General features: G+C 65.5%; 450 protein-coding genes and 2 tRNA genes (2 of these 452 running past the window's edge). 291 read left to right on the top strand and 161 right to left on the bottom strand.

Annotated features, from left to right (window positions below):
- Positions 1-392, bottom strand: partial view of a TIGR03619 family F420-dependent LLM class oxidoreductase gene (locus GGC64_RS05335; protein WP_192721383.1) — the beginning only. 523 nt of this gene lie to the left of the window's left edge; only the first 392 of its 915 coding nucleotides appear in the window; it begins with the start codon at positions 390-392; its stop codon lies off the left edge, out of view.
- A gap of 89 nt (positions 393-481) precedes the next feature.
- Here GGC64_RS05335 and GGC64_RS05330 point away from each other — a divergent pair, with 89 nt between their 5' ends.
- A complete protein-coding gene (locus tag GGC64_RS05330) occupies positions 482-2,104 on the top strand; it encodes an NAD(P)/FAD-dependent oxidoreductase (protein ID WP_192721382.1) in 1,623 nt (540 codons plus the stop codon).
- Positions 2,105-2,107: 3 nt separating this feature from the next.
- Positions 2,108-3,223 carry an alpha/beta hydrolase gene (locus GGC64_RS05325; RefSeq protein WP_192721381.1) on the top strand — a complete coding sequence of 372 codons (1,116 nt, stop codon included), beginning with the start codon at positions 2,108-2,110 and terminating at the stop codon, positions 3,221-3,223.
- Here GGC64_RS05325 and GGC64_RS05320 read toward each other — a convergent pair.
- The 5 genes from GGC64_RS05320 to GGC64_RS05300 all read right to left on the bottom strand — a co-directional run bounded on the left by GGC64_RS05320 (position 3,189) and on the right by GGC64_RS05300 (position 8,274).
- On the bottom strand, positions 3,189-3,965 hold the full coding sequence (locus GGC64_RS05320; protein ID WP_192721380.1) for an IclR family transcriptional regulator: 777 nt from the start codon (positions 3,963-3,965) through the stop codon (positions 3,189-3,191). The genes GGC64_RS05325 and GGC64_RS05320 overlap by 35 nt on opposite strands.
- Before the next feature lie 9 nt (positions 3,966-3,974).
- Complete coding sequence (locus GGC64_RS05315) at positions 3,975-4,913, bottom strand: hydroxymethylglutaryl-CoA lyase (protein WP_192721379.1); 939 nt, start codon at positions 4,911-4,913, stop codon at positions 3,975-3,977.
- Positions 4,910-6,118, bottom strand: coding sequence for a CaiB/BaiF CoA-transferase family protein (locus tag GGC64_RS05310; protein ID WP_192721378.1), 1,209 nt, complete (start codon positions 6,116-6,118; stop codon positions 4,910-4,912). Before GGC64_RS05310 ends, GGC64_RS05315 begins: the two co-directional genes overlap by 4 nt.
- 15 nt (positions 6,119-6,133) lie before the next feature.
- Positions 6,134-7,537 (bottom strand): GntP family permease, encoded by a 1,404-nt coding sequence (locus tag GGC64_RS05305; RefSeq protein WP_192721377.1) that lies wholly within the window; start codon positions 7,535-7,537, stop codon positions 6,134-6,136.
- Between the two features lie 122 nt (positions 7,538-7,659).
- A complete protein-coding gene (locus GGC64_RS05300) occupies positions 7,660-8,274 on the bottom strand; it encodes a TetR/AcrR family transcriptional regulator (protein WP_192721376.1) in 615 nt (204 codons plus the stop codon).
- Between the two features lie 67 nt (positions 8,275-8,341).
- On the opposite strand from GGC64_RS05300, the gene GGC64_RS05295 reads away from it, so the two are divergent.
- Genes GGC64_RS05295 through GGC64_RS05285 form a run of 3 tightly spaced genes read left to right on the top strand, consistent with a single transcriptional unit; the run spans position 8,342 to position 10,805 of the window.
- Positions 8,342-9,400 (top strand): phosphotransferase, encoded by a 1,059-nt coding sequence (locus GGC64_RS05295; protein WP_192721375.1) that lies wholly within the window; start codon positions 8,342-8,344, stop codon positions 9,398-9,400.
- Positions 9,397-9,771, top strand: coding sequence for a nuclear transport factor 2 family protein (locus GGC64_RS05290; protein WP_192721374.1), 375 nt, complete (start codon positions 9,397-9,399; stop codon positions 9,769-9,771). The genes GGC64_RS05295 and GGC64_RS05290 overlap by 4 nt, the downstream gene beginning before the upstream one ends.
- Positions 9,735-10,805, top strand: a complete 1,071-nt coding sequence (locus GGC64_RS05285) for a TIGR03857 family LLM class F420-dependent oxidoreductase (protein WP_192721373.1) — start codon at positions 9,735-9,737, stop codon at positions 10,803-10,805. Before GGC64_RS05290 ends, GGC64_RS05285 begins: the two co-directional genes overlap by 37 nt.
- Positions 10,806-10,858: 53 nt before the next feature.
- Here the strand turns inward: GGC64_RS05285 and GGC64_RS05280 are convergent, their stop codons facing one another.
- The gene (locus GGC64_RS05280) at positions 10,859-12,355 is read right to left on the bottom strand and encodes an acyl-CoA carboxylase subunit beta (RefSeq protein ID WP_192721372.1); all 1,497 of its coding nucleotides are present in this window, start codon (positions 12,353-12,355) and stop codon (positions 10,859-10,861) included.
- Positions 12,356-12,442: 87 nt separating this feature from the next.
- On the opposite strand from GGC64_RS05280, the gene GGC64_RS05275 reads away from it, so the two are divergent.
- Together GGC64_RS05275 and GGC64_RS05270 are read left to right on the top strand one after the other, a co-directional pair.
- Entirely contained in the window at positions 12,443-13,489 is a 1,047-nt protein-coding gene (locus GGC64_RS05275; protein WP_192721371.1) for an LLM class F420-dependent oxidoreductase, read from the top strand.
- A gap of 11 nt (positions 13,490-13,500) precedes the next feature.
- Complete coding sequence (locus tag GGC64_RS05270; protein WP_192722407.1) at positions 13,501-14,721, top strand: cytochrome P450; 1,221 nt, start codon at positions 13,501-13,503, stop codon at positions 14,719-14,721.
- A 43-nt stretch (positions 14,722-14,764) separates the two neighbouring features.
- Here the strand turns inward: GGC64_RS05270 and GGC64_RS05265 are convergent, their stop codons facing one another.
- The 8 genes from GGC64_RS05265 to GGC64_RS05230 all read right to left on the bottom strand — a co-directional run bounded on the left by GGC64_RS05265 (position 14,765) and on the right by GGC64_RS05230 (position 23,736).
- Positions 14,765-15,313 carry a chitin-binding protein gene (locus GGC64_RS05265; RefSeq protein WP_370581985.1) on the bottom strand — a complete coding sequence of 183 codons (549 nt, stop codon included), beginning with the start codon at positions 15,311-15,313 and terminating at the stop codon, positions 14,765-14,767.
- Between the two features lie 156 nt (positions 15,314-15,469).
- Complete coding sequence (locus GGC64_RS05260) at positions 15,470-16,762, bottom strand: amidohydrolase family protein (RefSeq protein ID WP_192721369.1); 1,293 nt, start codon at positions 16,760-16,762, stop codon at positions 15,470-15,472.
- Between the two features lie 138 nt (positions 16,763-16,900).
- Positions 16,901-17,038 carry a CstA-like transporter-associated (seleno)protein gene (locus tag GGC64_RS05255; RefSeq protein ID WP_370581983.1) on the bottom strand — a complete coding sequence of 46 codons (138 nt, stop codon included), beginning with the start codon at positions 17,036-17,038 and terminating at the stop codon, positions 16,901-16,903.
- On the bottom strand, positions 17,038-19,329 hold the full coding sequence (locus GGC64_RS05250; RefSeq protein ID WP_192721367.1) for a carbon starvation CstA family protein: 2,292 nt from the start codon (positions 19,327-19,329) through the stop codon (positions 17,038-17,040). Before GGC64_RS05250 ends, GGC64_RS05255 begins: the two co-directional genes overlap by 1 nt.
- 56 nt (positions 19,330-19,385) lie before the next feature.
- Positions 19,386-20,171, bottom strand: coding sequence for an alpha/beta fold hydrolase (locus GGC64_RS05245; RefSeq protein WP_192721366.1), 786 nt, complete (start codon positions 20,169-20,171; stop codon positions 19,386-19,388).
- Complete coding sequence (locus tag GGC64_RS05240; protein WP_192721365.1) at positions 20,168-21,715, bottom strand: ATP-dependent DNA ligase; 1,548 nt, start codon at positions 21,713-21,715, stop codon at positions 20,168-20,170. Before GGC64_RS05240 ends, GGC64_RS05245 begins: the two co-directional genes overlap by 4 nt.
- Positions 21,716-21,736: 21 nt before the next feature.
- A complete protein-coding gene (locus GGC64_RS05235; RefSeq protein WP_192721364.1) occupies positions 21,737-22,102 on the bottom strand; it encodes a glutamyl-tRNA amidotransferase in 366 nt (121 codons plus the stop codon).
- A gap of 83 nt (positions 22,103-22,185) precedes the next feature.
- Complete coding sequence (locus GGC64_RS05230) at positions 22,186-23,736, bottom strand: molybdopterin-dependent oxidoreductase (RefSeq protein ID WP_192721363.1); 1,551 nt, start codon at positions 23,734-23,736, stop codon at positions 22,186-22,188.
- Positions 23,737-23,863: 127 nt separating this feature from the next.
- Here GGC64_RS05230 and GGC64_RS05225 point away from each other — a divergent pair, with 127 nt between their 5' ends.
- From GGC64_RS05225 to GGC64_RS05215, 3 genes are all read left to right on the top strand, one after another.
- Positions 23,864-24,631 (top strand): SDR family NAD(P)-dependent oxidoreductase, encoded by a 768-nt coding sequence (locus GGC64_RS05225; protein WP_192721362.1) that lies wholly within the window; start codon positions 23,864-23,866, stop codon positions 24,629-24,631.
- A gap of 25 nt (positions 24,632-24,656) precedes the next feature.
- On the top strand, positions 24,657-26,393 hold the full coding sequence (gene poxB / locus GGC64_RS05220) for a ubiquinone-dependent pyruvate dehydrogenase (protein ID WP_192721361.1): 1,737 nt from the start codon (positions 24,657-24,659) through the stop codon (positions 26,391-26,393).
- A 76-nt stretch (positions 26,394-26,469) separates the two neighbouring features.
- Complete coding sequence (locus GGC64_RS05215; protein WP_370581981.1) at positions 26,470-27,810, top strand: neutral zinc metallopeptidase; 1,341 nt, start codon at positions 26,470-26,472, stop codon at positions 27,808-27,810.
- A gap of 88 nt (positions 27,811-27,898) precedes the next feature.
- On the opposite strand, the gene GGC64_RS05210 is transcribed toward GGC64_RS05215, so the two are convergent.
- Positions 27,899-28,573, bottom strand: a complete 675-nt coding sequence (locus GGC64_RS05210; protein WP_192721359.1) for a helix-turn-helix domain-containing protein — start codon at positions 28,571-28,573, stop codon at positions 27,899-27,901.
- 104 nt (positions 28,574-28,677) lie between these two features.
- On the opposite strand from GGC64_RS05210, the gene GGC64_RS05205 reads away from it, so the two are divergent.
- Together GGC64_RS05205 and GGC64_RS05200 are read left to right on the top strand one after the other, a co-directional pair.
- Positions 28,678-29,505, top strand: a complete 828-nt coding sequence (locus GGC64_RS05205; RefSeq protein WP_192721358.1) for a class I SAM-dependent methyltransferase — start codon at positions 28,678-28,680, stop codon at positions 29,503-29,505.
- Positions 29,506-29,517: 12 nt separating this feature from the next.
- Complete coding sequence (locus GGC64_RS05200) at positions 29,518-30,579, top strand: phosphotransferase family protein (protein WP_192721357.1); 1,062 nt, start codon at positions 29,518-29,520, stop codon at positions 30,577-30,579.
- Position 30,580: 1 nt separating this feature from the next.
- On the opposite strand, the gene GGC64_RS05195 is transcribed toward GGC64_RS05200, so the two are convergent.
- Positions 30,581-31,336: a sulfite exporter TauE/SafE family protein gene (locus GGC64_RS05195; RefSeq protein WP_192721356.1), complete on the bottom strand. Its 756-nt coding sequence runs from the start codon at positions 31,334-31,336 to the stop codon at positions 30,581-30,583.
- A 12-nt stretch (positions 31,337-31,348) separates the two neighbouring features.
- Complete coding sequence (locus GGC64_RS05190; protein WP_192721355.1) at positions 31,349-32,893, bottom strand: amino acid permease; 1,545 nt, start codon at positions 32,891-32,893, stop codon at positions 31,349-31,351.
- A gap of 121 nt (positions 32,894-33,014) precedes the next feature.
- On the opposite strand from GGC64_RS05190, the gene GGC64_RS05185 reads away from it, so the two are divergent.
- The 3 genes from GGC64_RS05185 (at position 33,015) to GGC64_RS05175 (ending at position 35,577) form a co-directional block, all read left to right on the top strand.
- Positions 33,015-34,043: a putative nucleotidyltransferase substrate binding domain-containing protein gene (locus GGC64_RS05185; protein ID WP_370581980.1), complete on the top strand. Its 1,029-nt coding sequence runs from the start codon at positions 33,015-33,017 to the stop codon at positions 34,041-34,043.
- Between the two features lie 6 nt (positions 34,044-34,049).
- Positions 34,050-34,868, top strand: coding sequence for a Fic family protein (locus GGC64_RS05180; protein WP_192721354.1), 819 nt, complete (start codon positions 34,050-34,052; stop codon positions 34,866-34,868).
- 196 nt (positions 34,869-35,064) lie between these two features.
- Entirely contained in the window at positions 35,065-35,577 is a 513-nt protein-coding gene (locus tag GGC64_RS05175) for a homocitrate synthase (protein WP_192721353.1), read from the top strand.
- A gap of 17 nt (positions 35,578-35,594) precedes the next feature.
- Here the strand turns inward: GGC64_RS05175 and GGC64_RS05170 are convergent, their stop codons facing one another.
- Positions 35,595-37,076, bottom strand: coding sequence for a cytochrome P450 (locus tag GGC64_RS05170; RefSeq protein ID WP_192721352.1), 1,482 nt, complete (start codon positions 37,074-37,076; stop codon positions 35,595-35,597).
- Between the two features lie 118 nt (positions 37,077-37,194).
- Between GGC64_RS05170 and GGC64_RS05165 the strand changes: the two genes are divergently transcribed.
- Together GGC64_RS05165 and GGC64_RS05160 are read left to right on the top strand one after the other, a co-directional pair.
- On the top strand, positions 37,195-37,815 hold the full coding sequence (locus GGC64_RS05165) for a TetR/AcrR family transcriptional regulator (RefSeq protein ID WP_192721351.1): 621 nt from the start codon (positions 37,195-37,197) through the stop codon (positions 37,813-37,815).
- A 10-nt stretch (positions 37,816-37,825) separates the two neighbouring features.
- Positions 37,826-38,683 (top strand): SDR family oxidoreductase, encoded by an 858-nt coding sequence (locus tag GGC64_RS05160; RefSeq protein WP_192721350.1) that lies wholly within the window; start codon positions 37,826-37,828, stop codon positions 38,681-38,683.
- On the opposite strand, the gene GGC64_RS05155 is transcribed toward GGC64_RS05160, so the two are convergent.
- From GGC64_RS05155 to GGC64_RS05145, 3 genes are read right to left on the bottom strand one after another with little or no spacing between them, the layout of a single operon-like run.
- Positions 38,680-39,864 carry an AAA family ATPase gene (locus tag GGC64_RS05155; RefSeq protein WP_192721349.1) on the bottom strand — a complete coding sequence of 395 codons (1,185 nt, stop codon included), beginning with the start codon at positions 39,862-39,864 and terminating at the stop codon, positions 38,680-38,682. The two genes, GGC64_RS05160 and GGC64_RS05155, sit on opposite strands and share 4 nt — an antisense overlap.
- Positions 39,865-39,869: 5 nt before the next feature.
- A complete protein-coding gene (locus tag GGC64_RS05150) occupies positions 39,870-40,919 on the bottom strand; it encodes a DNA polymerase IV (protein WP_192721348.1) in 1,050 nt (349 codons plus the stop codon).
- Positions 40,916-41,524: a TetR/AcrR family transcriptional regulator gene (locus GGC64_RS05145; RefSeq protein WP_192721347.1), complete on the bottom strand. Its 609-nt coding sequence runs from the start codon at positions 41,522-41,524 to the stop codon at positions 40,916-40,918. Before GGC64_RS05145 ends, GGC64_RS05150 begins: the two co-directional genes overlap by 4 nt.
- Positions 41,525-41,611: 87 nt before the next feature.
- Here GGC64_RS05145 and GGC64_RS05140 point away from each other — a divergent pair, with 87 nt between their 5' ends.
- Positions 41,612-42,154: an NADPH-dependent FMN reductase gene (locus GGC64_RS05140; RefSeq protein ID WP_192721346.1), complete on the top strand. Its 543-nt coding sequence runs from the start codon at positions 41,612-41,614 to the stop codon at positions 42,152-42,154.
- 12 nt (positions 42,155-42,166) lie between these two features.
- On the opposite strand, the gene GGC64_RS05135 is transcribed toward GGC64_RS05140, so the two are convergent.
- Positions 42,167-42,721 (bottom strand): TetR/AcrR family transcriptional regulator, encoded by a 555-nt coding sequence (locus tag GGC64_RS05135; RefSeq protein ID WP_192721345.1) that lies wholly within the window; start codon positions 42,719-42,721, stop codon positions 42,167-42,169.
- On the bottom strand, positions 42,718-43,041 hold the full coding sequence (locus tag GGC64_RS05130; protein ID WP_192721344.1) for a multidrug efflux SMR transporter: 324 nt from the start codon (positions 43,039-43,041) through the stop codon (positions 42,718-42,720). The genes GGC64_RS05135 and GGC64_RS05130 overlap by 4 nt, the downstream gene beginning before the upstream one ends.
- A gap of 494 nt (positions 43,042-43,535) precedes the next feature.
- Here GGC64_RS05130 and GGC64_RS05125 point away from each other — a divergent pair, with 494 nt between their 5' ends.
- The 4 genes from GGC64_RS05125 to GGC64_RS05110 are packed head-to-tail and all read left to right on the top strand — an operon-like array spanning position 43,536 to position 46,738.
- Complete coding sequence (locus tag GGC64_RS05125) at positions 43,536-43,778, top strand: redoxin NrdH (RefSeq protein ID WP_192721343.1); 243 nt, start codon at positions 43,536-43,538, stop codon at positions 43,776-43,778.
- A 32-nt stretch (positions 43,779-43,810) separates the two neighbouring features.
- Entirely contained in the window at positions 43,811-44,254 is a 444-nt protein-coding gene (gene nrdI / locus GGC64_RS05120) for a class Ib ribonucleoside-diphosphate reductase assembly flavoprotein NrdI (protein WP_192721342.1), read from the top strand.
- On the top strand, positions 44,221-46,389 hold the full coding sequence (nrdE, locus tag GGC64_RS05115) for a class 1b ribonucleoside-diphosphate reductase subunit alpha (RefSeq protein ID WP_192721341.1): 2,169 nt from the start codon (positions 44,221-44,223) through the stop codon (positions 46,387-46,389). Before nrdI ends, nrdE begins: the two co-directional genes overlap by 34 nt.
- Before the next feature lie 16 nt (positions 46,390-46,405).
- Positions 46,406-46,738, top strand: a complete 333-nt coding sequence (locus tag GGC64_RS05110; RefSeq protein WP_192721340.1) for a contact-dependent growth inhibition system immunity protein — start codon at positions 46,406-46,408, stop codon at positions 46,736-46,738.
- Positions 46,739-46,825: 87 nt separating this feature from the next.
- Here the strand turns inward: GGC64_RS05110 and GGC64_RS05105 are convergent, their stop codons facing one another.
- Both GGC64_RS05105 and GGC64_RS05100 read right to left on the bottom strand, forming a co-directional pair.
- Positions 46,826-47,131 carry a hypothetical protein gene (locus GGC64_RS05105; RefSeq protein WP_192721339.1) on the bottom strand — a complete coding sequence of 102 codons (306 nt, stop codon included), beginning with the start codon at positions 47,129-47,131 and terminating at the stop codon, positions 46,826-46,828.
- A gap of 185 nt (positions 47,132-47,316) precedes the next feature.
- Complete coding sequence (locus GGC64_RS05100; protein WP_192721338.1) at positions 47,317-48,504, bottom strand: NAD(P)/FAD-dependent oxidoreductase; 1,188 nt, start codon at positions 48,502-48,504, stop codon at positions 47,317-47,319.
- A 151-nt stretch (positions 48,505-48,655) separates the two neighbouring features.
- Between GGC64_RS05100 and GGC64_RS05095 the strand changes: the two genes are divergently transcribed.
- From GGC64_RS05095 to nrdF, 4 genes are all read left to right on the top strand, one after another.
- Positions 48,656-49,396, top strand: a complete 741-nt coding sequence (locus tag GGC64_RS05095) for a TetR/AcrR family transcriptional regulator (RefSeq protein ID WP_369434966.1) — start codon at positions 48,656-48,658, stop codon at positions 49,394-49,396.
- A gap of 57 nt (positions 49,397-49,453) precedes the next feature.
- Positions 49,454-50,200, top strand: coding sequence for a hypothetical protein (locus GGC64_RS05090; RefSeq protein WP_192721336.1), 747 nt, complete (start codon positions 49,454-49,456; stop codon positions 50,198-50,200).
- An 87-nt stretch (positions 50,201-50,287) separates the two neighbouring features.
- Entirely contained in the window at positions 50,288-51,802 is a 1,515-nt protein-coding gene (locus GGC64_RS05085; RefSeq protein WP_192721335.1) for an NAD(P)/FAD-dependent oxidoreductase, read from the top strand.
- A gap of 120 nt (positions 51,803-51,922) precedes the next feature.
- Positions 51,923-52,885 carry a class 1b ribonucleoside-diphosphate reductase subunit beta gene (gene nrdF, locus GGC64_RS05080; RefSeq protein ID WP_225951462.1) on the top strand — a complete coding sequence of 321 codons (963 nt, stop codon included), beginning with the start codon at positions 51,923-51,925 and terminating at the stop codon, positions 52,883-52,885.
- Positions 52,886-52,960: 75 nt separating this feature from the next.
- On the opposite strand, the gene GGC64_RS05075 is transcribed toward nrdF, so the two are convergent.
- The 8 genes from GGC64_RS05075 to GGC64_RS05040 form a co-directional block, all read right to left on the bottom strand.
- On the bottom strand, positions 52,961-53,134 hold the full coding sequence (locus GGC64_RS05075) for a CsbD family protein (protein ID WP_192721333.1): 174 nt from the start codon (positions 53,132-53,134) through the stop codon (positions 52,961-52,963).
- An 89-nt stretch (positions 53,135-53,223) separates the two neighbouring features.
- Positions 53,224-54,090, bottom strand: coding sequence for a class I SAM-dependent methyltransferase (locus GGC64_RS05070; RefSeq protein WP_192721332.1), 867 nt, complete (start codon positions 54,088-54,090; stop codon positions 53,224-53,226).
- The gene (locus tag GGC64_RS05065; RefSeq protein ID WP_192721331.1) at positions 54,087-54,428 is read right to left on the bottom strand and encodes a VOC family protein; all 342 of its coding nucleotides are present in this window, start codon (positions 54,426-54,428) and stop codon (positions 54,087-54,089) included. Before GGC64_RS05065 ends, GGC64_RS05070 begins: the two co-directional genes overlap by 4 nt.
- 9 nt (positions 54,429-54,437) lie before the next feature.
- A complete protein-coding gene (locus tag GGC64_RS05060; protein ID WP_192721330.1) occupies positions 54,438-54,596 on the bottom strand; it encodes a ribbon-helix-helix domain-containing protein in 159 nt (52 codons plus the stop codon).
- Positions 54,597-54,705: 109 nt separating this feature from the next.
- Positions 54,706-56,301 carry an APC family permease gene (locus GGC64_RS05055; protein ID WP_192721329.1) on the bottom strand — a complete coding sequence of 532 codons (1,596 nt, stop codon included), beginning with the start codon at positions 56,299-56,301 and terminating at the stop codon, positions 54,706-54,708.
- Positions 56,302-56,470: 169 nt separating this feature from the next.
- Positions 56,471-57,520, bottom strand: coding sequence for an NAD(P)-dependent alcohol dehydrogenase (locus GGC64_RS05050; protein WP_192721328.1), 1,050 nt, complete (start codon positions 57,518-57,520; stop codon positions 56,471-56,473).
- A gap of 138 nt (positions 57,521-57,658) precedes the next feature.
- Positions 57,659-57,934: a YciI family protein gene (locus GGC64_RS05045; RefSeq protein WP_192721327.1), complete on the bottom strand. Its 276-nt coding sequence runs from the start codon at positions 57,932-57,934 to the stop codon at positions 57,659-57,661.
- A gap of 10 nt (positions 57,935-57,944) precedes the next feature.
- A complete protein-coding gene (locus GGC64_RS05040) occupies positions 57,945-59,030 on the bottom strand; it encodes an iron-siderophore ABC transporter substrate-binding protein (protein ID WP_192721326.1) in 1,086 nt (361 codons plus the stop codon).
- Between the two features lie 158 nt (positions 59,031-59,188).
- Here GGC64_RS05040 and ctaD point away from each other — a divergent pair, with 158 nt between their 5' ends.
- The 3 genes from ctaD (at position 59,189) to GGC64_RS05025 (ending at position 63,178) form a co-directional block, all read left to right on the top strand.
- Positions 59,189-60,934 (top strand): cytochrome c oxidase subunit I, encoded by a 1,746-nt coding sequence (ctaD, locus tag GGC64_RS05035; RefSeq protein ID WP_192721325.1) that lies wholly within the window; start codon positions 59,189-59,191, stop codon positions 60,932-60,934.
- Positions 60,935-60,950: 16 nt separating this feature from the next.
- A complete protein-coding gene (gene serB, locus GGC64_RS05030) occupies positions 60,951-62,186 on the top strand; it encodes a phosphoserine phosphatase SerB (RefSeq protein ID WP_192722405.1) in 1,236 nt (411 codons plus the stop codon).
- A gap of 62 nt (positions 62,187-62,248) precedes the next feature.
- Complete coding sequence (locus tag GGC64_RS05025) at positions 62,249-63,178, top strand: histone deacetylase family protein (protein ID WP_192721324.1); 930 nt, start codon at positions 62,249-62,251, stop codon at positions 63,176-63,178.
- On the opposite strand, the gene GGC64_RS05020 is transcribed toward GGC64_RS05025, so the two are convergent.
- Entirely contained in the window at positions 63,175-64,620 is a 1,446-nt protein-coding gene (locus GGC64_RS05020; protein ID WP_192721323.1) for a PLP-dependent aminotransferase family protein, read from the bottom strand. The genes GGC64_RS05025 and GGC64_RS05020 overlap by 4 nt on opposite strands.
- A 62-nt stretch (positions 64,621-64,682) precedes the next feature.
- Between GGC64_RS05020 and GGC64_RS05015 the strand changes: the two genes are divergently transcribed.
- The 9 genes from GGC64_RS05015 (at position 64,683) to GGC64_RS04975 (ending at position 71,379) form a co-directional block, all read left to right on the top strand.
- Positions 64,683-64,835, top strand: coding sequence for a hypothetical protein (locus GGC64_RS05015; protein ID WP_225951169.1), 153 nt, complete (start codon positions 64,683-64,685; stop codon positions 64,833-64,835).
- On the top strand, positions 64,828-65,523 hold the full coding sequence (locus GGC64_RS05010; protein ID WP_192721321.1) for a YitT family protein: 696 nt from the start codon (positions 64,828-64,830) through the stop codon (positions 65,521-65,523). The genes GGC64_RS05015 and GGC64_RS05010 overlap by 8 nt, the downstream gene beginning before the upstream one ends.
- On the top strand, positions 65,474-66,127 hold the full coding sequence (locus tag GGC64_RS05005; RefSeq protein WP_192721320.1) for a nucleoside/nucleotide kinase family protein: 654 nt from the start codon (positions 65,474-65,476) through the stop codon (positions 66,125-66,127). The genes GGC64_RS05010 and GGC64_RS05005 overlap by 50 nt, the downstream gene beginning before the upstream one ends.
- Positions 66,112-67,005, top strand: a complete 894-nt coding sequence (locus GGC64_RS05000; protein ID WP_192721319.1) for an ABC transporter ATP-binding protein — start codon at positions 66,112-66,114, stop codon at positions 67,003-67,005. Before GGC64_RS05005 ends, GGC64_RS05000 begins: the two co-directional genes overlap by 16 nt.
- The gene (locus GGC64_RS04995; RefSeq protein WP_192721318.1) at positions 66,998-67,822 is read left to right on the top strand and encodes an NUDIX hydrolase; all 825 of its coding nucleotides are present in this window, start codon (positions 66,998-67,000) and stop codon (positions 67,820-67,822) included. The genes GGC64_RS05000 and GGC64_RS04995 overlap by 8 nt, the downstream gene beginning before the upstream one ends.
- Positions 67,819-68,466: an enoyl-CoA hydratase gene (locus GGC64_RS04990; RefSeq protein ID WP_192721317.1), complete on the top strand. Its 648-nt coding sequence runs from the start codon at positions 67,819-67,821 to the stop codon at positions 68,464-68,466. The genes GGC64_RS04995 and GGC64_RS04990 overlap by 4 nt, the downstream gene beginning before the upstream one ends.
- 11 nt (positions 68,467-68,477) lie before the next feature.
- The gene (locus tag GGC64_RS04985) at positions 68,478-69,446 is read left to right on the top strand and encodes a class I SAM-dependent methyltransferase (protein ID WP_192721316.1); all 969 of its coding nucleotides are present in this window, start codon (positions 68,478-68,480) and stop codon (positions 69,444-69,446) included.
- Positions 69,380-70,600, top strand: coding sequence for a class I SAM-dependent methyltransferase (locus GGC64_RS04980; protein ID WP_192721315.1), 1,221 nt, complete (start codon positions 69,380-69,382; stop codon positions 70,598-70,600). The genes GGC64_RS04985 and GGC64_RS04980 overlap by 67 nt, the downstream gene beginning before the upstream one ends.
- Positions 70,601-70,695: 95 nt before the next feature.
- The gene (locus GGC64_RS04975) at positions 70,696-71,379 is read left to right on the top strand and encodes an esterase (protein ID WP_192721314.1); all 684 of its coding nucleotides are present in this window, start codon (positions 70,696-70,698) and stop codon (positions 71,377-71,379) included.
- Positions 71,380-71,382: 3 nt separating this feature from the next.
- Here the strand turns inward: GGC64_RS04975 and GGC64_RS04970 are convergent, their stop codons facing one another.
- Positions 71,383-72,678, bottom strand: a complete 1,296-nt coding sequence (locus GGC64_RS04970) for a PQQ-binding-like beta-propeller repeat protein (RefSeq protein ID WP_192722404.1) — start codon at positions 72,676-72,678, stop codon at positions 71,383-71,385.
- Between the two features lie 81 nt (positions 72,679-72,759).
- Between GGC64_RS04970 and GGC64_RS04965 the strand changes: the two genes are divergently transcribed.
- The gene (locus GGC64_RS04965; protein ID WP_192721313.1) at positions 72,760-73,497 is read left to right on the top strand and encodes an acyltransferase; all 738 of its coding nucleotides are present in this window, start codon (positions 72,760-72,762) and stop codon (positions 73,495-73,497) included.
- A gap of 179 nt (positions 73,498-73,676) precedes the next feature.
- Here GGC64_RS04965 and GGC64_RS04960 read toward each other — a convergent pair whose 3' ends face one another.
- The 3 genes from GGC64_RS04960 to GGC64_RS04950 all read right to left on the bottom strand — a co-directional run bounded on the left by GGC64_RS04960 (position 73,677) and on the right by GGC64_RS04950 (position 75,654).
- A complete protein-coding gene (locus tag GGC64_RS04960; protein ID WP_192721312.1) occupies positions 73,677-74,444 on the bottom strand; it encodes a helix-turn-helix transcriptional regulator in 768 nt (255 codons plus the stop codon).
- Positions 74,445-74,552: 108 nt separating this feature from the next.
- Positions 74,553-74,924 (bottom strand): J domain-containing protein, encoded by a 372-nt coding sequence (locus tag GGC64_RS04955; RefSeq protein ID WP_192721311.1) that lies wholly within the window; start codon positions 74,922-74,924, stop codon positions 74,553-74,555.
- 307 nt (positions 74,925-75,231) lie between these two features.
- Positions 75,232-75,654, bottom strand: coding sequence for an Hsp20/alpha crystallin family protein (locus GGC64_RS04950; RefSeq protein WP_304611073.1), 423 nt, complete (start codon positions 75,652-75,654; stop codon positions 75,232-75,234).
- A 98-nt stretch (positions 75,655-75,752) separates the two neighbouring features.
- Here GGC64_RS04950 and GGC64_RS04945 point away from each other — a divergent pair, with 98 nt between their 5' ends.
- Positions 75,753-76,157, top strand: coding sequence for a MerR family transcriptional regulator (locus GGC64_RS04945; RefSeq protein WP_192721310.1), 405 nt, complete (start codon positions 75,753-75,755; stop codon positions 76,155-76,157).
- 11 nt (positions 76,158-76,168) lie between these two features.
- Here the strand turns inward: GGC64_RS04945 and GGC64_RS04940 are convergent, their stop codons facing one another.
- The 3 genes from GGC64_RS04940 to GGC64_RS04930 form a co-directional block, all read right to left on the bottom strand.
- Positions 76,169-77,410 (bottom strand): glycosyltransferase family 4 protein, encoded by a 1,242-nt coding sequence (locus tag GGC64_RS04940; protein ID WP_192721309.1) that lies wholly within the window; start codon positions 77,408-77,410, stop codon positions 76,169-76,171.
- Between the two features lie 73 nt (positions 77,411-77,483).
- Positions 77,484-79,007: a glycoside hydrolase family 57 protein gene (locus GGC64_RS04935; RefSeq protein ID WP_192721308.1), complete on the bottom strand. Its 1,524-nt coding sequence runs from the start codon at positions 79,005-79,007 to the stop codon at positions 77,484-77,486.
- Positions 79,004-79,795, bottom strand: coding sequence for a bifunctional 2-polyprenyl-6-hydroxyphenol methylase/3-demethylubiquinol 3-O-methyltransferase UbiG (locus GGC64_RS04930; RefSeq protein WP_192721307.1), 792 nt, complete (start codon positions 79,793-79,795; stop codon positions 79,004-79,006). The genes GGC64_RS04935 and GGC64_RS04930 overlap by 4 nt, the downstream gene beginning before the upstream one ends.
- Positions 79,796-79,993: 198 nt before the next feature.
- Between GGC64_RS04930 and GGC64_RS04925 the strand changes: the two genes are divergently transcribed.
- The 8 genes from GGC64_RS04925 to mnmA all read left to right on the top strand — a co-directional run bounded on the left by GGC64_RS04925 (position 79,994) and on the right by mnmA (position 87,049).
- Entirely contained in the window at positions 79,994-80,794 is an 801-nt protein-coding gene (locus GGC64_RS04925; RefSeq protein WP_192721306.1) for an electron transfer flavoprotein subunit beta/FixA family protein, read from the top strand.
- A gap of 45 nt (positions 80,795-80,839) precedes the next feature.
- Positions 80,840-81,796 carry an electron transfer flavoprotein subunit alpha/FixB family protein gene (locus tag GGC64_RS04920; protein ID WP_192721305.1) on the top strand — a complete coding sequence of 319 codons (957 nt, stop codon included), beginning with the start codon at positions 80,840-80,842 and terminating at the stop codon, positions 81,794-81,796.
- Between the two features lie 127 nt (positions 81,797-81,923).
- On the top strand, positions 81,924-82,325 hold the full coding sequence (locus tag GGC64_RS04915) for a cupin domain-containing protein (protein WP_192721304.1): 402 nt from the start codon (positions 81,924-81,926) through the stop codon (positions 82,323-82,325).
- Positions 82,322-82,975, top strand: coding sequence for a nitroreductase (locus tag GGC64_RS04910; protein WP_192721303.1), 654 nt, complete (start codon positions 82,322-82,324; stop codon positions 82,973-82,975). The genes GGC64_RS04915 and GGC64_RS04910 overlap by 4 nt, the downstream gene beginning before the upstream one ends.
- A gap of 90 nt (positions 82,976-83,065) precedes the next feature.
- Entirely contained in the window at positions 83,066-83,914 is an 849-nt protein-coding gene (locus GGC64_RS04905) for a GNAT family N-acetyltransferase (RefSeq protein ID WP_192721302.1), read from the top strand.
- A complete protein-coding gene (locus tag GGC64_RS04900) occupies positions 83,911-84,738 on the top strand; it encodes a 1-acyl-sn-glycerol-3-phosphate acyltransferase (RefSeq protein WP_192721301.1) in 828 nt (275 codons plus the stop codon). Before GGC64_RS04905 ends, GGC64_RS04900 begins: the two co-directional genes overlap by 4 nt.
- Positions 84,739-84,785: 47 nt before the next feature.
- Positions 84,786-85,985, top strand: a complete 1,200-nt coding sequence (locus GGC64_RS04895; RefSeq protein WP_192721300.1) for a cysteine desulfurase family protein — start codon at positions 84,786-84,788, stop codon at positions 85,983-85,985.
- The gene (mnmA, locus tag GGC64_RS04890; protein WP_192721299.1) at positions 85,982-87,049 is read left to right on the top strand and encodes a tRNA 2-thiouridine(34) synthase MnmA; all 1,068 of its coding nucleotides are present in this window, start codon (positions 85,982-85,984) and stop codon (positions 87,047-87,049) included. Before GGC64_RS04895 ends, mnmA begins: the two co-directional genes overlap by 4 nt.
- A gap of 13 nt (positions 87,050-87,062) precedes the next feature.
- Here the strand turns inward: mnmA and GGC64_RS04885 are convergent, their stop codons facing one another.
- On the bottom strand, positions 87,063-87,707 hold the full coding sequence (locus tag GGC64_RS04885) for a sensor domain-containing protein (protein ID WP_192721298.1): 645 nt from the start codon (positions 87,705-87,707) through the stop codon (positions 87,063-87,065).
- 36 nt (positions 87,708-87,743) lie between these two features.
- On the opposite strand from GGC64_RS04885, the gene GGC64_RS04880 reads away from it, so the two are divergent.
- The 5 genes from GGC64_RS04880 (at position 87,744) to GGC64_RS04860 (ending at position 93,075) form a co-directional block, all read left to right on the top strand.
- Positions 87,744-88,754 (top strand): methionine synthase, encoded by a 1,011-nt coding sequence (locus GGC64_RS04880; RefSeq protein ID WP_192721297.1) that lies wholly within the window; start codon positions 87,744-87,746, stop codon positions 88,752-88,754.
- 69 nt (positions 88,755-88,823) lie between these two features.
- Entirely contained in the window at positions 88,824-89,312 is a 489-nt protein-coding gene (locus tag GGC64_RS04875; RefSeq protein ID WP_192721296.1) for an SRPBCC family protein, read from the top strand.
- The gene (locus tag GGC64_RS04870; protein WP_369434969.1) at positions 89,309-89,650 is read left to right on the top strand and encodes an ArsR/SmtB family transcription factor; all 342 of its coding nucleotides are present in this window, start codon (positions 89,309-89,311) and stop codon (positions 89,648-89,650) included. Before GGC64_RS04875 ends, GGC64_RS04870 begins: the two co-directional genes overlap by 4 nt.
- Before the next feature lie 158 nt (positions 89,651-89,808).
- Complete coding sequence (locus tag GGC64_RS04865) at positions 89,809-90,405, top strand: hypothetical protein (protein ID WP_192721295.1); 597 nt, start codon at positions 89,809-89,811, stop codon at positions 90,403-90,405.
- 51 nt (positions 90,406-90,456) lie between these two features.
- On the top strand, positions 90,457-93,075 hold the full coding sequence (locus GGC64_RS04860) for a LuxR C-terminal-related transcriptional regulator (RefSeq protein WP_370581977.1): 2,619 nt from the start codon (positions 90,457-90,459) through the stop codon (positions 93,073-93,075).
- Positions 93,076-93,091: 16 nt separating this feature from the next.
- On the opposite strand, the gene GGC64_RS04855 is transcribed toward GGC64_RS04860, so the two are convergent.
- Positions 93,092-94,699: a 4-coumarate--CoA ligase family protein gene (locus GGC64_RS04855; protein ID WP_192721294.1), complete on the bottom strand. Its 1,608-nt coding sequence runs from the start codon at positions 94,697-94,699 to the stop codon at positions 93,092-93,094.
- 11 nt (positions 94,700-94,710) lie between these two features.
- Entirely contained in the window at positions 94,711-95,115 is a 405-nt protein-coding gene (locus GGC64_RS04850; protein WP_192721293.1) for an MmcQ/YjbR family DNA-binding protein, read from the bottom strand.
- Positions 95,116-95,197: 82 nt separating this feature from the next.
- Between GGC64_RS04850 and ligA the strand changes: the two genes are divergently transcribed.
- Complete coding sequence (gene ligA / locus GGC64_RS04845) at positions 95,198-97,273, top strand: NAD-dependent DNA ligase LigA (RefSeq protein ID WP_192722400.1); 2,076 nt, start codon at positions 95,198-95,200, stop codon at positions 97,271-97,273.
- A 35-nt stretch (positions 97,274-97,308) separates the two neighbouring features.
- On the top strand, positions 97,309-97,563 hold the full coding sequence (locus GGC64_RS04840) for a hypothetical protein (protein ID WP_192721292.1): 255 nt from the start codon (positions 97,309-97,311) through the stop codon (positions 97,561-97,563).
- Positions 97,564-97,569: 6 nt separating this feature from the next.
- Here GGC64_RS04840 and GGC64_RS04835 read toward each other — a convergent pair whose 3' ends face one another.
- Entirely contained in the window at positions 97,570-98,223 is a 654-nt protein-coding gene (locus GGC64_RS04835) for an amino acid-binding protein (RefSeq protein WP_192721291.1), read from the bottom strand.
- Positions 98,224-98,311: 88 nt separating this feature from the next.
- Between GGC64_RS04835 and gatC the strand changes: the two genes are divergently transcribed.
- The 3 genes from gatC to GGC64_RS04820 are packed head-to-tail and all read left to right on the top strand — an operon-like array spanning position 98,312 to position 101,139.
- On the top strand, positions 98,312-98,611 hold the full coding sequence (gene gatC, locus GGC64_RS04830; protein WP_192721290.1) for an Asp-tRNA(Asn)/Glu-tRNA(Gln) amidotransferase subunit GatC: 300 nt from the start codon (positions 98,312-98,314) through the stop codon (positions 98,609-98,611).
- Positions 98,608-100,089, top strand: coding sequence for an Asp-tRNA(Asn)/Glu-tRNA(Gln) amidotransferase subunit GatA (gene gatA / locus GGC64_RS04825; protein ID WP_192721289.1), 1,482 nt, complete (start codon positions 98,608-98,610; stop codon positions 100,087-100,089). Before gatC ends, gatA begins: the two co-directional genes overlap by 4 nt.
- Before the next feature lie 18 nt (positions 100,090-100,107).
- Positions 100,108-101,139 carry an ATP-dependent 6-phosphofructokinase gene (locus GGC64_RS04820; protein WP_192721288.1) on the top strand — a complete coding sequence of 344 codons (1,032 nt, stop codon included), beginning with the start codon at positions 100,108-100,110 and terminating at the stop codon, positions 101,137-101,139.
- Positions 101,140-101,156: 17 nt separating this feature from the next.
- On the opposite strand, the gene GGC64_RS04815 is transcribed toward GGC64_RS04820, so the two are convergent.
- A complete protein-coding gene (locus GGC64_RS04815; protein WP_192721287.1) occupies positions 101,157-102,035 on the bottom strand; it encodes a polysaccharide deacetylase family protein in 879 nt (292 codons plus the stop codon).
- Positions 102,036-102,099: 64 nt separating this feature from the next.
- Between GGC64_RS04815 and GGC64_RS04810 the strand changes: the two genes are divergently transcribed.
- Positions 102,100-102,471, top strand: coding sequence for a MerR family transcriptional regulator (locus tag GGC64_RS04810; RefSeq protein ID WP_192721286.1), 372 nt, complete (start codon positions 102,100-102,102; stop codon positions 102,469-102,471).
- Between the two features lie 6 nt (positions 102,472-102,477).
- Here GGC64_RS04810 and GGC64_RS04805 read toward each other — a convergent pair whose 3' ends face one another.
- Positions 102,478-102,828: a DoxX family protein gene (locus tag GGC64_RS04805; protein WP_192721285.1), complete on the bottom strand. Its 351-nt coding sequence runs from the start codon at positions 102,826-102,828 to the stop codon at positions 102,478-102,480.
- On the bottom strand, positions 102,825-103,523 hold the full coding sequence (locus GGC64_RS04800; RefSeq protein WP_192721284.1) for an NAD(P)-dependent oxidoreductase: 699 nt from the start codon (positions 103,521-103,523) through the stop codon (positions 102,825-102,827). The genes GGC64_RS04805 and GGC64_RS04800 overlap by 4 nt, the downstream gene beginning before the upstream one ends.
- Positions 103,524-103,597: 74 nt before the next feature.
- Here GGC64_RS04800 and GGC64_RS04795 point away from each other — a divergent pair, with 74 nt between their 5' ends.
- Positions 103,598-104,071: a MarR family winged helix-turn-helix transcriptional regulator gene (locus tag GGC64_RS04795; protein ID WP_192721283.1), complete on the top strand. Its 474-nt coding sequence runs from the start codon at positions 103,598-103,600 to the stop codon at positions 104,069-104,071.
- 23 nt (positions 104,072-104,094) lie between these two features.
- Positions 104,095-105,597 (top strand): Asp-tRNA(Asn)/Glu-tRNA(Gln) amidotransferase subunit GatB, encoded by a 1,503-nt coding sequence (gatB, locus tag GGC64_RS04790; protein WP_192721282.1) that lies wholly within the window; start codon positions 104,095-104,097, stop codon positions 105,595-105,597.
- A 12-nt stretch (positions 105,598-105,609) separates the two neighbouring features.
- Here the strand turns inward: gatB and GGC64_RS04785 are convergent, their stop codons facing one another.
- Positions 105,610-106,239, bottom strand: a complete 630-nt coding sequence (locus tag GGC64_RS04785) for a TetR/AcrR family transcriptional regulator (RefSeq protein WP_225951166.1) — start codon at positions 106,237-106,239, stop codon at positions 105,610-105,612.
- An 88-nt stretch (positions 106,240-106,327) separates the two neighbouring features.
- Here GGC64_RS04785 and GGC64_RS04780 point away from each other — a divergent pair, with 88 nt between their 5' ends.
- Positions 106,328-107,068, top strand: coding sequence for an SDR family NAD(P)-dependent oxidoreductase (locus tag GGC64_RS04780; protein WP_192721281.1), 741 nt, complete (start codon positions 106,328-106,330; stop codon positions 107,066-107,068).
- A gap of 5 nt (positions 107,069-107,073) precedes the next feature.
- Positions 107,074-107,391, top strand: a complete 318-nt coding sequence (locus tag GGC64_RS04775; protein ID WP_192721280.1) for a multidrug efflux SMR transporter — start codon at positions 107,074-107,076, stop codon at positions 107,389-107,391.
- A gap of 13 nt (positions 107,392-107,404) precedes the next feature.
- On the opposite strand, the gene GGC64_RS04770 is transcribed toward GGC64_RS04775, so the two are convergent.
- On the bottom strand, positions 107,405-108,526 hold the full coding sequence (locus tag GGC64_RS04770; protein WP_192721279.1) for a sorbosone dehydrogenase family protein: 1,122 nt from the start codon (positions 108,524-108,526) through the stop codon (positions 107,405-107,407).
- Positions 108,527-108,664: 138 nt separating this feature from the next.
- Between GGC64_RS04770 and GGC64_RS04765 the strand changes: the two genes are divergently transcribed.
- The gene (locus GGC64_RS04765; RefSeq protein ID WP_192721278.1) at positions 108,665-109,465 is read left to right on the top strand and encodes a DoxX family protein; all 801 of its coding nucleotides are present in this window, start codon (positions 108,665-108,667) and stop codon (positions 109,463-109,465) included.
- Here the strand turns inward: GGC64_RS04765 and GGC64_RS04760 are convergent.
- Positions 109,462-109,803: a PH domain-containing protein gene (locus tag GGC64_RS04760; protein WP_192722398.1), complete on the bottom strand. Its 342-nt coding sequence runs from the start codon at positions 109,801-109,803 to the stop codon at positions 109,462-109,464. The genes GGC64_RS04765 and GGC64_RS04760 overlap by 4 nt on opposite strands.
- 295 nt (positions 109,804-110,098) lie before the next feature.
- Between GGC64_RS04760 and GGC64_RS04755 the strand changes: the two genes are divergently transcribed.
- Genes GGC64_RS04755 through ilvC form a run of 3 tightly spaced genes read left to right on the top strand, consistent with a single transcriptional unit; the run spans position 110,099 to position 113,516 of the window.
- The gene (locus GGC64_RS04755; RefSeq protein WP_192721277.1) at positions 110,099-111,964 is read left to right on the top strand and encodes an acetolactate synthase large subunit; all 1,866 of its coding nucleotides are present in this window, start codon (positions 110,099-110,101) and stop codon (positions 111,962-111,964) included.
- On the top strand, positions 111,964-112,470 hold the full coding sequence (ilvN, locus tag GGC64_RS04750; protein ID WP_192721276.1) for an acetolactate synthase small subunit: 507 nt from the start codon (positions 111,964-111,966) through the stop codon (positions 112,468-112,470). The genes GGC64_RS04755 and ilvN overlap by 1 nt, the downstream gene beginning before the upstream one ends.
- 44 nt (positions 112,471-112,514) lie before the next feature.
- On the top strand, positions 112,515-113,516 hold the full coding sequence (ilvC, locus tag GGC64_RS04745; RefSeq protein ID WP_192722397.1) for a ketol-acid reductoisomerase: 1,002 nt from the start codon (positions 112,515-112,517) through the stop codon (positions 113,514-113,516).
- A gap of 51 nt (positions 113,517-113,567) precedes the next feature.
- Here the strand turns inward: ilvC and wrbA are convergent, their stop codons facing one another.
- Both wrbA and GGC64_RS04735 read right to left on the bottom strand, forming a co-directional pair.
- The gene (wrbA, locus tag GGC64_RS04740; protein ID WP_192721275.1) at positions 113,568-114,167 is read right to left on the bottom strand and encodes an NAD(P)H:quinone oxidoreductase; all 600 of its coding nucleotides are present in this window, start codon (positions 114,165-114,167) and stop codon (positions 113,568-113,570) included.
- Entirely contained in the window at positions 114,164-115,597 is a 1,434-nt protein-coding gene (locus tag GGC64_RS04735) for an NAD(P)/FAD-dependent oxidoreductase (RefSeq protein ID WP_192722396.1), read from the bottom strand. Before GGC64_RS04735 ends, wrbA begins: the two co-directional genes overlap by 4 nt.
- 32 nt (positions 115,598-115,629) lie before the next feature.
- On the opposite strand from GGC64_RS04735, the gene serA reads away from it, so the two are divergent.
- From serA to GGC64_RS04715, 4 genes are all read left to right on the top strand, one after another.
- Positions 115,630-117,216, top strand: a complete 1,587-nt coding sequence (gene serA / locus GGC64_RS04730) for a phosphoglycerate dehydrogenase (RefSeq protein WP_192721274.1) — start codon at positions 115,630-115,632, stop codon at positions 117,214-117,216.
- Positions 117,213-118,223: a 3-isopropylmalate dehydrogenase gene (locus GGC64_RS04725; RefSeq protein ID WP_192721273.1), complete on the top strand. Its 1,011-nt coding sequence runs from the start codon at positions 117,213-117,215 to the stop codon at positions 118,221-118,223. The genes serA and GGC64_RS04725 overlap by 4 nt, the downstream gene beginning before the upstream one ends.
- Before the next feature lie 9 nt (positions 118,224-118,232).
- Positions 118,233-118,814 (top strand): hypothetical protein, encoded by a 582-nt coding sequence (locus GGC64_RS04720; protein WP_192721272.1) that lies wholly within the window; start codon positions 118,233-118,235, stop codon positions 118,812-118,814.
- Positions 118,815-118,877: 63 nt separating this feature from the next.
- Entirely contained in the window at positions 118,878-119,204 is a 327-nt protein-coding gene (locus tag GGC64_RS04715; RefSeq protein WP_192721271.1) for a hypothetical protein, read from the top strand.
- An 80-nt stretch (positions 119,205-119,284) separates the two neighbouring features.
- Here the strand turns inward: GGC64_RS04715 and GGC64_RS04710 are convergent, their stop codons facing one another.
- Positions 119,285-120,478 carry an MFS transporter gene (locus GGC64_RS04710; RefSeq protein WP_192721270.1) on the bottom strand — a complete coding sequence of 398 codons (1,194 nt, stop codon included), beginning with the start codon at positions 120,476-120,478 and terminating at the stop codon, positions 119,285-119,287.
- A 104-nt stretch (positions 120,479-120,582) separates the two neighbouring features.
- On the opposite strand from GGC64_RS04710, the gene GGC64_RS04705 reads away from it, so the two are divergent.
- From GGC64_RS04705 to GGC64_RS04690, 4 genes are all read left to right on the top strand, one after another.
- Positions 120,583-121,368, top strand: a complete 786-nt coding sequence (locus GGC64_RS04705; RefSeq protein WP_192721269.1) for a fumarylacetoacetate hydrolase family protein — start codon at positions 120,583-120,585, stop codon at positions 121,366-121,368.
- Positions 121,368-122,843: a glutamate--tRNA ligase gene (gltX, locus tag GGC64_RS04700; RefSeq protein WP_192721268.1), complete on the top strand. Its 1,476-nt coding sequence runs from the start codon at positions 121,368-121,370 to the stop codon at positions 122,841-122,843. Before GGC64_RS04705 ends, gltX begins: the two co-directional genes overlap by 1 nt.
- A gap of 118 nt (positions 122,844-122,961) precedes the next feature.
- A tRNA-Gln gene (locus tag GGC64_RS04695) sits at positions 122,962-123,033 on the top strand.
- A gap of 57 nt (positions 123,034-123,090) precedes the next feature.
- Positions 123,091-123,163, top strand: a tRNA-Glu gene (locus GGC64_RS04690).
- A 14-nt stretch (positions 123,164-123,177) separates the two neighbouring features.
- On the opposite strand, the gene GGC64_RS04685 is transcribed toward GGC64_RS04690, so the two are convergent.
- The 4 genes from GGC64_RS04685 to GGC64_RS04670 form a co-directional block, all read right to left on the bottom strand.
- Positions 123,178-124,395: a DUF1501 domain-containing protein gene (locus GGC64_RS04685; protein ID WP_192721267.1), complete on the bottom strand. Its 1,218-nt coding sequence runs from the start codon at positions 124,393-124,395 to the stop codon at positions 123,178-123,180.
- Between the two features lie 9 nt (positions 124,396-124,404).
- Entirely contained in the window at positions 124,405-125,721 is a 1,317-nt protein-coding gene (locus tag GGC64_RS04680; protein WP_192721266.1) for a DUF1800 family protein, read from the bottom strand.
- Between the two features lie 135 nt (positions 125,722-125,856).
- Positions 125,857-127,647: a cellulase family glycosylhydrolase gene (locus tag GGC64_RS04675; protein ID WP_192721265.1), complete on the bottom strand. Its 1,791-nt coding sequence runs from the start codon at positions 127,645-127,647 to the stop codon at positions 125,857-125,859.
- A 116-nt stretch (positions 127,648-127,763) separates the two neighbouring features.
- On the bottom strand, positions 127,764-128,465 hold the full coding sequence (locus GGC64_RS04670; protein WP_192721264.1) for an IclR family transcriptional regulator: 702 nt from the start codon (positions 128,463-128,465) through the stop codon (positions 127,764-127,766).
- Between the two features lie 39 nt (positions 128,466-128,504).
- Between GGC64_RS04670 and leuC the strand changes: the two genes are divergently transcribed.
- The 3 genes from leuC (at position 128,505) to GGC64_RS04655 (ending at position 131,357) form a co-directional block, all read left to right on the top strand.
- Positions 128,505-129,938, top strand: a complete 1,434-nt coding sequence (gene leuC, locus GGC64_RS04665; RefSeq protein ID WP_192721263.1) for a 3-isopropylmalate dehydratase large subunit — start codon at positions 128,505-128,507, stop codon at positions 129,936-129,938.
- Positions 129,939-129,950: 12 nt separating this feature from the next.
- Positions 129,951-130,544, top strand: coding sequence for a 3-isopropylmalate dehydratase small subunit (leuD, locus tag GGC64_RS04660; protein WP_192721262.1), 594 nt, complete (start codon positions 129,951-129,953; stop codon positions 130,542-130,544).
- A 192-nt stretch (positions 130,545-130,736) separates the two neighbouring features.
- Positions 130,737-131,357, top strand: coding sequence for an HU family DNA-binding protein (locus GGC64_RS04655; RefSeq protein ID WP_192721261.1), 621 nt, complete (start codon positions 130,737-130,739; stop codon positions 131,355-131,357).
- Positions 131,358-131,459: 102 nt separating this feature from the next.
- Here the strand turns inward: GGC64_RS04655 and GGC64_RS04650 are convergent, their stop codons facing one another.
- The 3 genes from GGC64_RS04650 to cofC form a co-directional block, all read right to left on the bottom strand.
- On the bottom strand, positions 131,460-132,389 hold the full coding sequence (locus GGC64_RS04650) for an NUDIX hydrolase (RefSeq protein ID WP_192721260.1): 930 nt from the start codon (positions 132,387-132,389) through the stop codon (positions 131,460-131,462).
- 54 nt (positions 132,390-132,443) lie between these two features.
- Positions 132,444-134,597: an RNA degradosome polyphosphate kinase gene (locus GGC64_RS04645; protein WP_192721259.1), complete on the bottom strand. Its 2,154-nt coding sequence runs from the start codon at positions 134,595-134,597 to the stop codon at positions 132,444-132,446.
- Between the two features lie 66 nt (positions 134,598-134,663).
- Positions 134,664-135,326, bottom strand: a complete 663-nt coding sequence (gene cofC / locus GGC64_RS04640) for a 2-phospho-L-lactate guanylyltransferase (RefSeq protein WP_192721258.1) — start codon at positions 135,324-135,326, stop codon at positions 134,664-134,666.
- Positions 135,327-135,382: 56 nt separating this feature from the next.
- Between cofC and GGC64_RS04635 the strand changes: the two genes are divergently transcribed.
- The 4 genes from GGC64_RS04635 to GGC64_RS04620 all read left to right on the top strand — a co-directional run bounded on the left by GGC64_RS04635 (position 135,383) and on the right by GGC64_RS04620 (position 139,004).
- Positions 135,383-136,363, top strand: a complete 981-nt coding sequence (locus GGC64_RS04635) for an NAD(P)H-dependent glycerol-3-phosphate dehydrogenase (RefSeq protein WP_192722395.1) — start codon at positions 135,383-135,385, stop codon at positions 136,361-136,363.
- Positions 136,364-136,367: 4 nt separating this feature from the next.
- Positions 136,368-137,471, top strand: a complete 1,104-nt coding sequence (locus GGC64_RS04630; RefSeq protein ID WP_192721257.1) for a cystathionine gamma-lyase — start codon at positions 136,368-136,370, stop codon at positions 137,469-137,471.
- A gap of 125 nt (positions 137,472-137,596) precedes the next feature.
- Positions 137,597-138,718, top strand: coding sequence for a D-alanine--D-alanine ligase family protein (locus GGC64_RS04625; RefSeq protein WP_192721256.1), 1,122 nt, complete (start codon positions 137,597-137,599; stop codon positions 138,716-138,718).
- A gap of 100 nt (positions 138,719-138,818) precedes the next feature.
- Complete coding sequence (locus GGC64_RS04620; RefSeq protein WP_192721255.1) at positions 138,819-139,004, top strand: hypothetical protein; 186 nt, start codon at positions 138,819-138,821, stop codon at positions 139,002-139,004.
- Positions 139,005-139,007: 3 nt separating this feature from the next.
- Here the strand turns inward: GGC64_RS04620 and GGC64_RS04615 are convergent, their stop codons facing one another.
- From GGC64_RS04615 to GGC64_RS04600, 4 genes are all read right to left on the bottom strand, one after another.
- Complete coding sequence (locus GGC64_RS04615) at positions 139,008-139,670, bottom strand: response regulator transcription factor (RefSeq protein ID WP_192721254.1); 663 nt, start codon at positions 139,668-139,670, stop codon at positions 139,008-139,010.
- Complete coding sequence (locus tag GGC64_RS04610) at positions 139,667-140,875, bottom strand: histidine kinase (protein WP_192722394.1); 1,209 nt, start codon at positions 140,873-140,875, stop codon at positions 139,667-139,669. The genes GGC64_RS04615 and GGC64_RS04610 overlap by 4 nt, the downstream gene beginning before the upstream one ends.
- A 283-nt stretch (positions 140,876-141,158) precedes the next feature.
- Positions 141,159-141,692 carry a DUF3515 domain-containing protein gene (locus tag GGC64_RS04605; RefSeq protein ID WP_192721253.1) on the bottom strand — a complete coding sequence of 178 codons (534 nt, stop codon included), beginning with the start codon at positions 141,690-141,692 and terminating at the stop codon, positions 141,159-141,161.
- Positions 141,693-141,702: 10 nt separating this feature from the next.
- Positions 141,703-141,945: an Lrp/AsnC ligand binding domain-containing protein gene (locus GGC64_RS04600; RefSeq protein ID WP_192721252.1), complete on the bottom strand. Its 243-nt coding sequence runs from the start codon at positions 141,943-141,945 to the stop codon at positions 141,703-141,705.
- A 74-nt stretch (positions 141,946-142,019) separates the two neighbouring features.
- Here GGC64_RS04600 and GGC64_RS04595 point away from each other — a divergent pair, with 74 nt between their 5' ends.
- The 4 genes from GGC64_RS04595 (at position 142,020) to GGC64_RS35125 (ending at position 146,698) form a co-directional block, all read left to right on the top strand.
- Positions 142,020-142,973, top strand: a complete 954-nt coding sequence (locus GGC64_RS04595; protein ID WP_192721251.1) for a thiamine-phosphate kinase — start codon at positions 142,020-142,022, stop codon at positions 142,971-142,973.
- A gap of 31 nt (positions 142,974-143,004) precedes the next feature.
- A complete protein-coding gene (locus tag GGC64_RS04590; RefSeq protein ID WP_192721250.1) occupies positions 143,005-143,688 on the top strand; it encodes a uracil-DNA glycosylase in 684 nt (227 codons plus the stop codon).
- Between the two features lie 573 nt (positions 143,689-144,261).
- Positions 144,262-145,053, top strand: coding sequence for a helix-turn-helix domain-containing protein (locus tag GGC64_RS04585; protein WP_192721249.1), 792 nt, complete (start codon positions 144,262-144,264; stop codon positions 145,051-145,053).
- 115 nt (positions 145,054-145,168) lie between these two features.
- On the top strand, positions 145,169-146,698 hold the full coding sequence (locus tag GGC64_RS35125) for a PGRS repeat-containing protein (RefSeq protein WP_192721248.1): 1,530 nt from the start codon (positions 145,169-145,171) through the stop codon (positions 146,696-146,698).
- A 104-nt stretch (positions 146,699-146,802) separates the two neighbouring features.
- Here the strand turns inward: GGC64_RS35125 and rpmB are convergent, their stop codons facing one another.
- Entirely contained in the window at positions 146,803-146,997 is a 195-nt protein-coding gene (rpmB, locus tag GGC64_RS04575) for a 50S ribosomal protein L28 (RefSeq protein ID WP_015306200.1), read from the bottom strand.
- Positions 146,998-147,200: 203 nt separating this feature from the next.
- Between rpmB and GGC64_RS04570 the strand changes: the two genes are divergently transcribed.
- From GGC64_RS04570 to GGC64_RS34555, 4 genes are all read left to right on the top strand, one after another.
- On the top strand, positions 147,201-148,835 hold the full coding sequence (locus GGC64_RS04570; RefSeq protein WP_192721247.1) for a DAK2 domain-containing protein: 1,635 nt from the start codon (positions 147,201-147,203) through the stop codon (positions 148,833-148,835).
- 2 nt (positions 148,836-148,837) lie between these two features.
- On the top strand, positions 148,838-151,048 hold the full coding sequence (recG, locus tag GGC64_RS04565; protein WP_192721246.1) for an ATP-dependent DNA helicase RecG: 2,211 nt from the start codon (positions 148,838-148,840) through the stop codon (positions 151,046-151,048).
- Complete coding sequence (locus tag GGC64_RS04560; RefSeq protein ID WP_192721245.1) at positions 151,045-151,749, top strand: HNH endonuclease family protein; 705 nt, start codon at positions 151,045-151,047, stop codon at positions 151,747-151,749. Before recG ends, GGC64_RS04560 begins: the two co-directional genes overlap by 4 nt.
- Positions 151,750-151,884: 135 nt before the next feature.
- The gene (locus GGC64_RS34555) at positions 151,885-152,046 is read left to right on the top strand and encodes a hypothetical protein (RefSeq protein ID WP_225951163.1); all 162 of its coding nucleotides are present in this window, start codon (positions 151,885-151,887) and stop codon (positions 152,044-152,046) included.
- 137 nt (positions 152,047-152,183) lie between these two features.
- Here GGC64_RS34555 and GGC64_RS04550 read toward each other — a convergent pair whose 3' ends face one another.
- On the bottom strand, positions 152,184-153,023 hold the full coding sequence (locus tag GGC64_RS04550; RefSeq protein WP_192721244.1) for an aldo/keto reductase: 840 nt from the start codon (positions 153,021-153,023) through the stop codon (positions 152,184-152,186).
- 5 nt (positions 153,024-153,028) lie between these two features.
- Entirely contained in the window at positions 153,029-153,859 is an 831-nt protein-coding gene (locus GGC64_RS04545; RefSeq protein ID WP_192721243.1) for an aldo/keto reductase, read from the bottom strand.
- On the opposite strand from GGC64_RS04545, the gene GGC64_RS04540 reads away from it, so the two are divergent.
- The 5 genes from GGC64_RS04540 to rsmD are packed head-to-tail and all read left to right on the top strand — an operon-like array spanning position 153,858 to position 160,435.
- Positions 153,858-154,964 (top strand): alpha/beta hydrolase, encoded by a 1,107-nt coding sequence (locus tag GGC64_RS04540; RefSeq protein WP_192721242.1) that lies wholly within the window; start codon positions 153,858-153,860, stop codon positions 154,962-154,964. The two genes, GGC64_RS04545 and GGC64_RS04540, sit on opposite strands and share 2 nt — an antisense overlap.
- A gap of 35 nt (positions 154,965-154,999) precedes the next feature.
- A complete protein-coding gene (locus tag GGC64_RS04535; RefSeq protein WP_192721241.1) occupies positions 155,000-155,830 on the top strand; it encodes a DsbA family protein in 831 nt (276 codons plus the stop codon).
- The gene (locus GGC64_RS04530) at positions 155,827-156,459 is read left to right on the top strand and encodes a vitamin K epoxide reductase family protein (protein ID WP_192721240.1); all 633 of its coding nucleotides are present in this window, start codon (positions 155,827-155,829) and stop codon (positions 156,457-156,459) included. Before GGC64_RS04535 ends, GGC64_RS04530 begins: the two co-directional genes overlap by 4 nt.
- Before the next feature lie 29 nt (positions 156,460-156,488).
- Positions 156,489-159,872: a pyruvate carboxylase gene (locus tag GGC64_RS04525; protein WP_192721239.1), complete on the top strand. Its 3,384-nt coding sequence runs from the start codon at positions 156,489-156,491 to the stop codon at positions 159,870-159,872.
- Entirely contained in the window at positions 159,869-160,435 is a 567-nt protein-coding gene (gene rsmD / locus GGC64_RS04520; protein WP_192722393.1) for a 16S rRNA (guanine(966)-N(2))-methyltransferase RsmD, read from the top strand. The genes GGC64_RS04525 and rsmD overlap by 4 nt, the downstream gene beginning before the upstream one ends.
- On the opposite strand, the gene GGC64_RS04515 is transcribed toward rsmD, so the two are convergent.
- Positions 160,381-161,103 carry a helix-turn-helix transcriptional regulator gene (locus GGC64_RS04515; RefSeq protein WP_192721238.1) on the bottom strand — a complete coding sequence of 241 codons (723 nt, stop codon included), beginning with the start codon at positions 161,101-161,103 and terminating at the stop codon, positions 160,381-160,383. The two genes, rsmD and GGC64_RS04515, sit on opposite strands and share 55 nt — an antisense overlap.
- Positions 161,104-161,168: 65 nt before the next feature.
- Between GGC64_RS04515 and GGC64_RS04510 the strand changes: the two genes are divergently transcribed.
- The 10 genes from GGC64_RS04510 to smc all read left to right on the top strand — a co-directional run bounded on the left by GGC64_RS04510 (position 161,169) and on the right by smc (position 170,268).
- Complete coding sequence (locus tag GGC64_RS04510; protein WP_192721237.1) at positions 161,169-161,582, top strand: nuclear transport factor 2 family protein; 414 nt, start codon at positions 161,169-161,171, stop codon at positions 161,580-161,582.
- A gap of 23 nt (positions 161,583-161,605) precedes the next feature.
- Positions 161,606-162,082 carry a pantetheine-phosphate adenylyltransferase gene (gene coaD / locus GGC64_RS04505; protein WP_192721236.1) on the top strand — a complete coding sequence of 159 codons (477 nt, stop codon included), beginning with the start codon at positions 161,606-161,608 and terminating at the stop codon, positions 162,080-162,082.
- Between the two features lie 85 nt (positions 162,083-162,167).
- Positions 162,168-162,734, top strand: a complete 567-nt coding sequence (locus tag GGC64_RS04500; protein WP_192721235.1) for a hemerythrin domain-containing protein — start codon at positions 162,168-162,170, stop codon at positions 162,732-162,734.
- A 253-nt stretch (positions 162,735-162,987) separates the two neighbouring features.
- On the top strand, positions 162,988-163,725 hold the full coding sequence (gene sepIVA / locus GGC64_RS04495) for a cell division protein SepIVA (RefSeq protein WP_192721234.1): 738 nt from the start codon (positions 162,988-162,990) through the stop codon (positions 163,723-163,725).
- A 30-nt stretch (positions 163,726-163,755) separates the two neighbouring features.
- On the top strand, positions 163,756-164,340 hold the full coding sequence (locus GGC64_RS04490) for a DUF177 domain-containing protein (RefSeq protein WP_192721233.1): 585 nt from the start codon (positions 163,756-163,758) through the stop codon (positions 164,338-164,340).
- Positions 164,337-165,038, top strand: a complete 702-nt coding sequence (gene rnc / locus GGC64_RS04485; RefSeq protein ID WP_192721232.1) for a ribonuclease III — start codon at positions 164,337-164,339, stop codon at positions 165,036-165,038. The genes GGC64_RS04490 and rnc overlap by 4 nt, the downstream gene beginning before the upstream one ends.
- Positions 165,031-165,888 carry a bifunctional DNA-formamidopyrimidine glycosylase/DNA-(apurinic or apyrimidinic site) lyase gene (gene mutM, locus GGC64_RS04480; protein WP_192721231.1) on the top strand — a complete coding sequence of 286 codons (858 nt, stop codon included), beginning with the start codon at positions 165,031-165,033 and terminating at the stop codon, positions 165,886-165,888. The genes rnc and mutM overlap by 8 nt, the downstream gene beginning before the upstream one ends.
- Before the next feature lie 81 nt (positions 165,889-165,969).
- Positions 165,970-166,386 (top strand): OsmC family protein, encoded by a 417-nt coding sequence (locus GGC64_RS04475; RefSeq protein WP_192721230.1) that lies wholly within the window; start codon positions 165,970-165,972, stop codon positions 166,384-166,386.
- The gene (locus GGC64_RS04470) at positions 166,370-166,654 is read left to right on the top strand and encodes an acylphosphatase (RefSeq protein ID WP_192721229.1); all 285 of its coding nucleotides are present in this window, start codon (positions 166,370-166,372) and stop codon (positions 166,652-166,654) included. The genes GGC64_RS04475 and GGC64_RS04470 overlap by 17 nt, the downstream gene beginning before the upstream one ends.
- 26 nt (positions 166,655-166,680) lie before the next feature.
- Positions 166,681-170,268 carry a chromosome segregation protein SMC gene (gene smc, locus GGC64_RS04465; RefSeq protein WP_192721228.1) on the top strand — a complete coding sequence of 1,196 codons (3,588 nt, stop codon included), beginning with the start codon at positions 166,681-166,683 and terminating at the stop codon, positions 170,266-170,268.
- On the opposite strand, the gene fni is transcribed toward smc, so the two are convergent.
- Positions 170,265-171,269 carry a type 2 isopentenyl-diphosphate Delta-isomerase gene (gene fni / locus GGC64_RS04460; RefSeq protein WP_225951435.1) on the bottom strand — a complete coding sequence of 335 codons (1,005 nt, stop codon included), beginning with the start codon at positions 171,267-171,269 and terminating at the stop codon, positions 170,265-170,267. The genes smc and fni overlap by 4 nt on opposite strands.
- Before the next feature lie 49 nt (positions 171,270-171,318).
- On the opposite strand from fni, the gene ftsY reads away from it, so the two are divergent.
- From ftsY to GGC64_RS04430, 6 genes are all read left to right on the top strand, one after another.
- Positions 171,319-172,623 (top strand): signal recognition particle-docking protein FtsY, encoded by a 1,305-nt coding sequence (gene ftsY / locus GGC64_RS04455; RefSeq protein WP_192721226.1) that lies wholly within the window; start codon positions 171,319-171,321, stop codon positions 172,621-172,623.
- Between the two features lie 175 nt (positions 172,624-172,798).
- Positions 172,799-174,181, top strand: coding sequence for an ammonium transporter (locus GGC64_RS04450; protein ID WP_192721225.1), 1,383 nt, complete (start codon positions 172,799-172,801; stop codon positions 174,179-174,181).
- 6 nt (positions 174,182-174,187) lie between these two features.
- Positions 174,188-174,526: a P-II family nitrogen regulator gene (locus GGC64_RS04445; RefSeq protein ID WP_003881099.1), complete on the top strand. Its 339-nt coding sequence runs from the start codon at positions 174,188-174,190 to the stop codon at positions 174,524-174,526.
- Positions 174,527-174,603: 77 nt separating this feature from the next.
- Positions 174,604-177,126 (top strand): [protein-PII] uridylyltransferase, encoded by a 2,523-nt coding sequence (locus tag GGC64_RS04440; protein WP_192721224.1) that lies wholly within the window; start codon positions 174,604-174,606, stop codon positions 177,124-177,126.
- 10 nt (positions 177,127-177,136) lie between these two features.
- Complete coding sequence (gene ffh / locus GGC64_RS04435) at positions 177,137-178,696, top strand: signal recognition particle protein (RefSeq protein ID WP_192721223.1); 1,560 nt, start codon at positions 177,137-177,139, stop codon at positions 178,694-178,696.
- Positions 178,696-179,787, top strand: coding sequence for an amidohydrolase family protein (locus GGC64_RS04430; protein ID WP_192721222.1), 1,092 nt, complete (start codon positions 178,696-178,698; stop codon positions 179,785-179,787). Before ffh ends, GGC64_RS04430 begins: the two co-directional genes overlap by 1 nt.
- A 15-nt stretch (positions 179,788-179,802) precedes the next feature.
- Here the strand turns inward: GGC64_RS04430 and GGC64_RS04425 are convergent, their stop codons facing one another.
- Entirely contained in the window at positions 179,803-180,639 is an 837-nt protein-coding gene (locus GGC64_RS04425; protein ID WP_192721221.1) for a D-alanyl-D-alanine carboxypeptidase family protein, read from the bottom strand.
- Between the two features lie 62 nt (positions 180,640-180,701).
- Positions 180,702-181,580 carry a D-alanyl-D-alanine carboxypeptidase family protein gene (locus GGC64_RS04420; RefSeq protein WP_192721220.1) on the bottom strand — a complete coding sequence of 293 codons (879 nt, stop codon included), beginning with the start codon at positions 181,578-181,580 and terminating at the stop codon, positions 180,702-180,704.
- A gap of 46 nt (positions 181,581-181,626) precedes the next feature.
- On the opposite strand from GGC64_RS04420, the gene GGC64_RS04415 reads away from it, so the two are divergent.
- On the top strand, positions 181,627-182,049 hold the full coding sequence (locus tag GGC64_RS04415; RefSeq protein ID WP_192721219.1) for a nuclear transport factor 2 family protein: 423 nt from the start codon (positions 181,627-181,629) through the stop codon (positions 182,047-182,049).
- Position 182,050: 1 nt separating this feature from the next.
- Here GGC64_RS04415 and GGC64_RS04410 read toward each other — a convergent pair whose 3' ends face one another.
- Positions 182,051-182,680, bottom strand: a complete 630-nt coding sequence (locus GGC64_RS04410; RefSeq protein WP_192721218.1) for a class I SAM-dependent methyltransferase — start codon at positions 182,678-182,680, stop codon at positions 182,051-182,053.
- An 18-nt stretch (positions 182,681-182,698) separates the two neighbouring features.
- On the bottom strand, positions 182,699-183,190 hold the full coding sequence (locus GGC64_RS04405) for a nuclear transport factor 2 family protein (protein WP_192721217.1): 492 nt from the start codon (positions 183,188-183,190) through the stop codon (positions 182,699-182,701).
- 205 nt (positions 183,191-183,395) lie between these two features.
- Between GGC64_RS04405 and rpsP the strand changes: the two genes are divergently transcribed.
- Genes rpsP through trmD form a run of 4 tightly spaced genes read left to right on the top strand, consistent with a single transcriptional unit; the run spans position 183,396 to position 185,374 of the window.
- On the top strand, positions 183,396-183,920 hold the full coding sequence (gene rpsP, locus GGC64_RS04400) for a 30S ribosomal protein S16 (protein WP_192721216.1): 525 nt from the start codon (positions 183,396-183,398) through the stop codon (positions 183,918-183,920).
- 8 nt (positions 183,921-183,928) lie between these two features.
- Positions 183,929-184,171 (top strand): RNA-binding protein, encoded by a 243-nt coding sequence (locus GGC64_RS04395; protein WP_003881089.1) that lies wholly within the window; start codon positions 183,929-183,931, stop codon positions 184,169-184,171.
- A 7-nt stretch (positions 184,172-184,178) separates the two neighbouring features.
- Positions 184,179-184,697 carry a ribosome maturation factor RimM gene (gene rimM / locus GGC64_RS04390; protein WP_192721215.1) on the top strand — a complete coding sequence of 173 codons (519 nt, stop codon included), beginning with the start codon at positions 184,179-184,181 and terminating at the stop codon, positions 184,695-184,697.
- Positions 184,697-185,374: a tRNA (guanosine(37)-N1)-methyltransferase TrmD gene (gene trmD, locus GGC64_RS04385; protein ID WP_192721214.1), complete on the top strand. Its 678-nt coding sequence runs from the start codon at positions 184,697-184,699 to the stop codon at positions 185,372-185,374. The genes rimM and trmD overlap by 1 nt, the downstream gene beginning before the upstream one ends.
- A 56-nt stretch (positions 185,375-185,430) precedes the next feature.
- Here the strand turns inward: trmD and GGC64_RS04380 are convergent, their stop codons facing one another.
- A complete protein-coding gene (locus tag GGC64_RS04380; RefSeq protein WP_192721213.1) occupies positions 185,431-186,375 on the bottom strand; it encodes a hypothetical protein in 945 nt (314 codons plus the stop codon).
- A 314-nt stretch (positions 186,376-186,689) separates the two neighbouring features.
- Here GGC64_RS04380 and rplS point away from each other — a divergent pair, with 314 nt between their 5' ends.
- The 4 genes from rplS (at position 186,690) to GGC64_RS04360 (ending at position 189,072) form a co-directional block, all read left to right on the top strand.
- The gene (gene rplS, locus GGC64_RS04375; protein ID WP_064351209.1) at positions 186,690-187,031 is read left to right on the top strand and encodes a 50S ribosomal protein L19; all 342 of its coding nucleotides are present in this window, start codon (positions 186,690-186,692) and stop codon (positions 187,029-187,031) included.
- Positions 187,032-187,108: 77 nt separating this feature from the next.
- Entirely contained in the window at positions 187,109-187,954 is an 846-nt protein-coding gene (lepB, locus tag GGC64_RS04370) for a signal peptidase I (RefSeq protein ID WP_370581975.1), read from the top strand.
- 17 nt (positions 187,955-187,971) lie between these two features.
- Complete coding sequence (locus tag GGC64_RS04365; protein ID WP_192721211.1) at positions 187,972-188,691, top strand: ribonuclease HII; 720 nt, start codon at positions 187,972-187,974, stop codon at positions 188,689-188,691.
- Positions 188,692-188,766: 75 nt separating this feature from the next.
- A complete protein-coding gene (locus tag GGC64_RS04360) occupies positions 188,767-189,072 on the top strand; it encodes a DUF2469 domain-containing protein (protein ID WP_015306240.1) in 306 nt (101 codons plus the stop codon).
- Here GGC64_RS04360 and GGC64_RS04355 read toward each other — a convergent pair whose 3' ends face one another.
- Positions 189,073-190,170, bottom strand: coding sequence for a dihydrodipicolinate reductase (locus GGC64_RS04355; RefSeq protein WP_192721210.1), 1,098 nt, complete (start codon positions 190,168-190,170; stop codon positions 189,073-189,075).
- 243 nt (positions 190,171-190,413) lie between these two features.
- Here GGC64_RS04355 and GGC64_RS04350 point away from each other — a divergent pair, with 243 nt between their 5' ends.
- On the top strand, positions 190,414-191,613 hold the full coding sequence (locus tag GGC64_RS04350) for a cytochrome P450 (protein WP_192721209.1): 1,200 nt from the start codon (positions 190,414-190,416) through the stop codon (positions 191,611-191,613).
- A gap of 10 nt (positions 191,614-191,623) precedes the next feature.
- Here the strand turns inward: GGC64_RS04350 and GGC64_RS04345 are convergent, their stop codons facing one another.
- From GGC64_RS04345 to GGC64_RS04325, 5 genes are all read right to left on the bottom strand, one after another.
- Entirely contained in the window at positions 191,624-192,964 is a 1,341-nt protein-coding gene (locus GGC64_RS04345; protein WP_225951162.1) for a TetR/AcrR family transcriptional regulator, read from the bottom strand.
- A 76-nt stretch (positions 192,965-193,040) separates the two neighbouring features.
- Complete coding sequence (locus GGC64_RS04340; protein ID WP_192721208.1) at positions 193,041-193,589, bottom strand: nuclear transport factor 2 family protein; 549 nt, start codon at positions 193,587-193,589, stop codon at positions 193,041-193,043.
- Positions 193,586-194,227 (bottom strand): nitroreductase family protein, encoded by a 642-nt coding sequence (locus tag GGC64_RS04335; RefSeq protein WP_192721207.1) that lies wholly within the window; start codon positions 194,225-194,227, stop codon positions 193,586-193,588. Before GGC64_RS04335 ends, GGC64_RS04340 begins: the two co-directional genes overlap by 4 nt.
- Before the next feature lie 11 nt (positions 194,228-194,238).
- Positions 194,239-194,745 carry a hypothetical protein gene (locus tag GGC64_RS04330; protein WP_225951428.1) on the bottom strand — a complete coding sequence of 169 codons (507 nt, stop codon included), beginning with the start codon at positions 194,743-194,745 and terminating at the stop codon, positions 194,239-194,241.
- Positions 194,746-194,760: 15 nt separating this feature from the next.
- Positions 194,761-195,735, bottom strand: a complete 975-nt coding sequence (locus GGC64_RS04325; protein ID WP_192721205.1) for an SDR family NAD(P)-dependent oxidoreductase — start codon at positions 195,733-195,735, stop codon at positions 194,761-194,763.
- A 201-nt stretch (positions 195,736-195,936) separates the two neighbouring features.
- On the opposite strand from GGC64_RS04325, the gene GGC64_RS04320 reads away from it, so the two are divergent.
- The 12 genes from GGC64_RS04320 (at position 195,937) to GGC64_RS04265 (ending at position 209,287) form a co-directional block, all read left to right on the top strand.
- The gene (locus GGC64_RS04320; RefSeq protein ID WP_192721204.1) at positions 195,937-197,619 is read left to right on the top strand and encodes a nitric oxide reductase activation protein NorD; all 1,683 of its coding nucleotides are present in this window, start codon (positions 195,937-195,939) and stop codon (positions 197,617-197,619) included.
- A gap of 153 nt (positions 197,620-197,772) precedes the next feature.
- The gene (locus GGC64_RS04315; RefSeq protein ID WP_192721203.1) at positions 197,773-198,624 is read left to right on the top strand and encodes a CbbQ/NirQ/NorQ/GpvN family protein; all 852 of its coding nucleotides are present in this window, start codon (positions 197,773-197,775) and stop codon (positions 198,622-198,624) included.
- Between the two features lie 66 nt (positions 198,625-198,690).
- Entirely contained in the window at positions 198,691-199,803 is a 1,113-nt protein-coding gene (locus GGC64_RS04310) for an ABC transporter substrate-binding protein (protein ID WP_192721202.1), read from the top strand.
- A gap of 4 nt (positions 199,804-199,807) precedes the next feature.
- Positions 199,808-200,950: a spirocyclase AveC family protein gene (locus tag GGC64_RS04305; protein ID WP_192721201.1), complete on the top strand. Its 1,143-nt coding sequence runs from the start codon at positions 199,808-199,810 to the stop codon at positions 200,948-200,950.
- On the top strand, positions 200,943-201,962 hold the full coding sequence (locus tag GGC64_RS04300; protein WP_192721200.1) for an SDR family oxidoreductase: 1,020 nt from the start codon (positions 200,943-200,945) through the stop codon (positions 201,960-201,962). Before GGC64_RS04305 ends, GGC64_RS04300 begins: the two co-directional genes overlap by 8 nt.
- A complete protein-coding gene (locus GGC64_RS04295; RefSeq protein ID WP_192721199.1) occupies positions 201,955-203,439 on the top strand; it encodes an aldehyde dehydrogenase family protein in 1,485 nt (494 codons plus the stop codon). The genes GGC64_RS04300 and GGC64_RS04295 overlap by 8 nt, the downstream gene beginning before the upstream one ends.
- Positions 203,440-203,450: 11 nt before the next feature.
- A complete protein-coding gene (locus GGC64_RS04290) occupies positions 203,451-204,665 on the top strand; it encodes a cytochrome P450 (RefSeq protein WP_192721198.1) in 1,215 nt (404 codons plus the stop codon).
- A gap of 70 nt (positions 204,666-204,735) precedes the next feature.
- Positions 204,736-206,004 carry a cytochrome P450 gene (locus tag GGC64_RS04285; RefSeq protein WP_192722391.1) on the top strand — a complete coding sequence of 423 codons (1,269 nt, stop codon included), beginning with the start codon at positions 204,736-204,738 and terminating at the stop codon, positions 206,002-206,004.
- Positions 206,005-206,055: 51 nt separating this feature from the next.
- Entirely contained in the window at positions 206,056-206,475 is a 420-nt protein-coding gene (locus GGC64_RS04280) for a limonene-1,2-epoxide hydrolase family protein (RefSeq protein WP_192721197.1), read from the top strand.
- A 42-nt stretch (positions 206,476-206,517) separates the two neighbouring features.
- Positions 206,518-207,588: an NAD(P)-dependent oxidoreductase gene (locus tag GGC64_RS04275; protein ID WP_192721196.1), complete on the top strand. Its 1,071-nt coding sequence runs from the start codon at positions 206,518-206,520 to the stop codon at positions 207,586-207,588.
- 69 nt (positions 207,589-207,657) lie between these two features.
- The gene (locus GGC64_RS04270) at positions 207,658-208,044 is read left to right on the top strand and encodes a nitroreductase family deazaflavin-dependent oxidoreductase (protein ID WP_192721195.1); all 387 of its coding nucleotides are present in this window, start codon (positions 207,658-207,660) and stop codon (positions 208,042-208,044) included.
- Between the two features lie 16 nt (positions 208,045-208,060).
- Positions 208,061-209,287 carry a cytochrome P450 gene (locus GGC64_RS04265; RefSeq protein ID WP_192721194.1) on the top strand — a complete coding sequence of 409 codons (1,227 nt, stop codon included), beginning with the start codon at positions 208,061-208,063 and terminating at the stop codon, positions 209,285-209,287.
- A 245-nt stretch (positions 209,288-209,532) separates the two neighbouring features.
- On the opposite strand, the gene GGC64_RS04260 is transcribed toward GGC64_RS04265, so the two are convergent.
- Together GGC64_RS04260 and GGC64_RS04255 are read right to left on the bottom strand one after the other, a co-directional pair.
- Complete coding sequence (locus GGC64_RS04260) at positions 209,533-210,540, bottom strand: oxidoreductase (RefSeq protein ID WP_192721193.1); 1,008 nt, start codon at positions 210,538-210,540, stop codon at positions 209,533-209,535.
- Between the two features lie 18 nt (positions 210,541-210,558).
- Positions 210,559-210,753, bottom strand: coding sequence for a ferredoxin (locus GGC64_RS04255; RefSeq protein WP_192721192.1), 195 nt, complete (start codon positions 210,751-210,753; stop codon positions 210,559-210,561).
- 551 nt (positions 210,754-211,304) lie between these two features.
- Between GGC64_RS04255 and GGC64_RS04250 the strand changes: the two genes are divergently transcribed.
- Positions 211,305-211,910, top strand: coding sequence for a TetR/AcrR family transcriptional regulator (locus tag GGC64_RS04250; protein ID WP_225951161.1), 606 nt, complete (start codon positions 211,305-211,307; stop codon positions 211,908-211,910).
- Positions 211,911-211,926: 16 nt separating this feature from the next.
- On the opposite strand, the gene GGC64_RS04245 is transcribed toward GGC64_RS04250, so the two are convergent.
- Both GGC64_RS04245 and GGC64_RS04240 read right to left on the bottom strand, forming a co-directional pair.
- Entirely contained in the window at positions 211,927-213,630 is a 1,704-nt protein-coding gene (locus GGC64_RS04245; RefSeq protein WP_370581973.1) for a class I adenylate-forming enzyme family protein, read from the bottom strand.
- A 16-nt stretch (positions 213,631-213,646) separates the two neighbouring features.
- Complete coding sequence (locus GGC64_RS04240; protein WP_192721190.1) at positions 213,647-214,846, bottom strand: MaoC family dehydratase N-terminal domain-containing protein; 1,200 nt, start codon at positions 214,844-214,846, stop codon at positions 213,647-213,649.
- A gap of 282 nt (positions 214,847-215,128) precedes the next feature.
- Here GGC64_RS04240 and GGC64_RS04235 point away from each other — a divergent pair, with 282 nt between their 5' ends.
- From GGC64_RS04235 to GGC64_RS04205, 7 genes are all read left to right on the top strand, one after another.
- The gene (locus tag GGC64_RS04235) at positions 215,129-216,127 is read left to right on the top strand and encodes an acyl-CoA dehydrogenase family protein (protein WP_192721189.1); all 999 of its coding nucleotides are present in this window, start codon (positions 215,129-215,131) and stop codon (positions 216,125-216,127) included.
- A complete protein-coding gene (locus GGC64_RS04230) occupies positions 216,111-217,283 on the top strand; it encodes an acyl-CoA dehydrogenase family protein (protein WP_192721188.1) in 1,173 nt (390 codons plus the stop codon). The genes GGC64_RS04235 and GGC64_RS04230 overlap by 17 nt, the downstream gene beginning before the upstream one ends.
- Before the next feature lie 80 nt (positions 217,284-217,363).
- Entirely contained in the window at positions 217,364-218,185 is an 822-nt protein-coding gene (locus GGC64_RS04225) for an enoyl-CoA hydratase/isomerase family protein (protein ID WP_192721187.1), read from the top strand.
- Positions 218,186-218,246: 61 nt separating this feature from the next.
- Positions 218,247-218,600: a nuclear transport factor 2 family protein gene (locus GGC64_RS04220; RefSeq protein WP_192721186.1), complete on the top strand. Its 354-nt coding sequence runs from the start codon at positions 218,247-218,249 to the stop codon at positions 218,598-218,600.
- Positions 218,597-220,222 carry an AMP-binding protein gene (locus tag GGC64_RS04215; protein ID WP_192721185.1) on the top strand — a complete coding sequence of 542 codons (1,626 nt, stop codon included), beginning with the start codon at positions 218,597-218,599 and terminating at the stop codon, positions 220,220-220,222. Before GGC64_RS04220 ends, GGC64_RS04215 begins: the two co-directional genes overlap by 4 nt.
- A gap of 19 nt (positions 220,223-220,241) precedes the next feature.
- On the top strand, positions 220,242-221,567 hold the full coding sequence (locus GGC64_RS35235; protein WP_192721184.1) for a cytochrome P450: 1,326 nt from the start codon (positions 220,242-220,244) through the stop codon (positions 221,565-221,567).
- On the top strand, positions 221,557-223,407 hold the full coding sequence (locus tag GGC64_RS04205; protein WP_192721183.1) for an NAD(P)/FAD-dependent oxidoreductase: 1,851 nt from the start codon (positions 221,557-221,559) through the stop codon (positions 223,405-223,407). Before GGC64_RS35235 ends, GGC64_RS04205 begins: the two co-directional genes overlap by 11 nt.
- Before the next feature lie 245 nt (positions 223,408-223,652).
- On the opposite strand, the gene GGC64_RS04200 is transcribed toward GGC64_RS04205, so the two are convergent.
- Together GGC64_RS04200 and GGC64_RS04195 are read right to left on the bottom strand one after the other, a co-directional pair.
- On the bottom strand, positions 223,653-224,534 hold the full coding sequence (locus GGC64_RS04200) for a mycofactocin-coupled SDR family oxidoreductase (RefSeq protein ID WP_192721182.1): 882 nt from the start codon (positions 224,532-224,534) through the stop codon (positions 223,653-223,655).
- Between the two features lie 221 nt (positions 224,535-224,755).
- Complete coding sequence (locus tag GGC64_RS04195) at positions 224,756-225,406, bottom strand: TetR/AcrR family transcriptional regulator (protein ID WP_369434978.1); 651 nt, start codon at positions 225,404-225,406, stop codon at positions 224,756-224,758.
- 215 nt (positions 225,407-225,621) lie between these two features.
- On the opposite strand from GGC64_RS04195, the gene GGC64_RS04190 reads away from it, so the two are divergent.
- Complete coding sequence (locus GGC64_RS04190) at positions 225,622-226,395, top strand: spirocyclase AveC family protein (protein WP_192721180.1); 774 nt, start codon at positions 225,622-225,624, stop codon at positions 226,393-226,395.
- A gap of 22 nt (positions 226,396-226,417) precedes the next feature.
- Here the strand turns inward: GGC64_RS04190 and GGC64_RS04185 are convergent, their stop codons facing one another.
- Positions 226,418-227,791, bottom strand: coding sequence for an aminotransferase class V-fold PLP-dependent enzyme (locus GGC64_RS04185; protein WP_192721179.1), 1,374 nt, complete (start codon positions 227,789-227,791; stop codon positions 226,418-226,420).
- Between the two features lie 285 nt (positions 227,792-228,076).
- Between GGC64_RS04185 and GGC64_RS04180 the strand changes: the two genes are divergently transcribed.
- The 3 genes from GGC64_RS04180 to GGC64_RS04170 are packed head-to-tail and all read left to right on the top strand — an operon-like array spanning position 228,077 to position 231,926.
- Complete coding sequence (locus GGC64_RS04180; RefSeq protein WP_369434979.1) at positions 228,077-228,586, top strand: MarR family winged helix-turn-helix transcriptional regulator; 510 nt, start codon at positions 228,077-228,079, stop codon at positions 228,584-228,586.
- Positions 228,583-229,023 (top strand): MmpS family transport accessory protein, encoded by a 441-nt coding sequence (locus tag GGC64_RS04175; protein ID WP_192721178.1) that lies wholly within the window; start codon positions 228,583-228,585, stop codon positions 229,021-229,023. Before GGC64_RS04180 ends, GGC64_RS04175 begins: the two co-directional genes overlap by 4 nt.
- A complete protein-coding gene (locus GGC64_RS04170) occupies positions 229,020-231,926 on the top strand; it encodes an RND family transporter (protein ID WP_192721177.1) in 2,907 nt (968 codons plus the stop codon). The genes GGC64_RS04175 and GGC64_RS04170 overlap by 4 nt, the downstream gene beginning before the upstream one ends.
- Before the next feature lie 10 nt (positions 231,927-231,936).
- On the opposite strand, the gene GGC64_RS04165 is transcribed toward GGC64_RS04170, so the two are convergent.
- Positions 231,937-232,812 (bottom strand): LysR family transcriptional regulator, encoded by an 876-nt coding sequence (locus GGC64_RS04165; protein ID WP_192721176.1) that lies wholly within the window; start codon positions 232,810-232,812, stop codon positions 231,937-231,939.
- Positions 232,813-232,896: 84 nt separating this feature from the next.
- On the opposite strand from GGC64_RS04165, the gene GGC64_RS04160 reads away from it, so the two are divergent.
- Positions 232,897-234,087 (top strand): MFS transporter, encoded by a 1,191-nt coding sequence (locus GGC64_RS04160; RefSeq protein WP_225951158.1) that lies wholly within the window; start codon positions 232,897-232,899, stop codon positions 234,085-234,087.
- Here the strand turns inward: GGC64_RS04160 and GGC64_RS04155 are convergent.
- Positions 234,052-234,525, bottom strand: coding sequence for a GNAT family N-acetyltransferase (locus GGC64_RS04155; RefSeq protein WP_192721174.1), 474 nt, complete (start codon positions 234,523-234,525; stop codon positions 234,052-234,054). The two genes, GGC64_RS04160 and GGC64_RS04155, sit on opposite strands and share 36 nt — an antisense overlap.
- Before the next feature lie 23 nt (positions 234,526-234,548).
- Between GGC64_RS04155 and GGC64_RS04150 the strand changes: the two genes are divergently transcribed.
- The 6 genes from GGC64_RS04150 to GGC64_RS04125 all read left to right on the top strand — a co-directional run bounded on the left by GGC64_RS04150 (position 234,549) and on the right by GGC64_RS04125 (position 240,890).
- The gene (locus GGC64_RS04150) at positions 234,549-235,322 is read left to right on the top strand and encodes an HAD-IIA family hydrolase (protein WP_192721173.1); all 774 of its coding nucleotides are present in this window, start codon (positions 234,549-234,551) and stop codon (positions 235,320-235,322) included.
- A gap of 150 nt (positions 235,323-235,472) precedes the next feature.
- Complete coding sequence (locus GGC64_RS04145) at positions 235,473-235,610, top strand: hypothetical protein (protein WP_192721172.1); 138 nt, start codon at positions 235,473-235,475, stop codon at positions 235,608-235,610.
- A gap of 46 nt (positions 235,611-235,656) precedes the next feature.
- Positions 235,657-236,562 carry an arginase family protein gene (locus tag GGC64_RS04140; protein ID WP_225951157.1) on the top strand — a complete coding sequence of 302 codons (906 nt, stop codon included), beginning with the start codon at positions 235,657-235,659 and terminating at the stop codon, positions 236,560-236,562.
- A gap of 8 nt (positions 236,563-236,570) precedes the next feature.
- On the top strand, positions 236,571-238,718 hold the full coding sequence (locus GGC64_RS04135; RefSeq protein WP_225951156.1) for a thiamine pyrophosphate-dependent enzyme: 2,148 nt from the start codon (positions 236,571-236,573) through the stop codon (positions 238,716-238,718).
- 98 nt (positions 238,719-238,816) lie between these two features.
- A complete protein-coding gene (locus tag GGC64_RS04130) occupies positions 238,817-240,016 on the top strand; it encodes a CoA transferase (protein ID WP_192721170.1) in 1,200 nt (399 codons plus the stop codon).
- Positions 240,017-240,089: 73 nt separating this feature from the next.
- Positions 240,090-240,890: an acyl-CoA thioesterase II gene (locus GGC64_RS04125; protein WP_192721169.1), complete on the top strand. Its 801-nt coding sequence runs from the start codon at positions 240,090-240,092 to the stop codon at positions 240,888-240,890.
- On the opposite strand, the gene GGC64_RS04120 is transcribed toward GGC64_RS04125, so the two are convergent.
- Genes GGC64_RS04120 through GGC64_RS04105 form a run of 4 tightly spaced genes read right to left on the bottom strand, consistent with a single transcriptional unit; the run spans position 240,783 to position 246,945 of the window.
- Positions 240,783-243,293 (bottom strand): AMP-binding protein, encoded by a 2,511-nt coding sequence (locus GGC64_RS04120; RefSeq protein WP_192721168.1) that lies wholly within the window; start codon positions 243,291-243,293, stop codon positions 240,783-240,785. The two genes, GGC64_RS04125 and GGC64_RS04120, sit on opposite strands and share 108 nt — an antisense overlap.
- Positions 243,290-244,333 carry an ABC transporter ATP-binding protein gene (locus GGC64_RS04115; protein WP_192721167.1) on the bottom strand — a complete coding sequence of 348 codons (1,044 nt, stop codon included), beginning with the start codon at positions 244,331-244,333 and terminating at the stop codon, positions 243,290-243,292. Before GGC64_RS04115 ends, GGC64_RS04120 begins: the two co-directional genes overlap by 4 nt.
- On the bottom strand, positions 244,330-245,928 hold the full coding sequence (locus GGC64_RS04110; protein ID WP_192721166.1) for an iron ABC transporter permease: 1,599 nt from the start codon (positions 245,926-245,928) through the stop codon (positions 244,330-244,332). Before GGC64_RS04110 ends, GGC64_RS04115 begins: the two co-directional genes overlap by 4 nt.
- Entirely contained in the window at positions 245,929-246,945 is a 1,017-nt protein-coding gene (locus GGC64_RS04105) for an iron ABC transporter substrate-binding protein (protein WP_192721165.1), read from the bottom strand.
- Between the two features lie 167 nt (positions 246,946-247,112).
- Between GGC64_RS04105 and GGC64_RS04100 the strand changes: the two genes are divergently transcribed.
- On the top strand, positions 247,113-247,511 hold the full coding sequence (locus GGC64_RS04100; RefSeq protein ID WP_192721164.1) for a heme-binding protein: 399 nt from the start codon (positions 247,113-247,115) through the stop codon (positions 247,509-247,511).
- A gap of 4 nt (positions 247,512-247,515) precedes the next feature.
- Here the strand turns inward: GGC64_RS04100 and GGC64_RS04095 are convergent, their stop codons facing one another.
- Entirely contained in the window at positions 247,516-248,334 is an 819-nt protein-coding gene (locus GGC64_RS04095; RefSeq protein ID WP_192721163.1) for a DUF1206 domain-containing protein, read from the bottom strand.
- A gap of 179 nt (positions 248,335-248,513) precedes the next feature.
- Here GGC64_RS04095 and GGC64_RS04090 point away from each other — a divergent pair, with 179 nt between their 5' ends.
- From GGC64_RS04090 to GGC64_RS04070, 5 genes are all read left to right on the top strand, one after another.
- The gene (locus GGC64_RS04090; protein WP_192721162.1) at positions 248,514-248,882 is read left to right on the top strand and encodes a YraN family protein; all 369 of its coding nucleotides are present in this window, start codon (positions 248,514-248,516) and stop codon (positions 248,880-248,882) included.
- Positions 248,882-250,393 (top strand): YifB family Mg chelatase-like AAA ATPase, encoded by a 1,512-nt coding sequence (locus tag GGC64_RS04085; RefSeq protein WP_192721161.1) that lies wholly within the window; start codon positions 248,882-248,884, stop codon positions 250,391-250,393. The genes GGC64_RS04090 and GGC64_RS04085 overlap by 1 nt, the downstream gene beginning before the upstream one ends.
- Positions 250,390-251,514 carry a DNA-processing protein DprA gene (dprA, locus tag GGC64_RS04080; RefSeq protein ID WP_192721160.1) on the top strand — a complete coding sequence of 375 codons (1,125 nt, stop codon included), beginning with the start codon at positions 250,390-250,392 and terminating at the stop codon, positions 251,512-251,514. Before GGC64_RS04085 ends, dprA begins: the two co-directional genes overlap by 4 nt.
- A 9-nt stretch (positions 251,515-251,523) precedes the next feature.
- Entirely contained in the window at positions 251,524-252,573 is a 1,050-nt protein-coding gene (locus GGC64_RS04075) for a hypothetical protein (protein WP_192721159.1), read from the top strand.
- A 76-nt stretch (positions 252,574-252,649) separates the two neighbouring features.
- Positions 252,650-253,498 (top strand): siderophore-interacting protein, encoded by an 849-nt coding sequence (locus GGC64_RS04070; RefSeq protein ID WP_192721158.1) that lies wholly within the window; start codon positions 252,650-252,652, stop codon positions 253,496-253,498.
- Here GGC64_RS04070 and GGC64_RS04065 read toward each other — a convergent pair.
- Positions 253,495-255,270: an acyl-CoA dehydrogenase gene (locus GGC64_RS04065; protein ID WP_192721157.1), complete on the bottom strand. Its 1,776-nt coding sequence runs from the start codon at positions 255,268-255,270 to the stop codon at positions 253,495-253,497. The two genes, GGC64_RS04070 and GGC64_RS04065, sit on opposite strands and share 4 nt — an antisense overlap.
- Before the next feature lie 116 nt (positions 255,271-255,386).
- Between GGC64_RS04065 and GGC64_RS04060 the strand changes: the two genes are divergently transcribed.
- The 3 genes from GGC64_RS04060 to GGC64_RS04050 are packed head-to-tail and all read left to right on the top strand — an operon-like array spanning position 255,387 to position 258,100.
- Positions 255,387-255,971, top strand: coding sequence for a TetR/AcrR family transcriptional regulator (locus tag GGC64_RS04060; RefSeq protein WP_192721156.1), 585 nt, complete (start codon positions 255,387-255,389; stop codon positions 255,969-255,971).
- A 33-nt stretch (positions 255,972-256,004) separates the two neighbouring features.
- Positions 256,005-257,165, top strand: a complete 1,161-nt coding sequence (locus GGC64_RS04055; RefSeq protein WP_192721155.1) for an alpha-hydroxy-acid oxidizing protein — start codon at positions 256,005-256,007, stop codon at positions 257,163-257,165.
- 32 nt (positions 257,166-257,197) lie between these two features.
- Positions 257,198-258,100: a tyrosine recombinase XerC gene (locus tag GGC64_RS04050; RefSeq protein ID WP_192721154.1), complete on the top strand. Its 903-nt coding sequence runs from the start codon at positions 257,198-257,200 to the stop codon at positions 258,098-258,100.
- Positions 258,101-258,152: 52 nt separating this feature from the next.
- Here the strand turns inward: GGC64_RS04050 and GGC64_RS04045 are convergent, their stop codons facing one another.
- The gene (locus GGC64_RS04045) at positions 258,153-258,641 is read right to left on the bottom strand and encodes a M23 family metallopeptidase (RefSeq protein ID WP_192721153.1); all 489 of its coding nucleotides are present in this window, start codon (positions 258,639-258,641) and stop codon (positions 258,153-258,155) included.
- A 282-nt stretch (positions 258,642-258,923) separates the two neighbouring features.
- Between GGC64_RS04045 and rpsB the strand changes: the two genes are divergently transcribed.
- From rpsB to GGC64_RS04000, 9 genes are all read left to right on the top strand, one after another.
- Complete coding sequence (rpsB, locus tag GGC64_RS04040; protein WP_192721152.1) at positions 258,924-259,754, top strand: 30S ribosomal protein S2; 831 nt, start codon at positions 258,924-258,926, stop codon at positions 259,752-259,754.
- Positions 259,755-259,770: 16 nt separating this feature from the next.
- Positions 259,771-260,586 carry a translation elongation factor Ts gene (gene tsf, locus GGC64_RS04035; RefSeq protein ID WP_192721151.1) on the top strand — a complete coding sequence of 272 codons (816 nt, stop codon included), beginning with the start codon at positions 259,771-259,773 and terminating at the stop codon, positions 260,584-260,586.
- A gap of 91 nt (positions 260,587-260,677) precedes the next feature.
- Positions 260,678-262,084 (top strand): amidase, encoded by a 1,407-nt coding sequence (locus GGC64_RS04030; RefSeq protein WP_192721150.1) that lies wholly within the window; start codon positions 260,678-260,680, stop codon positions 262,082-262,084.
- Positions 262,081-262,845, top strand: coding sequence for a bifunctional 2-polyprenyl-6-hydroxyphenol methylase/3-demethylubiquinol 3-O-methyltransferase UbiG (locus GGC64_RS04025; RefSeq protein WP_192721149.1), 765 nt, complete (start codon positions 262,081-262,083; stop codon positions 262,843-262,845). Before GGC64_RS04030 ends, GGC64_RS04025 begins: the two co-directional genes overlap by 4 nt.
- A gap of 120 nt (positions 262,846-262,965) precedes the next feature.
- Positions 262,966-264,141 (top strand): ABC transporter permease, encoded by a 1,176-nt coding sequence (locus tag GGC64_RS04020; protein WP_192721148.1) that lies wholly within the window; start codon positions 262,966-262,968, stop codon positions 264,139-264,141.
- Positions 264,141-264,707: an ABC transporter permease gene (locus tag GGC64_RS04015; protein ID WP_192721147.1), complete on the top strand. Its 567-nt coding sequence runs from the start codon at positions 264,141-264,143 to the stop codon at positions 264,705-264,707. Before GGC64_RS04020 ends, GGC64_RS04015 begins: the two co-directional genes overlap by 1 nt.
- Positions 264,708-264,719: 12 nt before the next feature.
- Positions 264,720-265,442, top strand: coding sequence for an ABC transporter ATP-binding protein (locus tag GGC64_RS04010; protein ID WP_370582053.1), 723 nt, complete (start codon positions 264,720-264,722; stop codon positions 265,440-265,442).
- A 25-nt stretch (positions 265,443-265,467) separates the two neighbouring features.
- On the top strand, positions 265,468-266,970 hold the full coding sequence (locus GGC64_RS04005; protein WP_192721145.1) for an APC family permease: 1,503 nt from the start codon (positions 265,468-265,470) through the stop codon (positions 266,968-266,970).
- Positions 266,967-268,940, top strand: coding sequence for a primary-amine oxidase (locus GGC64_RS04000; protein WP_192721144.1), 1,974 nt, complete (start codon positions 266,967-266,969; stop codon positions 268,938-268,940). Before GGC64_RS04005 ends, GGC64_RS04000 begins: the two co-directional genes overlap by 4 nt.
- Before the next feature lie 7 nt (positions 268,941-268,947).
- Here GGC64_RS04000 and GGC64_RS03995 read toward each other — a convergent pair whose 3' ends face one another.
- Positions 268,948-269,388 (bottom strand): MarR family winged helix-turn-helix transcriptional regulator, encoded by a 441-nt coding sequence (locus tag GGC64_RS03995; RefSeq protein ID WP_192721143.1) that lies wholly within the window; start codon positions 269,386-269,388, stop codon positions 268,948-268,950.
- Between the two features lie 36 nt (positions 269,389-269,424).
- On the opposite strand from GGC64_RS03995, the gene GGC64_RS03990 reads away from it, so the two are divergent.
- The 4 genes from GGC64_RS03990 to GGC64_RS03975 all read left to right on the top strand — a co-directional run bounded on the left by GGC64_RS03990 (position 269,425) and on the right by GGC64_RS03975 (position 272,412).
- Positions 269,425-270,111 carry a class I SAM-dependent methyltransferase gene (locus tag GGC64_RS03990; RefSeq protein ID WP_192721142.1) on the top strand — a complete coding sequence of 229 codons (687 nt, stop codon included), beginning with the start codon at positions 269,425-269,427 and terminating at the stop codon, positions 270,109-270,111.
- Between the two features lie 91 nt (positions 270,112-270,202).
- Entirely contained in the window at positions 270,203-270,961 is a 759-nt protein-coding gene (gene pyrH, locus GGC64_RS03985) for a UMP kinase (RefSeq protein WP_192721141.1), read from the top strand.
- A 9-nt stretch (positions 270,962-270,970) separates the two neighbouring features.
- Positions 270,971-271,528, top strand: coding sequence for a ribosome recycling factor (gene frr, locus GGC64_RS03980; protein WP_192721140.1), 558 nt, complete (start codon positions 270,971-270,973; stop codon positions 271,526-271,528).
- Positions 271,528-272,412, top strand: coding sequence for a phosphatidate cytidylyltransferase (locus tag GGC64_RS03975; RefSeq protein ID WP_192721139.1), 885 nt, complete (start codon positions 271,528-271,530; stop codon positions 272,410-272,412). Before frr ends, GGC64_RS03975 begins: the two co-directional genes overlap by 1 nt.
- On the opposite strand, the gene GGC64_RS03970 is transcribed toward GGC64_RS03975, so the two are convergent.
- On the bottom strand, positions 272,323-273,279 hold the full coding sequence (locus GGC64_RS03970) for a DMT family transporter (RefSeq protein WP_225951155.1): 957 nt from the start codon (positions 273,277-273,279) through the stop codon (positions 272,323-272,325). The genes GGC64_RS03975 and GGC64_RS03970 overlap by 90 nt on opposite strands.
- Before the next feature lie 66 nt (positions 273,280-273,345).
- On the opposite strand from GGC64_RS03970, the gene rlmN reads away from it, so the two are divergent.
- Positions 273,346-274,437 (top strand): 23S rRNA (adenine(2503)-C(2))-methyltransferase RlmN, encoded by a 1,092-nt coding sequence (gene rlmN / locus GGC64_RS03965; protein ID WP_192721138.1) that lies wholly within the window; start codon positions 273,346-273,348, stop codon positions 274,435-274,437.
- A 14-nt stretch (positions 274,438-274,451) separates the two neighbouring features.
- Here rlmN and GGC64_RS03960 read toward each other — a convergent pair whose 3' ends face one another.
- Positions 274,452-275,279: a MerR family transcriptional regulator gene (locus GGC64_RS03960; RefSeq protein WP_192721137.1), complete on the bottom strand. Its 828-nt coding sequence runs from the start codon at positions 275,277-275,279 to the stop codon at positions 274,452-274,454.
- 116 nt (positions 275,280-275,395) lie between these two features.
- Here GGC64_RS03960 and GGC64_RS03955 point away from each other — a divergent pair, with 116 nt between their 5' ends.
- Together GGC64_RS03955 and GGC64_RS03950 are read left to right on the top strand one after the other, a co-directional pair.
- Complete coding sequence (locus GGC64_RS03955; RefSeq protein ID WP_192721136.1) at positions 275,396-275,734, top strand: nuclear transport factor 2 family protein; 339 nt, start codon at positions 275,396-275,398, stop codon at positions 275,732-275,734.
- A complete protein-coding gene (locus tag GGC64_RS03950; protein WP_192721135.1) occupies positions 275,731-276,582 on the top strand; it encodes an SDR family NAD(P)-dependent oxidoreductase in 852 nt (283 codons plus the stop codon). Before GGC64_RS03955 ends, GGC64_RS03950 begins: the two co-directional genes overlap by 4 nt.
- 108 nt (positions 276,583-276,690) lie before the next feature.
- Here GGC64_RS03950 and GGC64_RS03945 read toward each other — a convergent pair whose 3' ends face one another.
- The 3 genes from GGC64_RS03945 to GGC64_RS03935 form a co-directional block, all read right to left on the bottom strand.
- The gene (locus GGC64_RS03945; protein ID WP_192721134.1) at positions 276,691-277,011 is read right to left on the bottom strand and encodes a hypothetical protein; all 321 of its coding nucleotides are present in this window, start codon (positions 277,009-277,011) and stop codon (positions 276,691-276,693) included.
- 128 nt (positions 277,012-277,139) lie between these two features.
- Positions 277,140-278,624: an aldehyde dehydrogenase family protein gene (locus GGC64_RS03940; RefSeq protein ID WP_192721133.1), complete on the bottom strand. Its 1,485-nt coding sequence runs from the start codon at positions 278,622-278,624 to the stop codon at positions 277,140-277,142.
- Positions 278,625-278,656: 32 nt separating this feature from the next.
- The gene (locus GGC64_RS03935; protein ID WP_192721132.1) at positions 278,657-279,205 is read right to left on the bottom strand and encodes a TetR/AcrR family transcriptional regulator; all 549 of its coding nucleotides are present in this window, start codon (positions 279,203-279,205) and stop codon (positions 278,657-278,659) included.
- Positions 279,206-279,361: 156 nt separating this feature from the next.
- Here GGC64_RS03935 and GGC64_RS03930 point away from each other — a divergent pair, with 156 nt between their 5' ends.
- Entirely contained in the window at positions 279,362-280,528 is a 1,167-nt protein-coding gene (locus GGC64_RS03930) for a CaiB/BaiF CoA-transferase family protein (RefSeq protein WP_192721131.1), read from the top strand.
- Here the strand turns inward: GGC64_RS03930 and GGC64_RS03925 are convergent.
- Entirely contained in the window at positions 280,509-281,039 is a 531-nt protein-coding gene (locus tag GGC64_RS03925; protein WP_192721130.1) for a TetR/AcrR family transcriptional regulator, read from the bottom strand. The two genes, GGC64_RS03930 and GGC64_RS03925, sit on opposite strands and share 20 nt — an antisense overlap.
- A 38-nt stretch (positions 281,040-281,077) precedes the next feature.
- Here GGC64_RS03925 and GGC64_RS03920 point away from each other — a divergent pair, with 38 nt between their 5' ends.
- On the top strand, positions 281,078-282,331 hold the full coding sequence (locus GGC64_RS03920) for a cytochrome P450 (protein ID WP_192721129.1): 1,254 nt from the start codon (positions 281,078-281,080) through the stop codon (positions 282,329-282,331).
- A gap of 8 nt (positions 282,332-282,339) precedes the next feature.
- Positions 282,340-282,531, top strand: coding sequence for a ferredoxin (locus GGC64_RS03915; protein ID WP_192721128.1), 192 nt, complete (start codon positions 282,340-282,342; stop codon positions 282,529-282,531).
- A gap of 5 nt (positions 282,532-282,536) precedes the next feature.
- Here GGC64_RS03915 and GGC64_RS03910 read toward each other — a convergent pair whose 3' ends face one another.
- Both GGC64_RS03910 and GGC64_RS03905 read right to left on the bottom strand, forming a co-directional pair.
- Positions 282,537-283,346 (bottom strand): thioesterase family protein, encoded by an 810-nt coding sequence (locus tag GGC64_RS03910; RefSeq protein WP_192721127.1) that lies wholly within the window; start codon positions 283,344-283,346, stop codon positions 282,537-282,539.
- Positions 283,343-284,236: an SMP-30/gluconolactonase/LRE family protein gene (locus GGC64_RS03905; protein ID WP_192721126.1), complete on the bottom strand. Its 894-nt coding sequence runs from the start codon at positions 284,234-284,236 to the stop codon at positions 283,343-283,345. The genes GGC64_RS03910 and GGC64_RS03905 overlap by 4 nt, the downstream gene beginning before the upstream one ends.
- Between GGC64_RS03905 and GGC64_RS03900 the strand changes: the two genes are divergently transcribed.
- The 7 genes from GGC64_RS03900 to GGC64_RS03870 are packed head-to-tail and all read left to right on the top strand — an operon-like array spanning position 284,235 to position 291,011.
- On the top strand, positions 284,235-284,939 hold the full coding sequence (locus GGC64_RS03900) for an NIPSNAP family protein (RefSeq protein WP_192721125.1): 705 nt from the start codon (positions 284,235-284,237) through the stop codon (positions 284,937-284,939). The genes GGC64_RS03905 and GGC64_RS03900 overlap by 2 nt on opposite strands.
- Positions 284,936-286,165 carry a cytochrome P450 gene (locus GGC64_RS03895; RefSeq protein ID WP_192721124.1) on the top strand — a complete coding sequence of 410 codons (1,230 nt, stop codon included), beginning with the start codon at positions 284,936-284,938 and terminating at the stop codon, positions 286,163-286,165. Before GGC64_RS03900 ends, GGC64_RS03895 begins: the two co-directional genes overlap by 4 nt.
- 2 nt (positions 286,166-286,167) lie before the next feature.
- On the top strand, positions 286,168-287,136 hold the full coding sequence (locus GGC64_RS03890) for a zinc-binding dehydrogenase (protein ID WP_192721123.1): 969 nt from the start codon (positions 286,168-286,170) through the stop codon (positions 287,134-287,136).
- The gene (locus tag GGC64_RS03885; protein ID WP_192721122.1) at positions 287,133-287,891 is read left to right on the top strand and encodes an HpcH/HpaI aldolase/citrate lyase family protein; all 759 of its coding nucleotides are present in this window, start codon (positions 287,133-287,135) and stop codon (positions 287,889-287,891) included. Before GGC64_RS03890 ends, GGC64_RS03885 begins: the two co-directional genes overlap by 4 nt.
- Positions 287,888-288,595, top strand: a complete 708-nt coding sequence (locus GGC64_RS03880) for an SDR family NAD(P)-dependent oxidoreductase (protein ID WP_192721121.1) — start codon at positions 287,888-287,890, stop codon at positions 288,593-288,595. The genes GGC64_RS03885 and GGC64_RS03880 overlap by 4 nt, the downstream gene beginning before the upstream one ends.
- Positions 288,577-290,091 (top strand): NAD(P)/FAD-dependent oxidoreductase, encoded by a 1,515-nt coding sequence (locus GGC64_RS03875; protein WP_192721120.1) that lies wholly within the window; start codon positions 288,577-288,579, stop codon positions 290,089-290,091. The genes GGC64_RS03880 and GGC64_RS03875 overlap by 19 nt, the downstream gene beginning before the upstream one ends.
- On the top strand, positions 290,073-291,011 hold the full coding sequence (locus GGC64_RS03870) for an alpha/beta hydrolase (protein ID WP_192721119.1): 939 nt from the start codon (positions 290,073-290,075) through the stop codon (positions 291,009-291,011). The genes GGC64_RS03875 and GGC64_RS03870 overlap by 19 nt, the downstream gene beginning before the upstream one ends.
- Here GGC64_RS03870 and GGC64_RS03865 read toward each other — a convergent pair.
- Positions 290,975-291,445 (bottom strand): SRPBCC family protein, encoded by a 471-nt coding sequence (locus GGC64_RS03865; protein WP_192721118.1) that lies wholly within the window; start codon positions 291,443-291,445, stop codon positions 290,975-290,977. The two genes, GGC64_RS03870 and GGC64_RS03865, sit on opposite strands and share 37 nt — an antisense overlap.
- A gap of 68 nt (positions 291,446-291,513) precedes the next feature.
- Between GGC64_RS03865 and GGC64_RS03860 the strand changes: the two genes are divergently transcribed.
- The gene (locus GGC64_RS03860) at positions 291,514-292,644 is read left to right on the top strand and encodes an acyl-CoA dehydrogenase family protein (protein WP_192721117.1); all 1,131 of its coding nucleotides are present in this window, start codon (positions 291,514-291,516) and stop codon (positions 292,642-292,644) included.
- A gap of 70 nt (positions 292,645-292,714) precedes the next feature.
- On the opposite strand, the gene GGC64_RS03855 is transcribed toward GGC64_RS03860, so the two are convergent.
- Both GGC64_RS03855 and GGC64_RS03850 read right to left on the bottom strand, forming a co-directional pair.
- Positions 292,715-293,647 (bottom strand): LLM class flavin-dependent oxidoreductase, encoded by a 933-nt coding sequence (locus GGC64_RS03855; RefSeq protein WP_192721116.1) that lies wholly within the window; start codon positions 293,645-293,647, stop codon positions 292,715-292,717.
- Positions 293,644-294,477 (bottom strand): MaoC/PaaZ C-terminal domain-containing protein, encoded by an 834-nt coding sequence (locus tag GGC64_RS03850; RefSeq protein ID WP_192721115.1) that lies wholly within the window; start codon positions 294,475-294,477, stop codon positions 293,644-293,646. Before GGC64_RS03850 ends, GGC64_RS03855 begins: the two co-directional genes overlap by 4 nt.
- 102 nt (positions 294,478-294,579) lie before the next feature.
- Between GGC64_RS03850 and GGC64_RS03845 the strand changes: the two genes are divergently transcribed.
- Complete coding sequence (locus GGC64_RS03845) at positions 294,580-295,497, top strand: LLM class F420-dependent oxidoreductase (RefSeq protein WP_192721114.1); 918 nt, start codon at positions 294,580-294,582, stop codon at positions 295,495-295,497.
- On the opposite strand, the gene GGC64_RS03840 is transcribed toward GGC64_RS03845, so the two are convergent.
- The 4 genes from GGC64_RS03840 to GGC64_RS03825 are packed head-to-tail and all read right to left on the bottom strand — an operon-like array spanning position 295,494 to position 300,098.
- On the bottom strand, positions 295,494-296,807 hold the full coding sequence (locus tag GGC64_RS03840; RefSeq protein WP_192721113.1) for an amidohydrolase family protein: 1,314 nt from the start codon (positions 296,805-296,807) through the stop codon (positions 295,494-295,496). The genes GGC64_RS03845 and GGC64_RS03840 overlap by 4 nt on opposite strands.
- Positions 296,804-298,381 (bottom strand): FAD-dependent oxidoreductase, encoded by a 1,578-nt coding sequence (locus GGC64_RS03835; protein WP_192721112.1) that lies wholly within the window; start codon positions 298,379-298,381, stop codon positions 296,804-296,806. Before GGC64_RS03835 ends, GGC64_RS03840 begins: the two co-directional genes overlap by 4 nt.
- Positions 298,378-299,274 (bottom strand): alpha/beta fold hydrolase, encoded by an 897-nt coding sequence (locus tag GGC64_RS03830; protein ID WP_192721111.1) that lies wholly within the window; start codon positions 299,272-299,274, stop codon positions 298,378-298,380. The genes GGC64_RS03835 and GGC64_RS03830 overlap by 4 nt, the downstream gene beginning before the upstream one ends.
- Entirely contained in the window at positions 299,271-300,098 is an 828-nt protein-coding gene (locus GGC64_RS03825; RefSeq protein WP_192721110.1) for an alpha/beta fold hydrolase, read from the bottom strand. Before GGC64_RS03825 ends, GGC64_RS03830 begins: the two co-directional genes overlap by 4 nt.
- 121 nt (positions 300,099-300,219) lie before the next feature.
- Between GGC64_RS03825 and GGC64_RS03820 the strand changes: the two genes are divergently transcribed.
- On the top strand, positions 300,220-300,828 hold the full coding sequence (locus GGC64_RS03820; protein WP_192722386.1) for a TetR/AcrR family transcriptional regulator: 609 nt from the start codon (positions 300,220-300,222) through the stop codon (positions 300,826-300,828).
- 24 nt (positions 300,829-300,852) lie between these two features.
- Here GGC64_RS03820 and GGC64_RS03815 read toward each other — a convergent pair whose 3' ends face one another.
- The 5 genes from GGC64_RS03815 to GGC64_RS03795 are packed head-to-tail and all read right to left on the bottom strand — an operon-like array spanning position 300,853 to position 307,526.
- Complete coding sequence (locus GGC64_RS03815) at positions 300,853-302,043, bottom strand: cytochrome P450 (RefSeq protein ID WP_192721109.1); 1,191 nt, start codon at positions 302,041-302,043, stop codon at positions 300,853-300,855.
- Between the two features lie 11 nt (positions 302,044-302,054).
- On the bottom strand, positions 302,055-303,602 hold the full coding sequence (locus GGC64_RS03810; protein ID WP_192721108.1) for a bifunctional 3-(3-hydroxy-phenyl)propionate/3-hydroxycinnamic acid hydroxylase: 1,548 nt from the start codon (positions 303,600-303,602) through the stop codon (positions 302,055-302,057).
- Positions 303,599-305,470 carry an acyl-CoA synthetase gene (locus tag GGC64_RS03805; RefSeq protein ID WP_192722385.1) on the bottom strand — a complete coding sequence of 624 codons (1,872 nt, stop codon included), beginning with the start codon at positions 305,468-305,470 and terminating at the stop codon, positions 303,599-303,601. The genes GGC64_RS03810 and GGC64_RS03805 overlap by 4 nt, the downstream gene beginning before the upstream one ends.
- Positions 305,461-306,399 (bottom strand): fumarylacetoacetate hydrolase family protein, encoded by a 939-nt coding sequence (locus tag GGC64_RS03800; RefSeq protein WP_192721107.1) that lies wholly within the window; start codon positions 306,397-306,399, stop codon positions 305,461-305,463. The genes GGC64_RS03805 and GGC64_RS03800 overlap by 10 nt, the downstream gene beginning before the upstream one ends.
- Positions 306,396-307,526, bottom strand: a complete 1,131-nt coding sequence (locus tag GGC64_RS03795) for a VOC family protein (protein WP_192721106.1) — start codon at positions 307,524-307,526, stop codon at positions 306,396-306,398. The genes GGC64_RS03800 and GGC64_RS03795 overlap by 4 nt, the downstream gene beginning before the upstream one ends.
- A 104-nt stretch (positions 307,527-307,630) precedes the next feature.
- Between GGC64_RS03795 and GGC64_RS03790 the strand changes: the two genes are divergently transcribed.
- From GGC64_RS03790 to GGC64_RS03750, 9 genes are all read left to right on the top strand, one after another.
- On the top strand, positions 307,631-308,290 hold the full coding sequence (locus tag GGC64_RS03790; protein WP_192721105.1) for a TetR/AcrR family transcriptional regulator: 660 nt from the start codon (positions 307,631-307,633) through the stop codon (positions 308,288-308,290).
- A 174-nt stretch (positions 308,291-308,464) separates the two neighbouring features.
- Positions 308,465-309,724 carry an MCE family protein gene (locus tag GGC64_RS03785; RefSeq protein WP_192721104.1) on the top strand — a complete coding sequence of 420 codons (1,260 nt, stop codon included), beginning with the start codon at positions 308,465-308,467 and terminating at the stop codon, positions 309,722-309,724.
- A complete protein-coding gene (locus GGC64_RS03780; protein WP_192721103.1) occupies positions 309,721-310,746 on the top strand; it encodes an MCE family protein in 1,026 nt (341 codons plus the stop codon). The genes GGC64_RS03785 and GGC64_RS03780 overlap by 4 nt, the downstream gene beginning before the upstream one ends.
- The gene (locus GGC64_RS03775; RefSeq protein WP_192721102.1) at positions 310,746-311,831 is read left to right on the top strand and encodes an MCE family protein; all 1,086 of its coding nucleotides are present in this window, start codon (positions 310,746-310,748) and stop codon (positions 311,829-311,831) included. Before GGC64_RS03780 ends, GGC64_RS03775 begins: the two co-directional genes overlap by 1 nt.
- Entirely contained in the window at positions 311,828-313,288 is a 1,461-nt protein-coding gene (locus GGC64_RS03770; protein WP_192721101.1) for an MCE family protein, read from the top strand. Before GGC64_RS03775 ends, GGC64_RS03770 begins: the two co-directional genes overlap by 4 nt.
- Positions 313,285-314,664, top strand: a complete 1,380-nt coding sequence (locus GGC64_RS03765) for an MCE family protein (protein WP_192721100.1) — start codon at positions 313,285-313,287, stop codon at positions 314,662-314,664. Before GGC64_RS03770 ends, GGC64_RS03765 begins: the two co-directional genes overlap by 4 nt.
- Positions 314,664-316,301, top strand: coding sequence for an MCE family protein (locus tag GGC64_RS03760; protein ID WP_192721099.1), 1,638 nt, complete (start codon positions 314,664-314,666; stop codon positions 316,299-316,301). Before GGC64_RS03765 ends, GGC64_RS03760 begins: the two co-directional genes overlap by 1 nt.
- A gap of 36 nt (positions 316,302-316,337) precedes the next feature.
- On the top strand, positions 316,338-316,823 hold the full coding sequence (locus tag GGC64_RS03755; RefSeq protein WP_225951153.1) for a hypothetical protein: 486 nt from the start codon (positions 316,338-316,340) through the stop codon (positions 316,821-316,823).
- Between the two features lie 49 nt (positions 316,824-316,872).
- Positions 316,873-317,340, top strand: coding sequence for a hypothetical protein (locus GGC64_RS03750; protein WP_225951152.1), 468 nt, complete (start codon positions 316,873-316,875; stop codon positions 317,338-317,340).
- Here the strand turns inward: GGC64_RS03750 and GGC64_RS03745 are convergent.
- The 3 genes from GGC64_RS03745 to GGC64_RS03735 all read right to left on the bottom strand — a co-directional run bounded on the left by GGC64_RS03745 (position 317,333) and on the right by GGC64_RS03735 (position 320,683).
- Positions 317,333-317,920, bottom strand: coding sequence for a TetR/AcrR family transcriptional regulator (locus tag GGC64_RS03745; protein WP_192721097.1), 588 nt, complete (start codon positions 317,918-317,920; stop codon positions 317,333-317,335). The genes GGC64_RS03750 and GGC64_RS03745 overlap by 8 nt on opposite strands.
- Positions 317,921-318,048: 128 nt before the next feature.
- Positions 318,049-319,875: an acyl-CoA dehydrogenase gene (locus GGC64_RS03740; RefSeq protein WP_192721096.1), complete on the bottom strand. Its 1,827-nt coding sequence runs from the start codon at positions 319,873-319,875 to the stop codon at positions 318,049-318,051.
- Between the two features lie 130 nt (positions 319,876-320,005).
- Entirely contained in the window at positions 320,006-320,683 is a 678-nt protein-coding gene (locus GGC64_RS03735) for a DUF427 domain-containing protein (protein WP_192721095.1), read from the bottom strand.
- A 115-nt stretch (positions 320,684-320,798) separates the two neighbouring features.
- Between GGC64_RS03735 and GGC64_RS03730 the strand changes: the two genes are divergently transcribed.
- Together GGC64_RS03730 and GGC64_RS03725 are read left to right on the top strand one after the other, a co-directional pair.
- On the top strand, positions 320,799-322,226 hold the full coding sequence (locus GGC64_RS03730; protein ID WP_192721094.1) for a wax ester/triacylglycerol synthase family O-acyltransferase: 1,428 nt from the start codon (positions 320,799-320,801) through the stop codon (positions 322,224-322,226).
- A 105-nt stretch (positions 322,227-322,331) separates the two neighbouring features.
- The gene (locus tag GGC64_RS03725) at positions 322,332-322,901 is read left to right on the top strand and encodes a hypothetical protein (protein WP_192721093.1); all 570 of its coding nucleotides are present in this window, start codon (positions 322,332-322,334) and stop codon (positions 322,899-322,901) included.
- Positions 322,902-322,906: 5 nt separating this feature from the next.
- Here the strand turns inward: GGC64_RS03725 and GGC64_RS03720 are convergent, their stop codons facing one another.
- Positions 322,907-323,170 carry a DUF2631 domain-containing protein gene (locus GGC64_RS03720; protein ID WP_192721092.1) on the bottom strand — a complete coding sequence of 88 codons (264 nt, stop codon included), beginning with the start codon at positions 323,168-323,170 and terminating at the stop codon, positions 322,907-322,909.
- 150 nt (positions 323,171-323,320) lie between these two features.
- Here GGC64_RS03720 and GGC64_RS03715 point away from each other — a divergent pair, with 150 nt between their 5' ends.
- On the top strand, positions 323,321-324,154 hold the full coding sequence (locus tag GGC64_RS03715) for a mycofactocin-coupled SDR family oxidoreductase (protein WP_304611072.1): 834 nt from the start codon (positions 323,321-323,323) through the stop codon (positions 324,152-324,154).
- Here the strand turns inward: GGC64_RS03715 and GGC64_RS03710 are convergent.
- Entirely contained in the window at positions 324,147-325,430 is a 1,284-nt protein-coding gene (locus GGC64_RS03710; protein WP_192721091.1) for a deoxyribodipyrimidine photo-lyase, read from the bottom strand. The two genes, GGC64_RS03715 and GGC64_RS03710, sit on opposite strands and share 8 nt — an antisense overlap.
- Before the next feature lie 38 nt (positions 325,431-325,468).
- On the opposite strand from GGC64_RS03710, the gene GGC64_RS03705 reads away from it, so the two are divergent.
- The 4 genes from GGC64_RS03705 to GGC64_RS03690 are packed head-to-tail and all read left to right on the top strand — an operon-like array spanning position 325,469 to position 328,140.
- Positions 325,469-326,341, top strand: a complete 873-nt coding sequence (locus tag GGC64_RS03705; RefSeq protein WP_192721090.1) for a TIGR03619 family F420-dependent LLM class oxidoreductase — start codon at positions 325,469-325,471, stop codon at positions 326,339-326,341.
- Between the two features lie 14 nt (positions 326,342-326,355).
- Positions 326,356-326,769, top strand: coding sequence for an ester cyclase (locus tag GGC64_RS03700; protein ID WP_192721089.1), 414 nt, complete (start codon positions 326,356-326,358; stop codon positions 326,767-326,769).
- Positions 326,770-326,828: 59 nt separating this feature from the next.
- Entirely contained in the window at positions 326,829-327,302 is a 474-nt protein-coding gene (locus GGC64_RS03695; RefSeq protein ID WP_192721088.1) for a histidine kinase, read from the top strand.
- Between the two features lie 25 nt (positions 327,303-327,327).
- Entirely contained in the window at positions 327,328-328,140 is an 813-nt protein-coding gene (locus tag GGC64_RS03690; protein WP_192721087.1) for a DUF4097 family beta strand repeat-containing protein, read from the top strand.
- Here GGC64_RS03690 and GGC64_RS03685 read toward each other — a convergent pair.
- The 3 genes from GGC64_RS03685 to GGC64_RS03675 are packed head-to-tail and all read right to left on the bottom strand — an operon-like array spanning position 328,113 to position 330,288.
- Positions 328,113-328,979, bottom strand: coding sequence for a GNAT family N-acetyltransferase (locus GGC64_RS03685; protein WP_192721086.1), 867 nt, complete (start codon positions 328,977-328,979; stop codon positions 328,113-328,115). The two genes, GGC64_RS03690 and GGC64_RS03685, sit on opposite strands and share 28 nt — an antisense overlap.
- 10 nt (positions 328,980-328,989) lie before the next feature.
- On the bottom strand, positions 328,990-329,433 hold the full coding sequence (locus tag GGC64_RS03680; RefSeq protein ID WP_192721085.1) for a nitroreductase family deazaflavin-dependent oxidoreductase: 444 nt from the start codon (positions 329,431-329,433) through the stop codon (positions 328,990-328,992).
- A gap of 12 nt (positions 329,434-329,445) precedes the next feature.
- The gene (locus tag GGC64_RS03675; RefSeq protein WP_192721084.1) at positions 329,446-330,288 is read right to left on the bottom strand and encodes an NAD(P)H-binding protein; all 843 of its coding nucleotides are present in this window, start codon (positions 330,286-330,288) and stop codon (positions 329,446-329,448) included.
- A 93-nt stretch (positions 330,289-330,381) separates the two neighbouring features.
- Here GGC64_RS03675 and sigI point away from each other — a divergent pair, with 93 nt between their 5' ends.
- Positions 330,382-331,230, top strand: coding sequence for an RNA polymerase sigma factor SigI (sigI, locus tag GGC64_RS03670; RefSeq protein ID WP_192721083.1), 849 nt, complete (start codon positions 330,382-330,384; stop codon positions 331,228-331,230).
- Here the strand turns inward: sigI and msrA are convergent.
- Positions 331,217-331,921, bottom strand: a complete 705-nt coding sequence (msrA, locus tag GGC64_RS03665) for a peptide-methionine (S)-S-oxide reductase MsrA (protein ID WP_192721082.1) — start codon at positions 331,919-331,921, stop codon at positions 331,217-331,219. The genes sigI and msrA overlap by 14 nt on opposite strands.
- Before the next feature lie 113 nt (positions 331,922-332,034).
- On the opposite strand from msrA, the gene msrB reads away from it, so the two are divergent.
- Positions 332,035-332,523: a peptide-methionine (R)-S-oxide reductase MsrB gene (gene msrB, locus GGC64_RS03660; RefSeq protein ID WP_192721081.1), complete on the top strand. Its 489-nt coding sequence runs from the start codon at positions 332,035-332,037 to the stop codon at positions 332,521-332,523.
- A 1-nt stretch (position 332,524) separates the two neighbouring features.
- Here msrB and GGC64_RS03655 read toward each other — a convergent pair whose 3' ends face one another.
- Positions 332,525-334,207, bottom strand: a complete 1,683-nt coding sequence (locus GGC64_RS03655; protein WP_192721080.1) for a cytochrome c biogenesis protein DipZ — start codon at positions 334,205-334,207, stop codon at positions 332,525-332,527.
- A gap of 65 nt (positions 334,208-334,272) precedes the next feature.
- Positions 334,273-334,944, bottom strand: coding sequence for a fasciclin domain-containing protein (locus tag GGC64_RS03650; protein ID WP_192721079.1), 672 nt, complete (start codon positions 334,942-334,944; stop codon positions 334,273-334,275).
- 207 nt (positions 334,945-335,151) lie between these two features.
- On the opposite strand from GGC64_RS03650, the gene dxr reads away from it, so the two are divergent.
- From dxr to GGC64_RS03630, 4 genes are read left to right on the top strand one after another with little or no spacing between them, the layout of a single operon-like run.
- Positions 335,152-336,327, top strand: a complete 1,176-nt coding sequence (dxr, locus tag GGC64_RS03645; protein WP_192721078.1) for a 1-deoxy-D-xylulose-5-phosphate reductoisomerase — start codon at positions 335,152-335,154, stop codon at positions 336,325-336,327.
- On the top strand, positions 336,324-337,550 hold the full coding sequence (locus GGC64_RS03640) for an RIP metalloprotease (RefSeq protein ID WP_192721077.1): 1,227 nt from the start codon (positions 336,324-336,326) through the stop codon (positions 337,548-337,550). The genes dxr and GGC64_RS03640 overlap by 4 nt, the downstream gene beginning before the upstream one ends.
- An 8-nt stretch (positions 337,551-337,558) precedes the next feature.
- Complete coding sequence (ispG, locus tag GGC64_RS03635; protein ID WP_192721076.1) at positions 337,559-338,722, top strand: flavodoxin-dependent (E)-4-hydroxy-3-methylbut-2-enyl-diphosphate synthase; 1,164 nt, start codon at positions 337,559-337,561, stop codon at positions 338,720-338,722.
- 54 nt (positions 338,723-338,776) lie between these two features.
- Positions 338,777-339,631, top strand: coding sequence for a GNAT family N-acetyltransferase (locus GGC64_RS03630; protein WP_192721075.1), 855 nt, complete (start codon positions 338,777-338,779; stop codon positions 339,629-339,631).
- Between the two features lie 413 nt (positions 339,632-340,044).
- Here the strand turns inward: GGC64_RS03630 and GGC64_RS03625 are convergent, their stop codons facing one another.
- On the bottom strand, positions 340,045-340,296 hold the full coding sequence (locus tag GGC64_RS03625) for a hypothetical protein (protein WP_192721074.1): 252 nt from the start codon (positions 340,294-340,296) through the stop codon (positions 340,045-340,047).
- Between the two features lie 136 nt (positions 340,297-340,432).
- Between GGC64_RS03625 and GGC64_RS03620 the strand changes: the two genes are divergently transcribed.
- The 5 genes from GGC64_RS03620 to GGC64_RS03600 all read left to right on the top strand — a co-directional run bounded on the left by GGC64_RS03620 (position 340,433) and on the right by GGC64_RS03600 (position 345,230).
- On the top strand, positions 340,433-341,575 hold the full coding sequence (locus GGC64_RS03620) for a family 16 glycosylhydrolase (RefSeq protein ID WP_192721073.1): 1,143 nt from the start codon (positions 340,433-340,435) through the stop codon (positions 341,573-341,575).
- A 56-nt stretch (positions 341,576-341,631) separates the two neighbouring features.
- On the top strand, positions 341,632-342,291 hold the full coding sequence (locus GGC64_RS03615) for a GNAT family N-acetyltransferase (RefSeq protein WP_192721072.1): 660 nt from the start codon (positions 341,632-341,634) through the stop codon (positions 342,289-342,291).
- Positions 342,292-342,354: 63 nt separating this feature from the next.
- Positions 342,355-344,169, top strand: coding sequence for a penicillin-binding transpeptidase domain-containing protein (locus GGC64_RS03610; protein WP_192721071.1), 1,815 nt, complete (start codon positions 342,355-342,357; stop codon positions 344,167-344,169).
- Positions 344,170-344,175: 6 nt separating this feature from the next.
- The gene (locus tag GGC64_RS03605; protein ID WP_192721070.1) at positions 344,176-344,550 is read left to right on the top strand and encodes a PH domain-containing protein; all 375 of its coding nucleotides are present in this window, start codon (positions 344,176-344,178) and stop codon (positions 344,548-344,550) included.
- A 98-nt stretch (positions 344,551-344,648) separates the two neighbouring features.
- Positions 344,649-345,230 (top strand): DUF1707 domain-containing protein, encoded by a 582-nt coding sequence (locus GGC64_RS03600; protein WP_192721069.1) that lies wholly within the window; start codon positions 344,649-344,651, stop codon positions 345,228-345,230.
- On the opposite strand, the gene GGC64_RS03595 is transcribed toward GGC64_RS03600, so the two are convergent.
- Both GGC64_RS03595 and GGC64_RS03590 read right to left on the bottom strand, forming a co-directional pair.
- Entirely contained in the window at positions 345,223-346,386 is a 1,164-nt protein-coding gene (locus GGC64_RS03595) for a sulfotransferase (protein WP_192721068.1), read from the bottom strand. The two genes, GGC64_RS03600 and GGC64_RS03595, sit on opposite strands and share 8 nt — an antisense overlap.
- Positions 346,383-347,459 (bottom strand): DUF1214 domain-containing protein, encoded by a 1,077-nt coding sequence (locus GGC64_RS03590; protein WP_192721067.1) that lies wholly within the window; start codon positions 347,457-347,459, stop codon positions 346,383-346,385. Before GGC64_RS03590 ends, GGC64_RS03595 begins: the two co-directional genes overlap by 4 nt.
- A gap of 19 nt (positions 347,460-347,478) precedes the next feature.
- On the opposite strand from GGC64_RS03590, the gene GGC64_RS03585 reads away from it, so the two are divergent.
- Positions 347,479-348,081, top strand: coding sequence for a TetR family transcriptional regulator (locus GGC64_RS03585; RefSeq protein ID WP_192721066.1), 603 nt, complete (start codon positions 347,479-347,481; stop codon positions 348,079-348,081).
- On the opposite strand, the gene GGC64_RS03580 is transcribed toward GGC64_RS03585, so the two are convergent.
- A complete protein-coding gene (locus GGC64_RS03580) occupies positions 348,082-348,528 on the bottom strand; it encodes a nuclear transport factor 2 family protein (protein WP_192721065.1) in 447 nt (148 codons plus the stop codon).
- A gap of 106 nt (positions 348,529-348,634) precedes the next feature.
- On the opposite strand from GGC64_RS03580, the gene map reads away from it, so the two are divergent.
- Entirely contained in the window at positions 348,635-349,492 is an 858-nt protein-coding gene (gene map, locus GGC64_RS03575) for a type I methionyl aminopeptidase (protein ID WP_192721064.1), read from the top strand.
- On the top strand, positions 349,489-350,958 hold the full coding sequence (locus GGC64_RS03570; protein WP_192721063.1) for a cobyric acid synthase: 1,470 nt from the start codon (positions 349,489-349,491) through the stop codon (positions 350,956-350,958). The genes map and GGC64_RS03570 overlap by 4 nt, the downstream gene beginning before the upstream one ends.
- Here GGC64_RS03570 and GGC64_RS03565 read toward each other — a convergent pair.
- Positions 350,939-351,973 (bottom strand): LacI family DNA-binding transcriptional regulator, encoded by a 1,035-nt coding sequence (locus tag GGC64_RS03565; RefSeq protein WP_192721062.1) that lies wholly within the window; start codon positions 351,971-351,973, stop codon positions 350,939-350,941. The genes GGC64_RS03570 and GGC64_RS03565 overlap by 20 nt on opposite strands.
- A 150-nt stretch (positions 351,974-352,123) precedes the next feature.
- Here GGC64_RS03565 and GGC64_RS03560 point away from each other — a divergent pair, with 150 nt between their 5' ends.
- Genes GGC64_RS03560 through GGC64_RS03545 form a run of 4 tightly spaced genes read left to right on the top strand, consistent with a single transcriptional unit; the run spans position 352,124 to position 356,047 of the window.
- Positions 352,124-353,143 (top strand): class I mannose-6-phosphate isomerase, encoded by a 1,020-nt coding sequence (locus GGC64_RS03560; RefSeq protein WP_192721061.1) that lies wholly within the window; start codon positions 352,124-352,126, stop codon positions 353,141-353,143.
- Entirely contained in the window at positions 353,140-353,901 is a 762-nt protein-coding gene (locus GGC64_RS03555) for an ATP-binding cassette domain-containing protein (RefSeq protein ID WP_192721060.1), read from the top strand. The genes GGC64_RS03560 and GGC64_RS03555 overlap by 4 nt, the downstream gene beginning before the upstream one ends.
- Positions 353,898-354,971, top strand: a complete 1,074-nt coding sequence (locus tag GGC64_RS03550) for an ABC transporter permease (protein ID WP_192721059.1) — start codon at positions 353,898-353,900, stop codon at positions 354,969-354,971. Before GGC64_RS03555 ends, GGC64_RS03550 begins: the two co-directional genes overlap by 4 nt.
- A gap of 20 nt (positions 354,972-354,991) precedes the next feature.
- Positions 354,992-356,047, top strand: coding sequence for an ABC transporter substrate-binding protein (locus GGC64_RS03545; protein WP_370581968.1), 1,056 nt, complete (start codon positions 354,992-354,994; stop codon positions 356,045-356,047).
- Here the strand turns inward: GGC64_RS03545 and GGC64_RS03540 are convergent.
- Entirely contained in the window at positions 356,029-356,682 is a 654-nt protein-coding gene (locus GGC64_RS03540; protein WP_192721057.1) for an HAD-IA family hydrolase, read from the bottom strand. The genes GGC64_RS03545 and GGC64_RS03540 overlap by 19 nt on opposite strands.
- Before the next feature lie 24 nt (positions 356,683-356,706).
- Between GGC64_RS03540 and GGC64_RS03535 the strand changes: the two genes are divergently transcribed.
- The 3 genes from GGC64_RS03535 (at position 356,707) to GGC64_RS03525 (ending at position 358,736) form a co-directional block, all read left to right on the top strand.
- On the top strand, positions 356,707-357,435 hold the full coding sequence (locus GGC64_RS03535) for an SDR family oxidoreductase (protein WP_192721056.1): 729 nt from the start codon (positions 356,707-356,709) through the stop codon (positions 357,433-357,435).
- An 18-nt stretch (positions 357,436-357,453) separates the two neighbouring features.
- Positions 357,454-358,110: a hypothetical protein gene (locus GGC64_RS03530; RefSeq protein ID WP_192721055.1), complete on the top strand. Its 657-nt coding sequence runs from the start codon at positions 357,454-357,456 to the stop codon at positions 358,108-358,110.
- Positions 358,111-358,172: 62 nt separating this feature from the next.
- The gene (locus GGC64_RS03525; protein WP_192721054.1) at positions 358,173-358,736 is read left to right on the top strand and encodes an alpha/beta fold hydrolase; all 564 of its coding nucleotides are present in this window, start codon (positions 358,173-358,175) and stop codon (positions 358,734-358,736) included.
- A 4-nt stretch (positions 358,737-358,740) separates the two neighbouring features.
- On the opposite strand, the gene ngg is transcribed toward GGC64_RS03525, so the two are convergent.
- Genes ngg through GGC64_RS03510 form a run of 3 tightly spaced genes read right to left on the bottom strand, consistent with a single transcriptional unit; the run spans position 358,741 to position 363,915 of the window.
- A complete protein-coding gene (ngg, locus tag GGC64_RS03520) occupies positions 358,741-360,501 on the bottom strand; it encodes an N-acetylglutaminylglutamine synthetase (protein ID WP_192721053.1) in 1,761 nt (586 codons plus the stop codon).
- Entirely contained in the window at positions 360,498-362,297 is a 1,800-nt protein-coding gene (locus tag GGC64_RS03515) for an N-acetylglutaminylglutamine amidotransferase (RefSeq protein WP_192721052.1), read from the bottom strand. Before GGC64_RS03515 ends, ngg begins: the two co-directional genes overlap by 4 nt.
- A 49-nt stretch (positions 362,298-362,346) precedes the next feature.
- On the bottom strand, positions 362,347-363,915 hold the full coding sequence (locus GGC64_RS03510) for an amino acid permease (RefSeq protein ID WP_192721051.1): 1,569 nt from the start codon (positions 363,913-363,915) through the stop codon (positions 362,347-362,349).
- A gap of 244 nt (positions 363,916-364,159) precedes the next feature.
- Between GGC64_RS03510 and GGC64_RS03505 the strand changes: the two genes are divergently transcribed.
- The 10 genes from GGC64_RS03505 to GGC64_RS03460 all read left to right on the top strand — a co-directional run bounded on the left by GGC64_RS03505 (position 364,160) and on the right by GGC64_RS03460 (position 375,112).
- Positions 364,160-365,734 carry an amino acid permease gene (locus tag GGC64_RS03505; protein WP_192721050.1) on the top strand — a complete coding sequence of 525 codons (1,575 nt, stop codon included), beginning with the start codon at positions 364,160-364,162 and terminating at the stop codon, positions 365,732-365,734.
- 13 nt (positions 365,735-365,747) lie between these two features.
- Positions 365,748-367,241: an FGGY family carbohydrate kinase gene (locus tag GGC64_RS03500; protein WP_192721049.1), complete on the top strand. Its 1,494-nt coding sequence runs from the start codon at positions 365,748-365,750 to the stop codon at positions 367,239-367,241.
- Positions 367,238-368,593, top strand: a complete 1,356-nt coding sequence (locus GGC64_RS03495; RefSeq protein ID WP_192721048.1) for an iron-containing alcohol dehydrogenase — start codon at positions 367,238-367,240, stop codon at positions 368,591-368,593. The genes GGC64_RS03500 and GGC64_RS03495 overlap by 4 nt, the downstream gene beginning before the upstream one ends.
- A 10-nt stretch (positions 368,594-368,603) precedes the next feature.
- Positions 368,604-369,296: a 1-(5-phosphoribosyl)-5-((5-phosphoribosylamino)methylideneamino)imidazole-4-carboxamide isomerase gene (locus GGC64_RS03490; protein WP_192721047.1), complete on the top strand. Its 693-nt coding sequence runs from the start codon at positions 368,604-368,606 to the stop codon at positions 369,294-369,296.
- Positions 369,297-369,306: 10 nt separating this feature from the next.
- Positions 369,307-370,056: a GntR family transcriptional regulator gene (locus GGC64_RS03485; protein ID WP_192721046.1), complete on the top strand. Its 750-nt coding sequence runs from the start codon at positions 369,307-369,309 to the stop codon at positions 370,054-370,056.
- Positions 370,057-370,166: 110 nt separating this feature from the next.
- Positions 370,167-371,525, top strand: coding sequence for a glutamine synthetase family protein (locus GGC64_RS03480; protein WP_192721045.1), 1,359 nt, complete (start codon positions 370,167-370,169; stop codon positions 371,523-371,525).
- Complete coding sequence (locus GGC64_RS03475; RefSeq protein ID WP_192721044.1) at positions 371,512-372,258, top strand: gamma-glutamyl-gamma-aminobutyrate hydrolase family protein; 747 nt, start codon at positions 371,512-371,514, stop codon at positions 372,256-372,258. The genes GGC64_RS03480 and GGC64_RS03475 overlap by 14 nt, the downstream gene beginning before the upstream one ends.
- Positions 372,255-373,619: an aldehyde dehydrogenase family protein gene (locus GGC64_RS03470; protein WP_192721043.1), complete on the top strand. Its 1,365-nt coding sequence runs from the start codon at positions 372,255-372,257 to the stop codon at positions 373,617-373,619. Before GGC64_RS03475 ends, GGC64_RS03470 begins: the two co-directional genes overlap by 4 nt.
- Positions 373,620-374,393 (top strand): 3-oxoacyl-ACP reductase, encoded by a 774-nt coding sequence (locus GGC64_RS03465; RefSeq protein ID WP_192721042.1) that lies wholly within the window; start codon positions 373,620-373,622, stop codon positions 374,391-374,393. It abuts the gene before it with no gap.
- The gene (locus tag GGC64_RS03460) at positions 374,393-375,112 is read left to right on the top strand and encodes a FadR/GntR family transcriptional regulator (RefSeq protein WP_192721041.1); all 720 of its coding nucleotides are present in this window, start codon (positions 374,393-374,395) and stop codon (positions 375,110-375,112) included. The genes GGC64_RS03465 and GGC64_RS03460 overlap by 1 nt, the downstream gene beginning before the upstream one ends.
- Before the next feature lie 5 nt (positions 375,113-375,117).
- Here the strand turns inward: GGC64_RS03460 and nagB are convergent, their stop codons facing one another.
- On the bottom strand, positions 375,118-375,897 hold the full coding sequence (gene nagB / locus GGC64_RS03455; protein WP_192721040.1) for a glucosamine-6-phosphate deaminase: 780 nt from the start codon (positions 375,895-375,897) through the stop codon (positions 375,118-375,120).
- 3 nt (positions 375,898-375,900) lie between these two features.
- On the bottom strand, positions 375,901-377,109 hold the full coding sequence (locus GGC64_RS03450) for an ROK family protein (protein WP_370581967.1): 1,209 nt from the start codon (positions 377,107-377,109) through the stop codon (positions 375,901-375,903).
- Between the two features lie 108 nt (positions 377,110-377,217).
- Between GGC64_RS03450 and GGC64_RS03445 the strand changes: the two genes are divergently transcribed.
- Entirely contained in the window at positions 377,218-378,663 is a 1,446-nt protein-coding gene (locus GGC64_RS03445; RefSeq protein ID WP_370581966.1) for an APC family permease, read from the top strand.
- Here GGC64_RS03445 and GGC64_RS03440 read toward each other — a convergent pair.
- Positions 378,636-380,015, bottom strand: a complete 1,380-nt coding sequence (locus tag GGC64_RS03440) for an HNH endonuclease signature motif containing protein (RefSeq protein ID WP_192721039.1) — start codon at positions 380,013-380,015, stop codon at positions 378,636-378,638. The genes GGC64_RS03445 and GGC64_RS03440 overlap by 28 nt on opposite strands.
- A 155-nt stretch (positions 380,016-380,170) precedes the next feature.
- Here GGC64_RS03440 and GGC64_RS03435 point away from each other — a divergent pair, with 155 nt between their 5' ends.
- On the top strand, positions 380,171-380,500 hold the full coding sequence (locus GGC64_RS03435; RefSeq protein ID WP_192721038.1) for a metalloregulator ArsR/SmtB family transcription factor: 330 nt from the start codon (positions 380,171-380,173) through the stop codon (positions 380,498-380,500).
- Between the two features lie 10 nt (positions 380,501-380,510).
- Positions 380,511-381,314 (top strand): GntR family transcriptional regulator, encoded by an 804-nt coding sequence (locus GGC64_RS03430; protein ID WP_192721037.1) that lies wholly within the window; start codon positions 380,511-380,513, stop codon positions 381,312-381,314.
- Here the strand turns inward: GGC64_RS03430 and GGC64_RS03425 are convergent.
- The gene (locus tag GGC64_RS03425; RefSeq protein ID WP_192721036.1) at positions 381,292-382,005 is read right to left on the bottom strand and encodes an HAD family phosphatase; all 714 of its coding nucleotides are present in this window, start codon (positions 382,003-382,005) and stop codon (positions 381,292-381,294) included. The two genes, GGC64_RS03430 and GGC64_RS03425, sit on opposite strands and share 23 nt — an antisense overlap.
- A gap of 46 nt (positions 382,006-382,051) precedes the next feature.
- Here GGC64_RS03425 and GGC64_RS03420 point away from each other — a divergent pair, with 46 nt between their 5' ends.
- The 3 genes from GGC64_RS03420 (at position 382,052) to GGC64_RS03410 (ending at position 386,600) form a co-directional block, all read left to right on the top strand.
- Complete coding sequence (locus GGC64_RS03420) at positions 382,052-382,972, top strand: choline/ethanolamine kinase family protein (RefSeq protein ID WP_192721035.1); 921 nt, start codon at positions 382,052-382,054, stop codon at positions 382,970-382,972.
- A gap of 8 nt (positions 382,973-382,980) precedes the next feature.
- On the top strand, positions 382,981-385,428 hold the full coding sequence (locus tag GGC64_RS03415) for an FAD-dependent oxidoreductase (protein ID WP_192721034.1): 2,448 nt from the start codon (positions 382,981-382,983) through the stop codon (positions 385,426-385,428).
- Between the two features lie 68 nt (positions 385,429-385,496).
- Positions 385,497-386,600, top strand: a complete 1,104-nt coding sequence (locus GGC64_RS03410; RefSeq protein ID WP_192721033.1) for a HoxN/HupN/NixA family nickel/cobalt transporter — start codon at positions 385,497-385,499, stop codon at positions 386,598-386,600.
- Here the strand turns inward: GGC64_RS03410 and mtr are convergent.
- Positions 386,597-388,012 (bottom strand): mycothione reductase, encoded by a 1,416-nt coding sequence (gene mtr / locus GGC64_RS03405; protein WP_192721032.1) that lies wholly within the window; start codon positions 388,010-388,012, stop codon positions 386,597-386,599. The two genes, GGC64_RS03410 and mtr, sit on opposite strands and share 4 nt — an antisense overlap.
- A gap of 4 nt (positions 388,013-388,016) precedes the next feature.
- The gene (locus GGC64_RS03400; RefSeq protein ID WP_192721031.1) at positions 388,017-389,039 is read right to left on the bottom strand and encodes an alpha/beta hydrolase; all 1,023 of its coding nucleotides are present in this window, start codon (positions 389,037-389,039) and stop codon (positions 388,017-388,019) included.
- A 77-nt stretch (positions 389,040-389,116) separates the two neighbouring features.
- Between GGC64_RS03400 and mqo the strand changes: the two genes are divergently transcribed.
- The 11 genes from mqo (at position 389,117) to GGC64_RS03345 (ending at position 402,788) form a co-directional block, all read left to right on the top strand.
- A complete protein-coding gene (mqo, locus tag GGC64_RS03395; RefSeq protein WP_192721030.1) occupies positions 389,117-390,619 on the top strand; it encodes a malate dehydrogenase (quinone) in 1,503 nt (500 codons plus the stop codon).
- Entirely contained in the window at positions 390,616-391,077 is a 462-nt protein-coding gene (locus GGC64_RS03390) for a GNAT family N-acetyltransferase (protein ID WP_192721029.1), read from the top strand. The genes mqo and GGC64_RS03390 overlap by 4 nt, the downstream gene beginning before the upstream one ends.
- Entirely contained in the window at positions 391,074-392,906 is a 1,833-nt protein-coding gene (locus GGC64_RS03385; protein WP_192721028.1) for a magnesium chelatase subunit D family protein, read from the top strand. The genes GGC64_RS03390 and GGC64_RS03385 overlap by 4 nt, the downstream gene beginning before the upstream one ends.
- A gap of 12 nt (positions 392,907-392,918) precedes the next feature.
- The gene (gene cobO, locus GGC64_RS03380) at positions 392,919-393,533 is read left to right on the top strand and encodes a cob(I)yrinic acid a,c-diamide adenosyltransferase (RefSeq protein ID WP_192721027.1); all 615 of its coding nucleotides are present in this window, start codon (positions 392,919-392,921) and stop codon (positions 393,531-393,533) included.
- Between the two features lie 82 nt (positions 393,534-393,615).
- Positions 393,616-394,974, top strand: coding sequence for a cobyrinate a,c-diamide synthase (locus tag GGC64_RS03375; protein ID WP_192721026.1), 1,359 nt, complete (start codon positions 393,616-393,618; stop codon positions 394,972-394,974).
- Complete coding sequence (gene cobA / locus GGC64_RS03370) at positions 394,971-396,167, top strand: uroporphyrinogen-III C-methyltransferase (protein WP_192721025.1); 1,197 nt, start codon at positions 394,971-394,973, stop codon at positions 396,165-396,167. Before GGC64_RS03375 ends, cobA begins: the two co-directional genes overlap by 4 nt.
- 33 nt (positions 396,168-396,200) lie before the next feature.
- A complete protein-coding gene (locus GGC64_RS03365; RefSeq protein WP_192721024.1) occupies positions 396,201-397,781 on the top strand; it encodes an MFS transporter in 1,581 nt (526 codons plus the stop codon).
- A 35-nt stretch (positions 397,782-397,816) separates the two neighbouring features.
- Positions 397,817-399,310: an MFS transporter gene (locus GGC64_RS03360; protein ID WP_192721023.1), complete on the top strand. Its 1,494-nt coding sequence runs from the start codon at positions 397,817-397,819 to the stop codon at positions 399,308-399,310.
- Positions 399,311-399,323: 13 nt separating this feature from the next.
- Entirely contained in the window at positions 399,324-399,995 is a 672-nt protein-coding gene (locus tag GGC64_RS03355) for a VOC family protein (RefSeq protein WP_192721022.1), read from the top strand.
- A gap of 1 nt (position 399,996) precedes the next feature.
- Positions 399,997-401,034 carry an ABC transporter permease gene (locus GGC64_RS03350; RefSeq protein WP_192721021.1) on the top strand — a complete coding sequence of 346 codons (1,038 nt, stop codon included), beginning with the start codon at positions 399,997-399,999 and terminating at the stop codon, positions 401,032-401,034.
- Positions 401,035-401,045: 11 nt separating this feature from the next.
- Positions 401,046-402,788: a proline--tRNA ligase gene (locus GGC64_RS03345; protein WP_192721020.1), complete on the top strand. Its 1,743-nt coding sequence runs from the start codon at positions 401,046-401,048 to the stop codon at positions 402,786-402,788.
- A 3-nt stretch (positions 402,789-402,791) separates the two neighbouring features.
- Here GGC64_RS03345 and GGC64_RS03340 read toward each other — a convergent pair whose 3' ends face one another.
- Both GGC64_RS03340 and GGC64_RS03335 read right to left on the bottom strand, forming a co-directional pair.
- On the bottom strand, positions 402,792-403,253 hold the full coding sequence (locus tag GGC64_RS03340; protein WP_192721019.1) for a ferritin-like domain-containing protein: 462 nt from the start codon (positions 403,251-403,253) through the stop codon (positions 402,792-402,794).
- Entirely contained in the window at positions 403,250-403,759 is a 510-nt protein-coding gene (locus tag GGC64_RS03335; RefSeq protein WP_192721018.1) for a hypothetical protein, read from the bottom strand. Before GGC64_RS03335 ends, GGC64_RS03340 begins: the two co-directional genes overlap by 4 nt.
- Before the next feature lie 146 nt (positions 403,760-403,905).
- Here GGC64_RS03335 and rimP point away from each other — a divergent pair, with 146 nt between their 5' ends.
- The 7 genes from rimP (at position 403,906) to GGC64_RS03300 (ending at position 411,498) form a co-directional block, all read left to right on the top strand.
- Positions 403,906-404,439: a ribosome maturation factor RimP gene (gene rimP / locus GGC64_RS03330; protein ID WP_192721017.1), complete on the top strand. Its 534-nt coding sequence runs from the start codon at positions 403,906-403,908 to the stop codon at positions 404,437-404,439.
- Complete coding sequence (nusA, locus tag GGC64_RS03325; RefSeq protein WP_192721016.1) at positions 404,436-405,470, top strand: transcription termination factor NusA; 1,035 nt, start codon at positions 404,436-404,438, stop codon at positions 405,468-405,470. Before rimP ends, nusA begins: the two co-directional genes overlap by 4 nt.
- A gap of 30 nt (positions 405,471-405,500) precedes the next feature.
- Entirely contained in the window at positions 405,501-405,908 is a 408-nt protein-coding gene (locus GGC64_RS03320; RefSeq protein ID WP_370581963.1) for a YlxR family protein, read from the top strand.
- Positions 405,909-405,975: 67 nt separating this feature from the next.
- Positions 405,976-408,702, top strand: a complete 2,727-nt coding sequence (infB, locus tag GGC64_RS03315) for a translation initiation factor IF-2 (RefSeq protein WP_192721014.1) — start codon at positions 405,976-405,978, stop codon at positions 408,700-408,702.
- Positions 408,695-409,201: a 30S ribosome-binding factor RbfA gene (rbfA, locus tag GGC64_RS03310; RefSeq protein WP_192721013.1), complete on the top strand. Its 507-nt coding sequence runs from the start codon at positions 408,695-408,697 to the stop codon at positions 409,199-409,201. The genes infB and rbfA overlap by 8 nt, the downstream gene beginning before the upstream one ends.
- Positions 409,149-410,177 carry a bifunctional oligoribonuclease/PAP phosphatase NrnA gene (locus tag GGC64_RS03305; protein ID WP_304611071.1) on the top strand — a complete coding sequence of 343 codons (1,029 nt, stop codon included), beginning with the start codon at positions 409,149-409,151 and terminating at the stop codon, positions 410,175-410,177. The genes rbfA and GGC64_RS03305 overlap by 53 nt, the downstream gene beginning before the upstream one ends.
- Positions 410,170-411,498 carry an MATE family efflux transporter gene (locus GGC64_RS03300; protein WP_192721012.1) on the top strand — a complete coding sequence of 443 codons (1,329 nt, stop codon included), beginning with the start codon at positions 410,170-410,172 and terminating at the stop codon, positions 411,496-411,498. Before GGC64_RS03305 ends, GGC64_RS03300 begins: the two co-directional genes overlap by 8 nt.
- 102 nt (positions 411,499-411,600) lie before the next feature.
- Here the strand turns inward: GGC64_RS03300 and GGC64_RS03295 are convergent, their stop codons facing one another.
- From GGC64_RS03295 to GGC64_RS03270, 6 genes are all read right to left on the bottom strand, one after another.
- Positions 411,601-411,804, bottom strand: a complete 204-nt coding sequence (locus GGC64_RS03295) for a hypothetical protein (RefSeq protein ID WP_192721011.1) — start codon at positions 411,802-411,804, stop codon at positions 411,601-411,603.
- Positions 411,805-411,867: 63 nt separating this feature from the next.
- Positions 411,868-413,169: an RNA polymerase sigma factor gene (locus GGC64_RS35120; RefSeq protein ID WP_370581961.1), complete on the bottom strand. Its 1,302-nt coding sequence runs from the start codon at positions 413,167-413,169 to the stop codon at positions 411,868-411,870.
- 81 nt (positions 413,170-413,250) lie between these two features.
- Positions 413,251-414,564, bottom strand: a complete 1,314-nt coding sequence (locus tag GGC64_RS34540; RefSeq protein ID WP_370581960.1) for an RNA polymerase sigma factor — start codon at positions 414,562-414,564, stop codon at positions 413,251-413,253.
- Positions 414,561-415,169 carry a hypothetical protein gene (locus GGC64_RS03280; RefSeq protein WP_192721010.1) on the bottom strand — a complete coding sequence of 203 codons (609 nt, stop codon included), beginning with the start codon at positions 415,167-415,169 and terminating at the stop codon, positions 414,561-414,563. The genes GGC64_RS34540 and GGC64_RS03280 overlap by 4 nt, the downstream gene beginning before the upstream one ends.
- 94 nt (positions 415,170-415,263) lie before the next feature.
- Positions 415,264-415,830, bottom strand: a complete 567-nt coding sequence (locus GGC64_RS03275; RefSeq protein ID WP_192721009.1) for a class I SAM-dependent methyltransferase — start codon at positions 415,828-415,830, stop codon at positions 415,264-415,266.
- A complete protein-coding gene (locus GGC64_RS03270; protein WP_192721008.1) occupies positions 415,827-416,588 on the bottom strand; it encodes an enoyl-CoA hydratase in 762 nt (253 codons plus the stop codon). The genes GGC64_RS03275 and GGC64_RS03270 overlap by 4 nt, the downstream gene beginning before the upstream one ends.
- Before the next feature lie 23 nt (positions 416,589-416,611).
- On the opposite strand from GGC64_RS03270, the gene GGC64_RS03265 reads away from it, so the two are divergent.
- From GGC64_RS03265 to GGC64_RS03255, 3 genes are all read left to right on the top strand, one after another.
- Positions 416,612-416,878 (top strand): DUF2277 family protein, encoded by a 267-nt coding sequence (locus tag GGC64_RS03265; RefSeq protein WP_192721007.1) that lies wholly within the window; start codon positions 416,612-416,614, stop codon positions 416,876-416,878.
- On the top strand, positions 416,875-417,420 hold the full coding sequence (locus tag GGC64_RS03260; RefSeq protein ID WP_192721006.1) for a DUF1802 family protein: 546 nt from the start codon (positions 416,875-416,877) through the stop codon (positions 417,418-417,420). Before GGC64_RS03265 ends, GGC64_RS03260 begins: the two co-directional genes overlap by 4 nt.
- Before the next feature lie 124 nt (positions 417,421-417,544).
- The gene (locus GGC64_RS03255; protein WP_192721005.1) at positions 417,545-417,790 is read left to right on the top strand and encodes a hypothetical protein; all 246 of its coding nucleotides are present in this window, start codon (positions 417,545-417,547) and stop codon (positions 417,788-417,790) included.
- Here the strand turns inward: GGC64_RS03255 and GGC64_RS03250 are convergent.
- Complete coding sequence (locus tag GGC64_RS03250) at positions 417,772-419,466, bottom strand: CocE/NonD family hydrolase (protein WP_192721004.1); 1,695 nt, start codon at positions 419,464-419,466, stop codon at positions 417,772-417,774. The two genes, GGC64_RS03255 and GGC64_RS03250, sit on opposite strands and share 19 nt — an antisense overlap.
- Before the next feature lie 28 nt (positions 419,467-419,494).
- On the bottom strand, positions 419,495-420,064 hold the full coding sequence (locus GGC64_RS03245) for a DUF3558 domain-containing protein (protein WP_192721003.1): 570 nt from the start codon (positions 420,062-420,064) through the stop codon (positions 419,495-419,497).
- Between the two features lie 130 nt (positions 420,065-420,194).
- On the opposite strand from GGC64_RS03245, the gene GGC64_RS03240 reads away from it, so the two are divergent.
- Genes GGC64_RS03240 through GGC64_RS03225 form a run of 4 tightly spaced genes read left to right on the top strand, consistent with a single transcriptional unit; the run spans position 420,195 to position 423,117 of the window.
- Positions 420,195-421,145 carry a metallophosphoesterase gene (locus GGC64_RS03240; RefSeq protein WP_192721002.1) on the top strand — a complete coding sequence of 317 codons (951 nt, stop codon included), beginning with the start codon at positions 420,195-420,197 and terminating at the stop codon, positions 421,143-421,145.
- Positions 421,142-421,816: a 4'-phosphopantetheinyl transferase gene (locus tag GGC64_RS03235; RefSeq protein WP_192721001.1), complete on the top strand. Its 675-nt coding sequence runs from the start codon at positions 421,142-421,144 to the stop codon at positions 421,814-421,816. The genes GGC64_RS03240 and GGC64_RS03235 overlap by 4 nt, the downstream gene beginning before the upstream one ends.
- A complete protein-coding gene (gene truB / locus GGC64_RS03230) occupies positions 421,813-422,694 on the top strand; it encodes a tRNA pseudouridine(55) synthase TruB (RefSeq protein ID WP_192721000.1) in 882 nt (293 codons plus the stop codon). Before GGC64_RS03235 ends, truB begins: the two co-directional genes overlap by 4 nt.
- Positions 422,695-422,709: 15 nt before the next feature.
- The gene (locus GGC64_RS03225) at positions 422,710-423,117 is read left to right on the top strand and encodes a DUF6632 domain-containing protein (protein ID WP_192720999.1); all 408 of its coding nucleotides are present in this window, start codon (positions 422,710-422,712) and stop codon (positions 423,115-423,117) included.
- Here GGC64_RS03225 and mntR read toward each other — a convergent pair.
- On the bottom strand, positions 423,114-423,818 hold the full coding sequence (mntR, locus tag GGC64_RS03220; RefSeq protein WP_192720998.1) for a manganese-binding transcriptional regulator MntR: 705 nt from the start codon (positions 423,816-423,818) through the stop codon (positions 423,114-423,116). The genes GGC64_RS03225 and mntR overlap by 4 nt on opposite strands.
- 80 nt (positions 423,819-423,898) lie before the next feature.
- On the opposite strand from mntR, the gene GGC64_RS03215 reads away from it, so the two are divergent.
- From GGC64_RS03215 to GGC64_RS03185, 7 genes are all read left to right on the top strand, one after another.
- On the top strand, positions 423,899-424,873 hold the full coding sequence (locus GGC64_RS03215) for a bifunctional riboflavin kinase/FAD synthetase (RefSeq protein ID WP_192720997.1): 975 nt from the start codon (positions 423,899-423,901) through the stop codon (positions 424,871-424,873).
- A gap of 106 nt (positions 424,874-424,979) precedes the next feature.
- Positions 424,980-425,249, top strand: coding sequence for a 30S ribosomal protein S15 (gene rpsO, locus GGC64_RS03210; protein ID WP_192720996.1), 270 nt, complete (start codon positions 424,980-424,982; stop codon positions 425,247-425,249).
- Between the two features lie 49 nt (positions 425,250-425,298).
- Positions 425,299-426,114, top strand: a complete 816-nt coding sequence (locus GGC64_RS03205; protein WP_192720995.1) for a class I SAM-dependent methyltransferase — start codon at positions 425,299-425,301, stop codon at positions 426,112-426,114.
- 285 nt (positions 426,115-426,399) lie between these two features.
- A complete protein-coding gene (locus GGC64_RS03200) occupies positions 426,400-428,661 on the top strand; it encodes a polyribonucleotide nucleotidyltransferase (RefSeq protein WP_192720994.1) in 2,262 nt (753 codons plus the stop codon).
- A complete protein-coding gene (locus GGC64_RS03195; protein ID WP_225951148.1) occupies positions 428,639-429,985 on the top strand; it encodes a pitrilysin family protein in 1,347 nt (448 codons plus the stop codon). Before GGC64_RS03200 ends, GGC64_RS03195 begins: the two co-directional genes overlap by 23 nt.
- Before the next feature lie 18 nt (positions 429,986-430,003).
- Positions 430,004-430,897 carry a class A beta-lactamase gene (bla, locus tag GGC64_RS03190; RefSeq protein ID WP_192720993.1) on the top strand — a complete coding sequence of 298 codons (894 nt, stop codon included), beginning with the start codon at positions 430,004-430,006 and terminating at the stop codon, positions 430,895-430,897.
- Positions 430,898-431,010: 113 nt separating this feature from the next.
- Positions 431,011-431,709, top strand: coding sequence for a LuxR C-terminal-related transcriptional regulator (locus GGC64_RS03185; RefSeq protein WP_370581958.1), 699 nt, complete (start codon positions 431,011-431,013; stop codon positions 431,707-431,709).
- Positions 431,710-433,009: 1,300 nt separating this feature from the next.
- Here GGC64_RS03185 and ald read toward each other — a convergent pair.
- Positions 433,010-434,125, bottom strand: a complete 1,116-nt coding sequence (gene ald, locus GGC64_RS03180; protein WP_192720992.1) for an alanine dehydrogenase — start codon at positions 434,123-434,125, stop codon at positions 433,010-433,012.
- 93 nt (positions 434,126-434,218) lie between these two features.
- On the opposite strand from ald, the gene GGC64_RS03175 reads away from it, so the two are divergent.
- Genes GGC64_RS03175 through GGC64_RS03150 form a run of 6 tightly spaced genes read left to right on the top strand, consistent with a single transcriptional unit; the run spans position 434,219 to position 441,685 of the window.
- Complete coding sequence (locus GGC64_RS03175; protein WP_192720991.1) at positions 434,219-434,734, top strand: Lrp/AsnC family transcriptional regulator; 516 nt, start codon at positions 434,219-434,221, stop codon at positions 434,732-434,734.
- A gap of 9 nt (positions 434,735-434,743) precedes the next feature.
- The gene (locus GGC64_RS03170) at positions 434,744-437,467 is read left to right on the top strand and encodes a LuxR family transcriptional regulator (protein WP_192720990.1); all 2,724 of its coding nucleotides are present in this window, start codon (positions 434,744-434,746) and stop codon (positions 437,465-437,467) included.
- A 54-nt stretch (positions 437,468-437,521) separates the two neighbouring features.
- Positions 437,522-438,538, top strand: coding sequence for an LLM class flavin-dependent oxidoreductase (locus GGC64_RS03165; protein WP_192720989.1), 1,017 nt, complete (start codon positions 437,522-437,524; stop codon positions 438,536-438,538).
- A complete protein-coding gene (locus GGC64_RS03160; RefSeq protein WP_192720988.1) occupies positions 438,535-440,169 on the top strand; it encodes an FAD-dependent monooxygenase in 1,635 nt (544 codons plus the stop codon). The genes GGC64_RS03165 and GGC64_RS03160 overlap by 4 nt, the downstream gene beginning before the upstream one ends.
- The gene (locus GGC64_RS03155; RefSeq protein ID WP_192720987.1) at positions 440,166-441,056 is read left to right on the top strand and encodes an SDR family NAD(P)-dependent oxidoreductase; all 891 of its coding nucleotides are present in this window, start codon (positions 440,166-440,168) and stop codon (positions 441,054-441,056) included. Before GGC64_RS03160 ends, GGC64_RS03155 begins: the two co-directional genes overlap by 4 nt.
- Positions 441,053-441,685 (top strand): carboxymuconolactone decarboxylase family protein, encoded by a 633-nt coding sequence (locus tag GGC64_RS03150; RefSeq protein WP_370581957.1) that lies wholly within the window; start codon positions 441,053-441,055, stop codon positions 441,683-441,685. The genes GGC64_RS03155 and GGC64_RS03150 overlap by 4 nt, the downstream gene beginning before the upstream one ends.
- Positions 441,686-441,748: 63 nt before the next feature.
- Here GGC64_RS03150 and GGC64_RS03145 read toward each other — a convergent pair whose 3' ends face one another.
- A complete protein-coding gene (locus tag GGC64_RS03145) occupies positions 441,749-443,452 on the bottom strand; it encodes a hypothetical protein (RefSeq protein ID WP_192720986.1) in 1,704 nt (567 codons plus the stop codon).
- Between the two features lie 470 nt (positions 443,453-443,922).
- Here GGC64_RS03145 and GGC64_RS03140 point away from each other — a divergent pair, with 470 nt between their 5' ends.
- The 7 genes from GGC64_RS03140 to GGC64_RS03110 all read left to right on the top strand — a co-directional run bounded on the left by GGC64_RS03140 (position 443,923) and on the right by GGC64_RS03110 (position 447,464).
- Entirely contained in the window at positions 443,923-444,222 is a 300-nt protein-coding gene (locus GGC64_RS03140; RefSeq protein ID WP_192720985.1) for a hypothetical protein, read from the top strand.
- A 45-nt stretch (positions 444,223-444,267) separates the two neighbouring features.
- On the top strand, positions 444,268-445,005 hold the full coding sequence (gene dapB, locus GGC64_RS03135) for a 4-hydroxy-tetrahydrodipicolinate reductase (RefSeq protein WP_192720984.1): 738 nt from the start codon (positions 444,268-444,270) through the stop codon (positions 445,003-445,005).
- Complete coding sequence (locus GGC64_RS03130) at positions 445,002-445,469, top strand: hypothetical protein (protein ID WP_192720983.1); 468 nt, start codon at positions 445,002-445,004, stop codon at positions 445,467-445,469. Before dapB ends, GGC64_RS03130 begins: the two co-directional genes overlap by 4 nt.
- Entirely contained in the window at positions 445,466-445,921 is a 456-nt protein-coding gene (locus tag GGC64_RS03125) for a flavodoxin family protein (RefSeq protein WP_192720982.1), read from the top strand. Before GGC64_RS03130 ends, GGC64_RS03125 begins: the two co-directional genes overlap by 4 nt.
- Positions 445,922-446,080: 159 nt before the next feature.
- A complete protein-coding gene (locus GGC64_RS03120; RefSeq protein ID WP_192720981.1) occupies positions 446,081-446,341 on the top strand; it encodes a hypothetical protein in 261 nt (86 codons plus the stop codon).
- 9 nt (positions 446,342-446,350) lie between these two features.
- Complete coding sequence (gene phoU, locus GGC64_RS03115) at positions 446,351-446,995, top strand: phosphate signaling complex protein PhoU (RefSeq protein ID WP_192720980.1); 645 nt, start codon at positions 446,351-446,353, stop codon at positions 446,993-446,995.
- A 10-nt stretch (positions 446,996-447,005) separates the two neighbouring features.
- Positions 447,006-447,464: a hypothetical protein gene (locus GGC64_RS03110; RefSeq protein WP_192720979.1), complete on the top strand. Its 459-nt coding sequence runs from the start codon at positions 447,006-447,008 to the stop codon at positions 447,462-447,464.
- Here the strand turns inward: GGC64_RS03110 and GGC64_RS03105 are convergent.
- Both GGC64_RS03105 and GGC64_RS03100 read right to left on the bottom strand, forming a co-directional pair.
- The gene (locus GGC64_RS03105; RefSeq protein ID WP_192720978.1) at positions 447,427-448,539 is read right to left on the bottom strand and encodes a winged helix DNA-binding domain-containing protein; all 1,113 of its coding nucleotides are present in this window, start codon (positions 448,537-448,539) and stop codon (positions 447,427-447,429) included. The two genes, GGC64_RS03110 and GGC64_RS03105, sit on opposite strands and share 38 nt — an antisense overlap.
- A complete protein-coding gene (locus tag GGC64_RS03100) occupies positions 448,536-449,276 on the bottom strand; it encodes a dienelactone hydrolase family protein (protein ID WP_192720977.1) in 741 nt (246 codons plus the stop codon). Before GGC64_RS03100 ends, GGC64_RS03105 begins: the two co-directional genes overlap by 4 nt.
- 42 nt (positions 449,277-449,318) lie before the next feature.
- Between GGC64_RS03100 and GGC64_RS03095 the strand changes: the two genes are divergently transcribed.
- From GGC64_RS03095 to GGC64_RS03085, 3 genes are read left to right on the top strand one after another with little or no spacing between them, the layout of a single operon-like run.
- A complete protein-coding gene (locus tag GGC64_RS03095) occupies positions 449,319-450,119 on the top strand; it encodes a thymidylate synthase (RefSeq protein WP_192720976.1) in 801 nt (266 codons plus the stop codon).
- Between the two features lie 22 nt (positions 450,120-450,141).
- Positions 450,142-450,639, top strand: coding sequence for a dihydrofolate reductase (locus GGC64_RS03090; RefSeq protein ID WP_192720975.1), 498 nt, complete (start codon positions 450,142-450,144; stop codon positions 450,637-450,639).
- Positions 450,640-450,672: 33 nt separating this feature from the next.
- Positions 450,673-451,887, top strand: coding sequence for a winged helix-turn-helix domain-containing protein (locus tag GGC64_RS03085; protein ID WP_192720974.1), 1,215 nt, complete (start codon positions 450,673-450,675; stop codon positions 451,885-451,887).
- On the opposite strand, the gene GGC64_RS03080 is transcribed toward GGC64_RS03085, so the two are convergent.
- Positions 451,832-452,068, bottom strand: partial view of an APC family permease gene (locus GGC64_RS03080; protein WP_192720973.1) — the 3' portion only. 1,200 nt of this gene lie beyond the right edge of the window; only the last 237 of its 1,437 coding nucleotides appear in the window; its start codon lies off the right edge, out of view — the gene reads right to left on this strand; it ends in the stop codon at positions 451,832-451,834. The genes GGC64_RS03085 and GGC64_RS03080 overlap by 56 nt on opposite strands.

Raw genomic sequence — 452,068 nt, 5'->3', positions numbered from 1 at the left:
CGACGGTCGAAGTCGACGCCGACCGCACAGAATTCAGACCGCAGATAGCCGGCGCCGACACCGGCGATCAACCGGCCACCGGAGATCAGGTCCAGGCTGCCCAGCGCTTTCGCCGATAGATAGGGATTGCGGAACGGCAGCACGTACAGGTTGGTCATCAGCTTGATGCGGGTGGTCACGCCCGCCATGAAACTCAGCGCGGCGATCGGATCGAGCGTGTTGTGGCCGCCGTTGCGTCGCCACTTGACCGAGGGCGCCGGGTGGTCGGACAGCGCCACCGCAGAAAAGCCGGAGATCTCGGCTTGTCGGGCGAGGTGTCGAATGACGTCGGGCTCCAGGAATTCCTCGGATGCGGTTGGCAACTCGCTCGGATACTCCAGCGTGTACTTCATCGGTCCCCCGGAAAATCGCACCAGAACCCGGACTCATACTGTAAGAGTTACAGTAACATGTCGTGTTGAGCCGGGGCCGAGGAGGAGCAATGACGACCACGTCGACACGCTTCGAAGCGATCGTCATCGGCGCGGGCTTCTCAGGTCTATATGCGCTGCACCGTCTGCGCGAACTCGGCGTCCGCGCCCGTGTGCTGGAGATGGCCGAAAACGTCGGCGGGACTTGGCTGTTCAACCGGTATCCGGGTGCGCGCTGCGACATCGAGAGCATCGAGTACTCCTACAGCTTCTCCGAGAAGATTCAGCAGGAGTGGGTGTGGACCGAGACGATGCCGGGCCAGCCCGAGATCGAGGCGTACCTCAACTTCGTCGCCGACCGGCTCGACCTGCGTCGGGACATCTCGTTCAACACCGAAGTTGTCGCGATGACCTTCGACGAAGACGCCGGTGAATGGTTGGTCGAGACATGGGCGGGGAAGTCCTTCGTCGCTCCCTTTGTGGTCGCGGCGTCCGGCATCCTCTCGGTGCCGCTCGAACCGCAGATCGCGGGCATGGATACCTTCGCCGGCCAGTCGCTGTACACCAGCTGCTGGCCGAGGGAGGGCGTTGATCTCGCCGACGAGCGCGTCGGGGTCATCGGCACCGGTTCCACCGGCGTGCAGTTGATTCCAGTCGTGGCACGGCAAGCCGCGCACTTGACGGTGTTTCAGCGCTCGCCTGCCTACACACTGCCATGGCAGGTGCGGCCACTCGAGCCCGGTGAGCTCGACGAGATGAAGTCCCGCTACGACGAGATTCGCGCGGCGCAGCGCCAACACCCGGTCGGGGCCGCGCGACTGAGCGCCTTCTCGGTGATGCTCGAGATGATCCAGCGGCCGCCGCTGAAGTCGGCCACCCGCGAGGAACAGCTGCGGGCCATCGACGAGCACGGGGTGATCGGCGCGCTCAGTTGGGGTGATGTGTTCTTCGACATCGAGGCCAACCACATGGCGGCGAAGCTGTACGGCGAAGCGGTCGCGCGGATCGTCAAGGATCCCTCGACTGCCGCTGCGCTGACGCCAAGCCACCCGTTCGGATGCAAGCGCCCGATCATCGACCAGGGCTACTACGAAACGTTCAACCGCGACAACGTGACCCTTGTCGACCTGCGCACGGGCCCGATCCGTAGCGTCATGCCGACGGGTATCGACACCGAGCAAGGCTTCCACGAGCTCGATGTCATCGTCTACGCGACCGGATTCGACGCGATGACGGGCGCGCTGACGCGGATGGACATCCGCGGTCGCAACGGCATCTCGCTGCGGGAATTCTGGGCAAGCGAGGGCCCGCTGTCCTATCTCGGGCTGGCGGTCGCGGGATTCCCCAACCTGTTCATCGTCCAGGCGCCTGGAAGTCCTTCTGCAGCAACAAATTTCGTCGCCGCGCTGGAGCAGCACGTGGAATGGATCGGCGATTGCATCGCATACCTGCGCGGCCACGACTACCAGACCATCGAGGCGCTGCCCGACGCCCAGCGGGAGTGGATCGAACACACCACCTCGTTGGTGGCGCCCACTGTGCTCGTCCACCCGAGCTGCAATTCCTGGTACAACGGTGGCAACGTGCCCGGCAAGAAGCGGATGTATATGGGTTACACGGCGGGAATTCCGGAATATCGTCGCAGATGTGACGAGATCGCGGCGGCCGGATACACCGGTTTCAAGCTCGGTTAGCCGATGAAGACTTCAGAGCGCTTTTGGCGGATCGGAACCGATGTCGCGGGAGTGGTGCCGCGCGCGCACGCGGCGCTGAGGTCTGACGGTTGGAATCCGCTGTCATCGAACGGTCTTCGCCTGCTGGCTGAAGTAGTGATGGACGAGGCGGCGTTGACGGGCATGACCCTGACGGCGCCGCCGCCGAAGCTGGAGCGCTCGGAGCAGGCATGCGCCGCCGCGGCCGGCGAGCTGTCGGAACTGGGAATCGGTGCTCACGCCGACCCGGAACCGTTGCGCGTGAGGGACATTCGGAGCCAGCGGTTCGGACGCACGGTGTATGAGCGGCTGATGTTCGAACACGACCCGAAGCTGCCGGGCACGCTGAGGGACTTCGGCGGGTCCGCCACCGCCGCGGTGCACCTGTGTCGGCGCGGCGACGACCGGCGGCCGTGGCTGGTGTGGGTGCACGGTGCGGGTCAGGGGCAGCCACTGGATCTGCTGTTCTCGCGGGCGCGGCGCATCCAGAACGAACTCGGCTTCAACGTCGCGCTACCCGTTCAGCCCGGCCACGGGGTTCGACGCCAAGCATGGCCGGCATATCCCAACATGGATCCGTTGGCCAACATCGCGGGGATGATGCGCGCGGTGTCGGAGGTCCGAACCGTCGTGCGTTGGCTGCGACCGCAGTCCACCGCGATCGCGATATCGGGTGTGTCCATGGGCAGTCCGGTCGCGGCGCTGGTGTCGCACCTGGAGGCGGTGGATGCCGTTGCGGTCTACACACCGATCTTCGGGCTCAACGCGATGATCGCGCAGCACCTCGGGCGGTGGGGGCCGTCAGTCGTCGACGTCAGCGATCTGTTGCGATCATCGACTGTGGCACGGCTGGCGGCGCCGGTCGATCTGCTGGCCACAGATCCGACACCACCACCCGAGCGCCGCCTCATCGTCGGCGCCTGGCACGACCGAATGGCGTTGCGGGAACCAGCAATTGCGCTGCATGAACGGTGGGGCGGCGAGCTGTACTGGCACGATGGCGGCCACGCGGGGCACTTGCTGTCGCGACGCGTGCAGGCGGCGTCGGAGCGGTTCCTGGCCGGGCTCAGTGCGGAAGGCGCCCGCCGATCGTCCGGGTGACCTGCTCGGCGTATCCGACAAGGAGATCGATCCATGCCTCGCACTGGGACTGCGGCATGCGCACGGTCGGGCCGCTGATGGTGATCGCGCCGAGGATGTCGCCTGCGGCATCGAAGACCGGTGCGGAGAGCCCCGAAGCGGAGTCCTCGCGTTCGCCGGCTGTGATCGCGTAGCCGTCAGCCTTGGCCTGTGCGATGAGCCTGCGTAACTCGTCGGCACTGGTGACCGTCCCGCCCGCCATCGGCTCGAGCGGCGCAGCGAGGATCTTGTCCGCGAGGTCTGGGCTCCAGGCCAGCAGCACGCGCGACGCAGAGCCGACATGTAAGGGAATGACCTTGCCCACGTACATGTCTCGACGCAAAGCGTGATGAGTCTCTGCGACCGCGACGGCGACCCTGAAGTTCTGTTCGATCTTGAAGAAGCACGCCGTCTCACCGGTCTTGTCGCGGATCTCCTTGAGTACCGGGTTGACAATCGCCAACACGTCGAGGTCCTTCAGCGCGGTGGCGGCCCAGTAGGACATCCGCACGCCGATCCTGATGCGATCACCCGTCCTGTCCAGCAGGCCTTGGGCGACCATGTTGCTCACGAGGCGCTGCACGGTTGACGTGGGCAGCCCGGTCGCCTGCTGGATCTCGCCGAGCGACATGTCCGGGTGGGTCAGCGAGAACGCGTCGAGGATCTCGGTGATCTTGCCGAGCACCAGTAGCGGTTGCTGCTTGGCCACGTCTTCGGTTGCCATGACGAGAATCTACCCGCGGTCGATGACCCACTCGAAAGCCTTGGCCTTGGACCGCGCGCCCTGAGCCGTCCGCGAGCGATTCGGCTCGCCAAGCTCGGCCAGCATTTTGTCGGTGAGGTCCACCATCGAAGCGAGCGTGGCCGGAGTGAACCAGTCCGGGCGGGTCGCGAACAACAGGTCCTCGGTCGAGGCGTTGCCGCTGGCGCCGGGGGCGAAGGGGCAGCCGCCCAGACCGCCTAGGGATCCGTCGACCATCGAGGCGCCAGCGTCGATCGCAGCGAGCGTGTTCGCGACTCCGAGGCCCCACGTATCGTGACCGTGAAACACGATGCGCCGCTCGGGGGTTCGCGTCTTGACACCGGTGATCAGGTCGGTCACCTGGGTGGGAATCGCCTGCCCGATGGTGTCACAGACGACGATGTCCTCGGCTCCATAGGTGCGCGGATCGGCGGCAATGCCGATCACCCGTTCGGGGTCGGTGAGGCCCTCGAACGGGCACGTGAAAGCCGTCGCGATGCACAGCTGGATGGCACCACCGGCGTCCTGCGCGATCCGAACCGCGTCGGGCATCGCGGCGACGCTGTCCTCGGTGGTGCGCCCGATGTTGGCTTTGTTGTGCGAGTCCGACGCCGAGAAGCAGTACTGGAAGTTCCGCGCGCCCGCTGCCGCCGCCTTCTCGACATGTCGTGGCGTCGCCACCCAGATCCAACAGCGGTCCAACTCGTCGGGTTCGAGAGCCGTGATCACGTCGAGCGTATCGGCAAGCGGCGGAACGAGATCCGGTCGGGCCATCGAACCGATCTCGAGTGCCGAAACGCCGAGCGCCAACAGTTCGCGGATGATCTCGACCTTGCGCTCGGTGGGCAGCATCTTGGCGGCGAGCTGCAGGCCGTCGCGCAGCGTGACATCTCGCACTTCGGCGCGGGGGGTGTAGGGGCGGGGTGTCATGCCAGTGCTCCTATTTCGTCGTCGCTCAGGCCGAGCACCGACGAAAGCACTTCGCGGGTGTGCTCGCCGAGATCGGGGCCGACGTTGCGGATGGGCAGCGATTCCCCGCCGATCACCGGCACGATGCCGGGAAAGCCGACCGTTTTGGGCTGCGGTGCACCGGTATCAACGTCGAAGTGCTGGATCATGTTTCGAGCCTCGTACTGCTCGTCGGCGCAGATGTCGGCGGCGGTGTAGATGGGGCCGGACGGTACGCCGGCCTCGTCGAGCAATTTGAGCGCCTCATCGCGGCCGCGTTGGCTGGTCCATTGCCCGATCGCTTCGTCGAGTTCGTCGCGCCGACGCCAGCGGCCTGCGTTGGTCTGCAGTTCCGGATCCTCGGCGAGGTCTGGCCTGCCGATTGTGTGCATGTAGCGCTGAAAGATCGCATCGCCGTTGCCTGCGACGATGATGCTGGCGCCGTCCGCGCAGGGATAGGCGTTGCTGGGAGCGATGCCCTCCATCCGGCCTCCTGCGCGTTCCCGGGTGACCCCGTAGGCGAGGTAGTCGGGCACCAGCGACTCCATCACAGACAACACCGACTCGTTCAGCGCCACGTCGATAACACGCTGGGGTAAAGGCACTTTGACGCGTTCGCGCTGAAAGAGGGCCATCACCGTGCCGAAGGCGGCGTAAATGCCGGCAATCGAGTCGCCGATCGATACGCCGGTACGCACCGGCGGCCGGTCCGGATCGCCGACAAGTTCACGCAGGCCGCCGAACGCCTCCGCGACAGCGGCGAAGCCGGGTCGCTGGGACATCGGGCCAGTCTGGCCGAATGCCGAGATGCGGGTGATCACCAGATCCGGGTTCACCCGGTCGAGTTCGTCGGGCCCGAGTCCCCACTTCTCGAGTGTGCCTGGGCGGAAGTTCTCAAGCAGCACATCGCAATGGGAGACCAAGTCGAGGACGGTCTGCCTGCCGCGGTCGGTCTTGAGGTCGAGCACGACGGACTTCTTGTTGCGGTTGATGGTGCGGTAGAGCATCGAGGTGCCTCCGGAGTACAACCGCCAGTTGCGCAGCTCGTCGCCGGTGACCGGCCGCTCCACCTTGATGACCTCGGCGCCGAAGTCGGCCAGCATCCTGCCGGCAGTCGGCGCGGCGATGTAGTTGCCGAGCTCAAGCACTCGTACCCCGGCCAGTGGGCGAATGTCATTGGTGTTCAACGGTGTTCCTGCCTCTCAGAACAGGACGCTCATCGGCAGGATGAGCAGGATGGCCACGACCGATGCGACCGATACCCCGACAGTGACGGTCTTGAGCGCACCGCGGGTCGACTGGCCCAACAGCGACTGCAGCAACCAGAACGTATTGCTGGTGACGTGTACGGCGAACAGCGAACCCGCACCGGCGGCCAGGGCGATCAGTACCGGGTCGAGTCCGATGATCGGCGCGACGGGTGCCAGGATGCCTGCCGACGTGATCGCAGAGATTGTCACGGAGCCGACAGCGACGTGCAGTGCGGCGGCGATCGCCCATACGACGAGCAGCGGTGCTGCCGTGCTGGCGGTGAAGTACTCACCGAGGATGTCGCCGAGGCCGGCGGCCTTGATGGTCGCGGCAAGTGAGCCGCCAACGCCGGTCAGGATCAGGATCTGACCGCTCTCCTTGAAGCCGGTTGCGATCGCGCGCTGGATGGGCTCCGCGCCTAATGCGTGACGGCCGACGAAACTCGTGCCGATCAGGCCGATCAGCAGTGCGATGACGGGGGAGGAGACGAACTTGACGATCGGGTTGTGGATGTCGGCGGCGTCGAGGATGGCACCCGTCGCGATGAGCACCAGTGATGTCAGCATGGGTGCGAATAGCACAATCAGCGGCGTCTGAGTACGGGTGACCGTCGCCGTCTTGGTGGCGACGCCGCCACTCGAGTCCGGTGTGGTTGCCCCGCTTGCGGATTCGTCGTCCGAATCGATCGGTTCCGCATCCGCGCCGAGGAACTCCTGCTCGTCGCGCTCCGGGTTCCACCAGCCGTGGTTGAACAGGAACGACATGATCGCCACCGAGATCGCGACAGTTGGGATGACGAGAAGGACACCGAACAACAGGTACTTGCCCAGTGGCACGCCGAGCAGGCCGGCCAGCGCAAGCGCGCCGACGCCAGGCACGGTCAGGACGATTCCGCATTCCAGGCCGATGGCCATTGCTGTGGCCATGCGCGCGGTGCCGTTCTTGCCGATCTTCTTGGCCAGACTGCGGCCCAGTGGTGCTGAAATGACAAGCAGCACGTCGAGAAAGATCGACTGAAGCAGCGTGGCGATCGTCAGAGACATCGCATAAGGCATGCGTTTTGGCCCGAACAGTTTCAGCAGTGTCTGAACGAGTCGCTGAATGGCACCTGTCTGCTGCAGTATTGCGCCCATCAACACGCCGAACGCGATCAGCAAGCCGACCTCGGCCATGATGTCGCCGAACCCCTTCATGATCGCGTCGATCGTCTTCTCAACGCCAAGGCCAGCCGCAAGGCCGAGGTAGGCGGACCCCACCACCAACGAAACGACCGGGTTGAACTTGAACCGCACGATCATCACGACCACCGCGATGATCGCGACCGCGGTATTGAGGACGATTGCGGTATGTGACATGGATACGGCCCCTTCAGAGGTGTGACCTATAGCTCGTTCATATTATGAGCATGAACCCACGATATAAGCAAGGCATGGGGCAGCGGGGAGCCCGAGCTGCGGTTTTATGAGGTAGGGGTGCGCTAGGTGGCGTTGCCGTAGGTGTCCACGATGCGCTCCCGGACCTTCGTCAGCTCGCGCCCGAGGTCGCACCGGTCGGGCAGCGCGGTCCACCAGAATGCGATGCCGAACACCGACGTGCTGATGTCACTGACGGCGCGGGTGATATCGACACCTGAACGAATCGAACCGTCGTGGATGCCCTTGCGCAGGCCCTTCTCGACTTTCGAAGCGCCGCTTTGCAGTTGATCCCGCACGCGCTGACGCAAGGGCGAGGTGGTCTTCACCGCCTCGAAGGTCGCGACGAACATCGCAAGCAGCAAACCCTGGTCCTCGGTGTAGATCTCTTCGATGCGGTCGAAGTGCGCAAGTACCTGATCCATGCCGCTGGCCTTGGGGTCTGGCTCGGGATTGAGTCGCTTCACGTATTCGTGAAGGAAGGCTTCCAGGATGGCATCCTTGCTGCCGAACCTCGCGTGCACCATGGCCCGGCTGTAGCCCGCCCGACGTCCGATCTCCGCGGCAGTCGTTGCCTCCCAGCCCTTTTCGACTATCAGTTCCGCGGCAGCCTGGAGCATCCGCCGGTTCGAGGTCTCAACGCGCTCCGGCTGCGTCAACCTGCGGGCAGGAGAAGGCACTCTTGCATATTAGACGCTCGACAACTAACTTAGTTGTTCTGCGTCAAATTTCTTTGCGAGGGGGTCGATGGTGACTTCGGGGATGGCGTGGCCGTCGACTATCGATGACGTCACCGCGCAGTGGTTGACCGTCGCGCTCGACAGCGGAACGGTGACCGACGTTCGGGCCGAAAGGATCGCCGAGGACACCGGGTTTTCGTCGTTGTTGTACCGGCTGCACCTCGAAGGCGATGGCGTGCCGTCGACTGTGATCGTCAAGCTGCCCGCTCTGTCGGAGGCGCGGGGTGCCATGGAGTTGCTGGGCGGCTACCAGCGTGAGTTGTCGTTCTACCGGCATGTGGCCGGGAGTGCGCCGATACAAACACCGCATGTCTACGCGGCGCACATGGTCGACGGCTCCGCGGAATTCGTGTTGGTGCTCGAGGATCTGTGCGACTGGGAAAACGCCGATCACCTCGCCGGGCTGTCGCTCGATCGCGTGAGGGTGTGCATCGAGCAACTCGCGGGCTTGCACGCTTGGTCGAGTGATAGCAGGAATGCCGCTGTGCTGGAAGCATTTCCGAGCATCGATACCGCGATCGTGCGCGACCTGCTGATACCGGCGTTCGGGCCGGGCTGGCAGATTTACCTCGAGCACTCGTCGAAGCCGGTTTCGGCTGCAGTCGAGGGTTTCGCTGAACGGTTCACCGAGGCCGCGGGCCAGGCGTTGGACGCACTGTCCGCACGCTCGATGCTTCTGCACGGTGACATCAGAGCCGACAACATGTTTTTCGAAGGCGATCGACTCAAGGTGGTCGATTTCCAATTCGCCGCCCGCGGCGCAGGAGCCGCCGACATCGCCTACCTGGTGAGCCAGGGACTGCCGACGGAGGTGCGCCGCGGTCACGACGAGGAGCTGGTCTGCGAATACCTCGCGTACCTCAGTGCCGACGGCGTGACCGACTATTCGTTCGACGAGGCGTGGCGCCATTACCGATTCGCCGTGGCCTACCTGATGGTTCTGCCCGTCATCACGCTGAACGGCTGGGACGCCATGCCGGAGCGGTCGCGTGCGCTGTGCCTGAAGCTCACTGAACGCGCGGTGGCGACAATCGAAGACATAGGCGCACTGGAGGTGTTTTCATGACCCGCACCGCACGGGAGGTGGTGGAGCTCTACAACCTCGTCGTCTGGAACAAGAAGGATTTTGCGCTCGCCGACGAGCTGATCGGTGACACGATAATCCGGCATGAAGTTGGCGAGGCACACACCTTGACCCATGACCAAGCGGTGAATCGCATCGTCGACATGTGGGAAGTATCGGAGGAACTCCGCTTCGACCTGAACCTCGTAGTCGCCGGCGACGACGGAGAACACGTGGCGATCGTCTATGAATCGCCGATACGGCTGAAAGACGGCACCGAGACCACCGTCGGCAGCATGGAGATCTTTCGTGTGGTCGACGGCAGGATCACCGAAGTGTGGAATTGCGGCTACAAGCAAGGGGTTTGGCAGTGACGCGAGTACTCGATGAGCTTGGCTACTACCTGCTGGCCGGAGCCGGCGGTGAAGGTCCGGCCACGCTGATGGCCGAGGCCCGGCGGGGCGAAGAACTCGGTTTCGGCACCGCCTTCATCTCCGAGCGGTGGAACGTCAAGGAGGCATCGTCACTCGTCGGCGCCGCATGCGCGGTGACCGACCGGATGCAGATCGCCACGGCGGCAACCAATCACAACACGCGCCATCCACTGATCACCGGTTCGTGGGCCACGACGATGCACCGCTTGTCCGGCGGGCGGTTCACGCTCGGCATCGGTCGTGGTGTGGCGGCCATGTATGCGGCGTTCGGAATATCGGCGGTGACCACCGCGCAGATGGAGGACTTCGCGCAGGTCATGCGTCGGCTGTGGCACGGCGAGCTGATCTTCAACCACGACGGACCCATCGGCAAGTACCCGGTGCTGTTTCTGGATCCGGACTTCAACGAAGACATCCGGTTGGCGTTGGTCGCGTTCGGACCACAGACGTTGGCACTCGGTGGCCGGGCCTTTGACGATGTCATCCTGCACACCTACTTCACACCGGAGACGCTGCAGCGGTGCGTGAAGACGGTGAAGGACGCCGCGGAGCAGGCCGGCCGCGATCCGGCCAGTGTCCGCGTGTGGTCGTGCTTCGCAACAGTCGGTGATCACCTGCCCGAGGAGCTGCGACTGAAGAAGACCGTCGCGCGACTGGCGACGTATCTGCAGGGCTACGGCGATCTCATGGTGGCGACGAATGGCTGGGATCCTGCTGTACTGCAACGCTTTCGGGAGGATACGGTCGTCACGTCGATACCTGGCGGCATCGATCACAAGGCCACGCCCGAGCAGATCGAACACATCGCGACCTTGATCCCCGACGAATGGCTGGAGCCGTCGGCGACCGGATCGGCGCGGCAGTGCGTCGACCGGATCCGCAAGGAGTTCGACTACGGCGCCGACGCGCTGATCATGCACGGCGCCACTCCCGACGAACTCGAGCCGATCGTCGACGCCTACCGCGCGTTGTGATTTGGGCGCGCAAACCGTCGCTGAGCGTGGATCAGCGCGCCGAAATCGCAAACTCAGGGTGTGATGACCGTGCGGGACACCGGTTCCGCTGCGGCCTGCCTGGCGTAGATGCCCCGCTGCAGCGCCGACAGCAGCGCGTTGCGAGTTTCCTCGGGATGGATGAGGTCGTCGAATCCGAGGTGGCCGGCCGAGCGGAACGACGCCTCGACCTCTGCCTTGCGAAGCTTGGCCTCGACATCTTCGGCGGCGTGAGACGCGCGACTGAGTGCGGCAGCGCTCATCGCGCCCATCGTGGCGCCGGGGTAGGCAAATGTCGCGCTCTGATTGTCGAACCCCAACAGCGACATCACCATTGACCCGAACCCGTAGGCCTTTCGCAGTGTCACATGCAGTTTGAGCGTTGTCGCGGCGGTCTGCGCGGCGAACATCCTTGCACCACTGCGTAACACCCCGCTCTTCTCGGACCGGCTGCCGGGCAGCATTCCGGGATTGTCGGCGAGGAACACGATCGGCAGGTGGAACGAGTCGGCAACGGTGATGAAATGTGCTGCCTTGTCGGCGGCGTCGGCGTCGATCGAACCGGCAATCACCTGCGGCTGGTTGGCTACCACCGCGACGGGATGGCCGCCGAGATGGGCGAGCGCGCAGATGATCGCGGGCCCGAACTTCGGTTGCACCTCGAACCAGCCCCGCGCGTCGAATACCACGTCGAGCACCGCGCGCATGTCGTAGACCCGGCGGTTGCCCCGCGGGACGATGTCGAGCAGTTCGGGGGTCGAACGTGGTTCGGCGGCTTCGTCTTCGGGCAGCGACGGTGGATACGACCACGCGCTGGGCGGGAAGTACGACAGGTACCGGCGGATGTCGTCGAGCACCGCCTCGTCGTCCTCGGCCAGGTTGTGGATCACTCCACTGGCCAGCGCCACACTCGGGCCGCCCAGCTCTTCCTTCGAAATGTCCTCGCCCGTTGACTCTTTGACCACTGGCGGCCCGGCGGTGAAGATGGCGCCCTGCCTGCTCATGATCGTGAAGTCGCAGACCGGTGCCACCAGCGCGCCGTGGCCAGCCGAAGGGCCGAGCAGTCCGCCGATCATCGGTACCTTGCCGGAACACTGTGCCTGCGCCAGCAGGTCGGTCGGGGTGCGGCCGTAATGCTCACCGCTAGGCCGGAACCCCGCACCCTCGAGCAGCATCACGAGCGGGATCCGGTCGCGCAGCGCGAGTTCGGCGAGCCGGTAGCGTTTGGCGTTGCCGCCGGGACCGATGCTGCCCGCCAGGGTGGTGAAGTCCTCCGCGCCGACCATCACCGGCGAGCCGTTGATCAGCCCGGAGCCGGCAACGATCCCGTCGGCTGCGATGTCCCCGCCGACGAGCGTGCCGAACTCACGGAACGAACCCTTGTCGAGAAGATGCTCGAGACGGGCGCGGGCGTCGAGCTTGCCCTTGCCGTGGTGCTTGTCGAGGCGTTCCGGGCCGCCCATCGCGTGGGCGTGTCGACGTCGGCGGGACAGCTCGTCGAGCGTGTCCGTCCAGTCTTCGGACTTGGTCATGCCGCAGCTCCTGTCGTCAGAAGGCGATCGTCGCACCGGTATGTTCACGTTGACCATACTGAATTGCTTACTGTAGCGTCTGCGAGTATGGGTAGCGACGGCGGCCTGAAGGTCGACGCGGCCGTGGCCAGCGGGCTCACCAACGTCGCACAGGCAGCGACCAAGCTCGAGCGGCGAGGCTACGACTGCTGCTGGACCGCCGAGATCAATCACGACCCGTTCCTGCCTTTGGTGCTGGCCGCGGAGCACACCACTCGCATCGAATTGGGCACCAGCATCGCCGTGGCGTTCGCCCGCAACCCGATGACGATTGCCAATGTCGGGTGGGATCTACAGGAGTATTCGGGCGGCCGATTCATTCTTGGCCTTGGCTCGCAGGTGCAGGCCCACATCGAGAAGCGGTTCAGCATGCCGTGGAGTCAGCCCGTTGGGCGGATGCGTGAGTTCGTGATGGCGTTGCATGAGATCTGGTCGTGTTGGCGCGAGGGCACAAAGCTGCGCTTCGAGGGCGATTTCTACACCCACAAACTGATGACGCCGATGTTCACCCCCGAGCCGCAACCGCACTCCTCTCCTAAGGTGTTCGTCGCCGCGGTCGGCGAGGCGATGACGGAGATGTGCGGCGAGGTCGCCGACGGCCTGCTTGCTCACGCGTTCACCACCAAGCGGTATTTCGAAGAGGTGACCACCCCGGCGTTGCTGCGGGGCATGCAGCGGTCTGGCCGCCAGCGCAAGGACTTTCAGCTGTCGGCCCCGATCTTTGTGGTGACGGGGGAGACCGACGACGAGTTGGCGGCGGCCGGCGTCGGCACCCGCAAGCAGATCGCCTTCTACGGCTCCACCCCGGCGTACCGAAAGGTGCTCGAGTTACACGGCTGGGGCGATCTGCACTCCGAACTGCACCGGCTGAGCCTGCAGGGCGAGTGGGACACCATGGGCACGCTGATCGACGACGAGATCCTCGAGGCGTTCGCGGTCGTCGCCCCCATCGACACGGTGGCCAGCAAGATTCGCGACCGCTGCGCCGGAGTGATTGATCGTGTGCTGGTCGGTTTCCCGTCCTCGGTTGGCGAGGACACCGTCATCGCCGTGCTGGAGGAGTTGCGCGGCCAACCCGTGAGGAGTCGCCCGTGACCGCGCCGACGATGGATGAGGCCGCCAAGGTTTTCGTTGATCCGTTGGCATACACCGACGAGGCCAAACTCCATGCGGCACTGACCCATTTGCGGACCCGTAACCCGGTGGCGTGGGTGGACATGCCCAACTACAAGCCGTTCTGGGCCATCACCAAGCACGCCGACATCATGGCGATCGAACGAAACAACACACTGTTCACCAACTCCCCGCGACCGGTGCTGATGACGGCCGAGGCCGACGAACAACAGGCGGCGATCGGAATCAGCACGCTGATTCACATGGATGACCCGCAGCACCGTGTGGTTCGGGCCATCGGCGGCGACTGGTTCCGCCCGAAAGCCATGCGGGCGTTGAAGGTTCGTGTCGACGAACTCGCAAGGCGTTTCGTCGACAACATGATGGAGTCGGGCAACGAGTGCGACTTCGTCCAAGAGGTAGCGGTGAACTATCCGCTCTACGTGATCATGTCGCTGCTTGGCTTGCCCGAATCCGACTTTCCGCGCCTGCTCAAGTACACCCAGGAGTTATTCGGAAACGACGACGCCGAATTGCAGCGCGGTGCCTCCAAAGAGGAGCAGATGACCGCGCTGCTCGACATGTTCGGCTACTTCACCGCACTGACCGCCTCGCGCCGGGCCGACCCGACGGAGGATCTGGCGTCGGCCATCGCAAACGCAAAGATCGACGGCGAACCCCTTTCGGATATCGATACGGTGTCGTACTACGTCATCATCGCCACCGCGGGACATGACACCACCAGCGCCGTGATCTCCGGCGGCCTGCAGGCCTTGATCGAGCACCCCGATCAGCTTGCTCGCCTTCGCGATAACCCGACGCTGATGCCGCTCGCCACCGAGGAGATGATTCGGTGGGTAACTCCCGTCAAGGAGTTCATGCGCACGACCCGCGAGGACACCACCGTACGCGGTGTGCCGATCAAGGCCGGCGAATCCGTACTGCTGTCGTACGCATCGTCAAATCGGGACGAGGAAGTATTCGACGACCCGTTCCGGTTCGACGTGGGCCGTGACCCGAACCGGCACAACGCGTTCGGCTACGGCGTGCACTTCTGTCTGGGAGCCGCGCTGGCCCGCATGGAGGTCAACAGCTTCTTCTCCGAACTGGTCCCTCGACTGAAGTCGATCGAGTTGACGGGCGATCCAAGCCACATCGCCACGATCTTCGTGGGCGGCCTCAAGCACCTGCCGATCCGTTACTCGCTCACGTGAATTAGACGGCCGCCCCGAAGATTTCGAGGCGGCCGTCGTCAGATCAGACCGGGAGCGGAATCCAGATCCCGAAGAACCAAAAGCCCCATTGGTTGTAGCCCGGATCCCAGATCGGCTGCTCCTGGAAGCCCCAGTAGTTGATCGGCGGTGGCGGCGGCCCCCACGGATCCGGCAGCGGACCGTCCCATGCAGGCGGCGGCGGCGCGCCCCAGCCCCATGGCGGCAGATCGCCACCCCATGGCGCACCGTGGAATCGGCCGCGCCAGTCGTTGTCGCCGGGATTCCACGGTGGTCGCCAATCGTGGTTGTCGGGCGTGTGGAAGTCGGGGCCGCCTGGGTTGTGGAAGTCGCCAGGCGGGGGACCACCCGGACCGCCGCGGTCGTGGAAGTCGCCAGGCGGGGGACCACCCGGACCGCGGAAGTCACCCGGTGGCGGGCCATCGGGGCCGCGCTGCTCGGGCGGCGGGCCACCCGGTCCTCGTTGCGCCGGCGGCCCGCCCGGACCACCCGGGCCACACTGCACCCCGGGCGCCGGGTTGCACTGAGGCGGTGCGGCGCTGGCAACGCCTGACCCGAGACTGAATCCTGTCATGCCAAGAGCGCAGCTGATCGCCGCTCCGGCGACCACTTGTTTGAGCTTCATAACCTGGCCTTTCGCGCGTCGGTCGACGCCCCAACCCAAAGGCGAGGTTAGGTAGGCACCCTAAGAGCCAGCTATGCGGTCAGTAGCAATCTGCTGGGCGGCAACTCAGCCCGGAGCGTTGCTCCTGTCCAGCTGCGCCTGCAACGTGTTGGCGCCGAGGCTCGAATCCTTCTTGCCATGCGACCGCGACTGGATGGAGACATCGTGGCCCTCGGCGGCCTTGCGCAGCGCGCCGATGGTGGCCTGCTCACGGCTGATGTGTGTGAACGGGTCCCAGTGATACCAGCGCATCGCGTTTTCGAAGGTCATTTTGTTGACCTCGTCGTCGGGCACATTGTTCTTCTCGAGCACCTCGTGCAGTTGCTCGGGGGCGCCGGGCCACATGCTGTCGCTGTGTGGGTAGTCGGCTTCCCAGCAGATGTTGTCGATGCCGATGTCGTTACGCAGTGCCACCCCAACATGATCGGAGATGAAGCAGGTCAGGAAGTGCTCACGGAACACCTCTGACGGTTTCTTGCCTTTGAAGTCCTGACCGGTCCAGGTCGAGTGCATCTCATAGGTGCGGTCGGCCCGCTCGAGGAAGTAGGGAATCCAGCCGGTCCCGCCCTCGGAAAGGGCGATCTTGAGATCCGGATATTTCTTGATTGGCTTGGACCACAACAGATCCGCCGCGGCTTGCACGATGTTCATCGGTTGCAGCGTGATCATCACGTCCATCGGGGCATCCGGCGCGGTGATCGCGAGTTTCCCGGAGGAGCCGATGTGCACGTTCATCACGGTGTCGGTGTCGACAAGCGCTTCCCACAGCGGCGTCCAGTAGTCGTCGTGGAAGCTGGGATAGCCCATGGCGGCGGGGTTTTCGGTGAAGGTCAGCGCATGCACGCCGCGCTCGGCGTTGCGGCGCACCTCTTTGGCGCAGGCCTCGGCGTCCCAGATCACGGGCAGGCACATCGGGATGAAACGTGCCGGGTAGGCGGCGCACCATTCCTCGACGTGCCAGTCGTTGTATGCCTGCAACAACGCCAGCGAGAATTCCGGGTCCTCGGTGACGAACAGGCGGCCGGCGAATCCTGGGAACGAGGGGAAGCAGATGGAGCCGAGGATGCCGCCTGCGTTCATGTCCTTGATGCGCTCATCGACGTCGTAACAGCCGGGTCGGATCTCATCGAGGCCCGTTGGCTCCAGTCCGTACTCCTCCTTCGGTCGGCCCGCGACCGCATTGAGCGCCACATTCGGGATCACCACGTCGCGGAACTGCCAGGTGTCAGACCCGTCCGGGTTGTGCACCAGTCGGGGCGCCTCATCCAAGTACTTCTTTGACAGGTGATTGCGGAACATGTCGGGCGGTTCGACGATGTGGTCGTCGACGCTGACAAGGATCATGTCGTCTTTGTTCATGCCCGGTCCCTCCAGAAGATGCGCTTACCGTATGGGCAACAGTTTAGCTGTGAGTTGGTCCTGGGTACCAACGTACGGCGTCAGGTCCGATGGCGCGCCGGGATTGCGCGTGCAGGAATGCCGTTTCGGCACCTTGCGTCAGCAGCACCGCGGATTGGGATTGCTCTCCGTCGTGTCATGGCGCATGCGCCAGTACTCGCGTTCCGAGATGACAGCCTCACCCGGGTGGATGCGGCGGCGATGTTCGACGTAGCGGCGATAGTGGTTATCGCCCATCAATGAACCCCAGTACCAACCGATCTGGTGGACGATTTTGGCAGCGCGTCCCATTGCTTTTGCACCTCCCGTTCCGTCTTTGTCGGGATGAGCCCCGATGGCGCGAAGATGCGCGACGGCACCGGTTCGTCCTCGGCCAGCGGTCGGCCCGAGCCTCGAATCGACTTGAGTACGACCATTGTTCCGGCGATGAACACGATGACGACAAGCGACGCGAAGATGATCGACAATGTCCCCTGAATGAACGTGTTGCGCACGATCTTGTCGACGTCAGCGGGGGACTTGGCGGTCAGACACAGCTTTCCGGCCTGTTGTGCCGCCTGGCAGATGCTGTGTTGCTTCCAGTAGCCGACCTTCGGATCGGCGGAGAAGATCTTCTGCCACGACGCGGTGAGGGTGACGATGAGATCCCAGAACAGCGGAAGTGCCGGTATCCAAGCCCATTTCACCAGGCCCCGTTTGACCACAACGACCGTGACGACCGTGAGCGCTATCGCGGCAAGGAGTTGATTGGCGATGCCGAACAAGGGGAACAGCGTGTTGATGCCACCGAGCGGATCGGTGACACCCATCAGCAGGATGCTGCCCCACGCGGCGACGACTATCACGCTGCAGATCCACGCGCCGACGCGCCAGCTCGGATTCTGCAGCCTCTTCATCGGGCCACCGAGATTGCCGAGTCCGTCGGAGAGCATGAACCGGGCGACGCGCGTGCCTGCGTCGACGGTGGTGAGGATGAACAGTGCCTCGAACATGATCGCGAAGTGGTACCAGAACGCCTTGAGGCCCGTGCCTCCGAAGACCTGGTGCAGCACTTCGGACATGCCGAACGCCAACGTCGGCGCGCCGCCCGTGCGCGACACGATCGACTTCTCACCGACACCCTGTGCGGCGTCCGTGATCTCCCCAGCGGTGATCGAGGCGCCGGACAGCCCTAGTTTGTTGACGTAGTCCGCGGCCGTCTGCGCGGTAGTGCCGGTCTGGCCCGCGGGCGCGTTCATCACGAAGTACAGGTGCTGGTTGATGATGGCCGCGGTGATCAGCGCCATGATGGCGACGAACGACTCGGTGAGCATGCCGCCGTAGCCGATCAGGCGCATCTGGCTTTCTTTTTCGAGCAGTTTGGGTGTGGTGCCCGACGAGATCAGCGCGTGGAATCCCGACAGCGCGCCGCACGCAATCGTGATGAACAGGAACGGGAACAGGGAACCGGCGAAGACCGGCCCGGTGCCCTTTGTGGCGAACTGCGAGATCGCGGGCGCTTCCATGATGGGGCGGGCCAACAGGATGCCGATCGCCAGTAGCGCGATGGTGCCGACCTTCATGAACGTCGACAGGTAGTCGCGCGGGGCCAGCAACAGCCACACCGGCAGCACGGAGGCCGCGAAGCCGTAGATGATGATGCACCACGACAGCGCCACCTTCGACAGCGTGAACCAGTCTGCGCCCCAAGATGTTTCGGCGACCCATCCGCCGGAGATGACTGCGAGCAGTAGCAGGACGACACCGATCAGCGACACCTCCGACACCCGGCCGGGGCGCAGGAACCGCAGGTAAACACCCATGAAAAGCGCGATCGGAATGGTCATTGCGATGGAGAAGACGCCCCACGGACTCTCGGCGAGCGCGCCGACGACCACCAAGGCCAACACCGCGAGCAGGATCACCATGATGACGAGCACGCCGATGATTGCGGCGGCACCGCCAATGGCTCCGAGTTCGTCACGCGCCATCTGGCCGAGCGAGCGGCCGCGTCGCCTTACTGAAATCGCCAGCACGAGATAGTCCTGCACGCAGCCGGCCACGACTGCGCCGATGATGATCCAGATGGTGCCGGGAAGATAGCCCATCTGCATCGCGAGGACCGGGCCGACAAGTGGACCTGCGCCTGCGATCGCGGCGAAGTGATGGCCGTAGAGCACGCGCCGATCGGTTGGCATGTAGTCGGTCGCGTTTTCGAAAAGCTCAGCCGGAGTGGCGTTGTCGTCGCGCGGACGCACGATCTTCATCTCGATCAGCCGCGCGTAGAACCGGAAGCCGATCACATAGGTGCAGATTGCCGCGATGACGAACCACACCGCGTTGACCGTCTCCCCGCGGAAGAACGCGATCATCGCCCACGCGATCGCGCCGAGCAACGCGATGACGCCGAAAACGATCTTGTGTCTGGTGGTGATCGGGGAGCGGTCGATGATCGCTACCGGCGGCAGGTCCTTATCGGTGCGGATATAGGTGATGTCGCCGTCGGTTTCCTCGACGCGGTCAGATGGTGTGGCAGTGGGTGTGGCCATGGACCGATCCTTCCACCGCGCAAAACAGCGTTGGGGGAAATCTGGGCTTTGGCTGCTTAACCGCTGTGTTTGTACAGGAATCGCAGGAGTTCCGCTGCGAATAGCTCTGGTGCGGTGTGGGTTGCGAAGTGCGATTGACCTTCGAGTACGCAGCGGTCGGCGGCAGGCAGCACGCTCGCGAGCCGTTCCATCGTCGACGGGATGGGCGGCCAGGAGTTCGCACCCTGCATCAGCAGGGTCGGAATGGTGATATCGGCCCAGCGATCGACGTCTGTTTCGTCGCGTGCCATCGCGCGTAGATCACTAAGGCAGCCGGCAGCCTCGGCAACATCGTCGTCCTCGGGCTGCAGCGTCACGAGCAGTTCGGTGGGGACGCGCGCGACCTTCTCGGCGAACAGTCGCGCGGCGGCAGCCAACTCGCCGGAGGCGATCAGTGACTCGTATGACTCGAGCACCGAAAGCAGTGCGGCACCGGACGCAAACAACGGCGGCTCGAATATGGTCAGGCTCCTCACGGCCGAGGCGTTGTTGCGCGCTACGTGAAGGGCGACCGTGCCGCCGTAGGAGGCACCGACGAGGTGGGCATCGCCGCCTGCGGCGTCCACGACCGCAAGCGCGTCGGCCACCTCGTCGGCGAATGTCTTCGCCTGCGCACCTGTTCCGCTGGGTGCATAGCCGCGACGGGCGTAGACCCAGACCTCGAACGCATCGGTGAGAAACGGTGCGACACCATCCCACGAATCCAGCCCGCCGGCCGAACCGTGAATCAGGACGACGGGTATGCCGTGGCCGAAACTTCGCGCAACAAGCGTCGTTTCATCGGCGCTGACGACGTTGGTCATGAACCGCGCTCGTAGAAGGAGCGCACAGTGTCGATCGTGTCGGCCTCAGCTGGACTTTTGTCGTCACGGTAGCGCAGCACGCGCGCGAATCGCAGGGCCATGCCGCCGGGATAGCGCGTCGAGCCCTGCACGCCGTCGAACGCGATCTCTACGACCTGTTCGGGCCGAAGCTTGACCACATAGCCGTCGGTGGGACCGTCGGCCAATTCCATGAAGCGGGTGGTCTGCCACTCCAACATCGCGTCGGTCATGCCCTTGAAAGTCTTGCCCAGCATGACGAATCCGCCCGTTTCCGGGTCGCGTGCTCCGAGGTGGATGTTGGAGAGCTTCCCCGTGCGCCTGCCCGAACCCCACTCGACGCCGAGGACGACGAGATCGAGTGTGTGTACCGGCTTGACCTTCAGCCAGCCCGCCCCGCGTCGGCCGGCCTCGTACGGTGCGGTCAGCGATTTCGCCATCACCCCTTCGTGTCCGGCCTCGAGGGTGATGTCGAGAAACCGCTGGGCGGCATCGGCGTCGGCGGTGATGAGTCTGTCGACGCGATGGGCCTTTGGCACGATCGCGTCCAGCGCATCGACGCGTTCGCTGGCCGGCCGGTCCAGCAGGTCTTCGCCGTCGAGATGCAGCAAGTCGAAGACGAACACCGACAGTGGCTGCGCCTGGCGGGCGGCGGCAATGTCGACTCGGCGTCCGAACCGCGAGGCCGTTTCCTGGAATCGATGCGGGCGTCCGTCGGGTCGCAGCGCGATGGCCTCCGCGTCGGCGATCAGATCGGTGACGGGTAGCGCCAACGTCGCCTCTACCACCTCGGGCAGGCGTTCGGTCACGTCGTCGAGGCTGCGGGTGTAGATCGATACCGCGTCGCCCGCGCGGTGGATCTGCACCCGCGCGCCGTCCAGCTTGGCTTCGAAAACCGCTGTGCCACCGAGACGTTCGAGCGCTTCGCGGACGCCGGTTGCGGTCTGGGCGAGCATGGGACCGACCGGCTGGCCCACCTTGAGGGTGAACTGCTCGAGTGCGGTTTCGTCGCCGGTCAACGCGGCGGCGGCGACGGCGGGCAGGTCGCCGCCCAGCATCGCCGCGCGCCGCACGACGGGCGCGGCGATCTCGGCGGCCTTGGCGACCGCGTCGGCCATCACCCCGACCAGCGCGCCCTGGCGTAACTCGCCGCTGAGCAGCCGTCGCAGGAATGTCTGTTCGGGTTCGGTGGCCGCGGCGAACAGTCCGTTGACGAGCTCGGCGCGCCGCGCCTGCGCGCCCTTTCCCGCGACCTGGCCGATTTCGCTGAACACCGCATCGACCTGCAGCACGGTCAGCGACGGTTCGGCGGCCGGGGGCGGAAGCGAACGCAGCGCGGCCCAGCCGACGCCGATCTGGCGTTGCGGCAGCTCGCCCGACAGCCAGGACACCACGACCGCGATCAGCTTCGCGTCGTCCTGGTCGCCCGCCTGACGCAGCAGGTCGGCGATGCGGGCGATCTTGGCCAGCCGCGCCGAGGTCGCGCCGACCTCGGCCGACGCGGAGGCGACGTCAGTCAGCTGCACCAGCCAAGCCTCGCACGCGCGTCAGACATCTCCGAGGAGTCCGGTGATCACGGCCGCCTCGGCGCGCAGGTCGTCCGCACGTTCGGTGTGCGTTGTCTCGATCGCCGCGGCCGCCGTGATCCGCTCGTCGATCTCGGCGCGCATCAAGTCGCGGATTTCGTCGTCGGACAGTTCCCGGCGCGCCACCTCGGCCGAGCCGAGGCCGATGACGGCGTTGGCGATCGTGCCGCTCGACTGGGCATCCAGCTGCGTGCCCTCCGGCGTTTCGGCGTTGTCGATCGCACTGAGCGCAGAGCGCAGCGCCGCGACGCGGATCGCGTCGCGGTCTTTGCGTGCGGCCATCAGCGCGTCGCGCAGCTTGGTCCGCCAATTCGTTGCGTGCGACATGGCACGCCAAAGTAGCCGCGAGCGTGCATGTTTGCACGTCATTTTCCGGCGTGTCCACGTGCAGACACGCACGCTCGCGGTAGTTATTTCACTGCGAACGAGACCGTGTGCCAGCCGGTGGCGCCGTCGGGGACCGGCGACGCCTCGTCGGCCGTCTGGACCGCGCCGGTGTTGTCGGTCGCGCGCACGGAGATGGTGTGCTCGCCGGGCTGCGTGGCCTGCCAGTTGAAGCTCCACAGCCGCCAGGTGTCGTTGGAGTACGAGGCGCCGAGATCGGCTGGTAGCCAAGGGCCTTGCTTATTTGGGCTGTCGATGCGCACCTCGACGCTGCGCACGCCGCGGTTCTGCGCCCACGCGATGCCACCGAATGTGACCGGCCCCTCGGCCACCTCTTGTCCGCTGCGAGGCACGTCGATTCGCGACTCGGTCTTGATCGGGCCCTTTGCCGACCAGCCGTGCTGCGTCCAGAACGCCTCGGCGCGATCGAATCGGGTCAGCTCCAGGTCGACGACCCACTTGGTGGCCGATACGTAGCCGTACAGCCCGGGGACGACAAGCCGGGCGGGATAGCCGTGCTCGGTGGGCAGCGGCTGGCCGTTCATCCCCACCGCCAGCAATGCGTCCCGCTTGTCGGTCAACGCCTCGACGGGTGTGCCCGCGGTGAACCCGTCGATCGACATCGATAGCACCATGTCGGCGTCGGGATGCACACCCGCGTCGGCCAGCAGGTCGCGCACCCGGTACCCCGTCCACGTCGCGTTCGAAATGAGGTCGCCGCCAACCGGATTCGACACACACGTGAGCGTCACCAATTTCTCGACGACGTCGAACCGGTCCAGGTCTTCGAAGCGGTAGGTGATCTCGCGGTCCACCATGCCGTGGATCTTCAGCTGCCAATCTGCGCGGCTCAGCTGTGGCACACTCAGCGCCGTGTCGATCCGGTAGAAGTCGGCGTTGCTTGTGACAAACGACGGCAGCGCAACACCTTTGGGCTGCACGGCCGGCGGCACCGGCGGCGCTGCGACGTCGACCTTCGGCAGCGCGAACGCATCGCGATCACCAGAGACCGACGACAGCATGCGTGACAACACAACGCCGCCAACGCCCGTCACCGCTCCTGCGCCGAGAAAACCCAGCGTCACCAGCGACAGTCGGCGACCGCGGTCGGGGGCGTCGGAACCCTCTTCCGGCTCCGGCGCGTTGGTGAACCGTCCGGAGGTCAGCAGTCGCAGCACGGCCACCCCGCAGACGGTGCCGATCACCGTTGGCACGATGTCGGCGACCGTCGCCCCCGCCCTGGACAGCACGGCGGCGCAGCCCGCAATCCCGGCGACGACGATTGCGGCACTGCCGACAGGGACGCGGCGCGTCTCCCATCGCGCCGTGACAGCGGCGATCAACGCGATCACGCCGAGCACGACGATCGTCAGGAAAAGCTTGTCGGCGGTGCCGAAGGTCTGGATCGTCCACTCTTTGACCGGACCTGGCGTCAGGTCGATGATCGCCGAGCCGATTGCCGTGCGGGCGTCGGCCTGCGGGCCGAACGCGACGGCAAGCAGCTGCGTGACCCCGAGCGCCACAGCGGCAGCCGCAATGCCCGCCAGCATCCGCGATTCGGCAGCTGGTCTGGCCATAACCAGAACCTACCTGCGCGCCGGATCGCCAGGGCTTACGAAGTTGTGACGGCACCCGAAAGGCTTACCGGATGGACGATGAGATATGTTGCGAAGCGGTCCGACCACAGTCGTGAAAGGGAGCTAGATGGAGATCGAGGGCAAGAAGGCCGTCGTCGTTGGCGGTGCGTCGGGATTCGGCAAAGCGACCGCCGAGTCGCTGGCCAAGCGTGGCGCCAGCGTCGCGGTGCTGGACCGGCCTCAGTCGAAGGGCCAGGAGGTGGCCGACGCCATCGGCGGCACGTTCCACGCCGTGGACGTCACCGACTTCGACGGCACCGAGAAGGTGCTGCAGCAGGCGATCGATGCCCTGGGCGCTCTCCACATCATCGTGACGACGGCCGGCGGCGGCATCGGCGAGCGCACGGTCAAAAAGGACGGGCCGCACAGTCTGGAGTCGTTCCGCAAGACCGTCGATCTCAACCTGATCGCGACCTTCAACATCAGCCGGCTCGCCGGTTGGCAGATGAGCAAGCAGGACCTCGTCGACGACGAGCAGGAGGAGCGCGGCGTCATCATCAACACCGCCTCGATCGCCGCGTTCGAAGGTCAGATCGGTCAGGTCGCCTACACCGCTTCCAAGGCCGCGATCGCAGGCATGTGCCTGACCATGGCGCGCGATCTGGGCAGCCTGGGCATCCGGGCGCTGGCCATCGCGCCGAGCCTGTTCGCGACCGGGCTGACCGAAGGCATCCCCGACGAGTTCGCCAAGGCCCTCACCAAAGACGCAGCGTTCCCGAAGCGACTTGGTAGGCCGGAGGAATACGCCAAGCTCGTGCTGGCGATCGTCGAGAACCCGATGCTCAACGGCCAGTGCCTACGGTTGGACGCCGGCCAGCGCTTCGCCCCGAAGTAGGTCGCCCGACGCTAGGCTGCCACACGTGGCGACCGTTGCCGATCACGTCATCAATGCATTACGGGTCAGCGGCGTTCGCCGCGTCTACGGGCTGCCTGGCGACAGCCTGAACGGATTCACCGACGCGCTACGACGTTCCGGTGAAATCACTTGGGAGCATGTCCGTCACGAGGAGACGGCCGCGTTCGCCGCTGCGGCCGACGCCGCACTGACCGGAGCGCTCGCGGTCTGTGCGGGCAGTTGCGGCCCTGGCAATCTGCACCTGATCAACGGGCTGTTCGATGCGCAGCGCAGTCGCGTTCCGGTGCTCGCCATCGCGGCGCACATTCCGCGTACCGAGATCGGCTCGGACTATTTCCAGGAGACGCACCCGCAGGAGTTGTTCCGCGAGTGCAGCGTTTACCGCGAACTGGTCAGCACACCTGAGATGGCCCCGCGCATTCTCGAGATGGCCATGCGCGCAGCAGTCGAAGAACGCGGGGTAGCGGTCGTCGTCATCCCCGGCGAGATCTTTCTTCAGCGTGCCGAGGAATCGGGATACCTGACCCGTCCGGTCACGCCGACCCGGTCGGTGGTGCGACCCGACGACGAATCGCTGCGTGCGGCCGCCGACATCCTCAACGGTGCGCAGGCCGTCACGATTCTCGGCGGCGCAGGCACCGAGGGCGCGCATGACGAATTGATCCAGGCAGCAACGACATTGGGCGCGCCGATCGTGCATGCGTTGCGCGGCAAGGAATTCATCGAATACGACAACCCGTTCGACGTCGGCATGACCGGACTGCTCGGGTTCGCCTCGGGATACAAGGCGATCAAGGAAGCCGACGCGCTGCTGATGCTGGGCACCGACTTCCCGTATCAGCAGTTCTATCCCGACAACGCCAAAGTCGTGCAGGTCGACATCCGCGGCCGCCACCTCGGCCGTCGCACCCCGATCGACCTCGGCCTGGTCGGCACGGTGAAGGACACGCTGGCCGCTCTGCAGCCGTTGCTGACTCAGAAGGGGGACCGCGGCCACCTCGACCGCTCGCTTCGGCACTACGGCAAGACCCGCAAGACGCTCGACGAGCTGGCGGTCAATGATCGCGACCGTACCCCGATTCGACCGGAATACGTTGCGGGACTTGCCAATCAGTTGGCTTCTGACGACGCGGTCTTCACCGTCGACGTCGGATCGCCGGTGGTGTGGGCGGCACGGTATGTGAAGATGAACGGCCGCAGGCGACTCGTCGGCTCGTTCAACCACGGCACCATGGCCTGCGCGCTGCCGCACGCGATCGGTGCGCAGACGGCGTACCGCGACCGTCAAGTGGTCGCGTTGGCGGGCGACGGCGGCCTGACGATGATGTTCGGTGAACTCGTCACGCTGATCCAGAATCGGTTGCCCGTCAAGGTGATTGTGTTCAACAACTCGTCGCTGAATTTCGTCGAACTGGAGATGAAGGCGGCCGGCATCGTCAACTTCGGCACCGACCTGATCAATCCGAACTTCGCCGACGTCGCACAGGCGATGGGAATTTTCGGCAGGCGCGTCGAGCAGCCGTCGGATCTGCAGCAGGCACTCGCCGATGCCTTCGCCTACGACGGACCCGCGGTCGTCGACGTGGTGACCGCCCGGCAGGAGCTGTCGATACCGCCGGCGATCACCGTCGAACAGGCCAAGGGCTTCTCCCTCTACGCAATCCGGACCATCCTGGCGGGCCGCGGTGACGAGTTGCTCGACCTGATCACCACCAACGTCGCGCGCCGCATCCTGGACTGATCTTGGTTTTGGGGCTTTCCAAGCCAATTCCAAGCATCACCGCTACTGTTTGCCCATGCAAATGAGGGTGTGGTCAGTGGCTGCTGTCGTTTTGCTCTTGGCGGCCTGTGGTGGCCCCAAGCCGCAGGTCTCCGGGATGGCGCAAAAGACCGGGTCGCCTCCCGACACCAGCAACATCCAGATCAACGGCGACGCCTCGGCAGCTGTGAACAAGCTGGCGATCGAGGCGATCGCCGATCTGCAGGACTACTGGGGTAAGGAATTCCCGCAGCTCTACGGCAAGGACTACGAACCGGTCAAGGGCGGCTTCTACGCGGTCATCCCGTCCTCGGGCGATTTCCCGCCGTGCGCGCAGGACGCCAGCGAGATCTCGGGCAACGCGTTCTACTGCGCGACCAAGGACGTCGTGGCATGGGACGCGGAGGGCCTGCTGCCCGAGTTGAAGGAGAAGTACGGCGATTTCGTCATCCCGGTGGTGCTGGCCCACGAGTGGGGGCACGCCATCCAGGGCCGGTCGAACTTCACCGCCCGAACGGTGACCAAGGAATTGCAGGCCGACTGCTTCGCGGGGGCGTGGTCCAAACACGCCAAGGACGACGGCGTGTTCAAGGTGACCGCGGCCGATATGGACACCGCGCTGGCCGGCATCCTCGACCTGCGTGACACGCCGGGCACGTCCAACATCGACCCGAACGCGCACGGCAGCGGCTTCGACCGGGTCAGCGCCTATCAGGACGGTTTCGACAACGGGCCCGAGAAGTGCAAGGGCTACCGCGACGACGAGCCGATGGTGCTCGAACTTCCTTTCAACGACGAGCAGGATGCGGCGCAGGGGGGCGATGCGCCGTACGACTCGATCATCAACGGCGTGCCCTACGACCTCGAGGACTACTACACGCACCTGTATCCCGAACTGACCGACGGAAAGCAGTGGCCGCCGGTGAAGGGCCTGGAGCCCTTCGACCCCAACCATCCGCCGGCGTGCGGCGGGCAGTCCGCTGAAGGGTTCGCGTTGTTCTATTGCGTGCCAGACGATTACGTCGGCTGGGACAACGTCGATGCGATGCCCGAGGTGTACAAGCAGGGCGGCGACTATGCCGTCGCGACGCTGCTCGCCACCCAGTACGGACTGGCCGCGCTGACCCGGCTTGGCGACCAATCCGATGAGAAGACGTCGACGCTGCGCGCCGACTGTATGGCGGGCGGCTACACGGCCAGCGTCATCCTGCACAACCGCGCCGATACCAGCACCTGGTCCGTCTCGCCCGGTGACCTGGACGAAGGCATCAAGGCGCTGCTGGTCTTCCGCGGCGAGGGCGACGTCGAGCGCCAGGGCGCGGGTTGGTCACGGATCAAGGCGTTCCGCTCGGGCGTCATCGACGGCGCGGAGTCTTGCCTGAACTACGAGGACAAGTAGGTCAGGCGGGCGAGATCAGAGTTGTGACACGCTAAACCGCCGGTTTACGTACCGGAACCTTGTTTCGGGGCAGTTGCGGCGAAGTATTTCAGGCGGGCCGCGGCACTGACGAGAGGGCCGACTGTCCGATCCACCCGGGGATGGCGCGGCGCACATCGGCCGGGCCGGACACCTTGACGGTGCCGTCGAGCAGCGCATGCTGCCAACTGACGTCACCGCGCCAGATGTGGGTGAGCGTGCGCAGGCTCGTTTCGACGGTGGCGCTCACCTCGTAACCGGGGTCGAAATCGCACACGTCGGCTTCTCCGTCGGCCACCACCAGCCACCACCGCGACGCCTTCGCCGCCACGCCGTCGAGACGGAAAGCGAGTGTGGTGCGGGTGCGCGGCCACGCGTCGATCGGGATGGTGCGGCGCATGTCCCACATCAACAGGTGCGGATCGAGGTCCTGCTCGCCGAGTTCGCCGATCCAGCGCACCCCCCATGCGCCGAGCGCGTCGACGACGTCGGCGAGCTCTTTGCCACACTCGGTCAGCGAATACGTTGTGCGCCCGTCGATTTCGTTGCGCTCGACGACGCCTGCGCGGGTCAGCGTTTTCAACCGCTTCGACAGCAGAGCAGGCGACATCTTCGGCACGCCGCGGCGCAGGTCGTTGAAGTGCCTGCTGCCCAACAGCAGTTCCCGCACGACGAGCATCGTCCAGCGCTCGTCGAGCAACTCCATCGCCTTGGCCACCGGACAGAACTGGCCGTATCCGGACATCGCGGTGCCTCCCCGGTTGGCAACATCCCAGTACAGATATAGAACCAGGCGTAGTACAGATCTGTTACTGGTTTGGTCTCCGCGATCAGGCGACGATGTCAGCCATGAGCAACCCAACCGCGGCCGTCGGCGACAGTCAGATTGCGGCCAAACACCGAGCCATCTGGGCATCGGGCGACTACCCGAAGCTCGCCGCCGAACTCGTCGCACCTCTTGGCCCCGTGCTGGTGCAAGCCACCGGCATCGGCCCTGGCGACCGCGTCCTCGACGTCGCGTCCGGCACCGGAAACGCGGCGATTCCCGCTGCGCGGACAGGGGCCCGCGTGGTCGCCAGCGACCTGGTTCCAGAGTTGTTGGAGAGCGGTCGCGCAGACGCGGCCGAACAGGGTGTCGAACTCGAGTGGCGCGAGGCCAACGCTCACGCATTGCCGTTCGGCGACAACGAGTTCGACGTCGTGATGTCGTGCATCGGCGTGATGTTCGCGCCGTTTCATCAGCAGGCCGCAGGCGAGCTGGTCCGGGTGGCCAAACCCGGCGGCAGGATCGGCCTGATCAGCTGGACGCCAGAGGGTCACATCGGTCAGTTGTGGGCCACGATGAAGCCGTACGCACCGCCCCCGCCGCCTGGCGCGCAGCCCCCGCCGTTGTGGGGGCAGGAGGACCACGTCCGGCAGCTGTTGGGCGACCGCGTCACCGACCTTGTTACCGAGCGTCGCACGCTGCCGGTCCACCATTTCCCGGACGGCGCCGCCTTCCGTGACTACTTCAAGGCCGTATACGGGCCGACGATCGCGGTGTACCGCAACATCGAGGGCGACCCCGACCGGGTGGCTGAGCTCGATGACGCGATCGCACGGGTCGGTGACGACGTTTTGAAGGGCGGGAACGCCATGGAATGGGAGTACCTGCTCGTGACGGCGCGCAAGGCCTGACACGATGTCGGCATGGCCGACGACGCCCAGCAGCTGCCGACCCTGACCGCCGAGGACCAGGCTGCGGTGCAGCGCTGGGTCCAAAAGCAAGGCCTCGGGTCGGAGGTCACTGACGTCGAGCCCTTGACCGGGGGAACCCAGAACATCGTGGTACGGCTGCACATCGACGGCAGGCCGGTCGTATTGCGACGGCCGCCGCTTCACCCGCGGCCGACGAGCAACAAGACCATGCTGCGGGAGATGGCGGCGCTGCAGACGCTGGCGGGCACGCAGGTGCCGCATCCAGGTTTCATCGCGGGCACCGACGACCTCGACGTGCTCGGCGTGGTGTTCTACCTGATGGAAGAGGTCGACGGCTTCAACCCCGGCGACACCATGGACGAGGCGTATGTCCGCAACGCCGGCTGGCGGCATCAGGTCGGCCTGTCGTACGCAGCCAGCCTCGCGCAGCTGGGCAACGTCGATTGGGAGGGCAGCCCGCTCGCGGAACTCAAGAGGCCCGGTTCGTTTCTCGAACGGCAGGTGCCGCAGTTTCTCGGGTTGCTGGAAAGCTATCGACACGAACGCTATTCGCCCGAGTCGCTGGCGGTGACGGAGTTGGCGGATTGGCTGGAGGCGAATCGTCCTGCCGATTCGAAGCCGGGAATCATGCACGGCGACCCGCATCTGAGCAACGTGCTGCTGCGCCGCGACAAACCGGAGTTGGCCGCATTCGTCGACTGGGAGATGTGCACTGTCGGTGACCCGCTGTTGGACTTGGGCTGGATGCTGATCTGCTGGCCGCTGGAGACAAACACGATCACCGCGGGCGGTCAGCTCGCGGCGCTGGGTGGGCTGGCCAGCAGGCGTGAGCTGCTCGACGCGTATCTGGCTGCCGGCGGTCGCGAAACGTCAAGCCTGGATTGGTATGTCGCGATGGCGTGCTTCAAGCTGGGCATCGTCATCGAGGGCACCTGGTCGCGGTATCTGGTGGGGCAGGCGAGCCGGGAGGCAGGCGAGCGACTGCATTCCAACGCGCAGAACCTGATCGATATCGGCACTCGGGTTGCCAAGGGCGACAGCCCATTTCAGTGAATCACCCGTAGGCGTCGATACCCAGTTTGACTGCGAGTGCCAGACCCGCGGCGCCGATCACCACGCGCAGCGGCCCCGTCGGGGCATGCCGAACGACCACGGGGCCGAGCCGCGACCCGATCAGGCAGCCGATGCCGACGGCGATGACCGCAGGCCAGTGGACAGGTGCGAAGACGGTAAAGATCAGTGCTGCAACCCCGTTCGCGACGCCCAGGATCACGTTCTTGCCCGCATTGGCGTGCGCAAGCGTCGCGCCTCCTGCGCGCAAAAGCATCGCCAGCAGCAGCACTCCTGCCGCTGCGCCGAAGTAGCCGCCGTAGATGCAGATCACGAAGATGGCCGTGGATTCGAGCAGCACCCGCAGGGTATGGCGTTGGTGATGCGCGACTCTGGCTTCCTGACGGGACGACGTCGGCAGCAGGATCGCGACGGAGGCGAACCCGAGTAGGAGCGGGACAATCCTCTCGAAACCCTCTGCGGGCGTGGTCAGCAGCAGAGCCGCACCGATGGCGCCGCCTGCCGCCGCGGCGGGCAGGATTCGCTTGATCCACGCGCCCTGCCCCGCCAGTTCCGGTCGCGACCCCGCAATGGACCCAATGCCGTTGAACACCAGCGCAACAGTGTTGGTGACGTTGGCGGTAACCGGCGGCAGGCCGAACACGAGCAGGGCGGGATACGTGGCCACGGACGCCAGGCCCGCGATGCTGCCGGTGAGACCGCCGAGCACGCCGGCAGCTGCGAGGAAGGCCCAGTCCATGGGCCGCCCACGTTACTTCTTGCCGCGAACCAGCGCGTCGACGGGCTCCGGTGCGCCCTCGCGGTCCTTGACGACTCGGTAGGCGAAGAACCCCGCGATCAGCGTGATCACCACGAAGATCGCGGCGAAATACTGCAGCACCAGCGAGGAGCCGTCCGGGTCGTACACCTCCTGGCGGGGCCACGCGATGTTGATGCACAGCGCCGCGCCCATGACGACCGCGGTCAGGTTCACCGGGATGCCCCACTTGCCGAGGTCCATGATCGGAGGGCCGTAGCTCAGGCTGGTGCCGCGCAACCGGTGCAGCAGAGCGGGCACCGTAACCATCAGATACGCCAGGTACACGATCACCACCGACACGCTGGTGATGGCCGCGAAAACCCCGGCCTGACCGAGGTTGACCAGCAGCACCAGGATCGCCAGCACACTGACCGTCGTTCCGGTGATGAGTGGAGTTCCGGTGCGCTTGTTCACCTTTGACAAGAACTTGCCGAGCGGCAGCCGGTTGTCGCGCGCCATCGAGAACATCACCCGCGACGCCGACGCCTGGATCGCCAGCGTCGCCGAGAAGATCGCGACAGCGACGGTGATCAGCAGAGCCTTGCCAAGCCCGGTGTTGAGCTGGCTGGTGATCACCCATGCGATGCCTTCGGTGGACAGCATCGGATCATCCAGCGACGGCGCCGCCATCAGCGCGGCGAGGATCATCAGTCCGCCACCGACGAACGACACCAACAGCGCGTTGACGATCGCCTTCGGGGCGGTCTTGCGCGGATCGCGCGTCTCTTCGGAAAGCTCTGCGGCGCTGTCGAATCCGTACATCACGTAGGCCGCCATCAGCATCGAGGCGAGAAACGCGGGCGCATATCCAAGGCCGGAGCCGTGCCCGCCGGTGGACAGCACGGCCTGCGCCGGATTGCGTTCGGCGGTGAGGAACATCGCCACGACGATCAGCACAACACCGATGATCTCGATGGTCACGCCCGTGACCGTGATCTTGCCCATGAAGGACACGCTGACGCTGCTGATGACCGTGCACAACACGATGGTGACGGTGCCGAGAATGATGCCGTTGGTGGCGCCGCTGACCGAGGTGAGCGAGGGGTCGTCGCCGACGAGTTGGAAGCCGCTCCAGATCGAGGGCAGCACGCTCTGCATGGCGATGGCCAAGGCCGAGACGCTGACGATGTAGCCGATGAGCATGAACCACCCGGCGAACCAGCCGACGGCGTTACCGGCCAGCCGTCGCGACCACTGATAGATGGCGCCCGCGACGGGGAACTTTCCCGACAATTCGGCGAACACCAGGCACACGCAGAACTGGCAGACGAACACGATCGGCCAGGTGAAGAAGAACGCGGGGCCGCCGAGCCCGAAGCCGAGTGCGAACAGCGCGAACACCGTCGTCAGGATCGATACAAACGAGAATCCGGACGCGAAGGCGGCGTATGCGCCGATGCCGCGGTGCAGTTCCTGGGTGTAGCCGAGTTCGGCCAGCGAGTCGGCGTCCTCCGCCGACGAGATCGCGGGGTCCACCGGGTCAGCGGTCGCAGTCACGGGCGGTCTCCTGACGTCCAATACCTGTCATGCGATAGAAATTAGCGGTGGTTTTTGTTTCGCAGGTTTCCTGGTTGTCACAACTGTGTGACCAAGCCGCTGATCGGTGAGAATCGATGCCGTGTCCAGCAAGTTGGGGATCGCCGCGACGATCGGCGACATCGATGCCGCCGTCGATGAACCCGCGCTGCGCGCCGGCGTGCTGGGCGCCCGAGAGGCGGTGGCAGCCGAATTGGCTGCCCACACGCCAACGCTGACCTTGGCGGCGGCCTGGTCGGAGGTGCTGCGGCGGTCGGTCGCTGCCGCCGCGCGGCTGATCGCCGAGGGCAGACCGCTGGGATGGACGTGGTTCGTCTCGGGCAGCGTGGCGCGCGGCGAAGCGATACCGGGGTCAGACGTCGAGACGTTGATCGCGCTCGACGATGGGCTCGGCGATGAGGACAAGGCCGAGGCGCTGGCGCTGGCCGCGGACGTGCACGCGCTGCTCGAGCGATGCGACGTGGCGCCGGACGCCAACGGAGTGCTGGCCAGTCGCGGCCGGTTCTGCCGCAGGCGCGCCAACTGGGACGAGTCGATCGACCGGTGGTGCGCCGAGCCCGCTGAGGATCGTGGCGTGGTGATGACCGGGCTGCTGGCCGACACCGCCGCGGTGGCCGACCTCGGCGACGAGCTTCGGTCACGCACGGTCGAGGCCGCCAAGCGACACCCGCAGGCGCGGCACGCCATGTTGCAGGACGCGACCGCGGTGCGGGCCACCATCCCGTCGCGACTGCGGGTGTTCGCGACTCAAGACGACACGGTCGATCTGAAGCTGGCTGCGGTCGACCCGATCGTGAAGATCGCGCGGTGGGGCGCGCTGTCGGCGGGTTCCTCGGAGATCTCGACGCTGCAGCGGCTGACCGATGCGGCCACGGGGCGCCTGCTCGACACCGACGATGCATCAATACTGCGCGAGTGCTACGTGTCGCTGTCGCGGATCCGCTGGCGGGTGCGCGCCGGCGCCTGGATGAAAGGCGAACCCGTTACCGAGCGAGTGTCGTTGTCCGCGTTGGCGCCTGCCGACCGTGCGACCGTACGTACGGTGGCGCGTGAAGTGAGTGGCATCCGGCGCAAGCTGACGTACCTCGCCTCGACGTCGACGTTTCGCTGACAGGCCGTGTCCGCCCGTGACGGGCTGCCCGATTCTCTCCGGCACGCCATCGACCAGACGATCGCGGCAGAACGCCTCGAGGGCTGGCGACCGACCGACGACCACGTCGACGCGCTGGTGCGGTTGCTCTGCGACGAGGTGTCCTTCGGCGAGTACTTGGCGTCCTATCGGGCCGACAACCCGACGACACCCCCGCAACAACCGCGCGAGCACCGGAGGATCTTCCGTCGCAACAGGCCCTACCTGATACCGGGAACGACTGTGCTGCGCAACAACTTCGGCGTCGACAACCAGGCGGTGCTTTCCGACCTCGAGTTCGTCGCGACGGCCGGCCGGATGGTGATATGGCATCGGATGCTGGCCGAGGGCGCCATCGCCGCGAGCGATGTCGACATCCGCGCGATCCACCTGCATCTGTTCGCCGACGTGTACTCGTGGGCGGGCAACTACCGGATCACCGAATTGCGGCGCGGCGACTCGCTTTTCGCGTGGCAATCGACACTGGGCCGGCTGACGGCACTGCTCGAGGAAACCGCGCGGGCCCTTGCGATCAACGGCGCCGGACTCGATCGGCCGGGGCTGGCGTATCGGCTGGCCCGGCTCTACGCCGACTACAACCTCATCCACCCATTCCGCGAGGGCAACGGTCGGGCGGGTGCGTTGTTGTTACACACCATCGCCACGCTGTGCGGTCGTCGTCTCGACCTGTCGGCGGTCTCTCGCGAGGAGTGGTACGCCGCGTCGCGCGACAGCATGCCGTTTCGTCGCGAGGGCGCACCCAACCACCGGCCGTTCCTGCCGCTGTTCGCCGATGCACTTCACTAGTTCGCCGCGACGGGTTTGTTTCTGGCTGGACTGAGCCAAAAAGGTTTGCATGCCGCGGGGTGGGGCGCCTAACATCGCCAACGTGCCGAGGCGACTCGTAGTAGCAACCCGCAGCGGGGTCTGATCCAGACCGACCCCTCGCTGTGGGTCGTTGCTACCTCGTCGGTCATTTCCACCTGAGTGAGAAGACCGGCACATGACAAGCTCTATTGCAACCCAATCCGCTACCAGCGCAGCGCCGCCGACGCCGATGTCCTTCGCGGCCCGCATCACCGGCCCGATGCCCCGCGGTCTGCGCCAGGAGGCCGACGCGATGACTTTCGAAGCGTTTCACGACCGATATACGTCCAGCTCGGGGCCGCTGCGGCTCGGTAATTGGCAGTGCACCGACGCCGAATGTCCGTCGACCCGGCTGGGCCCGCAGGCCCGCCACTACCAAGCCACGTTGGCCGTCGGCGATCGCATCACCACGTCGTCTGCTGCCGCGTGCGGACCTGTCGCGGCGCTCACCGAGATGCTGTATGACCGCGGCATTGCGGTCGAGATGACGGCGTTTCATCAGGTTCCGGCCGGCGAGCACACCGCGACATTCGTCCGCGGCTCCGACGGTGCCCGATCGCTTTGGGCGATGGGTTGGTCCGACGACCCGACGCAGTCCGCTCTGCGCGCGGTGATCGCCTGCGCCAACCGGCTGCTGACCGAGGCCTGATTTCCGCCGAGAAAGCGTTATCGCAAGGGGCGCAGCACAATTGGCATGCCGTCGAGTGGCACCGGCATGCCGCCGTAGTCGTAGCGCGGCTTGTACCCCGGGTGGGGCAACTCGAGTCGATACTTCCGCAGCAACCGGTGCATGACGGTTTTGATCTCCAACTGACCGAAGACCATGCCGATGCACTTGTGCGCTCCGCCGCCGAAGGGGGCGAACGCGTAACGGTGCTTCTTGTGCTCTGAGCGCGGCTCGGCAAAGCGTTCGGGGTCGAATTTGTCCGGGTTCGTCCACAGTTCGGGCAGCCGATGGTTGAGCGACGGCCACGTCACCACATCGGTGCCGGCCGGAATGAAGTAACCGAGCAGGTCGATGTCGCGGACTGCGCGCCGGAAATTCATCGGCAGCGGCGTGACCATCCGCAGGGCCTCGTTGATCACCAGGTCGTAGGTTTCCAGCTTGTCGAGCGCCTCGATGTCCAGCGGGCCGTCGCCGATGCGAGCCGACTCGTCACGGCAGCGCTCCTGCCATTCGGGGTTGGCCGCCAAGTGGTAGGCCATCGTCGTCATCGTCGACGTCGAGGTGTCATGGGCCGCCATCATCACGAAGATCATGTGCGCCACGATGTCGTCGTCGGTGAATCGCTGGCCGTCCTCGTCTTCGGCCTGGCACAGCACGCTGAGCATGTCGGTGCGCTCGTGACCGCGCGTCTCGGCGACACGAGCAGAGAAGTAGTTCTCCAGCGTCTTGCGTGCCTCGATGCCGCGCCACCAGGTCAGCGGTTTGACCGGTTTGCGGATGATCGCGTTGCCGGCGCGGGTGGTGGTGGTGAACGCGTGGTTGATCGTGGTGACGAGGTCGTGATCGGTGCCTGCTTCATGGCCCATGAACACCACCGAGGCGATGTCGAGCGTGAGCTCCTTGGCGGCGGGATGGAACAGGAACCGGGCGTCGTTGGCGACCCAGTCGTTGCCAACCACCTTGCTGGCCACCGAGTCGATGTGCTCGACGTAGCCGGCCAGGCGCGAGCGGGTGAACGCCTCCTGCATGATCCGCCGGTGGAACATGTGCTCGTCGAAGTCGAGCAGCATCAGGCCGCGCTCGAAGAACGGCCCGATGACCGGGTCCCAGGCCCGCTGCGAGAACTCCTTGTTGCGGTTGGAGAAGACGGCCTGCGTGGCGTCGGGGCCCAGCGCCATCACCGAAGCCAGGGCGGGCGAGTACTGGTAGTGGATCGGGCCGTACTTGCGATAGACCTCGACGGCGAACTCCGGCCCGAGGCGGAAGAACTCGATCATGTGGCCGATGATCGGCAGCCCCGAGTCACCCATCGCCGGCTTGAGACCGCTGCCCGCGGGTGGCTGGGCCAGCGCGAACTGTTTCCACTCGTGCCTGCGGAGCCGCTTCTCGGCCAGACCCATGCCGGGGATGGTCACCGGGGTCGGCTTCAACCGACGCTTGGCCTGGTCAAGCAGGTAATCCTTGGTGCTGATGGTCGCCATGAATTCTCCCTGGGCAAAAGACTGTGGCCGTTGTCACTCCTGATCCTCATCCTGGATGGCAGACTTGACGCATGTCAAGTTTTGTTTCGGCGCGGCGTGGATGCAAAGGTCTAGGGCGATGACCGCCCAGCCCGCTCCACAGCAGGTTCGCCGCAGCCGCGGGGACCGGCAGCGCGAGGCCATCGTCAACGCGGTACGCGAGCTCCTTCAAGAGGGATCGTTCGCCGATCTGTCGGTCAGCACGATCAGCGAGCGGGCCGGCGTCGCCAGGTCCGGCTTCTACTTTTACTTCGACTCCAAATACGCGGTGCTGGCGGTGATCCTTGCCGATGCCAGCGAGCTGCTCGACGAGCTGACGCATCACTTCGCGCCGCGTGAGCCCGGCGAGACGCCTGAAGCGTTCGCGAAGCGGATGGTCGGCAGCGCGGCTGCGGTATACAACAACGACGATCCGGTGCTGAAGGCGTGCTCGGTGGCGCGAAATACCGATGCCCAGATCAGCGAAATGATGGACGACTTCTACGACGGCATCATCGACAAATTGATCACGCTCCTCGAGCAGGACTCCGACGCGCGCCCGATCTCGGATGATCTGCCCGCGCTGGTGCGCACGCTGGCTGCGGTGACGTCGTTCACGTTGACCGAGGACAGTGCGTTCGTTGGCCGCGGCGAGGACCCTGCGCGCGCCATCGACATCGTCGAGCGATTATGGCTGAGCGCGTTTTGGGGTGACCGGTAGTCTCACCGCCATGGCACAGCGGAGCTTTGCGGCAAAGCGTTGTTTTCTCACCGGTGCCGCGAGCGGAATCGGCCGCGCCACCGCGCTGAAGCTGGCGGCCGAAGGCGCCGAGCTGTACCTGACCGACCGTGATGCCGAGGGCCTTGAGAAAACCGTCGCCGACGCACGTGCGCTCGGCGCCCAGGTGCCAGAGCACCGCGTGCTCGACATCTCCGACTACGACGAGGTGGCCGCGTTCGCCGACCACATCCACGCCAACCATGCGCCGATGGATGTGGTGATGAACATTGCGGGCGTATCGGCGTGGGGGACGGTCGACCAGCTCACGCACCAACATTGGCGCTCGATGGTCGACATCAATCTGATGGGCCCGATCCACGTCATCGAGACCTTCATTCCGCCGATGCTGGCCGCCCGTCGCGGTGGGCATCTGGTCAACGTGTCATCGGCCGCCGGCTTGGTCGCGCTGCCCTGGCACGCCGCCTACAGCGCGAGCAAGTATGGGCTGCGCGGAGTTTCGGAGGTACTGCGCTTCGACTTGGCCCGCTACCGCATCGGGGTTTCGGTGGTGGTGCCAGGTGCGGTGAAAACGCCTCTGGTACAGACAGTTCAGATCGCCGGAGTGGATCGCGAGGATCCCAATGTGAAGCGGTGGACCGACCGCTTCAGCGGGCATGCGGTCTCGCCCGAGCACGTCGCGGACAAGATTCTGCGCGGTGTGTCGAAGAACCGGTTCCTGATCTACACGTCGCCGGACATCAGGGCGCTGTATGCGTTCAAACGTGTTGCGTGGTGGCCGTATAGCGTGGCGATGCGGCAAGTCAACGTTCTGTTCAGTCGTGCACTTCGGCCGTCGTCTCGCGTCTAGCGCTTACCCCAGTCCCATGGGGGCGCGGTCAGCATGCCCAAGCCCTTGATGCGGGTCTCGCCGAGTTCCTTGTACAACTCGACCTCCACTGCGCTGCCCTCGTCGGCGTCGCTCACCGGCACGGTGTCCAGAAACTCCAGCATCGCCCTCGAGTGCGTGACGACGACGACCTGCGTCTGACTGGCCGCCGCCTGGATCAGCGACGCCAACGGACGTACCAGGTCGGGATGCAGTGACGTTTCCGGCTCGTTGAGCACCATGAGAGAGGGCGGTCGAGGAGACGTCAGCGCGGCTGCCCACAGCAGGAAACGCAGTGTGCCGTCAGACAACTCGGCCGCGCGCAGCGGGCGCAGCATGCCGCGCTGTTGCAGCTGCAGATCGAAAAGGCCGTCACGGACGGCCACCGACACCGTCGCACCGTCGAAGGCGTCGGCGACAGCACGCTGCAGGTCCTCGAATCCGGCCTCGATGATCGTCTGCACTGCGGCGGCGAGGTCGGCGCCGTCGTCGGAAAGCACCGGTGTGCGAGTGCCGACGTGGGGCAGTCGCGACGGTGCTGTCGCGTCCACCCGGAAGCCGTCGTAGAACCGCCAGCTGCGCAGCCGATGCCGAACGGCGGCCAGCTCCGGATGCGCACCCGGGTGGGCGTATTCGGCGAGGACACTGCGGTAGGTGGGCAGCGATCGCGTCATCTCGTCGAAGCCCCGCCCGGATTCCGCGCTGGCCTCGGCGAATTCACGGGTGCGGCGCACCAGCGTCGAACTGGTCCGCATCACGTGGCCGACGAAAACCGCCTCGCGCTTGATCTCCGGATCGCGTGCGAACAACGAATTGTGGCCCGCCATCTGCGGCAGCCCGAGGTCGACCAGGTAGCCGAAATCGTCGGAGGCGAACCCGAGTTCGAGCGAAACCGGCCCGGTGCGCCTTGTGCCCTCGACCTTTCCGGTACGACGCGCGCCCGACAGGTGTTCCGGTCCGGCCCACAGCACCGACTCCAGGCCGCCCTCGCGGGCCAGCGAGCCGATCACCTCGCCGCGGCCGCAGTCGGCGAGCAGTCGCAGCGCGCGATACAGCGATGACTTTCCGGTGCCGTTCGCGCCAGTGACGACCGTGAGCCGCGCAAGGGGCAGCACGATTTCCCGCAGCGAGCGGTATCCGCGGATGGCGACCGTCTGCAGCATCTGGCTCAGTACCCGCCGTCCGGAGGGTTGAGTTCCAGTCGGACGCCGAGCAGCCGGACGGGGCGGTCGAGTTCGAACTGGGCGAGAAGGTCCAGCGCGGTCTGTTTGATGGGTTCGGCATCGACGGTCGGGGCGGCAAGCTTGCGAATCTTGGTCCGGGTATAGAACGTGTTGGTGCGGACGGTGACCGCCACCCTGGTGACGATTCGACCCTGAGCGACGATCTCGTCGAGTGTCTGCTGCGCGAGATCTCTTACAGCGGAGTCCATTTCGCCTCGATCGGTCAAATCGGTGGCGAAGGTGATGACGTGGCTGCGCGAGCGCGGCACCCATGGTTCGGCGCTGACGGTGGTGTCGCCGCCGCCTTTGGCCAGCAGCAAAATCCACAGCCCGGTCGTCGGGCCGAATGTCGACGTGAGCACCGTCGCATCGGTCGCAGCCAGATCGGCCACCGTCGTAATGCCCATTCCGGCAAGCTTTTTCGCGGTCTTCGGGCCGACACCCCACAACGCATCGACCTCGCGATCACCCATCACCGCCATCCAATTCTCATCGGTCAGCTGATAGATGCCTGCAGGCTTACCGAATCCCGTCGCGACCTTGGCGCGCTGCTTGTTGTCGCTGATGCCGACCGAACACGACAACTGCGTCTGCCCGATCACCTCACGGATCTGCTCGGCCAGCGCGACGGGGTTGTCAGACTCTTCCAGGTCGGCGCCGACATAGGCCTCGTCCCAACCCCACACCTCGACGGGGTGGCCGAGGTCGCGCAGCAGCGTCATCACCTCTTCAGACGCTTCGTCGTAGGTCGCGGTGTCGAGCGGTAGAAACGTCGCGTCCGGGCACTTGCGGGCAGCGGTGCGCAGCGGCATGCCTGCGTGCACTCCGAACGTGCGTGCGGGGTACGACGCGCATGTGACGACCTTGCGCGGCTCGTTCGGATCGCCGTTGCCGCCCACAACGATCGGCAGACCGGCAAGTTCGGGCCTGCGGCGCACCTCGACGGCGGCCTGAAACTGATCGAGGTCGACGTGCAGGATCCACCGCTGATTCATCGGCCGCAGAGCTTGCGCGCCACGCTTTCCCACGCCGCGCCGAGCTGCTCGAGGGTCTGGCCGCGCTCGATCATCTGGAACTGGACATAGTCAGGGTCGAGCAGGCCGAGCAACGCGAACGCCTGCGCATCCAGGTCGCCGGTCGTGCCGGCGGCCTCCAGCAGCACCCGGATGTGCCTGTGGTGAAACATCACCGGGGCGATGAACCGCATCTGCGGATCTCGGTTGGCGTCGGACAGCAGCGCGTGGTGGGCATCGACGAACTCGAGCCGATCGGCGCCGTATGCGAGCAGCCGGTCCAGCGGCGGCGCACCGGGGCCAAGCGGCGGCGGGCCGAACATCAACGCCTGCTGTTCGGCCTTCTCGTCCTCGTCGAGCAGCACGATCATCAAGCCGGCCCGGCTGCCGAACCGCCGGAACAGCGTGCCCTTGCCGACGCCCGCGGCCGCGGCGATGTCGTCGGTGGTGACCGCATCGGGGCCACGCTCGGCAATCAGGCGCCGCGCAGCGTCGAGCAGTAGCGTTCGGTTGCGGGCGGCGTCGCCGCGTTCCTGCGGCGGTTGATCCGTGACCGGCAACTCACGCAGCGGGGGAGTAGCGGTCATATCAGCAGTTTAGTTCAGGCGGAATAAATCGGACCACGGTCCGGTTGGGGCGTGCGAGGATCTTGCAAAGACCGAAGGGAACGAGAGATGTCCGACACCAAGGTTTTGGTGCTGTTGGGAAGCCTGCGCGCCGGATCGATCAACCGTCAGCTGGCTGAGCTCGCGATCGAGTCCGCGCCCGACGGCGTGCGCCTGGAGCTGTTCGACCGGCTTGGCGAGCTGCCGTTCTACAACGAGGACGTCGACACCGAGCAGCCCGCGGAGCCGGTGCAGGCGCTGCGTGCCGCTGCGGCCGACGCCGACGCCGCGCTCGTCGTCACCCCCGAATACAACGGGACTATCCCGGGCGTGTTGAAGAACGCGATCGACTGGCTGTCGCGACCGTTCGGCAACGGCGCGCTCAAGGGCAAGCCCGTCGCTGTCGTGGGTGCCTCACACGGCCAGTACGGCGGCGTGTGGGCGCACGACGAGACGCGCAAGTCCTTTGGTATCGCCGGAGTTCGGGTGGTCGAGGATCTCAAGCTGTCGGTGCCGACGCCGGTATTCGACGGTAAGCACCCAAGCGAAAATGCCGAGGTGGCCGCGAACCTGCGCGACATCGTCGGCAAGCTCGCCGCCGAGATCGCCTGAGCGCGAACAGCTTCAGCTCGCCAGCAGCCTGCCCAGGGCGTCGGTCAAGACATCGGTGCTCAGTGGCTCACCGGTGATCAGCGCGTGCAACAGGGCGCCGTCGATGAAGATCGCCGCGGCCTGCGCGGCGTTGTGACCTGTCTTCGGCTCGAGGATCGCGATCAAACCGTCCAGCCACAAGCGGGCGTGCGGCCGCAGTTCGGGCCGATGGCTGGCCGCTGTGTACAGCTCATTGCAGGCGCGGTAGCGGTCGTGGTCGGTCAGGTAGTCGGCCGTGAGTCGGGCGAGCGTGCCGGGTAGGTCGGCAGTGGCACGCAGTTGTTCTGCCCATTCGTCGAGACCCTCGATAGAACCGCGAGCCGCGTCGGCGAGGGCGGCCTCGCGCAGTTCGTCGAGATCCCTGAAGTAGTAGGTCGTGGAGCCGACCGGCACGCCGGCGACCTCGGCGACCCGACGATGCGTCAGCCCGGCCAGCCCGGCTTCTGCGATGACGCGGGTCGCGGCTTCGACGATGAGCTGTCGACGGCCGACGGGATCACGCGGCCTGCGCCGCGGCGGCGCGGTCAATGGGCGCCTGCCATGTTCAGCGTGACCACGCCGCCGATCACCAGCGCTATGCCGACGACCTTGCCCAGCGACATCGGGGAGCCGAGAAATACGACCGCGATCACGACGATCGCGGTCGTGCCCAGCGCCGACCACAGCGCATATGCCACGTCGATCTGCATGCCGCGGGCGATCGCCATCGCCATCAATGCGAAGGCGACCGCATACCCCGCCAGGCACGCCACCGTCGGCCACAGCCGAGTGAAGCCGTCGGTCGACTTCAGCAGGCTGGTCGCGAGCACTTCGGCCACGATCGCGACGCCCAATAACAAGTAAGCCACGATTCTCCCTAGTGTACGTATGTACATGTACAAACGTACACTACTTGCCGTGGCCCCTTCGGTCGGTTTGCTGTTACGTCACCGTGACGGTTCGCGTCGGGTCACGTGTCGGTGCCCGGTGGTAGACCAGACCTCAGGCGCGACACAACCGCAGTGTGATGTGCGACACGCCGGGCGTGTTGACGCCGGAATGCTTACGACCAGGGAATTTCAAAAATGTTATTCAGAACATCTTGTATCCCTTCGCAATGTCGGACACCAGGTGTAGTGTTTCGAACACCGACAGACCCCCACCGGTACCAGTACCCCAGGGTCGGCCGGAGGCCACAAATCCGGCGGTGTCGGTTCCCAGACCCACCGGGCGCGCGGCCGCAGGGCACCTGGAATTTTGAGGGCCCAAGGGTCGCTGAACTTCAGCGAGATGCAGTACCAGAGCAGTTGCCAGTCTCAGTGCAGTGTCAGTCAGTGCCAGTTGTAGAGGAGCCGTACCGCAGATGACCGTCACCGTCTACACCAAGCCCGCATGCGTGCAGTGCAACGCCACCTACAAGGCGCTGGACAAGCAGGGCATCGCCTACGAGAAGGTCGACATCAGCCTGGATAGCGAGGCCCGCGACTATGTCATGGCGCTCGGATATCTTCAGGCGCCCGTCGTGGTGGCCGGAAACGACCACTGGTCCGGCTTCCGTCCCGATCGCATCAAGGCGCTGAGCGGCGCGGTCGCGGTAACGGCATAAGGGGTATCCCGACAGCAGAGAGGAGACGACCGATGAGCAATCTCGTGTACTTCTCCAGCGTGTCGGAAAACACCCACCGCTTCGTCCAGAAGCTGGGTCTGCCCGCCGTCCGGATTCCGCTGCACGGACGCATCGAGGTCGACGAGCCGTTCGTGCTGGTGCTGCCCACCTACGGCGGTGGGCGCGTCACTCCCGACATCAATGACGGCGGCTATGTCCCCAAACAGGTCATCGCCTTCCTCAACAACGAACACAACCGGTCGTTGATCCGCGGCGTCATCGCCGCGGGCAACAACAACTTCGGCGCCGAATTCGCATACGCGGGCAATGTGGTGTCCCGCAAATGCGCAGTGCCGTACCTCTATCGCTTTGAACTCATGGGTACTCCCGAGGACGTGGAAGCCGTCCGTGCGGGCTTGGAAGATTTCTGGAAGGAACAGACGTGCCACCAACCGTCACAGCTGCAGAGCCTGTAACCACCGGCGCGCACGCGCTTCCGGGCGAAACGGATTACCACGCCCTCAACGCGATGCTGAATCTGTACGACGCGGACGGCAAGATTCAGTTCGAAAAGGACCGCGAGGCCGCGCACCAGTACTTCCTGCAGCACGTCAACCAGAACACGGTGTTCTTCCACAACTACGACGAAAAGCTCGACTACCTGATCCAAAAGGAGTACTACGAGCGCGAGGTGCTCGATCAGTACAGCCGCAACTTCGTCAAGAGCCTGATCGACCGCGCGTATGCGAAGAAGTTCCGGTTCCCGACGTTCGTCGGCGCATTCAAGTACTACACGTCCTACACGCTGAAGACCTTTGACGGCAAGCGGTATCTGGAGCGGTTCGAGGATCGCGTCGTCATGGTGGCGCTGACGCTGGCTGCAGGCGACACCACCCTGGCAGAGAAGCTGGTCGACGAGATCATCGACGGCCGGTTCCAGCCGGCCACGCCGACGTTCCTCAACTCGGGCAAGAAGCAGCGCGGTGAGCCGGTGTCCTGCTTCCTGCTGCGCATCGAAGACAACATGGAGTCGATCGGCCGCTCCATCAACTCGGCGCTGCAGCTGTCCAAGCGCGGTGGCGGAGTTGCATTGCTGCTGAGCAACATTCGCGAGCACGGCGCGCCGATCAAGAACATCGAGAACCAGAGTTCCGGCGTCATCCCGATCATGAAGCTGCTGGAGGATTCGTTCTCCTACGCCAACCAGCTCGGTGCGCGGCAGGGCGCAGGCGCGGTGTACCTGCACGCCCATCACCCGGATATCTACCGCTTCCTGGACACGAAGCGCGAGAACGCCGACGAGAAGATCCGGATCAAGACGCTGAGCCTCGGTGTGGTGATTCCGGACATCACGTTCGAGCTGGCCAAGAAGAACGAGGACATGTACCTGTTCTCGCCGTACGACGTCGAGCGCGTGTACGGCATTCCGTTCGCCGACATCTCTGTGACCGAGAAGTACTACGAGATGGTCGACGATGCGCGGATCCGCAAGACGAAGATCAAGGCGCGTGAGTTCTTCCAGACGCTGGCCGAACTGCAGTTCGAGTCCGGCTACCCGTACATCATGTTCGAGGACACGGTGAATCGGGCCAACCCGATCGAGGGCAAGATCACGCACAGCAATCTGTGCTCGGAGATCCTGCAGGTGTCGACGCCGTCGGTGTTCAACGAAGACCTGACGTATGCCCAAGTTGGCAAGGACATCTCGTGCAATCTGGGCTCGTTGAACATCGCAAAGGCGATGGATTCGCCAGATTTCGCGCAGACCATCGAGGTGGCGATCCGAGCGCTGACGGCGGTGAGCGATCAGACGCACATCTGGTCGGTGCCGTCGATCGAGCAGGGCAACAACGACTCTCACGCGATCGGGCTGGGGCAGATGAACCTGCACGGCTACCTGGCGCGCGAGCGGATCTTCTACGGCTCCGAAGAGGGCGTCGACTTCACCAACATCTACTTCTACACAGTGCTGTATCACGCGCTGCGCGCGTCGAATCGCATTGCGATCGAGCGTGGTTCGCACTTCAAGGGCTTCGAGAAGTCGAAGTACGCGTCGGGGGAGTTCTTCGACAAGTACACCGAGCAGGTGTGGGAGCCGAAGACCGATCGCGTCAAGGAGTTGTTCGCAGACGCCGGCATCCGCATTCCGACGCAAGAGGATTGGGTTCGGCTGAAGGAGTCGGTGCAGGCGCACGGCATCTACAACCAGAACCTGCAGGCGGTTCCGCCGACCGGCTCGATTTCCTACATCAACCATTCGACGTCGTCCATTCACCCGATCGCGTCGAAGGTCGAGATTCGTAAGGAAGGCAAGATCGGGCGCGTGTACTACCCCGCGCCGTACATGACGAACGACAACCTGGAGTACTACCAGGACGCGTACGAGATCGGCTACGAGAAGGTCATCGACACGTACGCCGCGGCGACGCAGCACGTCGATCAGGGGCTGAGTCTGACGCTGTTCTTCAAGGACACCGCGACGACACGTGACGTGAACAAGGCGCAGATCTACGCGTGGCGCAAGGGAATCAAGACGCTGTACTACATCCGGTTACGCCAGATGGCGCTGGAGGGAACCGAAGTCGAGGGCTGCGTGTCCTGCATGCTGTAGGCATGTTGGCTCAGCCATGAACGATAGTTTGGAATCTTCGGAGCTGTGGCAATTCTTCGCTGCGTATTTCAACGAGGATTGGGGCCTGGACGCAGATGGCTGGGAAGGAATAGTCGACAATTACGTCTCCGATGATCCGACAGCCCAAGGCTTGCAAGCGTTGGCCAAAGAGATGGACGGCGTGCGCAGGGCCCATCCGGAACCGGAGTTGAAAGAGTATCTTTTTCGCACCCTCGGGTGTTATTACAGCCCAGTCGATATAACGTGCGAGGAATGGCTGGGCCAGGTGGCCGACCGATTGCGCCAACATGCCGCGGCGATCGACAACGGCAACCCATCGCAGCATTGACACCGCCGCCGGCGAGTGTGGACTTGATACACGCGATGCGGGAAGTAGGCGTGCAATATGTCCACACTCGCCGATGATGCGGCCGCGCTAACCCATCGCGTAGACGGGCAGGCGATCAACCCGCGTCAGCACTGAGTGCTTCGGCGGAACGCTGGGGCCGGGGTTGGCCTCCTCTAGCTCCGCCTCGTCGTCTATCCAGCACTCGCCGGTGCGCTCGTCGTAGTCGCCGCCGTAGAACACGCAGCAGACGCCAATGTCGTCCGGGTGGTCGGCTGCGCACTGCCAGAAGTCGTCGCCCGCGGCGTTGACGGGCTGTGCACTCGCGTTGGCGGCGAGTCCGATGGCCATCCCCGCAGTCATGGCCGCGGCGGCCAGAAGTCCCTTGATGTTCATGCCGCTAAGCCTGAAGCGCAGCCGTCGTCGCCAAAACGGGGCGAACTCCGCTCGACACCGATCACGCGTCGGGGTTGTGGCGGCCGCACCCGGTAGGGGATTAGGGGCGCGGCCAATGGCCAGTTATGACACGCAAATCCCGAAATCGCGTGCCATAAGTGGCCGCTCGACGAGCGACGGGCGCACTACTTCTTGACGGTGTGCTGCGGGCCTTGCGCCTTCTTGTACAACGCCTTGAGCATCCGGTCGCGGAAGGCCGCGTTGTCGATCAGCTTGATCCCGGCGTTCGCAAAACGCGGATAGCCCAGCAGCTTGTGGAAGTAGCGGCCACGCCGATACTCCCTGCCCCACGCGTCTTCCATCCGAAGCGCGTAGTTGGTGAAGTCGTCGGGCCCACCGTTCTGCAGCGCCGCGATCGCACATTCGCCTGCGGCCAAGCCGGACTCGAGCGCCTTGGAGATGCCCGCTCCCGATGCCGGCTTACCCGCGCCCAGCGAGTCACCGGTGAACAGCACGCCCGGCCGCCACGGCGGCCACGCAGTGAAGCCCATCGGCAGCCGCCACGCCCGCACGCTCTTGTTCTTCTTCAGCTCTTCGATCGGCGGCAACTCCCACTCGCGCGGCAGCGTGCGCAGGAAATCGCCAAGGAACTGCGTCGCATTGATCGACTGCCAATTCTTGTAGCTGTTCACGTATCCGAGCCCAATGTTGAACAGGCCGTTGCCCATTGGGAACACCCAGCCGTAGCCCGGCAGCTGATCGCCCTGGAACGCGAGCTTCAAATAGATGTCGAGGCTGTCGGAATCCGGCCGGTTGGCGTGCATCTCCGATCGGATCGCGATCGCGGAATAGCCGTTGTACTCCGAATCGATCTTCAGGGCCCGCTTGATGGGGGAGTAGGCGCCGTCTGCCGCGATCACCGCATCGCCGTACACCTTCTCACCGCTCTTCAACACGACGCCGACTACGCGTCCGTTCGCGTCGAGTTCGGGGCCGGCCACCTCGGCGCCCTGACGCACCTCGGCGCCCGCGGATTCCGCGTGCTTGAGCAGTAGCGTGTCCAGGTGCTCGCGGCTCACGGTGTGGCCGTGGTCTGGCATCCCTGGGCGCTTCGGGAAAGAGAGCTCCCACTGAGACGGGCTGAACACCGTGACCCGGTTCACCCGATGGAAGGTGTTCACCTCGTCGGCCAGGCCCATCTTCTGGAGATAGCTGACGGCGCGCGCGGTCAGGCCGTCGCCACACGGCTTGGCCCGCGGAAACTCCGCCTTGTCCAGGACCACTACCTTGGCGCCGGTCTGTGCGGCCTGCCACGCGGCCGCCGAACCGGATGGTCCGCCACCCGCGATGACCAGGTCGTATCGCTGCGTCATACGTCTCTCTCGTTAATTGGCTGTCGCACAAATATTACCCAGCGTGACTGGTCGGTTGTCGGCAAGCAAATTTGCCTGGCCAGGGCAGCGAAACGCCATGTTGCGGGACGGTCTGAGCAGGTCAGCGACGTCCGGGCGGTACAGTAAGCGGGTGCGACGAGGGTCGAGGTCACGTTCCAGCAGTGAGCCGGGTGTCAAAGTAGACGCCCGCAGCGAGCGCTGGCGCGAGCATCGCAAGAAGGTGCGCTCGGAGATCGTCGACGCCGCTTTCAGGGCGATCGACCGACTCGGACCCGAATTGAGCCTGCGTGAGATCGCCGAAGAGGCGGGCACCGCGAAGCCAAAGATTTACCGCCATTTCACCGACAAGTCAGATCTGTTCCAGGCGGTCGGTGAGCGGCTGCGGGACATGTTGTGGGCCGCGATCTTCCCGTCGATCAACTTGTCGAGCGACCCGGCGCGCGAGGTCATCCGCCGCAGCGTCGAGCAGTACGTGCGACTCGTCGACGAGCACCCGAACGTCATCCGGTTCCTGCTCGAGGGCCGCTTCGCCGAGCAGAGTGCTTCTGCGGTCAAGGCGCTCAACGAGGGCCGCGAAATCACCCTCGCGATGGCCGAGATGTTCAACAACGAGCTGCATGACATGGAACTCGACGCCACGGCGATGGAGCTGGCGGCCTACGCGGCTTTCGGGTCGATCGCTTCGGCGACGGACTGGTGGCTGGGCCCTGAGGAAGACAGTCCCCGCCGGATGCCGTCAGAGGAGTACGTCGCGCACCTGACGACGATCATGGTCGGCTCCATCAACGGGACCTGCGAATTGCTCGGCATCAAGATCGACCCGGACCTCCCGCTGCACGAGGGTGTGCGGCGTCGCGAACACGTCGCCTGACGAATTTGAGGCAGACGCCTCATGCGCTGAGTCCGTGCCGCGCCTGACCATCGGTGCATGACAAAACAACTCACCCCACAACAGACCGTCGCGGCCGTGCTGGCCAACCCGATACTGCCCCCTGGCGACGACGAACGTTTCGTCGGTTTCGGAATCATGGGCCTGCCGTTCGCCAACGGGCACTACCTGGCAATGCGCCAATTTCCCGCGACTTCCTTTGCGCCGCCGTACATCTCGGTGTGGCATCGCGACCCGTCGTGTAATTGGACGTTCTACGCAACGACGCCGGGCCAGCAGAGCTGCGCACGCTACTTCGGCTCGGCCACTCCGAACGACGCGGTTCGATGCGATATCGATGTCAGTTGGACCGGCCCGTCTTCGGTGCTCATCGAAATACCGGGAGTGTTGCGGTGGGCAGCCGATTTCGACACGACGAGGGCCACTCGGTTGATGAGCAGGATCGGCGGCCGGCTGCCGGACGAGACATGGGCCGATCCGACGGTCTCCCGCCGGCTGAGCCGCGTCGCCCGCCGCACGCTGGGCGTGGGCGATGTCCGGCTGACCGGCCGCGCCCCGAACGGGCAGTGCTACACGATGGCGCCGAAGCAGTTGTGGATCGTCGCCGACTCGACCGCGGTGCTGCACGGTCGTGACCTCGGACCGTCCGGACCGCTGCTGCGGCAAGCCCGGCTCGGGGACTTCCGGATGCCGCAACGCGGTATCGCAATGGTCGGATCGGGCCACTTCGAAACGTTCGACGCCGATCGGCACCTGTCCGCCGAGCGCGCCATGTCATATGCCTGAGCGGCGCGCCGTTGGCTCCGCTGGCCGCGACGGCTAACCTGGGAAGCTGAAGTACCCGGTACCGGCGTTCCCAGGAAGGACCGATCGATGACGGTTGCCCCCGAGCAGGCTGCGTCCAGCACCGAACAGCCCGTGCACACCCGCGCACTGATCATCGGCACCGGCTTCTCCGGTCTCGGCATGGCCATGGAGCTACAGCGCCGCGGCGTCGAGTTCCTGATCCTGGAAAAGGCCGACGAGATCGGCGGCACCTGGCGCGACAACACCTACCCCGGATGCGCGTGCGACATCCCGTCGCACATGTACTCGTTCTCGTTCGAGCCGAAGCCCGACTGGCAGCACATGTGGTCGTTTCAGCCCGAGATCTTGGACTACCTCAAGGGCGTGACCGAGAAGTACGGGCTGCGTCGCTACATCTCCTTCGGATCCCACGTCGACCGCGCGCACTGGGACGACGACGAGTTGCGCTGGCATGTCTTCACCAAGGACGGCCGCGAGTACGTCGCGCAGTTCGTGGTTTCCGGTGTCGGCGGTCTGCACATCCCGTTGATCCCGGAGTTCGAGGGGCTCGACGAATTTGCCGGCGCCGCATTCCATTCCGCGCAGTGGGACCACACCGTCGATCTGACTGGCAAGCGGGTCGCGGTCATCGGGACGGGCGCGAGCGCGATCCAGATCGTGCCCGAGATCGTCAAGGACGTCGGCGCGCTGCAGTTGTATCAGCGCACCCCGGCCTGGGTGATGCCGCGGCCCAACAACCCGATCCCAGAGTGGATGCGCGACGCGTTCACCAACGTGCCGGGTACTCGGGCGGCGATGCGCGCGGGCATCTACTGGATTCATGAGGCTGTCGGCTTTGCCATGACCAAGCAGCCGCGGCTGCTCAAAATCGGTGAGCTGATGGGCAAGTGGAACATCCGGCGTTCAGTCAAAGATCGCGAGCTACGCCGCAAACTCACGCCGAACTATCGCGCCGGCTGCAAGCGAATCCTGAACTCCGACACCTACTACCGGGGTGTGGCCGACCCCAAGACCGAAGTCGTCACCGACGCCATCACCCGGTTCACCCCGCGGGGCATCGTCACCTCCGACGGCACCGAACGCGACGTCGACGTGGTCGTCTTCGCCACCGGATTCCACGTCACGGACTCGTACACCTACGTCGACATCAAGGGACCCGGCGGCGAGGACCTGGGGGACCGATGGACCCGCGAGGGGGTGTCGGCGCTGCGCGGCATCACGATCGCCGACATGCCGAACCTGTTCTTCCTGCTCGGGCCCAACACTGCGCTTGGCCACAACTCGGTGGTGTTCATGATCGAGTCGCAGATCCGGTATGCGGCGCACGCAATCGCAGCCGTCGACAAAGCGGGCGCGCAGGCGCTGGCGCCCACACGTGCCGCGGCCGACGCCTACAACGCCGAATTGCAGCGCGACTTGGCGGGCACGGTGTGGAGCACCGGAGGTTGCCGGAGCTGGTACATGGACGAGCACGGCGTGAACCGGACCCTGTGGAGCGGGATGACCTGGCAGTACTGGCTGGCGACCCGCAGATTCAAGGCGTCGGAGTACAAGTTCATCGGCGCGGGCTCGACAAACTGAGGCGACACGCGGCCACAAGATGTCGCGGTTCCGGCCGTTGTCGCACCCCAGGGGTAGTGTCGGGGATGCCGGTTCGGCAACCTACTTCTGCGGCGAAATGGGGTTCTCGTGAGTGATGGCATGAAGCTGATCGACCGTGTTTCGGCCATCAACTGGAACCGCCTGCAGGACGAAAAAGACGCCGAGGTCTGGGACCGGCTGACCGGTAATTTCTGGTTGCCAGAGAAGGTTCCGGTGTCCAACGACATTCCCTCGTGGAACACGCTGACCGCACACGAGAAGCAGCTGACGATGCGGGTGTTCACCGGCCTCACGCTGCTGGACACCATCCAGGGCACCGTCGGCGCCGTGAGCCTGATCCCAGATGCGCTCACGCCGCACGAGGAAGCGGTCTACACGAACATCGCGTTCATGGAGTCGGTCCACGCGCGCAGCTACAGCAACATCTTCTCGACGCTGTGCTCGACTGCCGAGATCGACGACGCGTTCCGCTGGTCGGAGGAGAACCCGAACCTTCAGCGCAAGGCCGAGATCGTCATGCAGTACTACAAGGGTGACGAGCCGCTCAAGCGCAAGGTGGCCTCCACGCTGCTGGAGAGCTTCCTGTTCTACTCAGGCTTCTATCTGCCGATGTACTGGTCGTCGCGCGCGAAGCTGACCAACACCGCCGACATGATCCGGCTGATCATCCGCGACGAGGCCGTGCACGGCTATTACATCGGCTACAAGTACCAGAAGGGCTTGGCGCTCGAGGACGACGCCCGCAGGGCCGAGCTCAAGGATTACACCTACGAGTTGCTGTTCGAGCTCTACGACAACGAGGTGGAGTACACGCAGGATCTGTACGACGAGGTCGGGCTGACCGAGGACGTCAAGAAATTCTTGCGTTACAACGCAAACAAGGCGCTGATGAACCTCGGCTATGAGGCGCTGTTCCCGCGCGATGAGACCGACGTGAATCCCGCTATCCTGTCGGCACTTTCACCGAATGCCGACGAGAACCACGACTTCTTCTCGGGCTCGGGGTCGTCGTATGTGATCGGCAAGGCCGTCAACACCGAAGACGAGGACTGGGACTTCTAAGAGCCATAGCTCGAAACGAGGTACGGCCACCGAACTTGTTCACAGTTCGGTGGCCGCAACGAAGAAGCGCTGAACCTAGTTCTTGAACGCGTCCTTGACCTTCTCGCCGGCGTCTTTCAGGCTGGATTTCGCCTGATCGACCTTGCCCCGGTTTTCGGTGTCTTTATCGCCGGTCGCCTTGCCGAGAGCCTCTTTGGCCTTGCCGCCGAGGTCGTCGATCTTGTTGCTGGCTTTGTCTTGGGCGCCCATTATTCATCCTTTGGTTAAAGGTGGGTGTGGGCTCAGAATGAACCTTTTGGCTGCATACCCACCCGCAGAGCCCGCTAAACCCCCGCGACCTAGTTGCGGGCCAGAGTTCGGACGGTCGCGACGATCAGTTGTTCGGCGCTCGGCGGCCGCAGTCCGTCGGTGCGTCCGGCGAAGTAGCGTGCCGTGAGAACGTCCGGGCCGACATGCTGCGCCGTGGAAAACCCTGCGCTGAGACACATTTCGACCATCTCGCCGGGTGCGTAGTGACTGATGAAGGGCGTGCCTGACTGTGCCGCGGCAGCCTCGACGGATTCCTGCACCGGGCGCTCGACCGGGTCGACCAAGTCCACCGGCAGCATGAACGTCATGGCCAGGACCGTACCGCTCGCGAGGGCGGCGATCTGCCGCAGTGTCGCTTCGGTCGCCTCCTTGGTCAGGTACATGCTCACGCCCATCGACGAGACCACCGCTGGCTGATGAACGTCAAAGCCGTTGGCCTGCAGGGCATCCGGGAACGTCTCCCCGTGTTCGAAGTCGACCGGCACGAACTGCAGATTCTCTCCTGGCGGATAGCCGATCTCCGTGAGTCTGCGCCTCTTCCAATCCTGGGTTCCTGGCTGGTCCACTTCGAAGATCCGGACCACGGCATCCGGGTGGCGCTGCGCGAAGCTGTCCAGCCCGGCGCCGAGAATGACGTACTGCTTCACGCCTGTTGCCGCGCGATCGATCACGAGGTCGTCCAGATATCGGGCACGCGCAACGATCGAGGCGCGAAACGGACGCGTCGCGTCGGGATGCATGTCGCCGCGCTCGCGCCAGTGCGGATCGGGGTCGGCCAGTAGGAGACCGATGGTGTCGTCGAGGACATGCGGCGGCGCGTCGACTTCGACGTGCAGGGCGCGCCACAGCGCAGTGCGGACGGCGGTGCTGTCGGGTGCTGACGTTGCCTGGTTCATTTGGCCGGCGCCTGCAGCTTCCACTCGCGCCCGTCAGGATCGCGAACCGTCATCAACCTTGTGCCCCAATGGGTGTCCTCCCACGGACTGACAACCTCGACGGAGCCGTCGAGCTCGAACGCGTCGGCATCGGCCACCGCCAGCACGACATGTCTGCGCGTCGGCTCGGTCTCCGGAACCTCCGCGATGAACAGGTACGGCCCGTCGCCGCGGCGCAGCTGCCCGGAGTTGTGGTCGGTCGCGAACTCGATTTCGTAGCCAAGTGTCTGAAAGAACTTGGCCGACTTGCCCCAGTTGTGGGTTTCCAGGAAAACGGCCTCGATGCCGTCGGTTGTCATTCAGTCCTCCTACGTCGATTGCTTTCCGTGGGTGTCGAGGTAGGTCCGTAGCGCTTCGGCGACCAGCGCCGAGAGCGAGGACTCCGTTTCGATTGCATGGTGTTTGACCCGCCTGATCAAGCTGACCGGCAGGTACACGTTGAATTGCTTGACGTCCTCGTCGCCCACATGATCGATGCTAGCATGCTAGCAATCTAGCGCTAGCGCGTCCCCGTGAGAAGACGAAGAAGGCCCCGACACGCCGAGCGTGCGGGGCCTTCTGCGTCTGCTCGCGGTATTAGGTCTCCACGCGCTCGTGGGCGTCCTCGATGACCGTCCGACCGATCTCCGCGTACGCCTCCGGCTTGGCGAATCGCATCCACACCGCGTAGGCCAGGCCGAGCACGAACACCGCCAGGATGAGGTACGGGCCTGTCTTGAACACCAGCGAGTTGGCGGCATAACCCGCGGCGAAGGCACGGTTATCCCACAGCAACCACACCACGTACAGCATCGCCACTCCGCCGATCAGCGGAGCGATCAGTGTGGTGATCACGTTGCCGCGGTGGGTCTTTCGCACCCAGAAATACCAGATCACCGCAGCGGAACAGATGGCCTGCACCAGCAGGATCGCCGCCGTGCCGATCAGCGCCAGCAGGCCGTAGATGTTGGTGTAGGGCACCAGTGACGGGGTGTCCACCGGGACGCCGTTGGCATCGGGTACCTGCACCGCGGTGAAACCGGCGAACAGCAGCACGATCACCAGCGTGATCACGGCCTGTACGGCCGAAGCGATGTGCGGCGACCCGTGCGTGGTATGCGTCGCACCGACGGTGGAACGCATTGCCTTAGAAGGAATTTCGCGGCCAAGTGCATACAGGTAACGGGACGCCGCGTTGTGGAACGCGAGTGCGCACGCGAACGACCCGATGACCAGCAGGATCTTGTATACGTCGAGCAGCACGCTGCCGAGGTTGTCCTTCACCAGCCCGAAGAACAGGTCGAGCGGCGACGCGCTGATCGAGGTCTCGATCGACGTCTTGGCCCCGTTGCCCGCCACCACCATCGCCGAGATGAAGGTGTAGAAGAGGCCAAGCCCGATCACCGCGATCAGGGTGGCCTTCGGGATGATCTTCTTCGGGTTGCGCGACTCCTCGCCGTAGACGGCGGTCGTCTCGAAGCCGACCCAGGACCAGAACGCGAAGAACAGACCGATCGCCATCGACCCCGCCGCCGCCGCTGTGCCGAATGCGCCCGCAGGCAGGCTCTCGAATGCGTTGTTCAGCAGCACCGTCTGGTTCAGCATGAACCCGTCGGGGCCGCCGCCCTTGAAGATCACCGAGAAGGCCAGCGCGAACAGCACGCACACCTCGGAGATGAGAGTGACTCCGAGAATCGCGGCCGTCAGGCTGATGTGGAAATGGCACAGCACCCCGATGATCACGATCGCGCCGATGGCGAAGACCAGCCACGGGATGTTCACTCCGGCAATGGTGTTGACGGCGTCGTTCGCGAAGTACGCGCACCCGCCGATCAGCGAGCCCTCGAAGATCACGTAGGCGAACGTGGCGAGCAGGCCGCTGGCCATGCCCCAGACCTGACCCAGCCCGTGGGAAATGAAGCCGTAAAACGCTCCCGTGGTGGTGATGTGCTTCGCCATCGCGACATAGCCAAGCGCGAAAACCGTCAACACGATCGTCGCGAACAGGAAGCCCGCAGGGGCGCCCAACCCGTTACCGAAGCCGACGGCGATCGGGACGTTGCCCGTCATCGCCGTGATCGGTGCCGCGTTGGCGACGGCCATGAAGATGACCGCGACGATGCCGATGGCGCCCTTTTTCAGGCCCGCCTGTGGCGCGGTGACAGGTTCGACGGCTGCGGATTCAGTGGTCACCGCGGGCCTCCTGGTTCGGATCGGAGTGCGAAAGCGGCCTGCGATGCTGCAGTCCGCACATGAGCGTCGCATCCCGCGACCATCTCGACAACCCGAAGACACACGGCGTTAACAAACGACCAAGCCGGCCGCGGTGCAATGACCGCTGGCCGGCTTGGCGGCGTTTCGGCTAGCCCCGCAGTGACGACGTATCGATAACGAAGCGGTACCGCACGTCGCTGGCCAACACGCGCTCGTATGCCTCGTTGATGTAATCCGGTGCGATGACCTCGATTTCGGGCCGCACGTCGTGCTCGGCGCAGAAGTCCAGCATCTCCTGAGTCTCGGCGATGCCGCCGATCATCGAGCCCGACAGGCTGCGGCGCCCGCCGGCCAGCGGGAAGGCAGGCACGGCCATCGGGTGTTCGGGGATGCCCAGTTCGACCAGGGTGCCGTCGACGGCGAGCAGGTTTAGGTAATCGCCCATGTTCAGGTTGGCCGACACCGTGTTCAGGATTACGTCGAAGCGGCCGGCCAGCTTGGTGAAGGTGTCAGGGTCGCCTGTCGCGTAGTACTCGTCGGCGCCGAGGCGAAGACCGTCCTCCATCTTCTTCAGCGACTGGCTCAGCACCGTCACATGTGCGCCCATCGCGTGCGCGAGCTTGACCCCCATGTGGCCCAGACCGCCGAGGCCGATGACTGCGACCTGCTTGCCTGGGCCCGCATTCCAGTGCCGCAGAGGCGAATACAGCGTGATCCCGGCGCACAGCAGTGGCGCGGCGGCGTCGAGTGGAAGGCTGTCGGGGATACGCAGCACGTAGTTCTCGTCGACGACGATGGCTCCGCTGTAGCCGCCGTAGGTCGGCTCACCGTCGGAGAGGAAGGCGTTGTAGGTGCCGACCATGCCGGTGCCGGTGCAGTACTGCTCGAGGCCGGCCTTGCAGTTGTCGCATTCGCGGCACGAGTCGACGAAGCACCCGACGCCGACGCGGTCGCCGACCTTGTACTTGGTCACCTCGGAACCGACCTCGGTGACGATGCCGGCGATCTCGTGGCCCGGGACGACGGGGTAGTTGGGCTGACCCCATTCCGCCTTGACGGTGTGGATGTCGGAGTGACAGATGCCCGCGAAATGAATGTCGAACGCAACGTCGTGCGGTCGTACCTCGCGGCGGGTGATCGTGGTCTTGGTCAGTGGTTCGGTGGCCGACGTAGCGGCATATGCGGTAACAGTGCTCATCACGATCCTCTTTGGTGTCTTCACAGCAAGCGCTAAGGGATTAGCCAAGCCAGATTGGAATTGCCGCAACGGTGCGGCCCACCGGAGACAACGGTTGACCCGTCGGCCTTAATCCCGGTTGTGACTGTGAATTAGAGCCTAGAGCCCAGGCGCGCGGAATGCGCCGTTGAAGGACACCCGCTCGTAGCGGGCGACGTCGGCCTGCACGTAAGGGTCGCGATCGAGCAGCGCCTGTGCTTCTTCGCCTGTCATATCGGCGGTGATCAGCACGCCGCCTGACCCGTCCTCCTGACGACCCGCCAGCAGCAGATGGCCCGCCGCTATCTCGGCCTCCAGAAATTTCAGGTGAGCGGGCCGGGTCTGCTCGACGACGTCCGGGGCTTGCAGGTACGTCGACTTGAGGACGTGGATCACGACCGCGACATTAGTTGATCGGGGCGTTGAGCCACTTCAGGTCCGCCAGCATCCCGCGCGCGGCGACAATGCCTTCTCCGGTCTGCCACACCTCGTTGTTGACAGCGAAAACCCGGTTGTCCCGGTTGGCGGACAACTTCTTCCACGCGTCGCTGTTCATCACCGTGGGGGCGCGATCCTTCGCCGCAGGGGAGGCGAACGAGATGTAGACGATGTCGCCGTCGGCGGCCGAGAAGTCCGGCGACTCCTCCATGGCGGAGTCGGTGATTCCGATCTCGATATATGGCTTGTCGGTAAAGCGTTGTGCCGCAGGGCGATCCGCGCCGACGGCCGCCAGCACGCTGCCCGGGAAGGTATCCGCTCCATACACCCGCATCGTGGTGTCGGTGAACTGCACCACCGACGCCTGAAAGTGGGTGGCGTCGTTGTCGGCGCCCGTCTTGTCGGCGTCCCTTTCGAAGCCGTCGACCAATCCGTTGGCGGCATCGAGTCGTCCGGTCGCCGCCCCGACCGTGCGCAGGTTGTCCTCCCACTTCGCCCCCGGTGGACCGGTGAACACCGTCGGCGCGATCGCGGTCAGCTGCGGATAGGCGTCCGGTGTCAGCGCTGCGGAGCCCAGGATGAGATCGGGGTTGGCGGCCTTGATGGCCTGCATGTCGGGCTCGCTGCGCGTACCCGCCCCCGCGACATCGTGCACGACCTTGCCCAGATAGGACGGCTGGGTGTTCGAGCCGTCCGGCAGGGCGGCGGCGACGATGCGCGACTGCAGGCCCAGCGCACACAGCGCGTCAAGCTGGTCGCCCGACAGCACGACGATGCGCTGCGGGTCGGCCCGCACGGTGGTGGTGCCTGCCGCGTGGCGAACTTCACGATCCGGCGGGCCCGGATCGAGCGCCGCGGGATCAGGTGCACACGATTCGTCGGGCCTGCGCTGGTTACCGAGCACGCCGGCGCTTGCGATCTTGGTGGTGCTGGTGATGACTGACTGTTCGCCGGCTTGCGACGGGGCGCTCTGGGATCCGCACCCGCTGACCGCGGTGACCGCGAAAGCCGTGACGACCGCCGCCACACCTACCCGCGCTCGGCTGATCAGCACGCCGCCGACGTTAACATCCGGCCACCTTGCCGCTGGTGAGCCCGCGTCTGGCAGCATTTACGACAGTTTGTAGGACCACCCCGACTTCCGGGTATTCCGGGAGCTAGGATTCACTTGAAGACCGCGGGGATGTCCCCACCAGATATTTGGAGGACCTGTTGGTAGCCGAAGCGCCCCCAATCGGAGAACTCGAGGCTCGCCGCCCGTTCCCGGCCCGGCTCGGCCCGAAGGGCAACCTGGTCTACAAGCTCATCACCACGACCGATCACAAGATGATCGGCATCATGTACTGCGTCGCCTGCTTCATCTTCTTCTTCATCGGCGGGTTGATGGCGCTGTTCATGCGCACCGAACTGGCGCTGCCGGGGTTGCAGTTCCTGTCCAACGAGCAGTTCAACCAGTTGTTCACCATGCACGGCACGGTGATGCTGCTGTTCTATGCGACGCCGATCGTGTTCGGGTTCGCGAACCTGGTGCTTCCGCTGCAGATCGGCGCGCCCGACGTGGCGTTCCCGCGGCTGAACGCGTTCTCGTTCTGGCTCTTCCTGTTCGGCGCGATGATCGCGATCGCCGGCTTCATCACCCCCGGCGGTGCGGCCGACTTCGGCTGGACCGCCTACACCCCGTTGACCGACGCGATTCACTCGCCGGGCGCGGGCGGTGACCTGTGGATCATGGGACTGGCCGTCGGTGGTCTTGGCACCATCCTGGGTGGCGTCAACATGATCACCACCGTGGTCTGCATGCGTGCCCCCGGTATGACGATGTTCCGGATGCCGATCTTCACCTGGAACATCCTGGTGACCTCGATCCTGGTGCTGCTGGCCTTCCCGCTGCTGACCGCCGCGCTGTTCGGCCTGGCCGCCGACCGCCACCTCGGCGCGCACATCTACGACCCCGCCAACGGCGGTGTGCTGTTGTGGCAGCACCTGTTCTGGTTCTTCGGTCACCCCGAGGTGTACATCATCGCGCTGCCGTTCTTCGGCATCGTCACCGAGATCTTCCCGGTGTTTTCCCGCAAGCCGATCTTCGGTTACACCACGCTGATCTACGCGACGCTGTCGATCGCCGCGCTGTCGGTCGCGGTCTGGGCGCACCACATGTACGCCACCGGCGCCGTGCTGCTGCCGTTCTTCTCGTTCATGACGTTCCTGATCGCGGTGCCCACCGGCATCAAGTTCTTCAACTGGATCGGCACGATGTGGAAGGGCCAGTTGACGTTTGAAACACCGATGCTGTTCTCGGTGGGCTTCCTCGTCACGTTCCTGCTCGGTGGCCTGTCCGGCGTGCTGCTGGCCAGCCCGCCGATCGACTTCCACGTCACCGACTCGTATTTCGTTGTGGCGCATTTCCATTACGTGCTGTTCGGCACCATCGTGTTCGCCACCTATGCGGGTATCTACTTCTGGTTCCCGAAGATGACGGGTCGACTGCTCGACGAGCGACTCGGCAAGCTGCACTTCTGGCTGACGTTCATCGGCTTCCACACCACGTTCCTGGTGCAGCACTGGCTGGGTGACGAGGGCATGCCGCGCCGCTACGCCGACTACCTGCCGACCGACGGCTTCACCACGCTGAACGTCGTGTCGACCATCGGCGCGTTCATCCTCGGTGTGTCGACCATTCCGTTCGTGTGGAACGTGTTCAAGAGCTGGCGCTACGGCGAGCCGGTCATGGTCGACGACCCGTGGGGCTACGGTAACTCGCTGGAGTGGGCCACCAGCTGCCCGCCGCCGCGGCACAACTTCACCGAGCTGCCCCGAATCCGTTCGGAGCGGCCGGCATTCGAGCTGCACTACCCGCACATGGTTGATCGGATGCGTGCCGAGGCCCACGTCGGCCGCGCTCACGGGCCGGATGACGGCGATGTGACGCGACTGGACAACGAGAACGTCCGCACCTGACATTCAGGCGGTGAGCATGTCAAAGGTGTCGGTGCTGATCACCGTCACCGGACACGATCAACCGGGTGTCACTTCGGCGTTGTTCGAGGTGCTGTCGCGGCACAAGGTCGAACTCCTCAATGTCGAACAGGTCGTCATCCGCGGCCGTCTGACGCTGGGCGTCCTCGTGGTCGGCCCGCAAGACGTGGCGGGCGGTTCGCAGCTGCGCCGCGAGGTGGAGGACGCCATCCACGGCATCGGCCTGCTCGACGTGACGATCGAGCGCAGTGACGGGCTGCCCGTGATGCGCGAGCCGTCGACGCACACCATCGTCGTGCTGGGCCGGCCGATCACGGCCGAGTCGTTCGGCGTGGTGGCCCGCGAACTGGCGGCGCTCGGCGTCAACATCGACTTCATCCGTGGCGTCTCCGACTACCCCGTAACAGGTTTGGAGTTGCGGGTGTCGGTGCCGCGGAACGGCGTGTACGAACGACTGCAGGCCGCGATGGCGAAGGTGGCCGTCGACGAGAGCGTCGACATCGCGCTGGAGGACTACAGCCTGTCGCGACGGGCCAAGCGGCTCATCGTCTTTGACGTCGACTCGACGCTGATCCAGGGTGAGGTCATCGAGATGCTGGCCGCCCGCGCGGGGGCGGAGGCCGCCGTCGCCGCGGTCACTGAAGCGGCGATGCGCGGCGAACTGGACTTCGCGGAGTCGTTGCACCGCAGGGTCGCGACACTGGAAGGCCTGCCCGCCGAGGTGCTCGACGATGTCGCCGAACAGATCGAACTGACGCCGGGCGCGCGCACCACGCTGCGCACCTTGCGTCGGCTGGGGTACCACTGCGGCATCGTGTCCGGCGGGTTCCGTCAGGTCATCGACCCGCTCGCCCACGAGCTGAAGATGGACTTCGTCGCCGCCAACGAACTCGAGATCGTCGACGGGAAGCTGACCGGCAGGGTGATCGGCCCCGTGATCGACCGTGCGGGAAAAGCCAAGGCGCTGAGGAACTTCGCCGCTCAGGCCGGCGTACCGATGGAACAAACGGTGGCCGTCGGCGACGGTGCCAATGACATCGACATGCTCTCCGCCGCGGGCCTGGGGGTGGCGTTCAACGCCAAGCCCGCGCTGCGCGAAGTTGCCGACGCATCGCTGAGCCATCCGTACCTGGACACGGTGCTGTTCCTGCTCGGCATCACGCGTGGTGAGATCGAAGCCGCCGACTCGCGCGACGGGGTAGTGCGCCGGGTCGAGATCCCTGAAGACGACTAAAACCTGCGATTGGCTTTCGGCATGCGCTAGGCTTTGCATACAGTATTCGACGAGGGAATTTCATGGCCACCCTGCTTCTGCACCATTCGTGCTTCGCCAATCATCAGACCGCACACGGCCATCCGGAGCGGCCGGACCGCTACCGGGTGGTGGAGTCGGTGCTCGGGCGGCCCGAGTTCGATCCGCTGATGCGCGAGGAGGCCGAGCTGGCCGATCTCGACACAGCACGCTACGTGCACAGCAACCGCTACGTCGACGGACTGGAATCCGTGCGCCCGGACGCCGGCTACGTCTACCTCGACGGCGGCGACACCATGATGGAGCCGTCAACATGGGAAGTCGTGCTGCGTGGCGTCGGAGCGACCGTGCAAGCCGTCGACAAGGTGTGCAGCGGCGAAGTGCAGAACGCGTTCGTCGCATGCCGTCCGCCGGGTCACCACGCGGAAACCGAACGGGCCATGGGGTTTTGCCTCTTCAACAACATCAGCATCGGTGCTCGACATGCACAGCGTCACCACGGCCTGGAGCGGGTGGCGATAGTCGACTTCGACGTGCACCACGGCAACGGCACTCAGGAGATCTTCTACTCCGACCCCAGCGTGCTCTACGCCTCAACGCATCAGATGCCGTTGTTCCCCGGCACCGGGGCAGTCCGCGAAACCGGGGCGGGCAACATCTTCAACTCGCCGCTTGCCGCGGGCGATGGTGGCGCCGAACTGCGCGAAGCCTTCGAGGACAGGATCCTGCCTGCGCTCGATGCGTTCAGCCCGGAGTTGATCATCGTCTCCGCGGGCTTCGATGCGCACGAGCGCGATCCGCTCGGGTCGTTGCAAATGACGGCCGATGATTTCGCGTGGGTGACCCGCGCGCTGATGGAGTCGGCCGAGAAGAACTGCGACGGTCGGCTGGTGGCGGTGCTCGAGGGTGGTTATGACCTTGTCGGCCTTGCGGATTCGGTCAGCGCCCACGTCGGCGAACTGATGAAGGGTTAGACCACCAGCGCGGTCGGCTCGGGCACTGCCGTGCCCGTGACGCTGTGCCAGGCGCGGGCCAGTAGCTCGACCGCCTCTTCCAGCCGCTCGTCGGGCAGCGTGTACGGCACCCGGATGAACCGCTCCAGCGTGCCGTCGACGCCGAAGCGCGGCCCGGGCGGGATGATCAGCCCCAGCCGCGACGCCGCTGCCGACAACGCCGAGCTGGTTGGCGCGGGCAACCGAACCCACAGTGACATTCCGCCGTGGCTTTCACTGGCCGACCAGTCCGGAAGGTGTTCGCGCAGAAGCCTTCTCAGTAGCTCGCGGCGATGGCGGAGGATATCGCGGCGCTCGGCCAGGAGCTCGTCGGCCTTGCCGAACACGCGTGCCGCGGCAAGCTGTTCGACGATTGCAGTGCCCATGTCGATCGAAGGTCGTACCGCGGCGATGGTCGCCAGCGTGCTGCGCTCGGCGCGGATCCAGCCGATGCGCAGGCCGCCCCAGAACGACTTCGATACCGACCCGATGGTCAACACCAGATCGCGACGCGACGACATGAATGCCGCCATCGGCGCAGGCACCGGCCGGTCGAGCCACATGTCGGCGATCGTCTCGTCAATGATTGTGCGAGTGCGGGTTTCGGCGATGATGGTGCCAAGGCGCCGACGGCCCGCCTCGGAGAGGGTCATGCCGGTCGGGTTGTGATTGTCCACGACCAGGTAGGCCAGGCTGGGTGAAAGTTGACGGACCGCCGCGTCGATCGCGTCGAGTTCCCAGCCGTCATCGACCATGGATACGGGCACAGGTCGGGCTCCGCAGGTGGTGATAGCGGACAACGCGCCGTGGTAGGTCGGCTGCTCGACCAGGACGCGATCGCCCGGTTGGGTGTAGGTGGCCAGGATCAACCCGATCGCGTGCAGCGCCCCCGTCGTCACCATGATCTCGTCGGGCTCAGTGGGTAAGCCTCGCGCGCAATATCTTTCGGCGATCGCCTCACGCAGTGGCGCGACGCCGACCAACTCGACACCGATGTCGTGCAGGTACGGCATCACGTCGCGCGCCGCATCCGAGAACGCGTCCATCATCGGGCCAACCGGCGCGGCCAGCGTTGCCTCGGCCAGGCTTGCGGTGGCCGCGGCTTGTGTCGCGACCGGCGTGTTGCCGGAGACGGGCAGCGCGGTGGTGCTGCGCGCGCCACGGCGCGCATTGAGGTAGCCGTCCTCGCGCAACTGCGTGTAGGCGGCGGTGACGGTCGTGCGGGAGACACGCAGCGAATCGGCGAGCGCTCGCTCGCTGGGCAGTCGGGCTCCGACGGGCAGTCGCCCGTCCACGATCAGCATCCGGATGCCGTCGGCCAGACCCAGGTACGCGGGTCCGCTACGACTGGACGTGCGCCAGTTACCGAGCTCGCGGGCCAGTAGGTCCTCATCGAGCGCTCTGGCTCCCATTTCGATCGACATTGCAGGCCAGTATGTACCAACTGGATATTGAGAAGCAAGCCAGTCGGTCGGATTATCGAGTCATGAGCATGAATTGGACATCCAAAGTGGCCCGGCCGCTGGCTCGGCTCTTCCAACCGGCGGAAACCATGCCGGCCGAGTTCGTTGACCGCGACGCCGAACGCATCTGCCGGGAATTAGAACTGATCCGGATCCGCTTTCCCCACCATGCGTAAAGCCACCCTGCGCGGCCTGGCCCTGCTGGTTGGGCTGTGCGGCTACGGCTTCTCGATGGCGGTGATGGTGCGGGCCGGGCTCGGCCTGGATCCGTGGGACGTCTTCCACCAAGGCCTCGCCCGGCACACCGGCATGACCATCGGTGTCGCATCTGCTGTGGTCGGTGTCGCGGTGCTGTTGGCATGGATCCCACTGCGAAACCGGCCGGGCATCGGCACCATCGCCAACGTCATCGTCATCGCGGTCACCGTCGACGCCGGGCTGTGGCTGCTGCCGACGCCGACGGCACTTCCGCTACGCATCGCGATGATGGTGGGCGCGGTCGTGCTCAACGCGTTCAGCACTGTCCTCTACATCGGCGCCGCGCTCGGGCCAGGACCGCGCGACGGCCTGATGACCGGATTGGTAGTGCGCACCGGCCTTTCGGTGCGCCTGGTCCGCACGTCGATCGAGGCCACCGTGCTGGGCGTCGGCTGGCTCCTCGGCGGGACCGTCGGCGTCGGCACCGTGCTGTACGCGTTCGGCATCGGCCCGCTGGTGCAAATGTTCGTGCGCATCACGCCAAGGCGCGTGCTCGCTGTGAGCGGCTGGGCTTCCGTCGCCGAGGCCAGCGACTTGGGCGCGCAATACTCAGCAGATGGCGATAGCGGATCTGCTGGCTCGCGACGCGATCGCGCTGGCGTCTGATTCGGCGCGCGCGGTCCTCGGTATCGCGGGCAGCCCCGGTGCCGGGAAGTCGACGCTCGTCGAGGAGCTTCTCGGCCGCATCCGCGCAATCAAGGGCGACGACTGGGTCGCCCACATCCCGATGGACGGCTTCCACTTGGCCGACGCCCAGCTCGACCGCATCGGCGCCCGCGCCCGCAAAGGCGCGCCTGACACGTTCGACGTGGCTGGCTACGCACATCTGCTCGAACGGGTAAGGCGCGAAATCGACGCCCCGGTGTATGTGCCGGGGTTCGACCGCACGCTGGAACAGCCGCTGGCGGCCGCGCTCGTCGTCCTGCCGTCGGCACGGCTGGTCGTCACCGAGGGCAACTATCTGTTGCTCGACGATCCGCAGTGGGCGCGGGCGCGCCGGGCCATGGACGCCGTCTGGTTCGTCGCGAGCGAGGAGGCCACGCGGGTGGAGCGCCTCGTCGCGCGTCACATCCAGTTCGGAAAGTCGCCCCAGCAGGCCCGCGCCTGGGTAGCGACCACCGACCAAGCCAACTCGGAATTGGTGGCAGCCACGGCAGGCAGGGCCGATCGCGTCATCGTCAACGGCGCCGCAGGATGGGGCCTCGGGTAAGCGACACCCGTCGAGTACGGCACGATGGTCGGGTGGCCGACGCCGAAGCAGATGCAGCCGACCCCGACCTGCTGATCGACTTCGCCAAAGTTTCTATGCGACGTGGCGGCCAGACCCTGGTCGGGCCCGTCACCTGGGCGGTCGAACTCGACGAACGCTGGGTCGTCATCGGGCCGAACGGCGCAGGCAAGACGTCGCTGCTGCGGATCGCGGCCGCCCTGGAGCATCCGTCGTCTGGGACGGCGTACGTGCTGGGCGAGCGCCTCGGCCGCGTCGACATGTCGGAGCTGCGCTCGCGGGTCGGCCTCTCCAGCTCGGCGTTGTCGCAGCGGGTGCCCGATGGCGAGCTGGTGCGCGACCTCGTCGTCTCCGCCGGCTACGCGGTGCTGGGCCGCTGGCGCGAGTCGTACGAAGACGTCGACTACATCCAGGCGATCGACATGCTCGAGAGCGTGGGCGCCGAGCATCTGGCCGACCGCACCTACGGCACGCTGTCCGAAGGTGAGCGCAAGCGGGTGCTGATCGCCCGGTCGATGATGACCGACCCCGAACTGCTGCTGCTCGACGAACCCGCCGCCGGACTCGACCTCGGTGGGCGGGAGGAGCTACTGGCGCGGCTCGAGGATCTGGCAGGCGATCCCGACTCTCCGGCGCTGGTGCTGGTGACCCACCATGTTGAGGAGATCCCGCGCGGGTTCTCGCACTGCATGATCCTTTCTGAGGGCAAGGTCGTGGCTTCCGGGCTGCTGACGGACACGCTGACGTCCGAGAATCTGTCGAAGGCGTTTGGGCAGTCCATCGCCCTCGAGGTGGTGGACGGACGCTACTTCGCCCGTCGCACGCGAAGCAGGGCCGCGCACAGGAGGCGAAATGACTGACCATCCATTGGTGCCTCGGCCTGCGGCGACGGTGATGCTGGTGCGCGACAAGGGCCCGGGCATCGAAATCTTCCTGATGCGGCGCCACTCCGCGATGGAGTTCGTGGCGGGCGTGATGGTGTTCCCCGGCGGCGGGGTCGACGACCGCGACCGCAACGCCGACATCGCGTGGTTCGGCCCGCAGCCCGGCTGGTGGGCCGAGCGGTTCGGCGTCGCACCGGATCTCGCGGAGGCGCTCGTGTGCGCCGCCGCGCGCGAGACGTTCGAAGAGTCCGGTGTGTTGTTCGCCGGACCAGCCGACGACCCGGACGGCATCGTCGGCGACGCGTCGATTTACCGCGACCAGCGCGCGGCGCTGGAAGACCGCTCGCTGTCGTTCGGGGAGTTCCTGCAGCGGGAGAAGCTGGTGTTGCGCGCGGATCTGTTGCGGCCGTGGGCGAATTGGGTGACGCCGAAGGAAGAGCGCACCCGACGCTACGACACCTATTTCTTTGTCGGGGCGTTGCCGGAAGGACAGCGCGCCGACGGGGACAACACCGAAACCGACCGCGCGTTCTGGACCACGCCGCAGGCCGCACTCGACGAATTCGCCGACGGCAAGACGTTCCTGCTGCCGCCGACCTGGACGCAGTTGGACTCGCTGAACGGCCGCACCGTTGCCGAAGTGCTTGCGGTGCAACGTCAGATCGTCGCCGTTGAGCCGCACCTGGCCGCCAACAAGGACACCGGCAACTGGGAAATCGAGTTCTTCAACAGCGACCGCTACAACGCTGCGCGCAACCGTCGCGCACCCCAGGGCTACGTCGAGAAGTCATGAACGAATTCGTCTCCATCCACACCAGCGATGACCAGCCCGGCATCGCGACGCTGCTGCTGTCCCGACCGCCCAGCAATGGCCTGACCCGTCAGCTTTATCGTGAAATCACCTCTGCTGCAAGCGATCTCAGTCGGCGAGATGACATCCACGCCGTCATCGTGTTCGGCGGCCACGAGATCTTCTCCGCCGGAGACGATATGCATGAGCTGAGCACATTGAACGTCTCCGAGGCCGAGGTCGCCGCGGGGGTGTGTCGTGATGCCGTCGACGCGTTGGCCGCTGTCCCCAAGCCGACCGTGGCAGCCATCACCGGCTACGCGCTCGGCGGCGGGCTGAACCTGGCGCTGGCGGCGGACTGGCGGGTGGCCGGCGACAACGTGAAGTTCGGCGCGACAGAGATCCTGGCAGGGCGGGTGCCGCAGGGTGGCACTGCCCGGCTGGCCCGCGCGGCCGGTGAGAGCAAGGCCAAGGATCTGGTTTTCACCGGGCGGTTCGTCGACGCCAAGGAGGCACTCGCGCTCGGCCTGATCGACGAGATGGTGGCGCCTGACGGCGTCTATGACGCCGCGGTGGCCTGGGCCAAGCGCTTCTTGAACCACTCACCTCAGACACTGGTTGCCGCCAAGGCAACCTTCGACGTTTAGGCTGCCCTGTTATGACGAGTACCGACCCCAAGCCGAACCCGCATGCTACGGCGGAAGAGGTAGAGGCGGCCCGCCACGACTCCAAGCTCGCGCAGGTGCTCTACCACGACTGGGAAGCCGAGAGCTACGACGAGAAGTGGTCGATCAGCTACGACAAGCGCTGCGTCGACTACGCCCGCGATCTGTTCGACGCGACCGTGCCCGCCGACGAGCTGCGCGAGTTGCCCTACGACCGGGCGCTCGAGCTGGGCTGCGGTAGTGGGTTCTTCCTGCTGAACCTGATTCAGGCCGGCGTTGCGCGGCGCGGCTCGGTGACCGACCTGTCGCCGGGCATGGTGAAGGTGGCCACGCGCAATGGCGAGAATTTGGGCCTGGAGATCGACGGCCGCGTCGCCGATGCCGAGGGCATCCCGTACGAGGACAACACCTTCGACCTCGTGGTCGGACACGCGGTGCTGCACCACATCCCCGACGTCGAGCTGTCACTGCGCGAGGTTGTGCGGGTGCTCAAGCCGGGCGGCCGCTTCGTGTTCGCCGGCGAGCCGACGAACGCGGGGGAGAACTACGCGCGCCCGTTGTCGACGCTGACCTGGCGGGCGGTGACGAACGTGACCAAGCTCCCGGGGCTCGGCGGTTGGCGCCGTCCGCAAGCGGAGCTCGACGAGTCCTCGCGCGCCGCAGCGCTGGAGGCGATCGTCGATCTGCACACCTTCAATCCCGGCGATCTGGAGCGGATGGCCCGCAATGCCGGGGCGGTTGAGGTGTCGACCGCCACGACCGAGTTCACCGCGGCAATGCTCGGCTGGCCGCTGCGCACGCTCGAAGCCGCTGTGCCGCCCGGCCGATTGGGTTGGGGCTACGCCAAATTCGCGTTCCACAGCTGGATCACGCTGAGTTGGGTCGACCACAACCTGTGGCGCCGCGTGGTGCCGAAGAGCTGGTACTACAACGTCATGGTGACCGGGGTCAAGCCGTCGTAGCGTTTGATATCGAAGCCGTCGCTTACCTGCACTCCGACGCGGGCGCACGGGATCTCAGCGAGGTCAACGAGTTTCGGCTCACCGAAGCGTCGCGGCTTGCCGACATTGCCGCGGTGCGTGAGCGATTCGGTGACCGTGCCGCCGTCCTGGTGGAGACCACACTGTTGCGGCGAAGGGCCGCAGCCAAGTTCGCCGACGCCTCGGGGTGGCTGTTCACCGATGAGGCGCTGCAGCAGGCGACCGCCGAACAGGTCGCAGTGCATAGGGCGCGGCGGTTGGCTGGGCTGACCGTGCACGATGCGACATGTTCGATCGGTACCGAGCTTGCCGCGCTGCGGGATTGGGCGTCCTATGTTGTCGGCAGCGATATCGATCCCGTGCGACTGGCGATGGCCGCGCACAATGTTCCTGGCGTCGACCTGTGTCGCGCCGACGCGCTGCGGCCGGTCACTCGCGACGCGGTCGTTCTCGTCGATCCGGCCAGGCGCAGCGGGGGACGGCGGCGCTTCAACCCGGCTGACTACACCCCAGCTCTTGACGCCCTGCTCGAGGTGTACCAGGACCGCGATCTGGTCGTAAAGTGCGCTCCCGGAATCGCTTTCGACGAGTTGGCGCGGCTCGGATTTCGCGGCGAGATCGAGGTCACCTCGCTGGCCGGCAGTGTGCGCGAGGCCTGTCTGTGGTCGGGCGGTCTCGGTGAAGTCACCCGCAGGGCGACGATGCTCGACACCGGCGAAGTCGTCACCGACGCCGATCCGGACGACTGCCCGGTGGCGCCCGCAGGACGGTGGATCGTCGACCCCGACGGCGCTGTGGTGCGCGCAGGTCTGGTGCGGCATTACGCCACCAGGCACGGGCTGTGGCAGCTCGACCCCGAGATCGCCTACCTCTCGGGGGATCGGCTGCCCGACAACGTGCGTGGGTTCGAAGTTCTCGAGGAGCTCAGCTTCAGCGAACGGCGACTGCGCCAAGCGCTTTCGGCCCGTGATGTGGGCGCCGTGGAGATCCTGGTCCGCGGAGTCGACGTCGACCCCGACGCGTTGCGAACCCGGCTGCGGCTGCGCGGAACGCAACCGGTCTCGGTCGTCATCACCCGCATCGGATCCGGGGCGGCAAGCCGGGCAACGGCATTCATCTGTCGCCCGTCCCGATGATTTCGTGCTCCGCGCGTGCGCGGTGAAAACGCCACGTACCCTGGAATCAATGCGCCGGTGCCGAAGCCGGTGCCGGCTCGCGAGGACGTCCGACGATGCGCATTCTCAGGGTGGCTGCGATTCTCGTGGCCGGTCTGCTGGCCTGCTCGGCGCCTGCCGCGGCGCAGTCGGCCTGTGTCGATCTGAACGGCAGCGTCGGGCCTGACGGCATCTGCACGGTCCACAGCGCGAACTCCACCTACACGATGGACCTCACGTTCCCCAACGACTATCCCGACCAGCAGGCGCTGACGGCCTATCTGACGCAGGCCCGCGACGGCTTCGTCAACGTCTCGGAGATGCCTGGGTCATACAACCTGCCGTACGAACTCGACGCCAAGGGAACCGGATACCGCTCCGGTCCGCCGACGGGCGGTACGCAGAGCGTGGTGCTCACCATGTGGCAGAACGTCGGCGGTGCGCACCCGCAGACGTGGTACAAGTCGTTCAATTGGGACGTCGGCAAGAAGGCGCCGATCACGTTCGACACGTTGTTCAAGCCCGGCACCAAGCCGCTCGACGTGATCTTTCCTGCCGTCGAGCAGTATCTGCAGAAGCAGCAGGGTTTGATGGACGGCATCCCGCCCGCGATCGGCCTCGATGCGGCCAAGTACCAGAACTTCGCGTTGACAGACGATTCGCTGCTGTTCTTCTTCGGCCAGGGCGAGCTGTTCCCGGAGTCGGCGGGTCCTGTTGAGGCGACGGTGCCGCGCGCGACGGTCGCGGCGCTGTTGGCCTAATACCTACTCGGGTGCGAAGCCGTACACCTGACCGTCGCTCGTCGCGGTGACGACGCGGCGGTCGTGGCCGACGGAAACTCCGACCGGCCAGCCCGTCGCCTGCGGCAGCGGATAGTTGTTCACGGTGTGGCCGTCGTTCGGATCGAACACCAGTAGCGCCTGGCCGTTCTCGCCGTCCTTGGCGACGGTGTAGGCGATGCCGTCACCTGCCCGGCTGGTCGTGGCCAGTGGGGCGACGTCGTCACGGGTCCACAGCACATCGGCGTGATCGCCCTTGTCGCGGACCGCGATCAGCTTGGCGCCCGGCCCGCCGCCTGCCACGATCAAGCCGTCGGGCGTCACGGACGGCGGCGTCTGCGCCAGATAATCAAGCGGCACCGACCATTTCGGCTTGCCGTCCGCCGAGTTGACTGCCCACAGACGTTGGTCACGGCCGTTGACGTAGACGGTCGACCCGTCGGCGGACAGCACGGGACTGGAGATCGGGCCCTGTCCCACCGCGTCGGTTGTCCACTCGCGGGTGATGGTGGGGGGATCGCCCGCACGGTAACGAAGACCGACCAGCGTCGGCGCGGGCGCGTCGGGTTGCCATACATTCACGACGACGATTCCGTTGGCAGATGAGAACGCGGGCGCCGCGGCCACCGGACAACCCCGCCGGGCGGGTTGGCAATCGGCGAGTCCCCGATTGGAGTCGGTCGGATTGACACCGCTGACCAGATCCAGCGTGCCGAGGACGCGACCGTTGTGGGCTTCGAACACCAGCACCTGGCCGAGGTGTGTCACTACGAGCAGCTGACCGGGCTCGAGAATCCTTGGCGTGGTGGGCATTCCGATCACCGGCTGACGCCATCGAATCCACTGGGTGGGCGGGAACGACAGCATCGCGCCGGGCTGGCCGATGTAGAGGTTGTCGAAACCGTCAAAAAGCGGACTGGACAGGGGGCTTCCGGTTCCCGGCACCTGCCACAGCCGGGTGCACCAGCGCTGTCTGGCCTTGTTGTCGGTCTCCCACACCATCAGTGAGCATCCGCCCGCCGACTGTGCGTTGATCGCCAGGTAGCTGCCCGACCCGAGCGCCACCTGGGCGGCCAGGTTGCCCTTCACCGAACGTCGCCACTCGAGTCGCAGGGCGCCGGCACCGCCGACCGTCGTGTAGCTGCTGTTGGCCGCGTTGCCGTACTGAGCGGGCCAGCCGTCCGCCGCGTGCGCCTCGACCCAGGAATCGGTGGTGCCACACCCGGCAAGTACACCCGTGATCAGCGCCGTTGACGTGAGCACGATCAATCGCCGGAACACTGGATCCTTTCCCATTCCTACCGTTCGGTCCACGTGAGGGTAACCGTTGACGGTACGAGCGCTCGCGTAGGCTTTCCGGCCATGACGACGATGTGGGGCGCGCCGCTACACAAGCGGTGGCGGGGGTCCCGGCTGCGTGATCCGCGCCAGGCCAACTTTCTGACCCTCGCTTCGTTGAAGTGGGTGATCGCGAACAAGGCGTACACGCCGTGGTATCTGGTGCGCTACTGGCGCCTGCTGAAATTCAAGCTGGCCAACCCGCACGTCATCACCCGCGGCATGGTGTTCCTCGGCAAGGGTGTGGAAATCCAGTGCACGCCTGAGCTGGCGACGATGGAGATCGGTCGCTGGGTGCACATCGGCGACAAGAACACGATCCGCTGTCACGAGGGCTCGCTGCGGTTCGGCGACAAGGTCGTGCTCGGCCGCGACAACGTCATCAACACCTACCTCGACATCGAGCTTGGTGATTCGGTGCTGATGGCGGACTGGGTCTATGTCTGCGACTTCGACCACAAGATGGACGACATCAACGTGCCCATCAAGGACCAGGGCATCATCAAGGGCCCGGTCCGGATCGGGCCGGACACCTGGATCGCCACCAAGGTCACGATCCTGCGCAACACGACGATCGGCCGCGGCTGCGTGCTGGGTTCGCACGCGGTGGTCAAGGGCGACATCCCCGATTTCTCGATCGCCGTCGGTGCGCCGGCGAAGGTCGTCAAGAACCGGCAGTTGGCGTGGGAGACGTCGGCGGCCCAACGCGCCGAATTGGCCGCGGCGCTCGCCGACATCGAGCGCAAGAAGGCCTCCCGCTAAGTCCTACTCCCGCGAGCGTGCGCGTTTGTACGTCGACACGCCGCGAAACTTGAGCATTCCCTGCACGCTCGCTGTGAACCGAACGTGGCGATCCGCCCACCAATGGCATGCGGCTACCTTCAGATCGCTCTCATGGTTGGGGTCGTTGCGGTTGCCGCGATTCTCGTCGCGCTGGGCGCTCAGTAGCCGGCCCAGTCGATGTCGAACGCGTCGGCAAGAGCAGTACGCCCTTGATCGGTGACGGTGAGCGCGCGTCCACGTGGCACTCGCTTCACCCAACCTGCGGACAGGAACCGATCCAGCACCGCGCGGCCGAGCCCGCCGCCGAGGTGGTGCCGCTGCTCCGTCCAGTCCACGCAGTAGCGCACCAGTGGCCTTTTGCCCGTTGGTATTTCGACACCGATGCCGGCCAGGAAATCGCGGCCGACGTCGGTCAGTTCGTAGTGCAGATCGCGGCCCGGCTTGCTGAGGGCATCGTGGCCGTCGCGCGACGGGTCGTAGCGCCCGTCGCCGCCGACGAGCGCCTCGCGGTCAAGCAGGCTGCCCATGACGGCCACCCCGAGACGGCCGGCGACATGGTCGTAGCAGGTGCGGGCCGAGCGCAGCCGCGCCGCACGGGTGCCTTCGCGCAACGATCGCACCGGCCGTGCCGGCGCGAGGCGTCCCAACTGCTCCAGCAGCTCGCCGACCTCCGGGCCGGACAGCCGGTAGTAGCGGTGCCTGCCATGCGTTTCGACCGTCAGCAGGCCGGCGTTGGTCAGTTTGTTGAGGTGGCTACTGGCCGTCGGCCTGCTGATGCCCGCTTCGTCGGCGAGCATGCTCGCAGGCAGGGCTCGTCCGTCGTCGAGGGCGAGCAGTACCTTGCACCGTGCCGGGTCGGCCAGCAGTGACGCAACCGCGGCGATGTCGGCGTCACCGCCGGTCGGCAGCTCGGCAGCGTTACGCATGGCGGTCCTCCTGCTTCTTTTCGCGTCCCACACCTCGAAGGTAGGCCTGGAATGATTCGACGCGCATCGAACTTTCTGCGGCCCGCAGCAGCATCGAGGGAGTTGAGCTCACGGATGCCGGCGCACCGGCCCGGCCCACAGTGGGCGCTCGGCACGCGGAGGCTGGTCGGCGCGGCGATGGGTAACCGGAATCTGGACTGGGCCAACAGAATTGGTGCGCGGCCGCACCGGGGGTTTCGATTCGCGCGGCTGTGGCGGGGGATTCTCGGTGGCCGCGCGATCGTATTCGGCGCGGCGGCCCGGGTCGCGCAGTTGAGCGTAGGCGGCCAGGACTTCTCGCAGCTCGGCATCCCCAACCCCTGCTGAACGAGTGTCGGGATGAAGCGACCGCAACTTGGCGCGAAAGGCGTGCGTGATCTCGGCCGGTGTGGCCGTGCGTGTCACGCCCAACACGGCGTAGGGATTGGAACGCTCGATCATCGACAGTCTCCCCGCCGGGATTGATCCGCCTGCATGCCACCGGGCCCGCCGCCGATGGGGAATCCCGGCGGCGGGCGGACCCGGGCTGCGCAGTGACATCACGCACGACCATTCACCACGTGCCACTGCCGGTGGCGGTGCGCGCGCAGGTCGAGGACGCGACACTGCGTCTGCGCGAATGCACAGTGATTGGTGTGTTGGACGGTGCGCGAGTCACTGCCCGCTTGTGCTCATCGCCGATAGCATCACCTCCCTTGCGGGACAGCACCTTTCGATAAGCTCCTGCTTGGACGCGCGGCCGTGGCGGTCAGGCGTTGATAGATCTCTTCTCGTCGCTACCGGCAATCTTGATGCGGCGCGGTTTGGCTTTCTCGGCGACCGGGATGGATAGCCGGAGCACCCCGTTCTGGTAGCTGGCCTGGATCCGGTCGGCGTCGAGGTTGTCGCCCAGGAACAACTGGCGACTGAACACCCCGCGTGGGCGCTCCGCGGACACCATCTCCCGGTCCTGATTCAGCCCCGGCCGCTCGGCATGCACGGTCAACACGTTGCGTTCGACGTCGAGATTCAGCGAGTCTTCGGTCACACCAGGCAGGTCGAACTCGACGATGAACTCGTCACCCTCGCGCCAGGCATCCATCGGCATCACCGCGGGGCGGGCGGCGGTACCTAACACCTGCTGGGTCCAGCGGTCGAGATCGCGGAACGGATCGGTGCGCATCAACATCATCTCCACCTCCCTTGAATCCCAGAGATCATCTATGTGATCTGGTATAGATTTGTATATAGCACTGGTGCTAGGTTCGTGCAAGAACAGATTTCGACCGAATGGATAGCCAGTTGAGTCAGCAATCGGGCGCCCGATCTCGGCGCGGGGTCTACAGCATCTCGGTGGCCGCGGAGTTGTCCGGCATCCCGGTGCAGTCACTGCGGCTCTACGAGCAACGCGGACTGATCACCCCCGCCCGGACGGCCGGGGGCACCCGCCGCTACAGCGACGACGACCTGATTCGCCTGCAGCGGATCGCCGAATTGCTTTCCGATGGAGTCAACGTGGCCGGCATTGCCCAGATCCTGCACCTCCAAGATCGCAACACCCAACTCGAAACGCACAACACCGAGTTGAGAACGGCCAACAGTCAGCTGAAGACCGACAACGCCGCGCTCGCCTCCGCCGACGGTCGTGCCAAAGGCGGCAAGGGCCGATCACAAGCGAAGAAAAGGCAACGCTAGACGTCTGACCGTCAGCGGTCAGGCAGTGGGTGCTCGACGATAACGCGACGCCGGTGCGGTTCGCGTTCGCGGCGCTTGGCGGTGAGATATACCTGCGCGGTTTCATCGGCGACGGTGTGCCAGTCGAAGTCGGACGTGAGGCGCTCACGGGCAGCGATCGCTCGTTGTTGGGCAGCGTCAGGATCGTCGAGCACCGCGCGCACGGCCGTGGCCAGACTCGCCACATCGCGCGGGGCGTACGACATTCCGGTCTGACCGTTGATCACCGCTTCGCCGAGGCCGCCGACATTGGACGTGACGAGCGGGACGCCGGTGGCCGCCGCTTCGAGCGCGACGATGCCGAACGGCTCGTAGTGGCTGGGCAGCACGCACGCGTCGGCGGTGTGCAGCAGCTTCACGAGCTCGTCGTGGTCGAGTCGGCCGACAAACGTTGTGGCCTTGAGCACCTTGTACTTTCGCGCCTGCTCGACGAGCCAGTCGAGCTGTGTGCCGTCACCTGCGACAGTCAGCGTCGTGCCGGGGTGTGCGCGCCTGATGCGGGGGAGTGCCGCGATCGCGTCGTGAATGCCCTTCTCGTACTCGAGCCGACCCAGGTACATCAGCTGCGCGGGCCCGGTACGGGGTCGGCGTCGCGCGAACGGCCACAGTGCCGCATCGATCCCGTTTCGGATGACGCGGGTCTCGACGAGGCCGGGCCCGAAGAGCTCGGTGATCTCGTCGCTCATCGAGTGCGAACACGTGATGAGCGAATCGGATTCGTGAACGAGCCAGGATTCGACGGCATGCACCTGGCGGCTGATCGGACCCGCAACCCAGCCCGAGTGCCTGCCGGCCTCAGTGGCGTGGATCGTGGAAACCAATGGGACGTCGAAGTATTCGGCTAGCGCGATCGCCGGGTGCGCGACGAGCCAATCGTGGGCATGTACGACGTCGGGGCGCCATGCTCGGCCGCGGCGGTCCTTGATGGCGAGGCCGGCGCGAACCATGGAGTGGCCCATGGCAAGGGTCCACGCCATCATGTCGGCGCCGAAGTCGAATTCGTGCGGGTCCTGCGCGGCGGCGATAACTCTTACGCCCTCGGCGATTTCGTCGGTCGACGGGTGCGTGCTCGGGTCTGTGCCGCTGGGTCTGCGGTTGAGAACCACGACCTCGTGCCCGGCCGCGGCCAGCGCCGTCGCCAAGTTGTAGACGTGCCTGCCGAGCCCGCCGACCACCACCGGCGGGTACTCCCACGACACCATCAGTACTTTCATGCGCGAGCGACCCCAACATGCCAACAATTCGCGGCGTGTCGTGTACAGACACGGACGCTCGCGGGAAGAAGCTTCACCTCGGTAACCGCCTCGCGTCGAGCGCGCCGAACAGGCCGTCGGCGCGGTTCCACCCCTCGGCGAGGCGCCCAGCGTGCTCGCTGCGGCCTGACGCGAGCGCGTCGGCGATCTCGCGGGTGGCGTGGGCGTGTAAATGTGCGCGGTAGCGCGCGTAGTCGGCTGCGGAGTCCTTGCTGACCATGAACGGCCAGTCGCTGGAGACGGTGAGCAGCGTTTCGCGCAGGATCTGGTCGGCGACGAAGTTGCGGGCAGTCGGTGCGTCCGTCTCACCGAGTGCCTTGTCCACTGTGGTCAGCGCGGTGTCGACGACCTCGGCGTTCAACTGCACCAGATCGGCGACCTGCTCGCCGGCCCATACCTGCCAGTCCTTGCCGGAACCCCAAGAGCTGGGCGGCAATTCGACGGGCGCGCCGACGAATCCATCGGCGACCGCGTCGGACAGCGTCCCCACTCGTATCCCGGCCGCAGGCAGCGCACGCAATACGCGCTCCAGCCACAGCGGGCCCTCATACCACCAATGCCCGAACAGTTCGGTGTCGAACGCCGCCACCACATGCGCCGGCCTGCCGATGCGTTCTGACTCGCTGACAAGGCGATCGCGCACCATCCCGACGAAGTCCTCGACGTGCGCGTCGACCGCCCGGTCCGCGCGTTGGGGGTCGTAGGGCGCCTTGGCATCCGAGGGCACGTTGCGGCCCGTCACGCGGGCCGGCTTGAGGCCGGTGACGTGATCGTAGGTGTGGAAGTCGCGATACGCGGCGTGCCCGGGGTAGCCCGACTTCGGTGACCACACGCGGTAGCTGACCTGTAGATCGCGCCCGAATGCGACGACGTCCGACGCGGCGACCGGCCGGCCAAGCGCGGTGTCGCCGTGCAACGACGGGCCGTCGACCATGAAGTGGCCGACACCTGCTGCGGCGTAATCGATTTCCATGCCGGGCGCATACGCACACTCGGGTGCCCAGATGCCCCTCGGCGTGTGGGCGAACCGCTGGCCTGCGTCTGCGAGGCCCTCGCGTAATGCGAACTCGCGCAGCCGCGGACTGAGCAGCGGCTGGAACGGATGCGACAACGGTCCGCCGAGCAGTTCGATGGTCTCTGCGTCGATCAGCCCGCGCAGCAATGGGCTGCCGCCGTGGCGCCACAGCGTCGCGAAGTCGTCGAGGGCGCGCTCGGCTTCTGTCTGCTCGCGAATCCCGAACGCGCCCATCGGCTCAGGCAGCGTCGTGGCTTCCAGTGCCCGCAGCCGCCAGTTCGCCAGCCAGTGATGCATGCCGGACAGGCAGTACGGATCGTCAAGTTGTGCGGTCACCACCGGCGTCATGCCAAGCGTCACAACATGTTTGCGGTCTTCGTCGGCCAGCGTGCGCAGCACCCGCATCAACGGCAGATAGGCCGCCGACCACGACTGGTAGAGCCATTCCTCGCCGACCGGCCAGCGGCCGTGATGGGCCAGCCACGGCAGGTGGGTGTGCAGCACGAGGGTGAACAGCCCGGGAACCGGGTTCGACTGAGTCACGGCCGCACCGCGATTGCGACCAAGTCCAAACTGGCGTCGATATCGGCGGTGTCGGTGAGGTCGAAGTCGTCGATGGTCACCGAGGCGACGTCGGCGAGCAGATCCTCGGGCCAGGGGGCGTCGGCCACCGCGCGAGCGATCTGGGCGTCGATGATCGATCCGCCGTGCCGCGCATCGAGTTCGGCCAACCGCGGGCCATGAAAGACCCCGAGCATCGACTCGAGCGAAAAGCCCGCTGCCGTCAGCAGTTCGGTGAGCTCCGCGGCGTTCAGTTCACGGGTGTGGAACGGATTGATCGGGGTGTCGCGGCCGGGGGAGAAGGTGATCCGGTTGGGCGTCGACATCAGCAGGACACCGCCGGGCCGCAGCACCCGCAAGCACTCGGCCACGAATTGCCCTTGGTCCCACAGGTGTTCGATCACCTGGAAGTTCACGACGACATCGACGGTGCCGTCCGCCAGTGGCAGCTCGGCCAAATTGCCGTGCAACATCTCCACCCGCGGATACCGCGCCCGCACGTGGGCCACGGCGGACTCGTCGTAGTCCAGCCCGATCACCCGGCGCGCCACAGCGGCGATCAGGTCGGCGCCATAGCCTTCGCCGCATCCGGCCTCGAGCACGTCGCGACCGGCGCAACGATCGGCCAGTCGCGCATAGACGACCTCATGGCGGCGGAACCAGTAGTTCTCCTCCGCCAGCCCGGGGATGGTGCGTTCGCCAGTCAGGGGCAACGCGGCACCCTCGTCGGGGCACCCAACCGGACAGTTACTAACGAATGAGGCGCTCATTGCAAGGCAGGCTAACGCGGATCGGCCCGATGGCGAACGGTTCGCCGACTACGGGCTGCTAGAACGCAAACTTCGACCAGCTATGGTGTTCCTGCGAACCGCCATAAGTTACCGGCGAGTAACATGGTGGTAGTTGCTTCAAGCGTGGTAATGCAGGCCGGCTCGCCCGGCCTCTGCTGAGGAGGACGAACCAGACTCATGACGAACATCGTGGTCCTGATCAAACAGGTCCCTGACACGTGGTCGGAGCGCAAGCTGACCGACGGCGATTTCACTCTCGACCGCGAGGCGGCCGACGCCGTGCTCGACGAGATCAACGAGCGCGCCGTCGAGGAGGCGCTGTTGATCAAGGAGAAGGAAGCCGCCAATGGCGGTGAGAGCACTGTGACAGTGCTCACAGCCGGACCGGAGCGGGCGACCGAGGCCATCCGCAAGGCGCTGTCGATGGGTGCCGACAAGGCCGTGCACCTGCTCGACGACGGCATGCACGGCTCGGACATGATCCAAACCGGTTGGGCGTTGGCCCGCGCGCTGGGCACCATCGAGGGCACCGAACTGGTGATCGCCGGCAACGAGGCCACCGACGGCGTCGGCGGCGCGGTTCCCGCGGTGATCGCCGAGTACCTGGGCCTGCCGCAGTTGACGCACCTGCGCAAGGTGTCGGTCGAGGACGGCAAGGTGACCGGCGAGCGCGAGACCGATGACGGTGTGTTCACCGTTGAGGCGCCGCTGCCTGCGGTGGTTTCGGTCAACGAGAAGATCAACGAGCCCCGCTTCCCGTCCTTCAAGGGCATCATGGCCGCCAAGAAGAAGGAAGTGACGACGCTGACGCTGGCCGAGATCGGTGTCGAGGCCGACGAGGTCGGCGTCGCCAATGCCGGTTCCAAGGTCACCGCGTCGACCCCGAAGCCGCCGAAGACGGCCGGCGAGAAGGTCACCGACGAGGGCGACGGCGGCACGAAGGTCGCCGAGTACCTGGTTGCTCAAAAGATCATCTAGCCGATAACCCATTAGCCGATAGACCCAGAAAGACTTTGAAGACATATGGCTGAAGTACTTGTGCTCGTTGAGCACGCCGAGGGCGCGGTGAAGAAGATCACCGCCGAATTGATCACCGCCGCACGCAAGTTGGGCGAGCCGTCCGCCGTCGTGGTGGGCAAGCCGGGCACCGCTGCGGCGCTGACCGACGCGTTGAAGGAAGCCGGCGCCGCCAAGATCTACGTCGCCGAATCCGATGACGCCGAGAACTACCTGATCACCCCGTACGTCGACGTGCTGGCTGCGCTGGTCGAGTCGGCCACTCCGGCTGGTGTGCTGCTGGCCGCCAGCGCCGACGGTAAGGAGATCGGGGGCCGGCTGGCCGCCCGAATCGGCTCCGGCATCTTGACCGACGTCGTCGACGTCCGCGAAGGGCCGGTCGGCGTCCACAGCATCTTCGGTGGCGCGTTCACCGTCGAGGCCGAGACCACCGGCGACACCCCGGTGATCACGGTCCGTCCGGGTGCGATCGAGGCCGAGCCCGCAGCGGGCGCCGGTGAGGTGGTCAACGTCGACGTGCCCGCGCAGGCCGAGAATGCGACCAAGATCACCAAGCGTGAGCCCGCGGTCGCAGGCGACCGTCCGGAGCTCACCGAGGCCACCGTCGTGGTTTCCGGTGGTCGTGGCGTCGGCAGCGCCGAGAACTTCAGCGTGGTGGAGGAATTGGCCGACTCGCTCGGTGCCGCCGTCGGTGCCTCGCGTGCCGCCGTCGACTCCGGCTACTACCCGGGCCAGTTCCAGGTGGGCCAGACCGGCAAGACCGTGTCGCCGCAGCTGTACATCGCGCTGGGCATCTCCGGCGCGATCCAGCACCGCGCAGGCATGCAGACGTCGAAGACGATCATCGCGGTGAACAAGGACGAAGAGGCGCCGATCTTCGAGATCGCCGACCTCGGCATCGTCGGCGACCTGTTCAAGGTCGCACCGCAGCTGACCGAAGCGGTCAAGGCCCGCAAGGGTTAATCGCCGCCGCGCGAAGCCCCCGGACACCACGATGTTCGGGGGCTTTTGCGTGCAGCGGCATCGGGGTCGGCGAAGACTACGGACTTTCAAGGGTTCGGCCACGGGCCGTGACCGCGAGTCTGAACGTATGACTGATACCGCTGATCTGATGAAGGCCATCACGACGATCCAGACCGTCACGCCCCCGTTCATTCCCACCGACGCCGAGGTGATGACGTCGATCATCGAGTGGCCTGCCGGTAGCGCGGGAGCGCCGCCGCACCGCCACCCCGGCGGCCCGTCATTCGGCTACGTGCTGGAGGGCGAGATGCTGTTCGAGCTGGAAGGCGAAGCGCCGCGGGTGATCAAGGCCGGTGAAGCCTTCTGGGAGCCAGGCGGCGACGTAATCCACTATTCGGACGCCAACAACCGTTCAGATGTCCCGCTGCGGTTCCTCGTCACGATGGTGTGCACGCCGGGCGTGCCGATGCTCGTGGTGGTCGACGAGGAAGAACTCCAAGCGCGCAAAGACCGGCGGGTGCCGCGATGACTGAGTTCGATGACGTTGTCAGGCAACGTAATTCGACGCGCATGTTTCTGCGCGACAAGCCCGTTCCGCGCGAACTCATCGAGGAAGCCGTCGAGCTGGCGATGCGGGCACCGTCGAACTCCAACATCCAGCCGTGGCGCGTGTTCATCGCCTCGGGGCCGCGGCGGGACCGGCTGGTCGAGGCGCTTCTGGAGGAGGCCTCCGTCGACCTGCCGGTCACTACGGGCATTCCGGAGACGTTCCTGCCGCTTCGGCAAGAGCTCGGCGGCCTGGTTTACGGGTCCATGGGCATCGCACGTCATGACAAGGACGGCAGGCGACTGGCGCAGCTGCGCAACTGGGAGTTCTTCCGCGCGCCCGTCGGCGCCGTGGTGTGCATGCACCGCGACCTCGGGCTGGTCGACAGCCTCGGCGTCGGCATGTTCCTGCAGACGCTGGTGCTCGCGTTGACCGAACGCGGCCTCGGCACCTGCGTGCAGGTGTCGATCGCGGCGTATCCGGAGATCCTGCGCGCCCAACTGGGCATCCCGGATGACCTGACCGTGCTCTGCGGACTAGCGATCGGCTACCCGGACCCCGCGTTCGCAGGCAATAGCCTCTTCACCCCACGCAATCCGGTCGAGACGAACGTGGTCTTCCTCGATAGCTGACAGCGGGCCGCTTCAAGTCGTCACCTAGCGCTCACGGACACGTCACCGCCGCGATGCCATCCGGAGATGCGGCTACGCGACCGTGCAGCCATGAGCACTGCTTCTGTACTCATCGCCGCAGATCCGCCGACCCTTTCCTCAGACACCCCCCGCTACACCCTGCTGTTGACCACCGATCCTGCGCTCATCGAGGCTGCGCAGCGCCTCCGTCACGATGTGTTCACCTCCGAGCCGGGTTTCGAAGTGTCAGACGCGAGCCCCGGATTCGAAGCCGGCCGTGACGCCGATCGGTTCGACGAACACTGCGATCATCTGATCGTCCGCGAGGACAACTCCGGCGAACTCGTCGGCTGCTACCGGATGCTGCCGCCGCCGGGTGCGATCGCAGCCGGAGGTCTTTACACCGCAACGGAATTCAACGTCGGAGGGCTCGACACGCTGCGGCCGTCGCTGGTCGAAATGGGCCGTGCCGTGGTGCGTGAAGACCATCGCAACGGCGGTGTGGTGCTGCTGATGTGGGCGGGCATCCTGGCCTACCTGGACCGCTGCGGCTACGACTACGTCACCGGCTGCGTGTCGGTTCCCGTCCACGGTCCCGAGGACGCGGCGCCGGGTGCCCAGATCCGCGGCGTACGCGACTTCGTGCGGCGCAGGCACGCCGCACCCGAGCAGTACACCGTGTATCCGTACCGGCCGGTGACGGTCGACGGACGCGGACTCGACGACATCGAGCCGCCACGACGGGTCGGCGTGCCGCCGCTGATGCGCGGTTACCTGCGACTGGGCGCCCAGGTCTGCGGCGAGCCCGCCCACGACCCGGAGTTCGGCGTCGGCGACTTTCCCGCCCTGCTCGACAAGCGCAAGGCCGACGTCCGTTACCTGAAACGGCTGCGGTCGGTGGGGGCTGCGGCCGCCATGGCCGACGGGATGTCGTCATGACCGTCGAGCATTCCTGGGTGCCGCGCGCGACGTGTGACGCCAGCTGTGTGCACACCGACACCGCGGCCGGCCATTCGGTGATCGTCGCGTGGCGCATCGCTGTGCGGGCCACCTTCGCGGTCGTACTGCTTTTTGCGCTGCCGTTGCTGGCCATCCCGATGCCGGGCCGTTCGCATATCCAACGCGGTTACTGCCGGATGATGTTGCGCTGTCTCGGTGTGCGAATCACGGTGTCCGGCGGGCCTATTCGCAACCTGCGCGGCGTGCTGGTGGTCAGTGGCCATGTGTCCTGGGTGGACATCTTCGCGATCGGCGCCGTGATGCCGGGCTCGTTCGTCGCCCGCGCCGACCTCATCGACTGGCCAGCCCTTGGCGTCCTGGCCCGCATCATGAAGGTCATCCCGATCGACCGGTCCAGCCTGCGACGCCTGCCCGACGTGGTGAGCACGGTCGCGGGCAGGCTGCGCGCCGGCCACACCGTGGTCGCGTTTCCCGAGGGGACAACCTGGTGCGGGCTGGCCTACGGCCCGTTCCGCCCCGCCATGTTCCAGGCGGCCGTCGACGCGGGCAGGCCTGTGCAGCCGCTGCGGTTGACCTATCAGGATCGCGAGGGCCGGCCCTCGACGCTGGCCGCCTACGTCGGCGACGACACCCTGATGACGTCGATCCGCCGTCTGGTCACGGCCCGACGGACGGTGGTCCACGTGCAGGTCGAGTCGCTGCAGTTGCCGGGCGCATCCCGTCGTGATCTGGCGGCGCGCTGCGAGGCGGCGGTCCGCGGAGACACGGCGCGGCGCAGTCACGGGCACGCCCTGGTGGCCTGACCTCGGATTCGGGCCTGCCAGTCCGTGGCCGCTAGCATGGACTGGTTATGACCTCTCACAAGACGGTCTACCTCGATCACGCCGCCACCACCCCGATGCACCCCGCTGCCATCGAGGCGATGACGGCTGTGCTCGCGACCGTCGGCAACGCGTCGTCGCTGCACGGCACGGGCCGGGTGGCGCGCCGTCGGATGGAGGAGGCCCGCGAGTCGCTGGCGCAGTTGCTCGGCGCGCGGCCGTCGGAGGTGATCTTCACCGCGGGCGGCACCGAGAGCGACAACCTCGCCGTCAAGGGCATCTACTGGGCCCGCCGCGACGCCGAACCCCGGCGCCGCAGGATCGTCACCACGCCCGTCGAACACCACGCGGTCCTGGACGCGGTGCAGTGGCTCGCGGAACACGAGGGCGCCGAGGTCACCTGGCTGCCGGTTGGCGATGACGGCTCCGTCTCACCAGCCGATCTGCGGGACGCGTTGCAGGCCAACGACGACGTCGCGCTGGTGTCGATCATGTGGGCTAACAACGAGGTCGGCACCATCCTGCCGATCTCCGAATTAGCAACCATCGCAGCGGAATTCGGCGTGCCGATGCACAGCGACGCGATCCAGGCCGTCGGGCAGATCCCTGTCGACTTCGCGGCGAGCGCCCTGTCGGCGATGAGCGTCGCATCCCACAAGTTCGGCGGCCCGACCGGCGTCGGCGCCCTGCTGCTGCGGCGTGACACCAGTTGTGTGCCGCTGCTGCACGGCGGCGGTCAGGAGCGCGACGTGCGTTCCGGCACACCGGATGTGGCAGGTGCGGTCGCGATGGCCGCTGCCGCGAAGGTGGCGATCGAAGGCCTCGCCGCCAACAGTGCGCGTGTGCAGCAGCTGCGCGACCGGCTGATCGACGGTGTCCTTTCGGCGATCGACGACGTGTATCTCAACGGCGCTGCCGGTGACGCGCGGCTGCCCGGCAACACGCACTTCACCTTCCGCGGCTGCGAAGGAGATTCGCTGCTGATGCTGCTCGACGCCAAGGGTGTCGAGTGCTCGACGGGTTCGGCGTGCACCGCAGGCGTCGCACAGCCGTCACACGTATTGCTGGCGATGGGCGCCGATCCGGCCAGTGCACGCGGATCGCTGCGATTGTCGTTGGGTCACACCAGCACCGAGGCCGATGTCGACGCCGCGTTGGCTGTCCTGCCGGCCGCCGTCGATCGTGCCCGCCAGGCGGCGCTGGCCAGCGCGGGAGCTGCCGAACAATGAGGGTGCTCGTCGCGATGAGCGGCGGCGTCGACTCCTCGGTCGCCGCCGCGCGGATGGTGGACGCCGGCCACGACGTCGTCGGCGTGCATCTGGCGTTGTCTGCGGCTCCGGGCACGCTGCGCACCGGGTCGCGCGGCTGCTGCTCGAAAGAGGACGCCGGTGACGCTCGCCGCGTCGCCGATGTGCTCGACATCCCGTTCTACGTCTGGGATTTCGCCGACCGCTTCTCCGAAGACGTCATCGACGACTTCGTGGAGTCCTATGCGCGCGGCGAGACACCGAACCCGTGCGTGCGGTGTAACGAGCGAATCAAGTTCTCCGCGTTGGCCGCCCGCGCGTTGGCCCTGGGTTTTGACGCCGTCGCCACGGGTCACTACGCACGGTTGACCGACGGCCGCCTTCGCCGCGCCGTCGACGCCGACAAAGACCAGTCGTACGTGCTGGGCGTGCTGACCGCCGAGCAGTTGCGGCATGCGGTGTTCCCGATCGGTGACACCCCCAAGCCGCAGATTCGCGAGGAAGCAGCGCGTCGCGGCCTGGCGGTGGCCGAAAAGCCGGACAGCCATGACATCTGCTTCATCCCGTCGGGGGACACCCGCGCGTTCCTCGGCGCCCGCATCGGCGTGCGGCGCGGCGCGGTCGTCGACTCGGGCGGCACGGTGCTCGCCGAACACGATGGCGTGCACGGTTTTACGATCGGACAGCGCAAGGGACTCGGCATCGCGGGCCCCGGCCCGGATGGATTGCCCCGCTACGTCACCGGAATTGACGCCGAGACCGGAACCGTGCGCGTCGGTGGCAAGGCCGAGTTGGACGTGTGGACGCTCACGGGCGAGCGGCCGGTGTTCACCTCCGGCGTTGCACCGGACGGACCGGTGGAGTGCGACGTGCAGGTGCGGGCACACGGCGGCATCGTCGACGGCGTGGCCGAACTGCACGACGGGCGTCTGGTCGTCGATCTGCGTGCGCCGCTGCGCGGGGTGGCGCCGGGGCAGACGATGGTGCTCTACCGTCGCGACCCCGACGGTGACGAGGTCATCGCCAGCGCGACAATCACGCGCTAGCTCGCGCGCCGAGCTAGCCGGGCACCTTCGCCAGCATGTTCGTCAGCACGATCTCGGGCACCGAATCCGGGAACGCGCACGAGGTGACCTCGACCAAGACGACGCTCTTCACCCGATAGTCGCGGCCGCAGCCATTGCCTGGCCGCATCTGCAGTGAATCCGGTGACGCGGTCCAGTCGCCGACGAACATCGCACCCAACGGTGTGGAGGCGCAGCCGTCGGCAAGTGCAACCAAGCCTTCGAAGGCACGTCGGGCCGTCGCGGGATCACGGTAAGCCGCCGCGCCCTCGGAGATCAGCCCGCCGCGGGGTGGGTTCTGAAACGTCGTCTTGTGAAATTCCTCAACGTCGAATCCGAATATCTGCGTCTCTTCGAAGACCCATTGGCATTGCGGGGGAGTGGTTTTCGCGAGCTGGTCGATGTCGACGGGGGACTTGCCGTCCATGCTCGGGATGATCGTCAAGTCGTCGCCGGCCCCGGTGATGGCCCGCATCTGCGACTGGTCCAGCATCACCGTCTCGACATCGACCGGCGACCGGGATCCGTCGTCGATCTCGGGCGCTGCCCGCAGCGCACGGCCACCGACCGTCTGCGCACAGCCCGCGGCCACCAGGACAGCCGCACAGCAGACCGTCAGCGGTCTCGGCCATACGGGCATGCGGCCAGGCTATCCGGATCGAATATCGTCAAACGAGTGAGTGTTTTCGCCGCAGCGACCGGGATCGGGTCTTGGCCGGGGTCGTCGCCGCGCGAAGCCGCCGAGATCGTCATCGGCGAGCTGCATACGCTGCCCCATCTGGTCGAATTGCCTGCCCGCGGCGTCGGGGCCGACATGATCGGGCGGGCAGGCGCACTGTTGGTCGACATCGGCATCGACACGGTGCCACGCGGGTATCGCATCGCCGGCGGCCGTAGTTCCGCTGCGCGCAGGGCCGCCAGCCTGCTCGATGAGGACGTCGACGCGCTCGAAGAGGCGTGGGAGAAGGCAGGCTTGCGCGGGGGGGCGCGCACCGTGAAGGTGCAGGCGCCGGGGCCCATCACGCTTGCCGCTGCCCTCGAGCTCTCCGGCGGTCACCGCGCGATCACCGACGCCGGCGCGCTGCGGGACCTGGCAGGCTCGCTTGCCGAGGGATTGGCGGTGCATCGCGCGCAGCTCGAAAAGCGCCTCGAAACTCCCGTCGTGGTGCAGTTCGACGAGCCGTCGCTGCCTGCTGCGTTGGAGGGCAGGTTGACCGGGGTGACCAGCCTGACGCCGGTGCACCCGGTCGACGAGTCGGTGGCAATCGGACTGCTGGACGACTGCGTATCCGTCGTCGGTGGTGAGGTCGCACTGCACAGCTGCGCTGCTGGGCTGCCATGGAAGGCGTTGCAGCGCAGCAGTATTCGTGCGGTGTCGGTCGACGTCGGCACGCTGACTGCTGCCGACCTCGACGGGGTTGGCGACTTCGTGGACTCCGGGCGCACAGTGATGCTCGGCGTCGTCGCGCCGACCGCTCCGGAAATGCGGCCGTCGGCGGAAGAAGTGGCGAAGGCCGCGGTAGCGGTCACCGATCGCCTCGGCTTCGCACGCTCGGTTGCACGCCAACGCATCGGCATCACGCCCGCGTGCGGACTGGCAGGCGCCACCCCCCAGTGGGCGCGCATCGCGGTCGAATTGGCGCAGAAGGCCGCCGACGCGTTCGCCGACGATCCGGACGCGATCTGATAAAAGCAACCAAAAGGTTGCGCTTCGATCCGCGTCGCGATACCGTGATAGGCAACCAGGAGGTTGCACATGAGTATGGATCGAATCGAAAAAGACGTTGTTCTGCGGGCATCGCTTGCCCGCGTGTGGCAGGCGATCAGCAACGCCGACGAGTTCGGCCAGTGGTTCGGAGTCCGGTTGGACGGCCCATTCACCGAAGGCGCGTCGGTCACCGGGGTGATCACGCCGACGACAGTCGACGAGGACGTCGCCCGTAGGCAGCAAGAGCATGCGGGAAAGACGGACACCTGGCAGATCGTCGCGATCGAACCGCAGCGCCGCTTGGCGTTCCGCTGGCATCCGTATCCCGGAGAGGCCGACGGATCCGAGCAGCCGACGACGTTGGTCGAGTTCACCCTCGCCGAGACCGAGGGCGGTGTGTTGCTGCGCATCGTCGAATCCGGTTTCGACCAGATTCCGGCCGAGCATCGGGCGTCGGCCTTCGAGGGCAACAGCGAAGGCTGGGCCAAGCAGACCGAACTCGTGAGCAAATATTTGGCGCTCAGCGAGAAGGTGTGAGCACGTCAGCGGCCGGGGTTCATGCGGAGCCGCTGTCCCCGGTTTTCAATGCGCTCGGCGATCCGAATCGGCTGCGCATTGTCACGCGCTTGTGCGACGGCGGGCCGTGTTCGACGACACAAGTCACGCAGGTGATGTCGGTCAGCAGGCAGGCGGCGACCAAGCATCTGTTGTTGCTGGAGGCGGTGGGCCTGGTGAGCAGCGAACGCCATGGCAGGGAACGTATCTGGCGGATCGAACCCAAACCCCTCGGCGATGCGAGCGACTACCTCACGGCGCTGTCGAGACGCTGGGACGCCGCCATTGACCGGTTGCGTGCTTACGTCGAAGACGAATAGCACGGCTAACGTAAATTTGCATGCATTCTGCGAAGCTCTGGCTCGACGGGGCATGGGCATGCAAGAATTCAGTCCGCACGCCTCTGCAAATCTTTGCCACTCGCAGGAGAGGAACTGTGGCCCCACCGAGCATCCGCCTAACGGCAGGTGTTGGAGTCGTGGCCGCATGCCTTTTCGTCGGCGGGCCCTGTGCGGCCGTCGCGTTTGCCGACCCTGGTGGCGGGCATTCCGGCCGCTCCGACAACAACAGCAGAAGCGGATCGAGCGGAGGTTCGCGGGGCTCGGATTACAGCGACACCGTGCGCAGCGGTGGCGGTAGTGGGGCCACCGACAGCCGTCCGTCGAGCAGAGTGGGTTCGGGCCGCGAATCCGGTACGTCCCAGGAGCGGCCCAGCAACGACTACAGCCCGGACCCGCGAGGAGAAAGCAGGTCGCCGAAGGTGACCTTCGGCGACGGTCGGACACCCGGGGTCCAGGGCCACGAGCCCGGACCACGCTGGGGCTGGGATGCCCCGCAGCCGCCCCCGCCGCCCCCGCCGCCGCAGATCATCACCGTGCCGCTGAATCCGCCGAGCGTCGCCCCCGTGGACACCCACCCCGGCGTGGTCCAGCAGTTGGTGGCGCCAACGGCGGGAGTCGCAGACCCGCTGTGGGGCGTCGCCGGGCTGCTGCTGATACCCGCCGCGGGCGCCGTCCTCGGCTACCGGCAGGCGCGAGGCGCGCACGCGGCGGCGGAACTAGGTCGCCACCCGTAGCTAGCGGTCAACTCGCTGCGCAGGCATTGCCCGCGCTTCTACGCTGCATTCGTGCGCTTTGCGTGGCCGTTGACGGGCCGCTCCGAAGAGATGCGGATCATCGATGTGGCGCTGTCTGCCGCGCATGTGTCCGGGATCGTGGTCGCCGGGGCGGCCGGCGTCGGGAAGAGCCGGATCGCGCGCGACGCGCTGTCGGCGGCAGCCACCCGTGGCCACGTGGTCCGATGGGCGGTTGGCACATCGTCGGCCCGCACGCTTCCGCTCGGTGCGTTCGCCGCGTGGGCGCCTTCGGCCGTCGCGGACCAACTCGAGCTCGTGCGCGGCGTGGTCGATGCATTGACGTCGTCCCCGCCGGGCAGCCGCGTCGTGCTGGGAATCGACGACGCGCACCTGCTCGACGACCTGTCTGCGTTCGTACTGCATCAGATTGTCCAGCGCCGCGCCGCCAAGGTGGTTCTCACCGTCCGCGACGGTGAACCGATTTCCACAGCGGTGCAAGAGCTCTGGAAGAGCGGCCAATTCGACCGGCTCGACCTGCAGCCGCTGTCGCGCGCCGAAACGACGGAGTTGCTGTCAGCGACGCTCGGCGCTTCCGTGGACCACGATGCCGCCGAACGGTTGTGGAAGCTGACGCGCGGCAATGTTCTGTACCTGCGCAACATCGTCGAGCAGGAAACAGGTGACGGGCGCCTTGCACTCCAGCGCGGATACTGGCGTTGGAGCGGTGATCCGATCCTGCCGAACAGCCTGATCGAACTCATCGAGTCGCGATTCGGCGCGCTATCGGACGCCGTGTGCGATGTTCTCGACATCGTCGCGGTGGGCGAGCCGATCGATCTGGCTGCACTGGCGCGGATCACCGATCGGCAAGCGGTCGAGGAGGCGGAGACACGCGGCCTCGTCACGCTCGACCGCGGCGACGAAGGCGTGGAAGTGCGTGCGGCGCACCCGCTCTACGCCGAGTTGCGACGCAGCAGAGCCCCATCGTCGCGGTTACGACGCTTGCGGGGATTGCTTGTCGCCGAACTGGCGACGGGTGACAAGGACGACATCCGTCTGGTGGTGCGTCGCGCGGCGTTGAGCCTCGATTCGGACCTGGAACCGGATGCGGACCTGCTTGTCACCGCCGCGCAGGGCGCCGTGTGGCTGGCGGACCTGCCGCTGGCTGAACGGCTGTCCGATGCCGCGATTCGAGCAGGAGGTGTCGCGGAAGCGAACTTCGTTCGCGCGCACGCATTGTCGTGGCTCAGCCGCGGCGAGGAAGCCGACAGCGCACTTGTCGACATCCCGACGGACGGCTTCACCGACAAGGACCGTGCGCGCGTTGCGTTTCTGAGGGCGACGAACATGTTGTGGACACTCGCCGATCCCGGCCGCGCGAAGCAGCTGATAGACACGGTGGCATCCACCGTGGCAATTTCAGGACGGGCCTGCGTCGATGCGTTTCTGGCCGCGTATTGGGCGGCGATGGGCAAGCCGAAGGCCGCACTGAAAGCGGCGGAAAGCGTTGTCCTGGAGCAACTACCGACCACCGTCGGCGCGGTAACCGCTTGGGCGATCACCGCCGCATCGGGCGACAGCGGGCGTCTCAACGAGGCGCTGGCCGCCGCCGATGCCGGCTACGCAATCGTCCGTCGGTCCTACGAGGCCGCGCACATGCGATTCGTCATCGCCGATGCTCACATCGGCGCGCTGGTGCTGTCGGGTCAAATCGCACAAGCCCGTGACGCCGCCGATGTGCTGAGCCGTCAAGCCGCCGACCTCCCAGGCGCGGCAAGGCTATTCAGTGGGGCGGTAGCGGCCCGCGCTGTGCTGGGGGCGGGCCGAGTCGAGAGCGCGGCTGCGATGCTCGAGCCAACCGTCGAGGCGTTGATCGGTTCGGGTGAGACCAACGGCTGGAGCTACCGGTATCAGCTCCCGCGCGCCACCGCGCTTGCGATCCGCGGTTCGCGCGACGAGGCCGACGCAGCACTTCTGGCCTCGGAGGAGTCGCGACATCCGAGCTGGGGATGTCTGGACTACGAGTACGCGCTTGCCAGGGCGTGGGCGGCCGCCGGCCATGGAGCGATCAGCGAAGCCATCGCACTGGCCTTGAATGGTGCTGAAATAGCAAGGGAGAATTCGCAATTCGCGGCTGAGGTGATGTGCCTGCAGACCGTGACACAGTTTGGGGATCGTTCGGGCGCGGCGCGTCTGCGCGAACTCGAAGACCTGGTCGAAGGTCCCCGGGTCGGCCTGGCTGCGAGATTCGCCGCGGCGCTGACCGCGTTCGACGCTTCGGGCCTCGAGGCGGTTTCGGATGCATACGAACAGATGGGTGACGTGATAGCCGCCATCGACGCGGCCGCCCTTGCCGCCGTCGCGCATCGACGCGACGGTAAGGGAGGTTCGGCTTACGGGTGCGCGTCGCGGGCGGCCATGCTTGCCGAAAAGTGCGGCGGCGCGGTCACCCCGGCGCTGCGCAGGGCAGAGGAGCGGTCACCACTGTCGGATCGCGAGCGCGAGATCGTCGCGCTGATCGGAGAGGGGTTGTCCAATCGCGCGGTCGCCGCTCGACTGAGCCTTTCGGTTCGGACCATCGAGGGCCACATGTACCGGGCGATGGGAAAGACGGGCACGGCCAGCCGCGACGAGCTCGTGGCGCTGATGCGACAGCACTCCTCGAAGTAGCTTCTGTCGAATCTGTCTAGCTCGTACGCAAGTCCTTGCGCAGGATCTTGCCGGACGCGGACTTCGGGATCGCGTCGATGAACGCGACCTGACGCACCTTCTTGTACGGAGCGACCTGGCCTGCGACGAACTCCATCACCTCGGCCTCGGTCAGCTCGGCGCCGGATTGCTTGACCACGAACGCTTTTGGCACCTCTTCGCCTTCGGCATCGTTGACCCCGATGACCGCGGCGTCGGCGATCGCGGGATGCGAGAGCAGCACCGCCTCGAGTTCGGCGGGCGGCACCTGGTAGCCCTTGTACTTGATCAGCTCCTTGAGCCGGTCGACGATGTACACACAGCCGCAGGCGTCGACCTGCGCCAAATCGCCTGTGTGCAACCAGCCGTCGTCATCGATGGTCTCATGCGTGGCCTGCTCGTTGCCGAGGTAGCCGGCCATCACATTGGGCCCCTTGAACCACAGTTCGCCGGTCTCGCTGAGACCCTCTGCGGGAAGCTCGATTTCGTCACCGGTCTCTGGATGGATCAGCTTGGATGCCGCATTGGACACCGTCCAGCCGACGGAGCTCAACGGGGCAACCATGCCCATGTTCTGCTCGCCGCCGTCGAACGGCGTGATGTGACTGACGGGGCTCAGCTCGCTCATCCCGTAGCCCTGCACCACCCGGCAGCCCAGCCGCTTCGCGACGGCATGACCGAGGTCGGCATCCAGCGGAGCGGCGCCGGACATCACGACGTTCAGCGATGACAGGTCGTACTCGTCGATCAGCGGATGTTTGGCCAGCGCGACGGCCACCGGCGGCGCGATGAACGCGATCGTGCACTTGTGGTCGGCGATGTTGCCGAGGAAGTCGCCGAGGTCGAAGCTCGGCATCACCACCAGCCGGGCCCGGGCGTGCAGCGCGGCGTTGAGCAGAACCGTCATTCCGTAGATGTGAAAGAACGGCAGCACCGCGAGGACCACGTCGTCGGGGACCATGCCGTGCAGCGGCCTGATCTGTGCGACGTTGGCCACCAAGTTGCGGTGCGTCAACATCACGCCCTTGGGGTTGCCGGTCGTGCCGGAGCTGTAGGGCAGCGCGGCCAGATGCGCTGACGGCGCGAAGCTCACGTCCGGCGCGGGCAGCCCGTTCGCCATCAGGTCGGCGCCGTTCGGATGTCCCGTTGCGTCCTGTCCCTCGCCGTCGAGCACCACCAGATCGGCGTCCGGTATGCCGGCTGCCGCCGCACCCTCTTTGGCCTGGGCCAGCAGCGCCGTGACCGTCACGAGCATTTTGGCGTTCGAGTCGGTCAACTGCTTGGCGATGTCCTTGGCGGTGAACAACGCGTTGATCGTGGTGGCTGTCGCGCCTGCCCGCAGGATGCCGTGAAAGGCCACCGCGAAACCGGAACTGTTCGGGGACAGCAGGCCGACGACGTCGCCGACACCGATGCCTCGGCCGGCCAGCGCGCCTGCGAACGCCTCTATGCGCCCGATCATCTCGCGGTAGGTGGTCTCCCGGCCGGACTTGGCGTCGACGAGCGCGACGCGATCGAGGTCGGCGTCGGCGATGTCGCCGAACAGGAAGTCGTAGACGCTCGTCGACGGGATGTCGACTTCGGGAAAGGGGCTGGCGAAACTCAAGGTGCCTCCGATCAGACTTCGTCGAGCTGTTTGACCAGTTTCTTCGGTGCGATCAACCGGAATGACGCATCGACGAGCTCATGCACCTCGTCCCAGTCGACTTTCTTGCGTGCCGTGAAGTCCATACCCAGCCAGCCGAACGGCCCCATGTAGGCCGGGAAGAAGAAGCGGGTGTCTTGTTCGAGAGCCTTGCGATCGCTGTCATCGACCTTGACCAGGATGGAGTAGGGGTATTGCTGGTACTCGCCCTTGACGCCGGTTTTGGCGCTTCCGCCGTACATGACGAACATCTTCGGCGCGCAGAACACCGGTCTGCCCCAGGAGATCTTCTCGAAGGCGCCCGGGAAGCCAAGGCAGATCTTTCGCACTTCCGCCAGCCCGAGGTCGTCGTCTCGGAACATGATCGGGTGCGGCATGGGAGCCAGCGTAACCGCTGCCGTTCGGGTGTCGGCCTGCTCGGATAGCCTCACCAGAGTGAGTCCGAAGAAGCCGGAAACCGTGCTTGCCGAGCAGGCCGACGAAGCCCCCGATGCCGACCTTCGCCGCCGCTGGCAGGAACTCGCCGACGAGGTGCGCGAGCATCAGTTCCGGTACTACGTGCGCGACGCGCCGATCATCTCCGACGCTGAGTTCGACAAGCTGCTGCGCGAACTACAGGGGCTCGAGGACGAGCATCCGGAACTCCGGACTCCGGACTCGCCGACGCAACTGGTCGGCGGGGCGGGGTTCGCCACCGACTTCACCCAGGCCGAGCACCTCGAACGGATGCTGTCGCTGGACAACGTCTTCTCGCCCGACGAATTGGCTGCCTGGGCCGCGCGGACCAAGAGCGAGATCGGCGAGAAGGCGCACTACCTGTGCGAGCTGAAGATCGATGGGGTCGCGCTGGCGCTGGTGTACCGCGACGGCAGGCTGGAGCGCGCCGCAACCCGCGGCGATGGCCGCACCGGTGAGGACGTCACGCTCAACGCGCGCACCATCGACGACGTGCCGGAGAAGCTCACTGGTTCCAAGGAGTTTCCGGTGCCTGCCGTCCTCGAGGTGCGCGGCGAGGTGTTCTTCAGGGTCGCCGATTTCGAGGACCTCAACGCCGGCCTGGTCGCCGACGGCAAGCCGCCGTTCGCGAACCCGCGCAACAGCGCCGCGGGCTCGCTGCGGCAGAAGAATCCAGCCGTCACCGCCCGGCGCAAGCTGCGGATGATCTGCCACGGCCTCGGCCACGCCGAGGGTTTCAAGCCCAAGTCGTTGCACGACGCCTATCGCGCGCTGGCGTCGTGGGGACTGCCCGTCTCCGAACACACCGCCCGCGTGCAGGGCATCGACGCGGTCACCGAACACATCGCCTACTGGGGTGAACACCGCCACGACGTCGAACACGAAATCGACGGTGTGGTGGTCAAAGTCGACGAGATCGCATTGCAGCGCAGGCTCGGCTCTACGTCGCGGGCACCACGCTGGGCGATCGCCTACAAGTACCCGCCGGAAGAGGCCACCACCAAGCTGCTCGACATCAAGGTCAACGTCGGACGCACCGGTCGCGTCACCCCGTTCGCGTTCATGGAGCCCGTCAAGGTGGCCGGTTCGACGGTCAGCCAGGCCACTCTGCACAACGCGTCGGAGGTCAAGCGCAAGGGTGTGCTGATCGGCGACACCGTGGTCATCCGCAAGGCCGGCGACGTGATCCCCGAGGTGCTCGGCCCGGTCGTCGATCTGCGCGACGGCACCGAACGCGAATTCATCATGCCAACAACGTGTCCCGAGTGCGGCACCACGCTGGCGCCTGCCAAGGAGGGCGACGCCGACATCCGCTGCCCGAACACCCGTTCGTGCCCGGCGCAGTTGCGGGAGCGGGTGTTTCACGTCGCAGGCCGCGGAGCTTTCGACATCGAGGGCCTCGGTTACGAGGCGGCCGTCGCGCTGCTGCAGGCCGGCGTCATCACCGATGAGGGCGACCTGTTCACCCTCGGCAGCGGCGACCTGCTGCGGACCGAGCTGTTCAAGACGAAGAGCGGTGAACTCTCCGCAAACGGCAAGCGGCTGCTGGTGAATCTGCATGAAGCCAAGTCGAAGCCGCTGTGGCGAGTGCTCGTGGCGTTGTCGATCCGGCACGTCGGGCCGACGGCTGCGCGCGCACTGGCCACCGAGTACGGCAGCCTCGAGGCGATCATGGCGGCGTCGGAGGCGGAGTTGTCGGTGGTCGAGGGTGTCGGCCCCACCATCGCCGCTGCCGTCGTCGAATGGTTCACCGTCGACTGGCATCGCGCGATCATCGACAAGTGGCGCGCCGCCGGGGTCCGGATGGCCGACGAACGTGACAGCAGCGTCGAGCGCACACTTGAGGGCCTGTCGATCGTCGTCACCGGATCGCTTCCCGCGTTCTCCCGCGACGACGCGAAGGAGGCCATCGTCGCGCGCGGCGGCAAGGCCGCCAGCTCGGTGTCGAAGAAGACCGCCTATGTGGTGGCCGGTGATTCACCCGGGTCGAAGTACGACAAGGCCGTCGAACTCGGGGTGCCGATCCTCGACGAGGACGGCTTCCGCAGGCTGTTGGAGAGCGGGCCCGACGGCGTCTGAGTTTGTCTGCCGGATCGACCGGGCACCCGCGTCCTATGGCGATATGCGATACCTGCGGCAACCACTACGACAAGTCGTTCACCGTGACCTTTCACGACGGCCGCACCGCGACGTTCGACAGCGTCGAATGCGCTGCGGTGCAACTGGCCCCGGAGTGTTTGCACTGCGGCTGCCGGATCCTCGGGCACGGCATCGAGACACCCGACGGGATCTTCTGCTGTGCGCATTGCGCGCGTAAGGACACCAATGCCGATGTCAACGACCGCTATCCGGTGCCCGCCGGGGCCTGAGGCGAGTCAGCCCAAAATCGTCGCGACGATCCCGGCCAGGTAGCCGAGCCGGGCCACCTCCGACGGCCGGAACTGCGGGCCGCCCGGGCGTCCCAGCACGACGGCGGTGCGGTGGTCACCCAGCGGCGCAGCCGCCAGCGTGGTGTCCATGTCCCGCCACAGCTGGGGCACCCACTCGTCGTCGAGCGCTTTCGCGTGGTCGAGTGGCAGCCACGGAGTTTCGGCAGCCTGCGTTTCGGGAGCGCCCCGGCTGCCGACGACGCGCTTGGGACCCGATTCGGTCAGCTCGATCACCGTGCACCAGCCGACGCGCAGCACGCGCGGGGCCTCGTCGACGAGCACCTGCAATCGCTTTTGCTTGCCGTCGGCGGCGGCCACATGGTCGATGAGCTCCAGCTCGCGGTGTGCCTCGAGCAGTCCGGTGTGCGGGCGAATGGCGTCGACGTACACACCGTTGAGGTTTTCGGCCGCGGTGATCAGCATGTCGGGCATCGCCCCGGCCGGTACTTCGACCACCAGATCGTCGATCGCGTATCCGGCAGCGCGTTCGACGACGTCGAGGGACAGGATGTCGGCACCCACCGAGCCGAGCGCCACGGCTAGTGAGCCGAGGCTGCCCGGGCGATCCTCCAGCTGGACCCGCAGCAGATACGAAGGCACGCGCACACTGTTCCACAGCACCAGCGGCTCAGCATTCCGGCCACATGGCTCGCAGGTGCGGCCGCGGCGGTGACTAGGCTTGCCTGTCGTGTCCCAGATCTCCCGAGACGAGGTTGCCCACCTGGCGCGGCTCGCGCGCCTGGCGCTGACCGATGACGAGCTCGACAGCTACGCCGGCCAGTTGGACGCCATCCTCGGCCACGTCAGCCAGATCCAGGCCGTCGACGTCACCGGCGTCGAAGCCACCGACAACCCGCTGAAGGACGTCAACGTCTTCCGCCCCGATGTCGTTGAGCCGTGCCTGACCCAGGAGCAGGCGCTTGCCGAGGCGCCGAAGTCGGCCGAGGGCCGGTTCGCGGTGCCGCGGATTCTGGGGGAGGCGGAATGACCGAGCTGATTCGGCTGTCGGCCGCCGAGCTCGCGGGCAAGATCGCAGCCAAAGAGGTGTCGTCGGTTGAGGTCACGCGGGCGTGCCTGGACCAAATTGCCAAGACCGACGAGAAATACCACGCGTTTTTGCATGTGGCAGAGGACAAGGCGCTGGCTTCGGCAGCTGCCGTCGATGAAGCCGTCGCCGCGGGCGAGTCGCTGCCGTCGGCGCTTGCCGGTGTGCCGCTGGCGTTGAAAGACGTCTTCACCACCACCGATATGCCGACGACTTGCGGGTCGAAGATTCTCGAGGGTTGGACGTCGCCGTACGACGCCACGGTCACGGCACGGTTGCGCGCGGCGGGCATCCCGATCCTCGGCAAGACGAACATGGACGAGTTCGCGATGGGTAGCTCCACCGAGAACTCCGCCTACGGTCCGACCCGCAACCCGTGGAACGTCGACAGGGTGCCCGGCGGCTCGGGCGGCGGCAGTGCCGCAGCGCTTGCGGCATTCCAGGCGCCGCTGGCCATCGGGTCGGACACCGGTGGGTCGATCCGTCAGCCCGCAGCGCTGACGGCGACCGTCGGGGTGAAGCCCACCTACGGCACGGTGTCGCGCTACGGGCTGATTGCGTGCGCGTCCTCGCTGGACCAGGGCGGGCCGGGTGCGCGCACGGTGCTCGACACCGCGCTGCTGCACGCGGTGGTCGCCGGGCACGACGCGAAGGATTCGACGTCGGTCGAGGCCGAGGTGCCTGACGTGGTCGCCGCCGCGCGCGCCGGGGCGTCCGGTGACCTCAAGGGCTTGCGGATCGGTGTGGTCAAGCAGTTGCGCGGCGACGGCTATCAGCCCGGTGTGCTCGCGTCGTTCAACGCGGCGGTCGAGCAGTTGACGGCACTGGGCGCAGAGGTCAGCGAGGTGGACTGCCCGCACTTCGATTACTCGCTGCCGGCGTACTACCTGATCCTGCCGTCGGAGGTGTCGTCGAACCTGGCCCGATTCGACGCGATGCGCTACGGACTGCGCGTCGGCGACGACGGCACGCACAGCGCCGAAGAGGTGATGGCCATGACGCGGGCTGCCGGTTTTGGCCCAGAAGTCAAGCGCCGCATTATGATTGGCGCATATGCGTTGTCGGCGGGGTACTACGACGCGTACTACAACCAGGCGCAGAAGGTGCGCACGCTGATCGCGCGTGACCTTGACGAGGCCTACCAAAAGGTCGATGTGTTGATCTCGCCTGCGACCCCGACCACCGCCTTCCCGCTGGGGGAGAAGGTGGACGACCCGCTGGCGATGTACCTGTTCGACCTGTGCACGCTGCCGCTGAACCTGGCGGGGCACTGCGGGATGTCGGTGCCCTCGGGTCTTTCGCCGGACGACAACCTGCCGGTCGGTCTGCAGATCATGGCCCCTGCGCTGGCCGACGACCGGCTCTATCGGGTGGGCGCTGCATATGAAGCTGCCCGAGGTCCGCTGCCAACCGCGATCTGACAGGGGAGGATGGGGGATATGCGCATCGGAGTTCTCACCGGAGGCGGCGACTGTCCTGGCCTGAACGCGGTCATCCGCGCGGTGGTGCGGACATGCGACGTACGCTACGGATCCTCGGTAGTCGGCTTCCTGGACGGGTGGCGCGGTCTGCTTGAAGACCGCCGCGTGCAGCTCAAAAACGACGATCGCAACGACCGTCTGCTGGCCAAGGGCGGCACCATGCTCGGTACCGCGCGCGTCAACCCCGACAAGTTGCGGGCCGGTCTGCCGCAGATCAAACAGACACTGGAAGACAACGGCATCGACGTACTGATCCCGATCGGCGGCGAGGGCACGCTGACGGCGGCGCACTGGTTGTCGCAGGAGAACGTGCCAGTGGTCGGGGTGCCGAAGACCATCGACAACGACATCGACTGCACCGACGTGACATTCGGACACGACACCGCACTGCAGGTTGCGACCGAGGCGATCGACCGGTTGCACAGCACCGCCGAGTCGCACCAGCGCGTGATGCTGGTCGAGGTGATGGGCCGTCACGCCGGCTGGATCGCATTGAATTCGGGGCTGGCGTCCGGCGCGCACATGACGCTGATTCCCGAGCAGCCCTTCGACGTCGAAGAGGTGTGCCGGCTCGTCAAACAGCGCTTCGTGCGCGGAGATTCGCACTTCATCTGCGTGGTCGCCGAGGGCGCCAAGCCCGCCGAGGGCACGATGAAGTTGCGGCAGGGTGGCACCGACGAATTCGGACACGAAAAGTTCACCGGCGTGGCCGCGCAGCTGGCCGTCGAGGTGGAGAAGCGGATCAAGAAAGACGTTCGCGTGACCGTTCTCGGCCACGTGCAACGCGGTGGCACGCCAACGGCTTACGACCGGGTGCTGGCCACTCGCTTCGGTGTCAACGCCGCCGACGCTGCGCACGCAGGCGAGTACGGAATGATGGTGTCGTTGCGCGGCCAGGAGATCGGCCGGGTGTCATTGGCCGACGCGACCCGTCAGCTGAAGCTGGTGCCGCAGGGCCGCTACGACGACGCCGCCGAATTCTTCGGCTGAGTTCTTTCGCGCGAGCGTCAAGCGCACTCCGCTGACCCAGCGAGTGTCCGGGCGTAGTGGTCCGCTATTTCGTCGGCCGTGGTGATCCACACACCTGGGTGGTTGACGACGTAATCGAGTGCCTGGTCCAGATACTTCCGGCGGAAGGCCTGCCCGATGACGAATGGATGCAACGCCAGCGCCATCACCCGGCCGCTGCCGATGGAGTCTTCGTAGAGCTGGTCGAGCTGGTCCTTGACGATCTGCACGAAGTCGGACCCACTGAGGCTCTTGCCGACGAAGAGCCCAATATCGTTGAGCTCCACCGAATACGGGACGCTGAGCATCCCCGGCACAGACAGCGGGTACGGCTGGTCGTCATTGGTCCAATCGAGTACGTACTGCAGGCCGAGGTCGGCAAGGAGTTGTGGGGTGTGAAACGTCTCAGTCAGCGCGGGCCCCAGCCATCCCCGTGGACGGCGGCCGGTCGCTCTCTCGATGGTGTCGACCACGTCAGTGAGATAGCCGCGTTCGGCGTCGATTGTCATGTCGGCCTGCAGCGTGGAGTTGTTCTTGCCGTGCGCCAGCCATGCCCAGTCGCGGGCCTGCCCGGCATGGATGATCTGCGGATAGCGTTCGGCAACATCGGAGTTGAGCAACACGCTGGGTCGGATGCCGTATCGGTCGAAGCTCTCGATCATCCGCCAGATGCCGACCCTCGTCCCGTAGTCGCGCCAGCCGTAGTTCAACGGATCGGGAACCAGGTTCGAGGTGTCGGAGTAGATGCTCGTCGCTGGTCTGTCGACGTTGAAGTGCTCGACGTTGAGCCCGACATAGAACGCGACCCTCGCATCGTGGGGCCACTGCAGTGCTGGCCGCTCAACAATGGGGGAGTACGCGAAGAGTTGGTTGTCCATGCCTCTATGCTCAAACCTTCACACCTATGTGAGGGTCAAAGAGTCGTCGTGTGAGGTGCACCACATGCGGATAGGTGAGCTTTCCCAACGTACTGGAGTTTCCCGTCGGCTTCTGCGCTATTACGAAGAGCAGGGACTGATCGCTGTCGCACGCTGCGCCAACGGCTATCGCGACTATGACGCGCGCCTGGTCGATCAAGTGATCCAGATCCGGGGCCTGCTCGTAGGCGGACTGCCGACGCGGCTGATCAAGCAGATACTTCCCTGCCTGAAGACCCCGCGCGACATTCACTTCGCTGAAGCGTCGCCGGAGATCATCGCGACGTTGGAGCGCGAGCGCGACCGCATGACCGAGCGCATCGATTTCTTGACGCGCAACCGCGACGCCATCGTCGAATATCTGAATGAGTTGCGGAAATGTGCTGCTCCCCAATGATTTCAGCTATGGCAGTGCCAGAGCAAGCGCCGCCACGTTGAGGCCCAGAAATCCGATCGCGAGCCCGAACTGCGCCCCGTAATCACTTGCCCGGATGTGCGTATAGATGGCGCAGACGAAGAACAGCACCAATCCGATCGCCGCGCAAACACCGAGTGGGCGAAACACCAGTCCGGCCACTAGTCCCAGTGCGCCAAGCGTTTTCAGCGTTCCGATGGGAAAGGTCAGCCACGAGACGGGGACGCCTGCCTTCGCCATGCCCGGCATGATCGGCTGAAAGTGCAGCAGCGCCGCGGTCCCTGAGAATCCATTCGCGGCGATGGCGGTCAGTGTGACGACGAGGTAGGCGGTCGTCATGAGGCACTCTTGAACGCTTCTCGGCGGATCATCTGCCACATCGTCGGCGTGCCCTCGGTGGTGGAGACGACAACGGTCTTGCCCGCGGGGGATGCATCGTAAGCCAAGGCGATCAGGTAATCCGCCAAGTCGATACGAGCAGTGAACCCGCCGATCGGATCTACCTCGCCTGCAACGTAATTCGTGACCTCAGGCCGGTCGAACAGCCCCGACGGCCGTACGACGGTCCAGTCCAGGCCGCTCGCCCGCACGATGTCCTCCATGCGGCGTTGATCGTCATACGTGGTCTTGCCGATGGTGCGCGTGATCACCGGTTCGAAGATCCGCAACGACATCGGTGTATCGATCCGGTTCGGGTAGTGGTATGCGCCAGTCGAACTCACCACGACCAGTCGGCGGACCTCTGTCGATCGCATCGCGTCGACGATGTTGCGCACGCCGACCGAGTACGTGTCGATCGGTCGGGTGCTGAACGGCACGCCCAACGTGGACACCACTGCATCGGCGCCGCGCAGGACGTCGGAAAGTGATGACGGGTCGCGCACGTCGGCGCGGGCGACCGTGAGGTGCGGATCGGCGATCGGGAAGTCATCCGGATGCCGCGTGACGGCGACGACGGAGTGCCCCGTGTCGAGGGCCTGCCGGGTCACCAATCTGCCGGTCTGGCCGTTCGCGCCGAAAACCACGATGCTCATCGCTCCTCCTAATTGATCTACAACCGTGATTATCACTCTACGTGACTATCATCCGCAGTGCTAATGTCAAGCGCATGGCCGACCGCGAAGCCGGTATCGCCGGACTCCACCAGCGCATTCCGTTCCTGCTTTCGCAGCTCGGCGTGCACCTCGCCGAAGATTTCGTGCATCGACTGGAGCCGTTGGGCGTCGAACCACGGGCGTACGCGGTGCTCAAGGCGTTGAGCGAAGACGACGGGCGATCGCAGCGCGAACTGTCGACCCAACTGGGCATCCACCGCAACGTGATGGTGACCGTCGTCGACAAGCTGGAAGGCGACGGGCTGGTCAAGCGCATGCCGCACCCTGCGGACCGGCGTGCGTTCGCGGTGACGCTGACCGACAAAGCCCGCGAGCTACTGCCGAAACTGGACGCACAGGGCAGCGCGCAGGAAGACGAGATCACCGCATCGCTGACTGACGCCGAACGCCGCTCTGTGTTGGATTACCTGCAACGGATGTCGAGCACGGCGGGTCTGATCCCCGGTGTGCACCCCAAATTGGGCTAGCACGCTGCCACTAGGATCGAGCCATGACGATCGCCGCTGCTGAACTGGTCGACTACGACGACGTCGTCGCACGCTACGAGCCGGTGCTCGGCCTCGAGGTGCACGTCGAACTGTCCACCGAAACCAAGATGTTCTGCGGCTGTGCCAACAAGTTCGGCGCCGAACCCAACTCCCAGGTGTGCCCGGTGTGTCTCGGACTCCCGGGGTCGCTTCCGGTGCTCAACCAGACGGCGGTGGAGTCGGCCATCCGCATCGGGTTGGCGCTCAACTGCGAGATCGTGCCGTGGTGCCGGTTCGCGCGGAAGAACTACTTCTATCCGGACATGCCGAAGAACTATCAGATCAGCCAGTACGACGAGCCGATCGCGATCAACGGCTACCTCGACGTCCCGCTCGACGACGGAACCACCTGGCGGGTCGACATCGAGCGGGCCCACATGGAAGAGGACACCGGCAAGCTCACCCACCTTGGCAGCGACACCGGCCGCATCGAGGGCGCGACGACATCGCTTATCGACTACAACCGTTCCGGTGTGCCGCTGATCGAGATCGTCACCAAGCCGATCGAGGGCACCGGCTCGCGTGCCCCGGAGATCGCCCGCGCCTACGTGACCGCTCTGCGGGACTTGTTGCGCGGCTTGGGTGTTTCCGATGTGCGGATGGATCAAGGCTCGATGCGTTGCGACTCCAACGTCTCGCTCAAGCCGACGGGTCAGCAGGAGTTCGGCACCCGCACCGAAACCAAGAACGTCAACTCGCTGAAGAGCGTTGAGGTGGCGGTCCGCTACGAGATGCGCCGTCAGGCAGCCGTTCTCGATTCGGGTGGCCGAGTTCTGCAGGAGACCAGGCACTTTCACGAGGACGGCTACACCTCGCCGGGTCGCAGCAAGGAGACCGCGCAGGACTACCGCTACTTCCCCGAGCCGGATCTGGAGCCCGTCGCACCCGATGCGGGGCTGATCGAACGACTGCGGGGCACCATTCCCGAACTACCGTGGTTGCAGCGCAAGCGAATTCAAGAGGACTGGGGCATCTCCGACGAGGTGATGCGCGACCTGGTCAACACCGGTGCGATCGAATTGATCACCGCCACCGTCGCACACGGTGCGTCCAGCGACTCGGCCCGCGCATGGTGGGGAAATTACTTGGTGCAGAAAGCCAATGAAGCAGGCGTCGAACTCGACGCGCTCGCCATCACCCCCGCGCAGGTGGCCGCGGTGGTCAAGCTTGTCGATGAGGGCAAGCTGTCGAACAAGCTGGCGCGCCAGGTCATCGAGGGTGTGCTGGCCGGCGAGGGCGAGCCCGAGCAGGTGATGAAGGATCGCGGGCTCGAGGTCGTGCGCGACGACTCGGCGCTTCAGAGCGCCATCGACGAGGCGCTGGCCGCCAACCCGGACGTGGTCGCAAAGATCCGCGGCGGCAAGGTGCAAGCGGCCGGCGCGATCGTCGGCGCGGTGATGAAGGCGACCAAGGGTCAGGCCGACGCCGCGCGAGTGCGCGAACTGGTGCTCGCGGCTTGCAGCTGAAGGCGTGAACGTCTAGCGGTGTACCCCTTGACCAACGAGCCCGTCCCACGCGGAAATCGCCGACTCGGCGACGGCCGAAAGCTTTGATCGATCAGCGCCGTCGCGCGCCTGAATTGCCATGCCCTGGTTGACCGCACTGTAGAACGCGGCGATCGTCGCGGCATCGGCGCCTGCCGGGACGTCACCCTCGGCGATGCCGCGTTCGATGCGTTCTCGAAAGTCGTGCTCGGTGGCGATGCGCCACTCGGCGAGGTGCGCGTGCACGGCCTTGCTCTGCTCGGTGTAGGTGGTCGCGGTCAGCACGATCATGCACCCACTCGGCTTGTCCGGTGTGGTGTAGAAGATCGCGCTCTGGTGCAGAAACCCGCCGATCGCTTCCTTGGCAGTGGGTAGTTCCCGCAACGCCTTGACCGCGTCGACGCCTTCGGTTTCGTTGTAATAGGCGACCGCTTCTCGGAACAGCGCCTCTTTGCAACCGAACGCCGCATACAGACTCGGCGAGTTGATTCCCATCGCTGATGTCAGGTCCGAGATCGACGCGCCCTCGTAGCCGTGTTTCCAGAAGACCTCCATGGCCTGGCGCAGGGCATGAGCGCGGTCGAAACTGCGTGGCCTGCCGCGAGCCGCCATGTCACACCCCATTTCTGTATCGAACGACACGAAATCTATTGACGAGCGTACCCTGGCGTGAGTAATTATGTATCGAACGACACAGAAAGGAAGAATGCGAATGTCGGAACTCACAGGCAAGGTGGCGTTGGTGACCGGCGGCAGCCGGGGGATCGGAGCGGCGATCGCCGCGCGGTTGGCCGAACTCGGTGCGGACGTGGCCATCACATACGCCCAGTCGAAGGAACGCGCCGACGAGGTCGTCAACGTCATCGCGGCGCACGGCAGCCGTGGGTTGGCCATCAAGGCCGACAGCGCGGACGCGCACGACGTGGTCTCTGCCGTCGGACAGGTCGTCGATGAGTTCGGCCGTCTCGACGTTCTGGTGAACAACGCCGGCGTCTTCCCGTTCGGGCCGATCGAGGATGTTTCACTCGAAGAGATCGACCGCACGCTTGGCATCCATGCCCGCGCGGTATTTCTGGCCAGTCAGGCCGCGGTGCAGCACATGACCAATGGCGGTCGAATCATCAGCATCGGCAGCAATCTCGCTGAGCGCGTGCCGTTTTCGGGTGTCACCCTCTACTCGATGAGCAAGTCCGCGCTCATCGGCTTCACCAAGGGCTTGGCCCGCGACCTCGGTGAGCGCGGGATCACCGTGAACCTCGTGCAACCCGGGTCCACCGACACCGATATGAATCCCGCGCACGGCCCGACCGCCGACGGTCAGCGTGAACTCTCTGCGCTCGGGCAGTACGCCGATCCGACGGACATTGCCAACACAGTCGGTTTCCTCGCGGGCTCAGGCGCGCGGATGATCACCGGTTCGGTGGTCACCGTCGACGGCGGCACGAACGCCTGATCGCGATGCCATGGCTGCTCCTCGTCGGCGCCGGTCTGCTTGAAATCGTCTGGGCCACAGCGCTCAAGCACTCGTACGGGTTCACCCGGCCCTGGCCAAGCGCGATCGGCGTCGGCGGGGCGGTGGCAAGTTTCATCTTGCTCGCGCTCGCGCTGAGGCATCTGCCCGCGAGCACTGGCTATGCGGTGTGGGTCGGCATCGGCGCGGTCGGCGTCGTGATCGCAGGCGTGGTCCTGTCCGGTGAAACCGTCAGCGCGGCGCGGGCCCTGTTCCTGTCACTCATCGTCGTAGGGATCGTCGGGCTGCGCCTCGTCGAGAGCTGAAATCCGTTGCGCCTTAAGTGTTGTCGGCGTTGCTGCGCGGGAAGCCGCCGCCCTGCGGGAACAGCGGGAAGACGACGTCGTCGAGCTTCTCGGCGTCACCGGAAGTCTTGTTGACCGTGGCGCCCCACACGTTGCCGTCGGGCGCCAGTTGCAACGCCCACGCGTGACCGTGCTGATCCTGGCGGACCACTTCGGGTTCGCCGGTCACGGCGCCGGTGTCAGGTGCCAGCCGAACTGCGACCGTCTGCTTGGTGTTGACGAGATTCACGAGCACGGTGCCGTCGAGCGCCGCGCAGCCCGCTACGCCCGGACGGTCAGGCCACGTCCACACCGTCGACACCTTGGAGTCCTTGGTGATTCGCTGTAGTCGATCGGCGGTCGGGCTGCGGTCGGTGACATACAGGGAACCGTCCGACGGGTCGATGCACAGGCCGCCGCCCGCGCCCAACCCGGACAGCGCGGTGGTCTGCGGCGCTTGATTGATCGTGGTCGGTTGCTCGATGCGAAGCAGCTTGCCGGCCAGCGAGCCCGGGTCACCCGCCTGCGCGGCATTGCCCGCGTCACCGGTGAGCACGTCCAGCGTCGTCGGACTCGTGAAGATCAGCGCGCCGGTGTTACCGGTCGGACCCTTGGGAATGCCGGTCAGAATCGGTTTCGGAACGTCGCCGTCGGCGATGCGGATGACCCGATTGTCGGTGGGGGTGCTGACGTAGGCGTACATCAGCCGGTCCTGCGAGTACGTCGGCGACAGCGCAATGTCCATCAAGCCGCCGTCACCGGACGGATCGACCGGGATCACCAACTTGACCTTGGGTTCGGCGTGGGTCGACACCTCCTTGACCGCGCCGGTGGTCCGCTCGGCCACGAGCGCCGACTGGCTGTCGGGAAGCATGATCAGCCCGCTGGTGCTCTCCAGGCAGCCCTGCATGACGCCGGGCGCCGGGCATGCCTTCGGAAACGGCTTCGGCGGCAGCGGCGGCGGGGGCGGCGGGGTCGACGAGGGACCCGGCTTGAGTTCCGGTTCGGTGGTGAACGGCTGCGACTGCGCCTCATCGAAGCGGGCACATCCGGAGCCGACGAGCAACGCCGCACACAGCAGGACGATCACACCCCGCATGGGCCGGCGTCGTGTCATGCAGGCCAGGTTACGGATTGTTTGGCGATACGCGCCACGCGCCTGTCACGGCGTGGCCGATTCGACCTCGCGAATAGGGACGCCAAAGCGCCGCGCCAATGCTCGAATTGCGGGTGACGAGCACTTACCCTGGCAATCGTGACCAGTCAACCTGATCCACGCACCTGGCAGCGTCCGGCGTCTGCGAGCCTGGTCGACCCCGAGGACGATCTGCCGACCTCGAACTACGCCGGTGATTTCGAGACCACCGCGATCCCGCGCTACGACGCTGCCAAGTCGGCCGAGCAGCCGTTCGGCCTGATCAGCGACCCAGAGCCGTTGCCCTACGTGCAGCCCGGCGGCAGACATTCACTCGGCCCGTATGGCGCCGAGCCCGTCGAGATCGAGCCGGATGCCAATGATCAGGCCCGCGACCGGCGCGGCACCCAGGACTTCGGACTGCTCCTGCTGCGCCTCGCGGTTGCGGCGGTGCTCATCGGGCACGGCCTTCAGAAGGCCTTCGGCTTGTGGGGCGGCCCGGGATTCGGTGGGCTCCAGACGTCGCTCACCGACCAGGGTTTCAAGTACGCCGACATCTTGACCTACGTGGCGGCCGGCGGGCAGCTTGCCGCGGGCGTGCTTCTCGTACTGGGCCTCTTTACTCCTGTGGCGGCCGCCGGGGCGCTCGCATATTCGGTGACCGGCCTGTTGGCCGAGGCGATGATGGCCCACGAAGAGGCCAGGCTGGCGTCCTTCCTCACCGACGGCCACGAATACAAGGTCATCTTCGCGTGCGCGATCGCCGCGATCATCCTGATCGGACCTGGTCGCTACGGGCTGGACGCCGGCCGGGGCTGGGCGCGTCGACCGTTCGTCGGGTCCTTCATTGCGCTGGTGCTGGGCATCGGCGCAGGCGTCGCGGTGTGGGTGCTGCTGAACGGCGGCAACCCGCTGGCCTAGCCGTACGGGTTGGGCACGCGACCGCCGCTGGCCTCGGTCAACAGGGGCAGCGTCGAGAACGTCACCGCAGGCAGTCGCAGTTCGCTGCCGTCCTTGAGCTGCGCGTATGCCCACGAACTCCTGCCGAACCGCAGACCGGCGATGTCGTCCCATGAGACGGTCCGACTGGCCGAAAACGTGCGCACGGTGACTGCGTCGCGGTCGGCCACCGTGCGGTAGCGGACGATGAACGCCGACAGCCCGATAGGAATGATGAGCAGCGGCGCGAACCACGACGGACCGGCGAACACGACGGCCAGCATGCCGAGCGCGATGAAGCCAACGGCGAAATGCGCCATTGGCGAGATCCGGATGACGACGCGGGTCTGCTCGGGTTGGGCGGGCACTCAGCCATCTTCGCATTGGGTGGTGATTTGACCCGCTACCAGTGCGGAGGCTACGGTCGTCTGTTATGCAGACCCTGGCATTGCTCGTAGTAATTGGGAAGCGCGTTGATGCCGCGCTTGCCTTCTGCCGGGCATAGCACAAGCATCAACGCGCGACCCTCGTACAGCGGCCAGCTGACGGGGGTTTTTTCTTGCCCGAACACCGATTTGAGATCCTAGAGACGACGACGGAGATGACGAGGACACCGTGAGCGCACCAACCACGCGACCGCCGGAGCAGACGAATGGGGGTCAACCCGTGCCTGCTGCCGCCAAGCCAGCGCCGAAGACCAGCACCGCGCAGCCGAAACGTATTGCGCCGCACCAACTCACCGGTGCGCAGGCCGTAATCCGGTCACTAGAGGAACTCGACGTCGACGTCATCTTCGGCATCCCGGGCGGCGCCGTGTTGCCGGTCTACGACCCGCTTTTCGACTCGCAGAAGCTGCGCCACGTGTTGGTCCGCCATGAGCAGGGTGCCGGGCACGCCGCCAGCGGCTACGCGCACGCCACCGGCAAGGTCGGCGTGTGCATGGCGACGTCGGGGCCCGGCGCCACCAACCTGGTCACCCCGCTGGCTGATGCGCACATGGACTCGATCCCGATGGTCGCCATCACGGGCCAGGTCGGCCGCGGGCTGATCGGCACCGACGCTTTCCAGGAAGCCGACATCTCCGGCATCACCATGCCGATCACCAAGCACAACTTCCTGGTGCGCAACGGCGACGACATCCCGCAGGCGATCGCTGAGGCGTTCCACCTCGCCTCGTCCGGTCGCCCGGGCCCGGTGCTGGTCGACATCCCGAAGGATGTGCTGCAGGGACAGTGCTTGTTCAGCTGGCCGCCGCAGATCGATCTGCCCGGCTACAAGCCGAACACCAAGCCGCACAACCGGCAGATCCGCGAGGCGGCCAAGCTGATCGCGGCGGCCCGCAAGCCGGTGCTCTACGTCGGCGGCGGGGTGATCCGCGGCGAGGCCACCGAGCAACTGCTGGATCTGGCCGAGCTGACCGGTATCCCGGTCGTCACCACGCTGATGGCGCGCGGCGCGTTTCCCGACAGCCATCCGCAGCACATGGGCATGCCCGGCATGCACGGCACGGTCTCGGCGGTCGCGGCGTTGCAGCGCAGCGATCTGCTGATCGCACTCGGTACCCGCTTCGACGACCGTGTGACGGGCAAGCTGGATTCCTTCGCGCCAGAAGCCAAGGTCATTCACGCCGACATCGACCCCGCCGAGATCGGTAAGAACCGGCACGCCGACGTCCCGATCGTCGGCGACGTCAAGGCGGTCATCACCGACCTGATCGAGGCGCTGCGCCGTGACGGCACCATCGGCTCGATCACGATCGACAACTGGTGGGAGTACCTGCGCGGGGTGCAGTCGACCTACCCGCTGAGCTACGGCCCGCAGAGTGACGGCAGCCTGTCACCGGAGTACGTCATCGAAACCCTTGGCAAGATGGCCGGGCCCGACGCCGTCTACGTGGCAGGCGTTGGGCAGCACCAGATGTGGGCCGCGCAGTTCATCAAATACGAGAACCCGAAGACGTGGCTCAACTCCGGCGGCCTTGGCACCATGGGCTTCGCGGTTCCCGCGGCGATGGGCGCCAAGTTCGGCCGCCCGGAGGCCGAGGTGTGGGCCATCGACGGCGACGGCTGCTTCCAGATGACCAATCAGGAACTGGCCACCTGTGCCGTCGAAGGCGCGCCGATCAAGGTGGCCATCATCAACAACGGCAACCTGGGCATGGTGCGGCAGTGGCAGACACTGTTCTACGAAGAGCGCTACAGCCAAACCGATTTGGCCACCCACTCGCATCGCATCCCGGACTTCGTGATGCTGGCCGAGGCGCTTGGCTGCGTCGGATTGCGTTGTGAGCGTGCCGAAGACGTCGAGGACGTCATCCGGCAGGCGCGGGAGATCAACGACCGGCCGGTCGTGATCGACTTCATCGTCGGCGCCGACGCCCAGGTGTGGCCGATGGTGGCCGCGGGCACCAGCAACGACGAGATCCAGGCGGCCAAGGGAATCCGGCCGCTGTTCGACGATCCCGAAGAAGGGCACGCGTGATGACCGTTTCCACTCACACCTTGAGCGTTCTGGTCGAAGACAAACCCGGCGTGCTCGCGCGCGTGGCGTCGCTGTTCTCGCGGCGCGGCTTCAATATCCAGTCGCTGGCTGTTGGTGCGACCGAGCAGAAGGACATGTCGCGGATGACGATCGTCGTCAGCGTCGAGGACTCACCGCTCGAGCAGATCACCAAGCAGCTCAACAAGCTCGTCAACGTGATCAAGATCGTCGAGCAGGAGCCCGACAACTCCGTCGACCGCGAACTCGCGCTGATCAAGGTGCGCGCTGATGCCGCCACCCGCAGTCAGGTCATCGAGGCGGTGAATCTTTTCCGCGCCAAAGTGGTTGATGTGTCTACGGAGTCGTTGATCATCGAGACAACCGGCACTCCCGAGAAGCTGGAGGCGCTGCTGCGGGTGCTGGAGCCGTATGGCATTCGTGAGCTCGTCCAGTCCGGTGTGGTTTCGCTGTCGCGCGGTCCGCGCGGCATCGGCACCGCCAAGTAAGCCCCAAGTCAGTTACGAGATAAGGAAATTCAGTGGCAGTAGAGATGTTCTATGACGACGACGCGGACCTGTCGATCATTCAGGGCCGCAAGGTCGGCGTCATCGGCTACGGCAGCCAGGGCCATGCGCACTCGCTTTCGCTGCGCGACTCCGGCGTGCAGGTGAAGGTCGGCCTCAAGGAAGGCTCCAAGTCGCGCGACAAGGTCACCGAGCAGGGCCTCGAGGTCGATACGCCCGCCGAGGTTGCCAAATGGGCCGACGTGATCATGCTGCTGGCACCCGATACCGCGCAGGCCGAGATCTTCAAGAACGACATCGAGCCGAACCTCGAGGACGGCAACGCGCTGTTCTTCGGCCACGGCCTGAACATCCACTTCAATCTGATCAAGCCGCCTGCCAACGTCACCATCGGCATGGTGGCGCCCAAGGGCCCGGGTCACCTGGTGCGTCGTCAGTTCGTCGACGGCAAGGGTGTGCCGTGCCTGATCGCGGTCGACCAGGATCCCAAGGGTGAGGGCCAGGCGCTCGCGCTGTCCTACGCCAAGGGCATCGGCGGAACGCGCGCAGGCGTCATCAAGACCACATTCAAGGACGAGACCGAGACCGACCTGTTCGGTGAGCAGGCCGTGTTGTGCGGTGGCACCGAGGAACTCGTCAAGACCGGCTTCGACGTGATGGTCGAGGCGGGATATGCGCCCGAGTTGGCCTACTTCGAGGTACTGCACGAGCTCAAGCTGATCGTCGACCTGATGTACGAGGGCGGCATCGCGCGGATGAACTACTCGGTGTCCGACACCGCGGAGTTCGGCGGCTACCTGTCGGGTCCGCGCGTGATCGACGCCGGCACCAAGGACCGGATGAAGCAGCTGCTGACCGAGATTCAGGACGGCACGTTCGTCAAGCGCCTCGTCGCGAACGTCGAGGGCGGCAACAAGGAACTTGAAGACCTGCGCAAGCAGAACGCCGAGCACCCGATCGAGGTGACCGGCAAGAAGCTGCGCGAACTGATGAGCTGGGTCGACCGCCCGCTGACGGACACGGCCTAATCGAGTTGTGTGCAGTTGTTTGCGCTCAGCGCCACAAAGTGCACACAACCGCTAAGAAGTAAGGCGATCTGCGACCGCGACAACGCGCTTGGCCAAATGGTCGAGCGCGTTGTTCGTTGCGTCGTCGAACTCGCTGATGTTGTCGTGGTCGGCGATGACGCTCGCGCCGTACGGGTTTCCGTCGATGAACTTCAGCGCATCGGTGTACCCCGGGGCGACGATGATGCCGCCGAAGTGCATCAGCGTGATGTAGAGCGTGAGCAGTGTGGTCTCCTGGCCACCGTGTGCGGTGTTCGTCGACGTGAAGCCGGCGTAAACCTTGTCGGCCAGCTTGCCCTGCGACCACAGGCCGCCGAGCGAGTCGAGGAAGTCGCGCAATTGCGAAGCAACCGAACCGAATCGGGTCGGCGAGCCGAAGATCACCGCGTCGGCCCACACGATGTCGTCGCCGGTCGCGTGTGGCAGGTCCTTGATGGCTTCGTAGTTCGCCGTCCACGCGGGATTCTGCGCGAACGACGCGGGGTCGCGGGTTTCGGCGACCGGACGGACGCGCACCTCGGCACCTGCTGACTGGGCCGCCGCCGCGATGCGCTGCGCCATCGTGGTGCCGTGCCCGGTAGCGGAGTAGTAGATGACCGCGAGTTTCGTCATGGCGAGAGTTTAGGCAGCTTCTTGATACCGAACTCGCGGCGCAACACCGTGCGCGCCGCGTAGTAGCCCGACATGCCGTGCACGCCGCCGCCCGGTGGCGTCGCCGACGAGCACAGATACGCCTTGGGAATCGGTGTGCTCCATGGGTTGAGCCGCGGCGTCGGGCCCGCCAGCGCGTGAAACAGTGTGTTGCCGCCCACCCCGATGTCGCCACCGACCAGATTGGCGTTGTGATCGGCCAACCGTGCGGCAGGCACCGACCGGACCGCCACCACGACATCGCGGAAGCCCGGGGCGAAACGCTCGAAAACCTTTGTGACAGTTTCGCTTTGGTCCACAGTCGAGCCCGATGGCACATGCGCGTACGTCCACAACGGCCGCCGGCCAGCTGCATCGATGCGGCCGGGATCGACCAGATGCGGCAGCGCGGCCAGCACCATCGGCCATTCCGGGTGGCGGCCGGCTGCGGCTTCGGCCTCGGCGTGCGCCATCTGCTCGCGGGTGCCGCCCATGTGCAGTGTCGGAGCCTCGGCCAGCCGCGGGTCGACCCAGGGGATCTCATCGGACAGCACGAAATCGACCTTCGCCACTCCTGGCCCGAAACGGTAGCGCTGCAACGCCTTTGCATACCGCGACGGCAGCCGGTCACCGTAGATGGACAGCAGCGCTGTCGGTGCGGTGTCGTAAAGCACCACACCCGAAGGAGGTTTGGTGATCTCCACACCCGAGGTCACCGTGCCGCCGTGGGCTTGCAGGTCGGCAATGAGCGCGTCTGGAATGGCTTGGCTACCGCCAGCCGGTATCGGCCAACCGACCGTGTGCGCCAAGGTGGCCAGCATCAGCCCTGCGCCGGAAGAGACCAGCGACGGCATCTGTGAAATCGTATGCGCCGCAACACCGGTGAACAAAGCGCGAGCATCCGTCCCCGCCAACGCCCGCCAGGCAGGCGTGCCCTGCTCGACCAGTCGGCTGGCCACCTGTACCGCGGCGATCAGATCGGTGGTCGGAATAGAGCGTTTGTCGCCGAGCAACACCTTGAGCACCGAGGCGTCGCGCTCGACAAGCGGACCCAGCAGTCGACGCCAAGACTGCCCGTCGGTCAGCTCCGCGCACGTGCGGTCCAGATCGTGGTAGCCCACCGCGGCGGGGCGCCCAGGAAGGGGGTTGGCGTAGGACACCTGCGGCGCCGTCACCGTCACACCGCGGGCCGGCAGATCGAACGCCGCCAGAAACGGCGATGCCAATGCCAGCGGATGCACGGCCGAACAGATGTCGTGGCTGACCCCGGGAAACTCGGGATCAGCCAGCGTGCGCGCGCCGCCGCCCAGAGTTGGCTGCGCCTCGAATACCTGCACTGAAAGACCGGCTCTGGCGCAGATGACGGCGGCCGCCAGGCCGTTGGGTCCACTACCTACGACGGTGACGTCCACCTCATGATTCAAGCCCACTACGCTGTGTGGGCGTGAGCCTTCCCGTTGTACTGATCGCCGACAAACTGGCTGAATCGACCGTCGCCGCACTTGGTGACCAGGTAGAGGTCCGCTGGGTGGACGGCCCGGACCGAGAGAAGCTGCTGGCCGCGGTGCCGGAGGCCGACGCGCTGTTGGTGCGCTCGGCGACCACCGTCGATGCCGAGGTGCTGGCCGCAGGGTCCAAGCTCAAGATCGTCGCCCGCGCGGGCGTCGGCCTGGACAACGTCGACGTCGACGCAGCGACTGCCCGTGGCGTGCTGGTGGTCAACGCCCCGACGTCGAATATCCATAGTGCCGCCGAGCATGCGGTGGCGTTGATGCTCGCCGCGGCAAGGGAGATCCCCGCGGCTGACGCATCGCTGCGCGAGCACACCTGGAAGCGGTCCAAGTTCTCCGGCACCGAGATCTTCGGCAAGACAGTTGGCGTGGTCGGCCTGGGCCGCATCGGTCAGCTGGTGGCGCAGCGACTGGCCGCGTTCGGCACGCATGTCGTGGCGTATGACCCCTATGTGTCGGCTGCGCGGGCCGCGCAGCTCGGGATCGAGCTGCTGACCCTCGACGAACTGCTGAGCCGGTCGGACTTCATTTCCGTGCATCTGCCGAAGACCCCGGAGACCGCCGGGCTGATCGGCAAGGAAGCGCTGGCCAAGACCAAGCCGGGCGTGATCATCGTCAACGCCGCTCGCGGTGGACTGGTCGACGAGGAAGCGCTGGCCGACGCGGTCCGCTCCGGACATGTCCGCGCTGCGGGCATCGACGTGTTCGCCACCGAGCCGACCACCGACAGCCCGCTGTTCGAGCTGCCGCAGGTCGTCGTCACGCCGCACCTCGGGGCCTCGACCGGCGAGGCGCAGGACCGCGCCGGCACCGACGTCGCGGAGAGTGTGAAGCTTGCGCTGGCCGGCGAATTCGTACCAGACGCCGTCAACGTCGGCGGTGGGGTCGTCGGTGAGGAAGTGGCGCCCTGGCTCGATCTGGTCCGCAAGCTCGGCGTGCTCGTCGGTGTGCTGTGCAGCGAGCTGCCCGTGTCGTTGTCGGTGCAGGTGCGCGGCGAACTGGCGTCGGAAGACGTTGAGGTGCTACGACTTTCGGCGTTACGGGGACTGTTCTCCGCCGTAATCGAAGATCCGGTGACGTTCGTCAATGCGCCTGCGCTGGCCGCCGAGCGTGGAGTGGAGGCCGACATCAGCACGGCCACCGAAAGTCCCAACCACCGCAGCGTGGTCGACGTCCGCGCCGTCTACGGCGACGGGTCAGTGGCCAACGTCGCCGGTGCGCTGTCGGGACCGCAGCAGGTCGAGAAGATCGTCCAGATCAACGGCCGCAACTTCGATCTGCGCGCCGAGGGTGTCTATTTGATCGTCAACTACGTCGATCAGCCCGGCACACTCGGCAAGATCGGCACCCTGCTGGGCGCCGCTGACATCAACATTCACGCTGCGCAATTGAGTGAGGACGCCGAAGGGCCGGGTGCGACGATCCTGCTGCGCATCGACCGCGAAGTGCCCGCCGACGTTCGCGCCGCGATCACCCAGGCCGTCGGCGCCAAACTTCTGGAAGTGGTGGACCTTTCGTGAAACTGGCGATCATTGCCGGCGACGGTATCGGCCCCGAGGTCGTAGGCGAGGCGCTAAAGGTGCTCGACGCGGTCGTGCCGGGCGTCGAAAAGACCAACTACGACCTCGGCGCGCGGCGCTACCACGCGACCGGCGAGGTGTTACCCGACTCGGTGATCGACGAGCTGCGGGCACACGACGCGATCCTGCTCGGTGCCATCGGTGATCCGTCGGTGCCCAGCGGTGTGCTGGAACGTGGCCTGCTGCTGCGTATTCGGTTCGCGCTCGACCACCACGTGAATCTGCGTCCCTCGCGGCTGTATCCAGGCGTCGCCAGCCCGCTGGCGGGCAACCCCGACATCGATTTCGTCGTGGTCCGCGAGGGCACCGAGGGTCCGTACACCGGAAACGGTGGGGCCATTCGCGTCGGCACGCCCAACGAGATCGCCACCGAGGTCAGCGTCAACACGGCGTTCGGCGTGCAGCGCGTGGTGCATGACGCGTTCCGCCGCGCCCAGCAGCGCCGCAAGCATCTCACGCTTGTGCACAAGAACAACGTGCTGACGTTTGCAGGCGCACTGTGGTGGCGCACCGTGCAGGAGATCGCCTCCGAGTACCCCGACGTCGAAATCGCCTATCAGCACGTGGATGCGGCGACGATTCACCTCGTCACCGATCCGGGCCGGTTCGACGTGATCGTGACCGACAACCTGTTCGGCGACATCATCACCGACCTCGCTGCGGCCGTGTGCGGTGGCATCGGGCTTGCCGCGAGCGGCAACATCGACGCGACGCGGACCAATCCGTCCATGTTCGAACCGGTGCACGGCAGCGCGCCGGATATCGCGGGCCAGGGCATCGCGGACCCGACCGCGGCGATCATGTCGGTCGCGCTGTTGCTGTCCCATGTCGGCGAACACGACGCTGCGGCCCGCATCGACAAGGCCGTCGAGCAACACCTTGCCACCCGCGGCGACCAGAAGATGTCCACCTCAGAGGTCGGCGAGCGGATCGCGGCGGGCCTCTAGGTCGGCGAAGTGGCGACACTGTCTCGGCAGTGCTGGCTGTTCGCGGTCGGTTCGACATTGTTCGCGATCGCCACGTTGCCGGGGGTGTCCGCCGTCGCAGGTGCGGGGCTCGTCAACCTGTTGTGTTTCGTCGGCTCCTGGTTTTTCACCACCGCGGGATGGATGCAGTTGGTGCTGTCCGGACCGGCGCTGCGCATCGGATGGCTCTCGGCGGCCGCGCAATTCGCCGGGACGATCCTGTTCAACATCAGCACCGGGGCCTCGTTGTGGGCTCACGCGGTGAAGCCGGAGCGACGTTTGGTGTGGGCGCCGGACTTTGTCGGATCGCTGGCGTTTCTGGTGAGCGGCGCGCTCGGGGTCGTCGCGGTGACCGCGGTCGTGGGGATCTTCGAGCTGAAATCCCGAGACTGGCAGGCGGAGTGGATCAACATGATCGGCTGCCTCGCGTTCGGCGTATCCGCCTTAGCCGCCTTCGTCACGAAATCGGGGGTCACCGAGGATGCGCTGCTCGCGAACGTCGGCACCTTCGTCGGGGCGCTGTGCTTTCTTGTTGCCGCACTGCTGATCCTTCCGCGGCAGTCGAGCGCGTAACCGGCGGGCTAAAAGAGCCCGTGGCCGTGATGTGTGCCCCAATGGTGCTTGACGGCGACCGGCGTGCCTGGGTCGGACGACAAGACCCGTCTGTTTGACGTGGGCGCCGAACCCGGTGCAGACGAGGTTTTCGTTGATGACGACGATGCCGCCGACTTGTGCGAAGTGCCGCCGTTCGGCGTGGCTTTGGCGGAATTGCGGACGACGTGTTGGCTCGACGCGGTGGAGTTTGTCGTGCTCGACGGCGCGGCCGCGGCGGGCCCGGCGAGCGCGACACTGACTCCTGCAGTGGCCAACCCGGCTGCGAGCACAGCTGGAACGGACACGTTCATACCGATCCTCTCCTTACCTGGACGTCAAATAGCGAAGCGGGACAACGACTTTAGTTAGTAGCCTAAAACGCCGATTTGTAATCCCTTGCGGCAAAAGCGCCTAACGCGGGGTACGTCCAGGTAACTCTCAGGCGGCGTTCAGCGTGCCTTTGCTCGTCTCTGATCCACAGGGACGAGTGGTATCGCAACGAGGGGAAAAACCGCGCACACGGCAAAGGCGACGGGATATCCCGCGGCGCCGATCAATGCGCCGAACAACGGAGGCGCAACGCCGGCCGTCAGCAACTGACTGGTGTTCTGGGTGCCAAGAGCGCGACCACTCCAAAACGGCCCGGCGATCTCCGCGATCGCGGTGAACGCTAACCCGTTGTCGGACACGGTGATCACCGAGGCGAGCACCATCACCGCGACGCTGACGGGGGAGTGCAGCCAGTCGGTAAGGGCCAACAGGCCCATAGCCGCAGCAGCCGCCAGCGCGATGGCGCGGATCGGTCGCAGTCGCGAGCCAACCACGTCCGACCAGCGGCCCGCGGCGATTCGTCCACCGGCACCGAGTATCTGCGCGCCTGTCACCATCGCGCCCGCCGACGCGGCCGACCAACCGCGGTCGGCCATCAGCCACACCAACGTGAACGTCCACACCACCACCTGCGGCGCCACCAGCAAGCACGACACGGCATGAATGCGCCACAACACCGATGAGCCCCGATAGGGGTTGGCCAGATCGGCTTCGTCGGCCTCGTGCCGCGGTGGCCGTGGCGGATCGATCACCGCGACGGCGCACACCACCGCCGACGCCGCACACACCACTGCTGGGAAAAGCAACGCCACGGAGACACCGTCGCTTTCCGCAAGACGCGGAATCACCAACGCTCCCAACCCGACTCCCAGCGGCTGTGCCGTCTGCCGGATGCCCATCACCAGGCCGCGCTGCTGCGGTGGGAACCATCCGACCACCAGCCGGCCGCTAGCAGAGTTGCTGCTTGCCGCCGCCATGCCGCCGAGCAACAGAAACGCGCCGACCGCGACGAGTGAGTGCACCGACGCCGCTGCGAACGCCGCGGCTGCCGTCAGCGCCGAACCCAGCGCCAGCACGATCCGCTCGCCGACCCTGTCGACGAGGTAGCCCCATGCGATCAGCGTCGCCACCATGCCGAAGCTCGGCATCGACGAGAGGAGGCCGGCCTTCGCCAGATCCAGCCCGAGTTCGGTGTGCAGCGTCGGGATGAGGAAGGCCGCCCCGTTGATGAACACGTTCGCGAACAACGTCGCGCCCAGCGCGATGGCCAGCATCGACCAGCGCCGCACTGTGCTGATCGTCTCGATGGACACGCGATCATCGTCGCACAGCTATCTCAGAATGCTGAACCAGCTTTCCAGATGGTGAGACGACGACCGCAGGCGGGCGTCGCGACCACGGCCACTAGGCTGGGACCATGCGCCTTGGTCGAATCGCCAGCCCCGACGGAGTTGCTTTCGTCAGCATCGAAGGACCCATCGACGACCCGGCAGAGGCGGTCGTCAGGGAAATCGCGGAGCACCCCTTCGGGTCGCCGAACTTCACGGGTCGTCAGTGGCCGCTCGCCGATGTGCGCCTGCTGGCGCCGATTCTGGCGAGCAAGGTGGTCTGCATCGGCAAGAACTATGCCGCCCATGTCGCAGAGATGGGCGGCGGCGACTTCCCCGATCCCGTGATCTTCATGAAGCCCAACACGTCGATCATCGGTCCGAACGTGCCGATTCAGATGCCTGCCGACGCCGACCCCGTGCACTTCGAAGGCGAACTGGCCGTGGTCATCGGGCGCCCGTGCAAGGACGTTCCCGCGGCGCGGGCCGCCGAGAACATCCTCGGATACACGATCGGCAACGACGTCACCGCGCGGGATCAACAGAAGAAGGACGGCCAGTGGACCCGCGCGAAGGGCTATGACACCTTCTGCCCGATCGGCCCGTGGATCGTCACCGATCTCGACCCGACCGATCTGGATCTGCGCACCGAGGTCAACGGTGAGGTCAAGCAGCACAGCCGAACGTCGCTGATGATTCATGACATCGGCGCAATCGTGGAGTGGATCTCGGCGGTGATGACTCTGCTGCCCGGCGATCTCATCCTCACCGGAACACCGGAGGGTGTCGGGCCGATCGAGGACGGCGACACCGTCAGCGTTACCATCGAGGGCATCGGGACGCTGAGCAATCCTGTTGTGCGCAAAGGAAAGTGATGACCGTAAGGGTAAGGTTCTGCCCGTCGCCCACGGGCACGCCGCACGTCGGGTTGATCCGCACCGCGTTGTTCAATTGGGCGTACGCGCGCCACACTGGTGGCTCGTTCGTGTTCCGGCTGGAGGACACCGACGCCGAACGTGACAGCGAAGAAAGCTATTTGGCGTTGCTGGACGCGCTGAGCTGGCTGGGACTGAACTACGACGAGGGTCCGGATATCGGCGGCCCGTATGCGCCGTACCGGCAGTCCGAGCGCAGTGACGTCTACCGCGACATCGTGCAGCGACTGCTTGATGCCGGCGAAGCCTACGAGGCGTTCTCGACGCCGGGGGAGGTCGAGGCCCGGCATATCGCCGCAGGCCGAAATCCCAAGCTCGGCTACGACAACTTCGACCGAACCCTCACAGATGAGCAACGGGCAAGGTTCGTCGCCGAGGGACGCGCTCCCGTCGTGCGGTTGCGAATGCCCGACGAAGACATCACCTGGCACGACCTCGTGCGTGGCGACACCACCTTCGCCGCGGGGACCGTTCCGGATTTCGCGCTGACGCGCGCCAGCGGAGATCCGTTGTACACCTTGGTCAATCCGGTCGACGATGCACTCATGAAAATCACGCATGTGCTGCGCGGTGAGGATCTGTTGCCGTCGACGCCGCGTCAGATCGCGCTGTACCAGGCGCTGATCCGCATCGGCGTGGCCGAGCGTGTTCCTGAGTTCGCGCATCTGCCAAGCGTTCTCGGCGAGGGCAACAAGAAGCTGTCCAAGCGTGATCCGCAGTCGAATCTGTTCCTGCACCGCGAGCGCGGCTTCATCCCCGAGGGTCTGTTGAACTACTTGGCGTTGCTCGGCTGGGGCATCGCCGAGGATCGCGACGTGTTCAGCCTCGACGAGATGGTCGCCGCATTCGACGTCGTCAACGTCAACTCCAACCCCGCGCGTTTCGACCAGAAGAAGGCCGACGCGATCAACGCCGAACACATCCGGCTGCTCAGTGCGGACGATTTCGCCGAACGCCTTGGCGCGTATTTCCTAGCTCACGGTCACGAGACCGGTCTGGACGCCGCGCAGTTCGCAGAGGCGGCCAGTCTGGTGCAGACGCGAATTGTCGTGCTCGGCGATGCGTGGGATCTGCTGAAGTTCCTCAACGACGGCGAATACCAGCTCGATGAGAAGGCCGCAGGCAAGGAGCTGCGCGGTGATGCGGCCCCGGTGCTCGACGCAGCGATCGCAGCGCTAGAGGACGTCGGGGAATGGACCACGGCCAAGATCGAAATTGCGCTCAAGGTGGCGCTGTTGGAGAACTTGGCGCTCAAGCCGCGAAAGGCCTTCGGTCCGATCCGGGTGGCCGCAACGGGCGCGTCGATCAGCCCACCGTTGTTCGAGTCGCTGGAACTGCTCGGCCGCGATCGCAGCCTGCAGCGGTTGCGCGCGGGCAGAGACCACGCGGCGGCCGCCGCCACGGCGGAGGCGTGAAAAGACAGCCTGAAATCTTTGGTAGTCTGCACGTCGGCCCGATACAACAGGCGGCGGGAGCATCTCTCCGCTTGGCCGGTCCGAAAACAGCCTGTGACCTGCGGTTATAGGCAGCCAATGGGGTATGGTGTAATTGGCAACACAGCTGATTCTGGTTCAGCCATTCTAGGTTCGAGTCCTGGTACCCCAGCGTCTGTAACGGATTAGGTCCGCGTAACCCCGTGCGTTATGCTGGCAATCCGGTTCTGGCCCCGTCGTCTAGCGGCCTAGGACGCCGCCCTCTCACGGCGGTAGCGTGGGTTCGAATCCCATCGGGGCTACAAAATCGGATTCTTCACAGGAATCCGATGTCTTTTCTGCCAGAACCGACCACCCGCTCCGGATCTGCGCGCAGCGTCTTGTGCAGCAGCTCGTGGTAGATGTCGCGGAAGTCGGTCGTCGTCTTCAGGTCCCCGTCGTCGAGGTCGGTCAGGCTGGGCTCGTCGCCGTAGAAGCCACCCTTGACGTGTACGCCTGCGATGAAGACCGGTCCCGACGTGCCGTGGTCGGTGCCCGCAGACGCATTGGCCGCTACCCGCCGCCCGAACTCCGAGTAGGCCATGACGACCACGTTGTTGCCGAAGCTGCTGCTTCTCATGTGCTGCAGGAAGGTGGTCAGGCCGTCGTCGAGAACCTTCAGCAGTGACTGGTGTGCGGCACGCTCGTCGGCATGGGTGTCGAAATCGCCAAGGGAAACCATGTACACCCGCGACGGCACCCCGGCCTTGATGCAGGTGGCCACCAGATCGAGGTCGGCCGCCAATGTCTGTGCGTTACCGCTGCCCGTCGTTTCGGCACCAGGGGTCGCGCCCTTGACGACCCGTGCGAACTCGGGTGTCGTCTTGCTGTTGGCCCGGTACGCCTCGCACACTGCGGCCATCGCCGCGGTGTCCCTCGGGTCGTCCTTGCTCAGCGCCTCCAGCGTTTTGGCGATGTCGTCGGGCACTGGCGGGACCCAGTTGGAGAGGGCTGCCGACACGTGCTTTTGCCCAATTCCCAACGGCGCCAGCACGGCTCCGACATTGACCGCGCGCAGGGGATCGTCGCCTGTCGCATCCAGCCAGCGGCCGATCCACCCCGTCTTCACGGGCTCGTCGACAGACGCTGTCTGCCAGATGTCCATCGACCGGAAATGGCTGCGGTCCTGTTTCGGATATCCCACGCCTCGCACGATCGCGAGCTGGTTTTCCGACCATAACGAATTCAGCCCTGGTAGCGCCGGATTCAGACCCAGTTGACCGTCTAGGTGCAGGACTTCGCCGGGCGCATAAGACAGTTCGGGTCTTGCGTCGTGATAGGCATTGTCTGCGTAGGGAATCAACGTGCTCAGTCCGTCGTTGCCGCCGTACAGTGTGACGATCACGAGGATGCCGCTGTCGGCCGCGAGCGGGGGCTGATTTTGAGTGCGGTGCAGCAGGTCCGGAAGAGTCAGCGCACCCACCCCGCCCAACACTCCCACCGCGCCTGCTCCGGCGCTGGCGATCAGAAACTTCCTGCGGTTGAACTCGGCCATCGAATCTCGTTACGACGTCAGGTATTCGGGTGTGTTGACCGCGGCGGCTACCAACTGCTGCGGATCGTTGACAAGAGGCTTGAGTGCGGCCGCAGTCCGATCGGTCCACGCGCCGATCCCGAGCAGATACCCCACGGCGTCGACGCGGTCACCCTGAGCGGATTGCTCAACGACAGACAGGTCACCGGATTTGGTGAACTTGTCGGCGGCCCACGCCCGCGCCGAGATACTGCTGGTCGACAGCCACGCCTGGCCGCTGGGCCAACCACCGACGTTCGGCGGATAGAAGGGCCGCTGACCCATCACCGTCAGCGCGACGACGATGGCGTCTAGCAGATCGGGATCATCGATGGGCGCCTTGAGCGAACGGATGACGCCGATCAGCCATTCGATCGGGGTGTTCACCACGGTGCCTGCGCGGTCGGAGAATTCGGGGTCGAGCAGGATCGCCTTCGTCAAAGCTTTGAGATCGCGCCCTTGGCCATAGGCCGACACGAGGCGGTCGAGCGTCGCCGTGGACGGATCGGTGTCGGAGGCGAGCATTCGCCACAGTTTGGTGGCGACGAACTGCGCTGACTTCGGGTGGCCGAGAACGATGTCGCAGAAATTGGCTTCGTCGAGATCGCCTGCCACACCCATGACTGTCTTCGGCGTGCTGTCGTGATGGGTGGGTGAGATGTCGGCCTTGCCGCCGGGACCGATGAACCAGCCGGTTAGTGCGCGGGCGCCTTCCTTGACATCGCGTTCTGTGTAACCGTTTCCGTGTCCGAGGGTGAAGAGCTCCATGAACTCACGCGACAGGTTCTCGTTGGCCGCGCCTGCGCTGTTTCGAACGCCGTCCAGCCAGAACAGCATTGCCGCGTCGGTCAGCATTGCGTAGGCCAGCGTGCGGAAATCGCCGAGTTTGAGCGTGCGCAGCTTCTGGTTCTGGTGTCCCATCCATTCGGCGGCAGGCACCTTCTGCGCCGAGGTCGCGAAGTGGTTGTGCCACACCAGGGTGAGCTTCTCGTGTACCGGTTCGTTCACCGCGGCCATCCGCCGCACCCACCACGACGTCAACTCGGTCATTTGATCCGACAGGGTGCTGCTGAACTCGTTGAACGCGGCGTCGCCCGCGTTGTCGTCGGGCATGTCAGGGGTGACGGGCATCGGACGCGGTGTGGCCACTGCTCCTGGGTCGGCATCGGGATCGAGGCCCAACGCCTGGTCGAGGTAGATCGACCAATCCTGATTCGCAACCGCGTCGATCTGCGGCCCGGTCGCGCCGAAGCCGGCACGCCGCAGCAGGCGTGCGGTGGCAATCCACCGAGATGATTGCGACGACAAAGATTCTGACCCCCATCAGATCTGTGGTGCGTGCCCCCAAGCTGAAGTATCGCCTGGCTTAGCGGAAAACGATAGGCCCTCCCGCGAGTCGACACAGCCGAACAGCTGTCGCTGTGTCTCCGCTGAGAGCCGGGTTCAGGGCTGCTTTATCGGATCTTTGGTGCCCTGCTCGGCGTCCCGATCGTTCGGCTTCGTCACGTCGTCGTTCGCGTTGGCGGATGACTCCGCACCCTTCTTCGGCGTCGGGTCCTCCTTCGGTGCAGCCGCTAGGTTGTCGGCCGGCTTGTCGACAGCATCGCGATCGGGCTTCGAGCCAGCAGTGTCGGTTGTGTCGGCATTGGCATTGGCATCGGTTTTGGCGGTGACTTCGGCTTTGGGGGTGCCGGAGTCGTTATCTCCTTCTACCGCTGCCGGTTTGGTATCGGCGATGTTCGTACTCGAATCCGGCTTGGCTGCCGAAGACGCATGGCGCTGCGTGGTGACGGATACTTTGGCCGTATCCGCGGTCATAGCGGTGGGGACGTGCAGCGCTGTCGTGGCGGGGGACACGGCGTCGTCGGGTCTGACGCGATCGCCTATTGAGTCGATGACACGGCCGATCGCGTCGACCACACCGGAAATCACTGCAACCGTCGCGGTGGCCAAGCCCTTGACCACGCGGACACCCAGATCGACCAATCCGGCGATCACCTTGACCGTCGCATCGACTGCGGCGGCGAACAATTGGGCGCCCGCGTGGATCACGCGAGACGCCGCGTTGACGATCGCACGCGTGATCGCCAACGCCGCGTCAATGAGCGGGCGGTCCGGGCGCTCCGGGAGCTGACCTCCGGCGAACTGCGCGATGACTTGAGCGGCGAGCTTCGGCGTCCAGTCGGTATAGAAGATGCCGAAGTTCTTCTGAATGTCCGGATCGCCGCTGAACGAATCGCGGAAGGTATAGATGAAGGCAGGACCCGCGCCGTCCACGTTCTGCCAGGCGTGCAGAAAATCCTCGATGAACGCCGCCTGCTGTTCTTCGGTCACGACCTCACCGGTCGAAAGCGCAGAGGTCGGCATGCCGTATTCGGTCGCCCAGATCTTCAAGGCACCGTCACCGTGCTCGAGCATGACCTGCCGCATCTCTTCGACCTGCTGCTCGGCCGACAGCGGATGGTTGTTGCCCTCGGAGAACTCCAACGAGAAGTGATACGGATGGAATGAGATCGCATCGAAGTAGCCCTTGGCGCCTGCGTCATACATCGCGGCGATGAAATCCTGCGGGTTGATCGTGACGTTGCCTGCGGTGAAAAGCGACGCAACCACGCCACCGACGACTACCGCGTTGGGATCCTCCGCCTTGATCGCGGTGTAGCCCGCTTTCAGCAGTTCGGTGTAGGCCACCGGATCGACGGGGTTCCAAAACGTGATCGCGTTCGGTTCGTTCCAGACCTCGTAAGCCGCGATGTCGCCTTGGTACCGGTCAGCGACCAAGCCTGCGAATTCCGCGAAATCGTTGGGGTCGGGATGCCCGCTCAAATATCTGTTGCTGGCCCATGCCGGCGTGGAATTGAGGACGGCCAACACACCCATGTTGCGCGCGGACGCCGCATTGACCATTCGATCGACGTTGGCCCAGTTGTAGAACGGCAAGTTGAGCGGTTGCACGCCTGCCCACGGGATGACGATTCGAACGTTTTGCACGCCCATCGCTTGAAGGGTGTCGAGGGTTCGGTCGATGTCGGCCTGTGACTGGTTGTACAGGTTCGAGTCTGCGATGCCGACAACGCTCGGTTCCTCAACAATGCTTGCCGTCTCAACGACATTGCGCGCCACAGATTTTGGCGGGACTTGTTGGGCGGCAACGGCAACGACCGCGGCGGACATCGCGGCGATCAGCAGACGGATGCCGAGGGCGCGAAGAGTTTTGCGATTGCATACGGTCATCGCCCCGCCTCCAACCCGGCGAGTGGGCCATCGCCGTTGTGGTCCGCGTAGCTGACGCTACCGTAAATGGCCGGGTAGAGGGCCGATTTTGGCGATCGGCGCCAGTTGAATTCAATTCAAAGGCGGCGGGTCAGCGCGTCCGCGGCTGCCAACAGGTCGGCCGCCCAGCGGGCGCCGGGCCTGCGTCCCATCCTGTCGATCGGCCCGGACACCGAGACTGCGGCGATCACCGTGCCGCGGCCATCGCGCACAGGGGCCGACACGCTTGCAACGCCTGGTTCGCGTTCGGCGGCGCTTTGCGCCCACCCGCGCTTGCGAACTTCGGCAAGAGCGCGATCGGTGAACATCGCTGCGGGCAGCACCGCCTGCTGGGTCGCCGCGTCGGCGTATGCCAGTAGTACTTTGGCGCCCGACCCGGCCGTCATCGGCAGCCGGGCACCCACCGGAACCGTATCGCGAAGCCCCGCAGGCGGTTCCAGTGCGGCAACACAAATCCGGGCGGTGCCCTCGCGGCGGTAAAGCTGCACGCTCTCGCCGGTGATTTCCCGCAGCCGCGGCAGCACGACGGCGCCTGCGGCAAGCAGTGGGTCGTTCACCTGTCCCGCCAATTCGGTCAACCCTGGGCCGAGCCGCCAGAGGCCGTCGCCGTTGCGACTCAGCAGTCGGTGCACCTCCAGGCCTGCGGCCAGCCGATGGGCGGTCGCGCGTGGCAGGCCCGTGCGCTCGACCAGCTCGGCCAGCCCGCACGGCGATTCAGCCACCGCGTGCAGCACACCCACCGCTTTGTCCAGCACGCCGATGCCGCTATCCTGTCTCACAAGGAGATACTAACGTCCCAGATTGTGAGATAGTCAAGTATGACCAGTGTCGACACGCCGCGCACGATGGCAGAAAAGGTGTGGGCGGACCACGTCGTCGCCCATGGAGCAGGCGAAGGCGCGGGCCGCGAGCCCGACTTGATCTACATCGACCTGCACCTCATTCACGAGGTGACGAGCCCGCAGGCCTTCGACGGGCTCCGGCTGGCCGGCCGCACGGTGCGCAGGCCCGACCTGACGATCGCCACCGAAGACCACAATGTGCCGACGGTCGACATCGATAAACCGATCGCCGACCCGATATCGCGGACACAGGTCGAGACGCTGCGTCGAAATTGCGAAGAGTTCGGCATCCGGTTGCATCCGATGGGCGACGCCGAACAAGGAATCGTGCACATCATCGGTCCGCAGTTGGGACTGACGCAGCCCGGCATGACAGTGGTGTGCGGTGACAGCCACACGTCGACGCACGGCGCATTCGGTGCACTCGCGATGGGCATCGGCACATCCGAGGTCGAGCACGTGTTCGCAACACAGACCCTTGCACTGCGGCCGTTCAAGACCATGGCCGTCAATGTGGACGGCCAACTGCCGCCCGGAGTGAGCGCGAAGGACATCATTCTCGCGGTGATCGCGAAAATCGGCACCGGTGGGGGACAGGGCCACGTCATCGAATACCGCGGCAGCGCCATCGAATCGCTCTCGATGGAGGGCAGGATGACGATCTGCAACATGAGCATCGAAGCCGGCGCGCGCGCCGGCATGGTGGCACCGGACGAAACCACGTTCGAATTCTTGCGCGGCCGCCCGCATGCACCGAAGGGTGCGGAATGGGACGCAGCGGTCGCCGCATGGCTGGCATTGCGCACCGACGAAGGCGCTGAATTCGACACCGAGGTGTATCTCGATGCGGCCACGCTGAGCCCCTTCGTCACGTGGGGTACCAACCCAGGACAGGGTGTTCCGTTGTCGGATTCGGTCCCGGACCCGGAGCTGATGTTCGACGAATCTGAACGGCAATCGGCCGAAAAAGCGTTGGCGTACATGGATCTTCGTCCCGGCACGGCGATGCGCGACATCGCGGTGGACGCAGTTTTCGTCGGGTCGTGCACCAACGGCAGGATCGAGGATCTGCGCGTCGTCGCCGACGTTCTGCGCGGACGCAAGGTGGCCGACGGGGTGCGGATGCTGATTGTGCCGGGTTCGATGCGTGTGCGCGCACAGGCCGAATCAGAGGGGCTCGGGGAGATCTTCACCGCGGCAGGCGCGGAATGGCGCCAAGCCGGTTGCTCCATGTGTCTTGGAATGAATCCAGACCAGCTGTCGCCCGGTGAACGTTGCGCGTCGACATCGAACCGAAATTTCGAAGGCAGGCAAGGCAAGGGTGGTCGCACCCATCTGGTGTCGCCTGCAGTCGCTGCAGCCACTGCGGTGCGCGGCAAGCTGTCGTCCCCTGCCGACCTGACTCAGTAATAGGAGATCGTCATGCAAGCGTTTCGCACGCACAAAGGTATCGGCGTTCCACTGCGCCGGTCGAATGTGGATACCGACCAAATCATCCCCGCCGTCTATTTGAAGCGGGTCACCCGAACAGGTTTCGAGGACGGCCTATTCGCGGCCTGGCGTAACGATCCGTCTTTCGTGCTCAATCTGCCGCCTTTCGACAAGGGCTCAGTGTTGGTGGCCGGACCCGATTTCGGCACCGGCTCGTCACGCGAACATGCGGTCTGGGCGCTGATGGACTTCGGTTTCAGGGTGGTCATCTCATCGCGATTCGCCGATATTTTTCGCGGCAACGCGGGCAAGGCGGGACTGTTGGCGGCCGAAGTAGCGCAAGATGATGTGGAACTCCTGTGGAAGCTCATTGAGGAGCAGCCGGGGGTGGAAATCACTGTGAACCTTCAAGATCGGAATATCGTCGCGGGAACGGTCATGCTGCCGTTCAAGATTGACGATTACACCGCCTGGCGATTGCTCGAGGGTCTTGACGATATAGGTCTTACGCTGCGGAAACTCGATGAAATCGAGACCTACGAAGCGCGTCGGCCGAACTGGAAACCGCGCACTCTGCCCGCGTGACTCAATGGCTCCGGCGAGCCGAAATCGCCGCCTTTCACCCGCTTCTCGGGGCCCTCGACAGGAGTCCAAGGGGGGCAAGAAAGTTCGCTAGTTTCGCTTGAAATTGCGCGTGGCTCTTGGAAATCAGTGGTCATTGGGTTTACCGTGTCCTCTAGTCGGTCCAAAGAGGACCACTGGTTTCGGAGGTTTTGCATGAACAAAGCGGAGCTCATCGACGTACTCACGGAGAAATTGGGCTCGGATCGTCGGTCGGCAACTGATGCGGTGGAGAACGTCGTCGACACCATCGTGCGTGCGGTTCAAAAGGGTGACAGCGTCACCATTACCGGCTTCGGTGTTTTCGAACAGCGCCGTCGTGCCGCTCGTGTCGCGCGCAACCCGCGTACCGGCGAGACCGTGAAAGTCAAGCCAACATCCGTGCCGGCCTTCAGGCCCGGCGCTCAGTTCAAAGCGGTTATCTCTGGCGCACAAAAACTCCCGGCGGAAGGACCAGCAGTGAAACGTGGCGCAACCGCGGGCGGCGCCCGCAAGGCCGTGAAGAGGGCGGCCGTTAAGAAGGCAGTGAAGCGGGCCGCAGTCAAGAAGGCCGTGAAGCGTACTGCCGCGAAGAAGGCCGTCAAGAAGGCCGCAGTCAAGAAGGCCGTGAAGCGGACTGCCGTCAAGAAGGCAGTGAAGCGGACCGCAGCCAAGAAGGCCGTGAAGCGTACTGCCGCGAAGAAGGCAGTGAAGCGGACCGCCGCCAAGAAGGCTGTCAAGAAGGCCGCAGTCAAGAAGGCAGCGAAGAAAGCTCCGGCCAAGCGCGGCCGTCGCTAAATTTCGTCATCGGGCACGCCGTGGGTCACCTGGCCCGCGGCGTGTCTGTGTGTGGTGAGTTCAGCGGAACGTCGCGGACTTTGGCTCTAACTCAGCAGGGCACTACTTCTTAGAGGCCAGCGGGCTGCCGATATGGTCGGCGGCGATCAAGCGGTCATCGGTCAATGACATCACCCACGTGCTGCCTTTGCGATTGCGCGACTTGTCAGGGCGGACTCCGTCCCGCTCGCACCACCATGCGATCAGATCGGGAATCACCTTGCCCTGGGTGCAGATGACGGGCGTCCCACCGGCCGCCGCGATTTCGAGGATCCGGTGTCTGGCCGCTTTTCGATTGTCAGCGTATGCCTCTTCGGTCAACGCGGGCTCGCCGGCGATCGTGGCGCCGAGTTCTTCGGCGAGCGGTTCGAGCGTCTGATGGCACCGGACGCGGTCGGCGGCGTAGAGCGTATCGGCGCCGAACGACAGCAGCACACCGACCAACGACTCGGCCTGTGCGCGGCCGTGCTTGTCCAGTGGTCGCTTCCTGTCGTCGCCCTTGTACCGCGACTTGCTGCCGGCAGTCCCATGCCTCACGATCAACACGGTCTTGGTGTCGACGGGTTGTTTTGCGAAGCGGCGCAAGACTTTTCGATCGTGTGGATACTCCAGGTGCTTCAATGCCTCGGCGACGGGAAGCCACTTGAGTTCGTCGACTTCGGCGTTCGGACTGAACTCCCCGTCGACTCTGCGCGCCGCCCAGTACCGCACCTTTTTGGTGCCCTGCTCGACGGGATAGCTGACCGCGGCGAGTCGCCTGCCGAGGATCGACGCATAACCGGTTTCCTCGTGTACTTCCCGCACGGCCGTCACGGGTTCGGTCTCGCCGGGATCGACCTTGCCCTTGGGTAGTGACCAGTCGTCGTAGCGGGGGCGGTGGATGATCGCCACTTCTGGCGCCGACGGGTCGCCGTTGTGCCGCCACAGCACCGCACCGGCTGCGAGAACAGCCTTGCTCACCGGGACAGCATCCGATGACAGTTCCTTCGGCACCTCAACTCCTGCAGGTCATCCGGGCCCGACGGGCCGTCATGCTGGTCTGTTCGGTCACGGATGTCGGTGGCGTTCCATCAGCGAAACCTGATGGTCGCGTACGGTCTCGCCCGCACTCGGCAACGCTGTCCAGTGCCCGTCGGCACCGAGTTCCCAGCATCGTGTCGCGGGATCCATCGTGGAGTCGAACACCTCGTCCAGTTGAGCGGTCAGCCTCGGATCCTTCACCTGAGCCATGACTTCGACACGCCGGTCGAGATTACGATGCATCATGTCGGCGCTGCCGATCCAGAATTCGTCGATGGCGCGGAAGTGAATAATCCGCGAGTGTTCGAGGAATCGGCCGAGAATCGAGCGAACGACGATGTTGTCCGAGTATCCCTGCGCGCCTGGCTTCAGCGCGCAGATGCCGCGCACCACCACTTCTACTTTCACACCCGCCTGAGAAGCGCGATACAACGCATCGATCACCTGCTCGTCGACCAACGCGTTGGCCTTCATCCGAATGCGGCCCTCCGCCCCGTCACGGGTGGCGGCGATTTCTCGCTCGATGCGTTCGATGATGCCCTTGCGCACCCCGTAGGGCGCCACCATCAGGTTGCGGTAAGACTCCTTGCGGGAGTAACCCGTCAGCGAGTTGAACAGATCGGTGAGGTCGGCGCCGATGTCGGGTGCGGCGGTCAGCAAGCCGACATCTTCATATAGTCGCGCGGTTTTCGGGTTGTAGTTGCCCGTGCCGATGTGGCAGTACCGCCGGATGGTCGAGCCTTCGCGCCGCACCACCAAGCACGTCTTGCAGTGCGTCTTGAGTCCGATCAAGCCGTAGACCACGTGCACGCCCGCCTGTTCCAACGCGCGGGCCCACTTGATGTTGGCCTGCTCGTCGAAGCGGGCCTTGATCTCAACGAGTGCAACAACTTGCTTGCCGGCCTCCGCCGCATCGATGAGCGCGTTGACGATCGGTGAGTCACCGGAGGTGCGGTACAGCGTCTGCTTGATCGCCAACACGTTGGGATCGGCCGCGGCCTGCTCGATGAATCGCTGCACCGTGGTGGAGAACGAGTCATACGGGTGATGCACCAGCACATCGCCGTCGCGAAGCGTGGAGAAGATGCTCTTGGGTGTTTCGCGTTCACCGAAGGCCGGCGGTGTCGCGGGTACGAATGGCGGATCCTTGAGCGCGGGGCGGTCGACGCCGTAGATCTGCCACAGCGACGACAAGTCGAGCAGCCCAGGCACTTCGATCACATCGCCAGGGTCGACGTCGAGTTCGCGCAACAGCAACTCGAGCATGCTCTCGGTCATGTCGTCGGACACCTCGAGACGAACGGGCGACCCAAAGCGGCGCCGCGCCAGTTCTCGCTCGAGCGCCTGCAGTAGATCCTCGTCGCGATCCTCTTCGACCTCGAAATCTGCGTTACGCGTGATACGGAACGCGTGATGCTCGACGACATCCAAGCCAGGGAAGAGCACCGACAAAAACGCGGCGATCAACTCTTCCATCGGCAGGAATCGCACGACGTCGGAACTGCCTTCGCGGCGTGCGAGTTCCACGAACCGGTCGACGTTGTCGGGTACCTTGACCCGCGCGAAGTGCTGTCCACCGTCGTCGGGATGTTTGACGGTGATGGCGAGGTTCAAGCTCAGCCCGCTGACGAACGGGAACGGGTGCGCCGGGTCGACGGCCAACGGCGTCAACACCGGGAAGACCTGTTCGTGGAAGTAGGTCGACAGACGCGACCGTTCGTCGTCGTCGAGTTCGTTCCACGTCACGATGACAACGCCTTCGTCGGCCAGCGCTGGTCGCACGGAGTCGAGGAACACATGCGCATGCCGGTTGGCGATCTGCTGGGTGCGCTCGTTGATGCGCCGCAACTGCTCGCGCGGTGACAGGCCGTCGGCTGATCGCACCGAAAGCCCCATCTCGTCGCGACGCTTCAGGCCGGCGACGCGCACCATATAGAACTCGTCGAGGTTCGACGCGAAGATCGCCAGGAACTTCGCTCGTTCGAGCAGCGGTAATGAGGTGTCGGCCGCGAGTGCGAGCACCCGGGCGTTGAAGTCGAGCCAGCTCAACTCGCGGTTGAGGTACCTGTCGTCGGGCAGCGGGTTCTCAACGGCCGGCGACGTGGCAGCCGGTGGTGCCTCTGGCGCCGAGTCGACCAAGTCCGCGCCGTCGGGTCGGATCTGGGCTTCGGCTTCTGTCATGTTTCCGATGATTCCTTATTGAGCAGCTACCCGGCTACCGCCGTGGTGCATCCCGTCGCCTGCTGTTCATCTCGGGCGGCCGATGGCCTGCGCCGTTGCGGTGCCGACGCCGAGGCGGCGGGCCATCAGCAGGTCGTCGGGGGTATCGATGTCACACCGCAGGCCCGGCCACGCACCTGTCAGCTCGATGGCTCCTGAATGTCGATGGCGCTGAGCCGAATCAGGGCCGAATTGAGGGTCGAGTCCGACGCCGAAGGCAAACAGCGCACTGGTTCCGGTGCCGTGCCGGTCGCCGACGAAGCTTCTCGGGTAGCCGCGGGCCGCGGCGATCGCCTCCGCGAGCTCCTGCGTCTGCAGGGCCGGCAAATCACCTTGCAGCGCAACGACATTCGGCGTCTCGAGCCGGGCCGCGCTTTCGGCTGCCGCCAGGGCGTTGTTCAACGGATTGGGGTGCCCGTCGGGCGTCGGGTCGACGAGCACGCGTGCGCCAAGCGCTCGCGCGGCAGCCGCGGCAACCTCGTCGGGGGTGACGACGGTGATGGAGCGCAGCGCGGGAACGGCCGAGGCGGCGGTGATGGTGTCGATGAGCATGGCCAGGACCACGTTCTCGCGGGTCGCCGCCGAGAAGACAGGGGCCAGGCGGGTCTTGGCCGCAGTCAATCGCTTGACGGCGATCACCAGCGCCACATCTGCGACGTCGCCGGTTCCGGTGCCGCTCATGAGCGCCATCCTGCCAGCCCCCTCGACCGGTCAACTAATGTGAAGCGGTGGTCGAGGCGGCGGTGATGGGGGCCGGTGCATGGGGGACTGCACTGGCGAAGGTGCTGGCTGATGCAGGTAACAACGTCAGATTGTGGGCGCGTCGTCCCGAATTGGCCGACGAGATCAACGACACACAACGCAACACCTCCTATCTAGGTGATACGGAGCTGCCGAAGTCGATCCGCGCGACCAGCGATCCGGCCGACGCGCTGGCCGGTGCCTGCACAGTGTTGTTCGCGGTGCCGTCGCAGACGATGCGGACCAACCTCACGGGCTGGCGAGAGCTGATCGGCGACGACGTCACGCTGGTGAGCCTGGCCAAAGGCATCGAGCTGGATACGTTGATGAGGATGAGCCAAGTCATCGTGCAGGTGACAGGAGCTGACCCATCGCGCGTCGCTGCGATCACCGGCCCGAACCTGGCAAGCGAAATCGCCGAAGAACAACCAGCGGCCACCGTTGTCGCGTGCAGCGACTCGGGCAGGGCGGTGACGCTGCAGCGGGCGCTGTCGACCGGATACTTCCGTCCGTACACCAATGCCGACGTGATCGGTGCCGAAGTCGGCGGTGCATGCAAGAACGTCATCGCGTTGGCATGCGGCATGGCCGCCGGTGTCGGACTGGGGGAGAACACCGCGGCGGCGATCATCACGCGCGGCCTCGCCGAGATCATGCGGCTGGGAATCGCGTTGGGCGCCAAACCCGCAACCATGGCCGGCCTCGCCGGTGTCGGGGACCTGGTGGCCACGTGCACGTCCCCGCATTCACGCAACCGTTCGTTCGGCGAGCGCCTGGGCAGGGGCGGCACCATGGAGTCGGCGCTGGCGGCCGCGGGCGGCCACATCGCAGAGGGCGTCACCTCGTGCGAGTCGGTGCTCGCGCTTGCGGAAAGTTACGACGTCGAGATGCCGCTGACCGATGCGGTGCAGCGCGTCTGCCACAAAGGGTTGTCGGTCGACGAGGCGGTCGCCCTGCTGCTGGGGCGCAGCACGAAGCCGGAGTAGATTCATGGACGGCACGTACGGCGATTCCACCCGCAGCGTCAAAGCCGTTGGCTCGGAAGCGATTCCTGGCAGTCCAGTCACACCGCCGCCTGTGCCGGCTTCGGCATATCACCTGTCGCCCGACGAGACCGAATCACTGGATAGTTACGGTCGCAGTTCCAATCCGACGTGGCGCCAATTGGAATCGGCACTGTCCGAACTGGAAGGCGCGGCAACGGCGTTGACGTTCGCATCCGGGATGGCGGCGATCACCTCGGCGCTGCGCGTGCTCGCCAAACCCGGCACCAAACTGGTGGTGCCCGCCGACGGCTATTACCAAGTCCGCCGCTATGCCGCGGAATACCTTGCACCGCAGGGTGTTACGGTGGTCGAAGCGCCCACCACGAACATGTGCGAGGCCTCTGCGGACGCCGACGTGGTGTTGGCGGAGACGCCGTCCAACCCCGAATTGGATGTCGTCGATCTGCACCATCTCGCGATGAACTGCCGCGGCCGCGGCGCCACGTTGATCGTCGACAACACCACCGCCACGCCGCTCGGCCAGCAGCCACTGTCCTTGGGCGCCGATCTCGTGGTGGCCAGCGCAACGAAAGCCCTTTCGGGGCACAGTGATTTACTCGCCGGCTATGTCGCGGGCAGCCAACCCGATTTGATGCAGGCCCTCGAACGCGACCGGCTGCTCGCCGGGCCCATACTCGGTGCGTTCGAGGCGTGGCTGGTGTTGCGCAGCCTCGGCAGCGCGGGGCTGAGGTTCGAGCGGCAATGCCAGAACGCGCAGGCGCTCGCGGTGATGCTGCGCGCGCATCCCGCAGTGAAGTCCGTGCGGTATCCAGGTCTGCCCGACGATCCGTCGCATCCGATCGCCACGCAGCAGATGAAACGCTACGGCGGGCTCGTCGCAGTGGAACTCGAAGATGCCGCGGCCGTGCGCACGCTGGTCGAGCGCAGCGCGCTGGTGATCGCGTCGACCAGTTTCGGCGGAATCCACACGTCGGTGGACAGGCGCGCCCGCTGGGGAGATGCGGTCAGCGACGGGTTCGCCCGCATCTCGCTAGGCATCGAGGACACCGACGACCTGATCGCCGACTTCGAGGAAGCGATGCGGTAGCGCAACCGCGCCAACCTGAGCGTGTGGTCGAAAAATTCGCGAGATGTCGCACACAAGCTCAGATTCGGCCAGGTCGGAGCGCTGCATCATGCGTGTGCGGGCCAGAGCGGTAGCCTCTCTAGGTTGTGACTGCCCACCAGTCCGGTCCAACCGGACGCATCCGCGTCGCTGTCGTGTACGGCGGGCGCAGCTCCGAGCACGCGATATCGTGCGTTTCCGCTGGCAGCATCCTGCGCAACCTCGACCCGGAACGGTTCGAGGTGGTCGCGGTGGGCATCACGCCCGGCGGATCGTGGGTGCTGACCGACGGTCGCCCCGAAACGCTCGCGATCACCGACGGCCGGCTGCCCGAGGTCAGTGCGGCATCAGGCGCCGAACTGGCGTTGCCCGCCGACCCGGTTCGCGGCGGTCAGCTGCTGTCCCTCGGTCAGGGTGGCGAGATGCTCGAAGCGGTCGACGTGGTGTTTCCCGTCCTGCACGGCCCGTATGGAGAGGACGGCACCATCCAGGGGTTGCTCGAGCTCGCCGGTGTGCCGTATGTCGGAGCGGGTGTCCTGGCCAGCGCGACGGGAATGGACAAGGAATTCACCAAGAAGCTGCTGCTGGCCGAGGGACTGCCGGTCGGCGAGCATGTCGTGCTGCGGCCGCGCCAGGACACCGTCGAACTCGAGGACCGCGAGCGGCTCGGACTGCCGGTGTTCGTCAAACCCGCACGCGGCGGCTCGTCCATCGGTGTCAGCCGCGTCACGGCGTGGGACCAGCTGCCTGCCGCAATTGAGTTGGCCCGCAGGCATGATCCGAAGGTGATCGTCGAAGCGGCCATACCGGGACGCGAATTGGAGTGCGGCGTACTGGAATTCCCCGACGGCAGAATCGAGGCCAGCACGGTCGGCGAGATTCGGGTCGCGGGCGTGCGCGGCCGTGAGGATGGCTTCTACGATTTCGAGACCAAGTACCTCGACGACGCCGCAGAGCTCGACGTGCCCGCCAAGATCGATGACGAGCTGGCAGACACGGTGCGGCAGTTGGCTATTCGGGCCTTCAACGCCGTTGATTGCCAGGGCCTGGCGCGCGTCGACTTCTTTCTCACAGACGAGGGGCCGGTGGTGAACGAGATCAACACCATGCCCGGTTTCACCACCATCTCGATGTACCCGCGGATGTGGGCGGCCAGCGGCGTCGACTATCCGACGCTGTTGACCACCATGGTCGAAACGGCACTGCGGCGCGGCACCGGCCTGCGCTGAACATCCTGCCGTAGGCGGCAGCGGCTCCTACCGCCGTAGGACACCAAAGACCGGACTTGGGCACGATGTGTGTCCGGTGCCGATTTTCTAGCGTCAAAGCATGACATGGGCAATCGCTACGCCGGTACCGCACACCAACATTCGACGCTGGCTGGCCGAAGTGGCCCGCCTTGTCACGCACGCCTTCCGCGGCGCCCCGCGCCCGCCAAAGCCCGGTCCTGTGCACGGACATCGGGAACCGTTCATCGAGGACGCCGCGATGGCGCGCGAAATGTCGCGACTGTGAAGCTCAGCGCGGCGTGACGATGCCATGGTCGTAGGCGTACACGATCGCCGCGGCGCGGTCGCGCAGATCGAGCTTGACGAAGATGCGGCCGATGTGGCTCTTCACGGTGACGTTGGAAATGCCCAACGCGTCGGCGATCTCGGCGTTGGAGCACCCCTTCGCAATCAGCGTCAGCACGTCGAGTTCGCGTGCGGTGACATCCGCGACCGGCTTGACGGGTGAGGGCGCTGCCGCGTTGCGGTAGGTGGCGAGTACGCGCGCGGTGACCGCCGGGTCCAAATAGCTGTCACCGCGCGCGACCGCTCGGACGGCGCGGATGAGTTCCTCGGCCGACGAGTCCTTGAGCACGAAGCCGGCCGCGCCGGCACGCAATGCGCCCGACAGCAACTCGTCGTCGTTGAAGGTGGTCAGCGCGAGCACCGGCGGACCGCCGTCGGCCGCCAGTCTGGCCGTCGCTTCGATGCCGCCGACGCGTTTCATCCGCAGATCCATCACGACGACGTCGGGTCGGTGCTTCGCGACGGCGTCGGACACTTCGTCGCCGTCGGAGCATTCGGCGACGATCGTGAAACCGTCCTTGCGGCGCAGGATTCGGCGCAGGCCGGAGCGCACCAGATCCTGATCGTCGACCAGCAGCACGGCGACGTCGAATGGGTCGTCGTTCACCGGGTACACCACGGCGGAAAGTGCACGGAGTCGGCGTCGGGCAGCGGAATGTCGGCGCGTACCAGCCAGCCGTCGTCGGACGGCCCGATGTCGATGGTGCCGCCGAGTAGCTCAACGCGTTGCCGCATGCCCCGAAGGCCCCGTCCTTCACAGGCACTCGTGGCGACCACAGGTGCGGGCAGTCGATTCGCGATGGTCAGCGTCGCCGACGCGCGTGCGATGGCCAACCTCACCGTGGACCGCGAATCAGGGGAGTGCTTGGCGATGTTGGCCAACGATTCCTGCGTGATGCGATACAGCGCCAGCCCGATAGCGGCCGAGACGCGGTCTAGTCGCCCGTCGATGTCGAGATCGATCGCCAGACCCGCGCGAACGAAATCGTCGACGAGGCCGCTGATGTCGGCCACGGTGGGTTCGGGAGCCAGCTTCATCGGAGCGCCGTCGAGTAGCCCAACAGTGCGACGGATGTCCGACATTGCCTGCCGACCAAGCTGCTCGGCTTGTTCGAGCGCCTCGACCGCATCGTCGACGTCGCGGTCCTGTTGCAGCCCGCGCCGTGCACCGGTGACATGAAGAAGCGTGACCGACAAAGAGTGGGCGATGACATCGTGTACTTCGCGGGCAATGCGTCTGCGCTCATCGGCTGCGGCGTGCTCGGCCAACTGTGCCTGCGCCTGCTGCTGTTCGAGCAGCAACTGCTGCTGAGTGCGCATGAGATAGCCGACCAGCCAGGCCATTCCGACGATGCCGAGGTACAGGGCAACCGAGTCGAGGCGGTCGAGCGCCGAGGCGAGAAGCAGCAGAGCGGTGGCCGATGCGGTGGCAATGAAACCCGCGACGGCCGTCGAGATGGCTCCGACCTCGCCGATCATCAGCGCAAGTATCAGCGGGGCGAAGTCGGTCGGAACCGGTGTCGCCGTGGCGAACAGGAGGATCGCGGCCGATGCCGTCCAAGCAATGCCGACCACATCGGCTACCCACTTGACGCCGAAGACGAAGAACAGCGCGAATGGGAAGAGGGCCACCGTGACGCCGAGCAGCGCCACCAGCAGATCGGCAGCGGGCCGCTGCAGCGTTGCGATGACCACGGTGGTGACCAGGGTGACGTCGATGGCGATGACGAACGGCCAGTTGTAGCCAAGCGGAATCAGCTCACCCCGTTTGCGCAGAGTATCGCGCACGTGGCGCATCACCGCACCCAGCATCGTGCCATCGTAGAAGGATTCGTGGCCGCCGTACATCATGCTGCGGTCGATACCGGCCTCCTACCACGGTCGTAGACGGAGATTCGGACTTCGGCACGACGACACCGCGTCGAATCATGGCGTCGAATCATGACGCTGGCGCGGTCACGAGCCGCTATGCCGTCTGCGACAAGTGCGGTCGCCCGCCGAACTGTTCGGCGAGCAGTCCAGTGACAACTTCGATTACATTGTGCTGGAACTTGATAGCCGCTGAACGACTTCGCCTGCCGACTTTAGGCACGTACTACCGCGCCGGTGCGGGATCAATCGGCTTCGCGGGCAATGCTTTTGCAATGACGTCCGAGATCTCCTGTATCGGTGTCGGTCCGGAGCCCTGCGGCAGAGTCAGCGCCACATACACCGACCGGTCAACGGCGAACCATGTGCTGCGGCCTTGATCGGCCAGCTCGAACCACTGCACGGCGTCGACCACTTGGAGCGGAGAGCCGACGACGAACTCGGCAGGCCGGTCAAGGCCGCAGCGCAGAATCACCGCTTCGCCGCCCGCCGTCCAGGCAGCCGCCCCTGCTGGCGCAGGCTGTAGCGCCGGGGCACGACGATAGTCACCCAGTTGGGCCGGAAGCGCGCCTAGAAGCGCTCGGCATTCGGCGCTGTCACCCTTGGGTGCGGGCACCGATGCGATCGCGACGGGCTGCTGGCCGGGCGGCGACTGCCGCAGCGCGGCGACGACGAGGATGCCGACCATCGTCCCGACCGCAACCACCAGCGCCGCGATCAGTAGCGCCCGCGGGGGCCCGTCGCGGGTCTCGGCATCCACGGCCCAAACTCTAAGGGCCGACCCCGTTGGCGATCGGGCAGGTCAGCGTGCGGGTGATGCCGGTGACCTGCTGCACGCTCGGAACGATGTCGGCCTGCAGGTCGGCCAGCGTGTCGGCGCCGATTCGGGCCACCACGTCGTAGGGACCTGTGACGTATTCCGAGGACAACACGCCAGGCAGCGCGGCGAGTTGCTTGGCGACGACCTCGGCGCGGCCCACCTCGGTCTGGATCAGCATGAAAGCCTCGACCACCCGGTTCCCCTCCATCTCGCTGCATAGACTGCTGGCCGCAGGGCCCAAACGTACCGCAGCCCCGGGGAGGTGACATGGCGAGCGACGAGGCCGAGACCCTGGCCGGCGTGGGGGAGTTCGCCGTCATCGACCGGTTGGTCGCGGGCAGGCGTCAGCCCGAAACGGTGCAGTTGGGCCCAGGAGACGACGCGGCGGTTGTCAGCGCTGCCGATGCCCGCGTGGTGGTCTCCACCGACATGCTGGTCGAGGGAAAACATTTCCGGCTGGACTGGTCCTCCCCGCACGAGATCGGGCGAAAGGCCATCGCTCAGAACGCCGCCGACATCGAGGCGATGGGCGCTACCACCACCGCTTTCGTCGTCGCCTTCGGCGCGCCCGGTGATACGCCGACACAGCTGGCGATCGAACTGGCCGACGGTATGTGGCACGAGGCAGGGCTGCTCGGCGCGGGCATTGTCGGTGGTGATCTGGTGAGCGCTCCGCAGTGGGTGATCTCGGTGACCGCGCTGGGGGATCTGGCAGGGCGTCCAGCGGTACGGCTCGACGGAGCTTCAGTCGGTGACACTGTCGCGGTGGTGGGCGACCTGGGCTGGTCTGCAGCTGGATATGCGTTGCTGCGCAACGGCATTGAGGGCTTCGAGGCCTTGCGTCGTCGTCATCTTGTGCCCGAGCCACCGTACGGGCAGGGTCGCGTCGCCGCCGAAGCCGGCGCCACCGCGATGACCGACATCTCCGACGGCCTCGTCGCCGACCTCGGACACATTGCGAAAGCCTCGGGGGTCGGCATCGATCTGTCGGGTGATGCGCTTGGGTCATACCGTGACGCACTCTCGGCCGCAGCCGCCGCGACGGCGATGGACCCGTGGGCGTGGGTGCTTGCCGGGGGTGAGGACCACGCGTTGGTCGCGACGTTTTCCGGCGAACCGCCGACCGGCTGGGCCACGATCGGCAGCGTGCTGGGCGGTGCACCCCGCGTTCTGCTGGATGGTGAGCAATGGCACGGCGACACGGGTTGGGAGTCGTTCTGAGCGACCCCCGCGCACGCTAGGTTGACGAGTCATGACCGCACGTCCGCTGACCGAACTCGTCGAAGAGGGCTGGGCCGCCGCGCTGGAGCCGGTCGCGCCGAACGTCGCGGCGATGGGCGAGTTTCTGCGTGCCGAGATCGCGGCGGGCCACCGTTACCTGCCTGAAGGTCCGAACGTGTTGCGCGCCTTTACCTTTCCGTTCGACCAGGTGCGGGTGCTGATCGTCGGGCAGGATCCGTACCCGACACCGGGCCATGCCGTCGGGTTGAGCTTCTCGGTCGCGCCCCACGTGCGGCCGCTGCCGCGCAGCCTGGACAACATCTTCGCCGAGTACGGCAAGGACCTGGGGTTTCCGCCGCCTGCCAACGGCGACCTGTCGCCGTGGGCGCAGCGGGGCGTGATGCTGCTGAACAGGGTGCTCACCGTGCGGCCTGGTACTCCGGCGTCGCATCGCGGCAAGGGGTGGGAGGCCGTCACCGAATGTGCGATCCGGGCGCTGGTGGCGCGTCAGCAGCCGCTGGTTGCGGTCTTGTGGGGCCGCGACGCGTCGACACTCAAGCCATGGCTCGAGGGTGAAGACTGCGTGGCGATCGAGTCGCCGCATCCGTCGCCGCTGTCGGCATCGCGCGGGTTCTTTGGCTCGCGACCCTTCAGCCGGGCGAACGAGTTGTTGGAGAAGATGGGCGCCGAACCGATCGACTGGCGCCTTCCCTGATTCGTTACTGAATCCCAGCGCGTGTGTCGACTCCGGGAGGCAGTACCACCGTCGCTCCCGGTAGAGGCGGACCTCCGGAAGACTGATCGTCGGGGCGTGCGACGGACCCATCAGGCAATGTGCATGTCGCGCCAATCAGAGGATCGTTGGCATCCGGCCCTGGGTTAGACGTGCCTCCAAGCGTGATGCAGCAATCGAATCGAGCGTTGTACATGTCCCTCGCTGTGTAGCTGCCGCCATTCTTCTTCTTGACCTGTTGGATCTGGTCACTGATGCAGCCGTAGTAGTCATTCACTCCGGCCGGCGGTTTTGGCTTGGCGTCGGCGGTCTCGGCCGCATTGAAGCTGACAACGCTAACCGCGACGATGACCGCGGCAGCAGCCGCGAATCGGTGTGATCGGCGAACGAAGGCGCTACTCCCTCGGACATGCCACCTACAGTGAATTCCAAGGCTTTTCACAGCAAACCCTCCCTGTTGTCAAACTGAGCAAACTGTACGAGTTGTCTGTCAGAATCTCTGTGGATCGTTTCGCTCATTGAAACGACGCATCATCAAGCGGGAGTCGAACCGACGTGGCAGGTGAGGTTGTATCCGACGACCGCACCATGGTCGGCCGCGCCTTCGCTGTCATCGAGGCCGTCGCCGCGCACGGGCCGCCGGTGTCACTAGCCGAATTGGCCTACATAACAGGGATTCCCAAGCCGACCACGCATCGCATCGTCAACAACCTGGTGGCACGCGAGCTCCTGAAGCGCACCGACCGCGGCTACGCGCTAGGCCCTGCCTTGAGTCGGCTGGGCGAAACGGCTTCTCTACAAAGAGATTTCGAGCGTTATATTCCGGTACTCGAGGACCTGCATGCGGCATACGGAGGGGCTGCGTGGCTGACCGCCGGACGTGAAGTGGACAAGGTGCAGCCGGTTGTGATGGTGTGCGACAAAGGCCTTGTGGCAGCTGCGCGGGCGCTCTGGCCCGCACCAGGCACCTCGGCGATGTTGGCGAATACCGCCGGAGGGCATCTGGCGTTGGCGCAGCGGCCCGAATTATTTGAACAGGTTGCCCGCCGCGGGATGGCGCCGTCGACCCCGAATTCACTGCGCGAGGTGAGCGAGTTGTCGGCCACCGTGGATCGAGTACGCAGAGACGGATTCGCCGTGGAGTCCGAGCAGAGCACTCGCGGATGGAGTTGCGCGGCGGCGCTATTGCCAAGCACCACGGACACGCTCGCCGTCATCGGCGTCACGCTGCAGGTCGGCCGCGCCAATTCGCGCGAAGTTCTGCGTGCACTTCTGCGGGCATTCAACGCAATAGCCGCCGACGATGGGCCGCTCAGCCGCCAGGGGGTCCGACGGCCGTTTCAGTGACTGAAACGACCGAAAGACACCTTGCCAAGCCGCCTCGTAGTGTTTGCCCATTCAAGGTTTGGCAGCGGAGCAGTGACTGTGCCGCTCGCCGCCGTCTAGAGGAGGGGGCGTACCAATGGCCACACACCGCACTATTACCGCTGCGCTCGCCACGGGTGTGCTCGTCGCGAGCGGCGCCGCAGCCAGCCAGGTCCGAACCGAGTCAGTGTCGACGCCTGTTCCTGTGCGGAGCGTCGTCACGACGCCGGACCCAATGTTGGCGGCGGCCGTCACACCGAACAAGTTGTTTTCGGCGGCGTTGTCGTATCTGGGCTCTGCGGGCGGAGCGGTCGACACCGCAGCGCCGGCTTCGGTCGACACCGCAGCGCCGGCTTCGGACGGCTCCGCTGCGCGGAGAGCCGAAAGCCCAACCGGCGCAGCTACTTCCAATCCAAGCCTGTTCTTCGCGCCAGCTGACCTGTCGGCGTCGGTGACACCGTCGTCCGGCGGATCGTCAGCATTTGCCCCGGCCTTCGCGCCGCTGGTGCCTCTCGGCGGATCGACGGCGTTCCTCGGGCTGATCGGGCCGGGCGGATTCCTGATCGGCAACGGCGTGCTGCCCGGCCAGAACGGCGGCATTCTCTTCGGCAACGGCGCCGACGGTGGCCCCGGCCAAGATGGCGGCAACGGCGGCCTCTTCTTCGGTAACGGCGGCAAAGGCGGCGACGGAGCAGCCGGACAGCAGGGCGGCAACGGCGGGCACGCGGGACTCATCGGCAACGGCGGCGCCGGTGGACGCGGTGGCGATGACCTGGAGACCACGGCCGACGCACGCGGGCGCAGCGGCGGTAGCGGGGGCGCAGGCGGCCTGCTCTTCGGCAACGGCGGTGCCGGCGGCGACGGCGGCCAGGGGATCACTGTCGACGGTATTGGCCGCGGCGGCGGAGGCGGCGACGGTGGCAAGTCCGGGCTGTTTGGCGGCGCGGGCGGTGCGGGCGGCTTTGGTGGGCTGGGCGACAGCACCAACGGCGAAGCCCAGGGCGGCCACGGCGGTGACGGCGGTGACAGTGCGCGCGGAGGTGGTGGCGACGGCGGGCCCGGCGGCGAGGGCCTCAGTAAAACCGACAATGCGTTCGGCGGCTCCGGTGGCGACGGCGGCAATGCGACTGTTAGCGGCGACGGCGGTGCCGGCGGCTTCGGCGGCATTGGCATCAGCACGTCGGGCCAGGGCGTGGGCGGCAACGGCGGCTCAGGCGGCGATGGAAAGGGCAGCGGAAGCGGGGGCGCAGGCGGTGGCGCCGCATCCGGTAACAGCAACAGCGGCAACGCATTCGGCGGCGGCGGCGGCTTCGGCGGCGCGGGCGGTTCGCGCGGAAGCGGTGGTGATGGCGGCTTCGGCGGCGCGGCCGGCAGCCAGTCCGGCGATGCAGTGGGTGGCATGGGCGGCGCCGGTGGGCCAAGCGGCACCGGTAAAGCGGGAGGCGCAGGAGGCGGTGGCGGGGGCGCCGTCGATGTCTCCGGCAATGCTTTCGGCGGCGATGGTGGCACCGGCGGGCACGGCGGTAAGGGTGCCCCTGGGGGCGCGGGCGGCGCGGGCGGCCCAGCCACAAGTACTACGGGAAGTGAGACGCCGGGCACGGCAGGCGCTGCCGGCGCCGACGGATAGGTTCCGCGTTATCGAAGCTCGCCGAAATCGACGTTTTAGCGGCGTCTACTCGGGCTTTCCCGCCTATTTGTCCGTTTGGCGCGTCAGCCCGCGTGAGCCAGCGGTCAGCCGCGCGAGACCTTGCCCGCCTTGATGCACGAGGTGCACACGTTGACGCGCTTCTTGTTGCCGCCGGGGTGGGTCACGGCGCGCACGGTCTGAATGTTCGGATCCCAGCGACGGCTGGTCCGGCGATGGGAGTGCGACACCGACTTGCCGAAGCCGGGGCCCTTTCCGCAGATCTCGCAGACGGCAGCCATATCTAGAAACTCCTCGAATCAGTACTTGGGGGGTCTGGGCTTCTCGCTGGAGACCAGCAGGTGAACCCGACAACCTGACCAGGATACCGGCCACATGATCGAACACCAAAAACGCATCCACCGGCGCGAACGTTGTGACGAGCCTGTCAGCGATCCTAGCTAGGCTGGCGCCCACGGCGGCACGGCGCACGGGGAGGTTTTGAATGTCGGCTCGGCGGCTCGATGCCTCCGCTCTGCGGGACTGGGCACATACCGCCGTCGGCGACCTCATTTCCCATACCGACGAGATCAACAGGCTCAATGTGTTCCCGGTCGCGGACGCCGACACCGGGACAAACATGCTGTTCACGATGCGTTCCGCGTGGGCGCAGGCCGACACGCACGCCGACAGCGACGACGTCGCCGAGATCGCGGCAGCACTGGCCGCGGGCGCGCTGCACGGCGCGCGGGGCAATTCGGGCGTCATCCTTTCGCAGATCTTGCGGGGCCTGGCCGACGTCGTCACCACCGCGGCGGCTGACACCCGAGGAGCGCTGGCCGACATCGACGGCCCCCTTTTCGCAGCGGCCCTTCGGCATGCGATCGGCCTTGTCGTCGCGTCGATGGGGGAGCCGGTGCCCGGCACCATCGTCTCGGTACTGCAGGAAGCTGCGGGTGCGGCCGAACACGCAGGCGCCGACGGGGCAGGCCTCGCTGACGTGGTGAATGCGGCAGCCGAAGCGGCGGCGGTCGCGTTGGACAAGACCACAGGACAACTCGATGTGCTGGCCGAGGCCGGCGTGGTGGACGCAGGCGGCCGTGGCCTGCTGGTACTGCTGGACGCGATGAGCACGACGCTGACCGGGCGCGCGCCGCACCGGCATGCCTATCAGCCGTCGCCGCCCCAAGCCGACGCCGCCGTCGCCGCGGCGGCCGCGCCGCAATTCGAGGTGATGTACCTGCTCAGCGGTTGCGACGCCAACCGCGTCGAGACGCTGCGCGAGCGGCTGGACCAGTTGGGCGAATCAGTTGCCATCGCGGCGTCGGCCGACGGTGCTGGCCACTACTCGGTGCACGTCCACACCGACGATGCCGGCGCGGCGGTGGAGGCGGCGTTATCGGTCGGCAGGCCGAGCCGGATCCAGATCACCTCGCTGTCTGGGGGTTCGGGTGCCCGGCCTGCCGGCGGGTGGACCCGTGAACGGGCGGTCCTGGCCGTGGTCGACGGCGACGGCGCGGCGGAACTGTTCGGCGGCGAGGGCGCACACGTGTTGCGACAGGAAGCCGATGCGCCGGTGAGCGCCAAGCAACTGCTGCACGCGCTCGTCAACACCGGCGCCGCACAGATCATGGTGCTGCCCAACGGCTATGTCGCAGCCGAGGAACTCGTCGCTGGCTGCACCGCCGCGATCGGGTGGGGCATCGACGTCGTGCCGGTGCCTGCGGGGTCGATGGTTCAGGGGCTCGCGGCGCTGGCGGTGCACGACGCCGAGCGGCAGGCCGTTGACGACGGGTACACCATGGCCCGTGCTGCCGCGAGCGCCCGGCACGGCTCTGTCCGCGTGGCCACCGAGGAGGCGCTGACATGGGCGGGCATGTGTAAGCCGGGCGACGGGCTGGCGATCTCCGGTGACGAGGTGCTGATCGTCGGAAACAACGTCACCGAGGCCGGCGCGGGCCTGATCGATCTGCTGCTGGCCTCCGGCGGTGAACTCGTGACCGTCCTGACCGGAGCCGGTGTCGACGGCAGTGTCGGGAAAGCGTTGCAGGAGCACGCACATCGTCATCACCCGGGGACCGAGCTGGTGACCTATCACACCGACCACCGCGGCGATGCGCTGCTGATCGGGGTGGAGTAGCCGTGGCCGCGTTGACCGACCGGCTCGAGTTCGTCCTCGGCAAGAAGGCCGCGGATCCGCTCGCCGAACACTTCGGCATGCGCACGGTCAACGACCTGCTGCGCCATTACCCACGCAAATACAGCGACGGCATGACGGTGCTCGAAGAGGGCGAGGAACTCGAGGAAGGTGAACACGTCACGTTCGTCGACGTCATTGCCAAGGCGGAGACCAGGTGGACCAACCGCGCGCCCAAGCGTGAGTACCTCGTTGTGACGCTGCGCGATCGCCGACCGAAGGTGACGGCCACCTTCTTCAACGCCAAGTATCTGAAGAGGGGTCTGGTCGAGGGCACTCGCTTGATGCTGTCCGGAGAGGTCGGATACTTCAAGGGGACAATGCAATTGACCCATCCGGCGTTTCTGGTGCTGGAGTCGCCCAGCGGCAGGCAATTCGGCACCAAGTCTCTGAAGACCATCGCTGCGACGTCGGACGCGACGGGCGAGGACTTGCTCTCGGTATTCGAGCGGGAATTCTTCCCGATCTATGCCGCGAACTCCAAGGTCCAGAGCTGGGATATCTACGCGTGTGTGCGCCAGGTCCTCGACGTGCTCGATCCCGTCACCGAACCGTTGCCGAAAGCTGTTCTGCAGCAGCGCAATCTGATAACCGAGGACGAGGCGTTACGTGCCATCCATCTGGCCGAGAAGGCGGCTGAACGGGAGCGTGCCGAGGAACGGCTGCGGTTCGACGAAGCGGTTGGGCTGCAATGGGCCTTGGTGGGGCGTCGATACAGCGAACTGAGCGAATCCGGCCCTGTCGCACCTCCGCAACCGGGCGGTCTGCTGGCCGCGATGCGCGAACAACTGCCGTTCGAATTGACCGACGGCCAAAAGGAAGTGCTCGAGGTGCTGACGGCCGAGCTTGCGGCCAGCAGGCCCATGAACAGAATGCTGCAGGGCGAGGTGGGTTCGGGTAAGACGATCGTCTCCGTCCTCGCCATGCTTCAGATGGTCGATGCCGGCTACCAATGCGCATTGTTGGCGCCGACGGAAGTCCTTGCCGCCCAACATGCTCGGTCGGTCCGCGATGTCCTTGGCCCCTTGGCGATGGCGGGACAACTCGGCGGAGCGGACCGGGCGACTCGCATCGCGCTGCTGACCGGATCCATGTCGGCACAGCAAAAACGCGAGGTGCGCGACGAGATCGCGAGTGGCGAAGCAGGCTTCGTCATCGGTACCCACGCGCTGCTGCAGGAGTCGGTCGAGTTTCATCGGCTGGGCATGGTGGTCGTCGACGAACAGCACCGGTTCGGCGTCGAGCAGCGAGACACGTTGCGCGCCAAGGCTCCTGACGGACTGACGCCCCACTTGCTGGTGATGACTGCGACGCCGATTCCACGCACGGTCGCGCTGACTCAATACGGTGACCTGGAAACGTCGACGCTGCGCGAGCTTCCGCGAGGCCGCCAACCGATCACCACCAACCCGATCTTTGTCAGGGAAAAGCCGGCGTGGCTCGAACGGGCCTGGCAGCGCGTCGTCGAAGAAGTGCGCGCCGGTCGGCAGGCCTATGTCGTCGCATCACGGATCGACGAGGATGACAAGCCCGCCAAGAACGACCAAGGTCCGCCCGCGACCACGGTGGTCAAGTTGTTCGATCAGCTGCGCCGGGGACAGCTTGCAGGCTTGCGGCTGGGCTTGATGCACGGGCGGCTACCCAGCGACGAGAAGGACGCCGTGATGGCCGAATTCCGCGCGGGCCAGATCGATGTGCTGGTGTGCACCACCGTCATTGAGGTCGGCGTGGATGTGCCGAATGCGACCGTGATGGTCGTGGTCGACGCCGACCGGTTCGGGATCAGCCAGCTGCACCAGCTCCGGGGCCGCATCGGCCGCGGCCAGCACCCCAGCCTGTGCCTGCTGGCCACGCAGCTACCCGAGGATTCGAAAGCCGGGCAACGGCTGAAGGCCGTCGCGGGCACGCTGGACGGTTTCAAGCTCGCCGACCTCGACCTCGCCGAACGCCAAGAGGGAGATGTGTTGGGGCTCACGCAATCCGGCCGACCCGTCACACTGCGGTTCCTGCTGCTTGCCGAGCACCTCGGTGTCATCCTCGACGCACGTGAGCTCTGCGAGGAGCTCTATGAGAAGAACCCGGCCGATCCGGGTATGGCGTTGCTGGCCGCGCAATTCGTCGACAACGACCGGGTCGAATACCTGGACAAGGCATGACGCGTAACCGCCTGTTGTGGTTGGTGCTCTCGGTTGCTTTGGCCGTCGTGGTCGCCGTTCAGGGGACGACATCGGACGAGCGTGGGCAATTCGTCGCTCAGGCCGATATCCCCACAGTCGCGCCGGGTGTCGATGTGCTCGCGGACATCCCGGAGGTGCCGTTCCGAATTCGGAGCTACGACTATCACCGGGATGCGTTCGGTGACTCGTGGACCGACGACAACCCGGCACCGGGCGGTCACAACGGCTGCGATACCCGAAACGACATCCTCGACCGCGATCTCGTCGACAAGACGTATGTGTCGATCAAGCGGTGTCCCAAGGCCGTTGCGACGGGCATATTGCACGACCCGTACACCAACACGACCGTGGCGTTCACGCGCGGCGCGCAGGTCGGCGCAGCGGTGCAGATCGACCACATCGTCCCGCTGGCATTGGCATGGGACCTCGGCGCCCGCAACTGGCCCGACGACATGCGCGTGCGGTTCGCCAACGACCCGGCGAATCTCATTGCGGTAGAAGGCCAGGCGAACCAGGACAAGGGCGACAAGGAGCCTGCGGTTTGGCTGCCGCCCAACCACGCATTCTGGTGCCAGTACGCGGTGCAGTTCGCAAACGTATTGCGCGGCTACGGTCTGCCGGTCGATGCGCCGTCGGCGACGGCGCTGCGTGACGCGGCAGCCACCTGCCCGACGGGTTGACTGTCCGGTTAACGGGTTGATTACTCATGCCAGGCGTGTGTAATCAACCCGCCAAGCCCGCCTCGTCGAAGTTGTCCACAAGAATGGGCGTCGCGCGCTGGCCGCGACCCGGCCTGTGGTGCAACCCTAACGACCATGGCGCGACGGGCTTGGCATCTCGGGCACGTCGAGCACCTGGCCGGGGTGCAGGATGGAGTCGTCGGGCGCCGTCAGATCCTCGCCGCCGGCGGCACCGACGGCGACATCACTCGATTACTGCGTCGCCGCGAATTGACGCAGGTGTATCGCGGCGTCTAAGTCAACCACACCGGTCGGCTGACCTGGGCACAGCGGGAATGGGCTGGGGTGCTGGCCTATTGGCCCGCCGCGCTGGCTCACGCGTCGGCATTGCCTGACCCGCCGACCGCGGTCCTGCCCGTTAGCGTGCCCGACGATTAGGTTCCCGTGTAGGTGTCTGGATTCGGGCGGAAGCGGGTGCCGTCGTCGAGGCCGTTCAGCGTGGCCATCTCGTCGTCGGTCAGCTCGAAGTCGAACACGTCGAGGTTCGACTTGATGCGCTCCGGGTTCGCCGAGCGCGGGATGACCACATTGCCCAGCTGAATGCTCCAGCGGATCAGCACCTGCGCCGGTGTCTTGCCGTGTGCCTGCGCGACGGTCCCGATCGTCGGGTTGTCCAGCAGCTGGCCGATGCCGAGCGGTCCGTAGGCCTCGGTGACGATGCCGTACTCCGCGTTGACCCTCCGTAGCTCGGCCTGGTTCAGCAGCGGGTGCAGCTCGATCTGGTTGATGGCAGGCGTGAAGTACGACAGGTCGATGATGTCGGAAAGGTGCTCTGCGTGGAAGTTGGCCACACCGATCGAGCGGGTGTCGCCGTCCTGTTTGCGCTTCATCAGGCCACCCCAGCTGTCCACATACTTGCCCTGCTCGCCTGCGGGCCAATGGATCAGGTACAGGTCGACATACTCCAGACCCAACCGCTCAAGGCTCGCCTTCAGCGCGTCCTGCGACGACTGGAAGCCCAGATCAGCGGTGGCCAGCTTGGTGGTGATGAACAGCTCCTCGCGGGGCACACCCGACGCTGCGATGGCCCGGCCGACAGCCCCCTCGTTGCCGTAGGCGGCCGCGGTGTCGATCAACCGGTAGCCGGCTTCGAGCGCCGTCGAAACGGCCTGTTCGGTTTCGGAGTCCGACAACTCGCCGACGCCAAGACCGATGACGGGGATCGTGTTCTCATCGTTGAGAGTGATGGTGGGAATCGCAGCCGGCGGCGTCATGGCACCTATCCTGTGAAGTTGAACGTCCGTGGATCGGGACCCAGTCGCGTTCCGTCGCCCAGCGAAGAGATGGTCGCCATCTCCTGCTCGCTCAGCTCGAAATCGAACACGTCGAAGTTACTCACAATTCGCTCGGGGGTCACCGACTTCGGGATGACTATATTGCCGAGTTGGATATGCCACCTAATCAGTGCCTGCGCTGGCGTTTTGCCGTGGGCATCCGCGACGGTCGTGACGGTCGGATTGCTCAGCAGCGAGCCCTGTCCAAGCGGGCTCCACGCTTCGGTCGCGACGCCGAGCTGGGCGTGCACCTCCCGCAACTCCTCCTGCTGCAGCAGCGGATGCAGCTCGATCTGGTTGACGGCTGGGACGATTCCGGTGGCGTCCACCAGCATTCGCAGGTGTTCGGGTTCGAAGTTGCTCACCCCGATCGACCGGATTCGGCCCTGGTCGCGTAGCTGCGCAAACGCCTTGAAGGTCTCGACGAACAGGTTCTTCGCCGGCATCGGCCAATGGATCAGGTAGAGATCCAGGTATTCCATTCCGAGGCGTTCCATGCTGGCGTCGAACGCCGCGAGCGTGTTGTCGTAGCCCTGGTCGGCGTTCCACAACTTGGTGGTGACGAAGACGTCCTCGCGAGGTAGGCCGGATGCTGCGACGGACTTACCGACCTCGCGCTCGTTGAAGTACCCTGCGGCGGTGTCGACGTGCCGATACCCGGCCTCCAGTGCGGTCGCCACCGCGCGCTCGGTGTCTTCGGCGGGCGTCTGCCAGACGCCGAGTCCAACCTGGGGCATCGAATAACCGTCGTTGAGCGTGATCAAGGGAGCAGCCATGACTCAGAGTCTGCCAGGACAGGCGACGACTGTCGGACCGGCTCGACCCGCCAAGGCCCCGATCGTCAACGCCGCCGCGGGGCTGACGATGCGGTCGCTGCCCCGGATACCGCAGCCCGTCAAACGCCTTCTGCTGGGCGGCCGTTCGATCACGATCGACGGCAACACTCTGGACACGACACTGCAATTGATGCTCGCAGGCATGACCGCCACCGGCCTCAACCGTCTCGTCGCCAGTCCGGACGTCCCCGTGGCCAGGCAACAGTTGCGCGTGACGGCGGCCGGCTTCAAACGGCACCTTGCCGTCGGCTCGGTGACCAATCTCTCGATACCGGGGCCTGCGGGGCCGATCGCGGCACGCCACTACCGGCCCACCGACGGCGACGGCCAACCGCTGTTGGTCTTCTACCACGGCGGTGGTCAGGTCACCGGTGACCTCGACACGCACGACGACCTGTGCCGGCACATCTGCCGCGAAGGCGCGTTGCACGTCTTGTCCGTGGACTACCGGCTCGCTCCCGAGCATAAGGCGCCCGCAGGATCGGAGGACGCATATGCCGCGTTCAGTTGGGCGTTGAGCCACGCCCAGGAGGTGGGCGCCGACCCGAGCCGGGTGGCCGTTGGCGGCGACAGCGCAGGAGGCAACCTCGCGGCAGTCGTATCGCTACGTGCGCGCGACGAGGGCGCGCCACCGCCGGTGTTGCAGTTCCTGCTCTATCCGGTCGTCAACTACCGCGACGAAACCCGTTCGCAGACATTGTTCGCCGACGGGTTCTTCCTCACCAAGGCCGATCTGCACTTTTGCCGCCACCAATTCCTGGACGGCGCGGACATCGACGCCTCGGACCCGCGGGTGTCACCGCTGCTGGCCGATGATTTCACCGGTCTGCCGCCTGCGCTGCTGCTGAGCGCCGGCTTCGACCCGCTGCGCGACGAGGACAGGCAGTACGCGGACGCACTGCGAAATGCGGGGGTGCCGGTCGATCATCGCGAGTTCGGTTCGCTCATCCATGGTTTTGCCAACTTCTTCCCGCTCGGCGGCGGCAGCGCGACGGCGATGGCCGAAACCATCTCTGCCCTGCGTGCCCATCTCGCCCGCGCGTGAAAAGGCTCGGATGAGCCGCCGGTACTCTTGACGTCGTGGCGACCAAACCGAAGAAGCAAGCCAGCTACGACCTGAAGGCAGCCGACCGCAAGCGCAACCTGGCGATCCAGATCGGGCTGACCGCGGTCGTCGTGGTCTTCGCCGTCGCACTGGTGCTCTACATCGTGATGTCAGGCGACAAGAAGCCGGTGTCGGGCGATGCCAAGGCCATCCGCGTCGCCTCGAGCAATGTGATCAAGAAGGAAGGCAGCGACGACCCCAAGGTCGTGCTGTCGATGTACGAAGACTTCCTGTGCCCGCACTGCGGCGAGTTCGAGCAGCAGTTCGGACCCACGGTGAGCAAGCTGATCGACAGCGGTGCGGTAGCCGCCGACTACTACATGGTCGCGATCCTGGACCGGCAGGGCAACGGATACTCGTCGCGCGCCGCGAACGCCGCCTACTGCGTAGCCGACGAATCCACCGATGCGTTCCGTCGTTTCCACGCCGCGCTTTACGCGCAGCAGCCCCAAGAGGGCGCGGGCGTGTACCCGGACAACGCGCGGCTGATAGAGATCGCTCGGCAGGCCGGTGCCGCGGGCGGCGTTCCGGACTGCATCAACAAGGGCCGCTACACCGAGATGGTGCAAGGCCTGGCCAAGGCGACCGGCATCCAGGCCACCCCGACCATCCGGATCAACGGTCAGGACTACCAATTCAGCACACCCGACGCGTTGATCGCCAAGATCAAGGAAACCGTCGGCGACATTCCGGGCCTGAGCGCTGCGCCGGCCGCTCCCGCTCCGACGCCGGCGGCCGCGCCGCAGGCTCCCGCTCCCGCTCCTGCGCCGGCCCCGTCGATCACACCGCCGACAACAACGCGATGACGGTGGCCGCGCCCAGCGACGTCCAGCCGAGTGAACCCGCGGCCGACGGGCCGAACCGGGTACCGGTCGGGCGGGCCAGCGCGGTGTGGATTCTTCTCGCCGGCGTCGTCGGGCTCGCCGCTGCGCTGACGCTGACGGTCGAGAAGATCGAGATTCTGATCAACCCCGCCTATGTGCCGTCGTGCAGCATCAACCCGGTGCTGTCGTGCGGTTCGGTGATGATCACTCCGCAGGCGTCGGCTTTCGGCTTTCCCAACCCGCTGATCGGCATCGTCGCGTTCAGCGTCGTGGTGGTGAGCGGGGTGCTCGCATTGGCCAGGGTGAGCCTGCCGCGGTGGTATTGGGTCGGTCTGGCCACCGGCACGCTGCTCGGCGTGGCGTTCATCCACTGGCTGATCTTTCAGAGCCTGTACCGCATCGGCGCGCTGTGCCCGTACTGCATGGGCGTGTGGGCGGTCACCATCCCGCTGTTCGTCGTGGTCGCCTCGATCGCGCTGCAGCCGGTGGAATCGAACACGGTCGCGCGGGCGCTCTACACCTGGCGGTGGTCGCTGGTCGCGTTGTGGTTCACCGCGCTGGTCTTGATGATCCTGGTGCGTTTTTGGGACTACTGGTCGACGCTGCTCTAGTCGGCGTCATCGGGGGATAGGGTCGTCTCGTGATTTCGAAGGTTCTGGTCGCCAACCGCGGGGAAATCGCGATCCGCGCGTTTCGGGCGGCCTACGAGATGGGCATCGCGACGGTCGCGGTCTACGCGCACGAGGACCGCAATTCCCTGCATCGTCTCAAGGCCGACGAGTCATATCAGATCGGGGATACGGGCCACCCGGTCCGGGCGTATCTCTCGGTCGACGAGATCGTGCGCGTTGCGCAGCAGTCCGGCGCCGACGCCATCTATCCGGGCTACGGCTTCCTTTCGGAGAACCCCGATCTGGCCGCTGCGTGTGCGGCGGCAGGCATCACGTTCGTCGGGCCAGGTGCGGAAATCCTCGAGTTGGCGGGCAACAAGTCGCGCGCGATCGCCGCCGCCAGGGCCGCGGGATTGCCGGTGCTCAACTCGTCGGCGCCGTCGGCATCGGCCGACGAGCTGATAGCGGCCGCGGCGGACATGGAGTTCCCGTTGTTCGTCAAGGCGGTCTCCGGCGGCGGCGGACGCGGCATGCGCCGGGTGGCCGACGCCGCAGCACTGCCCGAGGCCATCGAGGCCGCGTCCCGCGAGGCCGAGTCGGCTTTCGGCGACCCGACGCTGTACCTGGAGCAGGCGGTGCTCAACCCGCGTCACATCGAGGTGCAGATCCTGGCCGACACCCACGGCAACGTGATGCACCTGTTCGAGCGCGACTGCAGCCTGCAGCGTCGGCACCAGAAGGTCATCGAACTCGCACCGGCGCCGAACCTGCCGGAGGAGTTGCGAAACAAGATCTGCGCCGACGCGGTCGCGTTCGCCCGCCAGATCAACTACAGCTACGCGGGCACCGTGGAGTTCCTGCTCGACGAGCGCGGCCACTACGTGTTCATCGAGATGAACCCGCGCATCCAGGTCGAGCACACCGTCACCGAGGAGATCACCGACGTCGACCTGGTCGCCAGCCAGCTGCGCGTAGCCGACGGTGAGACGCTGGAAGAGCTTGGGCTGAGCCAGGATTCGTTGCAGCTGCACGGCGCCGCTATGCAGTGCCGCATCACCACTGAGGATCCAGCCAACGGCTTCCGTCCCGACACCGGCCGGATCACCGGTTACCGATCGCCCGGCGGTGCCGGCATCCGGCTGGACGGCGGTTCGCATCTGGGTGCGGACATCAGCGCGCACTTCGACTCGATGCTGGTGAAGCTCACGTGTCGCGGACGAGATTTCTCCGCTGCGATCGCCCGGGCCCGCCGAGCGTTGGCCGAGTTCCGGATCCGCGGTGTTTCGACGAACATCCCGTTCTTGATGGCGGTGGTCAACGACCCGGACTTCCGCGCCGGACGTGTGACGACGTCGTTCATCGACGAGCGGCCCTATCTGCTGACCGCGCGCACGCCCGCCGACCGCGGCACCAAGATCCTCAACTATCTCGCCGACGTCACCGTCAACCAGCCGCACGGGCCAAGGCCGTCGACGGTCTACCCGCAAGACAAACTTCCCCAGATCGATCTCGACGCGGCGCCACCACGCGGCAGCAAGCAACTGCTGGCCGAGGTGGGCCCGGAGGGCTTCGCTCAGTGGCTGCGCGAATCCAAGTCCGTCGGCGTCACCGACACGACGTTCCGCGACGCGCACCAGTCGCTGCTGGCTACGCGGCTGCGCACCACCGGTTTGTTGATGGTCGCCCCGTACATCGCGCGGATGACCCCGCAGCTGTTGTCCATCGAGTGCTGGGGTGGTGCGACTTACGATGTGGCACTTCGGTTTTTGAAGGAAGATCCGTGGGAACGGCTGGCAGCGCTTCGCGAAGCGGTGCCCAACATCTGCCTGCAGATGCTGCTGCGGGGCCGCAACACGGTTGGCTACACGCCATATCCCGAGTCGGTCACGTACGCGTTCGTGCAGGAGGCGACGGCGACCGGCATCGACATCTACCGCATCTTCGACGCGCTCAACAACGTCGACTCGATGCGGCCTGCCATCGACGCGGTACGCGAAACCGGTACGGCGGTGGCCGAAGTCGCGATGAGCTACACCGGCGATCTTTCGGACCCGAACGAGAACCTCTACACGCTGGACTACTACCTCAAGCTCGCCGAGCAGATCGTCGACGCAGGCGCACACGTGCTGGCGATCAAGGACATGGCCGGGCTGTTGCGCCCACAGGCGGCCACCCAATTGGTGTCGGCCTTGCGCAGCCGGTTCGACCTGCCGGTGCATGTGCACACCCACGACACCCCGGGCGGGCAGTTGGCCACCTATCTGGCGGCCTGGCAGGCCGGCGCCAACGCCGTCGACGGGGCGTCGGCGCCGCTGGCGGGCACCACCAGTCAGCCCGCGTTGTCCTCCATCGTCGCGGCGGCCGCGCACACCGAGTACGACACCGGGTTGTCGCTGTCGGCGGTGTGCGACCTGGAGCCGTACTGGGAGGCGCTGCGAAAGGTGTACGCGCCCTTCGAATCTGGGATTCCGGGACCGACGGGTCGGGTATATCACCACGAGATCCCCGGCGGTCAGCTGTCGAATCTGCGTCAACAGGCGATCGCACTCGGCCTCGGTGACCGGTTCGAGGAGATCGAGGCGAATTACGCTGCCGCGGACCGGATTTTGGGCAGGCTGGTGAAGGTGACCCCGTCTTCGAAGGTGGTCGGCGATCTGGCGTTGGCATTGGTCGGTGCCGGCGTGTCCGCCGAAGAATTCGCCGAGGACCCAGCGAAGTTCGACATTCCCGACTCGGTGATCGGCTTCCTGCGTGGTGAGCTCGGCGACCCGCCCGGCGGCTGGCCGGAACCGTTGCGCACCAAGGCACTTGCGGGGCGCCCGCCGGCCAAGGCCCAGCAAGAGTTATCCCCGGAGGACGAGGCAGTGCTCGGGCAGTCTGGCGAGACCCGCCAGGCTGCCTTGAACCGACTGCTGTTCCCTGCTCCGACAAAGGAGTTCGAGGCCCACCGGGAAGCCTTCGGCGACACCTCGAGCCTGAGCGCCAACCAGTTCTTCTACGGGCTGCGCAGTGGCGAAGAGCACCGCGTCAGGCTCGAACGCGGTGTCGAGTTGCTGATCGGGCTGGAAGCGGTCTCCGAACCAGACGAACGAGGAATGCGCACGGTGATGTGCATCCTCAACGGACAGCTGCGCCCGGTGGTGGTCCGGGATCGCAGCGTCGCCAGCGAAATTCCGACCGCCGAGAAGGCCGAGCGGTCCAACCCCGACCACGTCGCCGCCCCGTTCGCAGGCGTCGTCACGGTCAACGTCGTCGCCGACGATGAGGTCGAGGCCGGACAGACCATCGCCACCATCGAGGCCATGAAGATGGAGGCCGCGATCACCGCCCCCAAGGCAGGCAAAGTCAGCCGCGTGGCCGTATCGGCCACCGCGCAGGTCGAAGGCGGCGACCTGCTGGTGGTGGTCAGCTGACGCGCATCGTCGCCGGCGCGTTCGGCGGGAGGCGAATCGCTGTGCCGCGCACCGGAACTCGACCGACCACCGATCGGGTGCGGGAGTCGCTGTTCAATGTGCTGGCGGCACGCGTCGATTTCGCGGGGGCTTCGGTGCTCGACCTGTACGCGGGTTCGGGCGCACTCGGTCTCGAGGCGCTGTCGCGGGGCGCGACGTCGGCGGTGTTCGTCGAATCCGATCAGCGCGCCGCGGCCGTCATCGCCAAGAACATCGCGTCGCTGGGAGTAGCGGCCGACGTGCGGCGTGCACCCGTCGCCGCTGTGCTGTCTGGGCGCGCCGGCCGGTCGGTGGATCTGGTGTTCGCCGACCCGCCCTACGAGGTCCCTGCCGCCGAGATCGAAGCGATGCTGACCGCGCTGGTCGACGGCGGCTGGGTGCGCGACGGGTCGGTCGTGATCGTGGAACGCGGGACATCAGGGCCGGAGCTGGCCTGGCCCGACGGGTGGGAAGCGTGGCGCTCACGCCGCTACGGCGACACCCGCATCGAGCTCGCCAGCCACGCGTCGACCCGATCGTCGTAGTCGCGCGCAACGCGCAAGCTGCGTCCCGTCCCGCGGGAGATCCAGCCCAGTTCGAGAAACCGACGCGTCAGGAGCGCAGGAAGCGCACCTGCCAGATGGGGCCTGCGCTGCGTCCAGTCCACGCAGTCGCGGGCGAACACCCGCCGCTTCGTATTCGGTTGTGCCGCATCGATTCCCAGAACGTTCATCAGATCGTGCCCGTGCGCGGTCAGCCGGTGATCGCGGCCGTCGACCATGTGCAGTGCGTCGGCGTCCAGCAGCCGCTCGCGCAGTTCGACCCCACGCCTTCCCGCGATGTGGTCGTAGCACGTCCTGGCTTCGGCGAGGGATCTGGCCGCACGATCCGTCCGCAGCGAACGCACCGGGGTCGGCGGCGCCAGCTGTGCCAGCGCTTCGATCACGGCCGCCACGTGTGGCCCGGCCAGTTCGTGATACCGATGCCTGCCCTGGGCCCGCACGGTCACCAGCCCGCCGTCGACCAGTTGGCGTAGATGAGCGGTGGCGGTGGCGGGATGCACTCCGGCGCGATGGGCGAGTTCGCCCGCGGGCAGGCAGTGGCCTTCGGCCAGGGCACACAGAATCGCGATGCGCGTCGGATCACCGATCAACGACGCCACAGGTGCGAGATCCCGGTCGAGAACTCGCCCGGTGTCGTGTGGCTGCGCCATACCGCCACCATCGCACAATCACACTTCGGTCCAGACCAAAACATTGCGGACCTACCGTCGACCCCATGAACGCAAGCACCGAACAGATCGAGCACATCTTCACCGCATGGGACGAGGCTCTCGGCGCGAAGGACGTCGACGCCGCGCTAGCGCTCTATCAGCCCGACGCGACATTGGAGAGTCCGTTGGTTTGCCACCTGCTGGGCACCGAGGACGGCATCGTGCGGGGCCGAGAAGACTTGCGGCGCTTCGTGTCCAAGGTCTTCGAACACCAGCCGGCCAAGCGTCGTCGCCACCGCGCCGGCTTTCTGACCGACGGCGGCCGACTGGTCTGGGAGTATCCGCGCCAGACGCCGGAGGGCGACCAGATGGACATCGTCGAGGTGATGGAGATCCGTGACGGACTGATCGCCCGCCACCGGGTCTATTGGGGCTGGGTGAGTGTGGGAATGCTGAAGAGCGGGGCCCACTTGCGCTAACCGCCCTGCTAGCGTCATCGACCATGAGTGGCGCCGTATGCCCTGGATCGTTCGACCCGGTCACCCTCGGCCACGTGGACATCCTCGAGCGCGCGGCGGCACAGTTCGACGAGGTCGTTGTCGCGGTGCTGATCAACCCCAACAAGAAGGGCATGTTCACCCCCGACGAGCGCATCGCGATGATCGAGGAGTCGACGACGCATCTGCCGAATCTGCGCGTGGAGTCGGGGGAGGGTCTGGTCGTCGACTTTGTGAAGTCCCGTGGGCTCACCGCAATCGTCAAGGGTCTGCGCACGGGCACCGACTTCGAATACGAACTGCAGATGGCGCAGATGAACAAGCACATCGCCGGCGTCGACACGTTTTTCGTCGCGACCACGCCGCGGTACTCGTTCGTGTCGTCGTCACTGGCCAAAGAGGTGGCAACGCTCGGTGGCGACGTCTCAGAACTGCTGCCCGCGCCCGTCAATGAGCGTCTGCAGGCAAAGCTGAAGGGTTAATTGACGCTCGGCGTGGGTAGGACTGGGGTTGGCGTACAGCCCGTCAGCGCCTAGACCAACCCACGACCAGCGGAGGTGTATTGCCGTGGTTCAGACATTCGTCCAGTCGACCGATGATGTCGTCAAGTTCCTCAAAGACCAGCACAACCTGATCAAGGACATGTTCGAGGAGGTCTTCTCGGCCTCCGATCCGAAGGCCCGCGAGAAAGCCTTCATCGACCTGCGCACGCTGCTCGCGGTGCACGAGACCGCCGAGGAGATGGTGGTTCATCCACGGGCCCGGCGCGAGGTCGCCGACGGCGACACGATCGTGGACGCCCGGTTGAAGGAGGAGCACGAGGCCAAGGAACAGTTGTCCAAGCTGGAGAGCATGGACATTTCGTCGAAAGAGTTCCTCGACGAGTTGTCGAAGTTCCGCGACGCGGTGATCGACCATGCCGAGCATGAGGAGAACGAGGAGTTCACCAAGCTGGCTCGCGAGCTCGATGCCAACGACCGGGAGCGGATGGCCAAGGCCGTTCAGGCTGCAGAGGCGATCGCTCCGACCCGGCCGCACCCTGGCGTCGAGTCGGCGAAGATGAACTTTGCTGCCGGGCCGTTCGCTTCGATGCTGGACCGGGCCCGCGACCTCATCAAGCAGGCCACATCGTAGTGTGCTGAGCTGAAGCGAAATCGTCCGTCACCTCGCGGTGGCGGGCGATTTCGATTTGCTAGGAGCTGGCGAGGACCGACGACCCCGGCGTGTTGACATAATGTCAGCGAAGCAATTCAAGCGGGAGTTGCGGCCTGGGGGAGCGCGGGACACAGCAAAAGGGTCAAACGACGACACACCGGCCCGGAAACTGAGTCACACCGGTAACACCAGGCACACTAGTAACTGTCAACTACGCCTGGAGGGTGTTGCCGTGTACCGAGTTTTTGAAGCGCTCGACGAGTTGGGTGCGATTGTCGAAGAAGCACGCGGCGTGCCGATGACGGCTGGCTGCGTGGTCCCACGCGGTGATGTCCTCGAGCTGATCGACGACATCAAGGACGCCATCCCCGGCGAGCTGGACGATGCTCAGGACGTCCTGGATGCGCGCGACAGCATGCTGCGCGAAGCCAAGGACCACTCCGATCAGATGGTGGCCACGGCCAGCGCCGAGGCGGACTCCCTGATCAACCACTCGCGCGCCGAAGCGGATCGGCTGCTGGCCGACGCGAAGGCCCAGGCAGACCGGATGGTCGCCGAGGCTCGTCAGCACAGCGAGCGGATGGTCGGCGAGGCCCGCGAGGAAGCGGCCCGCGTCACCGCAACCGCCAAGCGGGAGTACGAGGCCACCACCGGGCGCGCGAAGAACGAGGCCGACCGGCTCATCGAGAACGGCAACCTGGCCTACGAGAAGGCCGTGCAGGAAGGCATCAAGGAACAGCAGCGCCTGGTCTCGCAGACCGAGATCGTGCAGACCGCAACGGCCGAGGCCACCCGGTTGATCGACTCGGCGCACGCCGAGGCCGACCGCCTGCGCGGAGAGTGCGACATCTACGTCGACAGCAAGCTCGCCGAGTTCGAGGAATTCCTCAACGGAACCATCCGCTCGGTGGGCCGCGGTCGTCACCAGCTGCGCACCGCTGCGGGCACCCACGACTACGCGGCGCGGTAGCTCGGCGCTGTCGCCGTAGAATCGACATCCATGGCGACGCATGCGAACGCGGCGGCGCGCCGCGCCTCACGATCGCCGCTCGTTATCAACATTTCCCGGCTTGGCCGGCGGCCAGGGTCGATGATGACCTTCACCGAGACGGTGCCCAGCCCGTCGCGGATCGGGCTGGACCTGATCGGCGTCGAGGCGGGCGCGCCGCTGACGCTTGACCTGCGGATCGAGTCCGTGTCAGAGGGAGTGCTGGTCAGCGGGACGGTGTCCGCGCCGACGGCAGGCGAATGCGCCCGCTGCCTTACCCCGGTCACCGGTGACGTCGAGATCGACCTGACCGAGCTGTTCGCCTACCCCGACAGCGCCACCGACGAGACCACCGAATCCGATGAGATCGGCCGGGTCGGCGGATCGGGTGAGCCCGATACCGTCGACCTGGAGCAGCCGATCATCGACGCGATCGGGCTCGCGCTGCCGTTCTCACCGCTGTGCGGGCCCGACTGCGCGGGGTTGTGCCCGAACTGCGGGGTGCCGCTGGCGACCGCCGAACCCGGTCACCATCACGAGCAGATCGATCCGCGGTGGGCCAAGCTCTCGGGCTTCCTCGACGAGGACAAGCAGTGACGGATCGGGCGGCCCTGCTCAAGGCGTTGGGCGTCGACCTGCCCCCAGAACTGCTGACCATGGCGCTCACCCACCGCAGCTATTCCTATGAGAACGGTGGGCTGCCGACCAACGAGCGCCTCGAGTTTCTCGGTGATGCGGTGCTCGGGCTGACCATCACCGAAGAGCTCTACCACCGGCACCCCGACCGCTCCGAGGGCGACTTGGCCAAACTGCGCGCCAGCATCGTCAACACCCAGGCGCTGGCAGATGTCGGCAGGCAGCTGTCCGACGACGGCCTCGGCGCCTACCTTCTGCTCGGCAAGGGCGAGGAACACTCGGGCGGGGCCGACAAGTCCAGCATCTTGGCCGACGGCGTCGAATCCTTGTTGGGCGCAATATATTTGGAGCACGGCATCGCGGTGGCCAGAGAGGTGATCATGCGGCTGTTCGCCTCGCTGCTGGACACCGCGCCGACGCTGGGCGCAGGGCTGGACTGGAAGAGCAGCCTGCAGGAGTTGACCGCGTCGCGGGGCATGGGCGCTCCGTCGTATGTGGTGACGTCCACTGGTCCCGACCATGACAAGGAGTTCACCGCGACAGTCCTGGTCACCGATGTCGAGTACGGCAGGGGCGTGGGGCGGACGAAGAAGGAGGCCGAGTTGAAGGCGGCCGCCGCGGCGTGGACCGCGCTCTCAGCCTCAGGCGTAGATGCCTGAACTACCCGAAGTCGAGGTCGTCCGGCGCGGATTGGCGGCCCATGTGACGGGTAAAACCATCACCGCGGTGCGGGTGCATCATCCGCGCGCGGTGCGCCGTCACGAGGCAGGCCCCGCCGACCTGACGGCGCGACTGCTGGACGCGAAGATCACCGGAACCGGGCGGCGCGGCAAGTACATGTGGCTCACGCTGGACGACGGATCGGCGTTGGTCGTGCACCTCGGCATGAGCGGACAGATGTTGCTCGGTGAGGTGCCGAACGAAAACCACTTGCGCATCGCGACGCTGCTCGACGACGGCACCGCGCTGAGCTTCGTCGACCAGCGCACGTTCGGGGGCTGGATGCTCGCCGACCTGGTCACGGTGGACGGCACCGACGTTCCGATGCCGGTCGCGCATCTGGCCCGCGACCCGCTGGACCCTGCGTTCAATCGCGACGGAGTCGTTACGGTGTTGCGGCGCAAGCACTCTGAGATCAAGCGACAGCTGCTGGATCAGACAGTTGTCTCGGGCATCGGCAATATCTACGCCGACGAGGCGCTGTGGCGGGCCCGCGTCAACGGCGCGCGGCTGGCGTCGTCGTTGTCGCGGGCGAAGCTGGGCGCGCTGCTCGACGCCGCCGCCGAAGTGATGTCCGACGCGCTCGGGCAGGGCGGCACGTCGTTCGACTCGCTCTACGTCAACGTCAACGGTGAATCCGGCTATTTCGATCGGTCCCTGGACGCTTACGGCCGCGAGGGCGAGCCGTGCCGGCGGTGCGGCGCCGTGATGCGGCGGGACAAGTTCATGAACCGGTCGTCGTTCTACTGCCCGAAATGCCAACCGCGGCCCCGGGTTTCCCGGGAATAATCTGCCGCGAGCGACCGTGTTTGTACGTGGACACGCCGTCAACGCGTGGCATTTTGCGGTCGCTCACGAGGAAGAGGAGTCATGACCGAATTGTGGGTTGAGCGCACCGGCGTCCGCAGCTACACCGGCCGCAGCACACGCGGCGCCGAGGTGCTCGTCGGCAATGAGGACGTCGACGGCGTCTTCACGCCGGGCGAACTGATGAAGATCGCGTTGGCGGCGTGCAGCGGAATGGCCAGCGACGCGCCGCTGCGGCGCAGGCTCGGCGACGACTACCAGACGACGATCAAGGTGTCCGGGCCTGCGGACCGTGAGCAGGAGCGCTACCCGCTGCTCGAAGAACGCATGGAACTCGACCTGTCCGGGCTCTCAGCCGACGAGGTGGCGCGGGTGCTGACGGTCGTCGAGCGGGCCATCGATCAGGTGTGCACGGTCGGGCGCACGCTCAAGTCTGGGACCAGAGTGACGTTTGAGGTCAGTGATGCAGGAGTTAGCTGACGTCCGGTTGACCGCCTGGGTGCACGGCCACGTCCAGGGGGTCGGTTTCCGGTGGTGGACGCGCTCACGGGCGCTGGAGCTCGGCCTGGCCGGATACGCCTCGAACAGGCCCGATGGCCGCGTCCAGGTGGTCGCGCAGGGCCCCCGCGAGGCCTGCGAAAAGCTGCTTGAACTGCTAGAAAGCGGCAACACGCCGGGTCAGGTCGACAAAGTCATCGCGGACTGGTCAGAACCGGGCGACTCGCTTTCGGGGTTCACCGAACGTTAGCCTCCGCGACGGTAGTGTGGCGCGTTGTGCACCTCAAGAGTCTGACGCTGAAGGGCTTCAAGTCCTTTGCCGCACCCACGACTCTGCGTTTCGAGCCCGGCATCACCTGCGTCGTCGGCCCCAACGGCTCAGGCAAGTCGAATGTGGTCGACGCGCTCACCTGGGTGATGGGTGAGCACAGCGCCAAGACCCTGCGCGGCGGCAAGATGGAAGACGTCATCTTCGCGGGCACATCGTCGCGGGCCCCGCTGGGCCGCGCCGAGGTCACGGTGACGATCGACAACTCCGACAATTCGCTGCCGATCGAGTATTCCGAGGTGTCGATCACCAGGCGGATGTTCCGCGACGGCGGAAGCGAATACGAAATCAACGGCAGCAGTTGCCGTTTGATGGATGTGCAGGAGTTGCTCTCTGACTCAGGCATCGGGCGTGAGATGCACGTCATCGTCGGTCAGGGCAAGCTATCTGAAATCCTCGAGTCGCGGCCCGAGGACCGTCGGGCATTCATCGAGGAAGCCGCGGGTGTGCTCAAGCACCGCAAGCGCAAAGAGAAAGCGGTCCGCAAGCTCGACGCGATGTCGTCGAACCTCGCCCGGCTCACCGACCTGACCACCGAACTGCGCCGTCAGCTCAAGCCGCTGGGCCGCCAAGCCGAGATGGCCCGTCGCGCCCAGACCATCCAGGCCGATCTGCGCGACGCCAGGCTGCGACTGGCCGCCGATGACCTGGTGACGCGCAAGGCCGAGTTCGACAACACCGATCAGGCCGAGACCACCCTGCGCCGCGAGCACGACGAGGCCGCCGCCCGACTCGAAGCCAAAACCGTCGAACTGAATTCCCATGAGGCGGCGGTCAATACGCTGAGCGAGCGCGCTGATGCCGCGCAGCAGACGTGGTTTCGGCTGTCGGCGCTCGCCGAACGCGTCAGCGCGACAGTGCGCATTGCGAGCGAGCGGGCACAGTACCTCGACGCCGAGCCCGAGGCATCCACCGGTCCGGACCCGGAAACCCTTGAGGCGCAAGCAGAAGAGATGGCTGAGCAGGAGCGGCAGCTGCTCGCCGAGCTCGAAGAATCCCGCGCCAGGTTGGAGTCCGCGCGCGCCGAGTTGACGGAGTGCGAGCGCGCTGCGGCCGAGGCCGAACGCGCCCACCTGGCCGCCGCCCGCGCCGAGGCTGACCGCAGGGAAGGGCTCGCGCGGCTGGCGGGCCAGGTCGACACGATGCGGACCCGCGTCGAGTCGATCGACGAGACCGTGGCCCGGCTCACCGGCGGCATCGACGAAGCCGCGGCCAAGGCCCAGCAGATGCAGGCCGAATTCGAAACCGTCCAGAGCCGCGTGACTGCGCTCGACGAAGGCGAGGTCGGCCTCGACGAACATCACGATCGCACGGTGGCTGCGCTGCGCCTTGCCGACGAGCGCGTCGCCGAACTACAGGCTGCCGAGCGCGGCGCCGAACGTCAGGTGGCCTCGCTGCGGGCGCGCATCGAGGCGCTGTCGGTCGGGCTCGATCGCAAGGACGGCGCGGCCTGGCTGCAGCGAAACCACGGCGGCGCAGGGCTTTTCGGCTCCATCGCCGACCTTCTGAAGGTGCGGCCCGGCTATGAGGCAGCCGTTGCGACGGTGCTGGGCGCTGCCGCGGACGCGTTGGCTGCGGAGAACTTCGGCGCGGCCCGGTCGGCCGTCAGGGCGCTGAAGGAATCCGACGGGGGCCGTGCGGCCATCGTGCTGAGCGACTGGCCGCACCAATCGGCGCCACATGATCCGTTGCCCTACGGCGCGTCCTGGGCCGTCGATCTCGTCGAGGCGCCGCACCGGCTGCAGGGCGCAATCACGGCGATGTTGTCCGGCGTCGCGGTGGTTTCGGACCTGTCCGCTGCGCTGGATCTCGTCGCTTCGCGCCCGCAATTGCGGGCGGTCACCACCGACGGCGACCTTGTCGGTGCCGGCTGGATCAGCGGCGGTTCGGACCGCAAGCCCAGCACGTTGGAAATCACTTCGGAGGTCGAGAAGGCCCGCGCCGAGTTGGCCGACGCCGAACGGCAGACCAGCGAGCTGTCCGCCGCGCTGTCGGGTGCCCTCGTCGAGCAGGGGGCCCGCCAGGACGCAGCGGAGCAGGCGCTCGCGGCGCTCAACGAATCCGATGCGGCGATCTCGGCGATTTACGAGCAACTCGGCAGGCTCGGGCAGGATGCCCGGGCGGCCGACGACGAATGGCAGCGGCTCATCCAGCAGCGCAACGAGCTCGAGGCCGGCCGCAACAGGACTGTCGAGGAACTGGCTCAACTCGAGCAGAGGCTGCACAACGCCCAGCAGGAACCGACGTTCGAGTCCGAACCCGTCGACCGCCAGGCGTCGATGGCGGCCGCAGAAGAGGCGCGCGCCGTCGAGGTGGAGGCCCGGCTGGCCGTGCGCACCGCCGAAGAGCGGGCGAATGCCGTTCGCGGACGGGCGGATTCGCTGCGACGCGCGGCTGCGGCCGAACGCGAGGCGAGGTTGCGGGCTCAGCGTGCGCGGGAGGCACGCGAACATGCGGCGGCGGTCGCGGCCGCGGTGGCGGAGTCCGGACGTCTGGTGGCACTGCGGCTGAGCGCAGCGGTGGGCGTGGCATCGCGTTCCCGCGACGAGGTGGCCGCCGAACGGCAGCACCGCGCAGGGGCGCTGACCAGGGCGCGCGAAGAAGTCAACGAGCTGTCGGCCAAGATCACCGCGATCACCGACTCGCTGCACCGTGACGAGGTCGCCAAAGCCCAAGCGGCACTTCGCATCGAGCAGCTCGAGGAGCACGTCATGGAACAGTTCGGGATGGCGACCGCCGACCTGATCGCCGAGTACGGTCCCGACGTGGCGCTGCCGCCGTCGGAGTTGGAGATGGCCGAGTACGAGCAGGCGCGTGAACGCGGTGAACAGGTCACGATGCCGGCGCCGCTGCCGTTCGACCGACCTACCCAGGAGCGCCGCGCCAAGAAGGCCGAGCGTGAGCTCAACGAGCTCGGTCGCGTGAATCCGCTTGCGCTGGAAGAGTTTGCAGCGCTCGAGGAGCGTTACAACTTCCTGTCGACCCAGCTGGAGGACGTCAAGGCGGCCCGCAAAGACCTGCTCGACGTCATCGCCGATGTCGACGAGCGCATCCTGCAGGTGTTCACGGAAGCCTTCGCCGACGTGGAACGTGAATTCCGCGACGTGTTCTCGTCGCTGTTCCCCGGTGGTGAGGGACGGCTGGTGCTCACCGATCCCGACGACATGCTGACCACCGGCATCGAGGTCGAGGCGCGGCCCCCGGGCAAGAAGATCAAGCGGCTGTCGCTGCTCTCCGGTGGCGAGAAGTCGTTGACCGCAGTGGCGATGCTGGTGGCGATCTTCCGCGCGCGGCCGTCTCCCTTCTATGTGATGGACGAGGTGGAGGCGGCGCTCGACGACGTGAACCTGCGCCGGCTGCTGGGGCTGTTCGAAATGCTGCGATCGCAGTCGCAGCTGATCGTGATCACGCACCAGAAGCCGACGATGGAGGTCGCCGACGCGCTCTACGGCGTCACGATGCGCGATGACGGCATCACGCAGGTGATCTCGCAGCGCATGCGCGGCCAGGAATTGGTGGGAGCCGCCGCCAACTAGCCGATCTTGGTGACGCCGCGGCGCCGCAACGCCACCAGGTTGGCCGCGCCGCAGCCGTGCAGGCACACCCGCAGCTCGCCGATGAACCGCTGCAGCCAATCCACAACGGCGGCAGGCGATTCGATCGCAGGTGCCAGCAGGGGGCGCGCTACCGCCACGGCGTCGGCGCCCATCGCCAATGCCTTGGCCGCATCCATGCCAGTGCGGATGCCGCCCGACGCGATGATCGGCACATCGGGCAGTGTGTGCTGCACTTCCAGCAGCGCCTCCGCTGTCGGGATGCCCCACTCGGCAAGCGCCGGGTAGCGGATCTCGCCGAACCGCACGAACTGCTCGACCCGCGCCCATGAGGTGCCACCCGCGCCCGCCACGTCGACGGCGGCGATCGGACAGTCGACCAACTCCGCTGCCGCGGCCGCGCCGATGCCGTGTCCGACTTCCTTCAGGATCACCGGATAGTCGATCGATCTCGCGATATCGCGCAGACGGGCAATCGAGCCGGAGAAGTCTGTGTCGCCCTCGTGCTGCATCGCTTCCTGCAGCGGATTGGTATGCACCGCAAGGGCATTGGCGCCGACGGCATCGAGCAGCTTGACCACGTCGGCAACCACGACCTCGTTGAGTTGGGCCAGCCCGATGTTGCCGATCAACAGTGCGTCGGGCGCCACATCGCGAACAGTGAACGACGTGGACGCGATGCCGTTGTCGAGCATGATGCGCTGCGAGCCGAGCATCATGCCGATGCCGAGCTGCTGAGCGGCCGCGCCCAGATTGCGATTGATCGTGGCCGACAGCTCGGCGCCGCCGGTCATCGCGCCGATCAACACGGGTGCCCGTAGCCTCGCACCGAGAAAATTTGTGCTCAGGTCGACGCTGCCCAGATCTGTCTGAGTCAGCGCGTTGTACGGCAACCGGTAGCGCTCCAGCCCGGTGGTGACGGTCTGATAATCGACCGCGTCCGACAGGCACACGTCAATGTGGCGCTGTTTGCGCGTTTCCATGCCCCCGGGGTCGAGAGTCACCGCCTAACCCCCCTGAGACAATGGCGTCGTGTCGGATGCTCTGTGGATCGCAATCGCGGTCGTTGCCGTTCTGGTCGTGGTTGCGCTGGTCGTCGGGCTGGTGCGATACCGGCGTCGACGGATCAACCTGTCTTCTCCCGACACTGCCACTCCGATCGACCGGTCCGGCGGATATACCGCGTCTTCGGGCATCACTTTCACCAAGTCAGCGCCTGCGGAGCCGGTCGAACGCATAGACACCAGCGGGCTGCCCGCCGTCGGCGATGATGCCACCGTTCCACGGGACGCGCCGAAACGTCCCATCGCCGACATTCAGCTGCCCGAGGCTCCCGAGGCGCCGGTGGCTCCGCCCACTCCCGAGCCCGCGCCCGCCGCAGCCGCCGAGCCTGCGGCGCCGGCCATCGAAGCGATCGAACCAGCAGAGGGCCGCCTCGATCGACTGCGCGGCCGATTGGCCAAATCGCAGAACACGCTCGGCCGCGGCATGCTCGGCCTGCTCGGCGGCGGCGACCTCGACGAGGAATCCTGGGAAGCCGTCGAGGACACCCTGTTGATCGCCGACCTCGGTCCCGTCGTCACCGAGTCGGTGGTCACCGCGCTGCGGTCGCGGATGGCCAGCAGTCGCGTGCGCACCGAGGCCGATGCCCGGGCCGTCCTCCGCGAGGTGCTCATCGAAGAGCTGCGGCCCGACCTCGACCGTTCGATCAAAGCGCTGCCGCATGACGCCAAGCCGTCCGTGCTGCTGGTTGTCGGCGTCAACGGCACCGGCAAGACGACGACGGTCGGCAAGCTGGCCCGCGTGCTGGTCGCGGACGGCCGACGCGTGGTGCTCGGCGCCGCTGACACCTTCCGCGCCGCCGCGGCCGACCAGCTGCAGACCTGGGCATCGCGAGTGGGCGCGGAGGTGGTCCGGGGTGCCGAGGGGGCCGATCCCGCATCGGTCGCGTTCGATGCCGTCGACAAGGGCATCGAATCAGGCGCCGACGTCGTCGTCATCGATACCGCGGGCCGCCTGCACACCAAGACGGGCCTGATGGATGAGCTCGGCAAGGTCAAAAGGGTGGTGAGTAAGCGCGCCGAGGTCGACGAGGTGCTGCTGGTGCTCGATGCCACGATCGGGCAAAACGGCTTGCCCCAGGCGCGCGTGTTTGCCGAAGTCGTCGACATCACCGGGGTGGCGCTGACCAAACTCGACGGCACGGCAAAGGGTGGGATCGTCTTCCGCGTGCAGCAGGAGTTGGGTGTTCCGGTCAAGCTCGTCGGTCTCGGTGAAGGCCCCGACGATCTCGCCCCGTTTGAGCCCGCGGCGTTCGTCGATGCGCTGCTCGGGTAACAAAGCGTCGTCAAGAAACGCGTGATGTAACACCGTCGAAACGTCGTCTGCGTATCCGTTCACACGAGCGAAACACCGCAGCGTCTTAGACGAAACAACCACTCAGCATTGTCTTGCAACAGGTCAACGGACGTAAAAAGCTGCGGCCGTGGCATGTTGAAGGAGGAAACTGCGAGTGGATGGCTTTCCAATAATGGGCATCCCCGACACCGGGGATACGGCATGGATGCTGGCAAGCTCAGCGCTTGTCTTGCTGATGACGCCAGGTCTGGCGTTCTTCTATGGCGGCATGGTTCGCGCCAAGGGCGTGCTCAACATGCTGATGATGAGCATCAGCGCCATGGGCGTCGTGACCGTGTTGTGGGTGCTGTACGGCTACTCGCTGTCCTTCGGCAACGACAAATTCGACTTCGTCGGCGATCCGACGCAGTACTTCGGACTGAAGGGGCTGATCGCCGGTAACGCGACCGCCGCGGTTGCTGCGGACCCCGCCACCGGGACTGCCGCTGTCGATGCGGTGCACATCCCGCTGGCGGGCACCATCCCGCAGCTTGTCTTCGTGATGTTCCAGCTGATGTTCGCGATCATCACGGTTGCCCTGGTTTCGGGTGCGGTAGCCGACCGCCTGAAGTTCGGCTCCTGGCTGGTCTTCGCGGGCCTGTGGGCGACGTTCGTCTACTTCCCGGTCGCACACTGGGTGTTCGCGTTCGACGGCTTCACCGGTGAGACCGGTGGCTGGATTGCCAACAAGCTCAAGGCAATCGACTTCGCGGGTGGTACCGCGGTGCATATCAACTCGGGTGCCGCCGGCTTGGCATTGGCCCTCGTTCTCGGCAAGCGCAAGGGCTGGCCGGGAACGCCGATGCGGCCGCACAACCTGCCGTTCGTGATGCTCGGAGCCGGCCTGCTGTGGTTCGGTTGGTACGGCTTCAACGCCGGATCGGCGCTCAGTTCCGGCGGTATCGCCGCGTCGACGTTCGTCACCACCACCGTGGCCACCGGTACCGCGATGCTCGCCTGGCTGCTCGTCGAGAGAATCCGCGATGGGAAGGCGACCTCGCTGGGTGCCGCGTCCGGCATCGTCGCGGGCCTCGTTGCGATCACACCGTCCTGCTCGTCGGTCAACGTCCTGGGCGCGCTGATCGTCGGTCTCCTGGGCGGCGCGATCTGCGCGCTGGCCACCGGGCTGAAGTTCAAGTTCGGCTACGACGACGCCCTCGACGTGGTCGGGGTGCACATGATCGGTGGTCTCACGGGCACATTGCTGATCGGTTTCCTCGCCACCCCGGAGGCACCCGCCAAAGTCGCCGGCCTGTTCTACGGCGACCACTCATTGGATCAACTGTGGCGTCAGGCGGTCGGTGCGTTCGCGGTTCTCGCATACTCGTTCATTGTTACGACTATCTTGGCGTTGATCCTGAAGTACACGATTGGCTTGCGCCTGGGTGAAGAGGATGAGGTCAGCGGCATTGACGAAGCCGAACACGCCGAGACTGGTTACGATTTCGTGCCAGTGGGTGGTAGCTCAGTGCTGGCGCGTTCCGGCGCGGAGGGATAAGGGAATATGAAGCTGATTACTGCGATCGTCAAGCCGTTCACGCTCGAGGACGTCAAGACCGGCCTCGAACAGACGGGTATTCTCGGCATGACCGTCAGCGAGGTGCAGGGCTACGGCCGCCAGAAGGGTCACACCGAGGTGTACCGCGGCGCTGAGTATTCGGTCGACTTCGTGCCGAAGGTCCGGGTAGAGGTTGTGGTCGATGACTCCGCCGTCGACAAGGTGGTGGATGTCATTGTCCAGGCTGCTCGTACCGGAAAGATCGGCGACGGCAAGGTGTGGGTCAGCCCCGTCGACACCGTGGTCCGGGTACGCACCGGAGAGCGGGGGGCCGACGCCCTCTGAGCCGCATCTGAAATGCGACGTCGTCTCCCGGCGTGCACCGTGAGCGTCTACAGGTAAAGGCCGGGGGAGGACTCGAAATGACAGAGCAGACACCAGATTCCGCTGACGAGCGCTTGCGCGAGGAACAGAAGGCCGCCGCCGGCGCTTCCCGATGGGAAGCTCCGGCGGCGGGCTCGTCTCCGCGTCCCGCAACGGATTTGGTGGCCGCTTGCGAAAAGCTGCTCGCGGGTGGTGCGCGGCAATTGGATTCGGCCGCGCTTCGCGATGCACTGCTCGACTTGCATGATTTCTGGCTCACCACCAAGGCCACCGAGATCGGCGTCACCGCCACCAGTGGATTCGCCATCGTCGCCACCGGCGGCCTTGGCCGGGGCGAGTTGCTGCCGTACTCGGACCTCGACCTGACCCTGCTGCACGACAACATGCCCCGCGACGTCGTCGCCCAAGTCGCCGAATTGCTATGGTATCCGTTCTGGGACGCCAACATTCGCATCGATCACAGCGTTCGCACCGTGCCCGAGGCCCTGAAGGTCGCCGGTGAGGATATCTCGGCGGGCTTGGCGATGCTCGAAGCGCGACACATTGCGGGCGACTCCGATCTGTCGTCGTTGTTGATCAGCGGAGCACGACGACAGTGGCGCACCGGAATCGCCTCGCGGTTCGACGAACTCGTCGCGCACACCCAGCAGCGGTGGGACCGCAGCGGTCAAATCGCCCACCGGGCCGAACCCGATCTGAAATGCGGTCGCGGCGGGCTGCGCGATGTGCAGTTGCTCAATGCACTTGCGATCGCTCAACTCGCCGACGTCTATCCCAGCCGATCGCTCGCCTCGCCGATCGGCACTCTTGGCGAGGCGCATCTTGCGTTGCTCAACGTCCGCACCGAACTGCACCGCGTGTCCGGACGAGGAAGGGAACTGCTGCTGGCCCAGCACGCCGACGAGATCGGCGCCGCATTGCACATCGGCGACCGATTCGACTTGGCGCGTACGCTTTCTGACGCCGCGCGCACCGTCAGTTACTACGTCGACGCCGGACTGCGCACTGCCGCAAATGCGTTGCCCCGCCGCGGCTTGGCGGCCTTCAAGCGTCCCGCCCGCAGGCCGCTCGACGAGGGCGTCATCGAGTTCAACGGCGAAGTGATTCTGGCGCGCGACGCGCGTCCCGAACGCGACCCAGGGCTGATCCTGCGGGTCGCGGCCGCCTCGGCCACCACCGGATTGCCCATCGCGGCGTCGACGCTCGCCCGCCTCACCGAGTCCGCTCCCGAACTGCGCACGCCGTGGCCACGTCAGGCGCTCAAGGACCTGCTGGTGATGCTGGCCGCCGGGCCGGCGGCGGTGGCCACCATCGAGGCGCTCGACCGCACCGGATTGTGGGGCAGGCTGTTTCCCGAGTGGGGTGCGGTGCGCGACCTTCCGCCGCGCGACGTGGTGCACATCTGGACCGTCGACCGCCACCTCGTCGAAACCGTCTCGCGGGCAAGCGCATTCACCACCCGCGTATCGCGGCCCGACCTGCTTGTGCTCGGCGCGCTCTGTCATGACATCGGCAAGGGGCGCGGAGGAGACCACAGCGTGATCGGTGCCGAGTTGGCCACGCAGATCGGCACCCGGCTGGGACTGTGGCCGTCGGACGTCGAGCTGCTGTCGAAGGTGGTGCGCCACCACCTGCTACTGCCGCACACCGCCACGCGACGCGACCTGCAGGACCCGAAGGTCATCGCGATGGTGGTCGACGCGCTCGACGGCGACCCGGTTCTGCTTGAGCTGCTGCAGGTACTGGCTGAGGCGGATTCACTAGCCACCGGCCCCGGCGTGTGGGGCGACTGGAAGTCGTCTTTGATAGGCGATCTGGTCCGCCGCTGCCGGCTGGTGATGGCAGGTGAGTCACTACCCAAGCCTGATCCCGTTGACCCGCACTACCTTTCGTTGGCGTCTGACGTCGGCGTGCACGTCGACATGACGCCAGGGGACAGCCCGCACATCTACAACGTGACGATGATCGCCCCCGACCGGCGCGGCCTGCTGTCAAAGGCCGCCGGTGTGCTGGCGCTCAATTCGCTTCGGGTGCATTCGGCTTCGGTGAACGGCCATCAGGGTTCGGCGATCAACACGTTCGTCGTGTCACCGCACTTCGGTTCGCCGCCCGCGGCGGAGCTGTTGCGGCAGCAGTTCATCCTCGCGTTGGAGGGCGAACTCGATGTGATGTCGTCATTGGACAAGCGCGACGGCGACGCCGCCCAGCACGGCAGCAGGCGAGCGGGTGAGGTGCCCGACGCGGTGCCGATCAACCACGTGCCTGCGCCGCCGAAGATCCTGTGGACCGACGGCACCGAGCCAGGCGAGCTGGTCGTCCAGATCCGGGCGACCGACCGCCCCGGCCTGCTGGCCAGGCTGACGGTGGTATTCGAACGTGATGGTGTGGACATCGCGTGGGCGAAGGTCACCACGCTGGGATCGTCGGTGGTCGACGTGTTCGGGATTCTGGTGCCGACGCTCGCGACGGGGGATCGCTCGGTGCGTGACGCGCTGGAGCGCGATCTGTACGCCGTGCTGCCTGCGCCAGCGCCCGCGAAACCGGTATCTGAAGCCAGCTAGGCTGGTCGGCGTGTTTGAATCGCTGTCCGACCGGTTGACCGGTGCCCTGCAGGGACTCCGCGGCAAGGGGCGGCTGACTGACGCCGACATCGACGCCACCACCCGGGAGATCCGGCTGGCGCTGCTCGAAGCCGACGTCTCGCTGCCCGTGGTGCGCTCGTTCGTCGCCCGCATCAAGGACCGCGCCAAGGGCGCCGAGGTCTCCGGTGCGCTGAACCCTGCCCAGCAGGTCGTCAAGATCGTCAACGACGAACTGATCGCGATCCTCGGCGGGGAAACCCGCAGGCTGGCGTTCGCCAAGACCCCGCCGACCGTGATCATGCTCGCCGGTCTGCAAGGCTCCGGTAAGACGACGCTGGCAGGCAAGCTCGCGAAATGGCTTCGCGACCAAGGACATACGCCGCTTCTGGTCGCATGCGACCTGCAGCGGCCAGGCGCCGTCAACCAGCTGCAGATTGTCGGTGAGCGCGCGGGCGTGGCTGTGTTCGCGCCGCACCCTGGCGTGTCGACCGAAGGTTCGGAGCAGGCGGGCAACGGCGATCCGGTCGCGGTCGCCGCAGCGGGCCTGGCCGAGGCCAAAGCCAAGCACTACGACGTGGTTATCGTCGACACCGCCGGCCGGCTCGGCATCGACGATGAGCTGATGGGCCAGGCGGCGGCGATCCGCGAGGCCGTCAACCCCGACGAAGTCATCTTCGTGCTCGACGCCATGATCGGCCAGGACGCCGTGACCACGGCCGAAGCGTTCCGTGAGGGCGTCGGGTTCACCGGCGTGGTGCTGACCAAGCTCGACGGCGACGCCCGCGGTGGCGCCGCGCTGTCGGTCCGCGAGATCACCGGGGTGCCGATCCTGTTCGCGTCCGCGGGCGAGAAGCTCGAGGACTTCGACGTCTTCCACCCCGACCGCATGGCCAGCCGGATCCTTGGCATGGGCGATGTGCTCACGCTCATCGAGCAGGCCGAACAGCATTTCGACGCACAGAAGGCCGAGGAGGCCGCCGCCAAGATCGGCTCCGGCGAGCTGACGCTCGAGGACTTCCTCGAGCAGATGCTGGCCATCCGCAAGATGGGCCCGATCGGCAACCTGCTCGGCATGCTGCCCGGCGCGGGTCAGATGAAAGATGCGCTGGCCGCCGTCGACGACAGCCAGCTCGACCGGGTGCAGGCGATCATCCGCGGTATGACGCCCGCAGAGCGGGCCGACCCGAAGATCATCAACGCCTCGCGGCGGCAGCGCATCGCCAACGGCTCCGGCGTCACGGTTTCGGAGGTCAACCAGCTTGTCGACCGCTTCTTCGAAGCCAGGAAGATGATGTCGCAGATGGCCGGCCAGATGGGAATGCCGTTCGGCCGCAAGGGTTCTGCGCGCAAGGGCGGAAAGGGCAAGAACAAGCAGGCCGGCAAGAAGAAGGGTAGGGGACCGACACCGCCGAAGGTGCGCAATCCGCTCGCCGCGGGTGGGTTGCCAGCCGGATTCCCCGACCTGTCCAACATGCCGAAGGGCCTCGACGAGCTGCCGCCCGGCCTCGCGGACATCGACTTGTCAAAGCTGAAGTTCCCCAAGAACTAGTGGTCGCTCACCCCGCGCTTCACGTCCGCGGCCGTGGCTTGCCGGACGGCGAGCCGATCGAATGGTGGATTCTGAACGGGGTGCTGAGCGCCGAACCGGTGGCCGATGCGGAAACCGTGTTCGGTGCTGATGGGTATGGCGGCTGGATCGTGCCCGGCCTCGTCGACGCGCATTGCCATGTCGGGCTCGGCCAGCACGGCGTCGTGGAAATAGAGGAAGCGATCGCGCAGGCCGAGACCGAGCGCGACGCGGGTGCGTTGCTGCTGCGCGACGCCGGCTCGCCGACCGATACCCGCAGCTTCGATGACCGCGACGACCTGCCCCGCATCATCCGCGCGGGGCGGCATCTGGCCAAGCCCAAGCGCTATCAGCGCGGCTTCGCCCTCGAATTGGAGGACGAGTCACAACTGCCCGACGCGGTGGCCGAGCAGGCGCGTTGGGGCGACGGCTGGATCAAGCTGGTCGGAGACTGGATCGACAGGGACACCGGCGACCTGGCGCCGCTGTGGTCCGACGAGATTCTGAAGCAGGCGATCGACGCCGCGCACGCCAACGGCGCGCGAGTCACCGCGCACGTGTTCAGCGAGGATGCGCTGCCGGGTCTGGTCAACGCAGGCATCGACTGCATCGAGCACGGCACCGGGCTCACCGACGACACCATCGAGTTGATGGTCGAACACGGCACCGCGCTGGTGCCGACGCTGATCAACATCGAGAACTTCCCCGGCATCGCCGCGGCGGCCGAGAAGTACCCGGCCTACGCCAGGCACATGCGCGACCTCTACGCCACCTGCTATCCACGCATCGGTGCCGCACACGAAGCGGGCATTCCGATCTTCGCCGGCACAGATGCGGGCAGCACGGTCGCGCACGGCCGGATCGCCGACGAAATCGAGGCGCTCAAAGGCATCGGCATGAGCCCGACCGAAGCGCTCGGCGCGGCCAGTTGGACCGCGCGCGAGTGGTTGGGGCGACCCGGGCTGGAACACGGGGCATCGGCCGATCTGGTCTGTTACGCCGACGATCCGCGGTCGGGCGTCGACGTGCTGACCAACCCGGCACGAATCATCTTGCGCGGCCGCGTTTTCTAGCGCCTCACCAGTTTCTCAGCGGTATTGGCCGAAGCCCCAATCCAGCAGGCCGATCGCCTGGTCGTACATGTCGCCCGAGCCGTACATCTGCACGACGACGAGGTTGTGGCCATTGCGTTGCGCGGCGCCGACGAAGGTTTTCTGCGCCAGGTCGGTGTAGCCGGTCTTACCGACCAGCGTGCCCGGATAGCGCGACAGGAGTTCGTTCTGGTTGATGATCTTCTTGGGTCCTTCGTCGGTGGGGAACAGCGAGGACGGCTGCCGCACGATCGCGGCGAACGCCGGATAGCGAAGCGCCGCACGGTAGATCGCCGCGAGGTCGGCAGGCGTCGTGACCGACTCCATCCCTGGGCCGTCCAGACCCGACGGTGAGGAGGCGTGCGTGTTGCGTGCGCCGAGCGCTGCGGCCTTGGCGTTCATCTTCGCGACGGCAGCCTGATAGCCGCCGAGTCCCTCGGCCAGGGTGTTGGCCGCATCGTTGCCCGACACCAGCATCAGCCCGTCCAGCAGTTGACGCACCGTGTACGACCGGCCCTCTTTGACCCCGACGCATGAACACTCGACATCGGTGTTCGCGGGTGTCGCGGTGATCACGGCGGTGAGCGGAAGCTGGTCCAGCACCACCATCGCGAGTAAAGCCTTGATGGTGCTGGCGGGCGCGTGCGGCTCATATGGATTGCGGGAGGCCAGGATTCGGCCATTGTCGAGATCGGCGAGCAGCCAGGCCTGCGCAGGACCCTGGGGCAGATCCGCCGCACCCGCTGGCTGGATGGCCGGCTCGGCCCACACTGGAGGCGCGACCATCACGGCCGCAGACAGCGTGATACTCAACGCGGCCAATAACTTTCGCACGGCCGCCGAGCCTAGTCAGCGCAGTAGCCGACGAGATCTCGGATCAGTTGCGATTGCGCAACTTAAAGCGTGCCGACGCCGGCCCCGCCGTCCTGGGCGAAGCCCCAGTCCAGCAGCGCCGCGGCCTGATCCCAGTACGTCGGGCCGCCCTCTTTGATCAGTCCGTACATCATCGCGATCACCAATCGACGCCCGCCACGGTCGGCCGCAGCGACGAACGTCTTCTTTGCCGCGTCGGTGAAACCGGTCTTGCCGCCGATGGTTCCGGGGTAGCGATGCAGCAGTTCGTCCTCGTTCACCAGCGGCTTGTCGCCGGTATCAGAGGGGAACATGGCCACCGGCTGCGACGTGATCTGGGCGAAGGTCGGATTGGCCATCGCGGCGCGGAAGATGATCGCCAGATCCCGCGGAGTCGTGAATCCCGAGCCGCCCGGCCCGTCCAGCCCCGACGGCGTCGACGCGTGCGTGTTCACCGCTCCGATGGACGCAGCCTTGGCGTTCATCTTCGCGACCGCGGTGTCGTAGCCGCCGATCATGTCGGCGAGCGCATTGGCGGCGTCGTTGCCGGACGCCAGCAGCACGGCGTCAAGCAGCTGGCGCGCGGTGTACACACGGCCCGGTTTGACACCCGCGCAGTTGCATTCGACGTGGGTGTCGGCCTCGGTGCCGACGACCGTCGCATCCAGGCTGGGCAGCTCGTCCAGTGCGGTGAGCGCCAGCAGCGTCTTGATCGTGCTGGCGGGTGGGTGGGCGACGTCCATGTCGCGGCCGGCCAGCACCTGGCCGGTATCCATGTCGGCGATGATCCACGCGGGAGCGGGCCCGTCGGGAATCGGCACGCTGCCGACGGGTTGGATGTCCGGATCGGCGGCCGCGAGCGGCGACACGGACAGCAGGATCAGACTCAGGCATGCGGTGATGACCGCGAAGAACCTCCCCATGGGTTCTGCAGCCTAACCGCGGCGCCTGATCGTGTTCAATCGACTCATGTTGAGCCTGGAAGAGATCTCCGACCGGTTCGAAATCCAGCAGTTGCTGATCGACTACTCGACGGCGATCGACTCTCGACGATTCGACGATCTGGACCGGGTGTTCACCGCTGACGCCTACATCGACTACCGGGCCATGGGCGGCATCGACGGCCGCTTCCCGGACGTCAAGGCGTGGCTGGCGGACACCCTGCCGAAGATCTTCCGGACCCACGCACACATGCTGGGCAACTTCGATGTCCGCATCTCCGGCGACACCGCGTCGTCACGGACGTTCTGCTTCAACCCGATGGTGTTCGAAGGCGACACGAATCAGGTCATGTTCTGCGGGCTGTGGTACGTCGACGAGTTCGCGCGCACACCCGAGGGCTGGCGCATGAATCGTCGCGTTGAAGAGAAGTGCTTCGACAAGGTGGTGTGAGTCAGCCGCGTGTGCCCATGAGCAGGTAACGCGGTATCGGCTTGTCCTCAATCCGTCGTTGCTCCACTTGCAAGCCCGAATTCTGCAGTGCCGCAGCAATTTCGCCGACTGGCCTGATCGTGAAGCCGTGCTTCGCGAACGGCAGCCGCGCCATCACGTCCGGATCGCCGATGCCGATCACCGCGCGCCCACCCGGCCGCAGCACGCGCGCGAATTCGCGGCAGGCGCCGTCGAGCTCGGAGATGAAGTACACCGTGTTGACGGTGATCAGCGCGTCGACCGTGCCGTCGTCCAACGGCAGTTCGGTCAGCGAGCCACGCGCCAACCGCAGTCGGCGGTCGCTGCCGAACTTAGCTTTGGCCCTGCTCAACATGTCGTCGGCAATCTCGATGCCGTGCACCACGCCGTCGTTGCCCACGCGGTCCAACAGCAGTTGTAGTCCGAGGCCACCCCCGAAACCGATGTCTGCCACGACGCCGCCGCGCGCAGCCTGCGCCGCGTCCACCGCAGCGACGATCGCCTTCTCATTGCCCCGGTTGAGCGCCCGCGCCACAAAAGGGCTCAAGATGCCGTGGGGGCGGCCGAGTTGCCCGGCCACCGCGGACAACAACCGCTCGCGCAAGGACGTCATGGCTCCAGCATGCCCGGTTCAACGCATCGCTGTGCGCGCGACCTTCCCGATCACATCCCGGAGGCGGGGAGAGACGTATACGGAGATGAACATGTTGAAGATGTCCTCGCGCAGCCGCGTCAGCGTGGAGCTGGTGATCAGCCACTGGCCGTCGGTTTTCTCGTAGCTCTCGTGGTAGTGGCCGTAACCGCGCAGGTTCACTCCTGGCGCCAGCCGGACCACGTCCTCGAGGGCCCAGATGCCGCGGGCGGTAGTGGCCGAGGTCAGCTCGATCTCGGGCGCGTGCACCTGATGGGCGGTGGCCCGGTTTCCGAGGCTCTTGCTGGTGAACGCGACGAAATCGTCGGCGCCGCGGATCACCTTGCCGCCCGCCTGCGAGGTGTCGCTGAGGAAGTCGTCGCTGAAAATCCCACGCCACGCCGCCCAGTCCTTGGTGTCGAGGTAGCGGCAGTAGCGGGCCTTCAACTGTTTGATCGCCTCGATCTCGATCAGCGCGGCGGCGTCATCCATAGCCGAAGCGTGACACTATGGGTAGAAGTTGTAAAGCTCGACTGACCGCGATTTTCGCCGGTAGCGCCTGTTCTGGCACAATGGGCGGCTGTCTGGCGCACGACTACGGCTGTGCGGCGGTCACACACGTAAGGCAAAACCGGATCCGGGCATTCCGCCCGCATCGCCGAATTGCAGCGTGGCAACCACAGGAGATCGTTTCATCATGGCTGTCAAGATCAAGCTCACCCGGCTTGGCAAGATCCGCAATCCCCAGTACCGCATCGCTGTCGCCGACTCGCGCACCCGCCGCGACGGCCGCTCCATCGAGGTCATCGGCCGCTACCACCCCAAGGAAGAGCCGAGCCTGATCGAGATCAACTCGGAACGCGCCCAGTACTGGCTCAGCGTCGGCGCCCAGCCCACCGAACCCGTGTTGCAGCTGCTGAAGATCACGGGTGACTGGCAGAAGTTCAAGGGGCTGCCCGGCACCGAGGGCACGCTGAAGGTCAAGGAGCCCAAGCCGTCCAAGCTGGACCTGTTCAACGCCGCGCTTGCCGAGGCGGAGGGTGGCCCGAGCACCGAGGCCACCACGCCCAAGAAGAAGAAGGCGCCCGCCAAGAAGGCCGAGAAGGCCGACGCCGAGGCCCCCGCTGAGGCTGAAGTCGCGCCGGTCAAGGATGAGTCCGAGCCTGCCGCTGAGGGCGCGGACGCCACTGTCGACGGCGCCACCGAGAACACCGAGAGCTGACCGCGGCCATGAGCTCTGTCGTCGTTGACGCCGTGGAGCACCTGGTCCGCGGCATCGTGGACAATCCGGACGATGTCCGGGTCGACATGGTGACAAGCCGGCGCGGTCGCACCGTCGAGGTGCACGTGCACCCTGACGACCTCGGCAAGGTCATCGGCCGCGGCGGTCGCACCGCAACCGCGCTGCGCACGCTGGTCGCAGGCATCGGTGGCCGCGGCATCCGCGTCGACGTGGTGGACACCGACCAGTAGTGTCCCGATGGACCTGGTAGTCGGGCGCGTCGCCAAAGCGCACGGCGTCTCCGGCGAAGTGGTCGTCGAGATCCGCACCGACGATCCGGACATCCGGTTCACGCCCGGTTCGTCTCTGCGGGGCAGGCCATCTCGGGGCGGCCCGGAAAGCCGCTACGTCATCGATTCCGTTCGCGAACATGGCGGGCGACTGCTGGTGCGGCTGGAAGGCGTTGCCGACCGCAACGCCGCTGACGCGTTGCGGGGCACGCTTTTTCTCGTCGACTCGCAGGACCTGCCGCCGATCGAGGACCCCGATGAGTTCTACGACCATCAGCTCGAGGGGCTGCAGGTCGTGACGACAACCGGCACTGTCGTCGGCTCGGTCGAAGAGGTATTGCACACCGCCGCAGGCGAATTGCTGTCAGTGCGCAGCGACGAGGGCGAGGTGTTGGTGCCGTTCGTCAGCGCCATCGTGACGTCGGTCTCGCTCGCCGACCAGACGATCGTGATCGACCCGCCAGACGGCCTGCTGGAGCTGGGCTGATGCACATCGATGTCATCACGATATTTCCGGACTACCTGAACCCGCTGCGACAGTCGTTGCCGGGCAAGGCGATTGAAGCTGGCATCATCGAGCTTGCGGTGCACGACCTGCGGCGCTGGACCCACGACGTCCACAAATCGGTCGACGATTCGCCGTACGGGGGCGGCCCGGGCATGGTGATGAAGGCACCGGTGTGGGGCGAGGCGCTCGACGAAATCTGCTCGGAGGAAACACTTCTGATCGTTCCTACGCCTGCGGGCCGGCTGTTCGGACAGGCCGACGCGCAGCGATGGAGCAGCGAGAAGCATTTGGTGTTCGCATGCGGGCGATACGAAGGCATCGATCAGCGCGTCGTCGACGACGCGGCCCGCCGGATGCGCGTCGAAGAAGTCTCGATCGGCGACTATGTGTTGCCGGGCGGTGAATCAGCCACGCTGGTGATGATCGAGGCGATCGTTCGTCTGCTGCCCGACGTGCTCGGCAATCCTGCGTCACACCAAGATGATTCGCATTCCAACGGCTTGCTTGAGGGGCCGAGCTACACTCGGCCGCCGAGCTGGCGCGGACTCGATGTTCCCGAAGTACTGCTGTCGGGTGACCACGCGAAGATCGCGTCGTGGCGACACGAACAAGCGCTGCAACGCACGCGGGAGCGCCGCCCCGACCTGCTCAATTAAGGCGACTTGTGTGCGTTTCAGAGCGCTGAGCGCAAAAAAACGCACACAAATCGCGGCTAGATCCGGCCGCCAGGGAACATCGTCTTGACGGCCTGGGTGATGGTGGCGCGGGCGGTGTCCGCATCGGTGGTCTGCATCGAGCCGATGGCCACGACGTAGCGGCGGTCCGGTCCGATCACGCCGGTCGACAGGTGCACCCAATTACCGCCGTTCCAGCAGCAGAACCAGCCCTGCTTGACGGCGACCGGCTCCGAATACAGCCCCTCGGGGATGCCGAACCGCTGCGGATACACACCGCCGGGCATGGTGCCGTCGATCGCCAGCGGTGTGGAGGCCGCCAGGTTGGACATGATGATGTTGGCCCGCTCCTGCGGCAACCCGCCGGTGCCGTCGAGCAGCTTGTCGTAGTACCGGACGAGGTCACCGGTCGTGCTCAGCGTGTTGTACCAGCGACCGTCGTAGGGGGTGGTTGTCGCGCCCAAGCCGTACCGCCCGGTGACTCGCGAAACGATCGCGCTTCCGCCGCTTCGATTCCAGAAGACCTCCGCAGCGCTGTCGTCCGACGACCGCAGCATGGCGTCAAACGACTGGCGATCCTCGGGTGACAGCTGGGTCTGTCCCTTCGCCTCCTGCAGCATCAGGTCGTCGGCGATGAACAACTTGACCACCGAGGCGATCGGCATTGGTTTGTTGTTGCCGTTGGTGACAATTTGCCCGGTGTTTCGGTCGAGAACCGTGATGGTTACGTCGGCACCGGCCTTCGCGGCGTCGGCCGTCGCCTGTTTGGCCCGGGCGTCAAGGCCGGCGAACGTGGCCGCGGGCTCGTCGGGCGGGGATTCGGGCAGCGGGGCCCTGGTGCCCATCGGGGCGATAACGGTGAGCTGGGGCGCGGCGGGCGCGTCGGTGTCGCCGTAGACCCTGGCTTCGCAGCCGGCCAGCAAGGGCGCCAGGATGGCGACGGCAGCGGTCGCCTTCACCAGTGTCGGCGACGGCCGTCGCATGGTCCTCCCTTTGCGTTTCCCAATCCCGGATCAGGTTTGCCAACCGCCCTGTCGGTGGCCTCAAGCGTAGCGGTTGACTGGCGCCGTCGCGTGCTTAGCGCCAGCGCGTTTCGGAAGGGTCTGGCTCGCGTCGTCGGGCGGCGATTTCACTCGATTTCAGAGATTGAAGTACGTCTGGCACAATTGAGCAGTTGTCCGCGCGGGCCTAGGCCGCCCGCTGCGAGACGCCCTGAACGCCCGAACAGATCGGCTCGGCTACCCGTCACATCGTGACGTAGGCGCCCGCAGTCGCCAACGACAAGGAAGTGTCACCGATGAACACGCTGGACTTCGTCGATCAGACGTCGCTGCGCGACGACATCCCGGACTTCGGCCCCGGCGACACCGTTAACGTGCACGTCAAGGTCATCGAGGGCTCCAAGGAGCGCATCCAGGTTTTCAAGGGTGTCGTCCTTCGCCGCCAGGGCGGCGGCGTCCGTGAGACCTTCACCGTGCGCAAGGAAAGCTATGGCGTCGGCGTCGAGCGGACCTTCCCGGTGCATTCGCCCAACATCGACCACATCGACGTCGTCACCCGCGGCGACGTGCGCCGCGCAAAGCTGTACTACCTGCGCGAACTGCGCGGCAAGAAGGCCAAGATCAAGGAGAAGCGCTGATCTCGCGCATCGACGAGGTCTGATCCTTGGCAACCGACGAGCCCGGCGGTAAGCACCGCGCTGGCTACTCTGATGCGGTGACCGACTCCACGAACCCTCAGGATTCGTCTTCCGACCCAACGCCCGAAGGCTCCGATTCGGTCACCGACGACACGACCGACCCGGTCAGCGACGAAAAGGTCGAAGAACCCAAGAAGCGCGGTGCGGTGCGCGAAGCTGCGCTGCTGATCACCATCGCGGTGGTGCTCTACTACGTGATGTTGACGTTCGTCGCGCGGCCTTATCTGATCCCGTCGGAGTCGATGGAGCCCACGCTGCACGGCTGTACGGGCTGCACGGGTGACCGGATCATGGTCGACAAGCTCACCTACCGGTTCGGCGCACCGCAGCCCGGCGACGTGATCGTGTTCAAGGGCCCGTCCAACTGGAACATCGGCTACAAGTCGATCCGCTCGAAGAACACCGCCGTGCGCTTCGTGCAGAACACGCTGTCGTTCATCGGTTTCGTGCCGCCCGACGAGAACGACTTGGTCAAACGGGTGATCGCGACGGGCGGACAGACTGTCCAGTGTCGCGCCGACACTGGGCTCACGGTGGACGGCAAGAAGCTGACCGAGCCGTACCTCGACCCGTCGACGATGTTGGCCGACCCGAAGATCTACCCCTGCCTGGGTCCGGAGTTCGGGCCGGTGAAGGTGCCCGATGGGCGGCTCTGGGTGATGGGCGACAACCGCACCCACTCAGCGGATTCCCGTGCGCACTGCGGTAATACGCCCGCCGAGGCGCAGCAGGGACTGATCTGCACGGGTGACCCGACGCCTGGCACGGTGCCGGTAGACAATGTGATTGGAAAAGCACGGTTCATCGCCTGGCCCCCGTCGCGATGGGGTGGAGTCCACGCGGTGAACCCGCAGACTCAATAGCTCAGGGGGAGCTGCTCTTGCCGGCGACATGGCCTCCGCGAACTGTGATCCGGAAGTCCTCAGGCCTGCGCACCCTGGAGTCCGCACTGTACCGCGGCGGACTCGGTCCGGTGGCGGGCGTCGACGAGGTCGGCCGCGGCGCGTGCGCCGGTCCGCTGGTGGTCGCGGCATGCGTCCTCGGGCCGAACCGGCTGGAGAGCCTTTCGGCGCTCGACGACTCCAAAAAGCTCAACGAGAAGGAGCGCGAGCGGCTGTTTCCGCTGATCCGCCGGTACGCGCTGGCCTATCACGTGGTGTTCATCCCGTCCGTCGAGGTGGATCGACGAGGCGTGCATGTCGCGAACATCGAGGGCATGCGGCGGGCGGTGGCCGGTCTGTCGGTGCGGCCTGGTTATGTGCTTTCGGACGGATTTCGGGTGCCGGGGCTGCCGGTCCCGTCGCTTCCGGTCGTCGGCGGCGATGCGGCCGCGGCCTGCATCGCGGCGGCCAGCGTGCTTGCGAAGGTCAGCCGCGACCGGTTGATGGTCAACATGGAGGCCGAACATCCGGGCTACGGGTTCGCCGAGCACAAGGGCTACAGCACCCCGGCCCACAGTGCGGCGCTGGCCCAGCTCGGGCCCTGCAGCCAGCACCGATATTCGTTCATCAACGTGCGCCGGCTGGTGCCGGTCGGGGGTGAACTCGTGCCGGAATCCGCCCTGGAGACCGAACCCGAGCAGCAGAGCCAATTGGGGTAGGGGAGAATTGGAAGTTGCGATGAGCGCTTGCGCGAAGAGCCGATGGCGTCGCCGATATGAAGGACAGCTGAGCCGATGAGTGCCGAAGATCTCGAGAAGTATGAAACCGAGATGGAGCTCTCGCTCTACCGCGAATACAAGGACATCGTCGGTCAGTTCAGCTACGTCGTGGAGACCGAGCGGCGGTTCTACCTGGCCAACAGCGTCGAGTTGGTGCCGCGCAACTCCGAGGGCGAGGTCTACTTCGAGCTGAGGCTGGCCGATGCCTGGGTGTGGGACATGTACCGACCGGCCCGGTTCGTCAAGCAGGTCCGGGTCATCACGTTCAAGGACGTGAACATCGAAGAGGTCGAGAAGCCCGAGCTCCGACTGCCCGAATAGTCAGCCGAACGCGCCCCGCGGGATCGTCAACGGCAGGTCGACCGAGCTGAGTAAGCCGGCGGGTGCCGCGACGACGTACGGCACGGCGTTGACAACCCGCATGGCGGTGGCAACCATCGCGCCCGCCCCAGACGTCATGCCCTCGATGCCCGCCGCCTTGCGGTCGCGAACCGTGGCCGCCATGGTGCAGTCAATGTCGGGTTGGCCGGTGATCACGACGCGGTAGCCGAGCGCGCCTGGCAGCGTGGGCCAGTCGGGCGCGACGTCGGGCGCCAGCCGGGTGACGTGTTCGATGACGATGGCTTCGCGGCCGTCGACCACGCCGATCGCCTGCATCCGCAATGCGCCGCAGGTGCCGGATTCGACGGTGCCCATCGCCACCTCGAGTGTCCGATCCGTCACCGCGCGATCGAACGTCTCGCGCACCTCTTGAACCTCGACACCGAGCGCCTCGGCGACCATCCGTATCTGTCCCTGCCACTCTCCTGCGATGGCACCGGGAAAAGCGATCCACGGTTGGTAGTCGAGCGGGCGACCGAAACCCATTGCGTCGCTCATGATGTCGGGCACGCCGTAGTCGTCGTACAGGCCGATCTCATACGCGTGGATCTTCTCGATCCGCGACGACTGCGTGGTAAGCACCAGTGGCAGGTAGTCGGCGGCGAATCCGGGTTCGATGCCCGACGCGTACAGCGACGCCTGGCCTTCTTTCGCGGCGACGGTCAATTGATCGCGCCACTCGGCCGGCTCGTAGGCGTTCGGGTTCACCAATCGAGTGGTGCTCGTCGTCACGACGTTGATTCCGGCGCGCAGCAGTCGGACGTAGTCGGGGACCGCGAGGGCGTCGCGTTCGGGACCGCTGGCCGCGTACACGACACAGTCGGGGTTGAGCGCGATCAGCGCGTCGGCATCGGTGGTGGCTTGCAGACCGATCGGCTCGCCGTTGGCCAGTTCGCCGGCGTCCTTGCCGTTCTTCTCCTGCGAGTGCACCCACACCCCGACCAGGTCGAGGTCGGGCCGCTGGTGGATCGCGCGGATGGCGATCGATCCGATGCCGCCCGTCGCCCACACCACGACGCGGTGCTGACCTTTTGCCATGTCGACTCCTCGAGAGCTATCGCGTGCGACTGTCGGATCGCTTTAGAATAGTAATCACTATTATATTCGAGGGGAACAAAATTTAGGTTAGAGTCCGTGCCGAGTTTGGTGTGAACGAGAGGTAAGCCTGTGACATCCCCGCTGAGAACGGCTATGTGGTCGAAGCGCCGGCAGGGCTGCTGAGCTCGCTCGACTTGCCGAACACCCTGCCGCGCTATGCATTCGAATGAAGAGGAGGCCGACATGACGACCGGCGCGAACGCCACCGATCTCTATTACGACCCGTTCGACTTCGCCATCGATGACAACCCGTACCCGATCTGGCGGCGGATGCGGGACGAGGCTCCGCTCTACCACAACGAGAAGTACAACTTCTATGCGCTGAGCCGGTACAACGATGTTGCGCGTGAACTGCACAACTGGGATACCTACCGGTCAGGCAAGGGCACGACCATGGACATCATCATGAGTGGTGTCGAGGTGCCGCCCGGCGTAATCCTTTTCGAAGACCCACCGCTACATGATCTTCATCGGCGTGTGCTGTCAAGGGTTTTCACGCCGCGCCGGATGGAGGCCATCGAGCCGCTGACTCGTCAGTACTGCGTACGCGCGCTCGATGAGCTGGCAGGTGCCTCGCGATTCGACTTGATCACCGACTTCGGGGCGCTCATCCCGATGCGGACCATCGGCTACCTGCTTGGCATCCCCGAAGAGGGACAGCAGCAGATCCGGGACAACACTGATGCGTCGATCGGCCTCAAAGACGGTAGTTTCCTGTCGGTGTCGAGCGCCACCTTCGAGAATGCGTACCAACTGTTCGCCGACTACATCGAATGGCGTGCCGAGCATCCGTCCGACGATGTGATGACGCAACTGCTCAACGCGGAGGTGGTCGAGGACGGTGAGCTGCGACCGCTGACGCGCATCGAGGTGCTGACATATACGAGCATGATCGCTGGCGCGGGCAACGAAACGACCACTCGGCTGATCGGCTTCATCGGCCAACTACTCGCCGAGCACCCCGACCAGCGACGCGAACTCGTCGAGGATTTCTCGCTGATTCCCCGCGCGATCGAGGAAGTGCTGCGCTACGAGTCGCCGTCGCCGGTGCAGGCCCGCACAGTCGCCCGCGACACCGAAGTGCACGGGCAGACGATCGCGGAGGGTTCGATCATGTTGCTACTCAACGGTTCAGCCAACCGGGACGAGCGGCAGTACCCCGACGGAGACAGTTTCGACATCCACCGCACCGGATCGCATCTCTCCTTCGGTCAGGGACTGCACTTCTGTCTCGGATCGTCGCTGGCGCGGATGCAGGCGCGGGTCGCGCTCGAAGAGATGCTGACGCGGTGGCCGGAGTGGGAGATCGACCTTGACGACGCGGAGATGGCGCACACATCCAGTGTCCGTGGGTGGGGGAGACTGCCGCTGATCACGGGTTGAGAAGGGATGGTCACATGTCGCGCACAGCGATTCCCCGCAGGGTCGTGTCTCGCGCGAGAATCAATGCGTTCCGCGTCCCGATTTCCTGAAGGATGTTCTCCGGAATCCACTGCTCGCCGATGATGCACCGGGCGAGCAGGTCGGCGGTCGGACTGTCCACCTGTATCTCGCCGGCGCGCATGCCCTCGGAAAGGAGTGCTTTCATCTGCCGGATTCGTGTGGTGAACGACCATGCCGGGGTGGACGTGTCCGGAGGCGTCTGCCGCAACCACGCCAACTGAATTCGGAACTCGTCGGGGAACTGGTCGAGCGCGTTGACGTTCAACCAGCTCAACGCATCCAGCTTCTCGACTGTGGTCGAATCCGAACGAACGATGTCGGTCCATGCGCCGCCGACCTTGTGCCCGAATTCGAGCATGATCGACATCAACAGCTCGTCCTTCGAACCGATCACCCGGTACACAGTGCCCGTCCCCAACCCCGCGGCCGCCGCGATGTCGCGGATCGTGGTCATCTCATAGCCGCGGCGACCGAATTCGGCCCGTGCCACCGCGCGCACATGAGCGGCCTTCAGGTCCGTGTCATTCTCGGTGTCGACCCAGCTGTCGATCACCTGCTGCGCCACTGCGAACGCGTTCGACTTGTCCAAATCGGTGTCGGTGGGCGGGTCGACGGCGAGTCCTTGCAGGGCGATCCGGCTTTTCAGCCTGGCCACCTCAGTGGCCGAGGCGTTGTGGCGAACGACGTCGAGACCGGCGTGCAACATGCTTTGGCAGAGGCGATCGGCCAGCGTGGGGAGGTCGATGTCTCCTCGGATGTATCCGCTCCAGCGGCCGGCGCGTAACGCCTGCAACATCGCGGCCTGAATTTTCGTCGGCGGCCGTTTCGCCAATTCGACGAGCTCCGGGTCGGTGCTCGGACCCTCGTAGAACGACATTTGAAGAGCTGCGCGATGTTCCACCGCGCAGCGAGCGATCTCGCATCCGAGTTCCGTGATCTGCTCGGAGGCCGGACGGGGATCGGGCTGATCGATGCGTTCGAGGGCGCGATCACCGACGCGGTCGAGATCGATGTGGTAACGCCGGATCAGTTCGACCAGGATCGCTTCCTTGGATTCGAAATGGTGATACAGGCTGCCGGCGAGGATGCCTGCGGCGTCGGCGATTTGCTGCAGCGAGCTCCGTAGTCCCGTCGTGGCGATGACAGTGTCGGCCGTTCTCAGGATCTCGGTGCGCCTGGTGGCATCCACCGTTGGCTCTTCCGTGACGGCAGAGAGCTTGGTGGAATGGCCCTTCTCGCTCGCGGGACGGCCGCGGACGGACCTCCGCTTCACGGCGTCGGCGTCGGCCATCGCTGAGTCCTCCTTCGCCGGTCGTCGCGGGTGCGGACCTGAGAATTGATACTACCGAGCGCGGAACGGTCGGCGCTCACTCCGGTGTCGCGTGCCGCACGGCCACCAGCGGACGGTCGTACGAGGCATCGGACCTGTCATGGGTGGCGACCCTCATCGTCGGTGCCATCATCGCGATCACCTCGTCGGTGACCAACGACGTCGACTCGGCGTTCCACTCGACCACACAGACGCGGTCGACGATCGCCCACCGCCCATCCCTTCGCTCCAACCGGTCCACGTATCGACCGCCAGACAGCGTCAGGTGATTCGCAGGCTCCTTGTCGGTGCCGACGAACAGGTAGTACGTCTCGGCGTGCGCCTGGTCGCCGTCGATGTCGGCGGTGTGGTTGAGCAGGTAGTGCTGGTACCTGGTCTGCGTCGAGTGATAAGCGAACGCCCAATCGATGAAGTCGTCCACCTCACCGACGAAGCCGACGTGATCGTCGACAGCCCCGTCGTGGTACGCAGACCGGAGGATCTCGCGATCGCGGCGGTCCATCCCTCGCGCATAACGTTCGATGCAATCCCGGATCTCGGTGCGAGCCTCGAGGCGGGCTAGGCGCTCCTGCAGATCTGCATTCATTGGCAACCCCATTCGTTGACGGCAATAACTTCTTCCAGATTGCGACGAGGCGTTGGCGCGAATACGTGTCCGGTGCGCAACCTTGCGACGGGAAGGAGGCAGCCCTGGACGAAGGTCGCGGGAATACCCAGCAATTCGCCGACTTCTCGCTCGTGTTCGAGGTGCATTGTCGTGATACACGTGCCATAACCGCGCGAATGCAGCGCGAGTTGAAAGTTCCACACAGCGGGGAACATCGATCCGTAGAGGGTTGCCAGGTAGAAGGACTCGTCGCCGTCGGTGCGCGGGTAGCTTGGCTCGTAACAAGGGATCACGAGCACCGGTACCTGGTGCAGGTTCTCGACGAGGAACTCCGTCGAGGACATCAGTTTGGCCTCCGACGTGCCTGCGGGCATCAGGCCGGAAACCAGCTGACCGCCTACCTTTTTCAGGTAGGTGTCGCGGTAGATCTCGGCGATTCGTGCCCGCAGCGACGGTGCGGTGACGACCATCCACCGCCACGCCTGCTGGTTCGAGCCGTTCGGCGCGTGCAACGCGATCTGCAAGCATTCGCGGATCTCATCCAGGGCGACCGGAGCCGCCAGATTTAGCGCCTTGCGTGCGGACCTCGTCGTGGTGAGCAATTGGTCGATGTCCACGGCTGCCTCGACTACGTCGCGATCTTCGACGCGAGGTCGAGCACGGTAACGGTGTCGGTGCCTTCTTTCTTCAGCCGCTCCGAGGATCGGACGCCAAGATCGACGTCGGTGGCCTGGACGCGCAGGGCACCAACGGTCAGCTGCTCCTTCGGAATGTGGCTGAACATATCAAAGTTGTACAGCCGCAAGGCATTCCCGTGGGTAATCTTGTGGTTCGGCGCTGCCGCCACCCCGTCGGCGTTCATGTCACCGATCCGCTCGTCGATGTTGTAGCAGCCTTCGCGGATCTCGGACAGTTTCGTCGGTTCGGCGCCGTACTCGTCGGGAGGACGGCCGGCGACGGCGTTGAGACCGACATTGGTGGCCTCCGCACCTTCGAAAACCCAAGCGTCCGTGCCGTCTTCGCGTTGGATCAGCTTGGGAACGTCGTCCTTGTACTTGGCGGGAATGTGGTTGTCGAACAGGCCGGGTGGTTCGACCATGTGGTTGTCCACGGAGACGAGAACCATGTCGTTCATGTTCACGGGCACTCCTTAATTCCTTGTGGGTTCCGGAAAGGAGACGTCGGCGTTGTCGGGCATTGCGCTGATGCCGCGGCGGTCGCACACCTCGAGGACTTCGTCGACGATGGAGTCGGGCACGATGAATTTGTCGGTCGCCGAAATCTGTTTGATGTGTGCGAGGACATCGTCGGCCGTGGGCTCGGTTTCTGAGTCCGCCAACCAGCCGTCAGCGAGTCCCATGAACACGCGCGCGTAGCGCCCTGCGCATGCCGAGTAGTTGCGATGGGTGAAGTCGCAATCGGCGCTGGCAAGGAAGACTACGAGGGGCACCACGAGTTCCGGCCTGATCGCGCGCATGAACCCTGATTCGGCGAGGAACTTTTCGTCGCCGACGGTCTCGGTGACCATCCGCGAAAAGCCGGTCGGAAGAACGGTGTTGGAAAGAATGCCGTGCGCGGCGCCTTCGATGGCGATGACGTTGGATAGTCCAACAAGGCCGGCTTTAGCGGCAGCGTAATGCGCTTCCATCGGCTGGCCGAAATTTCCCGCCGACGAGGAGATGAAGACGAAGCGCCCGTACTTCTGTTTCGCCATCACCTTGTACGCGGGCTGGCTCAGATAGAAGCCGCCGTCGAGGTGCACTCGCAACATCTGCCGCCAGCGGTCGGGCGAGATCTCGTCGAACGGGATGCTGTTGAAGATGCCGGCATTGCTGACGACGGCATCGAGTCGGCCAAAGGTCTCCACTGCGGTGGCGACGATTGTCTGCCCACCCTCGGGGCTGTCGACCGAGTCGTAAGATGCGACCGCCCGGCCACCGGCGTTGGTGATCTCCTCGACCACCTGGTCGGCGACGCTGGGGTCGACACCCTGACCGCCCATGGTGCCGCCCAGATCGTTGACCACCACCGCGGCGCCCCGCTTCGCCAGGTCGAGGGCGTAGAGCCGGCCGAGCCCGCGTCCCGCTCCGGTCACGATCGCAACCTTGCCATCGAACTCGATCATCGCGGACTCCTTACCAATTGGTCACTGCAGTCGTCGTTGAAGAAAACCTCGGCGAAGTCGGCATCGGGCCAGGGGTACGAGAAACCCACGTGTCCGAACAACCTCATCTGACTTGGTGCTTGATTGACTCCACTTCAAGCGGACTCTACGGTGGAACAATTATTAGGTCAACATTGCGCCGGTGTGTGAGGAGGTGGCCCGATGGTCTCTGATGTCGACACCGAGCGTTTGCAGCTGCTCGGAATGTTGGCCTCCGCACTTGCGGGCCGTCCGCTGGCTGTGGCCGCCGGCGGCGCGGGCGAACCGTCGTGGACCGACGGCCAGACAGTGTTCGTCGATCCGTCCGCACGCGCCCGCGCCAATCTCGAATCGGTAGCCGTACACGCGTCGTTGCTCGCCGCGGACAGTCTCACGCCCGACGTCATCGACCAGCTGATACGGCGACCCAAACTGGCCAAGCGCTACTTGGCCGTCGAGGGACACCGGGCGCTGGTCGCCAACAATGATCTGCTGCCCGGCGTACTTACATCCTTGGCCGATCGCAAGCTCGCATCGCTCAGTGATTCAGCGGCATCGTCTCTTCGCATTGCGACCGCCAAGGATCCGCTTTCCGACCCGCCAACCGTTTTCGGTGTCATTCGCGCGAAAAAGCTGGCGGCGGCCATCAAGCGCACCGAGGCCGACGACCCGAAGGCCGGTCACGTGGCGCGCAAAGAGGCCAAGGGCGAGCTGGAGGCGCTCGACGAGGAGGCTGTCGACGACAGCGACGAGCCCGATGTGTTCACCAACCCGGTCGGTGGCGGCGGCTTCATCGGGAAATTGTTGAAGAAGATGTTGTCGTCGGCGCGTAAGACGGGGAGCGACGGCGGCGGACCTCCCGGCGCGGACACGCCGACCCACCGAACGAATTCGGCCAATCGGGGCGTCTACGCGGTGTCCTCGACCGCAGTGGCGACGGGAGAGGACGCCGCCGACATCAAGCAAGACGGGCTGAAGTATCCGGAGTGGGACGCCTCGCGCGGCGTCTACCGCCCAGACTGGTGCACGGTGCGCGAAGTCGAGCCGAAGATCAAGCCGTTCGCGACGCAGGCCATCGAGAGTGCGATCGGGGTGCGCCGACCGCTGGCCCGGCTCGGTATGGGCTTGCACCGCAGGCACCGTCAGCCGCAGGGGGACGACATCGACATCGACGCGGCTGTGGAGTCGCGGGTCGAGGTGATGGCCGGTTCGGTGCCTGACGAAGCCGTTTACCTCGACAGCCTCCGCAGGCGCCGCGACCTGTCGGTGCTACTGCTGCTGGACATCTCGGGGTCGACCGCCGAACCGGGGACACTCGGACGCACTGTGCACCAGCAACAGCGGACCGCGGTCGCCAACCTCGCGGTCGCACTGCACGATCTGGGCGACCGGGTGTCGTTGTACGCCTACTACTCGCAGGGCCGGGCGGCGGTGAGCATGGTGCCGGTCAAACGGTTCGATGAGCACCTCGACGCAGGCATCTTCAGACGACTCAACAGCCTTGAGCCGGGTGCATATTCGCGACTGGGAGCGGCGATACGACACGGGTCGTCGGTGCTGGAGAAGCGTGGGGGAACTTCCCGGCGGTTGTTGGTCGTGCTGTCCGACGGCCTGGCCTACGACCACGGATACGAGCGTGACTACGGCGCCGCGGACTCGCGTCGAGCTCTGAACGAGGCGCGGCGCCGGGGGATCGGGTGCGTGTGCCTCACGGTGGGAGCGGGCACCGACGTGCGATCGTTGAAGAAGGTCTTCGGCAGCTCCGCGCACGCCACCATCGGCAGGCCCGAACAACTCGCAGGTGTCGTCGGTCCGCTGTTCAGATCGGCGGTGCGCGCCGCCGAGATGCGGAGGCGGGTGTCGTGAGATTCGTCCGCGAACTCGGAAATGTATTGCCCAACAACTCTATTCAATGTATGCGGTCAGAGAGAAACCGTAGCCTTCACATGCTTGAAACAAACATCTGTTCCGATTAGGCTGTGGGTGGTCGCATCGATGCGGCTGATACGGAAGGGCACTATGGCAAACGAGGCCGGGCTGGCGGAGCAGAACGGCGCCAGGCCGCACACCGAATCGGCGCGCCCGTATTACCAGTCGGTGGGTAACGAGGAGGCGGTCTTCAAGGCGGCCTACCGTCAGGGACTTTCGCTGGTGCTGAAGGGCCCTACGGGCTGCGGCAAGACCCGCTTTGTGGAGGCGATGGCGCACGATCTCGGCCGACAGTTGATCACGGTGTCCTGTCACGACGATCTGACCACGGCCGACCTGGTGGGCCGGTATCTACTGCGGGGGGATGAAACGGTCTGGGTCGACGGCCCGCTGACCCGTGCTGTGCGCGAAGGGGCCATCTGCTATCTGGACGAGGTCGTGGAGGCCCGGCAGGATACGACCGTCGTGTTGCACCCGCTGGGCGATCACCGGCGGCAGCTACCGATCGAGCGGCTGGGCATCACCCTCGATGCGGCACCGGGCTTCGGCCTCGTCGTGTCATACAACCCCGGCTATCAGAGTGTGCTGAAGGACTTGAAGGACTCGACCCGGCAGCGCATGGTCGCCATCGAATTCGGTTATCCCGCCCCGGAGGTCGAGGAGGCAATCGTCGTCCACGAATCGGGTGTCGATGCGCCGACTGCGGCCGAGCTGGTCAAGTTCGCCCAGGCGATCCGCCGACTGGAGACCGGGGGACTGCGCGAGGTGGCGTCCACCCGCGTGCTCATCGCCGCAGGTCAGCTGATCTCCGAAGGGCTGTCTATCAGCGATGCGGCGAGAGCCGCGATCGCGGGACCACTTACCGACGACCCCACGGTGGGTCGCGGGCTCGACGAGATGATCCATGTCTATCTGGGCGGGGCCACGCGCGACAGGCAGTGATTGACGTTGCGCGGCGGGGGACGCTAGGGTCTGAACAAATATTAGGTTTGGTGCAGCGGAGGCCACATGTCGTATGTCAGCGGGGCGGAGCCGATCAAAGTCGGCTATTTGATGGACTTCACGCTTGCCGCGGACTTTCCGAAGGAATTGCTGGATTCGTTCGTCCAGTCCTTAGACCTCGTTTTCGAGGATGCCCTCGAAAAGGGGATCCTGGATCGGCGCGTGGAGGTGATCTATAAGGAGGTCGAGGGTCTTCCCAAGGGCACCGTGAAAGCGGTGATCGACGCCTATGCCGAGCTTGTCGACGAGGGTTGCCTTGTGGTGTTCGGGCCCAACATCACCGACAACGTGGTTCCGACGCGCGAGGCGATCGAAGAGCGTTTCAAGGTGCCGGCGATCAGTGTCACCGGGACCGACGACTGGTTGGGCGAGTGGACGTTCTCCTTCCCGCAGGGTTCGATGACCGATGAGCCCATCTTCATCGCCGACCTCGTGGCAAAGCGGGGATTGACCACGGTCGGCATCCTGGTCGAGCAGAACCTGATCGGCGAGTCGTACTTGAGCAACATGCGAAAAGCCTGTGTTCGCAAGGGTATTCGGATTGTTGCCGAGGCGCCCATCGCTCAGACGGCGCAGGACTGCAGTGCTGCAGTGGCCTCGCTGCATGCGGCAGGGGCCGAGGCGATCGTCCACTTCGGCTTCGGGTTTGGCGTCGTCTTCATCAACCCGGCCCTCGAAGCCCTCAATTGGGATCCGCCGCGCTTCACCACCACCGCCTTCCAGAACGCGTGGATCAATCCCGTGATGTGGAAGGCGTTCATGGGGTGGATCGGTGTCGACCAGTACGACGAGGAGAACAAGCTCGGCCAGGACTTCCTCGACCGCTACGAGGCCAAGTACGGCAACCGTCCCGAGTATTGCGTTTCCGTGGTCAATCACGATATCGCCTCGACGTTGGTGCGTGCTTTCGCCGATGCGCATCCGTTGAGTCCTCGCGGTGTCAAGGAGGCAATCGAGCGGGTGAAGATGATGCCCGCGGCCTCCGGTGCGCCCGGGACGCGCGTGTCATTTGGCAAGTGGACCCGCCGGGCCTGGATGGGCGCGGGGTACCTCGTCGCCCGCACCTTGGACGCCGACGGCGTCAATTCGCATTTGGTCGACCGATTTGGTCAGGAGTGAACGCATGAGCACCGAAGAATCCACGCCGCTACTGGTTGATTCCCGAAAGCAACCACCCAGGGGGCGAAGAGGAAAGGGAAGCCTGGGGTCGTGGCTGGCCGGTATCGGCCTGCTCGCATTCATCGGCTTGTTCATCGCGGTTTCGCGTACTGCGCTCGATCCGCGAGTGGCCAATCCCAACACTGTCGGCAGGCCGCGTCCGGTGGACTATCTCTTCGACTTCACCGGGTGGATGGGGTTCATCCAGGTCGCCACGGCGCTGATGCTGGTGACCCTCGTGGTCGTTTTCATCGTGGGCTGGCGACGTAATCCCGGCAGTCCGGTGATGTTGATGTTCTTGGTCACGACGTTGATCGTCTGGCAGGACCCGATCATGAACTGGGCGCCGTACGCGGTGTACAACCCCGACCTGCTGCACTGGCCGGAGTCCTGGTATCTGATCATGATGTCGCCGACGGTCGAGCCGTTCATCGTATTCGGTTATGTGACATTCTATTTCGGACCGTATTTCCCGGCAGTCTGGATTCTTCGCAGATGGCAGGCCAAACGCGGTCCCGAAGCATTTGTCAGCAGGCATCCGCTCATCAGCCTGGGCGGACTGGTGCTGGTTATCGGCTTCGTGTTCGATGCAATGCTTGAAGTCGGATCGATCCGCACCGGTCTGTACATCTATTCCCAGGTGATTCCCTTCGGGTCGATATTCAACGGCACCCCATTCCAATTCCCGCTGATTTGGGAATCCCTCGCGGTGACGTTCGTGATGATCCCGGCGGCCATCCTCGTCTACCGCGATGACACGGGGAAGTCGGTGGCCGAAAAGCTGGCCGCGAGAGCCAAGCTGTTTCCGACCAAGCCGGTGCTGGGCACGTTCTTGGTGATGTTTGCGATCATCAACGTTGCGTACTTTGCCTACGGCGGATGGTTCTGGGCGATCAAGGCGAGCGGGTTGGCGACATCGGTTGCGTGCCCGTGGCCGTACCCCGAGGCGAAAGTGTATGACCCGCAGGGGTATTACCGGGCCAACGGGGCCGAGGGGCCGTATTCGGTCGGCAAGTGGGCCACCTGGCAGCAGGGGCCGTTCGCCGATGTCGACGTCGAGTTGGGGTCGAAGAGCATGCGTTGTGCGGCAGGAAGTCAGCATGGCTGAGCCGCGCAGCGTCGTCATCACCGGCGCCTCACGAGGACTCGGGTTCGCGTCGGCGTGCCATCTGTACAAGCAGGGCTGGCAGGTGGTGGCCGCGATGCGGTCAGTCGATGCGGGCATGGAGCAACTACGTGAGGCGACTGGAGCGCGCGAAGGTGATCCACGCTTGATCGGGGTGACCCTCGATCTCACCGACGCAGCGTCCGTGGCAGCCGCGGGGAAGTCGATCTTAGAGATGGTTGGCGCTCCTTTTGGATTGGTGCACAACGCCGGTATTAGCCCGACAGGGATGGTCGAAGAGACGCCGATGAGCGTATGGGAACAGACGTTCGCGACGAACATCTTCGGTCCGGTGGAGCTGACCAAGGCGCTACTTCCCTCCATGCGCAATGCCGGACAGGGACGCATCGTCCTGGTGTCCAGCGCAGCTGGAGTCCGTGGAATGCCGGTAACCGCAACCTATTCCGCGGTCAAGGGTGCGCTCGAACGGTGGGGCGAGTCGATGGCAGGTGAGGTCGCAGCATTCGGGATCGGGGTCACCATCCTGGTCGCCGGCTTCTACAAGACCGAGATCATCACGAATCCGCGTGCCGCAAGCTACTGCGATTTCGACGGGCCGTATGCATCCCACCACAGCGCCTGGGACAAGCGTGGTTTCGAACAATTGGCCGTACGTATGGCAAGGCCGCCGGAGCAGTTTGCCGTCAGACTGGCCGAGGCCCTCGATGATTCGGCGCCGTTCGTCAAGCGGGGGATCGACAATGACGCGCGAATGTTATTGGTCGCCAACCGCCTTTTGTCCGGCGCCGCGATGCATCGCATGACGCGGTTGATGATGGGCATACCGCGGTTCGGCGCCATGCGCGGGGGAGCATATCCGTTGACCGCGAGCCAGCGGGCAATGGTCTTCGCGGCGAAGGTTCTTCCCCAGCCCGTGCTACACCGACTGGCGTCGCTCGCGGCGCGGCGTTCAGCCACCACGCACGCTCCAAATGGAAGTGAGAGCAATGACTGAGGCAACGACAGTGGCGTTCGAGTCGAGGATGCTGATCGACGGCAAGCTCGTCGACGGTGAGTCAGGCACGTTCACCAACATCAACCCGGCCAACGAGGACGTGCTCGGCGAGGTCGCAGACGCGTCGAAGGCCGACATGAACCGTGCCATCGACGCAGCGCGGCGTGCGTTCGATGAGACCGACTGGTCGACCAACAAAGAGCTGCGTAAGCGTTGCCTGCTGCAACTCCACGACGCGATCGAAAGCGAATTGGAGGATTTGCGTGAGGAACTTATCCTCGAGGTCGGCGCGCCCAGGGCGGTGACCCATGGTCCGCAGTTGGATGCTCCTCTTGAAGATGGCCTCAAATACCCTGCCAGACTGATTGATTCCTTCGAATGGGAAACCGACCTCGGTGACAAGGTCATCTCCGTGACCGGCGTCAACACCAGGCGCAAGGTCTGGCATGAGCCGGTGGGCGTCGTCGGAGCGATCGTTCCATGGAACTTCCCTTTCGAAGTCACCATCAACAAGCTCGGGCAAGCCCTGGCCACCGGAAACACCGTGGTCCTCAAGCCCGCACCGAACACACCCTTCAACGCCACCCGATTGGGCCGGCTCATTGCCGAGAAGACCGACATCCCGGCGGGTGTGGTCAGCGTCGTGACCGCATCAGATCACTTCGTCGCTGAGGAACTGACCCTGTCGCCGAAGGTCGACATGATCTCGTTCACCGGTTCGACCGTCGTGGGCAAGCGGATCATGGAAAAGGGCGCGGCTACGATGAAGCGGCTGTTCCTCGAACTCGGCGGCAAATCGGCGACGATTGTGCTCGATGACGCGGACTTCAATACCGCCTGCCTGATCGGAATCGGCCCGCTCATGCACGCCGGCCAGGGTTGCGCGACCCCCACCCGAATGCTGTTGCCGCGCAGCCGTTATGACGAGGGTGTGGCGATTCTCAAGGGTCTGTACGAGAACATAAAAGCAGGCGATCCGCAGGACCCGGCCACCATCTGCGGACCGGTGATTTCGGCGAAGCAGCAACAGCGCATCCTGGGCTATATCCGCAAGGGTGTAGACGAGGGAGCGACGATGCTCGTCGGAAGCGCCGAGCCGCCGAAGGAATTCGACAAGGGCTTCTGGGTCACCCCAACACTTTTCACTGACGTCGACAACTCGATGACGATTGCTCAGGAAGAGATTTTCGGGCCCGTGCTTGCTGTCATCGCCTACGAGGACGAAGAAGACGCGATCAGGATCGCCAACGACAGTGTGTACGGGTTGGCGGGAAATGTGATGTCAGGCTCGACGGATCGCGCGTTGGCCGTCGCGCGTCGGCTGCGTGCCGGGTTCATCGGCCTCAATGGCACCGCTGGATACAGCGCCGATACACCGTTCGGGGGCTACAAGGACAGCGGGGTCGGGCGCCAGAACGGCCTGGTCGGCTTCAGCCAATACACAGAAGTGAAATCCGTCGCCTACCCGGCGACTTGATAGGAGCCAGCATGTCAGAACTGTTCGACCAGCTCGAAGACTTCGCGGCGTTCGATGATGTCGTATCGGGCGACGTCCGCGACCCCTACCCGGAGCTGGCCAAACAACGCCACGACACTCCGATCCAGCGCATCGATATGTCGACGATGCCCGGCGAGGAGGGCAAACCTGTCTTCATCGTCTACCGGCACGAGGACATCCAGACCATGCTGCGCGATCACGAGACCTTCTCGTCGCAGGCCGTGATCCAGATCTTCGGCGACGTCTTGGGTCATGGGGTGATGCTGGGTATGGATGAACCCATCCATGGTCGGCTCCGCTCCTTGGTGACGAAGGCCTTCACCCAAAAGGCCCTGGCGCGTTGGGAAGACGAGATCGTGGGGCGTATCGGCAACGAGCTGATCGACCAGTTCGCTTCGGACGGCAAGACGGACCTGGTCAAGACGTTCACATTTCCGTACCCGAGCCGCATCATCGCCGCCCTGCTCGGCCTGCCGGAGGAGGATTTCCCGCAGTTCCAGCGTTGGTCGATCTCGATGCTGAGCTACACCATCAACCCCGAACGCGGTCTGGCGGCGTCGAAGGCCCTTGTCGACTACTTCACCCCGATCCTGGAGGCGCGCCGAGCCGAACCTCGCGAGGATTTGATCAGCAGCTTGGCGGCCGCCGAAATCGATGGACAAAAGCTCGCCGACGAGGACATCTACTCCTTCATCCGGCTCCTTCTTCCGGCTGGTGTGGAAACCACCTACCGGTCGCTGGGTAGCTTGCTATTCGCGCTACTCACCCATCCCGACCAACTCGATGCGATCCGCGCCGACCGCTCGCTGTTACCCCAAGCCATCGAAGAAGGCGTGCGCTGGGATGCGCCGCTGCTCAACATCACTCGCGTCGCCACTCGCGACACCGAGTTGGCGGGAGTGCCCATTCCCCAGGGATCTTCGGTCATGCCGATGCTCGGTGCGGCCAACCGCCAAGAAGATCGCTACGTCAAACCCGACGCCTTCGACATCTTCCGGCAGGCGAAAGTGCCCATCAGCTGGGGGCACGGAGTCCACGTATGCCTGGGCATGCACCTGGCCCGGTTGGAAATGCGTACCGCCATCAACCTGCTCCTGGACCGACTACCGAACCTCCGCCTCGACCCTGACGGCGACGATCCGCACATCCGCGGCATGGTGTTCCGCTCACCAACGTCACTGCCTGTGCTGTTCGACCCGGCTTGAGAGGGTTCGCGGCTCGGCGTGGGTGCGAGTCCGATTGCAGGCAATGAACATTGAAAGGAATGAGAAGCGCATGACCGACTTTGACACCGTGGACTTTTTCACTGACGAAGGCCTTGTTGCTGACCCGTACGGCTACTTCGACCATCTTCGGTCGAAATGTCCGGTAGCGTCGGCAACCCCCTTCGACGTGATGGCGGTGACGGGCTACGAGGAAGCTCTGGCGGTCTACAAGAACAACGTTGACTTCTCATCATGCAACTCGCTGGCTGGCCCGTTCTCCGGTCTGCCCTTCGGCCCGGATGGGGCCGACGACGTCACCGACCTGATCGAGAAGCATCGCCATGTCGCCCCCATGGCAGAGCACATCTCGAATCAAGATCCCCCGCTGCACAGTCGGACCAGAAGCCTGATGAACAAGCTGATCACTCCGAAGCGCCTGAAAGAGAACGAGGAGTTCATGTGGCGGCTTGCCGACGAGCAGTTGGACACATTCCTCGAGCGAGGTAGCTGCGAGTTGCTGGCAGACTACGCAAAGCCATTTTCCCTACTTGTCATCGCTGATCTGTTGGGTGTCCCACCAGAGGATCATGAAGAATTCAAAGCACACTTCGGTACTCAGGTGGCTGGAGAGCTTGGCGAGGGAACGACAGATCACAATCCCCTGGAATGGCTCAACGAGAAGTTCCACGCCTACATCGAGGACCGGAGGCGCTCGCCGCGCGGTGACGTGCTGACCGAGTTGGCCCAGGCGAAGTACGACGATGGGTCGACGCCCGAGATCGAGGACGTCATGAACTTGTCGACGTTCCTCTTCGCCGCAGGGACGGAGACGACGACAAAGCTGGTCAGCGCGGCAGTACGGGTCATCGCTGAGAATCCGGAACTCCAAGCGTCCCTACGCGAGGACCGAGCCAAGATTCCGGCCTTCCTCGAGGAGACGCTACGCATGGAAAGCCCTGTCAAGGCTCACTTCAGGATGGCCAGCAAGACCACCACGGTAGGGGGAGTGGAGGTGCGTGCGGGAACAACGGTCATGCTGCTGCCCGGTGCATGCAATCGCGATGAACGAAAGTTCCAGTCGCCGAACACCTTTGATATCAATAGGCCGAACGTCCGTGAGCAGATCGCCTTCATCCGCGGGGTGCACTCCTGCCCGGGTGCTCCGTTGGCCAGGGCGGAAGGTCGGATAACGATGAATCGAGTGTTGGATCGCATGGGGGACATCGCGATTTCTGAGGCGCATCATGGCCCGGCGGACCAGCGGCACTACGAATACGACCCGACCTTCATCTTGCGGGGTCTACGCGAACTGCACGTGACCTTCGCCGCGATCGGCTGAACGCAATAACCATGTGGCGTTGCCTAATTCCGTCCGAAATGGAGGTTTCCCGTGTCTGATCCTGTTGACGTGGTCCGCGAGTTCTGCGCCCTGATGGAACGTCGCGATCCCGAAGCTCTGCGTCCCCTGCTTGCCGACGACGCTGTTTACCAAAACGTCGGTATGCCCGCCTTCACCGGAGTCGACGCCATCGTGGAGAACATCGGCGCGCAGTTCTCGATGTTTCCAGACGCCTATGCGTTCGAGATCGTCAACATCGCCAGTGACGGTTCAGTCGTGCTGACCGAACGCCTCGACTACATCCAAGCCCCCGATGGATCCAAGCCGGCAATTCCGGTGATGGGAACCTTCGTGGTCGGAGATGACGGCAAGATCACACGATGGACTGACTATTTCGATGTCAACCTCACCGTCAAACTCCTTCAAGGAGAAGACATCAGCGAGCTGGTTCCCGCAGCGCCCAGGACATGACCCCGATCTGTGAACAAGCGACTGACATCACCGGGAGAAATCATGGCAGACACTGTCCTCGTCACCGGCGGCTTGGGTTTAGTGGGCTCGCAGACAGTCCGCAGATTGGCTGACCTCGGTCGCCGGGTGGTGGCAACGGATCTCGACACCCCCGCCAACCGGAAGGCGGCCGCGAAACTGCCGAGCGGCGTCGAGTTCCGGGGGGTCGATCTGACCGATTCCGCGCAAGTGCAGCGTCTCGTTTCCGACGTCGCCCCGGACGCGATCGTGCATCTCGCGGCGGTCATCGCACCGGCGATCTATCCGATACCCAAGCTTGCGCGACGGGTGAACGTTGATGCCACTGCACATCTTGTCCGCGTTGTCGAGGGGCTACCGAAGCCACCACGGTTCGTCCATGCGTCGAGCATCACCGTGATGGGTCCCCGAAATCCGCACCGCACCACCGCTCCGCTGACGGCGGAGGACCCGATGCGGCCCTACGACGTCTACAGCGGCCAGAAGTCCGAGGCCGAAGAGATCGTGCGATCATCGACGCTCGAGTGGGTGGTACTGCGGCTGGGCGCAGTGCTGAGCCCCGACATGGGGTCACTCCCGGTGACCACCGACGCGATGTACTTTCAAGCCGCACTGCCCAGCGACGGCCGAGTGCAGACCGTCGATGTTCGCGACGTCGCATGGGCGTTCGCTGCTGCAACCACCGCTGACGTTGCTCGCGAAATCCTGCTGATCGGCGGCGACGATTCCCACCGACTGACCTACGCCGAAGTCACCTCGAGCCTCGTTGCGGCTCTTGGTCTACCCGGAGCCATGCCGCCCGGCCGCCCCGGCGATCCGACCAGCGACGACGACTGGTTCGTCACCGACTGGATGGACACCACTCGCGCCCAAGAGGCGTTGCAGTTTCAGAATCATTCGTGGCCCGACCTGCAAGCCGAACTAGCGCAGAAATACCGCTTGCTGCGCTATCCGGGCCGGCTCGTCGCCCCGCTCGTGCGACTGGTCATGGGGCTACAGTCGCCCTATCGGAACGCACCGGGTCAGTACGCGGATCCATGGGGAAAGATACGCACCAAGCTGGGCGAGCCCTTGTGGGATCGGCCTCGAGTGTGATCCCGACCCCATTCTTCGCGCCGTGAAGTGTTCGGATTGAATAGATTTGGCAATTGGAGAGGGACATTCATGCGCGTACCTCGTGCTGTCGCAAACTTCAATCGTCGAGTCACCAATCCCGTGGCTCGCTCGCTTACGCCGTGGCTTCCGTGCTTGGGCACACTCGAACACACCGGACGCAAGTCCGGCAGACGATATCGAAGTCCCCTCCTGGTGTTCCGGACCAAGAACGGGTTCGTCATCCTGATCGGCTACGGGCCGGAAACCGACTGGCTCAAGAACATATTTGCGGGAGGACCGACAGTACTGCACAAGGCGGGCAAGGCAGTCACGTTGACCAACCCTCAGATCGTCGAGAAGGCTGTTGCCGCACCGCTCGTCATGCCGGTGCCCCGGCTGTTTTATCGCTTGTTCCCCTACAACGAAGCTGCATTGGTCCTGACGAAAACCGCTTAGTTGGAAAGGACTAGCCATGGTGAGCAAATCCCCGGAGGAGCACGCCCGTAACCTCGACCTTCGACACGACGATTTCAACGACCCGGAATACCTCTACGAGGTCTACGAGGTGATGCGGGAATACGCGCCGTTCTGTCATCAGGATTCCCCATTCGTGGGACCCACGCCGGGCGGCGCGTGGGTCGCTACCCGGTACGACGACTGTTTTGAGGTCGCTCGTGATTGGCAAAGCTTCTCCAGCAAGCCCGTGGATCCAGATGGCTCCCTCATGTGGTTCGGCGACATCGTCATTACCATCGATCCGCCTCGGCAACAGCAGCTTCGCAAGATTCTGAACCCGTATTTCTCCCCGGGGCGGATGAAGCAGTTGGAACCTCAGGTGCGCACGGTCACCGATGATCTGATCGACGACTTCATCGAGTCGGGGCGCGGCGACCTCGCCCACGTGGCGTGGCGGCAGCCCGGGATCGTGTTTTTCAGGTATCTGCTCGGCATGCCCGTCGAAGACGTGGCGTTGTACATCGAGACGACGGACGTCACGATCAACGGTGAGAGTGAAGAGGTCCGACAGGCGGCAATGAACGATCTGTACCAGCGCGTACGCGCTGAGATCGACAGGCGTCGCGATGAACCGCCGCGTGACGACCTCATCAGTGTGTTGCTCGATGCCGAGATCGACGGTGAGAAGCTGAGATTCGACGACGTGGTCGCGAACGTGATATTACTGGTGCAGGCCGGGCTCGAAACAACCTCCAGCGCAATGTCTTTCGCCTTCTTCTACCTGGGTACCAATGCTGCGGAGTGTGACCGGTTGGTCAGCGACCCTGCGTTGATGCCCAGGGCGATCGAGGAATTCATCCGGTTCGCCGGATCGATCCACGGCTTGAACCGCGCAGTCACCCGCGAGGTCGAACTCAGCGGCCACCAGTTCTGTCCTGGCCAGACGGTCGTCTTGAACTATGCGGCCGCCAACCGCGACGCGCGCGAGTTCGACGAGCCGAACAAGTGCATCATCGATCGACAGGCAAATCGGCACCTCGGGTTCGGAGTCGGCGTCCATCGCTGTCTGGGGTCCAATCTCGCCCGACTCGAGTTCCGAGTGGGTGTCGAACAGGTTCTGAATCGGATGCCCGACTACGCCATCGGCCCGGAGTCGGAAGTCGACTTCCAGGGGAACTCGGTCACTCGCGGCTACCGGGCCCTGCCCGTCAATTTCACCCCGGGTGCCCGCGTCGCCCAGTGAGTAGGATCGCTCATATCAGTTCGCCGCCAACGGTATAGCGCATCGCGAACCGACGCGTCGAAGTATCAAGTGATATGCATTAAGACCAAGCCGGACGAGCTCTTCGCGCCGCCACCCGGGCCGCACGTTGGACAGCACACGGAAGAGTTACTTGGCGCCCTGTCGGGCTACGACGCGGCCGGAATCGAGCGGCTTCGTTCGTCGGGTGCAATCGGATCACCATCACGTGTCAAACCACCGTGCGGCTAGAAACCGTCGGCGATGCGCACCACCGCGCGCCCGGAGTATCGGCCCGCGCGAACTTCATCGAGCACCCCGACAACGTCTTTGGCATCGACATCATGCAGCACATCCGAGATGTGTTGTGGGCGAAGCGAACTGCCCAGTTGCTCCCATAGTGCGCGGCGCGGTCCAATGGGCATTTGTACCGAGTCGATGCCGAGCAGGGAGACACCCCGCAGGATGAAGGGCATCACGGTTGTCTGCAAGCCCGCGCCTCCGGTGAGCCCGCTGGCCGCCACTGCACCGCCGTAACGGATGGTGCTCAGCACGTCGGCCAGCGTGGCCCCGCCGACGCAGTCAATTGCTCCTGCCCATCGTGTCTTGCCCAGTGGTCGCGGCTTCGCGTCCGGGTCCTCGGGTAACCGGCCAATGACCTCCGTTGCGCCCAATGCCTTCAGACGTGCTTCCGCCTCCGGCTTTCCCGTCGAGGCCACCACCTCGTAACCCGCTGCAGCCAAGAGATCGACGCTCACCGAGCCCACTCCGCCCGTCGCGCCTGTCACCACGATCGGTCCGTCCTCCGGCGTGATGCCGTGCCGCCGCAGTGCCTGCACGCTCATCGCGGCGGTGAAGCCTGCGGTGCCGATGGCGGCTCCCTCATGCGGACTCAGGGAGCCGAGCTTAACAACCCAATTCGCGGGCACCCGTGCATATTCCGCATAGCCACCATGCCTGCCCGTGCCAATCTCGTAGCCGTGCGCCAATACCAACTCGCCGACCGCGAATTCGTCGGCTTCCGACGATACGACCTCGCCGGTGAGGTCGATGCCCGGCACGATCGGATAGTTGCGCACGACACCGCCTTTCGGCGTCAGCACTAGCGCGTCTTTGTAGTTGACACTCGAATAGTGCACCCGGATGGTGACCTCCCCGGGCGGGAGGTCAGAACTTCCCAATGTCTCGACCGCCGTCGTGATGCCGTCATCGTCCTGGCGGGCAACCAATGCCGTGAATCTGTCTGAGGAACTCATGAACAGTTGCCCTTTCCTCTAGGGGAGTATTTCAGTGATTGCTTGTTCGGGACAGTTCGCGATGGCGTCCGTAACCGCGCTCTCCACAGCCGCGGGCACTTCACCCGGGTCCGCGACCGCCCAGCCGTCATCGGTCATCTCGAAAACCTTCGGACACAGCGTCAGGCACATGCCGTGGCCGGCGCAGCGGTCCTCGTCGACGGTGACCTTCATGTGTTGTCCTCTGCTGCATCCGCTTCGCGGCGCGTGATCAGCCGCATCAGCAGCCCGCGATGATTGGTGTGCATCGGCGAGTGACAGACGACTGCACGCCCAGCCACCACTTGCGCCGGTACGCCTATGGAGCTTAGCAGGTTGATGCCAATGGCTGTACTACTGAAATGCAAATACACTTTTCTTGATTAGAAGAACCGAGTAGTCTATTTCAGAGAGTCATCTTCTCACTTGAGATGTCCTTGGGGCGGTGGCGATAGTGCTTGTCGGGCGGATGGCGATCCGAACATCGGATCAGTCGCGCGATGCCGATATGGTGGCGGTATGCCGCCACTAGTCGCATATCCCCGCGGCCGCATACGTTGTCGCGGCATTTCGCAGTGGCGATCCGGTCATGCACTCGCTGGGGATGGTCGCCGATGAAAACGGGGGACACACCCAACTGGGCGTCGGGTCCAAACGGCGTAGCGGGTAGTACTTGGCAAGAGCGGGCAGTCGAGCGTCGGCTCGGCGAGGCGCGGGCGCGGGCCGTTGAGCGCAGTACCCAGTTCATGGCGACCGCACTCGAGCTTGTCCAGGAGTCGGGGCCGGGCAATTTCACCTTGCAGGCACTCGCCGATCGAGCAAACCTCAGCCTGCGAACGTTCTATCAGCACTTCGCCGGCAAGGACGAGCTGTTGCTGGCGCTGTATGAAGACGTCACTTCGAAGTACACCGAGGCAATCAGGACCCAGGTCGAGGCCGCTGAGGACCCGATGGGGCAGCTGGAGGCGTGGTGCCGAGGTGTCTTGTCGCGCCCGGGCGCATCGAAAGCAGTAGGCGGCCGTTTGGTTTTGATCTACAACCTGAGCCTCGAGTTGGATAATCCAGAGGCATTCGCCAAAGTATGGGAGCCGCACCGGAAGCTGCTGACGGAGATCCTGACTGCCTGCTCGGAAGCTGGCTTGATTCGAAACGATCTCACGCTGCCGCAGTTGACTTCTCTGTTGGGCTACACGCTGACATCTTTCGGCCAATTCAACGCGTTGCATGAGGGGATGGAGGGCGCCAGCCTCACTGAGGACGTTGTTTGGTCCTGGTGTCGTCAGGCGATCATGCCGTCGGCGGCTGTGCGCGGGGACCATGGACCGGTTGGGAAGTCGTCAACCAGCGACTGATAGCCCGGCGTGTAAGTCATTGCTCTGTAACGGATTCGGATAACCTCAGCATGGCCAGATCGCGCAGATCACTTGCCTTGATTTTGTCGCTGCCGGTGAGCGTGATGTCGGCGTCGTCGAAGAACAGCACGCGGCGGGGCACCTTGTAGCTCGCCAGCCGGGCACGCAAGTATTCGCGAATCGCCTCCGGTTCCAAGTTTGTGCCTTCGCGCGGCACGACGCAGGCAACGACGATCTCGCCAAGCGTGTCATGCGGCACGCCAACCGTTTTGGTCACCTTCACACCAGGGTGCTTCGAGAGTGCATCGTCGACCTCTAGCGGTGAAACATTCGCTCCGCCTGTTTTGATGACGTCCGACAGCCTGCCTTCCCAATACAAGCGGCCGGCGTCATCGAGATAACCGTTGTCACCGGTATGAAAGAACCCTTCCGAATCCAGCGTCTCGTCCAACGGGACGCCGAGGTAGCCCAGCATCAAAGTGGGGCCCTTGACACAGATCTCCCCTCTTTCACCACGCGCAAGCACCACGTCGGTGATCGGATCGACGATCTTGAGGGTTACCCCGGGCAAGGGTAAACCCCAACTGTCGGCATGCACCTCTTGTGATGCGTTCAGCTCGAAAATAGTTGAGATAGTGAAGGTTTCGGTGTTACCGTAGGCGTGATCGGGGAGATGCCATTCGTGAGAGACCGTCGGATGGCGGGCTATTGGTGTCTTGACGTCAGCGAACTTCATGCTGCTGAGGTCGACCGTCAACCAATTAGGTGCGGCCTCGACTTGAGCCCACTGGTGCGGCCACGCGAACGGATAATTGACTCGTTCGGCAGCCATCAACTCGAGCGCTTCAATCGCATCGAACGTCGACTGCAGAACCAGGCACCCACCCGCCGCAAGCGTTGCGCCAAGCGACATCACGAAATTGCCAGACCAAAAGTAACCGTTCGCCGACCAGCACCGGATGTTGTCCTCTGGTTCGAACTCACACACTCGCCGAAAGCGCCACATCTGTATGGTGACGCCGCGATGTGCACTGAGAATACCTTTGGGTTTGCTCGTCGTGCCGGATGAGAAAAACAGCACTCCGACATCGCTGGGGCGCGTTGCCTCGCCTGTCGCGCGGATAAGTTCGTGCGGCTCTTTTCGGCCGCGAGCAACGAAGGCGTCCCATGTGTCGATGCCAGGGGTCGCATCGCCGAAGGCTGCCAGGTAACGAAGGAACGGAAACTTCTCCGATTGCAGCGTGCCGGGCGCGGACGTGCTGATTTCGGGGGCAATCTCGGACAACACTGCCGCAAAGTCCGTCTTGAGCACCTGCCGCTCGAACAACAGCACGGCGACACTTGACGCGGTGAGCAAGTACTCGAGTTCGGTCGCCGTCGAGAACGTGCTGAGTGTGACAGCGACGCCGCCGGCGAGCGAGATCCCGAAGAAGGCGGAAATCCACTCGGGCCGGTTGGTCATCAAGACGCCGACCCGAGCGTCTTTGCCGATCCCAATCGCGCGCAGCGCGCGCGCTACTTCCACGGCGCGATCGCATAGATCGGCGTAGGTCCACCGAGTGCAGGCGTCGGCTGAGCGGAAAACCAATGCTTCTCTGTCGCGGTACATCGTGGTCACATCGCGCAGAAAGCCGGGCAATGTGAGGGTCCCAAGTCCTGGCTCATCGCGCAGCGACGGGCCGGACACTATCGAAAGCGGCAGACCCGCTTTAGAATTCACGTGGCAGGAGTTCTCGTCAGGCGGGTAACTCGATCTCGGCTACACACTTCACGAGTTCTTCGCCGTTCTGGTTTGTCAGGTGAAGTTGTATCTGGACGAGGGGGACACCCCAAGACGAGTCGGCCTCCTTACCGATGATCTCGGCGTCGAAGTACGTCACGTCACCCTCGAATGCGGGACCGCGGAAATCGGCTTTACTATGGCGGACCATCCCATCGTGGCCGGCCCAGTATGCGAGATAGTCTGTGCACCAAGCACCCATCGTCGCGCCGTAGCCGTACGCGCGGGCCATGCCCACTTCGGTCGCTCTCTCGGCATCGATGTGACCGCGTGACGGTCCGAGATAGAGCCCGTCGCGCTTGCGGGGATCAATGAACGCGTCGTCTTCGTCGAACGCGAAATCCTTGCCGAAACCGGGATCCTGGTAGACCCACGGATCCTCGACGTCGGGCGGCGTCACCCACTCGAAGCCGCCCCAGATATTGAAGACAAACGCGCGGTACTCGGTGGTGAAGGTCGCGATGCTGTGCGGACCGATGACCCGGCGGGGTAGGGTGTCGCCGACCTTGACTTCGTCGAAATGCGGTGATACGCCGAGCCGATTCGACTCCAGCCAATCGCGGCGGACTCTATCGATCTCGTCCATCTCGTGTTGTGACCATCGCTTGATCTCTCCGAGCTGGCTCTCGAACATGCCCCGTTTCACCGCTTCTTCGTAGAGGTAACGAATCGCAGTCGAGCGCTCGCGGGCGACAAGTACACCGTTCTGGTTCTTGTGAACGGTGTCACCACGCGAAAACATGGTGGGTCCGGCGAACTTTGTATCGACCACTTTGTAATCGTGGAAGCGTCGAGTCTGAAACAGCTTGTCCCCTGGGCGCACCGGGCAACCGTAGAACCACCATTCCTCTCCACCGAAGATGAGATGGCTGTTCGGGATGTGACCGACGCATGCCGGTGCCGCGCCGTGTCCGTAGTCGAGCGCGACGGCGATGGACTGCGGAGCGATGAGGCCGCCGAACTTCGACGAGCGAGCGAATTGCTCGTTCCAGTGGATCGGGTTGGGATAATCCATCGCCATCACCCACCGGCGGATGTCAGACGAACTGCATGGATCCCACAGTTGACCGCCGCCGACGGGCTGGCCTACTCGATGGTCGACGTCGGATAGGTCGAGCTCGACTTGCGGCGACTTAGCGGTGGGCTTGCTGGCCATAGTGATCTCCTGCGGTGGCTGATGGCGTGGCTTCCGGGGTTGCTCCGGCTAACGGCATGCGACCACTTGTGCAGCCATATGTGTGGCGATAGCAAATCACGTTCCACGCCATAATCGTCGGCGGTCCATGGCGGCGCCGCCTCTCCGATCCCTTCCTGGACAAAGGTGTCAAGCATGGATGCTGCTATTGGATCATCTCGATTGTCAAGATCTGCCTACGTTGACTTTCACAGAACGAGAACGTTATTCTCACGTTGCACGTTCGAACGAGATGGGGCGCCAGTGCTTCTAGAGCTCGACGACGACCAGCGTCTTTGGCGGCAAACTGTCGAGGAGGCCCTGGCCAAACAGTGCCCGCCGTCTGTGGTTCGGGCGATCGCGCAGGGCGAGGATGACGGTGATGACCTCTGGCAGTGGTACCGCGACCAGGGGTGGACGGAACTCACCGGCGCAGAGAGCTTTATAGAACTCGCCCTTGTTCTCGAGGAGTTGGGGCGAGCAACGGACCCGACTCCGTTCTTGGCCACCACCACGCAATTCGCGCCTCTAGTTGGTGACCGCGTGGATCCGCAAAGATCGGGCGCGGCCGTCTACGAGGGCGTGTCTGCACATCGCAAGGGCGTCGGATGGGTGCTCGACGGCGTAGCGCGTTACGTCCTCGACGCAGACCGCGCCCAGCATCTTGCGGTCGTCACAGAAGCAGGCGTCTTCGTGGTCGACGGCGATCGCGTGAAAGCCCGGCGCGCAGCCGTATTCGATCCCGCACTGCACGTGGTCGACGTGTTGTTCGACGGAGTCGAGGTCAGCGAGGAAGACCGGACCGCCACCGACACCGAGCGCGCACGACAAATTGCACTCACCGGCATGGCCATACATACCGTCGGTGCCTGCCAACGGATTCTGGACATGGTGCTCCAACACGTCAGGGAGCGGCACCAGTTCGGAGTCGCTATCGGCTCATTTCAAGCCATTCAACACAAGGCCGCCGATATGCATGTGTTCATCGAACGCGCACGCGCGCTGGCGTATTTTGCTGCGGTATCCATCGCGGCCGACGATCCGAGGCGCCGTCTGACCGCCAGAATGGCGAAAGCCGCTGCAGGAGAGGCGCAGTCGCACGTTGTGAGACACGGTATGCAGTGCTTCGGCGCGATGAGCCTCACGTGGGAGAACGATCTGCAGTTCGCGATCAAACGTGCGAAGGCGGGTGACCTGATGCTTGGAGGAGCGGCGGAACACCGCGCGGTCATCGCAAGGGAGTATCGTGCAGCTGACTTTTGACGAGGACGTCGAGGCGTTTCGTGCGGAGTTCTCGGCATTTCTAGACGACAACCTGCCAGCCGAGTCGGACACGCTCGAGCGCCCGCGATCGGTCTCTCATATGCCGCAGTGGGCCAGAGACTGGCAACGTCTGCTATATGACAACGGCTGGTTGTTGCCCGCCCAGTCGCCGGAGTTCGGGGGCCGAAACGCCACTGTGCTACAGCAATTCGTGCATCTCGACGAGTTGTGCAGGCGCAGGATCTATCACAGCTTCAACCCGCAGGGCGTCAACATCATTGCAACGTCGCTGATCGCTTTTGGCACCGAAGAGCAAAAGCAGCGATGGGCGATACCAGTTCTTCGTGGAGAGATGACCGCGTCGCTGGGAATGAGCGAACCGAGCGCTGGCTCCGATCTTGCGTCGCTGAGCACGAGGGCTGTCCTCGAAGGAGACGAATTCGTCGTCAACGGTCAGAAGGTATGGACGTCAGGCGCGCACCACGCGGACTTCCTCTTCACTTTCGTGCGCACCGACCCGGATGCTCCCAAACACAAGGGGATCTCTGTGTTGGTAGTCCCTACCAACAGCCAGGGCCTGGAGTGTCGTCCGTTCGCTGATATCGCCAGTCAGGACAATCTGGACTTCAACGAAGTCTTCTTCGCCGACGTCCGGGTGCCCGCGGAAAACCTTGTCGGCGAGCTCAACAAGGGCTGGCGGGTGGCCAACGGGTCCCTCGGCCACGAGCGAACGATGATGTGGCTGCTGTTCGCCGACCGCATCGACAATCTCATCGCGGACTGCCGGCCGCGCACCTCGGTCGAGCGCGACCAGTACGCGTCGATGATCATGGACTATCACGCATTGCGCGCCATGGGGTCAGCAGCGCTGGCCCGCGCCGCACGCGGAGAGGCAGATACTGCCTCCGTGTCGGTACTCAAGCTCTTCGGTTCGGAAGCCGAAAGGCGGGCAGCCGATGTCTTATTGGAAACGGCGGGCATCGAAGGTCTGCTGCATCCAGTGACCGGTCGCTACGAACACATGAACTACGACGAGTATTTCGCAAGCAGTTTCGAGCGCTACACACGAGGTATCGCGGCAACCATCGCCGGAGGTACGTCCGAAATCCAACGCAACATCATCGCCCAGCAAGTTCTCGGCCTTCCGCGCGCCTGAGACCGTGGTCATGCCGATTTAGCACATGAGCGAATAGGAGACATGTTTTGCCTGAAGCAGATTGGGCTGGCATGACGTGCGTGAAGGTGCAACGGGAGTCGTGCATTGTCACCGTACGCTTGAATCGACCCGAGAAGATGAACGCCATCAACAGCACGATGGAAAAGGAGTTCTACTCGGTACTCGCTGACTGTGACCGCACGGAGGACATCAAGTGTGTCGTGCTGACGGCGGAAGGTCCGAACTTCTCCTCCGGTCATGACATTGCGCAGGTTGCCGCCGAGACAATCGGCGGTCAGACACCGGCGACGATAGAGGACAAGTACTGGGTGCATACGGGCGATTTGCTCCCACCGTGGCGTTTCAGAAAGGGACTTGTGGTCGCCGCCAAGGGATTCGTGGGACCTCACGCGAATACCTTCTTGTTAGCCGCCGACGTGGTCATCGCCGCTGACAATTCGCGCTTCAGCTGGGAGGAATCTCGCGTCGGGGTCGGTGCGCCGTACGGCCCTTATGCGCTCATGCCGTTCCACTTTCCCATCCGCGTCATGAAACAGCTGTGGATGACCGGGGGTTGGCTGGACGCCGAGACCGCCCATCGCCTGTTCTACGTCAACAGGGTCGTCGCGCTCGGCGAAGAAGAGGACATGGCGATGCGTTTTGCCGAGCAGATCGCGCGGATGGAAACCGGTGACCTCATCGCGAACAAGCGTGGTACGCATCGCCTCTATGAGGCTGCTGGACTTTCGGCGATGGTCGACGTCGGCCGAGATCCGTACGCTCCCAGCGCACAAGCAGCACTCGCCAAAGAGCATCACCTCCGTCTGATACACGAGAAGGGCGTGAAAGCCGCTGTCAGAGAGCGTGATACGGGCTGGGATGACGATGTAAGCAAAGTTTGACCGCGTGAACCGCCGAACGACTCGACAGTGCTAGAAGGGAACCAGAATGCCAGACGCCAATATGATCGTCGCGGCGATCAATGCGCATTGCGACACCCTCAGCGACCACGACAAGGAAGGTTGGTTGGCGCTTTGGGCTGATGACACCGTTTTGGAGGATCCGGTTGGAGTGGACACCTACACCGGTATCGAAAGTTTGCGAGCAGAGTTCTGGAAGTTGGTCACGGATCTTTCACCGATGAAACTGTGGCTCGAGCGCGACGTCATTGTCTGTGGCAACGAGGCCATCGCCATCTTGCAGGGTGTGGTGACGCGCGAGGGTGCAATGCAGCACGTTGGTCCGCTCGTCGATCACTTCACCTTTGACGACAGCGGGAAGATCAAGACGATGCGTGCGTTCTGGAAGTACGCGTGACATCATCGTCAGCGGAAACGCTGCCCGCCATCGTGAATCGGATGGCGAAGGACGATCCTGACCGGACGTTCATCCGGACCGTGGACGGTGAGTCCGCGACGTGGGGGGAACTGCAGTCGTCGATGGACGAATGGGCGGCTCGCTTCGTAGCACTCGGAGTACAGCGAGGCGACGTCGTTGTCACCATCCTCGACGCGGGTCTGGACTCGGTGGCCGTCTGGCTAGGGCTGGCGAGTCTGGGCGCGATCGACGCGGCGACAAATCCGGAGTTCCGTGGGCGCATGCTCGCTTACGCGATCAACAACTGCGCTCCCGCGTTACTGGTGGTGGCCCCAAAATATGTCGGCGTTGTCGAGACCGTCGCCGCCGACTTGCAAAGTGTCGAACACGTGCTCGTAATCGACGGTGAGCCGTACGACGCCGAACAGAACTCACCTCTGCCCGGCATCACACGGGACTCGAGTCTGCGACTTGACATGATGGCAACGCGCGAACGAGTCAGCGTGCCCGAGTTTCACGATATCGCCTGCATCACCTACACCTCGGGTACCACCGGACCATCCAAAGCCGTGAAGCTGCCGTGGGGCCAATTGCACTCCATCAACTCTGGGACATTTCCGATCGAGGACCTCACGTCGGCGGACGTCTTTTACTGCACGACGTCGCATGCCCACTTTGGTTCGAAGTCGATTCCGTACAACGCCGCGATGGTCGGTGGGCAAGTAGTCATGAGATCGCGCTTCGCGTTGATCAGCTTCTGGGACGATGTGCTGAACTACGGGATCACCACCGGCATGCTCGTCGGCTCAATGGCCGACGTGCTCCTGCGTAATCCCGAAAGTCCGACATGCCCAACGAGTCTCAAGAACGTGTTCATGGCGCCGCTGGGTGCGAATTATCGAGAATTCAGCGACAGGTTCGGCGTCCGCATCTGCACCGTGTACAACAGCACGGAAGGCGGTGTGGCCATCAGGTCCGGCTGGAATCCTTCGAACAGTCGCACTGTCGGCCGGCTGCGGGATGGCTATCCCGGGTTCGAAGTCCGACTGGTGGATGCGAACGACTACGAAGTCGCCGATGGAACGGTCGGCGAGTGTGTGGTTCGCTCTCGCGTGCCATGGGTGATGAATGCGGGTTACCTGAACAACGACGGAGCGACGGCAACCGCTTGGCGTAATGGATGGTTCCATACCGGGGATGCGCTCGTGCGCACCCCGGATGGTGACTACATCTTCGTCGATCGTCTCAAGGACGCGATCCGTCGGAGGGGCGAGAACATCTCGTCGTTCGAGGTCGAGGCGGAGGTGTTGCGCAACTCGGAGATCGTCGAGTGCGCAGCGGTCGCGGTACCCGCCGACAGCGTCGAAGACGAGGTGATGTTGTTCGCGGTGAGAAGGCAGGGGTCCACGATCAGTCCGCAGGATCTATACGAAGATCTCCAAAGTCGGATGACCAGGTTCATGATTCCCCGCTACTTGGAATTCGTCGACGAGCTGCCGAAAACCCAAGCGACCCTGCGTGTCATCAAAGCCGACTTACGGCGGCGGGGAGTCGGTCCCGACACGTGGGACGGCAAACAACAGTCGCCTCGCACACAAGCGAGCGCGGGTGTGAACACGTGACGGACGGAGGGCACATCTTGTGACGACAGAAAATTCAGCAGTGGAGACCGGTTGCCCGGTTGGCGCCGAGCGTCTGGACTCCCTCGACGGGGCGTCCTTCGTTGATCCGGCTATTCAACAGAAGCCGTTCGCCTACTACCGCACCCTCCGCTATGACGCCCCGGTCCATTTCGAAAAGGATCTGGGTATGTACCTGGTGTCACGGCATGAAGACCTCACTGAAGTACTTCGTGATCCTGTCGTGTTCTCGCAGGAACTCGGCTACTACCAGCAGATGGCACACGGCCACCTTGATGAAGTGAAGGCCATACTCGAGCGAGATGGCGGCGGTTTTTTCCCCGACGTCGCCAACATCGATCCGCCGCGCCACACGCGGGTACGCCGTCTGCTGTCACAGGCTTTCAGCAGAAAACGAATGAAATCCCTTGAGCCGCAGTTTAAACAGATTGTTGATGGACTGATCGATGGCTTTGTTGGGCGCGGGGAGGTAGACGGACTGCACGAACTCGCATTGCCGATGGCGATTGCCTTCAGCATGCAGCAGCTCCAGGTCGATGATCTCGACATGGCCACAATCAAGAAATGGGGCAGTGCCTATCTGTCGCAATTCAGTCTTGCGAACACGCGTGAAGACATGGTGCGTGCCGCCGGCGAGTTGGCCGAGATGCAGAACTACTTGATCGCGCTGGTCCGGCGACGCATGGACAATCCCGAGGACGACATGTTGTCCGACATCATCACGGCCCGAACGCCCGACGAGGAACCACTCAGCTTCGACGAATTGGTTGCCACCGCTCGCGCGCTTCTCATCAACACCCATGATTCGATGTCGACGGCGTTCACCAACATCCTGTTCCACGTGGTGACCGATCCGCAGATAGCCACCCACTTCTACGACGCTGTCGACGACGACTCCCAGATGGGACGATTCATCGAGGAGCTATTGCGTCTCGATCCACCGGTGCGAGCGCTGTCCAGAGTCACCACCGAGGCGGTGACCCTGGGAGGTACGGAACTGCCAAAGGGCGCGCACCTTCTCGTGCTGTTTGCATCTGCCAACGACGACGAGTCAGTGTTCGACTGCCCACGCCGGTTCGATCCAAGCCGAATCAATATCCGCAAGAGCATGACCTTCGGCGCGGGGGTCCACCTTTGCCTTGGCGTCTCTCTCGCGCGGATGCAGTTGCTGGTCGCGGCGAAACAGACGGCGAGGCGGCTGCGAAATCTCGATCTCGCGATACCTGTCGAGGAGATCCGTTACCTACCCAACGCCGCGCTCCTGGCGATGGAACGACTTCCCCTGACCTTCTCTCCTATACCCGAAGGACGTGCCGATGACGTGTGATCCGACGAATCTGCCTGACCCGGAGGATGTCGATATCGCGGCCCTTCGCAAAAGGTATCGCGACGAACGGAATCGACGCCTTCGTCCTGAAGGTCAGGAGCAATACGCCCCGGCCGTCGAGGGCATAGATGCGATTGATTACAGCGATCCGCATATGCCCCGCATGCCGCGAAGCGCAGTGAGTGAAAGCTTCGATGTGGCCATTCTCGGTGGCGGCTGGGCGGGCATCTTGGCTGCGTATCATCTGCGCAAGGCGGGCGTCGAGGATGTTCGAATCATCGAGCAGGCAGGCGATTTCGGTGGCGTATGGTACTGGAACCGATATCCCGGACTCTCATGTGACAACGACTCGTACTGCTATCTGCCCCTATTGGAGGAGATGGAATTCTTCCCGACGAAGAAGTTCGCGGAAGGACTCGAAATTCGTGAGTACTGCCAAAGCGTCGCAGCCAGATTCGACCTCTATCGGTGTGGACTTTTTCACACCTGCGTGAATGCGCTGAGTTGGGACGAATCGATCAGTAGGTGGCGCATCGGAACCGACCGGGGCGATGACCTGCGGGCTCGCTTCGTGGTGATGGCCCTCGGGCCGATCAATACGCCGAAGGTGCCCCGCGTACCGGGCCTCGATGATTTTGAGGGCAGGATGTTTCACACTGCCCGTTGGGATTACGAGTACACCGGCGGCAGTCAGGAAGCGCCGGTTCTCGACAAGCTAGCTGACAAACGGGTTGCGATTGTCGGCACTGGCGCCTCGGCTATTCAGGCAGTGCCGTTCCTGGCCAAATTCGCCGGGCAGCTGTACGTGCTGCAGCGAACCGCTTCGACCGTAGATGAGAGGCACAACACGCCGACAGATCCAGCATGGCTAGCGACGTTACAGCCTGGCTGGCAACGCGAACGCCAGATGAACTTTCACCGCGCGGCGATAGACGGTCTGATGCCCGGTGAGTCGGATCGAGTCTGTGACATCTGGACCGAAATCAACCGGAACCTCTCGGCAGAGTTCGAACAGACAGGCTGGCCGCAATCACCGGAGGACTTCCTCGCGATGCGGGAGTTGATGGACTTTCGGGTCATGGAGCGGTTGCGCAATCGCGTCGATGCGGTGGTGAAAGACAAAGAGACGGCGGCGATCCTGAAGCCATGGTATCGACACATGTGCAAGCGGCCCGCCTCGAGCGACGAGTTCTATCCGGCATTCAACAGGCCCAACGTGAAGCTTCTCGACGTGTCACGAACGCGAGGGGTGGAACGGATCACCGCCCGCGGATTCATTCATGAGTCCATCGAGTACGAGATTGACTGCTTGATTTTCGCTAGCGGGTTCGAGGTGACCAGCGATCTCCAACGGAGATGGGGAATCGACAAGGTATCCGGCCGCGGGGGCCGATCTCTCTATGATCAGTGGGCGCACGAATTTCGAACCCTGCACGGTGTCATGACACACGGTTTTCCCAATCAGTTCTACATGGGCTTCTTCCAGGGCGGCTTCAACGCTTCGACCACTGAGACATTCAACAACCAGGGTCGTCATATCGCATGGATTGTCAGCCAGGCACTCCAGCGTGGCGCGACGTTCGTCGAACCCAGCCTCGAGGCCCAGGACGCATATGTACATCATGTCCGTGAAGTGGCCATCGATACCACTGATTTTGTTCGAGAATGCACACCGGGCTACTTCAACAACGACGGGCAGGAAGTAACGGACGAGGACGGCAAGCTGCGGCCAAGAACGTACCTTGGGGAGACATATGGCCTGGGGTACTACGCATTTGAACAGCTTCTCGAGGACTGGCGTTCGGATGACAGCATGTCAGGCCTGGTGATCGGAACGTGAGTACGACAATGCGCTTGCGACTCGTGTGATGCGTATAGAACCGTTGCCGGCCAGGAATATTCCGAAGCTGAACAACTAAGCAACCCAACAGCTTCTCGACGTGATCTTCACCGTGGGCGGATATGACACGTTGGCGAAGGTGTTCGATTCACTGCAGCTGGAAATCAAGCCAGCAACCGTTGCGCTGATGACACGCGACAACAGGCCGGACGTGATGCGGGTTGGATCGAAACATCGGAGATGGCCTAGCCGCCAGGACCGTTGGGCCACTTGAGCAACGAGCCGCCGTCGACCCGGATCTGTTGTCCGGTGATATAGCGGCTCTCCTCGCTGGCCAGGAAAACGCTCAAGTTCGCCATGTCGTCCGGTTCAATGTACGGAATCGGCATGGCTTGGAAGATCGTGAACAACGGTTCGGCGTCCTCGCGGGTGGCCTGCTTGCCCTGCTGGGTGAGGTCGGGTCGGAACATGCTGTACATCCCGTCGTTCTGCAACAGGTGGGTGTTGCAGTTGGTCGGGTGGATGGCGTTGACCCGAATCAGCCGGTCCGCCAATGCCAGTGACATCTCTTCTACGTATTCTATGAGCACCCGCTTGCTCCAGCCGTACCCCCTGCCGCCGGGACCCATGTTCGGGTTGTCGGTGGTGCCGCGGATCATGCCTGCGGTCGAACCCGTAATGATGACCGACGAACCGTTCGGCAGGTGTGGGACCGTGACGGCGACAGTGTTCATCACGCCGAGCAAATCGACATCGCTGGCGTCGACGAACGCCATCGCGTCGTGTGGGCGGCCCATTGCCATCGGCAGAATGCCCGCGTTCGCGAGGACGATATCGATCTTGCCGAGGTCCGCCAGTCCCGCTTCGACCGCGTCCCGCAGTTCATGTCGCTCTCGGACATCGCCCACGCGCGCAACGACCCGCCGGCCGAGTTCCTTCACCGAGCGTTCGGTCTCGGCCAAGTCGTCTGGTGTGGCGAGGGGATAGGGATTGGACGGAATGTCGCGGCAGATGTCGACGGCGATGATGTCGGCGCCTTCCCGGGCCATCGCGATCGCATGGGCGCGTCCTTGCCCGCGCGCCGCGCCGGTGATGAAAGCAACTTTTCCTTCGAGCCGACCCGGCATCCGGACCTCCTGAATCCACCGGACACCCGGCGCCCAAACATTTGTTCCGAACACTATATGGGAAGGTCGTCAGTAGGCAAGACCTGCATACGCTTCAGTCGGCGCGCCTCGATCTGCAGTGCGGTGCCTTCGGTATCGGTGCTCCACTCCCAGAGTCGCCGAAGGGGTTTGGAAGAGGCGAGCACGCGCGAGAGTGTCTCGACGTCAGCGCTCCGAAATCGCTACGGCCGGTGCAGGAAGCCGTGCAATATCGCCTGCACGAGCTCGTCGACGATAGCCTCCCGCGGTGGCGGATCGGCTCCGTAGAAGGTCGAGCGCAGCGCGACCATGCCCACGATCATCGCGACCGTCGAATGCGCAGGCAGGTCGGGCTGGGTAGACCGCATTCCGCGGATGCTCATACCTTCGGCGCTGATCTGCCCGAGCACGGTGAGGGCTCGTCGGATGTCCGCGATGCCTGCGCTCTCGATCTCTTCCTCGCTCAGCCCGTCCGCCGCCACCAGTGTCAACACCAGACCCTGGTGCTGCACCAGCACGTCATACAACTGGCCGACGAACTGCTTCGAGAGCTCTTCCTCGTCCGTCTCCTCGGGGACGACGGCATGCCACGTCTTGCCGAAGTCATCGACGAAGTTCGTAAACGGCAGCACGAGCGCTTCGCGAAACAATCCGGCCTTCGAGCCGAAATGGCGAAAGAGCAAGTATTCGGTGACGCCGGCGGCCTCGGCGATCTCACGGGTCGTGGTTGTCCGGTAATCCCGACGGGCGAACAGTTCTCGTGCCGCGTCGAGCAGCAGCCGCCGCGCTTCGCCGCGGCGGCGCCGCACCGACTCGGTGGCCGTTTGCTTCTTGACGGAACCTCGCTGGGGCACGGTAGTCACTCCTAGGTCCGCGCTCAGCGGCTGACGAAGGTCCCACGATAGCGCTCCTTGACCCATCACAAGTAATAGTATCCACTATTACTTGTTTGGTGGTCGTGCGGAAGGGAAGGGACTGTGGGCCAATTCATCATGCTCGGCACACTGGTCGGGCTGATCGCGCTGATCTTCGGCCTGGTCATCTATTTCGACCCCGAGGCGCGAAAGCGTTGACGCCGTTGTTGACGGCCGCCAACGCCTTCGGCTGGCTCAGCGGCATCGTGTTCACCGTCGCCGGGATCTATCTGAGCGTTCGCCGTGGACGGCTGCACCCGCTGCTGCTCTTGTGCATATCGGCGATTTCGTTCTCGTGGATCGAAGCGCCCTACGACTGGGCGATGTATGCGCAATTTCCGCCGGCGCTTCCACGCATGCCGTCGTGGTGGCCGTTGAACATGACGTGGGGCGGATTGCCGTCGTCGGTGCCGTTGGGTTACATCGGCTACTTCTGCATTCCCGCCGTCGTCGGCGCCGCGCTCGGCAGAGCGCTGAGCGCACGGTTCGGCTGGCGCAGACCGATCACGCTGTTGATCGTGGGCCTGGTCGTCGGGTTCTGCTGGGCACTGCTGTTCAACGGGGGCCTCGGTGCCCGGCTCGGAGTCTTCCACTACGCGTACGTGATTCCCGGGCTCGGGCTCTTCGAGGGGACGTTGCATCAGTATCCGATCTACGACGCGATCGCGATGGGCATCCAGATGATGGTCTTCACCTACCTGCTGGGCCGGACGGATTCGCAAGGCCGCAATGTCATCGAAGTGTGGTCGGACAGGTTGTCGAAGACTCGTCTGCAGTCGGCGCTGATCTCCGTCGCCGCGGTCGTCGTCATCGGAAACGTGCTCTACGGTGCGGTTTTCGCGCCACATCTCGTCACCAAACAGCTGGGTTACGTGACCTCGGGCCCCGATGTGCAATTGTTCCCGGGAATTGCCAACCAGCCACGCTAGGGAAGGCCGGCGCGACGAATGCTTATGCCGTGACCACTGCGGCGATTGCGGCCGCCGAACGGTCGATGTCGTCGTCCGTCGTCGCCCAGTTCGAGATCGACACCCGCAGCACATACTCGCCGTTCCAGGTGGTCCCTCCGAGCCAGCACGTGCCCTCACGCTGAATCGCGGCGACCGCGGCACGTGTGGCCTCATCGCCGCCGGGCAGGCGGACCAGCACCTGATTGAGCACGACGTCGTTGAGCACCTCGGCACCGGGAATAGCGCTGAGCTGCTTGGCCATTCGAAGCGCCTGGGCGCAGTTGCGGTCGACCATCTCGGCAATTCCCGCGCGGCCAAGCGAGCGGATCGCCGCGTAGACGGGAACCGCGCGCGCCCTGCGCGAACTCTCCGGCACATAGTTGGTGTTGTCGCGCTGACCGGGATCGGCGACGAGGTACGGGCCCGACAGGCGCATCGCGGCGAGGTGAGCGTCCGGATCGGCGACGATGGCCATCGCGCCGTCGTACGGGACGTTCAACCACTTGTGTGCGTCGACGGCCCAGGAATCCGCGCGCTCGATGCCCTCGGTCAGGTGTCGGGTCCGCGCAGATGCCGCGGCCCACAGGCCGAATGCGCCGTCGACGTGCAACCACGCGTCATGCCGCGCGCATATGTCAGCGATCGGCCCCAACGCGTCGAACGCACCGGTGGCGACATTGCCTGCCTGCGCGCACACAATCGTCGGACCGTCGTTGGCGGCCAACGTTTTTGCCAGCTCGTCGGGATCTATCCGGCCTTGTGCGTCGGCCTGCACCCGGATGGCGGTCTGCTCCCCGAGGCCCAGCAACCGCAGGGACGTGTAGATCGTCGCGTGGGCCTGCTCGCCGCACACGATGCGCACCCGCGGCGCGCCAATCAGGCCGTCGCGCTCCACATTCCAGCCCGCGCGCTCGAAGACGGTGTGCCGCGCCGCGGCCAGGCATGTGGTGTTGGCGCCTTGGCCTCCGGTGACGAAGCCGACGCTCGCGCCGGCCGGTAGGCCGAGCAGTTCGAGCGCCCACGCCGAGGTGATCTCCTCGATGGCCGCCATGGCGGGGGACAACGAATGAAAGGCCGCGCACTGGTCCCATGCCGACACCAGCCAGTCTGCGGCCAGCGCAGCGGGCAATGCGCCACCGATGACGAAGCCGAAGTGCCGTGGCCCCGGGGTGGCGACGAGGCCCGGTTCGGCGCCTGCAGCGAGCGCTTCGATCACTGCGGCAGGCTCTTCGCCGTGTTCGGGCAGCGGTGAGCCCAGGACGGCGCGGACGGCTGCGGCGTCGGCACGGGCCGCCACCGGCCGCTCGTCGAGGGTGGCGAGAAACGCCTCCGCGTGCCGGGCGGCAACGCGGAGGCCTGCGGTGCGGTCAAGCATGAGCCGAACGTTACGCGTCAGTCCGGCGCGACTGTGACCCGACAATACATAGCCGGAAGAATGTAGTTGCTGGGCCGGTTGCGGTCGGGATGGTCGGACGGTCTGAGAACATCTGTACGGCAACAGCGTTCAATCACCATCCGTGGCAGCCGGTCTCTACCCTGGCCGAATCCGCAGGTGTGTGCCTTTGGTGCACGGGACGCAGGCATCCCTGTGAAGTGCCTGTGAACTGCACAAACCGAGCCATATATTGCCGCTATATAGGGCGAGTGATATAGATACGATGTGAAAGTTAGGTCAGCTGACGAACCCGCCGGCGACTGTGTTGGCGAGCTTCTCGACCAGGCTGTGGACCTGACAGTGCGTTTCCTGTCCGATCGCGCCGATTTGAGTGCGTCTGCGGCGTTTGCGATGAACCGGGTGTGTCGGGAAGGTCCCATCCGGCTGACGACGCTTGCCGCTAAGGAGGGCGTCAGCCAGCCGTCGATGACTCAGCTGATTCAGCGGCTGGAACGGCTGGACCTGGTGGCCAGGCTTGCCGACCCTGACGACGGCAGGGCCGCCCTGATCGGAATCACCCAGCACGGCCAAGCGTTGCTCGACGAGCGCAAGCGAATGCGCCGCGAACGACTGACAGCGTTGATGGAAACGCTGACGCCTGAGGAGGAATCTGCGTTGTTGCTTTCGGCGCGGGTCGCGCTGCCGATTCTGCGTCGGCTCATCGCGAACGTGGACTGTCCGGCCGATGTCGGCGCCGCGCAGTCCGCTGAGGTGACACGAAAGGTGTTGGGGTGAAGGCCATTCCGGCGAGCCGCGTGCTGAAGCGCGTATGGATCCCGCTGCTGCTGATTGTCGTGTTGGCGGTCTCGGGACTGGTGGTCTCTCGTCTGCACAAGATGTTCGCCTCGGCGGACCTCAACGCAGGCGCGGGTGCAGGCATCGAGATCGTTCAGTTCAACCCCAAGGTCATGGTGTACGACGTTTACGGCGCACCCGGGACCACCGCCCAGATCAGTTATTTCGACACGGACGCGCATGTGCACTCGATAACCGCGCCGCTGCCGTGGTCGATCACCCTTTCGACGACGTTGCCGACCGTCAGCGCCAATCTCATGGCGCAGACCGACGGCGACCAGATTGGATGCCGCGTCACCGTGAACGGAACCGTCCGTGAAGAGCAATCAGCCGACGGCGTCAACGCTCAGACCTACTGCTTGGTGAAGTCCGCATGACCCACGCCGCTGGGCCCGAAACCGCGGGCGTGCCAAAGCCGAAGCGGGCCGTCGTGCCGCACCTGATCCGAATCCTTGCTCTGCCGATCGTCCTGTTCTGGCTCGTCGTCGCGGTCGGGGTGAATGTGCTCGCCCCGCAGCTCGAAGTCGTCGGTGAGCAGCACTCGGCGCCAATGGCTCCCGAGGACGCGCCGTCCATGGTCGCGATGAAGCGGATGGGCGCCAACTTCAAGGAATTCAACTCCAACAGCACCATCATGATCGTGGTGGAGGGCCAGAAGCCACTGGGCCCCGACGCACACGCCTACTACGACGAGATCATCCGCAAGCTGCAGCAAGATCCCGAGCATATCCAGCACATTCAGGATTTCTGGGGCGATACGCTGACCGCCGCCGGCGCGCAGAGCCCCGACGGCAAGGCGTCCTACGTGATGATCAACCTCGCCGGCGAACAAGGCCAAACCTTGGCCAACGAAGGTGTCCAAGCCGTCCGCAAGGTCATCGAGGAGACGAAGGCGCCGCCTGGAGTTCAGGCGTATGTGGCAGGTCCGGCTGCGCTCACCGACGACCTGCACGTCATCGGTAACGCCAGCCTGGCACAGATCACCCTGATAACGCTCGTCGCAATCGCGGCCATGCTGCTGGTGGTCTACCGCTCGATACGGACCACGCTGATCCAGCTGTTTCTCACGTTCCTCGCGCTGTTGACCGCGCGAGGCGTGGTGTCGATGCTGGCCACCCACGGAGCATTCGGGCTCACGACATTCGCAGGAAACATCCTGACGATGTTGGCCATTGCCGCGGCCACCGACTACGGCATATTCATCTTCGGCCGGTATCGCGAAGACCGCGGTATGGGCCTGGACAGGGACGAATCCTATTACGCCACCTTCAAATCCGTCGCGCCCGTCATCGTGGGTTCCGGCCTGACGATCGCGGGAGCGACGTACTGCCTGTCCTTCGCGCGACTGCCTTACTTTTCCACCATGGGCGCGCCCGTTGCGATCGGCATGATCGTGGTCGTGGCGATCGCGGTCACGCTCGGTCCGGCCGTACTCTTCCTCGGGAGCCGCGTCGGGCTCTACGAATCGAAGCGGCCTCCACAGAGCAGGTTCTGGCGCCGTGTCGGCACCGCGGTCGTGCGTTGGCCCGCACCGATTTTCGTGGCCAGCCTGTTCGTGGTGCTGATCGGCCTCGTGGCCATCCCGGGTTACAAGCCGGCCTACAACGACCGTTACTATCTGCCGAAGGACGCTCCGGTCAACATCGGCTTCGCGGCAGCCGACCGGCATTTCAGCCAGGCCCGGATGAACCCCGACATCCTCGAGGTCGAAGCCGACCACGACATGCGCAATCCCGCCGACATGCTTGTGCTGAACAAGATTTCAAGCAATGTCATGCACACCGAGGGCATTGCGATGGTGCAGAGCATCACGCGGCCGCTGGGAATTCCGATCCAGCACAGCTCCATTCCGTTCCAGACCAGCATCCAGGGCCAGACCAACAACATGAACCTGCCGTTCCAGCGGGATCAATTGGCCAATCAGCTCAAAACGATCGACGAGACCAACCGCTCGATCGACATCTTGGAGCAGCAGTACCAACTGTCCCTCGAGCAGACCAAGCTGACGCAGGATTCTGCGGCCAAGTCGCAGGCGCTCCTGCAAACCACCGAAGAACTGCGGGACAACATCGCGAACTTCGACGACCAATTCCGGCCGATCCGGAACTACTTCTACTGGGAACCGCATTGTTTCGACATCCCGCTCTGCAATGCGACACGAAACCTGTTCGACGCCCTCGACGGGATAGACCGAGTGACCGACCAAACGGGGGCGGTGCAGGTCAACACCGACAAACTGGCGGACCTTGCGCCAAAGCTGACCGCGCTCCTGCCGCAGACGATCGCGTCGATGAAGGCGAGCAGGGACCTGTCCCTGGCGTCGTACAACTCACAGAAGGCGCTGCTGGACCAGTTGGAGGCCTCCAACGACACCGCGCTGGCGATGGGCGAGGCCTTCGATGGGGCGAAGAACGACGACCTGTTCTTCTTGCCGCCGGAAGCCTTTGACAACCCCGACTTCAAACGTGGCCTGACGATGTTCCTTTCGCCTGACGGCAAGTCGGCGCGGATGTTCATCACCCATGAGAGCGATCCCGCAACGGTCGACGGCATCAAACGCGTTGACTCGGAACGCAAAGCCGCGCAGGAAGCGCTGAAGATGTCGTCGCTGTCGAACGCGAAGATCTATCTGGGTGGCGTGGCGGCGACCTATCGGGACATGTCGGAAGGCGCCAAATACGACCTGATGATCGCTGTGGTGTCGTCGCTGACGCTGATCTTCACGATCATGTTGATCCTGACCCGAAGCGCCGTTGCCGCTGCCGTCATCGTCGGCACGGCGGCAAGTTCGATCGCGGCGTCGTTCGGCATCTCGGTGCTGATCTGGCAGGACCTCTTCGGCATTCAGGTGCAATGGCTGGTCATGCTGATGTCCGTCATCATCCTGTTGGCGGTCGGCTCGGACTACAACCTCTTGCTCGTCTCTCGATTCAAGGACGAGATCCACGCGGGCCTGAAGACCGGCCTCATCCGGTCCATGGCAGGCACCGGTGGTGTGGTGACGTCGGCCGGACTGGTCTTCGCGGCCACCATGGCGGGAATGATGGGCAGCAAGCTGGTCGTGCTGGCGCAGATGGGCTCCACGATCGCGATCGGCCTGCTGGTCGACACGTTCGTTGTCCGCTCCTTCCTGATGCCGTCCATCGCAACGCTTTTGGGCCGTTGGTTCTGGTGGCCGCAAGTCGTCTATCCGCGCGGCGACTATCACTTCCTGCCGCCGCAAACCAGGCGGCGGTCGCAGGACGACCCGGACACCGTGGCGCTGCCCGCGCAGTCGTAAGCGGAAGAGCCTAGGCGGCAGCCTGTTTGATCGCGGCCAGGAAGTCGGTGACCAGTCGGTTGGCGGCCGGCCGCCAGACGGCGGCGAGGTCGATGGTCGTCGACCCCGAGACCCGGATGACCCTGACCGAACTTCTGAGCTGATGGGCGCCTACCGAATTCGCGGGAACCAGCGCGACACCGAGACCCGACGCGACCATCGCCAGTTGACTGTTGATGGATCCTGCCCAGTGCTGACCGCGCGGGGTGAAACCCGCAGCGCGACAACAGGCGGCCACTTGATCGTGATAGTCCGGCGAGATGTCGCGAGGCACCCAGATCCATGGCAGCTCTGCCGCCAGCGCCAGGTCACGGCTCAACCCCCGCGGTAGTTGCCAATCAATTGGCGTAGCAAGCACGAGTCTTTCGCGCCGCAGGACAGCGTGTTCGCAATCATGTGGGGGCGCGAACTGCCGAATCAGCGCGATGTCGATCTCGCGGCGCCGGAGTAGCTCGATGCCGACGTGGGTGTCGACTTCGCGCACCCGCACGTCGACACGAGGATGAGTGTCCGCATAGGTGCTCAGCGCGGTGGGCAGCGGGTCGGTGAACGCCGAACTGACGGCACCGATGCGGAGTTCGCCCGCTTGGCCGTCGGCCGCATGCCGCGCGGCGGCATCGGCGGTCTCCGCGGCTGCGACGAGGATGCGGCAGTGGTCGAGAAAAACAGCTCCGGCCGGGGTCAGGCGGACCTCACGCGTGGTGCGGTGAAGAAGTTCGACGTCGAGTCGCTTCTCGAGTGACTTGATTGCCGCCGACAGCGGCGGCTGAGACATGTGCAGTCGTTCGGCCGCCCGGCCGAAGTTGAGTTCCTCGGCAACGGCGATGAAATACCTAGCTTCTCGCACCTCAACCATTGATATCCATTCGCTATCACTGCATGACCGAATCGGTCCTTCACAATATATATCTGGCCGGGTGCAATGGCAGGTATGAACAGCTCACACTGGCGATTGTCGGCTGCACTGTGGTGCGCCGGGCTGGCGGCATTCGCGACGATGTACGCGCCGCAAGGGCTGCTCACCCAGATCTCGCGCGACGCGTCCGTCGACCCCTCGCAAGCGGCACTGCTGGTCTCGGCGGCGACGTTGGGCCTCGCGCTGTCGGTGCTGCCGTGGGCGTGGTTGTCGAATCGCATCGGGACCACAGCGGCGATGTGCTTGGCCGCCGCGGGCACAGCCGTCACCGCGATCGCGGTGCCCTGGTTGCCGACCTTCGACACGTTGCTCGCAGGCCGATTCCTGCACGGGATCGCCCTCGGTGGCATCCCGGCACTCGCTATGGCGCTGCTGCACAACTCCGCTGCGCCGCAGCGGGTCGCCACAATGGCTGGAAGTTATGTCGCGGCAACGTCATTGGGTGGTCTCAGTGGGCGCCTGCTCGTGGTGCCCATCGCGGATCACCTCGGTTGGCGCGCCGCACTTTTCATCCTCGGTTGTCTCGTCGCCGTGCTCATGGTGGCGCTGATCGGCGTGATCCCGCGGCCATCCGGCGCGTCAGCGAACGTGCCTGAACACGGCGCCGTGCTTGCGCACCTCCGTGACCCGGCGATGCTGAGCTTGTTCGCCATCGGCGCACTGCTGATCGGCGGGATGGTGATCGTCTTCAATTATTTGCCGTTCCGGCTGGAAGCGGACCCGTATCGGCTTGCGCCGACAATGGTTTCGCTGATCTTTCTGGCCTACCTCGGGGGCACTGTCGGCTCGCGGGCCGCCGGATGGCTGACCGACCGCGTCGGCGGGCCACCGATACTCGCGGCGGCGGGGCTGTTGATGGCGGGCGGCGCCGCGCTGACGCTTGCGCGGCCGGTATCGATGATCCTGCTGGGACTGGTCGTCTTGACGACCGGACTGTTCGTCGGGCACGCGGTGGCGTCCAGCATGGTCGCGGCGCGGGCGAATCACGGTCGCGCGCAGGCGACTGCGATGTACAACATCAGTTATTACGCCGGGTCCAGTGCGTTCGGCTGGCTCGGCGGACTCGCGTGGCTCCATGCGCAGTGGTGCGCGGTGACGGCGCTGGTGACCGCGCTCGGGCTTGGCGCAAGCGTTTTGGGCGTCCGTCCCGTCCGGCGCGTTGAGTGCGCGTTAGCCCGACGAAGCGCGGCGGCGCATTGCCTTTGAGAAGTAGACGCGCCGGAATCCGTCTTCGACGGCACGGGCCGTTTCCCGGTAGCCATGGCGCGGGTAGAAGGTGAGGTTCTCCGTCATCGCCTCGTTGGTGTACAGCCGGACCTCAGGCAGCCCGAGCTCTTCAGCATCACGTTCGGCGCGGGCCAGTAACCGCGCACCGTGGCCGCGTCCCTGGGCGCTGGGCGCGACGGCCACCGTCTCCAGCAGCAGGTGGTCTGTGCGGTCTTCTGTCACCAGCGTGCCGATGACAGCCCGGTCGCTGACAAGCACCCAGACCCGGCAATGCTCGAGCGCGGCGGCGTAGTCGGCGGTCATCGGGGCAGGCGGCCGCCCGATGCGCTGAACGTACTTCGTGTATGCGTCGGTGATCAGTTGGTGAATCGCCCCCAGGTCAGCCGTTGCGGCTCGTCGGATAGACGTCTGATCCACGAATATCAGCCTAGGGTGGACCGGTGCGCTCAACACCGAAGTGCTGGCTCACCGATATGGACGGTGTCCTCGTCCGCGAAGAACACGCGCTGCCCGGCGCCGCAGAATTCCTGCAACGCCTGGTAGAGCGGGAGCGGCCGTTTCTCGTGCTGACGAATAACTCGATCTTCACGCCGCGGGATCTGTCCGCGCGGCTGAAACGGTCGGGGCTGACTGTGCCTGAGGAGTCGATTTGGACGTCGGGCCTGGCCACCGCTGCGTTTCTGGACGCTCAGCAGCCCGGTGGGTCGGCCTACGTGATCGGTGAGGCCGGCCTGACCACGCCGTTGCATCAGGTCGGCTATACGCTGACCGACACCGAACCCGACTTCGTCGTGCTCGGGGAGACCCGCACATATTCGTTCACCGCGATCACCAAGGCGGTCCGGCTGATCCTCGGGGGCGCGCGGTTCATCGCGACCAACCCGGACGTCTCCGGGCCGTCGGCTGAGGGGCCGCTGCCCGCCACCGGCTCGGTCGCGGCCATGATCACCAAGGCCACCGGCCGCGAGCCGTACTTCGTCGGCAAGCCGAATCCGATGATGTTCCGCAGCGCGATGAACCGGATCGAGGCGCATTCCGAGAGCACGATGATGGTCGGCGACCGGATGGACACCGACGTCGTCGCGGGTATTGAGGCGGGCCTGGACACCGTCTTGGTGCTCACGGGCTCGACCACCGCCGCCGACATCGCGCGGTATCCGTTCCGGCCCGGCCGCGTGCTCGACTCGATCGCAGACTGCATCGAACTGGTTTGACGCGCGTCGGACTCGCCCCACAAGTGCATGCGTCGCTGCGTGCCATGAAAGACCGCGGCACGCCGCCACCGCGATGCGACGAGGGCCTCGGTCAGGGCGAGACGCGAACGTCGTACCGGGTATCAGTGGACCGAAGCCGGCAGGTCGATATTGGCCGAGGAGGTCAAGAACGAGATTTACGACGGCGCCACCCCCTATACGACCTATGTTCGGGGGGTGATCGTCGAAGGTAATCGCGGCGTGTTGCTGACGGGCAGGGGCGATAGCGCCCTGGTCATCGAGGGCTGAGTCGCATGCCGCGGACGTAAGGAGCGAAACAATCTCGGATATCGAATTGATCGGGGTGCCGTTCGACGGCTACGGGCGCAGCGGGCATCAAGCGCGTGCGGCTGCTGCGCTGCGCGACGCCGGCCTTCTCGACGCGTTCGATCATCACCACGTCATCGATGACGACGACTTGGCGTTGCCCGATCCGGATCCCGGCCGCGGCGAGTCAACCAGCCTGATCAACGAGCGTGCGCTGCTGGCGATGACCGACGCGCTCAACCGCAAGGTCGGTGAAGTCATACGAGCGGGCCGGTTCCCGTTCGTCTACGGCGGAGACTGTTCGACGCTGCTCGGTATCGTGACCGGCCTGCGCGATCATGTCGGCGGTGTCGGGCTGGTCTTCATCGACGGCCACGAGGACACCATGCCGCTGGATGTGTCCGAAGACGGCGAGGCGGCCAACGCCGAGATCGGTCTATTGCTCGGATTGACCGGTCGGCTGCTGACCGGCGAGCTCGGCGATCGGCTGCCTGCGCTGAGGCCCGAACAACTGGTGATCCTCGGTCCGCGCGACGACGACTGGCGGCGGCAGTTCAACGTCGGAACGCTTGCTGATTCAAGCGTGTGGCTGGCACCGCTGGCCGAAGTCGCCGACGACCCTTCTGGCACTGGACGTCAGGCGATCGAACAGCTGGCGGGCCGGGTGGACCGGTGGTGGTTGCATATCGACCTCGATGTGCTCGATCCCGTCGAGTTTCCGGCGCAGGGTCTACCGGATGTCGACGATGAACCCGGCGGCCTGACGTGGGATCAGCTCACCGATCTCGTCTCGGCGCTGTTCACCGGACCCGCGCCATGTGTCGGCGGCAGCCTCGCGATCTACGATCCGGATCAGGACCCCGACGGCGCCGGTGCCGCGCAGATCGTCGCGTTCATCCGAAATGTGTTGGTACGTCCGACAATCAGTCCTTAGGAGCTCGGTTGGCCGAACCGATCGATGAGCATTTCACCGCGACCGTCTCTGCGCTGAGTGCAGGCGAGCGCTCCTCGCAGGACGATTCGTTGCTTGGTGTGTTCGACGCTCAACTGGCCAGCAGGCACCTCGATCTGGCGGCCCGCTGGCTGCGGTCGAAAGGCAAGGGCTACTACACCATCGGCTCATCGGGGCATGAGGGCAATGCCGCGGTAGCCGCCGCGCTGCGCCCGACCGATCCGGCGTTGCTGCACTATCGCTCGGGAGGCTTCTTTCTGGCGCGCGCCGCGCAGGCCGGTGGCCGAGACCCGTTGCGCGACGTGCTTCTTGGGCTGGTGGCGGCCACCGCGGAACCGATCGCCGGCGGCAGGCACAAGGTGTTCGGGCGCTACGACCTGAACATCATCCCGCAGACATCGACGATCGCGTCTCACCTGCCGCGCGCGCTCGGCGTCGCGTTCTCCATCGCCCGCGCCCGCAAGCTTGGCGTGGCATGCCCGTGGCCCGACGACGCCGTCACGGTGTGCAGCTTCGGCGACGCGTCGGTGAATCATTCGACCGCGGTCGGCGCGATCAACGCAGCCTTGCATGCGGCGTATCAGGGCGTGCCGATGCCGTTGCTGTTCGTCTGTGAGGACAATGGGATCGGCATCAGCGTCGCAACGCCACGGGGCTGGATCAGACACACCTACGGAAATCGCGACGGGCTGCAATATTTCGGCGCCGACGGCTGGGATGTGGCGGCGACGTCGGAGGCGGCGACTGCGGCAGCGGAATGGGTGCGCACACACCGACGCCCGGCGTTCCTGCATCTTCGGACGGTCCGGTTGATGGGACACGCCGGTTCGGACTACGAGCCCGCCTACCGCAGTCCCGCCGAGATAGCAGCCGACTACGACCGAGACCCGGTGCTGTGTACGGCTTTGGCTCTGATCGAGGCTGACGTGTTGACGCCTGAGCAGGTGCTCGACCGGTATGAGACCATGCGCGCCAACGTGATTCAGCTCGCCGAAGAGGTCACCTTGGAGCCGCAGCTGGACAGCGCGGCGGCGATAATGAGGCCGCTGCACGACAGCCTCTCGGATGCCGCTGCCGCGTCGCCGGCGTCGCTGGCCGCGACGGTGAGATCAGGCGAGCCAGATGCGCCGCTGACGGTCGCCCTTGCGATCAACCGCGCGTTGCACGACATCCTGGACCGCTTTCCAGAGGCGATGATCTTCGGCGAGGACGTCGCCCGCAAGGGAGGCGTGTACGGCGTAACCCGTGGGCTTCTCGGCAAGACCAGTTCGGCGCGGGTGTTCGACACGCTGCTCGACGAGCAGTCGATCCTCGGTCTTGCGCTCGGTGCTGGGGTGTCGGGACTGCTGCCGATCCCAGAGATCCAGTACCTGGCGTACTTTCACAACGCCTCGGATCAGATTCGTGGGGAGGGCGCGACGCTGCAGTTCTTCTCCAACCGGCAGTACCGCAATCCGATGGTGGTGCGGGTGGCGGCCTATGGGTATCAGAAGGGGTTCGGCGGGCACTTTCACAACGACAACTCGATTGCCGCGCTCCGCGACATCCCAGGAGTCGTCATCGCGTCACCGGCGCGACCCGATGACGCCGCCGCGATGCTGCACACCTGCGCGGCCGCGGCGAAAGCGGCAGGCGTCGTGTGCGTGTTCCTCGAACCGATCGCGCTCTATCACACTCGCGATCTGTACGCCGAGGGCGACGACGGCTGGCTCGCCCCGTATCCGGAGGAAGCGGTGCCGCTCGGACGGGCCCGGACATACGGCGACGGGACGGACCTGACGATGCTCACGCTCGGCAACGGGCTGCGGATGAGCCTGCGGGTGGCCCGCAAGCTCGAGTCGGTTGGCATCCGTGTGCGCGTCGTCGACCTGAGGTGGCTGGCGCCGCTGCCGGTGGACGACATGGTTCGCGAGGCCAACGCGACCGGTCGGGTGCTGATCGTCGACGAGACCCGCGCGACCGGTGGGGTGGGCGAGGGTGTGCTCGCTGCGCTGCTCGAGCACGGCTACACCGGCGCGGTGGAGCGGGTGGCCAGCAGCGACAGCTTCATTCCGCTGGGCGAGGCCGCTTTGCAGGTATTGCTGTCGGAGGACACCATCGAAGCTGCAGCGACCAAACTCGCCGGCGCGGGCGCTTGACCATCCGCCGAAACTGCGGGGAGATCGCAATTCGTCGGCATTTCACCATCTCCCCGCAGTCTCGCGGGGGTTTGTCGGGCGCTTGATAGCTTGGCCGGGTGACTGTAGATGCGGCCCGCCCGCTGGCCGGGGTGCGGATCGTCGAGATCTCGAGCTTCGTCGCGGTGCCGTTGGCCGGGATGACGCTGGGCCAACTCGGCGCCGAGGTGATCCGCGTCGACCCGATCGGTGGTGCCGCCGATTACCATCGCTGGCCGGTCACGGCTGACGGGGAGAGCATCTACTGGGCCGGCCTGAACAAGGGCAAGCGTTCGGTTGCCGCCGACTTCCGCTCGGCCGAAGGCCAGGATTTGGTGCAGCGGCTCATCGCCGACAGTGGCATCCTGATCACGAATGTCGCGGGCCGGGAATGGCATTCGTACGACACGCTGACGCGGTTGCGTCCCGACCTGATTCAGGTCGAGGTGTCCGGGCGTGCCGACGGCGGCACCGGGGTCGACTACACCGTCAACGCGGGCATTGGTTTTCCGTTGGTCACCGGTCCCGCCGAACTCGCGACACCGGTGAATCATGTGCTGCCTGCGTGGGATGTCTCGTGCGGCATTTACGCGGCGCTGGCGGTCGTCACCGCGTTGCGGCATCGCGATGCGACAGGGCAGGGTCAGCGGATCGGCATTCCGCTGGAGAACGTCGCGCTGGCGACCGCGGGCAATCTCAGCCTGTTCACCGAGGTGATGGTGAACGGTACTGCCCGCGAGCGGATCGGCAACTCGGTGTACGGCCAGTACGGGCAGGACTTCACCAGCAGCGACGGGGCGTCGTTCATGATCGTCGCGCTGACCGGCAGGCACTTCCGCGACCTGACCGAGCTGACCGGTACGACGAAAGCTGTTGCCGCACTTGCCGACACACTCGGTGCGGACCTCTCCGACGAGGGGGAGCGGTACCGCCACCGCGACGCATTGTCCGGGTTGTTCACCGAATGGTTCTCCCAACACACCGCAGAAGAGGTCCGCGCGGGGTTGGCGAGCACCTCCGTATTGTGGGAGCGCTACCGCACATTCGCAGAAACGGCCGTCGACGAAAAAGTCACCGCCAACCCGATGTTCACCTCGCTCGACCAGCCGCGGATCGGGCAGTATCTGGCACCGGGCCTGCCATTGGAGATCAACGGCGACTACCCGCCCGCGGTCGCGGCACCGGCGCTCGGCGACGACACGGCCGCGGTACTCGGCGAATGGCTCGGGATGACTGCCGATGAGATCGGAAAACTCACCGAATCGGGCACCGTGGCATGAGCGCCCGAGGACGACAACGAGCGAGGATCGCAGCGAGGAACGAGCGAGGACCGGAGCGAGGAGGAGTCGAGACATGAGCGCACTGTTGAAGCTGCTCGAGGTTGCTCCAGGCTCCGCCGTGGACACCTGGATCGGTCCCGCCAGCGGACCGACCGGAAAGCGTTCCTACGGTGGACAATTCGTCGCCCAGAGCTTGGCTGCCGCGTGCCGCACCGTCGACGCGGACCGCTTGCCGACCAACATGCATCTGCAGTTCCTGCGCGGCGGTGAGGCAGGCGATCCCGTCGAATACACCGTTACACGGGTGTTCGACGGCAGGACCGCGGCGGCGCGTCGAGTCGACTCTCACCAGGGTGGGCGACTCTTGACGACCGCGACAGTGTCGTTCGCTGCGGAGTTGCCCGGCCCCGAGCACGGGCACGTTGCGGACATGCCCGGGGACCCCGAGGCGCTACCCCGGACCGGGCCCGCCGGCCCCGCGCCGTCCATGCCGCTGGAGGAACTCGACATCAGGATCGCCGACGACAGTTCGAGCGGGGAGTTCGTGCGGCGGCTGTGGTGGCGGGCGACGATTCCGTTACCCGACGATCCGGTGTTGCACACGTTGGTCGCGGTGTACGTCACCGACGTCTACATGATCGACCCCGCGCTGCAGGTGCACGGGCATTCGATGAAGGCCCGTACCCATCGCAGTGGCACCACCGACTCGTCGATCTGGTTTCATCGGGCCGTTCGGGCCGATGAATGGAATCTGCTGGAGTGCCGTTCACCGGCCGCGGCGCGCGGGCGCGGTGTCGTGACCGCCAGCCTGGTCCGCGCCGACGGTTTCATCGCGGCGACGTTGGCGCAAGAAGGCCTTATCGCCGACCGTTAGCCGCCTGCGCAGTGTCGAGACAAGCTGCGTGAGAACGACACCCACCACCACTGATGCGAGTACGCCAAGCAGCGGATGACCCTTGAACAGCGGATAGACCTGGTAGTGCGTCAGGTAGATGTACAGCGACGCCTCCGCGATGACGCCTGCGGCGACTGACGCCGCGGGCGGGCAGCGCAACGCAGGCAACCAGATCAGCAGGACAAACCCGGTCAGCACCAGCAATTCTCGTTCGGTGCGGTCGAAATAGCCGTGCAGGCTGACGATCAGCACGACGGTCACCGCCACCCGCTGCAATGTCGTCGAGGATTTGGCCGCAGCCCAGCCGACCGCGAAGAACCAGAACGCCAGCATCGTGAACCATGCGCCGTCGCCGAGATGCAGTCCGAGGATGTCGTAGCGCAGCGCAAGCCCGACGGCCAGGACTGTGACGGCGACGGTGAAGGGCCACTGCCGTTCCCATCGGTCGACCGCCGGTAGCCAGCACAGCACGGCGAGCGCAACCAGGATCCACACCAGCACTTCGACGAACCACAATCGGCCTGCGGTCATGCTGTCGTGCGGGCCGAGGAATTTGTTGGCCAGCAGCAGATTTGTCGGCGCATAGTCGTCGGTGATCAGCAGCGCGATCGCGGCCCACGCCACCGACGGTCCGGCGATCCATGCGATCGTGTTGCGCAGGTGCCTGACCCGATCGGTGCGCGACACAGGTGTGAGGCAGAACCGGCCGAAGTTGTATCCGGCAACGCCGAGCAGCACGTGCGCGCCGCCCCACAGTTCAAACAGCCCGGCGTGCGAACCGGCGATGAGCAGGATCGCGGCGGCGCGCAGCGCGACAGTGGTTTCCAGCGTCGAACGCCACCGCCGCCGTGCCGGCTTCGGCATGGCTTCCAATTCCCGAAGCGGCAGCCGTTGCCAGTCAGCGGGTAGCCGCCCGAGTGCCTGCTCCAGCCGCACCGACATCGTCACGTACGTCAGTGAATTGCCGCCGAGGTCGACGAAGCTTGCTTCGGGGTCGATGCCTTCGGCGTCAAGCCCCAGCACGTCGGCGAACAGGTTGCTCAGCCCAATCACACCGGGAGGCTTGGTGTCCGACATGCGTGCGAGGGCCCGCGCCCTCTGGTAGTCCGGTTTGCCCGATGGCAACATCGGCAACTCGGCGACGGTGACGGTCTGCACGCTCGCGGCTGGGATGCCCGCTGCCCACGCGGCGATGTGTTGCACCTCGTTGCGATCGTGCCCGGCCGTCAGCACCGCGAGGCGGTCGTCGACGTCGGCGCAGAACGCCGTCACACCATGGTCGGACAACGTCGCCTCGACGCGCTGCAGATCGATCCGTAACCCGTACATCTTGACGAAACGACTATTGCGCCCGATCACTTCGTACAAGCCATCAGGCCCGCGGCGCGCGATGTCTCCGGTGTGTAGCGCATCGACGGTCTTGCCGAGAGCGAGGTCGTCGGGCCGGTGCGCGTACCCCATCATGACATTGGGGCCGCGGTACACCAGCTCTCCGCTCGGTTCGATGCTGAACGCACCACCCGGTATCGGCTTGCCGATCGCGGTCGGACGTGACGAGGCGAGTTGCGGTGGCAGGTAAGCCATTCGGGCGGTAGCCTCCGTCGCGCCGTACATCACGAACAAGTCCCAGCCTTGCTGTCGGCCGAGCTCTGCGAATCGGCGAACACGCTCCGGTGGCATCCGGCCGCCGGCCTGGGTGAGGTAGCGCAGATGCGGCAGATCCAGCGCCTGCTCGCCGACCCGCTCCAACAGCTCGAAGGTGTAGGGCACGCCTGCGAAGGTGGTGCCTCGGTGTGCGCGGAACAGGTCCCAGAACTCGTCGTCGACGACCGAGCGATCGGTGAGGATCAGACCTGCGCCGTGCAGCAGGTGGCTGTGGATTACCGACATCCCATAGCAGTAGGACATCGGTAATGTCGTTGCGACCCTGTCGGTTTCGCGGATATCGAGGTAGTCGGCGATCGCCGCGGCGTTGCTGCACAGATTGCGGTGGGACAGCCGTACGAGTTTGGGGGAGCCGGTACTGCCCGAGGTGGACAACAACAACGCGAGATCGTCGTGCAGCCGATGGTGTTTGTGGCGGTGGTGGATGCCGTCGGCGTCGATGACAACGCCCGGTTCGTAGGTCTGCAGGATCGCCGTGTGGTCGTAGCCGGCAGAGGCAGGCAGGACGACGTGGCCGGTGGTCATCGCCGCCAGGTAGTGCACCAAACTGCTTACATCGTTGTGCGTTTCGAGCAGGACCAGGCGACGGGGCCCGTCGAGTTCGCTGGCGGCGTCGGCGACCGTATCGGCGAGTTGGTGATAGGTGAGCTGCTGGGTGTCCGTCAGGATCGCCACCTTCTCGCCATGGGCGCGAAGGTGGTCGAGAAGTTGCCTCACGTCAGCACAATCCCGGCGCCCACCACCTCGATCCGCACTTTGGCGTCGATGGGCGGCGGGTTGAAGCTGTGCTGACGCACGACGAGCGGCGCGGCCCCACCCGCCGGATCGATGGTCAACAGCACATCGTGGCCGAGGAATTCGGTGGCGATCACCGTACCCACGCCGTCGAGGTGCTCGCTGTCCGAAACCACCGTCGCGACAAGCTGTTCGGGCCGCAGCACCAGAGTGGCCGGCCCGTCGCCGGCCTGGACCGGCACCCGGCCCAGTGCACATTGGGCGAAGCCCGACGCGACCGTGCAGGGAAGTGAGATACAGTCGCCGAGGAATTCGGCGGTGAATCGGTCGGTCGGCTGTCGATAGACCTGCTGCGGGGTACCCACCTGGGTGAACCGTCCGTCACGCATGACCGCCACCTGATCCGCGATCGACAGTGCCTCTTCCTGGTCGTGCGTCACCAAAAGTGTTGTCACGCCTGCGGTGGCGAGCAGACCGGCGACCGCCTTGCGGGTCGAAGCGCGAAGGCCCGTATCCAGCGCGCTGAACGGTTCGTCGAGCAGCATCAACACCGGGTGCCTTGCGAGTGCGCGTGCGAGTGCCACCCGCTGCTGTTGTCCTCCGGACAGTTCATGGGGTCGGCGCGCCGCGTACGACGGATCGAGGGCAACGGTCTCGAGGAGCTCGGCGACGCGGGCGCGCACTTCGTCACGCGCCGTGCCGCGCAATCCGTAGGCGATGTTCTGCCCGACCGTCAGATGCGGGAACAGCGCGCCGTCCTGCGCGACATAGCCGACGCTGCGACGGTGCGGGGCCACCGCGCGCTGCGGACCGGCGACCTGCCGTCCGTCGATGGAGATCGTGCCCGCATCGGGGGATTCGAACCCCGCGATCAGGCGCAGCAGCGTGGTCTTGCCGCAGCCCGATGCGCCGACGACGGCGGTGGTGGTACCCGGCTGCAGGCTCAGATCGATGTCATGCAGCACCGTATGTCCGCTGAAAGACTTGGCGATTCCATTGACCTCGAGCGTCGCGGCGGTCATAGCGCGGCCACCTTCGTCGACTGCCGGAACAACACCAGCGTGACGGGGACGGCGAGCACCACCAACACAAGGGCGTAAGGCGCGGCGGCCGCATAGTCCAGTTCGCTTGACAACGACCAGAACCTCATCGACAAGGTGCTGGTTCCCGTCGGCGCCAACAGCAGCGTCGCGGTCAATTCGGTTGCCACAGCGACGAATACCAGCGATGCACCCGCCGCGGTCGCGGGTGCGGTCAGTCGCAGCGTGACCCGAAGAAAGGTGGCCGCCGGTGAACTACCCAACGACCGCGACGCCTCCTCGAGGCTCGGCGGCACCTGAGCAAGTCCGGCGCGGACATTGACCAGCGCGCGCGGCATGAACAGCAGCACGTAGGCGAACACGATCAGCGCGATGCTCTGATACAGCGGCGGCGCGAGATGGATGGTCACTGTGACAAGCGCGAGCGCGGTGACAATGCCGGGAAGTGAACTGGTGACGTAGTTCGCGCCTTCGACGGCACGGGCGAGCAGGCCGCTGGAGCGCACGGCGACCCAGGCGACGGGGAAGGCGAGCACCGTCGTCAGCACCGCGGCAGCCGTTGCGAGCCCGATGGTTTGGCCCAGCGCGGTGAGGATGTCATCGAACACCCAGACGTCGGCCCCGCCGATCCACAGCCAGCGTAGGAGCGTCCACACCGGCACGCCGAGCGCGAGGACCGCCAGAGCGGCAAGAGCGATTTGCCCGGTTAGCATGTTGTGTCCCAACCGAATCGGTGTCGCCGCGCGCGGCGCACCCGACCCGACGCGGGAGAATCGGGCCCTGCCACGTGCCAGCGCCTCAGCGACCAGCAGCGCCAGACACAGCAGCACCAGCACCCCGGCGAGCATGCTGCCCGCCGCGCCGTCGAAGGTGACCTGGAACTGCTGGAAGATGGCGACCGTGAACGTGTCGAACCGCACCATCGCGAAAGCGCCGTACTCGGCAAGCAGGTGGACGCCGATCAGCAGGCCGCCGCCGAGGACGGCCAGCCGCAGCTGTGGCAGCACCACGCGGAAGAACACCCCGGCAGAGTTCGAGCCCAGCGCCCTGGCGGACTCCTCGATGGCAGGGTCGAGCCTGCGCAGAGTCGCGGCCACCGGCAGATACATGAACGGGAAGTACGACAGCGTCGACACCAGCACCCCCGCCCACAACCCGTGCAGCGACGGGACCACGCCCACCCACGCATAGCTGTTGACGAAAGCCGGGACCGCGAGGGGTGCGACGAACAACGGACGCCAGAACGCGCGGCCCGCAAGATCGGTCCGCTCCACCAGCCACGCGACCCCGACACCGATGACCACGCACACCGGCACCGTGATCGCGACCAGCGCCACGGTGTTGATCAACAGTTCGCCGACCCGGGGCCGTACGACAAGGTGATAGGCCTTCGTCCACCCGATCGACACCGCTGCCCACGCGACATAGCCGAGTGGAATCAGGGTGGCCGCGACGAGGATCGTGACGGCCGCGCTGACCAGCGGGCCGGGTCGAGCGGCCCTGTCGGGCCTCGAGACCGGCGCCGCCGGGCGCGACTGGGTCTGATCGTCGGCTCGGCCGACCGGGGGAGCGACCACCTATAACAACCCGGCCTTCGTCATCAGGTCCGTCACCTTCTGCGCGTCAAGCGTCGACGGGTCCACAAGAGGGGCGCCCAACTTGACCAGCGGGGTGAGAGCAGGGTTCGGGCGGACGTCAGCGGCCACTGGGTACTCGAACGAATCGCCCTTCTGTAGGACCTCCTGGCCGGTCTTGCCCGTGATGAAGCGGATGAACTGCTGGGCTTCCTTCTGCCGCTTGCTGGACTTCAGGACGCCCGCGCCGGAGATGCTGACGAAGGCGCCGGGATCCTGGTTGCGGAAGTAGTACAGCGCCGTATTCCCGCTCATCTCTTTGGTTTCCGCCTGATCGCGGAACCAGTAGTAGTGGTAGATCACGCCGCCGTCGACCTCACCTGCGTTGACCGCCTTGAGCGTGGCGATGTTGTCGTTGTAGATCACCGCGTTGGCCTTCATCGCCGCCAGCCACTGCGCGGTCGCGGGCTCACCTCTCAGCTGCAGCAGGGCGGCGACGATCGCCTGGAAGTCCGCCTTGGCCGGCGGCGCACCCCAGCGTCCCTTCCACTTGGGCTGCTCGAGGTCCAGCAGTGACTTCGGCAGCTGACCACGTTTGAGCTTGGCCGTGTTGTAGACGAACACCGTGGTGCGCGCGGCGACGCCGGTCCACTTGCCGCTGGCCGGACGGAATTGCGGCGGAACCTGTTTGAAGGTCTCGCCGTCGAGGTCCGCGAACAGCCCGGCGCGCTCAACGGCGGCCATCGCGGGGGAGTTCTCGGTCAGGAACACATCGGCCGGCGAGGCGTCGCCCTCGGCGATCAGCTGGTTGCCGAGCTCGGTGTCGCCGCCTTGACGGTAGGAAACCTTGATGCCGGTCTCCTTGGTGAAGGCGTCGATCCACTCCTTGGTCAGCGACTCGTGCTGGGCGTTGTAGATCAGTAGCTCGTTCTTGTCTTCGGAGCCCGAGCATGCAGTGGCGCCGAGCACGACGGCCAGAACTGATAGCAGTGCGGCGATACGGCTCCAACCTCGTCGCATCCAGTCAGATCCTTCCGTATGCACGCTTTTAGCTGAGCTTTACCTAAGCGAATTTACCCGTAGCGGACTTTTGATCTGGGCGGGTGCCCGAATATGGGTTACCCACGGTTGCCGAAGCAGGCGTGCACCTGGCTTGATCTTGACCCCCCGGGGGTATATGTGCCCACATGACAACGTCAGCTACTGCCGTGCGCCGCGGCCTGTTCGGCGCCTTTGCCACTTGCGCCGTTGCAGCCGTGACGGTTGCTGTCCCGACGGCGGGCGCTCAGCCCGACTGCACTGCGAGTGGCTTCTCCCATACCGCCAGCGGGGTCCTCGCCGCGGCGGGTGCGTGGCTCGATGCCCATCCGGACGCCAACAACGTGCTGACGGCGGCCGGCATGCAGGGCGCGGGCGCCGAGCAATCGGTCCGTGACTACTTCACCGGCCGACCGCAGGAATTTGCGGAGCTGCGCGGCATCGCGGCGCCGTTGATCGACCTGCAGCATGGCTGCAACGCAGCGATCCAGCCGATGCAGATCGCCGCGCTGTACCAAGCACTGTCCCAATCCGGCGCCCCGATGTAGCGCGCTACATCCGGCCATACCGGCTGCGGACAAAGCTGTAGCAGCCGAACGCGGCGATCCCAAGGGCGGCGACGACCAGCAGCACCTTCCCAAACGGAGCATGGCCGAGCGCCTTGACCGCCGCGTCGAGCCCTGTCGCCTTCGACGGGTCGGCTTGCACCGTCGCGATGACGACGAGCACCCCGGCGCCCGCCAGCACGACGCCCTTGGCCGCATAGCCGGCGATTCCGACAGCGGTGACCATCGGTCCACCGCTGACCCGCAGATCCTTGAAGAACTTCTTCGCCACTCCCTTATAGATGTGGTAACAGCCGACCACGACCAGACCTAATGCGACGGCGATGAGAATGCTTTTGCCCCAACCGGATTGCATCATGCGCGCGCTCAGTCCGGCATTCCGCTCGCTGCTCTGCTTACCGCTTCCCATCGCAAAGCGCGCTGCTGAGAAGGCGATCGCGAAGTTCACGATCGCCAGTCCGAGGGATTTCGCGCGCTTCCACACCGGGGTGTCGTCCTGCGTGGGCCCAGACCCTTCACCGGGTTTCGAGCCGACGATCGTTTCGGCGATGCGCCACAGGCCGAGTGCCATCAGGCCCGCCGCGACGGCCCAGAGGATCACCGGGCCACCGGTCTGACTGGCCAGTGCGGCCAACGCGCCGGATTGATCCGCGTTGCCCGTGGAACCGAAGGCGATGTGCGCAATCAGGTATCCGATGACGATGTGCAGGACACCGCTGACGGCAAACCCGGCGCGGGCTGCGTATTCGAAGGCGTCGCTGTCGGTAGCCCTATCGACTACGCCGTGAACTGAGTCGTCGACCATGGCCCCGTATACCCGCATTTTGACGAAGGCGAAACTTGCTGCTGCAAGCGGTTTTCGAATCAGGCTCCTGCTGTGGATGAAGTCATGACTGTGGATAACTCCGCTTTTAGGCGGGAAACCACGCGGGTGCCGGGTCCTGAGCGCACTGACGTGTCGGCCTTGCGCCGCACTGTGAAGCCATGACTTCGTTGACGCGGGCCGAAATCGGTGCGCTGGGTGAGCAATTGGCGGTCGATTACCTGAGATCGCTGGGGCTGCGCGTATTGACGCGCAACTGGCGATGCCGCTACGGCGAATTGGACGTGATTGCGGCTGACGATGCCGCTCGCGCGGTGGTGTTCGTTGAGGTCAAGACGCGCACCACCGACCAGTTCGGTGGTGTGGCCGAGGCGGTGACACCTGTGAAGGTGCGTCGTCTTCGTCGTCTCGCCGGGCTGTGGTTGGCAACCCAGCCCGGCCGCTGGGGTGCGGTGCGCATCGACGTGATCGGTGTGCGCATCGGGCGTAGCCGAACGCCGGAGATCACACACGTGCAGGGGGTCGGCTGATGGCGCTCGGGAGGGCCTTTTCGGTGGCCGTACGCGGACTCAACGGGGTGATCGTCGAGATCGAAGCCGACATCAGTTCCGGGTTGCCGGGTGTGCATTTAGTGGGTCTGCCCGATGCCGCCTTGCAGGAGTCCCGCGACCGGGTGCGCGCGGCGATCACCAATTGCGGCATGGATTGGCCGCAGGCGAGGCTGACACTTGCACTGTCCCCAGCCACCTTGCCGAAGATGGGCTCCGTCTTTGACCTGGCCTTGGCGGCCTCCGTCGTTTCCGCGGAGAAAAAGACGGCCTGGCCACGGCTCGATAAGACACTGCTGTTGGGCGAACTCGCCCTCGACGGCCGGGTTCGCCCCGTGAAAGGTGTATTGCCATCCGTGCTGTCCGCCAAGCGTGAGGGATGGCCCGCCGTCGTGGTCCCGTCCGAAAATCTCGCGGAGGCCAGCCTGGTCGATGGTATCGATGTTTGGGGTGTGAGCAGTCTGGGGCAGTTGCTGGCCTGGCTGGTGGGCAAGACCGAGCTCGACGACCGTGTGGAGGTGCCCGCTTCCGCGCCGAGTTCGTCGGTCGACCTCGCCGATGTGGTCGGCCAGTCCCACGCTCGGTACGCCGTCGAGGTCGCGGCCGCAGGTGCACACCACTTGATGCTGACCGGTCCGCCCGGCGTCGGCAAAACCATGCTGGCACAACGGCTTCCGGGCCTGCTGCCGCAACTGACACACGAAGAGGCGCTCGAGGTGACGGCGATTCATTCGGTGGCTGGTTTGTTGTCGGGCGGCACACCGTTGATCACCCAGCCGCCCTTCGTTGCACCGCATCACACGTCGAGCGTTGCGGCATTGGTAGGCGGCGGGTCGGGGATGGCCCAACCGGGTGCGGTCAGCCGAGCGCACCGCGGCGTGCTGTTTCTCGACGAGTGCGCCGAGATGGGGGTGGCCGCGTTGGAAGCCTTACGAACTCCATTGGAGGAAGGCGAGATTCGGATTGCCCGCCGTGGCGGGGTGGCTCGCTATCCGGCGCGTTTCCAATTGGTGCTCGCCGCCAATCCGTGTCCGTGTGCGCCCGCAGACCCCAAGGATTGCACGTGCGGATCGATGGTCAAGCGGCGATACCTGGGCAAGCTCTCTGGGCCGCTGTTGGACCGAGTGGACCTGCGCGTCGAGATGCATACGTCACGGGCCGGAGCATTCGCGGCCGAGGACGGAGAGTCCAGCGCCGCCGTCCGCAAGCGCGTAGCCGCGGCCCGGATGGCGGCCGCCGAGCGATGGCGGCCGTACGGCGTCCGCACCAACGCCGAAGTCAGCGGCTCGCTTATGCGCCGAAAATTTCGGCTTGACTTCAACACCATGAAGCCGCTGCGAACGGCACTCGACCGTGGTCAGTTGAGTCCGCGGGGATTCGACCGAAGTTTGCGTGTGGCTTGGACATTGGCCGATCTGGACGGCCGGACGTCGCCTGGAGTCGAGCAGGTCACCACTGCGCTGAGTTTCCGTCAGGCCGGCGGTGCGCGATGAACGATCCCGTTCTGCTCGCCATGGCCTACCTGTCCCGCGTCGCAGAGCCGCCGTGCCCGCAACTCGCGGCGCTGGTGGCCAGCGTCGGCCCCGTCGACGCCGCGGGCAAGGTGAAGCGCCGCGAGGTGCAGGGGCCGTTACTCCGGCTGACTGAGGCGCGCTACCAGATCGACTGCGCTGCAGATGATCTGGAGGTGATGGCACGGCTGGGTGGCCGCCTCGTCACCGCTGAAGACGACGAGTGGCCGCTGCTGGCCTTCGCGTCGTTCCATGGCATCGATTCGAGGCAGCGCCAGGAGGCGCATCCACCGCTGGCGCTGTGGGTGACGGGTCCGGAGCGGCTCGACGAGATAGCCGAACGTGCGGCGGCGATCGTGGGCACTCGGGCCTCAACCACATACGGAGAACATGTCGCTGGGGAGTTGGCCGCCGGTTTGGCAGAACGGGACGTGGCGGTCGTGTCCGGTGGTGCATACGGCATCGACGGCGCGGCGCACCGTGCGGCGCTGGCGGCCGACGGATTGACTGCCGCGGTGCTCGCCGGTGGCATGGACGTGGCCTACCCTGCGGGCCATGCTGCGCTGTTGCATCGGATCCGCGAAGCGGGGTTGATAGTCACCGAGTACCCGCCGGGCCTGCGGCCCCAGCGGCATCGTTTCCTCACCCGCAACCGACTCGTCGCGGCATTGTCGGGCGCCACGGTTGTCGTCGAGGCCGGTGCCCGCAGCGGCGCGGCTAACACCGCCGCGTGGGCCAAGGCGCTGGGGCGCGGAGTGTGCGCGGTGCCGGGGCCGGTCACATCGTCGGCGTCCGTCGGCTGCCATGTGTTGTTGCGCTCGGGCGCAATCCTCGTCACACGCGCAGACGAATTAGTGGAACAGGTTGGCCACGTAGGCGAGTTGGCCGCCGATCCTGTGCGTCCGACGTCGCCGCTGGACGGTCTTGCCGACGACGAGCGTCGGGTGTACGAGGCGTTGCCCGCCCGCGGTGCGCGCACCGTCGACGAGATCGCCGTTGGGTCCGGTTTGCCACCGACGCAGGTCTTGGGTCCGCTTTCCATGCTGGAGATCGCGGGCCTGGTCGTCTGTCAAGGTGGGCGTTGGAAGTTGGCGCTTCGGTAGGTTGGCTCCATGCACAGCGTGACGAGCAGGATCGTTGCCCGCGCCGCAGCCATCGTCCTGCTCGTCGCCGCGATGACGGTCGTCGGCCAGCGCGCGGTGATCGCCGAAGCGGTGACCCCGCCGCAGGACGGTTACGGGTTCAGCGTCGGCGCGCCGATGACGTACATGAGTACCGTGGACGCCGATCGCGAACTCGACGCCGCGGCCAAGACCAACGCCTCTTGGCTGCGCGTGCTCATCGACTGGCACCTCGTCGAGCCGATGCCCGGCGCGTTCAATTGGGGCTACGTCGACCACTGGGTGAACGGCGCGCGGCAGCGCGGCCTGAAAGTGCTTGGCCTCATTGCGTACACCCCCGACTGGGCGCGGACGCCTGGAAGCTACTTCAGCGCTCCACCGATCGACCCCAACACGTTTGCGGCCTTCGCCGAAAAGGTGGTGCAGCGGTACCGCGACCGAGTCAGCGACTGGGAGATCTGGAATGAGCCCAACGTTCCGCTGTTCTTCGGGCAGGTTCCCGATCGCGCAGCCCGCTACACCGAACTGCTCAAGGTGGCCTATCCCGCGATCAAGGCGTCCCAACCGGACAGCACCGTGATCGCTGCCGGATTGAGCCGCGCATGGGCGCCCGACGACCCGCCCGCATTCGTGAAATCGATGTACGAACTCGGCGCGAAGGGATCGTTCGACGCGATGGCGATGCACCCCTACGTCTATCCCAACGGTTTGGCCGTCGACGATCACAACGGGTGGTCCGACGTCGAGCGGGTACACGAACTCATGGTCGACAACGGCGACGGCGGTAAGAAGATCTGGATGACTGAAATCGGCGCGCCGACTAGTGCGCCCTCGGCCGCCGGCGTCAGCCAGCAGGAGCAGGCCCGCCAGATCACCGACATTCTCTGGAAGGCGGCGGAGTCCGGGTTCAGTGGTCCGGCGTTCATCTTCTCGATCCGTGATGTCGACACCGCCGACCAGGACAACGAGCAGGACAACTTCGGCGCGCTGGTGACGTCGGACTGGCAGCCGAAGCTAGCGGCCAGCGTGCTGGCCAGGTAGCTCACCGAGCGGGCGCCCGATCGCATATAGTTGTGAAAACACAACCATAAGTTTGGCTAATCAATTTGGAGGAGTTGTGGCAGGACGTCCGCTGAATACGTTCGAGGTGGTGCGCACCGAGCAGTTGACCCCGCACCTCATCCGTGTCGTCTTGGGGGGCAAGGGCTTTGACACGTTCGTCCCGAACGAGAACACCGACGCCTACGTCAAGATCGCGTTTGTACCCGACGGCGTCGACGTCGCCGCGCTGCCGCAGCCGCTGACGATGGACAGCTTCAACGAGCTACCTGCCCATAACCGGCCCACTGTGCGCACCTACACCGTGCGCCGTGTCGACACCGAGCGCCGCGAGATCTCGATCGACTTCGTCGTGCACGGTGAGCACGGTGTGGCCGGGCCGTGGGCGGCATCGGCCACACCGGGACAACCCGCCTACCTGACGAGCCCCAACGGGGCGTACACACCGGATCCGGCGGCCGACTGGCACCTGTTCGCCGGTGACGAGGCCGCCGTGCCGGCCATCAGCGCCGCGTTGGAATCGTTGCCCGACAACGCGATTGGCCAAGTCTTCATCGAAGTCGCCGGACCTGAGGACGAGATCGCACTGAGGGCACCGGCGGGTGTCGAGGTGAGGTGGATCTACCGCGGCGGCCGCGCCGACCTGGTGCCCGAAGACATGGCCGGCGACAACGCACCGCTGATCGCCGCGGTCAAGGAGGCGGCCTGGCTGCCAGGCCAGGTGCAGGTGTTCATCCATGGTGAGGCCCAGACCGTGATGCACAACCTGCGGCCCTACATTCGCAAGGAACGCGGTGTGGACGCCAAGTGGGCGGCATCCATTTCCGGCTACTGGCGACGCGGCCGCACCGAGGAGACCTTCCGCCAGTGGAAGCGCGAGCTGGCCGAAGCGGAGTCGTCCGCCTAGAACCAGCTTGGCTGCGCGTCCACCGTGGTGCGGTCCAGGCTGGCCAGCAGGTCGAACTGCGGGCCGACCTTCGGCAGCTCGAAGGCGTAGAAGTATTGTGCCGCAGCGCGTTTGCCGTCGTAGAAGTCGCCCTGATGGTCGTTGGCGGCAATCAGCTGCTCCAGCCACATCCACGCGATCACGACATGCCCGGTCGCCTCGAGGTAGACGCTGGAATTGGCGAGCGTGGTAGCGACATCGCCTGCGGCCCAGAGCGTTTCGGTGACGTCGACCAGCCGTTGCGTCGCCTCACGCAACTGCCGGGCATAGCCCGCCGTGCTCTCGGTCTGCAACGCCTTGTCGACGGTTTCGTTGATCCGCTCGGCCAACAACCTCAGGCCCGCACCGTCTTGCATGACCACCTTGCGGCCCAGCAGATCCAGGCCGTGGATGCCGTGCGTGCCTTCGTGGATCGCGTTGAGACGGTTGTCGCGGTAGCACTGCTCGACGTCGAACTCCTTGGTGTAGCCATAGCCACCGTGTACCTGGATCGCCAGGCTGTTCGCCTCGAGGCACCACTGCGACGGCCAACTCTTGGCGATCGGAGTCAGCACCTCGAGCAGAAGATTGGCGCGTTCGCGCTCGGCCCCGACGCTGGTGCGCCCCTCATCCACCAGCATCCAGCAGTAGAGGCCGAGCGCGAACGCGCCCTCGACATAAGACTTCTGCGCCAACAACATTCGCTTGACGTCGGCATGCTCGATCAACGCCACCTGCGGGCGGTTGGGGTCCTTGTCGCCAACGGGCCGACCCTGCGTGCGCTGCTTGGCATATTCGAGTGACGCGAGGTAACCGGCGTATCCCGTGGCCATCGCCTGGTAGCCGACGGCGACCCGCGCCTCGTTCATCATGTGGAACATGTAGGCCAGGCCCTTGTGCTCCTCACCGACGAGATAGCCGACCGCGCCGGGCTCTTCAGCCGGTTGATGCGTGCCGTCGCCGAAATTCAGCAACGCGTTCGTGGTGGCGTGGTTGCCCATCTTGTGGTTCAGGCTGACCAGTGCGACGTCGTTGCGGGTGCCATCGGGCAGGTACTTCGGCACGATGAACAACGAGATGCCCTTGACGCCCGGGCCACCGCCGGGCGCCTTGGCCAGCACGAGGTGCACGATGTTCTCGGTCAGCTCATGGTCGCCGCCGGTGATCCACATCTTGGTTCCGGTGATCCGGTAGGTGCCGTCGGCCGCGGGGACGGCCTTGGTCGTGATGTCGGTCAACGAGGACCCGGCGTCGGGTTCCGACAGGCACATCGTGCCGAAGTACCGTCCCTCGAGCATCGGGCGGACCCAGGTGTCGATCTGTTCTTCGGTCCCGTACTCGACAAGCAGGTTGGCGTTGCCGACGGTCAAAAACGCGTACGACGTGGTGCTCGGGTTGGCGGCCCGGAAGAACGCCATGCACGCCTGCGCCACCACTGTCGGCAGCTGCATGCCGCCGACCGCGTCGTCGAACGATCCGGCCAGCAAGCCCGCTTCGCTGAACGTGTTCAGCGCGTCCCTGATCTCGTCGATCAGCACGACCTTCCCGTCGGGGCCGACGGTCGGCTCGTTCTGGTCGCCCTTTTTGTTGTGTGGCGCAAAGCATTTCGTCGCTATGTCGGCCGACAGGTCGATGACGGCGTCGAAGGTGTCGCGGGAGTGTTCGGCGAAGTGGTCGCGCTTGGTCAGCTGGACTACGTCTAGCCATTCGTAGAGCAGGAAGTCGACATCACGCCTGGAGAAGAACTCCGCCATGTCGGGACAGCCTTTCCGAGATGTACATCACATAAGCGAGCGCTCATTTTATGAGCGCTCGCTAATAATGCGCCGACCGTCGGAATATGTCAATCACGTGTAGGATCCCGACCGTCATGACCATCGATCGAGCTGCGGATTCAGCTGCAGCGGAACGCATGCGGCGCGCCGCAATCGAAGCCTTCGCGGAGTCGGGATACGGCGGCAGCTCCACGCGTCAGATCGCCAAGCGACTCAACATGAGCGCGACGGCCATGTACCCGCACTACCGCTCCAAGGAAGAGCTGCTCTACGCGATCGCGCTCGAGGGTCACAGCAGTCTGCTGGCAGCGTTGAAAAAGGCCGACCAACCGGTCGCTACCTTCACCGAGCGGTTGCGCGCGGTCGTCGCGGCGTTCGCGTCATGGCACGCCGAGAACCACAAACAGGCCCGCGTCGTGCAATACGAACTGCACGGCCTGACTTCGGCTCACTACCGCACCATCGCACCGCTTCGACACCAGGTGACCGACGTACTCACCGACATCGTCGCAGGCGGTGTGGCCGCGGGGGAATTCGACGTCGACAACGTCGACGAGGTGGTGATGGCGATCTCGTCGCTGTGTGTCGACGTGTGCCGATGGTTCCCGTCGCGGCAGCACCGCGATGCCGAGAAGCTCGGTCTGGTGTACGCAGGGGTGGCGGAGCGACTGGTTCGCTGACCATCGCCCGCGGCGGGCTGGCACGCTAGGCGGATGGCATTCGGCGATTACCAGTTCGAGATCTACCTGCAGGGCTTGTCCGGCATCGTGCCGTCGCTCCCGATGGCCTACGCGGAATGGGAGGCGAAGGCGCAAGCGGCGATGCCGCCGTCGATCTGGTCGTATGTGGCAGGCGGCGCGGGCGACGAACGCACCCAGCGAGTGAATCGCACCGCCTTCGACAACTGGGGCGTGATGCCGCGGATGTTCAACGCCCACCGCGAGCGTGACCTGTCGGTCGAGGCATTCGGTCTGACGCTGCCGTCGCCTGTCTTCATGGCGCCGATCGGCGTCACCGGCATCTGCACGCAAGACGGCCACGGCGACCTGGCCGCAGCCCGAGCCGCCGCGCGCACCGGTGTGCCGATGGTCATTTCGACGCTGACCGAGGACCCGATGGAGGACATCGCCGCCGAATTCGGTGACACCCCAGGCTTTTTCCAGCTGTACACGCCGACCGATCGCGAATTGGCCGCAAGCCTGGTCGCGCGTGCTGAGGCCGCCGGCTACAAGGGCATCATCGTCACGCTGGACACCTGGGTGCCGGGTTGGCGACCACGTGACTTGTCGACATCGAACTTCCCGCAGCTGCGCGGCCGCTGTCTCGCGAACTACACCAGCGATCCGGTGTTTCGCGCCAGCCTGCAACAAACACCAGAAGAGAATCCACAAGCCGCAGTGCTGCGCTGGGTTTCGGTCTTCGGCAATCCGCTGACATGGGACGACCTGCCATGGCTGCGATCCCTGACGGAGCTGCCACTGATCGTGAAGGGCATCTGTCATCCCGACGACGCGCGACGCGCGAGGGACGGCGGCGTTGACGGCATCTACTGCTCGAACCACGGCGGACGTCAGGCCAACGGCGGCATTCCGGCCATCGACTGCCTGCCAGATGTGGTGGCGGCGGCCGACGGCCTGCCGGTGCTTTTCGATTCCGGCATTCGCAGCGGCGCCGACATCGTCAAGGCGCTGGCGCTGGGCGCCACGGCCGTGGGTATTGGTCGCCCCTACGCATTCGGGCTGGCCATCGGCGGCGAGGACGGGGTTGTGCACGTGCTGCGCTCGCTGTTAGCCGAGACGGACCTCATCATGGCCGTCGACGGTTATCCGACCCTGAAGGATCTGACGCCAGACGTGCTGCGGCGCGTCACCTGAGACAGGGCGCCGGCGTCTGCGACGGTAGGGGAGTGGACGCGGTTCTCGAAGAGTTCGACGAGTATCTCGCGCTGCAGCGCGGCCGCTCCGACCACACGCGTCGGGCGTATCTGGGCGACCTTCGCTCGCTGTTCGACTTTCTCTCCGAACGGGTTCCCGGCACCGGACTGGACGGGCTGAGCCTGCCGATCCTTCGGTCCTGGCTCGCGGCCCAGGCGTCGGCAGGCGCCGCGCGCACCACGCTGGCGCGGCGGACGTCGGCCGTCAAGACCTTCACGAAGTGGGCCACGCGCCGCGGCCTGATGGCGACTGATCCCGCGACCCGGTTGCAGACGCCCAAGGCGCGACGGACGTTGCCTTCCGTGTTGAGGCAGGATCAGGCGCTGGACGCCATGGTTGCGGCGAAATCCGGTGCGCAGCAAGGCGATCCGCTTGCCTTGCGTGACCAGTTGATCGTTGAGTTGTTGTACGCCACCGGGATTCGCGTCAGTGAGCTGTGCGGACTCGACATCGATGACATCGACCGGCCCCGGCGGCTGCTGCGCGTTCTCGGCAAGGGCAACAAGCAGCGGACCGTGCCGTTCGGCGAACCGGCGCAGGCGGCGTTGACGGCGTGGCTGTCCAATGGACGGCCCGCGCTGGCGACCTCCGATTCGGGGCCTGCGCTGCTGTTGGGTGCGCGCGGCCGTCGACTGGATCCGCGACAGGCGCGCACTGTGGTTCACCAGACGATGACCGCGGTCGACGGCGCGCCCGACATCGGTCCACATGGGTTGCGGCACAGCGCCGCAACGCATCTGCTCGAGGGTGGGGCGGACCTGCGCGTCGTGCAGGAACTGCTCGGTCATTCGACGCTGGCCACCACGCAGCTGTACACCCATGTGACGGTGGCGCGCCTGCGCGCGGTGCACGACCAGGCGCACCCTCGGGCCTGAGCGATTTCGGCGCGCAAACCGTCGCTGAGCGTGGATTGGCGCGCCGAATCGCCTAGCCCAGCGGTTTGAGTCGGATCTCGGTGCTGGCCAGCAGGCCAAGCGGGTCGACGTAATCGGCCCGCGATGCCGCGCCCCACATCGCGCCCCAGTGCAGACATGCCGCGGCCGAGCAACCGGCGTGGCCGGCCAGCAGCTCGCCGATCACGGTGCCCGCCTCGACGAGCTGCCCGGCGCGCACCGCGGGCCGCACCGGTTCGTAGGTGGTCCGCAGCCCGCCGGGGTGCGCGATCGACACCAGCGTCCGCCCGGCAAGCTCACTGGCGAACACCACCGTGCCCGCTGCGGCGGCGTACACCGGCCGGCCGGCGACCCCTGCGAGGTCGACGCCGCGGTGGCCGCGGTTCCAGTTCGGCGACGGCGCGTCGAATACCCGCAGCACGGCTGGTCGCGGCCGCAGCGGCCAGTCCAGCCTGCCGTCGTCGGCCCGGACCGCCGGTGCGCATAGCAAGACCATCGCCGACAACACCGCCAGAAACCGCATACTCCCAGCTCAGCGCGCCAACCCAGAAGAAATCCAGCCCTGATCGCCAAACTGTGGATAGCGACCGGAGTGTGGAAAAAGCACCCCTGTCCAGCGTGTAAACTCCTAATCGCAGCTCGCTCGCGCGGGCTGACTTCGCGTGTCTACCCATGGCCACCCAATGGCGGTCATATCCGGATGCCGTCGGTCCCGTACTCAGGACGGGTTCGGCATCCCGCAGACACCAGGGCTCGGCGCCACCCGGCGCTGCGCGACAACCGACAACAAAAGAGGCATAAACCCATGGCCGTAGTGACCATGAAACAGCTGCTGGACAGCGGCACCCACTTCGGGCACCAGACCCGTCGCTGGAATCCCAAGATGAAGCGGTTCATCTTCACCGACCGCAACGGCATCTACATCATCGATCTGCAGCAGACGCTGACCTACATCGACAAGGCGTACGAGTTCGTCAAGGAGACTGTTGCCCACGGCGGCAGCATCATGTTCGTCGGCACCAAGAAGCAGGCGCAGGAATCCATCGCCGAAGAGGCGACCCGCGTCGGCATGCCCTACGTGAACCAGCGCTGGCTGGGCGGCATGCTCACCAACTTCTCCACCGTGCACAAGCGGCTGCAGCGCCTCAAGGAACTCGAGGCGATGGAGCAGACCGGTGGTTTCGAGGGTCGCACCAAGAAGGAAATCCTGATGCTGACCCGCGAGAAGAACAAGCTCGAGCGCAGCCTCGGCGGTATCCGGGACATGCAGAAGGTGCCCTCGGCCGTCTGGGTCGTCGACACCAACAAGGAGCACATTGCCGTCGGTGAAGCCCGCAAGCTGGGTATCCCCGTCATCGCGATCCTCGACACCAACTGCGACCCGGACCTCGTCGACTACCCGATCCCGGGCAACGACGACGCGATCCGCTCGGCCGCGCTGCTGACCAAGGTCGTCGCGTCCGCGGTCGCCGAGGGCCTGCAGGCCCGTGCCGGCGTCGGCAAGGGCGACGGCGAGGCCGAGACCGAGGGCGCCGAACCGCTCGCCGAGTGGGAGCAGGAGCTGCTGGCCGGTGCCACGGCGTCGACGGAGACGGCCGGGGCGGGCACCCAAACTGAACCCACCACAGACGCTTAGTAGGAAAGGCTGAACATTGGCTAACTACACCGCTGCCGACGTCAAGCGACTTCGGGAGCTGACCGGCGCCGGCATGCTCGACTCCAAGAACGCGCTGGTTGATGCCGACGGCGATTTCGACAAGGCCGTCGAACTGCTGCGCATCAAGGGCGCCAAGGACGTCGGCAAGCGTGCCGAGCGCGCAACCGCCGAGGGCCTGGTTGCCGCCAAGGACGGCGCGCTGATCGAGCTGAACTCCGAGACCGACTTCGTCGCGAAGAACGCCGAATTCCAGACGGTCGCCGATCAGATCGTCGCGGCGGCTGCTGCCGCCAAGGCGACCGACATCGACGCGCTGAAGGCCGCCAAGGTCGGTGATACCACCGTCGAGCAGGTCATCGCCGACCTGTCCGCGAAGATCGGCGAGAAGCTGGAACTGCGCCGGGTCGCGTACTTCGACGGCACGGTCGAGGCCTACCTGCACAAGCGGGCGTCTGATCTGCCGCCCGCCGTGGGTGTCCTCGTCGAGTACGAAGGCTCTGACAAGGAGGCCGCGCACGCGGTCGCCCTGCAGATTGCCGCGCTGAAGGCCAAGTACCTGACGCGTGAGGACGTTCCGGAGGATGTCGTCGCCAACGAGCGCCGCATCGCAGAGGAGACCGCCCGTAACGAGGGCAAGCCCGAGCAGGCGCTGGCCAAGATCGTCGAGGGTCGCGTGACCGGCTTCTACAAGGACGTCGTGCTGCTCGACCAGCCGTCGGTGTCCGATAACAAGAAGACTGTCAAGGCGCTGCTCGACGAGGCCGGTGTGACCGTGACCCGGTTCGTCCGGTTCGAGGTCGGCCAGGCTTAGTCGCCGCACGCCCACGCGAAGGCCCCCGGGATTCCCGGGGGCCTTTTGCGTCGGCAACCACAGACGCGGTACGACTTGGTACCGTCTGGGCATGAACCGCATTCACGCCTTCGGCGACGACGCCCTCGGTGACCACGATGCTGTCGGCCTTGTCGAGAAGTTGCGCGGCGGCGAGGTGTCGCCGCGCGAGTTGGTCGAGGCCGCCATCGTCCGCACCGAAATGGTCAACCCGACGCTCAACGGTCTCGCATACGAGGCATACGACCGTGCGCGGGCCAGGGCCGAAGCGCGGCGACCGTATGGCGGTTACTTCGACGGGGTGCCGTCGTTCATCAAGGACAACGTCGCTGTCGGCGGCATGCCGACAATGCAGGGCACCGACGCATGGGAGCCGCGACCGCTGCCGTCCGATGGCGCGTGGGCGCGCGTGTTCTTGAGTACCGGTCTGGTACCGCTCGGCAAGACGCAGATGTCGGAGTTCGGCTTCAGCGGCTCAGCTGAGCATCCTCGGATCGGCCCGGTGCGCAATCCGTGGAACCCGGAATACACAGCCGGAGCGTCGTCGTCAGGTTCGGCCGCTTTCGTGGCTGCCGGCGTGGTGCCGATCGCCCACGCGAACGACGGCGGCGGTTCTATTCGAATTCCCGCCTCCTGCAACGGATTAGTTGGTCTGAAGCCGACCCGCGGCCGCCTTCCGTTGGACAAAGAGACCGCGCGGATGCCGCTGCACCTCGTCGCCAATGGAGTGGTGACGCGCTCGGTGCGTGATACCGCCGCGTTCTTTCGCGAGGCCGAGCGAGCGTACCGCAACGCCAAATTGCGTCCGATTGGCGATGTCGGCGGACCCGGCGCACAACGGTTGCACATCGCGTTCTGCACCAAATCGATTCTGCGAGAGGCCAGCCCGGAGATCCGCGAGATCACCCTCAAGACGGCGGCGCTGCTCGAGGAGCTCGGCCACAAGGTGACCGAAATCGACAATCCGGTGCCTGCGCGGTTCAAGGATGACTTCCATCTGTACTGGATGTTCTTGGCTTTGGCGGTGGTGCGTGGCGGCCGCCGCATGTTCGGGCCCAGTTTCGATCGCACGCGGCTCGACAACCTGACGCTCGGGTTGGAGCGAGGCGCGACCCGCAACCTGCACAGGATGCCGCTCGCCATTCGAAGGCTGGCAGCGTCGCGCCGGATCACACAGGGATTGTCGGGCACCTACGACGCGCTTCTGTTGCCGACGCTGGCGGAGGTGACTCCGCGTATCGGCCATCTCGATCCGACGGCCGACTACGAACAGGTCATGGATCGACTCATCGACTGGGCAGCCTTCACACCGTTCCAGAACGCCACCGGCGACCCGGCGATCTCGCTTCCGCTCGGGGAATCCGCGTCGGGCCTGCCGGTCGGCATGATGCTGTCCACGGTGTGGGGCGGAGAATCCCGGCTGCTGGAATTGGCATACGAACTCGAGGAGGCGCGGCCCTGGGCCAGAATCCAGGCATGACGCGCGACTACGTCCTCGACCCGGGTTTCAGCAAGGAGCGGGCCAGGCTATCCGGCATGGAAGCACTCTGGGATCCCGGCACGCAGGCGCTGCTCGACGAACTCGGCATCGGTGCCGGCTGGAACTGCCTCGAGGTCGGCGCGGGCGGCGGGTCGATGGTCGAGTGGATGGCGTCTCGTGGCGCCCATGTCACCGCGATCGACATCGACACCCGCTTCATCGAGCAGCTGGCTTCCGATTCGATTACCGTGCGCCGCGTCGATCTCCGCGAAGACGAACTGCCGACCTCCGAATACGACCTCGTCCATTCGCGGTTGGTCCTCGAACATCTCGCCGATCGCAGGCAGATTCTCGAGCGCTTGGTCGCCACGCTGAAGCCCGGCGGGTGGATGGTCATCGAGGACTACGACTGGACCAACTACGGATTCGAGGACGGGAGTGTCGGATTCAGTGAAATCGGTGAGGTCATCTTCGACTTCATGACGACGGCAGGATTCGAGCGTGACTACGGACGGCGCGTAGTCAGTGACATGGAAGCTGCCGGTCTCACCGAGATGCGGGGGGAGGGACGGGCCAGGCTGATCGATTCGGCGTCGCCCGGCTTCGATTTCTTTCGGTTGACCTTTGAAAGCCTGCGCGAAGCCATCGTGAAGGCCGGACTGCTGTCGGCCGAGCAAGCCGAAGCCGCGGCCTCCGTATTTCAGGAGGATCGTCGATTGCTCACGCCGATGATGATGGCGGGTATCGGCCGCCGCGGCTGAACAGACAACGAAATCCGTTGCGCCTGCGCAATCGCGCCGTAACCCCACCACGTTCGAGTTAACGCTGTCGACATTGCGCGTGGCTACGGGTGAAACTTTGCAGGCCGACCATCCCTCTTTGTGGAGACCATCCCGGTCAGTACTGCACCCACCGGCGTTCGAACGCCCGCGATAGCCGCCGCGTCGGGGAACACCTTCATGTGCCTCATCCGCTTCGCGCTTGCCAACATCCGCCGTCGCCCAGAGCGCTTCGTGCTGTCGGTGCTCGGTATTGCGCTGGCGATCGCCTGTGTGATGGTTGTTCGGACGATCTCGGCGAGTTTTGCGATCACCGGCGCAGATTCGGTGACCGACGTGCTGGGCGATGCCCAGTTGTGGGCGGTGCCCGCCGCCGGTGTGCACTACGACTCCGATGCGCAGGCCCTCGTCGCCGACGGGCCCGCTCCGAGCGTCAGCGTTCCCGCAGGCTGGACCGCGACCCGTGTGCCGTCGGGCATCACCGATATCAACGGCAACAAGGTATCGCTACGCGGCAGCGACGAAATCGCAAGTGGCCAAGCAACTTTGGGAGAAGAGGTGGCCGGCCGGTTGGATCTGCACCCGGGCGATCGGCTCGTGATCGGCGGCCAGAGCCTCGTCGTGAACGTCACTGGCAGCGGCCAATCGATCATCGTCGCCACTCCTCTTGCCCGTTCGGTTGTCGGCGACAAGGGTTGGTGGTTGATCTTCGCACCCGCGGCTGACCAGAAGCGCCGCGATCTGGGGCAGATCATCGGCGATACAGTCGGGCTGCCATGGACATCGGATCCGTCGGTCAAGCCGGATCCAGCCGGGAACGGGCTGATCTACGACACCGTCGGGGGCACAGGACCGCTCACGTTCGAGCAGAAGTTCTCCGCACTGTTCTCCGGCAAGGTGACCAGTTCGACCCTCGGCCTGATTTCGACGATCGGACTCGGTCTCGGTTTCGTGATCGCCGTGTCGTCGTTCCTGGCCGCGGTGCAGGAGCGACGACGCGAATTCGGCATCATGTCGAGCATCGGACTGGCCGACGAGGTGCTCTACTTCTTCCTCGTCGAGTCGGGGATCGTGTTCGTCACCGCTTATGTGGTCGGAGTCCTCGGCGCAGGAGCCGCTGTGGCGCTGGTGATCCCCGGTATCGCAACACCTATCGCATGGCTGCAGGCGGCCGGCATGGTTGCTGCGTTCCTCCCGGCAATGGCTATCGTCGGCGCCCTGGTACCGGTGCACCGGTTGTTGCAACAACGTCCGGTCTCGTTGTTGGGGGACAGGTGATGTTGCGCAAAGGGTTGTCCTACGGGTGGTTGGCCGCGCGGCGCCGGATCGGTGAGATGGTGCTTCCTGTCGTCACGACAGCGACGGGTGCATTCCTCGTGGTGATCGTGTTCGGCATGTCCGACGGAATCCGCGCACAATCCGCGTCATTGGGCCACGCGGCCGAGATCGGCCGCGCCGTCGTGCTGATCGCGGTGACGGTTCTGCTCGTGGGCGTGGTCGAGGTCGCGGTGGCCACCACACGCACCGTCGCTCACCGCACCCGCGAACTCGGGGTGCTCGGCGCCAACGGCGTGCCGCGCACACCAGTGGTAGCCGCATTGCTGGTTGAGCCGGTGATCGCGGCGATACTCGGCGCGCTCGTCGGGGCGTTGCTCGCCGCTGTGACCGGGATCGTGCTTGGCGCAGCCGGTTTGGTGGCGACGGGAGTGTCGGTCGAGGGGCTGACGCTCGGCGCGGTGATCTCGATCGGCGTGAGTATCGTCGCGGCACTGGCCACCAGCATCGTGCCCACCTGGAACGCCGCCTCGCGCCCGCCGATCCGTTCGTTGACCGCAGGAGGTTAAGGGATGACCACCATCGACAAGCTCGACGAAACCGCAGACACGACCATCGCGGCCGGCGGTCAGTCCCCGGTCATCGAGATCTCGGACGTATGGAAGCTGCACAAACTCGGTGACGAGGTGGTCCGTGCACTCGTCGCGACCGAACTACAAGTGATGCCAGGTGAATTCGTCTGCCTGATGGGACCCAGCGGTAGTGGCAAGTCGACGTTGCTCAACATCATCGGCGGCCTCGACCGTCCCACCAAGGGGACGGTGAAGCTCGCGGGTCGCGACACCGCACTGCTGACCGAGAGCCAGTTCGCGGCGCTGCGGCACGACACCATCGGGTTCATCTTTCAGAGCTACAACCTGATTCCGTTCCTTTCGGCGGTTGAAAACGTCGAGCTGCCACTCATGTTCGAGCCCTACGACCGCAAGTCGTTGCGTAAGCGGGCGGTCGAACTGCTCGAGCTCGTCGGTCTCGGACATCGGATTCACCACCAGCCGACGAAGATGTCGGGCGGCGAACAGCAACGCACGGCGATCGCGCGGTCGCTGATCAGCAACCCGACGCTGGTGCTCGCAGACGAGCCGACCGCCAACCTCGACCACCGCACCGGGGAAACGGTGGTGCGCATGCTGCGCGACCTGTGTTCCACGCTCGGCGTCACCGTTGTCGCCAGCACGCACGATCCCACGGTGGCCGAAGAAGCGACCCTTGTCGTCCGCATGAAAGACGGACAAATTGTCAACTGACCCAACGGTATTGGGAGAGCCATTTATGACGCAAGAACTCGAGGCAGCCCCGCCGGCCGGGCGCGACAAGCTGCTGACCACCGAACTGGTCCCTGAACAGGTTTTGCCCAAGGTGATGACCACGTTCGGTCTGACCGCAACCTACGTCTTCATCATCTGCTGGATCACCGGTTCGTCGATCATGGCCGCCGGCGGCTGGACAGCCATCCCCATGTGGGTGCTGGGTATTCTCACGTTCCTGGTACCGGCCGGCATGGCGGTCGCGGAACTGGGCAACCTGTGGCCCGGTGAAGGTGGCGTGTACATCTGGGCGACCCGCACCATGGGCGAGACGTGGGGGTTCATCGGCGGCTATCTGTCGTGGATACCGGTGGTGCTGAATTCAGCGTCGTCGCCGGCGATCATCTTGCAGTTCCTGCTGCTGGCGTTCCACGCGGAACTCGGCTTGACGCTGACGATCATCCTGCAACTGGCGCTGCTGTGGGCCGTGGTGGGTCTGGCGCTGGCGAAACTCGCTGCCAATCAACGCATCATGAACGTCGTTTTCGTCGTCTACCTGGCACTGACCGCGGTCATCTTCATCTCAGGCCTGGTGTACGCGTTGAGCAACGGTTCCGCCCAGCCGTTCAGCGCACACGCCGCACTGGTGCCTGACTTCGCCGGTGCCGGTTTCCTTTACGGCACTGTCCTGCTCTATCTCGTCGGCGTCGAGACGCCCTACAACATGGGTGCGGAGTTCCTTTCGGTGCGCAAGAGCGGACCGAAGATGGTGGTGTGGGGGTCGATCGCGTTGGTCGTCATCTACCTGCTGACCACGCTGGGCACCGTGATGGTGTTGCCCGCCGATCAGATCAACCCGGTCACCGGGGTGATCGGGATGCTGGGAACTGCGGCGCCCAAGGGTGTGATGGAGGTGTGCGCGATCGTGCTCGCGTGCATCGTGTTCGTCGCTTTGATGTCCTACCAGGTCACCTATTCGCGACTGATCTTCGTCTCCGGACTGGAGCGTCACCTGCCGCGGATCTTCACCCACCTGAACCCCCGCACGCGAAACCCGGTCACCGCAGTGCTGATTCAGGGCGTGCTGTCGTCACTCATTCTGGTGGGGTTGTATTCGCAGAGCAGCATGGCCAACGTCACCATCTTCCTGCAGGGCGGTCTGTCCATCGCGTGGCTGATCTCCGGGTTCTTCTTCCTGGTGCCCGTCGTGCTGGCGCGCAAGAAGTACGCCGACCGGTACGCCACCGAGAAGTTCTGGCGCATTCCCGGTGGCATGGCCGGCGTGTGGGTCACAGTCGTCGTCGGCAGCCTGGGCACCATCGGCGGCATCTACTACTCGTTCGCGAAGTCGTGGATAAAAGACGTCCCGGACGGCACATGGATGATGTGGACCGGCAGCATCGCGGTGGGCATGTTCCTGCTCGGCGTCGTCGTCTACATCTTCGGCCGCCGGGCGGCGCACAAGACCTCCGCGGAAGACGCACTGGCACACCTGGCGGTACTCGAATTGAAGGACGAAGCCAAATGACGATGGAAAGCACCGTGCCCGGCACGGAGGCGATCGACAATACGGCTCCGTACGCACTGGATCCACTGACCGGTGCAGAGATCGAAGCCGCAGCCGCGGTGATCACCGACTCCGAATATGCCACGCCGACACTGAGATTCGTGATGATCCAGTTGGCGGAGCCGGACAAGACCGCCGAGCTGACATTCGAGGGTTCGCAGGTGCCGCGGTGCGCGTTCGTCACGATGTACGACGGTGCGGCCAAGCTGATCTATGAGGCGGTCGTCGACCTCGGCGCGCGGATCATCGATTCGTGGACCGCGGTGCCGGGCCGGTTCCCGTCCTATCTCGTGGAGCACATGACCGGTGTGGAGGAGGTGGTGCGGGCCGACCCACGCTGGCAAGAGGCGATGCTCAAGCGTGGCGTCACCGACTTCGACCTGGCGATGATCGACCCCTGGCCCGCAGGCTATTACGGCGCTGGAGACCACTACGACAACTCCCCGCTGATCTGTCGGCCGTTGACATTCATGCGTGCCGCGGCCTCCGAGCACGGCTACGCGCGGCCCGTCGAGGGCCTGATCGTCACATTCGATCTGGACGCCATGAAGGTGATCGACATCGAGGACCACGGGGTGGTTCCGCTGCCGCCGACCGCGGGCAACTACGCCGAGAAGTTCATGTTCGACGAGAACAACCGGCCCGCCTTCAAACAATTTCGCGACGATGTCAAGCCCATCGAGATCACCCAACCCGACGGCCCCAGCTTCACTGTCGACGGTTGGAAGGTGCAATGGCAGAAGTGGTCGATGCGCGTCGGCTTCAACCCGCGAGAAGGCATCACGCTGCATGAGGTCACCTACACCGATCGCGGCGAGACGCGGCCGATCATCTACCGGGCTTCATTGTCGGAAATGGTTGTGCCGTATGGCGATACCGCACCCACACACTGGAACAAGAACGTCTTCGACATGGGTGAGGTCGGGATGGGCTTCTCCGCCAACCCGCTGACGCTTGGCTGCGACTGTCTCGGCGAGATCTATTACTTCGATGGGACGGTGAACGATTCCTCGGGCAATGCGGTGACCATCCCGAATGCGATCTGCATGCATGAGGAGGATTACGGGATCTCCTGGAAGCATACGGATTTCCGGACCGGTGAGGTGGAGGTGCGGCGGGCCAGGCGGCTGGTCATCTCGATGATCTGCACCGTCGGCAACTACGAGTACGGCTTCTTCTGGTACTTCTACAACGACGCCTCGATGGAGGTGGAGGTCAAGCTCTCCGGGGTGCTCACCACCGGGGCGGTCAAGGACGGTGAGGAGCCGCGATGGGGAAAGCTGGTCGCCCCCAACATCTATGGGCCTAATCACCAACACTTCTTCAGCTTCCGCCTCGACATGAGCGTCGACGGCGCCAACAACAGCGTCTACGAGGTCGACTCGATCCCCGAACCCGATCCAGACCTCAACCCGCACCACAACGCATGGATCACGCAGGACACGCTGGTCGCGTCCGAAGCCGACGGGGCCAGAGACTGGGACTGGTCCAAGGGCCGCTATTGGAAGATCGCGAACCCGTCCAAGCGCAACGAACTGGGCAATCCGGTGGCCTACAAGCTGACGCCGAGAGACGTTGTGCCGGTGATGGTGCAGGAGGGTTCCTACATCTATGACAGGGCCCGGTTCGTGCAGCACAACCTGTGGGTGACGCGCTACGACCCCGCGGAGAAGTTCGCGGCGGGCGACTACATGTATCAGTCCGCGGACGTCCAGGGCCTGCCGCAGTTCATCGCCGATGACGCGCCGCTGGAGAACACCGATGTGGTGCTGTGGTACACCGTCGGCGCGCATCACGTTGTGCGGCCGGAGGACTGGCCGGTGATGCCATGCGCCTATACCGGCTTCCACCTGAAGCCAATCGGCTTCTTCGATGGCAATCCGGCGCTGGACATTCCACCCTCACCGCCTGCGGCCTGCCACCACCACTGAGGAGCGCTCAGAGCGGATCCGAACCCAGCGTGGCGAGGATGCGCCTGAACTCGCGGCGCTCTTTCTCGGTCAGGTGGGTCATCAGCCGGTCCTCGGCCGCAACCACACCAGCGTCGGTGCGTTTCAGCAGTTCTTCACCGTCGCGGGTCAGCTGCGCGGGCAGCGATCGGCCCGACGAAACACTCGTCGGCCGGCTGACCAGACCGCGATTCTCGAGGCCGCGCAGCACCATGTTCATCGCCTGCGGCGACACGTTCAGTGCGCGGGCCAGTTCGGCGTTGGAGTGGCCGGGATATTTCGAGAGCACCCGCATGCACAGGTACTCGGGGAAGGCCACCTCGAGCGGATCGAGGACGGCCGCCGACACGTCGGTCTTCAGCGCATGCATCACCCGGTGCAGCAGGTAACCCAGCGGCTGGTCCTCGAGGTTGTCGCTCATGTCAATCATATTGACACATATCAACTAGGTTGATATACCGGACGCATGACCACACCACAGGATTTGTTCGAAAACGCTTACAAGGGCGAGGCGCCAGAAATGGGTCTCGGCACCAAGCCGCCGTGGAGCATCGGTGAACCGCAGCCGGAAATCGCGGCGCTGATCGAGCAGGGCAAGTTCCGCGGTGAGGTGCTCGACGTCGGCTGCGGCGAGGCTGCGGTCGATCTCTATCTCGCCGAGCGTGGCTTCACCACCGTCGGCCTCGACCTCTCGCCGACGGCCATCGAGCTCGCCAGGGCCGAAGCGGCCAAGCGCGGCTTGACCAACGCCAGCTTCGAGGTCGCCGACATCAGCGCGTTCGGCGGCTACGACGGCCGGTTCAACACGATCGTCGATTCGACGTTGTTCCACTCGATCCCGGTGGAGGCCCGCGAGGGCTACCAGCAGTCGATCGTGCGCGCGGCAGCGCCCGGGGCGTTGTACTTCGTGTTGGTCTTCGATCGCGCCGGACTGCCCAATGGGCCCGCCAACCCCGTCACCGAGGACGAACTGCGCGCCGTGGTGTCGAAGTATTGGACCATCGACGAGATCCGCCCGGCCAGAATCCACGCCAACTTCCCTGCGCAGCTTCCCGAGCACATGCCGATGGCGTTCGGCGACCTGCGCGACGAACCCAACGGTCGCAAGTCGGTCCCCGCGTTCCTGCTGACCGCACACCTGCCGCAGAGCTGACCCGCCACGCGCCACCGACCCCATAGCGGCTTTCGGGCCGCTATGGGGCAGGATTAGGGGTGATCTCATGTGAGGACCCCGAAGGAGTCGGATGGCGGACCCCGAGCTCACCAACCCCAACGGCGCCGAACCATCATCGATCAGGCCGATGTACACCCGTGTGCTGCTAAAGCTCGGCGGTGAGATGTTCGGCGGCGGCCAGGTCGGCCTCGACCCCGACGTCGTGCACCTGGTGGCACGACAGATCGCAGAGGTGGTGCGCAGCGGCGTGCAGGTCGCTGTCGTCATCGGCGGCGGCAACTTCTTCCGCGGCGCACAGCTGCAGCAGCGCGGCATGGAGCGCAGCCGCAGCGACTACATGGGCATGCTCGGCACCGTGATGAACAGCCTTGCGCTGCAAGACTTCCTGGAAAAGGAAGGCATCGCGACGCGTGTGCAGACCGCGATCACGATGGGACAGGTCGCCGAGCCTTACATTCCGTTGCGGGCCCGCAGACACCTGGAGAAGGGTCGCGTGGTGATCTTCGGTGCAGGCATGGGCCTGCCGTATTTCTCGACCGACACCACGGCCGCGCAACGCGCACTGGAGATCGGCGCCGAGGTGGTGCTGATGGCCAAGGCCGTCGACGGCGTGTTCACCGCCGACCCGCGGGTCGACCCGGAGGCCCAGCTGCTCACCGCGATCAGCCACCGCGAGGTCATCGATCGGGGGCTGAAGGTCGCCGACGCCACCGCGTTCAGCCTGTGCATGGACAACGGTATGCCGATTCTGGTGTTCAACCTGCTCACAGACGGCAATATCGCCAGGGCGGTGGCAGGTGAGAAGATCGGAACACTGGTCACCACCTAAGGAGCAGCAGTGATCGACGAAACCCTCTTCGACGCCGAAGAGAAGATGGAGAAGGCGGTGTCGGTAGCGCGCGACGACCTGTCGTCGATCCGCACCGGCCGGGCCAACCCCGGGATGTTCGCGCGCGTGAGCGTCGACTACTACGGGTCGCAGACTCCGATCACCCAGCTGTCGAGCATCAACGTGCCAGAGGCCCGGCTGGTTGTGATCAAACCCTATGAGGCCAACCAGTTGAAACATATCGAGGACGCGATCCGCAACTCCGACCTCGGGGTCAATCCGACCAACGACGGCAACGTCATTCGGGTCTCGATTCCGCAGCTGACCGAGGAGCGTCGCCGCGATCTCGTCAAGCAGGCCAAGGCGAAAGGTGAGGACGCCCGCGTCACCGTGCGCAACATCCGTCGTAAGGCGATGGAGGAACTGCACCGCATCAAGAAGGACGGCGAGGCAGGGGAGGACGAGGTGGCCCGCGCCGAGAAGGATCTCGACAAGACCACGCACACCTACACCGCTCAGATCGACGAGCTGGTCAAGCACAAAGAAGGCGAGTTGCTGGAGGTCTAGTGACCCAGCAGCAAGCGACTCCCGTGGCAGACACCGAAGCCGGCCCGACTGAGCCGCCCAAGAAAGCGTCCCGCGCCGGCCGCGATCTGCCGGCTGCCATCGCCGTCGGCGTCCTCTTGGGCGGAATGGCCATTGCGGTCTTGTTCTTCGCGCCGATCGGCTGGCTGCCGGTCCTGGCGGTGGCGATGCCGATTGCTACCCATGAGGTCGTCCGCAGGCTGCGCGAGGCCGGTTACGCGCTACCCCTGATTCCGTTGTTGGTCGGCGGGCAGGCGATGATCTGGCTGACGTGGCCGTTCGGCCCGACCGGGCTGCTGGGCGCCTACGGCGGCACGATCGTGGTGTGCATGGTGTGGCGCCTCGTCGGGCAGGGTCTCGGCGAGCAGCCGGTCAACTACCTGCGCGATATTTCGGCCACCGTGCTGCTGGCGACGTGGGTGCCGCTGTTCGGCAGCTTCAGTGCACTGCTGATCTTCCAGGATCACGGCGGCTTCCGAACCTTCACGGTGATCGTGACCGTCGTCTTCGCCGACATCGGCGGGTATGTCGCCGGGGTGTTGTTCGGCAAGCACCTGATGGCGCCGGCGATCAGCCCGAAGAAATCATGGGAGGGACTGGGCGGCTCGCTGCTGTTCGGCATCACTGCGGCCGTCTTGTCGGTGACCTTCCTGCTCGACAAACCCGCGTGGGTCGGCGTGCCACTGGGACTGATGCTGGTGGTCACCGGCGTTCTCGGTGACCTGGTCGAGTCTCAGGTCAAGCGCGATCTCGGCATCAAGGACATGGGCACGCTGCTACCCGGTCATGGGGGCCTCATGGACCGGATCGACGCGATGTTGCCGTCCGCCGTCGCCGGCTGGATCGTTCTCACGCTGTTGGCGTGACACCCTGGCGTTCAGCCAGCACGCCGCCGCGCCGACGACGAGGCCGACCGCGATCCCGATATCGGGCCGTTGGCCCAGCATCAGCCACGACAAGACGCCCGCGACCGCGGGAATGACCGCGAACAGCATCGCCACCGCGGCCGCGCCGAAGTTGTTGATCGCGCGGACGTACAGCGTCATGCACAGGGTGGCGTTGAACAGCACGACGGCCGCCACAGCACCGGCGGCCTTCCACGGATCGGTGACCGCGAACGGTGTAACGGCGGCGAGCACCGCGACGGGCAGCAGGGCAACTCCGTTCTGCAGCGCCGCGGCGGCCCGGAAGTCGACGCCCGAGCAGAACCGCTGCTGGTAGACCCCGCCGGCGGAGATGGCCAGCAGCGCCCCGAGCAACAGCAGTACGACGGTGTCGACCCTGCCGACGGCGATCAGGCGTCCCGCGCAGGCGGCCAGCACCGCGAGTACACCGAGGACCAACGCGCCGACCCGCGTCCACGTCAAGCCCTCGCCCAGGAATAGCGTCGCGAGCACCGCGGTGACCACCGGATTCATCGAAATGACGACCGCGCCGAGCACGGCCGGTGCACCGTGCATCAGGGCCAGGTACAGGCAGATGAACTGCAGCGCGTTGGTGAGCAATCCGGCGACCAGAACGTGTGCCAGGGTGCGGCCAGTGGGCCACGTCACACGGGAAAGCAGTGCCCAGCCGGACAGGATCATGCCGGCGAGTCCGAAGCGGAAAGTCAGCACCGCCATCGGCGACATCGCTGAAACAGCTAGTGCGCCAATGGGATAACCGAGCGCGTAGAAAAACGTCAGATTCGACGCGGCGCGCAGCGGCATCGGTGGCAGGGGCATGGTTCCCATGGTTGCGATCAACGTCTGTCATCGCCAATCAATTTCGGCCAGCCCCGGGTGAGATACTGACAAGACATGTCTTTACCTTTGGTTTTCGATGCCCCGCGTCGCGCGATGCCGCCGCGGCACTTTGCCGACCTCGACGAAGAGGGGCGCGCGGCCGCCGTCGCTGAGCTGGGGCTGCCTGCGTTTCGGGGCAAGCAGTTGGCCAATCAGTACTACGGCCGCCTGATCGCCGATCCGCGGGAGATGACCGATTTGCCCGCTGCGGTGCGCGAGCAGGTCGCCGACGCGTTGTTCCCGCGACTGCTCGATGCGGTGCGCGAGATCGAGTGCGACGCAGGCGAGACGCGGAAGATGCTGTGGCGGGCGGTTGACGGTACGACCTTCGAGTCGGTGCTGATGCGGTATCCGGAGCGCAACACAGTGTGCATCTCGTCGCAGGCCGGTTGCGGCATGGCGTGCCCGTTCTGCGCGACGGGGCAGGGCGGTTTGACGCGCAATCTGTCGACGGCGGAGATTCTCGAGCAGGTGCGCGCCGCGGCGGTCGAATTACGCGATAGAGACCACGGCAGGTTGTCCAACATCGTCTTCATGGGCATGGGTGAGCCCCTTGCCAACTACAACCGGACGTTGGCCGCGGTGCGGCGCATCACCGCGGCAGCGCCGAACGGGTTCGGCATTTCGGCGCGATCGGTGACGGTGTCGACGGTGGGGTTGGCCCCCGCGATCCGCAAGCTCGCGGACGAACGGCTCGGCGTGACGCTGGCGTTGTCTCTGCACGCACCCGACGACGAACTGCGCGACACGCTGGTGCCGGTCAACAATCGGTGGAAGGTGTCCGAAGCGCTTGACGCGGCAAGGTATTACGCCGACGTGACAGGGCGGCGGGTGTCCATCGAATACGCGTTGATCCGCGACATCAATGATCAGCCTTGGCGGGCAGACCTTTTGGGCAAGCGCCTGCACGGCGCGCTCGGTCCGCTGGCACACGTCAACGTGATCCCGTTGAATCCGACACCGGGCAGCGAGTGGGATGCCAGCCCGAAGGCGGCCGAACGCGAATTTGTGCGGCGGGTGCGGGGGCGCGGCGTGTCATGCACAGTGCGCGACACCCGCGGCCGCGAAATCGCTGCGGCCTGTGGGCAGTTGGCGGCCGAGGGCTGAGGGTAGGTCTGCTGTCAGTTTGTCGGAGGAGTGGTGCTGAAGATCGGCCAACAGATCTCTGTGGCGGTGAACGCTGTCGGATCTGAGGGCGTGCCGCCGATGTAGTGCTCGCGAATCGGCCCCTGGTCGCTGATCAGATGCTCGTTTGCGTATACTCCCAGCGCCCCATAACTGCGGTCGATTCCTTCGTGACCACCGGAGTGGGTGAGCACGGCGAATTGGGCCTGCGGTAAGACCTCGGCGCGGATGCCCTTCGGTGGTTCCGCGGACTGCGGCGCGGGTACGAATAAGGTTGCGTCGCCGTATGATTCGAGAAATATCGATCGTTCGTATAGGCCACCCGGCACGACCTCCGACGGAGCGCCTCTTGCCGCGGCAACCGCGTCCCACAGTTGGCTCAATGTCGCCATGAACCAGTTGTCGATCTCGGCAACCTCGATGGTGGCGCCAATGGACCACACCGCCAGCGCGGGTTCAGTGCGCAACTCGACATGGGGAGGAGTGTTTACAGGCGACAGTAGTTCGCGCAGCGCGCCCACGGTGTCACGAGTCTGCTGCAATTGCACCTCCATCTGCTCGAGATGACTCGTGATGATTTCGGTGCGAGCCGCGGCGTCGTCGGTGCTCAGCAGCGCCTTGATGTCGGGAATGGACATGCCCAGCGAGCGGAACCGGCGAATGATGTGTGCATGGTCGACCTGGCCGGTGTCGTAGAAGCGGTAGCCGGTGTGGGAATCGATGTGAGCTGGTTCGAGAATGCCGATGTCGTGGTAGTGCCGTAGCGCCTTCCTGCTCAGGGTGGTCATCACTGCGAAGTCACCGATCGATACTCGTGCTCCCATGGCGTCCTCCTCTGCGATCCGCCGCCCGCGGTATCGGGTAAGGCCATCGTGCAGCTTCCCCCTAGGGAATGGTCAAAGGTTGACTTTCCCGTTAGGGGAACCTCCACCGTGGGGCCATGACCACAGAATGGGATGCACTCCCGGACACCATCAAGACGTTCATGACCGCACTCGACAACCGAGAGACCGAACGAGCGCTCGCCACGATCACCGCCGACGCAACCGTTACCGACGAGGGCCGTGACTACACGGGCCATGATGACATCGGGTCCTGGATCGCCACTGCGGCCAGCGAGTACACCTACACCACCAAGGTCACTGGCGCGACCACGACCGACACGACCATCGATGTCGCACAGCACCTCGAGGGCGACTTCCCCGGCGGCGTTGCCGACCTGCACTACCGGTTCACCATGGACGGTGCGTCGATTAGCCGGTTGGTGATTGAGCCATGAGCAGGAGATGGTTCATCACAGGTGGCACGCCCGGCGGCTTCGGGGTGGCGTTCGCCGAGGCGGCGCTGGAGACGGGGGACCGCGTGGCGCTCACCTCTCGGCGCCCGCAGGAGCTGGCGGCGTGGGCCGACCAGTACGGCGACCGGGTTCTCGTCGTGCCACTGGAACTCACTGATGCGACGCAGGTGCAGCGCGCGGTGCATGCCGCCGAGGACCACTTCGGCGGCATCGACGTGCTGGTCAACAATGCCGGCCGCGGTTGGTACGGGTCGGTCGAGGGGATGGACGAGTCCTCGTTGCGGGCGATGTTCGAGCTGAACTTCTTCGCGGTGCTGTCGGTGACGCGTGCAGTGTTGCCGGGGATGCGCGCCCGCGGAAACGGGTGGATCGTCAACGTGTCCTCGGTGGCCGGGCTTGTGTCGGCGGTCGGATTTGGCTATTACAGTGCGACGAAGTTCGCCATCGAAGCCATCACCGATGCGCTGCGCGACGAGGTTGCCGCACAGGGGATCTCGGTGTTGACGGTCGAACCCGGAGCGTTTCGCACGAACGCCTACGCCGGCTTCGCCAACGAACCTGTCATGGAGACCATTCCGGAGTACCACGACATGCTGGAGCAGGTCCGTGCCGACTTCGTTGGGATGGACGGTGTGCAGCCCGGCGATCCGCGCCGCGGTGCCCGTGCGGTGATCGCGGCGATGACCCAAGATCCGCCGCCCCGTCGGCTGGTCCTGGGCAACAGCGGATACGACGCGGTGATCGATGCGCTGGAGCAGGCCCTGGCCGACATCCGGGCGAACGAAACGCTCTCGCGTAGCGCGGATTTCCCCGCGGAGTCACTCGCCTGAGCGAGACATCCGACCTGGCCAGCTGATCTTCAGACAGCGGGTCCCGTGGTCCCGTGCTGGCGCGGGGGCATATACGAAAGTGCCCACGTACTGAGCGACAACTCGAGCTCATAACCGGAAACCGCGGAAGTACGCCGAGGGTTTCGCCGCGGCGCGCATATTCATCACGCGCGTGTATATCCGATGCGCGGTGCCGCGTGGTACGTATCCGGGGCCGTAGAGTCCTCGCGCTATTCGACGGACACGGCCGCGACCCCGCTCCCACCGCAGCGCGTCCGATACTTGTTTCGACGCGCGCCCGGGGAAGTCGAAGCCCTGCCACTCCAACGCCTCGAGAAGTTCGTCGACGGTTGTTGGGCCGTGTTGCAACAGGTACATCGTCAGCGCGTATCGCAGGTCAATGCCCCGCAACAGATGTCTGGTCTCCATCGTCGAACCGAAGCAGGCATGTCCGACATGTCGGGGTGTTGTCGCTCCGTACGCGGGCACTTTCACACGTGGGTTTGGGCCGCGCCCGCCGGCGAGATCGACACCGCCGGCCGCGGCCGCCTGGCCCATTAGTCGGGCATGCCGATCGTCTTGGCCTCGAGGTACTCCTTGTAGCCTTCCTCGCCGTTGCGGTAGCCAAGCCCGCTCTGCTTCGTTCCGCCGAACGGGCTGCCGATCCCGAAGTGACTGCGGTTGTTGATCGTGACGTTGCCGGTCCGCATCCGCTTGGCCACCTCGAACGCCCTGCCCACGTCGGCGCTGCTGACCTCACCCGAGAGCCCGTAGATCGTGTTGTTGGCGATCGCGACCGCTTCGTCGTCGCTGTCATACGGCGTCACCGTCAGCACCGGTCCGAAGATCTCCTCCTGCGCCACCTGCGAATCGGGATCGACGTCGGCCAACAGCGTCGGCTGCACGTAATAACCCGTCGGCAGGTTCTCCGGAATGCCCCCGCCGGTCACCAGGCGCGCACCCGAGTCCAGGCCGCTGCGGATCAGCCCCAGCACCTTCTGCCGTTGCGTCTCGCTGATCTGCGGCCCCTGCATATTGCCCGGCGTCCACGGATCGCCGACCGGGAAATTCTCCATGGCGCCCTTGAGTATCGCGAGACCTTCCTCATACCGGCTGCGCGGCAATAGGATTCGACTCGGCAGAATGCAACTCTGGCCCGACATCACGCACGCCATCATCGCCGCCATCGGTAGCGCCGAGTTGAAGTCGGCGTCGTCGAGCACAATGTGCGCCGACTTACCGCCCAGCTCCAGCAGCGTCTTCTTCACCGTCGGCGCGCCCGCAGCCAGGATCGCGCGGCCGGTCGCCGTCGAACCGGTGAACGTGATCATGTCGACGCGCGGGTCGGCCGACAGCGCCGCGCCCACCTCGTTCGCGTTCGACACCACGACGTTGAACACCCCCGGCGGAATGTCGGTCTCCTCGGCCACGATGCGGCCGTACTCGCTGCCCGACCACGGCGTCAGCTGCGCCGGTTTGAGCACCACCGTGTTGCCCGCCATCAGCGCAGGCACCGTCTCGGCCACGTTCAGGTAGAACGGCACGTTCCACGGCGTGATCGCCCCGACCACGCCGACCGGCTCGTAGTGGATCTTGCGCCGCGCCGGGCCCAGCGGCGTCTCGTGCAGCCCGTTGTCAATGAGGTACTCGAAAGCCTTGCCGTGCTCGGCCCAGTGTTTGACCTCCGCGATCGGGCTCTCGATCTGGCTGCCGCTCACCGTGACGGGACAGCCCACCTCGGTGATCAGCACCCTGCGCAGCCGTTCCTTGTTGCGCTCCAGCGCCTCGTGCAACTGGGTCAGGCAGTGGTAACGGAACTCCAGATCGCGCGGCCAGTCGGTTTCGTCGAACGCCCGGCGCGCGGCTGCGACCGCGCGCGCCATGTCGTCGACCGTTCCGTCGGTGGCGTGCCCGGCCACCTGCTCGCTGGCCGGGTGGACGACGTCGAATGTCGCTTTGCTTCTTGTGATCTGCAATTCGCCCTCGATGAGCATCCGCTCGTCACCGGCGAGCACCCCGGTTTCGGTCTGCACTCCCGTCATGGGGGACAGCTTTACAAACTAGCGGGAGAATGTCACCCGTTCTGTTTGATCCCTGCCGCATGCCGCAGCTGTGCGAGGAACTGATCGCCGTCGTCGCTGCGCACGATGTAGTGCGCCACCGCGACGCGGATCACCGTCGCGGCCTTGACGGCACCGTTCGGCCCGGGCATCAGCTTCTGCAGGCGGGCCCGCATCATCGGGATGATCCTGCCCAGTTGGGCGATGACGACCTCGGGTTCGATGTCGACGAGCCGCACACCGGAGTACGACTGCTGGTACTCCACGATGAATCGCAGCGCACCGTCGAGCTTGTCGGTACCGCGCAGGCCCGATGTCGCGCGGCTGATGCCGCTGTCGAACATCTCGCGCTCGAAGACCCCGAACGCGTCGAGCAGCTCGCCCTTCGAGGCAAACCACCGGTACAGCGTTGGACGGGACACCCCGGCCTGCAGCGCCACCTCGGAGAGGCTCAGCTTCGTCTGACCGCTGCGACCGAGCACTTCCGCGGTCGCGACGAGGATCCGGTGCCGCGTCGAGGTGTCCTCGACGCCTCCGGATGCGTCGCGCAGCGGTTCGTTCACTTCCCAGACCTCAATCGTTTGGTCCAGCTGATCCTAGATGGTGCGGTCACAGTGACTTCTCAAGCAGCGATACCGTGTCGAGATCGACATAACCCCGATCCACCTGGTGAGTTTACGAACTAGCGGGATTTTGTAAGGCGATTCGGAAGGATGTCCATGGCCGGACCGATGGAGGGCATCAGGGTCGTCGAACTGGGTGTCTGGGTGGCCGGCCCCGCGGCGGGCGGCATCCTCGCCGACTGGGGCGCCGACGTCGTCAAGATCGAACCGCCGGACGGCGATCCCGCGCGCATGTTCGGCCGGATGCTCGGCATCGAGGACGACGTCAGCCCGCCCTTCGAGATGGACAATCGCTCCAAGCGCAGCATCGTGCTGGACCTGACGACCGACGACGGTCGCGACACGGCATTCGAATTGCTCAGCGGCGCAGACGTTTTCCTGACAAACATCCGCCCGGGTGCATTGGCGCGGGTCGGCCTTGACTTTGAAACGGTCGCCGCGCGCAATCCGCGACTGGTTTACGGCCTGATCACCGGCTACGGCGAGACCGGACCCGACGCCGACCGCGCGGCATACGACGTCGCCGCATTCTGGGCGCGGGCCGGCCTGGCGCATCTGCTGACCCGCCCTGGCGATACGCCGCCGTTTCAGCGGGGCGGCATGGGTGACCACTCGGCGGGTATGACGCTGGCGGCCGCGGTCTGTGCGGCGCTTGTCGCGCGAACACGAACCGGCGCCGGGCAATTGGTCAGCACGTCGCTGTACCGGCAGGGCGCGTACACCGTCAGCTTCGATCTCAACACGTTCCTGATGACCGGCCATTCCATCGCGATCGGCCAACGCGAGTCGATGGGCAACCCGTGCATGAACAACTACACCGCGGGCGATGGCAGGCGGTTCTGGATCGTCGGCCTGCAGGGCAGCCGGCATTGGCCTGCGCTGTGCCGTGCCGTCGATCGGCTTCAGTGGTTGACCGATCCGCGCTACGACACCGCACATGCCCGCGCCGCCAATGCCACCGAGCTCGTCGGCGAGTTGGACGTGATCTTCGCGACGAGGCCACTCGACGAATGGGCGAAAATCTTTGCGGCAGAACCTGAGTTCTTCTGGTCGCCGATCAACTCCATCGAGGATGTGGTGGCCGACGAGCAGTTTCACGCCGCCGGCGGTGTGGTCTACGTGCCGGACGCCGACGGTGGCGGGCCGATGATCGCGACGCCTGCCGATTTCCACGGCACGCCATGGGAACCCCGTTCTGCCGCACCGCGACTCGGCGAGCACACCGACGAGATCCTCGCCGAGCTCAAGGCGCGTGATGCCTGACCCGCGCCGCGTGCCGTAGTTGATCCAGAAAATCTGCGTCGTCGTCGCTGCGCACCAGATAGTGCGAGACCGCAACGCGCACCGCGGTCGCCGCGGCTTCGGCGCTATCGGGTCCGGGGATGAGCCGTTCGAGCCGTGCCCGCATCAGCGGAATGATGTGCGACAGCCGTCGGATCATGTGTGCAGGTTCGATGTCGACCACGCGCAGCCCGGGATACGAATGTTGATACTCGACGATGTAGCGCAGCGTCGCGTCGAGCTTCTCGTTTGCGGGCAGTCCCGCGCAGGCGTCGGCGACGCCGCGTTCGTACATGTGCCGTTCCCAGATGCCCAACGCATCGAGCAAGTCGTCCTTGGAGGCGAACCAGCGGTAGAGCGTCGGCCGGGATACCCCGGCCTGCAGCGCGACCTCCGACAGGCTGAGCTTGGTCTTGCCCATCCTGCCGAGCACCTCTGCGGTCGCGAGGAGGATTCGCTCGCGACTGGAGTTGTCGACCGGTTGCACGATCATAGCTTTACAAATTTTCACTGAAGTGTCACGCTGATTCCGTGACAGCGGCAGCGGTTCAGGCGCGTGAGTACAGTCCGATCGACATCACGTCACACGACTTCTGGAGTCAGCCGTTCGCACTACGTGACCAAGCGTTCGCGCAGCTCCGCGCCGGTGAAGGGCTGAGCTGGCACCGGCCGTTTCCGTCGATGTTCCCGATGGAGGAGCCGGGCTACTGGGCGCTGACGCGGCGCGCCGACATCGTGTTCGTCAGCCAGCACCCCGAGCTGTTCACATCGACGCAGGGCGTCGCGCTCGACCCGATGCCCGCCGAGATCCAGCAGTTCGCCTCGTTCTTCCTGACCATGGATCCGCCGCAGCACACGGTGTATCGACGGCTGATCAGTTCGGCCTTCACCCCGCGACACGTGCGCCAGATCGAGGAGCAGATCCACACCAACGCGGTGAGCATCGTCGAGGACCTCGTCGGTGCGGGCGATGTCGACTTCGTCGAAGCCTGCTCGGCGCGCCTGCCGATGCTGACGATCATGGAGATGCTCGGCGTCCCGAAGGCGGATCAGCCGGCGGTTGCCAAGGCCGCCGAAAAGCTGTTCGGGCTCAGCGATGACGAATACAGCTCGCTCGAGGAACGCGCGCAGGACACGATCAACGAGATCATGCTGTTGAACACCACCGGTCAGGAGCTGGCGAAGTTCCGGCGCGCCAACCCCGGCGACGATTTGATGACGAGCATCGTCAACGCCGAGGTCGACGGTCACCGCCTGACTGACGAGGAGATGGGCGCATTCCTGATTCTGCTGGCGTCCGCAGGCAACGACACCACCAAGCAGGCGACGACGCACACGATGATGGCGCTGGTCGAGAACCCTGACCAACGTGCTTGGCTGATGGAGGATTTCGAGAACCGGATCGGCCCCGCCATCGAGGAGTTCGTGCGGTGGTCGTCGCCGGTCCTGCAGTTCGCGCGGTTCGTCACCGAAGACACCGAGATCAACGGTCAGCCGGTCAGCGCGGGCGACAAGGTCGGCCTGTTCTACTGCTCGGCCAATCGCGATGAGGCGGTCTTCGACGAGCCGGGCCGGTTCGATCTGCAGCGCTCGCCCAATCCGCACCTCGGTTTCGGCGGAGGCGGCCCCCACTTCTGTCTTGGCAACCAGCTGACCAAAGCTGAACTGCGAAACCTGTTCCGCGAGTTGCTGACCCGGCTGAAGACCGTGGAGTTCGGTGCACCCGATCTGCTCCACAGCAGCTTCGTTCACGGCGTCAAACGCCTCCCGGCGTTCGTCAAATAGGAGACATCATGCGGGTCGAAGTCGACCTCGACAAGTGCACGGGACACGGCATTTGCGAGTCGATCGCCGAGGACGTGTTCGAAGTGCAGGACGACGGCACCGTGTCGATCCTCGACAATGAGCGCCCGGAATCGGACCGCGATCGCATGCAGCAGGCCGTAACGCAGTGCCCCGCAGCGGCATTGCGACTCGTGGACTAGCGGCGCTAGGATCGCCGCCGAACCAGCACCGACTGCTGGATACCGCCGACGGGCCCGCTTTCGTCGAACAGCGTGCCGATCGTCGTGCCGATACCGTCAGGCCCGTAGTTCGTTTCCGCGCGAATACCGATCCACTCACCGTCGGGTACCCGGTGGATATGCACGACGAGATCCGTGTTGAGGAACGTCCATCGGCGGATGTCCAGTTTCGCGCCGATGCCGTTGGCGTCGTCGGCGACTGCGAACAGTCGCTCCAGCGCAGTCATGCTCTCGCCCTTGACCAGATCGACCTCGGGCCTGATCCACGATTCGCCAGGCCCTTCGCTCAGGGGCTTGGTCAGCCAACGCCAATCCAGGCTGTGCACGTAGTTCGGATCCCAGTCCTTCTTCATGTCGCGACCGCGCGCCTCGGCCACCGGACGCAGCGGCAGCGCTGATGTGTGGACGACCTCGGCGGTGTCCAATGTCTGCAACCGCCATCCGCTGGCTCGCGCAACCGGTCGCGGTGCACCGTCGGGGCCCGGGGCCAGCATCTCTGCGGTCACCAATTCGATTTGCTTGCCGGAGCGTTCGCGTTGCGCACGCACCCACAGGTCACCTTCGGCGGGCACCGGCCCCAACAGGTCGACCATCACGCGGCTCAGCCGGGTGTCGTCACGGCGCTCGCAGCGCTCCAATCCCCGTACCAGCAAGGCGGATACGGGCGCCGCATGCTGAATCGCGGCCGACCATGTGCTGCGCACCATGTCCGTTGCTATGAACTTTTCGCCGAGTTCGTCTTCTGCGTCGACCGATTCGTAGTACGAGTCGCTCACGGCCGGCCGGCCCCTGGGACGTCGACGATGGTCGCGTCCAGGCGCGCGAGTTTCGTGCCGACCAGTCGGTCCGGATAGGCGCTTGTGCTCGACAGCATGAACAGAGTGCGGCGTTCGGGTCCGCCGAGCATGCAGGCGATTGCGGTGCGGTCGCCGATGTCGATGCGGTCGGTGACATTGCCGCCCTGCACAATCCGGTCGAACCGGTTGGCCAAGGTCATCGACGTCCAGATTCCGCCTTGTGCGTCGAGGCAGAGGCCGTCGGGCGGCCCGTCGAGTCCTTCGGCGAAGATTCGTCGATCCGACAGTGAGCCGTCGGCTCCGATTGTGTATGCCGTCAGCCGCCTGCCGATCGACTCCGCGACGATCAACGTGTCGCCGTCGGGTGTGATGACCATGCCGTTCGGAAAGTCGAGGTCGGTCGCGACGACGGTCGGGGTGTCATCGTGATCCACGCGCACAATGATGCCGCCCTCGCGGGCCTGCGATCCGACGTACGCGCGCCCGACGCCGTCGATCACCATGTCGCCGAGGTTCGCGGGCACGATGTCGGAGAGGTCGACGACGGTCGAGACGGCGTCGCCGTCGTAGCGCAGCACTTGGCGCTTCTCGGTCGACGCGATCAGCAGCGACCCGTCCTGCCGAAACCCGAGGCCCGACGGGGCATGGCCCGGCAGCGGCAGCTTGGTCATGTCCCCATGCAGGTTGACGGTGTGCACCGCCTCGCCGAGCATGTCGGAGAACCACAGCAGCCCCTCGAACCACCTGGCTCCCTCCCCGAAGCAGAAACCATCGGCCAGCGGCGTCAGCGTCGCACCTTTACAAATCACGCCGTAAGTGTCACGCTCGCTGGGTGCCACTGTCAACCACTTGCGATCTTTGGTGAGCATGAAGCGCTACCACGGCCACACACTTCTGTACCTGCACGAGACGATCGACCTGGGATCATCGGGCAGCGAGATATTCACTCAAATGTTCAGCGACGTGTACCACCCGATGATGGAAGAGCTTGGCGCACGGCTGTTCGCGATGTGGGAGACGACGACCTACAACGGGCATTGGCCGCAGGTGACGATCATGTGGGAGATCGACGCGTTCGCCGACTATTCGCGCATCGGCAAGGCGCAGGCGCGCGGTGGCAGCCACGAAGCGTCCGCGGCGAAGTGGGCGGCGTTCCTTTCCGAGATCGGTGCCGCGGGGGAGGGGCGGATCATGTACGCCGGTGCGAGCAACAAGCCGCTCGCTGAACTCAAGGAGTCCAATTTCGCGGCCGGACTGGTGATCCAGGAGATCATGCAGACCAAGCCGGGCCGGCAGGACGACTACATCCGTGAACTGGAACGGCTGTACGTCCCGTGGTCGGAGCGCACCGGAAAGCGTTGGCTTGGCTCGTTCATCACCACCTTCCGGTTCAACGAGGTGATCCACTATTGGGCGCTCGACGGTGACTGGGACTGCTTCGCCAACCATTACCCGTCGTGGAAGGACAGCCCGCCCGCCGAGATCGTGACGTGGATGAGCGTCGCGCCCGCGCTGCGTGACGGCTGGGAGGATTCGATCTTGCAGGCCCTACCTCCGTCACCGCTGCAATGAATTCGCCACTGATGCAGGAATTTTCATACGATCCGTTCGATCCGGCAGTGATGGCCGACCCGCTGCCGTACTACCGATTTCTGCGCGACGAGCATCCCGTGTACTACATCGAAAAGTGGGACACTTATGCACTTTCGCGGTTTACAGACATCTGGGATGTGCTCGAGATCAACGACGGCACCTTCGTCGCCTCAGAGGGAACGCTGCCGGCCGCAACCGTTTTGGCACAGCGAAATGACGGGCCTGTACCCGATCCGCCGCTGCACCCGATGCCCTTCCACGCCAACTTCGATGCCCCGATCTATGACGGCGTGCGGCGGTGCACCTCGGGCCCGTTCCGGCCGAAGTCGGTGTCGCAGCTCGCTGACCGGATTCGCACCCTTGCCAACGAACGCCTCGACGAGCTCTTGCCGCGCGGTAGCTTCGACCTGACGCAGGAGTACGGCGGAATCGTCGCCGCATCCGTGGTGTGCGAACTGCTTGGTCTGCCTGTCGATCTCGCAGCCGAGGTGCTGGCGACGGTCAACGCGGGCAGCCTCGCGCAACCCGGCAGCGGAGTGGAGGTCGCCAACGCCCGGCCCGGCTACCTCTCGTATCTGGTGCCGCTCGTTGAACAGCGACGCGCTGACGCGGCCGACGGCGCCCAGACGATTGTCGACAACCTGATCGGCTACCGGTTGCCCGACGGCTCCGGGTTCAGCGACATCGAGGCCGCCACTCAACTGCTTGGCATCTTCATCGGCGGCACCGAAACGGTGCCGAAGATCGTCGCGCACGGGCTATGGGAACTGGGCCTGCGGCCCGACCAGATGGCCGCCGTGCGCGCAGACCTGCACGCCAACGTACCCGCGGCCCGGGAAGAGATGATCCGGTACTGCGCACCTGCACAGTGGTTCGCGCGGACCCTTCGCAGGCCCTTCACCATCCACGGCACCACAATCGAGCCGGGCCAGCGGATCATCACGCTGCTCGCGTCGGCCAACCGTGACGAGCGCGAGTACACCGAACCCGACGACTTCGTCTGGAATCGGCCCATCGAGCGACTGCTGGCGTTCGGCCGCGGGCAGCACTTTTGCCTCGGCGTCCATCTCGCGCGCCTGGAGATCGCAATCATGGTGACCGAGTGGCTCAAGCGGGTCGACGAGTGGCGGATCGACGGTGACTCCGCATCGCGACCGCCGTCAAGTTTCCAGTGGGGTTGGAACACCATCCCGGTGGAGGTCTGACGATGTGGGCCTATCGGCTGGTCGCCCCGTACACCTTTGAGCGAGTGGATATTCCGGCGAAGACGCCGGAAGACCTCGGCGACCGGCAGGTGCTGTTGCGTTTCCTCGCCGCAGGGGTGTGCGGCAGCGACTTGCCCGGCTTCCGCGGCACCAAGGGCAAGCTGCCCGGCGACACCGGGCTCAGCGCCGCCGAGATGGACGGCTTCCCGATCCACGAGGTGGTCGGTGAGGTGATCGCCAGTCGGCATCGAAGCCATGGTGTCGGCGATCGTGTCGTCGGCTGGGCGTCCGGCTTCGACGGACTGATGGAACACGTGGTAGCCGACGGCGACGGCCTGGCCCCGTTCGATCCCGGGCTCACGCCGCAGCACGCGGTGGCGCTGCAACCGTTGGCGTGCGTGCTGTACGCGCTCGAACAGATTCCCAACCTCAAGGGAAGCCATGTCGCCGTCATCGGGCAGGGCTCCATCGGCCTGCTGTTCTCCTATGCGGCAAAGGCTTTCGGCGCCCGGCAGGTGACCGGTGTCGATCCGATCGACCGCGACGGTATCGGCAAGGAGTTCGGCGTCGACACCATCGTCCGCGCCACCAGCGACCGGTGGATCAGCCACCTGGATCCCAGCGACAAGCCCGACATCGTCGTGGAGGCCGTCGGCCACCAGGTCGCGACGCTCGGCCACGCGATCGAAGCGGCCGCGTTCGGTGGCACGGTCTTCTATTTCGGCGTCCCGGACGACGACAGCTATCCGATCAGCATGCGGACGATGCTGCGCAACAACCTGACTCTCAAATCGGGTGTGACACTGGACCGCCGACGCGTGCTGTGCTCCGCCAACGAATTCGCGCGCAGGCATCCCGAGTTGCTCGGCGCGTATGTCACCCACACCTTCGGTGTCGACGAGGTGCAGGCCGCGTTCGAACTGGCATGCCGCCCGACGCCGGAGCGCATCAAGATAGCGATCGTCGGATGACATCGAGGCTGCAGGACGCGCTGGCCACCAAGGCGCAGGTGTGGGGCGGATGGGTAGTCGGCCCGACCATCATCGGCCCCGAGGAGTTCGCCGCCGCGGGGTACGACTATGTCGGATTCGATTTACAGCACGGCTATCTCGACGACGCCGACGTCGCACTGCTGCTGCGTCGACTCGAGCACGTCCCCATCGCCACCGCGGTGCGACTGCCGTCGACCGATCCTGCCCCGATCGGTCGGGTGCTCGACGCAGGCGCCGACGCCGTGATCATCGCGATGATCGAGTCGGCCGAGCAGGCTGCCGCCGCCGTCGCTGCGACGCGCTATGCGCCTGACGGCGTGCGCAGCTACGGCCCGCTGCGGGCCGGCCTCGGACTCGATCCCGCTGCGCTCGAGGCGCGCGTCAGCGTATTCGCGATGATCGAAACCGCACGGGGACTGACGGCAGTTGACGAGATCTGCGCGGTGCCGGGACTGACGGGCGTCTACGTCGGGCCCGCAGACCTCGCGATCTCGCTCGGATACGGGCCTGCCGAAGCATGGACACAGGCCGACGTTCGCGATGCGATGGCCCGCGTCCACAAGACGGCGTCGGCTGCGGGACTGGTGTCCGCAGTCCACGCGAGCACTGGAATCCGCGGTAAAGCCATGGCGGAGACGGGTTTTCAGATGATCACGCTCGCCTCAGAGTCCCAGGCACTGAGGCGGGGAGCCGCCGACCATCTCAACGAAGCCAAAGGGCGGAATGCGCCATGACAGCGGATCGGGTCGCGCTCGTCACCGGCGCCGCGCGCGGTCAAGGCGCGGCGATCGTCGAGCGGTTGCGCAAAGACGGATTCCGCGTCGCGGCCTGCGATCTGCTGCCCGCCGACTTGCAGGACGACGGCGACGTGATCCCGATATCGCTGGACGTGACCCACGAGGACCAGTGGGCCGCCGCCGTCGCGACGACCGTCGAGCGGTTCGGCACGTTGACCACGCTGGTCAACAACGCCGGTGTCCTGCACCGGGCTTCGCTGTCCGACGAAACGGCAGCCGGCTTCGAGGGCAGCTGGCGGGTCAACTGCCTCGGCCCGTTCCTCGGCATTCAGGCGGCGTTGCCACACCTGCGAGAAGCCGCCGGCGCGTCGATCGTCAACACCTGCAGCACCAGCGCCATCCGCCCGTTTCCGTACCACGCGGCGTACGGCTCGTCGAAATGGGCGCTGCGGGGCCTAACCCAAGCTGCCGCAGCGGAATTGGCGCCAGCCGGAATCCGGGTGAATGCTGTGTTTCCAGGGCCGATCTCGACGCCGATGCTCGACGATGCGACACAGCACAGGCTGTCCGCCACGTTCGGCAGACTCGGTGAACCCGCAGAGGTCGCGGATGTGGTCGCGTTCCTGGTGTCTGACCAGGCATCATTCATGACAGGGGCCGAAGTCGTCGTGGACGGAGGTCAATGTCTGCGAATGGGATGAACCTGTCGGTCGGCATCATCGGCGCAGGTCCTGGCGGGCTCGCGCTGGGAATCTTCCTGCGCAAGGCCGGCTTTTCGGACTTCACGATCTTCGACCGCGAAGACGGTGTCGGCGGAACGTGGCGGATCAACACCTATCCGGGCCTGGCCTGCGATGTGAAGTCACACTTGTATTCGTACTCGTTTGAGCTCAACGCGAACTGGTCGCGAATGTGGTCGGGGCAGGCCGAGATTCTGGAGTATTTCGAAGAGTGTGCGCGGCGCTATGAACTCGCACCGAACCTGAAACTGAACACCGAAATCACTGCGGCCCACTGGGATGGTGCGGCATGGCAGCTAACGACGAGCACCGGGCAGCAGTACACCTTCGATGTCGTGGTGTCGGCCATCGGCCTGTTCACCCAGCCGGTGCTGCCAGAGCTGCTCGAAGAGGAGAGGTTCACCGGCACGCTGATGCACACCGCCCGGTGGGACCACTCCGTCGATCTGCGAGATGCCCGCGTGGCCGTGCTCGGCACCGGGTCGACAGCGGCGCAACTGGTTCCGGAGGTCGCCAAGGTGGCGAAGAAGGTGTACTCGGTACAGCGGTCGCCGACCTGGATCCTGCCCAAACCGGACCGGCCTTACACCGCGCGGGAGAAGTGGCTTTTCCGTCGTATTCCGTTCGCCAAGAGGGTCTATCGGACACGGCTGTGGCTGCGCAGCGAGTCGAACATCTCGGTGATCGAGAACGGCAGCGACAAGACGCAGGAGTTCAAGGACATCGCGCTGCGTGTGCTGGAAACGACGGTGCCCGATGAAGACCTGCGCCGCAGGCTGACTCCGGATCATCCGTTCGGCTGCAAAAGGCTCGTCTTCGCGACGGACTATCTGCAGGCGTTGACGCAGCCACACGTCGAGGTGGTTTCAAGTCCGGCGCGTTCGCTGCGCGCCGGGTCGTTGGTCACCGAGGACGGCACCGAACTCGAAGTGGACGTGGTGCTGTGTGCCACCGGGTATGCGGCGGCCGACTACCTGGGGCAGATCGATGTCACCGGTGAGCGCGGGGTGACGCTGCGGGAGACGTGGAGCGAGGGGGCCTACGCGTATCTGGGCATGGCGGTTCCCGGCTTCCCGAACTTCTTCATGCTCTACGGGCCCAACACCAACGTCGGCTCCAACAGCGTGATCTTCATGCTGGAGGCACAGGCTCATTACATCGTGCGCGCGCTGAAGTACATGCGGCGCAAGCGAAAACCCTATGTCGCGGTGCGGCCCGCAGCCATGGCGGACTTCATCGCCAAGGTTGACCGATGGATGGAGGGCACCGTGTGGCTTACCCGGTGCAGCAACTACTTCCGCGCCGCCAACGGTCGAGTGGTCACCCAGTGGCCCCGCAGCGCGCGAGCGTTCTGGGGGATGACCCGTCGATTCAGGCCCGCGGACTACACGTTTGATCCCGCAACCGAGAAGCGGTCCATGCAGCAGGTCGACGCCTCATGTTCGCCGACCGTCTAGACCCCGCGCTGCGGCAATTCGCCGCGGCGCGCACCGACCTGTCGCCTGGCTTGCTCGGCGTCGTTCGTGATTCGCTGAACCAGCGGCGCGCCGAAGCGGCCCGCGGTGTCAACACGGTCGGAGTCGAGATCGAGAACCGGGAAATCGCAGGGATCCCGGTACGGATCTACCGCGCGAGTCCGGCACCATCGCCGGCGTTGATCTATTGCCACTCAGGGGCTTTCGTCCTGGGAAATCTCGACACCGACCACCACCAGTGCGTGGAGTTTGCACGACGCGCAGCGTGCGCGGTGATCTCCGTCGACTATCGGTTGGCGCCGGAGCATCCGCATCCCGCCGGACTCGACGATGCGGCGGCCGTGCTGGACTGGGTCGCGGCCGAAGGATCGAACCTGGGTGTCGACCCCGCACGGCTGGCGGTCGGGGGCAGCAGCGCGGGCGCAGCTCTGGCGGCTCTGCTCGCTCAGCGCGCAGCCGAAGGAACCGCGCCGCCGGTCGTGTTTCAGTTGCTGCATCAGCCGGTGCTCGACGATCGCCCGACGCCGTCGAAGGACGAATTCGTCACCACGCCGGGATTCGATGGCCAGGCGGTGGCGCAGATGTGGCAGCACTACGCGGCTGGCGAATCGGTACCTGACGATGCTGTTCCGGCCAGTGCCGATGAATTGGCTGGTGTTGCAAGCGTATTCATCTCGTGTTCGGAGCTGGACCCATTGCGGGATGAGGCCGTCGACTACGCGCTGCGGCTGATGTGGGCCGGCGTCGCCACCGAGCTCCATGTCTTTCCCGGCACCTGCCATGGCTTCGACTCGCTGCTGCCGGAGGGGGAGACAAGCAGGCAGCTATTCGAGCTGCAGGGCGCGGCGCTGCGCCGGGCGTTGCATCATGCGGCGAGTTCGCGCGCAATGGCGGCGTGGTAGGCGTCGATATTGGCGGGGTTGACGGTTCGAAAGAAACCGTCCGGCAGCGGAGCGTGCTTGTAAGCCTCGATCGTCATGGTCCTGGTGAACAACGTGATGTCTTCGCCAGGCTGGGTGAAGTGGTATTGGACGGTGATTCGGCCTTCCATGCCACCGTTGCCGTCGCGGTCATGACCGAGGCGGCCGACCGAATTGAAGACCCACAACGTCGGCCGCATCGCGATGGCGAGATGCCATGTGAAGATCCGTTCGGCGTCCGGCCCCGACTCGGTCCACGTGTCGCCGACCACGAGGGGCAGCGACTCAGGCAGACCGCCCACGTGCGTGCTGTGGGGGTAGGTCTTCGTCCAGTTCGCCGGGTTTGTGACGAAGTCGTAGATCGTCTCCGGCGCATGGCTGAACGCGGTTTCCGAACTCGTGGTGACGATGCCCAACTTCGTGCCTCTCTGCTTGTTTGACCGCCCTACTTTACAGAATGACGTAAAAGTGTCACGGTGTCTGGGTGGACTTCGCGCGCGTGGAACTGTCCGAGGACGACCGGGCGTTTCGCGATGAGCTGCGGGCGTTCCTCGGCAGGATCGTGACTGACGAGGTCATCGCCAAGGACCGCCAGACGGGTGAGAACTTCGATGAAGGTGTGCATCTGGCGCTCGGCGACGCCGGATATCTGGCAGCCGACTTCAAAGACGAGGCCGACGGTGGCTTCAGCCGGGTGCGACGGCGGATCTGGAATCTCGAGATCGGCCGCCGGCACACGCCCTGGTTCCACTGGGGCACCACCGCGATGGTCGCGCGGGCGGTCGAGCAATTCGGTTCGCCCGAACTCAAGGCGGAGGTCATGCCGAACGTGCTGTCGGGGCGGTTTCGGCTGTGCCTCGGCTACACCGAACCCGAGGGCGGATCGGATGTCGCGACGTGCAAAACGCGTGCGGTGCGCGATGGGGACGGCTGGGTTATCAATGGCTCCAAGATGTTCACGTCGAACGCCCACAACGCGCAGTACGTCTATCTGATCACCAACACCGACCCGGATGCTCCGAAACATCAGAGCCTGACCATGTTTCTGGTACCGCTCGACAGACCCGGCGTGGAGATCCAACCGATCCGCACGGTCGACGGCGATCGCACCAACATCACCTACTACAGCGACGTGCGCATCGAGGACAGGTATCGCGTCGGTGAGGTCAACCGTGGGTGGGCCGTCTTGCGGGATGCACTCAACGACGAGCACGGCACGGTGGAACGCGAGGACGACGGTCTGCAGAAACTCGCCGCCATGTCCGAACATCTGCTGTTACTGGCCGAGGCCGTCGACAACGTGGCGGCCCGCGCGGGCAATGACGACGCGGTGAAGTATCGCCTTGGCCGCAGCATCGCCCGAATGGAAGCGGCGACGAGCACTCCAGATATGTTTGGCCGCGTAGCGATTGCGCAGACCATGCGCGACGTGGCACCGGAGTTGATGGACATCCTCGGCACGGCTTCGAGTGTTTCCCACGAAGCGGCGGAGTACATCCTTCGGCTAGCGGGGCCGACAGGCATCTATGGCGGCACCCTGGAGGTGTTCCGCAACATGATCGCCCAGCACGCTCTCGGGTTGGGACGGCCGAGCTACGCGCCGCCGAAGACCTAGGAGGCTCGTTTTTGCAGTGAGGGTCGTGACGTGTCGGATATCCACAGCCCTCGGTGCAAAATTGAGGCAGCTAAAGTCGAGCGATCACCTGTGACGCCAGCAGTTCGAGCGTTTCGTCCGAACCTCGGTCGTGGGTGAACAACACGATTTGGCCGAAGCCGAGATCTGTCAATTCATGCAGACGATCGACGACGGCAGGCGGCGTGCCGACCAGGCCACCTTCCGCAAGGCCGAATGCCGGTACTCCGAACCGCTTTTCGGCGAGCTCCCGCACCGCAGGCAGCGCGGCATCGTCTGGGGCCAGTGCCATCACCGCCTCCACCGACATGACGATGCTCGTTGGGTCGCGGCCGATCTCCTCGCAGATCGACCGCAGCACCGACACCTTATGGTCGAGTTCTCCCAGCGCGTAGGTGGGGATGTTCCACACATCGGCGTAGCGCGCGACCAGAGGCAGCGTGTACTTCTCGCCGACACCACCCACGACGATCGGCGGTCGCGGCTGCTGCACGGGTCCGGGCTTGATCGGCATGTCGCGGACGGTGAAATGCTTGCCCGTGAAATCGATTACCTCATTCGTGAACGCCTGATGCAGAATCTCCAGCGTCTCGCCCAGTCGTTCCGAGCGCTCGCGGAAGGTTCCCCACTCCAGCCCGACTCGGTGATGCTCATCTTCGATCGAACCGCTGCCGATGCCGAGTTGCAGCCGGCCTGCCGAGATCTGATCGAGCGTCGTGGCCATCTTCGCCAACACAGCCGGATGACGGAATTGGTTGCACAGCACCATATGTCCGACCTGGATGCGCTCGGTACGGCTGAGCAGTGCGGTGGCCAGCGTCCAGGCTTCCATTGAGGGGTAGCCGGGAGCGCCTGGTCCGTAGAGGTGGTCGTAGAGCCACAGCGAGTCGATGCCGAGTTCGTCGCAGCGCTGCGCGCGGTGCAGGATCTGCTCGTAGGTAAAGCCCATCTGGGGCAGATAGACGCCGATCTCCGGTTTACTCATGATCGCAGTTCCAGCCTTCCGTGGGTGATCGTGGTCGTGCCGTTGGCGATGGCTTCGAAAGCGAACGAATTCTCGTCGATGCCAAAGGCATTGACGGCTAGCTCGGAGTCCAGCGGCGTCGGTGAGGCAAACCGGACCGCTACCCGTCGGACCCGGCCCGGGTCGGCGTCCACGAGGCCGAGTAGCAGGTGCGTCGCAATACCCATCGTGCACAGCCCGTGCGTGAACACGGAGTCGAAGCCCGCCGCTCGCGCCACCTCGATGTCGAAGTGATGCGCCGCCCAGTCACCCGACACTTCGGCGTAGCGATGTGCCACGTCCTTGTCGATGTACTGACTCGCGGACCCGACGGGCTTGGCGCGTGCATTGTCTGGGAAGCGGTGGTCGGGTGGCATCGCGCCGAGGTCGGCGACATCGTGCAGGCCGAGCAGCACCATCGTCCACCACTGCTCGACAGCGACGGCGCCGTCCGCGTCGAGCTGTTCGAACTGCATGACGATCTGTGTGCCCGCGCGCGACGTCCGCACCGCCGAGATCCATGACGACGTATCCAGTTGCTCACCGGCGACCAGTGGCCGATGAATCACGATGTCGTGCTCACCGTGCACGCCGCCGCGAACGTGCCGCCACACCGTTTCAGGGAGGTCGGACCTGGCGGCCTCCTGCGGTTCGAAGATCAAGATTGCCGGGAACACGGCAGGCACAGCGCGACCATCCAGCACCGCCGCCGTTCGATCTCCGGTGGCGGCCGCATAGGCGGCGATGGCGTCGGGTGCGAGAGCGCCGGGAAACGGGCCGTGCCGGCCGGGTGCCAGCACCACCTCGCTCATGCCCTTGACCTCTTCTGACGCTGAAGCTCTGTACTTTCCGTCGTTCGCATGGTAACGACATTCTCAGAAAACGAGAAGATTGTTCTGAAGCGGAGCTCCTACATGCGGTTCACGTTCACTCACCCGATGCACAGCCATCCGTACAACCCGGAGTTGGTGACTGGCTCGGGCATCGCGGCCGTCGCAGCCGCGGCCGAGTCGGCGGGCTTCGATGGCTTCGGGTTCACCGATCATCCGGCGCCCACCCAGAGGTGGCTGGAATCGGGCGGACACGACGCGTTGGACCCGTTCGTGGCGATGGGCTATGCGGCGGCGAGGACGACGACTCTGCGGCTGATCCCGAACATCGTGGTGCTGCCTTACCGGAATCCGTTCGTGGTGGCCAAGGCCGGCGCGACACTGGATCTGCTGTCCGATGGCCGGTTCGTCCTCGGCGTCGGCGTCGGCTACCTCAAGCGCGAGTTCGCCGCGGTGGGCGTGGACTTCGACGAGCGGGGCCAACTGTTCGACGAGGCACTGGAAGTGATCCGCGGCATCTGGACCACCGATGACTTCTCTTATGAGGGAACGCATTTCACCGCAACCGGCATCACCGCCCATCCGCGGCCGGTGAGCCGACCGCATCCGCCGATCTGGATCGGTGGCAACACCGCGGCCGCGCGTCGGCGGGTGACCACACACGGCGACGGCTGGTGCCCGTTCCCGGCGCCAGCGATGCTCGCCCAAACTGCCCGCACCGCGGAGATGAACTCCGAGGTCTTGGGTGCGGGCATCGACGACCTACGTCGGCGACTGGAGGCAGCGGGCCGGAATCCGGATGCCGTCGACATCAGCTTCACCAATGCCGAGGGTGGCAACCCGGGGGCCGAAGAATTCAATGCCGATGCCTATCTCGGCGGTGTGGAAAAGCTTGCCGCACTGGGTGTTACCTGGTTACAGGTCGGCCTGCCCGGCGACAGCCTCGCTCATGTTCTCGAGACGATCGAACGCTTCGGCAAATCGGTGATCGCCCAGGGTTAGCCGAAGTGGCGACATGAGGTCAGCAGAACGTCTGGGTATTGTGAACGGCTGAAGAGGCTTTCGGCGGATCTGGACAGCGCGGTGAGGGCGGCGTCCACGTCGACCCCCCGAAGCCGTCCATCGCTCTTCACGATTTCACCGCCGACGATGACGGTGTCGATGTTGCTGGTGTCCATGTGGTGGACTACAGCACCGGTCGCGTGCGACATCGGGGCGGTGTTGAGCGTACGGGCGTTGAGTACGACGATGTCTGCGATCTTGCCGGGTGTGAGAGATCCGACGAGATGGTCGAGGTGAGCCGCTTGCGCGCCGCCAAGAGTCGCCATCCTCAGAATGTCGCGGGTGGTGACCGGCTTCGGATTATCAGGATTCACATTGCGTTGCGACTGGAACGCCGCGCGCATTTGGGAGAACATGTCGACCGGTCCCAAGCTGGCGCCGTCGGTGCTCAAGCCGGCGGCGACGTTGTAGTCGATCGCCGACTGTATCGCGGGGGTTCCCATGCCGAGGGCGTGCTCGACGAAGCACGACAGCGACACCTTTCCGTCGGTGCGCGCAATGGCCTGCCAGGTCGAGTCGTGCAGACCGATGCAGTGGATATAGGTGCTGCGCGGACCCAACAGTCCTTCATTCTCGAGTTCTTCCAGCGCGCGACCGAACCATTCGTTGTTGATGTGTGCGAACACGGGAAGATTCAGTTCTCGCGCGATTCGAAAGTCCGTGGCATCGGGTAGGTAGCCCATGGCCAAACTCACGCGCGTGCCGGTGTCAGCGGCGCCTGCCGCCTCGACCAATCGTCGAATATCGTTGGGATAGTTGTACGTCGGCGCCGCATCGTGGCCCATAACCGGGGTGAGACTGAAAACGCAACGAATGCCCGAACGCCGGATGGCGTCGAGCGCGGCGTCAGTGTGCGCAGGGGTGTAGGAGCACTGCGATGTGTCAACTACGGTCGTCGTTCCGGCGGAGAGGTTCTGCAGGGCGCCCACAAACTCACTCCAATACACATCCTCTGGGGTGTAGTGGTGAAAGATCGCGTCGCGTCCTGTCCGCGACTGAGCGAAATAGTCGTCGGCGAGCGCATCAGACCAGTAGCCTCGCAGTGCTGTCTGAAACATGTGCAGGTGAGAATTGACGAAACCCGGCAACACGATTTTGTCAGTGCAATCCAGCACGTGAGCGTCGGCGGTGAGATCGACCCCGACGCGGCTGATCACGGCGTCCTCGACGAGCACATCGCCGCGCGCGAAATCACCGATGTCGTCGTCCATTGTCAGCACGGTGGCGTTGCGCAGCAGGATGCGGGTCATGGTTGCGATTCCTCCCGCGTCGAAGGGGCGACGATCCGCACCGGAGGGGCGAGTCTGCTGATGGCTGCCCTGGCCCGGGTGAGCATGTCGCGGGTGGCAATGCTTGCGATGTAGCCGTCGGGCCGGATGAGCAGGAGAGTGTCGGCGTCCAGGCCGTAGATTTTCTTGAATGTTGCAGCCGGGTCTTGCAATAGCTTCTCGCTGAGGGCGGTGTCAGTGCCGATGGTGACTCGCCGGAGCGGGGCGCCGATGGCGGGCCACGACAGCTGCGCGAGTTCGCGCGCCGCCCGTTCGCCGTACGCCAGCGCCGTGAAATGCGTTCCCCGATAGACATCGAACAGTCGCACCGGCTTACCGTCTGCGTCACGCAGCACCGCATCGGGGGCGCGGTCACCCGCTTGCAGCGTCGCGGTGCGTTCGTCGGTGTCCGCGGCGAGCGGGCCGCCACGGTAGCTCAGTGACAGCTGCTGTTCGTCCTCGCCCCGCCGAATGCTGGAGGGGTCCATTTTTCCCAGCCCGCTGTACTTCTTGGTGGACAGGCCGAGCACACCCGCCGCGATGGGTTGGCGTTCTGTCTCGTACGTGTCGAGCAGTTCAGGTGGGCCGCCGGCGAGAACCTGGCCGAGTTTCCAGCCGAGGTTGTAGGCGTCCTGGATGCCGGTGTTCAGCCCCTGGGCGCCCGCGGGGGTATGCACGTGTGCGGCATCGCCTGCGAGGAAAACCCGGCCGCGCCGATAGCTCTGCGCCAGCCGAATATTGGGACGGAACACCGACTTCCACGCGATGTCATGCACGGCCAGCCGCTTGTCGCCGGTGCGCGCACGGATGACCTCGGTGATTTGCGCTTCGTCGATTGGCGGTGACTCGTCGGGGGCCAGCCGGATCATCCACTGGAATTGGTCACTGTGGGGCAGCGGGCACGCTCCGACGAAGCGGCCGCGTAGCCCGGGCCACACGTGCCAGCGGTCGCGCGACAGGCCGCCGTCGACGGCGGCGTCGACGATGAGGACACGGTCGGCCTCGTCGGTCGACCCGACGAAATCGATGCCGACCTGTTTGCGCACGACGCTACCGCCCCCGTCTGCACCGATGACGAAGCGAGCGGTGATCGTCTCGACCCCGTCTCTCGTCGTCACCGAGGTCACCACCGCGTCAGGTGTTTGTGTCAGTTCGGCTATCTCACAGTGGAATTCGACGGCGCCCCCCAGCGCGCGCAGGCGGTTGTGCAGTGCGCTGTCGGTACGGAACTGCGGAATCAGCCACGTGTCTGGGAACGGCACGTCGTCGCCGCCCTTTCGGCTTCGCATCATCCGCCATGGCACGGTGAAAGGTCCGAGGTGAATGCCCATCAGCGGATAGGTCGATCCGCCGGCCAGTATCTCCTCGAGGGCGCCGAGATCCTCGAGCACTTCGAGGGTACGGGGTTGAATGCCTTTGGCGCGGGAGCCGTCGAAGGCGTGATCTGCCTTGTCGATTACGCGCACGGTCAGTCCGCGTCGCGTCAGGTCGATGGCCAGCGCGGTGCCCACGGGGCCTGCGCCGACAACAAGGACATCGAGGATGGGTGTGGTCATGGGGTGATCCGATCGGTGTATGCGGCAGCGAAAGCCGCGAGATGTTCGGCGACCTCAATGGGCCGCTCATAGGGCGCCATGTGGCCGCAGTCGATGACATGGGTTTCGGCGGGGCGCAGCAGCGTGCATGCCGTGTCCATGTCCGAAATCGGGGTGACCTTGTCCTGGGTGCCCCACATCAGCATTGTCGGCACCTTTCGGTCACCGATACCGCGGTACAACGGCTTTCGTCCGGAGAGCGGAAAGTTCTGCAGCGTCGAGAAGAACGCGAACATCGATCCCTGATAGACGTAAGTGTCGGCGATCATCGCCGTCAGTTGCGGTGCCAGCGTTGGGTCGGCCACGTTGTGCCCGAGGTGGCCCAACAGAATGCGTCGCCCCAACAGTTTGGCCGCGGCTCTGGCGACCACATCGCTGCGCAACAGTCGCTGCTGACGCGCGGTGGCATCCGATAACCCTGCCGGTCCCACCAATGTCAGCGTCCCCACGGACTCGGAGTGCTCCGCCACATACCCCATGGCGATCAAGGCGCCCATTGACGTGCCGACGACGTGGTGGCGCGCGGGCAAGTCCAGTGCGGTGATGATTTCGCGCAGTTGACGGCCGAACAGCGCGTCGTCGTAACGGCCGGGCACCCGGTCGGAGTAGCCGCGTCCGTAGGCGCTGAAGGCCAGGGTGCGCAGGCCGCGGGCGTGCAGTTCGTCGGCGAAGGCGTCCCAATAGAACAGCGGGATGGTCAATCCCGGTACGAGAACGACGAGCGCACCTTCCTCGGGACCGCGCAGTTCGTAATGCGTGACACCGTCGCTGAGTTCGATGAAGCTGCCGCGCAACTCGCGGCGTGTGACGTCGTCGAGGTGGCGGTTCTCGCTGCTGACCGTGAAGTACCTCAAGACACATCCTTGTCAGCGAGGCCGTCCAGAAATGTGGTGACCTGATCGGCAAACCAGACGGGATCTTCTTCGGGCAGTAGGTGCCCGCTGTCGGGGTGGATGGCTTCGCGGCTGCCGGGAATGTCCCTGGCGAAGTGTTGGCCGTCGATGCCGGCGCTGCGCAGCACCAGGGTCGGCACCGTGATGCGGGTGATTTCGGCGCTGCGGTCGGGCTGGTCGGTGTTGACGAAATCGACGAACGCCGAACGGTTTCCGGGTTGGTTCCACAGGTGGTGTACCCGGCTGACCATCGCGTCATCGACGATGGTGCAGTGCGGTCCGACCGCTTGTTGTAGGCCGCGTTCGACCATTCGTCGCGGCATCCATGCGCGCATGAGCGGCCGCACAACGGGATTGCGGGCCAACCGCATGCCCACGGGCATCGACTTCTCCGGGTAGCCGGTGGCGTTGACCAAGACGAGCGCACGTAAACGTTCCGGGTGATCGAGCGCCAGATTCCAGGCGACGTTGCCGCCCAACGAGTTTCCGGCCGCCGCGTAGCGCGGAATGTTCAACTTCTTCATGAACTGGGCCATGGTGGCGGCATAGGTCACCACTCGGTAGTCGCCGTGCGGCCGCGGCCCTGTGAGTCCGAAGCCGGGCAGGTCTGGACGGATGACATCGAAGGACTTTTGCAGGAGTACCGCGGCGCAGTCGAAGTGCTCCAGCGAGGAGGTGGTGCCGTGCAGCAGCAGCAGTGCAGGACCGCGCCCGGCACGTTTGTAGTGCAGACGCAGGCCGTCGACGTCCATGAACTGCGACCGCGTGGTGGAATGTACCGACATAATGGATACAGTGTTGCCGATATTGCTTTCGCTGTCAATGCTGGGCATACTGAGCAGCGTGAACACCGCCAAGGCCAGCACGGAGCAAGCGTCGACGCGGCGCTCCCGGGGACGTCCGGCCATGCCGCCGGACCGGATCGTCGACGCCGCTCTCGAACTTGTCGACGCCCAGGGTGCCGATGCGCTGTCGATGCGGACACTGGCCCAGCAGCTGAACTCCGGTACGGCCACGCTCTACCGCCATTTCGCCAACCGCTCAGAACTGATCGCCCACGTGGTGGACCGCGTGTACGGAGAAGTGCATCTGGATGCCGCCGAGTTGGCCGGGCAGAGCTGGCAGCGCTCGTGTGAAGCTGTCGTCCGCACCATGTATGAGGCGCTGAACCGCCATCCCAGTGTCACCCGCCTGATGCTCGATCAGACTCCATTCGGCCCCAACGCGATGGCGATCCGCGAAACCTGTCTGTCCATGCTCCTCGACAGCGGCTTCGCCCCTGACCTTGCCGCCCGCATCTACGCCACGCTGTCGCGCTACGTGCTCGGCTTCGCCATCCAGTTCTCTGGAAACCCCGACGCGCATGCGGCGCATGACGCGGCGGCGTTTCACCACGTCGACCCGTCGCAATTCCCGGCGACGCTGTCTGTGGCCGAGGCGATGCCTGTGCCGCTGGACGTCGAGTTTTCCTTCGGGCTGGATCTGCTCATCAAGGGACTCAGTCAGATCCGCTGAGTGCCAGCGTCTTCCGATACAGCCCTAGGCCGGAATGAGTTTGACCGGCAGGCTTTCGTGTCTGCGGATGATGTTGTTGACCGCCCATGTGGGCGTGCCCGCGAGTTCGATTCGGTCGACGCGTTCCACGAGCGCCCGAAGCATCGCGGACGTCTCGAGGCGGGCCAGACCTTGTCCGGCGCAGGCGTGGGCGCCGTGGCCGAAGCCGAGTTGACGGGTGGCGTCGCGCTCGATGTTGAAGCTGTCGGGGTCATCCCATTCGAGCTCGTCTCGGTTCGCCGAAGCATAGATGACCAGCACGCGTGCTCCGGCTGGAACCAGGTGTCCGGCGATCTCTGTCGTCTCCTTGGCTTGGCGGGAGAACGCGCGCAGCGGAGATTCATAACGGAGAATCTCGTTGATGGCGTTAGGGATTCGCGCGGGATCCTGCCTGAGGACCTGCCACTGCTCGGGATGGGTGGCGAAGAGGTGCAAGGCGTGCGAGATGGCGCTGATGGTGGTGTCAAGCGATGGTGCGATGTAGTCGATCATCAGGGCTGCACACACTTCGGGTGAAACCTTGCCGTCGTCGGCGGCGAGAAGGACCTCGTGGCCGATGCTGCCTTTGATCAGGCTGCGTTGTCTGACCACTCGACGGGCGAATTTCAGCATTCGCAAACTGGCCGGTAGCGACCTGACCGCGTGCCTGTTGAGCGGGCCGAGAATGTCGAATGTCGCTGCACCCCAGGGCAAGAGATTGTCACGCTGGCTGGGTGGCCATCCGACGAGGTCAGGGACGACCGCCAACGGCAGCGCACATGCTAGATCCTCGACGCCATCGATTTCGCTTTGGCGCAACGCGGTGTCGACCACCTGTGCGGCCTGCTCCTCGATGTTGTCACTGACGGAGCGGAGCGCACGGGGCAACAACCGGTGGGCAACGAGCTTTCGCCGCTCATCGTGTTCGGTGCCGTCGCTGTTGAGGGTGGTGCCGCGGGACAGCCGGTTGGTGAGGCGGTTTAGTGCCACGCCGTTCCCTGAGACGAACGTTTTGTCGTTGCGCAGCACCGCTTTGCATTCGGCGTACCTCGGCAGCGCAAATGCGCGATGGCGCGACATCCATACCACCGGCCCGAGCTGCCGCAGCCGCGCGTAATGCGGATACGGGTCAATGATCGCGTCGGTCGTGTATATGTTGCTGCGGTACTGCGGAACAGCGTTGCGTGGTTCAACCATCGTGTGCCTTTCTATGTGGCGGGGGAGACCTGACTGCTGCGGACGGCCGGCGTAAACGCGGGCATCGTCGCGCACAGTCGCGATAAGTTGCGTCCCGCGTACATGACTGTTCGATCGGGCCTGATGACCGCGGCGGTCGCGTGTCCGCGGCGGAGCCACTGCGCCAGTTCACTGCCGGGTTGGACGACGTGGATAACGGCACCGTACTCTTCGAGCAGCTCGTACTGGAATGCCGACGGCCGCGTGGTCGTGACGAGTGCGAAGCCATTACCGAACACCTCATCCAGGCTTTCGCCTTCGGCCAGAACCGGATTGGGGCATAGCGTCCCGGCCAGCTGACGCGGACGGCGGCCCCTGATCACCAGTGCGGATCGGTGCAGCGCCGGCGTCGTGCCGTTGACCAGTTTTTCTCGCAGGCCGGGAACCATGCGCAGACGCGGGGCGATGAAGCGTCGGGCTGCGTTTCCGATGCTGCCGCCCGCGGTCATCGCCCAACCCATCCCCAACGCGAGGCCAATCATCGTGCGAGCGTGCGGCTTTCGCTCCTGCTCATAGGTGTCCAGCACATTCGTGCCGAGGTCGCCTTTGAGCACGCCGGCGAGCTTCCAGGCCAGGTTCATCGCATCGCGAAGTCCTGCTCCCATTCCTTGGCCGATGAAGGGCGGTGTCAGGTGGGCGGCGTCGCCAAGCAGAAAGACGTTTCTATCGCGCCATCGGTCCGCAATCTGTGCACGGAAGGTGTACTCGGTCACCCGCACCAACTCGAGTCTGTCGTTGGGTATTGCGTTGACCCACGGGGTAATCAGGCCGCGAAGGGCTTCCAGTGTGCCGTAGTCTTCGGCCGTCTCATCGGTGAGCAAGCGAAACTCCCAGCGGTACCGGTTCGGGCCGATCCGCATGTAGGTCCCGGCGCGGGCGGGATCACACACCTGATGTACGCCGTCCCATTGGTTCAGCTCTGCATCGGTGATCACGTCGGCGACCAGCCAGCGCTGCTCGAATCGCAGATTCTGCATTACCGCGCCGATGGAGGCGCGAACGACGCTGTTGGCGCCGTCGCATCCGAGCACATACTCTGCGTCGACGATGTGCTCGTCGCCAGAGACGCGATCGGTGTAGGTCACCCGTACCCGACCGGGTTCGTGCTGAGTGATGTCCGTGACTTCCGCGTTGCCCCTGAGCTCCGCGGCCGAGCGCTTCGTCAAGTTGGATCGCAGCAGTGCTTCGAGTTCGGGCTGGTCGAACATGTTGGCCTGGGGGAAGCCGTGGATGCTTTCGGTCGGGTCACGGTCGAATTGGGCCAGCACCCGGTGGTCATGGTCGAGAAGTCGCAGACCCAGCGCAGGTCGTGAGATCGCGGCGAACTGCTCGGACACACCGAGTCGCGCGACGAGGCGGTAGATCTCGTCATCGAGGTGAACCGCCCGCGGCTGCGGGTAGACCGATTCCCATCGGTCGAGAACCAGGCACGAAATACCGTAATCGGCAAGCAAAGTCGCCACGGTGACGCCGGTAGGGCCGGCGCCGATGACCACCACTGGGACGGACTTCAGCGTCATGACCGCTCCTTGATGTCCCAGGCGATCGCGTAGCGACCGAGCGTGGCTTTGACGGCTTCGGCATCCGTTGCGGCGTCGACAGCGACCATGACGACAATCGATCCGTCGTCGATGGTGGCGTCGACGCGGTCCACACCGACGGTTCCTGCCAGGGCGTCCTGGATAGCGCGGCGGGCCGCGTCGGCTCTCAGGCTTAACTTGTACGGCTTGCCGACAGCAGTGACAGGCAGCGCGTCGACGATCGTCACCGATTTGGGGGCGGCGGCGCGCTCTGCGACATGTCCTGCGGCCCAGGCCTCCAGCTCCAGCTCGGTGACCGAAGCAGTGGGATTCACGACGATATAGGCGACGGGTACCTCACCGGCGTGCGCGTCGGGTCGGCCGACAGCTGCAGCGCCGGTGACATCTGGATGGGCGAGCAGCGCGTCTTCGATCATTGCCGGGTCGATGTTGTGGCCGCCGCGGATGATGAGGTCTTTGGCCCGTCCGGTGAGGTGGACGAAGCCCTCGGCGTCGACCCATGCGAGGTCACCGGTGTCGAGCCAGCCGTCGTTGAGTTTCCCCAGGCCGTCGAGCACGTACGAGTCGCCGGTGCGAGCAGTGACGTATCCGGGAAAGACGGTGGGTCCGCTGATCACGAGGTTGCCCACCTCGCCGCCGGGCAGATCGTGCCAACGACCATCGGCGTCGATTCGCACGGTCTTGACGTGTTGGTAGGGGAGTCGTTGGCCCACCGAACCGGGCCTGGGATGGAATGGGAAGCTGCGGACACTGGCGCAGGTGGCCTCTGTGAGGCCGTACCCCTCGACAAGGGGGACCCCGGTGTGCGATTCGAAGTCCGAACGCACCGCGGCGGGCAGCGCCGAGGCTCCGACCAAGGCGTAGCGCAGGCTCGTGATGTCGGCGTCAACCGGACACTGCGCCAGGACGGAGTAGACCGTCGGCACCGCGCTCATCGCGCCGATCCCATACTGCTGCACCATCTTCCAGAAGGTCGCGTACAGCGCCGTGTCGCGGTAGCCCAGCGGTCCGGCCCATACCGCCTGCTGGCCACGCAGCAGCGGGGCCAACAGCGTCACCACCGAGGCGTTGACGTGAAACAGCGGCAGGCCGGCGAAGAGCACCGAGTTCTCGTCGAGCAGCGTGTTGGCGGCGATCATCCACGCATCGGTGACTTCATTTGCATGCGTGTGTGCTGCGGTTTTCGGTTTGCCCGTCGTTCCACCGGTGTGAAATAGCGCAGCGATATCCTGCGCGACCGGCGGCTGCCCGTGAAACGCTGTGCCATCGTACTTTTCGGCGAGATCGCCAAGGTATTTCACGCAGCTGTCGGCCGGAGTGATTGCGCCGGTTGGACGAAGAGCGAGAACGGTATCCACCACGCCTGCATTGATCAGGTGCTGGGCCGTGTCCCAGCTGGCCGTGTCCAATTCCGGTGCGGCGGCAACCAGCACGCGTGCGCCGGCCCTCGTGACGAGTTCGGCGATGTGGTCGACCGACAGCCCGCCGTTGATCGGTGCGGCGATACCTGCGAGCTGGGCTGCCAACGTCACGGTGATCAACTCGTCGCAGTTGGGGGAGATGATCGCAACGGCGTCGTGCCGCCGGACACCCACGTCGCGCAGCAGGTTCGCGGTCTTGTGCACGTCGGCGAGCAGTTCTGAAAAAGTGCGACACTCCGGCTCGGCCCACCGGCTGGCATCGGGCAGAGCCGTCAACGCAATGCGCTGCGGCCACAGGGTGGCTGCACGCTGCAGTGCTGCGTACGTCGACTCCGGAAGGCCTCTGTCTGCCAAAGGAATTGATTCGATGGCGACGATGTCGGCCGGGACGGCGTAGGACGGCCAGAGCAGGTCGGTCACGCGTATTTCACCGCGGTGCGTTGCGTGCCGAGATCGATGGCGCCGTCGTCGGTGGCTACCGACAGCTCGACGATGTCGCCGTGCTGCAGATACTTGTCGTTCTTGGCTTGTTGGGCAAAGAACGCCTTCCACTTGACCGCAGGCGGCAGCAGGGCACTGATCGTCTGGATGAGCTTGGGCGGGGCGCTGAGCGCGGTGCCGACGGGAGTACCCGTCATGATGAGGTCGCCGGCGTTCAGGTTCTGGAATCGGGTGAGTGATTGCAGCGCCTGCAGCGGTCCGTAGATCATGTCTGCGTCGACTAGCATGTTCTGTCGTACTTCGCCGCTGACTCGAAGCTGCAGGCGCAGATCGCCAAACCGCTTGAGCTCATCGGCGTCCAGCAGCACCAAGGCGGGCCCGACGGGAGTGAAGGTCGGGTACGACTTCGCCTCGTAGAACTGTGTTTGCGGCAACTGGATATCGCGGGCCGAAACATCGTTCGTCACAACCAGACCCGCGACGTAGTCGGCCAGATTCGACTCGGCGATCTCGGTGCCCACCGGAACGTCCCGGCCGATCACCAGGCCGATCTCCACCTCGTAGTCGAGGAACTTGACGTGTGCCGGCTTGACGATGTCGTCGAACGGTCCGCTGATGGATGCCGACGCCTTGCGAAAGAACGTGAGCGGAATGGTCTTTGGGTCCATTCCCGCGTCCTTGACGTGTGACACGAAGTTCGTCATCTGGGCGACGACGCGGCACGGCGCGGTCACGGGGGAGACGAGGTCGAGGCTTTCGACCGGGACGCTCACGGCGCCATGCGAAGCGGCATCGATGGCGGACCGGTCCGACAACAGCTCACCGGTCGTCATCGCGTCGGTATCGATTTTGACTGCGCCGGCGGTTGTTTGGACCCACCAGGCATCGGCGGTGCGGAGTACGGAGACGGTCATGAAGTCGCAACTTTCAGTAGGCCGAGCAGGCGGTTGATATCGAATTCGTTGTCCTCGCGCAGCGCGGTGATCGTCGACCGCACTTCGTGGGGAATGGCTTTCGGGTTGGTGCCCAGGAAGTCCTTGCTTGCAGGCGGGCCCCACTGCGCCAGGCCGGAGGCGGTGAATGGCGCCCAACCCGGCTCCAATGTCGAGTCGAACATGTCGCCGTCGGCGAAGTGCTCGACCATGAAGCCATCCGGGTCGCGCCAGTAGTCGAACAGCTGGCTGCCCTCGATGTGGCGGCCGATGCCCCACGACCGGAAATAGCCGCGCTCCCTGAGGTATTCACCGCCTGCAGCCAGTGCGTCGAGATCACAGACCTGGTAGGCCGAATGCACATAGCGGTTGGCCGGCCCGAGCGCCAGCGCCAGCGTGTGGTGATCGGCGGGTACGGTTCCGCGGTCGCAGCGGATGAAACTCATCGTCGGTCCGCGGTCCCGCTGGCCGGGGTAATAAAGGAAGTCGCTGACGATCATGCCGAGGGTGTCGAGATACCAGTTCAGCGTCTCGAGGTATTTGGTGGTCTGCAGCACGAGGTGCCCGAGTCGCTGCACCTTGGTGGGTGCGCGCGGCGGGCGCTGAGTCGCGTTCACCCGGCGCAGGTCGTGTCCGAAGTTGAAGGTGTGCGGGGCCTGCGCCGGCAGCGATTCCATCGAATGCATGCCCGCGACCACATGCACGGGGACACCGCTCGGGTCGATCAGATCGACGGTCAGGCCGCCGATGACGTCGGGCAGCGGCTTGGGTCGGGTTCCGGTCGCGTCGCCAAGGCGCAGCAGGTCGGTCTCGTCCTGGGCTCGGTAGGCGGCGCCGAGGAATCGGGTGCCCGGGCCGCGGCGAACGATCACGCACGGTGCACCGGCGTCGCTGCCCCGGAGCAGTAGCTCGTTCTGAGTCCGCAGCGCGGTGGCGAAACCGAAGGCGTGGGCGAACGCCTCGGCTCGCACCAGATCGGGCTTCTCGAACTCCAACCAGGCGATGTCGGCGACCTTGATGACCGGGTCGGCTGACCGTCCTGCGTGCTCACCCTTGCGTGCGCCCTGCTCGCTGTGCAGCTCATTGTGGGCGCCGAACAGGTCGTTCATGCCGTCTCCTCTCGTACTGACGAAATCGTCACATACGACGCAATGATCAGTCAAGCGTTGCTGACGAAATCCTCAAAACTGACTGAGTCTGCTATCCTGCGTTTGTGAGCGAACAGCTGGAGGGGCCGGTCAATCGGCTCGAGCGGCGCAAACAACGCACCCGCTCGGCACTGATCCAGGCGGCACAGGCGCTGATCGCCGCGGGCAAGCTCAACGTGCCGGTGCTCGAGATCACCCAGGCCGCCGACGTCGGGATGGGGTCGTTCTACAACCATTTCGACAGCAAGGAAGAACTGTTCGAGGCGGCCGTTGCCGATGTGCTCGACACCCACGGCGCGCTGCTCGACCAGCTGACGGCCTCGATCGACGACCCTGCCGAAACCTTCGCATGCAGCTTCCGGCTGACTGGCCGACTCTTTCGGCGCCGCCCGCAGGAGAGCCGGATCCTGCTTGTGAGCGGGCTCAATCTGATGGGATCGGAGCGCGGCCTCGGCCCCCGCGCGCTACGCGACATCACCGAGGCCACCGTCGCCGGCCGGTTCACGGTCGACGATCCGAAACTGGCATTGGCCGTCGCGGGCGGTGCCCTGCTTGGACTCGGCAAGCTGCTGCAGGACGAGCCAGAACGTGACGACGCGGCTGCCGCCGATCGCGTGACCGAAGATGTGTTGCGGCTGTTCGGACTTCCCGCAGACGAGGCGCACGATGTTTGCACTCGTCCGCTTCCGGACATCGCCGAACTGGCGCTGCCCGACTCGGCTTAGTGCGGTAGCCGCACGCTACGGATCCTCTTGTGCCGGTGTTTACGCTCGGCTACTGTACGGTTGCCGATCGTCACTCAAACAGTTGCCGATCGTCAACTAGACCTGGTGCGAGGGAGTCGACATGGAACAGCTCATGCCCGGCCGGCCAATTCATATCCCCGCAGGAGTCGCCCCTTGAGCCATCGGCCGGGGGCAGGTCTAACAGCACAGTCGGCGTCTGCGGCGGGGGACGAACATTCGGCACCGAATTCTTTTGCGCGGCCCCTCGCCGGCTTGGCGTTGGTCGTCTCGTTGCTGGCGACACTCGGTCTCGCTGTTTATCTGTTCCAAGGTGGCTTCAGTCAGACAGTGCCCATCACCGTTGTCTCAGAGCGGGCTGGACTTGTGATGAACCCCGACGCCAAGGTCAAGTGGCACGGGGTACAGGTCGGTCAAGTGGAGCGAATCGAGGCCCGACCCGACGGCAGGGCCGTGCTGCACCTGGCGATGGACTCATCGCAACTGCAGAACATTCCGGCCAACGTGACCGTTGACATCATGTCCCCCACGGTGTTCGGCGCCAAGTCGGTCGACCTGCTTGCGCCCGCCGTTCCCTCGTCGAACGCGATCCAAGAAGGCCAACAGCTGGATGCCCAGCATGTCATGGTTGAGACGAATACCCTTTTCCAACAACTCAACTCGGTGCTGCACGCGATCGACCCGGTCAAGCTCAACGAGACGCTCGCCGCGATGTCAGGGGCACTGAATGGGCGCGCTGACAAACTCGGCCAGACAGTGACCGACTTCGACCAGTTTCTCAAGACCGTGAATCCGAGTTTGGAGAACATCGATGCCGATCTCGCGGCGGCGCCCGTGGCACTGGACGCCTATGCCGACGCCGCCCCCGACCTCGTCGACATCCTGGACAACAGCACCCGGGTGGGAAACACCTTGGTGGATCAGGAGCAGAGCCTTGATCAGTTGTTGGTCAGCGCCGTCGGACTTGCGGACGCCGGGAACGACGTCGTTGGCACGAATCGCCAAGCGCTGACCGATGTTCTGCATATGTTGGTCCCCACCACCACGGTCCTCGATCAGTACAACGACAACCTTCGGTGTGGAATCGAGGGCCTCAACGCATTTGTCCACGCGCCGCCGCCGGAGAAGCCTGGTGTCGACGTCTCGGCCAACTTCACGCTCGGCGTCGACCGATACCACTACCCAGAGGATCTGCCCAAGGTCGCTGCCAAGAGCGGGTCGTCCTGCCATGACCAGATGCTGCCCATCGTGCCCAACGGCAAACGGCCCCCGTTCTTGGTCGCCGACGTCGGCGCCAACCCGTGGCGATACGGAAACCAAGGGATCCTGCTCAACGCCGATGCACTCAAGCAGGCGCTGTTCGGGCCGATCCAGGGGCCGCCGAGAAACAGCGCGCAGATCGGCATGCCGGGATGACAGGCTCATGGAAGGTCATAGTCAAGTTCGGCACCTTCGCGACGATCATGTCGCTGCTTACGGTGTTCCTGTTCTTCACCTTTGGGCAATACCGGACAGGATCCACCAACGGCTACTCGGCGATCTTCACCGACGCCTCGCGATTGCAGGAGGGTGACACCGTCCGCGTTGCGGGGATTCGCGTGGGAACGGTGACGGCGGTCTCGCTGCATTCCGACGACGAAGTGCGAGTTCAGTTCGACGCCAACCGCAACGTAAAACTGACCGCAGGCACGAGGGCCGCGATCCGCTATCTGAACCTGACCGGCGATCGCTACCTGGACCTGATCGACAGTCCTGGCTCGACACGGCTGGTGCCGCCAGGTAGTGAGATTCCCGTCGAAAGAACCCAGCCCGCACTCGATTTGGACCTCCTTCTCAGCGGGCTCAAACCGGTCATCAAGGGGCTCAACCCGCAGGACGTCAACGCGCTCACGTCCTCACTGGTGCAGGTGTTCCAGGGCGAGGGCGGAACCATCAACTCCCTGTTGACCAAAACCTCGTCGTTCACCAACACATTGGCCGACCACAACCAGACCGTCGAGGAATTGATCGGCAACCTGAACACCATGCTCGGCACCATCTCGAAGGACGGTGACCAGTTCGCCACCGCGATTGACCGCCTCGAGAAACTCATCGGCGGCCTGTCGCAGGACCGCGACCCGATCGCCACCGCGATCGAATCGCTCGACAGCGGAACCGCTTCGATTGCCGATCTGCTCACCCAGGCCAGGCCCCCGCTCGCGGGCACGGTGGATCAACTGAATCGGTTGGCGCCCAACCTGGAAAGCGGTAAAGGCTACCTCGACGGTGCGCTACAGCGGGCGCCGGGCAACTACCGCAAACTCGCCCGGATCGGGACCTATGGAGCATTCGTCCAGTACTACATCTGCGAACTCACGATCCGCGTGACGGATCTGCAGGGCAGAGCCTCGCTGTTCCCCTTCGTCAAGCAGGAAAACGGAAGGTGCGCTGAGCCCTGATGCTGAAGTACCGAGGAGGACGTCTCGCCCGGGCCGGCTTCATCGGCGTGGTGCTGGCGATCCTGATCATCGCAGTCGGCCTGCAACCCGAACGACTACTCGCGTACGCGACGTCGTTGCAATATCAGGCGCTTTTCACCGAGGCCGGCGGCATCGCCGTCGGCAATGACGTCACGTTGGCAGGCATCAAAGTCGGCGCGGTAACCGATGTCGTACTCGACGACGGGAAGGCGCTCGTCCGGTTCACGGTCACCAGTGAGCACCCGCTGAAGTCCGAAACATCGGCACACATCAAGACCGGAACGCTGCTCGGAGAGCGGGTGCTGACGCTGAAATCGACCGGAAGCGGCATGTGGGAGCGCAACGAGCCGATTCCGGCCACGCGGACGTCGTCACCGTACTCATTGAGCGATGCCGTCAACGAACTCACGGCGAATACTGCGGGCACCGATACGCAGCAGCTCAATCAGGCTCTGGACACCCTCACGCAGACCCTCAACGACATTGCGCCCCAATTGGGTCCGACGTTCGACGGACTGTCCCGACTGTCGCAGGCTTTGAACAGTCGTGACGGCACCCTCAGCGATGTCCTGCGGTCGGCCTCTGACGTGACGGGAATTCTGTCGGAACGAAGCCAGCAAGTGAACAGCCTGATTCTCAACGCCAACGATCTGATGGCGGTGCTCGTCGAACGGCGCCAAGCGATCGTCGATCTCCTAGCCAATACCTCTGTCGTCTCCAAGCAACTGGTTGGCCTCGTCAAGGACAACGAGGCGGAGTTGGCCCCTACCCTTGACCGGCTCAACCAGGTGAACGACGTCCTGGTGCGCAACCGTGACAACCTCGCCAAGGCAATCCCGGGGGCGGCCAAGTACCAAACCACCCTCAGTGAAGCGGTTTCCAGCGGGGCGTACTACACCGCGTATGTGCCGAACTTCAACCCGATGCAGATATTGCAGCCCTTCCTGGACTACGCCTTCGGTTTCCGCAGGGGCGCTTTCGGTGCTGGGCAGCCGCCGGCCACTGCGGGCCCGCGTGCGGAATTGCCGTTGCCGTACAACGCGATTCCAGGAGGATCGCGATGACCGGCCGGTCTCGAAGGTGGGTGCTATCTGCGGTGGCGGTGATGCTGACGGTTGCGCTCGTCGGCGGCATATTGGCGCTGCGTGCAACGCTGTTCGCGCCTACCACGATCGTCGCCTACTTCTCCGCGGCCACGGCCGTCTATCCGGGTGACGACGTGAAGGTGGCCGGTGTGAAGGTCGGCACCATCGATTCCATTGAGCCGCAGGGCACGCGGGCCAAGATGGTGCTCAAGATTGATCACGGGGTCCCAGTGCGTGCCGATGCGAAGGCAGTGGTGGTTGCCCAGAACTTGGTCGCCGCTCGTTACGTTCAGTTGACGCCGCCGTATGAATCTGCGGTCGGGGGGCCGAAGATGACCGACGGTGCCGTCATCCCACAGGATCGGACTGCGGTGCCGGTCGAGTGGAACGAGGTCAAACGGCAACTCGAACGTCTGGCAACAGATCTCGGACCGACCGGTGACATGTCCACCAGTTCCGTCGGGAGGTTCATCGACAGCGCCGCCAATGCCCTCGACGGCAATGGCGACAAGCTGCGCCAGACGTTGGCGCAACTGGCCGGGGTCAGCCGCATTCTGGCCGAGGGCAGCGGCGACTTCGTCGGGATCATCAAGAACCTTCAGGTCTTCGTCACGGCCCTCCGCGACAGCAATGAGCAGATCGTGTCGCTCAATGATCGACTCGCGACGTTGTCCAGTGTGCTCGACGGAAGCAAGTCCGACCTCGACGGCGCCCTGACCAACCTTTCCGTCGCGGTCGATGAGGTGAAACGGTTCGTCGCAGGCACCCGCAACCAGACGGTCAAACAGGTCCAGGATCTAGCGCAAGTTTCCCAGGTCCTGGCCGACAAGAGGGACGACTTCGAACAGGTGCTGCACGTGACACCGAACGCCTTCGCCAACGCCTACAACATCTTTGACCCGGACACCGGGGCCGTCCGAGGCGGGTTCACGATTCCCAACCTCGCCAGCCCGATGCAGTTCGTCTGCGGCATGATCGGCGCGACGCAGAACACCACCGCGGCCGAGACGGCGAAGCTCTGCGCGCAATACCTGGGTCCAGCGCTGCGGTTGCTCAACCTCAATTACATTCCGGTACCGATCAATCCGTACCTGGCCAAATCGGCCAGCCCCGAAAACATCGTCTACGCCGACCCCAGGCTCGCGCCCGGCGGCGAAGGCGGCGCACCGTCCGCACCTGAAATACCGCCGGCGGTTTCGGCATACACGGGCGCTGACGATGTGCCGCCGCCGCCCGGGATGGGGCCGCCCGACGTGCCGCTGCCGGTCAACGATCGCCAACCGGTATCTCCGTTCCCCGCCTTGTATCCCGGTGCGCCAGTACCGTCTGGGCCACCGCGCATCGGTCCGCCCGCTCCAGACGCAGCCGCGCCGACCGAACAGGGCACACCGGGTCTTCCTGGGATGCTGCTGCCCGCAGAAGGTGGATCCCAATGAGTGGACGGGCCGTGTATCGAATTCTTGCCGTCGGCATGTGCGTGGTGATCAGTGCGACGGGTTGCGCGTTTCAAGGCGTCAACTCGCTGCCGTTGCCCGGCGCGGTCGGTCGTGGGCCTGGCGCGGCGGTCTACCACGTGCAGATAGCCAATGTGGCCACGCTCGAGTCGAATTCGCCAGTGATGATGAACGACGTCGTGGTGGGCAGTGTCGGCAAGATGGACGCCCAAGATTGGCACGCCAATGTCGACATCTCGGTTCGGCCTGACGTCGTCATCCCCGCCAATGTCGTTGCCAGTGTTGGGCAGACCAGTCTGCTTGGCTCAATGCATCTCGCGCTGAACACCCCGTTGGGACAGCAGCCGCAAGGCAGGCTGGCGCCGGGGGCCACGATCGGACTCAACGAGTCGTCGACTTATCCGACGACCGAGGAGACCCTGTCGTCGCTTTCGGTGGTGGTCAATGCCGGGGGATTGGGCCAGATCGGCGAGATCGTGCACACCTTCAACCGGGCGCTGTCGGGTCGGGAAGCCGATTTCCGCGATCTGCTCACCCAACTCGACGCGTTCGTCGGCACACTCGATCAACAGCGGCAGAGCCTGGTCGGCACGCTCGAAGCGATGAACACGATCGCGTCGAACTTCGCGGGTAGACGTGACGTGATCGATCAGGCGTTGCAGCGGATCCCACGCGCACTTGAAGTCCTTGACCGAAGGCGACCGCAGCTGACCACTGCGCTCACCAAGCTCGGCGAATTCAGTCGAACAGCCAACCGGCTCGTCAACGACACCCAGGCCGACCTGGTCAAGAACCTGCAGAATCTGCAGCCGACCATTCAGGCGCTGGCCGATGTCGGGCCCGACCTGGACGCGAGCCTCGCGTACGCGACCGTGTTTCCGTACGGGCAGAACCTCATCGACAGAGCGGTCCGCGGCGACTACATCAATCTTTTTGCCACCGTTGATCTTTCCGGGCCTCGGCTGCGAAAGTCGATCTTCCTTGGTACCCGAGGTGGCCAGGAGGGCCGCGACCTGGTGCCGCTGCCGGGCGAACCGTATTTCCAGCGCTACACCTATGACCCGGTGGGCCTGCCCATCGATCCGCCGCCTCCCGGCGGGCCGTTGTCAGCGCTGCCAGGGACACCGCCGACCGCGGGATTGCAGGCCGACCCGCCCGGTGCGGCTGCAAGCCTGCCAGGCCCGGGTTCGCTTGCCGCTCAAGCTCAGACGCCACAGGCGCCGCCACCGATCACCGGTCCGGTGTTGCCGGTGGTACCGCAACAAGACGGTCTGGACACCACGACAATCGATCCCGCAGCGATCCGCGGCGGACCGATTTTCGCCGGGCCGTACGCACAGACGGGTGGAGGCAACTGATGCTGACACGCTTCGTCAAAACCCAACTTGCGATATTCACCACCGTGGGCATCATCGGCATAGTGGTCATGGCGATCAGCTATGTCCAGGTGCCGACGCTGCTCGGAATCGGCAGGTACGAAGTAACCCTGCAGTTGCCGACGTCCGGCGGCCTCTACCGGTTCAGCAACGTGACCTACCGCGGAGTGCAGATCGGCAAGGTCACCGAGGTGCGATCGACCCGCACGGGCGCAGAGGCGACGCTGTCGCTGGCGTCCTCGCCGAAGATTCCCGCGGATCTGCAGGCCGAGGTCGCGAGTGTCTCTGCGATCGGCGAACAGTACGTCGAGCTCAAGCCACGTGGCGACTCGGGGCCCTATCTCCACGACGGCTCGATCATCACCGCTGCGCAGGCCGAAATACCCACGCCGGTGGGACCCGTGCTCGACCGTGTCAGCAAGCTGGTGGAAACCTTCCCGAAGGACAGGTTGAGCGCACTTCTCGACGAGACGTACAAGGGATTCAACGGCGCGGGATACGATTTCGGATCGCTGTTGGATTCGGGCGCAACGTTGAGCGCGCAGCTGAAGGGTGCGGCCGATCAGACTCGAACGCTGGCCGACGACGCTCGACCACTGCTCGAAGGCCAGGCCGCGACCGCGGACCCCATCCGCACGTGGGCACGCAGCTTGGCCGGGTTCACGGGCCAGGTCAGGGCCAACGACCCACAGCTTCGCGCTGTGCTGCAACGCTTCCCGGGCTTCGCCGACCAGACTTCCGGCCTGCTGAGCCAGCTCAAGCCGACGCTGCCGATACTCCTGGCGAACTTCGGCACCGTTGGCGAAATCCTCATGACGTACAACGCATCGTTGGAACAGCTCATGGTGTTGTTGCCGCCCTACATCGCCCAGCAGCAGTCATACACCGTCACCAGCGATTCCACGGGACAAGCGCGCGGGGATTTCGCCTCTACCGTCAGCGATCCGCCGGCATGCACGGTGGGGTTTCTTCCGCCGTCGTCGTGGCGGTCGCCCGCCGACGAGTCCGACATCGACACGCCCGACGGGCTCTACTGCAAATTGCCGCAGGATTCGCCGATCTCGGTGCGAGGGGTACGAAACTTTCCGTGTATCCGGCACCCCGGCAAGCGAGCGCCGACGGTTCAGATCTGCAACAGCGACAAGCCTTTCGTGCCGCTCGCCATGCGTGAGCATGCGACCGGGCCGTACCCGATCGACCCGAGCCTGGTCGCGCAGGGCATCCCGATCGACGACCGAACGACGTTCAACGACAATATCCACGCTCCGGTTGAGGGAACGCCGTTGCCGCCGGGTGCTGTTCCGTCCGGTACCCCTCCCGACGCCGGGCAGCCAGTCCCTGTCACGAATTCGCCGCTGGAGGCGCCGATCGCCGACGTGGCACCACCACCGCCGGCTCCCGCACCGGACGCCCCGCCAGTACCCGACGGCAGCGCGCTACCGGTTGCACCGAGCGGGTTTGGGGCTGCGAACCCCGATGTAAAACCCACAGTGGCTGTGGCTCAATACAATCCGCGCACCGGGGAGTACGTCGGATCCGATGGCCAGTTGTACAAGGTGACGAACCTGGCTGCCGATACACCGATCGACAAGACGTGGAAGGACATGCTGCCCCACTAGGTGTGGTGCGCGCGATGGGAGATAACCGTGGTCACAATGGTCAACGCAGTCGCACCGGTAGTGGGGTCTGTCGTTCTGGCGTCGGCCACCATAGCGCTGGCGCCAACCGCAGGGGCTGCGGGGATGAAGATCGGCAATTACGAGGTGGCCAACGATCGATGGAATGATCACTCATGGGTGTGGTCGGTCACTCACTCATGTCGAAACGATCCCGAATGCGGGACGTACATCGTGGACCCCGTGATCGCGCCCGCGACCGACAACCTCAACGTGCTTGCCATTCCGCGGCCTTTGAAGAGCCAAAGATTCCAGAACACAGCGTTTTACGCCGATGGTCGCTACACGTTGACAGTCGACGTGATCGATGGCGTGCGTTGTATCGGTTACAACCTGCCGTCACACGATGTGTACAACTGGGATGCGGCGTCCTTGGCGGGAACCATCGTGTCCACGTTCGACGCCGGCTGTTACGGCGCACCTGGAGGCACGGCCACCTATAACTTCTCACTCATCCGAATGTGAGATCGCAATGAATCCGATCAGAGTGCATTCTGCCGCAGCAATATTCACTATGGTCGCGCTGCTGCTCGCGCCTAGTGCCGGCGCGGAGTACGAAGAGTACGCGATGAACGGAACCTTCTCGGTGGTCTCGAACGGCGAGTGGGCCAGGATGAATGACCGCTACCAGGACGAACCGACAGTACGAAGCACGTGGACCGTCGACACGGTGTGTTCGTCGGCGATCACCTGCTCGGGCAAGGTCACCAGCAGTCTGGGATGGACCGAAGATATCTACACCGGTGCAGGCAACCTGTGGTACGTCAAACACCTTGTTCCGGACTGGATTCCATGCCCGGACGGGACCAGCGCACCTGGTCTTCAGGTGTACAAGTTCTATCCGGCCACCGAGGAGGGCATGTCTCAGCGCATTTCAGACTTGTGGCTGGGTGAAGACGAGACCACCGGGGTGAGTGGCAATTGCGGCAGGAACCGCTCGCTGGTGCTCAACCTGCCGGTCAAGATCATCAGAATCAGCTGACGTCGAGATTGATGAACGCACGCGCCTGCTTCAGCAGTAGCGCGCGCAGCGCGTCGTCGTCCATGCGGGTCGACAACGGATGCGTCACCGCAACGGCGACGGCACCGGAAAGCATCGCGGCGACCAGTTGGCCCTCTTCGCTGGAGTTGCCGACAAGCACGCAGTAAAGCCGCTCGTTAAATCGTTGAAACGGTGGATGTTCAGCCAGCAGCCGCGCTACGACGGGATCGAACTGAAGTGTGCTGGCCCGCTGGCGCTCAGCGACGGCAACATCCACAACGGTTGACAGCAGCATGGATCGGGCACGCGGAAGACCCTCCGATAGTTCGGCGACGATCAACGCATCTTCCAGTTGGCCCAGTTGCTTCTCGATCAGGGCGATCACCAGGTCGTCCTTGGCTTTGTACTGGCGATAGACCCCGGCCTTGGTAATGCCAATCGCGTCGGCAATCATCTGGTACGAAGTTCCGGTAACGCCGTGAATGGCGATGAGGTCCAGTGCGGCATCGAGGATGCGACTCTGCGCTGCCGTGACTGGCGTCGAGAACTGTCGCACAGGGGCGTTTGCCGGACTACTCATTGGTAAAGGGTACTTGCCGACGCTTCAGATCAGTGCGGCGCCGCCTGGCATGGTCGCCGAGACCGACGAAATGGCGATATCCACTCGCACTTACACGCCCGTTTGTCCGTTTGGGCACAACGCTTAGGTCAGAACGCTGCCTCGGGCAGACTCATGATGTCGTCGTCGAGGTTCTCGACGATCTCGCGCACCGCCGCCAGGTTCGGCAGCATGTTGGCGGCGAAGAACACCGCGGTGGCGATCTTGCCCCGATAGAACGCCTCGTCGCCTTTGGCCGCAGCGAGCGCGGCTTGTGCGATGTTGGCCTGGACCAGAAGGCGCCACCCGATCACCAGGTCGCCGACTGCGAGCAAGTACCGGACCGACGCGAGGCCGACTTTGTAGATCTCCGTTGGCTGCTCGGCGGCGGCCATCAGGTAGCCGGTCAGCGTTGCGGTCATCGCCTGGACGTGCTCCAGCGCGGCGCGCAGTTGGGCGGCCTGGGTCTTCAACGCTGCATCGGAACTGTCGATCGTCTGGCTGATCTGCGTCGCGACATGTGCCAGCGCCTCACCGCGGTCGCGAACGATCTTGCGGAAGAACAGGTCCAGCGCCTGGATCGCGGTGGTGCCCTCGTACAGCGAGTCGATCTTGGCGTCGCGGATGTACTGCTCGATCGGGTAGTCCTGCAGGAAGCCGGAACCCCCGAGCGTCTGCAGCGACTCGGTGAGCAGTTCATATGCGCGTTCGGATCCCACGCCCTTGACAATCGGAAGCAACAGGTCGTCGACGCGGTGCGCCATCTCGGCACTCGCGCCCGAAACCTGCTGAGCCACATCATCATTCTGATGCGCGGCGGCGTACATATACAGTGCCCGCAACCCCTCGGCGTACGCCTTCTGCGTCATCAGGCTGCGGCGCACATCCGGGTGGTGGATGATCGTCACTCGCGGCGCCGACTTGTCGGTCATCTGAGTGAGGTCGGCACCCTGGATGCGCTCCTTCGCGAACGCCAGCGCGTTGAGGTAGCCCGTCGACAATGTGCCCGCGGCTTTGACACCGATTGTCATCCGGGCGTTCTCGATGACGGTGAACATCTGCGCGATGCCGTTGTGGACGTCGCCAACCAGATAACCGACGGCAGGGATGCCATGGCCGCCGAACGTCAATTCGCATGTGGGGGAGGACTTCAACCCCATCTTGTGCTCCAGCCCTGTTGCGAAGACGCCATTGCGTGGGCCGAGCTCGAAGGTGTCTGGGTCGAACAGGAACTGCGGCACATAGAACAGGCTCAGGCCCTTGGTCCCCGGGCCGGCCCCCTCCGGCCGGGCCAGCACCAGATGGAAGATGTTCTCAGCGGTATCTCCGACGTCACCACCGGAGATGAACCGCTTCACGCCCTCGATGTGCCAGGTGCCGTCGGGTTGGGCAATTGCCTTGGCACGCCCAGCGCCGACGTCGGAGCCCGCGTCAGGCTCGGTCAACACCATGGTGGCCGCCCAGCCGCGCTCCAAACCCACTGCAGCCCAATGCTTTTGCTGGTCGTTGCCCTCTTCGTACAGCGCGAGCGCCATCGCGGGCCCCAGCGCCCACCAAAACGCGGCGGACGGGTTGGCGCACAGCAGCATTTCGTTGACCGCCCACACCAATGCCCTGGGCGCGGGCACCCCGCCGATCTCCTCGGGCAGACCGATACGCCACCACTCGGCGTCCTTGACTGCCTGCACCGACTTGGCCAATTCGCCTGGCACGCTGATGGTGTGGTGCTCAGGGTCGAAGACCGGCGGCTTGCGGTCAGCCGAGGCGAAGGATTCGGCCACCGGTCCCTCTGCAAGCCGCGCGACCTCGTCGAGCATCGTGTGCACCGTGTCGGCGTCCAGATCGCCATAGCCCCCGGACTCGAGAACACCGCCGAGGTTCAGCACCTCGAACAAGTTGAACTCGATGTCACGGAGGTTGGTGAGGTAGTGGCCCAACGCTTTTCCCTTCGCTTGGCAAACTGCGAAAAGTGTGGCGGGCCAGGCAAAACGTACGCAACCGTAACCACGGCAACCTACGGTGACGGAACCGTAGGGTACCAGGTCAGGCAGCTTGCTGTGATGGGCGTCACATAGCAGGAAGCTCGGCGACTACCTCGGCTCGGGCCGCGTCGAAGCTCAAATATCCCTTGATGGGCAGACATTCGGGTGGGGGATCCTCGTAGCTCCACGCCACGTCGTCGGCCACGGTGTCGTCAACGACCGCCGCCCAGTACGTCGCGTGGCCCTTGTAGTTGCAATAGGACGTTGTGTTCGTGCGGCGCAACAGGTCGGTGCGAACGAGCGAAGGGTCGACATAGAGGCGAGGGTCAAGCGCGGTCTCGAACACGATCACGGTGTCCGCGGTGTCGACCAGGGTGGCGCCTGCGACGTCGACCCGCAACTGGCGATGAGTCGGTCTGCAGTCGACGCGGTGGTACGGGTTGGGCGGGTAATGGACGAGTTGGCGGCCTTCCTCGAGCCAGGTGTCGACCGCGTCCCACGGCACGTGGACGTACCCGGGTGCCTGCGGTTCGGCTTCGGTGGGCAGGTCGCCGACGTCGTCGGCCGGGAACGCGTAGCTCAGTGGGTGATCGCACCGATGCACGAGCAACGCCCGCTCGGTGTCGATCACCGTCTGCCCGTTGCGGATGGCCTGCACACGGCGGGGGTGCGGCTCGACGAAGACCACCTCTCCGGGTAGGGGAGGCGAGAACCAGCCTGCGGGGTCCTTACTGAGTGGACCGCGTCCGGCGACGAGACTCATTGCCAAAGCTTTACAGAGTGCGCGTGCAGTGTCACTGCCGTGGTGAATGTTCGCCGAAGCCGCATGGCGGGCATCTGTAGGGAGTGCAATAGGGCAAGGGAGAACGGGGTGGGGTATGAGGCGACTCAATGGCGTCGACGCGTTGATGTTGTACAGCGAGACGCCCGAGGTTCATATGCACACGCTCAAGATCGGCATCCTCGACGTGTCCGGCGTCGAGGGCGGATTCACCTTCGATCTGTTCCGCGAAGTCGCCTATCCGCGGTTGATGACGTTGCCCGCGCTTCGCTACCAACTGGTCGACATACCGCTGAAGCTGCATCACCCGATGTGGGTGGAGAACGACGACATCGACCTCGACTATCACTTGCGCCGCGCGCGGGTGTCCGCTCCTGGTGGACGCCGCGAACTCGATCAGCTGATCGGCGAGATCGCCAGTGCGCCGCTGGATCGCAGCCGCCCCATGTGGGAGATGTATGTCGCCGAGGGGCTGGCCGACAACCGCATCGCGATCATTCACAAGGTCCACCATGTGCTGGCCGACGGGGTGGCCTCGGCCAACCAGATGGCCAAGGCGATGGCGCCGCCGGAAGCGCTGCCCGTCACGCCACCTCCCTCGTCGGCGCAGGCGAGCGGCAGCCTGCTGAAGGCGGCCGGTCGCGATCACCTGCGCCTGATCGGAAAACTGCCTCGGCTGGTGCGGGAAACGGCCCGCGGTGTGTCGCGGGTCCGGAGTCGCTCGAAGGAGCGCGGCCAGCATCCGGATCTCGCCCGCAACTTCGCGCCGCCCCAGTGCTTCATCAACCATGTCGTGTCCCCTGGCCGCCGGTTCGCGACGGCACCGCTGGCGCTAGCAGACGTGAAGGAAACGAGCAAGCATCTCGGCGTCACCCTCAATGACATCGTGTTGGCGACCGCGGCGGGAGCCCTTCGTCAGCTGCTGCTGCGCTACGACGGCACGGCCGATTCACCACTGATCGCCGGAGTCCCGGTGAGCTACAACCCTTCGCCGGAGCGGTTGGTGGGCAACGAATTCACATATATGACGCCGTCGTTGCCGGTGCACATCGATGATCCGCTCAAGCGGGTGGAGTTGACGTCGGTGGCGACCGCCATCGCGAAGGAAAACAACCAACTGCTGGGGCCGACAGTCCTGCCCGCGTGGCTGTCCTATCTTCCTCCTGCGCTCGCGCCGGGACTGTTCCGTAGCCAGGCCCGCCGGCTCGAGTCGGCCAGCGTCATGAATCTGGTCATCTCGAATGTGCCCGGTCCGCGGGAACGCGGCAACATCGAGGGCGCGACGGTCAGTGAAATCTATTCCGTTGGACCGGTGGTCGTGGGCAGCGGGATGAACATCACGGTATGGAGCTATGTCGACCAGCTCGCGATCTCGGTGTTGACCGACGATCGCACTCTCGACGACCCGCATGAGGCCACCGACGCAATGGTCGACGCCTTCATCGAAATACGCAGCGCGGCAGGGCTATCCACCGACCTGACACGGATCGGTGCGGCCATGCCGCTGGCTGCTGCGGCCGGCTGACCGCTCGGCACAAGCCAGGATTTTCGACCAGCCGGTTGGCCGGACGGCGGTTGGCCAGGAAAATCTAACCTTTACAGATCATGACAGAAGTGTCACGCTCTAGGCATGGCTACCCGATCCGTCATCGCCGACGACAAGACCGCCGCGGGTATCGATCGCGCGGCCGCAAGCAGGGTGCTCCGGTACCAACTCAACGTTCTCGCAGCCAGCGCGGAGGATGTCGTGCGGTCGGCGGGCGGTTGGCTGTATGACCGCGCGAGGGCCGGCTGGGATGTCAATGTGATGGTCGCCGACGGAGCCGACCCCCGGCCGCTGACGATTCTGGGTGCGACGGCACGAGACGCGAACGAGGGTTTCCTGTCGATGGTTCGCAGCTCATCGCGCGTCGGTGCACTGGCCGTCAGCGCCGAACTGCTGGCTGCCGATCAGCTGGTCCGCGACGAGGTTGTCCACGTGCTCAAGCGCGGACTCACCGAAGTCACCGTGTGGGGTTCGCCGTGGCCGGCCGAGCTGGGTCGCCAGACTGATGCGATCCACCATCGGGTGAGTTCGGCTGCGCGGGCCTTCAAATCGCACGCGCTTGTCGCCGCCGACGTCTCAGGCGACCACGCCACATCGAACGAGACGCTCTTCCGGATCGGCTCGGGGGCCTTCCGCCCGCTGTACTCGGTCTGAGGGCGCTACCGAATCCAGCCCCGGCGGCGCAACCACCAGTCACGCGCCACCGCGATCAGGATGAGGATCGCGAACGCGATCAGGAAGCCGTCCTCAACGTGGCCGACGTGATTGCCCCGCAGCATCAGCAGCATGAATCCGGCGGCCAGCAGCCCCCCGATGTGGATCACCTTGTGGTTCTCCTTAGACCAACCCCACTCCGCGGAGGGCACATCTTCGACGTCCGGAGCTTCCCTGCCGGTGTGTCGTTCCACCTCGGTGTTGGCCACGGCTACTCCTCATGGTCGGGCTGAGTCTGCAGACATTCTGGCACAGGCCTACTACGCGCGGCAGTACACCCGTTGACGTCGCCTTTTCCGTTTGCCGGCATCGCGGACTGGCGGAGCGTAGCGTCGTCTGCGCGCCGAAGGGGGAGTCTGATGGCATTGCAGTTGGAGGGGAAAGTCGCGTTCATCACCGGCGCCGCCAGGGGGCAGGGCCGCTCGCATGCGGTTCGGTTCGCCGAAGCGGGCGCCGACATCATCGCGTTCGACCTGTGCGACCAGATCGACAGCGTCGCTTATCAGATGGCCACGCCGGAGGATCTCGACGAAACAGTGAACCTCGTCGAGAAGACGGGTCGCCGCATCGTCGCCGAACAGGGCGACGTCCGTGATTTCGAACGGCTGAAGGCGGCGGTCGCCAACGGCGTAGCCGAACTCGGTCGGCTGGACTTCGTTCTCGCCAACGCCGGGATCCTGCCGATGGTCGGCCAACAGGCACAGGACATTTCGGCTTTCAACGACGCGATCGCCGTGATGCTCAACGGCGTGTATTACACGATCGAGGCGGCGTTGCCCGCACTGCTCGCCCACGACGATGGCGGAGCGATCGTGATCACCAGCTCCGTTGCCGGGCTGTCCGGTATGCATGTCAAGCTGAGCCAGAAGACTCACGGCGGGGCAGGCTATCTAGCCGCCAAGCATGGTGTTGTCGGCATCATGCGCGGTTACGCAAACATGCTCGCCGAGAAGAACATTCGCGTAAACACCGTCCATCCGACAGGGTTGAACAGCGGGATGATCGTCAACCCGCAAGTCGAACAGCTGCTGGCCGAGCAGCCCGAGTACGCCGCGGCATTCGAAAACCTGCTGCCGGTCCCCCTCATCGAGGCCAGTGACATCAGTGAGGCCATGCTCTACCTCTGCGGACCGTCGGGCCGCTACATCACCGGCATCCAGCTTCCCATCGACGCGGGCTTTCTGGTCAGGTGAGCTGGCTGTAGCGGCGCAGCGCTTCCTTCCGCTCTGCCGCATGGTCGACGATCGGTTCGGGATAGTCGTCGTGGTCCACCTCGGGCACCCAACGGCGAACATAGGCACCGTCCGGATCGAACTTCTTGCCCTGCGTAGCGGGGTTGAACACGCGGAAGTACGGCGCGGCGTCGGTGCCGCAGCCGGCGGCCCACTGCCAACCGTGTTGGTTGTTGGCGATATCGCCGTCAACCAACTGCTCCAGGAACCACCGGGCGCCCCACTGCCAGGGCAGGTGCAGATCCTTGACTAGAAACGACGCGACGATCATCCGGACCCGGTTGTGCATGAAGCCGGTCTGCGCGAGTTGGCGCATGCCGGCGTCGACGATCGGAAAACCGGTGCGGCCCGCTTTCCACGCCTCGAACAGCTCTCGGTCATCGTCGACCTGGATCGCGTCGAACGACTTGTTCCAGTTCCACCACGCACTGTCGGGCCACTCGTGAAGCACCGCGGCATAGAAGTCACGGAACGCCAGTTCGCGTAGATAAGCCTGGGCGCCCGTGGTGCCGTTGAGATCGGCGGCCATGGTGCGCGGATGGATCGCGCCGAACTTCAGGTGCGCCGACATCCGGCTGGTGGCGTCGAGGTCGGGCCGGTTGCGTTGCTCGGCGTAATTGTCCAGTTCGCTGTCAACGAATTTCGCCCATTGCTTGCGGGCGGCCGTCTCGCCGGCAGGCAGCTCCAGCTCCACCCCGGCGTCGGGGATGTCCACCCCGCCGGGCACGTCGGCCGGGTCGATCCAGCGCGCTGAGCTCGCGCTCGAGTCGGCGGGCGGACGCCAGCCGTGCCGCCGCCAAGCGTCGTAGAACGGGGTGAACACCTTGTAGGGCGTGCCGTCGCTCTTGACGACCCGGCCTGGCGAAACCAGATACGGCGACCCGGCCTCCTCGAGCGATACGTCACCCAGCGCGTCGCGAACCGCGTCGTCGCGTCGGCGGCCGAACGGCGAAAACTCCGCCGACACATGCACGGATGTGGCGCCAATATCCTTGGCTAGCTTGGGAATTCGCTTCTCCGGGCGACCGCGCGTGACAAGCAGCCGCCCATCGAGGGAGTCGCGCAGATCCCGTAGCGCGTCGTACAGATACTGCAGCCGGCGCGATCCAGCCGAAGCCGTCAGCCGAGGGTCCAGCACGTAGCAGGCCAGCACCTCGCCGTCCTGGGCGGCGGCGTCGAGCAGCGCAGGCAGGTCACGCAGCCGCAGATCGCGCCGAAACCACAGCAGTGTTGGCATCCATTGATGCTGCCCGAATTTCGAGATAAAGAAACAGGATGCAGTTTTGGAGCGGCACACCGTTCATGAAGACCACCGAGATCATCGCGGTGGCCCGGATGTTCGACGAGGCCGGCTTTGACGGGCTGATCTGTTCCGACCACCTGATCTATCCCCGCGAGCTGTCCTCGCCGTACCCGGACTCATCGACGGGAAGGCCAGGGTGGGCACCTGAAACCGCCTGGCCGGACTCGTGGGTGCTGACTGGCGCGATGGCCGCGGTGACGCATCGGCTGCGCTTTTCGAACGCGGTCTACGTGGCGCCCGCACGGCCGTTGATCGAGGTCGCCAAACAGGTCGCGACGGCCGCGGTGCTGTCGGAGGACAGGGTGTCACTGGGTGTAGGCGTCGGGTGGATGCGCGAGGAATACGACCTGCTGGGCCAGGACTTCGAAACCCGTGGCAAGCGGCTCAACGAAATGATCCCCGCGCTGCGGGCGCTGTGGCGCGGCGGCTGGGTGTCCTGGAGCGGTGAGTACTACCAGGTTCCCGAGCTGATGATCGAACCCCATCCCGAGGCGCCGGTGTCCATCCTGTGCGGCGGTGAATCCGAAGCCGCGCTGCGGCGCGCGGCCAGACTGTGCGACGGCTGGGTCGGCTACGCGTACGCATGGGACGACGCGGTCCATTACGCCGAGAGGCTGACGAAACTGCGCCGCGAATACGGCCGCGAGAACGAGCCGTTCGACATCCTGCTGGCGCTGCTCGAACCGCCGACGCCTGACCTGTACAAGCGGGCCGAGGATGTCGGCATCACCCAGGTGATGTCGGCGCCGTGGATGGGGGCGGAGTTGGCGCCCGGCGGCGTCGAGCGTTACCGCGCACCGATCGAGCGGTTCGCCGAAACGATCATCGCCAAGGTTCGTGGGTAAATATCGTTGGCCTCGTGCCTGATTCGAACGATGACGCGGTCCGGGAACTGGTGGAGTGCTTCTACGCGGCGCTGGACAGACGTGACTGGGACACCATCGAGGCGTTGGTCTCGCCTCGGTTGATCGCTGAGGTCGGTAGTTCGGAACCCCTCGGGTGGGCCGAGTGGCGGGCGAATCTGGAGGAGTTCATTCGGGGCTTTCCCGATGGTCAACACGAAATCGAGGAAGTCCTCGTCGACGGCTCGCACGGCATAACGCGCTGCCGGTTCACCGGCACCCATACCGGTGAATTCCGGGGCATCGCGCCGACCGGCACCAAAGTCTCGATCGCGGGCATTCACATCGACCGCTTCCAGGGGGACTCGCTGGTGGCACATCGCGGCCAACTCGATCTGCACGGGCTATTGGAGCAGCTCAAGGGGTCCTAGCTGGCTGCTGCGTCAAACTGACGGTTGCAATGACACCATAATGATGTCACCATGACACCATGGAATTGCAGCCGTATGTGGATTCGGTGCGCCACGAGTTGTCTGTGGCGGCAGCCGCCGGGGGACAGGACGCGCAGGCGCTTGCCGAGCGACTGACCGCACCCCTGGAATCGGCGATTCGGCTGGCCCTGCTCGAGGCGCTGTCGGAGGCGGCGCAACAGATCACCCGCGACCTCGCGCCCCGCTCGGTCGACGTGCGACTGCGGGGGCGCGATCCCGAGTTCAGTGTGTCGACCGGCATAGAGGACGGGCCGGACATGCCCGCCGTCGCGCCCGAGGCTGACGACGACGGCGGCACCTGGCGGGTGACGCTGCGGCTTCCCGAACACCTGCGTGCGCGGGTCGACGCTGCCGCGCGCGGCGACGGCCTCTCGGTGAACGCGTGGCTCGTCCGCGCGGTGTCGGCGGCGCTCGGGGGGTCCCGGCGTCCACGCGGCGATTCCGGCAAGCACTTCAGCGGCTGGGTCCGCTAGTCCACAACACCCAGGAGGAGAAACGATGCCCACTTTCGCTACGCCCCAACCGATCACCGCGACGGTCGAAATTTCCGCAGGCGCTGTGCAACTGGTCGCCAGTGACCGCGACGACACGGTTGTCGAGGTGCGGCCTCGCGATGAATCCCGCAGCCATGACGTCAAGGCGGCCGAACAGGTGTCGGTCGACTTCAGCAACGGTGCGCTGCGGGTGTCGAGTCAGCGCGGGTTCGCGTTCCCGCGCCGCGGAGCGGTCGTTGTCGACATCGCGCTGCCCGCCGGTTCGCGGGTCAACGCATCGTCGGCGTCGGCGTGCATCACCGCCGAGGGTCGATACGCCGACTGCAAGTTCGCGTCGGCGAGCGGGAATGTCGAGGTCGGCAGCGTACACGGAAACCTGAAGGCGGACAGCGCATCTGGAGGATTATCCGTTCGCGAGATCAACGGCTCGGCGGCCGTCTCGACGGCATCCGGTGATGTTGTGATCGGAGACCTGCATGCCGATATCAAATTCCGCGCCGCAAGCGGTTCGCTGACCGTCAAACGCCTACAGGGCAAGGTCGACGCGCAGACGGCTTCCGGTGACATCAATGTGGCAACGGCCGTCAACGGCGGTGTGTCCGTGCATACCGCCAGCGGTGAACTCCTCGTCGGTGTCGCCGAAGGTACGGCGGCCCAACTGGATTTGACGACGGGATCGGGCGAAGTGCGCAATTCGCTGGCGTCGACCGACGGTCCGGCCGATGGTGATCAGACGCTAGTCGTGCACGCGCGGACCCGCTCCGGCGACGTCGTCATTCAGCGCGCGCTTCAGGACGGCCCGGTTACCACCAGCTGATGCCCGTTCGACAGCCGGACAACGAATTCCCGCATGCTCCAAGGCTGTTCGACGGGAGGCGAGGCTATGCATGCTCCTGCGGTAACGGCGCGGGCATACGACGCATCGAACTCGATGCCAACATCGACGCTTACGGTGATGGGCGCACTCGACGACGCCGCCACCAGCCGTATGACAGGGCCGACGCTCCACGGACCGAATACCACGCCGACCATCGTCGGTGGATCGCCCACGTGGTAGCGCGTCCTGGCGCCGAGCACACACCGCAGTAGCTCGAGCTCGGCGGTGACATCGTGCACCGGAAGCGTGACCTCGACACCGAGCACGGCGGTGGGCTCCGGTGCACGCGACCGACCCAGGACGATCGACTCGTGCGCATCCTCGCGATGCGGGTACCGTTGCGCCAGTCTGCCGTGTTCGGTCAGGCCCAGCCTGCGGGCAGTGGCCAGCGATCGGACGTTCGTGGTGTCGACCCAGGCCTCGACGCGGGCAAGTCCCAGCGGGCCGAATGCATACTCGATGACCGCCGTCGCCGCCTCGGTCATCAGCCCGCGACCCCACGCTCGCCTGCACAACATCCAACTCAGACCGGGCACTGCTACGTCGCCGAGCAGCCCGACCACGCCGACGGGAGTGGTTGCCTCCCGCACGGTCCACGCCTGGGCGCCGTCGCCCAGGACGTAGCGCGCCAAGTGTTCGCGGGTTTCAGCGACGTCGACGCATAGCGGTGCGTCCCACCAACGCATTACGTCCGGATCGCTGTAGGCCACGTGCAGCGCCTCGGCGTCGCGGTCTGGATCCAACGGAGTCAACGACAGCCGGGCGGTCGTCAGCTCCACCCAGACGAGGCTAGTCGCCGGGGTCGAACCGGAACACCGCGAGTTGGCCCGCCAAGCCCGCGAACTCCTCAGGGGCGCCGTCGCGCACCAGGCCCGCGCGTTTGGCGAAGCCGACACCGACCGGCACCTTGACGGCGAACGCTCGCAGCACGGGCCGCGACTGCGCCGGATCCAGTTCGACGATCTTTACGCGCCGCGACTTGCGTCCACGCGACAGCGTCCCCGCGCCTGCGGCGCGCGCGTTGGACGCCCAGTCGGCCCCCGGATAACCGGCGACGACATAGAGGCCGCCGTCATGCTCGAACGGCGTCATCGGCGTGCTGCGCGGCTTTCCGCTTTTCCGGCCCGGCACTGTCAATACCATCGCCGGGCCGGTAGGGATGCCGAGCTTCTGCACGGCCATCATGAACTTGTTCATCGGTTTGAGATAGCGCGGCGGGCGAAGGTCGGACATGGCTTGTCTCCCTTACTGTTTGATGAACAGGTCTTGATGGGCGGATACCGCGTCGGCGAATGTCTGGGCGGGCCTGCCGAGGATCTTCTCCACCTCGTGCGTGACCAACGCCGGCTTTTCGACGGTCGCCTCCAGAAACGCGATATAGGCGTCGGCGAATTCGGCCGAGAAACCGAGTCCGATGAAGCGCTGACGAACAAGGTCCGCGGGGACTTCCTGATAGCGCAGCGGTCGGGAAATCACCGATCCGATGATCTCGACCATTTCGATGTTGGTGAAAGCCTGCGGTCCGGTCATCGGAATCTTGCGGCCGACGAGTTCATCGGTGAGCAGGGCCTTGGCCGCCACGGCGGAGATGTCGCGGTCGACGATCGGTGCTGTCGATGCCGTCGCATACGGTCCGTTGACCACGTCGCCCGTCTGAATCTGCGGCGCCCACATGCCAAAGAAGTTGGTGATGAACACCGTTGGACGAAGGCTGACCCACTCCAAGCCCGAGTCGACGGCGAGTTGCTCGACTTCCTTGTTGCGGTCGCCGCGAAACCGTGAGGGCTGACGCGCGAAGTCGTCGTCGGCGTTGATCGCCGACAACGCCACGAGTCGGCTGACACCTTCGAAGCGCGCCTGGCGGACGACCGCCTCCAACTCGTCGCCCAACGCGCGCGAGTTCAGGAATACCGCCGAGGCGCCGGCCAGTCCCTCTGCTGCGGTGCGCACCACCTTGACGCCATCGGGAAAGCGGGCGGCATCGGGTTGTCGGGTGACGGCGCGCACCTCCACGCCGGCTGTTGCGAGTTCGTTGACGAGAGGGCGGCCGACGTTGCCGGTTGCGCCGGTGACGAGAATTGCGTTCATGGAGTCAAGGACGACGTCGCGTCGAGAAAAGTTACACAGGCGTCCGTGCACAGGCGGCTGTAACTTTTCGCGCCGACGTTTCGTCTTAGTCTCATGAGTTCTGCACCCGAGGTGGACGCGGCGTGGCGCAGCCACCGTCCGTACCTGGTGAACCTCGCCTACCAGATGCTCGGCGACGTCGGCGAGGCCGAGGACGTCGCACAGGAGGCGTTTCTTCGGCTGTCACGCGCGTCGCAAGTCGACGACGTCCGTGCCTGGCTGACAGTGGTCGCCGGCCGGCTGTGCCTGGACCAGATGCGGTCCGCGCGCGCCCGCCACGAACAACCCGATGAGTCAGGGGCGCTCGACACCGCCGTGTCGCGGGACGCCGATCCGGCCGACCGGGTCACGCTCGACGACGAGGTGCGCTCCGCGCTGCTGGAGGTATTGCGGCGGCTGAGCCCCGGCGAGCGGGTGGCCTTCGTGCTGCACGACGTCTTTCAGATGCCGTTCGAAGAGGTCGCCGAGACGGTGGGCAGGCCGGTCGGCACCTGTCGTCAGCTTGCCAGACGTGCGAGAGCGAAATTCGCAGATTCGGCGGGCTCACGGCCTCGGCCCGCCGATGTGACAGATGTCGAGCACCGGATCGTCACCGAGAAGTTCATCACCGCGTGCGCGAACGGCGACTTACAAGCCTTGACCGCGGTACTGGATCCCGCGGTGTGGGGGATGGCTGCCTTTGTCAGCGGTGCGCCCCCGCAGATCAACCACGGGCGGGATTCGGTGGCGCCCAACCTTCTTCACTTCCTCGGCCATGGTGCGACGCTCGTTGCCGGGCCAGCCGGCGAGGTGCTTGGCTTCACCGACCGCAGGCTCGCCGTGGTGCTGGTGCTGACGGTCCGCGGTGACCGGATCATCAAGATCGAGGCGACCGTCGATCCATCCGCAGCTATTGGTGGGTGACCGCGTGCACCAGCACAGGTTGGTCGCGGTACAGCTGCGGAAACTGTTGCCGCAGCGCGTCTAGCTTCGGCATGTCGTTGATCGCGATGTACGCCGCGGTCGGGTGCGAGTTGAGGTAATCCTGGTGGTAATCCTCGGCGGTGAAGAAACCGGAGTCCGGTTTGGTCTGGGTGACGACGGGGTTATCGAAGACCTTCGCCTGGTTGAGTTGAGCGATGTAGGCGTCGGCAACCCGCTGTTGCATGTCGTTCTGGGGAAAGATCGCCGAGCGATACTGTTCGCCGACGTCGGGCCCTTGCCGGTTCAGTTCCGTCGGATCATGGACAACGGCGAAGAACACGTGCAGCAGCTGGCCGAACGTCACCTGGCTGGGGTCGTAGGTTATGCGAACGGACTCGGCGTGCCCGGTGGAACCATTGCTGACCGTCTCGTACTGGGCCGTCGACGCGTCGCCACCGGCGTAGCCGGAGACCGCCGCCGATACGCCCTTCACGTGTTGAAATACGCCCTGAACACCCCAGAAGCAGCCGCCTGCCAGCACCGCGGTCTCGCTCGCCCCCTGGCTACCCACAGGCTCGTCGAGCACAGGACTCGGAACCGTTGTCGAGGCGCTTGCCGGGAACAGCGCGAAACCCAGTGCCACGAGCACGGCGAGCGCGGCGATTCCGGCCGTCTTGGCGGTCAACCTCATCGGTTCAGGCTAGCGACTCTAGTTGCGCAAGCGATCGGATCATTCCTTACCGAACTGTGACACTGCTTCTAGGACAACGGTTATGGCCGCCACTGTGGGCATAGATTCCACTGATGAGCCTGAAGCGACGGCAATTCCTGGTCGGCGCGGCGTCGGCCACCCTCGTTGCGACCGCGGCGTGCGCGCGGGCGGCGTCGGCTAGTCCGCCGGTCGATTTCGAGGTGACTCATACCGACGCCGAGTGGAAGCAGCTGTTGACCACCGAGCAGTACAACGTGTTGCGCAGGGCAGGCACCGAGATGCCGTACAGCAGCCCGCTCAACGATGAGCACAGGCATGGGGTGTTCGGTTGTGCGGGCTGCGCGCTCGAACTGTTCTCCTCTGACACCAAGTTCGACAGCGGCACCGGGTGGCCGAGTTTCTGGCGGCCGCTCGGCAATGCAGTATTGGAGCGCCAGGACGACAGCATCGGCATGGGACGCACCGAGGTGCTCTGCCGGCGCTGCGGTGGTCACCTCGGCCACGTGTTCGACGACGGTCCGCAACCGACCGGGCTGCGCTACTGCATGAACGGCGTCGCGATGAACTTCCGTGCCCTCTGACCTACCCGAAGGTGAATGAAAACGCTTGCAGCCCTTGGCTCAGCTGCACCTCGAGCGTGTTGCGGTCGACGTCGTCGTCGGCGGCGATCTGGCGCAGGGTAGGCGGACCACTGACCGGGATCTGCTTGGACTCGCCGTCGCGGGTGACAGTCACCGTGCCCGTCCCGCCGACCACCAGGTAGACATCGCGCGCGCGGTAGTTCAGTTCGATGGCCGAGTTCGGACCGCTGGCCGTCGCGCCCTGGTAGTCCAGCTTCCAATCGCCTCTGTAGGCGAACGTGTCGTCGGGCAGGAGCGTTGGATAGTCGTAGGTCGTTGTGCCCTCGTCATAGCCACCGGCCCCGCCGTAGTTCACCACCTTGCCGACGCCCAGATAGGTCTCCCGCGTCAAGTCCGATGGGGGAGTCGTGTCGGACGCATCGGTGGGAGCCGGCAGTGTGATGCCGGGGTGCGCTTCGGAAAGGAGTTGGCGGATAAGGGTTTCCGTCTGCGCGTAGTCGCCCTCGCCGAACTTGATGTGGCGCACGGCTCCATTGGCGTCGATCAGATACTTGGCGGGCCAATATCGATTGCGGTAATTGCTCCACGTCGAGTAGTTGGAATCGAGCGCCACAGGATAGGTGATGCCCAGATCCCTGGCGCCGCTGGCCACGTTGGCGGGTACGCGCTCGAATGCGTACTCCGGTGTGTGCACACCGATCACCTCCAGGCCGGCGTCCTTATAGGCCCGATACCAGTCGACGATGTGGGGGATGGCGCGCTGGCAGTTAATGCACGAGTACGCCCAGAAATCGACGATAACCACCTTGCCCCGCAGCGATTTCAGATCGACGGCGGCTTCGTTCGGCGTGTTCAGCCAGCCGGTGATCCCGGTGAGATCCGGGGCGGGCCCGCAGTTTTCCAGCTCGGGCGCGCCGTTGGTGCAGTTGGACAGCTCCTTGTTCTGGTCGTTGACAAGGCCGCCCAGATTCAGCTTTTCGCGCACTTGCTCGTCGCCGCCGACGGTTTCCTGAAGTTTGGCGGTGTAGTCGGGAATGGCGCGTTGTAGCGCGGCGGGCAGGTTGAACACCAGCGCCACGGCGAGCAGGATCGTGACAATGCCTGCGGCGATGCGGATTTCGCGCTGACGTCGGCGAAACGCCGCCACGCGTTCTGAGACACGGCGACCTGCCAAGGCGAAGAACAACAACGGCAGCGCGGCGCCGACCGCGAACGACAGTGTCAGCGCCACCGTCGGCAGACCGATGGTGCCCGTCGCGCCAGCGATGACGATGGCAGCCAGCACGGGACCCGCACACGGCACGTACAGCACGCCAAGCGCCAGACCGAGCCCGAAACCGCTACTGCCGGAACCGAATTGCTTCTGCGGCAGCCGTGAGAACGGCTTCTCCAGCAGCGCTTCGACTCTCGGGAAGATCAGGCCGACTCCGATCGCTGCCAATGCCACCAACGCGACCCAGCGGATCGCGTCCTGCGGCAGGTGCAGCAGCGACAGCAGCGCCGAGCCGGCAAGCGTGACGATTGAAAAGCTCAGCACCAGGCCGCCGATCACGCGGTATGGCCGCGCTTTCGGCTCGCCGGCCTGGGCGCCCGAGAAGAAGATGACCGGCAGTACCGGCAGGATGCACGGCGAGATTCCGGTGATCAACCCACCGAGAAAGCCGATGAGCACGAGGGTGAACATGTCCGCTCTTTTTCATGACCGAGCTGGGCCTGCTCGCGCGAGGCCCAGCTCGGGGAGTGGGTGACCTAGGCGGCCGGGGGCATCAGGACGGTGTCGATGAGATACACGGTCGCGTTGGCCGTGCGGACGCCGCCGCACACCACGCTTGCATTGTCGACCTTCAGGTTGTTGCCCATGCCGGTCACGTCGACCTGACCGCCCTGCACGGTCTTGTGCATGCCGACGACCTGCGCGGGGCTCGCCTGTCCGGGCACCACGTGATAGGTCAGGATGCTGCTGAGCAGATTCGAGTCGGTCTTCAGCTTCTCGATGGTGGCCGGGTCGATCTTCGCGAACGCCGCGTCGGTCGGTGCGAACACCGTGAACTCGCTGCCGTTGAGGGTGTCGACGAGGTTCACGTTGGGGTTGAGCTTGCCCGACAACGCCGCGGTCAGCGTGGTCAGCAGCGGGTTGTTGGACGCCGCCACCGCCACCGGATCCTGCGCCATGCCCGTCACCGAGCCGGGGCCGGTGGGGTTCTGCGCGGCGTAATCGGCGCAACCCGGTCCGACCAGGCCTGCGCCGGGATCCATCGGCTGATCCATAGGCTTTGGCGCCGGACTGCTGGCCGCCATCGTCGAGCTGGTGACGGACGCCGGAGCGGCGGTGGACGGGTCGCTCGAACACGCCGAGAGGCCGAGAACCGCGACGGCGGTCAGGCCTGCCACCGAGATTGCTTGACGGTGAGTAATTTTCATGACGTTGTGACTCCCTTGTCGTGACGGGCGTGGTGCCCGCCTTTGTGCTGACAAGGGGGATTCGGCGTGAGACGCCTCACGGATGGAAGCGGACCGCTGACGTCACATTTGCGTCACACTTCTCTTTCTCCCAATCGCGAACGTGGGTTACCCGCACGCCTCAGCGGCTTTTTGCGTGCGGGTAACCCACGTTCGCGGGGGTTGTGGATGCGGGACAATGGGTCGGTGAGCAGAACGCGCGTGCTGATACTCGGCAGCACCGGCTCGATCGGAACGCAGGCGCTGGAGGTCATCGCCGCCAACCCCGACCGGTTCGAGGTCGTCGGGCTGGCGGCCGGCGGCGGCAACCCCGCTCTGCTGGCCCAGCAGCGCGCCCAGACCGGTGTGACGTCGATCGCCGTTGCCGACGACGCAGCGGCCGCCGAGGTCGGTGACGTCACCTACGCAGGTCCCGATGCCGCCACCCAGCTCGTCGAGAGCACCGAGGCCGACGTGGTACTCAACGCCCTGGTGGGCGCTCTGGGTCTCAAGCCGACGCTGGCGGCGCTGGCGACCGGCGCCCGCCTGGCGCTGGCGAACAAGGAGTCACTGGTCGCGGGTGGCCCGCTGGTGCTCAAGGCCGCCAAGCCGGGCCAGATCGTGCCCGTCGACTCCGAACACTCCGCGATGGCCCAATGCCTGCGCGGCGGCACCCCCGACGAGGTCGCCAAGATCGTGCTGACCGCATCGGGTGGACCGTTCCGCGGCTGGCCGGCCGAGCGACTGGAGGACGTCACGCCCGAACAGGCCGGCGCGCATCCCACCTGGTCGATGGGGCCGATGAACACGCTGAACTCGGCGTCGCTGGTCAACAAGGGACTGGAGCTGATCGAAACCCACCTGCTGTTCGGCATTCCGTACGACCGCATCGACGTCGTCGTGCACCCCCAGTCGATCGTGCACTCGATGGTGACCTTCACCGACGGGTCGACCCTGGCGCAGGCCAGCCCGCCGGACATGAAGCTGCCCATCGCGCTCGCGCTGGGCTGGCCGTCGCGCGTCGCCGGGGCGGCGCTGGCCTGCGACTTCTCCACCGCCTCGACGTGGGACTTCGAGCCGCTCGATGCCGCGGTTTTCCCCGCCGTCGAGCTGGCCAAAGAAGCGGGCACGAAGGGCGGCTGCCTGACCGCGGTCTACAACGCCGCCAACGAAGAGGCCGCCGAGGCCTTCCTCGACGGCCGGATCAGATTCCCGGCGATCGTGCGAACGATTGCCGAGGTCCTGCGCGCTGCCGACCAGTGGGCCGCCGAACCCGCTACCGTGGAAGACGTACTCGATGCGCAGCACTGGGCCCGCGACCGGGCAAAGGGCGCAGTTTCCCGGGAGGTCGTCACCACCAAATGATGTGGATCATCGGCGTAGCGCTGTTCGCGCTGTTCATCTTGGTGTCGGTGGCGCTGCACGAATGCGGGCACATGTGGGCGGCCCGCGCGACCGGGATGAAGGTGCGCCGCTACTTCGTCGGCTTCGGCCCGACGCTGTGGTCGACGCGGCGGCCCAACAAGCTCGGCTACACCGAGTACGGCGTCAAGGCGGTCCCGCTCGGCGGCTTCTGCGATATCGCGGGCATGACCGCTATCGACGAGATCGCGCCCGAGGACCAGCCCTACGCGATGTACAAGCAGAAGACCTGGAAGCGGGTGCTGGTGCTGTTCGCGGGCCCCGCGATGAACTTCGTCATCGGGCTGGTGCTGATCTACGGCATGGCCCTGGTGTGGGGACTGCCCAACCTGCATCCCCAGCCCGCCGCCCATGTCGCCGAAACTTCTTGTGTCGCACCGCAACTGAGCAAAGACCAGATGGGCCATTGCGAGGGGATCGGTCCGGCGGCAGCGGCGGGCATCAAGGCCGGCGACATCATCGTCAAGGTCGGCGACAAGGACGTGAGCAACCCCGACGAGATGGTCGCTGCGGTGCGCGAGCTCACCGGTCCGACGCAGTTCGTCGTAGAACGCGACGGCACCAAGATCACCACGATGGTCGACGTCACCCGCACCCAGCGGTGGACCTCGAAGGACGCCCAGGCTCCGTCCACTGTGGGAGCGGTAGGCGTCTCCGCCGCCGAGTTCGGCCCCGTGAAGTACGAGCACTTCAACCCAGTGACGGCGATACCGGGCACCGTCGCGTTCACCGGTGACCTCGCCGTCCAACTGGGCAAGTCGCTGGTGAAGATCCCCACCAAGATCGGCGCATTGGTGCACTCCATCGGCGGTGGCGAGCGCGACCCCGAGACGCCGATCAGCGTCGTCGGCGCGTCGATCATCGGCGGCGACGCGTTCGAGCACGGCTACTTCATGGCGTTCTGGTTCTTCCTGGCGCAGCTGAACTTCGTGCTCGGCGCCATCAACCTGGTCCCGCTGCTGCCGTTCGACGGCGGCCACATCGCGATTGCCGTGTTCGAGAAGATCCGCAATATGATTCGCAAGGCGCGCCGCATCGACGCTGCACCGCCGGTGAATTACCTCAAGCTCATGCCTGCCACCTACGTCATCCTCGTCGTGGTGATCGGCTACATGGCGCTCACGGTGACCGCTGACTTCGTCAACCCGATCAGACCGTTCCAGTAGGAGACACAATGACTGGCCAGACAATCGGGCTGGGCATGCCGGCTCCGCCTGTTCCCACTCTCGCGCCGCGTCGCAAGACCCGCCAGCTGATGGTCGGCAACGTCGGCGTCGGCAGCGACCATCCGATCGCGGTGCAGTCCATGTGCACCACCAAGACTCATGACATCAACTCCACGCTTCAGCAGATCGCCGAGCTGACCGCGTCCGGTTGCGACATCGTCCGGGTGGCCTGCCCGCGGCAGGAGGACGCCGACGCCCTGTCGGAGATCGCCAAGCACAGCCAGATCCCGGTGATCGCCGACATCCACTTCCAGCCGAAGTACATCTTCGCCGCGATCGACGCGGGCTGCGCAGCCGTGCGCGTGAACCCCGGCAACATCAAGGAATTCGACGGCCGGGTCGGCGAGGTGGCCAAGGCCGCGGGCGCCGCGGGCATCCCAATCCGCATCGGGGTCAACGCCGGCAGCCTCGACAAGCGGTTCATGGAGAAGTACGGCAAGGCGACGCCCGAGGCGCTCGTCGAATCCGCGCTGTGGGAGGCGTCGCTGTTCGAGGAGCACGGCTTCGGCGACATCAAGATCAGCGTCAAGCACAACGACCCGGTCGTCATGGTCGCCGCCTACGAACAGTTGGCCGCACAGTGTGACTACCCGCTGCACCTCGGCGTGACCGAGGCAGGCCCTGCGTTCCAGGGCACCATCAAGTCCGCCGTCGCATTCGGCGCACTGCTTAGCAAGGGCATCGGCGACACGATCCGGGTGTCGCTGTCGGCGCCGCCGATCGAAGAGGTCAAGGTCGGCAACCAGATCCTGGAGTCGCTGAACCTGCGGCCACGCGGACTCGAGATCGTGTCGTGCCCATCGTGCGGGCGCGCGCAGGTCGACGTCTACACACTGGCCAATGCGGTCACCGCCGGACTCGATGGGCTCGACTTCCCGCTACGCGTTGCCGTGATGGGTTGCGTTGTCAACGGTCCCGGGGAGGCACGTGAGGCGGACCTCGGTGTCGCATCCGGCAACGGCAAGGGTCAGATCTTCGTAAAGGGCGAGGTCATCAAGACCGTGCCCGAGGCGCAGATTGTCGAGACGTTGATCGAAGAGGCGCTGCGAATCGCAGAAGAGCGGGGCGACGAGGCATCTGCCAGCGGTTCGCCGATTGTCACCGTAAGCTGAGCATGACCCCGTGAGCGGGGTCACCGCCCCCGGGACCGGTTGAAAAGAGTCTCCATGTCGGCTCCGCCGCTATTCCGCCTCGTCGATGAGCGACGGGTGTCGGTGGTGCGTGACGCCGCGGCGGTGCGCCAAGTCCTCGACGAGGATCCCGTGGGTAGCTGCATGGTGGCCTCGCGGGTTGCCGAGCACGGCGTCGAACCCTCGGCGATCGGCGGCGAGCTATGGACGCGGCGGCGGGTCAGCGAATCGCTGTGCTACGCGGGAGCAAACCTGATCCCGCTGCGCGGCGACCTCACCGATCTGAATGCGTTCGCGGACAAGGCGATGAGCACCGCGCGGCGCTGCTCGTCGCTGGTGGGTCGCGCAGAACACGTGATGCCGATGTGGCGCCGACTCGAGCACGCCTGGGGTCCGGCCCGCGATGTCCGCGAGCACCAGCCGCTGATGGCGCTCGACGGGGCACCGCAATCGGCGATGGATCCCGCGGTGCGCCCGGTGCGTGTCGACGAACTCGACGCCTATCTGGTGGCTGCCATCGACATGTTCATCGGCGAGGTCGGCATCGACCCGCGACTCGGCGATGGCGGCCGCGGCTACCGGCGCCGGGTCGCAGGCCTGATCGCCGCGGGCCGGGCGTGGGCCCGCTTCGAGCGCGGCAAGGTGGTGTTCAAGGCCGAGGTCGGATCGCAGTCGCCGTCGGTCGGACAGATTCAAGGCGTCTGGGTGCACCCGGATTGGCGCGGGCACGGTCTCGGCACGGCAGGCACTGCGACACTCGCATCGGCGGTGGTGCGCAGCGGCCGCATCGCGAGCCTGTATGTCAACGACTTCAACACCGTCGCCCGCGCGACCTATGCGCGCATCGGTTTCAAACAGGTCGGCAGCTTCTCGACAGTGTTGCTGGACTGATTGCCTCGGCAAGTACTGCAGGGCCGCGCAACGCGGGCCGGTGATCAACCGGCGAAATGTGCGCCAGCTGTTGACAATTCACAGATCTCCCGCTTATCTCCGCTGCGCATGGCGTGAGAGCTGGGCCAATCTGTCTCGAAACTGTGAAATGACCGATACGTCAATCACGACCGTGGTTACATCGAGCAAGCGAGGCAAGTAGGGGGCGTCGTGAATGCCGCATCTTTCGTCGGTCGGGTTGGTGGATTAGCTGTCGCACTGGGAATCGGTGCTGCGGGCGCAGGGGGAGCGGCCGTCGCCTGGGCAGATGGCGCGGCAACAACGGACACGAAGGATACGACCGCATCGGCGTCGACGGACTCGACGGCATCCACTGCAGGTGCTGCCGGCCCCAGCGCTTCGGGTGCCGATGATCAGACGGCGCCCGCGGGCGATACCGCGAAGGACACCACCACCACACCGCCGGGTCCGCCAACCGGAACACGCAAGAAAACCACCAAGACGTCCGGTGAATCCGCGGTCACCCAATCGACGACGAACAAGAAATCGCGGCGGTCATCCGCGGCGGCCGTCTCCGATCCCGGCCCGTCTGTCCCGACCTCTCTCAGCGCCAACACGGTGACTGCCCGAACGCCTGAGCCGTCGGCCAATACAACGGTGACCACACAATCCACGGGCGAATCGGCAGGCGCGACAACGCAAACAATGTCGTCATCGTCGGGACTCCAACGAATCGCAGCACCGACAACGCAGACCGAGTCGCTAACCGTTGTCCCTAAGACGGCCCCCGCAACGAACCCGTTGACGACCCTCGTCACGAGTCTGTTGTCGGTGTTCGGTCACAACCCGTCGGCGACCAGCGGTACGCCGGCGGCCCCGATCGACTTGATGGGCATGGTCTGGGGTTTCTTCGACGCAGTTCGCCGCCAATTCGACGGATCCGCGCAAGCCGCGACCGTGCAGCCGGCAGCGATGCTCACCACGAGCCAACGCGCCGCGGCGACGGCCAATCGGGCCCCGACGATCACGTTCAACCCGTCGGAGAACGTCGTAGGCACCGACGGCAAGATTCGCGGTGTCGTGCATGGCTTCGACCCCGACGGTGATGCGTTGAAGTACTCCGTCGGGGCGCGGGCCAACGGCGGCTCGGTCGTCATCGACAAGACGGGCAAGTTCGTCTACACGCCCCCGTCCGGCTGGGGCAACATGGGTAGCACGGACGTGTTCAAGGTCACCGTCAAGGAAACCTACCTCGGCAAGTCGGCAACCACCTGGGTCACCGTCGACAAGTCCACCACCGCCGCGGCGAAATTCGGTTGGGGCTCAACGCCGACGATGACCAATTTCATTGACTCGTCACATCTTTCGGGTTGGTCCATCTACGACGGCCCGATGGACGGGGGCCAATGGCGTCGCACCCCGAATGCGCTGACGTTCAGCAGCCACACCTTGGTGATCACCGGTGACGCACAAGGCAATACGGGCGGCTTGGCGTACTGGCCCGGCGGCACCGGCCAGCAGTACGGCATGTGGGAGGTACGGGCCAAAGCGCCTGCAGGCGCGGCCAATTACAACCCGGTGCTGTTGACGTGGCCCGACGCGGAGAATTGGCCCCAGGGCGGCGAGATCGATTTCATGGAGATCCAGAACGACCCGAACCGGACCTATACCAGTACGGCCCTTCACTATTCGGCGCAAAACCTTTGGGAAACAAGCTCAGTGCAGGTTGACGCCACCCAGTGGCACAACTACGCCGTCAAATGGACGCCGACCGAGATCACGGCCTATGTCGACGGAGTGCCGTACTTCACGTCGACCGACACCAGCCACTTCCCGCCGGGGCCGATGCATTTGGCCATGCAGCTCGACGTCGGCGGGTCCGACATCGCCGCAGGCGGCAAGTTCAAGATTGCGTGGGCCCGGCAATACGCCTACACGCCGTGACCCCCGGTTTTCCAAGTCCCACTTGGGTCACGCGTGCCGCTGGCTAGTCTGGCGTCATGGCGGAGTCGGACAACAAGGTCGAGCGCAGGGAGATCGCCCGCGCGATGGTACGGGCGCTTGAATGCAGACATGAGCTGCTCGACGCGGTCGTCGAGTCAGAGGACTACGACGCCGCGATCGAGGCGATCGCCACGCTGGTCGGCACGTCGCTGGTCGCTGCCGAAGCTGTCCTGCGTTTGTCATTCGATCGGCTCACCAGGGTTTCGCGCGACAGGATCGCGGCCGAACTCGATGACCTGAACAGCCAGCTCAGCTTCATGTCGGAGCAGCCGGCGCGCCATGGCCACAACCTGGTGCTGCGGCCGTTCGCTGCGGACAAGGATCGCGACATCTTCGCCGCGCGGACCGACGACGTGCGCGCGGCAGGCGACGGCTCGGGAGCGCCCGCAGGTGACCTCGATGACGAGATCCGCGCAGCCATCAGTCGAGTCGACGCCGAAGAGGCGGCGTGGCTGGTGGCCGTCGACGGTTCGGACAAGGTCGGCATGGTGTTCGGCGAATTGGCGGGCGGCGAAGTCAATGTCCGGATCTGGATTCACCCCGCGTTCCGGAAGCTCGGCTACGGCACGGCTGCGCTCCGCAAGTCACGCTCGGAAATGGCCGCCTACTTCCCGGCGGTCCCGTTGGTCGTCCGCGCTCCTGCCGCAGGGGCTTAGTTCGGCGCTGCACTCGGTGCGCCTACCTGAGATTCAGGTCTCGACTTCGTAACATCTGCCTCAATGGCAACTTGGCTCTCAACTGCAACACGCACGGCCAGCCTGTTGATGGCCGTGGCATTGGCGGGGTCGCTCAACGCGTGCACCCCGAAACCGAACGGTCCCGAACCGATCGCCGAAAAGTTCTTCGCCGCCCTGGCGACTGGTGACACCGCGGCCGCGTCCGAGCTGAGCGACAAGCCGGCCGACGCCCGGGCCGCGCTGAACGAAGCATGGGCCGGGCTGCAGGCGCAGCGGCTCGACGCGCAGATCCTCGGGTCCAAGTACGCCGACGACACCGGCAGCATCACCTACCGCTACACCTGGCACCTGCCGAAGAACCGGACGTGGAGCTATGACGGCCAGCTCAACATGGTCCGCGAGGAAGGCAAGTGGGAGGTCCGGTGGAGCACCACGGGGTTGCACCCGCGGCTCGGCGAACACCAGACCTTCGCGCTGCGCGCCGACCCGCCCCGGCGGGCGTCGGTCAACGAGCGGGGCGGCAGCGACGTGTTGGTGCCCGGCAACCTGTATCACTTCGCGTTGGACGCGAAATCAGCTGGCGCAGCACTGATGTCGACGGCCAGGGCAGTGGTTGACGCGCTGCGGCCGTTCGACAACTCGTTGGATCCGCAGCGGCTTGCCGAGCAGGCCAGTTCATCGAAGACCCCGCTGGACCTGATCACGTTGCGTCAGTCCGACCACGACAGGGTGGCAGGGGCGATCGGGGCGCTGCCCGGTGTCGTGGTGACGCCGCAGGCCGAGTTGCTGCCCACTGACGACTCGTTCGCGCCCGACATCATCAATCAGGTCAAGACCGCGGTACTCGACGATCTCGACGGCCAGGCCGGGTGGCGCGTGGTCACCGTCAACCAGAACGGTGCCGACGTCGACGTGCTCAACGAAGTCGCGGGTGCGCCTGCGCCGTCGGTGACCATCAGCCTGGATCGGGCAGTGCAGAACGCCGCGCAGAACGCCGTCAACACCACCGGCAAGAAGGCGATGATCGTCGTGATCAAGCCGTCGACGGGCGAGATCCTGGCCGTCGCCCAGAACGGCAGCGCCGATACCGAGGGACCGCTGGCGACGACGGGGCTCTACCCGCCGGGGTCGACGTTCAAGATCATCACCGCGGGTGCGGCGATCGACCGCGACATGGCTACGCCCAACACGCTGCTGGGCTGTCCCGGCACGCTGGACATCGGGCACCGCACGGTCCCCAACTACGGCGGCTTCGATCTCGGCACGGTCCCGATGTCGCGGGCATTCGCGAGTTCGTGCAACACCACGTTCGCCGAGCTTGCGAGCAGGATGCCGCCGCGCGGGCTGACCATGGCCGCGGCGCAGTACGGCATCGGACCCGACTATCAGATCGAGGGCATCAGCACGGTTTCCGGTTCGGTGCCGCCGACGGTGAACCTCGCCGAGCGCACCGAGGACGGCTTCGGGCAGGGCAAGGTGTTGGTCAGCCCCTTCGGGATGGCGCTGGCCGCCGCGACCGTCGCTGCCGGGAAAACGCCTGTGCCGCAATTGATCGAGGGTCGGCAGACGGTCATCACCGGGGACCGCACCCCGATCACATCGAAGATGCTCGACGGGCTGCGGCCGATGATGCGGCTGGTGGTCACCAACGGCACCGCCAAGGATCTCGATGGTTCCGGCGACGTCCGCGGCAAGACCGGTGAGGCCGAATTCGAAGGCGGTTCGCACTCGTGGTTCGCCGGCTACCGTGGCGACATGGCGTTCGCCGCGCTGATCGTCGGCGGCGGATCGTCGGAGTACGCGGTGCGGATGCTCAAAGGCATGTTCGCCCAGCTGCCGCCGGACTATCTGGCGTGACCGAACATGATTGACTTCCAGAACGGTGCGGTCTTCAGGCTCAGCCCGTGTAACCCGCAGGAGATACAAGCGCAGTTGGCGCCGCTTCTGGTCGACGGAGAGGGCGTGTACCTGAGCTTCAAGGGCGTCCGCGATTTCGTTGCTTTCACGAACAAGCGCTTGATCGCAGTCAACGTGCAGGGGCTGACCGGAAAGAAGCGGGACTACTCGTCGTTGCCCTACAACAAGATTCAGGCCTGGAGTGTCGAGACGGCAGGCACCTTCGACCTCGACGCCGAACTGGAGTTGTGGTTCTCCGGGCTGGGGAAAGTCCATCTCGACTTCAAGGGTCGCGTCGATATCCAGACCATCGGCAAGCTGATTGGTCAGCACGTTCTCTAAGGCCGATGCGGTCGGTCGTGCACGACACTGCATATTCCACGGGTGCGACGGAGAAGGTCTTGAGCCCGGGCTGACGGGCGGTACCGTTGGTGGCGGCTATGACGGATATCAACGGTGAGTACGCGATGCGCATCTCCGATGCGGACCGTAACGGCACGCTGCGGCGGTTGCACAACGCGGTTGCCCTCGGCTTGATCGACATCGACGAGTTCGAGGAGCGTTCGGCGTTGGTGTCGCAGGCGCGGCTGCGGACCGACCTGGATTCGCTTGTCGGCGATCTGCCAGGACCCGGCGCGATCGTCACCACCGCCACCGACCGGGTGGAACTGCGTGGCGTGCTCGGCTCGCTCAAGCGCCAGGGGGAGTGGATCGTGCCGACCCGGCTGGCCCTGCACCGGCGGATGGGCTCCGTCGACCTGGATCTGACTCGGGCCCGGTTCGCGGGCCCGATGGTCGTCGTCGAACTCGACCTGAAATTCGGCGGCCTCGACCTGCGGTTGCCCGACGGCGCCAGCGCCTCGATCGACGACGTCGAGGTCATCGTCGGCAGCGCACACGATCACCGCAAGGACGCGCCCGCCGAGGGCAGGCCGCATGTCATCCTCACCGGCAAGGTGGTCTGCGGGTCGGTCGACATCCGCGGCCCCCGCCGCTCGTTTCGGTTCGGCCGGTCTACTTGAGCGGCTCGTCAGGCACTGAATAGCGCTCCTGGTACGCCCTGACCTCCTCGCGCACCAGCCCCGCATCCAGCCCGGTGTCGGCCCACGAATATCGGCCGCCACCACCGTCACCCGGATGGGCGGCCAGAAACGCGCGCATGTTCTGCTCGGCGACCGGCTCGAGCTCACGGCCGAGTTCGCCGTACAGCGCCCGGATCGTCGCGAATGGGTCGCGGACGAAGTCGGCGAACTGCACGTCGACTACCCGCTGCGCCAACGAATCCCGCAGCTTCATGCCGCGCTCGAGACCGACGACGATCTCCTCTCGCGACTGCGCGGCACATTCGGTGATCGAGCTTTCGTCCGACGCCAGGTGCCGAAGGTGGTGGGTGAGCGCGCTGATCGACGAGATGACGTTGAGCGGATCGCGGTGCGTCTGGACGATCAGCGCGTCCGGGTACTCGGCCACCAGCGCATCGAGCTGCCACAGGTGCGCGGGCGACTTCAGCAGCCACTGTCCCGGCACGCCAGACTGCAAGTGCTGCAAGAACATTCGATGATAGGCGTAGGCCGGGTGATGATCGGCCTCGTAGAGCAGCCACCGGTAGTAGCTGGGCAGGCGGTATTGCACCGAGAAGATCATGCTGCAGAACTGGCCTGCGGTGATGCGGACACACTCCTGACCGACCAGCGCACCCATCGGATGCCACGTCAGCAAACCGGGAACAATCTGTTCGGACATCTCGATACTGGCCTGTGTCTGGGCGATTCGCGGGTCGGTCGCATAGGTATCGGGTTGGGGCAGCGGGAACGGATTGTCGACCTCCCACGTCAGCGGCGGGCGTAGCGCGGGATCCTGGGCGAGCAGGTCGAACAGGATCGTCGTCCCGGTCCGCGGTTGACCGACGATGAAGATCGGCCGGGTGATGGGCTGGGCAGCGACGTCGGGATTCTCGTTGCGCCACTTGATGATCTGCAGACGGCTCGTCATTGCGCGGACGATGTCGAGAACCGCGATCTCGACGCCGATGTCGTTCAACCGGGCCTCTGAGACGAACCCCTCGCACAGCCGACTCAGCCCGTCGCGCCAGGCGTCGTCGGTGCCGAAGTCATCGCTGCCGACAAGCTCGCACGCCTGCTCGACGAGGCGGTCGGATCGAAAGCGCTCGGCGGTCACGCTGTCACGACCGTGGTGCGCACCGCGAACGGTTCCGGGTTGTCGAGCCAGCGCAGCACGACGAAGCCGCGGCGCCGACCCCCGGTATCCAGCCAGTGTCCTCGCCCGAAATCGTTGGCGCCGATCGCGATTCGCGTACTGCCGTCCGCGTCCGGCTGTAGACCTTTGTTGGTGACTGAGCTGTGCCGATGCCGCGGCTCCAGACATTCGTGCCAGATGCTTTCGAGCGTGATGTTCCAGTACCGCGTCTGGGGCGGGCGGAACTCCAGCACCAGCGACTCGTCGGGCTCCAATGCGAATGTGCCGATCATGTACAGGTTGTCGGGTGTGGTGTCGGCGCTGCCCAATTCGGCGGCCTCCGCGGTCAGTAGCTCGTTGGGCCGCGTCATCAACTCGGGTTTCACGGTGCGGTGCAGCGTCGCGAGCTTGACGATCGTCCATGCCATCGCGGTGAACTGCTCGGCCGCGTCGGCGTCGGTGACGGGTTGCAGCGGTGCGGCGTCGATACAGTCGATGTGCATGGTTGCGGGTTCCTCGGTGGCGGCGTCGCCGATGTACTCGCGCACGACGATCGACGAGGCGTCGGCCGGGATGGGTACCCACTGCGCGTCGGCTAGATCGGCAGGCTCGGTCGCGGCGAACACGAGCGTGAACGATCCGGAGTCGAGCTTGAGGTCGGTGTCGCTGAGATAGGCGGCCATCCGTCGCGGCGTCAGGCCCGTGCCCGCGAGCACCTGGAACCCGAGATAGGCGGTGCTGCCGCGGGTTCCGGTGACTCGGTACGTGCGGTCGCCGCGGATCATCGCCAGCAGGTATCTGCCGTCGGGGTTGGGTCCGCCGACCATCCGGGTTGGCGAGCACATGTCGAAGAAGTGCGGGCGCTCGGCGTCGGCCTGTACCGACAGTTCTGAGCACAGGCCGGTCACCTTGGCGATGACACGCAGCCCGTCCAGTAGTTCGCGTTCGTCCACCGCATCGTCGCTGACCATCTGGGTGACATCGGCCAGCATCTGCTGCACGAAGCGCCACGCCTCGAGTGTTTTCGGCGCCCAATCGTTGCCAATCTTCTCCATGGTGAGACATAGTCTCACCATGGACGTCGTCTCACGGCAGAATCCGCGCGAAAGCCTGACCGCGCGCAAGCAGAAGGCAACCCGCGCCAGGATCGCCGCCGCGGCGGCTCAGTCCGTCTCCGAAAACGGCCTGGCAGGGGCCACCATCGAGCAGATCGCGCACGCAGCGGAGATCGGCCGCGCGACCTTCTTCCGGTACTTCAGCTCCAAAGAGGACGCAGTCGCCGAAGGGCTGACGACGCATTGGCTGGACTTGATCACCGCCGCGATCGCACAGCAGCCGGCCGAACTGTCGGCCACGGAAGCCGTCGTCGCGGCATTCGAGGATCTGGGCGACGGCTTCGACGCGATCAGCGGCCAGGTCCGCGAGCTCGCGGCGTTGACGCGGTCGTCGCCCGTGCTGTCCGCGTGGACTCTGCAGATCTACCTTCGGTACGAGGCGGCCATCGCGGACCTGGTTGCCCCGCGGCTTGGCGACGCCGTGCCCGACGATCCGCGGCCGCGACTACTCGGCGCGCTGGCAATGGCGTCGATCCGGATCGCACTCGACGACTGGCTGGCCCACGGCGGCCCGCTGCCATCTCGGGTGCGCGCGGCGATATCGTCCGTGCGCGTCCAGTGATCAGCGCTTGAACAGCGCAGAACCGAGACGCACCAGCCGGTCCCAACCGGCAGGGCGGGCGACCAACTTGCCGATCAACGGCGTCGAGTCGAAGTATGAAACCCGTTCGGCGATCAGGCCGTTGGTGAAGGTGAAACGGTCGACGACGTCCCACGCGATCGGCTTGCCGCCATAGGTTCCACTCAACGTGAACTCGATGAACACCTCGTGCTTGCCGTGGCCGACCCGATGCACGTCGGCGTGTAGATCGGGCACGAGCGCGAACAACCGCTGAAACGATTCCCGGCACGCCTGCTTGCCGCGCAGGGTGCCCATCATCGGCTGGATGAGCACGATGTCATCGCTCCACAGCGCCTCATGCTTGGCCAGGTCGGGTGTGCGCCAGGTGTCGGCGAATCGTGCGGCGAATGCCGTCGCGAACTTCTCGTCGACCGCGTCGATGGTCATGGCACCCGAATCTAGTGACGCGGTGCTTGGCCGAAGGCGAAGTTGTCCTGATCTCTGGGGTCGCCGTCCGTTTTTGCCACTCACTGGGTCCAGCTACTCTGGCGTCATGCCTGTTCGCACTGCACTTCGCCCCGGCGTCGTCTCGCCGACACTGCCGGTGCCCCGCTCGATCGCGCCTCCCGAGTACGCGTGGCAGCCGACGGTCAAGGAGGGCAGCGAACCCTGGGTGCAGACGCCCGAGGTGATCGAGAAGATGCGCGTCGCCGGACGTATCGCGGCGGGCGCGCTTGCCGAGGCGGGTAAGGCCGTCGCTCCCGGTGTCACGACCGACGAGCTGGACCGCATCGCCCACGAGTACATGGTCGACCACGGCGCATACCCCTCGACGCTCGGCTACAAGGGCTACCCGAAGTCCTGCTGCACGTCGCTGAACGAGATCATCTGCCACGGCATCCCGGACTCGACGGTGATCGAGGACGGCGACATCGTCAACATCGACGTCACCGCATATCTCGACGGTGTGCACGGCGACACCAACGCCACGTTCCTGGCGGGTAATGTGTCCGAGGAGCACCGCCTGCTCGTCGAGCGCACCCACGAGGCGACGATGCGCGCGATCAAGGCCGTCAAACCCGGCAGGCAGCTCTCAGTCGTCGGTCGGGTCATCGAGTCGTATGCAAACCGGTTCGGCTACAACGTGGTTCGCGATTTCACCGGGCACGGCATCGGCACCACCTTCCACAACGGGCTCGTGGTGCTGCACTATGACCAGCCTGCGGTCGAGACCGTGTTGGAGCCGGGGATGACGTTCACCATCGAGCCGATGATCAACCTCGGCGCGCTGGACTACGAGATCTGGGACGACGGCTGGACCGTCGCCACGATCGACAAGAAGTGGACCGCGCAGTTCGAGCACACGCTGGTTGTCACCGACGACGGCGCGGAGATCCTGACCCAGTTGTGAGCGGCGCGCTGCTGGTCGCGGGCACCACTTCCGACGCCGGGAAGTCCATGGTCGTGGCGGGACTGTGCCGGCTGTTGGCGCGCAAGGGTATTCGGGTGGCGCCGTTCAAGGCGCAGAACATGTCCAACAATTCGGCGGTCACCGTCGAAGGCGGGGAGATCGGCCGCGCGCAGGCCATGCAGGCCCGCGCCGCAGGACTTGCGCCCAGCGTGCGGTTCAATCCCATCCTGCTCAAGCCGGGCAGCGACCGTACGTCACAGCTGGTGCTACGCGGTCATGTCGTCGACACCGTCAGCGCAGCAGACTACTTCACCCATCGTGACCGCCTCGCCGCGCTCGTGTCCGACGAATTGCATTCGCTACGAAGTGAATTCGAAGCAGTCATCTGCGAAGGCGCCGGCTCGCCGGCCGAAATCAACCTGCGGGCAACCGATTTAGCTAACATGGGGCTGGCCCGCGCAGCGGAGCTGCCCGTCATTCTGGTCGGCGACATCGACCGCGGGGGGCTACTGGCGCACCTGCACGGCACGGTCGCCGTTCTCGAGCCCGACGACCAGCGACTCATCTCCGGCTTCGTAGTCAACAAGTTTCGCGGCGACGCCGCGCTGCTCCAGCCCGGACTCGATCAACTGAGACAGCTGACCGGCAGGCCGACATACGGCGTCATCCCGTTTGCCGACGGGCTGTGGCTGGACACCGAAGATTCGCTTTCGGTGCACGGCTCGCTCGGTGTTCCTCAGCCACCGCGAGGGACGGCCTGGCTGCGGGTGGCAGCGATCCGGCTGCCGCGCATCTCCAATTCCACCGACGTCGAGGCGCTGGCCTGCGAGCCCGGCGTGCTGGTGCGGTGGGTGACCGATCCCGCCGACGTCGCCGACGCCGACGTCGTGGTGCTTCCGGGCAGCAAGGCGACCGTCTCCGACCTGGGGTGGCTGCGCGACCGCGGTCTCGCCGACGGCATCGCCGCCCACGCCGCGGCTGGCAAGCCGGTGCTCGGGATCTGCGGCGGCTTCCAGATGTTGTGCAAGCGCATCGACGACCCCGTGGAATCCAAGGCAGGACAGGTCGAGGGTCTTGGCCTGCTCGACGCCGACATCGCCTTCGCGCCGGACAAGACCCTGCGGCACTGGCAAGCCCCGCTGCACGGCTACGAGATCCACCACGGCCAACTCGAACGTCACACCGAGGACGACTGGCTCGGTGTCGGGATCCGGCGCGGTCACGTCTACGGCACCCACTGGCATGGGTTGTTCGACAACGACGACGTGCGTCGCCAATGGCTGACAGAGCTCGGAAAGCGGGGATTCGTCGTCGCCGACGACGTCGACGTCGGCGCGCGCCGCGAAGCTCAGCTCGATCTGATGGCCGATCTGCTGACGGCCCACCTCGACATCGACGCGGTCCTGGCGCTGCTGGAAGGCGCTGCGCCGCAACGCCCGACCATCATCACGACGCTGCGGGGCTGACGACGTCGCCGTGGCCGGCGCTGACTTTCTCGCCTGGTGCCGCGCAGGACGCCCGCGTCACCAGTGAAACCGGCAGCACGGTCCGTCGGCGCAGCCGCCGGGTCGGGTGGTCCAGCCGCGTGAACAGCCGGTCGGCGGCGAAGCGGCCCATCTCGTCACCGTCCTGATGGATGACCGTGACGGCAGGTTTGAGCGCGGCCGCGGTCGGGAAGTCGCCGAAGCCCACCAACCCAATGTCCTTGCGGCGCAACGCTTGCAACGCCGTCACCATCGCGATCGTGACGCGTGCGTTCGAAGAGAACACCGCGCTCGGCGGGTCCGGTGTCGCCAGCATGCGACGCAGCACCGCCGTCAGCGTGGCGGCATCGATCGCGCCGACATGCGCCAGATCGCTGCGCTGCGGCAGCCCCGCCTCATCCAGTGCGTTCTGCAGACCCTTCAGCCGCAACAAGCCGGTGAACGTGTCGTCTCCCATGAACGCGATGCTGCGGTGTCCGTGCGAGATCAGGTGCCGCGCCGCGTCATACCCGCCACCGACGTCGTCCTGCAGGACCGTATCTGCGCTCACCCCAACGGGTTCACGGTCGACGAACACCAGCGGTGTGCGTTTTTGCCACGGTCGCAGATACGACATGTCCTTGCCGACCGGGCAGATGATCATGCCAGCCACCTGACGCTTCAGCACGGCTTCAATGGACTGTTGCTCGTGTGACGGTTCCCAGCCGACGGCGGTCACGATGACAGCGACGCCCCTTCTGCTGGCCTCGCGCTCGACCGCGCCGATGATGCTTGCGAAGAATGGGTCGGCCACTCCGGGCACCGCAACGCCGATCGCGGCGTCCCGGCCGGTGCGGAACGTCACCGCAAGCATGTTCGGCACGTACTGCAGTTCATCGATCGCGCGGTCGACGCGTTCCCTGACGTCCGCGGAGACGTAGCGGTCGTTGTTGACCACGCGCGAGACCGTCTTGGCGCTCACCCCCGCCCGGTCGGCAACGTCGCGCATGGTCGCCATCGAGCATCCTTTCGCGGGTCGGTCAGCGGCCAGTATGTCACCGATGTCATATCGGCGGAGCGAGATTCTCTGACACCGGTGACATAGACCCGTTTGTGGCGTACTGTCCGGCGTGACTCAGGTAACACCGAGGAGAAGACCACGACGACCGTGAAGCCTCAGCTCCTGCCTCCCAACGTGGTGCGGCACTGGTATGCGGGCGGGCCTGCGCTGGCTGCCTGGCGCGGGCTGCCACCAGTCGGTGACCGTTCGCCCGAAGAGTGGATAGGCGCGACGGTGGCCCGCTTCGGTGAGCCAGAACTCGGGCCGGCGCACCTGGCCGACGGCACGCTACTGCGAGACGCGGTCAATGCCGACCCGCTCGGCTGGCTCGGCCGTGACGACGCTGACCCAGGTGACACCGGCGTGCTCGTCAAGCTCTTGGATGCCGGCCAACGCCTGCCGGTACACGTGCATCCCACCCGGACCTACGCCTCCCAACACCTCGGCTGTGTCTACGGCAAGACCGAGGCGTGGTACGTGCTGGAAGCCGACGAAGACGCCGCGGTGTGGGTCGGCTGGCGCGAGCAGGTCGGTCACGACCGGCTCTCGATGCTGGTGGAAACGCAGGACGCCGAGGCGATGCTGGCGCTCATGAACCGGATTCGGGTGCGACCGGGCGACAGCGTGCTGGTGCCGGGCGGAGCGCCGCACGCCATCGGGGCAGGCATCCTGCTCGTGGAGGCACAGGAACCCACCGATCAGTCAATTCTGTTGGAGCGCACCAACACCGCCGCTTCCGATGACGAAGTCTTTCTCGGCCTCGCCCGCGACGTGGCGCTTTCGGTGGTCGAGACCACCGGCCGCGTCGATGTCGCCGCGCTGACGCGCCACACCGGCGCCGGCGCCGACGGCCTCGTCGACGTGCTGCCCGAGGAGGCGCAGCCCTTCTTCCTGATGAACTTGCTGACGCCCGGTGCCGACGTGCCGTGCGGGTTCGCGGTCGCCGTGGTGGTGTCGGGCGCCGGTGCGCTGAGGGCAACGAACAGCGACCCCGTCGACGTCGAACGCGGCCAGACGCTCGTCGTGCCAGCGGCTTCGGGGGATTGGCACGTCGACGGCGACGCACGGCTACTCGTCTGCAGGCCGGGTACCACCTGGCCGCCGAACACGAAGGAAGACGCAGCATGACCTTGCTGGAGGCGCGCGCCGTCTCGCGGAGTTTCGGTCACGTCCGCGCGCTCGACCGCGCCGACTTCGACATCAACCCCGGCGAGGTCGTCGGGCTGATCGGCGACAACGGCGCAGGCAAATCGACGCTCATCAAGGCGTTGTCGGGCAGCCTCGAGTTGGACGAGGGCGAGATCTACTTCGACGGCAAGCCGGTGCGACTGTCCTCTCCGCGGCAGGCGAATGATCTCGGCATCGAGGTGGTGTATCAGGACCTGGCCCTCGCACCGCATCTCGACCCCGTCCAGAACGTCTTCCTGGGCAGGGAGATCTCGCGCAAAGGCGTTCTCGGCAGGCTCGGCTTCATGGACGAAAAGGAGATGCGCCGCCAAGCCGCCGCGTCGTTCAAGGCGCTCGGAGCCACGGTGCGTTCGCTCAATTCGCCGGTCGGTTCGATGTCCGGCGGGCAACGCCAGGGCATCGCGATTGCAAGGGCCATCGCGTGGGCGGACAAGGTCGTCATCCTCGACGAGCCGACCGCCGCGCTCGGTGTCGTCCAGACGAAGAACGTCCTCGAGTCGGTGAAACGGGTGCGCGACAAGGGGATCGCGGTGGTGTTCATCAGCCACTCGATGCCACATGTGCTTCAGGTGTGCGATCGCATCCAGGTGCTGCGGCTGGGCAGGCGTGTCGCCACCTTTCCCGGCCGCACCACGACAGTCGAGACGCTCGTCGGCGCCATGACCGGTGCGCTCGACACGAAGGAAGGCGCGGCGTGAGCGCGGTGGCCGATCAGCAGGCCGTCGTCGCAGACGAGCAGAACGGGTTCGACGGCACCCAGTCGCTGTTGAAACGCGTTGTGGGGCTGCAGGCGTTCTGGATCCTCGGCGTGCTGATCGTCATCTGCGTCTTCTTCGCCATCATCGCCGGTGACCGTTTCCTGTCCGCGGGTAACTTCTCGCTCATCTCGCAGAACGTCGCTGTCTGGGCGGTGCTCGGGGTCGGGATGACGTTCGTCATCATCACCTCGGGCATCGACCTTTCAGTCGGTTCCGTGCTGGTGTTCTCGTCCGTGGTCGCAGCCAAGGTGATGGAAGCGATGGGCGGCAGTGGAATTGGTGTCGCGGCGGCCGGGATCGCCGCTGCGATTCTGTCGGGTACGGCATGGGGCGTCGTCAACGGCGTGCTTGTCGCGATGGCCAAGGTGCCCGCGTTGATCGTCACGCTCGGGACGCTGTCGGTTGCGCTCGGCCTCGCGCAGGTCCTCACCGGCGGCATCGACATCCGTTCGGTGCCAAGCGAACTGACCGACTTCAGCGCCTACACAAAGGTGTTGGGCATCCCGGGCCTGCCGTTCGTCGCGCTGGTGGTGATCATCGCCGGCGCGGTGCTGTTACACAAAACGAGATTCGGTCGCTACACGTATGCCATCGGGAGCAACGAGGAGGCCGCGCGCCGGACCGGCATCAAGGTGACGCGCCACCTGGTCGCCGTTTATGCCCTGGCGGGAACTCTCGCCGGACTCGGCGCGCTGCTGTCGCTCGCGCAGTACGGCACCACCACGATCGCCGGTCAGTCGTTGACCAATCTCAATGTCATTGCGGCCGTGGTCATCGGCGGCACTTCGATTTTCGGCGGCTTCGGCACGATCTTCGGCACGGTCGTCGGCCTTTTCATCCCCGCCGTGCTGCAATCCGGTTTCGTGATCATCGGTGTCCAACCGTTCTGGCAGGGCGTTGCGGTGGGGTCGGTGCTGATCGCGGCCGTCTATGTCGACCAGACGCGCCGCGCCGCCGCGATGCGCAGCGCGAAATCGCGAGGGCTCTTCAAACGCAAACGATCCAACTGATCCAAATGAAAGGAAAACCAGTGAACCGCAAGGGCGTAACGTCAGTTGCCGGTGCTCTCGGGGCGGTAGTGCTCACCATGTCGATGACGAGCTGCACATCCTCCAAGCCGCAGTCGGGCGGCTCGGGTGAAACCTCGAACGGCGCGACGGGCACGACTTCTGCGGCCGCAGCCACCACCGTCACCGCGCCTGCGAAGGCCAGCAAGAACTACAAGATCCAGCTCCTGCAGGGTGTGGTCGGCGATCAGTTCTACATCACCATGCAATGCGGCGCGCAGGAGGCGGAAAAGCTCGGCGTCACGCTCAACACCCAGGGCCCGCAGAAGTTCGATCCGACGCTGCAGAAGCCGATCCTCGACTCCATCGTCGCGGGCAAGCCGGACGCGCTGCTCGTCGCGCCGACCGATGTCCAGGCGATGCAGCAGCCGCTGCAGCAGGCCGCCGCCGCCGGAATCAAAGTCGTACTCGTCGACACCACGACCAAGGACCCGTCCTATGCGGTCTCGTCGATCGCCAGCGACAACGAAGGCGGCGGCAAGGCGGCATTCGACGCGATCAAGCAACTGCATCCCGAGGGCGGCAAGGTCATGGTCATGAACGTCGATCCCGGTATCTCGACCACCGACGCGCGGGCGAAGGGCTTCGAGGACGCGGTCAAGGCCGACGGCAAATTCACCTACGTCGGCGTGCAGTACAGCCACGACGACCCGGCGACGGCAGCACAACTCATCGGTGCGCAGCTGCAGAAGGACCCCGACCTCATCGGGGTGTTCGCGACGAACATCTTCTCTGCCGAGGGCTCGGCGACCGGCGTCAAGCAGGCAGGCAAGAGCGGTCAGGTGAAGATCGTCGGTTTCGACGCAGGCCCGAACCAGATCCAGGCGCTGCGGGACGGCACCGTGCAGGCGCTCGTCGCGCAGGAGCCCGGAATCATCGGCAAATACGGTGTCGACGAGGCGGTCTCCGCTTTGGACGGCGGCCAGAACACCAAGAAGGTGCAGACCGGCTTCACCATCATCACGCAGCAGAACCTCAACGGTGACGGCGGCGCGGCGGCTTACAAGTCCAGCTGCTGATCCACCCGCAGGCACCGTCCGTCGAAGCGGACACCACGCAGGTCGGCGATCGCCACGGTCACATTCTCGGCGGCCGCTGCGGTGCCGACGCCGACGATGGTTTCGACGCCGGCGGCGCGCGCCGCTGCGATGCCGGCGGGGGCGTCCTCGAACACCGCACAGCGTTCGGGCGGTAGGCCCAGGCGCTCGGCGGCGAGCAGATAGGGATCGGGGAAGGGTTTACCGCGTTCGACGTCTTCGCCCGTGACCAGCACGTGGGCGGGCGCCAGACCGGCCGACGCCATGCGTGCGGTGGCGATGGCCCGACCGCCGGAGGTGACCACGGCCCAGCGCCCCGCCGGAATCGACGCGAGCAGTTCGCGTGCGCCCGGTATCGGTACTACGTCGGCGGCGTTGTCCACCTCCAGCTGAATCAGCTCAGCGGTGGCCGCTTCGACATCGCTTGGGGCGCTTACCAATTCGGCGACGACGTCGCGTATTCGCCTGCCGTGTTCGATATCGCGATGAAAGTCGAAGCCCGGCGCCCAGCGTCGCGCCCACTGGTTCCATGCGACCGCCGCCGCGTTGTGCGAGTCGACGAGGACGCCGTCGCAGTCGAGTAACAGCCCGTCGACTCGCAGCGCGTTCCCGGTCACGAGCAAGCAGGGTATGACATTGGTATGGCTGATTTCACGGGTCGCGGGGTTCTGGTGACGGGCGCGAGCGGTGGGATCGGAGCCGCGACCGTGCGCAGGCTGGTCGATCGGGGTGCGATGGTCTATGCCGGCGGACGCAACGTCGAGCAGCTGACAAAGCTGTGTGACGAGACGGGCGCCCGGCCTCTTCCGTTCGATCTGACTTCGGAAGACGAGATCCGATCCGCGGTCGCGGGCCTCGAACTGTGGGGCGTGGTGAACTGTGGCGGCTTCGGCGGGGAGATCGCGACGCCGCAAGACACCGACATCGCGGTATTCGACAAGGTGATCAGTATCAACGCCAGGGGAAGCCTGTTGGTCATCAAGCACGTGACGCCCGGCATGATCGAGCGCGGTGTTGGCGGGTCGATCGTGAATGTGTCCAGCCAAGCGAGCCTGGTCGCGTTGCCGGGCCACATCTCCTACGGTTCGTCCAAGGCGGCGCTGGACAACATCACCCGCGTGGCCGCACTGGAACTCGGCAGACACAACATTCGGGTCAACAGCGTCAACCCGACGGTGGTCATGACGGACATGTCGGCCTCGTACTGGGGACGGCCGGACGTCGGTGCCCGGTTCCTGGAGCAGATGCCCCTCGGTCGGTGGGCCACCGAAGACGAGGTCGCCGCTCCCATCTGCTTCCTGCTCAGCGACGACGCGTCGATGGTCACCGGGGCCTGCCTGCCCGTCGACGGCGGCTATTCCTGTCGCTAGCGTCGGTAGCCTGATTTCATGATGCGACGAACAGTGCTGGCGCTGCTCGTCACGCTGGCCACCGGCTGCGGACACGTGGTGTCGGGCACGCCGACGTGGCCCGGAGCCACGCTGGAACGAGTGGTGCTGACCGCGGCGGACTTCCCGCCTGGCGTGCAATACGACCGCATCACCAGGTCGCCCGGTCAGTCCGACGGCGCCGGTGGTCCACCCGCCATGCTGTCCGACCCCGAAGGCTGCTCGGACGGGCTGACTCGCGCCATCGCAGACACGGCCGAGCGGGGTCCTGGCGCCGCGGCCGAGTACGTGGCGGCCTACGACGGCGCCCGGATGGTGGTGACGGTGTTGACCTCGCGGTTGGACCTCGACCGGTTGGCCGCGACCGCCGAGCGCTGTTCGCGGTTCCAGACGTTCTTCGACCCGTCGACACCCGGCATCCCGATGACGACCACCCGGCTCAAGACCTCGCGCGCGGACGCGCTCGTGTACGAGCAGACGATGCGGCTGGGCAACCAGAGCAACAGCGCCTATTTCTCGTTCGAGAACGTCGGGCGGATGGCCGTCTTCGGGGTTGTGTTCGCGACACCGAACCCCTCGATCACCGTCAAAGCCACGCTGCCACAGACGTTTCTGGACATCGCGGCAAAGCAGGCCGAGCGTGCCGAAGCCGTCTGATGCACGGGTTGAGACCGGGAAAATCCGCCCGCCGACGCGGTCGGTCACTGTAGCGTGACCGAATGCCTCCCACCATGGTGACCGTCGACGGGATTCCCGTGCCTGTCGACGTCGCAGGGCCCGACAAGGGGTCGGTAGTGGTGGTGCTCGGCGCAGCGCATCACGCACCCTCGGCCTACGAGGCGATATGCCAGCGACTGCACACCGCCTCGCTGCGGACCGTCGTGATCGGCCCCGATCCGCGGCTGACTGCCAAATCCGTGGTCGGCATCCTCGACTCGCTCGATGTGCGCTGGGCGCTGCTGGTCGGCGACCGCATCGGCGGCGAACTGGCGTGGGAGCTGGCCGCCACCCGACTGGACCGGTTCATCGGGCTGGTGGTGATCGACCGCGGCCATCCGCGGGTCGCCGACCTCACCGGCGTGATCCGCGACGAGCACTGCCCGCCCGTCGAAATGAACACGACCGCCCTGGTCAGCACTCCTGCGGCGCGAGCCGTCGCCAAGGCCAGCCAGCGCTACGTGTACGGCGACTTCCGGCTGGTCGATCTGCTCGGCAGGCGCAATGCCCAGGAGTCGACCGCACAGTTGGCCGCCGAGATCGTGATGCGCACCAGCACCTGGTAGCGGGTTACTGCGGCGGTTGATCCGGCGTCCACGCCTGCGGCAGGCCGGGGTTCTGGGGGAACAGGAAGTCGACGAACGCCTGTGCGGTCGGCTGCGGCTCGTGGTTGGCAAGGCCTGGCCGCTCGTTGGCCTCGATGAACACGTAGTCGGCTCCGGTGACGTCGGGAACCAGCAGGTCGATGCCGGTCACGGGGATGCCGATCGCCTCGGCGGCAGTCACCGCGACCGCGCACAATTCCGGGTTCACCTCGGCGGTGACGTCGTGAATGGTGCCGCCCTGATGCAGATTCGCGGTCCGGCGAACACGCAGGCGCACGCCTTCGGGCAGCACATCGGAAAACGACCAACCGGCTTCGGCCACCGTCGCTTCGGTGACCTCGTCGATGGGGATGCGGGATTCGCCGCCGGTGGCCGCCGCCCGGCGCCTACTCTGCGCCTCGATCAGCTCGCGGACCGTGTGATGCCCGGTGCCGATCACTTCCGCCGGGCGCCGCAGCGCCGCTGCCACCACCTTGTGGTCGATCACCACCAGCCGAAGATCGTCGCCGGGTGCCCGCTGCTCGATGAGCACGTCCGGGTGCTGTTCGCGGGCCCTGGCCAGGGCGGCGTCGAGTTCGTCGCGGCCGTCGATGCCGACCGTGATGCCCTTGCCCTGCTCGCCTCGGGTCGGCTTGACCACGACGTCGCCGACCTCGTCGAGGAATGCGTAGTCTTCGTCGTCGAAGGTGGCCAATCGGCCCTTCGGCACGGCGATTCCGGCCTCGGCGACCAGGCGCCGGGTCAGTCGCTTGTCGTCGCACCGGGCCATCGCAACCGCGGAGGTGAACTCCGACAACGACTCTCGCGTGACGACGCTGCGCCCGCCGTGGCTCAGCCGCATCTCGCCGGCCTCGGCGTCGAGCACCTCCACCCAGATACCGCGTCGCATGGCTTCGTCGGCGATGATGCGGGCGTACGGGTTGAGGTCGTCGACGGTCTCCGGTGGGTGAGTGAACAGCGGTTCGTTGATCGCGTTCTTACGCTTGACCGCCATCACCGGGACACGCGTGAATCCCAGCTTCTCGTACAACGCGATCGCTGCCGCATTGTCATGCGCCACAGACAAATCCATGTATGCCCGGTCGCGGTCACGGTATATCGCCGCGAGTGCGCGGGTCAGGGCGGCGCCGACGCCGGGCAGGCTCGACGTGGGGTCGACGGCCAGTGTCCACAAGCTCGAGCCGTTCTCCGGATCGGAGAACAGCCGCTGATGGTCGACGCCTGTCACGGTGCCGACGATGGTCCCGTCGTCGTCGCGGACGGCGACGAGATAGTCGACGGGATCGCGATGAAGATGGTTGTCCCAGATGACATCGACAGGTGCGGGCACCATCCCGCATTGCAGGTACACGCGGTTCATCGCGTCGGCGTCCTCGATGCCTTGCAGCGTGCGCACCGAGAAACCGGTTGGCGCGCCATCCGGTTCGTCATCGGAGAACCGCAGCCGATAGGTGTGGCTCGGGTCGATGAACAGTTCGGCGGGTGCGAGCGCGACGAGGACCTGCGGTTCGCGGGCGTACATGCAGATGTCGCGTCTGCCCTGCCCCTCGTGCCGCAGCACCTCGGCAAGCTTGTGGGGATCGGCGAACGTCTGACCGAAAATCAGCCGCCCCCAACCCAATTCGACGACGACATCGTCGGCCATGGCGTCGACCATGTGCTGCGGCGACGCATCGTGCAGGCCGAGGGTGATCGCCTCGGAATGGTCGGGATCCAGCGCCGTCATGCCGCGGCACCGGTGATGCCGTGGCGCTGCAACCACAGTTCCAGCAGCGCGATCTGCCAAAGCTCGTTGCCCCGCAACGGGGTGAGCCTGCCGTTGGGGTCGGCGAGCAGCCGGTCGACGGCCTCCGGCCGAAACAGGCCACGCTCCTTGGCGGCGGGCGCGTAGAGCGCGTCACGGACGAGGTCCAGATAGGGGCCTTCCAGGTGAGTCAGCGCGGGCACGGGGAAATAACCCTTGGGGCGGTCGATGACATCGGCCGGAATCACCTTGCGCGCAGCCTGTTTCAGCACACCCTTGCCGTCGTGTGCGGTCTTCAAATCGGGCGGGCAGGTGGCGGCCAGCTCGACCAGCTCGTGGTCGAGGAACGGGACCCTGCCCTCCAGGCCCCACGCCATGGTCATGTTGTCGACGCGCTTGACCGGGTCGTCCACCAGCATCACCGTGGTGTCGAGACGCAGCGCGCGGTCAACACCGGTCGCGGCGCCGGGGTTGGCGAAGTGCTCGGCGACGAATTGCTCGCTGGGATCACCGTCGACCAGATAGGCCGGTGCGACAAGCGCCTGGTAGCCGGCCGGATCGCGGTCGAAGAACGCCTCGCGATACTTGCGAACGGACCCCTCGACCGAGGTGGCGTCGGCCATCGGGGGATACCAGTGGTAGCCGGCGAACACCTCGTCGGCGCCCTGCCCGGACTGCACGACCTTGACGTGTTTGGCGACCTCCTGGCTGAGCAGGTAGAAGGCGACGCAGTCGTGGCTGACCATCGGTTCGCTCATGGCGCCGATCGCGCCGTCGAGCGCAGGCAGCATGCGATCGGTGCCGATGCGGATCTGATGGTGGTCGGTGCCGAAGCGCTCGGCGATGATGTCGGAGTAGCGGAACTCGTCGCCCTTGACGCCGCCAACGGACTCGAAGCCGATCGAGAACGTGGCAAGCCCGTGCTGGCCGGCCTCGGCGAGCAGGCCGACGATCAGGCTCGAGTCGACGCCGCCCGACAGCAGGCATCCCACGGGCACGTCGGCCACCAGCCTGCGATCGACGGCCACCCGCAACGCCTCGAGAACCGCGTCCTCCCAATCACGTTCGGACCAATCGGCGCGGTCGTCGCACGGCGTGAAGTCCGGTTCCCAGTACGTCGTGGTGGTGCAGCGCCCGTCCGGCTCGATGGCGACCAGCGACGCGGGCGGCACCTTCCGCACGCCACGCAAGATCGTGCGGGGCGCGGGGACCACGGAGTGGAAGGTCATGTAGTGGTGCAGGGCTACCGAGTCGATGCGGGTATCGACATCGCCGCCCGCGAGCAGCGCGGGCAGCGACGACGCGAACCGGATGCGCTTGGCATCCTCGCTGAGATACAGCGGCTTGATGCCGAGACGGTCACGGCCGAGCACCACCCTGCCGCTGTCGCGCTCGACGATCGCGAACGCGAACATGCCGTAGAGGCGGTCGACGAAGCGATCACCCCAGTGGTGGTATGCCTTCAGCAATACCTCGGTGTCGCTGTGCGAGAAGAACCGATAGCCCTGCTCGCTCAGTTCGCGCCGCAACTGCTTGTAGTTGTAGATGCAGCCGTTCCAGCAGACCGCCAAGCCCAGGTCGGAATCGACCATCGGCTGCGCGCCCGCTTCGGACAGGTCAATGATTTTCAGGCGTCGGTGGCCGAGCGCCACTCGGCCCTGAGACCACACTCCGGCGGCGTCGGGACCCCGTGGCGCCATCGCCTCGGCCATAGCCGAAACGGCAGCAACATCGGGTGTCCGACCGTCCAGACGCACCTCGCCAGCGGCTCCGCACACTCAGCCGACCCTACCCACTGGCGAGGATTGTCAAACCTCTGTGCCGCGGCTAGGACACGCCCTCGAGCTGTTCGCCCGTCTCGTCGACCTGCTTGATCGGCCCGGTGAACCAGTTCTTCACCGAGGCGTGCCAGTAGATCCACAGCAGGATCAACACGCTGCCGACCAGCAGCGGGGTGTAGTTGACGAATTTCCAATCGAAGCTGCCGCCGAACGGCACGCCGCCGATCGATGTCGGGAAGAGCGCAATCAGCGATGTGACAGCGATCTCAATCAGCGCGACGGGCGCCATCCACTTGTGATGTCCCCGCAGGTTCCATCGACCGACCTCAAACGAGTCCCCCATTTTCCAGCGGTAATAGATCGGCACCGCGAAGCACAGGTACAGCCCGACGACGCCGATGGAGACCACCGCGTAGAACGCGATCGGCGCCGGCGCTCCGTTGATATCCACGTTCTTCAGGGCGGGCAGGGTGATGACCCCGGCGAGCAACGCGGTGACCATGACACCGTTTGCGGGAATCTTGTTCGAGCTCACCTTCGACCATAGCTGATGACCCGGCACCGCCCTGTCGCGGCTGAACGCGAACAACATCCGCGACGCGCTGGTCTGGCAGGCGGTCGTGCAGAAGAACTGGCCCGCGGTCGAGATCAGCAAGACGATGGCGACCCACTTGCTGTCCAGGGCCTGCGCGAAGATGACCTGCACGAGGCCGCCGCCCTTGGTCACCGCGTCCACGTCTTGGACCGCGAACAGGAACGACAGCAGCAGAATCCAGCCACCGATGGCCGAGTAGAAGATCGAACGCCAGATGCCCTTGGCCGCACCGTCGGCGGCGCTCTTGGTCTCCTCGGACAGGTGCGCGGACGCGTCATAGCCCGTGATCGTGTACTGCGTCAGGATCGCCGCGATCGGCAGCACGAAGATCAGCCAGCCAAAGCCCTTCTCGCCGTTGAACATCCCGGTGTTGTTGACGGTGGTGGCGAAGACGTCGCTGAAGCTGGCGTGCCGCTTTGGAATCAGGAACAGGATCAGGATGACGGCCGCGGCGCCTGCCACGTGCCACCACACCGAGATGTTGTTGATGACCGCCAACAGGTGCGACGAGAAGATGTTGATCAGCGCCGAGATCACCAGGATGCCGACGAACATGTAGAACACCCTGGTCAGGCTGTAGCCGGCGGCCCAGCTCTCACTGAAGGTGCTCAGCGTCAGGTCCAAGAACGTCGCACAGCCGTAGGCGACCGATGCCAGGATGGCGATCAACCCGATCAGGTTCAGCCAGCCGGTGTAAAAGCCGGCCTTCGCCCCGCCGAGTTTGCTTGCCCACCAATAGATTCCACCCGAGGTGGGGTATGCCGACACCAGCTCCGACATGCACAGCCCGATGACGAGGATGAACGCCGAAACCAGTGGCCAGCCCCATGCGATCGCCGCGGGGCCGCCGTTGTTCCAGCCGAGGCCGAATGAGGTGAAGCAGCCCGCCAGGATCGAGATGATCGAGAACGAGATGGCGAAGTTGGAGAAGCCCGACCACGACCGCGACAACTCCTGCACGTAACCGAGCTTGGCGAGATGCTGCTCGTCGTCATTCAAATGCTCATGGCCCTCTGGCACGACGGTTCTCCTTCACCGATGGGGACAGCGCAGTTCCGTAGGAGACAATAGGCCGCTATTGGTCTGGCGTCCTACCTTTGGAGATGACGGCCGCGTAAAACTTCCCCGCAGGTGGCCCGGCGGGGCAGCTAGCTGGCATTTCGGCTGTTTCCGAACTGTCTCCGTCTCGATATTGACGTGGGGATTCACCGTCATTATTGTCCAAGTTGTCTGACAACTTTGGCCAATTGCCGAGGAGGCCGCCATGGCGGATAACAAGCGGGCAGTCGGATCGGTCACCTATCGGGACGCAGAACACGGTTACTTCGAACGGCGCAAGCTGCGCCGTCACGCCGCGTTCTGGTCGCTGTGGGCGCTCGGTGTCGGCGCCGTCATCTCCGGAGATTTCTACGGCTGGAACGTCGGTCTGGACGCCGGCGGGTTCGGCGGCCTACTCATCGCGGGCGTCATCATCACGGTCATGTACTACGGCCTGTGTTACAGCATCGCCGAGATGTCACCCGCCTTGCCTCACACAGGTGGCGCTTATTCCTTCTCCCGGTCGGCGATGGGACCGTGGGGCGGATTCGTGACCGGCCTTGCCGAGAACATGGAATACGTGATCACACCCGCGGTGGTCGTCAGTGCCATGGGCTTCCTGTCCCACGACATCGTTTTCGAGTTGGCCGGTGCCGACGGGTGGTGGAACAGTCCGGTGCTGTGGGCGGCGGTCTTCTACATCATCTTCGTCGGCATCAACATCATGGGCATCGAGATCACGATGCGGTTCACCGTGGTGATCACGTTGCTGGCGCTCGGCATCCTCGGGTTCTTCTTCCTCGCCGTGCTCTTCTCGGGCAAGTTCGACTTCGGCCTGCTCACCAACATCCCCCCGGATGAGGGTGGAAACAGCTTCCTGCCCAAGGGACTTTGGGGCATCTTCCCGGCCTTGCCGTTCGCGATCTGGTTCTACCTGGCGATCGAGGAACTGCCGCTGGCCGCCGAGGAGTCGCACGATCCGAAGCGCGACATCCCGCGTGCCACGATCTGGGGTCTCAACACGCTGGTGTTGTTCGCCGTGCTGACTCTGTTCCTGAATACCGGTGTCGGGGGTGGCGCAGCGAGCATCGGCACGTCGGCGACCCCGTTGTTCGACGGGTTCAAGGCGGTCTTCGGTGAAGGCACCGGGGCCGCGATTCTCGCCACGATCGGGCTGATCGGGTTGATCGCGAGCTTCTTCACGATCATCTACGCCTACGGGCGCAACACGTATTCGCTTTCGCGCGCAGGCTATTTCCCGCAGGTCCTTTCGATAACACACCCGAAGCGGAATACGCCGTACGTCGCGTTGATCGCGGGAGCGGTTGTCGGGTTCCTGCTCGTGTGGCTGATGTATCTGCTCGGCCAGAGCGAGAATGCCCTCGCCGGAAAGATCGTCGGTGCACTGCTGTACATGGCCGTCTTCGGTGCGGTGATCTCGTACTTCATGCAGTGCACGGCGTTCATCATGCTGCGGCGCAAGCTGCCGAACATCGAACGGCCATACCGCAGTCCGTGGGGCGTCGGGGGTGCGGCCGTCGCCGCTTTCATTGCGCTCGTCGCGTTGGTCTCGTTGTTCTTCAATCCGGACTATCGGCCCGGTGTCGTCGGAACACTGATCTATTTCGTGATCGGTCTGCTGTACTTCGGGATCGTGGGCCGGCACAAGCTGGTGCTCTCACCTGAAGAGGAGTTCGCGCTTTCGCATGGGCAGTACGGCGTGAACCTGGAAAAGGAGGGCTACGGCACGATGTCCGCGACCCAGATCGCGGCCGACGAGACGCCGACCCGTTCGCCGTGAGCTGAGGACAGCCGTGTCTTTAGTGCTGGGAGTCGACGTCGGCTCGCAGAGCATCAAGGTCGTCCTGGTCGACGAGGCAGGCGACGTCGTCTCCACCGGGTCGGCAGCGCTGAGCATGACGCACCTGCACGACGGCTGGGCGGAGCAGGACCCCCAGAGTTATTGCGCTGCACTGCAAGACGCCGTCCGGACGGCAATGGACGGTGTCGAACCTTCCCGGGTCGTTGCGATGGGTCTCGGCAGCCAGGTCGACGGCATCGTCGCCTGCGACGTCAACGGCGAGCCGCTGCGTTCGGCCATCATCTGGCTGGACAAACGCGCGACCGAGCAGTGCGACCGGCTGGTCGCTGCGGTCGGGGAGGAGACGCTGGCCGAGCGGACGGGCCTGGTGGCCGACGCCTCGCACAGTGCACCGAAGATGATGTGGATCCGCGACCACGAACCCGAGGTCTGGCAGCGCACCGCGACGCTGGCGCCCGTCGGGTCGTACCTGCTGCATCGCCTGACCGGTTCTCACGCCCAGGACGCCGCGAATGCGTCGTCAACGATGATGTACGACGTCACCCGCGGCTGCTTCGACCAATCGCTTTGCACCGCAGCCGATCTGGATCCGGCGAGGTTCGCCCCGGTGCGCCGCTCCACCGACGTGGTTGGTACCCTACTGCCGGGCATCGCTGCAGCGTTCGGCCTGCCCGCGGAATGCGTGGTGGTCGTCGGCACCGGTGACGAGCACGCCGCATCGGTGGGGGCAGGCGCGATCGAGGCCGGCGTCGTCGTCGACGTCACCGGCACCGCCGAACCGGTGACGACGGTTTCGGCGACGCCGGTGCGCGACCCGCTCGGTCTGGTCGAGACGCACGGCCACGCGGTTCCCGGCGCATGGCTGATCGAGAATCCCGGATTCGTCAGCGGCGGAAGCACCCTCTGGCTTGCCGGCGTGCTCGGCATGCCGCAGGCAGAGGTGTTTCCGTTGGCGTGCAAGGCGCCGCCCGCCAGTGAAGGCGTGTTGTTCCTGCCTGCGCTGTCGGGGGCCACGGCACCGCGGTGGAATGACCAGATGCGCGGCGCGCTGCTCGGCCTTGCGATGAACCACACCCCGGCTCACGTCGCCCGCGCAGTACTGGAAGGCTGCGCATTTGCGTTGCGCGACATCGTCGAACGCCTCGACGCGCTGGGTCTCGGTCGCGGCGAGGTGCGGATCGTCGGCGGCGGCGCCCGCGACAACCTGTGGGCGATGATCAAGGCCAGTGTGCTCGGGCGACCGGTGCGCCGGGTGCTCACCGAGGAGGCCACCGCCGTTGGCGCTGCGATGGTCGCAGGCGTCGGCAGCGGGTTCTTCGCTGACTTCGCCGAAGCATCGGTCGCCGTCCGGCTCGCTCCGGCCGCGATCGAGCCCGAGCCGGAGGCCACCAAGACCTACGCGGAGGCCTACCGCCGCTACCTCGCTGCCTTCGATGCCGTGGAATCGGCGTTGGCGCAGCCTCGTTCATCGGCTGGGCCAACGTGATCACCGTCCCCGATCCGGCCTCGCTGTTGTCGACGCTGCGCGCCGACGGCCACGACGGCCTGCCCAATGTCGATGTCCGGATCGGCGCGTCGGTGTTGGACGGCGCGGTCGGCGACAGCGTCGAGAGATTCATCGGAAGGGATCCGCTGATCCTCAGCGACGGCGCACCGTATCGCACCCCGGCCGGGCCGGTGGTGGAGCGGCTTGCAGGCCGGCTCGGCTGCCGGGTGGTTCAGCTCGGCGCGGGGACGGTCAGGGCCGACGAGGTGACCGTCGAGCGGGCCGTCGCCGAAGTGGGGGAGCGCCGGCTGCTGATCTCGGTCGGGTCCGGCACGCTCACCGACATCGCCAAGGTCACCGCACAGCGCACCGGCAACCATCACGTCGCCGTCCAAACCGCTTGCAGCATCAACGGTTTCATCGCTGACCGCAGTGTGCTCGTCATCGCAGGGGCGAAGCGAACCGTGCAGTCGAGGTGGCCGGACGTGCTGGTCGCCGACACCGACATCCTCGCCTCGGCGCCATGGCAATTGAATCTCGCCGGGGTTGGCGATCTTTCGACGGTCCCCAACGCGGTCGCCGAGTGGCGGCTGGCCGCCCGGCTCGGCCACGGACCGCCGTACAACGCAGCGGTCGTCGAGGACATCCTCGCCGCCAACCCGGTGCTGCCGAGGCTTGCCAGGGCGGCGCGTGACGCCGAGCCCGACGGAATCGCCGATCTGGCCCGGCTTCTGGCGGCAAGCGGATTGTCGATGGGGATAGTCGGTTCGACGGCGCCTGCCTCGGGTACCGAGCATGCGGTCTCGCATTTGATGGAAATGGCACGCAGCCGCCAGGGCCGTCCTGCCGCGGCGCACGGCATGCAGGTCACGGTCGCGACCCGGCTGGCCGTTCGGGTCTGGCAACTCGTCGATGCCACGATCCGGTCGGGCGATGCGAAGGTGCGGATACCCGACGAAGCGACGAGCCGCGACGCAGTGAGTCGGGCGTTCGCCGAATTCGACCCGCAGACCGCGGAAGAGTGCTGGACGGCGTATTCGGCCAAACGAGACTGGTTGCTGGCGAATCGATCCGAGCTCGAGTCGGTGGTTTCGGAGTGGGATGGCTTTGCCCGGTCGCTGCGACTGTCCTCACCGGAACGGTCCGACGAGATCAGCAACGCGAGCGGCCTGCCCACCCGGGCGGAAGACCTCGGCGCAGGCTACGACGACGACCTGTTGTTCTGGGCGCTGCGGAATTCCCACGTGCTGCGGGAACGGATTTCGATCGCGGACCTCGCCGACGTGCTCGGCGTGTGGTCGGACGAGACGGCGCGGTCGATCGTGGCCGACGCCGCGAAAGCAATGGAATAGGAGCGCTGCCGTGTCTGAATTCGTGTTCATGCTCACCCACGGTGACCGGACCATCGAAAACGCCGCCGAGGTGGTGCCGCAGTTGGCCGACACCGGGCTGCGCTACATCGGCTTCAAGGACGTCGGCGCGGATGCGGCACGGCAGCGGGAGCTCACCGCGCTGGCCCACGACACTGGCTTCGAGGTGATGTTGGAGGTGGTCTCGACCAGCAAGGAAGACGAGCTGGCATCGCTGAACGCGGCGGCCGCAGCGGGCGTGGACTGGGTGCTCGGAGGCACCCACGCGGCAGATGCGGCCGGTCTGCTGCCGGATGGCGTGCGGTACTGCCCGTTCCCTGGCAAGGTCGTCGACCATCCGAGCGTGCTGCTCGGCAGCATCGACGAAATCGCAGGCGATGCCGCACGGCTCACCGCGCTCGACCACGTCAGCGGGCTCGACCTGCTGGCGTATCGCCATCCGAGCGCCGATCACGAGCAGTTGATCCGTGAAGTGGTGGGGCGCTCGAGTGGCCCGGTGATCGTCGCGGGATCGATCGCGACCATCGACCGAGTGCTCGCGGTCAGCGATGCGGGGGCGTGGGGCTTCACCATCGGCAGCGCCATCTTCGATGGGTTGTTGCCCGGTGCGCCTTCGGTGGTAGACCAGGTTCGCTGCGTCATGGAGGCGACGACCGCGGGTGCCGCACGCGAGGGCCGGACGTAGGCTTTGTAGCGTGTCCGGCCGTACTCTGCTCGCCGATCGGCTGCGTGACGAGTTGCTGGAGGAGATCTCCAGTTCGCAGTTGCAGCCGGGAGCCAAGTTGCCGAGCGAGGGCGAACTCGCCAAGCGTTTCAACGTATCTCGCGCGACGGTGCGAGAAGCGGTGCGTGGACTGGTCGAGGCCGGATACGTCAGCCGTCGTCGTGGCTCGGGCAGCTACGTCACCGAGCGGCAGCGCATGCCGCACGGACTCGACGCGACGCTGAGCTACCTGGCGATGATCGAGACGGCCGGTGCCCGCGCCGGCATGCGCATCCTGCAAGCGGCCTTCGAGCCGGGTGGGCTCGACGATGCGCCACTTCAACTCGAACCGGGGGAGACCGTATTGGCGGTCGAACGAGTGCGTACGGCCGACGAGCAGCCCGTGATCTACTCGCTCGATCGCATCCCTGCGCGACTGCTGGGCACCGAGCTCGATCTGCAGAACCTGGACCCGTCGCTGTTCGCGTTGCTGAGCTCCTGCGGCCACGCCGCGGACCACGCCACCGCGACGCTTCGCGCAGTTGCAAGCACCGGCCAGACCGCGAAGGTGCTCGGTGTGCGGCGGGGCAGACCGCTGCTGTACATCGAGGAGGTCGACTACGGCCGCGACGGCACTCCGGTCATGCTGTCACGGGAGTGGCATGTGTCCGAAGCCTTCGACGTCCGGATCAACCGGAGGGCCAACACGGTGCGCACTGCCCCCTCGTCGACGACTGTCTGAGCAGCGTTATTGAATTCTAATGGTCTGATGCCCTACCTTTAGGGTGAGAATTCGGTAAATGTCCAAGGTCAGGCAGGCGAGATGCGGTTTCTAATGGTTGACTTCTCGTCATGACTGGCATGCTGTCGCAATCCGAGCTCGAGTCGCTGGTGGCCGCAGGCGACATCGACACCGTCATCGTCGCCTTCTGTGACATGCAGGGCAGGCTGACCGGCAAGCGGGTGTCGGCCCGGTTGTTCGTCGAGGATGTCGCCGCCCACGGCGCCGAGTGTTGCAACTATCTGCTCGCCGTCGACGTCGATATGAACACGGTTGACGGCTATGCGATCTCGAGCTGGGAGACCGGCTACGGCGACATGGTGATGACGCCCGATTTCACCACTTTGCGGCTGCTGCCGTGGCTGCCCGGCACCGCAATGGTGATGGCCGACCTGTCCTGGACCGACGGCAACCCCGTCACCCAGGCGCCGCGCAGCATTCTCAACCGCCAGATCGACCGGCTCGCCGAGCGGGGACTGGTGCCCTACGTCGGCACCGAGCTGGAATTCATCGTGTTCGACGACGGTTTCCGCGAAGCCTGGGCGAAGGGTTACCGCGGGCTGACCCCGGCCACCGATTACAACGTCGACTACGCGATGCTCGCGTCGACCCGGATGGAGCCGCTGCTGCGCGACATCCGGGTGGGGATGGACGGCGCGGGCATGTATTGCGAAGGCGTCAAGGGCGAGTGCAATTACGGCCAGCAGGAGATCGCATTCCGCTACGACCACGCGCGCGTCACGTGCGACAACCACACGATCTACAAGAACGGCGCCAAGGAAATCGCCGATCAGCACGGCAAGAGCCTGACCTTCATGGCCAAATTCGATGAGCGTGAAGGCAACAGCTGCCACATCCACATCTCGCTGCGTGGCGACGACGGCGCTGCGGTGTTCGCCGACTCAGATGACGAGCTCGGCATGTCGCCGATGTTCCGCAGCTTCATCGCCGGGCAGCTGGCGACGATGCGCGAGCTGACGCTGTTATACGCACCGAACATCAACTCCTACAAGCGATTCGTGGAGGGCAGCTTCGCGCCGACCGCGATCGCGTGGGGCCTCGACAACCGGACCTGTGCGCTGCGGGTCGTCGGCCACGGCCACGGCATGCGGATGGAGAACAGGGCGCCCGGCGGCGACGTCAATCAGTACCTCGCCGTTTCGGCGCTGATCGCGGGCGGGCTGTACGGCATCGAGCGCGAACTCGACCTGCCGGAAGCGTTGGAGGGCAACGCGTATACGTCGGGCGCGGAGCGGCTGCCCACGACGCTGGCCGAAGCGGCGGCGCTGTTCGGCAAGTCCGAGGTGGCCCGTGAGGCCTTCGGCGACGACGTGGTCGAGCACTACCTGAACAACGCACGGATCGAGCTGAACGCGTTCAACGGGGCGGTGACGGATTGGGAAAGGGTGCGTGGTTTTGAGCGGCTCTAGACCCGTTCTCGGGTTGACGACTTACCTGCAGCAGGCGCAGACCGGGGTGTGGGATGTGCGGGCCAGCTTCCTGCCTGCGATCTACATCGAAGGGGTGAACCTGGCGGGCGGCATTGCGGCGTTGCTTCCGCCGCAGCCCGTCGACGGTGAGATCGCATCACGGATCCTCGACGGACTGGACGGGTTGATCGTCACCGGCGGCCGGGATGTCGGTCCGGAAAGCTATGGGCAGCAACCACATCCGGCTACAGATGAGGCGGTGGCCGATAACCGCATGCGGGACGCACTGGAGTTCGCCTTGGTCGACGAGGCGATCCGGCGGGGCATTCCTGTGTTGGGAATCTGTCGCGGGGCACAGGTGATCAACGTCGCGCTGGGCGGGACGCTGCACCAACATCTGCCCGACGTCATCGGGCACACGCACCACCAGCAGGGCAACGCGGTGTTCGCCACCTCGGCGGTGCGCACTGTGGCGGGAACCCGGCTGGCCTCGCTGATCGGCGAGTCGTCGGACGCGCAGTGCTATCACCACCAGGCCATCGACAAGTTGGGCAACGGACTGATCGTGTCGGCCCAGGATTCGGACGGCGTGATCGAGGGTGTCGAAATCCCCGGCGAGGACTTCGTTTTGGCGGTGCAGTGGCATCCCGAGGAGCGCCTGGATGACCTGCGACTGTTCGCAGCGGTGGTGCAGGCGGCCGCCGTATACGCCGAGGAGAAAGTGAACGCGTGACTGCAAGCGAATTGATCAACCCGGCCACCGAAGAGGTACTGCGCACCGTCGAGCAGACCGATGAGGCGGGAGTCGACGATGCGGTGGCCCGCGCCAAGTCGGCACAACGCGAGTGGGCGCGGCTGGCCCCCGCCGAGCGAGCGGGCGCGCTGCGGGCGTTCGCTGCAACGGTCGACGCGCACGTCGACGAGCTCGCGCAGCTGGAGGTCGCCAACTCCGGGCACCCGATCAGCAATGCCGAGTGGGAGGCCGGCCACGTTCGCGATGTGTTGCAGTACTATTCGGCGACTCCAGAGCGGTTGTCCGGCAAGCAGATTCCGGTTGCGGGCGGGCTCGATATCACGTTCAACGAGCCGCTGGGTGTCGTCGGCGTGATCACGCCGTGGAACTTCCCGATGACGATCGCCTCATGGGGGTTCGCGCCCGCGCTTGCCGCGGGTAACGCGGTCCTGGTCAAGCCGGCGGAGTGGACGCCGTTGACCACGATCCGGCTCGGCGAACTCGCTGTGGAGGCCGGTCTGCCTGCCGACCTGTTCCAGGTGTTGCCGGGCAAGGGTTCGGTGGTGGGGGAGCGCTTCGTCAGCCACCCCGACATCCGCAAGATCGTGTTCACCGGGTCGACCGAGGTCGGCACCCGGGTGATGGCCGGTGCCGCGGCCCAGGTCAAGCGGGTCACGCTGGAACTCGGCGGCAAGAGCGCCAACATCGTGTTCGACGACTGCGATTTGGAGAAGGCCGCGGCCACGGCGCCGTACGGGGTGTTCGACAACGCCGGGCAGGACTGCTGCGCGCGGTCCCGAATACTGGTGCAGCGCAGCGTCTATGACCGGTTCATGGAACTGCTCGAGCCTGCCGTCAAGGGCGTGGTCGTCGGCGACCCGCGCAACAAGAAGACCGAGATGGGTCCACTGGTGTCGAAACCGCATTGGACCACCGTGGCCTCCTATGTACCCGACGACGCACCGGTTGCGTTCCGCGGCGATGCGCCGTCCGGCCCGGGTTACTGGTTCCCTCCGACGGTGTTGACGCCGTCGCGCACCGACCGCACCGTCACCGAAGAGATCTTCGGCCCGGTGGTGACGGTGCTGCCGTTCGAGGACGAGGCCGACGCGATCACGCTTGCCAATGACACCCCCTATGGCCTGTCGGGATCGATCTGGACCGACAACCTGTCGCGGGCGCTTCGGGTGTCGCGCGCCGTGGAATCCGGCAATCTGTCGGTGAATTCGCATTCGTCGGTGCGCTACAACACGCCGTTCGGCGGGTTCAAGCAGTCCGGATTGGGTCGCGAGCTCGGCCCCGACGCGCCACTGTCGTTTACCGAAACCAAGAACGTCTTTTACGCGATCGGAGATAGCTAGATGGACTTGACCCAACGACTGGCAGGCAAGGTTGCGGTGATCACCGGCGGGGCCGGAGGCATCGGACTGGCCGCCGGCAGGCGGATGCACGCCGAGGGCGCGCGAATCGTGGTCGGTGACATCGACCCGACGGCCGGCAAGGCCGCGGCCGACGAGCTCGACGGATTGTTTGTCCCCGTTGATGTCTCGGACGAAGCGGCCGTCGACAACCTGTTCGACACCGCCGCAGACACGTACGGCTCGGTCGACATCGCCTTCAACAACGCGGGCATCTCGCCGCCCGACGACGACGTCATCGAGACCACTGAGTTGCCGGCGTGGCAGAAGGTGCAGGACATCAACCTCAAGTCGGTGTACCTGTCCTGCCGGGCGGCGCTGCGCTACATGGTGCCCGCCAAGAAGGGCTCGATCATCAACACCGCCTCGTTCGTCGCGGTGATGGGGTCGGCGACCTCGCAGATCTCCTACACGGCGTCCAAGGGCGGAGTGCTGGCGATGTCGCGCGAGCTCGGAATTCAGTACGCGCGCAGCGGGATCCGGGTCAACGCGCTGTGTCCGGGACCGGTGAACACCCCGCTGCTGCAGGAGCTGTTCGCGAAGGATCCCGAGCGTGCGGCGCGTCGCCTGGTACACGTGCCGATGGGCCGGTTCGCCGAACCGGAGGAATTGGCGGCCGCGGTCGCATTTCTGGCCAGCGACGACTCGTCGTTCATCACCGGGGCCACCTTCCTGGTCGACGGTGGCATCAGCGGCCACTACGTCACGCCGATCTAATGACCGCCGACCCGGACGTCCCATTGGCCAGCGAGGCATTGCTGCGCCCGGTGCGGCCCGGGAACCCCTTCGAGGACACCGTCGAACGGCTGCTGCAGACCATCCGGCTCGGTGTGCTGCAGCCGGGCGAATCACTTCCGCCCGAACGACAATTGGCCTCGCGGTTGGGAGTAAGCCGTGACACGGTCCGCGAAGCCATCAAGTCATTGGCTGACGCGGGCTACCTGGTTTCGCGCCGGGGACGGTACGGCGGCACTTTCCTGGCCGACGCGTTGCCTCGGCACACCGAAACCCCGCGTGTCACCCGCGACGAAATCGACGACGCGCTGCGGCTGCGTGAAATTCTCGAGGTCGGGGCGGCGCGGATGGCCGCCAGCCGCACGCTGACCGCGGCGGAGCGGGAAGTGTTGTGGTCGCGGATGACCGATGTCCGCGGTGCGCCGCCGGACGACTACCGTCGGCTGGATTCGCGGCTGCACCTGGCGATCGCCGAAGCGGCAGGCTCGCCGTCGTTGGTGCCGCTGGTTGCCGAGAACCGGATGCGACTGAACGGACTGCTCGACCAGATTCCGTTGCTGCCCCGCAATATCGCGCACTCCGACGAACAGCACGAGGCGATCGTCGTCGCGATACTGGCCGCCGACGGTGAGGGTGCGGCCGCGGCGATGCGTGCGCACGTCGCGGGTTCGGCCGCACTGCTGCACGGCTTCCTGGACTGAATGGCTCAGTACTTCTGTTGGAGCGGTTTGTGTTTCAGCGCATACCGGTAGAAGTCGGCGTTCTTGAGCTGACCGGCGGCGGCCTCGTCGACCACTACCGTGACGTGTCGGTGTAGCTGCAGCACAGACGCCGGGCAACTCGCGGTCAACGGGCCTTCCACGGCGGCCGCGATGGCCTCAGCCTTGTGGCCGCCGGTCGCGATCAGCACAAGATGGCGCGCGTCGCAGATGGTTCCGAGACCTTGAGTGATGACATGCCGTGGCACCTCGTCGATGCCGGTGAAGAATCGGGCGTTGTCGCGCCGTGTCTGCTCGGTCAAGGTCTTGACCCGGGTGCGCGAGCGCAACGACGATCCCGGTTCGTTGAATCCGATGTGGCCGTTGCCGCCGATGCCGAGCAGTTGAACGTCGATCGGGCCGAAGTCGCGAATCAGCGCATCGTATTCCTCTGCGGCGGCGAAGATGTCGTCGGCGACGCCGTTGGGGCTGTGCACCCGCTCGGAATCCATGTCGACGTGGTCGGTGAACTCGGTGCGGATGACATGTGCGTAGGACTGCGGGTGGCTGGGCGGCAAGCCGACGTACTCGTCGAGCAGAAACGCCTGTGCGTCGGCGAAACTGAGGCCCTCCTCGCGATGCCTGCGGATCAGCTCGCGGTAGACCGACAATGGCGATGAGCCGGTGGCCAGCCCCAGCGTGGCAGCACCCGAGGTGATCGCGTCGGCGATGATGTCGGCTGCAGTTGCGCCGCACTGCGTTTCGTGATTAGTGATGACGACTTCCATTGGCTATTCCCCACTCGCGGTTCTGCGCACCCGGCGGTCGAAGACCAGGTCCCACGCGGTGTTCTTCGCCGACGCGATCGCGCCGACGAGGACGGCATCCGCGCCGAGATGGCCTCCGACGATGTCCGGGACGACAGGGATCTTCTGGGCCAACTCGCGGCGCATCGGCTCGGCCAGCAGGTCGGCGTTGCGGCCGATGCCGCCTGTCAGCACGACAAGGCCGGGGTCGAGGACCGCGGTGACGATCGAAACCACATGGGCGAGTTTGGCGGCTTCCTCCGCGACGACCTGCATGGCCAGCTGATCGCCTTTGCGAGCCAGGTCGAAGACCGCCTTCGCGGAGCGCACCTGCTTCAAGCCGGCCTCGTTGGCGGCCGAAACCACCGCCTCTGCCGCGGCCGCGGTCTCCACCGGTCCCGGTCGGTGTTGCGCCACCCCCGCGGGCACCCTGTCGAACGGTAGATCCGCGATCTCGCCTGCGGCGCCGTGCGCGCCGCGGAAGAGTTTTCCGTTGAGCAGCAGGCCCATTCCGATGCCGGTGCCGACCGTCAGGCACGCGACGACATCGACGCCCTGCGCGGCGCCGCGCGCGTGCTCGCCGACCACGCAGAGATTCGCGTCGTTCTCCACGATGACTTCGGAGCCCGCCGCGCCGAGCGCGTCGACCAACTGGCCGAGGAGTCCGCGGCGTTCCCAACCGGGCAGATTTGGCGACCTGTGCACGGTTCCGGCACTGACGTCGGGAATGCCCGGTGTGCCAACCACAGTGACGACGATGCCGTCGGGCTTCAGCCCGGCGTCGGCGATTGCACGCTCGACGGATTCGCATGCGGTGCGCTGCAACATGGCGCCAGAGCGGCTCTGGTTCGGCTGATCAACCCTGGCGACGACCGTGCCGTCGAGGTCGGCGACCGCGACCCGGATCACGCGACGCCCGATGTCGACACCCACGATATGTCCGGCGTCAGGGGCGGTTTGGTAGATGACCGCGGCGCGCCCGGGACCCGAGGTGCTTCGTCCGATCGCGCGCACCAGGCCATGCTGCTCCAGATCCAGCAGCGCCTGACCGACTGTTGGTTTCGATAGGCCGGTGTCGTTGGCGATCTGAGGACGGGTTGCTTCGCCATGCACCCGGAGTCGCTCCAGCACCAGTCGCTGGTTCAGTGCCCGCATGCTCGCCGGCGTGCCCGCCTGCGGCGCGGCTTGACCCACCACCGTGACCGTCTCCGTTCCAGTCGCAGGGAATTTACAAACCAACTCTTCCAGACCCGCCGATAGTATGTTAAGAAACTTTCCTAACAAAGTGTTTAGGAGGATCTCGTGAGTTCCCCATCCCTCGACTCCGTGTCGGTGTCCGGTCAGCCGGCGCTCGAACGCAAGATCGGGCCGTTGCAGGCCACGGCCATCAACATGACGCAGATGTGCGGCATCGGTCCGTTCGTCACGATCCCAGCGATGGTCGCGACCATCGGCGGGCCGGAGGCGATGTTCGGTTGGATCATCGGGGCCATCGTGGCGCTGGCCGACGGCCTCATCTGGGCCGAACTCGGTGCCGCCATGCCCGGTGCCGGCGGTACCTACATCTACCTGCGCGAGGCATTTCAGTACCGGACCGGACGGTTGGCGCCGTTCCTATTCGTCTGGAGCGCAGTCCTTTTCATTCCGCTGATCATGTCGACGGGCATCATCGGGCTGGTCCAGTACCTGGGCTACCTGATACCCGGCGTGACTGATGCGTCCGGGAACACCGCGCTGGGCAAGATCATCGGAGTCGGCATCACGCTGCTGATCATGGTGGCGCTGTTCCGCAAGATCGGGCAGATCGGCAAGCTCACGACGGCACTGTTCGTTGTCATGCTGATCGCGGTGCTCAGCACCATCGTCGCGGCGTTCAGCCACTTCAGCGGAGCGCAGGCGTTCGCGTTCACGCCGGGCGCGTTCGGCAGCCATGGCACGTTCTGGGCAGGACTGGGCGCCGGCTTGATCATTGCGATCTACGACTACCTCGGCTACAACACGACGGCCTACCTGGGCGCCGAGATCCGCGATCCCGGCCGCAACATCCCACGGTCCATCGTCTTCTCGATCCTCGGCATCATGAGCCTGTACTTCCTGCTGCAGATCGGTGTACTCGGTTCAGTGCCGCTGGACGAGTTGAAGAGCGCCACGTCGGTCGCGTCCACGGTGCTGGAACAGGCGTGGGGATCCGGTGTCGCGCAAGCGATCACCGCGCTGATCGTGATCGCGGCCATCGGTTCGGTTTTCGCCGGATTGCTCGGCGGTTCGCGCGTCCCGTTCGAAGCCGCCCGCGACAAGGTATTCCTGCCGGTGTTCGGCAAGCTTCATCCCAAGCTGAACCTGCCCACCGCGGGTGTGCTCACGATGGGCGCGATCACGATGATCGGTTCGCTGTTCACGCTGACCACCATCATCAACGCTGCCGTTGCAACGCTGGTGCTCATCCAATCGTTGGCTCAGGTCGCCGCGATCGTCGTACTGCGGGTTCGCCAGCCGAATCTTGTTCGCCCATACCGGCAATGGCTGTATCCGGTGCCGACGATCATCGCGTTTGCGGGGTGGTTCTACATCTACGTCTCCGCCACCTGGCTGTCGATCGGGCTGTCGCTGGGCTGGATCGTGGTGGGCGCCATCGCATTTCTCATCTACGCCAAGGCCGAAGACACCTGGCCGTTCGGGCCCAAGGAGATCAAGGAAGCCTTCCTCGACGCGCCAAACGCTCAGAAGGGTGGTGGGTCGGCGTCGTAGCGGGCGCGGTTGAGGCCACGTTCGTAGTCGATGCGGTATTGGCGGTCTTGGGTTCGGGTGCGTCGTCGTTTGGGCATCGCCAGGTCGCGGTTCGGGCTCGGTGGTGGACTATTCGGCAGACTCAGCGGTTCGGTGGGTGTGGCGAGTTGGGGGAAGAAACGCGCCCCGGCCGGTGCGGTGGTGTAGGTGCGCCCGCGTGGTGAGGTCCATTCGATGCTGCCGTCTGGTCGTTGGCGGTCGCTCCATCCGCAGAACGTTTTGAGTAGGTGATGGATGCGGCATTTGAGCCCGGTGTTGGACGGATGAGTGGGCCCGTGCGGATACGGGACGCTGTGGTCGATATCGCAGCCCACCGCCCGTTGATCACACCCAGGGAAGCTGCACGTCAGATCACGGGACTGGACGAACCGCGTCAACCCCGCTGAGGGCCGGTAGTTGGGTTCGGCGGCCAAGTCTTTCGGGGTGGGGACCGGGCGCAGTGCGGCACTGTTGGCCAACTCGGTGACCGTGGCCGCCGGGACCGCGCCGTAGCCGGGCAGATACCCCGGCTTGCTACTGGTGCCGTCGACGGTGGCGGCCTCGGCGATCACATTGATCACCACCGGGCTCGAGGGCACCTCGGCGGTGGCGGGGCAGTTCGGGGACCCGCACAGGCACGCCATGCTGGTGGCCCGCGCCGACAGCGGGCTCAGTGCGTCGGTGCGGCGCTGAGCGGTGGTGCGTGGATCATCCGGGCACACCGTGGCCGCCAACGCATCCAACGCGGTGTCGAAGACCGCGGCGTCGGGGCCGCGGACCTGGCCATAGATTTCGGCGGTCCCGTTGGCGCCGGGGCGCACCGCGATGTGGCGATCAGCGTCGGCCTGTTTGGCGACCCGGATCGCCTCGGGGTCGGCGGCGATGACCATCCAGTCGACCAACTCGGCGACCCTCTCGCGCGAGAGCTTGTTCCACGAGGGCGCCTTGACCGCCAACTGCGCATCAACGCTCGCCAACGCGGCCTCGTCAATGATCAAATCGGTGCGGTAAATCGCGGCCGCGATCACCCGCAAATCCACCGCCCCTGCCGCGAACACCTCGGCCAGTTTGGGCAGGCGTTCGATCAGGCTCTGCCCGTCGCTCATCTGCGACGACGCGCGCTTGCGGCTGATGCCCAACTGCGCGCTGATCTCCGCGGCGATCTGCTCCCAGCCATCCACCGCCCAGAAATTGTGCTCGTCGGTCTGCTCAGCGATCCGGCGCACCGTGTACGCGCCGATGGCCAACAACCGCTGAGCCGACGCGGCCCGCTCGACCTGCTGGGCATCACCCATCAGATCAAGCAACTCGCCATCACCACACTCTTCGAACACATGTTTGATTCTCCGGGAGCCGCGGACAATGCGCCGTCAGTCGGGCTTGAAACCGCCCAACCTGTGGATGAATTCACGTCTGGGGATAACTACGCGCCCTTTCCCAAAAGTGTCGGACCCGTCAGGTAATGGGGGCAAGGGATTAGCCTTGACGGGTGGCGCAACCCGGTGACCAAAAGACGGTGCGACGGGCGTCGTCGGCGCTCGCCGATGTCGACACCGCCGGCTGGGCGCAGCGCTTCGACCTGCTGTCGGACCCCAACCGCCTGGAGATACTGCTGGTCCTGCACCGCACGCCGGGAATCTGCGTCGGCGACCTGGCGGCGGCCCTTGGCCGATCGGAGAACGCGGTGTCCCAGGCATTGCGGGTACTGAGGCAACAGGGCTGGGTCTCCTCGACCCGCGTGGGTCGGCTCGTCAGCTATCGGCTCGAAGACGAGATCGTGCACGACCTGCTGCACCGGATCGGCGCCAGGCACGGCTGAAAGCTGCGATATGCGCGTGTTGACGATGGACGATCCGCTGCTGGCGGAGCGGCCCGACCTGGCGGGGGCAGCCGAACTGCCCGCCCACTCCCGCATCGGCAGTTGGCTCGAGCAGCTGATCGTGTCCCGCACATTGACGCCCGGCGACAAGCTGCCGTCCGAGGTGGAGATCGCCAACGCGCTTGGCGTCAGCCGAATGACCCTTCGCCAGGCGCTCAGCGCCATCGAAGCCAAGGGCCTGATCGACCGCAGACGCGGCCGCTTCGGCGGCAACTTCGTGGCCGCGCCGCGATTCGAGTTCGACCACGCGAGTCTGCCCGGCTTCACCGAGCAGATGCGCCGAATCCGTGTCGAAGCGGGCGCGCGGGTCTTGCGCGCCACGACCCGCAGGCCCGAGGCCGATGTACGACAGGCCCTTGGGCTCAACCGCAAAGCACAGGTGCATGAGGTGCTGCGCGCGCGACTGGCCAACGGTGAGCCGATCGTGTTGGAGGAGGCCTACCTGCCCGCGGCGGTGTTCCCGGGGCTGTTGTCCGCCGATCTCACCGGCTCGCTGTACGCGGTGATGCGCGAGTACAACGCGTCCCCGTTCGCCGCTGATGAGGAACTCGAGGCGACGCAGGCCACCGACGAGCAGGCCGAAATCCTCGGTGTCGCAACGGGAAGTCCGCTGCTGTTGATCACCCGTACGTCGTTCACCGAGGACGGAGTCGCAGTCGAGTTCTCCCGCGACTACCACCGATCCGACCGTGCGCGAATCCGGATCAAATCGCGGGTGGAGTCGCAGTCGGCTATCCGCGACGCCAGCGGCTGAGCGGCGCCGCGACGAGGTCGACCGACAGTTGGGGCACAATCGCCGGCGCCACGGCGCGCAGTTCGGGGGACGGCTCGTCGGCACAGACCGCGATGCAGTGCATGCCCGCGGCCAGCGCGGCCTGCACACCGGGAACCGAATCCTCGAAGACGAGCACGTCGCTGGGGTCGCAGTCCAGTTTGGCCGCTGCGCTGAGAAAGCCCTCCGGGTGCGGCTTGCCGTCGTTGACGTCCTCCTCGGCGATCAGGAAGCCGACCAACTCGCCGGTGGGGCTGCCGTTCAGGACCGCAAGCACGTCGTCGCGCTGGGCTCCTGTCACGATGCCGACGGGAATCTGGTTGTCCGCCAACAACTTCACCAGCTGTGCAGCGGCCGGGCCGATCGGATTGTGGTCGGCGACCCGTTGCTGGTAGATGCCTTGTCGTAACCGCAGCAGTTCGGCGACTTCTTCTTCGGTGCCGCCGCCGTGGTGCGTCACGGCATGCTCGATGATCTCGCGGTCGCTGCGGCCCAACAGGTCGGTGCGGTAGTCCCGGGCGGTCATCGCCCAGCCGAGATGGACACGGAACAGGTCGCTGAAGATGTCGAACAGGATGTGCTCGTCGTCCGACAGCGTGCCGTTGAAGTCGAAGACGACGGCGGGGCGTTGGCTGCGTAACCACTCTTCGATCACATCGGTCGCTGACGACATGATCAATAGTCTAGACCTTTAACCAGGCGAGGGTTACAGTGAACCGATGCCGTTTCCGTCGACCGACGCCCAGCTCGATGCGGCGCTGGAGCATATTCCGGCCCTGGCGGGACGGCCGCGGCAACTGGAGGAACTGTCGGGCGGCCTGACGAACCGCAATGTCAAAATCACCACGCCGGACGCGATCTATGTCGCGCGGTGCACCGGCGCCGCGACGAATCTCCTGGCCATCGACCGCGACGCGGAATACCACAACTCTGTGGCAGCCGAACGCGCCGGTGTCGGCGCGCCGGTGATCGACTATCGCCCCGATCTCGGCATCCTGCTGCTGGGCTATCTGCCCGGAAAGACGCTGTGCAACGCCGACTTTCAGCGCCCCGGGGTAATCGCCAAGGTGGCCGCGGGCTGTCGGGCGCTACATGCCGGGCCGAGATTCCGCGGCCGGTTCGACATGTTCGAACGCCAGCCCCGATATCTGAAAACCGTGTTGGACAACGGGTTCAAGCTGCCGTCCGACTACCTCCATTACGCCGACACCTTCGGTCGGATCCGCACTGCGCTGAGTGCCGATCAGACGACAGTGCCGTGCAACAACGACCTGCTGGCAGAGAACTTCATCGAAGACGGCGACCGCGTCTGGATCATCGACTACGAATACTCCGGCAACAACGATCCGTGTTTCGAGCTCGGCAACATCTGGAGCGAATGCGGCCTGTCCACCGAGCAGCTCGACGAACTCGTCACCGCCTACTACGGCCGCGCGCTGAGACACAAGACCGCGAGGGCGCACTTGCAGGGCATTGTCGCCAAATACGGCTGGACGTTGTGGGGCTGCATCCAAAGCGCATCCAGTGCACTCGAATTCGACTTCTGGAGCTGGGCGATGCAGCGCTACGAAGCCGCCGTCGCAGAGTTCAACGGCCCGCACTTCGACCGCCTTCTAGCCGACGTTCACGCAGGAGACTAAGGTCCACCATGGCCACCACATCACTTCCCGACCGGGCCCACGTCGTGATCGTCGGCGGCGGCGTCATCGGCACCAGCGTCGCCTATCACCTGACCAAGCTCGGCATCGCCGACGTGGTGCTGCTCGAACAGGGCCAATTGTCCTGCGGCACAACGTGGCACGCCGCCGGCCTGGTCGGCCAGCTGCGGGCCTCCGAAAGCGCTACCCGCCTGGTGCAGTACTCGACGCAACTCTATGCCGAACTCGAGGCCGAGACCGGACTGTCCGCAGGCTACAAACAATGCGGGGGAGTGACGGTCGCGCGGACCGAGGACCGGATGATCCAGCTGCGTCGCACCGCAGCCAACGCCGCCGCGTTCGACATGGAGTGCGAGCTGCTCACCGGTGAGCAGGCGCTCGAGCACTACCCCGTGATGCGCGTCGACGATCTCGTCGGCGCGATCTGGTTGCCCGGCGACGGCAAGGCCAACCCCACCGACCTCACCTTCGCGCTGGCCAAAGGCGCCAGGATGCGAGGCGCCCGCATCATCGAAAAGATCAGGGTGACAGACGTTCTCACCCGCGATGGCCGGGCCGTCGGGGTGCGCACGGACCAGGGCGACATCGAGGCCGAGATCGTCGTCAACTGCGCAGGCCAATGGGCCAAACAGGTCGGCGCGATGGCAGGTGTCAACGTGCCGTTGCACTCGGCCGAACACTTCTATGTGGTCAGCGAACGCATCGACGGTGTGCATCCGGACCTGCCGATCCTTCGCGATCCCGACGGCTACACATACTTCAAGGAGGAGGTCGGCGGTCTCGTCATCGGTGGCTTCGAGCCAGAAGCCAAACCGTGGGTGGCGCCCGACGCGATTCCGTATCCGTTCGAATTCCAACTCCTTGACGAAGATTGGGACCACTTCGAGATCCTGATGAACAACGCGCTGCTGCGCATCCCCGCACTCGAGGCGACCGGCATCAAGAAGTTCTACAACGGGCCGGAGAGCTTCACCCCCGACAACCAGTTCATCCTCGGCGAAGCCCCCGAAGTCGCCAACTTCTTCGTTGGCGCCGGCTTCAATTCGGTCGGCATCGCCACCGCTGGCGGCGCCGGGCGTGCGCTCGCCGAGTGGATCGTCAACGGGGCTGCGACCAGCGACATGACGGGCGTCGACATCCGCCGGTTCGCACCGTTCAACGGCAACAACCGGTGGCTGCGCGACCGGGTGGCCGAGGTGCTCGGCATCCATTACGAAATCCCTTGGCCCAACCGGGAAATGACGACCGCGCGACCGTTCCGCCGCTCGCCGGTGCACCATCTGCTGGACGCGGCGGGGGCCAACTTCGGCAGCAAGATGGGCTGGGAGCGCGCGAATTTCTTCGCGCCAGAGGGTGTCGCACCCACGATCGAGTACACCTGGGGCAAGCCGAACTGGCTGGGGTGGTCGGCAGCCGAGCAGACCAACACGCGCACCAATGTCACCGTGTTCGACCAAACCTCGTTCTCCAAATATCTCGTCGTCGGTCGAGACGCCGAGGCGTCGCTGCAGTGGTTGTGCACCGCCGACGTCGGCGTCGACATCGGCACGTCGGTCTACACCGGAATGCTCAACGAGCGCGGCACGTACGAGTCCGACGTCACGGTCACCCGCACAGGGCGCGAGGAGTTCCTGATCGTCAGCAGCGCGGCTACCACGGAACGCGACAAGGACCATATCCGCAAGAACCTGCCCGACGGCGCCGGCGCATCACTCGTCGACGTGACGTCGGCGTACGCGGTATTCGGCGTGATGGGACCGAAGTCACGCGACCTGTTGGCCACGCTGACAACCGCCGACCTGTCCGACGAAGCGTTCCCATTCGCCACGAGCCAACAGATCTCGCTGGGCCACGCCACCGTGCGCGCCACCCGCATCACCTATGTCGGTGAATTAGGTTGGGAGCTCTACGTTCCCACCGAGTTCGCGGTAGGCGTCTACGAGGATCTCATAGCGGCGGGTGCGAGTCGCGGAGGCTATTACGCGATCGACTCGCTTCGGCTGGAGAAGGGCTACCGTGCCTTCGGCAGGGAGCTGACTCCGAGCGAGAACCCCGTCGAGGCCGGTCTGCTGTTCGCGTGCAAGCTCAAGACCGACATCGCGTTCCTCGGGCGCGAAGCCGTCGAGAAGGCCAAGGCAGAGGGGCCGCGCAAGAAACTCGTCGGGTTCAAGGTCGATTCGCCGGAGGCGATGCTGTGGGGTGGTGAGCTGATCATGCGCGACGGTGCGGTCGCAGGTCAGGTGACCTCGGCGGCGTGGGGGGAGACCACGGGTGCATGCGTCGGGCTCGCCTACGTGCGCGCGTCGGACGGCTCCGTCATCAACGCCGAATGGGTCAACGCGGGCAGCTACCAGGTGAACGTCGGCGGGCAGTGGTACCCGATTGCGGTATCGCTGAAGTCGCTTTACGATCCGGGCAACGCGCGAATCCGCCGATAAGGCGTGCCCATCCACATGAACATCTGTTCATCTAGACAGGTGACGTGGCGCGGGCATAGGGTCGACCCATGACCGTCGTCGATCAGCCGGAAGCGACCGTTTCGAGGAGATTCGACCGCACCGACTGGACGACGATCGCCGCGATGGGCGGCGTGATCGTGGCGCTGCACCTCTTCGGCTGGGGAGTGCTTGTGCTCGGGGTGGCACCGCAGCACATCACGCTCGGCTCGGCGGGCGTGTTCGGTGTCGGTCTCGGTGTGACCGCCTACCTCCTCGGGGTGCGGCACGCGTTCGACGCCGACCACATCGCCGTGATCGACAACACCACCCGCAAGCTGGTCGGCGAGCGCACCCGCTCGCTGTCCGCCGGATTCTGGTTCTCGCTCGGCCATTCCAGTGTGGTGTTCGGGCTGGCGTTCCTGCTGGCCATCGGCGTGCGTGCGATCGTCGGGCCCGTGCAGGACCAGGGTTCGCCGATGCTTGAGACGCTGGGATTGGTGGGTTCGCTTGTCGCAGGCACCTTCCTGATCCTGATCGGGCTGTCGAACCTGTTCGCCGCGGTCGGCATCGCCAGGGTCTTTCGCCGGATGCGCAGCGGCGACTTCGATGAGGCCGAACTCGAGCGGCAACTCGAGAACCGCGGTTTCCTCGCGCGACTGTTCAGCCGCGTCATGCGCCGGGTGAGCAAGCCGTGGCACCTCTACCCGGTCGGGCTGCTGATGGGGCTCGGCTTCGACACCGCCACCCAGGTCGCTCTGCTGGTGCTGGCGGCGGGAACAGCAGCGTTCACGCTGCCCTGGTACGCCATCCTGGTGCTGCCCGTGCTGTTCGCCGCGGGGATGAGCCTGTTCGACGCGCTCGACGGCATCCTGATGTCACGTGCCTACGGATGGGCGTTCCTACAGCCGATCCGCAAGGTGTACTACAACCTGACCGTGACGGTGCTGTCGGTGGTCGTCGCCATGGTCATCGGGGTCATCGTGCTGTCGGGACTCGTGGCCGATCGTCTCGGCATCGAGTCTGGCCCGCTGGCCGCGATCGGATCGGCGAACCTGGAGTTCGTCGGCTTCCTGATCGTCGGGCTGTTCATCGCGGCCTGGTTGATCGCGCTGGCGGTCTGGCGCTTCGGGCATGTCGAGAGGCGCTGGGCCCCAACGCTCGACGCCCCCTAGTGCCGCTTCGACGGCGGCCACGGCGGCTCGCCGCACAGCGCTAGTAGTGCGTTCTCGACCACTTCGGGCAGCGCGGGATGAATCCAGTACTGGCCGCGCGCCATCTCCTGCGCGGGCAGATCGAAGGACATCGCCTGGATCAGCGGCTGAATCAACGACGACGCCTGGTGACCCATGATGTGTGCACCGAGAATCAGCCCGCTGTCGTCGTCGACGATGAGCTTCGCTATGCCGGTGGTGTCTTCCATCGCCCAGCCGTAGGCGACGTCGGCGAAGTCCTGGACCTTGACTCTGATGTTGAAACCCTCTGCCCGGGCCTGGTTTTCGGTCAGGCCGACGCTGGCGATCTGCGGGTCGGTGAACACCGCGGACGGCACGTGCCGGTGACTGGACGGCATCAATGCTTCGGTGTCGTCCCAGTCCTGCAGCAGGTTGTGCTTGACGACGCGGGCTTCGTGGTTGGCGACGTGTTTGAGCTGATAGTCCGATGACACGTCGCCGAGCGCGAAAACGCCACGCGCCGAGGTGCGTTGGTATTGGTCGACGACGACCTGGCCGCTGGCGGTGACCTTGATGCCTGCCTGCTCAGCGTCAAGTAGGTCGCCGTTGGGCACTCGGCCCGTCGCGACCAACAAGGTGTCGCCACGGAGCTTCGTTCCGTCCGTGCACCGGATTTCGACTCCGTCGCCGACGGCACGCGCATCGGCCAATTCGTGGTGGCTGCGGACTTCCCACTTCTTGCTGGCGATGTCGGTGAACCGCATGGTGATCTCGTCGTCGTGGCCGCGCAGCAGCGTGCTACCCCGGATCAACAGGGTGACTCGGCTGCCGAGCGACGAAAAGATATGGGCGAACTCGCATGCCACGAACCCGCCGCCGATGATGATCAAGTGCTCGGGTACGTCGGCGATGCGCATGATGGTGTCGCTGGTGTGATACGGCACGCCGCATTCGGTCACGGCCTCGGGTGCGACTGCGCGGGAACCGGCCGCGATCACCACCTGGTCGGCGGTGAACTCGTCGCCCTCATCGGTGCGCAGTCGGTACCGGCCGTCGGCAAGGGGCGGCCGAAATCGCGTATGGCTGGCGAACACCTCCACGTTCGGAGAGGACCGCCGATAGTTCTCACCACCCATGGCGATCGGATCGATGCGGCCGAACACCCGGGAGACGATGTCGCTCCACCGCACGTCGTCGACGTGGGCGTCGACCCCGTATTGCGCTGACTCACGTGCATTTTGGGCGACATCGGCGGCGTAGACGAACATCTTGGTCGGGATGCAGCCGACGTTGAGACAGGTGCCACCGAACACGCCCTGCTCGCAGATCGCCACCCGCCTGTCGGCGTAGCGCTCGTCGAGAATCGAGTTGCCGGAGCCGGTACCGATGACCGCGATGTCGAAATGGCTCATGTGCTCACCCTCGCTCGGATTGACTTGTCGCATCTGAGGTTTCGGCCAGATACCAGTCCAGCCACTGGTCCACGGCCCGATACGCCGCCTGCCGCGGCTGGGGCAGTGACAGGAACACGTCGTGCTTGGCGTCGACGATCGGCACGATCGTCGAGCGATTGCCGATGCAGCCCGCCCACCGGGCGATCTGCTTGACGTCGAGCACCGCGTCACCGCGCTGGATCAACTCAACCTTGGCGGGGTCGGTCACCTCACGGACACTGCGGTCGGAGCGCAGGATCAGGTTGGGCACCCCGACGTCGAGCCCGCGGTGCAGCTTGGTCTGCGCACGGCGAACCGCGTGCAGCCAACCGAACGTCACGGGGAAGCCGCCGATCGGCTTCCAGGTGAGGTTGTAGTCGAACTCGCCGCCGTATTCCTTGTGCAGCGTCGCGCCGTATCCGCCCTCTGTGGGCGAGCGCAGCACCCGCTTCTTGCTGATGCGCGACATCGCGCCGATCGCCGCCCGTGTCGGGGCGGCGCGCAGAATCGCCGGGCCCTGCAGATCCAGCCACGGGCTGTTGAGCACAAGGCCCCTGATGCGCCGCCGTGCCGTCTCGCCGCGACGCCGCACCCGGTCCAGCCACAGCGCCACGATCAGCGCTCCGGTGGAATGCGCGCAGACCAGAACGTCGGCTGACGGCGCATCAGCGGCGATGGCGTCCAGCGCCCGCTCGAGCTCGGCGTCATAGCGGGTCAGATCGGTGGTGAAGTGCGGCGTCTGGCCCTCGCGCCAGGAGCGCCCACATTTGTGCTGATCGAGGGCGTAGACGGCGAAGCCGCGGCCCGCGAAATGGTCGGCCTGTTCGGTGTTGAAGAAGTAGTCGGTGAAGCCGTGCACCAGCAGCACCGCGCGGTTGGCTGACGGCTCGGCTTCGCCGCGGCGCACCAGCGTGGCGGCCAACTCGCCCTCGCCGTCGGGGTCCGGGCCGAGGTCGAAGGTCTGCTGCCAATAGCCAGGCAGCACGTCGGGCTCCCATCCAGGCACAACAGCCACCTTAATGGCGCACGTCGACCGACCCGGCCCCATGAGTAACCAACCCCGGCGGGATAGCCTGAACAGCGATGACCGACCCGAGGACCGCAGAGGCCGACGTCGTGTTGGTGGGCGCCGGCATCATGAGCGCCACACTCGGCGTCCTGCTGCGGCAGGTGGAACCGAACTGGTCGATCACGTTGGTCGAGCGTCTCGACGGCGCGGGCGCTGAAAGCAGCTACGCGTGGCACAACGCGGGAACCGGCCACGCAGGCCTCTGCGAACTGAACTACACGCCGCAGCGGCCCGACGGCTCGATCGAGACCAGCAAGGCGATTCAGGTCAACGAGCAGTTCCAGGTCACGCGGCAATTCTGGGCATACGCGGTCGACAACGGGCTGCTGCCCGACGTGCGAACGTTCCTGAACCCCATCCCGCACGTCAGCTTCGTGCGCGGTGCTGGGGCCGTGGGCTACCTGAAACGCCGCCACGACGCGCTGGTCGGCAATCCGTTGTTCGCATCGATGGAATTCATCGACGACACAGACGAATTCGCCAGGCGGCTGCCGCTGATGGCCGCGGGCCGTGACCTTCGCGAACCCGTCGCGCTTGCCTGGGCGCAAGACGGGACGGATGTCGACTTCGGGGCACTGTCGCGACAGTTGATCGGCCACGCGGCCAAACGCGGCATGACCACCCTGTTCGGTCACGAGGTCCGCGCTCTCAGCCGGCAATCCTGCGGCGGCTGGACGTTGTCCGTCATCAACCGACGAACGGGCAGCAAGCGAAAGCTCAACGCCAAGTTCGTGTTTGTCGGCGCCGGAGGCGGGACGGTGCCGCTGCTGCAGAAGGCGGGCGAGGCCAAGGGGTTCGGCGGGTTTCCGGTTGGCGGCGCGTTCCTGCGCGCGAACCGGCCCGATCTGGCCACCGCGCACCGGGCCAAGGTGTACGGCCAGCCGCCGCCGGGTGCGCCCCCGATGGCGGGTTCGCACCTGGACACCCGGGTGATCAACGGCAAGCCGTGGCTGGTGTTCGGTCCTTTCGGGAGTTGGTCGCCCAAATTCTTGAAACAGGGCCGCCTGACCGATCTGCCGTTCTCGGTGAATCCGAACAATGTGTCAGCGATCCTCAAGGTCGGTGCCACTCAGGCGGGTTTCGTGAGATATCTGATCGGCCAGCTACTGCAGTCCGATGCTGAAAGGATGCAGACGTTGCGCGAATTCGCGCCTGGCGCAGTCGATTCCGATTGGCACCTTGCCGCTGCGGGGCAGCGGGTGCAGGTGATCCGGCCCGTCAAGGGCAAAGGCGGGGTGTTGGACTTCGGCACGACGGTGCTGTCGTCGGCCGACGGCACCATCGCCGGTCTGTTGGGAGCCTCGCCGGGAGCCTCGACCGCGGTGCCTGCGATGCTCGACGTCATGGCACGCTGTTTCGCCGATCGCTACCCGGCATGGTTGCCCAAGCTGAAAGAGATGGTGCCTTCGCTTGGCACTGAACTGTCGAACGAACCGGCGTTGTTCGAGGAGGTCTGGTCGTGGGGGACGAAGGTGCTCAAGTTGGATAAACCCGTCATGACGGCGGCGGGCGAATGACTGTCGCGTTACGCCGCAGCTGGGCCAAGGATCTCGACGCCGCGACGCTGTACGAGCTGCTCAAGTTGCGGGTCGAGGTGTTCGTCGTCGAACAGGCGACCCCGTACCCGGAACTCGACGGCCGCGATCTGGATGCCGAAACCCGGCACTTCTGGCTGGAAGGCCCCGACGGCGAAGTCATCTCGACGCTGCGGTTGATGGAGGAACACCCCGGCGGGCAGAAGGGTTTCCGGATCGGCCGGGTCTGCACCAAACGCAGCGCCCGCGGACATGGCCACACCAACCGGCTGCTGCAGGCGGCGCTGGCCGAGGTCGGTGACTACCCCTGCCGCATCAATTCGCAGACCTACCTCGCCGAGATGTACGGCAGACATGGATTCGTGCGTGACGGCGACGAATTCCTCGACGACGGCATCCCGCACGTGCCGATGATCAAGGTCGGAGCCGGGCAGCCGTGACACCGAGCTATCCGTTCAGCGCGATCGTCGGCCACGACCGACTGCGGTTGGCCCTGCTGTTGTGCGCGGTGCGGCCCGAGATCGGCGGTGTGCTGATCCGCGGCGAGAAGGGCACGGCGAAATCGACGGCGGTGCGGGCGTTGGCGCATGTGCTGGCCGACATCGACGGTGCGTCGTTGGTCGAATTGCCGATCGGCGCAACCGAAGACCGGGTGGTCGGCTCGCTGGACCTGCAGAAGGTGCTGCGCGACGGCGAGCACGCGTTCCAGCCGGGCCTGTTGGCCCGCGCACACGGCGGCGTGCTGTACGTCGACGAGGTCAACCTGCTGCACGATCACTTGGTCGACGTGATCCTCGACGCCGCCGCGATGGGCCGCGTCCACGTCGAGCGTGATGGCGTTTCGCACAGCCACGAGGCGCGCTTCGTGTTGATCGGCACGATGAATCCCGAAGAGGGCGAACTGCGTCCGCAGCTACTCGATCGGTTCGGGCTCACCGTGGACGTGCACGCCTCGCGCGACGTCGAGGTGCGCGCCGACGTGATCAGGCAACGGATGGCGTTCGAGGCCGATCCCGCGGCGTTCGCCGAGCGCTACGCGGCCGCGGATGCCGAGCTGGCGCGCCGGGTTGCGTCCGCCCGATCGGTTGTTGGTGCGGTTGTGTTGCCGGACAACGAATTACGGCGCATCGCAGCGCTGTGCGCCGCTTTCGATGTCGACGGGATGCGCGCCGATCTGGTGGTCGCTCGCACCGCCGTCGCGCACGCGGCATGGCGAGGCGCGGACGTAGTGACCGAAGATGACATCCGAGTTGCCGCGGAACTCGCTCTGCCGCACCGGCGTCGGCGCGACCCATTCGACGATCCAGGGCTGGACCAGGACCAGCTGGACGAGGCGATGGCGCAGGCGGGTGAGTCTGCGGACGACCCGGAGCCCGAACCCGACCCCGATTCGCCGGGCGGTGGTTCGGAGACCGGCTCGGGTTCGGAAAATTCTATGCCGCAACGTAATTCAAGCGCGCAGCCGCGTCCGAATGCGGCGCCGTCTGCGGTGTTCCGGACGCGTGCGCTGGTGGTGCCCGGCGTCGGCGAGGGAGCGCCTGGCCGCCGGTCACGGGCGCGCAACCGCACGGGCAAGGCGATCTCGCCGACCGACGACCGCCAAGCGGGCCACGGTGTGCACGTGTTCGGCACGCTACTGGCCGCCGCGGGCCGACAGCGCCGCCCCGGCAGGCCTCGCCCGCAGCCCGATGACGTCCGCCGCGCGATCAGGGAAGGCCGCGAGGGCAACCTCGTCATTTTCGTCGTCGACGCCTCGGGATCGATGGCCGCGCGGGACCGGATGTCTGCCGTCGGTGGGGCGACGCTGTCGCTGTTGCGCGACGCCTATCAGCGCCGCGACAAGGTGGCCGTTATCACGTTCCGGCAGCAGGACGCCCAGGTGTTGTTGCCGCCCACGTCGTCGGTGCACATCGCGAGCAGGCGGCTGGCCCGGTTCGACACCGGCGGGAAAACCCCGTTGGCGCAGGGCTTGTTGGCCGCCCGCGATGTGGTGGTGCGGGAGAAGGCGCGCGACAGGGCGCGGCGCAGCCTCGTCGTCGTGCTGACCGATGGGCGCGCCACCGGCGGTCCGGATCCGCTGGGCCGGGCGCGGACAGCTGCCCGGCTGCTCGTGGCCGAAGGTGCGGCCGCGGTTGTCGTGGATTGTGAAACCTCGTACGTCCGTTTGGGTTTGGCTGAGCAACTGGCAGGCCATCTCGGCGCTCCTGCTGTGCGGTTGGCACAGCTACGCGCGGACGCTCTCACCGACGTCGTGCGCACGGCGGCATAAGGAGACGCGAAAATGCCTCAGGGCCAACCGCTCACCGTTCCAGAAGACGGCCTGACGACACGCGCCCGGCGCAACGCGCCGCTGCTGGCCGTGCACACCGGCGCAGGCAAGGGCAAGTCGACCGCGGCCTTCGGGATGGCGCTGCGGGCATGGAACCAGGGGTTCGCCGTCGCGGTGTTCCAGTTCGTCAAGAGCGCGAAGTGGAAGGTGGGCGAGGAAGCCGCATTTCGTGAACTGGGCCGGGTGCACGACGAGCACGGTCTCGGCGGGCCCGTCGAGTGGCACAAGATGGGGTCGGGCTGGTCGTGGTCGCGCAAGCACGGTAGTGAGGTCGACCATGCGGCGGCCGCCGCCGACGGCTGGGCCGAGATTTCGCGCAGGCTGGCCGAAGAGCGGCACGACTTCTATGTGCTCGACGAGTTCACCTATCCGCTGAAGTGGGGCTGGGTCGACGTCGACGAGGTGATCGCGACCCTGGCGTCGCGGCCCGGCACCCAGCATGTGGTGATCACCGGCCGCGATGCCCCCGAGCAGTTGCTTGACGCGGCCGATCTGGTGACGGAGATGACCAAGGTCAAGCATCCGATGGACGCAGGCCGCAAGGGCCAGAAGGGCATCGAGTGGTGACACTCGATCCGCGCGAGCGACCGCAAAATGACAACTTTTGCGGCGCGTCGGCGTACAAACACGGCCGCTCGCGGGGGTTGGGGTGAGCGTTCCCGGCGTCGTCATAGCCGCGCCGGCGTCTGGCAGCGGAAAGACCACCGTCGCAACGGGTTTGATGGGTGCGCTGCGGCAGGCCGGTAAACGAGTGGCGCCGTTCAAGGTCGGCCCCGACTTCATCGACCCGGGCTACCACGCACTCGCGTCGGCGCGCCCCGGCCGCAATCTCGACCCCGTGCTGGTGGGGGAGCAGCTGATCGGCCCGCTTTACCGGCATGGCGGCGGAGGTGCCGACATCGCCGTCGTCGAGGGTGTGATGGGCCTGTTCGACGGGCGCATCACCGACGACACCGCAGGAACCGCACAGGGATCCACGGCCCATGTCGCGGCGCTGCTCGGCGCGCCCGTCATCCTGGTCGTCGACGCCCGCGGCCAAAGCCACAGCATTGCCGCTCTGCTGCATGGCTTTTCGACGTTCGACCAATCGGTACGCCTCGCGGGAGTGATCCTCAACCGGGTCGGCTCACCCCGGCACGAAGAGGTGTTGCGGCAGGCATGCGAGCACGCCGGCGTGCCGGTGCTCGGGGCGATTCCGCGCGCCGACGAACTGTCCGTGCCGTCGCGGCACCTCGGCCTTGTCACCGCTGTCGAACACGGCGAACGCGCGCGCGCAGCCGTCGACGCGATGGTCGAACTGGTGGGCCGCCACGTCGACCTGGCAGCCGTCGCGGCAGCGGCGGCAAGCCGGGTCACCGTCGAGCCGTGGAGTCCCGCCGTCGCCGGGCCGGCCGCCCAAGGCATCACGGTCGCGCTTGCGGCAGGCAAGGCGTTCACCTTCGGCTACACCGAACACGGCGAACTGCTGCGCGCCGCGGGCGCCGAGGTGGTCGAATTCGACCCGTTGACCGACCCGCTGCCAGCGGGCACGGCAGCGTTGGTGCTGCCCGGTGGCTTCCCCGAGCAATTCGGCACCGAACTGTCAACCAACGATGTTGTGCGTCAACAGATCCATGAGCTGGCCGCGGCAGGCGCCCCGATACACGCCGAATGCGCGGGCCTGACGTATCTGGTCGACGAGCTCGACGGGTCTCCGATGTGCGGGGTGCTGTCCGGTTCGGCGCAGTTCAGCGACCGGCTCACGCTCGGTTACCGGGAGGCCGTCGCGGTGGCCGACAGCCCGCTGCACACCATCGGTGATCGCGCCATGGGACACGAATTCCACCGCACCACAGTCACATTCGCCCACAGTTACCAACCCGCGTGGATGTTCGCGGGTCGTGTGCAAGACGGCGCCGTCGACCGTGGCGTGCACGCGTCGTATCTGCACACCCACCCGGCTGCGCATCCACACGCGATATCCCGCTTCGTGGCCGCAGCGGCCGCAACCTCTAAGCTCGCCGGGTGACCGATAACGCCTACCTCGTCGGCCTTCGCCTGACCGGCAAGAAGGTCGTCGTCGTCGGCGGCGGCACCGTCGCGCAGCGTCGCCTGCCGCTGCTGATCGCCAACGGGGCCGACGTGCACGTCATCACGCGCAGCGCCACCCCGGCGGTCGAAGGAATGCCCGGAATCACCTTGACGCTCAGGGAGTTCCGCGCCGGTGACCTCGAGGGCGCCTGGTATGCGATCGCGGCCACCGACGACCCGGACGTCAACGCCGCGGTCGTCGCCGAAGCTGAGCGCCTGCACATCTTCTGCGTGCGCGCCGACGTGGCGCGCGAGGGCACCGCCGTCACCCCCGCCTCATTCGAGTACGAAGGGCTGTCGGTCGGCGTGCTCGCCGGCGGCGAACACCGCCGCTCGGCGGCCATCCGGTCCGCCATCCATGAGGCGTTGCAGCAGGGGCTGATCACGGCCGACACGCCGGGCGTCGTGCACGGCGGTGTCGCGCTGGTGGGTGGCGGACCTGGAGATCCGGAGCTGATCACCGTGCGCGGCAGGCGGTTGCTCGCGCACGCCGACGTCGTCGTGGCAGACCGGCTGGCGCCGCAGGAGCTGCTGGCCGAGCTACCGCCGCACGTCGAGGTGATCGACGCGGCCAAGATCCCGTATGGCCGCGCGATGGCCCAGGACGCGATCAACGAAGTGCTCATCGACCGGGCCAAGGCGGGCAAGTTCGTCGTCCGACTCAAGGGCGGCGATCCATTCGTATTCGCACGCGGCTACGAAGAGGTGATCGCGTGTGCGGATGCTGGGATTCCCGTCACAGTTGTGCCGGGTGTGACCAGTGCCATAGCAGTTCCTGCGCTCGCGGGCGTTCCCGTCACCCACCGGCACGTCACGCACGAGTTTGTGGTGGTCAGCGGGCATATAGCGCCCGACCATCCCGAATCGTTAGTGAATTGGAATGCGCTGGCCAAGCTTTCGGGCACGATCGTGTTGCTGATGGCCGTCGAGCGCATCGAGTTGTTCGCCAAGGCGTTGCTCGAAGGCGGCAGACCTGCGGATACGCCGGTGATCGTCGTTCAGCACGGCTCGACGACCGCCCAGCGAACTTTGCGTGCCACGCTTTCTGACGCCCCGGAGCGCATTCGAGAGGAGGGCATCAGGCCTCCCGCGATCATCGTGATCGGCCCTGTGGCGGCATTCGGCGGTTAAAGGATTCTTAAGATTACTGTAAGGTAACCTGCTATGACCGCTCTCAATGACGCAGAGCGCGCTGCCATCCAGCGCGACGCCGAAGGTAGGGCTAACAGGTCTTTTCCTATGCATATGGAACACACACCACTGGAGCAAACAGGCAGGTATCCGGCTTGGCTGCCGTCGCGGCGGTTCGTGGCCGCGGTCATCGCGATCGGCGGGATGCAGTTGCTCGCCACGATGGACAGCACCGTCGCTATCGTCGCGCTTCCTAAGATTCAGAACGAGCTGAGCCTGTCGGACGCGGGCCGTAGCTGGGTGATCACGGCCTATGTGCTGACCTTCGGCGGGCTGATGCTGCTGGGCGGTCGCCTCGGCGACACGATCGGCCGCAAGCGCACCTTCATCGCAGGCGTCGCACTGTTCACCATCGCCTCGATCCTGTGCGGCCTGGCGTGGAACGAGACCACGCTGGTCACCGCCCGGCTGCTGCAGGGTGTCGGCGCGGCGATCGCGTCACCGACCGCGCTGGCGCTGATCGCGACCACGTTCCCGAAGGGGCCGGCACGCAACGCGGCAACCGCGATCTTCGCCGCGATGACCGGCGTCGGCTCGGTGATGGGCCTGATCGTCGGTGGCGCGCTGACCGAGGTGTCCTGGCGGTGGGCGTTTTTGATCAACATCCCGATCGGGCTGCTGATGATCCAGCTGGCCCGCACGACGCTGCGGGAGACGCACCGCGAGCGGCTGAAGCTGGACGCGACGGGCGCGATCCTGGCGACGCTGGCCTGCACCTTCGGAGTGTTCGGCTTTTCGATGGGTCCCGAGCACGGCTGGCTCAAGCCCCTGACGATCGGCTCGGGCGTGGCCGCGCTGGGCTTCTTCATCGCATTCCTGATCGTCGAGCGCACTGCGGACAACCCCGTCGTGCCGTTCGAGTTGTTCAAGGACCGCAACCGGGTGGCGACCTTCGCGGCCGTCTTCCTGGCAGGCGGCGTGATGTTCACGCTGACCGTGCTGATCGGCCTGTACGTGCAGGACATCATGGGCTACAGCGCTTTACGCGCAGGCGTCGGCTTCATCCCGTTCGTGATCGCGCTCGGCATCGGCCTCGGGCTGTCGTCGCATCTGGTGTCGCTGTTCCCGCCGCGCGTGCTTGTCATCGCCGGTGGGATTCTCGTGCTGGGCGCGATGATCTACGGCTCGACGCTCAACGGCGGCATCCCATACTTCCCGAACCTGGTGCTGCCGATCACCATCGGCGGCTTCGGCATCGGCATGATCGTCGTCCCGCTGACGGTGTCGGCCATCGCCGGGGTCGGCTTCGACCAGATCGGCCCGGTATCCGCGATCGCGCTGATGCTGCAGAACCTCGGCGGGCCGGTCGTGCTGGCCGTCATCCAGGCCGTCATCACGTCGCGCACGCTGTATCTGGGCGGCACCACCGGGCCTGTGAAGAACATGGACACCTCTCAGCTGCACGCGCTCGACCAGGGCTACACCTACGGCCTGCTGTGGGTCGCGGCGGTCGCGGTCATCGTCGGCGCCGTTGCGCTGTTCATCGGCTACACCTCCGAGCAGGTGGCGCATGCGCAGGAAGTCAAGGACGCGATCGATTCCGGAGAGCTTTAGCTCCATCGATTTGACTCTCGGTAGTCTGGCAAGACATGTCTGCCGGGGAGTCAACTGAGCGCTCCACCGCACCGCTGTCTTCCTCGGTGCTCGGCATCGCGATCATCGCGATCACCGGCATGCAGCTCATGTCGACGCTCGACGGCACCATCGTCATCGTCGCGCTGCCCCGGATGCAGGCCGACCTCGACCTTTCCGACGTCACCAAGGCCTGGATCATCACCGCCTACGTGCTGACGTTCGGGGGGCTGCTGCTCCTGGGTGGCCGCGTTGGTGACGCGATCGGGCACAAGCGGGCCTTTTTGTCCGGTGTCGGTGTGTTCACGATCGCCTCGTTGGTGTGCGGTCTGGCCAACGACGGCATCACGCTGATCGTCGCCAGGGCGGTGCAGGGCACCGGCGCAGCAGTGGCAGCGCCGACGGGTCTGGCGCTGATCGCCACGACGTACGCGGTCGGGCAGGCGCGTAACCAGGCGATGGCCGTGTCGGCCGCAATGCAGGGCATCGGGTCGGTCCTGGGTCTGGTGCTCGGCGGCCTGCTGACCGTCATCTCGTGGCGGCTGGCGTTCTTGATCAACGTGCCGATCGGCATCGTCATCATCGTCATCGCCGTGTACCGCATCAGCGAAACCCACCACGAGCGCCTCAAACTCGACATCACCGGTGCGCTGCTGGCCACCCTCGGGTGCGCATCCGCGGTCCTGGTCTTCACCCAGGGACCGCCGCGCGCCTGGGTCGACCCGTGGGTGATCGGCGCAGCGATCGCGACCGTCGTGTTCTTCGCCGCGTTCTTCGTCGTCGAGCGCACCGCCGAGCACCCGATCGTGCCGTTCTCGGTGTTCGACAACCGCAATCGCGTGATGACGTTCATCTCGCTGTTCCTTGCGGGCGGCGTGATGCTGACGGCGACGGTGATCATCGGCCTGTATGTGCAGGACGTGATGGGGTATTCGGCGCTGCGGGCAGGCATCTGCTTCATCCCGTTCGCGCTCGCGATGGGAACGGGAAACGTGATCGCCGCCCGCATAGCGCTGTACGTCGCCCCGCGCTGGCTGATCATCGGGTTCGGCGCGTTGGTATTCGGCGCCATGCTCTACGGGTCCACCCTGAATCGGCACATCCCGTACTTCCCCGACCTCGTGGTCCCACTTGTGGTGGGGGGCTTGGGAATTGGGGTCCTTTCCGTCGTTCTGCCGCTCTGCGCGATCGCCGAGGCAGGCCCGAACGAGATCGGTCCGGTCTCGGCGATCACGTTGATGGTGCAGAACCTCGGCGGCCCGGTGGTGCTGGTGGTGATCCAGGCGGTGCTGACCTCTCGCACGCTGTTCTTGGGTGGCACAACCGGACCGGTCAAGGACATGACGTCGAGCCAACTCGACGCGCTGGACCATGGCTACACCTACTCGCTGCTGTGGGTCGCGGGCATCGCGGTTCTGGTCGGCATCGCCGCCTTCTGGATCGGCTACTCCGCGCGCCAGATCGCCAGCGCGCAGCACACCCGCGAAGCCGTCGAGGCGGGCGAGCTCTAGATACGCTGTCGCGGTGCATGACGACGCGCGACCGACGCGACAGCAGATCTCCGACGCCGTCGATCCCTCAGGCTGGGCTCTGATCCTCGGCGCGATCTATGCGGAGGTACCGGTGGCCACGCTGGCCGACGCTGTTGCGGTGGCCTCACTTGCGGTTGCGTCGGTCGGCGCCGACGGTCAAGGCCATCTGACGGTCGACATCCGCGCGGACCGGGCGGTGCTGCGACTGCAGTCAGCCGAGGTCGCCGCGGTCACCGGGCGCGACGTCAGGTTGGCGCGCGACGTCTCGCAGACGCTGACAGCGCAGGGATTTGAACTGCGGCCCGGTGCCGTGCAGGCGCTCGAAATCGCGATCGACGCCATCGACATCCCGCTGGTGCGGCCGTTCTGGAAAGCGATCACCGGCTACGCCGACGAACCGGGCTCCGAGCTCAACGCCGCGCTGATCGATCCCGCGGGCCGCGCGCCCGCGATCTGGTTTCAGCAGATGGATGCGCCTCGGCCTCAACGCAATCGGATTCACATCGACGTCGACGTGCCGCACGGCGTGGCCAAGGCGCGGATCGACGCGGCGATCGCGGCGGGCGGCCGTCTGCTGTCCGACGCCGAGGCGCCCGCGTTTTGGGTGCTGGCCGATCCGGAGGGCAACGAGGCGTGCATCTGCACATGGCAGGGACGGGACTGAAGTGACCACACCGAAACACGAGGCGCCGGAACCGCCGGACACCCTGCGCGACCGGTTCCGCGACGCGATCGCACCGCGCACGCTGGCACTCGGTGTCGGCGTGTTGTTGCTGCAGTTCGCGTTCATCCTGTCCTACATCGGCGCCTTCCATTCGCCGTCGCCGCATCGGATTCCGGTGATCGTGGTCGCGCAGGACGGCGTGGCCGAGCAAGTCGTTGAGCAACTCAACGCGATACCGGGACAGCCGCTACAGGCCAGCGCGTCCGACGACACCAGGGTCGCGCTGCAGGCGCTGCGCGCAGGCGAGACCTCAGGGGTGTACGTGGTCAGTGCCGCGGACACCCATGACTTCGGCATCGTCGCTTCCGGCGGAGGAACGTCGGTGGCGACCGCGGTCGAGGATCTGTTCGACGCCGCCGCCAAACAGCACGACAGGACGGTGTCGATCCAGGACGCGGTGCCGCTGGATCCCGGCGATGCCCGCGGGCTGTCCGGCTTCTACCTCGTCATCGGCTGGGCCGTTGGCGGCTATCTGTTCGCGGCCATGCTCGGCGTCGCGAAGGGTTCGCGGCCTGCCACGCTGCCGCGGGCGGTATGGCGGCTCGGCGCGACGGTGCCGTACGCGCTGGCGTCCGGTCTGGGTGGCGCGGTGATCGCAGAGCCGGTGCTCGGCGCGCTCAGCGGTCATTTCTGGTCCGTCGCGGGAATCGGCGTGCTGGTCACACTTTCGGCAGCGACGGTGACGATCGCGCTGCAGACGTTGTTCGGCGTCATCGGCATCGGGCTGACAGTGGTGATCTTCGTGATCCTCGGCAACCCCACGGCAGGCGGCGCTTACCAGGCGCCGCTGTTGCCGCCGTTCTGGCGGGCGATCAGCGGCTTTCTGCCCAACGGCGCGGGCACCGAAGCGGTCCGGCGCATCATCTACTTCGAGGCGCACGGCGTGGCGCACCCGATCATCGTGCTGACGGTGTGGATCGTCATCGGCGTGGCGCTCACGCTGGCAGCCTCGGCAACCAGGAAGCGGGCACGTCAGTAAGCTTGCCCGCTGTGATCACCCGCATGTCCGAGCTGTTCCTGCGCACCCTGCGCGACGACCCCGCCGACGCCGAGGTGCCCAGCCACAAGCTGTTGATCCGGGCCGGCTACGTCCGCCCGGTCGGGCCAGGGCTCTACAGCTGGCTTCCCCTTGGCCTGCGGGTGCTGCGCAAAATCGAGAAAGTCGTCCGCGATGAGATGAATGCCATTGGCGGACAAGAGATTCTGTTCCCCGCGCTGCTGCCCAAGGCGCCCTACGAGGTGACCAACCGCTGGACCGAGTACGGCGACGGGGTGTTCCGGCTGCAGGACCGCCGCAAGAACGACTACCTGCTCGGCCCGACGCACGAAGAGCTGTTCACGCTGACGGTCAAGGGGGAGTACAGCAGCTATAAGGATTTTCCGGTGCTGCTGTACCAAATCCAGACGAAGTACCGCGACGAGGCCAGGCCACGCGCTGGCATCCTGCGAGGCCGCGAGTTCCTGATGAAGGACTCGTATTCGTTCGACGTCGACGACAAGGGACTCGAGGCCGTTTACCTGCGGCACCGCGACGCATACCAGCGGATCTTCGCCGAACTCGGCGTCCGCTACGTGATCGTGTCAGCGGTGTCCGGCGCGATGGGCGGCAGTGCATCGGAAGAGTTCCTTGCCGAAAGCGAGATCGGCGAGGACACCTTCGTGCGGTGCCTGGAATCCGGATATGCCGCCAATGTCGAGGCGGTCGTGACCGCGGTGCCGGAGCCGCTGCCGATCGAGGGGCAGCCCGAGGCCAAGGTGTACGACACGCCGGGCACGCCGACGATCGCGACGCTCGTCGAGTGGGCCAACTCCGCGCTGGACCGCGAGGTGACCGCCGCGGACACACTGAAGAACGTCGTGCTCAAGACACGCCAGCCAGGTGGGGACTGGGAATTGCTCGCGGTCGGTGTACCGGGCGACCGCGAGGTCGACGAGAAGCGGTTGGGGGCCGCGCTCGATCCGGCCGAGTACGCGTTGCTCGAGGATGCCGACTGGCCGAAGTACCCGTTTCTGGCAAAGGGCTATATCGGGCCAAAAGGATTGCTGGCCAACGGCGTTCGCTATCTCGTCGACCCGCGGGTGGTGGACGGGACGTCGTGGATCACCGGCGCCGACGAGCCCGGCAGGCATGTGGTGGGGCTGGTCGCGGGGCGTGACTTCGTCGCCGACGGCACGATCGAGGCCGCCGAGGTGCGCGACGGCGACCCGTCGCCCGACGGCGCAGGCCCGCTCGTCTCCGCGCGCGGCATCGAGATCGGCCATATCTTCCAACTCGGGCGCAAGTACACCAACGCCTTCTCCGTCGACGTGCTCGGTGAGGACGGCAAGCCGGTGCGGCTGACCATGGGTTCCTACGGCATCGGTGTTTCCCGGCTGGTCGCTGTGATCGCCGAACAGCATCACGACGAGCTGGGCCTGCGATGGCCGTCGTCGGTGTCGCCGTTCGACGCGCACCTGGTGATCGCGAACAAGGACGAGGACGCGCGTGCGGGCGCCGCAGGGCTGGCTGACGAGCTGGATCGGTTGGGCATCGAGGTGCTGCTCGACGACCGGAAGGCCTCACCCGGCGTGAAGTTCAAGGATGCCGAACTGCTCGGTGTGCCTTGGATAGTCGTGGTTGGCCGCGGCTGGGCAGACGGTGTCGTCGAGCTGCGTAACCGGTTCACCGGCGAGACGCGCGAGATCGCTGTCGACAACGCGGCGGCCGACATCGCCGCGGCCGCAAGGAGCTAGCGGCTATTCGGAGCCGCCGGGGAAGGCGACCGTGATCGGCGAAATGCCAAGCACCCGGCTCCATTTCGCCGCAGTGACAGCGCACTGGCTCAGCGCGGTCACCGCGAAGGTCCTGTCCTTCTCGTCGGTCGCCTGCTCGAGAACTGCTCGCCAGGCGACCGCGGCGTCCTGCTCCATCCGCACGGCCAGGTTGGCTGCAGCGGTCGGGTTGTCGACCGCCATCGGCAGCTGATAGCCGGCGGCAGGCAGCGGCGGGTCAACCGAGCGCGGCTTGAGCAGGGCGATGGCTCCCTCACGTCGCTCCCGGTGCTCGGCCATTGCGGTCGACACCAGCTCGTTGACGTCCGGCGTCGAGTGCGCTGACACCAGCCCGTACCCGTAGATCGTTGCGTGCTCGGTGGCGATCGCGTCGAACAGCGCGCCGTTGGCTGCGTCCGGCGGCCGCGTCGGTTGCGGAGAGGTCATTGTGCCGCCTTCGGCGGCACCAACGCGACGCTGTAGGCCGCCGTGCATGCCGCCGCGATCGAGCCGAGCAGACCCGCGCGATAGCCCGACTGTGTGGCCGCCAATTGCGCAGCGGCATCGGCCGACTGACGCAGCGAAGCGATCACGTCCTCGGTGGTGGGCGCCTTCGCCGGCGGGACCGTGGTCGTCGTCGGCGAGGCAGTCGGCGCTTTCTTGCCGACCATCCGCACGAGCTCGTCGGACAGCGCCTGTGCGTGTGCCGAACGCTCGTTTGCCACCGCGGTCAGTGCCTGCGCAGTCGGTGGGGGAGGCTTCGCCGCCGCAGCGTCGGAGGCCAGCTGGCTGTCGGCGCGGGCCCGGTCGAGTTGCGCGGCGAGCTCGTCGACCCCCGGCGGTGGCGGCGGCTCGCCGCACGCGGCGGCGGTGGTGACCAGTGCCAAAGCTGCCGCTGAGAACAAGATCTGTCGTCTGCTGACGGTCGGCGGCGAGCTCGGCACGTGCAACATCCTGCCATTGCGCGCGGACTGTGTATTCGCTGGACGCCGCAGCGCGTTTGGGGCTCGGCACGGGCGCCCTGGCGTATCGTTGATAGTCGGTTCCACGTTGCGCTGTGCGGAATCGTGTCAGGACAACTCAAGATGAGGAGCTCGCCGTGACGGAGCGGTCTGCGGGATTACCGTCGCAGAAACAGGTGATCGAGCTACTCGACGGCGAGTTCGCGCGCGCGGGCTATGAAATCGAAGACGTGATCATCGATACCGCCACGCGCCCGCCGCGGATCACCGTTATCGCCGACGGCGACGAACCCCTCGATCTTGACTCGATCGCCGAGCTTGCGCGCTCGGCCTCCGAAGCGCTGGATCGCATCGATACCCCGCCGTACGTGCTCGAGGTCACCTCGCCAGGCGTTGATCGCCCACTGACCACCGAGAAGCACTACCGGCGCGCCCGCGGCCGCAAGGTCGAGGTCACGCTGTCCGACGGCTCGCAGCTGACCGGCAGGCTCGGTGAAATCCGTGGCGGCACTGTGCGACTCGTGGTGCGCGAGGGTGCGAAGGCAAACTTCTCGATCCGGGAGTTGCCTTTGGAAGGCATCACCAAAGCCGTTGTGCAGGTTGAATTTTCGCCGCCAAACCAGCGTGAGCTGGAGCTGGCAGGCCAGTCTGGGGAGGAGGCTTCAGCGTGAACATCGACATGGCGGCACTTCACGCGATCGAGGCGGACAAGGGCATCTCGGTCGACGTGGTCGTCGAGACCATCAAGTCGGCGTTGCTGACCGCCTATCGCCATACCGAAGGCCACGAGGCCGACGCCCGCATCGACATCGATCGCAAGACCGGCGTCGTCAAGGTGCTCGCACGCGAGACGGACGCCGACGGCAATCTCATCCACGAATGGGACGACACCCCAGAGGGATTCGGGCGTATCGCGGCGACCACCGCGCGTCAGGTGATCCTGCAGCGCTTGCGCGATGCGGAGAACGAGAAGAACTATGGCGAGTTCTCGGCGAGGGAGGGCGACATCGTCGGCGGCGTCATCCAGCGTGACGCCCGCGCCAACGCCCGCGGGCTGGTCGTCGTCCGAATGGGTAGCGAGACCAAGGGATCCGAGGGTGTCATTCCCGCCGCGGAGCAGGTTCCCGGTGAGCGCTACGAGCACGGCGACCGGTTGCGGTGCTACGTCGTCGGCGTCACCCGCGGTGCCCGCGAACCACTGATCACGTTGTCGCGCACCCATCCGAACCTGGTGCGCAAGCTGTTCTCACTGGAGGTGCCGGAGATCGCCGACGGGTCAGTCGAGATCGTCGCGGTGGCGCGTGAAGCAGGCCACCGCTCGAAGATCGCGGTCACCTCGCGGGTGCCTGGCCTCAATGCCAAGGGCGCCTGCATCGGGCCGATGGGGCAGCGGGTGCGCAACGTGATGAGCGAGTTGTCCGGCGAGAAGATCGACATCATCGACTACGACGAAGACCCCGCCCGGTTCGTCGCCAATGCGTTGTCGCCGGCCAAGGTGGTGTCGGTCAGTGTCATCGACGAGTCCGCGCGCGCGGCCAGGGTCGTGGTCCCGGATTTTCAGCTGTCGCTGGCGATCGGCAAGGAGGGCCAAAACGCCCGGCTGGCGGCCCGGTTGACCGGCTGGCGGATCGATATTCGAAGCGACGCCGCACCGCAGCCGGACTCCGGGGCGGCGCATGGGGCGGCGCGCGACCGGCAATAGTCCCCAGACCAGCACGACCGTTTGTCTTTCGTGAGCAGGCTGACGGTAGACTCAGCTGTGATCCAGCGCGAGACTTCGGCTCGGACGTTCGAAAGCGCCACCGCCCCCTCGGGTGGACCGGTTCGGACGTGCGTCGGCTGCCGGAAGCGAGAGCTGGCCGTCGAACTGCTTCGGGTAGTCGCCGTCGACGGGAATGGCGAGTGCGCCGTGACCGTTGACCCAGCGAGAAAGCTGCCGGGGCGGGGTGCCTGGTTGCATCCCGACCCAGCGTGTCTAGACGCAGCAATTCGGCGGCGAGCATTCGCACGAGCGCTACGGATCACCGGTTCACCGGACACCACCGCGGTGGTTGAGCACTTCGAGCAATCGGAGCACCCGACCACCCCGGTTCAGAGAACAGGTAGCGAAGAACATGAGCACACCGTGAAGTCCCGATGACCATGCGTCATAGCTAACCCGAGGCGCGGCGCCTACCACCGCTGACGCCTCTAGAGATGGAGATGTAGTGGCAGGTAAGGCCCGTGTACACGAGTTGGCCAAGGAACTCGGTGTCACTAGTAAGGAAGTTCTCGCCCGACTGAGCGAACAGGGCGAATTCGTCAAATCCGCGTCCTCCACGGTGGAGGCACCCGTCGCGCGTCGACTGCGCGAATCATTCGGTGGCGCAAAGCCCGCAGCGGAGAAGGTCAAGGCCGACGGCAACGGCTCGCCGGCCAAGCCGGCAGCGGCAAAGGCCGCGCCCGCGAAGCCGGCCGCCCCCAAGCCCGCGGCCCCCGCAGCTCCGGTGGAACCGGCGCCAGCGCCCCCTCCCGCGGCAGCTGCACCAGCAGCCCCGCCGGCGGCGCCGCCGACGCCCGCAGCTCCGGCCGCGCCCACCCCAGGCGCAACGCCCGGCGCCACTCCTGGCCCGCGGCCAGGCCCGGCGCCCAAGCCCGCTGCGCGCACGCCGCGCGTCGGCAACAACCCGTTCTCTTCCGCGCAGCCCGTTGACCGGCCGATTCCTCGTCCGCAGGGTCCGCGCCCCGGTCCCGGTGCGCCGCGGCCGGGTGCGCCACGGCCAGGCATGTCGCCTGGCAACATGCCCCCGCGTCCCGGCGGACCCCGTCCGCCGGCCGGTGGTCGTCCAGGCGGGCCGCGTCCCGGCCCCGGCGGTCGTCCCGCGCCAGGTGGCGCCGGTCGTCCCGGCGGTGGCGGCGGCGGTAACTACCGCGGCGGCGGTGCAGGCGGCGGTGGCGGTGCCCCCGCGGGCGCCGGCGGCGGCTACCGCGGTCGTCCTGGTGGCGGTGGCGGCGGACGCCCAGGTCAGCGTGGCGGAGCGGCCGGTGCATTCGGTCGTCCCGGCGGCGCGCCGAAGCGTGGCCGCAAGTCGAAGCGGGCGAAACGCGCCGAGTACGAAAACATGCAGGCGCCGGTCGTCGGCGGCGTGCGGCTGCCGCACGGCAACGGCGAGACCATCCGGCTGGCCCGCGGCGCGTCGCTGTCCGACTTCGCCGAGAAGATCGACGCCAACCCGGCCTCGCTGGTGCAGGCGCTGTTCAACCTCGGCGAGATGGTGACCGCCACCCAGTCGGTGGGTGACGAGACGCTGGAACTGCTCGGCAGCGAGATGAACTACGTCGTGCAGGTCGTGTCTCCGGAAGACGAGGACCGCGAGCTGCTCGAGTCGTTCGACCTCACCTACGGCGAGGACGAAGGCGGCGAGGAAGACCTCGAGACCCGCCCGCCGGTGGTCACCGTCATGGGTCACGTCGACCACGGCAAGACCCGACTGCTGGACACCATCCGTCAGGCCAACGTCCGCGAGGAAGAGGCAGGCGGCATCACCCAGCACATCGGCGCCTACCAGGTCGAGGTCGACCTCGACGGCACGATCCGGCCGATCACCTTCATCGACACCCCGGGTCACGAGGCGTTCACCGCCATGCGTGCCCGCGGCGCGAAGGCCACCGACATCGCGATCCTGGTGGTCGCCGCCGACGACGGTGTGATGCCGCAGACGGTGGAGGCGGTCAACCACGCGCAGGCGGCCGACGTGCCGATCGTGGTGGCGGTCAACAAGATCGACAAGGAAGGTGCCGATCCGCAGAAGATCCGCGGGCAGCTGACCGAATACGGTTTGGTGCCAGAGGAATTCGGCGGTGACACGATGTTCGTCGACATCTCCGCCAAGCAGGGCACCAACATCGAGGCCCTGCTCGAGGCGGTCGTGCTGACCGCCGATGCCTCCCTGGACCTGCGGGCAAACCCCGACATGGAAGCCCAGGGTGTTGCGATCGAGGCGCACCTGGACCGTGGCCGCGGTCCCGTGGCTACCGTGCTGATTCAGCGCGGCACGCTGCGCGTCGGCGATTCGGTGGTGGCAGGCGACGCCTACGGTCGCGTGCGCCGCATGGTCGACGAGCACGGCGAGGACGTCGAGGCGGCGCTGCCGTCGCGGCCGGTGCAGGTCATCGGCTTCACGTCGGTGCCGGGCGCAGGCGACAACTTCCTCGTCGTCGACGAGGACCGCATCGCCCGCCAGATCGCCGACCGGCGCAGCGCGCGCAAGCGCAACGCACTGGCCGCGCGTACCCGCAAGCGGATCAGCCTGGAGGACCTGGATTCGGCGCTGAAGGAAACCAGCCAGCTGAACCTGATCCTCAAGGGCGACAACGCGGGCACCGTCGAGGCGCTGGAGGAAGCGCTGCTGGGCATCCAGGTCGACGACGAGGTCGAACTGCGCGTCATCGACCGCGGCGTCGGCGGCGTCACCGAGACCAACGTCAACCTGGCGTCGGCCTCGGACGCGATCATCATCGGGTTCAACGTCCGCGCCGAGGGCAAGGCCACCGAACTCGCCAACCGCGAGGGTGTGGAGATCCGCTACTACTCGGTGATCTACCAGGCCATCGACGAGATCGAGAGCGCGCTCAAGGGCATGCTCAAGCCGATCTACGAGGAGCGCGAACTCGGTCGCGCCGAGATCCGGGCGATATTCCGGAGCTCGAAGGTCGGCAACATCGCCGGCTGCCTGGTCACCTCGGGCGTCATGCGCCGCAACGCCAAGGCGCGTCTGCTCCGCGACAGTGTCGTCGTCGCCGAGAACCTCACGGTGTCGTCGCTCAAGCGCGAGAAGGATGACGCGACCGAGGTGCGCGACGGCTACGAGTGTGGTTTGACGCTGACGTACTCCGACATCAAGGAGGGCGACGTGATCGAGACCTACGAGCTGGTCGAGAAGGCACGTGCCTGATCCGGCGCGTGCACGCCGGCTGGCCAAACGGATCGCGACCATCGTCGCTTCGGCGATCGAGTTCGAGATCAAGGATCCGCGGCTGGCCGGCGTGACGATCACCGACGCCAAGGTCACCGGCGACCTGCACGACGCGACGCTGTTCTACTCGGTGTTCGGGCGCAATCTCGAGGACGAGCCGGACTACGCCGGTGCGGCGGCGGCGCTGGAGAGCGCGAAGGGCACCCTGCGCACCAGGGTGGGCGCCGCGCTCGGCGTCCGGTTCACTCCGACGTTGGCGTTCGAACGCGACACCGTGCCCGACACGGCGCATCGGATGGAAGATCTGCTCGCTCGCGCGCGGGCCGCAGATGAGGATTTGGCTAGAGTTCGGCAGGGTGCCAAGCATGCGGGCGAGGAAGACCCGTACCGTAAGACCGGGGCTGAGGGTTCGAGCGGGGACCTAGATGACGGGCTTGACGCTGAGGACACCGGTGACCGCAATCGACAAGATGACTGACGCGCCTGTAATCGAAGGCCTGCGCGTCGATGCGCGGCAGGCCGCCGATCTCCTGGAGGCGGCCGCCACAGTCAGCGTCGTGTGCCACGTCTATCCCGACGCGGATACCATCGGCGCAGGTCTGGCCCTTGCGTTGGTGCTCGACCATGCGGGCAAGGCCGTCGAGGTGAGTTTCGCCGCGCCCGCTCGGCTACCCGAGTCACTGCAGTCGCTGCCGGGCGGACACCTGCTGGTCGGTCCGGACACGATGCGCCGCGACGCCGATCTCGTCGTCACCGTCGACATCCCGAGCGTCAACCGGCTCGGTGCGCTCGCTGAGCTCGCCGATGTCGGACGCGAGGTGTTGGTGATCGACCACCACGCCTCGAACCTGATGTTCGGCACCGCCAACTACGTCGATCCGTCCGCGGACTCCACCACGATGCTGGTGGCCGAGTTGCTCGATGCGTGGGGCAAGCCGATCGACCTGGGCGTCGCGCACTGCCTGTATGCCGGGCTGATCACCGACACCGGTTCGTTTCGGTGGGCCAGCGCCCGCGCGCATCGGCTCGCCGCCCGGCTGCTGGAGCTCGGAGTGGACAACACTTCGATCAGTCGCGCGCTGCTCGACAGCCACCCGTTCGCGTGGCTGCCGATGTTGTCGCGCGTGCTGTCGTCGGCGCAGCTGTTGCCCGATGCCGCAGGCGGTGCTGGACTGGTGTATGCCGTTGTGATGCACCAGGAATGGGCCAATGCGCGGCCGGAGGAAGTCGAGAGCATCGTCGACATCGTGCGCACCACGCAGCAGGCCGAGGTGTCTGCGGTGTTCAAGGAGATCGAGCCTGCGCACTGGTCGGTGTCGATGCGCGCGAAGTCCTACGACCTCGCCGCGGTCGCCAGTGCCTTCGGCGGCGGCGGGCACCGCCTGGCCGCGGGCTACTCGGCGACCGGATCCATCGACGACGTCGTTCAGGCGCTGTACACCGCTCTTGGCTGAGGGTGACCTCCCGGTAGCCCCGGCCACCGGCCGTCGCATCGCCGCATTGGCGTTCCCCGCGTTGGGGGTGCTGGCCGCAGAACCGATCTACCTGCTCTTCGACATCGCCATCGTCGGCCGGTTGGGCGCACTGGCGCTGGCCGGCCTGGCGATCGGCGGACTCATTCTGAGCACGCTGAGCTCGCAGATGACCTTCTTGTCCTACGGCACGACCGCGCGCTCGGCCCGCTTCTTCGGGGCAGGCGACCGCGCCGCTGCCGTCGGCGAGGGAGTCCAGGCCACCTGGCTGGCGCTGGGCTTGGGCGTCGTGATCGTCGTCGTGGTCGAGGCCGCTGCGGTGCCGTTGGTGTCGGCGTTGGCGGCAGGCGGCGGCATCGCGGACGCCGCGTTGCCGTGGGTGCGCATCGCGATTGTCGGCGTGCCCGCGATCCTGGTGTCCGCGGCGGGCAACGGGTGGATGCGCGGCGTGCAGGACACCACGCGGCCGCTGCGCTACGTGGTCGGCGGGTTCGCGGTGTCCGCGGTGCTGTGCCCACTGCTGGTGTACGGCTGGCTCGGCATGCCGCGGATGGAGTTGGCGGGCTCGGCGGTCGCCAACCTGGTGGGGCAGTGGGTGGCTGCGGCGTTCTTTCTACGTTCGCTGCTCGCCGAGCGGGTGCCGCTGCGGGTTCATCCGGCGGTGCTGCGAGCCCAGGTCGTGATGGGTCGTGACCTGGTGCTGCGCACGGTGGCATTCCAGGCGTGTTTCGTATCGGCGGGGGCCGTCGCTGCCCGGTTCGGTGCGGCCGCCGTCGCCGCCCATCAGGTGGTGCTGCAGCTGTGGAATTTCCTTGCGCTGGTGCTTGATTCGTTGGCGATCGCCGCGCAGTCGTTGGTGGGCGCGGCGCTGGGGGCCGGGCAGCTCGCGCATGCGAAGTCCGTGGCGTGGCGGGTGACGATCTTCTCGACGCTGGCTTCGGGGGTGCTGGCCGTCGTCTTCGCGGTCGGCGCGTCGGTGTTCCCGAGCGTTTTCACCGACGACCGCTCGGTGCTCGACGCGATCGGGGTGCCGTGGTGGTTCATGGTGGCCCAATTGCCCATCGCGGGAATCGTTTTCGCGCTCGACGGGGTGCTGCTCGGTGCGGGCGATGCGAAGTTCATGCGCAACGCCACATTGATCAGCGCACTGTTCGGGTTCCTGCCGCTGATTTGGTTGTCGTTGGCGTTCGGCTGGGGGCTGCTCGGAATCTGGTCAGGGCTGAGCACTTTCATGGTGCTGCGGCTGGTGTTCGTGGGCTGGCGGGCGTTCTCCGGACACTGGCTGGTGCCGGGCACGCGCTGACGGTCACATTCGCTGTCACCGTAGGTATCGGCATCGGTCTCGATCGCAACCGTTGATCGTCCGCCAGCCCGGGGCCGCGGGATGCGTCATACGCGGTTCGGTCTAACTGGCGGTCGGAACGTCCACCATCGGTGCGTCGACGTGCGCGCACCCGGCAGCTTCGTCGCCGACCGCAACGGTTCGGCCGGTGGCCGATTCGTTGAATGGGGTGGGCTGTGCGGCGTTGTACGCGGTCAGGGGGACGGTCAGGGCCGCGCTTGCGGCGAGGATGGCGAGGACCTTCTGGTAGTTGCGAACGTTGTTCATGGTGGTAGGAGTCGCAACCGCGGGGTGCTCGCACACTTTTTTCGATGAATTTTGCGGCGGGTGTTACGGAGCGGTCCCTCGGTTGCCGGATCCGCCGCCACCGCCACTCGGCGGGCCCGGATTGGTTGCAGTCGCCGTCGGCGCGTACGACGACGGGCTCCTGGTCACCGGGGTCGGCCGACCCTGCGAAGACGGTGCGACCTGCGGTGGTGACTCCGACGCCGAAGAAGGCGGTTCGGTTGGGATCAGCACGGGTGCGTCGGCCGGTGACGTCGGAACGACGGGTGGCGGGGGCGGCGCCGGCGCGGCGGTCTGCGACGGCGGTGCGACGGCCGGGACCGTGGCCTGGGTGGTCGTTGGTTTTTCAGTGACCTCGGTGGGCAGCACCGAGACCGGTTTCCCGTTCAGCCACGCCAGCAGTAGCGCGGTGGCAGCACCCAGCACGACGACCAAAACCGCGGCGAGCAGGAGCCGTCGGCGGCGGTCGTCGGTTTCAGAGGCGCCGGCGTCGCTGTCGTCGATGTCCGACTGCCCAGCCATGGCACTGGTGTGACAGACGAGTTGGATGTCGTTGATCGTCTTGTCGCGCAACCACTTCGGGGCTGGAATGAACGCCGGTGCAGCGGCCAGCAATGCACTGGGGCTGACCAATCGACGCCGTTCGTCGTCGCACTCTTGGCACGACTCGATGTGCCGCGCAACGCGTTTGCGCATGAGCACACTGAACTGTCCGTTCCAGCCCGCGAGGATCTGGCCGAGCTCGTCGCAGCCGCCCGATGCGCGTCGTCCGCGGCACACGAGCAGTGCGCCGAGCGAGCGTTCGACGGTCTGCCGCAACCGGTGCACCAGCGTGTTGGCGTTGGTGTGGCTGACCCCGAGAGCTTCGGCGAGCTCTGGGCCGTCGAGGCCCTGGCGGAAAGCGAGATCAAAGACCGCGCGGTCGCGGTCCGTCAACCCGCCTGCGGCCTCTGCGATCAGGTCGGCGAGTTCGGTGCGGGCGGCAAGCGTGTCGGGGCCGGCATCCTCTGACTGGACATCGGGCAACTCCTCCGACGGTGCCTCACGGCGCAGCTCCCGCAGTCGGGCAAGGGCCTCATTGCGGGAGATCGAATACAGCCACGGCCGCAGTTTGTCGGGGTCCCGCAGCTGCGGCAGGCGAGTGGCAGCCAGGCAGAACGTCTCCTGGACGCAGTCGGCGGCGGCGTCGTAATCACGCAACATTCCCACGCAGAAGTCGTACAACCGGTCGGCGTAGCGGTCGTAGATCGCAGCGAATGCCGCGCGGTCACCGGCCAAGCTGCCGCGCACCAGGTCCGCGTCAGTGTCGCGCGGGTCGACGGTGTCCAAATTCGGTACCGCAGTCACGACGCCTCCTCATCGCCTCAACTCTCGACAGTGCAGCAACCTGTGAGATTACTGGCAATGCCGCCTCGTTCGCAGCAAACCTCACGGCACACTCGGCGCGGGCGGGCTGACCGCGATGTCCGACGGGCCACTGAACTGACCGGCAGGGCCACCGGGGCCGCCGGGATCGCTGCCCGGCCACTGCGGCCACGGCGCCAATGGTGGCAGCGTAGGCAGCGGCGGCAGCGGCGGCATCGGCGGTAGCGCAGTTGGCGACGTCACTGGCGGTTGCGAAACCGGCGGCGGTGCAACCACTGTCGGCTCGGCCGTAGGTTTCGGCATGACTGTGATCTGCGGCGCGGGCGCTGCCGGTGCGGCCGCAGTCGGCTGGGCGCTCACCGGCGGTGGCGGCGGTGGCGCTTCGACGCTCGGCTCAGCCTTCGGAGGAGCAGCCACTTGGCTGACCTCGATCGACCCCCGCGGCGTCGTCTGCTGATTCATGAACACGACTGTCACCCCGAGCACGGCGAGCAGGGCGACGACAAACGCGACGACCGGGGTCAACCAGCCATTGTTGTTGCCGCCCACGGGTGTCGCCTCGCACGTCAGTTGAATCTCGTTCAGCGTGCGCTCGCGAAGCCAGGCGGGCGCCGGGACGAAGGCCGGAGCGGCCCCGAGAAGCGCGACCGGGCTGACAAGTCGCCGCCGTTCCTCTTCGCAGACGTCACACGACTCGATGTGGCGTGAGATGCGTTTGCGCATAAGGACATTGAACTGTCCATCCCAACCGTCGAGCATCGCCGCCAGCTCGGCGCAGCCGCCGATGTTTCGGCAACGACGTGACACCAGCAGCGCCCCCAGCGAACGCTGGATCGTTTCGCGCAGCCGATGCACGATCGTGTTCGCGTTACTGGGGCTGATCCCCAGCGCTTCGGCAAGGCACGGCCCGTTGAGACCGTGACGGAACGCCAACTCCAGGACGGCACGGTCGCGGTCGGACAACCCGCCCGCGGCGTCGGCGATCAGATCACCGAGTTCCAGGCGGGCTGCCAACGTCTCTGGACCAGGTTCAGCGGACTCGGTTTCGGGCAGCTCCTCGGAGGGAGTTTCCCTGCGGCGCTGACGGATTCGCCGCAACGCTTCGTTGCGGGCGATCGAATACAGCCAGGGCCGCAGCCGGTCCGGGTCTCGCAGCTTTGGCAGCTCGGTCGCTGCGATGCAGAAGACGTCCTGCACGCAGTCCGCGGCGCCGTCCCGGTCGGCGAGCATGCCGGCGCAGAAGTCGTGCAGCCGGTCGGCGTGGCGGTCGTATATCGCAGCGAATGCTCGCTTGTCGCCTGCCGCCGAAGCCCTTGCCAGGTCGGCGTCGCTCTCGGACGCGCCGACCGTGTCCCAGTGCGCTACCGCCGTCGTCACGACGACAGCCCGAGATCCGGGACGATGCCCGACGGCGGCTCCGGCTTCGGATCGGGTTTCGGCACCGGCGCCTTGGGCAGGTCGGGAAAATCCACCGGCGGCTGCGGCTCGGGCTGTTCGAAGTCGCCGGGTCCTGGCGGTAGGGGTTTCGGAAAAACCGACGTGGGCAGGGGTTCGTTGATCTCGGGCTCATCGGCAGGCGCCGGGGTCGGGATCTCGACCACCGTGGTCGCCGCGGGCGAAGTGGGCACGTTCGCGGGCGGGGTGACGACGGCAGGCGCAGCGACTGGAGCCGTCGCAACGATCGTCGGCAGCGGCGCCTGCGTGGTCGGCGCGACGACCACGGCGGGTTGCGGCGCCGTGCTGCCCGGTACGACGACCACGTCATCAGCCGGTGTCAGGTCGACGAACGTCAATGCCAGTGCGGCGCCGACACCGATCCCGCCTGCCAACGCGAACGCGAGGACGGCGTGCTTGCCATTTGAGCGCGGCGCGTCCGGCGTGACGCCGTCATCGACTTCGTGATCGGGCCGGCCGAGCGGGCTCGACGCCCACGCGGCGGCAACGGTGTGAGCATTCGGGTCGGTGTCGTACGCGGTGGTCATGGCTGGTTCCTCGGTGTGCTTGCGCCGCCCCGGTTGGGCTGCGGTTACAGGTAGGAGCGCCGACCACGCGCTCCTCGCACACTTTTCTGCGGAACTATTTCTTCGCGCGCGCGATCACGGCCCAGCCGAACTCGTTGGTGCGCACGTCTATCTGCTCAAACCCGGCGTCTGCCAGCCGGGATGGCAGCGACGACGGATCGACCGGGTTGTAGGTGTCGTCCTCGTGATGTGCCGCGAGCTCGTCGCTGCCCAGGCTGTCGCTGGCCACCAGCGCACCGCCGGGCCGCAGCACCCGGGCCACCTCGGCGAACAGCTTGTCCTGCAGCTCAACGGTCGGCACGTGATGCAGCATCGTGAAGCAGGCCGCGCCGGTGAAACTGTCGTCGGCGTAGTCGAGCGACGTCGCGTCGCCGTGCACGATGTGCACCGACGGCACGTCGGCGAACCGGTCCGTCAGCATCGCGGCGAGCTGGTCGTCGATCTCGACCGACGTGAGCCGCTGCGCCGACTGGCTCAACACATCGGTCGTCGCGCCGTAACCGGGGCCGACCTCGAGCACGTTGTCGCCGAGATCGGTCTCGCCCAATGCCCACGGCAGGATGACCTCTCGGATCGCCTGCCGCCATTCGTCGCTGCCGCACGCCTCGTGTGCCTTGTTCATCGCACTTGCGCCCGTCCCCGCTGCAGCACCGCGTCGCGGTTGGCGGCGATGTCGTCACCGGTGGCCGAACTCATCCACTGCTTGGCCGAGGCCGCCTCGATCCACAGGCCCGCGTCGGTCTGCGACGCGTCGATGCGGTGATACGACGCGAGCAGCGCACGCACCGCGTTCTGATTGTTGCCGACGATCGACGCGGCGACCTTTCGCGCCGTCGGCAGCAACTCGTCGTGCGGAACCACCTCGGTCACCAGCCCGGCTCGCAGCGCGTCGGCCGCAGACAGATAGTCACCGGTCAAGCTCATCCGACGGGCCAGCCCGACGCCGACTTTCTGCGGCAACCGGACGCTGAGCCCCCAGGTGGGCAGCAGCCCGACGCGGGCGTGGGTGTCGGCGAAGCGGGCCTGCTCCGAGGCGATCAGGATGTCGCAGTACAGCGCGATTTCCAGCCCGCCGGTCACGGCTGCACCGTTGATCGCGCCGATCACCGGCTTGGCCATCGGCGGCCACTGCGGCGAGATGTCGGGCAACTGCTTGGTATCGCCCAATTCCTTGAGGTCCAAGCCGGCGCAGAACACCGGGTCGGCGCCGGTGACGATGACGACGTCGACGTCCGCGTCGGCCTCTGCATCGCGCAGCGCGCCGAAGAAACGCGTGCGCAGTTCGGCAGACAACGCATTGCGGGACTGCGGGCGGTTCAGCGTCAGCGTCCGGACCCGGTCCTGCGTTTCGATGCGCAGTACGTCGGTGTTGTTGGTCATGGATGGAATCTATCGTGGGGGTCATGTGCCGAAACATCACGGAGCTACGTGGCCTGGAACCGGCGGCGACGGCTGAGGAGATCGAGGCCGCGGCCCGCCAATACGTTCGCAAGGTCAGCGGCATGACCCGCCCGACGGGCGCCAATGTCGAGGTCTTCGAGGCCGCGGTCGCCGAAGTCGCCGAGGTCACCACCCGGCTGTTGGCAGGCCTGGCGCCGCGACGCCAGCCGCCGAAGACCGTTCCGCCACTGCGTCGGCCGGAGGTGCGGGCCAGGCTCGCAGCCACATGACGGCGGCCCTCAAGGAGTGGAGCGCTGCGGTACACGCGTTGCTCGACGGCAGGCAAACGATTCTGCTGCGCAAGGGCGGCATCCACGAAAAGCGCTTCGATGTCGCAGCTTCGCGCTTCCTGCTGTTTCCGACAGTCGCCCACAGCCACGCCGAACGGGTGCGCCCCGAACACCGCGACCTGCTGGCCGTGGCGGCCGCAGACAGCACCGACGATGCGCTGGTGGTGCGGGCAGGCGCGAAAGTGGTTGCCGCCGTTGAAGTCAACCGGCCCGACGTGCTCGATGAGATCGCGTCGCTGCACATCTGGACAGCCGAATCCGTCAAAGAAGACCGGCTCGACTTTCGGCCAAAGCACCGGCTGACCGTGCTTGTCGTGCAGGCCTGTCCGCTGGTCGAGCCCGTTCGACTGGAGCGCGCGCCCGAGTACGCAGGTTGTAAGAGTTGGGTTCCGCTGCCGGTCGACCCGGACTGGGCGCCGCCGGTGCACGACGCGGCGACGCTGGCCGAAATCGCCGATCGCGTGCGTAGTTCGGTGGGTTGACCACCGGCCCGTTCTGCCCGGTCAGGAAAAGTCTTTCGAAAAAAGTGTCAGACCCGCACTGGGTCGCTCCTCCTACCTGTACACGCAGCCCGTCGGGGGCAGCGCCACATCAAGGAGAGCACCCATGAACGTCACCAAGATTCGGAACAGGTTTGCGGCAGGCGTCGTCGGCACTGCGATTGTCGCGGCACCCGCGCTGCTGATCGGGGCAGGGACCGCGCAGGCGGCATCGAACCTCGATCCGCACCCCGCGACGACGATCACCATCGAGCATCCGGGCCACATTGCGATCCAGGTCGAACCGGCACCCGTTTCGGCTCCGATTGTCTGGGGCCAATACGACTCGCCCACTTACATTTTGAACGACTGAGCAGACGGTGGACGCGGGCCGGCGGGCAGCACCAGTCGCGACGTACCACCCTCACCGAGATGCACGGTGTGCGTTGCCGCCGCGAGGTGTCGACCGCTGCTCAGCGGCTCCCCGGTGCCGAGATTGCGGGCGAACCTCGGATGAGATCCGCCCGCGATCAGCACCCGGATGCGGGTCCCTGCGCGGAAACGGTGGGCGATCGCGTCGAGCTCAATCCGAATGTTACGCGAATCCGTTGTCCCGCAGACATATCCATCGCTCACATTGCGCGACCGCCCGCGTGCGTCCACCTCGCTGATCCGGACGAACAGGTCGTTGTAGCGGTTGTCACACGAATGCGACAGGTGCAGCAACGGAGTTCCGACGGCGTAGAGATCCGCAAGCAGCGGGTCGGTGATGAACGTCAAAACGTCCGCGCGTTCGGCAAGTCGAGTGTCGTTGCGGTAGCCGCCTTCTGGCGACAGCAGCCGACCGCCGACGCTCGGCGTCGGGTCGCCGGGGTCGTAGGTGAAACTCGACGGGGGAGTGTCCTGATCGGGCGCGGCGGCGCCGAGGTGGCCAGCAGGCCGCAGATACAACACATGCTCGGGCATCGTGGGCGGCCAGTCGTCGAGCTCCTGCCAGCCGTGGCCGTTGACGTGGATTCGCACCGGCTTGCGCGTCACCTGTCGGGTGCCCGCCAGGTGAGCGTCCAACCACTCCAACGATTCCCGGATGACCGTCGGTGCGCCCTTGGTCGTCATCTGGGTGTGGGTCCACGGCCCGATCGTGACGGCGACCGGCACGTGGCGTTCGCGCAGGCGTTGATACTGCGCCAGCGTCTGCTCGAGGAACACGTCCTGCCACCCGCTGAGCAGCAGCACCGGGATCTGCGTGCGTTCCAGCGCCTGGTGCAACTGCAGCGGCGCCCAGTGCGGGTCGTCGTACTCGGGATGCTCGAGCCACGACTCGAACCACGGTGCGCCAGTGCCCAACAGCGTGCGGCCCGATTCCCCGACCGGCAGCGCGCCCGTCGCTCGAGCCAGCGCACGTCGCGCGCGTACCTGGCGGACGAGGGCGCGGATACCGCGGGGCTCCTCCTGGTGGGCGACCATGTCGGACCAGCCGAGGAAGTCGTTGAGGCCGAACGATCCGGTACCCCAGCGTGGGCCGCTCAGGTCGTGCGGGCCGACGGTGATGACCGCGGCCGTCATCTCGGGTGGCGGATCGGTGAGCAGCGCCCACTGGGTGAAGCCGAGGTACGAGACTCCCACAGTGGCGAATGACCCGGTGAACCACGGTTGGTCCCGCAGCCATGCTGCGGTGTCCGCGCCGTCGGCGATCTCGTTGACCATCGGATCGAACTCACCACCGGAGCCGAATGTGCCTCTGACGCTTTGGAAGACGACGTGATAGCCACGTGTCGCATAGATGTGCGCGAACAACGTCGAGAACGGCCAGCCCCGACCGTACGGCCCGCGGATCAGAAGTGTGCCTGCCGGGCCGCCCGTCAGAGGTTCGTAGTGGTCGGCGATCAACTCGATGCCATCGCGCATCGGTACTCGCAGGCCGCGGTTGACCCGGTAGTCGGTGGTGTGTGGCGGCAGCTTCAGCAGCGTGCTGACCGCGCGGCCCGCGTACTTCTTGACTGTGGAGCGAAGCGGTGACGACGAAGGAGCGGTGGTTACTGCGGTCACCTAACAAATTCTACGGAAGCGGACCGCCCTAGAACTTGTAGTAGTTGCTCAGCTCGCGGCCGCGCTGCAGGTTGGTCTGCAGGCAGTCGACGTCATCGGCGGCGTAGATCGGGGAGTAGAACAGTGTCTGCTGGATGACGCCGTAGCTGGTCTTGTAGGCGATGGCGCACGTAATCCACCACCGGTCGTTCCAGTCGGTCGGCTTCATGATCCAGTACTGCGCCGCGCGGTGCCCGTTGATGTCCAGCTCGAGGGCATCGGGCGGGATCGTTTCCTCGTAGGTTCGCCAGACGAACGCCTCGACCGCCATTTGGTAGTTCCCGGCGTCGAAGTGGCAGCGCAGGCCTTCCTCGGGCGTGGGAGGTGTGGCGGCCAGGCCGATCCGCTGAATCACGTCGATCGGAATGTCCTGACAGGGATCGAAGGGCTTCGGGTCGACGGTATCGACCACCGGCCACTTGATGGACGTGGTGACATTGGTCATCGGGATATCGGTCGCCTCGACCCGCAGTGGGCCCGACGGGTTCGACTGCCAGACCATGAGCACCGCCGCGACCAGCGCGCACAGCGCGGACAGCAGGCGAAGTTTGGCGACCATCACACCCCTCACATTCGTCCCGACCCTGCGGGGAGTGTAGCGGCCCGCCGCTGCCGCCCGGACGGGAAACAGGAACATGTTCTAGTTGCGGGTCCGGGTGCTCACCGTATCGCAAGTAGGCTGGTCGGTTGTGACGCGAGACGGCCGCCGACCCACGCTATGGGCGATCAGCGACCTCCACACCGGTCACACCGGCAACAAGCCGGTCACGGAGTCCCTGCATCCGTCCACGCCCGACGACTGGCTGATCGTCGCGGGAGATGTGGCGGAGCGAACCGACGAGGTGCACTGGTCGCTCGACCTTCTGCGCAAGCGCTTCGCCAAGGTGATCTGGGTGCCAGGCAACCACGAACTGTGGACAACCAACCGCGATCCGATGCAGATCTTCGGCAAGGCCCGCTACGACTACTTCGTCAACATGTGCGACGAGATGGGCATCATCACCCCCGAACACCCCTTCCCGGTGTGGACGGAGGAGGGCGGCCCGGCGACCATCGTGCCGATGTTCCTGCTGTACGACTACACGTTTCTGCCGGATGGCGCGGCCACCAAGGCGGAGGGGCTGGCGATCGCCCGCGAGCGCAACGTCGTCGGCACCGACGAGTTCCTGCTCTCCGCGGAGCCATATGCCACCCGCGATGCGTGGTGCCGCGAGCGAGTGGCCTACACCCGCAAGCGACTCGAAGACCTCGACTGGATGGACCAGACGGTCTTGGTGAACCATTTCCCGCTGGTCCGCGAACCCTGCGACGCGATGTTCTACCCGGAGTTCTCGTTGTGGTGCGGCACAACGGCGACCGCCGACTGGCACACCCGCTACAACGCGATCTGCTCGGTGTACGGCCATCTGCACATTCCACGCACCACCTGGTATGACGGGGTCCGCCACGAAGAGGTGTCGGTCGGTTATCCGCGAGAATGGCGGCGCCGCAAGCCATATCGATGGTTGCGCCAGATCCTGCCCGACCCGAAGTACGCACCCGGCTACCTCAACGAGTTCGGCGGTCACTTCCAGATCACCCAGGAAATGCGCGACCATGCGGAGAAGGTGCAAGAGCGCATCAGGTCCAGGCAGTCATGACGGCCGCCCCGCTGCTCGCCGCGGTGCTGCCCGGCGTCGACAGCCTGGCGGCCGCCGAATTGTATGACGACCCACCGGGATTGGCGCCGCTGCCGGAAGAGGAGCCACTGATCGCGAAATCGGTGGCCAAGCGGCGCAACGAATTCATCACCGTACGGCATTGCGCGCGGCAGGCGTTAGGGGAGCTGGGTGTGCCGCCGGTGCCGATTCTCAAGGGGGACAAGGGCGAACCCTGTTGGCCCGACGGCCTGACCGGTAGCCTCACCCACTGCACAGGGTTTCGCGGTGCGGCCGTCGGCAGGATCGGTGCGGTGCGCTCGGTGGGCATCGACGCTGAACCGCACGACGTGCTGCCAAAGGGTGTGCTCGACGCGGTGAGCCTGCCGATCGAACGTGCGGAGCTGCAGGAGCTGCCTGTGGCTCTGTATTGGGATCGAATCCTGTTCTGTGCCAAGGAGGCGACGTACAAGGCGTGGTTTCCGCTGACGCATCGCTGGCTTGGCTTCGAAGACGCCCACATCACCTTCGGCGTCGACGACAGCGGCACTGCTGGCACGTTCGAATCGCGCATCCTGATCGATCCGGCCGCCGAGTCGGGCCCTCCGCTGGACACGTTGTCGGGACGTTGGTCGGTTCGCGACGGCCTGGCGTTGACGGCGATCGTGTTATGACCGACGCCGGGATTGTCGTCGTCGACAAGCCCGCAGGCATCACCAGCCATGACGTGGTGGGCCGCTGCAGGCGCATCTTCGGCACCCGCAAGGTCGGGCACGCGGGCACGTTGGACCCGATGGCCACCGGTGTGCTCGTCGTCGGCATCGAACGGGCCACCAAGATCCTCGGCCTGCTGACCACCACCGACAAGTCCTACGCCGCCACCATCCGACTCGGCCAGACCACCTCGACCGAAGATGCGGAAGGTGAAGTGCTGCAATCTGTTTCGGCCAGCGCCGTGACCGACGGTCAGATCGGCGACGCGGTCGGCGCGCTGCGCGGCGAGATCGCGCAGGTGCCGTCGGCGGTCAGCGCCATCAAAGTCGACGGCAAGCGGGCCTACAAGCTGGTCCGTGAAGGCCAGCCGGTCGAACTCGCACCGCGCGATGTTCGCATCGAGCGGTTGGACGTGCTGGCCATCCGGCGACACGACGAAATCGTCGACGTGGACGTCGAAGTCGACTGTTCGAGTGGCACGTACATCCGGGCGCTGGCGCGCGATGTCGGCGCGGCACTCGGTGTGGGCGGTCACCTGACCGCGTTGCGACGCACCCGCGTCGGACGGTTCGGGCTGGATCAGGCTGCCACGCTCGACGACCTCGCCGAGCGGCCCCGGCTGAGCTATTCACTGGATGAGGCCTGCCTGCAATCGTTTCCGCGCCGCGATCTGACCGACGCGGAGGCCGAGGACACGCGGCACGGCCGGCCGCTGACGGCCGCTGGAATCGAAGGTGTTTACGCCGCGACCGCACCCGATGGAAGAGTCATCGCGCTGCTGAAAGATCAAGTGTCACGGACGAAGTCGGTTGTTGTACTACGGCCGGCGACGCTGTAGCCGCATACTGGCGACATGGGAACACCCTACAAACTCCTTCAACTCGCACTGGCCGTGTTCGGAGTGATCATGCTGCTGCTCTATCCATTGGCCTGGGTGTGGCCGTCGGGGTGGGCGTGGCACCACGGCTCGCCGCACGATTCGGTGTATTTCATGATGATCGTCGGCATCTACGCGACGCTCGGAGTGTTTCTGCTGCTCGCGGCGCGCAACCCGGCGAACAACCTGAGCGTGATCTGGTTCGCGGTGTGGTCAAGCGTCGTGCATGCCGCGATCATGGCGGTGCAATCCTTCACCGAACACCAGATGGGCCATCTGTGGGGAGATGTCGCGGCGTTGCTTCTGGTCGCGATCGTGTTGTCGACCCTCGTGTTGTCGGCCGGCCTGAAGCAGCCGGCACCCGATCCGGCCGGGATGCGTTAGCCGACCACCCAGATCGCTTCGGCGGCAGGGCTTCCCAGATCGACAGTGGTGCCGGGATCGTCCTCCCTGGCGTTGGCGGACTTGATGGCCACCGAGATCATGCCCGCGAAATCGCGTCTTGCGAGCACGTGCAACCGCGAGTCCAGGCTGATGCCGACGGTGTCGAAATACCGCAGCATCTCGGGGTCGGCGTCGGAGATGCGGGCCACGGTTCCCGTTTCACCGTTCTGGCAGACCGACAGCTGACGCGCGTCGGGGGTCGGCACCTGGCCGTCCTTGGCCGGGATCGGATCGCCGTGCGGGTCGCGGGTCGGATGGCCCAGCTTGGCGTCGATCCGGTCGAGCATCCGCTCCGAAACGGCGTGCTCGAGCACTTCGGCCTCGTCGTGCACCTCGTCCCAGCTGTAGCCCAGTTCGCGAACGAGGAAGGTCTCCATCAGCCGATGCCTGCGCACCATCCCGAGCGCGGCGCGCCTGCCAGCCTCGGTCAGCGTCACCGCGCCGTACTTCTCGTGATCGACCAGGCCCTGGTCGGCGAGCTTGCGGATGGACTCCGACGCCGTGCTGGCAGAGACGCCGATCCGGTCGGCGAGCAGCTTGGTGCTGACCTTCTCCAGCGACCACTCCTGGGCGGTCCAGATGACTTTGAGATAGTCCTGGGCAACCGTGCTCAGGTCGCGAGGGTTGCCGTCTGGACTCACAGTTGGAAAGTTTAGGCAATCTTCACCTGATCTGGTGATCCAGCGAAGCCACCGGTATCTCTGCGCCGTAGGCTTGCGCTGTGCAGCGCTGGCGGGGGCAAGAGGACATCCCGACGGACTGGGGCCGATGCGTGGTGACGATCGGCGTCTTCGACGGGGTGCATCGGGGGCATCAGGAGCTGATCAACCACGCCGTCAAGGCCGGCCGCAGCCGCGGCGTGCCTGCGGTGCTGATGACGTTCGACCCTCACCCGATGGAGGTCGTGTTCCCGGGCAGCCATCCCGCACAGCTGACGACGTTGACCCGGCGTGCCGAACTCGTCGAGGAGCTGGGTGTCGACGTGTTCCTGGTGATGCCGTTCACGACTGACTTCATGAAGCTGACCCCCGATCGCTACATCCACGAGTTGCTCGTCGAACACCTGCATGTCGTCGAGGTGGTGGTGGGGGAGAACTTCACGTTCGGCAAGAAGGCCGCGGGCAACGTCGACACCCTGCGCAAGGCGGGCGATCGGTTCGGCTTTGCCGTGCAGGGCATGTCGCTGGTCAGCGAGCACCACCAAAACGAGGACATCACGTTTTCGTCGACGTACATCCGCTCGTGCGTAGACGCCGGGGACGTGGTGGCGGCCACCGAGGCGCTGGGCCGTCCGCACCGCGTCGAAGGCGTGGTGGTGCGCGGCGAGGGACGCGGAACCGTGCTTGGGTTCCCCACCGCGAACGTGGCGCCGCCGATGTACTCAGCGATCCCGGCCGACGGTGTCTACGCCGCGTGGTTCACCGTGCTGGGGCACGGCCCGATCACCGGCAGCGTGGTGCCCGGCGAGCGTTATCAAGCCGCGGTTTCGGTTGGCACCAACCCGACGTTTTCGGGCCGCACGCGCACCGTAGAGGCGTTCGTCCTGGACACCAGCGCGGACCTGTACGGCCAGCATGTCGCGGTCGATTTCGTCGCCCGCATCCGCGGTCAGGAGAAGTTCGACCGGGTCGAGGACCTGGTCACGACCATGGGCGAAGATACCGAGCACGCCCGCACGATTCTTTCCGCGGGCTGACGCACTGCTAGACTCCCTGCCGACCCGGCGTGTGCTGCAGTTCGCGGTGGCCACGCTTATTCGGGCCTTTGGCCCTAGTTCGCGGACCGATTGATGGAGTTGATTCGTGGCGCTCACTGCCGAACAAAAGAAGACCATTCTGGGCGAGTACGGCCTGCATGGCACCGACACCGGATCCCCAGAAGCCCAGGTCGCGCTGCTGACCAAGCGCATCTCCGACCTGACCGAGCACCTGAAGGTGCACAAGCACGACCACCACTCGCGGCGCGGGCTGCTGCTGCTCGTCGGCCGTCGCCGCCGGCTGCTCAAGTACGTCGCTCAGGTGGACGTCGAGCGATACCGCTCGCTGATCGAGCGGCTCGGCCTGCGCCGCTGAGCTTTCCCGTTCGGAACGCGTTTGCTGAAAATCGCGCTACCGTCGCGAAATGAGCACGCCCGAATACATTCTGGGTAGCGACGACGCCGAAATCGCGCGGTTGCAATCTCAGGCAGCGATCATTGCCGAGCCGACAGCTCTGCTGTTTCAGCGCGGTGGCATCCGACCCGGCATGCGCGTTCTCGACCTGGGCAGCGGTCCGGGCGACGTATCGTTTCAAGTCGCCGAGATGGTTGGGGCCGAGGGCTCAGTTGTCGGCGTTGAGCAGGACACCGCCCAGATCGGCGTAGCCAACCAGCGTCGCGACCGGCTGGGACTGACCAACGTCGAGTTTCGCAACGGCGACGCGCGCAGCTTCGTCGACGAGCAGGCTTTCGATGCCGCAGTCTGCCGGCTGTTGCTGATGCACCTGCCCGACGCGGTCGACGTCCTGGCTCATCAGATGCGCAACCTCCGTCCGGGCGGGGTCTTCATCGCCATCGATTACGACATGGGCGGAGCACGAGCCCTACCCGAGGTCGAGCTCTACTCCCGCATCAGAGACTGGCTGGCAGCGGGTTTCGCGCACGCCAAGGTGGATCCGTTCGTCGGGATGCGACTACCTCTCCTTTTTGAGCAGGCCGGGTACGCGGATGTGGGGTCACTCGGGCTACAGGCGTTTTGGCCGCCCTACGCGCGGGACGCGTCGTCGTATGTGGTCGGGGTGCTGCGCGCGATGAAGGACGCCGTAGTCGCCTCCGGCGGGGCGACGGAGGACGAGATGGACCTCGACACGCTCGACGAGCGACTCGGCGATGCCATCCAGGCCGCGAACGCGGTCTTCACGGTGCCGACCGTGGTCGGCGGGTGGGGCCGACGTCCCTGAGTGAGCGGTTTCGGCCTCGTACCTGCGGCAAGGTAGGATGGCTTCGTTCGCCGGCCGTTTCGGCTCGAACAATGGGTGCGGTTTCGCATATCCGCGAGCCCGCTCCCGCGTCTCATATCGGGACCCGCCCTGATCGCGCGGTCTTCGGTAGTGGTTGCCGGGTAGCAATCCCGACAGCTTCGATCGATGGCCGTAGCCGCATCAAGGCCGGTGGTTCATACGCTGTGACGACGCGAAATAGCTGAACAGTGAAACACTGAACCAAGAGAGGCCATACGGACGCCCATGTCTGTAGTCGAAATTGAAGACGGCGTGTACGAATCCACCGCCGTGATCGACAACGGGAGCTTCGGCACCCGCACCATCCGCTTCGAAACCGGTCGGCTTGCTCAGCAGGCCGCCGGCTCCGCCGTCGCTTACCTCGACGACGAGACGATGCTGCTGTCGGCGACCACCGCCAGCAAGAGCCCCAAGGACCACTTCGACTTCTTCCCGTTGACCGTGGACGTGGAGGAGCGCATGTACGCCGCCGGGCGCATCCCCGGCTCGTTCTTCCGCCGCGAGGGCCGTCCCTCCACCGACGCGATCCTGACCTGCCGGCTGATCGACCGGCCGCTGCGGCCGTCGTTCGTCGACGGCCTGCGCAACGAGATCCAGGTCGTGGTGACGGTCATGTCGCTCGACCCTCAAGAGCTCTACGACGTCGTGGCGATCAACGCCGCGTCGATGTCCACCCAGCTGGCCGGCCTGCCCTTCTCGGGTCCGATCGGCGGGGTGCGGGTCTCGCTGATCGACGGCACCTGGGTCGCGTTCCCGACCGTCGAGCAGGGCGAGAAGGCCGTGTTCGACATGGTCGTCGCGGGCCGCGTCCTCGAGGACGGCGACGTCGCGATCATGATGGTCGAGGCCGAAGCCACCGAGAACGTCGTCGAGTTGATCGGCGGCGGTGCCCAGGCGCCGACGGAATCCGTTGTGGCAGAAGGCCTGGAGGCGGCCAAGCCGTTCATCAAGGCGCTGTGCGCCGCGCAGCAGGAGCTGGCCGATCGTGCGGCCAAGCCGACCGGCGAGTACCCCGTCTTCCCCGAGTACGGCGACGACGTGTACTACTCGGTCGCGTCGGTGGCCACCGACGAGCTGTCCAAGGCGCTGACCATCGCGGGCAAGCATGAGCGCGACGACCGGACCAACGAAATCAAGGCCGAGTTGGTCGAGCGGTTGGCAGAGCAGTTCGCGGGCCGCGAGAAAGAGATCGGCGCCGCGTTCCGCTCGCTGACCAAAAAGCTTGTGCGCCAGCGCATCCTGACCGACCACTTCCGCATCGACGGCCGCGGCATCACCGATATCCGCGCGTTGTCCGCCGAGGTGGCCGTGGTGCCGCGCGCACACGGCAGTGCGCTGTTCGAGCGTGGCGAGACCCAGATCCTCGGTGTCACCACGCTGGACATGATCAAGATGGCCCAGCAGATCGACTCGCTGGGACCCGAGACGTCCAAGCGCTACATGCACCATTACAACTTCCCGCCGTATTCGACCGGCGAGACCGGCCGCGTCGGTTCGCCCAAGCGTCGCGAGATCGGCCACGGCGCGCTGGCCGAGCGGGCGCTGATGCCGGTGCTGCCCAGCATCGAGGAGTTCCCGTACGCGATCAGGCAGGTGTCGGAGGCACTGAGCTCCAATGGCTCCACGTCGATGGGTTCGGTGTGTGCTTCGACGCTGTCGCTGCTGAACGCCGGTGTGCCGCTCAAGGCGCCGGTGGCGGGCATCGCGATGGGCCTGGTGTCCGACGACGTCGAGATCGACGGCAACACCGAGCGGCGCTTCGTCACGCTCACCGACATCCTCGGCGCCGAGGACGCGTTCGGCGATATGGACTTCAAGTGCGCAGGCACCAAGGACTTCGTCACCGCGCTGCAGTTGGACACCAAGCTCGACGGCATCCCTTCGCAGGTGTTGGCCGGCGCGCTGGCCCAGGCCAAGGACGCCCGGGTGACCATCCTCGAGGTGATGGCCGAGGCCATCGACAGCCCCGACGAGATGAGCCCGTACGCGCCGCGGATCACCACCATCAAGGTCCCCATCGACAAGATCGGCGAGGTCATCGGGCCCAAGGGCAAGATGATCAACTCGATCACCGAGGAGACCGGGGCGCAGATCTCGATCGAGGACGACGGCACGGTGTTCGTCGGTGCCTCCGACGGCGTTTCCGCGCAGGCCGCGATCGACAAGATCAACGCGATCGCCAACCCGCAGCTGCCCAAGATCGGTGAGCGGTTCCTCGGAACCGTGGTCAAGACAACCGATTTCGGTGCTTTCGTGTCCCTGCTACCCGGCCGCGACGGCCTGGTGCACATCAGCAAGCTCGGCAGGGGCAAGCGGATCGCCAAGGTCGAGGACGTGGTCAAGGTGGGCGACAAGCTGCGTGTGGAGATCGCCGACATCGACAACCGCGGCAAGATCTCGCTGGTCCTCGTCGACGAGGACACTTCGGAAGCCGCCACCGAGGCACCCGCGGACGCACCTGTCGATGCCGCAACCGCCAGCAGCTAGGTCCCGGGCACTGCATCGCGGCGCCCGCGCCGACGAAACGTCGGACGCGGTGCGCTGCACCACCTTGCCCGGTGGCCTACGTGTCGTCACCGAGTTCATCCCGTCGGTGCATTCCGCATCGGTTGGCGTATGGGTCGGTGTCGGATCGCGCGACGAGGGACACAGCGTGGCAGGCGCCGCGCACTTCCTGGAACACCTGCTGTTCAAGTCGACGCCGTCCCGCACGGCGGTCGAGATCGCGCAGGCGGTCGACGCCGTCGGTGGTGAGCTGAACGCGTTCACCGCCAGGGAGCACACGTGCTACTACGCGCATGTGCTCGACACGGACCTCGAGTTGGCCGTCGACCTGGTCGCCGACGTGGTGCTGCGCGGGCGTTGTGCTGCCGAGGGCGTCGAGGTCGAACGGGACGTCGTGCTCGAGGAGATCGCGATGCGCGACGACGACCCGGAAGACACGCTCGGCGATGTTTTCCTCTCGGCGATGTTCGGCGAGCACCCTGTCGGCCGTCCCGTCATCGGCAGCGTCGATTCGATCTCCGCGATGACACGCGCGCAACTGCACTCGTTTCACCTTCGCCGCTACATCCCCGAGCGGATGGTGCTGGCGGTGGCCGGCAATGTCGACCACAACGAAGTGGTGTCATTGGCACGAGAACACTTCGGGCCGAGGCTGATTCGCGGTCGAACTCCGGTGGCACCGCGCAAGGGCACCGGCCGGGTCACCGGCAGGCCGACGCTGCAACTGGTCCGCCGTGACGGTGAGCAGACGCATCTGATGCTCGGTGTGCGCACGCCAGGACGCCACTGGGAACAGCGGTGGGCGCTGTCGGTGCTCAACAACGCACTCGGTGGCGGACTGAGTTCCCGGCTGTTCCAAGAGATTCGGGAAACGCGCGGCCTTGCCTACTCGGTGTACTCGACCATCGACACGTTCTCCGACTGCGGGGCGCTATCCGTCTACGCGGGGTGTCAGCCCGACCGATTCGACGAAGTGGTCCGGGTGACCACCGAAGTGCTCGAGAAGGTGGCGCGCGACGGCATCACCGAAGCGGAATGCCGCATCGCCAAGGGCTCGCTGCGGGGCGGGTTGGTGCTCGGACTGGAAGACTCCGGTTCGCGAATGAACCGTATCGGCCGCAGCGAGCTCAACTACGGCGAACATCGCAGCATCGCGCACACCCTCGGCAAGATCGAAGCCGTCACACTTGCCGAAGTCAACGCCGTCGCACAACAGTTGCTGACCCGGCCCTATGGCGCCGCTGTCCTTGGTCCGCAAAGATCGAAAAGGTCGCTGCCACAGCCGCTTCGGAATATCGCGGGCTGACCCGGTAGCCTGGAGCCGATGACTGGAATGTCGCGGCGCCGGGCACTGCTCGGCGGATTGATGTTGGCGGCCTCTGCATATGCGACCAAACCCGCGGTGGCGGATCCAATGGATCCAGCACCGCCGATTCAGGACCGCATCGCAGCGCTGGAGCGCCGTTACAACGCGTACGTAGGCGTGTTCGCCGTTGATGTCGACGGCGCCCGCACCATCGAGCACCGCAGCCAAGAAGCGTTTGCGATGTGCTCGACGTTCAAGGCCTACGCCTCGGCACGGGTGCTGCAGATGGTCGAACACGGTGAGCTGACGCTGGACCAAACAATGTTCGTCGATCCGGCCGGGATAGTCGCGAACTCGCCGAGGACGGCGCCGCGCGCCGGTGGCGAGATGACGCTCGACGAGCTGTGCCAGGCAGCATTACAGGTGAGCGACAACACCGCCGGCAATATGCTGCTGAAAACCATCGGCGGCCCGCCGGCCGTCACCGCCTTCGCCCGCAGCATTGGCGATCCGAGCACGAGGCTCGATCGCTGGGAGACCGAGCTGAATTCGGCGGTTCCAGGCGACCCTCGCGACACGAGCACGCCACAGGCCCTTGGCGGCGGGTATCGCAGTCTGCTCACCGGGGACGCGCTGGCCCCGCAACAGCGCCAGCAGCTCGAGGATTGGATGCGAGCGAACGAGACGTCGAGCATGCGCGCCGGCTTGCCACCGGACTGGACCACGGCCGACAAGACCGGCAGCGGCGACTACGGCAGCACCAATGATGTGGGCATCGCGTACGGCCCTGCAGGTCAACGCGTGCTGCTCGCGCTGATGACGCGTTCGCAGGCCAGCAACCCCGAGGCCCAGAACCAGCGGACGCTGATCGGTGAGCTCACCGCGCTGCTGGTAGCCGAATTCATGGGTTAGGCCCAGTTCGAGGGAAACACCTGATTCCTCGGACGCCCCTTCTGCAATACGTTCTTGTCCAGCAGACGAGCCGCGCCTGCATCGCGGACCGGCGGGGGGAGGGAGCAGCAGACGTGGCGATCGAAACGATTGCGATTCACTACGGAATGGATATCGGCACTGGCGCTGTGGCAGTCGTCGACGAGCACGACGCGACCCACGCGGCCGTCGAGCTGTGGTGCAGCAAGGCGCAACCACGGATTCCGTTGGCAGGTACCTACTTTTCGGCCGACCAGTTTCTCGCCGAGCATCCTTCGCCATCCGTGGCGAACATGGGTCCGGTCGTGCTGGAATTGCCGCAGCAGCGCAACGGTGTGGACTTCAGCGGGTTGGACCGCATTGTCTCCCGCCGGCACCGCGCAATCGTTTACTCGCACATCGCAACCGACGAAGTCATCCTGACGGCGCTGGAGCGCGGCGCGGTCACCTATTTGACGAAATCAGAGAGTAAGGATCATCTGATCGACGCGATCAGGGCCGCCGGCGCAGGCCGGCCCTATGTCGGGCCGCGGATGGCCTTGGCGATGCTCAACGACAGCAAGACCGGTCGCGCGAACCTTGCCCCGCGGGAAAAGGAAGTGCTGGTCGCCTGGTTTCGTACCGAAAGCAAGGATCTCGTTGCGCGCCAACTGCAGATCGCGCCGACAACCGTTCGTACTCACCTACAGCGGGTCCGTGCCAAGTACGCCGCGGTAGGGCGGCCGGCCACCACCAAGGCGGCGCTGGTGGCCAGGGCCATTCAGGACGGCATCGTCAACGTCGACGATATCTAGCTACTGCGGACGGATCAGCGACAGCCGCGGCGCGGCATCTACGCGGTGCAATTGATTCATCGATCGGTAATGCGTGCACTGGCCTGCCCTGCACAACGCGCAGTCAGTCCCGGCGCGGTAGTGCTCATGTGCACTTCTCCCGTGGCCACACCTACACGACAAAGTGGGCACGGCCACACTGTACGCCGAGTTCGCCAAACGCGGAAGTTCGTACCACCAAAGCGATTTCGACCAATGTCGGCAATACCGTGACAGGCGGCAGCCGCATTTCGTCGTGCATGAAATGCGTCGCTCACAATGTCGAAAAATGCGCGGATAGCCCTGGCGTACGTCGGTTCAATTTGTGGCTATTCGGAATTGGTCTCGACGTGCCCATCGATATCGCACCGTGACTGGGCTGCCAGTGTGGCTTTGGTTGATGGGTAAGCCATCTGGCCACGCCTGACAGGCCGCTTCGCAGGGCAGCGGGCGGATCCGCTGAACACTCGGCGGTTTCAGTGGTTGTGCTGAACATTTGCCAGGCCGAACTCAACTTAGTCAGATTGCGAAATCGGGTAAACGCCGTTTTCGCAATCCGACAGTGCCGGCAAGCTGTGAGCCACGGGGCGGTCTTTCGCGGCAATTCACACGCCGCGTGGGTGAAGTCTCGACCGGAATCGCTCGACACGTCCCCGGAGCGGCGATTTGAGCAACTCCACTTGTAAGGGTGACCTGGTCGCCCGACAACCCCTCGCGGCCGGGCGACCGGGCCTCCCGTGGCACCTGGCTCAACGCCGCTGCGTGCGCGCTGGAGGCGGTTGGATGTCCTGTTTTCCTTCCCTGCCGTGGGGCTTCACCCTCCTGGCACCGTCCATGCGTGCTAAGAGCGTATGCCCTTCCACGCCAAATTCACACGCGTAGTTCCATTGAATCTGAGATTGTGTCGAATTTTTCAGTCCCTGACAGCAGCAAATAGCCGTGGATGGTCCGCGCTCGTGACGGCGGTGTCATCGCGGCCATCCCCGCCGACCTGATGACGTGGAAAAACGCGGCACCCATTCCCATGAATGGGACTGCAAGCCCGTTCTTGGGGTGGCATCGCCGAGAGTGAGACAGCACTATAATTGTCGCTTCCAACAATTTGCTGAACCTGCACAGTGGCCACCTGTTCGTCGAGTCTCCGGTACGGGAGATGACGGTATGGCAATTCCCAGATGTGGGAATCAGGCGAATCCCTACGGTTGTCGCGTCTTGACCCCACGCAACAGCAAACCCGGGCACCGCTCGATTGCGGCGCCCGGGTTCGCGGGGGTGGGAAGCGTCAGGCCAGCACGGCGGCAGGCTCCGTGAACGGAAGGTCGAGGTCGGCCGCGACCTGCCCGGAGAGCAGCGCGCCCTCATGCGTGGACAGGCCCTTGGCCAGTGCCGCATCGGCCTGACAGGCGGCCTGCCAACCCTTGTCGGCCAGCTTGAGCACATAGGGCATCGTCGCGTTGGTCAGCGCATAGGTCGACGTGCGGGGCACTGCGCCTGGCATATTGGCCACGCAGTAGAACAGCGTGTCGTGCACGGCGAAGGTCGGATCGTCGTGGGTGGTCGGCCGGGAATCCTCGAAGCAGCCGCCCTGATCTATCGCGATGTCGACCAACACCGCACCCGACTTCATATGCGCGACAGTCGAATTCGTCACCAGCTTGGGCGCCTTGGCGCCGGGCACCAGAACCGCACCGATGACCAGGTCGGCCTGCTTGACGGCATCTTCCAGATCCAGCCTCGAGGAGTAACGGGTCTCGATGGCGCCGCCATATTCGGCATCGATCTTGCGCAGAATGTTGATGTTGAGGTCGAACACGGTGACGTGCGCGCCCATGCCCCAAGCGACGGCGGCGGCGTTGTCGCCTGCCATGCCGCCGCCGATCACAACGACCTTCGCAGGAGCGACGCCGGGGACGCCGCCCATCAGCACGCCGCGACCGCCCTGGGTGCGCATCAGGTGGTAGGCACCGACCTGGGCGGCAAGCCGTCCGGCGACCTCGCTCATCGGGGCGAGCAGCGGCAGGGCACCGTCGGCGGTCTGCACCGTCTCGTAGGCGATCGACGTCGTGCCCGACGCGAGCAGTGCATCGGTGCACGGCTTGGACGCGGCGAGGTGGAGGTAGGTGAACAGGGTCTGGCCCTTGCGCAGCCGGGCGTACTCGGCCTCGATCGGCTCCTTGACCTTGAGCAGCAGGTCGGCCTCTTCCCACACCTGGTCGGCGCTGGTGATCAGCTGGGCGCCCGCTCGTTTGAAGTCTGCATCGGTGATGGCCGACCCCTCGCCGGCGCCGGCCTGGATGATCACCTCGTGGCCGCGATGAACCAACTCCGCGACCCCGGCGGGGGTGATCGCGACGCGGTACTCGTTGTTCTTGATCTCGGTCGGGATTCCGACGCGCATGACGGCTCCTAAAAGTCGTGGTTTCCTATCAAAGTGTGAAGAACTTTCGATGTAATGGCAATCACTCCGAATACTCTTCGATAAGGTAGCGGTATGTCAGAAGGAGTCACGAAAACGGTGCCGGCGCCCGCCCGGCCGTCGAAGGATGTTCGGCCGGTCGAGATCGATGACGTCGACCGGCGCATCCTGACCGCCCTGCACGCCGATGCGCGGATGTCCAACAGTGCCCTGGCCGAACTCATCGGCGTCGCACCGTCCACATGCCACGGCCGCGTACGTCGACTGCAGGAGCTCGGCGTCATTCGTGGCTTCTATGCCGACATCGATCCCGCCGCTATCGGTCTCACACTGCAGGCGATGATCTCGGTGAGCCTGCAGTCCAATGCCCGCGGCAAGATCCGCAACTTCATCGCCCACATCCGGTCCAGGCCGCAGGTGATGGATGTCTACTTCCTCGCGGGCGCGGACGATTTCATCCTTCACGTTGCCGCACGTGACACCGACGATCTTCGCGCGTTCGTGGTGGAGAATCTCAACGCCGACGCCGACGTGGCAGGCACTCAGACGTCGTTGATCTTCGAACATCTCCGCGGAGCGTCACCGCTATAAGTTGGTTTCATGCTGCACGGGCGGGCGGCGGAGCTGGGCGACATCCGTGAGTTGCTCGCGGATGCGCGGACCGGTCGCAGCTCAGTGCTCGTGCTTACCGGCGAGGCAGGCAGCGGAAAGACGGCCTTGCTCGAGCATGTTGCCGCCGAGGCCAAGGACTTTCGGGTACTGCGGTGCACTGGCGTCGAGTCCGAGGCCGAACTGCCGTTCGCCGCACTGCATCTGCTGCTTCACGACTGCCTCGACCGGCTGGACTCGCTGCCCTCGGCGCAGGCGTCGGCGTTGCAGGCGGCATTCGGTTTAGCGGAAGCGCCTGGCGTGGACCGTTTCCTGGCCGGTCTCGCCACGTTGACACTGCTGTCCGAAGCAGGCGGCGACCGACCGTTGCTCTGTCTGGTCGACGATGCCCACTGGTTGGACCGGGCCTCGCGAGACGCGCTGCTGTTCGCCGCTCGCCGACTGGGTGCAGAGGGTGTGGTGCTGCTGCTGGCGGTACGCGACAGCGCGGCCGACCTTCGAGGGCTTCCGGTGATGAACCTGGGCGGCCTGAGCGAATCGGCGGCAGGTGCGCTGCTGGCCGAACAGGCCGGCGACCTCGCGCCCGATCTGCGGGCCCGGTTGATCGAAGAGACCGGTGGCAATCCCTTGGCACTGCTCGAATTGGCCGCGGCAGCGCGGTCCGGTGATCGAGCCGCCGGGGTGCCACCCACCGTGGGCGGCGGGCTCACCTCTGCCGCGCGCAGGGTGCTCGACGCATTCGGTTCGCAGGTGGATCGGCTGCCGGCGGCGGCGAGGCTGGCGCTGCTTGTCGCGGCTGCGGAGGACACCGGCGAGATGGGGGTGGTGCTTTCGGCGGCTCAGCGAATAGAGCTGGGGCTGAACGACTTTGAGCCAGCTGAACGCAACCGGCTGATTCGCCTCGACGAGGGTGTGGTCACGTTTCGGCACCCGTTGATCCGGTCGGCGGTGTACGGCCGGGCGACCGCGGCCGATCGGATCACCGTCCATCGCGCGCTTGCAGACTCGCTGCCGGAGCCTGATCGACGGGCGTGGCATCTCGCCGCCGCGGCCGTCGGATTCGACGACAACGCGGCAGATGCGATGGAGGCCGCTGCGCTGCGTGCCGACGCGCGGGGAGGATACGCAGCCAGTGCGGCGGCACATGAGCGGGCGGCCCGTCTGACCGCGGATCCGATCGTGCGCGGCGCACGGTTGGCGGCCGCGGCGATGAGCGCGCGTGATGCGGCTCAGTTGGACAGGGCGGCCAGACTCGCACGGGATGCGTCGGCGCTGACCGAAGACCCGCGGGCATTGGCGAAGCTCACCTGGGTCCGTGCGCGGCTGGAGTTCGAGCGTGGCACCCCCAGGCACGCCTCGGAGATGGTGCTCGCAGGCGCCGAGATGGTCTGCGACCGCGACAGCGAAGAAGCCGCCAGGATGCTGATCGAAGTGGTGAGGATGGCGTACTTCGCCGACGACGCACCGGAATTGGCGCGCACCGTTGAGCTCATCGACTCGTTGCCGCTGGCCCCGGATCATCCACTGCGTCCGATGCTGACGGCCAGTTCGATCCTCGCCAGGCTGCAGTGCGGGGAGGATGTGGACAAGGTTCCGCCGTTGCCACCCGCGGTGCGGGCAATCCGCCCCGAGCAGCTAGGGATGACGATCGGCAATCTCGCAATTCACAGTGCGTTTCTGTTGATGATCATCGGTGACGCCGACGAAGCGTGGGCACAGACCGAGCGGATGCTGGTGGAGGCGCGGGAGCGCGGGCTGATCGGTGGCCTGCCGCACATCCTGCTGCAGCATTCGCAGGCGGCGCTGGTGGCAGGCCGGTTACGTGAGGCGCTGCGCACCGCGAACGAGGGTGTGCAGATCGCAGAGGACACCGGCCAGCTGCACTCGGCGGTGAACCTGCGCGGCGTTGTCGCGAGGATCACCGCGATGACAGGTGACGAGGAAACCTGCGTCGCGCTGGCGGGCGAAGCGATACACCGTGGCGTGGAACGACATTCATCCAGCGTCGGACTAGCGGTGCTCGCGCTGGCGGTGCTCGAACTCGGGTTCGGACGTTATGCCGCCGCGCTCGAACGGCTGGCGTCGTTGCCGCCGCGGCTGCGCCGGCATCCGACGTTTGCCTACCTGTCGCCGCCGGAGTGGGCCGAGGCCGCCGCGCGCAGCGGACAGCCGGAACGCGCGGCGGAGACGATCGCGATCTATGAGCGGTGGACTGCCCACCGTGACAACCCTGTCGTCAGGGCGCACCTGCATCGCTGTCGCGCGCTGCTGGGCACCGACGATGAAGCAGAAGCGCACTACCAGGCGGCCATTCGGCTGTACGACGACATCAATCGGCCAATGGCACGGGCGCGTAGCGAACTGCTCTACGGCGAATGGCTGCGACGAATGCGGCGCCGATCCGAGTCTCGGGAACCGCTGCGGGGTGCGCTGCGGGTGTTCGAACGGATCGGTGCCCGCTCGTGGGCCGAACGCGCAAGGGCCGAGCTACGGGCGACGGGGGAGAGCGTCGCCGCGGCCGCTGAAACGGGCGGCGCGCAGCTGACGCCGCAGGAACTGCAAGTCGTACGTCTGGCTGCCGCGGGCCTGTCCAACCGGGACATCGGCGCACAGCTGTTCATCAGCCCGCGCACCGCCGGCTATCACCTGTACAAGGCGTTTCCGAAGCTCGGGGTGGCCGGTCGGCACGAACTCGCGGGTCTGGACTTGCCCTGAATACAGTCATCCGACAGATTCGGTGGCTGCGGTACGCGCGTCATTGTGGGCGGCATGAAGTTTGGAGTCGACGTCCCCACCTGCTTGGCCGGGATGGCGTATCCGGTCCCGTTCGCCACCGCCGACGAGGTGGTCCGGATCGCGGTCGAGGCCGAGCAGCTCGGATACCACGAGGTTTCTGGTAACGATCATCTGAGCACTCAGCGGTTCGTCCGGGAGGCGTGGCCGCAGCCGCCGGATTACTTCGAGCCGTTGATGATGTTGGCGACCATCGCCGCGAAGACTTCGGTGGTCCGGCTGGGCACCGGCATTCTGGTGCTGCCGATGCGTGAGCCGGTCCTGCTCGCCAAACAGGTGGCCACGCTTGACCACATCAGCGGTGGCCGCGTCACTCTCGCGGTGGCGGCAGGCGGATACCGCGACGAATTCGAAAGCGTCGTACCTGATCTCGCCGAGGCGTCGCGAGTCGACCTGATGGCCGAGGGCATCGAGTCGCTGCGCGAGCTCTTCGAAAAGCCGCGATCCAGCTACGAAGGTAAGTACCGGCGGTTCCTCGACGTCGAATCGTATCCGAAACCCGTACAGGATCCGTTGCCGATCTTTTCCGGCGGCAACGGCAAGGGCGCTCTTCGACGTGCCGGTGAGCGTTGCGAAGGTTGGCTGCCCGCCAAGATCGGGCCGGCCGAGATCGCCGCGGGCCGGGCGACGGTGTCGAGCTATGCGCGGGCGGCGGGCCGCGACCCCGCAGCCGTAACGATCGGGCTGCAATCGGTTGTGTGCATCGCGGACACGACCCAAGAGGCGCGCGATCGCCTCGAGCGGTCCACGTTCGATCTGTTCCGGCGATCGCTCAAGGACACCATGATGAAGGGCGTCGATCTCGACAAGTACCTGGCCGACAACCTCATCGGCACGCCGGACGAGGTCTGCGCGAAGGTGGCGGCGTTCGAGGAGGCCGGTCTCGACGGCTTCTTCGCGACGCTGTTCGTCGCCGACACCGTCGACGAAATGCTGGAGCAGATGCGCCTTTTCGCGCGGTACGTGTTGCCCGCCTTCCCGGACGCATCATGAACCGTCATCACGTCGATGTCCTCGTCGTAGGAGCTGGACCGGTCGGTCTGACCGCAGCCGCAGAACTGCGGCGCCGCGGTGTGACTGTGCGATGCGTGGACGCGGAGCGTTTCCACAACGTCAGCACCAAAGCCGCCGGCATCCAAGCCAGAACACTCGAACTCTTCGAACGGCTCGGTGTGGTCGATGCTGCTGTGGAACGGGGGCTTCCGGTGCGCAAGTTTCACATCCTGAGTGAGGAACGCCCGATCGCGCATTTCGACCTCGGCCGGCTTGACACCCCGTATCCCTATCTGTTGATGCTGCCGCAGAACCAAACGGAGGAGATTCTGCGGCAGCGGTTGGAAGAGTTTGGCGGAGCAGTGGAATCCGGCGTGCAGCTGGTTGGTTTCACACAGAACCACGCCGGCGTCGATGTCGTATTACGTTGTGCTGATGGACAATCCGAGCACGTCCGGGCGGACTGGATGATCGGTGCTGACGGGGCGCACAGCTCGGTGCGCCATCTGTTGGGTCTGCAGTTCGAAGGTGGAGCATTCCGCGAAGAGTTCGCCACGGTGGATGTCCGCATTGATTGGCATCTGCCGATGGACGAGTTATACGCCTACCTCAACAGAGGCGACTTCGTCGCGTACTTTCCACTCGTCGGCGGATGGCATCGCGTTGCAATCGCCTACAACACCCGTCGTGCGCCCGATGGTGAGGTCACCCTCGCCGAGGTTCAGTCGGCGATCGATGCGTGCGGCCCTACCGGTGCGCGCGCTGTGGAGATCGGCGATCGGTCCCGGTTCGTGATCCACCAGCGGACGGTGGAAAGGCCGTCCGTCGGCCGGGTATTTCTCGCAGGCGATGCAGCGCATGTGCATTCGGTGGTCGGTGCGCAGGGCTTGAACATCGGTGTGCAGGATGCGTTCAACCTCTCGTGGAAACTCGCCGCGGTGATATCAGGCCAAGCGAAGCCGGAATTGCTCGACACCTATGCAGCGGAGCGGCGTCCTGCCGCGAGCCGAACCGTGAGGGGAACCCGGCGCGCGACGCGGATGACGTTGTTGCGGCGCCCACCGACGGTGTTCGCGCGACAGCACGTCGCCCCGCTGGTGCTCGGGCGACGCCGGGCCAGAAGCACGATCGAACGCGCGCTGTCGCAGCTCGACATCTCGTACCGCGCACCGGGGGCAGTGGCGACCGGAACCATCGTGACCGGTGATCGAGCGCCCGACGCGCCAGTGCGGCGATTCGGTGTTGCGCGGACTCGGACCGCACCCGTCACCCGGCTGTTCGAAGTGATCAGGCGCGACGAGTTCTCGCTTGTTTTGGTTGGCGAACCGGATGATTTCGCGGTGGGTTACCCGCCGATCGCCCGAATGGTCACAGAATTCCCGCTGATCCAGCACTACGTGCTGCTGCCGGACGATGCGGTGTACGGTTCGCTGCATACCGGGGTCACCACGCTGGTTGACGCAGGCAATACCTTGCGGCGCAAATACGAAATCCATCGGCGCGCGATGCTGCTGATCCGGCCCGACGGTTACCTCGCACTGCGCCATGACGAGTGGGCTGCCGAGACACTTCGAAACCACTTGCAGCGCTGGCTTATTCCTGTCCGAGCGAATCAATTGGAGGAAGCATGACGTGCACTCTTCGACATGTCGTCGTAACCGGCGCCTCTACCGGTATCGGACGGGCGACCGCGGTGCGCCTGGCCGCCGCGGGTTGGCATGTGTATGCGGGGGTACGCGCGCTCGCGGACGCGCCGATGGCCGAGACGGTCACACCGTTGCTGATGGATGTCACCAACGCCGGACAGATCGGCGACGCCGTCGAGACCGTCACCGAACACGTCGGCGCAGCCGGACTGAATGCGTTGGTGGACAACGCCGGAATCGGGGTAGCGGTTCCGATGGAACTCGTGCCGCTGGAATCGCTGCGGTGGCAACTCGAGGTCAACGTGGTCGGCCAGGTCGCGGTGACCCAGGCATTCCTTCCGCTGCTTCGCCAGGCCAGGGGGCGGCTCGTGATCATCGGTTCGATCGGGGATCGGTTCACCCCGCCGTTCGGCGGTCCGCTCGCCGCGTCGAAGTCGGCGATCGCGTCGATCGCCGACGCGTTCCGGCAAGAGTTGGCGCCGTGGGACATCGACGTGGTGTTGCTGGAACCGGCGAGCATTCACACCGAAGCGATCGACAAGCTGCGGCACGATTCGCAGAGCGCCGTGGAAGAGTTCTGGACCGCAGGCAAAGAGCTCTACGGCGAGACCTACCTCGGCATGGTGAGCGCGGCGCTGAAGCGGGAACGCAAGGGAAGTCCGCCCGATGTCGTGGCTCGCAAGGTGCAGACGGCGCTGACGGCGCGTCGGCCGCGTGCACGTTACCTCGTCGGCAAGGACGCTCAAGTGCTGGCGAATCTAGTTCGGTTCATGCCGACACCGGCACTCGATGCGTTGCGCCGCAGGATCTTCCACCTCCCGCAGCCCGGTTCATCCGCTGTCCTCTCGGCTCGCGAGGGGGCCTCACGGTGAAACTCGCCAACCAAGATCAGGTAGCCGCACTCGATCCGACGTTCGGCAGGATGGCCGCCGAGGTCGGCGTGCACGCGTGGTCGTTACCGCAGTTGACCATGCGAGAGAAGGCGTTCGTGTTCCTCGCCGCCGACCTGTGTACCGTCAACCTTGGCTTCCCCTTGTTGACGCACGTTCAAATGGCAGAAGCCAACGGGGTTTCCGTCGCGGAGTGCGTGGCGGCGATCCGTCATCTGGCACCGTATGCGGGTTATCCGACCGCAGCGGTGGCGCTGCAGCAGGTGAGTTCACGGGGCGAGGCGAAGGAATCGCAGCCGGTCCACGATTGGGATCTCCCCACCGAAACCCTTGCCGCACTTGCTGATTTGGACGATGAGTTCGCGAGTTTCGTCGCCAATCAGTACCACCAGCGGTGGGGCAGCGGTGAACTTTCGCCGCGTGAGCGGGCACTGGTGTGCATCGCGGTCGATGTGTTGAACCAGACCCTCGACGAATCCTTCAGTCTGCACATCGACCTGGCATACGCCGCGGGTGCCGGTGACGAGCAGGTGCGCGCGGTGTTGCTTCTCGTCGCGGAGTATGGAATCGCGAAGGCGTGGCGGGCCTTCCGCGCACTGGCGGCCCGGTGACGGCAAAGAGAAGGCGCCCCTACCGATTTCGGTAGGGGCGCCGACTCTTCAACTGTTGCGGTGTCAGCCGTTGGCGCCGTCGCTGCCGCTCGAACTGGTCTTGCCAGTTGCGGTGCCACCGGTGCCGCCGGTGCCGCCGGTGCCACCGACGCCTGCCGTGCCACCTGCGCCACCATCGCCGCCCGTGGCCGTTCCACCGGTCTTGTTGGTTCCAGTTGTCGCGCTGCCGCCGGAACCGCCGTCACCACCGTTACTTGCCAGTCCGCCGCCGGTGCCGCCCGTGCCGCCGGTCCCGCCAGTGGCGTCGCCCGAACCGGTGTGAAGGGTGGTATTGCCGGAGGTGGCCGTGCCGCCGCTGCCGGCAGTGCCGCCATCGCCGAGCACGCTGCCGCCGTTGCCGCCGCTTCCGCCGTCGCCGGCCGTGGCATCGCTGCTGCCCCCGGTGCCGGTGCTGGTGGCGGAGCCGCCGGTGCCGCCGCTGCCGCCGTCGCCGACCACGGTTGTGTGACCGCCGTCGCCGGCGTCGCCACCGGTGGTCGCGCCGAGCGCCTTGGCGTCGCCGCCTGAGCCGCCGTCGCCGCTGGCACCGAGCACACCGCCGTCGGCGCCGCTGCCGCCTGCGCCGCCGGTCGCGGTGCCCAACGTGCTCGTGGCGTCGCCGCCGCTGCCGCCGGAGCCGCCCGTGCCCGTCACGATTCCGCCGTCGCCGCCGCTGCCACCGGCGCCACCTGTCGAGGTGCCGGCCAGGACAGAGGAGCTGCCGCCGTCGCCGCCGTCGCCGCCGGAGCCAAGCAGCACGGTGTGGCCGCCGTCGCCGCCGTCGCCGCCAGTGGTGTTGCCGAGGCCGACCACCGCGCCGCCGTCGCCGCCAGAGCCGGCGTCACCGATCACGATGCCGGAATTGCCGCCGTCGCCGCCGTCACCGGCCGCCCCGCTCAGCGCGCTGGTGCCGTTTCCGCCGTCGCCGCCGCTGCCGATCAGGATGCCGCCGTCGCCGCCGTTGCCACCGTCGGCGCCCGGCGTGAGCAGCGCGCCTGCGCCGTCGCCGCCATCACCGATCAAGCCCGCATGTCCGCCGTTACCGGTGGTCGGGTCGGTGTCGGTGCTAACGATCGAGTCACCGCCGTTGCCGAGCACGATGCCGGAGTCGCCGCCGTTGCCCGTGAGCGAGGTGCCGCCGCTGCCGATGAGCACCGCGCCGTTGCCGCCGTCGCCGGTGCCCGAGAGACCGCCGTTGCCCAACACCAGGCCGGCGTTGCCGCCGTCACCGGTGAGCGAGCCACCACCGTTGCCGAGGACCAAGCCCCCGGCGCCACCGTCGGCCCCAGCGGCGGTCGCCGTGCCGCCGTTGCCGATCAACAAGCCTCCGTTGGTGGCGGTGCCGTCGGGGTTAGTGGTGCCATTGCTGATCAGCGGCGTCACCACCGGCGCCAAGGGCGCCAACGGCGATGTTGGCGCGACAAGAGTGTCCACGGTCGTCACCACGACCGGCGTCGCCACCGTGGGCACCGCGGTCACGACCGGCACAGCCGTCGACACGACATTCGAGACTGTCGACACCACCGGCGACACCACTTTCTTCACCAGCGAGCCGAGTAGGCCACCAAGGCTGGTCAGTTGCACATCATGCGGTCCGGTTGGCTGCGGGGCAGGGGTCACCGCTGCCGTCAGCGCGGCTGCGCCGCCACCACTGGCGATGACGCCGGCAGCGAGGTAGGTCGTTACTTTGAGCTTCCTGGAAGTTTTCGTCTTGCTGTGTTTGGCCATCGCCCCGAGATACCTTTCGTTGCCGAATGCAGTTCTGCACGCCGGACAGCTAATAGTTCTAGATCAGCGAGCAACATAATGCCACTAATGGTCTGGTTGACAGAGCAAAATCAGGAAGATTTTTTTACGCGCGTCGAGTGCGGCCGAGTTTTGCCTGGGCATTGGTGTCGAGGGAGCGTTTGGTGGGCTAATCTTACGGGTCTAGCAGCTACGTTCCACATCACGGTGCGGCGCCGCCACGGGCAATGCATGCGGGAGGCTTGCCCAGGCGAAGGTTCAGCTTGCAAAATTCCCATTTGTAATAATCGACGTGAGCGCAAATAAAGGCAGCGCTGGCGGCAATGTTCACAGCCATTTCAGGAACTCTTCAGCTTGTTGCTGTAGCGCACCAGCCGTCGGCGCCGGTGGGTGTAACGAATGGCGGGCGTCGGCACACCACAGTCAGGAAAGCCACTTCGAAAGGAAGACCAATGAAGTCCTTCATCCTGTCGGTCATCGCCCTCGGCGCCGCCGCCTCGGGTTTCGCCGGTACCGCCACCGCGGCGCCGTCGGCAGCCGCTGACGCATCTCAAACGATCAGCCAGTTGCGCGCCAGCGGATTCGAAGTGATCGTCAACAAGCTCGATACGGCACCACTCGACCACTGTGTGGTCAGCGCGGTACGGCCAGGGCAGACATTCAGCCGCATGGACTCCGGGGCACCCGGTGCGATGGACGACATCGTCACCACCGTCACCGCGATGACGGTGTACGTCGACGTGGCGTGCTGAACTCTGGCGGGGTCGACCCAAGCTGCCGGAAGCTAGGGTAGCCCCATGCGAGTCGGAGTGCTTGGGGCCAAAGGCAAGGTCGGCGCGACCATGGTTGCGGCCGTCGAGGCGGCGGAAGATCTCACCTTCACGGTTGGGGTCGACGCCGGCGATTCGTTGAGCCTGTTCTCCGACAGCCAGACCGAGGTCGTCATCGACTTCACCCACCCTGATGTCGTGATGGACAACCTGAAGTTCTTGATCGACAACGGAATCCACGCCGTGGTCGGTACCACCGGATTCACCGACGAACGCCTGAACCAGGTCGGGAGCTGGGTCAAAGACAAGCCCGGCGTTGCGGTGCTCATCGCACCGAACTTCGCCATCGGCGCGGTGCTCTCAATGCATTTCGCCAAGCAGGCCGCCCGCTTCTTCGAGTCTGCCGAAGTCATTGAACTGCACCACCCGCACAAGGCCGATGCCCCGTCGGGCACCGCGGCTCGCACCGCCCGCCTCATTGCAGAGGCTCGAAAAGGCTTGCCGCCCAATCCCGATGCCACCAGTACCGGCATCGAGGGGGCCCGCGGTGCCGACGTCGACGGCATCCCGGTCCACTCCGTGCGGCTGGCCGGGCTGGTCGCTCATCAAGAGGTGCTGTTCGGCACCCAGGGGGAGACCCTGACGATCCGGCACGACAGCCTGGACCGCACCTCGTTCGTGCCCGGCGTCCTGCTGGCCGTGCGAGAGGTCGGCGGACATCCCGGTCTCACAGTGGGTCTCGAGCCTTTCCTCGACCTGACATGAGCGATGGGGCGCGCGCACTGCGCATTCAGCTGGTGATCGGCTTCATGTGCGTGGCCCTGGTCGTGTACTTCCTCATGCTCGGCCGCATCGCGATGGCGTTCGTCACGTCGGGCCGGCCCGCCGCCATCGGCCTCGGTCTTGCGTTGATGGGCCTGCCGTTGATCGGGATCTGGGTGATGGTCAGCACGCTGAGAGCCGGCCTCGCGCACCAGCGCCTGGCGCGCATGGCCAAGGAAGAGGGGATGGAGCTCGACGTCAGCTCCCTGCCGCGGATGCCCTCCGGGCGGATCGAGCGGAACGCCGCCGACGCGCTGTTCGAGACCGTCCGCGGCGAACTGGAAGCCGATCCCGACAACTGGCGGCGGTGGTACCGGCTGGCACGTGCGTATGACTATGCGGGTGATCGCGGCCGCGCTCGCGAGACGATGCGCAAGGCCGTCGATATGCAGGAGCGGCAGCAATGAGTAAGACGCTGCTGATCGTGCACCACACCCCGTCGCCCTACATGCAGGAGATGTTCGAGGCCGCTTTGAAGGGTGCGACCGACCCCGACATTAAGGGCGTGGAGGTTGTGCGGCGTCCGGCGCTCACTGTTTCACCGGCCGACATGCTGGAGGCTGACGGTTATCTCCTGGGCTCGCCGGCGAACCTCGGGTACATGAGCGGCGCACTCAAGCACGCGTTCGATGTTTGTTACTACCCGTGTCTCGACGCGACGCGAGGACGACCGTTCGGCCTGTACCTGCACGGCAACGAGGGCACCGAGGGGGCCGAAAAGGGAGTCACCGCGATCACGACCGGGCTAGGTTGGGTGAAAGCCGCTGAGTACGTGGCGGTGTCGGGCAAGCCGGGCAAAGACGACCTTGAATCCTGTTGGGAGCTCGGCGCGACCGTCGCCGCTCAGCTGATGGAGTGACTGGGGATCGGATGCTGAACGGGCTCGCGCTTGTCATGGCGACGATTCTGCTGATGGTCCTGCACACCTGGCGGTATCGTCAGTGAGCCGGCATGCATGATGTCGGCAGTCCGGTTAATTCTCTGGTCAAGCAGACACTTTTCGGTTAGGCATTGATCGATGGGGGACAAGGCCGTACACACCAAGCGCGGTGCGATGGGAGCGTGTGACATCGCGCAGGCGGCGCTGTTCGCCGACATCCTTTCGGCCGAAGTCGCGACGCTGCGTGCACAGGTACGCAGGGCGGAGAAGCAGTGGGACGACCGACGCGGCCGCAGCCGCCACGATGTCGACACACCGGCCAGGTTGCTGCGTTTGCGGGAGCAGCTCGAAGAGGCGAAGCGGCTCTCTGCGCGGTTGCGCAGACTGCCCACGCCATAAAGTGACGCTATGCGAACGGCTTTTCAAGAGCAGCTACATGCCCTGACCGCCGATATCGCCGAACTCTGTGGGTTGGCCGGAGCGGCGATGGAACGCGCTACCCAGGCCTTGCTGCAGGCCGACCTCGTATTGGCCGAAGAGGTGATCGCCGATCACGAGGCGTTCACGCTACGCATCAAGAAGACCGAAGAAGCGGTGATCACGCTACTTGCCTTGCAGGCTCCGGTCGCCGGTGATCTGCGCCTCGTCATCAGCTCGTTGTCGAATCTCGCCGACGTCGACCGGATGGGCGCTCTCGCGCTGCACGTCGCCAAGCTCACCCGTCGCCGCCATCCTGCAAAGGCGCTGCCTGAGGAGGTCAACGGCTACTTCACCGAGATGGGCCGCATCGCCGTTGACATCGGTAACAGCGTCAAAGACGTTGTGGTGTCTGGAGATCCAGACCGAGCGGCACAACTCGACGACGATGACGACGACATGGACAACCTGCACCGGCACCTGTTCTCGGTGCTGATGGACCGGGAGTGGAAACACGGTGTCGCTGCCGCCGTCGACGTGACCTTGCTCGGCCGCTACTACGAACGGTTCGCCGACCACGCCGTCGAGATCGGACGCCGGGTCATCTTCCAGGCCACCGGCGAGCCCACGGGATAACGGAGGAGACATGCCCGGTATTGCTGAACTCGCCTTGGGTGCAGCGCCGATCGCAGGTGGGGCGCTGCTGGGCGTTGCCGCCGGCAACCTCAAACCACCAGATGTACGCGGCAACATCGCCAAAGATATGGATCTGCTCGAGCGGATCCCGGACGATCGCCCCGAACTCAAAGCACGGCTCAAGGAAAGCATCGACCGACGGATCGAGAGCCTTATCAAGGCCGATGAGCGCAGTCGTGAAATCCGGATCGCCGCGATGTCCTACACCGGTAACTGGCGAGACATCGTGGTGTTTTTGTGCGCGATTCTCTTCACCATCGTCTGGTGGAACGTCAGCCACAGCCGGGCCAACTGGCTGGTGATGTTCATCGTCATGATCATCGTGTCGATCGTGGCAGGCATTTACGCCGGCCGGGGTCTACTGCGCGCCGTCACCCGTTTCCGACGCTCAAACGACGCTGACGAGTAATCTCCACGTGCGGCTCGCTTACCCCGAACGCCAACTGCAGCAAGCGATTCCCCTCGTCGATCACTTCGTCGACAACATCGATGTGACGGTACGGCCGCACCTGCATGCTGGTCTGATCACCCCTGCCGACGAGTTCCCATGTCCCCGAGACGAATCCGTCAACCAGCACGGTGCCGGGAAACACCCCGTTCTTTCCCGAGAACAACCGCTTGCGGTCCTCGCCAGATATCACCCGCGAGCGATCGGCGTGTGAGAGTAGTACGTTGTCGAACGGTGCGACCAGCCGCACCGGCGCCGGTGCATCGGGATCGGGCCGCGGAGCGTTTGGGGCGTCGTAAAGCGTCTGCCCGTCTTCGCTTTTCAGTCGGATCAACTTCAGTCGCTCGAGAACCTCGCCCAGCCGGGTGAGCCCGCTCCACGTCTGCACGTCGGCAGCGCTCGCTGGGCCGAACGCCTTGACATACCGCATCACCAGTTCGTCGATCGTCACTGGCTTGCCGCGCGGCTTGCCCAGCCAGGCAGTCGCGGTGGTCAGCCGGACTTGTCGGCTGCGCTGCCACAGCGCCCGCGGCGGAACCTGCACCAACGGCAACTTGCTGCGCGCTGCCTCGGCCAGTGCTCCCGGCGGCGTCTGGGGCCACTGCTCGGCGAGCCGCACACCGAAATCCGCCGGGGTCAGGTGTTCTGCGTCAAGAAGCCGCTGGGCGGCCTCGACGACTGCCGGGACATCGATTTCGGCCAGCGCCTTGCCATGCGCGGTGTTGCTGCGCAGCATCCGATCGAGCGCCGGCTGGATCAGTGGACGCAGCCGATGACAGTCTTTCGCCGAGACGAGGTGGATGGTGCCGCGCATCAGCACGATCCGGACCGCTTTTCGGGCCGTGAGCAGGCCGGACAGTTCATCGCCGGTGAAGCCGTCGAGCCGGCTCCACAAGCCGTAGTACGGCGCGAACGGTGCCTGCGCCTGCATGCCGACCAGGTGTTCGATCGCGGCGAGTGCGCCCATCGGTGAGCGCTGCAGAAGCAGCTGTCGAGCGAGAGTGGCCCGATTCAGTGCCCGCAGCGAAACCGTCAATTCGGCAGTGCTGACCCGAACAGCTGCTGCAGCGCGATCCAGTGCCGCTCTGCGGCGTCCTCGTCGTATGGCGGGTTGTCGGGCACCGCGAAACCGTGGGCGGCCGGATAGAACTCGACCGTGTGTGTGACGCCGGCGGCGGTCAGCGCCTTGTCGAGCGTCTCGGCCTGTTCGGGAGTGAAGCTGGCGTCGTTCTCGGCGCCCGCGACGTACACCGTCGCCTTCATCTGGTCGGCGAGCAGGTGCGGGCTGCCGGCGTCGTCGGTGACCAGGCCGCCGCCGTGAAACGAGCCGGCCGCCGCCACCCGGTCGGGCACCCGGCCCGCGACGATCACCGACGTCCGCCCGCCCATGCAGTAACCGCAGACGCCGAACGCGTCGCCCTTCACCTCGGGTCGCGACCCCAGGAAGTCGAAGAATGCCGTCGCGTCGGAGGCGATCATGTCGGGCGTGAGGCTGCCCACCATCGTCATCAGCCGCTTGCGCTGCTCGGGGTCGCCGAACACGGTCTCCATGTCGAACGGCTCCCAGTCACCGTCGCGGTAGTACACGTCGGGCAGCAGCACGGCGTGTCCGAAGCCGGCCAGCCGCGCGGCCATCTCCTGGAAGGTCGGCCGGACACCGCCGGCGTCGGGATACATCACGACCGCCGACCATGGGCCGGTTCCGTTCGGGGTGTGCAGGGTGACGGGGCAGGCGCCGTCGGGCGTGGTGACGGTTGCAGAGATACTCGGCATGGCATCCGTTCTACCCGCTGCGCCGACAGTAAGCTGACCGACGTGCCCATTGCCACGCCGTACGAGGATCTGCTGCGGCTCGTGCTCGAGCGCGGCACACCGAAATCGGACCGCACCGGCACCGGAACTCGAAGCCTGTTCGGCCACCAGATGCGCTATGACCTTTCGGCCGGCTTCCCGCTGATCACCACGAAGAAGGTGCACACCAAGTCCGTGATCTACGAGCTGCTGTGGTTCCTGCGCGGCGACTCGAATGTGCGGTGGCTGCAGGAGCGTGGTGTCTCCATCTGGGATGAATGGGCAAGCGACACAGGCGATCTGGGCCCGGTTTATGGTGCGCAGTGGCGGTCGTGGCCGACGCCGTCGGGCGAGCACATCGACCAGATCAGCGCAGCACTCGAGCTGCTCAAGTCCGATCCGGACTCGCGACGCAACATCGTGTCGGCCTGGAATGTCGGCGAAATCCCACAGATGGCGTTGCCGCCGTGTCATGCGTTCTTCCAGTTCTACGTAGCCGACGGGCGGCTGTCCTGCCAGCTCTACCAGCGCAGCGCCGATCTGTTCCTCGGTGTGCCGTTCAACATCGCCAGCTACGCGCTGCTCACCCACATGATGGCCGCGCAGGCCGGACTGCAGGTCGGCGACTTCATCTGGACCGGCGGCGACTGCCACATCTACGACAACCACGTCGAGCAGGTCACCGAGCAGCTGTCCCGCGACCCGCGGCCATACCCGGAACTCGTTCTGGCGCCGCGTGATTCGATCTTCGACTACACCTTCGACGACGTCGCCATCGTCAACTACGACCCGCACCCGGCGATCAAGGCCCCTGTGGCGGTATGAGGCCTGCTTGCAGGGCCGAATCATGACCGGGACCGTCGGGCTGATCTGGGCTCAGTCCACCTCAGGTGTCATCGGTCGCGACGGCGGCATCCCATGGCGGCTACCCGAGGACCAGGCGCGGTTCAAAGACCTCACCATGGGCCACACCGTGGTGATGGGCAGGCTGACGTGGGAATCGCTGCCGGCCAAGGTTCGGCCACTGCCGGGGCGCCGGAACGTCGTCGTCACGCGGCAAGCCGATTACCGGGCCGAGGGCGCACGGGTCGTCCCGTCGTTCGACGACGCGCTCACCGACGACGACGACATCTGGGTGATCGGCGGCGCGCAGATCTACGCGCTCGCACTGCCGATCGCGACGCGGTGTGAGGTCACCGAGGTGGAGATCGATCTTCCGCGCCAAGACGCCGACGCCGTCGCCCCGGTGCTGGACGAAAGCTGGCTGGGTACGTCTGGAGACCGGCTCACCAGCAGCTCCGGATTGCGCTATCGGTTCGACAGCTACCACCGTGAGTCCCGGTAGGCACTTGTCGGTGGTGTGCTGCACGATGACGAGATGCCGCCGACTCTGACGGGCGCCCAGGCGCGTCGCATCGCCGTCGCCGCCCAGGGCTTCGCCGAGCCGAAGCCGCGTGGCCCGGTCACCCGTGCGCATCTGCGGCGGCTCATCTCACGCATTCAGGTGCTGCAGCTGGACTCGGTGTCGGTGGCGGTGCGCGCCCACTATTCGCCGGTGTTCAGCCGGCTCGGACCCTACGACCGTGACGTGCTGGACCGTGCCGCGTGGAGCCACACCACGCGTTCGCCTCGGCTGCTCGTCGAGTACTGGGCGCACGAGGCCGCGTTGATGGCCGTCGACGACTGGCCGCTGTTGCGATGGCGCATGCGTGAGTACACCCACGGGCGGTGGCGCACCGAGGTCGTCAAGAAACGGAAGCGGCTCGCCGACGACATCGTCGCTGCGATCGCCAAGCACGGTCCGTCGACGGCCGGGCAGATCGAGCAGTACGTCGGCGAAGAGCGCCCCGGCAAGAAGGGCCCATGGTGGGACCGCAGCGACACCAAATGGGTGACGGAGGCATTGTTCTCGGCCGGAGTGCTGACGACGGAGACCCGCATCGGGTTCGCCCGCCATTACGACCTCGTCGAAAACGTGCTGCCGCCGGAGGTGGTGGCCCGCGAGGTCGACGACGAGGAAGCGGTGCGAGAGCTCACGCTGAGGGCGGCCACGGCGCTCGGTGTCGGAACGGAGACCGATATCCGCGACTACTTCCGGCTGTCTCCGAAACGGTCGAAGCCTGCGATCGCCAAACTCGTGGCCGATGGGGAGTTGGAGCCGGTCGAGGTCGACGGCTGGTCAGCGCCGGCGTATCTGCCTGCGGGTCAGAGCATTCCGAGACGCGATCGCGGGACGGCGCTGCTATGCCCGTTCGACCCGTTGATCTTCTTTCGGCCCCGGGTGGAGCGGCTGTTCGATTTCCATTACCGCATCGAGATCTACGTTCCCGCGCCCAAGCGCCAATTCGGTTACTACGTATGGCCTTTCCTGCTCGACGGACAACTCGTCGGCCGCGTCGACCTCAAGGCCGAGCGCACCCGCGACGCGCTGAACGTCGTCGGAGCGTTTGCCGAACCCGGTCAAGACAAGTCGCGGGTCGCCAAGGCCATGGCTACGGAACTGCGAACGATGGCGTCGTGGCTGGGGCTCTCTGATGTCACCGTTGGGGACCGGGGTGATCTGACGGCGCAGCTGTCGCGGGCTCTGGGGTGATGCCTTCGCCGCGCACTGTGCGTTCCTCGCTGAGGTCCGGCACGCCTCGACCGCGCACCGTGTTGACGATGAACACCACCGTGCCGACAACCAGCCACACGAGGCCGCCGATCTTCGCCAGGGCGTCCGCGTTGAACAGCACGTACCCGATGATCAGGAAACCGAGCGTCGGCACAACGAG

It is taken from the genome of Mycobacterium sp. OAS707 (genome assembly GCF_014873705.1).
Lineage (GTDB): Bacteria > Actinomycetota > Actinomycetes > Mycobacteriales > Mycobacteriaceae > Mycobacterium.
The sequence above is the reverse complement of the archived record's forward strand: the minus strand, read 5'-3'. Positions and strand labels throughout refer to the sequence as shown.

Bases quoted from the DNA above. Each gene is read 5' to 3' on its own strand.
- GGC64_RS05330 (WP_192721382.1), top strand. From the start codon at position 482: ATGACGACCACGTCGACACGCTTCGAAGCGATCGTCATCGGCGCGGGC.
- GGC64_RS05325 (WP_192721381.1), top strand. From the start codon at position 2,108: ATGAAGACTTCAGAGCGCTTTTGGCGGATCGGAACCGATGTCGCGGGA.
- GGC64_RS05320 (WP_192721380.1), bottom strand. From the start codon at position 3,965: ATGGCAACCGAAGACGTGGCCAAGCAGCAACCGCTACTGGTGCTCGGC.
- GGC64_RS05315 (WP_192721379.1), bottom strand. From the start codon at position 4,913: ATGACACCCCGCCCCTACACCCCCCGCGCCGAAGTGCGAGATGTCACG.
- GGC64_RS05305 (WP_192721377.1), bottom strand. From the start codon at position 7,537: ATGTCACATACCGCAATCGTCCTCAATACCGCGGTCGCGATCATCGCG.
- GGC64_RS05295 (WP_192721375.1), top strand. From the start codon at position 8,342: ATGGTGACTTCGGGGATGGCGTGGCCGTCGACTATCGATGACGTCACC.
- GGC64_RS05290 (WP_192721374.1), top strand. From the start codon at position 9,397: ATGACCCGCACCGCACGGGAGGTGGTGGAGCTCTACAACCTCGTCGTC.
- GGC64_RS05280 (WP_192721372.1), bottom strand. From the start codon at position 12,355: ATGACCAAGTCCGAAGACTGGACGGACACGCTCGACGAGCTGTCCCGC.
- GGC64_RS05275 (WP_192721371.1), top strand. From the start codon at position 12,443: ATGGGTAGCGACGGCGGCCTGAAGGTCGACGCGGCCGTGGCCAGCGGG.
- GGC64_RS05270 (WP_192722407.1), top strand. From the start codon at position 13,501: ATGGATGAGGCCGCCAAGGTTTTCGTTGATCCGTTGGCATACACCGAC.
- GGC64_RS05265 (WP_370581985.1), bottom strand. From the start codon at position 15,313: ATGACAGGATTCAGTCTCGGGTCAGGCGTTGCCAGCGCCGCACCGCCT.
- GGC64_RS05260 (WP_192721369.1), bottom strand. From the start codon at position 16,762: ATGAACAAAGACGACATGATCCTTGTCAGCGTCGACGACCACATCGTC.
- GGC64_RS05255 (WP_370581983.1), bottom strand. From the start codon at position 17,038: ATGGGCGATAACCACTATCGCCGCTACGTCGAACATCGCCGCCGCATC.
- GGC64_RS05250 (WP_192721367.1), bottom strand. From the start codon at position 19,329: ATGGCCACACCCACTGCCACACCATCTGACCGCGTCGAGGAAACCGAC.
- GGC64_RS05245 (WP_192721366.1), bottom strand. From the start codon at position 20,171: ATGACCAACGTCGTCAGCGCCGATGAAACGACGCTTGTTGCGCGAAGT.
- GGC64_RS05235 (WP_192721364.1), bottom strand. From the start codon at position 22,102: ATGTCGCACGCAACGAATTGGCGGACCAAGCTGCGCGACGCGCTGATG.
- GGC64_RS05230 (WP_192721363.1), bottom strand. From the start codon at position 23,736: ATGGCCAGACCAGCTGCCGAATCGCGGATGCTGGCGGGCATTGCGGCT.
- GGC64_RS05225 (WP_192721362.1), top strand. From the start codon at position 23,864: ATGGAGATCGAGGGCAAGAAGGCCGTCGTCGTTGGCGGTGCGTCGGGA.
- GGC64_RS05210 (WP_192721359.1), bottom strand. From the start codon at position 28,573: ATGTCCGGATACGGCCAGTTCTGTCCGGTGGCCAAGGCGATGGAGTTG.
- GGC64_RS05205 (WP_192721358.1), top strand. From the start codon at position 28,678: ATGAGCAACCCAACCGCGGCCGTCGGCGACAGTCAGATTGCGGCCAAA.
- GGC64_RS05200 (WP_192721357.1), top strand. From the start codon at position 29,518: ATGGCCGACGACGCCCAGCAGCTGCCGACCCTGACCGCCGAGGACCAG.
- GGC64_RS05195 (WP_192721356.1), bottom strand. From the start codon at position 31,336: ATGGACTGGGCCTTCCTCGCAGCTGCCGGCGTGCTCGGCGGTCTCACC.
- GGC64_RS05175 (WP_192721353.1), top strand. From the start codon at position 35,065: ATGACAAGCTCTATTGCAACCCAATCCGCTACCAGCGCAGCGCCGCCG.
- GGC64_RS05170 (WP_192721352.1), bottom strand. From the start codon at position 37,076: ATGGCGACCATCAGCACCAAGGATTACCTGCTTGACCAGGCCAAGCGT.
- GGC64_RS05165 (WP_192721351.1), top strand. From the start codon at position 37,195: ATGACCGCCCAGCCCGCTCCACAGCAGGTTCGCCGCAGCCGCGGGGAC.
- GGC64_RS05160 (WP_192721350.1), top strand. From the start codon at position 37,826: ATGGCACAGCGGAGCTTTGCGGCAAAGCGTTGTTTTCTCACCGGTGCC.
- GGC64_RS05155 (WP_192721349.1), bottom strand. From the start codon at position 39,864: ATGCTGCAGACGGTCGCCATCCGCGGATACCGCTCGCTGCGGGAAATC.
- GGC64_RS05150 (WP_192721348.1), bottom strand. From the start codon at position 40,919: ATGAATCAGCGGTGGATCCTGCACGTCGACCTCGATCAGTTTCAGGCC.
- GGC64_RS05145 (WP_192721347.1), bottom strand. From the start codon at position 41,524: ATGACCGCTACTCCCCCGCTGCGTGAGTTGCCGGTCACGGATCAACCG.
- GGC64_RS05140 (WP_192721346.1), top strand. From the start codon at position 41,612: ATGTCCGACACCAAGGTTTTGGTGCTGTTGGGAAGCCTGCGCGCCGGA.
- GGC64_RS05125 (WP_192721343.1), top strand. From the start codon at position 43,536: ATGACCGTCACCGTCTACACCAAGCCCGCATGCGTGCAGTGCAACGCC.
- nrdI (WP_192721342.1), top strand. From the start codon at position 43,811: ATGAGCAATCTCGTGTACTTCTCCAGCGTGTCGGAAAACACCCACCGC.
- GGC64_RS05110 (WP_192721340.1), top strand. From the start codon at position 46,406: ATGAACGATAGTTTGGAATCTTCGGAGCTGTGGCAATTCTTCGCTGCG.
- GGC64_RS05105 (WP_192721339.1), bottom strand. From the start codon at position 47,131: ATGAACATCAAGGGACTTCTGGCCGCCGCGGCCATGACTGCGGGGATG.
- GGC64_RS05100 (WP_192721338.1), bottom strand. From the start codon at position 48,504: ATGACGCAGCGATACGACCTGGTCATCGCGGGTGGCGGACCATCCGGT.
- GGC64_RS05090 (WP_192721336.1), top strand. From the start codon at position 49,454: ATGACAAAACAACTCACCCCACAACAGACCGTCGCGGCCGTGCTGGCC.
- GGC64_RS05085 (WP_192721335.1), top strand. From the start codon at position 50,288: ATGACGGTTGCCCCCGAGCAGGCTGCGTCCAGCACCGAACAGCCCGTG.
- nrdF (WP_225951462.1), top strand. From the start codon at position 51,923: ATGAAGCTGATCGACCGTGTTTCGGCCATCAACTGGAACCGCCTGCAG.
- GGC64_RS05075 (WP_192721333.1), bottom strand. From the start codon at position 53,134: ATGGGCGCCCAAGACAAAGCCAGCAACAAGATCGACGACCTCGGCGGC.
- GGC64_RS05070 (WP_192721332.1), bottom strand. From the start codon at position 54,090: ATGAACCAGGCAACGTCAGCACCCGACAGCACCGCCGTCCGCACTGCG.
- GGC64_RS05065 (WP_192721331.1), bottom strand. From the start codon at position 54,428: ATGACAACCGACGGCATCGAGGCCGTTTTCCTGGAAACCCACAACTGG.
- GGC64_RS05050 (WP_192721328.1), bottom strand. From the start codon at position 57,520: ATGAGCACTGTTACCGCATATGCCGCTACGTCGGCCACCGAACCACTG.
- serB (WP_192722405.1), top strand. From the start codon at position 60,951: ATGTCAAAGGTGTCGGTGCTGATCACCGTCACCGGACACGATCAACCG.
- GGC64_RS05025 (WP_192721324.1), top strand. From the start codon at position 62,249: ATGGCCACCCTGCTTCTGCACCATTCGTGCTTCGCCAATCATCAGACC.
- GGC64_RS05020 (WP_192721323.1), bottom strand. From the start codon at position 64,620: ATGTCGATCGAAATGGGAGCCAGAGCGCTCGATGAGGACCTACTGGCC.
- GGC64_RS05015 (WP_225951169.1), top strand. From the start codon at position 64,683: ATGAGCATGAATTGGACATCCAAAGTGGCCCGGCCGCTGGCTCGGCTC.
- GGC64_RS05010 (WP_192721321.1), top strand. From the start codon at position 64,828: ATGCGTAAAGCCACCCTGCGCGGCCTGGCCCTGCTGGTTGGGCTGTGC.
- GGC64_RS05005 (WP_192721320.1), top strand. From the start codon at position 65,474: ATGGCGATAGCGGATCTGCTGGCTCGCGACGCGATCGCGCTGGCGTCT.
- GGC64_RS05000 (WP_192721319.1), top strand. From the start codon at position 66,112: ATGGGGCCTCGGGTAAGCGACACCCGTCGAGTACGGCACGATGGTCGG.
- GGC64_RS04995 (WP_192721318.1), top strand. From the start codon at position 66,998: ATGACTGACCATCCATTGGTGCCTCGGCCTGCGGCGACGGTGATGCTG.
- GGC64_RS04990 (WP_192721317.1), top strand. From the start codon at position 67,819: ATGAACGAATTCGTCTCCATCCACACCAGCGATGACCAGCCCGGCATC.
- GGC64_RS04985 (WP_192721316.1), top strand. From the start codon at position 68,478: ATGACGAGTACCGACCCCAAGCCGAACCCGCATGCTACGGCGGAAGAG.
- GGC64_RS04975 (WP_192721314.1), top strand. From the start codon at position 70,696: ATGCGCATTCTCAGGGTGGCTGCGATTCTCGTGGCCGGTCTGCTGGCC.
- GGC64_RS04965 (WP_192721313.1), top strand. From the start codon at position 72,760: ATGACGACGATGTGGGGCGCGCCGCTACACAAGCGGTGGCGGGGGTCC.
- GGC64_RS04960 (WP_192721312.1), bottom strand. From the start codon at position 74,444: ATGCGTAACGCTGCCGAGCTGCCGACCGGCGGTGACGCCGACATCGCC.
- GGC64_RS04955 (WP_192721311.1), bottom strand. From the start codon at position 74,924: ATGATCGAGCGTTCCAATCCCTACGCCGTGTTGGGCGTGACACGCACG.
- GGC64_RS04950 (WP_304611073.1), bottom strand. From the start codon at position 75,654: ATGATGTTGATGCGCACCGATCCGTTCCGCGATCTCGACCGCTGGACC.
- GGC64_RS04945 (WP_192721310.1), top strand. From the start codon at position 75,753: ATGGATAGCCAGTTGAGTCAGCAATCGGGCGCCCGATCTCGGCGCGGG.
- GGC64_RS04940 (WP_192721309.1), bottom strand. From the start codon at position 77,410: ATGAAAGTACTGATGGTGTCGTGGGAGTACCCGCCGGTGGTGGTCGGC.
- GGC64_RS04930 (WP_192721307.1), bottom strand. From the start codon at position 79,795: ATGAGCGCCTCATTCGTTAGTAACTGTCCGGTTGGGTGCCCCGACGAG.
- GGC64_RS04925 (WP_192721306.1), top strand. From the start codon at position 79,994: ATGACGAACATCGTGGTCCTGATCAAACAGGTCCCTGACACGTGGTCG.
- GGC64_RS04920 (WP_192721305.1), top strand. From the start codon at position 80,840: ATGGCTGAAGTACTTGTGCTCGTTGAGCACGCCGAGGGCGCGGTGAAG.
- GGC64_RS04915 (WP_192721304.1), top strand. From the start codon at position 81,924: ATGACTGATACCGCTGATCTGATGAAGGCCATCACGACGATCCAGACC.
- GGC64_RS04910 (WP_192721303.1), top strand. From the start codon at position 82,322: ATGACTGAGTTCGATGACGTTGTCAGGCAACGTAATTCGACGCGCATG.
- GGC64_RS04905 (WP_192721302.1), top strand. From the start codon at position 83,066: ATGAGCACTGCTTCTGTACTCATCGCCGCAGATCCGCCGACCCTTTCC.
- GGC64_RS04900 (WP_192721301.1), top strand. From the start codon at position 83,911: ATGACCGTCGAGCATTCCTGGGTGCCGCGCGCGACGTGTGACGCCAGC.
- GGC64_RS04895 (WP_192721300.1), top strand. From the start codon at position 84,786: ATGACCTCTCACAAGACGGTCTACCTCGATCACGCCGCCACCACCCCG.
- mnmA (WP_192721299.1), top strand. From the start codon at position 85,982: ATGAGGGTGCTCGTCGCGATGAGCGGCGGCGTCGACTCCTCGGTCGCC.
- GGC64_RS04885 (WP_192721298.1), bottom strand. From the start codon at position 87,707: ATGCCCGTATGGCCGAGACCGCTGACGGTCTGCTGTGCGGCTGTCCTG.
- GGC64_RS04875 (WP_192721296.1), top strand. From the start codon at position 88,824: ATGAGTATGGATCGAATCGAAAAAGACGTTGTTCTGCGGGCATCGCTT.
- GGC64_RS04850 (WP_192721293.1), bottom strand. From the start codon at position 95,115: ATGCCGCACCCGATCATGTTCCGAGACGACGACCTCGGGCTGGCGGAA.
- GGC64_RS04840 (WP_192721292.1), top strand. From the start codon at position 97,309: ATGGCGATATGCGATACCTGCGGCAACCACTACGACAAGTCGTTCACC.
- gatA (WP_192721289.1), top strand. From the start codon at position 98,608: ATGACCGAGCTGATTCGGCTGTCGGCCGCCGAGCTCGCGGGCAAGATC.
- GGC64_RS04820 (WP_192721288.1), top strand. From the start codon at position 100,108: ATGCGCATCGGAGTTCTCACCGGAGGCGGCGACTGTCCTGGCCTGAAC.
- GGC64_RS04815 (WP_192721287.1), bottom strand. From the start codon at position 102,035: ATGGACAACCAACTCTTCGCGTACTCCCCCATTGTTGAGCGGCCAGCA.
- GGC64_RS04810 (WP_192721286.1), top strand. From the start codon at position 102,100: ATGCGGATAGGTGAGCTTTCCCAACGTACTGGAGTTTCCCGTCGGCTT.
- GGC64_RS04805 (WP_192721285.1), bottom strand. From the start codon at position 102,828: ATGACGACCGCCTACCTCGTCGTCACACTGACCGCCATCGCCGCGAAT.
- GGC64_RS04800 (WP_192721284.1), bottom strand. From the start codon at position 103,523: ATGAGCATCGTGGTTTTCGGCGCGAACGGCCAGACCGGCAGATTGGTG.
- GGC64_RS04795 (WP_192721283.1), top strand. From the start codon at position 103,598: ATGGCCGACCGCGAAGCCGGTATCGCCGGACTCCACCAGCGCATTCCG.
- gatB (WP_192721282.1), top strand. From the start codon at position 104,095: ATGACGATCGCCGCTGCTGAACTGGTCGACTACGACGACGTCGTCGCA.
- GGC64_RS04785 (WP_225951166.1), bottom strand. From the start codon at position 106,239: ATGGGGTGTGACATGGCGGCTCGCGGCAGGCCACGCAGTTTCGACCGC.
- GGC64_RS04780 (WP_192721281.1), top strand. From the start codon at position 106,328: ATGTCGGAACTCACAGGCAAGGTGGCGTTGGTGACCGGCGGCAGCCGG.
- GGC64_RS04775 (WP_192721280.1), top strand. From the start codon at position 107,074: ATGCCATGGCTGCTCCTCGTCGGCGCCGGTCTGCTTGAAATCGTCTGG.
- GGC64_RS04770 (WP_192721279.1), bottom strand. From the start codon at position 108,526: ATGACACGACGCCGGCCCATGCGGGGTGTGATCGTCCTGCTGTGTGCG.
- GGC64_RS04760 (WP_192722398.1), bottom strand. From the start codon at position 109,803: ATGGCGCATTTCGCCGTTGGCTTCATCGCGCTCGGCATGCTGGCCGTC.
- ilvN (WP_192721276.1), top strand. From the start codon at position 111,964: ATGACCGTTTCCACTCACACCTTGAGCGTTCTGGTCGAAGACAAACCC.
- ilvC (WP_192722397.1), top strand. From the start codon at position 112,515: ATGTTCTATGACGACGACGCGGACCTGTCGATCATTCAGGGCCGCAAG.
- wrbA (WP_192721275.1), bottom strand. From the start codon at position 114,167: ATGACGAAACTCGCGGTCATCTACTACTCCGCTACCGGGCACGGCACC.
- GGC64_RS04705 (WP_192721269.1), top strand. From the start codon at position 120,583: ATGCGCCTTGGTCGAATCGCCAGCCCCGACGGAGTTGCTTTCGTCAGC.
- gltX (WP_192721268.1), top strand. From the start codon at position 121,368: ATGACCGTAAGGGTAAGGTTCTGCCCGTCGCCCACGGGCACGCCGCAC.
- GGC64_RS04685 (WP_192721267.1), bottom strand. From the start codon at position 124,395: ATGGCCGAGTTCAACCGCAGGAAGTTTCTGATCGCCAGCGCCGGAGCA.
- GGC64_RS04675 (WP_192721265.1), bottom strand. From the start codon at position 127,647: ATGACCGTATGCAATCGCAAAACTCTTCGCGCCCTCGGCATCCGTCTG.
- leuC (WP_192721263.1), top strand. From the start codon at position 128,505: ATGACCAGTGTCGACACGCCGCGCACGATGGCAGAAAAGGTGTGGGCG.
- leuD (WP_192721262.1), top strand. From the start codon at position 129,951: ATGCAAGCGTTTCGCACGCACAAAGGTATCGGCGTTCCACTGCGCCGG.
- GGC64_RS04655 (WP_192721261.1), top strand. From the start codon at position 130,737: ATGAACAAAGCGGAGCTCATCGACGTACTCACGGAGAAATTGGGCTCG.
- GGC64_RS04645 (WP_192721259.1), bottom strand. From the start codon at position 134,597: ATGACAGAAGCCGAAGCCCAGATCCGACCCGACGGCGCGGACTTGGTC.
- cofC (WP_192721258.1), bottom strand. From the start codon at position 135,326: ATGGCGCTCATGAGCGGCACCGGAACCGGCGACGTCGCAGATGTGGCG.
- GGC64_RS04635 (WP_192722395.1), top strand. From the start codon at position 135,383: ATGGGGGCCGGTGCATGGGGGACTGCACTGGCGAAGGTGCTGGCTGAT.
- GGC64_RS04630 (WP_192721257.1), top strand. From the start codon at position 136,368: ATGGACGGCACGTACGGCGATTCCACCCGCAGCGTCAAAGCCGTTGGC.
- GGC64_RS04620 (WP_192721255.1), top strand. From the start codon at position 138,819: ATGACATGGGCAATCGCTACGCCGGTACCGCACACCAACATTCGACGC.
- GGC64_RS04610 (WP_192722394.1), bottom strand. From the start codon at position 140,875: ATGCTGGGTGCGGTGATGCGCCACGTGCGCGATACTCTGCGCAAACGG.
- GGC64_RS04595 (WP_192721251.1), top strand. From the start codon at position 142,020: ATGGCGAGCGACGAGGCCGAGACCCTGGCCGGCGTGGGGGAGTTCGCC.
- GGC64_RS04590 (WP_192721250.1), top strand. From the start codon at position 143,005: ATGACCGCACGTCCGCTGACCGAACTCGTCGAAGAGGGCTGGGCCGCC.
- GGC64_RS35125 (WP_192721248.1), top strand. From the start codon at position 145,169: ATGGCCACACACCGCACTATTACCGCTGCGCTCGCCACGGGTGTGCTC.
- rpmB (WP_015306200.1), bottom strand. From the start codon at position 146,997: ATGGCTGCCGTCTGCGAGATCTGCGGAAAGGGCCCCGGCTTCGGCAAG.
- GGC64_RS04570 (WP_192721247.1), top strand. From the start codon at position 147,201: ATGTCGGCTCGGCGGCTCGATGCCTCCGCTCTGCGGGACTGGGCACAT.
- GGC64_RS04560 (WP_192721245.1), top strand. From the start codon at position 151,045: ATGACGCGTAACCGCCTGTTGTGGTTGGTGCTCTCGGTTGCTTTGGCC.
- GGC64_RS34555 (WP_225951163.1), top strand. From the start codon at position 151,885: ATGGCGCGACGGGCTTGGCATCTCGGGCACGTCGAGCACCTGGCCGGG.
- GGC64_RS04550 (WP_192721244.1), bottom strand. From the start codon at position 153,023: ATGACGCCGCCGGCTGCGATTCCCACCATCACTCTCAACGATGAGAAC.
- GGC64_RS04540 (WP_192721242.1), top strand. From the start codon at position 153,858: ATGACTCAGAGTCTGCCAGGACAGGCGACGACTGTCGGACCGGCTCGA.
- GGC64_RS04545 (WP_192721243.1), bottom strand. From the start codon at position 153,859: ATGGCTGCTCCCTTGATCACGCTCAACGACGGTTATTCGATGCCCCAG.
- GGC64_RS04530 (WP_192721240.1), top strand. From the start codon at position 155,827: ATGACGGTGGCCGCGCCCAGCGACGTCCAGCCGAGTGAACCCGCGGCC.
- GGC64_RS04515 (WP_192721238.1), bottom strand. From the start codon at position 161,103: ATGGCGCAGCCACACGACACCGGGCGAGTTCTCGACCGGGATCTCGCA.
- GGC64_RS04510 (WP_192721237.1), top strand. From the start codon at position 161,169: ATGAACGCAAGCACCGAACAGATCGAGCACATCTTCACCGCATGGGAC.
- coaD (WP_192721236.1), top strand. From the start codon at position 161,606: ATGAGTGGCGCCGTATGCCCTGGATCGTTCGACCCGGTCACCCTCGGC.
- GGC64_RS04490 (WP_192721233.1), top strand. From the start codon at position 163,756: ATGGCGACGCATGCGAACGCGGCGGCGCGCCGCGCCTCACGATCGCCG.
- mutM (WP_192721231.1), top strand. From the start codon at position 165,031: ATGCCTGAACTACCCGAAGTCGAGGTCGTCCGGCGCGGATTGGCGGCC.
- GGC64_RS04475 (WP_192721230.1), top strand. From the start codon at position 165,970: ATGACCGAATTGTGGGTTGAGCGCACCGGCGTCCGCAGCTACACCGGC.
- GGC64_RS04470 (WP_192721229.1), top strand. From the start codon at position 166,370: ATGCAGGAGTTAGCTGACGTCCGGTTGACCGCCTGGGTGCACGGCCAC.
- fni (WP_225951435.1), bottom strand. From the start codon at position 171,269: ATGGAAACGCGCAAACAGCGCCACATTGACGTGTGCCTGTCGGACGCG.
- GGC64_RS04445 (WP_003881099.1), top strand. From the start codon at position 174,188: ATGAAGCTGATTACTGCGATCGTCAAGCCGTTCACGCTCGAGGACGTC.
- GGC64_RS04440 (WP_192721224.1), top strand. From the start codon at position 174,604: ATGACAGAGCAGACACCAGATTCCGCTGACGAGCGCTTGCGCGAGGAA.
- GGC64_RS04420 (WP_192721220.1), bottom strand. From the start codon at position 181,580: ATGGGGAGGTTCTTCGCGGTCATCACCGCATGCCTGAGTCTGATCCTG.
- GGC64_RS04415 (WP_192721219.1), top strand. From the start codon at position 181,627: ATGTTGAGCCTGGAAGAGATCTCCGACCGGTTCGAAATCCAGCAGTTG.
- GGC64_RS04410 (WP_192721218.1), bottom strand. From the start codon at position 182,680: ATGACGTCCTTGCGCGAGCGGTTGTTGTCCGCGGTGGCCGGGCAACTC.
- GGC64_RS04405 (WP_192721217.1), bottom strand. From the start codon at position 183,190: ATGGATGACGCCGCCGCGCTGATCGAGATCGAGGCGATCAAACAGTTG.
- rpsP (WP_192721216.1), top strand. From the start codon at position 183,396: ATGGCTGTCAAGATCAAGCTCACCCGGCTTGGCAAGATCCGCAATCCC.
- GGC64_RS04395 (WP_003881089.1), top strand. From the start codon at position 183,929: ATGAGCTCTGTCGTCGTTGACGCCGTGGAGCACCTGGTCCGCGGCATC.
- rimM (WP_192721215.1), top strand. From the start codon at position 184,179: ATGGACCTGGTAGTCGGGCGCGTCGCCAAAGCGCACGGCGTCTCCGGC.
- trmD (WP_192721214.1), top strand. From the start codon at position 184,697: ATGCACATCGATGTCATCACGATATTTCCGGACTACCTGAACCCGCTG.
- GGC64_RS04380 (WP_192721213.1), bottom strand. From the start codon at position 186,375: ATGCGACGGCCGTCGCCGACACTGGTGAAGGCGACCGCTGCCGTCGCC.
- rplS (WP_064351209.1), top strand. From the start codon at position 186,690: ATGAACACGCTGGACTTCGTCGATCAGACGTCGCTGCGCGACGACATC.
- GGC64_RS04360 (WP_015306240.1), top strand. From the start codon at position 188,767: ATGAGTGCCGAAGATCTCGAGAAGTATGAAACCGAGATGGAGCTCTCG.
- GGC64_RS04355 (WP_192721210.1), bottom strand. From the start codon at position 190,170: ATGGCAAAAGGTCAGCACCGCGTCGTGGTGTGGGCGACGGGCGGCATC.
- GGC64_RS04350 (WP_192721209.1), top strand. From the start codon at position 190,414: ATGACGACCGGCGCGAACGCCACCGATCTCTATTACGACCCGTTCGAC.
- GGC64_RS04345 (WP_225951162.1), bottom strand. From the start codon at position 192,964: ATGGCCGACGCCGACGCCGTGAAGCGGAGGTCCGTCCGCGGCCGTCCC.
- GGC64_RS04340 (WP_192721208.1), bottom strand. From the start codon at position 193,589: ATGAATGCAGATCTGCAGGAGCGCCTAGCCCGCCTCGAGGCTCGCACC.
- GGC64_RS04330 (WP_225951428.1), bottom strand. From the start codon at position 194,745: ATGAACGACATGGTTCTCGTCTCCGTGGACAACCACATGGTCGAACCA.
- GGC64_RS04325 (WP_192721205.1), bottom strand. From the start codon at position 195,735: ATGATCGAGTTCGATGGCAAGGTTGCGATCGTGACCGGAGCGGGACGC.
- GGC64_RS04320 (WP_192721204.1), top strand. From the start codon at position 195,937: ATGGTCTCTGATGTCGACACCGAGCGTTTGCAGCTGCTCGGAATGTTG.
- GGC64_RS04315 (WP_192721203.1), top strand. From the start codon at position 197,773: ATGGCAAACGAGGCCGGGCTGGCGGAGCAGAACGGCGCCAGGCCGCAC.
- GGC64_RS04310 (WP_192721202.1), top strand. From the start codon at position 198,691: ATGTCGTATGTCAGCGGGGCGGAGCCGATCAAAGTCGGCTATTTGATG.
- GGC64_RS04305 (WP_192721201.1), top strand. From the start codon at position 199,808: ATGAGCACCGAAGAATCCACGCCGCTACTGGTTGATTCCCGAAAGCAA.
- GGC64_RS04300 (WP_192721200.1), top strand. From the start codon at position 200,943: ATGGCTGAGCCGCGCAGCGTCGTCATCACCGGCGCCTCACGAGGACTC.
- GGC64_RS04295 (WP_192721199.1), top strand. From the start codon at position 201,955: ATGACTGAGGCAACGACAGTGGCGTTCGAGTCGAGGATGCTGATCGAC.
- GGC64_RS04290 (WP_192721198.1), top strand. From the start codon at position 203,451: ATGTCAGAACTGTTCGACCAGCTCGAAGACTTCGCGGCGTTCGATGAT.
- GGC64_RS04285 (WP_192722391.1), top strand. From the start codon at position 204,736: ATGACCGACTTTGACACCGTGGACTTTTTCACTGACGAAGGCCTTGTT.
- GGC64_RS04275 (WP_192721196.1), top strand. From the start codon at position 206,518: ATGGCAGACACTGTCCTCGTCACCGGCGGCTTGGGTTTAGTGGGCTCG.
- GGC64_RS04270 (WP_192721195.1), top strand. From the start codon at position 207,658: ATGCGCGTACCTCGTGCTGTCGCAAACTTCAATCGTCGAGTCACCAAT.
- GGC64_RS04265 (WP_192721194.1), top strand. From the start codon at position 208,061: ATGGTGAGCAAATCCCCGGAGGAGCACGCCCGTAACCTCGACCTTCGA.
- GGC64_RS04260 (WP_192721193.1), bottom strand. From the start codon at position 210,540: ATGAGTTCCTCAGACAGATTCACGGCATTGGTTGCCCGCCAGGACGAT.
- GGC64_RS04255 (WP_192721192.1), bottom strand. From the start codon at position 210,753: ATGAAGGTCACCGTCGACGAGGACCGCTGCGCCGGCCACGGCATGTGC.
- GGC64_RS04250 (WP_225951161.1), top strand. From the start codon at position 211,305: ATGGCGACCGCACTCGAGCTTGTCCAGGAGTCGGGGCCGGGCAATTTC.
- GGC64_RS04240 (WP_192721190.1), bottom strand. From the start codon at position 214,846: ATGGCCAGCAAGCCCACCGCTAAGTCGCCGCAAGTCGAGCTCGACCTA.
- GGC64_RS04220 (WP_192721186.1), top strand. From the start codon at position 218,247: ATGATCGTCGCGGCGATCAATGCGCATTGCGACACCCTCAGCGACCAC.
- GGC64_RS04205 (WP_192721183.1), top strand. From the start codon at position 221,557: ATGACGTGTGATCCGACGAATCTGCCTGACCCGGAGGATGTCGATATC.
- GGC64_RS04200 (WP_192721182.1), bottom strand. From the start codon at position 224,534: ATGCCGGGTCGGCTCGAAGGAAAAGTTGCTTTCATCACCGGCGCGGCG.
- GGC64_RS04185 (WP_192721179.1), bottom strand. From the start codon at position 227,791: ATGCTTGACCGCACCGCAGGCCTCCGCGTTGCCGCCCGGCACGCGGAG.
- GGC64_RS04170 (WP_192721177.1), top strand. From the start codon at position 229,020: ATGACCCACGCCGCTGGGCCCGAAACCGCGGGCGTGCCAAAGCCGAAG.
- GGC64_RS04160 (WP_225951158.1), top strand. From the start codon at position 232,897: ATGAACAGCTCACACTGGCGATTGTCGGCTGCACTGTGGTGCGCCGGG.
- GGC64_RS04125 (WP_192721169.1), top strand. From the start codon at position 240,090: ATGAGCGCACTGTTGAAGCTGCTCGAGGTTGCTCCAGGCTCCGCCGTG.
- GGC64_RS04115 (WP_192721167.1), bottom strand. From the start codon at position 244,333: ATGACCGCCGCGACGCTCGAGGTCAATGGAATCGCCAAGTCTTTCAGC.
- GGC64_RS04105 (WP_192721165.1), bottom strand. From the start codon at position 246,945: ATGCGACGAGGTTGGAGCCGTATCGCCGCACTGCTATCAGTTCTGGCC.
- GGC64_RS04100 (WP_192721164.1), top strand. From the start codon at position 247,113: ATGACAACGTCAGCTACTGCCGTGCGCCGCGGCCTGTTCGGCGCCTTT.
- GGC64_RS04095 (WP_192721163.1), bottom strand. From the start codon at position 248,334: ATGGTCGACGACTCAGTTCACGGCGTAGTCGATAGGGCTACCGACAGC.
- GGC64_RS04090 (WP_192721162.1), top strand. From the start codon at position 248,514: ATGACTTCGTTGACGCGGGCCGAAATCGGTGCGCTGGGTGAGCAATTG.
- GGC64_RS04085 (WP_192721161.1), top strand. From the start codon at position 248,882: ATGGCGCTCGGGAGGGCCTTTTCGGTGGCCGTACGCGGACTCAACGGG.
- dprA (WP_192721160.1), top strand. From the start codon at position 250,390: ATGAACGATCCCGTTCTGCTCGCCATGGCCTACCTGTCCCGCGTCGCA.
- GGC64_RS04075 (WP_192721159.1), top strand. From the start codon at position 251,524: ATGCACAGCGTGACGAGCAGGATCGTTGCCCGCGCCGCAGCCATCGTC.
- GGC64_RS04065 (WP_192721157.1), bottom strand. From the start codon at position 255,270: ATGGCGGAGTTCTTCTCCAGGCGTGATGTCGACTTCCTGCTCTACGAA.
- GGC64_RS04060 (WP_192721156.1), top strand. From the start codon at position 255,387: ATGACCATCGATCGAGCTGCGGATTCAGCTGCAGCGGAACGCATGCGG.
- GGC64_RS04055 (WP_192721155.1), top strand. From the start codon at position 256,005: ATGGCATTCGGCGATTACCAGTTCGAGATCTACCTGCAGGGCTTGTCC.
- GGC64_RS04045 (WP_192721153.1), bottom strand. From the start codon at position 258,641: ATGCGGTTTCTGGCGGTGTTGTCGGCGATGGTCTTGCTATGCGCACCG.
- rpsB (WP_192721152.1), top strand. From the start codon at position 258,924: ATGGCCGTAGTGACCATGAAACAGCTGCTGGACAGCGGCACCCACTTC.
- GGC64_RS04030 (WP_192721150.1), top strand. From the start codon at position 260,678: ATGAACCGCATTCACGCCTTCGGCGACGACGCCCTCGGTGACCACGAT.
- GGC64_RS04025 (WP_192721149.1), top strand. From the start codon at position 262,081: ATGACGCGCGACTACGTCCTCGACCCGGGTTTCAGCAAGGAGCGGGCC.
- GGC64_RS04015 (WP_192721147.1), top strand. From the start codon at position 264,141: ATGTTGCGCAAAGGGTTGTCCTACGGGTGGTTGGCCGCGCGGCGCCGG.
- GGC64_RS04005 (WP_192721145.1), top strand. From the start codon at position 265,468: ATGACGCAAGAACTCGAGGCAGCCCCGCCGGCCGGGCGCGACAAGCTG.
- GGC64_RS04000 (WP_192721144.1), top strand. From the start codon at position 266,967: ATGACGATGGAAAGCACCGTGCCCGGCACGGAGGCGATCGACAATACG.
- GGC64_RS03995 (WP_192721143.1), bottom strand. From the start codon at position 269,388: ATGATTGACATGAGCGACAACCTCGAGGACCAGCCGCTGGGTTACCTG.
- GGC64_RS03990 (WP_192721142.1), top strand. From the start codon at position 269,425: ATGACCACACCACAGGATTTGTTCGAAAACGCTTACAAGGGCGAGGCG.
- pyrH (WP_192721141.1), top strand. From the start codon at position 270,203: ATGGCGGACCCCGAGCTCACCAACCCCAACGGCGCCGAACCATCATCG.
- GGC64_RS03970 (WP_225951155.1), bottom strand. From the start codon at position 273,279: ATGGGAACCATGCCCCTGCCACCGATGCCGCTGCGCGCCGCGTCGAAT.
- rlmN (WP_192721138.1), top strand. From the start codon at position 273,346: ATGTCTTTACCTTTGGTTTTCGATGCCCCGCGTCGCGCGATGCCGCCG.
- GGC64_RS03960 (WP_192721137.1), bottom strand. From the start codon at position 275,279: ATGGGAGCACGAGTATCGATCGGTGACTTCGCAGTGATGACCACCCTG.
- GGC64_RS03955 (WP_192721136.1), top strand. From the start codon at position 275,396: ATGACCACAGAATGGGATGCACTCCCGGACACCATCAAGACGTTCATG.
- GGC64_RS03950 (WP_192721135.1), top strand. From the start codon at position 275,731: ATGAGCAGGAGATGGTTCATCACAGGTGGCACGCCCGGCGGCTTCGGG.
- GGC64_RS03945 (WP_192721134.1), bottom strand. From the start codon at position 277,011: ATGGAGACCAGACATCTGTTGCGGGGCATTGACCTGCGATACGCGCTG.
- GGC64_RS03940 (WP_192721133.1), bottom strand. From the start codon at position 278,624: ATGACGGGAGTGCAGACCGAAACCGGGGTGCTCGCCGGTGACGAGCGG.
- GGC64_RS03930 (WP_192721131.1), top strand. From the start codon at position 279,362: ATGGCCGGACCGATGGAGGGCATCAGGGTCGTCGAACTGGGTGTCTGG.
- GGC64_RS03925 (WP_192721130.1), bottom strand. From the start codon at position 281,039: ATGATCGTGCAACCGGTCGACAACTCCAGTCGCGAGCGAATCCTCCTC.
- GGC64_RS03915 (WP_192721128.1), top strand. From the start codon at position 282,340: ATGCGGGTCGAAGTCGACCTCGACAAGTGCACGGGACACGGCATTTGC.
- GGC64_RS03900 (WP_192721125.1), top strand. From the start codon at position 284,235: ATGAAGCGCTACCACGGCCACACACTTCTGTACCTGCACGAGACGATC.
- GGC64_RS03905 (WP_192721126.1), bottom strand. From the start codon at position 284,236: ATGCTCACCAAAGATCGCAAGTGGTTGACAGTGGCACCCAGCGAGCGT.
- GGC64_RS03895 (WP_192721124.1), top strand. From the start codon at position 284,936: ATGAATTCGCCACTGATGCAGGAATTTTCATACGATCCGTTCGATCCG.
- GGC64_RS03890 (WP_192721123.1), top strand. From the start codon at position 286,168: ATGTGGGCCTATCGGCTGGTCGCCCCGTACACCTTTGAGCGAGTGGAT.
- GGC64_RS03885 (WP_192721122.1), top strand. From the start codon at position 287,133: ATGACATCGAGGCTGCAGGACGCGCTGGCCACCAAGGCGCAGGTGTGG.
- GGC64_RS03880 (WP_192721121.1), top strand. From the start codon at position 287,888: ATGACAGCGGATCGGGTCGCGCTCGTCACCGGCGCCGCGCGCGGTCAA.
- GGC64_RS03875 (WP_192721120.1), top strand. From the start codon at position 288,577: ATGTCTGCGAATGGGATGAACCTGTCGGTCGGCATCATCGGCGCAGGT.
- GGC64_RS03870 (WP_192721119.1), top strand. From the start codon at position 290,073: ATGTTCGCCGACCGTCTAGACCCCGCGCTGCGGCAATTCGCCGCGGCG.
- GGC64_RS03855 (WP_192721116.1), bottom strand. From the start codon at position 293,647: ATGAGTAAACCGGAGATCGGCGTCTATCTGCCCCAGATGGGCTTTACC.
- GGC64_RS03850 (WP_192721115.1), bottom strand. From the start codon at position 294,477: ATGAGCGAGGTGGTGCTGGCACCCGGCCGGCACGGCCCGTTTCCCGGC.
- GGC64_RS03845 (WP_192721114.1), top strand. From the start codon at position 294,580: ATGCGGTTCACGTTCACTCACCCGATGCACAGCCATCCGTACAACCCG.
- GGC64_RS03840 (WP_192721113.1), bottom strand. From the start codon at position 296,807: ATGACCCGCATCCTGCTGCGCAACGCCACCGTGCTGACAATGGACGAC.
- GGC64_RS03835 (WP_192721112.1), bottom strand. From the start codon at position 298,381: ATGACCACACCCATCCTCGATGTCCTTGTTGTCGGCGCAGGCCCCGTG.
- GGC64_RS03825 (WP_192721110.1), bottom strand. From the start codon at position 300,098: ATGTCGGTACATTCCACCACGCGGTCGCAGTTCATGGACGTCGACGGC.
- GGC64_RS03820 (WP_192722386.1), top strand. From the start codon at position 300,220: ATGCCGCCGGACCGGATCGTCGACGCCGCTCTCGAACTTGTCGACGCC.
- GGC64_RS03815 (WP_192721109.1), bottom strand. From the start codon at position 302,043: ATGGTTGAACCACGCAACGCTGTTCCGCAGTACCGCAGCAACATATAC.
- GGC64_RS03810 (WP_192721108.1), bottom strand. From the start codon at position 303,602: ATGACGCTGAAGTCCGTCCCAGTGGTGGTCATCGGCGCCGGCCCTACC.
- GGC64_RS03800 (WP_192721107.1), bottom strand. From the start codon at position 306,399: ATGACCGTCTCCGTACTCCGCACCGCCGATGCCTGGTGGGTCCAAACA.
- GGC64_RS03795 (WP_192721106.1), bottom strand. From the start codon at position 307,526: ATGAACGACCTGTTCGGCGCCCACAATGAGCTGCACAGCGAGCAGGGC.
- GGC64_RS03780 (WP_192721103.1), top strand. From the start codon at position 309,721: ATGACAGGCTCATGGAAGGTCATAGTCAAGTTCGGCACCTTCGCGACG.
- GGC64_RS03775 (WP_192721102.1), top strand. From the start codon at position 310,746: ATGCTGAAGTACCGAGGAGGACGTCTCGCCCGGGCCGGCTTCATCGGC.
- GGC64_RS03770 (WP_192721101.1), top strand. From the start codon at position 311,828: ATGACCGGCCGGTCTCGAAGGTGGGTGCTATCTGCGGTGGCGGTGATG.
- GGC64_RS03765 (WP_192721100.1), top strand. From the start codon at position 313,285: ATGAGTGGACGGGCCGTGTATCGAATTCTTGCCGTCGGCATGTGCGTG.
- GGC64_RS03760 (WP_192721099.1), top strand. From the start codon at position 314,664: ATGCTGACACGCTTCGTCAAAACCCAACTTGCGATATTCACCACCGTG.
- GGC64_RS03755 (WP_225951153.1), top strand. From the start codon at position 316,338: ATGGTCAACGCAGTCGCACCGGTAGTGGGGTCTGTCGTTCTGGCGTCG.
- GGC64_RS03750 (WP_225951152.1), top strand. From the start codon at position 316,873: ATGGTCGCGCTGCTGCTCGCGCCTAGTGCCGGCGCGGAGTACGAAGAG.
- GGC64_RS03745 (WP_192721097.1), bottom strand. From the start codon at position 317,920: ATGAGTAGTCCGGCAAACGCCCCTGTGCGACAGTTCTCGACGCCAGTC.
- GGC64_RS03735 (WP_192721095.1), bottom strand. From the start codon at position 320,683: ATGAGTCTCGTCGCCGGACGCGGTCCACTCAGTAAGGACCCCGCAGGC.
- GGC64_RS03730 (WP_192721094.1), top strand. From the start codon at position 320,799: ATGAGGCGACTCAATGGCGTCGACGCGTTGATGTTGTACAGCGAGACG.
- GGC64_RS03725 (WP_192721093.1), top strand. From the start codon at position 322,332: ATGGCTACCCGATCCGTCATCGCCGACGACAAGACCGCCGCGGGTATC.
- GGC64_RS03715 (WP_304611072.1), top strand. From the start codon at position 323,321: ATGGCATTGCAGTTGGAGGGGAAAGTCGCGTTCATCACCGGCGCCGCC.
- GGC64_RS03710 (WP_192721091.1), bottom strand. From the start codon at position 325,430: ATGCCAACACTGCTGTGGTTTCGGCGCGATCTGCGGCTGCGTGACCTG.
- GGC64_RS03705 (WP_192721090.1), top strand. From the start codon at position 325,469: ATGCAGTTTTGGAGCGGCACACCGTTCATGAAGACCACCGAGATCATC.
- GGC64_RS03695 (WP_192721088.1), top strand. From the start codon at position 326,829: ATGGAATTGCAGCCGTATGTGGATTCGGTGCGCCACGAGTTGTCTGTG.
- GGC64_RS03690 (WP_192721087.1), top strand. From the start codon at position 327,328: ATGCCCACTTTCGCTACGCCCCAACCGATCACCGCGACGGTCGAAATT.
- GGC64_RS03680 (WP_192721085.1), bottom strand. From the start codon at position 329,433: ATGTCCGACCTTCGCCCGCCGCGCTATCTCAAACCGATGAACAAGTTC.
- GGC64_RS03675 (WP_192721084.1), bottom strand. From the start codon at position 330,288: ATGAACGCAATTCTCGTCACCGGCGCAACCGGCAACGTCGGCCGCCCT.
- sigI (WP_192721083.1), top strand. From the start codon at position 330,382: ATGAGTTCTGCACCCGAGGTGGACGCGGCGTGGCGCAGCCACCGTCCG.
- msrA (WP_192721082.1), bottom strand. From the start codon at position 331,921: ATGAGGTTGACCGCCAAGACGGCCGGAATCGCCGCGCTCGCCGTGCTC.
- msrB (WP_192721081.1), top strand. From the start codon at position 332,035: ATGAGCCTGAAGCGACGGCAATTCCTGGTCGGCGCGGCGTCGGCCACC.
- GGC64_RS03655 (WP_192721080.1), bottom strand. From the start codon at position 334,207: ATGTTCACCCTCGTGCTCATCGGCTTTCTCGGTGGGTTGATCACCGGA.
- GGC64_RS03650 (WP_192721079.1), bottom strand. From the start codon at position 334,944: ATGAAAATTACTCACCGTCAAGCAATCTCGGTGGCAGGCCTGACCGCC.
- dxr (WP_192721078.1), top strand. From the start codon at position 335,152: ATGCGGGACAATGGGTCGGTGAGCAGAACGCGCGTGCTGATACTCGGC.
- GGC64_RS03640 (WP_192721077.1), top strand. From the start codon at position 336,324: ATGATGTGGATCATCGGCGTAGCGCTGTTCGCGCTGTTCATCTTGGTG.
- ispG (WP_192721076.1), top strand. From the start codon at position 337,559: ATGACTGGCCAGACAATCGGGCTGGGCATGCCGGCTCCGCCTGTTCCC.
- GGC64_RS03630 (WP_192721075.1), top strand. From the start codon at position 338,777: ATGTCGGCTCCGCCGCTATTCCGCCTCGTCGATGAGCGACGGGTGTCG.
- GGC64_RS03615 (WP_192721072.1), top strand. From the start codon at position 341,632: ATGGCGGAGTCGGACAACAAGGTCGAGCGCAGGGAGATCGCCCGCGCG.
- GGC64_RS03610 (WP_192721071.1), top strand. From the start codon at position 342,355: ATGGCAACTTGGCTCTCAACTGCAACACGCACGGCCAGCCTGTTGATG.
- GGC64_RS03605 (WP_192721070.1), top strand. From the start codon at position 344,176: ATGATTGACTTCCAGAACGGTGCGGTCTTCAGGCTCAGCCCGTGTAAC.
- GGC64_RS03600 (WP_192721069.1), top strand. From the start codon at position 344,649: ATGACGGATATCAACGGTGAGTACGCGATGCGCATCTCCGATGCGGAC.
- GGC64_RS03590 (WP_192721067.1), bottom strand. From the start codon at position 347,459: ATGGAGAAGATTGGCAACGATTGGGCGCCGAAAACACTCGAGGCGTGG.
- GGC64_RS03585 (WP_192721066.1), top strand. From the start codon at position 347,479: ATGGACGTCGTCTCACGGCAGAATCCGCGCGAAAGCCTGACCGCGCGC.
- GGC64_RS03580 (WP_192721065.1), bottom strand. From the start codon at position 348,528: ATGACCATCGACGCGGTCGACGAGAAGTTCGCGACGGCATTCGCCGCA.
- map (WP_192721064.1), top strand. From the start codon at position 348,635: ATGCCTGTTCGCACTGCACTTCGCCCCGGCGTCGTCTCGCCGACACTG.
- GGC64_RS03565 (WP_192721062.1), bottom strand. From the start codon at position 351,973: ATGGCGACCATGCGCGACGTTGCCGACCGGGCGGGGGTGAGCGCCAAG.
- GGC64_RS03555 (WP_192721060.1), top strand. From the start codon at position 353,140: ATGACCTTGCTGGAGGCGCGCGCCGTCTCGCGGAGTTTCGGTCACGTC.
- GGC64_RS03535 (WP_192721056.1), top strand. From the start codon at position 356,707: ATGGCTGATTTCACGGGTCGCGGGGTTCTGGTGACGGGCGCGAGCGGT.
- GGC64_RS03530 (WP_192721055.1), top strand. From the start codon at position 357,454: ATGATGCGACGAACAGTGCTGGCGCTGCTCGTCACGCTGGCCACCGGC.
- GGC64_RS03525 (WP_192721054.1), top strand. From the start codon at position 358,173: ATGCCTCCCACCATGGTGACCGTCGACGGGATTCCCGTGCCTGTCGAC.
- ngg (WP_192721053.1), bottom strand. From the start codon at position 360,501: ATGACGGCGCTGGATCCCGACCATTCCGAGGCGATCACCCTCGGCCTG.
- GGC64_RS03505 (WP_192721050.1), top strand. From the start codon at position 364,160: ATGGCGGATAACAAGCGGGCAGTCGGATCGGTCACCTATCGGGACGCA.
- GGC64_RS03480 (WP_192721045.1), top strand. From the start codon at position 370,167: ATGACTGGCATGCTGTCGCAATCCGAGCTCGAGTCGCTGGTGGCCGCA.
- GGC64_RS03465 (WP_192721042.1), top strand. From the start codon at position 373,620: ATGGACTTGACCCAACGACTGGCAGGCAAGGTTGCGGTGATCACCGGC.
- GGC64_RS03460 (WP_192721041.1), top strand. From the start codon at position 374,393: ATGACCGCCGACCCGGACGTCCCATTGGCCAGCGAGGCATTGCTGCGC.
- nagB (WP_192721040.1), bottom strand. From the start codon at position 375,897: ATGGAAGTCGTCATCACTAATCACGAAACGCAGTGCGGCGCAACTGCA.
- GGC64_RS03430 (WP_192721037.1), top strand. From the start codon at position 380,511: ATGCGCGTGTTGACGATGGACGATCCGCTGCTGGCGGAGCGGCCCGAC.
- GGC64_RS03425 (WP_192721036.1), bottom strand. From the start codon at position 382,005: ATGTCGTCAGCGACCGATGTGATCGAAGAGTGGTTACGCAGCCAACGC.
- GGC64_RS03420 (WP_192721035.1), top strand. From the start codon at position 382,052: ATGCCGTTTCCGTCGACCGACGCCCAGCTCGATGCGGCGCTGGAGCAT.
- GGC64_RS03415 (WP_192721034.1), top strand. From the start codon at position 382,981: ATGGCCACCACATCACTTCCCGACCGGGCCCACGTCGTGATCGTCGGC.
- GGC64_RS03410 (WP_192721033.1), top strand. From the start codon at position 385,497: ATGACCGTCGTCGATCAGCCGGAAGCGACCGTTTCGAGGAGATTCGAC.
- mtr (WP_192721032.1), bottom strand. From the start codon at position 388,012: ATGAGCCATTTCGACATCGCGGTCATCGGTACCGGCTCCGGCAACTCG.
- mqo (WP_192721030.1), top strand. From the start codon at position 389,117: ATGACCGACCCGAGGACCGCAGAGGCCGACGTCGTGTTGGTGGGCGCC.
- GGC64_RS03390 (WP_192721029.1), top strand. From the start codon at position 390,616: ATGACTGTCGCGTTACGCCGCAGCTGGGCCAAGGATCTCGACGCCGCG.
- cobO (WP_192721027.1), top strand. From the start codon at position 392,919: ATGCCTCAGGGCCAACCGCTCACCGTTCCAGAAGACGGCCTGACGACA.
- GGC64_RS03365 (WP_192721024.1), top strand. From the start codon at position 396,201: ATGACCGCTCTCAATGACGCAGAGCGCGCTGCCATCCAGCGCGACGCC.
- GGC64_RS03360 (WP_192721023.1), top strand. From the start codon at position 397,817: ATGTCTGCCGGGGAGTCAACTGAGCGCTCCACCGCACCGCTGTCTTCC.
- GGC64_RS03340 (WP_192721019.1), bottom strand. From the start codon at position 403,253: ATGACCTCTCCGCAACCGACGCGGCCGCCGGACGCAGCCAACGGCGCG.
- GGC64_RS03335 (WP_192721018.1), bottom strand. From the start codon at position 403,759: ATGTTGCACGTGCCGAGCTCGCCGCCGACCGTCAGCAGACGACAGATC.
- GGC64_RS03305 (WP_304611071.1), top strand. From the start codon at position 409,149: ATGACGGGCTTGACGCTGAGGACACCGGTGACCGCAATCGACAAGATG.
- GGC64_RS03295 (WP_192721011.1), bottom strand. From the start codon at position 411,804: ATGAACAACGTTCGCAACTACCAGAAGGTCCTCGCCATCCTCGCCGCA.
- GGC64_RS03280 (WP_192721010.1), bottom strand. From the start codon at position 415,169: ATGACCACCGCGTACGACACCGACCCGAATGCTCACACCGTTGCCGCC.
- GGC64_RS03275 (WP_192721009.1), bottom strand. From the start codon at position 415,830: ATGAACAAGGCACACGAGGCGTGCGGCAGCGACGAATGGCGGCAGGCG.
- GGC64_RS03270 (WP_192721008.1), bottom strand. From the start codon at position 416,588: ATGACCAACAACACCGACGTACTGCGCATCGAAACGCAGGACCGGGTC.
- GGC64_RS03265 (WP_192721007.1), top strand. From the start codon at position 416,612: ATGTGCCGAAACATCACGGAGCTACGTGGCCTGGAACCGGCGGCGACG.
- GGC64_RS03260 (WP_192721006.1), top strand. From the start codon at position 416,875: ATGACGGCGGCCCTCAAGGAGTGGAGCGCTGCGGTACACGCGTTGCTC.
- GGC64_RS03255 (WP_192721005.1), top strand. From the start codon at position 417,545: ATGAACGTCACCAAGATTCGGAACAGGTTTGCGGCAGGCGTCGTCGGC.
- GGC64_RS03245 (WP_192721003.1), bottom strand. From the start codon at position 420,064: ATGGTCGCCAAACTTCGCCTGCTGTCCGCGCTGTGCGCGCTGGTCGCG.
- GGC64_RS03235 (WP_192721001.1), top strand. From the start codon at position 421,142: ATGACGGCCGCCCCGCTGCTCGCCGCGGTGCTGCCCGGCGTCGACAGC.
- truB (WP_192721000.1), top strand. From the start codon at position 421,813: ATGACCGACGCCGGGATTGTCGTCGTCGACAAGCCCGCAGGCATCACC.
- GGC64_RS03225 (WP_192720999.1), top strand. From the start codon at position 422,710: ATGGGAACACCCTACAAACTCCTTCAACTCGCACTGGCCGTGTTCGGA.
- GGC64_RS03205 (WP_192720995.1), top strand. From the start codon at position 425,299: ATGAGCACGCCCGAATACATTCTGGGTAGCGACGACGCCGAAATCGCG.
- GGC64_RS03200 (WP_192720994.1), top strand. From the start codon at position 426,400: ATGTCTGTAGTCGAAATTGAAGACGGCGTGTACGAATCCACCGCCGTG.
- GGC64_RS03195 (WP_225951148.1), top strand. From the start codon at position 428,639: ATGCCGCAACCGCCAGCAGCTAGGTCCCGGGCACTGCATCGCGGCGCC.
- bla (WP_192720993.1), top strand. From the start codon at position 430,004: ATGACTGGAATGTCGCGGCGCCGGGCACTGCTCGGCGGATTGATGTTG.
- ald (WP_192720992.1), bottom strand. From the start codon at position 434,125: ATGCGCGTCGGAATCCCGACCGAGATCAAGAACAACGAGTACCGCGTC.
- GGC64_RS03175 (WP_192720991.1), top strand. From the start codon at position 434,219: ATGTCAGAAGGAGTCACGAAAACGGTGCCGGCGCCCGCCCGGCCGTCG.
- GGC64_RS03170 (WP_192720990.1), top strand. From the start codon at position 434,744: ATGCTGCACGGGCGGGCGGCGGAGCTGGGCGACATCCGTGAGTTGCTC.
- GGC64_RS03165 (WP_192720989.1), top strand. From the start codon at position 437,522: ATGAAGTTTGGAGTCGACGTCCCCACCTGCTTGGCCGGGATGGCGTAT.
- GGC64_RS03160 (WP_192720988.1), top strand. From the start codon at position 438,535: ATGAACCGTCATCACGTCGATGTCCTCGTCGTAGGAGCTGGACCGGTC.
- GGC64_RS03155 (WP_192720987.1), top strand. From the start codon at position 440,166: ATGACGTGCACTCTTCGACATGTCGTCGTAACCGGCGCCTCTACCGGT.
- GGC64_RS03145 (WP_192720986.1), bottom strand. From the start codon at position 443,452: ATGGCCAAACACAGCAAGACGAAAACTTCCAGGAAGCTCAAAGTAACG.
- GGC64_RS03140 (WP_192720985.1), top strand. From the start codon at position 443,923: ATGAAGTCCTTCATCCTGTCGGTCATCGCCCTCGGCGCCGCCGCCTCG.
- dapB (WP_192720984.1), top strand. From the start codon at position 444,268: ATGCGAGTCGGAGTGCTTGGGGCCAAAGGCAAGGTCGGCGCGACCATG.
- GGC64_RS03130 (WP_192720983.1), top strand. From the start codon at position 445,002: ATGAGCGATGGGGCGCGCGCACTGCGCATTCAGCTGGTGATCGGCTTC.
- GGC64_RS03125 (WP_192720982.1), top strand. From the start codon at position 445,466: ATGAGTAAGACGCTGCTGATCGTGCACCACACCCCGTCGCCCTACATG.
- GGC64_RS03120 (WP_192720981.1), top strand. From the start codon at position 446,081: ATGGGGGACAAGGCCGTACACACCAAGCGCGGTGCGATGGGAGCGTGT.
- phoU (WP_192720980.1), top strand. From the start codon at position 446,351: ATGCGAACGGCTTTTCAAGAGCAGCTACATGCCCTGACCGCCGATATC.
- GGC64_RS03110 (WP_192720979.1), top strand. From the start codon at position 447,006: ATGCCCGGTATTGCTGAACTCGCCTTGGGTGCAGCGCCGATCGCAGGT.
- GGC64_RS03100 (WP_192720977.1), bottom strand. From the start codon at position 449,276: ATGCCGAGTATCTCTGCAACCGTCACCACGCCCGACGGCGCCTGCCCC.
- GGC64_RS03090 (WP_192720975.1), top strand. From the start codon at position 450,142: ATGACCGGGACCGTCGGGCTGATCTGGGCTCAGTCCACCTCAGGTGTC.
- GGC64_RS03085 (WP_192720974.1), top strand. From the start codon at position 450,673: ATGCCGCCGACTCTGACGGGCGCCCAGGCGCGTCGCATCGCCGTCGCC.